The sequence below is a fragment of the Amycolatopsis acidiphila genome, from assembly GCF_021391495.1.
Classification (GTDB): Bacteria; Actinomycetota; Actinomycetes; order Mycobacteriales; family Pseudonocardiaceae; genus Amycolatopsis_E; species Amycolatopsis_E acidiphila.
On the sequence record NZ_CP090063.1, the window covers coordinates 3,728,218 to 4,175,732 of the forward strand.

Consider the following 447,515-nt stretch of genomic DNA (forward strand, 5'->3'; position numbering starts at 1 on the left):
GTCGCCGCGCTCAGCCAGGCTGCCGACGTGCAGGCGGCCCGCGGTCACCGGATGGTCCATGCGGTGCTGGCCGGGATCTTCTTCACCGCCGGCCTGGTCGCGCTGGTCTGGCCGGATCCCACGTTTGTCGCGCTGGCGCGCCTGGTCGCGTGGGCACTGCTGTTCAAGGCTGCGCGAACATCGTCGTCGCACTGATGTCACGCGGCTCGGGCGTGTTGTGGTGGCTGTTGTTCGGCCTCGGCGTGGTCGAGATCGTGGTCGCGTTCCGGGCGGCCGGTGTGCCGTCCCGATCGGCGGCCCTGCTGGTGCTGTGGGTCGGGCTGATCGCGCTGACCAAGGGCATCGCCGACATCGTCCTCGCCTTCGGGATCCGGACGTGGGAGCACGCACCCACGGCCACCTGACCGCGGCAGGCGGGCTCGCCTCATCCATTCCAGGTGGTGCGCCACGGCGCGATCCGGCCGAGCGTGGTTTCTCGCGGCATTCAAGCCGCTACCCGGCAGACCGGCGATCGGAGGTATCCGGTGTCGAACTATCCCTTGCTCGACCTGTTCCTGACCATGCTGTGGTTCTTCCTGTGGATCATGTGGTTCATGCTCCTGTTCCGCGTGATCGCCGACGTCTTCCGCGACGATCACCTGAGCGGCTGGGCCAAGGCGGGCTGGACGGTCTTCGTCTGCATCCTGCCGTTCCTCGGGGTCTTCGTGTACCTCATCGCCCGCGGCCGTGGCATGGGCGAGCGTCAGTACGAGCGCGCGCAGCGCCAGGAGCAGGCGTTCCGCTCGTACGTGCAGGACGCGGCGCGCGAGCCCCAGCCACCCAGCGCCGGTCCAGACCGGGTCGGCGAGCTGGAGCGGCTGGCCGGCCTGCGAAATCACGGTGACCTCACCGAAGACGAGTACCAGCGGGCGAAGTCGAAGCTGCTCGCGGTGTGACGAAGCAGGATGACGGACGAACTCCGCCCGTGCTGACGGAGTCGGCTGGGCGCCGCGGCCGGCGGCGCGCGGCCGGCATCTACGGCGTGGTGGTGACCGCGGCGATCCTGACCGCCGCGGGGAGCCAGTTGTCGACAGCCGCGCTCACGGTGGCGGTCGTGGTCACTCTGCTCGTGTATTGGGTTGCCGAAGAGTACGCGGAACTGCTCGGCGAACACGTGGTCGATGGGAAACTGCCCGGCCGCCGCCAGGTCCGCGCCGAGCTCCTGGCGACATGGCCGATGGTGAGTGCCTCGTTCGGTCCGCTCTTGGTGGCGTTGCTGGCTCGTCTGGCCGGCACCTCGGCGGTGGCCGCGGCCAACGCCGGCCTCGCCGCGGCTGTCGTGCTGCTCGTGTGGCACGCCTGGTCGGCCGGCCGCGCAGCCCGGCTCGGAGGATGGCCGCTGGTCGCGCTGACGAGTGTGGGAGCCCTGCTCGGGATCGTGATGATCCTGCTCAAGAACGTTGTGCTCGTGCACCTCCACTGAGCGGTTGCGTAATCCGGTGGTGGAGGTCGCAGATTCGAGGCGCCAACGTTTTGGGCAGCTTTGCGACAAGTCGACCTGCACGACGAAAGTTGCCAGGTACCACCAGGAGATCCAGTCGAGGAATGCCGGGTCGTAACTCGTGCTTACTGAGAAGCTCGGCCCGGACCAGTTTCCGGCGTTCCTCGCCGTCGTGAGGCGCGGTCGGCCGGGTGGCAGCGGAGTTCTTCGACGTGGGTCAGTCGCGGTCGGTGCCGTGGGAGCGCCGCGGCGAGGCGGCGCAGTTGCTGGCGGCGCTGAAGAACCCCACCCCGGGGTGGAATGCCGTCGTGGTGGGGGAGGGGACGCGGTGTTGGCTCGGGAATCAGTTCTCGCTGGTCGCACCCAAGTTCGCCGTGTACGGGGTTGAGCTGTGGGTGCCGGAGCTGGGTGGGAAGTACGACCCGCGCAACCCATCGCACAAGATGCAGATGAGCGTGTTGCGCGGGATGAGCGAGTCCGAGCGCCAGCACGCCCAGGCACGGGTCCGTGCCGCGATGGATGCTCAGGTGATCAACGAGGGGCGGTATCAGGGTGGCCGAGCGCCGTACGGGTACGTGGTGGTCGACGGTGGGTGGCATCCGAACCCGCGGAAGGCTGCGGAGGGGTATCGGCTGCGGGTGCTGGCTGTCGACGACCCGGCCGCTGAGGTGGTGCGCCGAATCTTCGCGGAGTACTTGAGTGGTAAGGGCGACCGGGCGATTGCTAACGGGTTGAACCGTGACGGTATCCCGTGCCCCTCGGCCCGGCGGCCGAAGCAGAACCGGCACCGGTTGGCGGATGGCTGGCAGGGGAGTTCGGTGCGAGTGATCCTGGAGAACCCGCGGTACACGGGGTACGCGTTCTTCGGGCAGTGGGCGAGGCAAGAGACGTTGTTTGACCCGGACGACGTCTCGGCAGGTCATGTCGTTCGGTTCCGCAGGGCAGCTCCGGACCGGGTGGTGCGTTCACGGATTCCGGCGCATCCGGAGATCATCTCGGTGGAGGACTTCACCCAGGCTCAACTGTTACGCGTTCCCGGGCTGCGGGAGGGATGCGTGGCAGGGCCAAGCTGGAGCGGACCCGGACGCGCGGGACGCGACCCTACGTACTTCGGGGCCGCGTTCGGTGCGGGATCTGCACGCGACGGCTGCAAGGCGCGGTGATCCGCAAGGAAGAGGTGTACTACCGGTGCATGGCGCGCACGCTCGCACCCGGGTCCGCGGCTCTCGCTGAGCATCCACGCACCGTCAACCTTCGCGAGTTCGACATCCTCGAACTGGCCAACCAATGGCTGGGCAATCTCTTCAAGCAGGAGAACGTGGACCGGACAGTGGCGGCCTTGGTCGCCTCCCAGGGGCCGGAGAGGCGGCTGCAAGCCGCGATTGAGGCCGGGGTTGACCCTGCGGCGTTGGTCGAGGCGATCAACGAGGCTCAGGCGCAGCGAGCGGCTGCGCGGGCCGAGCTGGACGGAGCGGCACCACCGACCGCCGTGGGCGAAGCGGAGGTGTACGCGATGGTCGATGCCTGGGAGACGTCGGTTCCGCGCTGAAGCACTCAAAGCCGGAAGCTCTGGAGCGGCTCTACGACAGGCTCAACCTGGAGCTGCCTTTGGTTTGCAAGTAGTCTTGGATCCTCACGTCAACTGGATCGCGCGAAACGCGGACTTGTTTCCGCCCTGGCCCCTCGAGACCGCCGAACGCCCTCGCGACGTACTAACCGTTGTGCTGCGCGGCTGAGCATGAGGTTATGGCCCTACCCGCTCCCCTCGTGTCGATGCCGGCCATCGCCGGCCAACCTCCGGCGGGCGAGGGGTGGGCGTTCGAGTGGAAGTGGGACGGCGTGCGCGTCGTCGTCGTCGCCGCCGCCGTCGACGGCGAGCAGGTGGCGGCCTGGTCGCGCAACGGCCGCGACATCACCCGCACCTATCCCGAACTCGCCACGCTCCGGGACCTGGTGGACCGGCCGGCGCTGCTGGACGGGGAACTGGTCACCCACGACGAGGAGGGTCGCCCGGACATCGGTCGGCTCCGTCCCGGATGCACGTGCGTCAACCCGGGACGCGGCGGCTGATGGCTTATCCGGTGGCGTTCTCCGTGTTCGACCTGCTCCACCTCGGCGGCACGGACCTCACCCGCGCCCCGTACGAGGAGCGCCGCGGGCAGCTGGACGACCTCGCCCTGGCCACCCCGCCTCGAACCCGTGTGCCGGATTGCCACATCGGTCTCCCCGGCGCCGAGCTGCTCGAGATCGTGCGGCAGCGCGGCCTGGAAGGCATCGTCGCCAAGCGCCTGCGCTCCCCGTATCAGCCCGGCGCCCGCTACCGGGACTGGATCAAGACCCCGCTGCGGGAAACTCAGGAGATGGTCGTCGGCGGGCGGACACCGGGCGATGGGCGCCGCACCGGCCCACTGGGTGCGCTCTTGCTCGGCGTCCACGACGAGGGGCGGCTGACACGCCGGCCACGTCGGTATCGGCTTCAGCGACCGTGCCCTCGACGAGATGTGCGACCGGCTCGTCCCACTCGCCCCGCCCCAGCAGCCCGTTCGATCTGCCGGTGCTGCGGGAGTACGCCCGCACGGCCCGCTGGGTCGAACCGTGCTGGTGGGCGAGGTCGAACACCGGCAATGGACCTCCGATCACCGCCTGCGGCACCCGTCCTGGCGCGTTCTGCGCCCCGACCGCAACCCGACGAGGTCCGCCATGCTTGAGCCGTTCCCGGAGGCCGGACTGTTCTGCCCGGGCTGCCACGGCGGCGCCTTCCCGGGCCTCGACCACTACATCGCGGTCGACCACATTCAGCCCAGCGACCAGCAGCGTGAGGTACCGGCTTCCCCCCGACACGGGATGGGTGCGCGTTCGGCGCCCCGGGTTCGGAGGGCCGACGAACGCATTGTCACGTTCTCACTCGAAAAACCGGTCCGTCACGGCAGACGAGCGGAGCCTCGTGCGTTCCGTCGCCACCGCCCGCGGCGCAGCCATGGCAGTATCCGAGGCCGCAGGCCATGTGCGCCTCGATGGAAACCTGCGCGGCCGCGTGCCACCGCGCGGCGAGCTGCGCGGTCAACCGGGTCAGCCGCTCGGAGCCACTGGTCAGGATCTGCTGCGGTGGGTCGCCGTCGAACGCTCGGTGCAAGCGCTCGCGCAGCACGGGGACGCCGCTGGTGCCGTCGGCGTCGGTCACCCGGCGGACGTCGGCGCGGTAGGCGCGGAAGACGTCGGCGCCGATGATCGACGCGTGGTGGCGGCCGCTGAGAACCGCCGCCACGCGCACCGACCTCCCTGCCAGGTCCTGAGCGACGGTGGTCATGGCGCAGATGCCCACTCCGCGCCCGATGAGAAGAATGCGCTCCGTCTCATCGCGGACCGTGAACCCTCGCCCCAGGGGCCCGGTGACCACGACAGCCTCGCCGACCGCGACGGCCGACAACGCCGTGGTACCGGCACCGACGACGCCGTAGACGATGTCCACGACGCCGTTGCCCGCATCGCGGGTGTAGATCGCCATCGGTCGCGGCAGGATCGGTCCGGACTCCGCAACCGGACTGACCATCACGAACTGTCCTGCCCGAGCTCGCTCGGCGATGGTCGGCGCGCTGAACCGAAGAAGCCGATAGCGGTCCGACAACGGGCGGTTGAGCAGCACCGGCGCCCGCACGCATGTGGGCGTCGGACGCTCGCCTGCGAGGACGTCCAGCACTACCGATGTGCTCATATCAGGATCTCGTCCAGCCGAAGGAGGCCTGCCGTCAACGCGGTCGTCCCCACTGCGATGTCCTCGATGCTCGTCCACTCCGCCGGATCATGGCTGATCCCCTCCTTGCTCGGCACGAACAGCATGCCGCTCGGCGTGACGTTGTTGATCTGCTGCGCATCATGGCTGGCACCGCTGGTGAGCACGCGCGGCTCGACGCCGATGGAGCGGCAGGACGCCGCGAGCTCGTGGCGAATACCGTCCGGCAGGCGGACCGGTGGGGTGTCCGCGAGCTGCTCGTGCTGGAAACCGATACCGCGGCCCGCGCAGATGGCCTCCGCCCGCCGCACGATCTCCTTCGCGGTGTCCCGCTGACGCTGGGCATCGGTACCTCGCACGTCGACCCACAACGTCGCGTGCCCCGCGATGGTCGTCATCGAGCCCGGCGTAACGTCGATCTTGCCGACGGTGGTTCGCGTGCCGACGTTGTGTTCGTCGCCTGCCAACGACTCGATGGCCAGCACGACCTCCGCGGCGGCGGCCATCGCGTCCGCACGCAGGTGCATGGGCGTCCCACCGCTGTGCGTCGCGCGACCGCTGAGCTCGAGGAGCAGCCGCGTGCTGCCGGAGATCGAATCGACGACTCCCAATCGCACGCCGTCCGTTTCGAGCACGCTGCCCTGCTCGATGTGGAGCTCGACGAACGCGGCCCACTCGGCCGGCCTCCACACGGCGTCCGCCACCGAGGCGGGATTGAGCCCGACGCGGGTCATGGCGTCCGCGAGACTGACGCCGTCCGCATCCTGCTTCGTCGGCAGGTCGCCGGGACCGGTGAGCCCCGCCGCGATCCGGCTACCGGTGCAGGCCTGTCCGAAGCGCGCGCCTTCCTCGGCCGCGAACACCACGAACCGCATCGGGTGACGGTGTGCCACATTGTGTTCGACGAGCAATCGCGCTGCCTCCATCGCGGCGCACACACCGACGATCCCGTCGAAGGCCCCGCCGTTCGGGACACTGTCCACATGCGAACCCGTGCCGATCGCGGGCAGTGTGGCATCGGAGCCGGATCGTTCCGCGATGGTGTTGCCCGCGGCGTCGACCCACACCTTCAGCCCCAGCGTGGACATCGACTCGGCGAACAACTCGTGTGCCGCTCGTTCGAGCGGCGTGTAGGCCAGGCGCGTGACGCCGGGTCCACTATCTCTTTCGGACAACCCGGCGAACGTATCGATGCGTTCGCGCAGGCGCGCCGGGTCGGCCACGAGATCGGTCACCGCACGAACTCCTTCGCCTCGTGCGACGGCAGCAGTGCGATCGTGGCCCGGTCGGCGACGGAATCGAGCACGTCCGACCCGACTACCGCCGCGGCCGCGACGAGCGCGCCACCGCTGCCGAGCACCAACCGTCGCAACGTCTCCAGCCAGCGCCCATCCCACTCCGTCGCCACCAGCGCGACGCGCGTGCCCCGCGCGATCGGCTCGTCGAGCGTGAGAATCCCTCCCACTTCCGACGCGCGTCGGACGGTCACGCCGAGCTGAAGTGCGACGGCATGCGCCAGCACGGCATCGTCCGGCGTGTTCCACACCACCAGCGTCTCCGAGTTCGATGGGCGCAGCGACTCCGCGAGTGCACGCCCGAGAACCTCCACGTACCGCGGCGATCGGCCGCTGTTGATCGTCGGGCCGTAGGTGTCCGACGCGACGCCGAGCGTGCGCAATGCCGTCGCCGGGGTAGCTGTGTTCGACACGATTCCTCGCTTTCCCACTTCAGCCGGAACGTCCGGAAGGTACGTCACGCCACGGTCTCGTCGAGCCGCTCACCACGCCGGTCCGGGATGAGCAGCATGGCCACCATGTCGATGATGTAGATCAGCGCTAGGAAGCCCAGCGCCGCGCCGAACCCTTGCCACCCCGCGATCAGGGCGACGACCAGCGGTGCGAACCCCCCCACGCCGCGCCCGATACCGAACAGCACGTTCTGCGCCGTCGCCCGTCCCGCCGTCGGGTAGTTCTCCGCGATGATCGCACCGTAACCACCGAGCATGCCGTTCGCGAAAATGCCCATGACGGCGCCACCAATGAGGACGGCCGCCGGCGACGTCAGCTGGCCGTACACGAACAGCGAGATGAACGCACCGGCCTGAAAGATCCAGAACGACCGACGTCGCCCGACCCGGTCGGCAAGCTGACCGAAGATCATGATGCCGGCGATCATGCCGATCACGGTGACCGCGGTCCAGATCCCGGACTTGGTCGTGCTCAACCCGAGCTGCTTGGTCAGGTACGTCGGAAGCCACGTGAGAATTCCGTAGTAGCCGAAGTTCTGTACCGAACAGATGATGACGATACCGATACTGGTACGGACCGTCTTGGCGTCGGCGACGAGCAAGCGGTACGGGTTCTTCTGTTTCTCGCCCGCGTCGATCCCGGCACGGTGCCTGACGAACGCCTCCGGCTCGGGCAACCGCAGCCGCAGCACGACGGCGACGAGGGCAGGGAAGATGCCGATGACGAACAGCCCCTGCCAACCCCACAGGGAGATCACCGGCGCCGAGATGATCGCCGCGAGCAGGACACCGAACTGGAAGCCCAGACCGACCCAGGACGTCGCCCGAGCCCGCTTGATCGCCGGGAACGCCTCCGCCGCCAGCGCCATGCCGATGCCGAACTCGCCACCGATGCCCATGCCCGCCACGAATCGGAACACCGCCATCTCGACGAATCCCTGCGACAACGCCGTCAGCCCGGTGAAGATCGCGAACAAGAGTATCGAGTACGTCAGGATGCGGACGCGCCCGAACCGGTCGGCGAGGGCGCCGAAGAACATCGCGCCGGTGACCGTGCCGACGAGGGTGATCGTGGCGAGCATGCCGCCCTCGGTGTCCGACAAGCCGAAGCCTACGGTGATCGCGGGCAACGCGAAGCCCAGGATCTGGAGGTCGTAACCGTCCATCGCGTACCCGACCGTGGCGCCGAGGACCGCTTTCCGCCCGTACGAGGTGACCTCCTGGGGTCCGCCGTCGCCGGCGGGGGAGGTGTCTCCCATCGTCCGGGTCCCGGTCACGTCGACGTCATCGTCGTCGTTGCTCATGGCTAATCCTCCGATCGGATGGTGACTGTTCCGATGAGATCCGCGAGCCTGTCCACGCCCAACCGCCGCGCCAGCACGGGGAGTTCCGCGACGATCTGGGCCATCAGATACGGCTGGGCGAAGGTGGCGGTGCCGATCTGGATCGCTGTGGCACCCGCGATGAGGAACTCCGCGACATCGCTCGCCGATCGGATGCCACCGCAACCCACGACGGGGATGTCGATGGCCTGCGCGGCCAACCAGACGAGCCGCAACGCGAGAGGCTTGACGGCGGGCCCGGACACGCCGCCCGTGCCGTTACCCAGCTCGGGCTCCCGCCGGTCCGCGCTCACGGCCATGCCGGGGAAGCTGTTGCAGACCGTGACGGCGCTGGCGCCGGCGTCTTGCGCGGCCTTCGCCGCGTCCCCGATCGTCTGGAGTTGCGGGCTCAGCTTGACCAGTACCGGCTTCGCACTGCGGGCGACCACTCCGGCGACGACCTCGCTCATCGCACGCAGGTCGGAGTCGAGCGTCGCGCCTGACCGTTCGAGGTTGGGACAGGAGACGTTCACCTCGAGCGCGGCGTGCCCGGTCCCGGCCAGTTCGTCGGCCACGCGCCAGTACTCCCGTGTGGACAGTCCGCCGATACTGACCACGACGGGGGCGGCGAGCTTCGCGTAGCCACCCAACCCGGACCGGCGAAACTCCGCCGCTCCCCGGCTCGGGATTCCGACGCTGTTGAGCATCCCGTTCGACACTTCGGTGATCCGGTGGGCCGGGTTTCCCGGGCGGGCGGTGGCGAACACCGTCTTGGTCACGACGGCACCGAGTACGTCGACGGGCATGAGGTCGACGAGCTCCGGACCGAAGCAACCGGAGGCGGGCATCACCGGGTTCACCAGTGCGAGGCCGCCGAGTTCCACCGTCAGATCGCTCTGGGGGCAGGTGGGCTTCGCCGGCTCGCGACCCCGGGCCGCGTCGACGATGCGTGTCGTCGTCAAAGTGGAAACCTCTTTTCACTCTGAAGGAGGCGAGCCTGGCCCTACCTGGCCGGGGGGTGTCAAGTGCTGCTACAGGGTCGTAACAAGCCGGCTACACGGGCGACGCGTGACGCAGCGGATCGAGCACACCGGCACAGTCGGTGACCTCGGGCAGGGCGAGGATCCTCTCCCACAGCACACCGGCGACGTCGCCCACGAGGCCGGCGAACTTGTCCCGCAGCTCGTCGGGCGACAGCGGATCGTGGTGATGCCCACGCGGATCGTCGACGACGGCGGACAACGTCGTGTCCGATGTGTGAACGACGACTTCCGTCGGCGCGTGATCGGGCCACCGTCGTTCGAACTCCGGTTTGACACCGACACTGACCTTCTCGGCCAGCCGTGCCACACCGGGGTCATAATCGAACGTGTCGACCGTCGACATGCGACGCGTCAATGCCGCTGATACGGCATATGGCAAGGAGAACCGCGCGGACAGGTCGTTCGGAAACGGCCTGCGGTCGAGCTTGAGGTTGTTGGCGACGGTATGGACCTCGATCGCCCTGATGCTGTCGACGGGTATCGCCGGCAGGGACAGCACCGCGTCCACGGCGCCATGCGTCAGCGCGCAGGCGCTGTGGCGCTTGAAGTAGTTCCGCATGATCCGCGGCCGCGCGAGATCCGGCGGTTCCCTCAACGCGTCGAGATCGACCGGCTGCCCGGTCAGTTCGCCGAAGAACGCCGGGATCGACTCCAGCGAGCCAGTGAAACCCGCACGCAGCAGTCGGCTCGCCCGCACGGCCGCCTGCGCGGCCAACCCCATCGCGGTGTTCCGTGCGGTCGCGCCCACGTAGCAGGCGTTCCACACCGGCACCACGGGCGTCGTCGCCGCGATCGCCGCGGCTCCCACCGGGTCCTCGCCGAGCAGCAACGCCACACTCACGGCGGCCCCGACGCCGGCGAGGTGGCCGTGTGGGTGCGTCGGTGGGCGCAACCGGAACGCCGTGAGGAGCCGGGCGCTGACCTCGTACCCGGCGACGACCGCGCTCAGCAGCTCGGGTCCGGACCGGCGCGCCGCTTCGGCCACGGCGAGAGCCGCGGGGACGATGTGCATTCCGGGATGACCCGTCGGGCGCGTTCCCTCGTCGAGTTCCAGGAAACTGCCCGCCGACGCGTTGTGGAACGCGGCATGTTCGGCGGGCGCGAGACCCGCGCCCGCGGCCAGGACCGTGGATCCGCCCCCACCGGGCGCGGGGCCCAGCTCGTCATCGACGTCGCGCATCGTCGTCATCTCGGCGGTTCGCCCGCCTGCGATGCTCACGCCGACGGTGTCGGCGACCACGTGCGCCGCGTGGCGGCGCACCGGGTCGTCGAGCGGTTCGGTCGCGAGTACGCAAGCCTGCCTGATCGCCTCGCGCACTCCCGACGTCAGCTCCTCGGTGGAGCTCACGCGCTCAACCGATCGGCGTGGCCCGCGGAGTGGTCGGCACGGACGAAACGTCCCCGGCGCTCGCCGACGATCTCGCGATCGCGCACGACGACCTCGCCGCGCAGTACCGTCGCGACGGGACCACCGCACAACTCGAAACCGTTCCACGGGCTGACCGGCTGCTTGGCGATCAGCTCCTCGTTGCGGACGGTCCTCCGCAGCTCCGGATCGACGATGACCAGGTCCGCGTCGCTGCCGGGACGGATGACGCCCTTGCGGGGGTACAGGCCGTAGAACTTCGCAGTTTGCGTCGAGGCGACCTCCGCGAGTCGCATCGCTGTCGTCTTGCCACGCGCCAACGCGTCCAGCAAGACGGGACCGAAGGTCTCGCAACCGACCGCGCCGGCGGGCTGCGTCTCGAAACCGCGCGCCTTCTCCTCGACGGTGTGCGGCGCGTGGTCCGAGCCCAGCGACAAGATCGCGCCATCGTTGACCCCTGCCCACAACGCGTCCTGGTCCCGCTGTTCGCGTACGGGCGGGTACACCTTCATCACGGGCCCGACCTTGGGATAGTCCGCGTCGGTCAACGTCAGGTACTGCGGGCAGGTCTCCGCGCTGACGGCCACCCCGTTGCGCCGCGCGGTGCGGACGACGTCAAGTCCCATCTCCGAGGCCAGGTGCACCACGTGGAAACGGCATCCGGTGGCCTTCGCGAACTGCGCGGCGATCGAGATGGTCGTCGCCTCCGCGACCGCCGGCCGCGCCGCGAGCAGGTCCTCGTAGGTCTCGATCGGGTGGCCGAGCGATTCCTGACTCGTCGCCAGAACGTCCTTGTCCTCACAGTGCGCCGCGAGCACGCCGCCGTGTTTGGCGACCTCGGCGAACAGCTGCAGCACCTGACCGTTCGGCGGCGGCATCAGGAGGTTCTCGGGCTTTTCGTCACCGAGGTTGTACACCAGCGAGCGGGTCTCGCGATGCAGCGCGTATCCCCAGAACAGTTTGACCGCGACGGCGCCCGCCTCGAACATCGGGCCGATCTGGTCGAGGTTGGCGTCGCCGAGAGCGAGCCCCCACAGCCCGAAGTCCGTCCATGCCGACTGTTCGTGCTGGCGACGACGCTGCTCGAAAACCTCGGCCGAGTCGACCGGCGGGATCGCGTTGGGCATCTCCAGCACGGTGGTCACGCCGCCCACGAGGGCACCCCGCGTCGAGTGGTCGAAGTCCTCCTTGTGGCTGAGCCCGGGGTCACGGGAGTGCACGTGCGGATCGATGAATCCGGGGAACACCAGTTTCCCCGCCGCGTCGTACACCTCGTCGGCGTCGACCTGGGCGCCGCGGTCCAGGATCGCCGTGATGGTCCCGTCCGTGCAGAGCAGATCGCCGTCGAGAATGCCCGCCGGCGTGACGAGCTGACCGTTGACGATGTGCAACCTCATGCGTCTCTCCTCTGACCTCGATCTGACTCGTGCTGCTGCACGGTTGCCCTTGTCCCCACGGCTAGACGACCGCGCCGATCCCGGCCTCGCGCGCTCCGTCGAGCACCCTGACCGCGCAGACCAAGTCCTGGATGGCGAGACCGTGCGATTCGAATACGGTGATGTCGTCACCGTCGGCCCGTCCCGGGACCTTTCCGGTGAGTACGTCGGCGAACTCGCTCGCCTCGGCCGGGTCAAGGCCGTTCGCGAGCAGGTCGCCGCATTCCAGCCGAGCGACGGCGGCGGAGTCGACCGTGATGTGCGCGGCGCGCTGGAACGTCACGCGGTCGAGCTCCCTACGTGCGGCGTGGTTGCTGCCGACGGCATTGACATGCGTGCCCGCGCGCAGGAGTCCACCGTGGAACAGCGGTTCGGCCGCCCCCGTCGCGGTGACGACGACGTCGGCACGCGGCACCGCGTGTTCCGCGCTGACCCCGGCCTCGACATCCAGCCACGGGTGCGCACCTCGCACGGCAGCCGCCGTGCTCGCAGCCCGGTTCACGTCCCGTCCGACGACCAGCACCGTCCGTAGCTTCGGCAACACCTCGACGAGAGCGGTGACCTGAGCCGGCGCTTGGTATCCCGTCCCCAACACGCACACCGTGTCGCTCTCGGGCCGGGCCAGCACCTTCGTCGCGAGCGCCGAGGCCGCCGCGGTCCGCCGCTGACCGAGCAGGTCCGCCCTGACCAGGCCACGCAGTTCGCCCGACTGGCAGGAGTAGACCAGCACCGTGATGGCGCTCGCGCGGTTACTTCCCGCACGCACCACCGGATAGGACTTCACCGCGATCGCGTCGAGAGTCGGCGCGATCGCCGACATGACGTTGAGCGCCACCGTCCCCGCGGCACTTCGCCGTCGGGGCTCGTCCCACGCGTCGCCCACCGCGAGCAGCTCGAATGCCGTGCGCACGTCGGCGAGCGCGGCCGTCGGCGGCAGCAGCCCGTCGACGTGCCGGTCGTCCAGGATCTGCGGCATAGCTTCCTTTCCGACGGCTCATCCCTGATCGCACCGGCCATCTGCCCATCACATTGGAAACTGCTTTCCACTTCTGTAGACTGCAGCTTGGACGACCGTTCGCGGCGCTGTCAACCCACACCGGGGGTCCGATAGGATCGCGGCCGAGGTGCCGGCGACCGGCGGCAACGGCGGTACCACGCCGCGCCACGAGCAAGATCAGCACGGGAGGAGGGTCAGCCGATGAGCGCCGCACGACCCCTCGAGGTCATCGTCCGCTCCGCGGAGGTCCTCAACGCGGTCGGTGCCGCACGTTCCGGGCTGACGCTGCAGGAACTTCACGACGAGCTCGACATTCCCCTCGGCAGCCTGCATCGCATCCTCACCACGCTCGGCCAGGTCGACTACCTGCGGCGATCCCCCGTGACGAAGCGATACTTCATCGGGCGAGCCGCGCGGGCGCTTACCGGAGCCATCGGCTCGCACAGCGCACGGCTGGTGAAGCCGCCTGCCGCCCTCGTCGACGCCGCCGGCGAGACCGGCGAGACCGTGTTCCTCACCGAGCTGATCGGCGACGCTCCGGTCTGTGTATCCATTGTGGAGGCGGAGCACGCGCTGCGGCTGTTCGTCCGGATCGGACAGGAAATGCCGCTGCACGCCGCGGCGTCGAGCCGAGCCATCCTGGCTCACCTCGACGAGGAGGTCGTCCGCACCTTGCTCGAGGGGGCCGAGCTGACCGAGTACACCGCGGGAACACCGCACCACGTCGACGACGTCATGCACGTGCTCAAGGAGGTCCGCGAAAAGGGCTACGCGGTCTGTGACAACGAACTCGATCCAGACGCTTGGGCGGTGTCGGTCCCGATCCGTGACGGCGATGACCGAGTCCTTTCCAGCGTGACGATCACCGCTCCCGGTTCACGAGTCGCGGAGCCCGATGTCCGCGCGCGGATGACCGAGGCCGCGCAGCGCGCCGCCGAGCGACTGTCGGCGGAACTCGGCAACCCAGGCCCAGCATCCTGATGCCCTCGCGACGATCGATCGGCCTGATCGCCACTGGCGGTACCATCTCCGTCGCTCCGCCGTCGGCCGACTCGCAACAGCACCAAGGCGTCGGAGCACTGACGCCACGGCAGGACGACCGTCCAGAGGGGATCGACGTATTCCCGCGGGACGCGCTCAGCCTGTCGTCACGCCGAATGACACCCGATGACCTATGGACACTAGCCAGCGCCGTCAACGAGGAGATCGCGGCCGGCCGCGACGGCGTCGTCGTCACCCACGGAACGGACACGCTCGAGGAGACCGTCTACGCACTCGGCCTTCTCGTCGACACCCGGGTGCCGGTGGTGGTCACCGGTGCCATGCGGTCGCCGCATCTGGCGGGGCCCGATGGTCCTGCCAACGTCCGCGCGGCCATCGTCGCCGCGGCCGATCCGAAGCTGGCGCCGTACGGACCGACGGTCGTCTTCCAGGACGAGGTACACGTCGCCCGCCTCGTCACCAAGATGCACAGCGCTCGCGTTGCGGCGTTCGGCTCCCCGGCTGCCGGACCGGTCGGATTCGTCGCCGAGGACCGGCTCGAGCTGCTGCTCGGTCCACCACCGGAAACCGACCTGCTGCCCCGCGCCAGCCCACCGACAACGCGGGTCGGCCTCCTTCACGCGGCCACCGGGATCGACGGCTCCGTCGCCGACGCGATCGCGTCCGATGTGGACGCCGTCGTCGTGGCAGCGCTTGGCGCGGGACACGTCTCCCCGTCGCTGGGTGCGGCGCTGGTTCGCCTCGCGGGCGCGGGCAAGCCCGTCGTGATCACCAGCCGGTGTCCCGACGGCGCGCTACTCAGTCATACCTACGGTGGTGCGGGCTCCGAAACGGAGCTGCGCCGCGCCGGACTCCACTTCGCCGGCACGCTCTCCGCGCCAAAAGCACGGCTGCGCGCCCTCTTCGGCATGTCCGCCGGAATTCCCGCCGACGAGCTCTTCCACCCGGCCGACGGTGCCGGCCGGTGAGCGGCGGTTCCGCGCGAGTGTTTGCAGGTCACAATGTGGATGGCCTGATCGCCGCCGCCCAGTTACACACAGGTGAGATGTGAGGAAGTGATCAAGGAGGTTGTGAGAGTGGATCGGCGTCGGGTTGATCGTGAGGAAGACCGCCGCGTCGGGTGAGGTGTCGGATGTCTTTCGCACGAACGGAGGTCTTCGTGTTGCACCCAGAGATCTCGGGCGCGACCGAGCATAAGTGGGTGCGCCGTTATCGGGAGGAAGGCGAGGCCGGGCAGGTCGATCGTTCCAGTCTTCGCAGGACGAGCCCGCGCCGCACTATGCGCGGGTGGAGCGGAAGGTCCCGGCGGATACGCCGCCAGCGGCGGCTGGGCCGGACCCGAATCGCAGTGATGGTGGGCTCACTAGCCTCCACGGCACGCCGAAACTAGCCTGGCTGGATCGCCTCATCGGGCAGGTGATCAGCCCTACGAACGGCAGCGGCCGGGCGAGTTGGTGGATGTGGATGTGAAGAAGCTCGGCCGGCTGCGCGAGGGCGAGGGCAGCGGGCACAGGGACGCGACAGCGACCTGCACCGCGTTAGTGGCCGCGCGCAGGAGGGGCCGGCGGCGTCGCCGGCCCGTCCGCTACAGGTAGCCCCCGAGCCCACCCACGCGCCGAGGGCGACGCCGACGATGCGGCCCTCCACGGAGGCCACCGCCCGGGTGAGCCCGCCGGCCGTTCTGGTACGTTGATTACCCCCGGAATGCGCTTCGCGGGGCAGTGCAACGGGTGATCGCTTCCGCTTGTTCACCGAGGACGCGATGACCGACTTCGGGACCCGCCGCCCACTCTGTGCGCCGGGGGCGGTTAGCTAGTCGACGGGACGGCGACATCGGTGGACGAAGGGAAAGACCGCGTGACGGGCGAAGCGACCGACTGGGCGGACAGTCTCAAGAAGCACCTCGACCGCGCGAGTTCAGCGCGGATCTACGACTATCTGCTCAATCCCGAGAGTCCCAACAACTACGCCATCGATCGCGCCTTCGCGCAAGCGCAGCTCGATGCCCTGCCCGATATGCAGAAGGCGATGCGCGAGAACCGGCGCTTCATTGGGCGCGCCGTCGAAGCCGCCCTTGAACACGGCATCACCCAATTCATCGACATCGGCGCCGGATTACCCAGTCAGGGCCAGACCCACGAGGTCGCAGACCGAGTGGCGCCGGAGGCTGGCGCCCGAGTGGTCTACATCGACAACGAACTGATCGCCCATGCCCACTCCGAGATCTTGCTCGGCCGCAACGCGGATCCGAACAGGCACAAGGCCGTGCTGGCGGACTTCTACAACCACGGTGACCTCTGGCGCAAGGTGCTGGCCACCGAGGTCATCGACCCCACGCAACCGAGCTGCCTGCTGATGACCGCCATAGTCCACTTCATGCCCCCTGAGGACCGTCCCGACGTTCCGATGGGCGTCTACCGCGACCGGCTGGCCCCGGGCAGCATGCTCGTATTGACGCACGTCCCGGACGATCCGACCGACGAGGGCCTGCAGGCCGTCGCCCGCGCCTACAGCAACACCGCCAACCCTGCGTATCTGCGTACGGACGAGGAGTTCGCCGAGTTTTTCGGCGGCTGGCCGCTGCTTGAACCTGGCTTGGTGTGGACCGGCGAGTGGCGTCCGAAGACAGAGCGGTCGCAGGAGCCGTGGTGGGATGAGGACACTGACAGCACCGACGGTCAGCCCTGGTGGGAAGGCTCACCGTCGCGCATGCTCTATCGGGCTGGGGTCGCACTGAAGCCCTGAGTGCTGCCGCATCACGGCCAAAGCTGGGGCTGGAGACCACTATCCATCACCTATCCGAACCGACGAGCGGCGCAGCAAGCGAGGACCGAGCTATCCCGGAACACCATCCGCTTTCGGGGATACCCGTGCGAGTGCGGGAAGTGGCACCTTACGAGCAAATCGTGAAGGCAGCACCATTGAGTGCGGCCCCCGAAACGAGGACGACCGCCGCTCGCAAGCGGCGACGGTACGACAGGGTGCTCGGACGGGATCGACGAATTTGCCAGGTTTGTGCCGCGTCGGTGTGTGCGGCAAGTCACAGCAACATGACGAACCCGGTGGCTCGTTCGACGAGCGTGCCGATAGCGGAACCGTTTCCGGCCCCGGTAATGAGATCGCCCTCCCAATGTCCTGGTACTGCTCGGTCCTCGACTTCGGCTGGCCGTTCACTGATGGAGACCGCACCGGCATGCCGGCTGCGGCGTTCGTCGGCCTTGCGGTGAGGTTTGCGCAGTGCACGTCCGGTTCGCAAGCACTGCACCAGTTCGCGTTTCAGCGCGCCTCGTCCTTGAACGTAGAGCGACTGGTAGATCGTTTCGTGGGACACACGCATCTCCGGATCGTCCGGGAAGTCGATCAGCAACCGCCGACTGATCTGCTCGGGACTGTGCTTGAGCACCAGCTGCCGCTCAACATAGGCGCATAATCGGGTATCACGGCGAAGCAACGCGATCTTCGGACGACGGGCACGCTTGTCGGCAAGTGCCTGAGCGACGGTCGCCCGGTAGCCAGTCTTCGGCCGACGAGTCCCGCGAGCGAGCTCGCGGCTGATGGTCGAGGGCGATCTACCGATCGCCCTCGCAATAGCTCGAACGCCCTCGCTGGCCGCTCGACGACAGGCGATCTCCTCCCGGTCGGCGAACGACAGGCGAGCCGGGCGACCAACGGGCTCACACCGCTGTGGTGGCATCACCCCGCCAGCCTCACGGAACCACCGCCAGCCCACCGTCTTCGACACGCCGACCGTCGCGGCAGCGGTGTCGATGATCTGGCCTCCACGGATCCGCTCCCAGAACAAGCGCTGAACCTCGACCGATATCGCAGGACGCCCCAACACAAAACCCCTCGTCATGGCGGGTGTTGCACTGACCCCTTGAACCTAAGCCGCGCTCAAGCCCGTCTACCTCGCCGTCATGAGCCTCGACCCGACCGGCACCGGCCGCAAACGCTGGACCATGCGGTGGAAACCCGCGTTGAACGCCTTCGAGATCGCCTTCGACGGCAGACTCGCCGCCAGACGCAAGTAGCTTCCTCAACCCCGAGTTACACCGCTCGTTTGGCTCTGGCACGGATCCGGTGGTGACGATGCGTGTCCGATTCGGTGCTGTGCCAGGGTGAGCGCCGTGCGCTGGTGATCAACTTCTTGCGTTGGTGTTCTCGGGGCTGTCGTCCCTGGTCCTCGATGGCGTCGACGATGAGGCTGGGGTGCTCGTGGTGCGGGCATCGACGCGGCCCGGTCCTGTGGACTGCCCGGACTGCGGGGTGGCGACGGGGCGAGTGCACGGCTATGTCGTCCGGCAAGTGGTCGATGTGCCGGTTGACGGGCGGCGGGTGCTGATACGGCTGCGGATTCGACGGATGCGCTGCGGGCATCTCGGGTGCTTGCGGCAGACGTTCCGTGAGCAGCCCGTTGGCATCGTGCAGCGATATCAGCGTCGAACTGTTCGGCTGGCCGCGCACGTGGCGAGCGTTGCGCGGGAATTGGCCGGTCGTGCAAGCGCCCGGGTCCTGGCCGCCGTCGGTGTGGTGCTGTCGAGGCAGACCGCGCTGCGGGCGCTGCTGCAGTTGCCGTTGCCGACCAGGTCGGTGCCCCGGGTGATCGGGGTGGACGACTTTGCCCTGCGTAAGCGGCAACGCTACGCCACCGTGATCATCAACGCGGAAACCGGCGAGCGGGTTGAGGTGTTGCCAGGCCGCACAGCAGAGGTGCTGGAGGCCTGGCTGCGGGAGCATCCCGGTGTGGAGGTGGTGTGCCGGGATGGTTCGGCCACCTATGCCCAGGCGATCCGTCGAGCCCTGCCCGACGCGGTGCAGGTTGGCGACCGCTGGCATCTGTGGCACAACCTCGCCGAGGTCGTGTTGAAGGAGGTCGCCGCGCACAGCACCTGCTGGGGCAAGACCGGTCCGCCACTGCGCGAGGGCGCGCGAGCGGTGACCACCCGCCAACGCTGGCAACAGATCCACGACCTGCTCAAGCACGGCGTGGGGCTGCTCGAAATCGCACGCCGGCTGAACCTGGCAATGAACACAGTGAAGCGATACGCCCGCATCGATCAACCCGACCGGCTTGTTCGCGCACCGCAGTACCGGCCCACCCTCGTCGACCCATTCCGTGACTACCTGCGTGGCCGCCGCCGCGAGGACCCGGCCGTGCCCGTGCATCAGCTGATGGCAGAGATCAAACAGCGCGGCTACACCGGAAGCCACAATCTGCTGTATCGCTACATCACCCAAGGACGAGTCGAATCCGACCGGCCAGCGATCTCTCCGAAGCGACTCACGCGCTACCTGCTCACACGCCCGGACAAGCTCCAAGATCGCCAGCGGGAACGACTCGAAGCCGCCGTGAGCGCCTGCCGCGAGATGACGGCGCTGGCCACCCTCGTCGGTGACTTTGCGGCTCTGCTCACCCCGACCACCGGCAACGATGACCGTCTTAGTGACTGGATCGACCGGGCCCGAGCCGAGGATCTACCTCACCTGCACGCTTACACCCGCGGACTCGAATTCGACCGCGAGGCCGTCAACGCCGCCCTCACCCAACCATTCCACAACGGACGAACGGAAGGAGTGAACACCAAAACCAAGATGATCAAACGGCAAATGTACGGTCGCGCGGGCTTCCCTCTCCTGCGTCACCGCATCTTGCTCGGCTAACGCCACCCAGCGCTACCACCGCATTCGGGCCAGAGCCGCTCGTTTGACAGACCCCCGAGCGCGAGAGGGGCGAGGTCCTTGCCGAACACCTGGCGCACAACGGCGGCGACCGTGGTGCGGTCGTCTTCCGGGGCGGCGCCCACCAGGTTTCCGGCCGCCGCGTCCGCGCCGAGCACGTCGGCGATCTTCAGTCGCCAACATCCTGAATTGCCGCATTAAAGACCTTTCGGTAATATGAGGTGCCCCGAATTTTCCGGACAGGTTTATTGTGGCTATTTCATGCTGCGAGCTGTTGGTTCAGATACTCGTTGTGGACCTCTAGTGGGGTCTGGTAGCCGAGTCCCGAGTGGAGACGTTGCCGATTATAGAATCCCTCGATGTATTTGACAACCTCCTGGCGGGCTTCGGCTCGTGTGGTGAATACCGTGCGGCTGACCCATTCGTTCTTCAGCGCGCCGAAGAACGATTCGGCCATCGCGTTATCCCAGCAAATTCCCGTCCGGCCGACTGATTGGCGAATATTGAGGCCGGCGAGTTCGGAGGCGAACTCGTAAGACGTGTAGTTCGAGCCTCTATCGGAATGGAAGATGCATCCGGGCTGCAGGTCGACGGTGCCGGCTGCGGAATCGAGAGCTGTGGTGATGAGTGAGGTTTTGTAGTGATCGGCCATGGACCAGCCGATGACCATTTTCGAGTAGCAGTCGATGACCGTGGCCAGGTAGACCCAGCCCTCGCCGGTCGGGAGATAGGTGATGTCGCCGACCAGCTTGGTGCCGGGCGCCTCGGCCGTGAAGTCCCGGCAGACCAGGTCGGGGATGCGGTGTGCCAGGTCTGCTTCGGTGGTGGCCGGTCGCCACGGCCGCGGTTGGCAGGGCACCAGGCCCAGCTGGCGCATGAGGTGGCGGACCAGCTCGCCGGACACCTGCTCGCCTGAGCGTCGCAGCACGGCGTGGATGCGCCGGTAGCCGTAGGTCCCATGGTTGGCCTCGAACACCGCGGTGATCGTCGCGGCGAGCCCGGCGGCGCTGGGTCGCCGGCGAGGCCGGCCGGTCCTTCCACTCGTAGTAACCCGAGGTGGACACGTCCAGCCATACGCACATCTTGCTGATCGGGTAGTTGTCCTTCTCGCCGTCGATAAACGCGAACTTCGCGCTCACCGATACTCCTGGGCGAAGAAGGCCGCAGCTTTTCCCAGGAAATCATTCTTCATCTTGAGTTTCCGGTTCTCGCGTTCCAGCTCCCGCAGCCGAGCCCGGTCGGAAACCGACAATGGCTCCTCCTTGACCGGATGCGCCTTCCGATACGCCGCAACCCAGTTCCCCAGGGTGCCCGGGTTGATCCCCAATTCCCGAGCTACCTGGGCAATCGGACGATCACTCCCCACCGCCATCTTCACTGCCTCATCCCGAAACTCAGGAGAAAACTTCCTGCGCCGCTCCGGCATCGATCACCCTCCATTCCGTATCGAACCCTATTAGGTCCGCTGTCCGGAAAGTGAGAGGCACGCCAAATAGGGTGAGTCGTTGCGGGTGATTCACCTTGCCTGGTAGGACAATCATCGCTGTGCCAGAACCTTTACAATCAGCCAGCGGACACCGCAAACCCCGCCACGACAAGAAAGTAGCCGGCCGCCGCGACTTCGAGGCATTGTGGGAACGCCGGATGCAGGCGGCGGCGATGTTCGACCGCGGCTGATCCCGCCCGGGCAGCACCGGCACGCCATCGCCGGGCCGCCTTCGTGCCAGTGCATGGCTACGCGGCATACCTGCCGCCTAGCCTGGGTGTGCGCGGGCCCGCTGCTTTCCTGATCGTCACAAATCGGGACCATGGCCCGCGTCCGTTCGCCGACGCGGCAACACGCCGCAACCGGACAGGAACCAGCCGGCCAGAGCCAGCAACTCCGCCGCAAGCCCGAGGGAGATTGATGTTCGCGCGCGTGATCACAGCCCAGGCAGGGGCCGAGGGATTCGACGCCACCATCCGCCTTGCCGAGCAGCAGCTGCCCGGCGCCCGCCAGATGCCCGGATTCAAAGGCTATTACCTGCTCACCGACGCCGAGACCGGCAAGCTCGTCATCATCTCGGTGTGGGAGACCCGCGAGCAGATGGACGCAGTCACAGCCGGGGCAGGACCGTCCGGCATCCGGGAACAGCACAATCCAGCGACGGCAGGACTCACGGCACAGCACCTGGAAACCTACGAAGTCACGATGCATGAACCGTCATGAACCGTCGCCGACAGCCTCACATTGCCCAGGCAAGCGGCGTGGGCGTTTGTCGGCATGAAACGGCACCCCTTCCTGAGGTTCCCCCGGTTGCCCGGAGACTTCCAAACCAGGTTTGATCATGCGAACCTCACCCACACTAGGCTTCCGCGGGCAGGACGACGGTGGTGGTGAGCCCGCCGTCGGGGTTGGGAGTGGCCATTACCGTGCCATGGTGGCTGTGCGCGATGGCGCGGACAAGGGTGAGTCCGAGCCCGACGCCGTGTGCGTCGGTGCGGTCGTTCCGGCGGTGAAACGGCTCGAACAGCCGGCCGGCCTCCTCGGCGGTCATGACCTCACCGGTGTTCGTGACGATGATCATGGCGCTGCCGCCCCGGACAGTGGTGGTCAGCCGCGCGGTGCCGCCCGCGTGGTTGTGCCGGATGGCGTTGTGCAGCAGGTTGATCAGCAGGTGGTGGAGCAGGTCCTTGTCGCCGCTCACCGAGGTGGGGTGCAACTCGGTGAGCACGCGGACGTGACGGGTGACTGCTTCCGGCCGCACTTGTTCCAGCGTTCCGGCCGCCACCGAGGCGAGGTCGACGGGTTGCGCGTCATGGACGCCATGGTCGGCGCGGGACAGGGCGAGCAGGGATTCCACCGTTGCGATGCTGCGTTCGTTGGTGGCCAGTAGTTTGGGGGCCAGGGTGGCGAGGTCGTGGTCGCCGGGGTGGACGAGGGCCACCTGCAGCATGGTGCGGGTGGTCGCCAGCGGGGTGCGCAGCTCATGGGAGGCGTTGGCGGCGAAGCGTTGCTGCGCCTGGAAACTGACGTCCAGCCGGTCGAGCATCGTGTCGATGGTGTCGGCGAGTTCGGTGAACTCGTCCTGGCGGCCTTCGAGCTGGACCCTCTCGTGCAGTGCGTGGTCCGCGACCGCGCGGGCGGTCCTGGTGATCCGGTGGATTGGGGCGAGAACGCGCCCGGCGATGATCCAGCCGAGCAGTAACGAGACCAGGGCCAGCCCGGCCAGCGCCGCACCCGACAGCCGCAGCAGGGCCGCCATGACGTCGTCCCTGCTGGTGATGGTGACCCCGTGGGGAGCCTCGCTGAGACGGCGGGCCGGAAGCACCTGGGCAGGCAGGACGTAGGTCGGGATGTACCGCATCAACACGTACAGGGCGACCAGCAACACGGTGCCACACGCCAGCACGGTGCCGCCGTAGAGCAGGGTAAGCCGGGCCCGGATGGTCAACCGCCCCCGCCGCAACGTGGTGGAAACACTCATGAGGCGGCGGCGAGGTAGTAACCGACTCCGGTGGCGGTGTGCAGGATCGGCGGGTCCCCGAGCTTGCGCCGCAACGTGGAGACGGTGATGCGGACCGCGTTGGTGAACGGGTCGGCGTGGGCGTCCCACACCTTCTCCAGCAGGTGCTCGGCGCTCAGCACCGCTCCGTCCGCGCGCAGGAGCAACTCCAGGACACCGAACTCCTTGCGGGTCAGCCGCAAGGAGCGATCACCGCGGCGAGCGTCGCGGCGAGCGGGGTCCAGCCAGAGGTCGGCGTAGGTCAGTACCGGGGGGTGTCCCGTGGTGGGGCGCCGCCGCAAGGCGTGCAGCCGGGCGACGAGTTCGGGGAAGTCGAACGGCTTGACCAGGTAGTCGTCCGCGCCGAGACGCAAGCCGTCGACCTTGTCCGCCAGCCGCCCGGCCGCGGTCAGCATGAGGATCCGGCAGTCTGGCCGGTCGGCCACCACCTGACGGCAGACGTCATCTCCGTGCACACCGGGAAGGTCGCGGTCCAGCACCACGACGTCGTACTCGTTCACCGCCACGTTCTCCAGCGCGGTCGCCCCGTCGCCGGCGATGTCTACCGCCATGCCCTCCTTGCGGAGACCGGACTGCAACGCCTCCGCGAGGAAAGCCTCGTCCTCCACCACCAGCACCCTCATGCGTGCACCGTCCCGCTCTCGCGAAGTCCGCCCCGGCCATGTTCGCTGATACCCGCCTGCCAACGCCATCCCATGGTCCACAAGGAACGTATGGCCCGCATATGTTCCTCACCAGACACTGGCGATAACCCCGGTCCGGCTCAATGGAGCCGATCGCGGAGCACTGCCGCGGTCGCTCCCGAGTGGATCAGCCACCCGGGAGCGGGTAGTTCACCCCAACAGAGAGGGAAGACCCTTGAACTCGTACACACGAAAAGCCGCCATGGTCGTCACCGGTCTGGCCATCATGTTCGGAACCGCAGGCACCGCGTTCGCCGACACCGTCGATGCCTCGCCCGGGACCACCCCCGTTCCTGGGAACCCGATCAGCTGCCAGCCGGCCCAGCCGGTGCCGCCCGGCACCCCCACTGTCCCCGCGAACCCGATCGGCACCCAGCCCACCAAGCCGGTGCCACCCGGTGCCCCCACCGCCCCGGCGAACCCGATCGGCTGCCAGCCGGCCCAGCCGCTCGACTAGTCGCTGTCCGTTGTCCGCCTGAGGGTGTTGCAGGCAGGCGGGCGAGGCGACTGAGGGGTGTTGGCCGGCGTTCTTGCCGGTCTTGATGGTCAGCTTCTTCACGATGTCGGGCGTCGGGGTGCCCTTGTCGCCGAGCGTGCGGGCGAAGAGCACGTCGTCCTCGTCGATCACCTTGGGGCCGCCGCCGTGGTTGCCGCGCGCGGCGGCGGCCTGCTGGCCTTCGAGGGTCTTCTCGCGGATGTAGTCACGGTCGAGATGGGTGGCGACGGCGAGCACGGCGAAGAGCATCGAGCCCACGCCGTGCGGGTCGTAGATCCCGGTCAGCGGCTCGGTCGGCAGTTCCGGCTGCACCCCGCCGCCTTGCATCTGGGAGGACAGCATCATCAGCTCGGCGGCCTTGCGTGCCAAGCGTTTCATCTCGTGCACGGTCAGGATGACCGGCTGATCCGGCGCGGCGGTCTTGATCTCGTGGGCGAGGGCCTTCTCCAGCTCGGGGTGGGCCTTGATGCGGGTGCTGGTCTTTTCGGAGAACACCCGCGTGCAGTTCGCGGGCGCGAGCGCATCGAGCTGACTTGCAGTTCCTGGGTGGCGGTGGAGCAGCGGGCGTAGCCCATCCAGATGGGGCCCGGTTCGTCTCCGGTGCTGCTGCGGCGATCTCGGGGCCCTGCGTCCACTTCTTGCCCGGTCCGCGGTCGTCCGGGACGGGCACGGTGAGTTCGTCGCGCGGCGCGGGCACGAGGATGAACCGCGCGGTGTGGTACTTCGCGGCGGTCTTCCGGGCACGGGTGCGGCAGGCGCTGCCGGCGGGCACGTCGCATTGCGGGCGGGGGCCGCGTTCGACGGCCGCTGCGGCGGCGTCGGGTCCGAGTTGCGTGCCGTCATCTCGCAGAACTCTGTCAAAACAGAGCGTAGTTCTGCGAGGTGTTGTGCGAATCGCGACCCGGGGATCCTCGGCTCGGATCGGGGTGTTCGCAGAACTGTCACAACTGGTTATTTGTGAGAGTCCGCTACGGTCTCGTGCTCGGTTGTTCCCGCATCCGGTGGGTTCGGCTATTCGGTCGTGCGGGCGGGCCCTTGGCCGTAGGGGGTGCGTGCTGCGGTGTGTTTGCCGGTGCGGGGGTCGGTGGTGATGGCGGCCCAGAAACCGCGGGGCAGCATCGGGTCGTCGGCGGGGCGCGGGGACACGGCGTGTCCGGCATCGCGGGCGGCGTCCAGACACGCCGGGGGAAAGCGGTCGTCGAGGATGCGGCTGGGACTGTCCAGTTCGCGGTGGGCCAGTACGGATGTCACCGAGTCGCCGACGACGATGTCGTGGCCATGGACCAGTGGTGCGTCAACCGCCACCGCAACGGGTTGCCCGAGTGCGAGGACGCGGTGCAGACCGAGCACGGTGGCCGGATGCAGTCCGACGCCGATGCTGCTGCACGCGAGGACGGGGCGACCACGGTGGAAGGCGATGGCCGGCTCGATGGGCATGGGGAGGTGGTCACCGGGGGTGAGGCGGGCGAGGGCGGGTTGTTGGAACGCGGCCGGGTCGGGGACGACGATGCCGTCGATGACGATGCCGGTGGTGCCCCACATCGCGGTGTTGATGCTGTGGCACAGCGCGGCGAGGTTGCCTTCGGCGTCGACGGCGAGCACGTAGTCGGAGTGGCTGCCCGTCGCGGGCGGGCCGTCGAGGGCGGTGAGCAGTCCGGCCAGGGCGCCCGGGTTTTGCGATGGTTCGCCGATGCCGGCCGTGTCCAGCCGCGCGAGGGTGGCGAGCAGGTCGGTTCCGCCGGTGTCGGGGGCGGGCAGGGTCGCGATCTCGTGGCCGGCGAAGGATCCGCGTACCGGCTCGGCGCAGTGGGCCTGGTAGCCGGCGAGGTCCTCGGGGATCGCGTGGCCACCCTCGCGGCGCACCTGCGACACGAAGTGCTCCGCCCAGGATCCTTGATACATCCAGCCAGGCCCATGTTCGGCGAGCGCGGCGATGGTCGCCGCCAGACGTGGCTGGGCGAAGAGTTCGCCTGCGCGGGGAAGCCGCCCGTGCGGGGCGAACGCGGCACGGCCCTCCTCGGTGCGGGTCAGCACATCGGCCCGCAGGGCGAGTAGCCGCGCGAGGTGCTCGTTGACCGGGACGCCGCATTCGAGGAGGTGGCGCGCGGGGGACCAGAGCTGGTCCCAGGGCAGTCGGCCCGCGCGAGTGTGCGCGGCGTGGGCGCCGGCGATAAAGCCGGGGACCAGGGCGGTGCGTCCGCTGGGCTGCGGGGCGGTCGGGATCTCCAGCGGGAGCGTTTCCTGGGTGAGGGTGCCGAACCCGGCGGACACGCTGGTCGTGGCACCGGTGGCGGCCGCGTGGTGCACCATCCCGAACAGCCCGGCGTAGCTGACCCACGATCCCAGGCTCAGCGCGATCTGGGCGAAGGCGGTGGTCAGCACGGCGTCGGTGGCGCTGCCCCCGGCGTCGAGGGCGTAACGGCCCGCGAGGGTGGCGAAGGGGCCCGTTGACCCGACCAGCACCGCCGACGTCCCGGTCGCGGTGGCGGACTGCGGATCCGGCCCGATGTGTCGCCAGTCCAGCGCCTGCTTCAACTCGCAGCGATCCCATCCGGCGGGATCGAGCGGATCCCGCCGGACGCGGATGCTTCGTTTGCCGTCCTGAGATGTCACGGGACCATCGCTCTCGTTGTGGGTGTACTCTCGATTTGAGAGTACACCCACAACGGGAGTTGATATGGCGGAGCAAGAGCCGGAGTCGGGGTTGCGCGAGGTGGTGCATCAGCGGGTGCGCCTTGGCGTCCTTGCCGTCCTCGACCGGCGGGGACCGTGCACGTTCTCGCAGCTGCGGGACGCGCTTGGACAAAGCGACGGCGGCCTGAGCCGCCACCTTGGCGTCCTGGAACAGCACGGATACATCACTCAGGAGAAGGTCTTCGAGAACCGTCGGCCACGGACCTGGATCCAGCTGAGCGCGGCCGGGGCCGAAGCTTTCCGGGAAGAGCAGGAACTGTTGACCAAACTGCTCGCCACCGCATCGTCAGAAGCCGGGACCGACCGGGCCGAGGACAGCACTGCGGCCATGACCATCGTGTTCGCCGCTCTGCTCGCCGAGACCGATGCCGGTACCGGCCAGGACACGAAGGGCGACGAGGGCGGAGACGACACGATCGATCGCTCGACCCTGGTGCCCGACGTCCCGGTGCTCACCGGATGGCGCGCGGAGCCGATCGCGTCCGGACCCGTCAGCGCCCGCTACGACTTCCCGGACGCCTACACCGGCTTCGCCGAACAGCGCGAACAGCGGTTGATGTTCATGAGCCACGGGCTGCGCGGTGGCTGGACCGCGACCTGGCACATCGTCAGTCCAGGGCAGGACGACCTCCGCCAGGACATGGCGCACGCGATAGTGCTCGAACTCGCCGGTGCGGCGGACTGCGCGTCGATCCTCGCGGTGATGGGCCCGTCCACTCTGGACCTGCCCGGTGTGCCAGGAGCCCGCGGCTATCTGCTGCCCGCCAACGGGGACGGAGCGCCCGCCACGGCCGTCGCCTGGTTCTCCGTCGAGCACTACCTCGTCTCGATCGTGGTGACCGCCGCCGCCGACGTCGCCGTCCCGGTGCTGGAAGGCCTGGTGAGCGAGGTGCACGTCCCACTCTCCACCCGTCAGTCCTGACCATCCACCGAGGAGACGACGATGACCACCCCAACCCCGCCCTCGACATCCGCCCCGAATGCCGATGCGACCCGCAGCGCCTGGCGCTCGACCCTGCTCGCCGTCGTCACCGACGTGGCCCCCTCGTTGCTGATCTTCTTCGCCCTCCGCGCGTTCGGGATCAGCGACGCGCTCGCCTACACCGCCGGGTCGGTCGTCCCCCTGGCCCGGCTGATTGTCGACCGCCTACGCGGGCGCCCCCTCAACGCAGTCTCCGGCCTGATCCTGATCTCCTTCGTGGTGTCGGTGGTGCTCGTCCTGCTCACCCAGGACGCCCGCGCGGTGATCGCGCGCGGCAGCTTGATCTACCTGGCCCTCGCGGTGGCCGCGGCCGTCTCCGTGCCGACCCGCAGCCCGCTGATGTTGTTGCTCTCCCGCTACTTCACCGTCCACGCTCGGCCCGAGGCAACCGCGCGATTCGACGAGGTCTTCCGCCGCCCGCGCGGTCTGCGCACGATGCGGATCGTCACGGCCGTCTGGGCGCTCGCGTTCGGTGTCTCGGCCCTGGCCTGCGTCGTCTGCGCCTACACACTCCCGATAACTGTGGCCGCCATAGTCACCTCACTCATCGAGCCGATCATCGCGATCATCCTGGCCGTGGGGACGGGACGCCACCTACGCCGCACACTGGCCCCGCTGTTCCTCGCGGCGACCACACCCACTCCTGACCCGCCCCAGGACCCGGCCGACACCTCGACTGACCCGGACATACCGATCACACCGTCACAGTCAACCGATCGCCACACCGCATCCTGAACGGGACTGTTTCAAGATCAAGATCGGTGTTTCCGGCTACGCCGGGTCAAGATCCGGCGGGATGGGCACTGTGAGTGATGACATCGGAGCTTGTGAGTCCACGCAAGAGTGAGTACACGCTGGCGCAGGAGCTGCCGCCGGAGCAGGCCGCCGCGGCGGCGATGGTGGCCGAAGCGAAAGCCCGCGGGCTGGCGCTGACCGGCCCGGACGGGTTGCTGAAGCTGTTCAGCAAAAACGTGCTGGAAACCGCACTCAACGAGGAAATGACCGAGCACCTCGGACACGAGAAGAACCAGGCCGCCCCGGACCGCGAGTCAACGAACGTGCGCAACGGCACCCGCCCGAAAACGGTGGTCTCGGACGCGGCCGGCGAAGTCGAAGTCAACGTGCCGCGGGACCGGGAGAGCACGTTCGAACCGCAGATCGTGAAGAAGCGGCGGTGTCGGCTCACCGAGGTGGATGAGATCGTATTGTCGTTATATGCGAAGGGAATGACGACCGGGGATAGTGCGCCGTGAAAGCGCTGTTGTATCGCGAGGAGGTGGAAGACCTTCTCCTGCAGGCCGTCGCAGCGGACTGTTGAAGTTGAGGGCAGCCTGAACCGGGAGGTGCCGGTAAGGGTGGCAAGCGGCCCTGACAAAACCGGGACGTGCCAGAACTGCCAGATGGTGCGGGTCCGGCAAACGAGCCGAAGAGGTATACGCGAGGAACTGGCGTGTTACGTTTCCTAAGTAGTCACCGGCTGAAACCTGGCGGATGGCCGGTTGCGATGCGCACCCGTTCTCTGGTGAGGCGGGGAACTCCTGAGCGGGGATTTTCACCTTCGCAGGGAGGCCGTGGTGAAGGTCTGCGGCGTAGTCACGGCGATATCGCGGGAACAAAGTCAGATGCCTCCTTCGGCAAGCGATCAGCAGTGAACACGGGAACTGTCTGGCGATGGTTCCCGGCTCGTGGGCATCCAGTTTGCGCGTCGGGATAGGCACACCGTCTGCCGAACACACCGGACAGGGCGGAGCCGTCGTAGTACTCGGAGGCCGGGAAAGCCGGTCACATTGGGGAAGGACGGCAGCGGTTCCGAGAAGAAGGGATGCTGCAATGCCGAAAGACGCGCCGCTGAATAGCGGCGCTCCGGAACAACCCGAAGCTGGGTCGTTCCGTCGGGTATCGGAAATGCAGGCCAAGCTTCATCGTTGGGCGTCGGCCGATCCTGGCCGACGGTTCGATGACTTGTTCAACCTCGTGCACGACCCGGCGACCCTGCGTGTTGCGTGGGAGCGGGTCGCGACGAATACCGGGGCACGAACCGCTGGTTCGGACGGCGTCACCGTCGCCCGGATTGAGCGGGAAATCGGTGCCCTGGAGTTTCTGGGTGGCATTCGCAGAGCGGTCAAAGACGGTTCGTTTCGGCCGCAGCCGGTTCGGGAACGGTTGATTCCCAAACCTGGTGGGTCGGGGAAAGTCCGCAGGTTGGGCATTCCTACTGTCGCGGATCGTGTGGTTCAGGCTGCCTTGAAGCTGGTTCTGGAACCTATATTCGAGGCTGATTTTCATCCGGTCTCGTTCGGGTTCCGGCCCAAGCGGCGGGCACACGACGCGATCGCCGACATCCATCTATTCGGGAGCCGCGGCTACGAATGGGTTTTGGACGCCGACATCGAAGCTTGTTTCGACACCATCGACCATGCGGCCCTGATGGACCGCGTGCGGGCGCGGGTGACGGACAAGCGTGTGCTCACGTTGGTAAAATCGTTCCTCAAGGCTGGGATCCTGACCGAGCTCGGCGAGGAACGGGACACACCGACCGGGACGCCGCAAGGGGGCATCCTCTCGCCGTTATTGGCCAATATCGCGTTGTCGGTGCTGGATGAGTACCTGCACCGCGACTGGCGGCCAGGAGGTTGGATGTCGACAGAAAACCGGCGTCACCGCCATCGGCGCCTGGGTCTGCCGACCTGGCGACTCGTCCGGTATGCGGACGATTTCGTCGTCATGGTGTTCGGCACCAGGGACCACGTGGTGACGTTGCGCGAGGAAGTCGCGCAGGTGCTCGCTCCGATGGGTCTGCGTTTATCGCCGGCCAAGACTCGGATCGTGCACATCGCCGATGGGTTCGATTTCCTGGGTTTCCGCATCCGGTGGAGAATCAAGAAAGGGACCCGCGATCAGTGGCGGCTCTACACTTTCATTGGCGATCGGCCACTCCGGTCGTTGAAAGCGAGAATTCGTGCCCTGACGCGCAGGACATCACAGCAGGACCTACGGGCCGTGTTGATCCGGATCAATCGGATCACACGCGGCTGGGCTGAATATTTCCGGCACGCCGTGGCCAAGCACACCTTCGACCGGATCGCTTACTTTATCTGGTGGCGAATCGTCCGATGGGTGAAGACCAAACGGCGTTGGAGATGGAAGGACGTCCACCGCTGGCTGCGAACCCCGACGGGGTGGCGGCCGATCGCGGTGGACGGGATTGAACTGCGCAACATCGCGGCGACACCGGTCACCCGGTACCGTCGGCGCAGTATTCCCAGCCCTTGGCCCTGCGCGAACCGCGCCTAACGACAGAAACCGTGGAGAGCCCGTTGCGTTGAAAGGCGCACGGCGGGTTCGGCGAGCGGCCTGGGGAAACAGACCGACGGCAACGCCGGAACTGCGCCCCAGGCCGACTCGACTCTCGGCACATTTCGCCGAGATCTATGGATCCTCGGTCAGTAAGGAAACGATCTCGCGGATCAACGACAAGGTCGTCGCCGAAATGCAGGAATGGGCCAACCGCCCGCTCGACCCGGTGTACGTCGCCGTGTTCATCGACGCTATCCACGTCAAGGTCCGTGACGGCCAGATCGCCAACCGGCCCGTCTACGCTGCCATCGGTGTCACCATCGACGGTCACAAGGACGTCCTGGGCCTGTGGATGGGCGTCGGTGGCGAGGGTGCGAAGTTCTGGATGAGCGTGCTGATCGACCTGAAGAACCGCGGCGTCCGGGACGTGTTCTTCCTCGTCTGCGATGGCCTCAAAGGCCTGCCCGACGTCGTTGCGAACGTGTGGCCGCAGACCGTTGTCCACACCTGCATCGTCCACCTCATCCGCAATACCTTCCGGCTGGGACCCCATGCGGGTCCGCGGCCTGCTGGAACGGTTTTGGGTGAACACGATTTCCGCACCCGGATCGTCCTATGTGGAGCTCGCCGGGACCGATCTGCGTGGCCTGCGGAACTCGGCATTGCGTCGCGTGCTCGCCACCGGTGCCCAGCCGGACGCCGACACGGCCGGTCGCCCGAGAGCTTCCTCTCCTGGGGCTGGCGGGTGCCGTTCCTGATCGGCGGCGTGTTCGTCCTCGCCGGACTCGCCGTGCGGCTGAAGCTCGGCGAAAGCCCCAGCTTCGACCGGCTGAAGGACAAGGAGAACGTGGTCAAGCTGCCGATCGCCGTCGTGCTGCGGCAGTATCCGAAACAGGTACTGCTGACCGGCGGTGCCTACCTCTCGATCGGGGTCACGTTCTATCTGACCACAGTGTTCGGCCTGAGCTACGGCGCCCAGCAGGTCGGTTTCAGCCGTAACTCGATGCTGTGGATCGTGCTGGCGGCGATGGCCCTCACTTTCGTCACCCTGCCGATCTTCGGCGCGCTGTCGGACCGCTTCGGCCGCAAGCCGGTCTTCGCCGCCGGGACCGTGGCGATGGGTGTGCTGGCGTTTCCCTGGTTCTGGCTGCTCGGCACCGGTTCGTTCCTGCTGGCCGCGCTCGGTTACCTGTTGATCTGCACCGGTTTCTCCGCCGCGTTCGGCCCACTCGCCGCGTTCTTCGCCGAGGCCTTCGAGACGAAGATCAGGTACTCCGGCATCTCGTTCGGCTACACCCTCGGCACGCTGGCCAGCAGCGCCCTGGCGCCGATCGTCGCCACCTGGCTGCTGGACCGCACCGGCGGCGTCACGGCGGTGGCCTGGTACATGGTCTGCACCGCGGTGCTCTCACTGCTGTGCACGTTCGCCCTGCACGAGACCTACGGATCGAAGCTGCCCGACCAGACGCGAACGGCGTCGCGGAGCAAGCCACCACTGCTGCCCACCGAGTGAGGACGCGGCCGCGCCGTCCAGCTCCGTCGAACGCCAGGTGACGCGAGCTGGACGGCGCCGGTTCGCGATGGGGGACGGCCGGTCACCGCCTCACCCACCAGGGCGGAACACGGCGCGGACGCACCCGTCCTCCTTCTCCTTGAACATCCGGTAGCCCTTCGGTCCGTCGTCGAGCGGCATCACGTGGGTGGCGAGGTGTTCGGTCCGCACCTCGCCACGGCTCATCCGCTCGAGGATCTCCGGGATGTAGCGGTGCCCGTGCTGCTGGGCGCCACGCAGGGTCAGCGCCTTGTTCATCACCGCGCCGAGGGGGAACTTGTCCACCAGGCCGGCGAACACGCCGAGGGTGAACACCGTCCCGCCCTTCCGGCAGGCGTAGATCGCCTCGCGCACGGCGGCCGGACGGTCGGTCTGCAGCCGCATCTGCTGCTTGACCTGGTCGTAGAGGTGCTGCGGGCCAGGGGAGTGCGCCTCCATGCCGACCGCCTCGATGCAGACGTCCGGTCCGCGGCCGCCGGTCATCTCCCGCAGCTCCGCGGCGACTTCGACCTGCTCGTAGTCGAGCGTCTCCGCCCCGATGTGCGTACGGGTCTGCGCCAGGCGGTTCTCGTACCGATCGATCACCACCACCCGCTCGGCTCCCATGAGCATCGCGGCGCGGGCCGCCATCTGGCCCACTCCTCCGGCACCCCACACCGCGACCACGTCACCGGGCTGCACGCCTGCCTGGTGCGCCCCTGTCCAGCCGGTGGGCGCCGCGTCGGAGGCGAACAGCGCTCGCTCGTCGGAGACGCCCTCGGGAACGGCGAAGGCCCCTTGGTCGGCGTACGGCACCCGGATGTAGCGCGCGTGGCTGCCCGCCCAGCCGCCCATCGCGTGGGAGTAGCCGTAGCAGCCGCCGATCGACTGACCCCACAGCGCCTCGGTGATCCCCGGGTTCGGATTCCCGTTGTCGCACAATGACCAGAGCCCCTGCCGGCAGTACCAGCACTGCCCGCAGCTGGTGAACGAGACCACCACCACCCGGTCGCCCACGTGGTACTTGATCACGCCGGAGCCGACCTCGGCGACCGTGCCCATGAACTCGTGGCCGAGCACGTCGCCCGCGCGCATGGCCGGGATGTAACCGCCGACCAGGTGCAGGTCCGAGCCGCAGGTCGCGCTGAGCCCCACCTCGACGATGATGTCGTGGTCGTTGAGGATCGCGGGTTCGGCAACGTCCTCGACGCCGATCTCGTTCACGCCGCGCCAGGTCACCGCCTTCACCGCACACCTGCCCGGGGTGCCACCCTCGTCCACGCCTCCAGCAGCGCTCCTCCTGGCGTCGCCGAGCGCTTGCCGTGCGGGGCCGGGTCCACCGCCAGCACCTCGCCCACCTCGAAGATCTGCTTGGCCCGGCGCAGAGCCGACCGCAGATCGGACTGCGGATCACTGCCGCTCAGCCGCTCAGCCGCTCAGCCGCTCGGCCGCCGTGCCCCGCGGTTGCCCGTCCCGCATCCGGGCGGCGAGCTCGGAGCCCTTGCCGCCGGGGGCCGGGCGGATGGGGACCTCGATCAAGTCACCGAGCTCCGCCAGCGGTGCGGGCAGCGCCGCGGACTTGAGCTCGGCGGGCTCGCGGAACACGGTCACCGCCAGCCAGCCCGACGCCGGCCGCCCCGCCGCGCCCGGCGTGTGAGCCGGTGGGCCGATGACCGAGCGGGCACCGCGGACGAGGGTTTCGCCGACCCGGACCGCCTGGGACATCACCTCCCCGGGCGACGGGATCATGCTCCACCTCCCGCGTCGGCGGACGCCGGGGCCTTCGCGAACTCCCGCACGATGCGCTCGCAGAACGCCGGGAGGTCGTCCGGCGACCGGCTGGTGGTGATGTTGCCGTCGGTGACGACCTCCTCGTCGACCACTTCCGCTCCGGCGTTGCGCAGGTCGGTGCGCACGCTCGGCCACGAGGTCAGCCGGCGCCCCCGCGCGACGTCGGCCTCCACGAAGTTCCACGGACCGTGGCAGATCGAGGCGACCGGCTTGCGCGACTGGACGAAGTCCCGGACGAACCGGACGGCGGCGGGTTCCATCCGCAGCTTGTCCGGGTTCACCGTCCCGCCGGGCAGGAGCAGTGCGTCGTAGTCGTCGGGCGAGACCTCCTTCACCAAGCGGTCGACAGGGAAGGTGCCGGCGTCCTCGAGGTCGTGGTCGCGTGCCTGGATCTCCCCGCTGCTGATCGACACCACTTCGGTGCGCGCGCCGGCGTCGTCCAGCGCCTGCCGCGGCTGCGCCAGTTCGACCCGCTCCACCCCGTCGGCCGCGAGGATGGCCACCCTGCGCCCGTTCAGCGTTCCGGCCATTTCAGGCACTCGCCTCTGCCATCGCCGGGTGCAGGACGACCTTCGTCCAGCCGTCGTCGCGGTTGTCGAAGTGCTCGTAGGCGTCCGGCGCCGCGGCCAGGGGAATCTCGTGGCTCACGATGAACGACGGCTCGGCCTTGCCCCCGGCGATCAGGTCGCGCAGCTGCCGGTTGTACTTCTTCACCGGCGCCTGGCCGCTGCCGATGTGCTGACCCTTGAACCAGAACATGCCGTAGTCGAAGGCGAGCTTGCCCTGCTTGGCCAGTTCGTCGTTGGCCCCGGGGTCCTGCGGCACGAAGACACCGACGTTGCCGATCTTCCCGGTGAAGCGGACCGAGGCGACCAGCCGGTTCATGGTGAGGTTCGCCTGCTCCCGGCCGTCTGGCTCGTGCGCCTGGTAGCCGACGCATTCGCAGCCGTTGTCGGCCCCCAGTCCGATGGTCTCGTCGAGGACGGCCTGCACCGGGTCGACCTTCGAGTCGTCGATGGCGATCGCGCCGATGGACTCCGCCAGCCGGAGCCGGTCGGGGTGGCGGTCGACGACCATCACCTTGCTCGCTCCCCGGATGGTCGCCGACAGCGCCGCCATCAGCCCGACCGGGCCGGCGCCGTAGATGACGGTCTGGTCGCCGGGCTGCACACCGGCCATCTCCGTGGCGTGGTAGCCGGTCGGGAAGATGTCGGCGAGCATCACGTAGTCGGTCTGGCGCTCCTCGGCGTCCTCGCCGAGCCGCAGGCAGTTGAAGTCACCCCACGGCACGCGCAGCAGCTCGGCCTGTCCTCCGGCCCACGGCCCCATGTCGGCGAAGCCGTACGCGGCGCCGGCCATCTTCGGGTCGGGCTGGGCGGTCAGGCAGTAGTTCGTGAGCTGGCGCTCGCAGTTCTTGCAGTGCCCGCAGGCGATGTTGAACGGCAGCACCACGTACTCGCCCACCCGCACCTTGTCGACCCCGTCGCCGACTTCGACCACCTGGCCCAGGTTCTCGTGCCCGAACCAGCGGCCGGGTTCGAAGTCGGTCCGGCCCTCGTACATGTGGAGGTCGGAGCCGCAGATGTTCGTCGACGTGATCCGGACCAGGACGTCGGTGGGCCGTTCGATCCTCGCGTCCGGCACGTCCTTGACGCTCACCTGCCGCGGTCCTTCATACACGACTGCCTTCATCTGTGTTCTCCCTCGTGGCGAATGGTCTCCACCGCCCGCGGCCGAGCGGCAGTTCCATTACACGAAGCGGATGTCCGGGCCGGTATCGGCAGAGATGCCGATACGAGCCCGGTTTCCCCTCCCACGTTGCGGACCCGTGCGACACGAACGTGCGGGAGTTAGTCGCAGAGACTGGTTGGGTGTCGCCCGAGCGGGTACCGCAAGGCCGATCTTCCAGTCGCGAACGGCCCCAGCCGATCACGAACGTCCGATCGCCGGTGTTCCGTACGCCTCTGATCGCACTGACCAAGGGAGCCGCCGTGCGGGACGATCCGGCCGTTGCCGAGATGATCGAGATCGCCTCCTCCGGCGTCCCCCTGCTGGAGAGAGCGCAGACCCTGCTGGACACCCTGCAGGACCGGCTGCCCGCCGAGGCGACGTGGCTGGCTCTGTCGGATCCGGGGACGAACGTCTACGCGACCGTCGGAAGCACGGGGCTGGAGCGATCCGTCCTCGAGTACCTGGACCGTCCGTCGGTTTCGCGCGAGATCCGGCTGGCCGAACTCGACCGCAACCGGCCACCGGTCAGCCTGGCCGAGCTCCCCGTCCCGGCCGGTGAGCTGCCCACCTGGGCCGACTGCCTCATCCCGGCCGGCTTCCGCGACGGCCTGGGTGTCCCGCTCTTCGAGCCCGGCGGCCCCTACCTGGGGATGCTCACATTGCTCTTCTCCGGCCGGAATGCACCGTCGGCGGCGCTTCGTGACCGCATCGGGCAGCTCGCCCCGCTGGTCGCCCGGTGCGTGTCGCCCATGCGTTCGCTCGTCGGTACCGCGCGGCTCGTGCAAGGTGCCACGTCGGGTGCCGTCCTGCTCCGCGACGGCTCCACCTACCCGCTGCCAGGACTCGAGGACCACTCGCTCCTGGCCCGGGACTCGCCCGTCGTGGAAATCGCCCGAGGCACGCTCCTGGCCGGTCAGGTGTACCGGTCCTTCCTGTGGCCCGTGGAAGACTGCGCCGGAGTCCCCGGGCACGTGCGCATGACGATGCTGACCGCGACGGAGGTCCCGGATTTCGTCCTGGGCACGCTCCTGCTCACTCCCGACGTCGACTGCCGGGGCCTCACGCCGCGCGAGCTGCAGGTGCTGGGCCTGCTGGTGAACGGGCGATCGAACCAGCAGATCGCGAGGCAGCTCACCATCGCCGCACGGACCGTGGCGGCCCACGTGGAGCACATCCTGCACAAACTGGACACCCCGACGAGGACCCTGGCGGCCGTCCGGGCCGAGCGGGAGGGCTGTTATGTTCCGCCGCCGCGCCGCGCACCCACGCGCTGACCGCCCGGCAGGGCCCTGCCGGGCGGTCTCAGCTTCGCCCCCTTGCCGGCATCGAGCCGCACCTCACGAGTACCGGAAACGCGCTCGGCGCCCGGGCTCGCAGGCGCGGCCACCGTCGGGGACCAGTGCAGAAGCCTGGCCGGGTTGTGGTCGACGGCGGCGTGGAAGGTCTGGTCGTCGACGCGCTCTCGTAGCCAGGTGAGGCAGGCGGCGTAGGTCCGGCCGTGTTCGTGCCGGGTCCACGGCCAGTCGCTGCCCCAGAGCAGTCGATGTGGTCCGGCCTCGGCGAGGATCCGGCCGAGCATGGTGGTGGCAGCCGTCGTGGGGGAGCGGTACGGCGCGCTGGCTTTGATCCAGACGTGCTCGCGTCGCGCGAGGTCGAGCACGGTGTGTTCGGCTCCGGCGGAGCTGCCGGGAAGTCCGAGGTGGTCGAGCACGACCGGGGAGGGCCAGTGCCGGAGTGCGGGTGCCAGCGTCGTCCACTGCTCGCCGCGGGCCGGGCTCGATCGTCGAGTTCCTGAAGCTGATCGGCCCGCTGACCGATCCGGTTTCGTTCGGCGGCGACGCCGCCGATTCGTTCGACGTCGTCGTCCCCTCGCTGCCCGGGTTCGGGTTCTCCCAGAAGCCCGCGGAGACCGGCTGGACCGTCCCGCGCATCGCGAACGCGTGGGTGGAGCTGATGAGGCGTCTCGGCTACCCGCGGTGGGCCGCGCAGGGCGGCGATTGGGGTGCCGTGGTCACCACCGCCCTCGGGGCCATGCAACCGGAGGGGCTGCTCGGAATTCACCTGAACACCCAGTACGCCTTTCCCGCGCAGATACCCGACACCTTGTCGCCCGAACAATGCCACGCCGTGGAGACCCTCGCCCGCTACACCGGCGAGCTCGGTGGGTCGAACCACCTGCAGGGCACGAAGCCGGAGACCGTCGGAATCGCCCTCGCGGACTCCCCCGCCGGTCAGGCAGCCTGGATCTACGAGAAGTTCCAGGCCAAGACCGACAACCACGGGCTCGCCGAGGACGTTCTCAGCGTGGACGACATGCTCGACGCGATCTCCCTCTACTGGTTCACCAACAGCGCGGCGTCGTCCACCCGCATCTACTGGGAGAACGCATCGGCGACGTTCGCCGGCCCGAAGCTGACGCTTCCGGTCGCGGTGACCGTCTTCCCGAAGGACATCCCGCTCCTGCCGCGAAGCTGGATCGAAGACACCTACAGCAATCTGATCCACTACGGCGAGGCCGGCAAGGGCGGGCACTTCGCGGCTCTGGAACAGCCCGAGATCCTGGTCAGCGAAATCCGCGCCGGCCTGCGCGCCCTTCGTTCCTGACGCCGATGCGCGAACTCAGCCCGCATCGAGGAGGGGTACGCCAGGGTGTCACGATGCCGCGCCGCGGTACCGCGGTCACTGATGCCGTCGCGAGGTCGGTCAGCGGTGTTTCCACCAGCGGCCGCTACGGGTTGTCGCCCTGGCCGGGAGCGTCAGGCGGCGTCAGCGTCCGCGAACTGGTTGGCGACATCGCGGGGTTCCCGGCCGAGAAGCTCGGCGAGCAGCGGACCGGCAACCTGCACCGTCCGTCCCGTGACAGGAACGCGCCCGCCGGCCGGGCGTACCGCCCACCACAAACAGCCCGGCCGGGCGGGCTCCCGTTCCCGCCAGCGCAGCTCAGATTCCCTCGCCCGCCGCGGTCGACCTCATTACCGCCTTGCGATTGCCTTGCTCCGCCCGTCCACAGTGGCCGCACCGTCGTTCCCCGGACCGTGCATGGGCGGGGCGCGGCGGGGAACCCGGGGGCACGCACCCGTGGATGGAGCCCGTGCTGGCGGCGGCCGGACCGGACCAGCTGCTTCCCGCCCGGCAGATGATGGCGTTCACCCTGGGGTTCCACATCATCCTTGTCCCGTTCGGTGTGGCCTTCACCGCGATCATGCTCATCGCGAACCGGCGCGGGCTGCGAGGTGGTGACCAGCAGGCACTCCTGCTGGCGCGGCGCTGGTCGCAGGTGGCCGGAGTGCTGTTCGCGGTGGGAGCCGTGTCGGGCACGGTGCTGTCGTTCGAGCTCGGACTGCTGTGGCCGGGCCTGATGGGGCGGTTCGGCGCGGCGTTCGGCATCCGGGCATGCTGCGCGGGCGGCGGGACCGGCTGCGGCGGCTCGGGCTGGCGATCCCGCTCACGGTCGCCGCGCTGGCCGCACCGGTCCAGATCTTCGTCGGTGACGTCGCCGCCCGCGAGGTGTTCCACGACAAATCCGCGAAGTTCGCCGCGATCGAGGCGTTGCCGGAAACCAGTACCCGGGTTCCGGAGGTGCGTGGCGGGGTGCTGGCCGGCGGTCAGGTGCGGTACGGGGTGGAGATCCCCCTCGGTGCCTCGCTCCTGGCCGGGTTCTCGCCGGACACCGAGATCCGCGGCCTGGACGCGGTACCCGCCCGGTCTGCCCGGCGGACCGGCTGGTCAACACCGTTCATCTGGCCTTCCAGGTCATGGTCGGCACCGGCTTCGCCCTGCTCGCACTGGCCGCCTGGTACGCCTGGCTGTGGTGGCGGCGGCGCCGGGTGCCGGAGGGGAAGTGGTTCCTGCGCTGCGTCGCGGTCAGCGGTGTGTTCGCAGTGATCGCGCTGGAAGCGGGCTGGGTCGTGACCGAGGTCGGGCGGCAACCGTGGACGGTCGTCGGGCATCTGCTCACCGCCGATGCGGCACTCACCAGCGGCAACATCTGGCCGTTCTTCGCCGCCACTCTGGCCCTGTACGCCGCGCTGGCGGGCGGCACGTTCCTCGTCCTGCGGTTGCTCCGGGAGCGCTGGCGGAACGCCGGAGAGGGCGACGACGACGAAGGCCGCGTGCCCTACGGGCCAGCGCCGACACCCGCGGAGCGGAACTCATGAGACATCCTCTGTCAACCTCAGGCCGCCGAAGGCGGTTGGAGAGCCCGTTGACGGTTGCGAACGTGAACGGTTTCGTCGTAGCGGATGTCTTTGACCAGGCAGTGCCAGAAGATTTCCAGCCACCGGTTCGCCAAGGCTCGCAGTGCCGAGTGATGGCTTTTCCCGGCGGCGATTTTCCCGTCGTAGAACTCGCGTGCCCAGACGCTGCGGGACAGGCTGCAAAAGGCCCGTTGGTGCACAGCCGTGCCCAGGTAGTGGTTGTGTGCCAGACGGCGGGCGACGATGAACTCGCTGCGGCCGGAGCGCCGTGTGACCGGAGCGGTTCCCCCGTAGCATTGCAGTCCGTTGGGTGTGTCGAACTGGGTGATGTCGTCTTCGATTTCTCCGGCTATCCGGGCGGCGAGCCGGTCCCCGAGGCCGGGGAAGCTGAGGTAGATGTCACCGCCCGGGATTGCTTTTCCCGGGTCAGGTTCCTTCGGCTGTTTGGCGCGGCCGTAACGGGGCGATCCGAGCAGCAACTCGGCCATGCGGCGTTCCCAGGTCCGCCGTTGATCGCGGATAGCCGGCAATTGGGTCGCGGTCAACGAGATGGTGCCTGTTTTCGCGCGGACCAGATAGTCCTTGACGGGCAGGCGATCCGTGGCCAAGGCGTCCGCGACGCGGGCGGCGAACCGGTCCGGCCAGCCATGCTTGCCGGCGCGGGCGAACGCGACGAGGTCGGCGGGGTCGACGGCGGCGAGCTGGTCGTGTGCTGGCCAGCGGGTCAGCAGCCGCAACACGACTGGCGAGCCAAGGTCGTCGCCGGCGATGCCCAGCGCGGCTGGGAAGGTCGCGAGCAGGTCCGCACGCAGCCGGTTGAGCAGTCGGCGTTCGTCGCGGGCGGCGCGTTCGTCGTCACGGGCGATGGTGCGCAGTTCTCCAGCCAGTTCGCCATGGGGAATGAGTTTCCGCAATTCCAGGAACTGGTCGAGCGCCAGCAGGCAGCAGATGCGGGCGTCGTCGGCGTCGTCTTTCTTTTTAGCCGGGCCGCGGCGGCGGGCCACCAGGTCCGGGTTCACGGGGAGGATCGTAAAACCGGCATCAGCCAGTGTTTCCACCAAAAGGCCGTGTCGGGTTTCCAGCACAATTCGCACATCGGCTGGGTCGGGTTCCAGTTCCAGGCAGCGGGCCACAAGTCGTCCTACTCCCGCGGCGGTGTGATCGATACGGAATTGCTCGATCACACCCTCGCCGGGTCTGCCCAACGCCACGTCGTGAAACGATTCCGCCCAGTCGATACCTACTCCCAGCAAATGCGTCGACTCCCTTCTCGCCCGGCAACGAAACAACTGGAACCGGAGGCGGCGCGTCGTGCTGATAAACCAGTCCTCATCGGGACAACACCCTCCAAGACGACAAGCCTCCGGCTAAAACCTCCGAGGACGCCGTCTCATGACAGTCCTCGCGGGACAAGCACACGGAGCGTTCCCCGGAGGTCCCAGCCATGAAAGAAGGTAGCGCTATCAGCACATTCGCCGCTGTCGCCCTGTTCACCGGAGTGCTCATCTACGCGGTCCTCGGCGGTGCCGACTACGGAGCGGGTTTTTGGGACCTGACCGCCGGGGGTGCGCGGAGGGGCGCCGGCCGAGGCACCTGGTGGACGAGTCGCTGGCACCGGTGTGGGAGGCCAACCACGTGTGGCTGATCTTCTGCGTGGTGATGCTGTGGACGGCCCTCCCGGTGGCCTTCGCCGCAATCACGACGACCCTGTACGTGCCGCTCGGCGTGGCCGCACTCGGCATCGTGGTGCGCGGCGCGGGGTTCGCCTTCCGCCAGGTCATGGTGCGCACCGACCAGCAACGCGTGACCGGGGGCCGCCTTCGCCGTCTCGTCGGTGCTCGTGCCGTTCTTCCTCGGCACCGTGGCCGGCGGGATCGCGTCCGGCCGGGTCCCGCAGTCCGGCAACGGTGACCCGGTCACCAGCTGGCTGAACCCGACGTCGCTGCTCGGGGGGCTGGCCGTGCTGGCCTGCGCCTACACCGCCGCGGTCTTCCTCACGGCCGAAGCCCGCCGCCGCGACGGTCCGGAGCTGGAGACGTGGTTCCGCCGCCGGTCGCTGGTCACCGCCACGGCCGCCGGAGCGGTGGCACTGGCCGGGATCGCGGTGCTGCACGCCGACTCGCCCGTGCTGTTCGAGGGTCTGCTGACCCGAGGTCTCGGCCCGGTCGTGGTTTCCGGGGTGTGCGGGCTGAGCGCGCTGGTCCTGCTGCGCCACGCCACGCCCCGCCCCGGCTGCTGCAGGCCCTGGCGGTCGTGGCCGTCGCGGGGTGGGGCGTGGCCCAGTACCCGAACTTGCTCGGTACCCACACGACGATCGCGGCCGCGGCCGCACCTGCCCCGACGCTGTGGGCGCTGGTGGTCGTCGCGGCCGCGGCGCTGGTGATCGTGGTCCCGTCGATGGCGCTGTTGTTCGTGTTGTCGCAGCGCGGTCGCCTGGACAGTTCACACTGAGTCGCGTTGCCGTGGTCGGCGTGCTCGGTGAGGCCGCTTCGTCGTGGTCCCTCCGGAAGGGCGCGCGAGGTTGTCTTCAATCGTCAGGCACCTCCTGCGAGGGAAGCCAACGACCTTCTGGCCGGGCCGTAACTGCCTGACTCTCGCGGCGGCGTCGATGCCGGCCAAGGCACGCCGCGCTCGCCGGCCGGTCGCGCGGGTCACTGGGCGGGCGGGCAGCATGACTGGCCTTCGAGATCAGCTCCACCAACCTCGTCGTGGAGCTCGGGATCCTCATGGCGCTGCTGATGGGCTGGCAGTTCACCGCCGCCGAGTTCGTCGGGGCCCGATCATGATCGTGCTGCTCGCTCTGCTGTTCCGGGTCTTCGTCCGCAAACGGTTGATCGAGAAGGCGCGTGAGCAGGCCGAGCGTGGCCTGGCCGGGGCGATGGAGGGCCATGCGGCGATGGACATGTCCGTGGCCGGCGTGGGTTCGTTCCGGCGGCGTCTGTTCTCGCCACGCGGGTTCACCTCGGTGTCGCACGTGTTCGTGATGGAGTGGGCGGCGATCCTGCGCGACCTGGTGATGGGCCTGCTCGTCGCCGGGGCGATCGGGGCCTGGGGACCGGAGTCGTTCTGGCGGGCGTTCTTCTTCACCGGCCACCCGGTGGTCTCCGCGCTGTGGGGGCCGCTCGTTGGGCCGGTCGTGCGCACCACCAGCAGGCTCTGGACATGGCCGACCTGGTGTCAGGCCGCACCAGCAACGCCAAGGTCGCCGACCTGGCCCACCGCATCCAGCAGGCCCAGGACCTGGAGATCCAGAAGATGACCGGCTGGCTGACCGCTTGGGGTGCGGCGCCCACCTCGACCGATACGACCATGCCCGGGGCGAGCGGTGGCCACCCGATGCCGGACACGAGCGGTACCTCCTCGATGGCCGGCATGATGAGTGAGGCGGACATGACCGCACTGCGGGGCATGACGGGTGCCGAGTTCGACCGCAGGTGGCTGCAGATGATGATCCAGCACCACCAGGGCGCCATCGACATGGCCAGGACCGAACTCGCCCAGGGCAGCAGCGCCGACGCCAAGACGCTGGCCCAGCAGATCATCGAGGGTCAGCAAGCCGAAATCACCGAAATGAACGGACTGCTCGGCCAGAGGTGACCGGCCGCCGGAAACCGGGGGTGGGACCGGCTTCGCCCGCCCCACCCCCAGACCGCGGCCACGATTCACCGTCCCGGCCCAAGAAGCCCGCCCAACGGAAGCTGAAGCTCTCCCAGTTCCCGGTCGATCTGGATTGGCGTCGCCGGATGGCCGGGGACGGCACCCGGGATGCGGTGCAGCGACGCCTGCTCACCGCCGCCGCGGCGGGGGCGGATCGTCACGTCGTCTTCGGCGTGGCGGTAGAGGCAGTGCAGAGCGGCGATGAGGTGTTCGCCGACGCTGCGTCCGCCCGGGCCACGTTGGCCTCGGTGTGTTCGACGAGCTGCTTGATGTCGGAGGCGTCGATAACCCCAGGCTTGGTCGAGGCGGTTCCAGTAGCTGCTGTAGACGCGTCGGGTGCCCTCGGAAACCGCGGCCGTGACGACGGGCATGTACTCGGCGAAAGTCGGCACTACCGGCCGCGGGGAGACACGGGTGAAGCGGTCTTCGGGGGAGAGTCCCAGCCGGGTCAGCAGAACTTTCGCGACGTCGAGGGCGTGTCTGGACGTGGTGTTGCAGGTGGGTCATGAGGGTGGGGGAGACGGGTTGCCATCGGGTGGTTTCGCCTTTTTCGTGGAGGAAGATCAGGCATTGGTCGGGGTCGAGGTCTTGGGGGCGCGGGGCGAGGGCGCCGCCGCGGCGGCAGGCGGTTTCGGTGTGCAGGCGCAGGATGAGGCAGTCGAGGGCGGGGCCGTTGCCGGTGTGGCGGCGACGTGGTTGATCTCGGTCAGACGGTTGTCGGCGACGGCGCGCCGGGTGGAGGGCAGGCGGCGGGGTTTCGGAACTTTCGCGGCGGGATTGTCGGCTGGGGCGATGAGGTGGTCGTGTTCGGCGTGGTGGTAGAGGCAGCACAGGGCGGCGATGAGGTGTTCGCCGGCGCTGCGTCCGCCGCGGGCGTTGCGGCGGGGCACGACGTTGGCCTTGGTGTGTTCGACGAGCTGTTTGATCTCGGTGGGGGTGGGTTCATCGAGGCGTCGATAACCCCAGGCTTGGTCGAGGCGGTTCCAGTAGCTGCTGTAGACGCGCCGGGTGCCCTCGGAGACAGCGGCGGCCACGACCGGGATGTACTGGGCGAAGGTCGGTACTGGCGGCCGCGGGGATGCATCGGTGAGGAGGTCTTCGGGGGAGAGGCCCAGGCGGGTGAGCAGGACTTTCGCGGCATCGAGGGCGGCGTGGTCTGGAGGGGGCTGGTGCTGGTTCACGCAGTCACCGCCAGCAGGTGGCGGTGGTGGGGTGCGAGTAGCTCGTCGAGAGCCGCGGGTGGCTGAACGATGAGTAGATCGTGAGAGGGGTAGGCGGCGAGCAGGAGCCGGTCCCCAGGCGAGAGCTGGCTGGCGTGGCGGAGGGCGGCGGGCAGGCGCAGGTGTCCCTGCGGCGTCACGCCGGATGTGCCGTGCAGGTCGGTCCGGATGAGGAGAAGCGCGCGAGCTTGGCGGATCGTCATGAGAGTGCCGGGACGCCAGCCGAGTGCGGCGACGATGGCACGGTCGGTGATCCGGCCTCGGCAGTCCATGGTGGACAGGCCGTACACGACGTCGCTGGTGCGTGGTATCGACAAGGCCGGTAGCGGCAGAACCCGGCGCCCCGCAGCCTGAATCGGGTTCTTCGCCCGCGCGACCGTGGACGGGACGGCCAGGGGACTGATGACGGAGCGGGTCATGACGACCACCGCCGGAAAGCACGAAGCCGTGGCCTAGAGGCACGGCGTAGCGTTGAAGTGCCTCCTGGCACTGATACGTCAGATGTGGCACGGTTACCACGAAACTGTGTCCGAGGGGGGAGTTTTCACCTGGCTGCGGCTGTGACCTGGGCCGCTGGTTGGCTACGGAGCGTAAGGGATACGTCGGCTCGGTGATTCGCAACCCGAATTGTCTAACTGCCTGTGCCGGGTAGGGAGCGTCAAGTAGGGTTCGCCGACGTGGGCGACCGGAGATGGGGTTTCGAGGAAGCCGAGGACTGGGAGTACGGAACCCAGGCTGGCCAGACGGACCCAGCCGCACAGCCGGAGGAGACGCTCGTTGGGCAGGACGCCGACCACGTGGTCCAGGTGGTGGTATCGCCAGATGCGGAAGTCGTCGCCGTGCGGTTGTCACCGAGTTGGCGGCAGGTGGTTGACCCCCGGGCGTTGCACACGAGCGTGCGGTCAGCCGCTAACGCCGCGACCATGGCCGCGCTGGCTCGCAGCGTCGAGCAGGTCGATCCCACGGCAGCTTCAGCGTCGCCGGGAGCGTCTGCAGTGGACGAGTCCGCACTGACCGGCCGGGACGTGGAGGGGCTGCTCGATGCGGTTGACGCAGAGCTGCGTCAGTTCACCGCCCGGTTGTCGGCCATTGTTGATCAGCCTGCCGAAGTCAGTAGTTCCGGCGGGCACGTTCGGGGTTCGGCGCAACGTGGTCAAGTGCTCGCGCTGGACCTTGATAGCACGTGGGCAGGCCGAGCCCGTCACACTGAAATCGAGACGGAGCTCGTCGAGGTATTGCGTGGCCTCCACGACGCGAGTACGCCACGCGAGCTGGCCGCTGGGCCGACTGGAAGCGCGATTTCCGAGCTGATGGAACTCGCTGCGGATCCGCGCTGTCTCATGCGACGACTCGGCCATGCCGGCAGACGGTGATTCCCCTGGGGAGAAATGATCGATGGTTGACATTAAAGCGGCGGTCGGCGCTCTACGGCCGACGCAGGCACCTGGGCGGTGCAGGGCAGGACGCAGAGGCGCCCAAGCAGGCGATCGGGTCACTGGGTTTGACCGGTCACGATGTGTCGATGTATGGCGTGGACAAGGGAATCGATACGACATATGCCGGTGCGCGGAGTGCCCTGGAGAACATGTTGGGGCAGGCGGCACAGAACTTTCACGACCTGGCGGGTGCGTTGCGGCACGCTGCCGACATGTATGACCAGACTGAAGCCGACCAACAGCAGCGCATCCGGCGCGCTGCAGGGCACTGACGACGGGGGACGGCGTGACGAGTCCGGCCATTGCGCAGGCCAACGACAAGTTCCATGACCTGCAGCAGAAGATCGACGATTTCTTCAACAAAGTTAACGATGTAGTGAGCTGGGTGCCCGGCTTTCTGTCCGACTTGATCAAGCCGATCGAAGACGGTCTGAACGCGCTTCGCCGGAAGGTGAAGGAGTTCTGGGACCGGGTCAACCAGTTGATCGACCAGCCCGGCAGCCCTACCCGGCTACACCAAGTGGCCGAAGACTGGGTCAACAAGGTCGGCAACGCCATCGGTGACATCGCGGGCAAGATCAGCCTCGACAAGCTGCAGACCAACTTGGACTGGGAGGGCCGCGGCGCAGAGGCCTACAAGGCCACAGTGCCGGCCCAGGTCAGTGGCTTGAACTCAGTGAAGGATCTGGCCAACCAGCTGCGCAGTTCGCTCGACAACCTCGGCAACGGGATTGAGACCTTTTGGATCGCGATGGGTGTCGCGGCTGGGGTGTTTGTAGTTGGCGCAGTCGGTGCGATCGCTGCGGCGTGCACGGTTGTCGGGATTCCCGCCGCGATCGCCGTGATTGCTACCGCGGCGGGCGTCTCGATCGGGCTTATGACGACTGCGATCGTGTCGCTGCAGTCGCTGAGCAACACCATCTCCACCGAGCAGGCCACCATCTCGCAGAAGGTGCACGACCTCGGTGAGCAGTGGGCCAAATCGAACATCGGAGCCATGCAGGCAAAGTCCGACTGGCACGTGATGCAGTGACGCGCACCTATTCCGCAACACGATCGCTTTCAATCGTGGCGATTGGGCTCGCCGTGCTTGTGCTAGCGGCATTGGTCTGGCTCGGTGTTGTCGCGCCGACCGACACTCATCCACTGTTCTACTTTGGATTGATATTCCTCGGCGGCGGGGCGATTGGCTTGTTGTCCTCCGGGGTGGGCGTGGCCGCCGCTGGCTCGCGTACCCCCACCACGCGGGCGCTCGATCTGCAGTTCTTCCAAGGGATCCGCAGGTTGGTGGTGGCGATGTGGTTGTGCGTGATCGTGTTCGACGCGCTCGGTGTCTTGGTCGTGCTCGCGGTCGCGGGAGGCCGGGGCAGCACGCCGGTCGGCACCGGCGCGTTGACCGTCGCGTTCGCCGCAGCGGCTGTCACCGTGGTCTGTGCCGGTATCGCGTCGGTCGTCATGCGTCGCCTTCTGCCCAAGCGCTAACTCCATACGTCGCCGGAACCAGGCAGGTCAGGATCGCACGATAGATGCACACGTGCGGCGTACATCGCTGCGCGCGCCGTGCCGCTCGCGCTGGGCTCGTTTTCGCTGGCTGTGGCACTTGCAGCCAGTCTCGTGTACCTCATGCTGGCATGCGTGGGCAAGGTGCCGTTGCTGGTCATGACCGCGTGCACGCGCGGCGCGGTGGTGCTCATTGCGGCAATTTTCGGGATCGTGACGGTGTCGACCCGCCGCACCGTTTCGGCAGCGCAGCTCGAACTCAGATCCGCTGACGCGGTCCGCCGGAACCTTCTCGTCCTCTGGAACCTCAGCGTGCTGATGACGTGCTTGGGCTGGCTCGCTTTCGGGGCAGGCGTCGCCATCGGGCCGAGGTCCCTCGGTTGGCTACCGGCGGTCATCGAGATCGCCGTGCCGGCCGCGCTCGTCATCTACAACGGCGTCGCCACGGTACTGGTCAGCCGCCTGCTACGTAGCTGAACGTGACCCTGCTCGCTCACAGTCAGGTCACGATGCGATCGACAGCGGGTGTCGCCGGGGAGATGAACCCCCACAGTGTCCGAGGGGGGAGTTGCACACTAACCACACGGCTGGGGCTGCCCGGATGAGACACGGCCGACAAAGCCCATGACGGCGCGATCGTGTTCGGAGCTTCCGACGAGACGGAGCCTGGTGACGACAACCCGCTGCTTGCGGGAATCACGACCCACGGGGTGACCAGGGGATTGGGCACGAGGGATTACCTTCGCGGCTGCGGCACTGGCGTGCCGGTGCAGCGGCCCCGCTCGCGGAGAGCACCGAGATCCACCAGCTGGTTCCGCCCCGACACCGAGGGACCAACCGCGCTCGCGCGGGGAGAACCACGTTGCACACTCCCGTCACCATCACCACTCCACGGGTCGGGCACGAGCATCCCACCGGTGAGGGCAAGCTGTACTTGTGTGCGGTCAAGGACTGCTACTCCAACAAGATCGTCAGCTACTCCATCGCCTCCCACATGCGAGCCTCACTCGCTGTCAGCGCGCTGCGGAACGCGATCGCCCTGCGCGACTCGGCCGGAACCGTCGTTCACTCCGACCGCGGTGCTCAATTCCGGTCGGGGGCCTACCGGCGGCTGTTGCGCGGCCATGGGCTGACCGGGTCGATGGGGCGGGTCGGGGCGTGTGGTGACAACGCTGCAATGGAGTCGTTTTTTTCGTTGCTGCAAAAGAATGTTCTCGATACCCGGCGGTGGAGCACCCGGGAGGAACTGCGGTTGGCGATCGTGTCCTGGATCGAGACGAAGTACCACCGCAAACGCCGTCAACGCGCCCTGGGCAAACTCACCCCGGTCGAGTTTGAGACCATCTACACGGCCGCAGCAGCGGCCTGAAAACAGTCAGCCCCGGTGTCAACCGAAGTCTGGGCAGACCCGTTCGTTTACGGTCTGGCGGTGCTTAGATAAGCAGGCTCGGGGACCGGCTGACGTTTGTGGATTTCGTGGAGGGGTGTGCTGTGCCTGTTGGGACTGCGGTTCGTCGTGTGCTGGGGCGGTTCGAGCCGGTGGCGATCGAGGTGTACCGGGGGATGTTCATCGATTTGGACTGTCTGGCGAGGACGGTGTTGTCGGTGGTGCCGCAGGCCAAGCGGGTGCTGGAGATTGGCTGTGGGGATGGGGCGATGGCGGCGGCGTTACGCCGTGTCCGTCCGGATGTCGAGCTGGTAGGACTGGATCCGGGGACGCCAGAACCGGGCCGCATGTTTGTTGGGGACCGGGCGGGGGTGACGTTTCGGGGGATCAGTACGGCGCAGTTGCTGGCGGAGGAGCCGGCACCGTTCGATCTGGTGGTGTTGTGCGATGTGCTGCACCATGTCGCGGAGTCCGAGCGGGAGCAGGTGCTGCGCGAAGCCGCCCAGCTCACGGCCGCTGGAGGGACGGTGGCGGTGAAGGAGTGGGAGCATCGTGGTGGCCCGGGCACGGCGGTGGCGTATTGCGCGGATCGGTATGTGTCGGGGGACGCGACGGTGCGGTTCATGCCGCGGGGTGAGTTGGACGGGATGCTGGCGGGCGCCCTGCCGGGGTGGGAGGTCACGTGTGAGGCGTGGATCCCGCCCCGGCGGGCGAACCGGTTGGTGACGTTGCGCCGCCTGGACTAGTGGTCTCGACCGTTAGTTTGTCGGGGGTTGCCAGGCTGTGGCGTCGTCGAGGTAGAGCCCGCAGGCACAGTCCAGGGCTTCTTCTGGAGTGCCGGCCGGGTATCCACTGGGAAGAATCGAGTTCTCGTAACCATCCCGGCTGGCCAGATATGCCGCGAACCCCCAGGTGGTGGCCGATCCGGCGTAGCGCAACCGACACAACGGCAACACCGTGCCGTCGGCAAGGTGACCACTGACGTAAGCAAACGCGCCGTGATGACGGGTGGTGATACTGGCCAGGGTCGGCCACCGGTCACGGGCTCGCGCTTGCAGGCGTTGACGCAGCGAGATCTTGGTTGACTCGGGCGGGGATGCCATGGCCACCATCCTGCCCGATACCGTCCCACCCCTACAGTTTGGCGTGCCTCTCACTTTCCGGACAGCGGACCTAGTACTCCAGCCGTAGATCGTGATGTTCATGGTTCTTGGGTGGATTGCCGCTGGTAGTGGGCCTGTCGGGCTCGGTGTTGATGTTGTCGGCGCCAGGCCGAGAAGCGTAGGTGGTGCGTGGTGCCTGTGATCAGCGTGGTGGTGATCGTGGCGAACAGGTGTTGGACTTCGTTGCAGGTCAAGGAAATCCAGCGGGTGGATGTTGGTGTCTGGGTGGGTTCGGTCGCGGCGAGGACGGTGAGGAACGCGTGCGCGAGCGTCGCCAGAACGGTCCAGCGATGCCATGAGAGCCAGCGGCGGACCTGGTGCTGGTCCAGGCCTGCCAGACCTTTGCCGGTTTGAACGGATTCTTCGACACGCCAGCGGGTTCCAGCCACGCGAACCAGAACGGGCAACGCGACGGGGGTGGGCGCGTAGCAGCGGTAGAACGCCAACTCTCTGGTGCGGCGGTTGCGTCGGATCAGCAGCCACCGATGCCCGCCCACCTCGGCGTCCTGATCAATGTCGACCAAAGCCCAGTCGTAGAAGCGGTGTCCCTTCGCCCCGGTACCGGCCGACAGGCGTTGCCACACATGTTTCGGTAGTCGGGTGGCCAACTCGTCCGGGCGGAACGTCCCCGCTCCGGTAGTGACGCGGCGGTCGCATCCGATGGCCAGCACATAGCCGACGCCACGGCGCTCCAGTTCCGCGCGCAGCGTGGGGTCGGCGCCGTAGACCTCGTCGCCGGTCACCCACGGCGCATCAACTCCGGCATCGAGGGCTCGGGCGATCATGGTGGTGGCCAGGGCGGGTTTGGTCGCGAACTGCATGTTCTCGCTGATCCCAGCCGCGGCGCAGCGTTCGCGGTCGCTCGTCCAGGACTTCGGCAGATACAAGGCCCGGTCGATAAACGCGTGCCCGGCCGTCGTGGCATACGTCAGATACACCGCGACCTGCGAGTTCTCGATCCGACCGGCGGTTCCGGTGTATTGACGTTGCACCCCAACGGTGCGCGTGCCCTTCTTCAAGTCTCCGGTCTCATCGACGATCAGGACTGCGTTCTGGCTGCCGAGGTGGTCGCAGACGTAGTCGCGCAGGTCGTCACGCACCGCGTCGGCATCCCACACCGCCCGCGCGAGCAGGTGCTGCAGGCCGTCTGGTGTCGCGTCTCCGACATGCTCGGCGATGGTCCAACAGTTCTTCCGCGGCAGCTCAGACACCAGACCCAGCAACAGTTTCTCCGCCCGACGACGGGGCTCGACCCGGCTGAAACGGCCCGCGATCCGCGCGGTCAGCTCATCGAACATCGCCTGCCAGCGAGCAGGGTTTATGCTGCGGCCCGCGGCCGCCAGCCGATCTTGGGAAGTCCACACAACCGACCATGATCAACTGGCGGCCGCACCCATCTCCGACACCCCCTCACCAGCACCGATCACGAAGTCCGGCTGGAGTACTAATAGGGTTCGATACGGAATGGAGGGTGATCGATGCCGGAGCGGCGCAGGAAGTTTTCTCCTGAGTTTCGGGATGAGGCAGTGAAGATGGCGGTGGGGAGTGATCGTCCGATTGCCCAGGTAGCTCGGGAATTGGGGATCAACCCGGGCACCCTGGGGAACTGGGTTGCGGCGTATCGGAAGGCGCATCCGGTCAAGGAGGAGCCATTGTCGGTTTCCGACCGGGCTCGGCTGCGGGAGCTGGAACGCGAGAACCGGAAACTCAAGATGAAGAATGATTTCCTGGGAAAAGCTGCGGCCTTCTTCGCCCAGGAGTATCGGTGAGCGCGAAGTTCGCGTTTATCGACGGCGAGAAGGACAACTACCCGATCAGCAAGATGTGCGTATGGCTGGACGTGTCCACCTCGGGTTACTACGAGTGGAAGGACCGGCCGGCCTCGCCGGCGACCCAGCGCCGCCGGGCTCGCCGCGACGATCACCGCGGTGTTCGAGGCCAACCATGGGACCTACGGCTACCGGCGCATCCACGCCGTGCTGCGACGCTCAGGCGAGCAGGTGTCCGGCGAGCTGGTCCGCCACCTCATGCGCCAGCTGGGCCTGGTGCCCTGCCAACCGCGGCCGTGGCGACCGGCCACCACCGAAGCAGACCTGGCACACCGCATCCCCGACCTGGTCTGCCGGGACTTCACGGCCGAGGCGCCCGGCACCAAGCTGGTCGGCGACATCACCTATCTCCCGACCGGCGAGGGCTGGGTCTACCTGGCCACGGTCATCGACTGCTACTCGAAAATGGTCATCGGCTGGTCCATGGCCGATCACTACAAAACCTCACTCATCACCACAGCTCTCGATTCCGCAGCCGGCACCGTCGACCTGCAGCCCGGATGCATCTTCCATTCCGATAGAGGCTCGAACTACACGTCTTACGAGTTCGCCTCCGAACTCGCCGGCCTCAATATTCGCCAATCAGTCGGCCGGACGGGAATTTGCTGGGATAACGCGATGGCCGAATCGTTCTTCGGCGCACTGAAGAACGAATGGGTCAGCCGCACGGTATTCACCACACGAGCCGAAGCCCGCCAGGAGGTTGTCAAATACATCGAGGGACTCTATAATCGGCAACGTCTCCACTCGGGACTCGGCTACCAGACCCCACTAGAGGTCCACAACGAGTATCTGAACCAACAGCTCGCAGCATGAAATAGCCACAATAAACCTGTCCGGAAAATTCGGGGCGCCTCAGGCGTGCAGCGCGAAAACTGTGGTGGTTCGGGATCCTGTGTGATTTCGTCATCGACCCGCCGTCGGCTGGCGGAACATGCTTGGACACAATCTATGACGACAATGGGAATTTTTGCGACAGCTTCTTCTATTGGGGTGCCTGGCCCAATTACGACGAAGAGCGGCGCCAGCTACGCAACCTGCAAAAAGGCGGCGGCTACGTCCAACTTCCGGGCGGCGGGTACGTTTTAACCAAGAACAAAAGGGCTGGAACAACCAATCACAAGGGGCGAGGGCCCGTCGACCCAGCGGCCGCAGCAAAAGCTGCAGAACAGGCCCGCGCTGAGCGTGTCCGTCGCGACGCGTTAACGCCACATGCCAGGCCTGCGAGTGCTCCAACGATCGCAGCCGACATCCAGGCACTCATCGACGCAGCGAACAATGAACCTGCGATTGACCTCGGCACGCTCGACCCAAGGTCCGTGAACGGTGGCGACGAGCCTTTTGTGCCTGGGACCGTCGACCCCGCTGCTTCATTGCCGAGCGCTTCTGTTGCCGCCTTAGTGGACACTGATGGCTACGTTGTTCTGTTCGGTCAGAAGCGCGCTGACCCCAATTTTTCGACAAAGCCCGGGGTGCCGGACTATTTGAAAGGGCGATCGATTGAGGACGTCGCGCGTGACCTGAGCGATGGAGAGTTGAGTACCGATCAGATCCGTATCGAAGTTTTTGAGTACAAGGGCGTGCTCGTCTCTACAAATACCCGAGGTCTCTCCGCGCTCAGTCGTGCTGAAAAGCGACCGACGAACGTTGTGTTCACAAGTTACGAAGATCTCAGCAGGAACACTCGAAACAGATTGAATGAGACGACCCTTCTGGGCGATTCGTTACCCAGTGCGAGGATACCTATCACACCTGATCGAGACAGTCCTGATATCCTGTACGTTGTTGAGGTGCCCTAGTGGGAGGCAGAATGGTATATCGAAAGTTGGAGGGTGATCATCTATATACTGGCTGGGACGACGCCCCCAGGTTTTCGATTGAAAATCGTGCGGCGGGAAATTCGACCGACATTACGGTCGAATATGTGTCGTCTGTGGGCGGGGCTCAGATCACGAAAATTAGATTCCCCGATGTCATAGAGTACCGGTGGGTGGATAGCGACTGGGACAGGGTTTGGCCACACGGGGAAGACCACGAGTTCTGGTTGATAGAAATTCTGGAGTCTGAATTCGTTTCTCGGGTAATCGACAGTAGTCCCTATAAAAGGAACGCAGCGGTTGGCCATAGGTTAGGTAATCTGCCGGAGACAGACGTCCATCACTATCGGCTCGATTTTGACAACCACGGAACTTATGACGTGGTCAGCCTCGAATGTGAAGTGTCGGTAATACGAAAGTTGGTGACATAGTACCTATGGGCAGTCGACGATCTGGCTGCGGGTGCTGGCGGTTGATGAGCCAGCGGCGGAGGTGGTGCGGCGGATCTTCGCCGAGTACCTGGGCGGGAAGGGGGACCGGGCGATCGCTAACGGCCTGAACCGGGACGGCATCCCGTGTCCGTCCGCGCGGCGGCCTGAACAGAACCGGCACCGGCTGGCGGATGGCTGGCAGGGGAGTTCGGTACGGGTGATCCTGGAGAACCCGAGGTACATGGGGTACGCGTTCTTCGGGCGGTGGGCTCGGCAAGAGATGTTGCTCGATCCGGAGGACGTGTCGGCCGGTCACGTGGTGCGGTTCCGCAGGGTGGTGGCGGAGAAGGTCGTGCGTTCGCGGACCCCTGCGCATCCTGCGATCGTTTCCGTTGAGGACTTCACCCAAGCTCAACTGCTGCGTCGTGCCCGGGCCGCGGGAGGGATGCGTGGCAGGGCGAAGCTGGAGCGGATCCGGACGCGTGGGACGCGTCCTTACGTTCTGCGGGGCCGCGTTAGGTGCGGGATCTGCACGCGGCGGCTGCAAGGCGCGGTGATCCGCAAGGAAGAGGTGTACTACCGCAGCATGGCCCGCACCCTCGCGCCGGGCTCGTCGGCGCTGGCTGGGCATCCCCGGACGGTAAACCTTCGCGAGTTCGATGTCTTTGACCTGCTGAACCGGTGGCTGGGCGACCTCTTCAAGCCCGAGAATGTGGACCGTACGGTGGCGGCTCTGGTCGCCTCTCAAGGGCAGGGCCGGACGGCAGCGGTGGAGACGATCAGGAAGAGGCTCAGTGACGCGGAGGCTCGGCTGCGGCGGCTGCAAGCCGCGATCGAGGCCGGGGTTGATCCTGCGGCACTCGTCGAGGCGATCAACGAGGCGCAGGCACAGCGAGCGGCTGCCCGTGCCGAGCTGGACGGGGTTGCGCCACCGACTGCGGTCAGTGAGGCCGAGGTGTATGCCATGATCGGCGCCCTGGGAGATGTGGCTGCGGCGCTCAAGCACGCGAAGCCAGAAGTCCTGGAGCAGCTTTACGACCGACTCAACGTAGAGCTGCTATACGAACCAAAGGGGCGCACCGTTCTTGCTTCGGTGACGCCCCGTGTGGTTAGCGAGTGTGTCCGAGGGGGGAGTTGCACACTATCCACACGGATCGGGCTGCCTGGCTGAGCCTCGGATCCGGCGGCGGATGCGTGTGCGAGTTCGAGCCCCCGGTGAGATTCCGGCAGCAATCACACCACGCGTCCTGCCTGACGGGCTGCTGATCCGGGTCGACGTGAGGCTTGTGATGGACCGTCGGCCACGGGGGAGCGCGCGGTGAGCACGATGCGCAGGTTCGAGCCCCCGGCAGGGCACGCAACAGATGGGAACAGCTCCGACCAGGGGTTTCTTCAGGGGACGTTTGGTCGTTGAGCACCGGGTATCGCTCGATCGGAGTAGCGGACCAGTCTCGACCAAGCTTGCCGGTGACGACGAGACGACGTTAGGGAGTCGCGCGTGATCTGGCGATCTCCCCTGCGTCGAGCCGTGTTCAGGCGGTCGACGCTCTGCAGCGGATCGCTCTGCAGGGCTTCCGAGATCAAGTTCAATACTAGCTCAGTTCGAACACGTCGTGCTGCGCGACGTGCCCGGCCGGACCTGCCGTTGTGAAGGCGGCACCGCCGGGTGCGTCACCACCCACGGCGGGGCCTTGACGCCTACCCTGTAAGGAGGGCGAGGACCAAATGAGCGACGCTACAGAAACCGCACGTTCAGGCGAGGCTGGGTTCCCGCCCATTGACGGAGTGGCTCAGCGTCCGACCGATCCGGCAACAGTTGTCCGCACTGTCACTGTGATCATGGGCGTTGTCGTCGCCCTCACCTTCATGTTTGGCTTCGGCAACGTCCTCAATCTGGCGCTCCGGCTTGGCGTGCCCGCCTGGGTTGCACCGCTCGTGGCGCCTGCGGTTGATCTCTCAATCGTTGGGCTGCTGCTCGGCACACGGCACCTGGCGCTCACCGGTGCTTCGCCGGAGGTATTGCGGCCTGCCTGCCGGCTGCTGATCTTCGCGAGCGTTGTCACGCTCGCGCTGAACGTGGCGGAGCCTTTGGTCGCGGGGCGAGTTTGGCAAGGCGGCGTTCGACGCGGTAGGGCCGCTCCTGTTGATCGGTTGGTCGGAGATCGGCCCCGGCCTCTTGCATGCGATGGGCGTCACGAGTCGTGTGCCTGTCGCACGCGAGCTCGATCGGTCTGAGCCAGCTGTCGATGCGGACTCGGATGATGGTGCGCCGGAAACGGGGCACGAACTCGACGAGGACGTCCTGTCGAAGGGTGAGGAGCGAGCAGTCGTTGGGCGCACGCCGGAGGCTCTCTTGGCTCAGGCCCGGCGAGAAGACGCGGTTCATCGTGAGGCTCACCAGAAGCCGATATCCGCTGACACGTTGCGCGTCCGACTCGGGGTTGGGGCCACTCGGGCCCGCCAGCTCGTCAAGATCGTCCGGTCCGAGTTCGAGGAGCAGATCGCCGTGCAGCGAGCCACGGGTGATGTGGTGAACGAAGAGGAGGAGGCAACCATGGCGGCATGAATCGATCGTGTAGGTGCCCCACCCGGACGCCGACGCTCTGGTGTGACGTCCGCCGCTGGCGATCACTGCCGTATCTCAGTATCTCGCTACCGGTGTCGTTACGCTGGACTGTTCTGGTGCGATTGTCGGGGGAGACCAGACGAGGGGGTTGCCGTGGGCAGGCGCAGGCTTCGACCACGAAGGCAGTGGCTGCTGGTCACCGGCCTGCTCGTAGTAGCGGTCATAGCGAGCGGGCTTGCCGTTGCCCAGAGATGGCCGGGCGCCGCGTGGTGGGTCGCGGGCGGGGCTGCGGGGTTAGCGGTGCTGGTGGCCGGCCTGGGTCCACTCTGGCAGCGTGGGCGCGAGCGGCGCGCAGCTGCGGCGTCTGCGGTTCGGCGAGGCGTGCGCGCCGTGGGCAGGACGGTGAGCGAGGTGAGCTTGGACGACCTGCGCGTGCACACCGCCGTCGTCGACGTCCCCTACCTGCCGCGGCCGACCAAGGAACGGGAGGTCTGCGAGCATCTGCGCGCGCGCCGGCCGGTGTTGATCGTGGGACCGTCCATGGTCGGAAAGACCCGGCTGGCTGCCGTCGCCGTCCGGCAGGTCCTTCCTGACACACCACTTCTGCTGCCGGACAGCCCGACCGCACTCGGCGACCTCGATAAGGCCGACATCACCCCGGATCAGCACGTGATCTGGCTAGATGACCTAGATCGATTCCTCATCAACGGCGGCCTGACTGCTGGGCTGATCCAACGGCTTCAGACATCGAACTGGATCGTCGCCACTCTGCGGGGTCACGAGTGGGACCGGCTTCAGCCCACCGACCAGCTGCGCTCGCCCGAATGGGACGTGCTCCGCCTCTTCCAGTTGGTGCTGCTCGACCGCGATCGGGACCGGCCCACCGACGAAGATCTGCGGTGTGCTGTGCCGGACGAGGACATTCGGGCACGGATCGCCCGGACTGGGATCGGCGAATACGTCGGCGCCGCCCAGCATGTCCGTGACCAGCTCACAGTCGCCGAAAGCGCCAACCCTCTCGGCTACGCCCTGGTCGCCGGCGTGGCCGACTGGTCGCGCATGGGCCTCACTCGCGCCGTCCCGGCGGAACTCCTACCCCGGCTCGCCAAGGCTCGACTGACCGGACGACGCCGCGACGAACTCGACAACGACGAGAAATACCGCGCGGCGCTCGACTGGGCCGCCCGGGAAATCAACCCGACCGTGTCACTGCTGGAGCCAGCTGACGGAACTTACCGCGTATATGACCTCGTGCTCGATCACCTCGCCACAGCAACCGACCGAACCGTCCCCGCCACCACCTGGCAACTAGCCATTGACGAAGCAGCAGCCGACGAACTGACCGCGGTCGGCTACCAAGCCGCGATGATCCACGAGCTCCCGGACATCGCAGGTGCCGCCTGGCAAAAGGCAGCTGATGCGGGCAACCTCGACGCGATGTCCAACCTGGGCGTCCTGCTGAAGGAGTGGGGCGACACAGTCGAGGCCGAGCGCTGGTGGCGCCAAGCAGCCAACGCCGGCCACTTGCTCGCCATGTCCAACCTGGGTGCCCTGCTACAGGAGCGGGGCGACATCGCCGAGGCCGAGCACTGGTACCGCCAAGCAGCCAACGCCGGCCACCTGTTCGCGATGCACAACCTGGGTGTCTTACTGCAGGAGCGGGGCGACATCGCCGAGGCCGAGCACTGGTACCGCCAAGCAGCCAACGCCGGCCACCTGTTCGCGATGCACAACCTGGGTGTCCTGCTGCAGGAGCGGGGCGACATCGCCGAGGCCGAGCACTGGTGCCACCAAGCAGCCAACGCCGGCCACCGTGACGCGATGTTCAATCTGGGTGTCCTGCTGCAGGAGCGGGGCGCCACAGTCGAGGCCGAGCACTGGTGGCGTCAGGCAGCCAACGCTGGCCAACCTGAGGCGATGCACAACCTGGGCGTCCTCCTGCACGAGCGGGGCGACACCGCCGAGGCCGAGCACTGGTGGTACCAAGCAGCGAATGTCAGCTAACCCCGCGCGGAGAACTCCCTCGACAGCGTTATGGCCGACGGCAACACCGGGCCACAAAGTGATGAGGATCCGAAAGCCAGCATGTAACGGCCCCGCATGACCTACGCGGCCAGCTTGTCCGCGACACCGTCAGGGCCGCACCAGCCTCGGTCACCCACGCGGGAGCTGTCGACGACCGCGGCTGGGGTGTCAGTCGGCCGATCAGGACTATCGTGAACATCGAGCCCCCGGAAGTCCCAAGCAGGACGGTCTCTTAAGGATGCAAGTCGGCGTCGGCCAGGGGACGTCCGCACCTGGCAGCGCGCGTGGACCTCAAGGCCGACCGCTCGGCCGGCCTGCTCCTGGTTCCCGGTGCCTTTCTCGAGGAGGGGCAGGACGTCGGGCGAGTGGCAGCCGAGCTGGCGCGCACGCTTCGCGACTTGGCGTCCTGGCTCGGCCTCCGGGACGTGGTGACGGGCGATCGGGGCGCGCTCAGTCAGCCGCTCGCCGCCGCGCTGGCACGGCTGTGACCTCCGGTCCGTCCTGACGGTCACCCGGGTGACCCGTTAGGTTGGGCGGATGATCGAACCGGCTGAAGAAGCGGTGCGCTGGGCGGAGGCTGCGGTCGCGCACCCCGTGGTGGACTGGACCGGGCTGCGTGAGGGCGGAGCCCCGTGGCGGTTGCGGTTCGGTAACGGCCGCGAGGCGGTGTTGCGCACCGGGGGCGCTTTCGACACCGAAGTGGTGGCGCTTCGGTTGGCCGGCGAACGCGGGCTTCCAGCGCCGCGCCTGCTGGCTGCGGGGGAGGGGATCATGTTGCTGTCGGTGGTGCATGGCGGCCGTCGCCGACGACTTCGATGGTTCCAGCGGTTTCGAGCATCGCGTAGTCCTCCGCGATGCGCTCGTGGTTGCCGGCTTCGCCGTCGCGGATGAGGACGTGCAGGAATGCGCCGGGGCTGTTGAGCTTCCACGACGCGAAGGTCGATGCGTAGATCATGCTGCCCACGAGCTGACGGATGTGGCCGGAGGGGTCGCGGGGGTCGGTACCGAACGGGTCTCGATGCAGGTGTGGCGTAAAGAGGAGCTTCTTATCGCTGGTGGCGACGACCTGGGACCGCTCGACCAACCCGGCGCTTACGGCGAAGTCGTTCCACCGCTGCTCGGTGCTCTTGACGTGCTCCTCCGGAATACCGGCGAGGCCATGACCTCCCCTGTCAGCGCACCGACTTCCCGCCGCACGCGCGCGTCCTCAGTACGGAGCGCGGCCGTCACCATCTCGGCGTCACCGACCCAGACGTTCGGATTGAAGACCGCCACGCGGCCGTCTTCGCTCTGCACCTCACGCACGAGGTTGACGGTGATCAAGCAGCTCAACGCTCGCTCGGCTGCCTCGTCCCCATGCCCAGAGCCGGCCTGCAGAGCTGCCTGACGCTCCAGCGGCTGGATCGAGGTCGCCAGCATGATCTCCAGCGCGGCGCGTTGTGTCGGCGTGGCGAGCAGCATTCCGAACAGCCGATCCGTCGCGCTCAACAGCTCGGCGCTTTGCGGGACGAAGGCCGACACGCTGGCCAGCCCTCCATCGGGTCGCCGGTCGCATTGAACCCAGCCCAGCTGTTCCAGCGTGGGCAGCACATACCGGTCAAGATCCAACGGCCCGATTTTCGCCTCGATGCCGATGGCGCGTACTCGATCGGCCGAGGAAACTTGGGCGTTACGCAGCCGCCATGCCATCTCGTAGACCTGCCCGGCAAACCGCAACGTCTCCAGTTCGGCGTGTACAGCCGACGGCGAGTAAGCGGTCAGGTGTCCAGAAAAACCCAAGATGAGCTGAGCGTCGCTGATCAAGAATCCCCCTGGACGTGATCCGTGAAGGCTGGACCCACCAGCGCAACGGGCAACCGCGCCTGTGCAGGCCCTGGCCCTGATCCTGCTTGTTTTCATCGTCGGGGTGGCGCTCTTGATCTAGTGCTGGTTTGATACCGCGAGCACGTCGACGTGTGCAAGTAGCCGGCGCGGGGTCAGAGCCGGGGTTTGACCCGTTGAAGTCTGCCTCCGGAGGGTGACCAACAGGCTTGACTAGCGTGTCTACCTGCGACTTTGTGTTCAGGAGTGACAGGTCCTGGGACTGAAATGACTCCTGTTGACGGCGTTTCGGTCCCACTGCCAGCTTCAGCGAAGCTAACTTTTCAGGCATCGGCGTGTCGGTATCCCGGGCGTGTCGTCAAGTGGTCCGCAGCGTCGTGGCGCAACACGGGAGGTGCGGGGTGCGTTCGGAGACCTCGGCCTGAGGGGTCGCGCCTGCCGCCGCACACCTGTCGTATAACGGGTCACGCTTCAGCAAACGGGAGTAACAGCGCGTGGTCTGTGGCGATATCTCTGATGCCTGTTTTGTCAGATGGTGGCTCCCAGGGGGACGCATGGACATTGTGGTGACGATCGAAGATGGCCAGCCCGATGAGCTTCGCAGGATCGAGACCGCGGTGCGCGATGAACTTCAGGAGCAGGGCGTGCAGGTCGACCGCGCCGTCACCGAGGTCGAACAAGGCGCGCTCGGCGCCCTGGAAGTACTCCAGTTCGTCGGGGAGAACGTGATGCTTCCGGTGCTCGTGCAGGCGCTCTACGACTACGTTGTAAAGCGGCTGCGCGAACCGGACGGCGACGCCCTCAAGATCCACGCCGCCAGGACCGACCTCCCCGACGGCACCCGCCGCTGCGAGCTTACCGTCGAAGGGGAAGCGAAGGAGGTAGCCGCGGCACTCGAGGAACTGCTGTGAATCCGGACGAGGAGAAGGCCGACCCGTCCCGTTCCAGCGCTCTCCTGATCGGTGGTAAGACCTATCAGGGCTCGAACCTGACTCCGGTCCCCGCGGTTGAGGACAACCTCGCCAAGCTGAAGGCAGCTTTCTCCGACTCCGAGTTGTGGGGACTACCGCGTACCCGGCTGACGGCTGAGATCGACCTGAAGCGCTCCGACATGCTCGACGCCATCGGGCTGCACTATCGGCTTTCCGAGCGCGGTGGCACCTTCGTCCTCTACTTCGTAGGCCATGCCCATTTCCACGACGGAATGCTTTATCTGGCGCCGTACGACACCGGAGATCGCGCCAATCCCGAGGCCTCGATGGTGCCGATGAGCGCGGTTTTCGCGGCAGTCGAACGGGAAGGCAAGCGAGCCGAACGGAAGCTGCTCATCCTCGACTGCTGCTATGCCGGGGGTGCCGTCCGTTCCGTTCCTGGAGAACCGAGTACTGCTGGTGCGGAACATGGCTGGTACGTCATGGCCGCGACGTCGGATAACGACATCGCATTCGCTGACTCCGGGCGCGAAACCACCTTTTTCACGGGGGCCCTGCTTAAGGCCTTCGAGGGGGTGGAGGCAACGCAGCCCAGCCTCTCCGCGAAGTGGGTGTTCGAGACCGTCAGCAAGGTCATCGAAGGTGTGGCGGAGCCGAAGTTCGCACCACAACCACACGAGTCACCGTTCACCTGGGCTGATCGCCCATGGCTACGTAACCGCCAGCACGTCCCCCCTTCCCGTGTCCCGTACGTCTTCCCGTCTTTGGCTGCCGAGACGATCACTGTTCGGCAACCTCTACCAAACGGCTTCCGACCGTGGCCCATCCCCGAGGTCAACTTCGTCGGCCGTACACAGGAATTGGAAGCGGCTCTGAGCCGCTTCCGCCAGCGTACCGTGCTTCCGGTCAACGGGCCCCGTTACGCCGGCAAGGCCGCGTTCGTCCGCCAGTTTCTGGCAACGTGCGGTGTCAAGGAAGCTGCTCCTACCGAGCAGCCGTGGCTGTTGCTGGAGATCACGATTGTCAACCGCAGTGCCGAATCCCCCGTCCTGGAGGCCCTCGCCTCTGCGCTGGAGATTCGGCTCCAAGACATCGACCAAAGCACAGAGGCCGACGGCGACCCGCGCCGCGAACTGGTTATCGACCGTCTCCGGGAACATGCACGTGGACGTACCCTGCTTCTCGTCATCGACTGCGGGCGTCTCGGGTACGACTCCGCGCACATCAGGAGCGAGCTCGACCAACTGCTCGCGCACGCATACTTCCGGGACACTGCCAACATCGTCATTTCGCGGGCCCCCCTCACCGTCCACGGCGACGAGCAGCTCGACCTGCAAGTCCCCATCCAGCTGAAGGAACTCGAGCAACGGGATGCCGCGGAGCTCCTCACCGCCCTTATTTCACAGGAACGTCAGACGGTCGACGGTGAGGATGTCCTGGGCCGCATCCAGGACCGCTGGATCAGGCTGCCGGGCGTACTGAAGAACAGTGTGTACGGCTATCTCAGCAGGGTCGGCGATGGCGTGACCACGCCCGACCCTGGGCATGTGGCGGCCGCCTTGATGGAGGGAACGACCCCCAGTGTGGCTAGGACGTTGAAGGAACTCGATTGCCGCCTGATCACCGGAACCGAAACACCTGTCACCCCGGAACCGCTCGCGATCCTCGCCGTCTGGGCTCTGTCCGATCAGCTTTCCGTGTCTCAGCATGTCCTTGAAGCCCCCTCCGTCGGCTTCCCGCACCGCACCTTGGCGCTGCTGGAGGACGCACGCGTCGTCTCGTCCACCGACTCGGGGGCGCTTACTCTCGGGCAGGCCAGCGAGCAGGCGCTGCGTTCCCTGGTCACTGCCCTGCTGACGCGCGGCGAGGCTGTGGAAGACCCGCTCGCACCGGTCATGCTCGATCCCGAGCTCCTCGACCACCTTTTTCCTGCCGAGCTGGACATCGCGGAGCTAGACCGGCGGTTCGCGATGGCCGCGACGTCGCTGCTGGTCACGGCGGCGGGGGCGCTGGACGTCGACACCGACAATGCGTCCGACGCCTTCGAGATGAAGCTTCGCTCGGCACTCGGGTGGATTGAGGACGAAGGCGGCGACCGGCTCCCGGCGCTGCACGACGTCATCTGCTCGCTCGTCGTGGCACCCGCCGGCGACGCGCCGTACCTGCCGGCGATGGCTGACCGCTTTGTGCAGGAGGCCGAAGAGCGTGCCGTGTCGGAGAGCCTGACCAACGCGCGGGCCGCCGACGACGCCACTCCCTTGGCTGGGCTCTATCGCCTCTACAACGCGCTGACCTCTCTGACTTTCGCAGCGCGCGTGGAAGGTGCGGCCGCCGAGAACAGTGCACGGTTCGTCGCGGCCGCCGAGGAGTTCTCCGCTGCGCTCGGCCAGTGCGACCCCGCGCAGGTCCAGCACACTCTGCTCCGCTCCGCTGACGCGTCATTGGCTGTCACCGGCAAACGGCTGCGGCTCAGGGCGCGCCTCATCGACGTCCGGCTGGCAGCTGTTGACGCACTGCTTCTCGGCGCCCGGCGGCCGGGCGGCGGACAGGCTGGCCGGATCACCCTGGCTGTTTCCTGGCTACTCAACACGGCCGACGCGCTGATCGACGCGGACCGCGGGCCCGAGGCCGAGCAGCTTGTTGCGACAGCTGCCGAGCTGGTCGCTGACGAGCTACCGCACGACGGTACTACGCGCAGCGTTTACTCGCGGCTTCAGCTCGGTAACCGGATCGCCCGAGTGCGCAGCCGCCTCTTGCCGGACCCTGCGGACGGCCGCCGCGAACTCGTTGAGGCGGTGCGGTTCGTGATAGCGGGACTGGAACTCGCGCATGAGGAAGGCGTATCACTAACGCCGTGGTCCATGCGTCTCTTCGAATCCGGCACCCTGCTGCTCCAGCAGAGCTCCACCGACGAAGAACTGGTCGAGGTCCGAGCCCTCGTGCTGGACTCGCTGGCGCGCTGCTGGGGCGACTGGCGTTCCTGGCCCTCAAGTATCTGCATTGCCTCGGCGCGCTTCCTCCGGAAGGTGCACGTGCGATGCGCGGACGTCCGGTTGAAACTCAGCGGGGCCAAGGAGGCCGTGGAGCTATTGGTTCACCATGCCCCCGGGAGAGACGAGCAAGCCGTAGCGACGGGTCAAGGCAATTCACAACCAAGGTTGGAGCCAAGAAGCGCCATCGCTTCACTGGACAAACGGGAGCACGCCAAGGTGCTGGCCGCCTTGGCGCAGGCGTACGGGTTCCTCGCCCGCGCCTGCCGGGACGACCAAGACTTTCCCGAGGCACGTGCCGCACTGACCAAAGCCGAGGAACATGCTCGTGCTGCGGTCGAACTCGCCCCGGCTGCCTTCTCGTACTCGGTCTGGCTCAGGCAGGTCCTCGACGTCCGGCGGTCGGCTCCGCGCACCGGGGCGGCCGGCGAGGCGGCCGAGAGGCAGCGCCGGGCCTGCGTCAAGGCGATCCGAAACTGGCTGAGGCAAGCAGATAGTCGCTCGCACGCCCACGCGGCGCTCGACCTCTCCTGCCTCGAGTCCGACTGGGCCGAGGAAGGTAGCTTGCGCGGTGCCGCGAAGAGGGCTGGGGAGGAGGACTTCCTCCGGCGACCCCCGGCCGTGCAGCGGGAGCGTATCGAGGCGCTGTACCGAGAGCGACGACAGAAGCTGCGGGCACATCGCTACCGTTATGGTCCGTCGATCGAACTGTGCGCTTTGGAGACGCGGTTGGAACGCGAGTATTGTCGCTGGACAGCCGTCCTTGGCTTCAAGCTGGCCAAGTGGGAGAAGAATCGACACACCGGCCCAGGCCCCACCACCAGGAGACCGCAGGTCGACAACACACCAGTCCTCGAGATCTTTCACGAGGCCTCGCGCCTCTGGCCGGAGGACGCCCGGCTGATCGCGGCCGAAGCGGGCTTCCGCCGCTACATCTGGGACTACGAGGAGGCCATCAACCTCTACGAGCGCCTTGCCCGAACCGCGCCGAACGGTGACATGGGGCGCGTCGCTTTGCTGTCCGCTGCGGAGGCGATGCTCGCCGAAGCAGAGTACGCTGACGCCGATCGACGGCCTGACAGGCACGACAGGCTCATCGACGCCAAAGATCATCTCAACACCGTTCTCAGCGGCAACCGCCGCATCTGGCTGGCTTTGGTCCTCAGCGGGCGGGTTGCCATCCGGCTGCGCGAACCACTGAACTGGGCGCCGATCGACAGCTCCTTTGAGGTCATCATCGGTGGGGACTACACGGGCACGGTCGGCCGCTTTCTAGACCGCCGCCGCTACGGGGAGGCCCGGAGCCTCGACACCATTGGCGACAGAATACGCAACAAGGGTGGTGACAAGCCGCCGGAACGGGCACGGCGCAACAAGCTACTTGACGACTTGCTCGACGGTGAAGCCGCAAGCGAGAGTGCCTCGGGGACTTCGAGCACTGACAGTGTCGCCTCTCCTCAGCTGAGCGCCTCGGACACGTACGTACGCGACGAGGACCTGGAACAGCTCACCCCGGATCTTCTCGGTGAACTGCTCCTCGCGGAATTCACGAGCGTGCCACTGCTGGAGGGGCTCGGAAAGCTCTATCTCGACCGGGCCATCGACCTGGCCAACCGGCATGGGGTTCTCCACGGGGTCGTGCCGCCACCCAATTCCAGCACCGCGGAGGAGGCCGCCGACCATGCTCGGCGTGCTTACGACTGCTTCGACGCGTGCCGCGTTCTGCAGGAGGCGCACGGAGCCGAGTCCATCGTGACCAAATTCGAGCGTGGACGTGCCATTACGCTGGCAGCGAAGTTCGTACACAATCCGAATCCCTTCCCGCAGTCCGTGCTGCAAGGCCGGGGAGAACAGATCAAACAGGCCGTCAACCTTCTGCTGGCGGCGCGAGAGCACAGTGTCGGCAAGTTCAACTCCGTGTGCTCCCGGGCGGTGGCGGAGAACAACGACCTGCAAGCACGGCTTGGCTTGCGGAAGCCTATCGGGGGCCAGGCCATGTATCCCATGTCATAGCCGATCGGTGATGGAAGCGATGATCAGGACGGCTTCCCGGTACCTGGTGGCCACTGCTCCAAGCTTTTGAGTCGGTTGATACGGCACGCCACCGACTGACACTGCTTATTACTCCAGTCGGACTTCGTGATCGGGGCTGGTGGGGGTGTCGGAGATGGGTGCGGCCGCCAGTTGATCATGATCGGTTGTGTGGACTAAACATGATCGCCTGGCGGTTGCGGGCCGGTACCAGGCGGCGATCGGATCGGGTGTCGACCCGGCGGCCCTGGTGGACGTCATCAGTCAGGCTCAAGCCGAACGTGCCGCCGCGAAGGCTGAACTCGGCAATGCACCGAAGGGGACGGCTGTGAGCGAAGCGGAGGTGTACGCGATGACCGATTCGCTCGGCGATCTCGGGACGATGCTGACCGAAGCGAAGCCCGTTGCTCTGGAGCGGCTCTACCGGGCGCTCAACCTGCAACTTCGCTACGCACCAAAAGAACTGGCCGTCTATGCGACGACCAGTCCCCGTGTAGGTGGTGTGCGTGTCCGAGGGGGGGATGTGTGCACTAACCACACGGCTTCACCTGCACTCGGGCGTTTTACGGTGGAAGTCGTACCGGTACGCACGTGTTGCGCGGTCGAGCCAGAATCCATGACAGCCAGCTGCGAGCCCGACATTCCGGCAGACGTGGCTGGGAAATGCCCTAGGCATCGACCTCGAATGCCGCCTCATACACTGGGCTGATTGAGATATCTTCGTACACGGTAGTTGGTCGTATGCGATTCCAGCGATGCCCAAGCATGAGTGCGAGACCCATGGGCGCCGCCATGAAGAGGTGAATACGTGACGCGGTGCGACTGGCGCGGCGTATCGCATCACGAATACCGATGGCGAGTGCGTTCGCTGTTGCGGCGTCGGGGATCGAATTGTCCGCAGTTCCCCCAGGCGGACGGAGAATCAGAAGGCGCTCGGCCGGGATCTCTTGCATCCGGAGGAATTCGACAACGTCCGCGGTCAGGTCGGCCGCGATCGCCACGCCGACCGCGAGATCGGGTCCTTGGTCCAGACGGATGTCATCTTCCATAGGACGCAGCGGGGTACCGTAGCGGTCGTTAGTGGACCATAACTGACCTCGCTGGAGTACGGCTAGGTCGGCCCCAGTGACCATCCGAAATGCGGTCCCAACGAGAAAGGCTGGCGCAAGCCTGATGCTTCCTGTGATGGCTACGGAGGGGGTGCCGCGAGGAAGCTGACCGGGGGCGGCCTCGATATCCCTCTGTAGTTGGTCCCAACCGGCGGGAGGGGCAGGGCGCCGTTTTGAGTAGGCGGTGTCTCCCTGGAAGCGGTCAGCCCAGTCGAGGGCATAGTCGGCTTCCTCGCGGAGTGGATCGGGCTTGAGAGTTGCGATCGACAGGATCGCCCGAGCTGGACCGGCCAGCAGGTCGAGCTTAGAGATTGCCTCGCGGACGATTTCGGCCGTGAGCTCGCGGTGCCCATCGCGCACCTGCTGACCGACCCAGGAAACTCCAGCGTTAACCGCCGCGTCGTCGTGTCGCAAGCCCGTCGCGGCCATGAGGTACTGCGTAAGCTCAAGTACGTGTGCAGGATCGCGAGCCAGGTCGAAGCGAAGGTCCTCGAAAACGCGAAGGAGAGTAATTTCGTCAACTCCAGCTGCTTGAGCCCAACGTCGGCGCGCTCGTCCGATTGTTGAACTCGGTCCTTTTTCTCCTGCTCTCGGCATCAAAAGCTGCGTTCGCGAATCGCGGAGTGCCAGTAGAGGGTCGTCGGGATCGGGTGCGCGATTGGTGATGAGGCTCATTTCGAAGGGTTCGTCGGTTTCGATAAGTCTGCGCCAAGCCGCGACGATCTTAGCGAGAAGAGGCTTTGCGTTCTTGGTGCTGGGTGTCAAAAGGTAGCTTTCATTGATGGGACTAGTGCTGTCAACGGTGTATTTGACCTGCGCAAAATGATGGGGTGGCCGGGTACGGTATCGAACAATGTCGTCCAGGTTGCCTACGCCGTCCACCTCGACGCCCACGCAGACAACGGGATTGAGGGAGTGCACATTGGCGTCTCGTAATATCTGTATGCAGCCCTGCCATGCCAACAGCCATTGGTATAGGTCGCCAGCAATACGCACCCCGCTTCGGCTAGGCGAGGGTAAGGAAGACATGTCAGCTTCTTTCCGTGATCTCGGGGATTTGTGAAATGTCGAGATTGTGACGTAGGGACAGGATCAAGTTTCGTCGAATGCGGTTAGGTTCTTCACGTGAACAGGCGCGGCCATGAGTCGCCCGGTTGTACAGACCCAGCCAACGAGATGTGTAGTAAGCGATCCGGGCGATAGTCGTCCGACGATCAACGCGATGAAAACATTGAATTCAAGTTCGGGATCGCAAAGTAGGGTGCGATAGGTTTGAAAGTCACGGTCGCTGGGGATGGGCTGCGCGCTCGGATGGGTATGCCATTCGCCGATCCAGATGCTGCGGTCGAGGTCGTACACATAGTCTGCGAGTTTCTGCGCATATGTGCGGTCGCGCATGAAAGAGTCTGAAGTGCGGATGGCTGCGGGGCCAGGTCCACCGACGTGCCGAACATCCGCATGATCGCTGGTTACACTGCCAAGCAAAATTCCGCCGGTTTCGCACCCATCGTTGTCGTCATCGACGACGCGGAGGATCGTCGTCACCGCCGCTGTGTGGAGGTTGATGCTTCGGACACGGGTGCGGTAGTCCGGGCTCATGCTGGCTCACAGGTGGGGCAACCGGGTCTCGGTGGAGTATGCGGTAACCACCGGGTCTCGCCGTTGCGTGTCAGATCGAAAGGAGGTGCCCATCCGATCTCCGGGCGAAGCGCAAGCAGTAAGTGTTCACCGGGCAACTTCTGGTCGGTGTGCCCGCGGCGTTCGAGGACCGTCGCCACAGCAGTTTTCGCCGCGAGCCGTCCAAGCAGATGCAGGTCTCCGCCGACTGCGGTCATCGGTCGGTGGGTGGTGCCGGTTCCGTAGCCGGCGTCCAATCCGGGTTCCGGATCGATACCGCCTTTGTCAGCTAGCGTCGCTCGGCGGCAGACGAGGCAACCATGATCGTGCCAGGGTCGCAACCTGATAACTTCGCCGAAGCTGCCATCCGCTAGCACGCAAGCGAGGACCGCGTCCTTCTTCGCGCGCCTGGCGAGATGACTCACGACCCTCCGAGCCGCGACACCGTCCGCCGCACAAAGGACGAGGTCGACAGAAAGTAGTAATCCCCGTACGAGGTGAGCGCTCTCGATGACATCCCAAGGATGTGTTTCGACAACGGTATCGGCGCGTAGGGCAGCCAACTGCTGCTTGATTACATCAACTTTGAGTCGCCCCACGCCCTCCGGCGGACCGACGTGGCGAACCAAATTGTGGGCAAGCAGCCTATCCGGATCGAGTAGTCTCAAGGTGCCGACGCCGTACTCTGCCAAGGCATGCGCGGCCGCCCCGCCGATGCTGCCGAGCCCTATCACCAGCACTGAAATCTCCGACATCGTCTTGGTTGGCCAAGTCGCTGAGAGCTGCGCCATCCCGACTTTCGATGACTGGACCTCGACGGCGACCGGTGTCACTCCTTCGGCAGTGACCAACCATGCCGCGAATTCCGTGATATCGACGTCCGGGAACTTGGCAGGCGCGTCCGGCGAGAATGTCAATGCCAGGTAGGACCCAGTGGAAGGCGGGTTCCGCCAACCTCCAGCTATGCAATTCTTAAACGCTTCAAGCTGGCATGCCTTGTTCAGTCGACGCGCATTCCACCACATGGCGTGCAAGTCCGGATCGGCTCGATACCATAGTTGCCCCGAGCAGGTATCGCCGCTACATAGAAAGTGGTTTTTTGGTTCGAGTGGCGTCGGTATGACCGGGCCATTACCGATCGATAAGGCGATGATGGCGCCCACGTTGTCGGCGTCGGAAATGCGGTATGTAATTTTCCCCCATGATCCGCCATTGCGAATACGGCTCGCGGCGTTATGGGGTACCAGTAAGAGAAGTCTTTTCACTACTTGTTCCAGTTGGATGTCAGCTGAGCTGCTTGTTCAATCAGGTGGTCTCGCGACGGATCAGACACAATGCCGTTGATTGTCATCGCGTTGACGAGCCCACTCTTCACTAGAGCGTATTCGACCCTCCATCCGGCAGCTTTCATGAGCAAGTCAACGATAGATTCACGACCGGTCCAGGTGTAATCGTCCTGGAGGAGACACAGGCTCCCGTCGCCCATAACGTGGAAGCGTGTCTGCGTGTACTCAATGAGATCCGGCTCGGGCGATAGAGGGTAAATCGCGGGGGGAACCATCGGGTACGCCTGGCTGTACCTGACGATCACGGGCATCCCATCCTTGCCGAGCAGTTGACGCAGGCTTGCTGGCTCGGGCCGCGCAAATGGCCACAGTGGAAGTCGGCCTTCCCAGCGGCCCGCATCTTGCGGGATCCACTTCAGGTCTGAGCAGCACTCGGCGATCTCGCCTTTGTCTCGCTCCAGGCGCCGAGGCTCGCATTCCCACCACATCTCCGGCTTATGTCTCGCCGCAACAACTTCACTCATCCCTGAGGTGCGTCCTTGACTACCCTCGGGGTGACTACAGCTGCTGACGCGGCGGCACCTACGTGATTTTCTGAAGATGATTCTGGAAAATCGTCGCCGAAGATATCGCGCCAGTACATTCCGGCCTCGTCGGTCTTGCCATCAGCAGCCGCAGCACATGCCAGCTCGGCGAGATTCCGCGCTTCCTCCAGTGCGGTGCGAAGAATTGAGATGTCAAGATCTGGTTGAATGGGGCCGCAGCGCTTGGCGGGGTCTTCAACGCCGTAGCCGACTTCAACGGCGCTTGAGGTAAAGAAGGACTTTAACGCATTCTGCCGATTTCCCTCGGTCGGGAGGCACTGGAGCGCGAGTACCTCGATCACGAGAGACTTCACCTTTGTCGGCACCCCGAGGCGCCAATGTTTAAGCACGCGGACCAACGGTCGAAAGAACGCCCACTTGCGCTGTTGCGCAGCCACTTCCTTGATTAAGTACTCGGGGTCGGCCGTATTCCACTGCTTGTTCCGTTTGCTCGGGAGCAAGAGAGTTTCGTCCGGCTGGCGGAGCACCGGCATGACGTCGACGGTGAATGCGTCGTCTTGCTCCGGTGGGTCGATGAAGCACTTGACTGCTCTGTCACGCGGCTTCGCCAATCGAACGAGCTGATCGACACGCCCGTCGGCCATACCGAGCAGTGCCTTCACTCGGTCCTGTGCATGGCCCAGCGCGTCTTCTGCCGACGTACCTGGCGCCCCCCATCCAGGGTGTTTGTCCCCGTCGAAGACAACGATTAGATCGACGTCGTGCACAGGTCTGAGCTGGGTGCTGCGGGCCAAGGAGCCCGAGCCGAAGACTTCCAAGACGTCATCCTCGCCTTTGAACGCCTTTTTAAAGATGTCGCGGCGGTCGCGGGCGAGCGTGACCTGGTCGATGTCAGCGTTCACGTTGCGCTGTAGTTCGTCGAAAGCGTTCGTCAAGTCCATGGAGCATCCTCGATCGTCGGTAGGTAGCAACTGCCGGAGCGGCGTCGTATGTCAGGGACAACACTGTCCCGAGGATGAAGCACGTTCCGGACGAGTTGGCTCACCATACGACGGGGCACCGACATTTCTGGCACGCGGCACGGACGCAAAGAGCGCCGGGCCTCTACCGCCGGGTATCCCGTCCTGGCTATCCCGGGCGAAGGACGGCGGAACGGGACAGGACCCCGGGTCGCTGACCGGCCAATACGACGCGCTTTCGGTGTTGGGGGCGGGTAACCTGGTAGCTGTCCCAACCCTTCGCCCGGAGGGCATGCGGGGCAGGCAACCAGGAACCATTCCGGTTGTTGGGGACGGGCTGACTCCGGCCGGTACCGGCTGGAGTCAGAGATGATCCAAGCGACTCCATCGCTCACGATCGCGGCCCCAGCGGGCCCCACCCCCTCGGAGGTTCGCACCGGGCCGCTTAAGTGGCCCTGTTCATCGGATGAAACTGGGGAGCGGCGCCGACGAAAGGAAGTGGATCCGCCGCCCACAGCCGTGTGACGCGGACCGGCCGCCGTCTAATTGATAACTGCGGCCATATCGAGCACGCCAGACGACGCATCGAGGCCAGGGTGTCTTGCAGGGCCACGACGTGGCCCGCCAAGCGGAGTGCGCCGGGGCGGGTGGTCTGCATCCATTCGACCGAGTCTGAGCCGGTGCGGGTGTGGACGGTGCCAGCGCGGACAGCAGGTCGCGCCGGGAGCGCCAGGCCGCCCAGTTCTGGAAGGCCCCGGCGACGGACCACCCACGCTCGCGCGGCGACAACAGCACCTGCTCGTCGGTGACTTTCAGCAGGTACGACCACCCACGCTCGCGCGGGGACAACCCGGCGCGCCGCAGCCCGCTGTGGCGACGCCGGCGACCACCCACGCTCGCGCGGGGACAACGCTTCTTGAACAGGGCGTTTGTGAATCAAAACGATGTTACTGTGGCGGGAGGCCTTTGCGAAAGGTTTCAGTCGTGGCCGTGCCGGTGGCGATGCACCCTTCGCGCGCTGCTTCATTCGGAACCCGCAGCCGTTGGGTGACGGCGACGATGACGGGCCGGACGGCGGCTTCGACTCGCTGGTGTCGATGTAGGGCACGTCCGCGAAGACGGAGATGCCGGCTTCGAGGAGGTGGCAGGCGATCCGGGCAGCCTGGTCGATGGCGAGCCTGCCGTCGTCGATGCGCCCCGCCAGCGGAATGAGTTCGGCGTCGATGGCTTGATCAATACGGCGGAGCTGGTGGGTGGCGTCGTTCACGGGGGTTCAGTCCTCTCCTTCAGCGGAGCCGGTGCCGGTCCGGTACTTCGCGTCCGTGATGTAGGTGCCCTTAGCTGGGATCGTCACCACCAGGCCGCGGAAGCGCAGGAGCCGCGTGGCGTGGCGAGCTGTGCCGAGGGAGACCCTGTACTCGGCGGCCAGTTGGCGTTCTGCTGGCAGTGGTGTATGCGGTTCCAGTTCCCCGGCTCCGATGCGGGCGGCCAGGTGTTGGCACATCTGTTCGTACAGGTAGCCGGCGGCGTCGTGGGGTTCGAAGTCGGTCACGGCTTGCTCCCGGGGCGCGCGTTGTGGTCGGTGAATCTGGGCTAGTTGAGCGGGAGGTGTGTCTTGTTGGAGCGCGAGCGTGCGGTGCCGTGGATTTCCTGCTCGCCCAATCCGAGCGAGCGGCGTGGGGCAGCGGCGTCCGGGTCGAGGTGCGGCCACTGTCTGCCGACGGCGGGTGGCTCGGTGCATTGGCGAGCCCGTAGGGCAGGGGGCTTCGAGGTCGCACGGTCGACCGCAAGCCGGGCGCGAAGATCGGCGACTGTGAGATGGTCGTCGCCGAGCTCGGGCTGCCGGCGCGCTGTGAGCCGGTGGCGGAGCACCAAGAGAAGCAGATAAGTGAGCGGCGGCCCGAGGAACGTGGCCGCGAAAGACAGGAGGTGTGTCACGCCGGCCGCCCGTACCGGTACGCCGTGGAGCGGCGAGGCGAGGGGGAACCGGGAGCGGTGTTGGCCATGCTGTTGTCCTTCCGGTCTGGGCTGGCAGCGGTGCTGTCAGCCTCTCGGCGGCGGGACGCGGATAACAGGACACAGCCGTGCCATAGCGCGGCCATAACGGCGGGGCGTCGCGGGACGCGCCACGTCCGGACCCGTCCCAGCCAGTGTCGCGGCGGGACAGCAGGCGGGACGGGTTGAGTAGGGCTTTGAGCTGCGGAGATGCTGCTCAGAAGCGCTGGGACGGGTTCCGGCAACCTGTCCCGATGAGCCTGTGGGAACCCGGTTTTCAGCGGGACGACGACGCACCGGGACGGGACACCTGGTGGCAAGTGATCGGCGAGGGCCGGGGCGGATGGCATGATGAAATCATGCGTAGATCAGCCTCGGCTCAGCTCCAATCAGGTACGCGGTACAGGACGCTCCTGGAGCAGAAGATCCGGGAGCGTCGGCTGACGTTGGAGGAGTTCGTCGAGTTCGCGGAGGTGTTCGCGCGCGAGCATGGCGAGCCGGGGACCTTGAGCCACCGGCACCTGCGGCGGCTGGTGGCCGGGCACGGAGAGAACGGAGCGCCGGTGGGGCAGCCGCGTCCGGCGACGGCGCGGTTGCTGGAGCGGATTTTCGGCGTCGGTATCGAGGAGCTGCTGGCGCCGCCGCCGGATCGGCCCACGGCTCACGAGGTGAGCGACCGGCGCGTGAGGCGGGCTCGCGTGGGGCGGCCCGACATCGCGGAGGCGCTTCGCCACTACTACGGGGCTGACACCTACCGGTTCCGGTGCGCCGGGACGGAGCTGGTGACCAGCATTGTGGGGATGCCCGGGTGGTTGGACCTTGGCTGCCTGCTGGTTCCCGGCGGTAAGGGGCTGCGGCTGATCTCCGGGCCGGCGAGAGACAGCGAGCGGTTCGAAGACGCGCGGGAGCCGGGCGTTCGGATGGCGGACGCGCCGTTGTACCAGCTGCTCGACGTCGATCCTCAGCCGAGCGGGCTCACCGGGACGCTCGGCTTGACCTCGTTCGTGGACTACGCGCTGACCGCGGACCTGCTGGAGGGTGAGTTGCTCGACGCTCTCGCGGCGGGGGAGCGTGGCGACCTTCCGCTGCGGGAGAGCCTCTTACCCGACGTCGAAGCGGTCTTCGACCTGCCCAACCGGCTCTGTGCTGGAGGAGCGCTCGCGCTGTGCGCCATCGCGCGGCCGGCGAGTGGGGAACGGGGTCCCGACTATGCGCTGCTCGTCCAGCAGCGATCCGACCAGGTGCTCAACATGGCACGACGGCTGTCGGTGATCCCGAAGGCGTTCCACCAGCCGCTGCGGGACCCGAGTGGCGACGTCTCGATTCGAGCCACCTTGCTCCGCGAGATGGAGGAGGAGCTGTTCGGCCGCGTCGAGGTGGACAGCACCGGCGCGCAGCGGGTGGCCGCGCCGATGCACCCGAGTCGGCTGTCCGAGCCGATGCGGTGGTTGCTCGACGAGCCGGACAGGCTGCGGATGGAGTGCACGGGTTTCGGGCTGAACCTGGTGAGTGGGAACTACGAGTTCGCCGGGCTCATTGTGATCGACGACGAGGAGTTCTGGGCCCGGTATGGCGGGCACATCGAGGCGAACTGGGAAGCCGCCGGGCTCACCGTGTACTCAAGCCTGGACTACGAGCTGAACGCCGAGTTGGTCGCGGACGAGCGCTGGAGCAATGAGGGGCTTTTCGCGCTGCTGCAAGGGTTTCGGCGGCTGGGTGACATCGGGGGAGAGCGCGTACGACTCCCGGACGTCACGCCGCTGACGGCCACCGAACGGTGATCACGACGGAGTCGGCGAGCGCTTCCCAGGAGTGGTCGATGCCGGGGCCCCACATCACGTAATCGCCCTGCCGATGCAGGGTCACGCTGCCTTCGGTGAGGTCGAGGCGGAACGTGCCCTCCACCATGAGCAGAAGCGTCGTGCGCTGGTCGTCGGACGTCCATCCGGCGCGCTTGTCGCCAGCGGGGTGAATGCCCCACTTCACCTCGACGTCCTTCGTCGCGCGGACGTCGTCGGCGGGCTGGATGAAGTGGCCGAGCAGCCAGCCGCGGTTGGCGGGCGCGTCGTCGTTGGCGTTGCCGCTGTACCAGTTGGCACCCACCTACCGTGTCTCCCATTCGATCGTCGGCAGGTTCACCCGATCGCCGCCGATCTGGTTGAGCCGCCGCAGGCCTTCGAGCAACGCGAACAGTCCTTCGTTGCTCCACGCTACATCCCCGGCCAGGTCCGTCAGGAGGTCCCGGTCGAGGGTCGAATACTGCCGCAACGTCGACGATTCCCAGTTCGCCTCGATCACGCCGCCGTACCGCGTCCAGAACTCCTCATCGTCGACCACGATCAAGGCCGGGACCTCGTAGTTGCCGGACACGAGGTTCAGGCCGACCGCCGTGCACTCCATGCGCAACCGGCCTGGTTCGGCGGTGAGCCAGCGCATCGGCTCGGACATCCTGCTGGGGTGCATCGGGTCCGCGGCGCGCTGGTGGCCCACCGTGTTGTCGATGTCGTCGCGCCCGAACAGTTCCTCTTCCATCTCACGGCGCAGAGTAGCCGCGATCTTCGCGTCCGCGCGGTAGTCCGTGACCGGCTGGTGAAAGCCCTTCGGGATGACCGCGAGCCGCCGGGCGGCGTTCACGACATGCCCCGAGCGTTCCTGAACGAGTAGCACGTAGTCCGCCGGTCCACGGAACGGGTCCGCGGGCCGGGCGAACGCGCACAGCGCCAGCGTGCCGCCCGCGCAGAGCCGGCCGGACAGGTCGAGGACGGTGGCGACGCTGGGGAGATGCCTGTCCCGCAGCGGCAGTGAACCCGCGCCGGAAGCCAGCGCGTCGATGAGTTCGGCTTCGAGCAGGTCCATCGTCAGCGCGTAGTGCACGAAGTGGCTCACGCCGAGTGCACCGTTGATGCTGCTTTCGGTGTCGATGCCGAGCAGGCGGTACAGGGGCATGTTCACGAGCTTGGTGCCCAGCGCGAGGCCCTCGGCGAGGCGCTGTGCGGCGCGCCCTGCCGCTTCGGCATCGAGGAGGGCTGGACTGTCGGGAACACCGGAGGTCAGGCGGAGCTGTTCAGCGCCGAGTGGACTGTTGAGGTCGAGCCAGGCTGGGCGTGTGAGGATGCTCGTCGTGATCTCGGTGCCGTCGACCCGCGCGGAGTAGCAGCCGTAGTCGTCGGGCCGGTCGGGGTAGTACTGCTGAAGGGCGTCGGCCACCTCGCGCTGATTGACCCGGCTCCGGCGCGTCCCGCGGTCCTGTAGCTGACGGAGATCGAGTCCGGACAGGCGACGCGAGACTTCTCGGCGAGCTGTGCCGGGCTCCCACCCCGCGTGCTCGTCGAGCCATTCCAGCGCGGCCGTGATGTTCGGGTCGGAGACCACCCTGTCGTCAACCGGCTCGGCGTCGCCGGTGAGTGCGGCGAATCGGTCCTTGACGGCGGCCGGGGCCTGGTCCAGCGCGGTGTCCAAAAGCTGCTGCATCTCGGACTTCGGGCGCAGGTCCGGTTTCTGATGCCAGGCCGCGACGGTCCGCACACCGATGCCGAGGTGCTCGGCGAACCCTTCGTTGCTCAGTCGTAGCGCAGCCTGGAGTGCGCACGCCGTCCGCCCGGTCCAGCCGGTTGCCGGATTCACCGTTCCCCCAACCTGCAGTGGTCCTGCATTCGACCTGCACTGGACGTGCCTGGGGCCGGAGCCGGTTTCGCAGTGGAATTACTGGCATGCAAAGGAAATCAGCTCTACCGCTCACGCCGGACGTGATCGAGCACCTGCGACAGGGTCGCTTGGAGGTCGTCGAGCCGGTCGGTGATCTCGTCCAGCCGGCGCTCCAACCCGTCCACTCTCGACCAGACCGTGTCCCCGTGGTCCACCACGGGATCGGCGGGCTTGGGCGGGCGACGGCCGTGCAGCACGGCGTCGAGGTGCTGCGGGTGCCAGCCGAGCGCGACGGACAGGGACTCCAGCGTGCGCGGACTGCGCCGGCGCTCCACGACGTGGTGCTGGATCTCCCGGACCACGGCCTGCGAGACGTGCGAGCGTTGCGCCAGCTCCCGCTGGAGCCAGCCCAGCTCGTTCACCCGGGCGTTGATGGCCTTCGCGACCGCCGCCCAATCCTCCGCCATCCGTTCCTCCGCGCTCCGCCTCGGCGACGAGGTTAGCGGCTCCGCTCCCTAGCGCGATCTGACGCGCCCTGACGCGGTGGAACGCGCCCATCGAATGTCGAAATCAGCAACGAAATCAACTATCGAAGGGCTTCACTCATGTCTGCCAACACCTATTACTCGGTTCGCACCGCGGCGTGGATTCTCGGTGTCCCGCCGTCTCACATCTCCCGGGCGATCCGTCGCGGGACCTTGCGCCCGACCTGGCGCAATGGTCGTCCGTTGGTCCCTGAGTCGGCGGTGACCAGGCTGCTCGGGCAGCCGGACAGGGAGATCGCGTGACGAATGATCTCCGTCTGATCAGTCTCGCGTGGGACCTGGACCGGCTGCGGTGGGTGCCCACCGGGGTGCTCGACGACGTCGTACGAAGGGATGGCTTGTGCTTCTGGGCCTGGTCGGACGAGCCGCCAGAGGCCCGGAACGACCGCGAGCTGGCTGCTCGTCTCTGCGCGGGCTGCCCTGTGCTGGACGAATGCCTGGAGCTGGAGCTTCGAACCGCGGGTGAGGAGACCGTGGGCGTGTGGGGCGCGATGTGTGAGCAGGACCGGCGCGCGCTCTATCCGCACTGGTTGCGGCGCGGGGAGCGTGCGGGGAGGCGGGGCCAGTGACGCCTACGCACGTCCTGATTGGGGTCGGGTTGCTCATCGTGTTGTTGTCGATGCGGCGTTCCGGTGCTCGCCGAGCGCGTGAGGTCGTGTCGCTGGCAGGGCGGGTGCTGGTCACCGCGGGGTTCATCGTCGGTGCGCAGTGGGTGGTCGTGCTGCGGGTCGGTCCGGGGTGGCTGCTGTTGGCCGTCCTGGCGGTGCCGGCGCTGTTCGCCGCCTACACGCTGACGCGGGCCCTGACCGTGACCACCTACGAAATGCCGACTCGCCGCCGAGGTGGTCGCCGGTGAACGATGTCGAACGCGTGGCACGGCAGGTGGACCGGTTGTGCTGGATGGGCATCCTGCTCGGGTTGGCCTTCACGATGACCAACGTCCAGCAGTTCGCCGCCGCCGGAGCCCGGACGTGGTCGCTGCCCTGGTTCGGGGCGTGGCTACTTGATCCGATGGTGTCGCTCGTGTTGCTGGCGATCCTGCGGGCCGAGCAAGTGACCGCGCGACACGGTGTCCGGACCGGCGGTTGGGTGCGCGGGGCGAAGTGGTTCACGCTCGTCGCCACCTATGTCATGAACACCTGGCAGGCGTTCGCTGAACGGTCACCGGCGCTGGTCGTGCTGCACTCGGTGCCGCCGCTGGTGGTGTTTGTGGCGACCGAGGCCGTGACCGACCTGCGGGACAAGCTCGGCGCGGCCGTGGCGGCGGCGCGGCAGCCGGAGCGGGCGGTGCCTCGGACGACGTTCGGGGAGTACCTCGACGCGGCGCGCGCGGCCCTGACGGCGGAGGTCGTGATCACTCCGGCGTGGGTCCGCGAGGTGACGGGGTGCTCGCGCGGGCTGTCGTCGAAGCTCGCCGCCACCCTGCGGGCCGAGGCCGGTGAGCGGTCATGAGCCAGGAGATCGAGCACGCCGAGCCGGTGTACGAGGCGGAGCTGGTGGACGACGCCACTCCGCGACTGCGACGGCCGAAGCTGCGACGGTGGGATTGGCGGGAGGTAGTCGGGTGGCTGGTGCGGTCGCCGTTCCGGTTCGCCGGCGCGGTCGGCCGGGGTTTCGTGGTGATGGCGCGGGTGTGGCGGCGGTGGGTTCGGGTGCACGACTACCGAGAGGCGGCCGTGCAGTCGGAGAAGCTGGCGGACAAGTTCGTGGAGATCCGGGCGCTGACCCTGTTCCGCTGGAAGGTGACCGCTGCTGTGGTAGCTGCCGTCTCGGTGGTGGTGCTGGTCGCGGATCTCGTGTGGGGCACCGTGGTGCTGTGGGCGGCGGGCTTCCTCGCCACGGTGGCGCTCGCGATCGCCGGACGGAGGCGGGACGGGTCGCCGGGTCGGAAGGCGGTGCTGGCCGGGCCTCGTGCGCTGGCGTGGACGATGGACGCGCAACTGCTGGTCGACGCCTTCCGCGACGCGAAGCTGCTCGGCAAGGACGAGTCGCTGCGGCTGGTGGAGCGGGCCACGCGGACCGGCGAGGGATGGGCGATCACCGTGGACCTTCCCGCGACGCGCAAGGCGGGGGACGTAATCAAGCATCGTGACGCGCTCGCGTCTGCGTTGGCCGTTGACGAGGTGCAGTTGATCGTCGAGCGGGTGCGGGGTGTCGGCGGGCATGCGGGCCGGGTGTTCCTGTGGGTGGCGGACGAGGACCCGTACGGAGGTCCGCCGCAGCGGACGCCGTTGCTGGATGTCGAGCACTGGGACGCGTGGCGACCCATCCCGTTCGGCAGGGACGCGCGTCAGCGCCGGGTCGAGTTGCCGCTGGTGTGGACGTCGTTGTTGGTGGGTGCCATCCCCCGGCAGGGAAAGACGATGGCGGCACGCCTCGCAGCCGCTGGTCTGATCCTCGACCCACACACGCGGCTCTACATCTTCGACGGCAAGGGCGGTAAGGACTGGAAAGCCGCGGAAGGCGTGGCGCACCGGTTCGTCTGCGGAGACGGGCTCACTGAAGTGGAGGCCGTGCGCGACCACCTCGTGGAGCTGGTGGCGGAGGTGCAGGACCGGTATGCCCGCATGTCCGCCTTGGACGACGAGGTGTGTCCGGAATCGAAGATCACTCCCGCGATCTCGCGGGATCCATCGCTGAACATGCCCATCACGGCCGTGGTGATCGACGAGGTTCAGGTGTTCTTGGAGCATCCGGCGAAGGTGTTGGTGGGCGGGAAGAAGACGACGCTCGGTGAGTACATTGTGGATCTGCTCGCCTATCTGGCACGGAAAGGGCCGGCGGCTGGGATCGTCGTCGTCCTCGCGACGCAACGGCCGGACTCCCAGACGATCCCCTCGCGGCTGCGGTCGGTGCTCGGGTCTCGGTTCGCGCTGCGGGTGATGGACTGGCGGGACTCGAACATCGTGCTCGGCGAGCAGATGAACACCCGCGGGTATGACGCATCGACGCTCTTGCCGGCGCACAAGGGGGTGGGGATTCTGCGGCCGGATGGGGAGACCGGGGCGGACGCGCTGGCGCTGGTGGTGCGGACGTACTACATGGCCAATCCGGAGTGGCAGCAGATCTGCGCTCGCGGGCGCGTGCTGCGGGAGCAGGCTGGGACGCTGTCGGGTCATGCGGCCGGGGACGACAGCAGCGGAGCCGTTAACGCGGCGTCGGTGGTTGAGGTGCTCAGCGCGGGTTCGGTGCCGAAGGTCGAGCTACCGGAGCCCTTGGCGTCGGTGCTGCAGTACCTCGGCGGCGAGCTGGACGAACGCGAGTTCGTGCCCACGGCGGAGTTGGTGGAGGCCCTGGACGTCGAGCCGACCGCGTTCGGACGGCAGATGGGCGAGCTGGGGTGTCGGCCGGTGCGGCAGTACGTGCCTGGGGACGATGGAGAGGTCCGCCGTGTTCGCGGTTACCTCACTGCGGACCTCCGTAGCGCCGTTGCTGAAATCAACAGCGAACGATGAACCCGCGTGAGCTGCGGGGGAACGACCTTACGTTGCGAGTGCCGGATGAGTTGCCTTCTCTGAACAGGGATGCGTGCCGCATACTGCTGGAGATCCTGGTCGAGTTGACCGAGGTACCCGTCTTGGAGGCGCCTCGGGAGAGGGGGTGCCGTGACTGCTGAAATCAGCAACCCGTGGGCGACGCTGGACGAGCTGCTCGGAGTGGAGGTCGTCGAGGCGGTTGATGAGGGTGTGGGGCCCGTAGCGTTCTATGGCCGGTGTTCGACGGAGGACAACCAGGACCCGGAGACCTCGCACGGGTGGCAGTTGAGCAACGCGCAGAAGTTCGTCGAGCCGCTCGGTGGCCGGGTGGTGGCGGAGTTCTTCGACGTGGGGCAGTCGCGGTCGGTGCCGTGGGAGCGCAGGGGAGAGGCGGCGCGGTTGCTCGCGGCGTTGAAGAACCCCGCCCGCGGGTGGAATGCGGTCGTGGTGGGGGAGGGGACGCGGTGTTGGTTCGGGAACCAGTTCTCGCTGGTCGCACCGAAGTTCGCGGCCTATGGGGTTGAGCTGTGGGTGCCGGAGCTGGGTGGGAAGTTCGATCCGCGGAACCCGTCGCACAAGATGCTGATGAGCGTGCTCGGGGGTATGAGCGAGTCGGAGCGTCAGCACGTGCAGGCTCGGGTCCGTGCCGCGATGGACGCGCAGGTGATCAACGAGGGGCGACACCAGGGCGGTCGGGCGCCGTACGGGTACGTCGTGGTCGACGGTGGCCCGCACCCGAACCCGAGGAAGGCAGCGGAGGGGTACCGGCTGCGAGTGCTGGCGATCGACGAGTCGGCGGCGGAGGTAGTGCGCCGCATCTTCTCTGAGTACCTGAGCGGGAAGGGCGACCGAGCGATCGCTAACGAGTTGAACCGGGACGGCGTTCCGTGTCCCTCGGCGCGGCGACCGGACCAGAATCGGCACCGGCTGGCGGATGGTTGGCAGGGCAGTTCGGTCCGCGTGATCCTGGAGAACCCGCGGTACACGGGGTACGCGTTCTTCGGGCGGTGGGTCAGGCACGAGTCGCTACTCGACTCGGACGACGTCGCCGCCGGGCATGTCACGAGGTTTCGCCGCTCGACGCCGGATCGGGTCGTCCGTTCGCGGACACCGGCGCATCCGGCGATTGTGAGCGTTGAGGAGTTCACGCAGGCTCAGCTGTTGCGGCGGTCGAAGGCGGCGGGTGGTCTCGCTACCGCCCGCAAGTCCGAACGGGGTGGTCGGGTTACCGCGCGTACCTATCTGTTGCGAGGGCTGGTGCGCTGTGGCGTGTGCAACCGGAAGATGCAGGGGGCCACGATCCGCAAGGGCGCGTACTACCGCTGCACAGCGCGAACGATGGCGCCCGGCTCCGCCCAACTCGCGGATCATCCCAAGACGGTCAACATCCGCGAGGATGCGGTCGTGGAGGCGATCAACGGATGGATCGGGCGTCTCTTCGACCCGGAGAACGTTGATGCGACGGTGGCGGCGCTGGTCGGGTCCCAGGATGACGGCCGGTCGAACGCCGGTGGACGTGACGCGGTGAAACGACGGTTGGCGGAGGCCGAGGCGCGGCTCAGGCGGTACCAGGCGGCGATCGGATCGGGTGTTGACCCGGCTGCCCTGGTGGACGTCATCAATCAAGCTCAAGCCGAACGCGCCGCAGCGAAGGCGGAACTCGGCAATGCACCGAAGGAGAAGGCTGTGAGCGAAGCGGAGGTGTACGCGATGATCGATTCGCTCGGCGACCTCGGGACGGTGCTGACCGAAGCGAAGCCCGTTGCTCTGGAGCGGCTCTACCAGGCGCTCAACCTGCAACTTCGCTATGAACCAAAAGAACTGGCCGTCTATGCGACGACCAGTCCCCGTGTAGGTAGTGTGCGTGTCCGAGGGGGGACTTGAACCCCCACGCCCGTTAAGGGCACTAGCACCTCAAGCTAGCGCGTCTGCCATTCCGCCACTCGGACTTGCTGGAAAACAGAGTAACTCACCAGCGAGCCCCTCGTACCAGGGGGTGGTGACCAACGGTGAGACGTGGTTGCGATATAAGCACCCCTTCGTCACAGGCAGTGGTCGCCTCGAGCGGGCCGCGAGTGGGTTGTGGAATCCAATGTAGCAGCGTATACCGACTAGTAGCTTCGTCATCAGGCTAGGAGGAACTCATGCGGGACGCTGTCATCGTCGACGCGGTGCGGACGCCGGTCGGTAAGGGGAAGCCCGGCGGCGCGCTCGCCGGCGTCCACCCCGTCGACCTGCACGCCCACGCCATCCGCTCGCTGGTCGAGCGCACGGGCGTCGACCCCGCCAAGATCGACGACGTCATCAGCGGCGCCGTCGGGCAGATCGGGGAACAGAGCTCCAACACGGCACGCTGGGCGGCGCTCGCGGCCGGGCTGCCGGAGTCCGTCCCCGCCGTCACGGTCGATCGCCAGTGCGGCTCGTCCCAGCAGGCCATCCACTTCGCGGCGCAGGGAGTCCTCGCGGGCGCCTACGACATCGTCATCGCGTCCGGCATCGAGTCCATGAGCCGCATCCCGATCGGGAGCCAGGCCGCCGGCAGGGACTTCCTCGGCCCGGGCATCGCCGCGCGCTATCCCGAAGGACTGGTGCCGCAGGGCATCAGCGCCGAGCTGATCGCCGACAAATGGCACCTCTCGCGCGCCCAGCTCGACGAGTTCGCGGCCGAGAGCCACCGGCGCGCGGCCGCGGCGTGGGCCGATGGGCGCTTCGCCGGCGACGTCGTCCCGATCAAGGCGCCGGGCAACGACGGGGCACTGGTCCAGGTCACGCGGGACGAGTCGATCCGCCCCTCGACCACCGTCGACGTCCTGGCCGGGCTCAAGCCCGCCTTCGAGGCGGACATCTGGCACCAGCGGTTCCCGCAGCTGGACTTCAAGGTGACCGCGGGCAACTCGTCCCCGATCAACGACGGGGCCACCGCCGTGCTGATCGCCAGCAGCGAGACCGCGGCCGAGCTCGGCCTGCGCCCGCGGGCCCGGCTGCACAGCTTCGCCGTCGTGGGGGACGACCCGCTGCTCATGCTCACCGGCATCATCCCGGCCACCGCCAAGGTTCTCGCCCGCGCCGGACTGTCCCTTCCGGACATCGACGCGTTCGAGGTCAACGAGGCGTTCGCGAGCGTGGTGCTGGCCTGGCTGGCGGAGACCGGCGCGGACCCGGCGAAGGTCAACGTGCACGGCGGAGCCACCGCGATCGGGCACCCGCTGGGCGCCAGCGGCGGCCGCCTGATGACGAGCCTGCTGTCGGTGCTGGAACAGCACGACGGCCGCTACGGTCTGCAGGTGATGTGCGAGGCCGGCGGCCTCGCGAACGCCACCATCGTCGAACGGCTCAGGTGAGGGCGTCGATCCCGGTCAGGTCGCGGCCGATGATGAGCTTCTGCACCTGGCTCGTGCCTTCGTAGAGGGTCAGCACGCGCGCGTCCCGCACGTACTTGCCCACCGGGTACTCGTCGATGAACCCGTACCCGCCGAAGACCTGCAGGCAGTTGTTCGTCACCTGCACCGCGGTCTCGCTCGCGTGGTACTTCGCCGCCGACGCGTCGGTCGCGTAGTCCTTGGGTGCGATACCGGCGTCGGCCATCCGGGCGACGTGGTGGGTCATCAGCCGCGAGCTCTGCACGTCCACAGCCGCGTCCGCGAGCAGTTCCTGCACCAGTTGGAAGGACGCGATCGGCTTGCCGAACTGCTCGCGTTCGGTCGAGTACCGGGTCGCCGCGTCGAGCGCCGCCTGCGCCACGCCGACGGAACCGGCGGCGACCGAGATCCGGCCCCGCGACAGCGCACCGAGTGCGATCCCGAGACCGCGGCCGACCTCGCCGAGACGCGCCGAATCCGGCACGCGGACGTTGTCGAAGGTCAGCTCGGCGGTCGCCTGCCCGCGCAGGCCCAGCTTGCCCTTGATCTCCTTCGCGGCGAACCCGGGGGAGTCCGTCGGCACGAGGAACGCGGTGATCCCGGTGTCGCCGGTGCGGGCGAAGGTCAGCGCGACCTTCGCCCAGGTGCCGTTCGTGATGAACATCTTGCTGCCGTTGAGGATCCAGTCGGACCCGTCCTGCTTCGCACGCGTCGAGAGCGAGCCGGCGTCGGACCCGGTGCCCGGCTCGGTCAGCCCGAAGCAGCCCAGCGACTCGCCGCTGACCAGCTGCGGCAGCCACTCCTGCTTCTGTTCGTCGGTGCCGTAGGCGGCGATGGTCTTGGTGACCAGGCCCAGCGACACCGACACGATGCCGCGTACCGCCGAGTCGCCGCGGCCGAGCTCCTCGGTGACGAGGATGTAGGACAGCATGTCCGCGTCGACGCCGCCGTACTGCTCGGGCACCATCAGCCCGAGGAAGCCCAGTTCGCCCAGGCGCCTCACGATCGCGGTGTCGACGGACTCGGCGCGGTCCCAGTCGCGGGCGTTCGGCACGATCTCGGCGTCGACGAACTCCGCCGCCATCTTCCGGAAGTCGAGCTGGGTCTCGGTGAGCCCGAAATCCCTTGCCAGCATGGAGAACTCCTTACAGTGCCACGGTGGGGTGGGTGAGCGGCAGCCCGAGCTGCGCGCGTTCGGTGAGCCAGCGGGTCGGCCGGTAACGCGGGTCGCCCGTGGTCTCGTGCAGCGCACGCTGCAGCGCGAGCATCCGGTCGGCGCCGATCCGGTCGCCCCAGGCGAGCGGCCCGGCCGGGTAGCCGAGCCCGGCCGTGACGCCGAGGTCGATGTCGGCCGGGGCCGCGATGCCCCGTTCGGCGATGGAGGACGCGACGGACACGATCGACGCGAGCAGCCGCTGTGCGGCCGAGCCCGCGGTGTCGCGGATGAGCGACACTCGCTTGTCCCCCAGGGAAAGGACCGCTGCGGCGTCGTGTGCGGCGGCGAGGTCGGCGGCCGGGGTGACGGCGAGGACACGGCGGCCCGTGGGCAGCGACAGCGGGTCGATGCCGAACGTGCGGTCCGCGGGCAGGTCGTGCTCGGCGATCGCGGCCGCCACTGTCGTGCCCCAGGTCGGCACGAGGACGACCGCGTCGTCGGAAAGCGCTGTCCGCACCGTGGCTCCGGACTCGGCGAGCGCGTTCCGCACAGCCGTTTCGGCGACGTAAACCGGCCGCACGGGGTCGCCGGTGACCGGTTCCTCGGCCGGCGGTTCGGCGCCGGTCTCGTACCAGCCCCGCCCGGTCTTGCGGCCGTGCAGCCCGGCCGAGACGCGGTTGGGCGTCAGGTACGACGGGCGCAGCCGGTCGGAGTAGCGAAAGCCCTGCCACACCGACTCGATCACCGCGGCGGTGACGTCCAGCCCGGTCAGGTCCATCAGCTCGAACGGGCCCATCCGCAGGCCCAGCACGTCGCGCGCGATCCGGTCGAGCACGACCGGTTCCGCGACCTGCTCCTCCAGCAGCGCCAGCGCCTCGGTGACCAGACCGCGCCCGGCGTGGTTGATCAGGAACCCCGGGGTGTCCGCGACGACGACGGCGCGGTGTCCGGCGTCGCGCACCAGCGCGGTGAGCGTCTCGACGATCTCCGGGCGCGTCTTCGCCCCCGGGATGACCTCGACGATCTTCATCAGCGGCGCCGGGTTGAAGAAGTGCAGGCCCACCATCCGCGACGGGTCGGCCAGCGTCGCGGAGATCTGCGTGATCGGCAGTGACGACGTGTTGCTCGCGAAGATCGTCCCGGCCGGCAGGATCCGTTCGAGCTCACCGAACAGCGCCGCCTTGGTCTCGAGGTCCTCGCGGACGGCCTCCACGACCAGTTCGACCTCGTCGCCCGGTTTGCCCGGCGAGTCCAGCGGCACGAGCCGGGCCATGACGGCGCGGGCCTCCTCGGCGGTGGTGCGGCCCTTCTGCACCGTGCGGTCGAGCATCGACCGCACGAAGTCGACCGCCTCGCGGACGGACTCGGGCCGCGCGTCGGCGAGCTCCACGGTGTGCCCGGCGGTCGCGGCCCACTGGGCGATGCCCCGGCCCATCACTCCCGTGCCGACGATCCTGATTCGCATTGCCGCCTCGCTTCCTCAGCGCAGATAAACCCGGTCCGGATCGACATCCTCACGCAGCAGCCGCAGCTCGGCCTCGCTGGGCGGCTCGACGGTCGCGACCTCGTCGGCGACCGCGAGGTCCCAGCCGGTGGCCTCGCGCACCTGGTCCACGGTCACGCCGGGGTGCACGGCGACCAGCCGCAGCTGCTCGCCGACCCCGCCGCGGGCGAGGACGCCCAGCTCGGTGATCACCTTGGTGACCCCGGCGCCCAGCGGCCGGATGCCCTCGGCGAGCGCCCGGTCGGGGCCCGGCGAGGTGCAGAAGTCCAGCTCGTCCACAAAGGACCGGCGGTCGTGCCGCCGCATCACCACGAACACCTCGCGCGAGTTGGCCATCACCTCCATGGCACCACCGGAGCCGGGCAGGCGCACCTTGGGCCGGTGCCAGTCGCCGATCACCGAGGAGTTGAGGTTGCCCCACCGGTCGATCTGCGCGGCGCCGAGGAACCCGACGTCGATGTGCCCGCCCTGCAGCACGTACCCGAACAGCGCGGGCATCGAGAGCACGGCTTCGGCCCCGGTGATCAGCACCGCGTCCGCGATCGTCTCGGGCAGGTGGGACGGATGCGCGCCGCACACCCCGGACTCGTAGACGATCTCCAGTTCGGGCGCGACCGTCAGGTGCGCCAGCGCCGCCGCGAGCGTGGGCAGGCCGATGCCGGCGAACACCGTGCGGCGGGACGCGAGCTCCCGCGACGCGACGACGGACAGCCGTTCCGACGATGTGATCACAACCGCCTCCCGTAGTTGACCGGCAGGCTCATCGCCTCGCCGACGGCCAGCCCGGCCCAGAACTCGTCGCCGAGCTTCGCGACGTAGTCCGCGTGGTCTTCCGTGCCGAAGATCCACTCCGCCATCCAGGCCCGCAGCCGGTCCGGGTCCTTGCTGATGTGCGACCAGGACCGGTAGAACGCGCCGTCGCGGTCGTAGTAGCCCTGGGCGAACGAGGGGTGCGCGCCACGCGGGCACTCGACGACCGCGTCGACGGCATGCGCGGGGATCACGGTGCGGTTCGGGTCGGACCGCACGACCTCGTCGTCGACGATCTCCTCGACCACCACGACGGCCTTCTCCGCGGCGAACACCGCCTCGGCCTGCACCCCGGTGAGGCCCCAGATCTGGGTGTTGCCGGCGCGGTCGGCGCGCTGCGCGTGCACGATCGTCACGTCCGGGTTGACCGGCGGCACCACGTGGACCTGCTCGTCGGCGTAGGGCGAGGCGACCTTGCGGATGCCGGGGTTGACCGACGGCAGGTCGCTGCCCGCGTAGGAGCGCAGCGGGTAGAACGGCAGGCGCTGGGCGCCCGCGAGGTAGCGGCAGATCATGCCGTGGTGGCTGTACTCCTCGAACTGGAGCGGTTCGGGGTCGGCGTGCTCGATCCGGCGGCGCAGCTCGCCGAGCGAGCCGGCGGAGGAGTTGCCGACGAACGAGGACACCAGCTTCGTCACGCAGCCGCCCGCGAGGAGCTGGTCCACCACGATGTCGGCGGTCATCCGCACGATCGTCAGGTCGCGGCGGCCCGCGCGGATGATCTCGTGGCCGGCGGCCGTGGGAATCAGGTGGGTGAAGCCTTCCAGGCAGACGGTCTCGCCGTCCCGGACGAACGAGGCGACGGCCTCGCGCAGGGTCATCGTCTTGTCCGGGCGCATCGCCGCGTTCTCCTCGAAGCCGATCACGTAGGTCCTGACCACCGTGGCAGCTCCATTGATTACTGTCCAATACCGAGTTGAGGTCAGATCAAGACGGACAGGAAATCAATCATGGAGCTGCGCTACCTCGTGTCGTTCCTGGCCGTGGCGGAGGAGCTGCACTTCGGCCGCGCGGCCAAGCGGCTGCAGATGGCGCAGCCGCCGCTGAGCCAGCAGATCCGCCAGCTCGAGAAGGAGCTGGGCGTGCAGCTGTTCGAGCGCAACACCCGCTCGGTCCGGCTCACGAGCGCGGGGGAGGCGTTCGTCTCGCCGGTCAATCGGGTCCTCGACGACCTGGACATCGCCATGCGCGCGGTGAAGGCCGCCGGGCGGGGGGAGTACGGGCGGGTGACCGTGGGGTTCGCCGGGGCGTCGAGCCACGAGAGCCTGCCGCTGCTCACCCGGGCGGTGCGGGCCGCGCATCCCGGGCTGGAGCTGGTGATGAAGGGGCAGACCTACGCGAACGTGGCGCTGGCCCGGGTCGCGGACGGCTCGCTGGACCTGGGGTTCGTGCGGCTGCCGGTCAACCTGCCGGGCGTGCGGGCGCGCGTGATCGACGAGGAGGAGATGATCTGCGCGCTGCCCTCGGACCACCCGCTCGCGAAGCGGAAGCGGATCCCGATCGAAGAGCTGGCCGACCAGCCGTTCGTCAGCTTCCCCTCGAACGCCGGCTCGAGCGTCCGGGACGCGACCGTCCGGGCCTGTATCGCCGCGGGGTTCAACCCGCGGGTCGTGCAGGAGGCGCCCGACTCGTACACGATCCTCGCCCTGGTCGCGGCGGGCGTCGGCGTGACGCTCACGCTCACGTCGTGCCAGCACATCCAGCAGACCGGGCTCGTCTACCGCCCGCTGTCCGGCCCGGGCATCCGGCTGCAGGCCGCGCTGGCCTGGCGTGCGGACAACCCGTCGGCCGCACTGCGCACGGTGCTGGCGATCGCGGAGGAGGCGTTGCCCACCCCATTGAGACGGTGAGCGTTTCACTGCGCCCTGGATTTGGTATTGGACGCGTCTAGCTGCTTTTTGACACGGTGTCCGGGTTTGTGTTCCACGGTCTCAAGGGAGAGCACATGAGCGCGGCGACACGCGCCGGCATCGGATCCTTCATCGGCTCCACCATCGAATGGTTCGACTTCTACGTCTACGGGACCGCGTCCGCGCTGGTCTTCGACAAGGTGTTCTTCCCCGAGCTCGACGGCGCCGTGGGCACCCTGGTCGCGTTCGCCACCTTCTGGGTCGGCTTCCTCGCGCGGCCGCTCGGCGGGGTGATCTTCGGGCACTACGGCGACCGGCTCGGCCGGAAGAAGACGCTGGTGATCACGCTGCTGATGATGGGCGTCTCGACCACGCTCATCGGCGTGCTGCCCGGGTACGCCTCGATCGGCGTGGCTGCGCCGATCCTGCTGGTGTGCATCCGGATGGTCCAGGGGATCGGGCTCGGCGGTGAGTGGGGCGGCTCGGTGCTCATCGCCTCCGAGCACGCGCCCAAGGGCAAGTCGGTGCTGTACGGCGCCTTCGCCCAGCAGGGTTCGCCGGTGGGCAACACGCTGAGCACGGTCAGCTTCCTCGCCATCAGCCGGCTGCCCGACCAGGCGTTCGTCGACTGAGGCTGGCGGGTGCCGTTCCTCGCCTCGGCGCTGTTGGTGATCGTCGGGCTGTTCATCCGGCTGCGGGTGGCCGAGTCGCCCGCGATGGCGCAGCTGATCGAGTCGCGGAAGGTCGCGAAGATGCCGCTGGGGGAGGTGCTGCGCACGCAGCCGGTGCTGATCGTGCTCGGGATCGGCGCCTGCACGATCGGCCTGTCGGCGACGTACTTCAAGTCGACGTTCGCGCTGTCCTGGGCGACCTCGGACCTGGGCTTCGACAAGAGCTCGTTCCTCACGATCATCCTCGTGGCGAACATCGTGCAGATCCTGGTGCAGCCGTGGGGTGCGGTGATCGCGACGCGGATGCGCAGCTGGACCCGCGCGGTGTGCGTGATGCTGCTGCCGGAGATCGTGCTGCTGCCGCTGATGTTCGTGCTCATCGGCACGCAGAACTACGCCGTCGCGATGGTGGGCACGGTGATCGCGACCGTGCCGCACTGCCTGTACTACGCCGCGCTGGCAGGCATGCTCGCCAGCCGGTTCCCGGCGCACGTCCGGTACACCGGGATCTCGCTGTGCTACCAGCTGTGCGGCACGCTCCTGGGCGGCACGACACCGATCGTCGGGCAGACCCTGCTCAACTGGACCGGCTCGATCGCCGCGGTGATCGCGTACGCGATCTTCCAGGTGCTGCTCACGCTCGGCTGCATGGTGCTGCTCCTGCGCCGGCCCGACCACGACGAGAGTGCGGTCCCCGCCCGGGCCGAGGCGGTGACGGCATGACCGTGGCAGAGTCGCTGGCGCGGTACTACCCGTGAGCGGTGTATAACGCCCTATACGCAGCCGGTCCCGCGGCGTTGCCTCTTCCGGGCTGAGCGACTGCTGTACGAAACAGTTTCGTACAGCGAGGAGTGCCGCTGGCCGGGCACGCCCGAGCTCGCTCGCCGCGCTGGCGGCGATGCGCACGAGCCATCCTGAACGCGATCGTCGCCGTGCCGGGTCGCACCGAAAATCGGGCCCCCCGGATGGGGGTCGTCTGGTCCCGGGCGCCGTCTTAGACTGCGGAGCGCGCCGTGGCGGCGAAGCCGGGAGATGATGCTTGTGCCTCCTCCACCGAGCGAGACCGGGCCGATCCGGCTGCTGCTCGTCGAAGACCATTCCCAGGTGGCGATGGCGCTCGGGGCCGCGTTCGAGACCGTGCCGGACATCGAGCTGGTCGGCCAGGCCCGCGCCGTCCACGAGGCCGTGTCCGCCACCGGCGAGCACCAGCCCGACGTGGTCCTGCTCGACCGCAGGCTGCCCGACGGCGACGGCATCGAGGCGATCGGCCGGCTGCGCGAGCAGTGCCCGGCGGCCCGCGTCCTCGTGTTCACCGGCGGGGCGGACCGCTCGGTCGCGGACCGGGTGGCCGCCGCGGGCGGGGCCGGGCTGCTGCTGAAGGCCGGACTGCTCGAAGACCTGCTCGACACCATCCGCCGGGTCGCGGCCGGCGAGGACTCCTTCGACGTCGACCTGCCGGGACGGCCTTCGCGCCGCTGACGCCCGGCGCCAGGAGGTACTCGATGACACCACGACAGCCGGTGGCAAGGCGCGGCGGGGGAGCGGCGGGCGACGAGCGCCTGCAGCAGCTGCTCGACGGCCTCAAAGCGGTGCGGGACGGCGATTTCAGCACCCGGCTGCCGCAGGTCGGCGACGCGCTGCTGGACGAGATCGCGGTCGTGTTCAACGGCATGGTCGACCAGCTCGCGCTGTTCACGACCGAGGTCACCAGGGTGGCCCGCGAGGTCGGCACCGACGGCAAGCTCGGCGGCCAGGCCTCGGTGCCAGCGGTGTCGGGCACCTGGAAGGACCTGACCGAGTCCGTCAACGCCATGGCGGGCAACCTGACCGCGCAGGTGCGCGACATCGCGAGCGTCGCCACGGCGGTGGCGAACGGCGACCTGACCCAGAAGATCACCGTGCACGTCAAGGGCGAGCTGCTGGAGCTGAAGAACACCATCAACACGATGGTCGGGCAGCTCTCGTCGTTCGCCGACGAGGTCACCCGCGTGGCGCGGGAGGTGGGGAGCGAGGGGCGTCTCGGTGGCCAGGCCGAGGTGCCCGGGGTCGCGGGCACGTGGCGGGACCTGACGACATCGGTGAACTTCATGGCAGGCAACCTGACGGCCCAGGTGCGTTCGATCGCCGAGGTCACCACCGCGGTCGCCAAGGGCGACCTGTCGCAGAAGATCACCGTCGACGCCCGCGGCGAGATCCTCGAACTGAAGTCGACGATCAACACGATGGTGGACACCCTCTCGTCGTTCGCCGACGAGGTGACCCGGGTCGCGAAAGAGGTTGGCACGGAAGGGATCCTGGGCGGGCAGGCACAGGTGCCGGGAGTCGCCGGGACGTGGCGGGACCTGACCACGTCGGTGAACTTCATGGCAGGCAACCTCACCGCGCAGGTGCGTTCGATCGCCCAGGTCGCCACGGCCGTCGCGCGCGGCGACCTGTCGCAGAAGATCACCGTCGACGCCCGCGGCGAGATCCTCGAACTGAAGTCGACGATCAACACGATGGTCGACCAGCTCTCGTCCTTCGCCGACGAGGTCACGCGCGTGGCGCGCGAGGTGGGCACGGAGGGGCGCCTGGGCGGTCAGGCGGACGTGAAGGGGGTGTCGGGCACCTGGAAGGGCCTGACCGAGTCGGTGAACGTCATGGCCGACAACCTCACCGACCAGGTGCGGTCCATCGCGCAGGTGACGACGGCGGTGGCGCGGGGCGATCTGTCGCAGAAGATCCGGGTGGACGCGCGCGGGGAGATCCTGGAGCTGAAGGACACGATCAACACGATGGTGGGGCAGCTGTCCGCGTTCGCCGACGAGGTCACCCGCGTCTCCCGCGAGGTGGGCACGGAGGGGCGCCTGGGCGGTCAGGCGGACGTGAAGGGGGTGTCGGGCACCTGGAAGGGCCTGACCGAGTCGGTGAACGTCATGGCCGACAACCTCACCGACCAGGTCCGCTCCATCGCCTCGGTCGCCACCGCGGTCGCCCGCGGTGACCTCTCGCAGCGGATCACGGTCGAGGCAAAGGGCGAGGTCGCCGCGCTCGCCGACACGATCAACACGATGGTCGACACCCTGTCGGCCTTCGCCGACGAGGTGACCCGGGTGGCGCGCGAGGTCGGCACCGAGGGCATCCTCGGCGGCCAGGCGCGGGTGCCGAACGTGGCGGGCACCTGGAAGAACCTCACCGACAACGTGAACTCGATGGCGAACAACCTGACCAACCAGGTGCGCTCTATCGCCCAGGTGACGACCGCCGTGGCGCGCGGCGAGATGTCGCAGAAGATCGACGTGGACGCCCGCGGGGAGATCCTGGAGCTCAAGACCACCATCAACACGATGGTCGACACGCTCTCGGCATTCGCCGCGGAGGTCACCCGGGTGGCCCGCGAGGTCGGCAAGGAGGGCAGGCTCGGCGGGCAGGCCGAGGTCGAGGGCGTGTCGGGCACCTGGAAGCGGCTGACCGAGAACGTCAACGAGCTCGCCGGGAACCTGACCCGGCAGGTGCGGGCGATTGCCGAGGTCGCCAGCGCCGTCGCCACCGGCGACCTGACCCGCTCGATCTCGGTGGAGGCCGAGGGCGAGGTGGCCGAGCTGAGCGACAACATCAACGCGATGGTGCAGTCGCTGCGCGAGACGACCCGCGCCAACGAGGACCAGGACTGGCTCAACAAGAACCTGGCCCGGATCTCCGGGTTGCTGCAGGGACACCGGGACCTGCGCGCGGTCGCGCAGCTGATCATGAACGAGCTGACCCCGCTGGTCGGCGCCCAGCACGGCACGTTCTTCCTGATGGACACGGGGGAGCGGGGCCCGGTGCTGCGGCTGATCGCGGCGTACGGGCACGCCCGGACCCGGGAGGCCGCCTTCGACCTCGGGCAGTCGCTGATCGGGCAGGTGGCGCAGACGAAGGTGCCGATCGTGGTGGACGAGACGCCGCCCGCCTACATCAACATCTCCTCGAGTCTGGGGCAGGCGCCGCCGGTCACCCTGATCGTGCTGCCGATCGTGTTCGAGGACCAGGTGCTCGGGGTGATCGAGCTGGCCTCGTTCACGAGGTTCACCCCGGTGCGGCGGGACTTCCTCGAGCAGCTGATGGAGAGCATCGGGGTGAACGTCAACACGATCATCGCCAACGCCCGCACCGACGCGCTGCTGGAGGAGTCCCAGCGGCTCGCGGGGGAGCTGCAGACCCGGTCCGGGGAGCTGCAGGCCCAGCAGGTGAAGCTGCGCCAGTCGAACGCCGAGCTGGAGGAGAAGGCCGAGCTGCTGGTCCGGCAGAACCGGGACATCGAGATCAAGAACTTCGAGATCGAGCAGGGCCGCCAGGAGATCGAGGAACGCGCGCAGCAGCTGGCGCTCGCGTCGACCTACAAGTCCGAGTTCCTCGCGAACATGTCCCACGAGCTGCGCACCCCGCTGACCAGCCTGCTGATCCTGGCCGGGGTGCTGGCGCAGAACTCCACCCAGAACCTCACCCCGAAGCAGGTCGAGTTCGCCAAGGTGATCCAGTCCGCGGGTACCGACCTGCTGCAGCTGATCAACGACATCCTCGACCTGTCAAAGGTCGAGGCGGGGAAGATGGACATCCACTGCGAGCCGGTGGCGCTGCGGCAGCTGCTGGAGTACGTGCGGACCACCTTCGAGCCGCTGACCGCGGACAAGGGGCTCGACTTCGAGGTCATCGTGGCGCCCGACGTGCCCGATCGGCTCTCCACCGACGAGCAGCGGCTGCGCCAGGTGCTGCGCAACCTGCTGTCCAACGCGGTGAAGTTCACCGAGCGCGGCCGGGTGGAACTGTGGGTGGGCGCGGTGGACGGCGCCGAGCCGGGCATCGAGTTCTGCGTGCGGGACACCGGGATCGGCATCGCCGAGGAGAACCTGGAGACGATCTTCGGCGCGTTCCAGCAGGCCGACGGCACCACCAGCCGCCGCTACGGCGGCACCGGGCTGGGCCTGTCGATCAGCAGGCAGGTCGCGAACCTGCTCGGCGGCGAGATCCGGGCGCGCAGCAGGCTCGGCCAGGGCAGCACTTTCGCGCTGACGCTGCCCGTCACCCCGGGGTTCGCGACGGGTGGAACGGAACCACGCCCGCGTGCCGACGCCGAACCGCAGCGACGGGTGCTCGTGGTGGAGGGCAAGGACAACCGGCTGCTGTCCTTGCTGGTGCGGGAGTTCGTCGCGGACCTGACCGGGCCGGGGCATCCGGTGCGGATCGAGTCGGTCACCACCCCGGACGAGGCGGTGGCGGCACTCGCGGCAGCGGAGCACCGCTGCGTGGTGCTGGACGCGAGCCTGCCCGGCGCGTCTGCGCTGACGTTCCTGCAGCGGCTCGACGAGCACGACCCCGCCGACGCGGTCCCGGTGCTCGCGCATCCGACCCGCAAGCTGACCCCGGCGCAGGAACGGTTGCTGGACGTGCACGTCCGCGCCGGCCGGGTGCAGCTGCTGCCGTCGCTGGACGCGCTGCGCGAGCGGTTCCTGGCCCTGCTGAGCGAGCCGGAGCCGGCCGTGGAGCTCGTGCCGGCCGGCGGGGAGAGCGGCGGCGCGCCCGGCCTGCGCGGGCGGAAGGTGCTGCTGGTGGACGACGACGCCCGCAACGTGCTCGCGATCGCGGGGATGCTGGAGCTGCACGGGATGTCGGTGCGGCAGGCGGCCAACGGCCGCGAGGGGATCGAGGAGCTGCTGGCGAGCCCCGACGTGGACCTGGTGCTGATGGACGTGATGATGCCCGAGATGGACGGCTACGCCACCACCGCCGCGATCCGGGAGATGCCGCGGTTCGACCGGCTGCCGATCATCATGGTGACCGCGAAGGCGATGGCGGGCGACCGGGAGAAGAGCCTCGCCGCGGGGGCGAGCGACTACGTGACCAAACCGGTCGACCCGGAGGAGCTGCTGGGCTGCATCGGCCGGTGGCTGCCCGGCGACACCGGCTGACCACGGGCACGGGGGAGTGGGGACTTTGGCCCCTTACCCCGCGGCCCCGCCCGCCACGATGCTCTTGACGTGGCAGAGGGAGACCCGATGAGCCTGCTCGACGAATGCGCGGCCCGCTTCGACTTCGTGGTGCGGGAGCACCACGCGGCCACGGTTTCCCCGTCGCAGGTGTGGGCCGCGCTGCCCGGGCTCCTGGCCGACCCGCCGCGTCTGTTCGGCGGGGCCGCTGTGCCGAACCGGCAGCGCGCCGGTATCGCGGGGTTCGACGAGTTGCTCTCGACCGCGCGCTGGGTGCTGCTCCGCCGCGACGCCAACGAGGTCGTGCTCGGCGCGGCCGGGCGGTTCTGGACGCCGTTCATGGACTGGCAACAGCTCTCCGCCGAGGAGTTCACCACGTTCTCACGCCCGCGGCGGGCGACCATCGCGGTCTCGCTGGCGGTGCTCTCGTACGGCCGTGGTCAGCAACTGCTGACCTTCGAGGCGCGGGTGCGCAGCACCGACGCGATCGCCTTCCGGTGGGCCGACTGGTACTGGCAGTCGATCCGGGCGTCGGCCCGGCTGGTCGTGCGCGATCTGCTGCGGGACGTGCACCGCGCCGCGGAGACGGTGCCGCACCACGAAGGTGTATAACGACGAATACAGCGCGGGCTTGTCCGGCACCGATTCCGGTGCCGGACAAGCGAAACAGCCCAGAAAAACCCACTAAGAAGACTGGTCCAGCAGTGCAGCGAACTTCTGCTTCGCGGCTTCGCGCCGGGTGGGGACGTGTTCGGTGGGCACCTCGCGGGGTTCGTAGGCGCGCAGGATGCGGCGGGCGACCGTGGCCTTGTGCACCTCGTCGGGCCCGTCGTAGATCCGCGCCGCGCGGGCGGCCCGGTACATCGACTCCAGCGGGAGATCCGTGGTGTAGCCCAGCGAGCCGTGCACCTGGATGGCCCGGTCGATCACGTTGTACAGCACGGAGGCGCCCCAGAACTTGATCATCGCGATCTCGTTCCGCGCGCCCGCGACGCCGTCGGTGTCGATCTTCCAGGCCGCGTGCAGCGTCATCAGCCGCGCCGCCTGCATCTCCGCGGCCGAGCTCGCCACCCAGTCCTGCACCATCTGCTTGTCGGCGAGCACCGAGCCGTGCGTGTAGCGGCTGACGGCGCGTTCGCACAGCATGTCGAACGCCCGTTTGGACTGGCCCAGCCAGCGCATGCAGTGGTGGATCCGCCCGGGCCCAAGGCGTTTCTGGGCGAGGACGAAACCTTCGCCGGGCTCGCCGACCAGGTTGTCCGCGGGGATGCGGACGTCTTCGTACTCGATCTCGGCGTGCCCGCCCGGCCGCGCCTCGTGCGCCTCCGGGTCGGCCATCGTGGGGATGTCGCGCAGGATGTGCACGCCCGGGGTGTCCGCCGGCACGACGAACATCGACGCGCGCCGTCGGGGGTGCGCGTCGGGGTCGGTCACCGCCATCACGATGAGGAAGTCCGCGACGGAGGCGTTGGAGGTGAACCACTTGTGCCCGTTGATCACCCAGTCGTCCCCGTCGCGCACCGCGCGCGTGCTCAGCAGGGTCGGGTCCGCGCCGGCGCCGGGTTCGGTCATCGAGAACGCGCTGCGCAGCTTGCCGTCCAGCAGCGGGTACATCCACTTCTGCTTCTGCTCCTCGGTCGCGCCGACGGCGAGCAGCTCGGCGTTGCCGGAGTCGGGCGCGTTGTTGCCGAAGACCGGGGGCGCGTAACCGCACTGGCCGAGGATCTCGTGCATCAGCCCGAGCTTGACCTGGCCGAAGCCGCCACCGCCGAGCTCCGGTGGCAGGTGCGCCGCCCACAGCCCGCGCTTCTTCACCTCCTCCTTCAGCGGGTCCGTCGCACGGGCGAACGCGTGAGCGTCCAGCCGCACGGTCTCCAGCGGGATGATCTCGTCACGGACGAACCCCCGCATCCACTCCAGCTGCTCCTCGAACTCCGGTTCGGTGGAGAAGTCCCATGCCATCCCTACTGTCCTTCCGGTCGGATCTCGTCGCGCAGCCGGCGTTTGAGCACCTTGCCGGTGGGGGTGCGCGGCAGTGGCCGGTCGGCGAAGATCACGTGCTCGGGCACCTTGAACTGCGCCAGTTTCGCCGCGACGTGGGCTTTGAGCTCCTCGGCGGTCACGCCGTCGGCACGCACGACGGCGACCACCTCCTCGCCGAGTGTCGCGTGTGGACGGCCGAGTACCGCGGCGTCGGTGACGGCGGGATGGTCGAACAGGACGTCCTCGACCTCGACGCAGTACACGTTCTCGCCGCCACGGATGACCATGTCCTTGAGCCGGTCGACGACGTAGAGCCAGCCCTCGCGCAGGTAGCCGAGGTCGCCGGTGCGGAACCAGCCGCCGGTGAACGCCACCGCGGTCGCCTCGGAGTTGTTCCAGTAGCCGCGGACGACGTTGGGCCCGCGGAACCACAGCTCGCCGATTTCGCCGTCGGGCAACGGGTCGCCGGTCGCCGGGTCCGCGATGCGCAGGTCCGCGCCGGGCACCGGCCTGCCGACGCTGTCGGGATGCGACACGTAGTCGGCGCCGCTGTTGCTGGCCACCGCGGAGGTGGTCTCGGTGAGGCCGTAGCCGTTGGCGGGGGAGACGAGCGTGGCGAACGTGGTGTCGATGCTGTCGATCAGATCGGGCGGGATCGGGGCGCCGCCCATCGAGATGCCGGCGAGGCTGGCCAGGTCGTCGCGGTACTCCGCGGCACCGGCGACGAGGTCGCGCAGCACCGTCGGCACGCCGGAGACGCTGGTCAGCTGCTCCTGCCGGACGAGCTCGCGGGCCTGGTCGCGGTCCCACCGGTAGAGCGTGGCGAGCTTGGAGCCCACGGCCGTGCAGAAGCACATGCCGGTGAGGCCCGCGATGTGGAAGATCGGGAAGGTGACGAGGCTGCCGGGCTGCGGCGCGGCGGGGTCCGGTCCGGGCATGGTGCCGCCGTTGCCGATGATCTTCGAGACGGCGAGGCCGAGCATCGTGTTCCACAGGTTCGTGCAGTGGTTGCGATGGGTGCCGACCGCGCCCTTGGGCCGCCCGGTCGTGCCGGAGGTGTACATGATCGTGGCGTCGTCGTCCGGTTCCAGCGCGATGTCGGGCAGTTCGGCGTCCGGGTCCAGTTCGGCCAGCACGTCCCGCCAGGCGCGGGCGCCTTCGGGCGGGGTGCCGCCGCGGACCTCGATGACCGGCAGCCCGGCGAGGTCCGGCAGCAGCGACGCGACGCGTTCGGCGTCGGCGACGAGGAGCTTCGCGCCGGAGTCGGTCAGCGCGTAGCGGATCTCCTCCCCGGTCCACCACGCGTTGACGGGAACGACGATGAGGCCGGCCGCCTGTGCGGCCCAGAACACCGGCGCCCATTCGGGATAGTTGCGCATCGCCACGGCGATCCGGTCGCCGGGCTCGAGGTGATAGCGCTCCCGCAGGTGGACGGCGAGCCCGGCGGCGAGGCGGAAGTGCTCGGCGAAGCTGGTCCGCTCGTCCTCGTAGACCAGAAAGGGCCGGTCGCCGTGCTGCCGGCTCAGCAGCAGGACGTCGCGCAGCGTCGGCGGGGCTCCGGCGTAGACGCGCATCGGCACACCGCGCACCGTCCGTTCGACGAGCTCGAAGGGGGCACCGGGCGCGGTGAGCTCGGCGATGAGCCGTGCTCGGTCGGTCAGCTCGATCTGCATCGATCGCCTTTCGGGGTCGGAGGTGGTCAGCCGCGCAGGCCGACGAGGTCCAGCGCGAGGTCCTGGTAGCGGCCGGCGACCTGCTCGTGGGTCAACGGGCCGCCGGGGTGGTACCAGCCGGCGACGCCGGTGCACATGACGACGACCGCGCGGGCGGCTTCGGCCGGGTGCTTGGTGTGGAACAGCTCGCGCCGTACACCGTCGGTCACGGTGTCATCGAAGATCCGTTGCTGCTGCTGGCGTTTCGCGATGTGCTGGCTGCGGACGGGTTCCTCCAGGCCGCGCAGCTCGCTCACGCCGAGCAGGACCGCGCGCTGGTCCTCGAGGTGGAACCGGACGTGGGCGTCCACAATGGACAGAAGGGTGGCGACGGGGCCCTCTGCGGCTTCGCGGGCGGCGCGGGTGCGGCGCAGGAGCTCTTCGATGCCACGGTCCATGAGCGTGGCGAGGACGTCGTGCTTCGAGGCGAAGTGGTGATACAGCGCGGCGGGGCTGAGGCCGGCCCGCTCGGCGATGTCGCGCACGGAGGTGCCGTGGTAGCCGTGCTCGGACATGACCGCGACGCTGGCTTCGAGGATCGCGTCGATGCCGGGCGGGCCGAGGGTGCCGTCGGCGGGACGACGGCCGCGGCGCGGGCTGACGGCGGTCATGGCACTCCTTGCTTCGGCCACGGGCGCTCGGGCAGGATCTGAACGAGCGTTCAGAATTCTAGGCGCGGCCGGCGGGCCGGGACAAGACGTCCAGATCGAAAAGGAGGAGCCGTGGCCGATTGCGCGCCGGACGGCGGGCTGATCCCGGACATGACGGGCACGCAGGTGCTGCCCGAGCTGGTGGGACGTGGCGAAGGAGCTGACGTTCACCGGCCGCGTCGTCGCGGGGTGGAGGCCGTCCGGCTCGGGCTGACGACGCGGGTCGGCGAGGATCCGCTCGCTTCGGCGCTGGAGCTGGCCGCGGAGATCGCGGCGAGGTGTCACGTAGGCTCGAGTCCGAGCCGCCGGGCGAGGTCGCCACGCCCGCCCGCGAAGAGCAGCTCGCTGGTCTTCGCGCGTTTGTAGTACAGGTGCGCGTGGTGTTCCCAGGTGTAGCCGATGCCGCCGTGCAGCTGGACGCCGTCGGCGGCGGCCTGGAAGCAGGCTGGGCCGACGAAGGCCTGGGTGGTCGCGGCGGCGAGTGGTAGGCCTTCGGCGTCGTGGTCGGCACTCCAGGCCGCGTGGCGCAGCAGCGATTCAGCCCGCTCGTAGGCCGAGTACATGTCCGCGAGCCGGTGCTTCACGCCTTGGTAGGAGCCGATGGCGCGGCCGAACTGGACGCGCACCTTGGCGTAGTCGGCGGTGGTTTCGAGCACCCGGCCCATGCCGCCGACCTGTTCCGCGGCGAGGGCGACCGCGGCCAGGTCCCGTACCCGGGCGAGCGCACCGTCCGAAGCGGACAGTCGGCGGGCGGGTGTCCCGGCGAAGTCGAGCCGGGCGATGCGGCGGGTCGGGTCCAGGGTGTGCAGTGTGGTGCGGGTGAACCCCTCGGACACGGCGAACCAGTCGCCGTTGTGGACGTACACGGTGTCGGCGATGTCGCCGGAGATGACGAACGGGGCCTGCCCGTCGAGCGTCCAGCCGCCGTCGTGCTCGGTGGCCCGGACGTCGAGCGGGCCCCAGGTCTTCGACACCGCGAGCGCGCCGATGACCTCGCCGGAGGCCAGCCGGGGCAGCAGTTCGGAGTCGCCGAGCGCCAGTGCGGTGTCGGTGGCGAGCACGGCGGAGGCGAAGAACGGCACGGGCGCGAGGGTGCGCCCCAGCTCCTCGAGCACGATCGCGCGTTCGACGTGGCCGGCTCCGGCGCCGCCGTGCTCCTCCGGCACGACCAGTCCGGCGAGCCCGAGCTGGTCGGTGATCCGCCGCCACAGCTCGCGGTCGCAGCCGTCCTCGCCGTCCATGACGGCCCGAACCCGCGCGGGCGGGGCGTGGTCGGCGAGCAGTTTCCGTACGCTGGAGCGCAGTTGCTGCTGCTCCGCGTCGAGTACCAGACGCATGACCCGGTCTCCCTTCTCAGGCTTGGGTGCCCACTCGCAGCTCGCGGAACGGGATGTCGCGGTCGGCGACCGGGTCGCGTGGCAGGCCGAGGATCCGGTCGCCGATGATGTTGCGCTGCACCTGGTCGGTGCCGCCGGCGATGGACGAGGCGGGGGTGGCGTTGATCGCCACCGCGAGCTCGTCGCCTTCGGCGGAGCCGGGGTCCCAGGCGGCGGCGTCCAAGCCGGCGATGAGCCCGGCGACGTGCACGGCCTGCCACAGCAGTTCGGCGCCCGCGAGCTTGGCGACGGAACCGCGGGCGCCGGGCGGCGACCCGGCGTCGGCTTCCTGGCGCAGGCGGGCGTTGAACAGCGACAGCGCGCGTTCGGCCGTGTACAGCGCGGCGAGCCCGTCGCGCACGAGCGGGTCGTCCAGCCTGTTCCGCGTGCGGGCCAGTTCGACGAGGTTGTGGTACGCCAGCGGGTCGTAGCGGCGGCGGACGGAGCCGCCGATGGACACACGCTCGTGCCCGAGCATGGTGACCGCGGCGAACCAGCCCGCGTCGACCTCGCCGAGGACGGCGTCGGCGGGCAGCCGCACGTCGTCGAAGTACACCTCGTTGAAGGGGGCGCGCCCGGTCATGTCGCGCAGCGGCCGGACGGTGACGCCGGGGGCGTGCATGTCCACGACGAACATGGTCAGGCCCTTGTGCTTGGGCTGGTCGGGGTTGGTGCGGGCGAGCAGGGCGCCGTGGTCGGACCACTGGGCGCCGGAGGTCCACACCTTCTGCCCGTTGACCACCCAGCTGTCGCCGTCGCGGACCGCGCGGGTCTGCAGGCTCGCGACGTCGGAGCCGGCGCCGGGCTCGGAGAACAGCTGGCACCAGATCTCCTCGCCACGCAGCAGGGGGCGCACGTAGCGGGCTTTCTGTTCGGTGCTGCCGAGGTCGACGAGCGTGGGCCCGCACATGCCGAGGCCGATGAGGAACACGCCGGTGGGCAGTTCGTGGGCGGCGGCCTCCTCGTCGAAGATCTGCTGTTCGGCGGCGGAGCGGCCCTGGCCGCCGAACTGCGAAGGCCAGGTGATCCCGGCGAGTCCGGCGTCGTGCAGTGCGGCCTGGAAGCGTTTCGCCGTCGCGATCAGCTCTTCGGCCGGCGCGTCCTCGCTGCTGTCGGGGACGTTCGCGGCGAGCCAGTCCCGGACGCGGGCGCGGAAGTCGTCGGTCACAGCAGCTCCAGGATGGTCGCGTTGGCCTGGCCGCCGCCCTCGCACATGGTCTGCAGGCCGTAGCGGAGGCCGGCGGCGCGCATGTGGTGCACGAGGGTGGTCATGAGGCGGGCGCCGCTGGCGCCGAGGGGATGGCCGAGCGCGATGGCTCCGCCGTGCGGGTTGAGCGACTTCGCGTCGGCGCCGGTCTCGGCGAGCCAGGCCATCGGCACGGGCGCGAACGCCTCGTTGACCTCGAACACGCCGATGTCCGAAATGGACAGTCCGCTGCGGCTCAGGGCTTTCCGGGTGGCGGGGATGGGGGCGGTGAGCATGATGACCGGGTCGTCGCCGGCGAGTGCCGCGGTGTGCACCCGGGCGATGGGGCGCAGGCCCAGCCGGGCGGCCTTCTCGCTGGTGGTCATCAGCAGGGCCGCGGCGCCGTCGCTGATCTGCGAGCTGTTCGCGGCGGTGATCACGCCGTCCTCGCGGAACGCGGGCTTGAGGGCGGCGAGCTTGTCGAGGGTGCCGCCGCGCCGGACGCCTTCGTCGGCGTGCACGTCGCCGAGGGGTGCGAGCTGGCCGTCGAAGGCGCCGGAGTCCTGTGCGGCGGCGGCCTTCTCGTGGGAGGCGAGGCTGAACTCGTCGATCTGGGTGCGGCTCAGCCCCCAGCGTTCGGCGATCATCTCGGCGCCGATGCCCTGGTTGGGACGGACGCCGTCGTAGCGGGCGAGGACCTGGTCGCCGAGCGGGTTCGCGCCCTGGGCGGAGAAGCCCATGGGGACGCGGCTCATGGACTCGACGCCACCGGCGACCACGACGTCGTAGTGGCCCGCGATGAGGCCCGCTGCGGCGAAGTGGACGGACTGCTGCGAGGAGCCGCACTGGCGGTCCACCGTCACGCCGGTGACGCTCTCCGGCCAGCCCGCGGCGAGCACGGCGGTGCGGCCGATGTCACCGGTCTGTTCGCCGGCCTGGCTGACGCAGCCCCAGATCACGTCCTCGATCTCGGCCGGGTCGAGCCCGGTGCGCTCGGCGAGTGCGCGCAGCACGTGTGCCGAGAGGTCCACCGGGTGGACGCCGGACAGTCCGCCGTTGCGCTTGGCGACCGGGGTCCGGACAGCTGCCACGATCACCGCGTCTCGCACGGTTCCTCCTCCTGGGTTGCGTAGCGTTCCTTGAGCCGCCGCTTCACCAGCTTTCCGGTGGGCGTGCGGGGTAGTGCGTCGACGAAGTCCACGCTGCGGGGGGTCTTGTAGTGCGCGATGCGGCCGCGCACGTACGCCAGCAGCTCGGCGGCCAGTTCCGGGCCGGGGGTGGCCCCGGGTGCGGGTTGCACGACGGCTTTGACCGCTTCGCCCATGTCGTCGTCCGGGACGCCGATGACGGCCACGTCGAGTACGGCGGGATGCAGGGCGAGCGCGTCCTCGACCTCCTGCGGGTAGATGTTCACGCCACCGGAGATGATCATGAAGGCCTTGCGGTCGGTCAGGTAGAGGAACCCCTCGTCGTCGAGGCGGCCGACGTCGCCGGTGGTGCACCAGGTGGGGTGTTCGGGGTGCCGCGCCTGGCGGGTCTTCTCGGGGTCGCGGTGGTAGGTGAAGGGCATCTGGTCGCGTTCGAAGTAGATGGTGCCGATCTCGCCGGTGGGCACCTGCTTGCCTTCGTCGTCGCAGATGCGCACGACGCCGACCACGGCGCGGCCGACGGTGCCGGGGTGGGTGAGCCAGTCCTCGCTGCGCACGAAGGTCATGCCCGCGCTCTCGGTGGAGGAGTAGTACTCGGCCAGGATCGGGCCCCACCAGCCGATCATCGCGCGTTTGACGTCGAGGGGGCAGGGCGCGGCGGCGTGCACGGCGACGCGGTGGCTGGACAGGTCGTAGCGGTCGCGGACTTCTGCGGGCAGCTTGAGCATCCGGACGAACATCGTGGGCACCCACTGGCTGTGGGTGACGTGGTGGCGTTCGATCGCCGCGAGCGCGGCTTCGGGTTCGAAGCGTTCCATCATCACCAGCGTGCCGCCGAGGCGGTGCACGGACGCGCCGAAGCGCAGTGGCGCGGCGTGGTAGACCGGCGCGGGGGAGAGGTAGACGGTGTCCTCGGCGAACCCGTACAGCGCCTGCACCAGCGGGCCGAGCGTGTCGCCGGGCTCGTGCACCTGCCGGTCGGGCAGCTCGACGCGGATTCCCTTGGGGCGCCCGGTGGTTCCGGACGAGTAGAGCAGGTCCGCGCCGGCGGGCTGGTCCGCCGGCGCGGTGGCGGAGGCGGCGGCGAGCGTCTCGTCGTAGTCGCCGTAGCCCGGGACGGCGCCGCCGTAGGCCAGGCGGGTGACGACGTGCGGCAGCAGTTCGCCGACCTCGCGGGCGAGCTCGCCCAGTGCGGCGGAGACGACGAGGACCTTGGCTTCGGAGTCGGTGACGATGTAGGCGACCTCGGCCGGCGCGAGGTGGCTGTTGACGGCGGCGACGTAGAGCCCGGAGCGCACGGCGGCCCAGTACACCTCGTAGGCCCGTGGGGTGTTGTCCGTCAGCAGCGCGACGGTGTCGCCCCGGCGCAGTCCGGCGGTGGCGAGGGCGTTGGCGAGCCGGACCGAGCGCTCCTCCAGTTGGCCGTAGCTGAGGCGGTCGCCCGAACCCGCCATCACGACCGCGGTCCGGTCCGGATCGACGGCGGCCCAGGTGCCTGGATACATGCGGCTCCTCCTCGGACGGCGGCGTCCCTTCGAGAGTGCAAGGGAATCGGCCGACAGTCAACACCGACTGTTTTCCGTTCCGCCGGGTTACGCTGACGCGGTGACTCCCAGCGGGACGAGCGCGCGGCGGCGGGCGGAGCGCACGGCGAACAGCCGGGCGCTGATCCTCGACGCCGCCGTGGACTGCCTCGTCGAGCTCGGCTACGCGGGAGCGTCCACTTTGGCCATCCAGGCGAAGGCGGGTGTATCGCGGGGCCGGCTGCTGCACCACTTCCCCTCGCGGGAGGGACTGCTCGTCGCGGCCGCGCAGCATCTGGCGACCACGCGGCTGAAGGAGACGGAGGAGCGGGTGGCGACGGACCTGGCCGGTGAGCCGGACGGGCCGCGTCGCGTCGACCGCTGTGTCGAACTGCTGTGGTCGACGTTCCAGGAGCCGCATTTCTGGGCGGCGATGGAGCTGTGGACCGCGGCCCGCACCAACCCCGCGCTCGCGGCGGCGCTGCGCCCGGCGGAACGGGCGCTGCGGGACGCGATCCGCGCGGTGACCGACCGGATCTGGGGCCCGGCGGTCGCGGCGCACCCGGCCTTCCCGGAGCTGCGCGAGCTGTTGTTCACGAGCATGCGCGGGGCGGCACTGCCGTATGCGTTCGAGGACCGTCCGGCCGCGACCGACCCGCACGTGCGGATCTGGAAGTCGGCCGCCCGGCGGGTGTTGTTCGGGGCGCCCCCTAGCGTGGCGCCATCCGGATCGCGCCGTCGAGGCGGATCACCTCGCCGTTGAGCATGGGGTTCGCGACGATGTGCGCCGCCAGCGCGCCGAACTCGTCGGGATCGCCGAGCCGCTGCGGGTGCGGGACCTGTGCGCCGAGGGACTTCTTCGTCTCCTCCGAAGCACCGGCCAGCAGCGGGGTGTCGAACAGTCCGGGTGCGATGGTCACCACCCTGATCTGGTGGCTGGCGAGATCCCTGGCGATGGGCAGGGTCATCCCGACGACGCCGCCCTTGGACGCGGAGTAGGCCGCCTGCCCGATCTGCCCGTCGAACGCGGCGGCGGAGGCGGTGTTGACGATGACGCCCCGTTCCTCGCCCACCGGGTCGTGCGGCAGCATGCGCTCGGCGGCCAGGCGCAGCACGTTGAACGTGCCGACGAGGTTGATGTCGATGATGCGGGTGAACTCCGCGAGCGGGAAGACGCCCTTGCGCCCGACGACCCGGATGGCGTTGCCGGTGCCCGCGCAGTTGACCACCACGCGCAGCGGCCCGGCCGCGTCGGCGACGTCGAGGGCGCGGGCGACCTCCTCCTCGCTGCGCACGTCGGCGGGCGCGAACCGCGCGCGCTCGCCCAGTTCCCCGGCCACCTGCTCGCCCGGGGAGGCCGGCAGGTCCAGCAGCACCACCGTCGCGCCGGCGGCGAGCAGTCGTTTCGCCGTCGCCAGGCCGAGTCCGGACGCCCCTCCGGTGATGAGGGTGACGCCACCCGCGATGTCCATCCGGTCCTCCTCGTCGAAAGCACGGTCGACGCTGACCGTTTGTACGGCACGGTCCGGGGCGGCGCAAGGAGCGCCGGTTGCGCGCGGCGCGGGCCGCGAGGAAACTGGCCCCGCCCCGCGGACGCGGGGCCTGGGTGTGACGATGGGACGATGACGCGGGGGAGCCGGGAACCGGAGCCAGGCACCGTGTGGACGGCGGGACAGGTGGCCCGCCACCTGCGGATCGCCGAGTCGACCCTGCGCACCTGGCACCGCCGCTACGGGGTGGGTCCGCACAATCCGCAGCCCGGGCGCTACCGCCGCTACACCGCCGACGACGTCACGCGGCTGCGCCGGATGCGCGACCTCATCAGCTCGGGGATGCTGCCGTCGGACGCGGCGAAGTCCGTCGAGTCCGCCGCGCGCGACGGCGGCTCACCCGGCGAGGATCTGGCCCAGGTGCTCGCCGCCGCCCGCGCGCTGGACTCCGGGCGCTGTCTGCGGGTCGTCGAGCACGCGCTGGGCCGCCAGGGCGTCGTGGAGACCTGGGAACGGCTGTGCCGCCCGGCGCTCGTCGCGATCGACGGCGACCAGCGCGAGGATCCGGACTGTGTGGACACCGAGCACGTGCTGTCGTGGGCGGTTTCCGCGGCGCTGCACCGGGTGCCCCGGGCCGCCGACCGCGCCGACCGGCGCCCGGTGCTGCTCGCCTGCACCGAGACCGAACAGCATTCGCTGGCGCTGGAAGCGCTTTCCGCCGCACTGTCCGAACGCGACCTCCCGGTGCGGATGCTCGGCGCGGCCACTCCGGCGCCGAGCCTCGGCCACGCTGTCGCGGCCGCACGGCCCGTCGCGGTCGTGCTGTGGTCGCAGCGCCCCGAGACGGCGAGCCCGGACTCGATCCGGGTGTTGCGCCAGCACCAGGTGCGCCGCCTCATCGCCGGGCCGGGCTGGCCGTCTCGCCGTCCGTCGGGCACCGAGCACCTCGGCAGCCTGTCCGACGCGTTGCTGATGCTGACCGGTCATCTGTAGACGGCGGCGTTGAGCCGCTGGATCACCCGCCGGTAGGTGGTGCCGCCACGGCTCGCGCGCCGCAGCGCGGCCCGCGCGGCGTTGGCCCCCGGCCCGCCGTGCACGGCCCCGCCCGGATGCGCCGAGGCCCCCGCCAGGAACAGCCGGTCCACCGGGGTGTCCGCGCGTGCGAGGCCGGGCACCGGCCGGAAGAACAGCTGCTGGTGGATCGCGGCGGTGCCGGCGTTGATCGCCCCGCCGACGAGGTTGCCGTCCACATGGAACAGATCGTCCGGGCCGTGGATCGCGCGTGCCTCGATGTGGCCGGTGAAGCCGGGTGCGTGCCGTTCCACGACCGCCTCCAGCCGGTCGGCGAACTGCCGCAGCGAGTCGCGGTCCCACTTGTGCTCGCGTGGCACGTGGGTGTACGCCCAGGCCGACTCGGTGCCGGCGGGCGAGCGGGTCTCGTCGGCGGTGGTCATCTGGCCCAGCAGCAGGAACGGCTTCTCCGGCAACCGGCCCACCGAGAGCGCGTGGTGGTAGTCGGCCAGGCCCGTCATGTCCGCGTCCAGGTGCACGGTCCCGGCCTGGCCGACCTCGGGGTTGCGCCACGGGATGGGCCGCGAGAGCGCCCAGTCCACTTTGACCGTCGGGTCGTCCCAGTGGAACCCGCGCAGGTCTGCGAGCAGCCGGGGCGGGAGCACGTCGGGGTCCAGCAGCTCCCGGTACAGCGTGGGGGCGGGCACTGTGGCCAGCACCGCGCGCCGGGCCCGCACGAGGCGGCCGGAGGCGTCGGAGACCGCGACGGCCTCGCCGCCGGCGGTGTGGATCCGGGTGACCGGGCGCTGGCAGGCGACCCGCCCGCCCGCCGCGGTGAGCCGGTTGGCCAGTGCGATCGCCAGCCGCCCGGCGCCGCCCTCCGGCACCGGGTAACCGACGTCCTGGGCGAGCATCGCCAGCAGCCAGCCGAAGATCGCGCTGCCGGCGTCGCCCGGCCCGAGGTCGGTGTGCTGGGCGTTGCCGGCGAGCAGCAGCTGCGCGCCCTCGCCGGAGAACCGCTCCTCGGCCAGCGCCCGCACCGGCATCGTGACGAGCCGGGCGAAGCGCAGGCTGTCGGCCACCCCGAGCCGGCGGCCCAGCCGCGCGGCGGCGCGCACCGGCGGGAACGGCTGGAACAGCGCGTCGAGCAACTGCTCGCGCATCTGCGTCCAGGCCTCGAACTCCGCGCGCCAGGCGTCGGCGTCGGCGGGGGAGAAGCGCGCCACCGACGCCATCGTCCGGTCGAGGTCGCGGGAGATGACGGCGGCGCGGTCGTCGGGCAGGACGTGGGCCAGCGGTGCGGGTGCGTGCCGCCACCGCAGGCCGTACTCGTGCAGCCCCAGCGCCGAGAGCACCGGTGACGCGGCCCCCAGGGGGTAGAACGCGCTGCACACGTCGTTGCGGAAGCCGGGCGCGGTCAGCTCGGCCGTGCGCACCGCGCCGCCCGGGGTCTCGGCGGCCTCGAGGACGAGGACGTCCCATCCGGCGTCGGCGAGGATGTTCGCGGCCACCAGGCCGTTGTGCCCGGCCCCGACGACGACCGCGTCCACCGTTTCGGCTGCGTGCTCCATGTCCGCAGCTGTACCCGTTTTGACCCGGGCCCGAACGGGCACCAGGAACCGGTGCGCATCGTGGTGACTGGGGCGACCGGAAACGTGGGGACGGCACTGGTCCGGATCCTGCGCGAACAGGACTGCTCGGTGACCGGCCTGGCGCGGCGGATCCCGCCCGCCGAAGGGCCCTACGCCGCCGTCGACTGGGTGCCCGGCGACCTGGCCCGGCCCGCCTCGCTCGAACCGGTGCTGCGTGGCGCCGACGCCTTGGTGCACCTGGCGTGGGCGGTCAACCCCAGCGCCGGGGACCCGCCGATGGCGGCGACCAACCTGACCGGCACCCGGCGGCTGCTCGACGCGGCGGCCGCCGCCGGGGTGCCGCGGATCGTGTGCGCCTCGTCGGTCGCCGCCTACTCACCCGCGCCGCGCTGGGAGCGGGTGCGCGAGGACTGGCCGTGCGACGGGATCTCCGCGAGTGCCTACAGCCGGGGCAAGGCGGAACTGGAACGCCTGCTGGACGTGTTCGCCCGCGAGCACCCCGATGTGCTGCTCACCCGGGTCCGCCCGTGCGCGATCCTGCAGCGCGACGCCGGCGGCGAGTTCGGGCGGTGGCTGCTCAGCCCGCTGCTGCCGGCCGGGATCGTGGCGGTGCCCGGGTTCCCGCTGCCGCTGTGGCCGGAGCTGCGGCTGCAGGTCGTGCACGCGCAGGACGTGGCCGAGGCCGTGTGGCTGGCGCTGTCGGCCGGTTTCTCCGGGCCGGTCAACCTCGCGAGCGACCCGGTGCTGCGCGCGGACGACGTGGCCGGCCTGCTCGGCGCGCTCCGCCTGCCCGTGCCGCGCCCGCTGCTCTCGGGCGCGGCGTGGTCGCTGTGGCGGGCCGGGGTGCAGCCGCTGCATCCCGGCTGGCTCGCGCTGGCCGACGAGGCCGCCCTCGCCGACACCACGCTCGCCCGCACGGAACTGGGCTGGCGCCCGCGGCGGGACGCGGCCGCGGTGCTCGCCGAGTTCGCCGACGGCCTGCGCGACCAGGCCGCCACCAGCGCGAAGGCACTGGCCCCGCGCCCGGCGACACTCCGGGAACGCCTGGCGACGCTGTCGTGGGGACGCCCGAGTCACCAGTCGCAGGCCTGAACCGCGGCTCAGGCCTCGCGGCCGACGGCGATGTCCGCGAGCCGGCGCAGGGACTCGGCGTTGCGCGGCCACAGGGCGAGCGTCTGCAGCGGCCCCGGCACCAGCCGCGCCGGCCCACGGGTCAGCTCCTCGGCCATCACCACCCGCGTACGGCCGCTGTCCAGCGGCTCCAGCGTGATGCGGATTTCCGCCGAGCCGAACAGCCACAGCTCGGCGTGCAGGTCCAGGCGCCGCTCCGGCTCGACCGAGCGCACCACCGTCACGTCGTTGATCCGCAGCGGCCACACCCCGGCGCTGTGGTGGATCCGGCTGCCCGGTTCCGGCCAGCTCTCGTCGACCTGGCGGACCCGCGAGTTGCCCACCACCCAGCTGCCGTAGCTCCAGCCGTCGGCCAGCACCCGGTAGACGGCGTCCGGTGGTGCGGGCACCTCCCGGCTGATCTCCACCACACGGCCTCCCGGGGGCTCGCAACGCTTGTGCATCGTTTCGCGTCCGCCGGGTACCCGGCCGCGCATGGCACACACATCGGACGAAGCCTCAGATACCCGCCTCGAGGGCGTCTCATGCACCGGCGGTGAGTCCGATCGGGTGACCGTGACCGCGGTGGGCAAGCTCGGCGAGGCGCTGGAGACCGTCGAGGTCGCCCGCCACCTGCACCCCGGAATGCCGCGGCGGGATCGGGTGTTGTGCGGGGGGTACTTCCCCCAACCGAGGAGATCGACGTGGCAACGGTCGAACTGACCAAGGAGAACTTCGACGAGACGGTCGGGCGGGACGGCATGGTCCTGGTCGACTTCTGGGCGTCCTGGTGCGGTCCGTGCCGGCAGTTCGCCCCGGTCTACGAGAAGGCGTCCGACACCCACGACGACGTCGTGTTCGGCAAGGTCGACACCGAGGCCCAGCAGGAGCTCGCGGCCGCGTTCGGCATCTCGTCCATCCCGACGCTGATGATCGTGCGCGACGGCGTCGTGCTCTACGCCCAGCCCGGCGCGCTGCCCGAGCCCGCGCTCGAGGAGCTCATCGGCAAGGCCCGCGAGCTGGACATGGACGAGGTCCGCGCCGAGGTCGCCAAGCAGCAGCAGGAGCAGCAGTCCTGACCCGAACGGGCAGCATCGGCCACGGCCGGTCGCGACGGGTGTAGACAGGGGACGCACCGACAGTCACGACCGGAAGGACCCCGGATGGCGACCATGCTGGCCGCACGGCTGGAGATCGACCCGCGCAGGCTCGTCGTGCGCGAGGTCGCGGTACCCGAGCCCGGCCCCGGCGAGGTCCGCGTCAAGGTCGAGGCCGCCGGGGTGTGCCTGTCCGACGCGCACCTGATCGACGGCAGCCTCACCCCGCAGTTCCTCGCCGCCCCGGAGGTCACCCTCGGGCACGAGGTCGCCGGGGTGATCGACGCGATCGGCCCGGACGTGCCGGCGGTGTGGCAGGAAGGCGCGCGCGTCGCGCTCCAGGCCGGCGAACGCTGCGGCCGCTGCGCGAACTGCGTCCGCTTCCGCGACCCGTGCCTGCAGGTCCGCACCCGTGGCGTCGACTACGACGGCGGCTGGGCCGAGTACGCGCTGGCCGCCCAGCACACCCTCGTCCCACTCCCCGACGACCTGCCGTTCGACCAGGCCTCGATCGTCCCGGACGCGGTGTCCACGCCGTGGGGCGCGATCAGCGGCACCGCGCAGGCGAGGCCCGGCCGCCCCGCCGGGGTGTGGGGGGTGGGCGGGCTCGGCGCGCACGCCGTGCAGCTGCTGCGGATGATCGGCGCCGTCCCCATCGTCGCGGTCGACCCGCTGGAGTCCGCGCGCGAGCGGGCCCTGGAGTTCGGCGCCGACCTCGCGCTCGACCCCGCCGACCCGGACCTGGGCAAGCAGGTGTCCGCCGCGACCGGCGGCGCCGGCCTCGACACCGCCTTCGACATGGCGGGGGTGCCCGCCGTGCGCGAGCAGGCCGTCAGCTGCCTCGGCTTCGGCGGCAAGCTCGTCCTCGTCGGGCTCACCCCGCGGCCGCTGACCATCACCGACAGCATCCCGCTGAGCTTCCGGCGCAAGCAGATCCTGGGCCACTACGGCTCCGGCCCCGGCGACGTCGAGACCCTGATCGGCCTCGCCCGGCACCACCGGGTCGAGTGGAGCCGCTCCATCAGCGGCCACCTGCCCCTGGCCGAGGCGGCCGACGCCGTCGACCGCCTCGTGCGCAAGGAAGGCGACCCGATCCGCCTCATCCTGCGGCCGTGACCTCCCTGGTCAATGCCGCCAGCGCCGCGGCCGTCCGGCGGCCGCTGGTGAACGCCGCGATGCCGAACTGCTCCAGCAGCCGCAGGCTGCGCGGCGCGGGACGGGTGTAGCTGTAGATCACCAGCGGCACCTGGCCCGCCAGCGCGATCAGCTCCTCCTGCTCCCGTTCCAGCTGCTTGGCGTCGGCCAGCGTGGCGACGAGCACGAGCGCGTCGACCTCGCCGCTGTCGGCCAGCAGCCGCAGCACCGGCGAGATCCCGCCCCGGCTGAGTACCTGCGCCGTGGTGTCCACCGGGTTCGCCGCGCTGCCGTAGGCCGGGATCAGCGCCCGCAGCCGCTCCTGCGTCCCGGCGCCCAGCACGGGCAGCCGCAGGCCTGCCAGCACCAGGTCGTCCGCCAGCCAGGTGCCGGCCCCGCCCGAGGTCGTCACCACGCCGACCCGCCGTCCCGCCGGGACCCGGGTCCGCGAGAACACCATCGCCAGGTCCACCAGCTCCTCCTGGTCGGCGGCCAGCAGCACGCCGCCCTCGTCCAGCGCCCGCGCGAACTGCGCCCCGTCGCCCGGGTCGTGCGCGGTGTGGGCGAGCGCGGCGCGCCGCCCGGCGGCGGTCGTGCCGACCTTTGCCGCGATCACCTGCTTGCCCTGCGCCCGCGCGGCCGCGCCGATCTTCGCCAGCCGCCCCGGGTCCGTCAGGCCCTCGACGAACAGCAGCAGCACCCGCGTCGCCGGGTCCTGCACGAGGTGCTCCGCCACGTCGGCCAGGTCCAGGTCCACCTCGTTGCCGGTGCTGACGACGTGGCTGAACCCGAGCCCGCGGCCGAGCCCGTCGTTGAACAACGCGAACCCCAGCCCGCCGCTCTGGGCGACCACCGCGACGTCCCCGGCGATCAGCCGGTCGAGCCCGCGGTCGTAGTTGATCGTCGGGCTGAACCCCACCGGGATCGCGTCCACGACGTTCATCAGCCCCTCGGCGTTGGGTCCCAGCACCCGCATCCGCGGGAACTGGTCGCACAGCGCCCGCAGCTCGCGCTGGCGCCGTCCGCCGTCGGACTGCTCGGCGAACCCGGAGCTGATGATCACCACGAACCGCGCGCCCGCGCGCCCGCACTCGGCGACGACGGTGTTGACCCGTTCGGCGTTGACCACGACGAGCGCGATGTCCACCGGGTCCGGCACCGCCCCGATCCCGGGATAGCAGCGCAGCCCGTCGATGCTGTCGTGGCGCGGGTTCACCGGGTACACCGCGCCGCGGTAGCCGTGCTGGGCCAGCATCCGCTGCGGCAGCCCGGAGATGATGTCCGGGGTCGCCGACGCACCGACGATCGCGATCGACGCCGGGCGCAGCAGCGGGCCGAGGTCCAGCCGCGAGTGCTCGCCCACCGCCGCGGTCACGAGGTCCGGCCCAGCGCCGCGCCGCCGAGCATGTCCCGCGCGATGAGGAACCGGTGGATCTCGCTCGGCCCCTCCACCACCCTGGCCACCCGCAGCCCGCGGAACCAGTGCTCCAGCGGCAGGTCCTTGGTCATGCCCATGCCGCCCAGGATCTGCATCATCGCGTCCACCACGGCGAACCCGGTCTCGGTGCCGTACAGCTTCGCGATCGACGCCTTCGTCCGCGCGTCCCGGCCCTGGTCGGCGTCCCAGGCTGCCTCCCAGGTCAGGTGCCGGGCGGCGGTGATCCGCACCCGCGCGTCGGCGATGGCGAACTGCACCGCCTGGCGGGTGGCCAGCAGCGCGCCGAACGTCTCGCGCGACTTGGCCCAGTCGCTCGCGATCCGCACCGCTTCCTCGGCGACCCCGATCGCCTGCGCCGCGTACCGCAGCCTGCCGCGCACCAGCCACTGCTGCGCGAGCCCGAAGCCCTGGCCCTCCTCGCCGATGAGGTTCTCCGCCGGGACCACGCAGTCGTCGAAGAGCACCTCGGTGGTCCAGTGGTCACGCAGCACCGGCACGCTGGTGACGTTCATCCCGGGAGTGCCGGCGTCGATGAGGATCGCGCTGATCCCGCCCCGCCCGGCGGTACGGTCGGTGCGGGCGTAGACGATCCCGTAGCGCGCGGAGTCCGCCCCGGTGGTCCACAGCTTGTGCCCGTTGATGCGGTAGGTGTCCCCGTCACGGGTCGCGGTCGTCCGGATCGCCCGCGCCGGGTCCGACCCGCCGGTCGGCTCGCTGATCGCGGTGAACGCCGGCCACGAGTGCTCGATCGTGGGCAGCACGTACTTCTCGATCTGACGCGGGCTGCCCTTGTACAGCACCACCGGTGGCTCGATGCCGAACACGCCGCCGCCGGGGGAGGGGAAGCTGTAGCGGTGCTTGGCCATCTGCTCGGTGAGCACGATCCCCTCGAACGTGCTCAGCCCGCCGCCGCCGAACTCCTTCGGCGCCTCCAGGCACCAGAACCCGGCGTCACGCGCCTTCTGCCGCAGCTTCGCCAGCTGCTCGGCGGGGATCGCCCGGGCGTCGCCCGGCACGGCGGCCTCCGCGGGCACGATCTCCTCGCGGACGAACTCCGCAATCGTGTCCGACAGCATCTTCAGCTCTTCGGGAAGGTCGAAACCTTGGAACGGCAAGGGAAGTCCTTTCTGGTCAGTGGCCGGCGTAGCTGCCGGGACGCTGCTCGCGGAACGCGGCGAGCGCCTCGGCGGAGTCCTGTGTGGATGTCACGACGGCCATGTGGGACGAGATGAGGTCCAGTGCGGTGCGCAGGTCGCTGCGCGCGGACTGGTAGACCGCGCGTTTGATGGTGCGCACCGCGATCGGGGGCGCGTCGGCGAGCTTGCGGGCCAGCCGGGTCACGGCCGCCGGCAGCTCGTCGTCGTCGACGACGTGGTTGGCGATGCCCAGGCGCGCGGCCTCCTCGGCGTCGATGAAGTCGCCGGTGAGCAGCAGCTCCAGCGCCTTCGCGTGGCCCACCAGGCGCGGCAGGTAGTAACAGCCGCCGTCGCCGGGCACCAGGCCGACCCGGATGTAGCCCTCCGACAGCCGTGCCGACCGGGCGATGATCCGCATGTCGCACATCAGCGCCATGTCCATGCCCGCACCCACCGCGACCCCGTTGATCCCGGCGATCACCGGCTTGTCCAGGTCCTCCAGGGCGAACGGGATGCGGTGGATGTGCTCGCTCAGGTGCTGCTTGCGCTGCAACGGGGTCGGGCGCTCGCCCGACATCGACCCCGAGCCCAGGTCCACCCCCGAGCAGAACGCGTCCCCCGCACCGGTCAGCACGATCACCCGGACGTCGGGATCGGTGCGGGCGCCGACGAGGATCTCGGCCCACTGCTCGATCATCTCGTGGGTGAAGGCGTTCTTGCGGTGCGGCCGGTTCAGCAGGATCGTGCCGATCCCGTCGGCGACCGTGTACTCCAGGTCTGCCATCAAACGTCCTTTCAGTGTTCTGCGGTGTTCCGCACCCGTCCGGTCCTCGGACGCGGAGGCTGCTTCATCGCGTCCGCTGCCTGCGGTCCTTTCAGTCGGTGAGCAGCGTCGAGTAGCCGGTCATCAACCATTTCGACGGCAGGTGGTCGGCGAGCCAGCCCACCACGATCTGGCTGCCCAGCGGGGCCCGGTTGCTCAGCCCGAACAGGAACGCCGCCGCGCCGCGTCACGCAGGAACCGGCCTGCCGCGAGCACCAGCAGCAGCGGCGCGAACGCGATGAAGAACAGCGGCCGCCACCCTTTGGCCTTTCTCGCCTGGGCCCTGGTTTCGATGGACAACGTGACGCTCGGCGTCGCCGTGCCCGCGCTGGCCCCGGCCCCGCACCTGTCACTGTCCACAATGGAATACCTCGTCGGGGTGTTCTCGTTCGTCACCTAGGAGAGAGCTGGAAGTTCGCGCGGCGGCCGAACCGGTCGATCAGCCGCCCGGCGAGCACCGGGGCGGCGAATCAACACCCTCGTCGCCGAGGAGACGCCCCGGCGGCGGCGCGGGGATCACGGGCACGATCGCGGCGGTGCTGCTGCCCGCGCCAGCAGGACCACGAAGATCACGTAACCGGTGCTGCTGCGGCCCGCGGGCGGGGTCTGTTGTGCGGATCGGGGTCGGGCAGAGGTCATGACGGTGCCTCCTTGCACACGTCGCGGCGCCCGGGGCAGCACGGGGCGCACCGGCGGTCATGCCGGTGTCGCGGTTCCCGTGGGGCGGGCGCTACCGGTGGGGGTGGGAGAGCACCGAGACGACGTCCTGCTCGCCGGTGCCCCGATGGTCGTCCATGAACTGGATCAACCGCTCCACATCGCCGCGCCGCAGCGCGTCGATGAGCTTGTCGTGATCGGCCACGATGCGCACCCGCGCGGCGCGCTCAGTGCTGTAGACCAGGCGGTAGGGCGAGGTCTTCTCCCACAGCCGCGCCGTTTCGGCGACGACGTGGGGCAGCCCGGACAGCCGGAACATCCGGAAGTGGAACTCCTGGTTGAGCTGCCTGAGCTCGCGGGAGGGGTTGTCGATCAGCTCGGCCATCCGGCCGTTGAGCTCGGTGAGCGCAGCCAGCTCGGCCTCGGGCACCGAGCTGACCCGGCGCAGCAGCTCGGTCTCCAGCAGCCGCCGCATCAGGTAGATCTGGCTCAGCTCGTCCGCGGACAGCCGGGCCACCACGAACCCCCCGGTGGGGGAGGGCTCGACGAGGCCTTCCGACTCGAGGTTCTTCAGCGCCTCGCGGACCGGGACGCGGCTGATCCCCAGCTGCTCGGCGACCGCGGCCTGCCGGATCGGCTGACCCGGCAGCAGGACACCGTCGTGCACCAGCTCCCGCAGCGCGAGCACGGCCCGCTCCGCGAGCGACGTCGTCCGCGCCTGAGTCGGTGTCTCGGGCATCCCGGCCTCCTCGAACGCGGAGTGAATACAATCATGAATACGCTGCTGTATTCAGTGCGGTCAACCCCCTGGGGGTGGCGCATACCGGGCCGAACAGGCAGCGGGCCGCCTTTCACGCGAAAGGCGGCCCGCTGTGCCGGGGTTTCAGGGCAGGGCGCGTTTGAGGATCTTGCCGGTCGAGGTCATCGGCAGCTCGTCCTGCACGATGATCCGGCGCGGGTACTTGTACTCGGCGAGCCGCTCCCGGGCGAACGCGGAGAGCTCCTCGACGTCGACCTCGTGCCCGGTGCGCGGCACCACGTAGGCGACGACCTCCTGCCCGAGCCGTTCGTGCGGCTGCCCGACCACGGCTGTCATCGCCACCGACGGGTGCTGCAGCAGCACCTGCTCCACCTCCGCCGGGTACACGTTGTAGCCGCCGCGCAGGATGAGGTCCTTGAGCCGGTCGACGACGTAGAGCCAGCCGTCCTCGTCGAAGCGGCCCAGGTCGCCGGTGTGGAACCAGCCGTCGCGGATCGCCTCGGCCGTCGCCTCCGGGCGGTTGAAGTAGCCCAGCATCAGGCAGTGGCCGCGGATGACGATCTCGCCGACCGTGCCGGCGGGTACCGGCTGGTCCTGGTGGTCGAAGACCTGGATGTCCACCCCCCACACCGGCTTGCCGACCGACGCCGGGCGGATCGGCTCGTCCCACGGGCAGAACGTGACCGTAGGGCTGGTCTCGGACAGCCCGTAGCCCTGGCGGATCTGCAGCCCGCACAGCCGGTCGAACCGCTCGAAGACCGCCACCGGCAGCGGGGCGCCGCCGGAGGTGATCAGCCGGACGGTCTCGGCCGCCTTGCGCAGCCGCACGCCGTCGGGGTCGACCTGCAGGAAGGCCTGGAACATCGAGGGCACCCCGGAGAACAGCGTGACCCGGTGCTCGATGAGCAGGTCCAGGGCCGTGCCGGGGTCGAACCGGGGGAGCAGCACGAGTGTGGCGCCGCCGTGGATGTTGCCGTTGAGCACCGAGGTCTGCCCGAAGATGTGGTAGAGCGGCAGGGCCACCAGCACCACGTCGTGGTCGTGCTTCGGGATCAGCAGTTCCTTCATCCGCGCGTTGAGCAGCAGGCTCACGTGCGAGAGGGTGGCGCCTTTCGGGGTGCCGGTGGTGCCGCTGGTGTAGATGATCACCGCCGGGTCCTCCGCCCCGGTCGGCTCGGTCGCCGCCGTCCCGGGATGCGGGGCGAGCAGGTCCGCCAGCTCGCCGAGCGCGATCACCTCCGGCGTGCCCGGCGCGGCCGCCGCGGCCCGGCGCGCGGTGTCCAGCACCGGCAGCTGCTCGCTGCCCTCCCACGCGAACACCGCCACCGCGCCGCTGTCGCCGAAGATGAACTCCAGCTCGCGCTCCTTGAGCAGCGGGTTGAGCGGGACCACCACCGCGCCGGCCTTGAGCAGCCCGAAGTAGACGACGGGGAACTCGGGCAGGTTCGGGCAGATCAGCGCCACCCGGTCGCCGGGGCGCACCCCGCGGGCGCGGACGGCCTCCGCGAGCTGCCGGGCCTTGCGGTCCAGCTCGGCGTAGCTGATGGTCTGCTCGCCGGAGACCACGGCGGTCCGGTCGGGGTGTGCCCGCGCGGTCGACTCCAGCAGTACCGAGAGATTGAGCATCGACTCCCCTTTTCAGAACGCCGTTCGGTGCTACTCGCACGGTAGCAAGTGCCCCGGTCACGGGGAGATAACACCGTGGCGGCCGATTTGCCTGATTTCCCGGAAGGTCTGGGCAAGCCGGACCCGGCGTTGTACTGTTCGCCCGAACCGAATCCCGTTCGGTGATCTGCACCCTGCAACGAGGCGGTGGTCGCGAGACATGCTCGACGCCGGTCCACTGTTACGGGCCGAGGGGCTGTGTGTGTCCTTCGGTGGCCTTCAAGTGCTCAACAAGGTTTCGGTCGAGGTGACCCCCGGCACCGTGCTGGGCGTCATCGGCCCCAACGGAGCCGGCAAGACCACCCTGTTCAACACCGTGTGCGGCTTCGTCCGGCCCGAATCCGGTTCGCTCCACTTCGACGGGCGACCACTGCGCCGGCCCCGGCCGCACCAGCTGACCCGCCACGGCATCGCCCGCACGCTGCAGGGGCTCGGCCTGTTCCCGCGGCTGACGGTGCTGGAGAACGTGCTCGCCGGCGCCACCGCCCGCGCCCGCACCGGCGCGCTGCCCGCACTGCTCGCCTCGCCGTGGGCACAACGCCACGACCGGCGCCTGGCCGCGCAGGCCATGGACGTGCTGGAGACGCTGGACATCGCGGCCGAGGCCCGCCGGGTGTGCGCCAGTCTTCCTTACGGGACAAGGAAACGCGTCGCGCTCGCCCGCGCACTGGTCAGCGAGCCACGGCTGCTGCTGCTCGACGAGCCCGCCGCGGGACTGTCCGAAACGGAGACCGCGGAGCTCGCCGGCATCGTGCGCGGCCTGCGCGAGCGCACCACCGTCATGCTCGTCGAACACCACATGGACTTCGTGATGAACCTGTGCGACCAGCTCGTCGTCCTCGACTTCGGCGAGGTCATCGCCCGCGGCACCCCCGCCGAGGTCCGCGCGGACCCGGTCGTGCAGCGCGCGTACCTGGGCGAAGCGGTCGAGGCCGCCGGAGGCCGCGATGCTTGAGATCACCGGGCTGGTCGCCGAGTACGGCCCGGTGCGGGCACTCGACGGGATCGACATCACTGTCGAGCGCGGTTCGATCACCGCCGTGCTGGGCGTCAACGGCGCCGGCAAGACCACCCTGCTGCGCTCGATCAGCGGCCTGCTGCCCGCGAAGTCCGGTGCGGTGCGCCTCGCCGGACGCGACATCACCCGCGCCGGCCCCGAGGACCTCGTGCGGCTCGGCGTCTCGCACGTCCCGGAGGGCCGCGGCGTCATCGTCGAGCTGACGGTGGAGGAGAACCTGCGCCTCGGCGGGCTGTGGCGACGCGACCGCGCCTGGCTCAAGACCGGCCTGGCGCAGATGCTCGAGCTGTTCCCGCCGCTGGCGCAGCGCCGCCGCCGGCGGGCCGAGACGCTCTCGGGCGGCGAGCGGCAGATGCTCGCCATCGCCCGCGCGCTGATGAGCCGCCCGGAGCTGCTGCTGCTCGACGAGCCCTCGCTCGGGCTCGCCCCGCGCACCGCCGCGCAGATCGTGGCGACCCTGCGCACCCTGCGCGAGGACACCGGGCTGACCCTGCTGCTCGTCGAGCAGAACGCCGGCACCGCGCTGTCGGTCGCCGACCGCGCGGTCGTGCTCAACCTCGGCCGCAAGGTGGCCGACGACGCCGCCGCGAGCCTCGCCGCCGACGACCGCGTCCGGCGCGCCTACCTGGAGGGGTGATGGGCCGTTTCCTCGACCTGACGCTGGCGGGAATCACCAGCGGCGCGGTGTACGCCGCGGTCGCGCTGGCACTGGTGCTGATCTGGCGCTCGACCCGGATCGTCAACTTCGCCCAGGGCGGCATGCTGATGGTCACCACGTTCCTCGCCTACACCGTCGTCAGCCACGGCGGGTCCTACTGGCTCGCACTGCTCGTGGCCGTCCTCAGTGGACTGATCCTGGGCGCGGTGGTGGAACGGCTGCTGATCCGGCCGGTGGAGAACCGATCGCCGTTGGACGCCGTGGTGGTGACCTTCGGCCTGCTGGTGCTGCTGCAGGGGCTCGCCGGGATGATCTTCGGCGGCACCCCGCGCTCGTACCCGCCCGGCTTCGCCATCACCGGGTTCCGCGTCGGTGACCACCAGTTGTTGTTCTCTCCCAACGACTTGTGGGTCATCCTCGTCGTGCTCGGGGTGATGGCGGTGCTGGCCGTGGTGTTCCGGCGGACCTCGCTGGGCCTGCGGATGCGCTCGGCCGCGTTCGCCCCGGAGGTCGCCCGGCTGCTCGGCGTCCGCGTCGGGCGGATGCTCACCATCGGCTGGGCGCTGGCCGCCGTCGTCGGCGCGGTCGCCGGGGTGCTCATCGCGCCCAGCACCTTCGTCAGCCCGAGCGCCTTCGACGCGACGCTCGTGTTCGGCTTCACCGCGGCGGTCATCGGCGGGCTCGACAGCCCGCCCGGCGCGGTGGTCGGCGGGCTCGTCCTCGGCGCGGTGCTCAGCTACGTGGCCGGTTACCTCGGCTCCGACGTCGTCACGCTGGCGTCCCTGGTCGTGTTGATCCTCGTGCTGATGGTCCGCCCCAGCGGGCTGTTCGGCACGAAGGCGGGACGGCGGGTATGACGGCGACGAAGGAACGGGAAAACCCGGTGAAGGCCCCGAAGGTGCCGCCCGCGTGGCGGGAGTCCACTTTGCTGCGTCACCTGTTCTGGTCGGTGCTGGGCCTGCTCGCGCTGTACCTGTTGTCGATCTCGCTCGACCCGTTCCGCAACCTGCAACTGGCCCAGATCTGCTACATGGCGATCGCGACGGCCGGGCTGACCGTGCTGTCCGGCCTCAGTGGACAGATCTCGCTCGGCCACGGCGCGTTCGTCGCGGTGGGCGCGTACTCGACCGCGTTGCTGCTGGAACACGAGCAGTGGCCGATCGCGCTGGTGCTCGTCGTCTCGGCCGCGATCACCGCCGCCCTCGGCGCGCTCGTCGGCGTCGCCGCCGCCCGCCTGCGCGGCCCGTACCTCGCCGGCGCGACCCTCGCGCTCGCGGTCGGCCTGCCGTCGCTGGCGGACTACCACGGGCTGCGCGAGGTCCTCGGCGGCGCCAACGGCCTGATCGTGACCCCGCCCCCGCCGCCGCTGTCGCTCGGCGAGTCGTTCCCGCTCGAGCGCTGGCAGGCCTGGATCGGCGGGCTGTGCCTGGTGATCGTGTTGTTCCTGCTGGCGAACCTGGTGCGCAGCCCGGTCGGGCGCAACATGCGGCTCGTCCGGGAGGACGAGGACGCCGCCGCGCTGTCCGGCGTGCACGTGGCCCGCACCCAGATCCTCGCGTTCTGGGTCAGCGCCGGCTGCGCCGGCCTCGCGGGCGGGCTGTTCGCGATGGTCAACAACCTTGCCTCACCCGGCGCGTTCACCCTCACCCTGTCGCTGTCGCTGCTGACCGCGGCGGTACTCGGCGGGATGGGCAGCCTCGCGGGAGCCGTGTACGGCGCGGTGATCGTGACGCTGCTGCCCAACTGGTCCAACAACCTCGCGCAGTCGGCGAACCTGCCCCAGGAGGTCTACGCCAACGTGCCGCTGGTGCTCTACGGCGTCGTGCTGATCGTGGTGATCATGCTCTTCCCCGGTGGCATCCAGTCCGGCGTCCGCTGGGCAGGGGTGTTCCTGCGCTCGAAGATCCGCCCCGAGTAACACCCGAGAAATTCCGGTGAAGGAGAAGAAATGGCCGCTTCGAGACAGGTGCGGGCAGGTATCGCGCTGACCGCCGCACTGGCGCTGACGCTCAGCGCGTGCGCCGGGGGAGGGGGCGGCGGGAGCAGCACGCCCGGCGTCACCGACAACTCGGTGACCATCGGCAGCACCATCCCGCTGACCGGGCCCGCGGCCCCGGGCTACAGCGAGCAGGGCCCGGCGGCGAAGGCGTTCTTCGACTACGTCAACGCCAACGGCGGGGTCAACGGGCGCCAGATCAGCCTCAAGTACCTCGACGACGGCTACAACCCGGCGCAGACGGTGACGCTGACCAAGCAGCTGGTGTTGCAGGACAACGTGTTCGCGGTCGTCGGCGCGCTCGGCACCCCGACCCACACCAAGGTCGTGGACTTCCTCAACAGCTCCCGGGTGCCCGACCTGTTCGTCGCCTCGGGCTGCACCTGCTGGGACAACCCCAAGGAACACCCCTACACCTACGGCTGGCAGCCCGACTACACCGTCGAGGGCAAGATCCTCGGCGACTACGTGAAGAAGAACTTCGCCGGGAAGAAGGTCGCCTACTTCTACCAGGACGACGACTTCGGCCGGGACGGCATGAAGGGCCTGGACAAGTACATCGACCCGAGCCAGGTCGTGCAGCGCCAGCCCTACCAGCCGGGCAACACCGACGTGGCGGCGCAGGTCTCCGCGATCGCCCGGTCGCAGGCCGACGTCGTGGTGCTCGAGACGATCCCCGCCTACACCGCGCTGTTCAAGCTGACTTCGCTGAAGCTGGGCTACAACCCGAAGCTGCTCGCCTCGAGCGTCGGCGCCGACCCGATCACCGTGTCGGGGCTGCTGGAGAACTTCGCCAAGCAGTCCGGCGCCTCGGTGAAGGGCTCGGACCTGATCGAGGGCCTGGTCACCAGCGCGTACCTGCCGGCGCTGAACGACATGAGCAACTCCTGGACGGCGTTGTTCAAGAAGATCCACGACCAGTACATCCCGAACGTTCCGTTCGACGGGAACGTGTACTACGCGATGTCCTACGCTTACACCTTCGTGCAGGCGCTGCAGGCGGCCGGGAAGAACCTGACCCGGCAGGGCCTGATCGACGCGCTGAACAAGGGCGGCCTGCGCGGACCGGGCCTGGTGCCCTTCCGCTACGGCGCGGACAGCCACGCCGGGTTCACCGGCGGCCAGATCGCGATCGTGCAGAGCGGGGCGCAGGCCGCGCAGGGCACACCGGTCACCACGGACGACGCCGACGGGCCCGTCGTCCCGTACACCGAAAAGCAGCCGACGGCCCCGCCCAACGGGATCCCGGCGGCATGAGCCCCGGGGGCGGGTGCCTACGCGCCGGGCACCCGCCCCCGGGCCGGCCTCCACGACGGCGTGAAAACGGAATCGGACCTGTGTGCCTGCGGTCGTCACCGCCGGGACATCCGGCACAATCGGGGCATGACTGAGGTGGCAGGCAGCAAGAGAGCACAGATCACGCGCGCGGCACTGCTCGAGGCGGCGCGCGAGGTCTTTTCCGCTGCCGGCTATGACGCCGCCAACATGGTCGACATCGCCGACCGCGCCGGAGCCAGCATCGGCAGTCTCTACCACCACTTCGCCGCCAAGTCCGACCTCTACATCACGCTGTACAACGAGTACCAGCGACGGCAGCAGCACCGCTCGGCACAGGCCTTCCGCACGGCGCTCGACCGCGGTGAGAAGGACGCGCTGCAGCTGTTCATCATCGGCACCCGCGCCTACCTGGAAGGCTGCTGGGAGGAACGCGAGCTCGCCACGATGTTCCTCTCCGGCGGCGGTCCGGCCGGGTTCGGCCTGCTGACCCGGCAGCGGTTCCGCGAGTGGCTGCACGCGAACTCCACCCTCACCAACGGCCACACCCGGCCGTTGAGCGAGATGCTCGTGCTGTGCCTGACCGCGATGGCCACCGAGGCGGGACGAGAGGTCGCGAGCGCGCCCAGCCGCGCCAAGGCCCGCCGGATGGTCGACGAGGTCCTCGAACTGATGCGGCGGCTGTACCCCAGCTCGTAGCTGTGCTTGGTCAGGCCAGCGCGGTGAACATCTCCAGCAGCCCCTGTGGCGCGTCGGCGCGGAAGCACAGCTCCAGGGTCGCCGCGGAGCTCGCCGCCGCCTCCGCCGCACGGGCGAACATCGTCGCCTCGTAGCCGGCCAGCGCCGCCTCCATGTCGTCCGGGCGGGCCGCGAGCGCGAGGCCGAGCTCGGCGCCGTCGATCATCGCGAGGTTCGCGCCCTCCCCGGCGAAGGGGGACATCAGGTGCGCGGCGTCGCCGAGCAGGGTCACGCCGGGCACGCGGTCCCAGCGGTGCCCGACGGGCAGGGCGTGTATCCGGCGCGGGACGAGGTCGCCGTCGGCCTCGGCGAGCAGCGCCCGCAGGCTCTCGTCCCAGTCGTCGAACTCGGCGAGCACGGCGGCCTTGGCGGCCGCGGGATCGGTGAAGTCGGTGCCGGACAACCAGTCCTCGGCGGCCCGCACCCCGGCGTAGACGTGCACGCTGCCGTCGGGCTTCCGGTGCGAGAGGAACCCCTTGCCCGCACCGAGCGCGAACAGCATCCCCTCGCCGGCGACCGCGGCGCAGCCGGGATGGCGGACGTCGGCGTCGAGCAGGTCCGCCTCCACAAAGGACACCCCGGCGTATTCGGGTGCCGCTGCGGACAGCAGGGGCCGGACACGGGACCAGGCGCCGTCGGCGCCGATCAGCAGGCCGGTGGTGAACGACGTGCCGTCCGCGAGCGTGACCTCGTGCCGCCCGGCACCGAGCGGGCGGGCACCGGTGACCTTGGCGCCCCAGCGGACCATGCCCTCGGGCAGTGACCCGAGCAGCAGGTCGCGCAGGGCACCGCGCTCGACCTCCGGGCGGCCGTGCCCGTCGCCGGCCTCCTCGCTGAGGTGGACGACGCCGTGCTTGTCGAGCACGCGCACGGCCTCACCGCCCTCGTGGATCAGCGATCGGAACGGCTCGTGCAGGCCCGCGCTGCGCAGTGCGGCCTGCCCGGTGTCCTCGTGGATGTCGAGCATGCTGCCCTGGGGGCGGTCGGCGGGGGAGGCGGCGAGGTCGAAGACGGTGGCCCGGATGCCGTGGACGTGCAGCACGCGCGCCAGGGTGAGGCCGCCGAGACCGGCGCCGATGACGGCGATGGGGTGGTGTTCGGTCATGATCGCTCCTGGGAGGTCGGGGTGCGCGGGGTGTAGGCGATGCCGTTGACGAGCACCCGGAACCCCCACGCGAGGCGTTCGTCCGGGGTGCCGGACAGCAGGTCGGCGCCGATCGCGGCGATGTGCGGATGAGACGGGCCGCGCACGGCCCGCGCGAGCGCGTTCCAGTCGTGCTCGCCGGGGCTCGTGCCGGGGTTCGCGGCGGAGTGCTTTGCGGGTCCGGTGCCGGAGTGCTCGGCCATGGAGTGCTCGGCGGATCCGGTGCCGGGGCCCGCGGCGGAGTGCTCGGCGGCGGTCGCGGTGCCGTGCTGCAGCAGCACGTCCACCCCCCAGGCCGCCTGCGCCCGCGGTACGCCGCCCTCGTCCAGCAGTGCGAGCAGCGCCTCGATCAGCTCGAGGTAGTGCTTGCCGCTGGGACGGGCGACGACGGCGGAGCGGGCCAGCCCGGGATGGTCGAACAGTACGGCGGTGTAGGACGTGAGCACCGCGATGAGCCGGTCGCGCCAGTCGCCCCGTGCGTGCACGGGAGCCAGGTCGACCGTGCCCAGCAGCTCGTCGAGCACCGCGGCGTGCAGCTCCGCGGTGTTGGCGACGTAGACGTAGAGCGAAGCCGCGCCGGTGTCGAGCTCCTGCGCGAGCCGGCGCATGGTCACCTTCTGCAGGCCCTCGGCCCGCATGATCCCGACCGCCGCGGCGATGATGCCCGCCCTCGTGAGGGCCGGCTTCGCCGGGCGTTCGCGACGACTGGGGGTCCGTTCCGATCCGGTGGCCATGCGGCCACTGTAGCGAACGTGTTCGTCACGAACAAGTTCGCTACAAACACGTTCGTAGCGAACTTGTTCGATGTGACCGGGGTCGTTCTCTTTCTCGCGAGATATCCAGGTAGAAGAGTTCTTCGCGCGAGTGGCTGCCGGGGCAGGAGACGAACGTGTTCGCTCGGTCTCGCTGGGCGGCTCGGCGGTGCGTCAGTGCATCGTTGGTCGGCCGGTCACTGGGTCCCTGCGGCGAGGCGGTTGGGGTGATCGAGGTGATCGCGGTGGTTGGGGTGGTCCCTGCGGCGAGGCGCTCACTGTCGGTCGCCGCGGTCGAGGTGGCCGAGCGCGAGCACGGCGGCGCCCACGCCGCCGACGCCAAGCCGCCGCGCGAGCACGTCGGCCCAAGCCGCTGCGTGAGCGCCACGCCCAAGCCGCCGGGCAAACACGGCGGGCACCTCCGCGGCGAGCCGGAGCAGCTCGCGGACGGCCCGGCCGGTTTCCAAGCCGGGCGCGGGTGTGGGCGTCACCGGATCAGGGCAGCCTGGGCGCTGGACAATCGAGTGATCTCCGGGAGACCCCATGACCGCAGCACACCTCGTCGGCCGCCTGGCGGACACGCTTCTCGACCGCACCGTGCTCGGCGGCTACCCCCGCTGGGGGCTGGAGCTGCGCCGCAGGCTGCCCGGCTGGCCCGCGGACCCCGCGCCGGGCGCGCTGCGCGGCCGGTCGGTGCTGATCACCGGCGCCAACTCCGGGCTCGGCAAGGCCACGGCCGCGGGAGTGGCCCGCCTGGGCGCGTGCGCGCACCTGCTCGTGCGCGACCCCGTCAAGGGCGAACACGCCCGCGCGGAGCTGCTGGCCGAGATCCCGGGAGCCGACGTGCGGCTGTGGTGCTGCGACGTCTCCGACCTCGAGGACGTGCAGCGGTTCACCGCGAAGTTCGCCGCCGCCGAGTCGAAGCTCGACGTCCTCGTGCACAACGCCGGGGTGCTGCCCGACCGGCGCACGACCAGCGCCCAGGGCCATGAGCAGACGCTGGCCACCCATGTGCTCGGCCCGCTGCGGATGACCGAGTCGCTCCGCCCGCACCTGCGCGCGGCCGGCGCCGCCCGGGTGATCCTGCTGTCCTCCGGCGGCATGTACACCCAGAAACTCCCCACCGGGGACCTCGAGTACCGCGACGGGTCGTACCGCGGCGCGACCGCCTACGCCCGCACCAAACGCGTCCAGGTCGCGCTGCTGCCGATCCTCGCCCAGCGGTGGGCCGCCGACGGCATCCGCGTGCACGGCACCCATCCCGGCTGGGCCGACACCCCCGGCGTCGCCGACTCGCTGCCCGGGTTCCACAGGCTCACCGGCCGCATCCTGCGCGATCCCGCGCAGGGCGCGGACACCACCGTCTGGCTCGCCGCCACCACACCCGCGCCGCCGGGCGGGCAGCTCTGGCACGACCGCCGTCCGCGTCCGGCCGACCTCGTGCCGTGGACCCACGCGAGCGATGCCGACCGGCAGGCGGTGTGGGCCGAATGCGCCCGCGCCGCCGGGATCGACCCGGGGGAGACCGGGTGACCGCCCGGAAACCTGGCCGCCACCCGTCCCAAGGCGTCGCGGTGCGGCGTGCACCGAAAACCAGGCGGCGATCGCGCCTGGATGACTTAGCCTCACGGGGACGACCGACCCCCTCGGAGGCGACCGCCATGATCGTGCTGGCCCACCTCAGCGACACCCACCTCGACGGCAGCGAACACCGGGCGGCGCGGGCGAAGCGGGTGCTGGACTACCTCACCGATCTGCCCGGCCCTGTCGCGGCCGTGCTGGTCACCGGCGACCTCGCCGACCACGGCACACCGGCCGAGTACGAGGAGGTGCGCAAGACACTGGCTTCGGCGAACCCGGTGTTCACCTGCCCCGGCAACCACGACGTCCGCGAGTCCTACCGCTCGGTCCTGCTGGGCGAGCGGGCCGGGGGCGGCCCGGTCAACCGCCTGCACCACGCGGGCGGCGCGGTCTTCGCGATGTGCGACTCCTCGATCCCCGGCCGCGACGAGGGCTACCTCGACGACGAGACGCTCGCCTGGCTCGGCGACGCGCTCGCCGCCACCGACGCCGACACCCCGGTGTTCGTGTGCTTCCACCACCCGCCGGTGCGGCTGCACAGCCCGTTCATCGACGGGACCCGCCAGCGCGGCGAGGAGCGGCTCGCGGCGCTGCTCGCCCGGTACCCGCAGGTCGTCGCGGTGCTGTGCGGGCACGCGCACACCGGCGCCGCGAGCAGTTTCGCGGGCAAGCCGCTGCGCGTCGCGCCCGGTGTGGTGTCCACGCTCAAGCTGCCCTGGGAGCACCGCGACGACCTGGACTACGACCTGCCCCCGGCCATCGCGTTCCACGTCCTCGACGACGACCGCCGGCTGACCACGCACTACCGCGTCGTCCCCTGATCACCGGGTGGCGCTGAGCAGCCACACCCCGACCCGGTCCGGGGCGCCGTGGTCGAAGACGTCGGGCACCGGGCGGCCGTGGCGGCGTGTCTCGGCCGCGATGTCGGTGACCTCGGCCGTCCAGCCGTGGCGGGCCACCCACGGCGCCGGCTCGGTGTCCGGGCCGCGCCGCACGAGGTTGGCCATCATCATCGCCGACACCCGTTCCGCCTCGTCGGTCGCGCGGGAGGTCATGGTGGCCTCGTCGACCACCCGCTCCGGGTACTCGGTCAGCAGCCACGCCCGCCCGCGCGACTGCGCGGTGACGGCGGCCAGCAGGCGCTCGCTGTCCCCGGTGGTCAAGTACATCAGCAGCCCCTCGGCCACCCACACGACCGGTTCCCCCGGCCGGAAGCCCGCCGCGAGGAGGTCACCACTCCAGTCCGCGCGCAGGTCCACCCCGATCGGCACGCGGCGGCACGACGCCCGTGCGTGGTGGCGGGAGAGCACCGCGTCCTTGAAGTCGAGCACGGAGGCGTTGTCCAGTTCGAACACCGTCGTGTCCGGCGGCAGCGCCAGCCGGTACGGGCGGGTGTCCATGCTCGCCGCCACCAGCACCACCTGCCGGGCCCCGGCCGCGACGGCACGCAGGATGTGCTCGTCGTAGAACGGGGTGCGCAGCGTGAAGTACGAGCTGAACGCCGCCCACAGCGGGGAGACCTTGTCGTCGCGGGCCATGCCGATGCGGGGCAGGCCGGCACCGGTGAACGCGGTGGCCTCGGCGATGAACAGGCGCGCCCACGGGTCGTCGAAGAGCCTGTCGGGGCGAGCGGTCTCCTGGGCGCGCGCGTACGCGGTGAGCAGCGCCGTGGCGCGCACCCCTTCCGGTGCGGTCACTCGCTTCACGCCCATCGCCCCCAGGCTCGACATTGAATCACCGGAAACGATAGCGAAGCGTGTCGGCCTTGGTCCCTCCCACGTTGGGACTTACGGCCGTATCGGGTGTGCGCCGAACGGCGCAGACTGTTTCGCACGTGCTGGTGTTCGGGACACCGGTACGGCGGGGGCGGGTGGCGGTCAATCGGGGACACGCCGCTCGCACGGAGCGTTCCGCGACGGCCGGTCGGGGCGACACAGCCGGGTCGGAAGCTCCCCGCTGGGGCAGTCCGGATCACCGGGCTGCCCCAGCTTCAGCTTCGGGCCGCGGCATCGCGGCCTTCCGCGAAGAAGGCGGCGATGTCGGGAAGCTCGCGCAGCGCCCGGGCGGCACCGAAGGGGGCGGTCCAAAAAGGACCCTGGCGTGGCCGGTGCGGGCCGACGTAGGCATAGGGCTCGGGCGAGTACCCGTCGCCGGGGGAGACCCCGTAGTTGATCTCGTCGACGGTGACGGCGAGATCGAAGTGCTCCGGCCACAGCACCGGTTCCCCCGCGGGCGCGAACCGCCGCAGCGCCTCCTCCCCGGCGGCGAAGGCCTCGACGGCGGCCCGTAGCGCCGTGGGATCGAGCACGATCCGCTCGTCCGGCCCGGCGCCGGAGCCGTCCTTGTACAGCCCCGCCGGCGAGCCCGCCTCGACACCGGCGGCCCGGGCGACGTCGCGGTAGGTCGCGCCCTCCAACGGAATCCGCCGGGTGCCCGCCACGAGCTGGTCGCCCTCGACGCGCAGGTCCGGTTCGAGTGTGGTGCCGAACCCGCCAGGCGTGGCGCGCAACCTGATCCGCCCCGACGCCCGGTGCTGCGGGCCGGCGAGCACCAGTTCGGCGATGCCGTGCAGCGACCGGAGAGTCGCTTCCGTCGCGTTCATCGGGTTTCCTCCCTCTCCACACTGCGGTCCAACCTAGCCGGGCCCCAGGAGGCGTGACGGTGTCCGCGGCGATGTCCCAGCTCGGTAATCACCCGGACCGCTTTCACCGTGCGGATCACCCGTTTCCGCACGGTGGGCTCCGCCTGCCCGGTGGCGACCGCAGGTCGCCGACGGCGCCCGGCTCGCGGTGGTGCTCGCGCTCACCCACCCGATGCTCTCCCGCGCCCGCGTCGCTCAGTACGGTGAGCGCCATGGGACCGGACGCGGCGCAGCTGCGGGAAGTCGTTGACGGCGTGTACGCGTGGGTGCAGCCGGACGGCACCTGGTGGGTCAACAACGCGGGCGCGATCGCCGGCACGGGCGGCACGATCTTGGTCGACACCTGCGCGACCGCCGAGCGGACCCGCCGCTTCCTCGCCGCCGTCGCCGCCGCGACCGGGGACGACCCGCCGCGCTGGGCGGTCAACACCCACCAGCACGGCGACCACACCTACGGCAACAGCCTGCTGCCGGCCTCGACCGTGCTGATCGGGCACGAGGCGATGCGCGCCGCGCTCCTGGCGGACCCCATGATCGAGGGCTGCCCGCCGTTCTGGTCCCCGCTGCCGGACTGGGGCCCGGTGACCCGCCGCGTGCCCGACACCGTGCTGCGCTCGGAGCTGACCCTGCACACCGGCGCGCGGCGGGTGGAGCTGCGCCATCCCGGCTATCCGGTGCACACGCCCGGCGACGTGGTGGTGTGGCTGCCGGCGGAACGGGTGCTGTTCACCGGCGACCTGCTGTTCCACGGGCTCACCCCGATGATGGCCATGGGCTCGGGCGAGGGCGCGCTGCGGTCGTTGGACTGGCTGGGCTCGTTCGGCGCCGAGCACGTCGTGCCCGGGCACGGGCCGGTGTTCGGCGCGGCGGAACTGCCCGGGGTGCTCGCCCAGCACGAGCGCTACTACCGCTTGGTGCTCGAGACCGCCGCGGCCGGCAGGCGGGACGGGCTGACGCCGCTGGCGGCGGCCCGGCGATGTGACCTCGGCGAGTTCGCGGCCTGGCCCGACAGCGAACGGCTCGTGCTCAACCTGCACCGCGAGTACGCGCTCGCCGACGGCCGGGACACCGACCTGATCGCCGCGCTCACCGACGCCACCACCTGGAACCACGGCCCCCTGCACACCTCGGTCTAGCGGAGCAGGGCGCCGAAGCGGCCCGCGTCGGCGAGGAAAACCGCCAGCGCGGCCGTCAGCTCGCGGCGCGCCTCGTGCTGGCGCCGGACGAACCCGGCGAGCAGCTCACCCATCGCGAGCAGTGTCGCGGCCGGTGGCGGGCCGCCCGCGAGCATCTCCCCGGCGTGCGTCCGCAGGGTCTCGGCCTGCACCTCGCCGTCCTGGAACGCGCCGAGCACGTCCTGCAGCCGTTTGAGGTCCCCGAGCACGACCCGGTGCACCGCCGGGTCGCACAGCGGCCGGAACACCTCCAGCGCGTAGCGCAGTTCCTTGCACCGCTTGCGCAGGTCGTGCACCTGCTCGGCCGGGGAGCCGGGGGTGGTCGCCGCGGCCTGTGTCGTGACGCGTTTCGTCAAGCGCCGCAACCGGTTCGCGGCCAGCTGGTCCACTGTGGTCTTCGACCGGCCGGACTCGGCCACCCCGGTGAGCGCGGCGCGCCAGCTGTCGATCGCCCGCACGAACCGCTGGGAGCGCAGACCGCGGACGAGCGCCTTCCGCTCGGCGTCGCGCCGCTGCCGCAGATGCGTGCCGAACGGCGCGAGGTCGACCGGCTCGCCGACGGTCAGGCTCGCCGCGAGGGCGTCGAACTCCAGCAGGTACACGTCGAGGTCGCGGGTCGGGCTGGTCAGCTCGCCCAGGTCCTTGAACCGCTGCGCGTACCGGCGGGCGAGCTCGCCGGGCAGCACGTCCCCGGCGATCTTGAGCAGGGAGCGGGTGCGGCGCACGCCGACCCGCAGCTCGTGCAGGAACTCCGGGTCGATGTCGTCGACCGCGCCCTCGACGTTCGCGGTGACCTCCTCGGCGAACCCGAGCAGCGCCGTCGCCACCGCCGCGTCCGCGGGCATCCCGGCGGTGATCCGGAAGCGCGGCGGCTTCGCCGGCAGCCCGCACGCGGCGAGCAGGTTCTCGTAGACCGTGCCTTCGCCGGTCTCGAACTCGCCGGCCGCCAGCAGCGTCCGCACGATCCACTTGGCGTCGCGGCGCCGCCCGGGCGCGGGGGTCAGGGTCACGCGCACCACCGGCGCGGTCCGGACCGGGTGCACCGTCGTGGCCTCGGCCCAGTCGAGCCGGGCCGCCTCCTCGCCGTCGCCGTCGCAGAGCACGAGTGCGCGTGACGTGGTGCGGCTGCGGATCTTGGGGGCGATCGCGCGGACCCACATCGCGTCGGCGACCGCGTCCCGCACCGGCCCTTCGGGCAGTGCTTCCGCCCGTGCGGGCCAGGCCGGCGGCTCGGTGAGCTTGACCGCGTCCGGGCCGAGCACGAGCGACCCGGGCCCGGCGGCGCCTTCGTGGGTCAGCACGAGTCCCCGCCGCCGCAACCGCCAGTCCGCCGTGTCCAGATAGGACGCCGTCCGCACCCGGCGCGGCCCCGGGACGAGCTGGTAGCGCGCGGTGAGCGGGGCGAGCGCGCGCAGGAGCCCGGCGGGTTCGCCGCGGGTCGGGCGGCCGCGCCAGCGCAGCGTCACGTCGGTCGGCACAGCGGCTGTCCCCAGGGTCGATGGCAGGACTGGCCAGTATAGGCGAGGCGGAACGGGCCCCCTTGCCGTAACGGCCGGGGCCCGCGCGCGACTACCGGACGCGACGTCCGTTCCCCGAGGGGGTAGGCCATGACGCTGACTCTCATCAAAGGCTCCTACCGGATCATCGGCGCGTCCCCGGACGGCGACTCGGTGCGCTTCTATCCCGACGACCCGGCCGCGTTCACCAAGGCGGGGCTGCGGGTCCGGCTCAACTCCCGCGGCGGGGTGCAGCTGCGCCTCGACGGCATCGACGCGCTGGAAACCCACTACCAGGCCCAGAACCACGGCGGGCAGTGGCGCCAGCCCGTCGCTCCCGCGCAGGACGCGGCCACCGGCCTGCTGTCCCACCTGGGTTTCCGCACGGTCGAGCGGGACGAGGACGGCACGGTGACGGCGGCGACGCCCGAGCAGGTGCCGGGGCACATCCTGACCCGCTTCGCCGACAAGTACGGGCGCGCCGTGGCGTTCGCGTTCCCCGGGCAGCGCTCGGGCCGGACCGCCGACGGTGGCCAGGTGCGCCTCGACGTGCGCGGGCTGCGGCCGTCGGCCAACTACGCGCTGCTCCAGGCAGGGCTGGTGTATCCGACGTTCTACTCGCTGCTCTACGTCGACCTGCGCGAGGCGATGGCGAGCGCGGCGGTCGCGGCACGCGACGCGGGCAAGGGGTTGTGGGCGGCGGACGTGACGGCGGGCGGGTTCCGGCTGAAGTCACGCACGCAGCTGCGCGACGAGCTGGTGATCCTGCCGAAGCTGTTCCGCAGGCTGGTGGACTACCTCGGCCTGGACGAGACCGGCGGCGTGTCGCTGTCGGGGTTCGCCGACTACCTCGACACCCGCGACGACCGGCTGTTCACCGTGCCCGACGGGCATTCGACCGAACTCGAGACCCTGGTGAAGGTGCGTCGGCAGAGCATCGAGCTGACCGTCGCGCCCGAACAGATCGTGTTCGACGAAGGCTGACTCAGCACGCCCGCTTCGCCGGCAGGACCCGGTGCAGCGCCTCGTCGACACGCGCGGCGGGCAGCTCCCCGGAAGCCAGTGCCTGCGCCAGGCGGTCCAGCACCGGGCCCACGTTCCCGCCGGAGGACCACAGCGCCTGGTCGGCCCCGGCGAGCAGGGCGTGCAGCACGGCGTCGGGCAGGGGGTAGCTGGCGGTGATCGCCCGCATCGCGCCGAGGTCGTCGGTGAGCACGGGCCCGGTGAAGTGGTAGTCGGTGCGCAGCAGCTGGTACGCCGCGGGCGAGAGCGACGCGGGCTGCCCGCCGGTCAGGCCCGGCACGGTGAGGTGCCCGACCATGACCTCCCCGCCGGCGAAGTCGCTGACGGCTTCGTAGGGCACGAGGTCGTTGCCGCGCAGGGACGACAGCGGCGGGGTGGTCACCGCTCCCTGGTGCGAGTCGCCCTGCGCGTGCCCGTGCCCGGGGAAGTGCTTGAACACCGGGGTCACCCCGCCGTCGCGCAACCCGGCGGCGAACGCGAGGCCGTAGTCGCGGGCCTTGACGGGATCGCTGCTGAACGAGCGGTCGCCGATCGGGCCGTCGTCGGGCTGGGAGCTGACGTCGAGGCTGGGGGCGAAGTCGACGGTGACGCCGCGGGCCCGCAGCTGCCTGCCGCGCTCGCTCCCGGCCGCGCGGACCTGCTCGACGGTCATCGTCCGGGCCAGCCGGCGGGCGCTGGGCATCGGGCCGTCGAGCTGGTCGATGCGCTGGACGCGGCCGCCCTCCTCGTCGACGGCGACCGACAGGCCCCACCGCGCGGCCCGCTGGATGGGCTCGAGGGCGTTGTCGCGCAACAGGTTCGTCGCGTTGCCGCCGATGAACACGCCGCCGACCTGTGCGCTGCGCACGACGTTCAGCGCGGCGGCGGGATCGCTCGGGCTGACGCCGACGAACAGCAGCTGGGCCAGCCGCTCGCGGGGTGTCATCTGGGCGATCACGCCCGCACACGCGTCGGCGGGCGGGGTGGCGCTGGGGCTCGCGGCGCTCGACGGTGCGGCCGGGGCCGGTGGCACGCTCGCCGGTCGCGGGGTGCTTCCGCAGCCGACGAGCAGTGTGGCCGTCAGGGCAAGGCTGGTGGCGATCCGGGACTTCATGGGCTCCTGAGGTTGTGCGGCAGGCCCCGGGGAGTCTAAAGGCCACCGCCCGTTGTCGCGCCACGCGGCGCGGCCCTCGGCCGACGATCGCGTCCCGGCGGCTACTCTTCGGATATGTCGCGCCGTTCTCCACAGAGCCCGCCCCTCGACCCGACGATCCTGCGCTCCCGGCTGGAGCGCGCGCGGAAGGCGACAGCGGGCGCCGAGACCGACGCGCTGCTCATCGCCCCGGGCTCGGACCTGCGGTATCTGCTCGGCGAAGCGGGCGGCTCCTTCGAACGGCTGACCACGCTCGTGCTGCCCGCCGACGGCGTCCCGGCGCTGGTCGTGCCGAAGCTCGAGGCCCCCGGCTACGCCCACGTGCCCACCGACGAGCTCGGCGTCGAGCTGATCACCTGGGTCGACGGCGAGAACCCCTACCGCATGGTCGCCGACCGGCTCGGCCGGACCGGGCGGGTCGCCGTCAGCGACAACACCATGGCCCTGCACGTGCTCGCGTTCCGCGACGCGCTCGGCCGCGCCGAGCAGACCCTCGCCGGCCCGGTCGTGCGCGAGCTGCGGATGCGCAAGGACGCTGCCGAGGTCGACGCGCTGCGTCGCGCCGGTGCCGCGATCGACCGCGTGCACGCTCGGATGGGCGAATGGCTGCGGCCGGGCCGCACGGAGGCCCAGGTCGGCGCGGACATCGCCGACGCGATCGTGGCGGAGGGCCACGCGCTCGCCGACTTCGTGATCGTCGGCTCCGGGCCCAACGGTGCCAGCCCGCACCACGACGTGTCCGGGCGCGTCATCGAACCCGGCGACGTCGTGGTGATCGACATCGGCGGGCCGATCCCGGAGGGCTACAACTCCGACTCCACCCGCACCTATGCCGTGGGCGAGCCGCGCGACGCGGACGTGACCGAAACCTACGCGGTGCTGCAGCGCGCGCAGCGGGCCGCGGTCGAGGCGGTGCGCCCGGGCGTCACGGCGCAGGAGGTCGACGCGGCGGCCCGCGACCTGATCACCGATGCGGGCTTCGGCGAGTTCTTCATCCACCGCACCGGGCACGGCATCGGGCTCGACGTGCACGAGGAGCCCTACATCGTCGGCGGCAACACGCTGCCGCTGGAGCCGGGGATGGCCTTCAGCGTCGAGCCGGGCATCTACCAGCCGGGCCGCTGGGGCGCCCGGATCGAGGACATCGTCGTGGTCACCGCGGACGGGGCGGAGTCACTCAACAACCAGCCGCACGAGCTCGTCGTGCTGGATCCCGCGTGACCGGGACGGGGCCGCTGGAGCCGCTGGACCAGGCGATCGCGCGTGAGCTCGCGGTGGACGGGCGGTGCAGCTTCACCGACCTGGCCGAACGGGTCGGGTTGTCGGTCTCCGCGGTGCACCAGCGCGTGCGGCGGCTGGAGCAGCGCGGGGTCATCCGCGGCTACACCGCGCAGCTCGACGGGGAGCTCATCGGGCTGCCGCTCACGGCGCTGATCTCGCTGACCCCGAACGACCCCGCCGCGCCGGACGACTACCCGCAGCGCATCCAGCACATCACCGAGATCGAGTCCTGCTACTCGGTGGCGGGGGACGAGTCCTACATCCTGCTGGTCCGGGTGGCCTCGCCGCGGGCGCTGGAGGACCTGCTGCGACGGATCCGCGAGTCGGCGAAGGTCTCCACCCGCACCACGGTGGTGCTCTCGACCCCGTTCGAGGGCCGCACGCCGACGCTGTCCTCCTAGCCGCATCAGGAGTACGGTAAAAGGTATGGCAACACGGAAGGTGACGCTCTCGCTCGACGCCTCGGCGATCGAGTACGCCGAGCGCGCCGCGAAGGCACACGGGTTGTCGCTGTCGTCGTGGCTGTCGAAGGCCGCGCGCCGCGAAGCCGTCCGCACCGGATACCGGGCCCGCCCGGCCGCCGACCCGGAGAAACTGGCGAAGGCCGACGAGGCCGAGGTCGCGGCGGCGGAGAAGGAGCTGCGTGCGGAAGGGTGAGGTCTGGGCCTACCGTCCGCCGACGCAGCCCGCCCGGGAGCGCACGGTGCTCCTGTTGTCCTCCGACGGGGTGAACGAGTCCGACCGGCCGTGGCTGCTGGGCACCGAACTGCTCGAGCAGGACCCGCAGGACATCCTCGGGGTGCCGCTGGACTCCCGGTTCTGGGTCTCGACGCTGTTCCTCACCCGCCTCTACCGCCCCTGGCTGCGCGAGCGGGTCGCGGAGATCGACCAGGCCACCCAGGAGCAGATCGACGCGGCCCTGCGCGCGGCGCTGGACCTCTAGCCGGGCGTGGCGACGCTCGCCGCGGCGTGGAGGTTGCCGTCGGAGCCGGACAGGCACGCGGCCGAGGGCAGCGCGGTGGCGAGGAACTCGGTGAGGCACCGGCCGATCTCGGCGTGGCCGTTCGCGTTGGGGTGGAACGACTCCTGCAGCGCATGGCTCGCCCTGTCGGCGTCGGCGAGGTCGTTGAGCTGCAGGGTGAGCCTGCTGAACCACTCCTTGCCCGCGTCGGCGCCGCCGCTGCACGCCTCGTGCCCGCGGCCCGCGCGCGAAAGGTCCAGGAACCGTGCGCCGGTCTGGGTCGCGGCGCGCGCGAGGCCCGCGGAAAGCGCTGTCACGCCCTCGTCGCGCACCCACCGCAGGTCCTCGGTGCGGAACGGGCAGCCGTTGAGGTTCTGCAGGTCGGGCGCGATGTCCGGGCCGATCGGCGCGGCGTAGGACTGCAGCACCAGCTGGTAGTCCCCCGGCTCGTACCCGGCGCGCGCGAGGACCGTCTTGACGTCCGCGACCGCGCCCACCACCTTCGGCACCATCGCGTCGATCCGGTTCTGCCAGGTCGCCCTGATCGCGTTGCTGCACGGGGCGTTGCCCGCCAGGAACCACGCCTGGAAGCAGTCCGAGATCAGCGCGGAGAAGTGCGGGTCGTCGTTCGCGCCGACGGCGATCACCACCACGGCGACCCGGTGGTCCTTCAGCAGCCCGGCCAGCTGCCCGGCCTGCGAGGGCTCGGTCCACTGCTTGACGTCGCCGAGCGCGACCTGCCCGGCGGGCGCCCCGGAGCAGGCGAGGTTGACCTTCGCGGCGATGCCCGGCACGTCGGTGTCGAACACCGTCGCCTTCGGCGAGCGGTGACACCAGTCGCCCCCGGTGCCGTTGGTGTCCGCGGTGTAGTCGCCCGCCCCCTCGCCGGACAGGGTGCTGTCGCCCATCGTGACGATCGTGAGCGGGCCGGTGCCGGGCGGGCCCGGGCGCCGCACCGGTCCGGGCGGCGTGCCGGGGCCGGAGAACACGAAGATCGCGATGAGACCCACGACGAACAGCAGGACGCCCCCGCCGATCCACCACCGATACCGTCGCATCGCCATGAAGTCTACGGAGGCGCGGGTGAGGCGGTGATCATGCCGCTGAGAGCACCCCGTCGGCGAGTCGCACGCGGCGGTCGGCGATCGCGTGCAGCGCGTCGTCGTGGGTGGCGACGATGACCGCGACGCCTTCCCCGGCGCAGCGGCGCAGCAGCCGCAGGACCGCGGGCGTGCTCCCGGCGTCGAGGTGCGCGGTCGGTTCGTCGGTCAGCAGCACCTTCGGCCGCCCGCTGACCGCGCGGGCGAGCGCGACCCGCTGCTGCTGGCCGAACGACACCTCGCCGGGGTAGCGGTCGGCCAGCTGCCCGACGCCCAGGTCCGCCAGCAGCTGCGCGACCCGGTCCTCGACGACGTCCTTGCCCGGGCGCAACCGCAGCGGCAGCGCGACGTTCTCGGCCACGGTCAGCTCCTGGGCGAGCCCGAGCGCCTGAGGCAGCACCGCGCAGGTGTGCCACGGCGGGGCACCGTCGATGGGCTGCCCGGCGAGCAGGACCCGGCCGGAGTCGGGGGAGTCGAAACCGCCGAGCAGCGCCAGCAGCGCGCTCTTGCCGGAGCCGGAACGCCCGGAGACGGTGACCAGCTCACCGCCGTGGACGGACAGCTCCAGCCCACGCAAGACCTCGACGTCGCCACTGGGGTGGGCGAAGCGGCGCCGCAGCGCCGAGGCGCGCAGCACGGGCGTGGTCATCGCTGCTCGACCCCTTCCAGCCGGCCGCCGCGCAGCCGCGCGATCCGGGTGCCCAGATCGACGAGCCGGTCGTCGTGGGAGGCCACCAGCACGGCGAAGTCCTGCTCGGCCAGGTAGCGCAGGGTGTCCAGGACGAGGTCGGCGGACGCCTCGTCCAGCTGTGAGGTCGGTTCGTCGGCGAGGATCACCGAGGAACCGCGCGCGAGCGCGCAGCCGAACGCGAGCCGCTGCTGCTGACCGCCCGAGAGCGCCGGGACGGCCCACTCGCCGGTACCGCCGAGCCCCAGCTGTTCGAGGATCCGTTCCGGCTCGCAGCCGCGGCGGGCGGCCTGGGCGGCGGCACGCAGGTTGTCCGCGACGCTCAGGTAGTCGAGCAGGTTCTCGGACGGGTTCTGGAACACCAGCCCGAGATGCTCGCGGCGCAACGCGCGGCGGCCGGCGTGGCGCAACGCGCCGGTGTCGACGCCGTCGAAACGCAGGGTGCCGCGCGCGGGCCGTTCGAACAGCCCCAGCACCCGCAGCAGCGTCGACTTGCCCGAGCCGGACGGGCCGGCGAACACGGTGATCCCGGAGCGGGGCACGGCGAGGCTCACGTCGTGCAGACCGGTGACGGTGCCGGCGGGGGTGGGATAGTCCACGCCGACGCGGTCGAGCTCGAACACGGTGTCAGCCACGCAGCAGCTCCGCGGTCCTGGCGGTGCGCACCGAACGCACCGCGAGCCAGCCCGCCAGCAGCACCACCAGGATCGCGACGGCGGCGACGGCGAGCACGAACGTCGTCTGGTCGGGCAATGCCGAACGCGGGGCGAGCCAGCGCACCGGGTCGAACCGCGGCACGGCCAGGCTCGCCACGGTGACCCCGCAGGCCACCCCGGCGAGGGTGGCCAGCCCGGCGAGCGCGCCCAGCTCGATGAGATGGCTGCCGAACAGCGCCCGCACCCCCATGCCCATCCGCAGCACCAGCGCCCCGGCGAGCGCGTTCTGCCGCCGCCGCACCTCGACCGCGACCAGCAGGGCCAGCACCGCGACCACGCCGAGCACCCCACCGAGCAGGGTGACGAAGGAGAACGTCCACTCCACGACGTAGAACGGCAGGGCGTCGAGCGCGCTGTCGCGGCTGGTCCGGTTGACCTGCACCAGCCCGGCGCCCGACAACGCCGCGGACACCTGCTCCAGCGGCGCCTTCGACAGCAGGCTCCACTGCGGGATGGCGGCCAGCTGCGCCGGGGTGAGCGCGCTGCGCGACACGACATAGCCCTGGCTGCCGCCCAGCACGGGGAACCAGGGCAGGTCGGCGACGGTGACCGCGGGTGGCAGCCCGGGCATGCTCGCGGACTGCCCGGCCGTGTGCCCGATGCGGATCGCGGGCAGCCCGCCCGGCACGGGGGAGGCGAGCTTCGGCAGCAGCTCGGCGACCCGCTGCTGCAGCGAGCCGAGGTAGGCGGTGGTGGCGAAGCTCGCCGGGTCCACCACGAACACCACGCTGCCGGTGCCGCTCGTGCGCCCGGCGATGGTGCTGTCCCCGGCGATCGCGGCGGGCAGCGGCTTGTCGCCCAGCCCGACCGCGGTCTCGACGTCCACCCTGCTCGCACCGCCGACGAGGGTGCCGCTCTTGGCGTCGAGCGCGCTGCGCTGCCCCGCGGCGATACCGCTGCCCGCGGCGAGGGTGCCGATCGCGAGGACCCCGATCACCAGCACCCCGGTGACCGGGGCCCGCGCACCGGCGAGCCGCCGGATCGCCAGCTGCAGCGGCGGTTTCGACCACAGCCGCACCCGGTGCGACGCGCGCAGCAGCAGCCACACCACGCGCGCCGCGACCAGGCCGGCGGTCAGCACCACGAACACGGGATAGGTCAGCGCGAGCGAGTTGATCTGCGGCAGCGGGGTGCCCAGCCGGGAGGACGCGCCGTAGTCCGCCAGCCGGGTCCAGCCGAGCAGCGCGAGCCCGGCCGTGACCAGCTCCCACGGGAACAGCACCAGCAGCCGCCGTGGCACGCCGGGTCGCGGCACCCGGCCGACCTGGAAGTCGCGGTGCGCCCGGACCCCGGCCACGACCGCGAGCAGCACCAGCGACACCACCAGCACGCCGAGCGCGATGCCGGCGGCCGCGAGCCGGGGTCCCGGGGCCAGATGTCCCGGCGGGGCGTAGAGGGGGAGGGAGAACCGGCCCACGAGCCCGCCGACGACGCCCCCGGCGAGCACGGGCAGGCCGAGCTCGGCGACCGCGAGCCCGCCGAGGGCGACCGGGCCGGCGCCGCGCGCGGCGAGCAGCCGGACCTGGGCGCGCCGCCGCTGGTACCACTGCAGCGCCACCACGGCGATCCCGCCGCAGCCGACCAGGACGCTGATCGCGGCCAGCGGGAGGATCGAGACGAGCACATTGGACTGTGCCTGTTCGGCCAGCTGCGCCGAGCGTTCGAACGGGGCCTGCATCGCGACGCTGTCGCCGAGTCCCTGCCGGTACAGGTCCGCGGTGACCGCGGCGATCAGCTCGTGCGAGCGGTCGAGGTCCGTGCGCGCCTGCTCCGTGGTGCGCGGCGGGTCCAGGTAGAAGGAGACCGACAGGTTCGACAGCACCGGCAGCCTGAGCTTGGCGACGGTGTCGGTGAAGGTCTTCCGGTCGCTGGCGAACGCGATCGTGTTGAGCGGGTCGTTGGCGTAGAGGTAGACGGTCGCGTTGTTCTGCTGCGAGCACCACCAGCGCGGCGGCGGCACCGACAGCGCGTGGTAGACCCCGGCGACCGGCGGCAGCAGCCCGTCCGCGACCGCGTCACCGGGCTTGACGGGGTCGAACCGGGTCAGGTCGTCGCCCACCCACAGCCCCTGCCCGCTGCCCTGCTGGACCGGCTGCAGGTGCGCCGTGCCCTCGTCGCGGTAGCCGAGGACGAACTTGCGCCGCTCGGCGGGCCCGATGTCGGCGAACAGCGTCCCGGTGTACATCGAGACGACCGGCTGCGGGAACCCGTGGGCCGCGGCCTGGCGCTGGATGGTCTGGATCACCGCGGGCGCCTTGGCGACGGGGAGGGAGGCGCGGGAGAACACCGGGCCGTAGGAATCGGGACACGCGGTGGTGGCCTGGTAGTCGGTGGCCGCGCCGCCGGCTGCGGAGGCGATCAGCACGGCCGAGGTCGCGAGGAAGCACGACAGCAGCGCGGTGAACCCGGCGACGACCAAGGTGAGCTTGCTCGACAACGCGGCTCTCGCCGCGCGCGACCACGGCAGGGAGACCCCCCTCGGTTCTCGCATGACGGGGAACGCTACCCCGAACGTGTTGTTCTGCGGCGGTTTCTCCCCGAATCGTTGCCCAGCGTAAGCAGTTTGGGAGAGGTTTGCCCGCTCGTGCATGTGGAACCCCCTGACCAGGGAGTGTGAGCGGGAAGGGACGCGCGGGGCATGACTGCCGAGGCCATCGACACGACCGGCATGATCAACGCGACAGAGACGACCCAGTGGCTGGTCAACGCCCGGACCGCGCCATGCCGGTTCTGCGAGCAGCCGGGAACCGAGGGTCGCTACCGCGCACCGGGCCCGCTGGGCCCCATCTGTCCCGAGTGCCTGGACGCGGGCCGCAAGCTGTGCCAGGACGGGCAGGAGCGCATCCTCGGGGACCTGAAGCTGGCCCGGCTGGTGACCGCGCCCGGTGATCCGTGTGAGTTCTGCGGCCGCGGCGAGCGCCGAGACCTCCTGCGCCGCAGCCGCCCGCTGCCCCGGATGCGGTGCGTGCAGGGCGAGGCCGTGATCTGCGCGGACTGCCTCATCCTCGGCGGCCGCCTGCTCGCCCACGTGTCCCGGGCGCGCCGCGGCTGAAATTCTGTAAGGTCAGCAGCGAAACTTCACAGCCACCCCACCGGGAGGGCGCATGGTGTCGGCGAGCGGCACCTCGTTGCTGCTGGCGGTGCCGGCCGCCGTCGTCGGCGCGGCGAGCATGGGACTGGCCAGTGCCGCGCAGGCACGTGCGACCAAGGAAGTCGAAGTAAGCCGCATCCTCGACCCCGGTCTGCTGCGTGGGCTCGCGCACCGGCCGCTGTGGCTGATCGGCATGGTCGCCACCGGCGCAGGGCTCGCTCTGCAGCTGGTGGCGCTCGCGTTCGCCCCGCTGCTGGTGGTCCAGCCGCTGCTGATCACCTCGCTGATGTTCGCCGGGGTCATCTCGGCCCGCCTCGAGCGCCGGCCGCTGGACCGGGTGATGGTGGCCGGCGCCCTGGTGTGCGTGGCGGGACTGGCCGGGTTCCTGGTCGTCGCCCGCCCCAGCGGCGAGTCCGCGGGGTTCTCCGCCGCGACCCGGCCGCTGCCGCTGGCGATCGTGCTGGGCACCGTCACCGTGGTCGCGCTCGTGGTGTCCGTGCTGTTCCACCACTCCCTGCGCGTGCTGGGCCTGGCCGTCGCCACCGGCGTCCTGTACGGGGTGACCGCGGGGCTGATGAAGGTCGTCGCCGGGCAGGCGCGCGACGGGCTGGCCGAGCCGTTCCAGAACTGGACGCTCTACCTCGTGTGCGTCATCGGGCCACTGGGGTTCCTGCTCAGTCAGAACACCTTCCAGCAGGGCCGGTTCCTCACCCCGGCGCTGGCCGTGATCACCGCGCTCGACCCGCTGGTCGGCGTGGGGATCGGTGTGTGGTGGATGGGGGAGACCGCGAACGCGTCGCCGTGGGCACTGGCCGGCGAGGCGGTCGCGGGCGTGGTGATCCTCGTGGGCATCGCGCTGCTGGCCAGTCGTGCGGAACATCTCGCCCGCGCCCAGTCGGGGGCTGACCCGGACGTTCCGCTGAACGCTTCGGAAGGGACGGCATGAACAAGGTGCTGGTCGTCTCGGCGGCCATGGGTGAGGGGCACAACGCGACGGGGCGGGCGCTGGAGGACGCCGTGCACCGGCTGTGGCCCGAGGCGGCCGTGACGTGGCTCGACGCGCTCGACGTGATGGGCGCCGGGGTGGGCCCGCTGTTCCGCTGGATCTACGTGTCCAACGTGCAGCGCACCCCGTGGCTGTACGAGTTCTTCTACCGCTCCCTGTGGCGGCACCGGTGGTTCGCGACGGCGTCGAAGCGGTTCGTGGGGGTGTGGTGCGGCAGGCGGCTGGCCCGCAGGGTCGACGACTACGGGCCCGACCTGGTGCTGTCCACCTACCCGCTCGGCTCGGCCGGGCTGGACTGGCTGCGCCGCCACCACCGGCTGGACGCGCCGGTCGGGGCGTGGATCTCCGACTTCGCCCCGCACCCGTTCTGGGTCTACGGCGACCTCGACCTCAACCTCGTGATGCACGAGCAGGCCGTGCCCCCGGCACTCAAGTGCGTGCCGCGGGCGAAGGTGGCGGTGTCGGCCCCGCCGGTGCGGGCGGCGTTCCGCCCCGGTGATCGCGACACCGCCCGCCAGCACCTGGGCCTGCCACCGGAGGCGTTCGTCGCGCTCGTGTCGTGCGGTTCGCTGGGCTTCGGCGACGTAGAAGACGCCGCGAAGGAGCTGCTCGAAGCGCACCCCGACGTCGTCCCCGTGGTGGTGTGCGGGCGCAACGACCAGCTCAAGCGGCGGTTGCAGCCGCTGGCCGACCGCGAGCCGCGGCTGCGGCTGCTCGGCTGGACCGACGAGATGGCGGCGCACACCATCGCCGCCGACGTCGTCGTCACCAACGCCGGTGGCGCCACCGGCCTGGAGGCGCTCGCCTGCGGCCGCCCGGTCCTGATGCACCGGCCCATCGCCGCGCACGGGCGCGCGAACGCGCAGCTGATGGCCGACGCCGGGCTGGCGATCGTCTGCGAGACCGACGGCGAGCTGGGCGACGCGGTGCGCGAGCTGATCGCCGAACCCGAGCGGTGGAAGGCGATGGCCGAAGCGGCCACCCACCACTGCGACAGCACCGGTGCCCTCGAGGACGGCCTGCTCGCGCTCGGCGGGCTCACCTCGGCAGCGCACAGGGGGAGTACCGCCCGCTGAACGCGGGTACGCCGACGACATGGCGAAGGTGCGAGAGGTCCTGGACAAGGCCGGGCAGACCTACGCGGCGGAGGCGGGCATCAAGCTCGCCGACACGCCGGCCCCGCTGTACCGGCTGCTGGTGCTGTCGGTGCTGCTGTCCGCGCGCATCCAGGCGAAGATCGCGATCGCGGCGACGCGGGAGCTGGTCGACGCCGGGCTCGGCACACCGCAACGGATGGCGGACGCGAGCTGGCAGGAGCGGGTCGACGCGCTGGGCGCGGGCACTACGTCCGCTACGACGAGAGCACCGCCACCGCGCTCGGCGACGGCGCGCGGCTGCTGCTCGACAAGTACGGCGGCGACCTGCGCAAGCTGCACCGCCAGGCAGCCGACCGCGCCGCGCTGGGCGAGCTGCTGCGCGAGTTCCCCCGGCTCGGGCCGGTCGGCGTGGACATCTTCTGCCGCGAGGCCCAGCAGGTCTGGCCCGACCTGCGCCCGTACTTCGACGGCAAGGCCCGCCAAGGCGCCGAACGCCTCGGCCTGCCGGCGAAACCGGACCGGCTGGCCGAGCTCGTCGACGGCGGCGACCTCGCCGCGTTCGCGGCCGCGCTCGTCCGCATCGGCCGGGACAAGAAACTCGCCGGCTCTCTCCGGCGGGCCGCTTCCTCACCGCCACCTCAACGGTGACCCTGCGCGTCGCAGCTACATTCAAACTGTGCCCAGGGCCAACGAGGAGGTCGAAGCGCTGCTGCGGGAGTACGCCGACCTCCTGGCGATCACCGGCGGCGACGCGTTCAAGGCGCGCGCCTACGAGAAGGCCGCCCGCGCGGTCGCGGGCCACCACGACGACCTGTCGAAGCTCGACCTCAAGCAGCTGCGCGCGATCCCGGGCGTCGGCCGCTCGATCGCGGACAAGATCGCCGAGTACTTCGAGCGCGGTAGCGTCGCGGTCGTCGAGGAGGCGCGCGCACGCATCCCGGCCGGGGTCCGCGAGCTGATCGAGATCCCGACCCTGGGCCCGAAGAAGGCGATGCTGCTCTACCGGGACCTGGGCATCTCCTCGATCGAGCAGCTCGTCGACGCCATCCACGACGAACGGCTGCGCGAGCTGAAGGGCTTCGGTCCCAAGACCGAGGAGAACATCCTGCACGGCGTCGAGCTGCTGCGGCAGTCCGGCGGCCGGGTGCTGATCGATGTCGCGATGGAGCTGGCCGAGGAGATCGTCGCCCGGCTCTCCTCCGTCGACGGTTGCGTGCGCTGCACCTATGCCGGGTCGCTGCGCCGGTTCCGCGAGACGATCGGCGACGTCGACATCCTCGCCGCCGCCGCGGACTCCGCGCCGCTGATGGCCGCCTTCCGCGAGCTGGCCGTGGTCGCCGAGGTGATCGCGAGCGGGGAGAAGAAGACCTCGATCCGCACCGGGCGGGGGTTGCAGGTCGACCTGCGGGTGGTCCCACCGGAGTCGTGGGGCGCGGCGCTGCAGTACTTCACCGGCTCGCAGGCGCACAACATCCGCACCCGCGAGATCGCCGTGCGCGCCAAGCTCAAGCTCTCCGAGTACGGCCTGTTCGACGTGGAGACCGGCGAGCTGATCGTGTCGCGCACCGAGGAGGAGGTGTACCAGCGACTCGGGCTGCCGTGGATCCCGCCGCCGCTGCGCGAGGACCGCGGCGAGATCGAGGCCGCCCTGCGCGGCGAGCTGCCGGAGCTGGTGCGGGAGCAGGACCTGCGTGGCGACCTGCACACGCACACCGACCTCACCGACGGGATCGCGCCGCTGGAGGAGATGCTCGACGCGGCCGCCGCCCGCGGCTACGCCTACTACGCGATCACCGACCACGCGCCGAACCTGTTCATGCAGCGGATGTCCGACGAGAAGATGCTCGCGCAGCGCGAACGGGTCCGAGCGCTGGACCGGCGGTCGGGAATGCGGCTGCTGCACGGTACCGAGCTGAACATCGACCCGGACGGCGGCGTCGACTGGCCCGCGCAGTTCCTCGCCGGGTTCGACCTGTGCGTCGCCTCGGTGCACTCCGCGTTCACCCAGTCCCGCGCCGACACCACCCGCCGGCTCGTGCGGGCCTGCGAGAACCCGCACGTCAACATCCTCGGCCACCTCACCGGACGGCAGATCGGGCACCGAGCGCCGGTCGACGCCGACTTCGACGAGGTGTTCCGCGCCTGCGCCCGCACCGGCACCGCGCTCGAGGTCAACTCGTTCCCCGACCGGCTCGACGTGCGCGACGAGCACATCCTGCACGCCAAGCGGTACGGGGTGAAGTTCGCGATCGACAGCGACGCGCACTCGACCCGCGACCTGGCCCAGATCCGCTACGGCGTGGGCACCGCGCAGCGCGGCTGGCTCACCCCGGATGACGTGATCAACACCTGGCCGCTGACCCGGCTGAAGAAGTTCCTGCGGAAACCCAGTGCGCGGGACGCGTGAGCGGGGCGGGCAACTTCGTGGCCGCGTCGCCCTTCGCCGCGTTCAGCTGCGCCTGGGTGAGGAAGATGCTGCCGGTCAGGTCGGCACCCCGCAGGTCCGCGCCGCGGAAGTCGGCGCCGATGAGATCCGCCGCCCGCAGGTCGGCCGCGCGCAGGTCCGCGCCGATCAGGTAGGCGCCCCGCAGCGAGGCGCCCCGCAGGTTCGCGCCCTTGAGCTTCGCCCCGATCAGGTCGGCGCCCCGGTGGTTCTTCTTGCGGCCCGGCACCTCTGCCCGCGCGAGCTCACTCGCCCGCAGCAGCAGCTCGTTGACGCCGGCACGGACGGCGCCGACGTCGAGCGCGGCCAGCTCGTCCGGCCCGGTGCCGGTGAGGCGCTCGGTGTCCTTCAGCGCTGTGCGCAGCCGCTCCCGGATCGGCGCGGCCGCCGGGAGGGCGGCCGCCTCCGTCAGGTAGTACAGCAGCTCGTGCAGCTGGCGCATGACGGGGAACACGGCGAACATCCGCCGCGCCGCAGCGGGATCCTGCCGCCAGTCCCGCCCGCCGAAGGTCACCTGCGAGACCTGCTGCCCGGCGCCGAAGCAGTCGAAGACGGTGCAGCCGGCGAAACCCCGCTCGCGCAGCTGGGCGTGGATGCCGCAGCGGAAGTCGTGGCGCAGGTTGGTGCACGGGGTGCCGGCGGCCTTGTCGACGGCGAAGTCGGCCGAAGCGGAGAACGGCAGGGCGACGCAGCAGAGCCCGAAGCAGGACGAGCAGTCGGCGGACAGGGTCATGCCCCCATTGTCGCCTGCGGCCCTGCCCTCTCAGCGCCCGGACAGCTCGAGCGGCCGGGACCAGTCCAGCTGGCGCGCCAGCTCGTCGTCGCTGACCGGCGGCGGGTCCGCCGGCGGTGGCAGGCGGGCTGTCATCCGCGCGCTGGCCGCGATGTTGTGCTCGACGCGCGGGCGGCGCAACCGCTCGTAGGCCTCCAGCGGGTTCTCCGTGTCCCGCATCGCCTTCGCCAGCACCACGGCGTCCTCCAGTGCCATCGACGCGCCCTGCCCGGTCGCGGGTGACGCGGCGTGGGCGGCGTCGCCGATCACCAGCATCCGGCGGGTGCGCCATCGCCGCACGCCGGGCAGGTCCCGCGCGTTCGTGCCCAGCAACGGGCCCCGGGTGGCGGCGACGATGTCCGCGCACGGCGTGTCGTCCGGGCGCAGCAGCTCCAGCAGCCGCTCCCGCCAGTGCGGGCCCGGCCGCGCCGACGCCGGCAGCTCCTCGCCGTCCACCCGGGCGAACCAGGACGTCTCGCCGGTGGGGGAGACGGCGAACCCGAACGCGACCGCACTGCCGCGCACCATCACCATGCGTCCCGGTTCGCACGGCGGCCGGGGCTGGCGGCTGTAGCCGTAGAACACCTGCTGCCCCGCGTACCGCGGCGCCGCTCCCGGGCAGATCAGCCCCCGCACGGTCGAGTTGAGCCCGTCCGCCCCGATCAGCAGGTCACCGCGGGCGATCCCGCTGTCGGTGAAGCGGGCCGTCACCCCGTCGGCGTCCTCGGTCGCCGACACGAGCCGTTTGCCGTGGTGCACCGGGATGCGCCGCCGGACGGCCTCGGCCTGCAACACCCGGCTCAGCTCGGCGCGGCGCAGGCACCGGTACCCCTCCAGCGCCCGCTCGTTGCCCGCGAACTCCAAGGTGTGCAGGGCGAACCCGGCCCTGGCGACCGCCTTCGCCGCCCCCAGCTGGGACAGCGCCACGGTGCCGTTGCGGGCCAGGGCCAGGAACGCCCCGATGTCCTCGCCGCTGTCGGGATGGCCTTCGAACACCACCGGCTCGAACCCGGCGCGCTGCAGGCCCAGCGCGGTGGCCGTCCCGGCGATGCCGCCGCCGACGACCAGCACCCGTTCCGTGTCCATCGGCACACCCCCGGGCGCCACGATAAAACAGTCCGGCTCAGCTTCGCTGGTTTTCCCACCAGAGGCGACCGGACTCGGGCAGCGTCGGGATCGGGTCGTAGTACGGGTAGCGGCGCAGCAGCGCGTCCGGGTCCTCGCGTTCGATGCCGGTGCGGTAGTTCTTCGTCCAGTAGGAGATCCCGCGCTCGCGGTCGTACTCGGCGAGCTGGTGCACCCAGCGCTTGCCGACGTAGGGCACATCGCACACGATGCGCGGGGTCGCGTAGCCGGGCAGGTAGCCCATGATGGCGTGCTGCAGCTCCTGCGCCTCCCACACCGCGACCCGCCAGTGCTCGGCGTTGGGGATCATGTCGCACAGGTAGAAGTAGTACGGCAGGATGTTCGCCTCACCCTGCAGTGCGAAGCACAGGTCCAGCAGTGCCGCGGGCGTGGCGTTCACCCCGCGCATCAGCACGCCCTGGTTCCGCACGTCCCGCACCCCGACGTCGAGCGCGGTGCGGGCGGCCTCCGCGACCAGCGGGGTGACCGACCGGGCGTGGTTGACGTGGGTGTGGATCGCGAGGTTCACCCCGCGCCGCTGCGCGGTGCCGGCGACCCGTTCCAGCCCTTCGACCACCTTCGGCTGCAGCCAGTGCTGCGGCAGCCCGGCCAGTGCCTTGGTCGCCAGCCGGATGTCGCGCACGGTCTCGATGTCCAGCAGCCGCATCAGGAACGACTCGAGCTGGTGCCACGGCACGTTCGCCACGTCGCCGCCGGAGACCACCACGTCCCGCACGCCCGGCGTGCGCCGCAGGTAGTCGATCATCGCGTCCTGCCGGTCGACGGGCTTGAGCTCGAGCTTGTGCTTGGCCACCTGCTCGGTCGAGTTCCCGACGAGGTCCATCCGGGTGCAGTGCCCGCAGTACTGGGGGCAGGTGGACAGCAGCTCGGCCAGCACCTTGGTGGGGTAGCGGTGGGTCAGCCCCTCGGCCACCCACATCTCCGCCTCGTGCAGCGAGTCCCGCGCCGAGTGCGGGTGACTCGGCCAGGCCTGGTCGCGGTCGCTGCGCACGGGCAGCATGTAGCGGCGGACCGGGTCGGCGTAGAACGCCTCGGTCGAGCCGGCGTTCATCGTGTTGAGCATCTGCGGCGGCAGCAGCATCGACATCGTCGCCAGCTCCCGCTGGTCGGCGGCCAGGTCGTCGAAGAACCGCTCGTCCACCAGGTCCCCGAGCACCGCGCGCAGCTGCTTGATGTTGCGCAGGCAGTGCACCCGCTGCCACTGCGCGTCCCGCCACTGCGCCTCGGTGACGTCTCGCCAGCCGGGGAAGCGGCACCAGTCCGGCTCGACCAGCTCCTCGCGCTCGTAGACGTAGGGCTGGCCGTAGGTGTCGGCAGGCGAGACAGCGTCCTGGATTGCAGTCATCTGTACTCCTTGTCGGCGAGTTCGCGTGAAAATCTCCCGTCAAAGTGACAATACGGCGTAAATATTGCCGTCGCATCCGATCAGGCAGACTCGACACCGTGAACGACACGACGCTTCTGGTCGGCGGGCGGATCCACTCCCCGAGCTCGCCCGACGCGACCGCCATGGCGGTCACCGGGGACACCGTGGTCTGGGTGGGGCAGGACGGCCCCGGCCGCGCCCTGCACCCCGGCGCACAGGTGGTCGACCTCGACGGTGCGTTCGTCGCGCCCGGGTTCGTCGACGCCCACGTGCACGCGACCGCCACCGGCCTGCACCTGACCGGCCTCGACCTGACCGGGGTCCGCGGCGCCGCCGACCTGCTCGCCGCGGTCCGCGCGGCCGTGCGCCCCGGCGAGGTGCTCATCGCCCACGGCTGGGACGAGTCCAGCTGGACCGACCCGCGCCTGCCCAGCCGAGCCGACCTCGACGACGCGGTGGGCGGCACCCCGGTCTACCTCAGCCGCGTCGACGTGCACTCGGCCCTCGTCTCCACCGCACTGGTGGACCTCGCCCCCGAAGCCCGCGACGCCGAGGGCTGGTCGCCGGAAGGCCCGCTCGCCCGCGACGCCCACCACCGCGTCCGCACCGCCATGCAGGCGGCGATCACCGGCGAGCAGCGCCGCCGTGCCCAGGACGCCTTCCTGCGCCGCGCGGCCGAACGCGGCATCGTGAGCGTCCACGAATGCGCCGGGCCCGACATCTCCGGCGAAGCCGACCTCGCCGACCTGCTCGCCCTGGCCGCCGAGCCCGGACGGCCCGAGGTCACCGGCTACTGGGGCGAGACGGGCGCGGTCGACCTCGCGCGCCGGCACGGGCTGCGCGGCCTCGCCGGCGACCTGTTCGTCGACGGCGCCCTCGGCTCCCACACCGCGGCCCTGCGCGATCCCTACACCGACCACCCCACCAGCACCGGCGCGCGCTACCTCGACGCCGATGCCATCGCCGCGCACGTGGTCACCTGCACCGAAGCGGGCCTGCAGGCCGGCTTCCACGTGATCGGCGACGCCGGGGTCACTGAGGTCGTCCGCGGCTTCCAGCTCGCCGAGAAGGCCGTCGGCCGGCGGGCGCTCACCGGCGCGAAGCACCGCCTCGAACACCTCGAGATGGTCGACCCCGCCCAGGCCGAGCTGCTCGCGGGCTGGGCCGTCACCGGCTCGATGCAACCCCAGTTCGACGCCCTGTGGGGCGGCGCGGACGGGATGTACGCCACCCGCCTGGGCGAACGGGCCGCCGCGCTCAACCCGTTCGCGACCCTCGCCGCCAACGGCGTGCTGCTCGCGTTCGGCTCGGACAGCCCGGTCACCTCCCTCGACCCCTGGGCGAGCGTCCGCGCCGCGGTGCACCACCACACCCCGGGGTCCGGGCTGTCCGCGCGCGCCGCGTTCAACGCCCACACCCGCGGCGGGCACCGCGCCGCCGGGGTCAACGACGGCATCACCGGCAGCCTCGTGCCCGGCGCGCCCGCGCACTACGCGATCTGGGACGCCGCCGAGCTCGTCGTGGCCGCCTCGGACTCCCGGGTCCAGCGCTGGTCCACCGACCCGCGCTCCCGGGTGCCCGCGCTGCCACCACTGGACCCGGGCATTCCGCTGCCGGCCTGCCTGCGCACGGTCCGCGCCGGTCAGGTGCTCTACGACGCGTTCACGTCGGCCGCCTAGGCCCCGGCCGCTTCGCCCACCACCACCCTCAACGGAGGCGCTTCGCGCCGCGGCTATCGTCGTAGGAGTGGCCGTAACCGCGCCGGAGACCACGGCGACCGAAACCCCGAAGTCCCGGCGCCTTGCCTGGCGGCCATGGCTGCTGCGCCTGGTGCTGGCGGCGGCTTCGGGCTTCGTGTTCTACCTCAGCTTCGCGCCGCGCCCGCTGTGGTGGCTCGCGCCCATCGGGTTCGCCGGCTTCGCCTTCGTCCTGCGCGGGCGACGCCTGTGGGGCGGGCTGGGCTACGGCTTCGTGTTCGGCCTCGCGCTCTACCTGCCGCTGCTGACCTGGCTGGAGGACTTCCTCGGCGTCGAGTTCGGCCCGTGGCCCTGGCTCGGGCTCTCCGCGGCGCTGGCCGCCTACCTCGGCGTCGGCGGCGCCCTGTGCACCCTCGCCGCACGGCTGCCCTGGGCCCCGGTGTGGATGAGCATGGTCATCATCGCCACCGAGACCCCGCGCACCTGGTGGCCGCTCGGCGGGTTCCCCTGGGGCCGGGTCGCCTTCAGCCAGCCCGAAGGCGCGTACCTGCCACTCGCCTCGATCGGCGGGGCGCCACTGGTCGGGTTCGCCGTCGTGCTCACCGGGTTCGCCGTGCCCGCGCTGGTGGCGCGGCTGCGCCGGCGCGACTGGCGCCGTTCGGTCCTGCCCGCCGTCGCCGTCGTGCTGCCGGTCGTGGCCGGGCTCGCGCTGTGGCCGACGATCGGCACCGGCGCGCAGACCGGCAGCCTCACCGTCGCCACGGTGCAGGGCAACGCTCCCGACGCCGGGCTCGACCTGATGGAGGAATCGGCCACGATCAGGGCGAACCACCTCGCGCAGAGCGAGCGCCTCGCCCAGGAGATTCACTCGGGCGCGGTGGCCAAACCCGACCTGGTGATCTGGCCCGAGACCGCGACCCAGCTGGCGGGCCCGGACCCGGTGCTCGACCAGGCCGTCGCCGACCTCGGCGTGCCGACCCTCATCGGCGCCATCGACCTGCCCCAGGGCGGCGGCCACCCGCAGAACAGCGAGATCGTCTGGGACCCGGCCACCGGCCCGGGGGAGCGGTACTCCAAACAGGAGCTGGTGCCCTTCGCCGAGTACGTCCCCGCGCGCGCCATCGCCCAGTGGGTCACCCCCTTCATCGACACCACCAGCGACATGACCCCCGGCAACCGGCCCGCCGTCCTCGACGTCGCCGGCACCAAGGTCGCCACGCCGATCTGCTACGAGGTCGCCTACGACAACGTCGCCCGCGACGCCGTCGACCTCGGCGCCCAGCTGATCGTCGTGCCGACCAACAACGCCTGGTTCGGCCAGAGCGAGATGAGCTACCAGCAGCTCGCGATGGCCCGCCTGCGCGCCGTCGAGCACAGCCGGGCCGTGGTGGTCTCCGCCACCAGCGGGGTCAGCGCGATCGTCGCCCCCGATGGCTCGATCACGCAGTCGACCAGCGAATTCACCGCCGCATCCCTGGTCGGGCGCGTGCCGCTGCGAGACACGACTACGCTGTCGGATCGACTCGGTGCGTGGACGGAGTACGGCCAGGTCGGCGCCGCGCTGGCGGCGGTGCTCGCCGGCCTCGGAATCCGTCTGCGCACCAGGCGCGCAGGCGCCGAGGACACGCGAGCAACCGGGGCGGGATGAGGACTCCCGCCGAGGGAGGACACGGATGGCGCAGGCGCCACGGGCAGCACGACCGATCGAGCCGGTTCTGGTGGTGATCCCGACTTACAACGAGCGTGAGAACCTCACGCCCATCCTGCGCAGGCTGCACGAAAGCCTGCCGTCGGTGCACGCGCTCGTGGTCGACGACGGCAGCCCCGACGGCACCGGCGAGCTGGCCGACGAGCTCGCCGCCGAGGACAAGCGCGTCCACGTGATGCACCGCAGCGAGAAGGCCGGCCTGGGGGCCGCCTACATCGCCGGGTTCCGCTGGGGGCTGGAACGCGACTACGCCACCATCGTCGAGATGGACGCCGACGGCTCGCACGCGCCCGAGGACCTGCCGCGCATGCTCGACGCGCTCGAAGACGCCGACCTCGTGCTCGGCTCGCGCTACGTCCCCGGCGGCAGCGTCGTCAACTGGCCCAAGCGGCGCGAGATCCTCTCCCGCGGCGCGAACCTGTACTCCCGCCTCGCCCTCGGCGGCAAGATCACCGAGTACACCTCCGGCTTCCGGGCCTACCGGCGCGCGGTACTCGAGAAGCTGGAGCTGGACGAGATCGCCTCGACCGGCTACTGCTTCCAGATCGACCTGGCCTGGCGCACCCTGCGGGCCGGGTTCGAGGTCGTCGAGGTGCCCATCACCTTCACCGAGCGCGAGATCGGCGAGTCGAAGATGAGCGGCTCGATCATCCGCGAGGCCATGCTCCGCGTCGGCATCTGGGGCACCCAGCACCGGCTCGCCCAGCTGCGCCGCCTGGCGCAGCGCCGCGGCTAGCCACGCGGTCCGAAGACACGAGCAGGCCCCCGCGGCGGGAGGACGCGGGGGCCTGCTCGTGTTTCGTGGTGGTACCGGCCAGCTACGCCGAGCGGCTCGTCCGGCGGCCCTTGAGCTCGGCCAGCCGTTCGTTCAGCAGATCCTCCAGCTCCGGGATCGAGCGCCGCTCCAGCAGCATGTCCCAGTGCGTGCGCGGAGGCTTGACCTTCTTCTGCTCGAGCTGCCCGCCGTTGACGATCTCGGACTCGCTGCCGTGCAGGCGACACTCCCACACGGACGGGATCTCCGCGTCGTCGGAGAAGGGCACCTCGAACTCGTGGTTCTTCGGGCACGCGTACCGCACCGTGCGGCGCGGGGCGAGATCGTGGTTCCGGTCGGTCTCGTAGCTGACCGCTCCCAGCCGGCTTCCACGGAGTACACGGTCGGCCATGATGACGTCCTTTCAGTCGGCTCCGGTGGTTAAGAGCCAGAGTGATGCTCACCCTATGCAACGATCCCCGTCTTCCGGGAATTCCCGGAAGAACATGTCGTCGCTCACGATGAGCGGGCTCACCCCTCGGCAACAGCTTCCACCAGAGGGACACCGTTCGCGCCGCTAAGTGACGCGGTTTGGCCGTTCTTTCTGCGATTATCCCCCAGTCGGGCTACCGGATGGCGGCAAAAGAGGAAGCCAGGACCCTCAGCTGAGGCGTAGCTGTCCCCACTGCCCCGCACCCGGTCCGAGGTCGCCGAGACGGAAGTGCCGTCGGCACAGTACTTGGTAACGCAAAGTAGTGAGTTCGAGCTGCGTGCGTGATGAGGTTGCACCTTCAACCACGTCCGCGACCACCACCGTGTCCCCTTCACGCAGCACTTCGCCGTCCCGCACCCGCGCGTTGAACCGCCCCGGCGCACCACACCAGCACAGCACGTCCACCTGCACCGGCTGCAGCTCGTCGGCCAGTTCGAACAGCCGGCGCGCACCGGGGAACAGGCTGCTCCGGAAGTCGGTGGCGATGCCGAAGCAGTAGACGTCGATCTGGACCTCGTCGGCGAGCTCGGCCAGCTGCTCGACCTGGGCGGGGGAGAGGAACTGCGCCTCGTCGACCACCAGGTAGTCCACGTGCTGCCCGGCGACCCACTGCTGGCGGATCAGCTGCCGCAGGTCCGTGTCGGCCCCGACCTCGACGGCCTTACGCGTGATGCCGATCCGGCTGGTGATCTGCGGCGCGCCCGAGCGGTCGTGACGCACCAGCAGCAGCCCCCGCCGGCCCTGCCGCGCGTGGTTGTGGTCGATCTGCAGCGCCAGCGTCGACTTCCCGCAGTCCATCGGTCCGTAGCAGAACCTGAGCAGGCCCCGGACCGGCGGACGCCGCGCGCCGGCACCCGGTACGGCGGACAGCGCGTCGGTGGGATCGAGGGCTTCGTCGGAAAGCGAGGTCACGAAGCTCGACCCTATCTCTCCCTTGATCGGGTGAATTGAGCGGAGATCCGCCCACCGCAAGCCGATGACAGGGGAGTGCCGCCCAGCCGGCACGTTTCTCCGCGTCCACCGGCCGACCCGGCACCGTGCGGCGTGTCGCTCAGAACCCCGAAAGCTGTGACATGTGATTCTGGTGGGCTCGATGTGAAAGTTGTGGCTGCTGGGGCGAAAACCTACTGTGCTCGCATGGTGAAGCACCGGTTCAGCCGCGCGGGCGCTCGTGTCCTGCTGATCGCGCTGGTCGCGGCGACGGTGCAACTGCTCACCAGCACCGCCGCCTCGGCGGACCCCGCCGCCTCGACCTGGCTGAAGCTGCGCATGTGCGAGTCCAGCAACCGGTACACCGTCAACACCGGCAACGGGTACTACGGCGCCTACCAGTTCGACCTGCCCACCTGGCGCAGCGTCGGCGGCCAGGGGAGACCCGACCAGGCCAGCCCCGCCGAGCAGGACTACCGCGCGCTGTACCTGTACCGGATGCGCGGCTGGCAGCCGTGGGAGTGCGCGAGCATGCTCAGCCTCCGCAACGACGCCGACGCCCGCAGCAAGCGCGTCCCGAGCTACGCCGAGTCCGCCTACATCGGCGGCGGCCCCGCGCCCGCACCCGCACCGGGCCCCGCGACCAAGCCCGCCTGGCCCGGCGTCGTCTACGCCTACGGCGACTGCGCCGCGGCGCTCAAGACCTTCCAGCTGCGGATGAACGCCTTCGGCTACGGCTTCGACGGCACCGGCTGCTACTACCAGAAGACCCAGCAGGCCGTCCTCGACCTGCAGCGCGCCAACGGGATCAACGACTCCGGCAGGCTCGGCCCCAAGACCTGGAACGCGGCCTGGGACGGCAAGCCGCCGCGCTGACGCTCAGACCCACTCGCCCCGTTCGCGCAGCACCTCGCGCAGCAGGTCCGGCCGGTCGGTGACGATGCCGTGCACGCCGAGATCCAGCAGCCGCCGCATCTCGGCCTGGTCGTTGATCGTCCAGGTGTGCACCTCGACGCCCGCCTTCGCGGCGGTGCGCAGGAACGAAGGGTCGACGATCCGCAGTCGGGCCTGCCGGACCGGCACCTGGGCCATGGCGCCCCGGCACAGGAACCCCAGGCGCAGCCACGGCGTCCAGCCGTTGGCCCACAGCACCGCGACCGAGCGCGGGCCCATCGAGGTCAGCAGCTTCGGCCCGGCGAGCTTGCGGATGCGGGCGAGCCGGTTGTCCGAGAACGCCGCGGCCGCGACCCGCTCGTAGGCGCCGAGGCGCTCGATCACCTTCAGGAAGGGCACGACCGCGTTGTTGCTCTTCACGTCGATGTTGAAGCGCACCTCGGGCAGCTCCTCGAGCACGTCCTCCAGCCGCGCCACCGGCTCGCGCCCGCGGATCTTCGCCCGCTTGACCACCGGCCAGGGCTGCGCGCCGATCGCGCCGTGGGCGTCGGTGGTGCGGTCGAGCACCGCGTCGTGGTGCACGACGACGACGCCGTCGGACGTGGCGTGCACGTCGGTCTCGACGTAGTGGAACCCTTCCGCGGCCGCCCGGCGGAACGACGACAGCGAGTTCTCCATGCCCTCGAGCTCGTCCAGGTGCCACCCGCGGTGGGCGAACGCTCGGGGAAAGGCGCCGGCGAGGTACGGGTGAAGGCTTTGCACCAGACCAGTGTGCGGTATCGGCGTGGCCACGTCGTGAGCGAACGGTGGCCGGTTAGGGTCTGGCACGTGAGCGAGACGGTCGACCTCCTGGCGGGGATTCCACGCAACCTCGCGCCGCAGCACTGCGGCTGGTGCGGACGGCGGCTCGAGCAGGCGGCGGCGAAGGGCCGGCGGCGCCGGTACTGCGGGCAGTCGTGCCGGCAGCGCGCCTACGAGCGGCGCACGGCCGTGCAGCGCAGCGGCCTGCCGGAGGACGCCGTGGTGCTCTCCGACGCCGAGCTCACGGCCCTGCAGGACCGGCTGTTCCAGCTCCGCTGCGCCGCGGAGGACGTCGTGACGGCCGCCGACGACGGCGCGGGGTCCGACGAGCTGCGCCGGATGGCGCTGGAGCTGGCCCACTCGGCGCGCGACCTCGAACGGCTGCGCTGAGTCATCGCCTCAGGTGGTGGCTCACGTCGCCGACGAGATCGACACGAACCTCCCGCTCGGTGAACCGCCAGCTGCCGTCGTGGCGCTCGAAGCCGTCGGCGTAGCGGCCGCCGGCGACGGGTCGCAGCGGTAGCTCCGGCAGGGCTTGCAGGACGGTGAAGTACGCGCGTGCGGTCGCCGTCCCGGCTCGCTCGTCGACCTCGATCTGGACGTTGGTCGTGACGTGCTTGGTTCGCGGCGTCCCGTCGTCGTACACGATGACCGTCTCGCGGAGCATCCGCGCGATCGCGTCGCCACCGCGGACCGACCCGGTGCCACCGACGAAGACAGCATGCGCCAGCAACTCGCCGACACCGGCGAAGTCACCGTCGTCGACCAGCTCCGCATACCTCGCGATCAGGTTCTCGATCGCCCTCTCGGCTGTTGTCATCGCACCCTCCCCGGTCGGCGTTATGGCATGATTTCGCAGGTGACCAGCAGTCCCGCCGCCGCCCAGTACCTGCGTGACCTCGCGCGGCTGCGTCGCGTCCGCGACCGGATCGACCGGGAGTACGCGCGTCCCCTCGACGTCGAGGCGCTCGCCCGCGGCGCGCACATGTCGGCCGGGCACCTCAGCCGCGAGTTCAAGCGCGCGTACGGCGAGTCGCCGTATTCCTACCTGATGACCCGGCGCATCGAGCGTGCGATGGCGCTGCTGCGCCGGGGCGACCTCAGCGTCACCGAGGTCTGCTTCGCGGTCGGCTGCTCGTCGCTGGGCACCTTCAGCACCCGCTTCACCGAGCTGGTCGGCGTGCCGCCCAGCACCTACCGGCGCGAGACAACCCGCGTCACGGCGGGGATACCGTCCTGCGTCTCGAAACAGGTGACCAGACCGGTCAGGAATCGAGAAGCGTCGGCCCGGAGCCGGATCTAACGTAACCGCCATGGACATCACCATTCACACGAGCGTTCTCCCACACGACGACCCCGAGGCCTCCCTGGGCTTCTACCGCGACACCCTCGGCTTCGAGGTCCGCACCGACGTCGGCAGCGGCAAGATGCGCTGGATCACGGTCGGCCCCGTCGGCCAGCCCGACACGTCCATCCTCCTGGCGCCGCCTGCCGTCGACCCCGGGGTCACCGAGGACGAGCGCCGCACCATCGCCGAGATGATGGCCAAGGGCACCTACGGCTGGATCCTGCTGGCCACCAAAGACCTCGACGGCACCTTCGCGAAGGTGGAGGCCGGCGACGCCGAAGTCGTCCAGGAGCCGACCGAGCAGCCCTACGGCATCCGCGACTGTGCCTTCCGCGACCCCGCCGGCAACCTGGTCCGCATCCAGCAGCTGCGCTGACACAGACCGCAACGGCGCCCCGCCCGACAGATGGAGAGACGATGAGCATGGCCACGAGGACGGAGAGGCTGTCGCCCGCGGTGCACGCCGCCGACAGCCACGACCTGATCCGCGTGCACGGCGCCCGCGAGAACAACCTCAAGGACGTCAGCGTCGAGCTGCCGAAGCGGCGGCTGACGGTGTTCACCGGTGTCTCCGGCTCGGGCAAGAGCTCGCTGGTGTTCGCCACGATCGCCGCGGAGTCGCAGCGGATGATCAACGAGACCTACAGCGCCTTCGTGCAGGGTTTCATGCCGACGCTGGCGCGGCCCGACGTCGACGTCCTGGACGGGCTCACGACCGCGATCATCGTCGACCAGGAGCGGATGGGGGCCGACCCCCGTTCCACGGTCGGCACCGCCACCGACGCCAACGCGATGCTGCGCATCCTCTTCAGCAGGCTCGGGAAGCCCTACCTCGGCTCGCCGCAGGCGTTCTCCTTCAACGTCGCCTCGGTCAGCGGCGCCGGCGCGGTCACCCTCGAAAAGGGCGGGCGGCAGGTCAAGGAGCGGCGCAGCTTCAGCATCACCGGCGGTATGTGCCCGCGCTGCGAGGGCCGCGGCAAGATCAACGACATCGACCTGACCGCGCTCTACGACGAGAACAAGTCGCTCAACGAGGGCGCGATCACGATCCCCGGCTACAGCATGGAGGGCTGGTACGGCCGCATCTTCCGCGGCTCAGGCTTCTTCGACCCCGACAAGCCGATCAAGAAGTACACCAAGAAGCAGCTGAACGACCTGGTGTACAAGGAACCGACCAAGATCAAGGTGGAGGGCATCAACCTGACCTACTCGGGGTTGGTGCCGGCGATCCAGAAGTCCATGCTGTCCAAGGACATCGACTCCCTGCAACCGCACATCCGCGCCTTCGTGGAGCGGGCGGCCACCTTCACCACCTGCCCCGAGTGCGACGGCACCCGGCTGTCCGCGGCGGCGCGGTCGTCGAAGATCGGCGGGGCCAGCATCGCCGACGCCTGCGCGATGCAGATCACCGACCTCGCGGAGTGGGTGAAGGGCCTGGACGAGCCGTCCGTCGCGCCGCTGCTGGCGGCGCTGCGGCACACCCTCGACTCGTTCGTCGAGATCGGGCTGGGCTACCTCTCGCTCGACCGGCCCTCGGGCACGCTCTCGGGCGGCGAGGCGCAGCGCACCAAGATGATCCGCCACCTCGGGTCGTCGCTCACCGATGTCACCTACGTCTTCGACGAGCCGACGATCGGGCTGCACCCGCACGACATCCAGCGGATGAACGACCTGCTGCTACAGCTGCGCGACAAGGGCAACACGGTGCTGGTCGTGGAGCACAAGCCGGAGGCGATCGCGATCGCCGACCACGTCGTGGACCTCGGCCCGCACGCCGGCGCCGCGGGCGGCGAGGTGGTGTTCGAAGGCACCGTCGAGGGGCTGCGCGCGAGCGGCACGCTGACCGGGCGGCACCTGGACGACCGGGCTTCGCTGAAGCCGTCGGTGCGGACGCCGTCGGGCGCGCTGGAGGTGCGCGGCGCCGACACGCACAACCTGAGGGGGGTCGACGTCGATATCCCGCTCGGCGTGCTGGTCGTCGTCACCGGGGTGGCGGGCTCGGGCAAGAGCTCGCTGATCCACGGCTCGGTCTCCGGGCGGGACGGCGTGGTGTCGGTCGGCCAGGGCGCGATCCGTGGTTCTCGGCGCAGCAACCCGGCGACGTACACCGGGCTGCTCGAACCGATCCGGAAGGCCTTCGCGAAGGCCAACGGCGTCAAGCCGGCGTTGTTCAGCGCCAACTCCGAGGGCGCCTGCCCCGCCTGCAACGGCGCCGGGGTCATCTACACCGACCTGGCGATGATGGCCGGGGTCGCCGCACCGTGCGAGGTGTGCGAGGGAAAGCGCTTCCAGGCCGAGGTGCTGGAGTACACCTTCGGCGGCCGCGACATCAGCGAGGTGCTCGCGATGTCGGTGGCCGAGGCCGGGGAGTTCTTCGGCGACGGCGAGGCGAAGACGCCGGCCGCGCACCGGATCCTCACCCAGCTGGCCGACGTCGGGCTCGGCTACCTCACCCTCGGCCAGCCGCTCACCACGCTGTCCGGCGGCGAGCGGCAACGGATCAAGCTGGCGACGCACATGGGGGAGAAGGGCGGGGTCTACGTCCTCGACGAGCCGACCAGTGGGCTGCACCTCGCCGACGTCGAGCAGTTGCTCGGCCTGCTCGACCGGCTCGTCGACGCGGGCAAGTCGGTCATCGTCATCGAGCACCACCAGGCGGTGATGGCACACGCCGACTGGATCATCGACCTCGGCCCGGGCGCCGGCCACGACGGCGGCAGCATCGTGTTCGAGGGCACGCCCGCCGACCTGGTCGCCGCCCGCGCCACGCTCACCGGCGAACACCTGGCGGCGTACGTCGGCGGCTGATCGCCACCAGCGTTGCTCACGTGGCCGACCCCATGCACTTCGAGGCCCGCGCCGAGATCTATGAACGGGCGCGGCCACCGTACCCGGAGGCACTCTGGGACCGCCTGCGCGAGCCGGCGTGCGAGTGGTCGAGCTGGGCGCGGGCGCGGTGGCAGGCGACCGAGCACCTTCTCGGCGCCGGGGCGGCCGTCACAGCGATCGAGCCGGGCCCGTCGCTCGCGGAGCGCTTGAGGAGACGATGTGCGAGCGCGCTCGTGCATGGCGGCCACTTCGCGGTCTGGCGCACGGCGTTCGGGGACCCGGGTCGGAGAAGCCGGGTTCCGGGACCGGGTGGACGCGATCGTCGCTCTGCGTCGTGGCGAAGCCGGCCGAGGCGTGCCCGGTGAGTTCAGCACCGAGCAATGGGCGCGGCGGTTGGCTTCGAGCGGCGAGTTCGCGGTCGTCCATGTCGAGCATCGACCTCGACGCGAACCAGATCCACGACTTGTTCAGCACCTTCAGCGACTGGACCGCGGATGAGGTCGACGCCGCGCGGCAGCGGCCGTTCGTCAGCTGGGCGGGACTGTGACCGAGCACTACGTCACGCCGCTGATCGTCCTGGAGCGCGGGCCGGAAAGGCGCATCCGTTGAGTGCCGATAATGTACATTATGTTAAGTAAGGGTCGGGGGGCATGCTCCACGCCGCGCGCCGGTGGAGTTCGAATCCTGCCTTCGCCAGGTTGGTGGCGCTCACCGAACCGGGCCTGGCGCTCGCGACCGCCAGGACACAACCGTCCTCCGCGGCCAGCCTCAGGCGGTGTAGCAGCAGCACGGACTGCGCGCCGCGACCGCGATGTTCCCGCAGTGTCGCCGCCCCGCCGAGGACGGCTACCACACCATGCTTTGTCATGCCTGCCACGGCGATCGGCGCGGCATCGTGCAAGACGGCGAAGCGCCGCACGTCCGGATGCCGGTGCTCCGCGGCGATGAACGCGCCGACCTCACCGTCCACCTCGTACCCGGCGAGCAAGACGTCCAGAAACCTCGCGTCATCGGTGACAGCCACCGGATCTCCGGCAGGCGGCGGATTTCCGATCAGTTGCCGGATCGCCAGCATGCGGTCGGCTGCCCGCACGAAGCCCGCCGACGACAGCCTCTCCCCTGTTTCGTCGAGCTCCTCGGAAACCAGCACGGTCGGCGCGGCGCCCTGCCACGCCGAGGCACGCACGATGTCGGTCGCCGCGGCCACCGTCTGCGGCGTCACTCCAGACAGGGTGGACAGAAAGCTCAAGCCGGGCGCGGAAACCACGGCCGCCAGCACGCCGACCCGTTCCCACGTCTCGAACCTGCCGGGCAGACCAGCGTCCCGGGCCGCTGCGAAAGCCAGTTCCGCGCGGCGGTGCAGCGCTCGCTCCGCCTCGGCCACCGGCGTCACCGGACCTCGGCGGGCCGCTCACCACGCACGACCGTAGCGCCGATTTCGTCGCACCGGGCTACCAAGGGCACCAATCCGGCACCCGCGAGCACAGCTGCCGCCTGAGGTGCTTGCCGCTCGCTCGCCTCGACGAACAGGTAACCGCCCGGAGCGAGCCATTCCACGGCCGCACCGGCGACGCGGCGCAGCACGTCCAAGCCGTCGGCACCGCCATCGAGCGCGACGAGTGGTTCGTGCAGCCGCGCCTCCGGCGGCATCGTGCCGATCTTCTCGCTCGGCACGTACGGCACGTTCGCGAGGAGGACGTGCACGCGGCCGCGAAGATCGGCAGGCAACGCGGCGAACAGGTCGCCCTCGAACACCTCCCCTGGCACATTGCGCCGGGCGCATCGCACGGCCGCTGGTTCGACGTCGGCGGCATACAACTCGACGGGCACCGACGCGGCGAGCGCGGCACCGAGCGCGCCGGAGCCACAGCACAGGTCGACCACGACCGCGCCGGGGACGGTGACCGAAACAGCCTGGCGCACCAGGAACTCCGTGCGCCGGCGCGGCACGAACACGCCGGGCTCGACCGCGATCCGCAACCCGCAGAACTCGGCCCAGCCGAGCACGTGCTCCAGTGGCTCCCCCGCGACGCGGCGGGCCACCAGGGCGGACAACTGACCGGGATCCGCCGCGGCGGCGACGAGCAGCGCGGCTTCGTCCTCGGCGAAGACACAGCCTGCGCGGCGCAGGCTGGTGACGATGTCGGACATGAGAACGCCTTTCGGTGACGGCGCTCCCTAAACCGAAAGGGGTGCGAGCGCCCGGCCGGTACCAGCGAAAATGGGGCTCACCTCCTCGTTCCCTCCGTCGCGGGAAACGTACTCCCGCAAGGCTCGCAGCCCTGCGCAGGGGTAGTCCTCAGACCTCTGCGGACTGTCTGTTAGCGTCCGGGACGTGGCAGTGCTGAAACACGGACCCGTCGTCCCGCAGGTGGAGAGCCTGCTGCGGGACCGCCTGCGCGACGGCTACTGGACGCCTGGTGAGCGCCTGCCGAACGAGGTGCAGCTCGCCGCCGAGATCGGAGTCGGCAGGTCGTCGGTGCGCGAGGCCGTCCGGCTGCTGGCGCGCGACGGGCTGCTCGACGTGCGGCACGGCTCGGGCACGTTCGTCGCCGAACCCCCGCCGGACTCCCCCGGCGTGCACCGGCTGCTGCGCCGGGCCCGGCTGCTGGAGGTCTACGAGGTGCGGCGCGCCCTGGAGGTCGAGGCCGCGCGGCTGGCCGCCCAGCGGGTGCGGCCCGAGGACATCGGGCGCGTGCGGGCCGGGCTGTGCAAACGCCAGGAGCTGCTGGGCGCCGAGCCTGCCGAGTTCGTCGACGCCGACCTGGCCTTCCACCGGTCCATCGTGGAGCTCTCGGGCAACGCGCTCCTGCTCGACCTGTTCGCGGCCGCGGAACCGGTGCTGCACGAGGCGATCACGGAGATGTTCCGGCACGAGCGGGAACTGCCCGACGTCTCCGACGCGCACGCGGACCTGCTCGACGCGCTCGAACGCGGGGACGCCGACGCGGCGGTCGCCGCCACCGTCACCCACCTGGAAGCCATTGTCTCCGAGATCCGAACGGCGGTGTCCGGCCAGTGAACGACGTGCTCGTCGCCGACGAGGTGGACCTGGTCCGCGACGGCAACTACCTGCTGAGCTCGGTCTCGATGACCGTCCGCGAGGGCGAGCACTGGGCGCTGCTCGGCGGCAACGGCGCGGGCAAGAGCACGCTGCTGAGCCTGCTGGGCGCGCGCGTGCACCCGACGCACGGCACGGTCGACGTGCTGGGGCACCGGCTCGGGCGGGTGGACATGCGCCGGCTGCGGGCCGAGATCGGGCACATCGACCCGCGGCATCCGCTGCGCACCCCGCTGCGAGTGCGTGAGGTCGTGCTGACCGGGCTGACCAACACCACCGAGTTCGTGCCGCGGTGGTCGCCCACCGCCGAGCAGGTCGCCCAGGCCGACGAGCTGATCGGCATGCTCGGCCTGACCGGCCGGCGGGACGCGCTGTGGCCCGTGCTGTCGCAGGGCGAGCGCGGCCGGGCGCTCATCGCGCGGGCGCTGATGCCGCAGCCGCGGTTGCTGCTGCTCGACGAGCCCGCCACCGGCCTCGACCTCGCCGCCCGCGAGCAGCTGCTGACGAGCCTGGACGCGCTGCGGCGGCGGCACCCGGCCCTGGCGACCGTGCTGGTGACCCACCATCTGGAGGAGCTGCCGGAGAGCACGACGCACGCCCTGCTGCTGCGAGAGGGGCGGGCGCTGGCGGCGGGCCCGGTGGCGGACGTGCTCACCAGCGACCAGGTCACCAAGTGCTTCGACCACCCCGTGCGCATCACCCGCGAGGACGGTCGCTGGGCCGCGCGCGCCGATCGCTGAGCAGGACCTTCAGCAGCTCGGCCGTCCCGTCACGCAGCACGTTGTGGCGGGTCTCCAGCTCGTGCACGGTCCACTGTGGATCGCCCCGGAGTCGCTGGTAGGTCGGGGTGAACGGTGACTCGCCGTCCCAGAGTTTCGCGTACACGTAGTCGCGGCGGTAGCGGCTCAGGTCGCCGCTGAGCCGGATGCGCTGCAGCAGCGTCGCCAGCGGATGCGGGGTCGCCCGCGCGTCGAAGAACGGCAGCGGCGGCATTTCGTACCCGTTCTCCCCCACGCTCAGATACCACTCGCGCTGCTCGTCGTTCGTCAGCGTCCAGCACGAGTCGCCGTCATCCGGGACGAACGCGTCGACGTAGACGAGGGAGTCGACGCGCTCGGGCGCGCGGTCGGCGACACCGCTGATCACCATGCCCCCGTAGCTGTGCCCCACGAGTACGGCGTCGTCGATCTGTTCGTACTCCAGGACGGCCAGCACGTCGCGGACGTGGGTGTCGAGGTTGATGCCCGCACACGCCGGATGCCGCCGCTCCCCCAGGCCGGTGAGGGTGAGCGGGTAGGCCCGGTGCCCGGCCCGGCGGAGGTCTTCGGCGAGCGGTTCGTACCACCAGCCGCCGTGGCAGGCGCCGGGGACGAGGACGAAGGTGGCCATTTCAGGCCCCCGTGGTCTCGGGCCGGTCGATGACGCGCAGCCAGCTGCCGTCGGGCTGACGCCGGGCGAGCTGGACGCGGCCGCCGGTGCCGTCGGCCGGGCGAGTGGCGGTCAAGGCCAGGTCGCCGTGGCGCAGGGTGGGCAGGGGGTCTTCGAGCTGAAACCGCGGCACCTGCCGCAGCATCTGCTCGAAGACGCCGAGGATCGCGTCGCGGCCGACGGTCTGCGAGCCGGGCGGATACGCGAGGACGGCGTCGGGCTCGTACAGCTCGGCGAGGCCTTTCGCGTCGCGGGCGTTGGCCCGCTCGACGAAGAGGCGGGCGAGGTCTTCGGGTTCGTATGCGCTCATGGGTCCAGGTTGCGCCGGGTCGCGCCAGAAGCCCAAGAGCTGGTTCTGCTGGTTGTTAGAATCGTTGGTTATGGAACTGCGTCAGCTCGAGTACTTCGTGACGGTCGCCGAGGAGGGCAGCTTCACCCGGGCGGCGGAGAAGGTGCACGTGGCGCAGCCCGGGGTGAGCGCGCAGATCCGGCGCCTGGAGCGGGAGCTCGGCCAGGAACTGCTGGACCGCTCGGGGCGGACGGTGCGGCTGACCGACGTCGGCGCCGCGGTACTGCCCTACGCCCGGGCCGCGCTCGCCGCGGTGGCCGGCGCGCGGCTAGCGGTGGACGAGCTGACCGGGCTGCTGCGCGGGCGCGTGGCGGTGGGCATGGTGACCTCGCACAACGTCGATCTGCCCGGACTCCTGGCGCGGTTCCACCAGGACCATCCGGCCGTGGAGATCACGCTCGCCGAGGGCAACTCCGACGATTTGGTCGAGTCGCTGCGTGACGGGCGGCTCGATGGCGCGATCGTCTCCCTCGGCGCGACTCCCCCGCCCGACCTGGACCATCTCGTCGTGACCGACGAGGCGATCGCGGCCGCCGTCGCGGTGGACCACGAGCTGGCGGGGCGCCCGGAGATCCCGCTCGGGCAGTTGCGGGAGCACCCGCTGATCAGCCTGCCGCCGGGCACCGGGATCCGGTCGCATCTGGACGCCGCGTGCGCGCGGGCCGGGTTCGCGCCGAAGATCGCGTTCGAGGCGAGTCAGCCGGTGATGCTCGCCCAGCTCGCCGGGCGGGGGCTGGGGGTGGCGATCCTGCCCGACTCGCTCGCGAGAAACCGCGCCGACCTGCATCCGCTGACGATCGTGCGGCCCGGCCTACGCGGGCAGCTCGTCTTCGCGTGGCGGTCCGGCGGGCCCGTCAGCCCCGCTGCCCGCGCTCTCCTCGGCCGCGCGCGCCGCGAGTTCGGCGCGTAGTTCCCGCAGCTCGTCCCGGCTGGCGGCGAGTGCGGTGTCGAGGCTGTCGGCGCGGGCTTCGGCGACCCGCCGGGCGGTGTGCTCCTCGGCGACGCGGGCCAGGGCCCGCTCGCGTTCGGTGCGCTGCAGGTCGGCGGAAGCGCGGGCATCGGCGGTCTCCTGGCGGGCGTGCTCGACGGAGCGTTCGGCGGCGCTCAGCTGGGCCCGGGCGGCGGCGAGGCGTTCGGCGAGCACGGCCAGTTCGGTGTTGCGTTCGCGCAGCTCGGCGCGGGCGCTCTCGAGGTCCTGGGCCAGCTCCGCACGCGCGGCACGCAGGTCGTCGAGCTGGGCGCGGGTGGCTCGCAGGCTCTCGGCGTGATCGTCGCGGGCCTGCTCGGCGGCGTGCCGTGCGGCTTCGGCCGCTCCCTTTGCGCGCTCGTGCTCGGCGACCTTCGCCCAGGCTTCCCGTGTCTCCCGGTCCGCGGTGGCGACGGCCTTCTCGGCGAGCTTCTCGGCTTCGACGCGGGTGGCGCGGTCATCTCGGGACTGGACGAGGGCCTGGTCGCGGGAGCGTTCTGCCTGGTCTGCGCGCTTTGCCGCCTCGTCGGCTTCGGCGCGGGCAGCCCTGGCGTCCTCCTCGGCCTGACGGACCTGGGCGAGCGCGCCCGTCTCGGCCTCGTCGAGTCGTCGCCGTAGTTCGGTGATCGCGTCCAGCAGCGGCTGCGTGACCGGGCCGAGCGCCTCGGTGACCCGCCGCATCTCGATGAGCGGGTCCACCGTGATGGCGGTCTGCGCTGCGCGTCGCGTACGGGAGGCCGCGTCGGCGTGGGACTTGCAGCAGTAGGACGACGGACGGCCGCCCTTTCGCCGTCCGTGCTCGTCCACCGACGGCGGCGGCAGCGGATTGTCACAGCCGTCGAGGGCGCAGATCTGGGTCTCGACCAGGGCGTTTTCCATGCCTCTAGTTTCGCGTACGCGATAGTGAAACCAGTTGAGCGACACGCGTTACTGCTCAACATCGGCGAGATAGTGATCCGTGATAATCACAGTTATGACGGAGCTTGCCCTGCGGGGAGACTCGGGAGGCCTCGCGGAGGCTGTGGAACTGTTGCCCGCTCTCCCGCCTGCCGACCCCGGGGACCGGTACGCGATTCGTCACGTGACGATGCTGTGGCTGAAGGCCGACAAGAGCGAGCACACCCAGCGCGCGTACTACGCCGACCTCGCGGCCTGGCTTTCGTGGTGCCGGCGGACGGGGCTGGACCCGCTGCAGGCGCGGCGGGCGGACGTGGACGCGTGGAAGCTGACCCTGACGGTCACCGGCCGCGACGGCGTCCCGCGCCCGGCGGCCCCGTCGACGGTCGCGCGCACGCTGGCCGGGGTGTCGAGCTGGTACCGGTATCTGCAGTCCAACGACGTGACCGAGCGGAATCCGGTGGCGGCCGCAGGGCGCCCGAAGCGGGCCCGGACCTCTCCCCTGCCCGCGCTCGACGAGAAGGCGACGGCGAAGCTGCTCGACCACGTGGAGGACCGGGCGCGCCGCAACGGGACGGAAGCGTCCTGGCGGGATGCCGCCCTGATCGCGCTGCTGTTCTACACCGGGCTGCGGGTCTCCGGCGTCACCGGCGCGACGATCGCCGACCTCGACAGCGATGCCGGGCACAGCATCCTGCGCTACACCGCCAAGGGCGGGCAGCGGGACCTCGTGCCGCTCGTAGCACCCGCCCTGCGCCCGCTGCGGCAGTACCTCACTGTGCGGGCCGAGCGGGAACAGCGAGACCTCGACGGGCTCGCGGGGCCGCTGCTCGCGACGACGCCGCACGCCTACGACCGGGCGAAGCCGGGCGGGAAGCCGTTGCGGCAGCGGGATGTCTGGCAGACCCTGCGCAAGCTCGCGGCCGAGGCGGACATCCCCGGCGCGGCGAGCATCAGCCCGCACACCGCCCGCCGCACCACCGGCACCCTGCTGCTGGCGCACGACGTGCCGGTGCAGAAGGTGCAGGACCTGCTGGGGCACGCCGACATCCGCACGACGCGGGACCACTACGACGCGCATCGCCACAAGCTCGACAGCTCGCCGGTGCACACGCTGGCGCAGATCCTGGCGGACCGCCGCGGCGACCAGGGCCGGGCAGCAGGGACGTGAGCGGCACCGGCGGCGAAAAGTTGCACTGCCACCGGCCAGGATGTGAATTACACTGCCAAGAACACGGTTAAGCCCGTAGCCGTCACTGAAGCCGTCTGATCCACCTCGTTCCCACGGGTGGAAGTTGGAGGCGCCGTGACCGCGGCAGATGCTTTCCAGGAGCAGCAGACGAGGTTGACCCTGCCCCGGCAGCGGCCTTCCGGTGAATCCGCCGAGCACGGCTTCGCGCCGCCGCTAAGGCTGCGCGTGCGTCGCCCGAGACCCCGCACCGCGGTGGTGCTCGTCCGCGGCGAGGTGGACGTGCTCACCGCACCCCGGCTCACCGAGCTGCTCGTGGCCAGGCTGCGCGGCACTTTGCGCACGCTGGTCGTCGATCTGTCCGAAGTGGACTTCCTCGGCGCCGCCGGGCTGTCGTCGCTGCTCTACGCGGATCTGCTCGCCCGGCACCGCGGCGTCACGATGCGGGTGGTGACCGGCGACAACCGCTGGGCCATCCGGCCGCTGACCGTCACCGGGATCGGCGACCGGCTCAACCTGGACAGGACCCGCTGATCAGGCCCAGAACCAGGCCAGGTCCGCCGCCTCGCGCAGACCCTGCTCGTAACCGGCCTTCGCGGCCGGTGCCCGCACCGCGGGGTCCAGCAGGTTCGGTCCCAATGCGGTCTTCGCGGATTCGTCGGGCCGCACGACGGCCACCCGGGCGCCGTCGGCGCGCAGCGTCGCGACCTGTTCGTCGAGGTCGGCCGGCTCGGGGATCTCCATGACCTGCAGGACCAGGACCCGCGTGCAGCCCAGGGCGAGGTCGGCGTTCTCGGCCGAGCGGATGCCGCCGTCGATGTAGCGGCGTTCGCCGATGGTCACCGGCGGCCAGGTGGCGGGCACGGCGCAGCTCGCCGCGACCGCGTCGACCAGGTCCACCCCCGATGTCCTGTCGAAGACCCGCTCCTCGCCGGAGTGTGCGTCGACCGCCACGATCCTCAGCTCGGCTTCGGGCCAGGAGTGCTTGGGCAGCCGGGCGGCGACCACGGCGCGCCGCTCGGGTTCGGGGATGGTGGGGGCTTCGAGGGCCAGCGCGCCCACCCGCCGCCGCGCGTCGAGCTTGCCGGTGGCGCCTGCGTAGGCGGAGCCGAACAGGTCCGTGATCGCGTCGCCGTCGAGGACCGCGGCGAGTTCGGGTGTCTGCAGCGCTGGGTCCACCTGCCGCTGGTACAGCTCCGGCAGCAGGACACCGCTGGTGACCTGTGCGGCGACCGTCGAGCCGGCGGAGGTGCCGACGAACAGGTCCGCGTCGAGCACTGAGCGGCCCGCTTCCGCCAGCCCCGTCAGATATCCCGTCTCCCAGGCGATTCCGGCTACGCCGCCGCCACCCAACACCACTCCGCGTCGCGTCATGATCGGGACAACCCGGTGCTCCCGACGACTATTCCGTCGATCTCGACCAGCCACTCCCCGCAGGCGCACCGGCGGTAGCCGACCCTGCCCTCGGCGGCGCGGTGGACCGAACCGGGCAGGAGCTCGGCGAGGGGGCAGCCGCAGTGCGGGCATCGCGAGTCCGTCATGACGCCAGCATGGTGTAATGGTTCAGTGCACTTCAACCCTTACGGTGGTGCGGCGGCACAGGTAGCCGCCGCGCTGGTGAACCTGGGCCCGGCTCCGGCGGACGAACTGGCCCGGACGCTGCGCGCGAACGGCATGTCCGTCTCGTCGATCTCGGCCGAGGACGCGGCCGCGGTGGGCGAATGGGCACGCCGGCTGCGCGAGGTGTTCGCCGAGGCCGATCCGGACCGCCGGGTCGACCTGGTCAACCAGCTGCTCGCCGACTCCGCCTGCCGCCCCTACGTCTCGCGGCACGACGGCAAGCCCGCGCACCTGCACTACGCGAGCGAGCACGCCGACGGCGCACAGCGGGTGCGGGCGTATACCGCCGGCGGGATCGCACACCTGCTGTGCGAGGCCCCTTCGCGAATGGGTGCGTGCGCAGGCGAGGACTGCTCGACCGTGTTCGTGGACACCTCCCGCAACGGGCGGCGGCGGTTCTGCTCGACCCGGTGCGCGACCCGGGTCCACGTCGCGGAGCACCGCCGGCGCGCGGCTACGCTTTCGGTATGAGCAAGTGCTTAGTTGCCCTCGGCGACTCGTTCACCGAAGGTGTCGGCGACCCCGATCCCGGCCGCCCGAACGGCGTCCGGGGCTGGGCCGACCGGCTCGCCGAGACCCTGGCCGCCCGTGAACCCGGCTTCCGCTACGCCAACCTCGCGATCCGGGGCAGGCTGCTGGGCCAGGTGCTCTCCGAGCAGCTGGAGCCCGCGCTGGCGATGGAGCCGGACCTGGTGACCCTGTACGCGGGCGGCAACGACCTGATGCGCCCGAAGGTGGACATCGACGCGCTCGCCGAGGAGTACGACAAGGCGGTCGCCCGGCTGGCCGAGACCGGGGCGACCGTAGTGCTGTTCACCGGCGTCGACGGCGTCGAGGATCCCCTGTTCCGCAAGATGCGTGGCCGCACCGCGATCTACAACGAGCACGCCCGCGTCATCGCCGCCCGGCACGGCGCGCGCGTGGTGGACATGTGGGCGATGCGGCAGCTGCGGGACCGGCGGCTGTGGTCGGCCGACCGGCTGCACCTGAACTCGCTGGGCCACGCCGAGGTGGCCATCGCCGTGCTCGACGTGCTGGGCGTGCCGCACGAGCTGACCCCCGCAGCGCTCGGGCCGCGCCCGACCGTGCACCCCCGCCGGCAGCGGGCGGAGAACCTGCGGTGGGCCCGGGAGCACGCGCTGCCGTGGCTCCGGCGCCGCCTGCGCGGCGAGTCCTCCGGGGACACGGTCAGCGCGAAGCGTCCGGCCCTGGCGCCGGTCGAGTTCTAGAGCACTGCCCCGCCGTTGATCGAAGGACCTGGTGGGAGCCGTCCCGGCGAAGATCGCGGAAAGTGGTTGTCCACCCGGGCTGGACTTCGCCCGTTTTGTCAGCGAAGGTTTCCGGAAGAGTGATGCCGGTCACTGGAGGCCATGATGGTTCTCGGACGCAACGAGGCGAACAAGGTCATCGACAGCCAAGCCACCGAACAGCGCACCCAGGTCCGCCGAGCCGCGATCGCCAGCGCGATCGGCACGACCATCGAGTGGTACGACTTCTTCCTCTACAACACCGCCGCGGCGCTGATCTTCCCCCACCTGTTCTTCCCCGCGTCCAGCAGCTATGCGGGCGCGATGCAGTCCTTCGCCACCTACGCGGTCGGGTTCGCGGCGCGGCCTGTCGGCGCCGCGATCTTCGGCTACTGGGGGGACCGGATCGGCCGCAAGGTCACGCTCGTGATCACGCTGTTGCTGATGGGCATCGGGTCGGCGCTGGTCGGCCTGCTGCCCGGGGCGAGCACGATCGGGATCGCGGCGCCGCTGATCCTGGTCGGCCTGCGGCTGATCCAGGGCATCGCGATCGGCGGCGAGTGGAGCGGCTCGGTGCTGCTCGCGATGGAATGGGGCGACCAGCGCAAGCGCGGGCTGCTCGGCAGCTTCGCGCAGATCGGGGTGCCGGTCGGGCTCGTGCTCGGCACCGGCGGCATGACCCTGCTCTCGGCGGTGCTCTCCGACGCCGCGTTCGACTCCTGGGGCTGGCGCATCCCGTTCCTGCTCAGCTTCGTGCTCGTCGGGATCGGGCTGGTGATCCGGCTGCGGATCCTCGAGACCCCGATGTTCGCCGCCGTCGTGGCCAAGCAGCAGACCTCGCGCAGCCCGGTCACCGACGCGATCAAGCACCACTGGCGGGAGATCCTGCTCTCGGCCGGGCTGCGCTTCAGCGAGCAGATGCCGTTCTACCTGTTCACCAGCTACGTCCTGGTGTACGTGGTGGCGCAGCACCACTACTCGAAGACGTTCGTGCTCAACGCCGTACTGGTCGCGGCCGCACTGGAGCTGGTCGCGATCCCGTTCTTCTCCCAGCTCTCGGACCGGTTCGGGCGCAAGCAGGTCTACCTCACCGGCGCGGTGCTGACCGGCGTGCTGGCCTTCCCGTACTTCGCGGTGCTCAAGGACGGCGGGCACGTCGCGATCTTCATCGTGGTGATCGCCTCACTGATCGTGCACGCCATGCAGTACGGGCCGCAGGCGGCCTTCATCGGCGAGAGCTTCCCGACGCACCTGCGCTACGGCGGGGCCGGCCTGGGCTACCAGCTGGCGTCGGTGTTCGCCGGTGGTCCCGCGCCGCTGCTGGCAACGTGGCTCCTGCAGGTGACCGGCACGCCGTACTCGATCTCGGCGTACATCGTGCTCTCGGTCGTGGTGACCGCGCTGTGCGGGTGGTTGCTCAAGGACCGCTCGCGCTCTGACATCACCGACCACAGCGCTTACGCGCGCCCGGCGAAGGCCTGACACACAAACGCTGCCCCTCCTCCCGGGAGGAGGGGCAGCGTTGTGAAAGCGCTTACTGACGCGGGAACGGCCCGCCCTGCGGCGGTCCCGGAGGCTGCGGCGGCTGCTGCGTCGGGTAGGGGCTGATCGGCGGGTTCGGGGTGCCGTAGTGCTGGCCGGGCTGGCGCAGCGGCAGACCCGGCTGCGGGCCGGTGGGCGGACCCGCCTGCTGCTGCGGCGCCGGCGGCTGCTGCGGGGCGATGGCCTGCGGCGGCGCCGGAGGTGGAGAGTCGACCGGGGCGGCCTCCTGCGCCTCCTCCGGCTCGGGTGCCGAACCGGTACCACGCAGCACGTTCGCCGCCGACGGGGCGGGCGGGGTGCTGCCCAGCGGCCCGGGCACCTCCTGGCGGGCGACCTTCTCCGCCTCGCGCACCGCCTCGGCGATCCGCGGGTCGGTGGAGGTGTCGAACCAGCTGGCCACATCGTCGTCGTCGAAGGTCGGGGGCGTGACGTCCTCGTCGGCGGCCGGCTCGTAGCGGAACACGCCGTCGTCGCCGGACTTGCCGAACGCGCGGGCGAAGCCCTCCAGCGCCTTGCCGTAGTCGCTGGGCACCAGCCACACCTTGTTCGCGTCGCCCTGTGCCATCTGCGGCAGGGTCTGCAGGTACTGGTAGGCCAGCACCTCCGGCGTCGGGCGCCCGGCCTTCACCGCGGCGAACACCTTCTCGATCGCCTTCGCCTGGCCCTGCGCCTGCAGGTAGCGGGCGGCCCGCTCACCCTGCGCGCGCAGGATGCGCGACTGCCGGTCGGCCTCCGCGGCCATGATCGTCGCCTGCTTCTGGCCCTCCGCCGCGAGGATCTGCGACTGCTTCTGCCCCTCCGCGGTCTTGATCGAGGCCTCCCGCTGGCCCTCGGCGTTGAGGATCATCGCGCGCTTCTCCCGGTCCGCGCGCATCTGCTTCTCCATCGAGTCCTGGATGGACGGCGGCGGGTCGATCGCCTTGAGCTCGACGCGGGCGACCCGGATGCCCCACCGGCCGGTCGCCTCGTCCAGCACCCCGCGCAGCTGGCTGTTGATCTGGTCGCGCGAGGTCAGCGCCTGCTCCAGGGTCATGCCACCGACCACGTTCCGCAGCGTGGTGGTGGTCAGCTGCTCCACACCGACGATGTAGTTCGAGATCTCGTAGACCGCGGCGCGTGAGTCGGTCACCTGGAAGTAGACGACGGTGTCGATCGACACGGTCAGGTTGTCCTCGGTGATCACCGGCTGCGGCGGGAACGACACGACCTGCTCGCGCAGGTCGATCCGGGCGCGCACCTTGTCCAGGAACGGCACCAGGAAGTTCAGTCCCGGCGAGGCGACGGTGCGGAAGCGGCCCAGCCGTTCGATGACGGCGGACTGGGCCTGCGGGACCACCATGATCGCCTTCGCGATCGTGACGATCACGAACAGGGCGATGACCGCGACAACTATGATCGCTGCGGTTCCCAAGATCTCTCCCGTTGTGCAGTTGGTCGGTTCATGACTCCGGGACGACCACGGCCGTGGCGCCCGCTATCTGTACCACGGTCACCTTGGTGCCGGGCTCGATCCGCTGACCTTCGGCCACGCTGCGGGCCGACCAGAGGTCGCCGCCCAGCTTCACCTGGCCGCCGTCGCCGTTGACCGCCGACACGACCACGCCGTGCGTGCCGATCAGCGCCTCCGGGCCCATCCTGATCTCGGGCCCGTGCAGGAAGCGGCGCTTGAGCGCGGGGCGGGCCAGCCACAGCAACGCCGTCGAGGCGACGGCGAACACGATCACGTCGATGACCGGGTTCCCGGTGAACGCGGCCGATGCGGCGCCGACCAGGGCGCCGCCGCCGAGCATCAGGAGCACGAGGTCGCCGGAGACGACCTCGGCAGCCATCAGCACGATGCCTGCGATCAGCCAGATCAGGGCCGGGGTCATGGCCTCATCGTGGCAGAAAGTGACCGGTCACAGCCAGCGAACACGCGAAAACACCGGGCCCGATCAGCCTTCCGGCGTCGTCACGAAGTCGATCAGCCGCTCCACCGCGCCGATGAGCGGGGTCTCCAGCTCGCGGAAGCTGGACACCGCGCCGAGCACCCGCTGCCAGCCCTCGTACGGCTCGCCCCAGCCGAGCGCGGCGCAGATGCCCTCCTTCCAGGGGGTGCCGCGGGGCACGGTGGGCCAGGCGCGGATGCCGACGGCGGCGGGTTTGACGGCCTGCCAGATGTCGATGTACGGGTGGCCGGTCACCAGGACGTGCTCGTCGCGGATCGCGTCGACGAGGCGGGACTCCTTACTCCCCGCGACCAGATGGTCGACCAGGACGCCGAGGCGCCGGTCGGGCCCGGTGCCGAACTCGTCGATGCGCTGCGCGAGCACGTCGACGCCGTCCAGCGGCTCGACCACCACGCCCTCGACCCGCAGGTCGTGTCCCCACACGCGTTCGACGAGCTCGGCGTCGTGCTTGCCCTCGACCCAGATCCGCGAGTCGCGGGCGGTGCGTGCCCGCAGGCCCTGCACCTTGACCGAGCCCGACGCCGAGATGGTGCGGGCCGGCTTCGCGGCGGGCGTGGGCGGCACGAGGGTGACCGGCTTGCCCTCGAGCAGGAAGCCGGCCGGGCTGAGCGGGAACACCCGGTGCCTGCCGTGGCGGTCCTCGAGCACGACGAGCTCGCGCTCCAGGCGGACCACGGCGCCGCAGAAGCCGCTGCCCGGCTCTTCGACCACGAGCCCGGGCTCCGCGTCGATCTCGGGGATCTTCCGCTTGCGCGGCGCGGCGAAGACGTCGTCATACGAGTGGGATCGCACGATCGGGGACGGTAGCGCCGGACTCCTCACCGCGTCGCGGCGCCACGCCGGGGCGTGAAGACGAACCCGGCGAGCACCGTGGCGGCGGCGACCAGGGCGGCGGCGGCGAGGAAAGCGAGCCGGTAACCGGAAGTAAGCGCTTCCCCGGAGGGGGTCGGCATCCCGCCGGTCCGCGTGGCGGCGAGCACGGCGAGGGCGGACAGCCCGAGTGCGCCCGCGACCTGCTGGGTCGTGTTGAACAGCCCCGACGCCAGCCCGGTCTCCGCCGGCGCCGCGTCGCTCATGCCCAGCGCCATCAACGCGGGCATGGCGAGCCCGAAGCCGACGCCCAGCACCAGGGTCGCGGGCAGCACGTCGGCCAGATAACCGCCGTCGGCCGGGATCCGGGCCAGCAGCACGAGGCCCCCGGTCATCAGCGTGAGGCCGGTGAGCAGGACGGCCCGCTCGCCGAAGGCCTGGGTGACCCGCGCCGACACGAGGAGCGACACCACGGCGATCGCGACGGCGACCGGCAGCATCGCCAGTCCCGTTCGCTCGGCCGAGAGGCCCAGTACCAGCCGCAGGTACAGCACGACCAGGAACTGGAAGCCGAACGCCGCCGCGACCAGCAGCGCCTGCACGCCGTTGGCGCCCGCCAGGGTGCGCGAGGTGAACAGCCGCAACGGCAGCAGGGGCTTCGCCGCCTTGGCCTGGCGCAGCAGGAACGCGATCAGCAGCAGCACCGCCGGCACGCCCGCCCGCAGATCCAGCTCGACGATCGCGTAGACGCCCAGCATCAGGGCCGCGGTGACGAGCATCGCGCCGAGCACGTCCGCGCCCGCCCGCAGGCCCGGCCCGGTGTCGGCGTCGAGGACGCGCAGCGCGCCGTCGCGGTCACGAGCCCGATGGGCAGGTTGATCAGGAAGATCCAGTGCCAGCTGACGGTCTCGGTGAGCACCCCGCCCGCCACGCTGCCGATCGAGCCCCCGGCGGCCTGCACGAAGCTGAACGCGCCGATCGCTTTCGCCCGCTCCCGGGTGGCCGGGAACAGGCCGACGATCATGCTGAGCACGACCGCGGACGAGGCCGCGCCGCCGATGCCCTGCGCGAACCGCGCGGCGATGAGGACCCCGCTGTTCCAGGCCAGCCCGCACAGCAACGAGGAGACGGTGAACACGACCAGGCCGGTGAGGAACACGCGGCGCCGGCCGACGAGGTCGCCGAGCCGTCCGCTGAGCAGCAGCAGACCGCCGAAGGCGATCAGGTAGGCGTTGACGACCCAGGCGAGCCCGGCCTGGCTGAAGCCGAGGTCGTCGCGGATGGACGGGAGCGCGACGTTCACGATCGTCTGGTCGAGCACGATCATCAGCGTCTGCGCGCACAGCACGGCGAGCGCGAGCCGGCGCCGCCGTTCGGTGGTGGGCATTGTCCGGAGCACCTGACCTCCAAGAGGGCACGATTTGTAACAGTGGCCATCTTGTGTGTCTGTGAGATGCTGGGGAAGAAGGCAGTTTCGTGTGCCACTGGCACACCGGGGTAACCGTCCAGGTCGGGAGGCCGGGTCATGACAGAGACCACCGCCGGGATGGCCACTCAGCTCGCCGAGGCCTGCCCGATCGTCGAGGTGCTCGACCACGTCGCGGGCAAGTGGAGCATCGGCATCATCGTCGCCGCGGCGAACGGCCCGGTGCGCTTCACCGAGCTGGAACGCACCGTAGAGGGCATCAGCCGCCGGATGCTGACGCTCAACCTGCGCAAGCTCGAACGCGACGGGCTGCTCGTGCGCACCGTCTACCCCACCGTGCCGCCGAAGGTCGAGTACACGCTCACCGACATGGCGCGCGAGCTGTACGCGTCGCTGTCCGGGTTGCTGGGCTGGGCGGAACGGCACCGCGGCGAGATCGCGTGCGCCCGCGCCGTCTACGACGCGGCCTCCTAACGGACGCGGGTGCCCGGCTGGTCGGCGAAGCGGAACTCCACCACGGTCGGCAGCTCGGCCAGGTCGAGCGCCTGCCGGAGGCGGGCGACGGCGTCCTCGGCGATCCGCTGCCGCAGCTGGGCGAGGTCCGCCTCGGCGCCCGCGGTCACGGTGACCAGCAGGGTCGGGTCGTCCTGGGTGCCCGACAGCGTCGCGTCGGCGGTCTCCACACCCGGGTAGCGCCCGACGTCCTCGGCGAACGGGCCGGTGGCCACGCTCGCGTCGAGGCGCGTCCCGCCGTCCTGGGTCACGCTTTCCCACCGCCACGTCGTGGTCTTCGGGCGGCGCAGCGCCTGTGCGCCCAGCCAGCGCAGGCACAACAGGCCGAGCACGATGACCGCCACCACGACCAGGTACAGCACCCATGTCGGCGGCAGCGCGGCGCCGGGCACCAGCGGCCGGTCCCGGTCCACCAGGCGCAGCCAGCCGTAGGACGTGGTGATCGCGAAGGCGCCGGCGGCCAGCAGCACCAGCCCGAAGACGGCGAGCAGCGACCGGTTGAGCCGCGCGGGGCGGTTGAGGCTCGCCATCAGGACGTCCCGCCGATGTGGACCCGCACGTGCGGGCGGGTCGCCGGGTCGATGCGGCCGAGCTGGTCCTCCAGCGCCGCGCGCACCTGCTCCCCCAGGTCCTCGGGGGCGAGCCGGCCGGCGTCCACCCTGGCGGTGACCGTCTTGCGGCGCAGCTTGAGCTTCACCGCGGCCACGCCCTCGACGGACTCGGCGGCCGAGCGCAACACCGCGGCCATGCCGCGGGTACCGGCGCCGGAGATCAGTGGCGCGCCCGTCTCCCGCAGTGGCAGCACGAGCGGGCGCCCCGGCAGCACCGCGGGCAGCAGCAGTGCCAGGCCCAGCGCGGCGAGCACGGCGCCGCCGATCACGACGGGCAGCTCGCTCCAGTTCGTGTCGTGTGCCGCGTTCGCGGCGCGGGTGTAGTCGAGCACCGGCGTCTTGTGCAGCAACAGCTGGATCGCGCTGGTCGCGACCAGCGCGCAGGCGGCGAGCCCGACGAGTGCGACGACGGTTGCGGCGAGACTGCGCCGGGAGCGGCGGATCATCGCACCCTCCCCGCGCCCGAGCGGTCGCCGCGCAAGGCCGTGACGGTGATGTCGACGCGGTCCACGGCGAGCCCGGTCAGCTCGCCGACCTCACGGGTCAGCTGCTGGCGGGCGGCTTCGGTGGTCCGGGCGACCGACGCCGGGTAGGACACCGACAGCTCCACATCCAGGCTCACGTGCTCCCCACGGACCGTGGCGTCGACGTTCGGGGCCTCGCCGCCGCCGAAGGTGACTCCGAGAAGCCGGCGGGACGAACCGCCGACCCCGCCCATCTCGGTGACCAGCTGCCCCGCGATCCGCTCGACGGCCCGCTCGGCGACGGTGGTGGTGCCCCGCGCGGCGGCCGGGATCTCGGCGACGGTCATCGCCGGTCCCGCCCGGTGAGCTGCGACAGGTCGAGCTTGCCCTCGAGCACGCGCCCGGCGAGCAGGCCCAGCCCGGCGAGGACCGCGACGACCAGGAAGGCCCCGAACCCGCCGAACGCGGCGGCCAGGCCCAGCACGAGCCCGGTCAGCAGGCCCAGCACGGTGGGTGTCATGGTCACTCCACCCGCCCGGTCGCGGGGACGGCTTCCTCGTCGTCGCCGGGCAGGTGCACGTCGTTGACGGCGATGTTGACCTCGACGACCTCCAGCCCGGTCATCTGCTCGATCGCGGTGATGGTGTTGACCCGCACGGAGCGGGCGACATCGGCGATCGCGACCCCGTACTCGACGACGATCTGCAGGTCCACCGCGGCCTGCTTCTCCCCCACCTCGACCGACACACCTTGGCCGGCGCTGGCGTTCGCGCCGGGGATGCGGTCGCGGATGGCGCCGAACGCACGGGTCATGCCGCCGCCCAGGTCGTACACGCCGTGGATCTCCCTGGCCGCAAGGCCCGCGATCTTCTGCACGACGGTGCTCGCGATGGTGGTGGTGCCGTGGCTGGTGACCAGCGGGGTACTGGTCTCCGACCGGCCCACCGCTCCGGCGCCGCTCGTGGTGTTCTTGCCTTCGGTGTTGGTGGTCATCTCGGCTCTCCTTGTCCTTCTCTCCTCTTACACAGGAAAAGACCCCGCACCGGCGCGAACGTCACGGTCCGATCCGGGGAATCTCCCGGGCTTCGAAAGCCTCAGCGTCCACATCGGTCACCACGAGACGCACACGGGCGTTCTGGAACGGCGTGCCGACGAGGGTCTTGGCGACGAGCTCGCCTGCCGCGGCCAGCAGCGGCGGCAACGGCAGCGCGGTCGCGACGAGCCGGATCTGCACCAGCTCCTCGTCGGCGTCGACGGCCAGCGCGTCCAGGCCCCAGCCCGGAGTGGACCGGACCATCGGCGTCGCGGGCCGCAGGCCATCCACAGTGGACAGGGCGGCCAGCAGGCGGGCGACCAGCTCGGTGCGGGCGGTCACCGGGTCGCCACCGGTTCGATGTCGAGCACGGTGACGGACACCTCGTCGACGGCGAGTCCGGTGTCGCGGGTGACAGCGCGGTACACCGCGTGTTGCACCGCGCGGGCGACCGCCGCGGCCTGGGCGTCGCCGGAGGTCGCGATCGACAGCCGGACGCGGACCGCGTCGCCCCCGAGCTCCACGAGCACCCCTTCCGCCGGTGCGGGCGTGATCCCCTTGACCTGCTGCCATTTCGCGCGCCCCCATGCGCGCACGAGACCGCCCACCCCGGCTTCGAGCCTGGCCACGCCGGGAGTGCGGCGGGCGGCGTCGGCGGCGACAGCGGCCACCACCGGCTCCTCGACCACCCACTCGATGCCCATCGTCACCGCCTCACTCATAGAGATCCACCACCACGACGTCGAGCCGCGCCAGACGCAGCCCCACGCTCGCCGCGCAGGCGGCACGAAGGCGTTCGTGCAGCGACGCCAACAGCTCCGCCATGTCGTCGCGGTAGGCCACCGCGACCGTCAGCTCCGCGGACAGCAGGGTCTCGCCGTCGGCGTCGCGGTCGAGCACCCGGACCTTGCACCGCCGCGCGCGGACCCCGTCGATCTCGTCGGCGGCGAAGCGCAGCACGACCGCGACGGCCTGTTCGCTCACCTCCAGCCCGCCGGGCTCGTCCGCCCGCACCGGCAGCATCTCCCCGTGCCGGCGGACCTCGGCACGCACGGCGCTCATGATCCGGTCGGTCAGGTCCCGCCGGGGTTCGATCCGCTCGCCGGCCAGCTCGGCGGTCGCTTCGCGCAGCGCGCGCAGGCTTTCGCGGGCCGTCGAGCAGTGCGGGCAGCTCAGCTCGTGCTCGTCCGGCGCGTCGAGGTGGTCCCACACCCGGTCCAGGGACCGCCCGCACGGCAGGTCGTAGCGGGTCTCTACCGCCATGGCCGCATCACCTCCGCCAGCTGGGCGCGAGCGCGGAAGATCCGGCCGCGCACCGCCGTCGCCGAACTGTCCACCGCGTCCGCGATCTCCTCGTAGGACCGGCCGTGGACCTCCCGCAGCAGCCAGCACGCCCGTTGTTCCGGCGTCAGCGCCTGCACCGCCTCGGTGAGCGCTTCCAGTTGGGCGCTCACCTCCGCGGCACGCTCGGGGTTCGCGTCCCCGCGCGGGGTCTCGGTCGTGTCGGGATCGACGTCGGCGACCGGGCGCCGGGCCCGGATCGTGTTGAGGCAGCGGTTGGTCGTCGTCCGGTACAGCCAGCCGACGAACGCCGCGTCCTGCTGCAGCTGGCCCAGGCGGCGCCACACGGTCAGGAACACGTCCTGCACCACGTCCTCCGCGTCGCCCCTGCTGCCGAGCATGCGAAACGCCAGCCGGTACATCGGCCCCTGGTACCTGCGCACCAGTTCCTCATAGGCACGCATGTCGCCGTCGCGCGCCCTGGCCACCAGGGTCGCGTCGTCCAGCGACGGCTGCGCCGTCTTGGCCACCGCGGTCACTCGTACCCCCGCTCGTCCCTGCCCTCGGTATGCAAGACACCTGCCGCGGCGCGATGTCACGCGCCGGCACGCGATGTATTCGGGCGAACACGCTCACCGTATTGGTCGCAGCGCGTCAGAGCGACTCGGCGAGGGCGAGCAGGGAGTCGGTGTGCGCCGACGGGCCTTCGCGGCGCAGCGGCCGGATCGCCAGCAGCACGGCGAGTGCCTGCGACCAGCGGCGCAACCGGACCGGGTCGGCCGAGGGCAGCGCGGCCACCGCCTCGTCGAGCGCGCGGTCCGCACGCAGCACCCAGTCCACGGCGTCGAAGTCCGGGTCACCGACGCAGGGACGTGGGTCGATCACCACGACCCCGTCCGCGCCGGCGAGCACGTTGCCCGGATGCAGGTCACCGTGCAGCAGGGAGCGGGAGCCGCCCGCGGCGAGGTCGAGCGACGCGGCGCGGGCGGCCACCATCAGCCGTGGCTCGACGAATCCTTCGGCACTGCGGTCGGCCAGGTCGAACATGAACCGCACGCGCTCGGCGAGTGTCGGGAAGCCGTCGGGCACGGCGACGGCGTGCAGCTGCGGCAGCAACTCGTCGATCTCAGCCGCGGTCCAGCCTCGTTCGGTGAGCGGGGTGCCGGGCTCGATCCCGGCGAGCAGGACCGCGCCGGCGTCGAGGTCGGTGTCGAGGACGTCCACCACCCGGGGACAGTCCCGCCAGGCGAGCAGCGCGGCGGCCTCGGTCTCGGCGATATCGCGCTCCGGGGTCAGCTTGAGGACCACGAGCTCGCCACGTTCGGTGCGGCACAACAGGGTTCGCCCGGTGTTGCCCGCGACGGCGCGCTCGACCCGCACCCCCCACCGGCGGGCGAGCTTGGCCACCAGACCGGGCAGCTCGTCGCACCACTGCGCGACGCCGGGACCGAACCGGTCGGCCAGCCGGGCCCGCGCCGCGTCGTCGAGGTTCAGAACAGCGGCCATGGGATGGCGCGCCAGTCGTCCCCCGGCTCCGGGAACACCCCGGCCGCGAGCAGCGCCTCGGCCCGGCCGGCGATCGCCTCGATCTCCAGGCCCGTCAGGTGGGCCGACAGCTCCTCGCCGAGCGCGCCGTAGATCTTCTCCGGCAGGGCACGCAGGTTCTCCACCGCGTCCTCGGGCAGCGGGTCGCCGATCCAGCCCCACAGCACGGTCCGCAGCTTCGGCTCGGAGTGCAGGCAGATGCCGTGGTCCACGCCGTAGACACGGCCGTCGGTCCCGGCGAGTACGTGCCCGGCCTTGCGGTCGGTGTTGTTGGCGACGACGTCGAGCACCGCCAGGTCGCGGATGCCGGGGTGATCGGCGTGGGTGAGCACCGCCGGGTCGCCGAGCCGGTCGTGCGCGTGCAGCACGACCCGCCAGTCCGGCGGCACCTCGGCCGGGGCGCGCACGTCGATCAGCTCCTCGTCGGAGGTCTCGATCCACAGCTGCACCATGCCCTCGCCGAACGGGCCGTCCCGCAGCACCGTCGGCGGGATGCTGCCCAGCCCGGACGCGTCGGAGAGCAGGTACGTCGCGACCTCGCGGCCGGCGAGGGTGCCGTCCGGGAAGTCCCACAGCGGCCGTTCGCCCGAGATCGGCTTGTACACGGCGTTCGCGGACATCCCGTCCAGCTCGACCGAGCAGAACAGGGTGACGTTGGAGGCGTCCACCAAGCGGCCTTCGACCTCGAGCCGTCCATGGGCGACCAGGTGCTTCGCGGCGGGATCGGTCGGGGTGAGGGATTCGGCCACGGACGTTATTCCTCGGCCAGATCGGTCTCGCGGCGGTAGCCGTTCTGCCGCGGGCAGATGTGGCCCGCCGGGTCGAGGGGCTCGCCGCACAGCGGGCACGGCTTGCGCCCGGCGTTGACCACCCGGTCGGCGCGCTCGGCGAAGGCGCGCGCCGCCGCGGGGCTGAGGAACACCCGCACCGCGTCCGGGCCCTCCTCGGTGTCGTCGAGCACCACCGTCTCGTCGACCTCGCCCTCGGTCATGGCGAGCAGCTCGACGACGACCGCCTTGCTCTCGGCATCCCAGCCCAGGCCCATCGTGCCGACGCGGAACTCCTCCTCGACGGGCACGTTCAGCGGGTCGACGTCGACCAGGTCGTCGGGGACCTCCTCGGGCACGTCCGCCCCGAAGCGGTTGGCGACCTCTTCCAGCAGCGAGGCCAGGCGCTCGGCGAGCACCGCGACCTGCTGCTTCTCGATGGTCACGCTGATGGTGCGGACATCCTCGGACGCCTGCAGGTAGAAGATGCGGTCGCCAGGTTCCCCGACGGTCCCTGCGACGAACCGGTCGGGCTGGCGGAAGACGTGGATTACACGAGCCATGGCACCCTCGACCCTAAGCCACCGTTCCATGATCGGCATCCGCCGCCCCTGACTAATATCGAACATCACTTGCCCGCCGGGTCGGCGTGGCGGCGCCGGTTACAGTGCAGCGGTGCCCCGAATCTCACCGTACGGAACCTGGACCTCGCCGATCAGCGCCGCGGACGTCGCGGCCGCGGGAGGCGGCGCGCAGTGGCTCGACGTGGTCGACGGCGAGGCGTGGTGGGCGGAGGCCAGACCCGCGGAGGGCGGGCGGCTCGCGCTGGTCCGGGCCGACGGCACGGAGATGTTGCCCGCACCGTGGAACGCGCGGAACCGGGTGCACGAGTACGGGGGCCGCCCCTGGCTGGTGATCGGCCGCTCGCTCTACTTCACGCACTGGGACGACCAGCGCGTGTACGTGCGGGATCTGGACAGCGGGGACGTTTCGCCGGTCACTCCGGAACCTGGGGTGCGCCAAGGGGTTCGCTACGGCGACCTGCGCCGGGGCACGAGTGGCGAGGTGTGGGCCGTCCGGGAGACGAGCACCGGACCGCGGCGCACCGACATCCGCCGCGACCTCGTCGCGTTCGCGCACAGCGAAATCCGGTCGCTGGCCGCGAGCCACCACTTCCTCACCGCGCCCCAGCTGTCGCCGGACGGACGGCACGCCGCGTGGCTCGGCTGGGACCACCCCGCGATGCCCTGGGACGAGACGGAACTCTGCGTCGCCGAGGTGCGGCTCGACGGTTCCTTCGGCCCGCACCGGGTGCTCGCCGGAGGAGCGGGCGTGTCGGTGTGCCAGCTGGAGTGGGAGTCGCCGTCGGCGCTGCTCGCGCTGGCCGACCCCGAGGGCTGGTGGAACCTGCACCGGATCACCCTCGACGGCACGAGCACCGCGCTCGCGCCGGCCGGGAAGGAGCTCGGCGGCGCGTTGTGGAAGATCGGCTCCCGGTGGTTCACCCCGCTCGGCGAGGGCCGCTACGCCGTGCTGGACTCCGGGCGGCTCGCGGTGCTCGACGAGCACGCCCGCACCGTCACCGGGGTCGCGCCGGAGCTGACGGAGTGGGCGGCTGCGCTCGCCCCCTACGGCGACGGGGTCGCCGGGATCGCCTCGGGCCCGGACCGGGAAAGCGCTGTCGTGCGCGTGGACTTCGCCTCGGGTGAGGTGACGCCGGTCGTCACGAGCGCCGAGGTGCCCCCGGCCGCGTACCTGCCGGTGCCGCAGGAGCGGGTCTTTCCCGGCCCGGACGGGGAGCGCATCCACGCCTACCTGTACCCGCCCGCCAACGCCGACTTCGCCGGGCCCGACGGGGAGCTGCCGCCCTACGTGGTGCACGTCCACGGCGGCCCCACCGGCCGCAACTACCCCACCCTCGACATGGACTTCGCGTACTTCACCAGCCGCGGCATCGGTGTCGTGGCCGTCAACTACGGCGGCTCCACCGGGTACGGGCGCGCGTACCGGGAGCGGCTGCGCGAGGAGTGGGGCGTGGTGGACGTGCGCGACTGCGTGGTGGTGGCGCGCGCGCTCGTGGCCGAGGGTCTCGCCGATCCGGCGCGCCTGGCGATCCGCGGCGGCAGCGCGGGCGGGTTCACCTCCGCGGCCGCGATGACCATGGACCGCACCTTCGGCGCGGGCACGGTGAAGTACCCGATCCTGGACCTGGCCGGCTGGACCGGTGAGGGCGGCGAGACGCACGACTTCGAGTCCCGCTACCTCGACGGCCTGATCGGGCCGATGCCGCGCGCCCGGGAACGCTACGTCGAGCGCTCGCCGCTCACGCACGCGCACGCCCTCGCCGGGCCGGTGCTGTTCCTGCAGGGCCTCGACGACCAGATCTGCCCGCCGGACCAGGCCGATCGGTTCGTGAAGTCGTTGCGCGGCAAGGGAATCCCGTACGCGTACCTGACCTTCGACGGCGAGCAGCACGGGTTCCGCAAGGCGGCGACGATGATCACCGCGCTGGAGGCCGAGCTGTCCTTCTACGGCCAGGTCTTCGGCTTCGACACCCCCGGGGTGCCGAAGCTGGAGCTACAGCGGTGAACGCCGGGGACACCGTCGCCCTCGTCACCCCCGCCGGGCCGGTCGCGCCGGAGCTGCTCGACCGGGCGACCGCGGCGCTGGAGGGCTGGGGCCTGACGGTCAAACGGTTCGCGACGGCCGGGAACCGGCACCCGGCCTTCCGCTACCTCGCCGACACCGACGAGCAGCGCGCCGCGGACTTCCAGACCGCGTGGCTCGATCCCGCGGTGTCCGCGGTGATCTCCGCCCGCGGCGGCTACGGGACCCAGCGGATGCTCGACCTGCTGGACTGGGACGCCCTGCGCGCCGCGGGGCCGAAGCTGTTCACCGGCTCCAGCGACGTCACCGCACTGCACCAGGCCATCGCGGCGCACCTGGGGTGGGCGACGGTGTTCTCGCCCATGCCCGGCGGCACGCTGTGGGACGACGTGTCCGCGGCGCACCTGCACCGCGTGCTGTTCGACCCCGGCTCGCCGGTGGTCGTCCGCGCGCCGGAGGCGCTGGTGCCGGGCTCTGCCGAGGGCGTCACCACCGGCGGGAACCTCAGCCTCCTCGCGTCGAGCGTCGGCACCCCCGAGCACCGTCCGGTCGAGCTCGCGATCGCGATCCTCGAGGACGTGACCGAGCACGCCTACCGCCTCGACCGGATGCTGACCCAGCTGCTGCGCAGCGGCTGGTTCGCCCGCGTCACCGGCATCGTGCTCGGCTCCTGGACCGGCTGTGGCAACCTGGAGGTCGTGCGGTCGGTGATGCTGGACCGGCTCGCGCCGCTCGGCGTGCCGATCCTGTGGGAGGCCGGGTTCGGGCACCTGCCCGGCTCGGTCACGATCCCGCTCGGCGTGCCGGCGACCATCGACGGCCTCACGATGACCTGCGCCCATGGAGGCTGAGGCCCGCTTCGCCGCCGCCCGGGTCGCGCGGCTCGCCACCGCGGACGCGGCCGGCGTGCCGCACCTGGTGCCGGTGACCTTCGCGCTCGACGACGGCGCGATCGTGTTCGCGGTCGACCACAAACCCAAGCGCAGCACCGACCTGCGGCGGCTGCGCAACATCGCGGCCAACCCGGCGGTCAGCTTTCTCGCCGACGGCTACGACGAGGACTGGTCACGACTGTGGTGGGTCCGCGCGGACGGCACCGCGCGCGTCCTCGGCTCCGACCCCGCCGCCATCGAGGCGCTGCGGGCGAAGTACCCGCAGTACCGCGAGCGCCCGCCGGAAGGCCCGGTGGTGCGCACGGAGGTCACCGCGTGGCGCGGTTGGTCCGCGTCAGCTTGACGGGACCTGGCCGCCCTCGGACACCGGCGCGGCCGGCTGAGCCGTCTGCCGGCGCCAGGCGCCGATCAGGCCCAGCGGGTCCGGGCGCAGCAGCGACGCGGCGGCGTACACGCCGAACGCGATCGTCAGCGCGACGAACCACCAGTCGTAGAGCGCCTGCTCGCCCGTCGGGTAGTAGGCCATCACCAGGAACACCGCCACCCCGACGACGATCGCCAGGTGCCTGCGGCGCCACGGGAACGCGGCCGCCACGACGAAGCCCCAGGTCAGGTACCAGGGCAGCGTCGGCGGGGCGAGGATCGCGGTGGCCAGCAGCGTCATCGACATCCGGAAGACGGCCTCGTTGCCGCCGAAGCGCGCCTTCCACCACTGCCGGACCCCGAACACACCGAGCGTCAGCACCGCGAGCGCGCGGGCCACCGTGACGAACGGCGACTCCGGCACGTTGATCACCAGGTGCACCAGGGTATAGAAGAGCTGGCCGACACCCGTCGGGAAGTTCACCCAGTTGGTGACCAGCGTCGGCGCCTGCAGGCCGGCGACCCAGCCGAGGTTGAACGACCCGAGCGAGACCCAGGTGCCGAGGACGAACACGACCGCGAAGATGCCGACCGAGATCGCCCCCGCCTTGAGGAAGTTGCGCAGCCGGCTGTCGCCGGGCAGGTGGTTGGCCCACACCCAGACCAGGAACGGCAGCGCGACCGCCGCGGTCGGCTTGATCAGCATGCCGAGCGTGACCAGCGCGATCGCGAGCGCGTGCTTGCGCTCCAGCGCGGCGAGCACGCCGACGGTGAGGAAGCCCAGCATCAGCAGGTCGTTGTGCGGGCCGCCGACGAGGTGGATCACGGTCATCGGGCTGGCCACCGCGAGCCACAGCGTGATCGGCAGCTTGCCGCCGAGGTGGCGCACCAGCCGCGGCAGCGCCCAGACCATCGCGCCGAGGCCCACCAGCAGCACCAGCCGCGTGACGATCACCCCGGCGATCACGTTGTCACCGGTCAGCGCGACGACGCCCTTGGCGACCAGCAGGAACAGCGGCCCGTAGGGCGCGGGGGTGGTCTGCCACACCGGGTGCACGTTCTGCACGACGTCGGGCAGGATCTCCAGCTCGGCCGGGCCGTGCGCGTACGGGTCGAGCCCGTGCAGCAGCTGCGCGCCCTGGCCGAGGTAGGAGAACACGTCGCGGGTGAACAGCGGCGGCGAGATGATCAGCGGGCCCATCCAGCAGGCCGCGGCGATCAGGATCGGCCTGCTGCCGATCCGCCCGGCGAGCATGTAGCGGCCCAGCCGCACCCACGCCCACACCACGAGCCCGAACCCGGCGTAGAGCACGGCGTTGGCGAGCATCCGGCCGTGGCCGTAGCGCACCCAGGACAGCGGGCCCGTGCCGATCACGGGGTCGCGGATCAGGATGCCGCCCGCGCCGAGCGCGCCGAGCAGCAGCAGGACACTGCCGATGGTCCCCATCGAGATGGTCCGATAGGGGAAGCGGGAAGGCACGCGGACTACCACCGGGTGCGCCCCGGCGGGCGCCCCGGCGTCCTGGCCCAGCGAGGGGACGTCCGGCGCGGGATCAGTAGTGGTCGCCATTTCGTCTTGGGAGATTACACACCGCGCCGGGACGGATTCGCGGCGGCGGCGGATTGCACGCCGCCGGGCAGTGCCGCCAGCAGTGACCGCGTGTAGTCGTGGCGGGGTTCGAGCAGCACCTCCTCGACGGAGCCCACCTCGACCAGCTCGCCGCGGTACATCACCGCGACCCGGTCGGCGATGTTCCACGCCAGCCCGAGGTCGTGCGTGATGACCAGGCCGGCGAGGCCGAGCTCGCGGCGCAGCCGCAGCAGCAGCCCCAGGATCTCCCCGCGCACCGACGCGTCGAGCGAGGCGACCGGTTCGTCCGCCACGAGCACGCTGGGGCGCAGCGCGAGCGCCCCGGCGATGACCACGCGCTGGCGCTGGCCGCCGGACAGCTCATGCGGCAGCCGGGACAGGAACTGCTCCGCCGGGCGCAGTTCCGCGGCCTCCAGCGCCTCGGTGACGAGCTGCCGCTCGTCGCCGGGCAGGCCGTGGATGCGCGGCCCCTCGGCGACCGCCTCGTACACCGTGTGCCGCGGGTTGAGCGCGCTCGTCGGGTCCTGCAGCACCAGCTGCACCTGGCGGCGGTAGGCCTTGAGACCGCGTGCCGTCGGCGGCGTGCCCTCGAACAGGATTTCGCCCGAGGTCGGCTTCTGCAGGCCCAGCAGCGTGCGGGCCAGCGTCGTCTTGCCCGAACCGGACTGGCCGACCAGCGCGACGATCTCGTTGCGGTGCACCCGCAGGTCCACGCCCGCGACCGCGTCGATGTCGCCGAAGGAGACCCGCAGGTTCCGGGCTTCGAGCAGGACTTCGCGTTCGGGTGGGGTCTCGGGCTCCGGCGGCAGCGGTGTGCTCGTCGCCGGGGCGAAGCGGGACGTCGGGTCCCCGACCGTGGGGAACGCCGCGGCGAGCGCGCGGGTGTGCGCGTGCTTCGGGGCGGCCATCAACTCCTTGCCCGGGCCCTGCTCGACCACCTCGCCCTGGTACATCACGGCGATGCGGGCGCAGGTCGCGGCGAGCACGGACAGGTCGTGGCTGATCATCACCAGGCCAAGGCGCTGCTCGGCGACCAGGCGGCTCATCAGCTCGAGCACCTGCGCCTGCACGATGACGTCCAGCGCCGTGGTCGGCTCGTCGGCGATGATCAGGTGCGGCCGGCAGGCCAGCGCCATCGCGATCATCACCCGCTGCTTCTGCCCGCCCGAGAGCTCGTGCGGGTACGCCCCCGACCGCGACACCGGCAGGTCCACCTGCTCGAGCAGTTCCGCGACCCGCGCGTTGACCTCGGCGTCGGTCGGCGGCTTCGGCGCGTGCAGCCGGATCGGCTCGGCGATCTGCGCGCCGACGCGGCGGACGGGGTTGAGCGCGTGCATCGCGCCCTGGAACACGATCGACGCCTCCGCCCAGCGCACGGCGCGCAGCCGGCCCCAGCGCATGGTCGCGACGTCCTCGCCGTCGAGCAGGATCTCCCCGCTGACCCTGGCCGACTTCGGCAGCAGCCGCAGCACGCTCATCGCGACCGTCGACTTGCCCGAGCCGGACTCCCCCGCGATCCCGAGGGTGTCGCCGGGCTCCAGCCGCAGGTTCACGTCGCGGACGGCCTCGACCTCGCCGCCGCCGGTGCGGTAGGTGACGCCGAGGTTCTTCAGCTCCAGCAGGGGACTCACGAGCGCTGTCCCTTCAGCCGGGGGTTCACGACGGTCTCCAGCGCGCGGCCGACGAGGGTGAAGCACAGCACGATCACCACGATCGCGAGGCCGGGCGGCAGCAGGTACCACCAGGCGCCGCCGGTCACCGCGCCCGAGGACAGCGCGCGCTGCAGCATCGAGCCCCAGGACACCGCGCTCGGGTCGCCGAGGCCGAGGAACGACAGCGTGGACTCGGCGATGATCGAGTTGCCGACCACGAGCGTGGTGTTGGCGAGCACCAGCGGCAGCACGCCGGGCAGCACGTGCTTGCCGACGATGTGCAGGTGGCCGCCGCCGAGCGCCTTGGCGCGCTCGATGTAGGGCCTGCTCTCGATCGTCATGGTCTGTGCTCGCACCAGCCGCGCGGTGGTGGGCCAGGAGGTGACCCCGACGGCGAGGATGATCGTCGCGATGCCCTGCGGCAGCACCGTCGAGAGCGCGATCGCCAGCACCAGCGAGGGCAGCACGAGGAAGAAGTCGGTGAAGCGCAGCAGCACCGCGGCGACCCAGCGGCCGAAGTGCCCGGCCGCGATGCCCACGATCGTGCCGATGAGCACCGACAGGATGGTCGCGGAGAACCCGACCAGCAGCGACACCCGCGCGCCCCACAGCGTCAGCAGCAGCACCGAGCGGCCGTCGACGTCGGTGCCGAGCAGGAACTGCCCGGTCGGCGCCTGCAGCGGGCGGCCGGGGGCGTCGGTGACGTCGAGCCCGGCGGGGTCGGTGATCACCGGCGCCAGCACCGCGAGCACGACGATGACCGCGAGGACGCCGAGCCCGGCCAGGCCGCCGCGGTTGCGCGCGAACTCGCGCCACACCCCGCTGACCGCGGCGCGGCGGCGCTGCCAGACGATCGCCGCGGTCACCGGGCACGCACCCGCGGGTCGAGCACCCGGTAGAGCACCTCGGCGATCAGGTTCATCACGATGACCGAGCCGGCCAGCACTATGAAGACTCCTTGCAGCAGCGGCAGGTCCGGCACCCGCAGCGCCTCGTAGGTGAGCAGGCCCAGCCCGGGCCAGGAGAACACCGTCTCCACGGTGACGGTGCCCGAGACGACCATGCCGAACTGCAGGAACACCAGCGTCACCGTCGGCAGCAACGCGTTCGGCACCGCGTGCCGGCGGCGCACCAGGTCGTCCCGCAGGCCCTTCGCGCGTGCGGTCGTCAGGTACTCCGCGTCCATCTCCCCGAGCAGCGACGAGCGCATCACCAGCATGTACTGGGCGTAGAGCACGGCCAGCAGCGTCACGCAGGGCAGCACCAGGTGGTAGGCGATCGTGGCCGTCTGGTCGAAGAACCCGGGCCCGGCGTCCGGCGAGCGCATCCCGCCGCTGGGGAAGAGCCCGTGCGTGGCGATCAGCAGCAGCAGGCCGAGCCAGAACTGCGGCACCGACCACAGGGTCAGCGCGATCCCGGTGTGGGCGCGGTCGAACCCGCTGCCGCGGCGCCACGCCGCGCGCACCCCGAGCCACAGGCCGAGCGCGACCGCCAGCACCGTCGCCGTGCCGACCAGCAGCAGCGTGGGCCAGAACCGTTCGGCGATCAGATCGGCCACCGGCCGGTTGTAGCCGAACGACGTGCCGAGGTCGCCGTGCAGCAGGCCGCCCACGTAGTCCAGGAACTGCTGGTACAGCGGCTTGTCCACGCCGAGCCGGACCCGCAGCTGCGCGAGCTGCTCCGGGCTGGTCGGCCGGTCCCTGGTCAGGGTCGCGACGGGGTCGCCGGGGATCATCCGGAACAGCAGGAACCCCAGTGCCACGACGAGCAGCAGGCTGGTGACCGCCGCACCGAGCTTGCCCAGCACGAACCGGGCGATGCCGCCGGTGCCGCCGCGCCGCTCGTCGGGGTCGGTCAGCTCGGCACTGGCGAGCGCTTGAGTCACGGCGCCTACTCCTGGTCGTCGGCGGTCTTCTTCCGCCGCGCCACCGTCACCCCGCCGATCGCGACCACGACGACCACCGCGGCCCCGATCCCGATCCAGGCCCCCGCGGGCAGCCCGCCGCCGCCGCTGCCGCCCTCGGCCGGGGTCGCGCCGTAGAAGCTCCAGTAGCCGCTCTGCTCCATGATGTTGCCGTCGTTCGCCGGCTGCTTCGGGAAGCTCGAGAACCGGTCGGAGCGGTAGGCCTCCAGCGGGTTGTCGTAGTCGATGACGAGGCTGGGCACCTGGTCGTAGTAGCGGGCCTGCGCCTGCTTGACCAGGTCCGCCCGCTTGTCCGGGTCCAGCTCGGTGCTCTCCTGCTGGTAGAGCGCGTCGAACTGCGGGTCGCAGAAGAACGAGGCGCTGCTGCTGCTGCCCGAGCTCGCGGGCAGGGCGGCGCAGGTCTGCTTGGCGAGGGTGTAGTCGGGGTCGGGGCTGGTGCCCCAGCCGGAGAACGCGAGGTCGTAGGTGCCGGCGTTGGTCCGGTCGTCCACCTCGTTGTCCGAGACCAGCTGCTTGGTGACCTTGATGCCGACGGCGCCGAGCCAGCTGACCACGTAGTCGGCCGCGCGCAGGGAGAAGTCCTCGCTCGCCTTGCCGAGCAGCCGCAGCTCCAGCGGCTTGCCGTCCGGCCCGACCCGGGTGCCGTCCGCGCCCTTCGGGTAGCCCGCGGCGTCGAGGGCGGCGTTGGCCGCGGCCGGGTCGAACTTGTAGCGCTGCGCGTCGCTGGGGTCCCAGTGGTAGCGCGGGTAGGAGGTGGGCAGCAGGCCGCCGCCGAGCTGGCCGTAGCCGCCGAGGACCTTGTCGATGAGGGTCTGCGAGTCGATCGCCTGTGCGATGGCCTTGCGGACGCGGACGTCCCTGAGCGCCGCGTTGCCGTCGCCGATGGGCCGGCGGTCGGCGTTCTGCGCGCCCGGGTTCATCAGCAGCTCGCGGTAGCGGCGCCCGTTCGCCTTGTTGGTGGCGATGCCCGACTTCCCGGTCAGCGCGTCGAACTGGGTCGGGGTGAGCCGGTTGACCAGGTCGACCTCGTTGTTCTGCAAGGCGTTCACCGCGGCGTCGGCGTTCTTGTAGCTGATGAACTGCAGCTCGTCGTACTTGGCCTTGCCGCGCCAGTAGTCCGGGTTCGCCTTCAGTCGCACCAGCTCGTTCGGCCGGTACTCGGTGATCAGGAACGGGCCGTCGCCCACGCCCACCACGGGCACGGTGTCGGTCTTGGCGTCCTCCATGTCGCCGATGCCCGCCCAGACGTGCTCGGGCACGATCGGCACGTCGATCGCGGTCATGCTGGCCTGCGGCGCCTTGGTCCGGATGACCAGCGTCTGGTCGTCGGGCGCGGTGACGCTCGCGAAGTTCTCGACGTAGGTGCCGTTGGCCTCCTGCGCCTTCTTGTCCGTCATGATCCGGTTGAGGGTGAACGCCGCGTCCTTCGCGGTCACCGGCTGCCCGTCGGACCACTTGACGCCCTGGCGGATGGTGTAGGTCCAGGTCAGCTTGTCGTCGGAGGTCTTCCACGAGGTGGCCAGGCCCGGGCTCGGCGTGTTGTCCTCGGCGGAGGGCAGCGTGAGGAACTCCCAGGTCATCCGGCCGATCATCGTGCTCGACGCGAACGAGGCGAGGAACGGGTTGAGGTGGTCGACCTCCTGCACCAGCGCCACCCGCAGCACCTTGCCGCCCTCCTGCGCCTGTGCCGCCGGCGCGAAGGGCCCCGCCACGAGCACCGCCGCGAGCACCGCGGCGCCCGCACGCCACCGCCTGAACATGGTCGACCGCACCTGGTTCCCACCTCTCCGCTGATTCCCCAAGGCGGAAAAGTAACCACATAGGCGCGTATCAGCGCAATATCCACCGCGCACAGTGGGTCGTGATCGTTACGGCGAGGTCTGGACCAGCAGCTCGTCCACGCCGGGCGAACCCTCAGCCCGGCGAGACGACGACGCCCTCCGGCTGGTCGCCGACGGGAACGGTGGCGCTGACCGTGCCGGCGGAAACGTCGAGCACCGCCAGGCTGTCGCTGCCGGTCTCGGTCACGTAGACGTAGCTGTCGTCCGGCGCGGCCGCGATCCCCTCGGGCTGGTCGCCCACCGGAACCGTGCTCGCGACGCCGGTGTCGCCGGGATCGATCCGCGACACGGTGTCCGCGCCGCTGTTCGTGACGTACACCGCGCCGTTGCCGGTCACGGCGACGCCGATCGGCGCGGTACCCACGGGAATCGTCGCGAGGACGAGCCCGGTGCGGGTGCTGACGACCGACACGGTGTTGCTGCCGGTGTTGGCCACGTACGCCCGGCCGCGGGCGGTGACCGCGATGCCGGCCGGGAACCGGCCGACCGGGATGGTCCCGGTGACCCGGTTCGTGGCGGTGTCGATGACGGTGACGGCGTCGGCCCCGTTGTCGCTGACGAGGAGCGTCTGCCCGTCGGGGCTCAAGGCGGGGGTGTGCGGGAACTTCCCGACCGGGATGGTCGCCACCGGGGCGTTGGTGGCGGTGTCGATGACGGTCACCGTGCCGTCGCTGAAGTTGGCGACGTAGACCCGGTCCGCACCGGCCGCGATGCCGAACGGGTGCGAGCCGACCGGCACGGTCGCCACCACGCGATGGTCGTTCGCGTCGAGCACCGACACGGTGCCCGAGAGCTCGTTGGAGACGTACACGTGGTCGCCGTCGGGAGCCACCGCGATGCCCACCGGCGCGGTCTGCACCGGGATGTCGGCGAGCAGCTGCGTGGTGCGGGTGTCGTAGACGGTGAGGTTGCGCGATCCGGTGTTGGCGACGAAGACCTTGATCCGGGGCGGATAGGCCAGCGCCGCCGGTCCGCCGGCGAACACCAGGGCCGCCGCGAGCAGGATCGCGGCCATCGCGACAGGAACCGGCCGTGGCCACGCGCGCATGATGGGACTCCAATTCTGCGAAAAGTTTTTCGGCGAGCGCCGAATACGACACCGGAACGATAGTTTCGGAGAACGAACCGTGCAGGGCCAATACCCGCTCGGGTGTCGATCATGGCGGCACAACGGGTGATCATGGCGCGATCGAGTGTCCACAACGGACTGAGTGCGAACGGGAATCGCGTTCGGAAACGGGCTCAGGCCGACGGTTCCTGGTGCGGTTCGGCCGTGGGGACGGCGGTCCAGCTGGCGAGCAGGCGCAGTTTCTCCTCCGCGGGAGAGCCGCGGTCGGCGCTGTAGATGACGACGTTCTGCCCGTCGTCGCCGGCCGGGGCCAGCGTCTCGTACCGCAGGGTCAGCTCCCCCACGGCCTCATTGAAGAACAGCTTGGTGCCGTGGCCGTGCTCGTAGAGGTCGTAGGCCGACCAGTGGCGCGCGAACTCCGGCGAAGCGACCACCATCTCCCCCACCAGCTGCGCCAGCAGCGGGTCGGCCTGCCGCTCGGCCGTGATGTGGCGAAGAGCGGCGGCGACGTGCCCGGCGACGAGCTCCCACTGTGGGTGCACGACCTTCGCGCGCGGGTTGAGGAACGTCCAGCGCACGATGTTGCGGTCCGCGATCGGCATCGCGCCGAAGTCGTCGAGGAGGACCTTCGCGGCCGCGTTCGCGGCGAGCACGTCGTACCGCGGGCCGTAGACCAGCGCCGGGGCCGGGTCGAGCGCGTGGATCATCGCCACCAGCTGCGGCCGCGCCTTGACGGGGTCCGAACGCCCGGCCCGGCGGCGGCCCGCGTTCCAGACGAGCGCCCGCAGGTGCAGGCACTCCAGCTCGTCGAGCCGAAGCGCGCGCTCGACGGCGGAGAGCACCTCGTCGGAGATCATCCCGACGCGTCCCTGCTCCAGCTTCGTGTAGTACGCGACGCTGACCCCCGCCAGCGCGGCGACCTCCTCACGGCGCAGGCCGGGTACCCGCCGTCCCGCGTGCGTCACCGGCAGGCCCGCCCGGGCCGGATCGATGGCTGCGCGTCGCGAGACCAGGAAGTCCCGTAGGGCGTTGTCGCCGGTCATATCCCTGTTATACCCAGCCAGGGGTGTCCGCGCCGCCGCGAAGGTGACCCTGTCAGTAGCAGGAAGCGGGGTATCACGTTCCGCCTTGCGGAACACCCGGCGCCGGTGGTGCTGTGGAGTCCGGATCCGCAGGCAGGCCGTTCCTGCCGTAGCCAGCAAGGAGTTCTTCGTGCCCTTCACTGTTCCCGCCCTCGCCGCGGCCGGCCCGCAGGCGCCGCTGGAGTCCACGACCATCGAGCGCCGGGACCCGCGCCCGCACGACGTCGTGATCGACATCGCGTACACCGGCATCTGCCACACCGACCTGGCACTGCTGCGCAACCACTGGCGGGAGGGCATCTTCCCGATGGTGCCAGGGCACGAGATCACCGGGACGGTCGCGGCCTCCGGCTCCGCGGTCACCAGGCACTCGGCCGGCGACCGGGTCGGCGTGGGCTGTTACGTCGACTCCTGCCGTGAATGCGAGAACTGTCTCGCCGGGGAGCCCCAGCACTGCCGCCGCGGCGAGGTGATCACCTTCGGCAGTCGCGACTACGACGGCGAGCTCACCTACGGCGGCTACAGCACCAGGATCGTGGTGGACGAGAACTACGTCGTGCGGATCCCCGACGGCCTGCCGCTGGATGCCGCCGCGCCCCTGCTGTGCGGCGGCATCACCATGTACAACCCGCTGCGCCGCTGGCACGCCGGTCCGGGGAAGAAGGTGGCCATCGTCGGGCTGGGCGGGCTGGGACACCTCGGGGTCAAGCTCGCGCACGCGCTCGGCGCCGAGGTCACGGTGCTCGGCCGCAGCACGGCCAAGCGGGAGGACAGCTTGTGCTTCGGGGCCGATCACTACGTGAGCACCGCGGAGCCCGGAGGCTTGCAGGACCTGGCGAGTGCCTTCGACCTGATCGTCAGCACCGCCGCGGCCGATGTGGACGTCGAGGCCTACCTCGGTCTGCTGCGCCTCGACGGGGTGCTGGTCCTCGCCGGGGTCGGCACCGAGCCGATCAGCCTGCACGGCGGCCTGCTCAACCAGGGACGCCGCGTCGTCACCTCGACCAAGAACGGCAGCATCGCGCAGACCCAGGAGATGCTCGACTTCTGTGCCGGCCACGGCATCGTCGCCGAGATCGAGAAGATCACGGCAGCCCAGACGGACAAGGCGCTCGACCGCCTGCACAACGGCGACGTGCGCTACCGGTTCGTCATCGACGCCTCGACCTTCCCCGCGCAGGCCTGACGTCCGTCGTCACGAGCGCCGGCGAGCACGCTGCCGTGGCGGCGCCGGCGCCTCGAAACCGAACTCCAGCACCGCCTGCGGGGTGGCCTGGCCGCCGAGCACGCCGCGCAGCTCGGGCCGGGCCTTCTGGACCGTCTCCGCGCGCAGCAGCAGGACCGCCCGCGCGCCCTGCACGTTGCTGGTGAGCAGCACCCGCTGCAGCGCCCGCCCGGCCTGCAGCTGCCCGCGCGTGGTGTCGGTGTAGGAGTTCAGCACCGCGACGAGGCCGCCGCAACCCTTGGCACCGCCGGAAAGCCAGCCCGCCTCGGTGAGCCGGTGCTCGAGCAGACCGACCTCGGCCGGCGGCTCCAGCAGGACCAGCTCGCCCTCCTCGCGGGCGGCGGCGCGCACGAGCGCCATCCGCACGCCCAGCGGCACCAGGCCGTCGGGAAGCGGGCCACGGTGCTCCTGCAGCACCGGGATCGCGCGCGCCAGGGCCCGCTCCTGGGAGCTGGGCGTGCAGGTCGCGCGGATCCACACCACTGCGGCCAGCTCGGGCCGGGTGCGGTCGGGCAGCAGGTCCACGGTCGCGGCGTGGCCGGTGGCCCGCAGCGCCAGCTGCATGTTCAGCACCGCGGCGCCGCAGGCGGCGAGCGCCTCCCGGTCACCGTCCTCGAGCAGGACGTCGATCCGCCCGTGCCCGGCCTCCAGCCGGCACGGCGACCGGCCGCCGGGGAACGGCACCCGGGTCGCGGCGGCGAGTGCCGAAGCGACGTGCTCGGGTTCCGACAAGGTTCTGGTCATCGGGAATGCTCCAAGCAGGGGAAGAGCTGTGGTTACACGATGTCGCTCGTCGGCGGTGGCAAACAGAGCACGGCGTCCCCGCCCACTGGGCCTTTGTACTCTCTCCCGTGCGTGGCCGCTGTCAATAGGGGTTCACCCGATTCAGGTACGCGGTGGCGACGGTGGTCCCGTCCGCGCGGGGGAAGGACACGCGGGCCGGGTCGCCGTCGGAGGTGTAGCGCTCGCCGGGATCGGCCGAGAGCTTGTCGAGCCACGTGGTGGATCCGTACTCCGCTTCCTCCCCCGTGGCAGCCTCCGAGCGGATGCGCGGGATGGCGAGAGGGTCGAATTTCGCCGAGAACGGTGACGGGGACGGGTTCGCGCCGACGAGGAACGCGCCCCGGTAGTCGTAGCCGGGACCTTTGAGCGTGAGGTCCTCCTGCCGCGGGTGGATGCCGAAGGGCAGGGCGATCGTGGTCGGCGCCGCGTCCGGCACCGCGGCCCGGATCTGCCGGTCGCAGCCGGCGATCTCCGCCTGCGCCTCGTCCGCCGAGTCCTGGCGCAGGTTCGCGTGGGTCTTCGTGTGGTTGCCGATGTCGAAGCCGTGGGCGTGCAGCCACGGCAGGGTCCGGCGCCCGCCCGGGTCGCCGAACGGGTCCTGGTTGACGTACAGGGTGGCCACCGGCCGGAAGCCCGGGTGCGCGCGGGCGACGTCGAGCAGGATTCCCACGGCCGACGTCGCGGCCGGATTTCCGTCCGGGGTCAGGGAGAACTGGCTCGGGTCGCCGTCGTCGAAGGTCAGCACGACCGGGTGGGTGCCGGCCGGGATGTCGATCGTGCCCGCGGTGAACTCGGCCGCGGTCACCGGCACGTAGTCCTCGCGCACGAGCCGCTCCAGCTCGGCGCGGAAGTCGGCGGGCGTGCGCTCGTACACCGACTTCGGGTTGTCGACGATGCGGTGGTACATCAGCACCGGCACCAGGCCGAGCTCGTTCGCCTTGGTCTCGGCGGGCGAGGGCGCGGGCGGGGCTGTCGTCGCCGCCCGCAGCGGCGCGAAGGACGACCACGGCTGCTCATCCTTGGTGGCAGCGGGCGTCCCGCCGCTGCAGGCGGTCAGCACGGCGAGGGCGGCGACGAGCGGAACGAGCTTGATCTTCACACTTCGACCGTGCGGGCGCGGCGGGCGTCCCGCAATCGCTGCAGCCCACGATCGGCTGAACCCGGCTCAGAAACGGTGCTCGGCGAGGATGCCGGCGAGCACCTGCCGGGCGGTTTCGGAGCGGTCGCGGTCGGCGAGCAGGAGGCTGACGTACAGCGCGTCGAGCACCACCAGGTGCGCGAGCCTGCTGGTCATCGCCTCGACCCGGTACCGCGTCTCCAGCCCGCCCGCGACGAGCTTCGCGTGCGCGACCTCGGTCAGCGGTGAGGTGCTGAAACTGGTCACGGCCACGACCGAGGCGCCGGCCTCGTGCGCGGTGCGCGCCGCGTGCACGGTCTCGCGGGTGGAACCGGTGTGGCTGACCGCGATCACGACGTCGCCGGGCCGCAGCAGGCCCGCGCGCACGTGCTGCACGTGCACGTCGAGCGGCGCCTCGGCCAGGATGCCCAGTGACAGCAGGCGGTACGCCGCGTCCTGGGCGAGCGGGGCGCTCGTGCCGACGCCGAGCACTAGGACCCGGTCGGCGCCATGCAGGAGCGCCACGGCCCGGTCCAGCTCGGCGGGATCGACGCTCACCGGCGCGCGCCGCAGGGCGTCACCGCTGCCGGCGGCGAGCTTCGCGAGCACGTCGGCGGGCGGTCCCCGTCGACGATGTGTTCCGGGGAGTGCTCCCCCACCAACGGCGCGAGATCCTGTGACAGCGCGATCTTCGCGTCCTGGAAGCCCTTGAAGCCGAGGCTCTGGCACGCGCGCACCACGGTGCCCACCCCGGTCCCGGCCGCGGCGGCGATCTCGCTCACCGACATCCGGACCACGTCGGAGCCGCGTTCCAGCAGCACCTGCGCGGCCCTGGCCTCGCTCGGCGGCAGCGCGCTCAGCGCCGCCCTGGCCCGCTCCGCCACGACACCCGGCACCCGGCCCGTCTCGATGGTCACCACGATCTCCCCTGCACCCGGCGAGCACGACGATACGGGATGAACGGCAGCTGGCCGTTCGCCCAGGACACGGTGCCGAGGCTCGCCGTCGGGGAGGCGACCCACTAGGATGTGGTTTGTGAAACGCGTTGTCCGCGGACCGGAACCGCAGGTGAGCGTCGGGATAGTGGCGCCGTACGACTTCAACCGCGACCGGGAGCTGTGGCGCTGGGTGCCGGAGAGCGTTTCCCTGTTCATCTCGCGCACCGCCGAGGTCTCCGGTGCGGACAACCTGGGCACCGTGTCGGCCCTCGGCGAGGCGTCCTACGTCGCGCGCCCCACCCGGGAGGTCTGCGCGGTCGGTGCGCAGGTCGTCGTCTACGCGTGCACCTCGTGCAGCTTCGTCGGCGGCGCTCGCGGCGAAGCGGCGCTGCGCCAGGCGATGCTCGACCACGGCGCACCGCAGGCGCTGACGACGAGCGGCGCTGCGGTCGACGCCCTGCGCGCGGTCAAGGCGGGGCGGGTCGCGACCGTGCACCCCTACGAGGAGCCGGTGGGGCGGCGGCTGCGCCGCTACCTCGGCGACGCCGGCTTCGACGTCGTCGCGAACACGGCGCTGGGGCTCCCGGTGCGTGACGTGCTGTCGGCCTCGTACGACCAGGTCGCCGACCTCGTCCGCGCCGGCGACCGCCCGGAGGCCGACGCGTTGTTCGTCAGCTGCACCGCGCTGCCCAGCTACGACCTGATCGCGCCCCTGGAGGAAGAGCTGGGCAAGCCCATCGTCACCGCCAACCAGGCCACGGTCTGGGCGGCGCTGCGCGCGATCGGCCTCTCGGCGACGGGCGAAGGGCAGACGCTGCTCGGGCTGTGAGCGTTACTCCCGTCGCACTGCCCACGCACGCGTGAGGTACGTCGTTTCGACGGTCTCGTGCTCGGCGAGGCGGTCCTTCGCGTAGCCGAGGAACCGGGCGAACAGCTCCTCGCCGAGCTGCGCCGGGACGTCGTTGGCCGACTCCCACAGCCCGAGGTAGCGCGCCACGGACTGCCGCACCACGTGGCGGCCTTCGAGGTACACCAACTCCCCGAACCCCGTCGCCGAGGCCAGCCTGCCGGACAGGCTCGCGGTGAAGTCCGAACGGCCCGAGGACACCCGCCGCAGATCCGGCTTGAGGCGGGTGATCTCCTGCTCGATGTCGTGCAGGAGCGGGTTCGCGCTGACGTCGCGCGGGTTCCACAGCGCGACGAACCACCCGCCCGGCCGCAGGACGCGGTGGAACTCACGCAGGCCCGCGTCGAAGCCGACCCAGTGGAACGAGGACGCCATGGTCAGCAGGTCGGCCGAGCCCGCTTCGAGCCCGGTGGCCTCACCGCTGCCCGCGCGCCAGGCGATCGGGAGGTTCCGCGAATCGGCGATCCCGTGGGCGCGCATCGAGTCGTTCGGCTCCACCGCGGTCAGCGATCGCGGTGCCCGTTCCGCCAGCAGGCGGCTCCAGATTCCGGTGCCGGCGCCGACGTCGGCGACATCGAGAGTCTCCGGCGGGGCCGCGCAGAGCCCGAAGATCGCGTCCCGTACCGGGAGCGCGTAGCCCTCGCGGTAGCGCGAGTAGCTCTCCGCCAGGTCGGTGAAGTCACCGTGCACCAGCACATCGGTCATGGGGAGGTTTCCTTTCCGGGGTGAAGGTCGTAGCCGAAGCGCGCGGCCAGCGACGCGATGTTGTCGCGGTGGAAGTGCGCGAGCGTCGCGGGCGTCATCCATTCCCGCCATTCGCCGGGCGTGCCCCGGCGCAGGATGCCCGCGCCGGTGCCGCCCCGGTCCCGCTCGTGCCGGCGCATCGCATCGAAGCTGCTGTCGCGCACGGCCTGTTCGATCTGCTCCTCGCCGGCGGTGAGCCCGAAGGCGTGCAGCCCTTCCCGCAGGGCGCCGACCGGTTCCTTCTTGAGCCGTTCGAAGCTCGTCACGGCGTGCGGGACGGCTGGGTCGTCCAGCCAGGTTCCGTAGAAGTCCACCCAGTCGTCGATCCGGTCGACACCCGTCGGGCCGGGGCGGCGGAGCCAGTCCTCGAACCCGTCGGCCAGCCGGTCCAGCGGGTCGCGCACGAACTCGGTGCGGAACCGGTACCACGAGTACAGCGCGTCCCGCGGGTCACGGACCAGGATCCACGCGCCCAGCAGTGGGCGGGCACGGTAGAAGCGTGGCGGGAGATGGCTCTTGACGAACCTCGGCCACCGCCGGGCGGGCGGGGTGTGCGCGGGCAGCCGGTCACGATAGTCCGCGTAGGCGGCGACCGGTGCGCTGGTGCCGGCCCCGGCCAGGGCTTCGGTGTACGGATCGGCGTAGTTGAGGCCTAGTTCCAGCAGGATGTTGCCGAGGAACGACTGGCCGGAGCTGCCGATGCTGGCGACGACGACGTCCTGCCGTCCGAGCCGCTCGATGTTGTCCTGGTACAGCGCGTTGTAGCGGTCCTGCAGCCCGTGCAGCAGGTAGTAGGTCTTCTCGGTCACGGCATGGCTCCCGTTCCGCGCCGGGCGAGCAGCAGCGGCACCACGCCACCCACCAACGCGATGACCGCGGACACGGCGAAGGCGAGCCGGTACCCGTCCGCCGCGGTCGCGCGCGTGGCCGCGGCGGTGGCGAGGGTGGCCACCACGATCGCGCCGGAAAGGTACTTCGCCGTCTCGTAGATGCCGTACACGCTGCCCTGGTCGCGCGGGTCCGCTTCGCTCCCGGCGGCCCCGTTGAACGCGATGGCCGAGACCGCCGCGCCCAGGCCGATCAGCACGAGGCCCGGCAGGAAATGGGTCGAATACCCACCGGTGACCGGGACCCGCACGAGCAACACCAGCCCGGCCACACAGGTCAGCTGCGCCCCCGCGACCACCACCGTCCAGCGCAGGCGCCGCAGCAGGAAACCGGCCACCGGGGAGCCCGCCAGCACGGCGACCCCGAGCGGGCCGAACGCCAGTCCCGCCTCGACCGGGCCGAAGCCCGCGGCCTGCTGCAGGAACAGCAGTCCCACGAACACCGTGCCGTCGTAGGCGAACACGAAGCCCGGCAGCCCGCCCACCGCCGCCCGCAGCGCGCGGTCGCGCAGCAACCGCACCGGCACCAGCGGTGCCGCGGTGCGCCGTTCCCGCAGCGCGAACCCCACGAGCGCCGCCGCGGCGAGCCCGAACGCGCTCAGCGTCTCCCGCCCGAGCGGACCGGCCCGCTCGACGTCGGTGATCGCGAGGACCAGCAGCGCCAGGCCTGCCACCGAGAGCCCGGCCGCCAGGAGGTCGGGCTCCGCGGGCGCCGCCGCCCGGGCCTCGTCGAGGACCTTCGCCGCGACCACGGCCGCGGCGGCCGCCACCGGCACGGTCAGCAGGAAGACGAACCGCCAGCCCAGGCCCTGGGTCACGAGGCCACCGGCGACCGCGACGGCGGCGAACACCCGGTTGCGCCGCTCGGCCGGGCGAAGCGCGCTGATGATCGCGAAGGAGTTCGGCACGGCGAAGGCGGCGCCGAACCCCTGCAGCGCGCGCCCGGCGAACATCGGCCACGGCGCCCAGGCGAACCCGGCGAGCAACAGCCCGGCGACGAACACCAGCAGGCCGGCGACCAGCGTCGTCTGCCGCCCGTACCGGTCGCCGCACCGCCCGCCGAACAACAGCATCCCGCCCAGCCCGACCGCGTACGCCGTGATCAGCCATTGCGCGTCCAGCCGGCGCATCCCCAGGCTGGCCTGGATCGAGGGCAGGGCGACCGTGACGACCAGCCCGTCGAACACCGCGACGAAGTTGGTGATCGACAGCATCGCCGCCACCAGCACCGTGCGCGGCGACCGGCTCGCAGTGAGCGGGGCCTTCATGACGGTGTCCCCGCGAACAACGCGCGGTCGACCCGACGCAGCACCGGCAGGCCGACCGCCAGGTCGTGGGCCGAGTCGAACTCGTGCCACGGGCCACGCACCGCGACCCCCTGGACCCGGGTGGCACCACCCCGGATCACCCGGGCGAGGACTCCGGTGGTGTCGCGCCGGCCGGTACCCGCCAGCTCGTCACGCAGCGCGCACCACCCGGACGGCTCGAGCTTCAGCAGACCCACGTACTGACCCTGCACCTCGTCGAGCGACGTGGGCCGCTCACCGATCCCGGTCACGGTGCCGTCCGCCGCGATCGCGAACGTCTCCGCGTCCGACAGCGGGTCCTCGAACCGCCGCGACCACTGCGCGTGCCAGTCGGGGTCGTAGGCGATCGCGATCGGTGCCCGGGCCGCCGCGAGCGCGGCGACGGTTTCGGTGGTGTAGACGATGTCGCCGTAGCTCACCAGCGTCGGACCGTCGGCGAGCCATTCCCCGGCGCAGGCGAGCGAGTCGAGCATCGAGGAGGTCGCCCAGTCCGGGTTGTGGAACCGCCGGACGGACCGGTGCTCGAACCGCTCCGCCTGCCAGCCGGTCACCACGGCCACTTCGGACGCCCGGCCGAGCGCGGCCAGCTGGCGCTCCAGCAACGTGCGACCGTCCACTTCGATCAGACACTTCGGACGGTCCGCGGTGCGCTCCCCCATCCGGGAGCCGCATCCCGCGGCGAGCACTACGGCACGCATGACACCTCACCGAAGATCCGGGTGAACAGGGCGACGTCCTCGGGATCGGCGGGGTCGGCGCGTTCGGGGTGCCACATGATCCCGGCGATCGGTTCGCTCCGGTGCACGATCGCCTCCACCACCGGGCCGCACCGGGCGGTGACGTCGAAGTGCGGCGGCCCGTCGAGCGCGGCCCACGTGTGGTAGCTGTTGACCCGGCGGCCGCCGTACGGCCCGGTCAGCACGTGCGTCTGTGCCACGTGGCCGGGCACCTGCCGCAACGAGCCGCCGAACAGGTCGACGATGAGCTGCATCCCCCGGCACACCCCGACGACCGGCCGGCCGTGCTCGAGCGCCAGCCGGAACAGCTGCCGCTCGAGGGCGTCGCGTTCGGGCACCGAACCCAGGTCGTCGCCGCCGGTGAGGACGAGCCCCCGGCAGCCGGTGCGGTGCAGTACCTCGACCGCGAGCGCCGAGTCCAGCGGCATCGGCACGGCGAGGAACCCGCATTCGCGCAGGAACCGTGGCCAGCGCACGTCCAGCGCCGTCCGCAGCTCGCCGTGCCCCGGGTCGCGCAGCACCCGCTGCGTCACCGCGAGCACGGGCGCGTCGCCGCTCACCAGAGCTTCCTGTCCGCGCAATGGGCGAACACGGCCGCGGCCGCGGCTTCGGCCGACACCGCGCCATGGTTGGCGATCGTCACGTCCGGCGTCAGCGGGAGCTCGGCCGCGAGGTCGACGCCGACGACGTCGGAACCCGCGCGGTAGACCCCTTTCGGGTCGCGTCGGCGCAGCTCCTCCAGGGGCACGTTCAGGAACACCTCGGCATACCCGGGAAGGTGCTTGCGATTCCAGTCGTGCACGCTGTGCTGCAGGGAGATCGTGGCGCAGACGACGACGTGCCCCTGCCGCGCGAGCAGCCGGCACAGCCGGCCGTAGGTGCCGGCCAGCTGCCGCCGGGTCTGCGCGGTGAACGTGTCCGACATCCGCAGGGACTCCCGCAGCTCGTCGCCGTCGAGCAGCACCGGGTCGATCCCCTCCTGGCGCAGCAGCCGGGCCAGTTCGCCGGCGACCCGTGACTTCCCGGCGCCGGACAGGCCGGTGATCCAGACGACCGCACCGCTCATGACACCCTCGATTCCCGGACTGCCGCCTCCCGCGCGTGGCCGGCGACGGTGACGGGCCGCACGGCCTTGGCCGCCGCGTCGACCTCGAGTGCGTCCGCGCCCAGCCAGTGCTGGAACTGGTTCTCGCCCACCCCGATCGCGGCGGGGATGCCGAGCTCCAGTGCGCGGATCGCCATGTGCGAGTTCGCTCCCCCGTACGCCGTCACCAGTCCCGCGATCCCCTTGGTGAACAGCCAGTCGTAGCCGGGGTCGGCCGCTCTGATCAGGGCGATCGCGCCGGTGGGGTCGTCGCCCGCGGCGATGTCGGCGACGCGCGCCGCGACCCGGGACTGAGTCACGAAGTTCGTCTCGCCGTGCATGGCGACGAACGAGGTGAGCTGTCCGGGCCCGCTCAGCACGGCGGGTGCGCACAGCGACTCGGTCAGGGCGTAGCGCTCGCGGCCGCGTTCGACCAGCTCGGCGATCCGGCGCCGCTCCGCCCAGCAGTCGCCGGTGAGGCTCGCGAGATCCCCGATCGCCGTGTGCGACATGTCGTCCACGGTGAACCCCAGCCGCTCGCCGCCGCGGCGCACCTCGAACAGGATCTCGCTGACGAGGCGGGAGAACTGGAGCTTGCCGTACTCCCGCGCGGCGATGCTGTCGGCGACGAACAGGAACAGCTGCCCGGGACTTCCGGGCAGCCCGTGCGAGGCGAGCAGCTTGCGCACCGCGCGCACCTGCGCCGGCCGTGGCCGGAACACCGGTGCGGGCGAGGGCGGGGACGCGGGCCGCGTCCAGTCGAAGTACCGGTCCGGGTCCTCGTCGTACCGGCTGGAGAGGATGTCGTAGGTGCCGGGCCGCAGGTGACCGTACCGCCGCAGGAAGCTCGCCCGGTCCAGTGTCGCGAAGTCGCGCTGCAGTGCGGTGCCCACGGTGTTGGCGCTGCCGAGCAGCGTGTCGGCGTCCGCCGGGGTCAGGACGTCCAGTTCGACGAGACCGCGCACGAGCGCGGTTGCGGCGAACGCGGCCCGGGCGGCACCGGCGAAGGGCAACGTGCCGTGCCGGCGGCACTGGTCGAGCAGCGCGCTGAGACGCCGGGGCGAGAACGCGGCCGGCCGCACGATGGTGCGCGCGGCGAGCCGGTCGATCGCCTCGACGTCCCGGCGGAACGGGCCGTCGTCGCGCAGCATGCCACTGGTGACCTCTCGGAGACCGCGGACGAGGACTTCCGCCTCCCGTTCGTCGAGCACGCCTTCTTCACACAGCCGTTCCGCCCTTTGTGGAATGGTGAAGTCGTAAGAGGACAGTGCGATCGCGAACTCGATCTTGTCGTGCAGGTGCGGATTCTCGCGTAGCGTCCGGACGTAGTGGGTGACCAGTTTCCGCGCCGTCGCCTCGTCCACCGAGGCCGGCACGAAGGACGTGAAACTCGCCCTCGCGTCGATGTAGGCCAGGCCGTGCAGCTCGACGAGCAACGGTGTCGAACCCAGGTCCCGGTATCCGTAGCGCGCCCGCGAGTGCGCCCACACGTCGTCGGTGATGAGCTCCCGGTAGAGCGACAGCGCGAGCGGCCGGGGCCGCAGGCCGATCATCTCCGCCGGGTTCCAGTCCGGCATGACGCCGAGCACCGTTTCCGCACCGAGCGCGGGCGGGCTCTCGGTGAGCAGGGCGCGGACACGCCGGGCGCACTCGTCGACGGCCGCCCGGTGTCGTTGCGGCGGGATCGCCGGGCTGTCGGCGCCCGCGAGCGGCCTGATCTGGAACAGGACGAGGCCGCCGTCCGGGTCGACCCCGAACTCGAACTCGAAGGGGCGGCCACCGACGAGCCGCGCCAGCTCGTCGGTCAGCGCGGGGATGCCCGCGACCGCGGCCGAGGGCGGTACGACCTGGGCGCCGGGCAGGAAGTACCAGGTCTGCACGCAGGAGCGCCCGGAGGTGACCTCGCTGGTGTCGGTGCCGGGCGTCCAGTTGACGACCCGGTAAGGGCCGCCGCAGCTGGGTTCGCAGGACGAGACCACACCGCTCGCGAGCGCGTCGTGCAGCTGCGGCTGGACGAGTACCTGGTCTTCGGGATCACCGTCGAAGGACCGGATCACGGCGTCCACGGCGAGGCGGATCTCGTCGCGACCGTACACATCGGACACCGAGAGATAGCGGCCGGCGTTGGAGGACGTGGCCTGGTCCTCGTTCCGGCTGCTGCTGCGCACGATGAGCGCCCTGCGGGCCCATGGTCGCCCGCACACCCGCATGAGCACGGTCCGCGGATTTCGCTGCCATTCGGCGACGGTGAACGAATATTGCGGGAGAATGCTCGCGGTCCGCAACGACCCGGCGAGTCGCGCCAGCGTCTCGGCTTTCGTGCCGAACTCCAGAGGGAGCACGGCGGAAACAGAGCTGTGCATCGGCACTCCCTCACCAGGTCGGGTCGGCACGGGATTCCGGCAGGAAACTGATTCCGGTCCGACGAAATTACCTTGGAAGGCGGCCGTTTCGATGGGGGCGATCTTTGCTCTGCACACAAAGGGGGGTCTGCCGCGGTATTCCGCGGCAGACCCCCCTTATCCGATGCGAAAACTACGGCACGGCGACGGCGGCCTCGGGCTCACTTCCCCTGGGCCGGCCGGGGATCGCGGTGGGGTGGGAGATCGAGACGCGGGCGGTCTCCGGCATGAGCAGGATCGGCGCGATGGCGATGGCGGCGGCACCCATGAGGTAGAACGCCGGGATCGCGTTGTTGCCGGTGCTGTCGATGAGCGCGGTGATGACGAGCGGCGCCGTGCTGCCGAAGGCCGCGGTCGAGGTCGAGTACCCGATCGCGAAACCGCTGTAGCGGTGGCGTGTCGGGAACATCGCGGGCAGTGCCGAGCCGATCGTGCCGAGCATCAGCACCAGCAGCACGCCCAGCAGCAGCATGCCGGCGACGGCGGCCACGATGTTTCCCGTCTGCAGCAACGCGATCGCCGGATAGCTCAGCACCAGGAACCCTACCGCCGACGCGAGCAGCAGCGGCTTGCGGCCGATCCGGTCGGACAACGAGCCCACCGGCGCGATGACGAACAGCATCGCGACCATCACCCCGAGCGGGATCAGCACCGACGCCGTCGCGCCGAGGTCGAGCATTTCGCCGAGATAGGTGGGCATGTAGGCGATCAGCGTGTAGTCCGCGACGTTCAGCAGGATCACGAACCCGATCAGGTTCAGCAGCTGCGGCCACGCGGTCACGAGGACCTCCTTCAGCGGGATCCGCGCCGTCTCGCCGGCCCGCTCGGCCCGCCGGAACGCGGGCGTGTCCGCCAGCCGCTTGCGCAGGTAGAACCCGACCAGGCCGAGCGGGCCTGCCACCAGGAACGGGATCCGCCATCCCCAGTCGTTCAGCGCGGACTCGGTGAGGCCGACCTGGACGATGGTCGCGAGACCGGCACCGGCGACGTTCCCCGCCAGCGTGCCGAACTCGAGGAAGGAGCCGAAGAAGCCGCGCCGGCGGTCGGGGGCGTACTCGGCGATGAACGTCGCCGCGCCGCCGTACTCACCGCCCGTGGAGAAGCCCTGCACCAGCCGGGCCAGTAACAGCAGGATCGGCGCGGCGACGCCGATGGTGTGGTAGCTGGGAATCAGCCCGACGCAGAACGTCGCGGTCGACATCAGCACGATGGTGAACGCCAGCACCTTGCGCCGGCCGTAGCGGTCGCCGAGCGGGCCGAGGACGATGCCGCCGAAGGGGCGGAGCACGAACGGGATTGCGATGCCCGCGAAGACCAGGAGGATCCGCGCGGTCTTGTCGGCGTCGGGGAAGAAGTTGAGACCGATGCTCGTCGCGAGGTAGCCGTAGATGCCGTAGTCGAACCACTCGACCGCGTTGCCCATCGCCGCGCCGGCGACGGCTCGGCGCATCGTTCGCTCGTCGACCCGCGCTTCGGTGTCCTGAGTGGGTTCCATGGTCACGCTCCGGGGAAGGGAGGGCGCCGGCCGGGGCTCGACCGTCGTTTTGACAGCTGAAATCACCTATTTGCCGTGTGAATCGTACCGAGAAGAGATGGTCGAACCCACACGTTCCGGTGAACTCTGGAACACAGTTCTGTTTCCACCTAGGCTGTGGATGGATGTTCCACACGACGGGAGGTTCGGTGACCTGCGAGGCCGCCATCTTCGACTGTGACGGGCTGCTCCTTGACACCGCGGTGGCGTGGGAACGGGCATTCCACGCCACCGCGGCAGAGCTGGGATTCGCGCTGACCGGCGCACACCTGGCGGCGCTCGCGGGCAGTTCGGTCGACACCGGGGCACGCCGGATCGCGGGCTGGGCCGGCGGCGCCGAGCAGGCCGGCCGGGCGCGCACCACGCTCCGGTCGGTGCTGTCGGCGAGCCTGCGCGCGGCCCCGCCGCCCGTGCTCCCCGGCGTCACCAACCTGCTGGGCGAGCTGCACACCCGGCTGCCGCTCGCGGTGGCCTCGAACGCACCCGCGGACATCCTCGCCGACGTCCTCACCGGGGCCGGGCTGCTCACCGCCTTCTCGGCCGTCCTCAGCGCCGAGGACGCCGGGCGGCCCAAACCCGCGCCCGACGTCTACCTCGCAGCCTGCCGGCGGCTGGGTGCCGAGCCCCGCCGCGCCGTCGCGCTCGAGGACTCGTTCGCGGGCGCGACCGCCGCGCAGGAGGCGGGCCTGTCGCTGGTCGTCGCCACGACGGACGACTGGCCGGGGCGTACACCGCTGCCCTGGCCCCGCGCCGGGCGACCGGTGCTCTACGTGACCGGTCTGGCGCACGACGCGGTCCTCGGGCACATCCTCGGCGCCGAGGCAGGAGAACGCCGCCACATCGCATGAACGTGCGTTGTCCCGGCGGCTGCGGGAGCGGCATCATCGATGCTTGACACCTGCAGGAGGTGGCGCGCATGTCGTTCGTGTCCCGTGGTTTCACCGGCCGGCGCCGGTCCGGGCCGCCCGGCAGGCTGCCGCCCGGTCAGTACGACACCGGCGACGCCTTTCCCGTGCTGTCCGCGGGCCCCGTGCCGCGGCGGCACCTCGACGCGTGGGACTTCGCGGTCCGCGGCGAGATCGACGACCCGCTCACCTGGAGCTGGCCGCAGTTCCGGCGACTGCCGCACGTGGACATCACCGCCGACATCCACTGCGTCACCAGCTGGTCGAAGTTCGACACCCACTGGTCCGGCGTCAGCGTGGACACGCTCCTGAGCGACGTGGAGACGGCCGCCGAGTACGTGGTGGCGTTCTGCGACGGCGGCTACACGACGAACCTGCCGCTGGAGGACGTCCTCGACGGCAAGGCGTGGGTCGTCGACACCTACGACGGGCAGCCGCTGCCACCCGAGCACGGCGGCCCCGCGCGGCTGCTCGTGCCGCACCTGTACTTCTGGAAGTCCGCGAAGTGGGTGCGGGGGCTGAAGCTCACCCTGACCGACGAGCCCGGGTTCTGGGAGAACTTCGGCTACCACAACTACGGCGACCCATGGAAACAACAGCGCTACGCCGGCGACTGAGCCGGCACCAGGCCCACGACCCACGCCGCATCCGCACCGGACGGGACGGCGGGATGGGAGAAACCCCGTGAACGCACCACCGGACCCCGGCCACCGCCACCTCGACGGCAACGCGCTCGCCGGGCCGCTGGCCGAGCTGTTCGCGCTCGACCTGGCCGCCGCGACGATCACCTGCGCGCACTGCGGCTCCAGCGGCCCGCTCGGCGCCCACCACCTCTACCCGGACGCGCCCGCGCTCGTGGTGCGCTGCCCGAGCTGCACGGAGGTCGTGCTGCGGTACGCCTCCGACAGCCGCGGGCTCCGGTTCGAGATGACCGGAACCCGCCTGCTGACCGTCGCCGCGCCCGCGGAGTAGCCCTCAGCTCGCCAGCTTGGCGTAGACGATGACGTTGTCCAGGTAGTTGTGGTTCGCCGCGTCGTAGGCACCACCGCAGGTGATCAGCCGCAGCTCGGGGTCGGCCGTGTCGCCGTAGACCGCGTCGGTGGGGAACGAGCTCTTCGCCACCTGGTCGACCCTGGTGACCGTGAAGGTCAGCGGGCCGCCGTCCGCACGGCCGACCTGCACCTGCGCACCGGCCTTCAGCTCGTGTAGCCGCCAGAAGACGCCCTTCTGGTGGTTGCCGTCGATGTGCCCGAGGATCACCGCGGGACCGGCCTGGCCGGGCACTGGGCTGTACTTGTACCAGCCCGCCTGCAGCGGCTGGTCGACCGGCGGCACCTCGATCGTGCGGTCGGCGTTCAGGCCGAGCTGGACCAGGCTGGAGCGGGCGCCGATGCTCGGCAGGTCCACCCACGTGGGCGCCGACCGGGCCGGCGGCGCCACGGACGACGCCGGAGCGACGGGTGCCGCCGCCGGCGCCGGGTCCGCGCCGCACCCGCCCAGCAGCACGGCCGCGAGCAGGGCGAGCAGCAGCGCGGGCCAGCGGCAGCGCCGGAGGCTGTCGGGGCGCACCGGGTCAGTCCTCGATCACGGTCGCGAGGCTGCCGTCACCGGTCTGCGGCGCGCCGGCCGGGATGACGCTCACCTGACCGCCGCCGGGCGCCGGGGTGGCGGGCGTGCTCGGCGGGGTCGTCGCGGCGGCGCAGGTCGCCGAGGCGAGCACGATGTCGCCGCTGCCGAGCCCGGCGGTGGCCTTGCCGCCCAGGAGCTCGATGTGCAGCGCGTTGACGGTCAGGCTGCCGTCGGCGTGGCGGACCTGCTCGTTGACGATCACCCGCACGACCCCGGGCACGCCGACCTCGCGGTTCGGCCCGGTGCTGACGGGCAGCTTGCCCAGCCGGCCGAGGTCGAGCCCGGCGAGCTCGGAGCTGCCCGTGACGCCGTCGGCGGTCGAGGTGCACTTCGCGGTGATCGCCTGCGCGGTGGGCGTGCGCCCGGCGATCGGGGCGAGGACCGGCAGCGCCGCGTCGACGATCGACGCGGTCGCGCGGACCTGGCCGCTGCTCTCGCTGTGGTTCGCGGAGCTGGTGATCGCCTTGGCGGTGACCAGGCCCTTCAGCGGGGCGTCGACGACGGAGGCACTGCCCGGTCCCGAGGTGGACGACGCGGCGAGCCTGCCGGTGTCCACGGTCAGGCCCTGGGCGCCGAGCACGCCGGGCAGCACCGAGACCGTCGCGGAGGCGCCGTAGGCCGAACCCGTGCCGGGCCCGGAGGTGGCCGCGGCAGCCGGGGCGATCGTGGCGGCGAGCAGCGCGCCCGCGGCGAGGCCGATCGCACCGGACGAGCGCAGCACTGTGACCCGCATGAATCATCCCTTCGAAGCGTGGAAAAGGCAGCCCACGTACGCGAAACCGGTCCCCCGACTCGGTGACTGCACCAACGGATGCGAGCGAGCGCCAGCGAAGCTACCAAGCCCTGCCGCCCCGCCCAAGCGACGGAATTTTCGCGTGTCGGCCCAGGACAGTTCTGAGTAGTGAGCGCTTCCCGACGGCTCACTCGTTCGCGTGACAACCGGTCGGACGCGGCCCGCCGTGGTCGTGACGGACGGTGCCTTTTCGGGGACGCACCGGACATCGCGGCGCTCGGCCCACCTGGTGAGGTGATCGTTCGGCCGACGGCCGGAAAACACTCTGCGCGATGTGACGGCTACGGCAGCAGTAGCCGCGATACCCGGCGAAGCGGGCACGACTACGATGTTCGCGTCCGACGGTCCCGTGTTGAGCAGCAGCCGGAACGACCGTCCCGTCCCGCTCGCTTCCCGGATTGGCGTTGCGCCCGCACATGACCGAGAACACCGCGCTCACCCTGGGCGTCGAAGAGGAATTCCTGTTGGTGGACCGGGCGGGCCACCTCGTCTCCGCCGGTCCCGCGGTCACCGACGAGGTGTCCGACCCGCCCGGCCAGGTCGAGCACGAGCTGCGGCCCTGCCAGGTCGAGTCCGCCACCGAGGTGCAGACCGGGGTGGCCGGGGTGACCGGCGGGCTGCGGGCGTTGCGCGACGAGCTGGCCCGTGAAGCCGCCACCCGCGACCTGCGGCTGCTGCCCGCCGGGGTGCCGCCGCTGGCGGAGGACCACACGCTGGAGTTCACCCCGAACGCGCGCTACCAGCGCATGGGCGGCGAGTTCGGCGCCGTCGCCCGGTCGGCGCTGACCTGCGCCTGTCACGTCCACGTGTCCATCCCCGACCGGGCGGCCGGGCTCGCGGTGAGCAACGGGCTGCGCCCGTGGCTGCCGGTGCTGCTGGCGCTCACCGCCAACTCGCCGTTCCACGAGGGCGAGGACAGCGGTCACGCCAGCTGGCGGCACGTGATGTGGGGCCGCTGGCCCTCGGCGGGCCCGCCGCCGCACTTCGAGTCGGAGGACCACTACGAGTCGCTGGTGGAGGCGCTGCTGCGCACCGGCGCGATCCTCGACCGCGGGATGGTCTACTGGGACATCCGGCTTTCCGAGCACCAGCCGACCGTCGAGGTCCGGGTCTCCGACGTCGCCGCGACGGTGGACGAGGCCGCGTTGCTGGCGGTGCTGGTGCGCGGTCTCGCGGCCAAGGCGCTGGACGACGGGGCCGCACCTGCCGGGAAGACCGGGCTGCCACCGGAACTGTTGCGCGCCATGCTGTGGCGTGGCGCCAGGGACGGCCTCGCGGGGCGCCTCGTGGACCGTGACGGCGACCTCGTGCCCGCCTGGCAGCTGGTCGACCATCTCGTCGAGCAGGCCCGGCCCTGGCTGCGGGAGACCGGGGACGAGGACTTCGCCCGCGAGGTGCTCGACCGGTTGCGCCGCGACGGTGGCGGTGCGCAGCGTCAGCGCGCCGCGTTCGCCCGGCGGCACCGGCTGGCCGACGTGCTCGACGAACTGGCCTGGCCGGTCTGACGCTTCCCCTTCCGCCCTTCACCGCCGAGACTGGAGTCCGGTCACGAGGAGGTGGAACCGATGGCGCTGCCACGTTTTTCCATGCTGATCAGCGGAAAGCCCGTCGAGGCGCAGTCCGGTCGGACGTTCGAGTCGCTCAACCCCTACACCGGGGCGCCCTGGGCGGTGATCCCCGACGGCGGGCCCGAGGACGTGGACGCGGCGGTCGCTGCGGCACGGGCGGCGCTCGACGGCGAGTGGGGCCGGCTGACGGGGTTCGCGCGGGCAAAGCTGTTGCGGCGCCTAGGAGATCTGGTCGCGGAGAACGCCGAGCGGCTGGCCGGGCTGGAGGTCAACGACTCGGGCAAGCTCTACCGCGAGATGATCGGCCAGCTCACCGCGCTGGGCGGCTGGTACTCCTACTTCGCCGGGCTCGCGGACAAGATCGAGGGCAGGCAGATCCCCTCGCCCAACCCGGACTACCTGGTCTACACCCGGCGCGAGCCCGTCGGCGTGGTCGCGGCGATCACCCCGTGGAACTCGCCGCTGCTGCTGATGACCTGGAAGCTCGCCCCGGCGCTGGCGGCGGGCTGCACCGTCGTGGTCAAGCCCTCGGAGCACGCGCCCGCCTCCACGCTCGGGTTCGCGGAGCTGATCGAGCAGGCCGGCTTCCCGCCCGGCGTGGTCAACGTGGTGACCGGGCTGTCGCGTGAGACCGGCGCGCGGCTGGCCGCGCACCCGGGGGTGGACAAGGTCGCCTTCACCGGGTCGACCGCCACCGGCCGGGCGGTGGCCATGGCCGCCGCGGAGAACCTCAACCCGGTGACACTCGAGCTCGGCGGGAAGTCCGCGCAGGTGGTGTTCCCCGACGCGGACCTGGCCGCCGCGGCGAACGGGGTCGTGGCGGGCGTGTTCGCGGCGACCGGGCAGACCTGCATGGCCGGGTCGCGGCTGGTGGTGCACCGCGACGTGCACGACGAGCTGGTGCGCCTCGTCGCCGAGCGGGCGGCCTCGATCCGGCTCGGCGACCCGAACGACCCGGCGACCGAGATGGGCCCGGTCGCCAACGAACCGCAGTACCGCAAGGTGCTCGGCTACCTGGAGACCGCGCGCGGCGAGGGCGCGACCGTGGCCTACGGCGGCGCGGCGGACGACGGACTGGGCGGCCTGTTCGTCAAGCCGACCATACTGACCGGAGTCGGGCCGGCCTCGACCGTGGTGCGGGAGGAGGTGTTCGGGCCCGTGCTGTCGGTGTACGCCTTCGACGGCGAGGACGAGGCGGTGAAGCTCGCCAACGACACCGACTACGGGCTCGCGGGCGCGGTGTGGACCAAGGACGTGCACCGCGCGCACCGGGTCGCGGCGCGGATCAAGGCGGGCAGCGTGTGGGTCAACGCCTACCGGGTGGTCGCGCCGAGCGTGCCCTTCGGCGGGTTCAAGAACTCGGGTCTGGGCCGGGAGAACGGGGTGGACGCGCTCGACCCGTACCTGGAGACGAAGTCGGTGTGGGTCGAGCTCACGGGCGGCACGCGGGATCCGTTCACCCTCGGCTGAGCGCCAGCGGCCGTGCGAGGCTCAGGTGAGCGGAAGGGTCATCCACGTCCCGCCGATGGGCCGGAAACCGTTGCGGCGGTACAGGTTCGCGCCATGGCGGTTGTGGTCGTACACCCGCAGCACCACCCGGCGGGCGCCGCGGCGTTGCGCCCAGCCCACGACCGCGCCGATCAGCTCGTCCCCGACGCCGCGCCCGCGAGCGGAGGGCGCGACCCACATCGAGATGAGCTCGACGGCCTGCCCGGCGTCCGGTTCGGTGCCGCTGACCATGCCCGCGGGCGTCCCGTCGAGCTCGGCGAGCACGTTGAAGGGCACGTCGGTCAGCCGTTGCCGCCACCGCGGCTCGCCCTCGCGCACCCAGTCCGCGAGAGTGGCCCCGAACGCGTCGGGCGCGTCGCGCAGCGAGGCCAGTCTCAGCTCGCGCCAGGCCGCCCAGTCGTCCGCGGTCAGCACCCGCAGGTCGATCATGTGCTTCATTCTGCGGGTAGCGGGAAGCCCCAGCATGCCGATCGGGATTCGGCATGCTGGGGCTGGTTCGAGGGTCGGTACGGCGGTCGCCTCTCGGCGAAGGGCACGAACGCGGCTCCGGCCTGACCGGTGTTCCGCGACGGCATCAGGGGTGAGGCCCGGGGGACACGGACCGTACCGACCATCTCCTTCAACCACCCCTCCCCGGAATCTATTCCTGGCCGGGTCGGCCCTGCTCAGGGCGCCAGTGGCAGGGTGTCCACCCATCGCGGCAGCGGCACCGAGCGCCAGTCGTGGGTGAACAGCGCGTGGCGACGGCCCGCGGCCACGATGAGCGCGTGCTCGGGCAGGCGCGGCAGGAACCGGGTGCGCAGCCAGGTTTCCAGGCCCTGGCACTGCTCGAACCCGTCCACCAGCAGCAGCACCCTGTCCTGGTCGAGGGCCGCGGCCGCCTCGGCCTCGAACGACTCCCGGCGGCGGCGATGGCGTGGCCGTCGACGGCCACGACCGGGCGCCCGTCGGCCTGCGCCTCGGCGGCGAACCGGCGCAGCAGGGCGGACTTCCCGATCCGGGCGGGCCCGTGCAAGTACAGCATCACCGGTGCGGCCGGGCCGCCGGTGAGCGCTTGCCGGAACGTCACCAGCTCGGCGCCGCGACCCACGAAGACCTCGCGCTCGCTGAGGGTGTCCGGCATGGGCGTCAACACAAGAACGGCGGAGGCCGGAACGGGCGCGCCGAATGGCGCGGGAGCCCAGGATGGGCCACCAGTACGGCACGTTCTGCCCTTTCAGGCGGCCCGGCTCAGCGGCGCGCGGTGATGAGCAGGTGCTCCTCGGGCTGGGCGCCTGGCTTGTCCGGCTCGAACACCTCGGAGTACGTGCTGAGCACCCATAGGCCGGCCGCCGTGATCCGCGATTCGAGGTCCGCGGCACCGAAGCTGGTCAGCTCCACCTCGTGCCCGAGGAACCGGACGGGCACCGCCTCGGCGTCCATCGGCACCGTGATCAGGGACAGGTGCCCGCCCGGCACGAGCCAGCGGGCGATGTCGCGCAGCACGGCCTCGGTGTCGGCGCGGGGCATCTGCAGGAACGGGAAGTAGGCGCACACCGCGTCCCACGACTGTGGTGGCGAGGTCCAGTCGCGCACGTCCGTCTCGACGAACTCGGCGCCCGGCACCTGCGTGGCCGCGAGCCGGACCATCACCGGCGACACGTCCAGCCCGGTGACGTGGCAGCCCGCCGCGACCAGCTCCTCGGCGACCGGGCGCCCGGTCCCGCTGCCGACGTCGAGCACGCGGGCCGCCGGGGGCAGCACCCCGAGCAGCTCCCGGCGGCCCGTGCCACCACCGGCGGCCTGCCGAACGCGTCCTCGTACCCGGAACCGATGGCGTCGAACAGTTCCGCCGCCGTCGCCACATGCCGCTCCGCCACATGCCGCTCCGCCACATGCCGCTCCGCCACGCAGTGGAAGGTAACAGGATCCGCGGTCACATTCGGCCGTTCCGGTCCGTCAACACGATGACGGGCCGGCTGACGGAGGATGTGAGCGTGGACGAGCGCGAGTTCGAGCGGCACCGGCCGCACCTGCGGGCCGTGGCCTACCGGATGCTGGGTTCCCTCGGCGACGCCGAGGACGTCGTGCAGGAGGCGTGGTTCCGGCTCGAGCGCACCGGCGCCGGGGAGATCGAGAACCTCGCGGGCTGGCTGACCACGGTCGTCGCCCGGCTGTGCCTGGACCTGCTGCGCTCCCGCACCGCGCGGCGCGAGGACAGCCTGGGCGTGCACCTGCCGGACCCGGTGATCAGCCACGGCGACGGGCTCGGCCCCGAGGACGAGGCGCTGCTGGCGGACTCGGTCGGGCTCGCGCTGCTGGTCGTGCTGGAGACGCTGGCGCCCGCCGAGCGGCTCGCACTGGTGCTGCACGACAGTTTCGGGGTGCCGTTCGACGAGATCGCCTCGATCCTGGGCCGCACCCCGACCGCGACGCGGCAGCTCGCCAGCCGTGCCCGGCGCCGGATCCGCGACACCGCGCCGACCCCCGACGCCGACCCCGCCCGGCAGCGGGAGGTGGTGGAGGCGTTCCGCGCCGCCGCTCGTGCCGGGGACTTCAACGCGCTGGTTGCGGTGCTGGACCCGGATGTCGCGCTGCGGGTGGACCTCGGCACGACGACGGAGGTCCTGCGCGGCGCGGCGAAGGTCGCCGGCCAGGCGCTCAGCTTCGCGCGGCTGTCGGTGTTCTCGCGGCCGGTGCTGGTCAACGGTGCGCCCGGGTTGCTGACCGCCCCGGCCGGGAAGCCGGTGTCGGTCATGAGCTTCACCGTCGTCGGCGGCCGGATCGTGGAGATCGACATCCTCGCCGACCCGGACCGCCTGGCGTCGTTGAGGGAGTTCAGCGAAGGCTCGTCAGCAGATACCGCTCGTCCGTGACGTCCTGCCCCCACAACCGCGGGTCGCGCAGGCGCCGGAGGGTGGCCGACCGGCGGTGGCGCAGCACGAGTTCGCGGCAGCGACCGGCCGGGATGCCCGCCCCGGTGGACCACCGGCCCTCGACGAGGACGAGCCGCCCGGCCGGGCGCAGCAGGCGGACCCAGCCGCCGATGGTGGCGGCCGGGTCCGGCATCGCCCACAACAGATGGCGGACGAACACCACGTCGAACGACGACGGCAGCAGCGGCGGGTTCGCGGCATCGCCCCGGAGCAGGTTCCGGACGCCCTTCCGCCGCGCCAGGGCGAGCATTCGCGGGGAGAAGTCCAACGCCGTCACGTCATGCCCGGCGTCGGCCAGCAGCAGCGCGACACTCCCGGTGCCACAGCCGAGATCGGCGACGCGCGCCGGCGGGCCAGGGAGGGCCGGCAGCAGGACACCGGCCCAGGCGGCCCGTACCCCGGGGTCGAGCAGGCCGTGGTCGGGCTGCTCGTCGAAGGTGCCGGCATGCTCGTCCCACATCCGCCGCGCGTCCTCATCCACCCGCCACATCCTGCCGCCGGTGGTGTGCTGGGCGCGTCGTTCGCGCGGATGCAGACCGAGGTCGCGCTTTCGGCTCTGCTGGGCCGTTTTTCCCATTTGACACCTGGCGAACCCGGCGGCCGGCCGTGCTACCGGCGCGGCGTCATCTCGCGCGCACGGTTAAGGTGCTGATCATGCGCTTCGGATTGTTCGTACCACAGGGATGGCGGCTGGACCTGACCGGAATCGACCCCGCGGAGCACTGGGACACGATGCTCGGCATCGCCCGGCTCGCCGAGGAGGGGCCCTTCGAGTCCATCTGGGTCTACGACCACCTGCACACCGTGCCGGTGCCGACCGACGAGCCGATGTACGAGGCGTGGGCGCTGATGGCGGCGTTCGCGGCGGCCACCAGCAACGTGCGGCTCGGCCAGATGTGCACCTGCATGAGCTACCGGAACCCGGCATACCTCGCGAAGTTCGCCACCACCGCCGACGTGATCTCCGGCGGCCGCGTGGAGATGGGCATAGGCGCCGGGTGGTACGAGCACGAGTGGCGCGCCTACGGCTACGGGTTCCCGCCGCCGGGCGAGCGGCTGGGCAGGCTCGACGAGGGCGTGCAGATCATGCGGCAGCTGTGGACCGAGGGCAGGGCGACGCTCGATGGCCGCCACTACCAGGTCGACGGCGCCATCTCGCGGCCGCTTCCGGCGCAGGACGGCGGAATTCCACTGTGGATCGCCGGGGGCGGGGAGAAGAAGACGCTGCGGATCGCGGCCCGGTACGCGAACTACACCAACTTCGCGGGCGGTGCGGCCGACTTCGCGCACAAGTCGGAGGTGCTCGCCGCGCACTGCAAGGACGTCGGCACCGACTTCGACGCGATCGTGCGCTCGGCCAACTACAACGTCGTGATCGGCGAGACCGAGAAGGACGTGCAGGACCGCCTGGCGTGGCTGCGTGCGCACTACGAGCCACACGTCCCGGCGGACGCACTGGAGTCGACCTACCGGAGCTTCGCGACCGGTCCGCTGGTCGGCACCCCCGAGCAGATCGCCGAGCGGCTGACCGAGCTGCGCGGTCTGGGCATGACGTACGCGATCACGTACTTCGCCGAAGCGGCCTACGACCGTTCGGGCATCGACCTCTTCGTCCGCGACGTGGTGCCGGCACTGGCCGATTAGGACGATGCGGAAGGGGCCCCCGGCGGAGGGGCCCCTTCCGTGTCACTGCGGCAGTTTGACCACGGTGACGAAGAAGTCGTCGATCTGGCGGATGACCTCGATGAAGCGCTCGAAGTCGACGGGTTTGCTCACGTAGGCGTTGGCGTGCAGGCTGTAGCTGCGCACGATGTCCTCCTCCGCCTCGGAGGTCGTCAGCACCACGACCGGGATCACGCGCAGCTCCGGGTCGTCCTTCAGCTCCGCCAGCACTTCGCGCCCGTCGCGGCGGGGCAGGTTCAGGTCCAGCAGGATCAGCCCCGGCCGCGGCGCGTCGGCGTGCTCGCCTTCGCGGCGCAGGAACTGCAGCGCCTGCTCGCCATCCTTCACCACGTGCAGCTTGTTCCGGATCTTGTGGTGCTCGAACGCTTCCTGCGTCATCAGGACGTCCCCGTCGTCGTCCTCGACGAGCAGGACGTCCACGACGTCAAGCGGTTCCGGGATGGTCATCGGGTTCTTTCTCCTCGGTCAGCACGGGCAGGGTGAAACAAAACCGCGAGCCGGACTCGGCTTCGGTGTCGAGCCAGATGGTGCCGCCATGGTGCTCGACGATCTTGCGGCACATCGCGAGGCCGATGCCGGTGCCGGGATAGTCGGACTTGGCGTGCAGGCGCTGGAAGATCACGAAGATGCGCTCGGCGTACTCGGCGTCGATGCCGATCCCGTTGTCCTGCACGCAGAACCGCCAGAACTCGCCGTCGCGCTCCGCGGTGACCCGCACGTGCGGCGGGTCCTCGCCGTGGAACTTCAGCGCGTTGCCGATCAGGTTCTGGAAGACCGCGGTCAGCAGCGGCACTTCCGCGAGCACGGTCGGCAGCTCGTCGACCTCGACCGTGGCGCCCGACTGCTCGATCGCGTCGGACAGGTTGTTCCGCGCCTGCGCCACCACCGCTTCACAGGACACCGGGACGGGCTCGCGCACGATCCGGCCGACCCGGCTGAACGCCAGCAGGTCGTTGATCAGCACCTGCATCCGCTTGGCGCCGTCCACGGCGAACCCGATGTACTGGTCGGCGCGCTCGTCGAGCTGCCCGGAGTAACGCCGCTGCAGCAGCTGGCAGAAGCTGGCCACCTTCCGCAGCGGCTCCTGCAGGTCGTGCGAGGCGACGTAGGCGAACTGCTCCAGCTCCGCGTTGGACCGCTCCAGATCCTGCGTCCGGGCGTCGAGCACGCCGTGCGCGGCCTGCAGCGCGGACAGCTCCTGCAGGATCCGCTCCCGCATCCGGTTGACGTCGTCGCCGAGCTCGCGGACCTCCTTCGGACCGCTCTGCGCGACCGGATGGGCGAAGTCGCCATCCGCGACCTTGCGCACCTCGGCCGCCAGCCGGGACAGCGGGGCGATCGCGGCGGTCCGCAGGCCGAACGCCAGTGCCAGCACGATCAGCAGGAACGCGACCGCGATCAGCGCGCACACGACGTAGAGCACGGTCGCCGTCCGGTTGAGTGTCGCCGTACCAGCCTGCCGCGCGGCGCCCAGCTCGTCCTGCAGGGTGGTCACCGCCGAACGCACGGAGTCGAAGGCCGCCTTGCCGCGGTCGAGGTCGGTCCCCGCGGCGGGGCGCCCGCTGGAGGCGACCAGCTCGATCGTCGGTTCGGCGTAGCCGCTGCGCCAGTTCTCCGCGCGTGCGAGCACCTCGCGCAGCCCGGCGGCGGCCTCGGGCAGGCCGGTGAGCAGCCCACCCAGCCGGCCGGCCGCGTCCTGCTGGGCGGCGAGCCCGTCGGTGTAGGGCTGCAGGAAGTCCTCCTGGGCGGCCAGGCCGTAGCCCCGCACCCCGGTCTCCTGGTCGATGAGCGCCGACTCGAGGCGCAGGGACTGCTGGATCGCCGGGTCGACCTGGTTCACCACCCGGCTGCGCGCACCGGACAGGCTCGTCAGCGTGATCAGGCCGACCACGACCGCGAGCACGGAGAACAGGGCGACGACGCCGACGCCGACGCCGATGGTCCGGCGCAACGGCCATCGCTCCGCCCGCTCGGCACGTCGGCCGGAGACGGGCGGCGGCGGGGCGGGCGCCTGGATCGGGGCGAGCGGGCTGCGCAGGCTCACCGCGCCTGCCCGCCGGCGGCGAGTGCGAGCACGGCCAGGTCGTCGTCGAGATCGCCGCCGTTGAGCGCGCGTACCCGGTCGATCACTTCGTCCAGTAGTCCTTCCTCGGCGCCGGGCGCCGGATAGCCGGTGGGTAGCGCGGATTCGACCAGCCGGACCAGCCCGTCCACGTCGAGACGCGTGCTGCCCTCGCCGATCCGGCCCTCGATGAGCCCGTCGGTGTACATCAGCACCGACCAGCGCCCGCCGAGCGACACCTCGCTGCTCGGCCACCACTCGCGGTCGCCGATGCCGACCGGCGGCCGCAACGGCGCCTCGAGCAGGCCCACCCCGTCCGGGGTGATGATCAGGGGCGGCGGGTGGCCTGCGAGGTAGAGCCGCGCGGTGGTGCGCGTCGGGTCGACCGAGAGCATGGTCAGCGTCGTGAACAGCGCCTTCTTGTGCCGTTCGTGGGTGAAGACCTGGTCGAGGGTGGTCAGCACCTCGGCCATCGGGCGCGCGGCGAGGACCATCGTGCGCCACGCGACCCGCATCGACACCCCGAGCGCCGCCTCGTCCGGCCCGTGCCCGCAGACGTCGCCGACCACCGCGTGCACCCAGCCGTCGGCCGCCTCGACCACGTCGAAGAAGTCGCCGCCCAGCAGCAGCCGCTGCCCGCCGGGCGAGTACCGGCTGACGACCCTCAGCCCTGGGTCCGACACCAGCGGCGAGGGCAGCAGGCCGCGTTCGAGGCGGGTGTTCTCCTCGGCGTAGATCCGGGCCTCGCGCAGCTCGCGCTGCACCTCCTCGGACCGCAGCCGCTCGATGGCGTAGCGGATGACGCGGTTGAGCAGCTGGCCGTCCACCTGTCCCTTGACGAGGTAGTCCTGCGCGCCCGCCCGCACCGCCACCTCGCCGAGGTACTCGTCGGCCAGCCCGGTCAGCACCACCACCGCGACCTCGGGCCGGTGCTCCTGCAGCCACCGGACGCCGTCGAGCTCGTGGGTGTCGGGCAGGCCCAGGTCCAGCAGCACGCACACGGCGCCGGGCAGCACCGTCTTCGCCTCGGCGAGGGACCGGACGTGTTGCAGCTCGACGCTGGCGCCGACATCGATCAGCAGCTCCTCGACGAGCAGGGCGTCACCGTCGTCGTCCTCGATCAACAGCACCCTGGTGGGGCCGGCTCTTTCCGGAGAAGGCGCGCGGGTGAGCGCAGCGTCCCGAGCTACCATCTGCGGCCTGCTCGTCCTCGCTTGTCGGGTGCCGACCTCCGTCCGGTCGATACGGTCCGCACAGCATAGTGGGCTCCTCCCCCGCCCCGCCGCGCAACACGCTGGGTGTACAGCTGTGCACTCAACGGGTATCGTCCGCGGTATGCGAACCGGGAACGACGCGGCGCGCGAAGGCGGGGATGGCTGATGGCCGAGCAGGGCATGCCGCCACGGGTCTCCCCGGTGCGCCGGCGCCTGCTGCGGGCGGTCCGGCTGCTGTTCACCCCGCTGCGCCCGGACGACTACCTCGAGCTGGTCAACCCGCTGTGGTCGACGCGGGAGCTGCGCGGGCGGGTCGAACGGGTGCGCCCGGAGCGCGGCGGGGCGGCCACGGTGCTCATCCGGCCGGGCTTCGACTGGGTCGGGCACCGGCCCGGCCAGTACGTGCGGCTGGGCGTGCTGATCGACGGCGTGCACCACTGGCGCGCCTATTCGCTCACCTCCAGCCCCGACCGCCCGGACGGGCTGATCTCGGTGACGCCCAAGAGGGTCGACGGCGGGGTCGTCTCCCCTTACCTGGTGGAGCGGGCGCGGCCGGGCGAGGTCGTGCGGCTCGGCGAGGTCGAGGGCACGTTCACCCTGCCCGACCGGCTCGAGCGCGGGCTGCTGTTCGTCACGGCGGGCAGCGGGATCACACCGGTGATGAGCATGCTGCGGCAGCTGAACCGGCACGGCTCGATCACCGACGTCGTGCACATCCACTCCGCCCGCACCGCGGACGGGGTGACTTTCGGCGACGAGCTGGCTGAGCTGGACAAGCGCCACGACGGGTTCCGGCTCACCGTGCGGGTCACCGGACGCGACGGGCGGTTCACCCCCGACGAGCTCGACACGGTGTGCCCGGACTGGCGCGAGCGCGAGGCCTACGCGTGCGGCCCGGGCGAGCTGCTCGACGCCCTGCAGGCGCACTGGAAGTGCCACGGCGACCCGGAACTGCTGCACCGCGAACGGTTCCAGCCCATCGTCGGCGGCGCGGACGCCGAGGGCGAAGGCGGCACGGTGCACTTCGCCCACCGCAACCTCGACGCCGACTGCCCGGCGGGCACGCCGATCCTCGTGGCCGGCGAGGAGGCGGGCGTGGAGATGCCCTTCGGCTGCCGGATCGGCGTCTGCCACACCTGCGTGCTGCGCATCCGCGACGGCCGGATCCGCGACCTGCGCACCAACGCCGTCAGCGAGAAGCACAACGAGATCGTCCGCACCTGTGTGCACGGCGCGGAAGGCCCGGTCACGATCGAACTGTGAGGGAAGGGAAGGACCCGCATGCAGTCACCGCCGAAACACCCGTTCGCCCATCTGTCCGCCGACCAGCTGGCCGAGCTGGGCCGCGAGTTCGACGCGATCCACGAGCAGGTGCGCTACGAGCTGGGCGACCGCGACCGGCAGTACATCAAGGGCGTGATCCGGCTGCACCGGCAGATCGCCGTCGCGGGGCGCGCGCTGCTGCTGGGGTCGCGGTCGAAGACGTTGTGGGCGGCGGGCACCGGCTGTCTGGCCATCGCGAAGATCCTCGAGAACATGGAGATCGGGCACAACGTGCTGCACGGCCAGTGGGACTGGATGAACGACCCGTACATCCATTCGTCCACATGGGACTGGGACACGGCCTCGACGGCGGAGGCCTGGAAGCACTCGCACAACTACATCCACCACACGTACACGAACATCCGCGGCAAGGACAAGGATCTCGGCTACGAGATCATGCGGATCGACCCGAACCAGAAGTGGCATCCGGCCTACCTGGCCCAGCCGTTCTACAACCTGCTGCTGATGGCGTTCTTCGAGTGGGGCGTCGCGGTGCACGACCTGGACGTCGAGGCCATCCGCCGCGGCGAGAAGCCGCTGAAGGACGTCTGGCACGACATCAAGGGGATCTCGGGCAAGGCACGGGACCAGATCGTCAAGGACTACCTGGGCTGGCCGCTGGTGAGCGCCCTCGCGTCGGTGGCCGTGGGACGGCTGAGCAACCGCGAGCCGCGCTCGGCGAAGCGCCTGCTGGCCGACCGGGTGCGCGGGCGCGGATGGCTGGGCGCGGCCAAGGCCCAGCTCTCGGCCGCCCGCACCGAAGGCGCGGGCGGGTTCGCCGCGACGTTCTGGGCCGACTTCACCGCGAACATCATCCGCAACCTGTGGGCGCACTCGATCATCTTCTGCGGGCACTTCCCCGACCAGACCTACACGTTCAGCCAGGACGAGGTGCGCGACGAGACCCGCGGCGCCTGGTACGCGCGGCAACTGGTGGGTGCGGCCAACATCACGGGCTCGCCGCTGTTCCACCTGATGAGCGGCAACCTCGGCTACCAGGTCGAGCACCACCTGTTCCCGGACATGCCCAGCAGCCGCTACGCCGAGATCGCGCCGAAGGTCAAGGACATCTGCCTGCGCTACGGGCTGCCCTACAACACCGGTCCGCTGTCGCGGCAGCTGGGCAGCGTGCACCGCACGATCATCCGGCTCGCCTTCCCCGGCGGCGCACCACGGCCGAAGCCCGGGCCGTACCAGGGCGAACCGGGCGACGACGAGGTGCGCGCCGCGGCGTGAGCCCGGGCCCTGTCGCCGGACGCGGGCCCGCGTGCCAGGATGGCTCTCCGATACGGGAGAAAGGGCTTTCCGGTGCGGAGCAAGGTTGTCTGGTGCGCGGCGCTGGCCGTGGTGGTCGCGCTGACGGCGGCCGCCTGCTCGAGATCGGTGACCGGCACGCCCAGCGCGGCCGGTTCGGGAGACAGCAGCCAGGCCGCGTTGCCGCCGGGCTCGACGGCATCGGGTTCGACGGCCGTCACGGTCGCCACGATGCACGTCACGCTCCCCCAGGGCGCGCGCTACACCGAGACCTCCGCCGACGGCTCGCTCGACGGGTGCGTGTCGGCGGGTTCGGCCGCGTGTGAGGCGCGGATGCTGGACCTGCGGGCGGCCTCGGCCGATCCGAACGCCCAGTTCAACGCGCCCAGCACGAGCCGCCCGTACGGCTGGTACACCGGGACCGACGTGCCGCAGTGCATCACGCCGTCCACCGGGCCCGGCGCGGGGACGCAGGCGACCGGCAGCACGGTCCTGGAGCACGGGTTCGCCCCGATCGGGCCGAAGAAGGCCGAATACGCGCGGTGGCAGGTCACCTGTGCGAACGGGGCGCAGGACAACCAGGTGCGGATGTGGTGGCTGCCCACGAGCAAGATCCTCGTGGTCGAGTACGCGAGCACCCCGGCGCTGGACGCGCAGCTCGACCAGATGCTCGCCGCGGCTACGTTCGGCTGACGCCCAGCTTCTCGCGGAGGAACCCGCTCACGGCGCCCAGTGCGGCGGCGCCGTTGAAGATCGGGTCCTCGTGGTTCGCGCCGGCGAGCAGCAGCAGCGTGGAGTCATCGCCCTGGGCGAGCAGCGCCTCGTGCAGCCGCCGGCTCTGCGACGCCGGGACGAGCCCGTCGCGGTCGCCGTGCATCAGCAGGAACGGCGGTGCGCCGGGGCCGGCGTGGCTGAGCGGGCTCGCCTCGCGGGCACGCGCCGGGTCGTCGTGCACCGACTCCAGCCCCAGCAGCCGCGCCTCGAACGACGGTGTGGGCAGCGGGCCGGGGAGGAACGGTGGCGGCGGCCCGTCGGGTTCGTCGGTCTCGCGGGCGAGCAGGTCGGCCGGCGGGAACCAGGCGACGACTGCCTGCACGGAACTGTCCTCGTCGTCGCGGCACAGGCCCAGCAGCGAGGCCAGGTGCGCGCCCGCGGAGGCGCCCCACGCGCCGACGCGGCCGGCGTCCACGCCGATGTCGGCCGCGTGCTCGCGCACCCACCGCACGGCGCAGCGCGCGTCCTCGAGCTGGGCCGGGAAGACCGCCTGGTCGGTGAGCCGGTACTGCACGGACGCGATCGCGATACCGCTTTCCATCACCGGGACCAGTCGTTCCGCCGCGCCCGCGGTGCGGGACCCCCTGGCCCAGCCGCCGCCGTGGAAGTACAGGCACACGGGTGCGGGCGGGCCGTCGGGGACGTAGACGTCCAGGCGCAGCGGGACGCCGCCGGGCTCGGCGTAGACGAGGTCTGTGCGGATCATGAGCCTTCCAGTGCGGGTGCGACTTCCTTGGCGAGCAGTTCGGCGGTCTGCGCCGCCTCGGCGTAGGTCATGTCCCCGAACGCGAGGTCCACCGCGACGTAGTCGATACCGGCCCGCTCGGCTTGGTCCCGCAGGTACACCAGCGCCTCGCCGGGCGAGCCCGCGAAGGCCCCGCCCTTGTCGTGCCACTCGGTGAAGGTCTTGCCGGTGCGCGCCTCGAACGGCGAGGTGAGGCCCGCGCTCTTCCAGGTGTGGTCGATGTTCGCGCGCCACGGCACGAAGGCGCGGTTAGCGATCCGCATCGCCTCCTCGCGGGTCGGCGCGACGACCATGTTGCGGGTGACGGCGGTCAGCGGGGGGTCGGCGACCGGTTTGCCGAGCGCGGCCCACTCCTCGCGGAAGCGGTCGGTGATGGGCCGCACGAGCGAGGCGTCGAGCAGTGCGGCGATGTTGAGCCCGAGCTCGGCGGCCCAGCCCGCCTTGGCCGGGTCCGCGATCCCGTACCACAGCGGCGGCCGCTTTCGCGGCGAGATCACCATGGGCACCGCGTCGACCGTGTAGTACTCGCCGTGGAAGTCCAGCACCGGTTCGGACAGGCCGCGCAGGACGAGCTGGACGAACTCGGCGAACCGCGCGCGGGTGCTGTCGTGGTCGATGCCGTAGTAGCCGACCTCGACCGGCGAGATGCCCCGGCCCAGACCGACCTCGAGCCTGCCGTTGCTGAGGTGGTCGAGCATCGCGATCTCCTCGACCAGGCGCACCGGGTGGTACAGCGGCAGCGTCGTGACGAACGTGCCGATCCGCAGCCGCTCGGTCCGCTGCGCGACCGCGCTGAGGAACACGTTCGGCGACGGGGCGACGCCCAGCGGCGTGCCGTGGTGCTCCGCCAGGTGGTAGCCGCGGAAACCCAGCCGGTCGTACAGCTCGGTCAGTCGCAGCCGGTCCTCGTACTGCTCGGCCGTCGGCCTGCCGTTGGCGTCGATGTGGTCCATCACCCCGAGGCGCATGTCGCCCTCCTGTCTCACGGCGGTGTGCGACCTGGCCGAGTGTGGTTCGTTTAGCGCTAAAAGACAAGGGCGGCGGGGGCTATGCTCCGGAAATGTCCTCCGCGTCGGATCGCGTCGATGCCGTGCAGGCCGCCTGGCGGCGGGAGCTGCCGGACGTCGACGTGGGCTCGATCGGCATCGTCGGCAGGCTGGTCGAGGTCGTGCACCACATCGAGCGCGTGCGTGCCGTGGCGCTGGCCGCGGAGAACAGCGACCGCGCGACGTTCGACCTGCTCGCGACGCTGCGCCGCGCCGGGTCGCCGTACCGGATGACGGTCGGCGAGCTCCAGCGGGCGAGCCTCGTCACGACGGGCGCCATCACCCAGCGCGTCGAGCGGGCGGAGGCGGCCGGGCTGGTGCAGCGCGCCGCCGTCCCGGGCGACGGGCGGAAGGTCACGGTCGGGCTGACCGCGACCGGGTTCGAGGCCTCGGCCCGGCTCCTGCGCACGGTGCTCGCGGCGGAGGAGGCCGCCCTGAAGCCGCTGGCCGACGCCGACCGCGAGCGGCTGGTGGCGCTGCTGCGCGGCTGGAGCAGCGCGCTGGAACCGGGCGGGTGAAGCGCCAGCGGCCCGCCAGCTCCCGCACCTCCTGCGCAGACCACGCGGCAGCCGGAACCCCGCCTTGCCGGTGTCCGGGAACAGCGCGTCCTTGCTGCAGGTGACTGGACAGCGACCTTCATGCCCCGCTGCCCGTCCCGCGCAGCCGCGCTTCGGCACCGGCCCAGTCGCCCCCTGACGGCAGGTACTCCCGCAGCGGCTGGGTCCGCCGCACCAGGGCACGCATGGCGGCCAGGTCGGGCAGGTCCGCGCCGAGGGTCCGCGCCTGGACGAGCACGTTGCCCAGCGCGGCCGCCTCCACCGGGCCTGCCAGCACGGGCACCCCGCACGCGTCGGCGGTCAGCCGGCACAACAGCTCGTTGCGCGCCCCGCCACCGACGAGGTGCACGACGTCGACGGTCCGCCCCGCCAGCTCGGCGGCCTGCCGGACCGTGCGGCGGTAGGCCAGCGCCAGACTGTCCACAATGCACCGGACGGTTTCGGCCCGGCTGCCCGGCGGACGCTGGCCGGTATCCCGGCAGGCGCGCGCGATCCGCGCGGGCATGTCGCCCGGCGGCAGGAACGCGTGGGCGTCGATGTCCACCACGGCCGCCAGTGGCGGCGCCTCGGCGGCCTCGGCGAGCAGCGCAGGCAGGTCGGCGGGTTCCCCGCGCGCGGTCCACGTGCGCAGGGTCTCGGTCAGCACCCACAGCCCCATCACGTTGCGCAGGAAGCGGATCGTGCCGTCGACGCCGCCCTCGTTGGTGAAGTTCGCGGCGAGCGCGGCGTCACCCAGCTCGGGCGCGCCCAGCTCGAGGCCGACGAGCGACCAGGTGCCCGAGGAGATGTAGGCGAAGTTCGAGCCGGGCCCGGCGGGCACCGCGACCACGGCCGAAGCCGTGTCGTGCGAGCCCACCGCGACCACCGGCAGCCGCGGCAGCGCGAGATCCTCCGCCTGCTCCGGCAAGAGGGTGCCGATCCGCTCCCCCGGGTCCCGCAGCGGCGGCAGCAGCCGCGGCGGTATGCCGACCCGTTCGGCGAGGCCGGTCGCCCAGGTGCCGGCGCGCGCGTCGTAGAGCTGCGTGGTCGAGGCGTTGGTGCGCTCGGCGCCGGCCTGCCCGGTGAGCCAGTACGCGAGCAGGTCCGGAATCAGCAGCATCGTCTCCGCGGCACCGAGCCTGTCCACTTCGGACAGCAGCTGGTACAGCGTGTTGAACGGCAGCTGCTGCAGCCCGGTGATGTCGTACAGCTCGCGCGCCGGCACCACCTTCAGCACCTGGTCGAGCACCCCGGCGGTGCGGGCGTCGCGGTAGTGCACGGGGTTGCCCAGCAGTGCGCCGGAGGAGTCGAGCAACCCGTAGTCCACCGCCCACGAGTCGATGCCGATGCCCTCGACGGGACCGGCGGCCTGGATCCCGGCGAGCATCTCCCGGTAGATGCCCAGCACGTCCCAGTAGAGGGTCGAACCGGCCCGCACGCCGCCGTTGGGAAACCGGCGGACCTCCTCGATCGTGAGCCGGTCCGGGCCGACGGTGCCGGCCATCACCCGCCCGCTGGAGGCGCCCAGGTCGACCGCCGCCAGCCGCATCACACCTCCACCACGGTCAGCTCGAGCCCCATCAGGTCGGCCACCGCCGTCAGCTCGGCGACGCGGTGCCCGGTACCCAGCGCCCAGTGGTGGTCGACCCCGGTGCCCGACCACGCGTCGGTCCACTCCCCGGGGTCGCAGCCGAAGTCGACCCGCGAGGTGGTGTTGCCGATCTGCAGCAGCGGCCCCGGCACGACCTCGCCCTCGGACGCGACCAGGACGAACGTGCCGTCCCGCAGCTGCCCCAGTCCGCACAGGGTCACCGGCCCGTGCCGGACGTCGAACTCGACGGACACGCCCCAGCCGCGCTTGCCGTGGTACACCCCGAGCCCGCGCAGCAACGGCTTGCGCGCGCTGATCGCCAGGTGCGCGGGGCCGTCGTGGCCCATCTCGACGACGTTGTCCCGGAAGTTCAGCGCCTGCAGCTCGGTGAACGAGCCGCCCGCGCCGAGCCGGTCCATCAGCAGCATCGCCAGCGACGCGCGCAGCTCGTACTCGCCGACGGCGGGGATGCCGCGGGCGGTGAGCAGGGACGCGCCCAGGATGAACCCGGCGCCGACGCGCTCGTGGGTCTCACCGTCGAGGCCGCGGTGGTAGTAGGCGAGCGAGTCGAGCCCGAAGTCCTCGACGAGCCGGTCCAGGGCGACCGAAACCGTGGCGCCCCAGGCGAAGTCGCCCTCGACGACCGAGTCGTCCAAAGTGAACACCTCGCGCGCGAGCGCCATCCGGGCCCGGGTCTCGGCCTCGGTGACCTTCTCCACCCGGACCCGCAGGTCGTCGATCTCGAGGATCTCCACGTGCCCGCCGAGCTGCGCCGAGACCAGGGTGGGGTCGGTGGAGACGTCCATCATGCCCGGGTAGAGGTGGCCGAGCAGGCCGTGGCGGCCGTGGCGGAACGCCGCGCGGACGCCGGTCGCCTTGATCCACCGCCCGATCTTCGTCCAGGCCCGCTCGTCCTCCAGGTACCCCGACACCGACCGGAACTCGACCCCGACCCGGCGGAACGCGTTGGCCATCTCCGGCAGCGGGCAGGCGCCGCAGTACGCGAGCCACGCCCCGGTGTCGAAGGCGGCGTGGTCCATCGCCTCGGTCGGCTGCAGGTTCAGCAGCAGCACGGGCGAGCCGCTGCGCTGGGCGATGGGGGCCAGCATGCTCGAGGTCAGGTAGGTGGTGAGGAACCCGATGATCAGGTCGCAGTCGGCCACCCGCAGCTCCTCCGCGGCCACCGCGCCCTCCTGCGCGTCGGAGATGAACCCGACGTCCACCACCTCGCAGTCCATCGCGGACAGCCGCTCGGCGACCCGCCGGGCCGAGGCCTGCAGCTGCGGCAGCAGCTCCGGGAACTGCGGCCAGTACGCGCCCAGGCCACCGGCGACCAGGCCGATCCGGGTCCTGCGCGGGGTGATGCGGTCCAGGCCGCCGCCGGCGGGCCGGGCGAGCGTGTCGGTCATGTGCTTTTCCCTCCTCAGCGAAGGAACGCGGCGGCGACGCCGGCGTCGACGGGCACGTGCAGGCCGGTGGTGTGGGTCAGCTCCCCGCCGGCGAGCGCGAACACCGCGGCGGCGACGTGCTCGGGCAGGACCTCGCGCTTGAGGATGGTGCGCTTGGCGTAGAAGGCGCCCAGCTCCTCCTCGGGCACGCCGTACACGGCGGCACGCTGCGCGCCCCAGCCGCCGGCGAAGATGCCGGACCCGCGGACGACGCCGTCGGGGTTGACGCCGTTGACGCGGATGCCGTGCTCGCCCAGCTCGGCCGCGAGCAGCCGCACCTGGTGGGCCTGGTCGGCCTTCGCCGCGCCGTAGGCCACGTTGTTGGGGCCGGCGAACACCGAGTTCTTCGAGGAGATGTAGACGACGTCGCCGCCCATGCCCTGGGCGATCATCGCCTTCGCCGTGGCACGGGAGACCAGGAACGAGCCCTTGGCCATCACGTCGTGCTGGATGTCCCAGTCCTTCTCGGTGGTCTCCAGCAGCGGCTTCGAGATCGACAGGCCCGCGTTGTTGACCACGAGGTCGATCCCGCCGAACGCCAGCACGGTCGCGTCCACCGCGGCGGCCACCGCGTCGGCGTCGGTGACGTTCGCGGTGACGGACACGGCCTTGTCCGGCCCGCCGATGCCGCGCGCGACGTCAGCGGCCGCGTCGGCGTCGAGGTCGGCGATCGCGACGCAGGCGCCTTCGGCAGCAAGCCGTTCGGCGATGGCCTTGCCGATGCCGGAACCCGCGCCGGTGACGAGCGCGATCCGGCCGGCGAGCGGCTTGGGTTCGGGCATCCGCCGCAGCTTCGCCTCTTCCAGTGCCCAGTACTCGATGCGGAACTTCTCGCTCTCGGGGATCGGCGCGTACGTCGACACCGCTTCGGCGCCCCGCATCACGTTGATCGCGTTGACGTAGAACTCGCCCGCGACGCGCGCGGTCTGCTTGTCCTTGCCGTAGGAGAACATGCCCACACCGGGCACGAGCACGATCGCCGGGTCGGCGCCGCGCATCGCGGGGCTCTCCGCGGTGGCGTGGCGCTCGTAGTAGGCCCGGTAGTCCTCGCGGTAGGCCGCGTGCAGCTCCTTCAGCCGTACCACCACATCCTCGACCGGCGCGGTGGCCGGGAGGTCGAGCACGAGCGGGCGGACCTTCGTGCGCAGGAAGTGGTCCGGGCACGAGGTGCCCAGCGCCGCGAGCGGGGCGAGCTTCTCCCGCGACAGGAACTCCAGCACCACCTCGCTGTCGGTGTAGTGGCCCACCTGGCGCTGGTCGGTCGAGGCGAGGCCGCGCAGCACCGGCGCGAGCGCGGCGGCGCGAGCCCGGCGTTCGGCCTCCGGCAACGGCTCGAAGCCGGGGACGAGGGCACCGAACGGCTCGGCCCTGCCGCGCTCGGCGAGGAACCGCTCGGCGGTGTGGATGATCTCCAGCGAGTTGTGCCGGCATTCCTCGGAGGTGTCGCCCCACGCGGTGATGCCGTGCCCGCCGAGGATCACGCCGATCGCCCGCGGGCTGGCCTCCTTCACCGCGGCGATGTCCAGGCCCAGCTGGAACCCGGGGCGGCGCCAGTCGACCCACGCCACGCGGTCGCCGAAGCACTCCTTGGTCAGCGCGGCCCCGTCGGCGGCCGTGGCGAGCGCGATGCCGGAGTCCGGGTGCAGGTGGTCGACGTGGGCGGCGTCGACGAGCCCGTGCATGGCGGTGTCGATGGACGGCGCGGCGCCGCCGCGGCCGTGCAGGCAGTAGTCGAACGCGGCGACCATCTCGTCCTCGCGTTCGACGCCGGGGTAGACCTCGGCGAGCGCCCGCAGCCGGTCAAGTCGCAGCACGGCGAGCCCGGCCTCGGTCAGCGTGCCGAGGTCACCACCGGAACCCTTGACCCACAACAGTTCGGTGGGCTTCGCGGTGACCGGGTCGAGTACCTCGCCCTTGGCGGAGGTGTTGCCGCCGGCGTAGTTGGTGTTGCGCGGGTCGGCGCCGAGCGCGTTGCTGCGCGCGACCAGCTCTTCGGGCACGGTCATGGTGTTCAGGCTCCCCATCCGGCCTGCCGGCCCCCGGCCCGCTCGGCCTCGATCTGCTGCTGGTAACCACTGCGGTGATACGCCGCGACCGGGTCCGGGTCGAGCCCGTCCTCGGTGCGCAGCTCCGCCAGGATCGGGCGGACGTCGGTGTTGTAGGCGTCCATCAGTACCGCGTTCGCGCCGAGCACGTCGCCGGAGAGCTGGGCCGCGCGCAGTGCGTCGCGGTCGACCAGCAGCGCCTTGGCGGTCGCCTCCTGCACGTTCAGCACCGAGCGGATGACCGCCGGGATCTTCGTCTCGATGTTGTGGCACTGGTCGAGCATGAAGTTGATGCCGTAGGACGGGTCGAGCGCGCCCCCGCGGACGATCTCGTACATGATCCGGAACAGCTGGAACGGGTCCGCCGCACCGGCCATCAGGTCGTCGTCGGCGTAGAAGCGCGAGTTGAAGTCGAACGCGCCCAGCTTTCCGGCCCGCAACAGGAACGCGACGATGAACTCGATGTTCGTGCCCGGCGCGTGGTGGCCGGTGTCGATGCACACCGTCGCCTTCGGGCCGAGCTCCAGGCAGTGCGCGTAGGACGTGCCCCAGTCGGGCACGTCGGTGGCGTAGAACGCGGGCTCGAACAGCTTGTACTCCAGCAGCATCCGCTGGTCGTCGCCGAGCCGCCCGTAGGTCTCGCGCAGCGCCTCGGCCAGGCGGTCCTGCCGGTCGCGCAGGTCGTCCTGACCGGGGTAGTTCAGGCCGTCGGCGAACCACAGCTTCAGATCGCGCGAGCCCGTGGCGTCCATGATGGAGACCGCCTCGAGCAGGTGGTCGGTGGCCTTGCGGCGGATGCCCGGGTCGGGGTTGGTCACCGAGCCGAGCTTGTAGTCCTCGTCCTGGAAGACGTTGGTGTTGATGGCGCCGATCCGCACGCCGAGGTCCGCCGCGTAGCGGGTCAGCGCACCGAAGTCTTCGACCCGGTCCCACGGGATGTGCAGCGCGACGCTCGGCGCCACCCCGGTGAACCGGTGCACCGTCGCCGCGTCCGCGATCTTCTCCTCCGGCGTGCGGGGCACGCCCGGCTGCGGGAACACCTTGAACCGGGTGCCGGAGTTGGCGTAACCCCACGACGGGGTCTCGATCCGCTGCGCCCGCAGGGCTTGCTTCACAGCCGTTAGGTCGGTCAAAACGATCACTTTCCTTCTTCCAGGTGGAAGACCTCTTCGAGCAGCAGGAACCCCTCGTCGGGGCCGCGCCCGTCCAGGCCGGTGAAAAACTCCGCCATCTCCGCCTGCCAGCGGGCGTTGACCTCGGTGCGGGCCATCGCCGCCTGGGCGGCTTCGAGGTCTTCGGCCTCCACATAGCCCACGAGCAGCCCGTCGTCGCGCAGGAACAGCGAATAGTTGTGCCAGCCGGTGTCGCGCAGCGCCTGCTGCATCTCCGGCCACACCGCGCGGTGCCGCCCGGCGTACTCGGCCATCCGCTCGGGCTTCACCCGCAGGCAGAAGCAGTACCGTGCCACGCTCAGTCCTTTGTGGAGTCCGGCCGGGCCGCGACCCCGCGGCCCGGCCGGAAGTGCCGTCAGAAGTTGTACTGGTCGATGTTCTTGCTGTCGAACACGGTCGGCGGGCCGAGCACGATCTCGCCGCCCGCACCGATCGTGTACTCACCGAGCTTGCCCGCCTTGAACTTCTGGCCCTCGGCACCGGTGATCTGACCCGAGGCCAGCGCGACACCCGCGTAGGCGGCGAGGTAGCCGATGTCGGCCGGGTTCCAGAGCGCGAACTCCTTGGCCGTGCCGTCCTTGACGTACTCGCGCATCTGGTTCGGGGTGCCGAGACCGGTCACCGCGACCCTGCCCTTGTAGCTGGAGGAGGAGATGTAGCGCGCGGCCGCCGCGATGCCGACGGTGGTCGGTGAGACGATGACCTTCAGGTTCGGGAACGACTGCAGCAGGCCCTGCGCCTCCTGGAACGACTTCTGGTCGTCGTCGTTGCCGTAGGCGATCTTGTCCAGCTTCAGGCCCGCGTACTCCGGCTTGGCCAGCTCCTGCTTGACCACGTCGATCCACGCGTTCTGGTTGGTGGCGTTCGGCGTCGCGGACAGAATGGCGATCTCACCGGATCCGCCGGCCAGCTCGCTCGCCATCTTCACCAGCTGCTCGCCGATGCCCTGCGTGGTGGCCTGGTTGATGAACACGTCGCGGCAGTCCTTCGCCGCGTCGGAGTCGAACGCCACGACCTTGATGCCGGCGCTGCGCGCCTGGTTCAGCGACGGGCACACCGCGTTCGGGTCGTTCGCGGCGATGCCGATCACGTCCTGCTGCTGCTGGATCAGCGTGTTGATGTAGCTGACCTGCGAGGAGGCGCTGGCGTCGTTCGGGCCGACCAGCTTGTACTCGCCCTTGAGCTCGTCGAGCGCGACCTTGCCGCCGCCGACCTCGATGTCCGAGTACGGGTTGTTGAGCTGCTTGGGCAGGAACGCCATCTTCACGCCCTGCTTGGACGCCGCGTTCGGGTCGGCCTGCGCGGTCGACTGCGGGGCGGCCCCGGAGGAGCTGCTGTCGTTCTTGGTGGTGCCACCGCAGGCGGCGAGCGTCACCACCAGGGCCGCTGACACCGCGCCGGCGAGGAGTCGTCTGGTCATGGACGGTTGCCTTTCTAGGTGGTCGCCCGGCGCCCGAGATGGGCCCGGGTTCGGGTGACGATGTTCGGCAGGAGTACCGAGATGATCAGGAGTGCGCCGGTGACGATGTTGAGCGCCTCGTTCGACACGTCCTGCAGCCGCAGCGCGTTCTGCAGGGTGCCGAGCAGCACCACGCCGGCCAGCACGCCGGGTAGCGTGCCCTTGCCGCCGAAGATGGACACGCCGCCCAGCAGCACGGCGGCCACGACGGCCAGTTCGAGCCCGGAGCCGTTGTCGGCGCGGGCACTGGAGTAGCGCAGCGTCCACAGCACACCGGCCAGGCCGGCGACGGCGCCGCTGACCACGTAGAGCCAGAACTTCAGCCGCCCGACCCGGATGCCGGCGAAGCGGGCCGCCTGCTCGCCCGCCCCGGCGGCGAACACCGCGCGCCCGACCGGGGTCGCGTGCAGCACCAGACCGAAGACCAGCGCGAGGACCACCAGCGGGATCAGCAGGTTCGGGATCGGCCCGCCGCCGATCGTCCCGGTGACCCAGGTCGTGTAGGCACGCGGGAAGTCCGCGACGGCGTTGTCGCCGAGCACGACGAACGCCAGGCCGCGGTAGAGCGCGAGAGTACCGATGGTGACCGCGAGCGAGGGCAGCTTGAGCACGGTGACGAAGAAGCCGTTCAGCGCGCCGAGCACCGCCCCCAGGACGACGCACAGCGGCATGATCGACTCGATCGTCATGCCCTTGTCCCACAGGTCGCCCATCACCGCCGAGGTGAGCCCGAGGGTGCTGGCGACCGACAGGTCGATCTCGCCGGTGACGATCACGAACGTCATCGGCAGCGCCACCAGTGCGATGGGCAGCAGGTCCAGCAGCAGGAACGTGAAGTTGCGGCTGGTGCCGAAGTTCTCCACGGTTCCGGAGGCGATCACCAGCACGACGACGGTGATCACGATGACGGCCGCGTCCCAGCTCGCCAGGCGGGAGAGCCAGGCAGGCCGTGTCCCCTTGTCAGACATGGGAGGCCCTCTTCTTCAGTGCTTTCGCGACCCGGACCGCGACGAGCCGGTCGGCGCCGATGGCCAGCAGGATCAGCGCGCCGACGATGGCCTGCTGCCAGAACTGGTTGATGTCGAGCACGGCGAGCGCGCTGCCGATGACGGTCAGCAGCAGCGCGCCGAGGCCCGCGCCCCACACCGAGCCACTGCCGCCGAACACCGCGACCCCGCCGACCACGGCGGCCGCGACCACGTTGAGCTCGTAGCCGGTGCCCGCGGCGGCGTCGATGGTGCCGAACCGCGCGGCGAACAGCACGCCGGCGACCCCGGCGAGGGCGCCGCTGACGACGAACGCGGCGATCATGTTGCGGCCGACCTTGATGCCGGCCAGCTCCGCGGCCTGCGGGCTCGAGCCCATCGCGTACAGCTCGCGCCCGGCGCGGTAGTTGCGCAGCACGATCCCGGCCACGACGAGCACGATCACCGCGATCAGCACGAGCCACGGGATGTCCAGGATCGACTCGTGCCCGAAGGACAGGAACGAGCCGGGCAGCCGGTCGGCGTTGATCTGCTGGCCGCCGGCCCAGAAGTAGACGACCCCGCGGTAGGCGTAGAGCGTGCCGAGGGTGACCACCAGCGCGGGCACCTGGCCGAACCGCACGAGCACGCCGTTGAGCAGCCCGCAGACCGCGCCGACGGCGAGCCCGCCCAGCAGCGCCACGATCACCGGCAGGCCCTGGTGCTCCCGCAGCAGCGAGCCGACCGCGAACGCCGAGAGGCCGAGCACGGAGCCGACGGACAGGTCGATGTTGCGGGTGATCATCACGATCGCCTGCCCGACGGCCAGCACCGCGAGGATCGCCGTGCCGAGCAGGATGTCGCGGATGCTCTGCCCGGAGAGGAAGCGGGAGTTCTGCGTCGCGGTGAACGCGACCAGCACGATGAGCGCGAGCACGATGCCCGACTCGCGGGCCTTGAACACGGTCCCGAACACCGAACGCCCTCCCGGTGCCCTCGCCTCGCGCGGCGCGGGTGCCGCCACCTCGGTCGCGTTCACGCCGCCGCCCCCTGTCCCATCGCGGCGAACATCACCGAGTCCTCGCCGGCCTCGGCGCGCGGGATCTCCGCCACGATGCGGCCTTCCCGCATCACGAGCACGCGGTCGGCCATGCCCAGCACCTCGGGCAGCTCGGAGGACACCATCACCACCGCGACACCCTCGGCCGCCAGCGCCGACATCAGCCGGTGCACCTCGGCCTTGGTGCCGACGTCGATGCCGCGGGTCGGCTCGTCCACGATCAGCACCTTCGGCGCCATCGAGAGCCACTTCGCGAGTACGACCTTCTGCTGGTTGCCGCCCGAGAGCGTGCCGACCGTGTCGCCGAGGCGGCCGTACTTGGTCCGCAGCCGCTGCGTCCAGCGCAGCGCCTCCCGCCGCTCCCCCGGGCCGAACAGGAAGCCGAGCTTCGACAGCGCACGCGAGCGCGGCAGCGTCACGTTCCGCTCGATCGAGAGGTCCATGATCAGTCCTTGCTGGCGCCGGTCCTCCGGGACGAGCGCCATGCCGGCCGCCATGGCCGCGCGCGGGGAGTTCGCCTTCAGCCGCTTGCCGCCCAGCCGGACCGTGCCGGAGTCGCGCTCGTCGACGCCGAAGACCGCCTGCACGACCTCGGACCGGCCGGAGCCGACGAGCCCGGCGAAGGCCACGATCTCCCCGGCCCGTACCGAGAACGAGACGTCGCGGAACACGCCCTCGCGGGAGAGCCCCTCCACCTCGAGCACGACCGCGCCGGGCTCGACGTCCTGTTTCGGGAACAGCGCGTCGAGCTCACGCCCCACCATCCGCCGCACCATCTCCTCGACGGTGAGCTCGTCCATCGGGTCGGTCGAGACGTGCCTGCCGTCGCGCATGATCGTCACGCGCTGACACAGCTGGGCGATCTCCTCGAAGCGGTGGGAGATGAACATGATGGCCGCGCCCTCTTCGCGCAGCGCCCGCGCGACCGAGAACAGCCGCTCGACCTCGACGAGGCTCAGCGCCGCGGTCGGCTCGTCCATGATCAGCACCCGCGCGTCCGCGGACAGTGCCTTGGCGATCTCCACGATCTGCTGGTCGGCGATCGACAGCCCGCGGGCCGGGCGCGCCGGGTCGATCCGCACCCCGAGCCGGGCGAACAGCTGCTCGGCCTCGGCGCGGATCGCCGCGCGGTCGATCATGCCCAGGCTCCGGCGCGGATGCCTGCCCATCACGATGTTCTCCGCGACCGACAGGTCGGGGAACAGCGTGGGCTCCTGGTAGATGACCGCGATCCCGGCGGCCTTGGCGTCGGCGGGCGAGGCGAACTCGACGGGCTCGCCGTCGACCAGCAGCGTGCCGCTGTCCGGGCGGTGGACACCGGCGAGCATCTTGACGATCGTCGACTTGCCCGCGCCGTTCTCCCCGACCAGCGCGTGGGCCTCGCCCGGGTAGAGCGGGAACGAGACTCCGGCGACGGCGGCCACCGCGCCGAACGACTTCGTGACGCCGCTGACCTCCAGCAAGGGCACTCGCCCCCGGTCCTGCCGCTCCATCGCGACCTCCGGAATGAAAGGTTTCACAAACCTGGCGCGGTGACGCTACTATGCAGCGGATCACAATGTCAATCAACTCGAAAATGCCCAGTCCAGAAGGGGTTCTCTCGCGCCCGATCGCGCATTGCGACCAGCATCCACCTCGCTGTTACGTTTCAACGGAGGCAACCCCATGACGGTCCAAGGCTCCAACGAGACCGGCCCGGCCGGAGTCCGCGCCGCGGGCATCAAGGACGTGGCCGCCGCCGCGGGCGTCTCGCTCGGCACGGTGTCGAACGTCCTCAACCGGCCCGACCGGGTCAGCCCGCGGACCAGGGCCAAGGTGGAGGCCGCGATGGCCGAGCTGCGGTTCGTGCGCAACGAGTCGGCCCGCCAGCTGCGGGCCGGGCGGAGCCGGATCCTCGCCTACGTGATGCTCGACGGCAGCAACCCGTTCTTCACCGACGTCGCGGCGGGCATGGAGGACGCCGCCGACGAGAGCGACCTGTCGTTGTTCCTGTGCAACAGCGACAACCGGGCCGAACGGGAAACCGCCTACCTGAACAGGCTCGAGCAGCAGCGGGTGCAGGGCATCCTGGTGACCCCGGTGGACCCGGACGCGACGACGCTCGACGAGACGGTGCTGCGGGGCACACCGGTGGTGATCGTCGACCGCACCCGCGACTCGGCCACGCACTGCTCGGTCGCGGTGGACGACGTGCACGGCGGCGAGATCGCGGTGCAGCACCTGATCGAGAGGGGGCACCAGCGGATCGCCTTCATCGGCAGTCCCGGCACACTCGGCCAGGTCCGCGACCGCCGCGAGGGGGCGTTGCGCGCCCTGCGCGCGGCGGGACTGTCCGAAGATCACCTCGTCGACCTCACGACGGCGACCCTCACCGTGGCCGACGGGCGTAACGCCGGCGAGCGGCTGGCCGGGCTCCCGGCGCCGGTCCGGCCGACCGCGGCGTTCTGCGCCAACGACCTGATCGCGCTCGGGCTGCTGCAGACGTGCGTGAGCCTGCACCTGCGGGTGCCCGACGACCTCGCGATCGTCGGCTACGACGACATCGACTTCGCCGCCGCGGCCGCCGTGCCCCTCACCTCGGTCCGGCAGCCGCGACGGCAGCTCGGGCACACCGCGGCGGAGCTGCTGCTGCAGGAGACGACGAACCCCGACCACGAGCACCAGCAGGTGGTGTTCACCCCGGAACTGGTCGTCCGGGTCTCGACGCATCCCTCCTCCTGACCCGCCGCCCCGTTCGCCCGCGGGCGCAACCGCGAAAAGTCGGGTTTCCGCATTTCCGATACACCTCCGAAACAGCGGGAAACGTGATCGACAAATAGTTCCGCGAAGTGGTTTAGTCGTATTTGGTCGTTTTCCCGGACGCTTTTCTGTGCGATCGGGAAAACTGTCCTGATCATTCGGACCCCCTTCGATCACGATTCCGCTTCGAAGCACGGTGCGATCTGGTCTTCCCCGCCATCACGACAGAGGCTGACCGGGATTCCCGGACCGACCGTCCGGACTTCCCGCTGGTACCGGCGAAAGGGATCGAAGCGGATGGCAGCTCCGCTGGACATGTCCTCGACCGAGGCGCAGCCCGAATCCGTCGTCACCGGAATGGGCAAGGCGATCGAAGGCCGTTCGCTCGGGCAGATCGCCTGGTTGCGGCTGAAAAAGGACAAATGGGCAATGGCGGGTGGCGTCGTCGTCGCCCTGCTGATTCTCGGCGCGCTCGCCTCGCTGATCCTCAACGCGGTCGGCGCGCTGCGACCGGACACGTACCACCCGGACCTGATCGACGCGACCTACGGCCGCCCGGTGGGCGCCTTCGGCGGGATCAGCTGGGCCCATCCCCTCGGCGTCGACCCGTCGAACGGGCGTGACCTGCTTTCCCGCGTGCTGGTGGGATCGCAGTTCTCCCTGCTCATCGCCGCGGGCTCCACGCTGGTGTCCGTGCTGATCGGGGTGACCATGGGACTGGTCGCCGGGTTCGCCGGCGGCTGGCTCGACAGCGCGATCAACTGGCTGATGAACGTGTTCCTCGCGTTCCCGCTGCTGCTGTTCGCGATCGCGCTCTCGGGCGTGGTGCAGCAGTCCGCGTTCGGGCTGTCGGGCAACGCGCTGCACGTGGCCGTGCTGATCTTCGTGATCGGGTTCTTCAACTGGCCCTACATCGGCCGCATCGTGCGCGGTCAGACGCTTTCTCTGCGGGAGCGGGAGTTCGTCGACGCCGCGCGCAGCCTCGGCGCCCGCAGCGGCTACATCCTGCGCCGCGAGCTGCTGCCCAACCTCCTCGCCCCGATCTTGGTCTATACCACGCTGCTGATCCCGACGAACATCCTGTTCGAGGCCGCACTGTCGTTCCTCGGCGTCGGCCTGCACCCGCCGACGCCCAGCTGGGGCGGGATGCTCTCGGACGCGGTCAGCAACGGCTCGTACTCTGCCGACCCGGAGTACGTGCTGGTCCCCGGCCTGGCGATCTTCCTGACGGTGATGGCGTTCAACCTGCTCGGTGACGGGTTGCGCGACGCGCTCGACCCACGGGTCAGATAGCACTTTCGGATTTCTCCTTTTCCCCACCGAGTACGAGGAGCGTGGTACACGCATGAAACGGCGGACGATGATCGGCATGGCGCTGGCCATGACCGGGCTCAGCCTGGTCACGGCCTGCGGTGGCGGAAGCGGCGGAAGCGGCGGCGGCGGGAGCGCGGCGTACAACGCCGGCAACACCTCGGTGGTCGACGCTTCCACCGCGACCGGCGGCACCCTGAACTACGGCATGACCAACTCGCCGGACTCCGCCGACCCCGGCAACATGTACTACGCGTTCATGTGGGACTTCTCGCGGCTGTACGCGAGCCCGCTGCTGACCTACAACCCGGCGCCCGGCGCGGACGGGCTCAAGCTGGTGCCGGACCTCGCGACCGGGCTGGGCCAGATCAGCGACAACGGACTGACCTGGACCTACCACATCAAGCCGGGGATGAAGCTCTCGGACGGCGAGCCGATCACCACCGCGCAGATCAAGTACGCGGTGGAGCGCAGCAACTTCGCCAAGGACGTGCTCGCCAACGGGCCGAGCTACTTCGCGCAGTACCTCGCGAACGCGTCGGGCTACCAGGGGCCGTACAAGGACAAGTCGCCGGGCGGGCTGTCCTCGATCGAGACCCCGGACGACACGACGATCGTGTTCCACCTGGCGCAGCCGTTCGCCGACTTCGACTACCTGGTGGCCAACCCGCAGACCGCGCCGGTCCCGCAGGGCAAGGACACCGGTGCGAACTACCAGACCGACCCGGTCGCCTCGGGCCCGTACATGTTCAAACCGGGCTCGTTCAACCCCAACACCGGGTTCTCGCTGGTGAAGAACCCGAACTGGAAGCAGGCCGACAGCCCCACGGTCAAGCAGTACGCCGACCAGATCAACATCACCTACAACATCTCCGGTGACGACCTGGACAACCGGCTGCTCAACGGATCGATGGACGTCGACGCCTACGGCACGGGCCTGCAGACCGCGGCACGGGCGAAGGTGCTGAACAACTCGACGCAGAAGAAGAACGCCGACGCCGCGCCGTCGGGCTTCCTGTGGTACTTCCCGATCAACACCCAGGTGATCCCCAACGTCGACTGCCGCAAGGCGATCGAGTACGCCTCGGACAAGACGCTGTTCCAGAACGCCTACGGCGGCGCCGAGGCCGGTGGCGACATCGCGAGCACGGTGCTGCCGCCGAGCGTGGTCGGCTACCAGCCCTTCGACCTCTACGAGACGGCCGCCCAGCCGACCGGCGACATCCCGAAGGCGAAGGACGAGCTGGCCAAGTGCGGTCAGCCGAACGGCTTCTCGTTCAACATCGCCGTGCGCGGGGACCGGCCCAAGGAGGTCCAGACCGCGCAGGCGCTGCAGCAGGCCCTGCAGAAGATCAACATCAAGACCGACATCCTGCAGTACCCGACCGGGGACTACGGCACCAGCTACGCCGGGTCGCCGCAGTTCATGAAGGACCACAACATCGGCATGAACACCTACGGGTGGGCCGCGGACTGGCCGGAGGGCTTCGGGTTCCTCTCGCAGATCGCCGACGGCCGCGCGATCCGCGCGGCGGGCAACTCGAACATGGAGATGCTCAACGACCCGCAGGTGAACAGCCTGCTGGACCAGGCGGCCGCGAGCACGGACGCGAACACCCGCAACGGCATCTACGCCCAGATCGACAAGATCATGATGAACCAGGCGGTCATCCTGCCCGAGCTGTACGCGAAGTCGCTGCTCTACCGCGGGCCGAACCTCACGAACGTGTTCGTGACCGAGGCCTTCGGTATGTACGACTACACGCAGATCGGCAAGAAGTCCTCGTAGTCCCCGAAAGCAGGTGAAGGCACCGGTGGCCGGCGGCGATCCCGCCGGCCACCGCCGCCGCGCAGTGTGATCACGTTCATTCTCCGCAGGCTGGTCTCGGCCGTGGTGTTGCTGATCGTGGTCAGCATCGTGACCTTCGGCATCTTCTTCGTGGTGCCGCGGCTCGCGGGGCAGACCACCGACCAGCTGGCCGCGAACTTCGTGGGCAAGAGCCCGAGCACCGAGGTGCTGCACCAGATCGAGGCCCGGCTCGGGCTGGACCAGCCGTTGTACCAGCAGTACTGGCATTTCGTGAAGGGCGTCGTCGCGGGCGAGGACTACGACACGGGCACGCAGATCGTGCACTGCAACGCGCCGTGCTTCGGCTACTCGTTCAAGAGCCAGCTGCCGGTGTGGCCGCAGATGCTCGACGTGCTGCCGGTGACGCTGTCGCTGGCGATCGGCGCGGCGCTCATCTGGGTGGTCACCGGGGTGGGCATCGGCGTGCTCTCCGCGCTGCGGCGGGGTTCCTGGTTCGACCGGGCGGCGATGACCACCGCACTGGCCGGGGTGTCGCTGCCGGTGTTCTTCACGGCCCTGATCTGCCTCGCCCTCTTCCGCGACACCATCCCGATCTTCCCCGACGCCGGCACCTACATCGCCCTCACCGACGACCCCGGCCGCTGGTTCTGGGCACTGGTGCTGCCGTGGGTCACCCTCGCGTTCCTCTACGCGGCGCTCTACGCACGGCTGACCAGGGCCGGCATGCTGGAAACGCTGGGCGAGGACTTCATCCGCACCGCGCGGGCGAAGGGACTGCCCGAGCGGACGGTCGTGGTCAAACACGGCCTGCGCGCCACGCTGACCCCGATCCTGACCATCTTCGGCCTCGACCTCGGCCTGCTGCTCGGCGGCGCGGTGCTCACCGAGACCGCGTTCTCGCTGCCGGGGCTGGGCCATTTCGCGATCCTGGCCATCCAGGCCAACGACCTGCCCGAGATCATGGGCGTGACGCTGCTGGCCGGGTTCTTCATCGTCGTGGCCAACCTGGTCGTGGACATCGGTTACGCCGTCGTCGACCCGAGGGTGCGGTACTCATGACCAACCATTTCCTGGAGCTGAAGGACCTGCGGGTGCACTTCCCCACCGCCGACGGGCTGGTGCGGTCGGTGGACGGGCTGTCGTTCTCCCTCGAACGCGGGCGCACGCTCGGCATCGTGGGCGAGTCCGGCTCGGGCAAGAGCGTGACGAGCCTGGCGATCATGGGGCTGCACAAGGGCGCGGACATCACCGGCGAGATCTGGCTCGACGGCCAGGAGCTCGTCGGGGCGGCGCCGGAGGAGGTGCGGCGGCTGCGCGGCAAGCGGATGGCGATGATCTTCCAGGACCCGCTGTCGTCGCTGCACCCGTACTACACCATCGGCCAGCAGATCGTCGAGGCGTACCGGCTGCACAACAAGGTGACCAGGCAGGTGGCCCGCAAGCACGCGATCGACCTGCTCGCCAGGGTGGGGATCCCGCAGCCGCGGTCGCGGGTGGACGACTACCCGCACCAGTTCTCCGGCGGGATGCGCCAGCGCGCGATGATCGCGATGGCGCTGTCCTGCGACCCGGAGCTGCTGATCGCGGACGAGCCGACGACCGCGCTGGACGTCACCGTGCAGGCGCAGATCCTCGACCTCATCCGGGACCTGCAGCAGGAGTTCCACTCGGCGGTCGTGATCATCACCCACGACCTCGGCGTCGTGGCCGAGCTCGCCGACGACATCCTGGTGATGTACGCGGGGCGGGTGGCCGAGTACGGCCCCGCGGTGCGGCTGTTCGACGAGCCGCAGCATCCCTACACGTGGGGGCTGCTCGGTTCGATGCCCCGCCTGGACCGCGCGCGCTCCGACCGGCTGCGGCCGATCCCGGGCACGCCGCCGAGCCTGATCAACCTGCCGCCGGGCTGCCCGTTCCACCCCCGCTGCGGCTACGGCGGGCACAACGGCGGGGCGAGCGAGACGCTCGTGCCGGAGCTGCTCGACGACGGCACCGGGCACCGGCTGGCCTGTCATCTGCCGCCGGAGACCCGGCAGCGGCTGTGGGAGACCGAGATCAGGCCGAACCTGTGACCGACGAACGTGAGACTGCGGGTGCCGACATGACCGAGACCGAAGCCGTGGCCGCCCCCCGGCCCGTCCGGCGGGAGACCGTGCTGGAGGTGTCCGGGCTGCGGAAGCACTTCCCGGTCCGGCGCGGGCTGCTGCAGCGGGCGATCGGTTCGGTGAAGGCCGTCGACGGGCTCGACTTCACCGTCGGCACGGGCGAAACCCTCTCGCTGGTCGGCGAGTCCGGCTGCGGCAAGACCACCACGGGGCGGCTGCTGACCCGGCTGCTGGAGCCGAGCGACGGCCGGATCCTGTTCGAGGACAGGGACATCACGCACCTGTCGGCGAGTGCGATGCGGCCGCTGCGCCGGGACGTGCAGATGGTGTTCCAGGACCCGTACTCCTCGCTCAACCCGCGGCACACGGTGGGCACCATCATCGGGGCGGCGTTCAAGCTGCAGAACATGCCCACCGAGCACGGCGTGAAGCGGGCGGTGCAGGAGCTGCTGGAGCTGGTCGGGCTGAGCCCGGAGCACTACAACCGGTATCCGCACGAGTTCTCCGGCGGGCAGCGCCAGCGGATCGGCATCGCCAGGACGCTCGCGCTGCGCCCGAAGCTGATCGTGGCCGACGAGCCGGTGTCCGCACTCGACGTGTCCATCCAGGCGCAGGTGATCAACCTGCTGGAGGACCTGCAGGACGAGCTGGGCCTGACCTACGTGATGATCGCGCACGACCTGTCGGTGGTGCGGCACGTGTCCGACCGGGTCGCGGTGATGTACCTGGGGAAGATCGTGGAGCTGGCGGACGCGGACAGCCTCTACGCGGCGCCGCACCACCCCTACACGGTCGCGCTGCTGTCGGCGGTTCCGGTGCCGGACCCGAAACGCCGGACGAAGCGGACGCGGATCCGGCTGGCCGGCGAGACGCCGAGCCCGTTGTCGCCGCCGCCGGCCTGCCGGTTCAGCACGAGGTGCTGGAAGGCGCAGGAAGTCTGCCGGACGCAGGAGCCGCCGCTGGCGGAGCTGGCAACCGGGCACCGCGTGGCGTGCCACTTCCCGGAGAACGCACCGGAGCCGCCCTCTCCCGCTTAGCATGACGAGGATGTTGAACAACCACCCCGCGGGCGCGCAGGGCCGCGGGGTGGTTGGATCCGCCGATTGGTTCACCGGTGCCGGGCGAGGTGATGTCCTCCAGCCCGGCACCGGGTGGCCCGCGGTAGCGTACGGGCCGGCGTGCTCGCCTCCCCCGAAGCGAGCATGGTCTGTCCACTCAGGACACCTCGGCGGCACGAAAAAGCCGCCCTGTCCGGAGTTCCCGGGGGCGGCCGTGTGCGTGCTCAGCTCAGCACAGCACGGGAAGCCGCCGCGAACGGGCATGCCACACGAGACACCGCCGTCGTAGTTCCGTCATGGCCCGCCTCCCTTCGCTGTCCGGTGTGCACACATCTTCTCCGGCGCCCGCGAACCCGGTCAACGTATTTTCAGAACGCCCCGGCCAGCGCCACGCCGAGGTAGGCCGCGCCGAGGCCGGCGACCAGACTGAGCACGACGTTGAACCCGGCCAGCAGCCACGCCTTCGACCGCAGCAGCCGCAGGGTTTCGTAGCTGAACGTCGAGTACGTGGTCAGCGCCCCGCAGAAGCCGGTGCCCAGCAGGGCGGTGACCGCGGGCGCGGCGGGCAGCCCGGTGAGCAGGCCCAGCAGGAAGCAGCCGATCACGTTGACCGTGAGGGTGCCCCACGGGAACACCGAGTCGTGCCGGCTCTGCACCGTACGGTCGAGCAGGTACCGCGAAGGCGCGCCGAGAGCGGCGCCCAGTGCCACGAGCAGCACCGTCACGAGCGGCCGCCGTACCGGAAGACCTCGACGTCGTCGAGGATGACCAGCCCCTCGGTGACCAGCTCGTCCAGCTGCGGGAGGAACGCGCGGACCTTCGCCGCCTCGTCGACGATGACGATCACCACCGGCAGGTCGTCGGACAGCGACAGGATCCGGGTGGTGTGGATGTGGTTCGAGGCGCCGAACCCCTCGGTGCCCCGCAGCACGGTCGCCCCGGCGAGACCGGCCGCGTGCGCGCGGTGCACGATCTCGCTGCAGAGCGGTTTGTGGTGCCACAGGTCGCTTTCCCCGACGAAGATCGTCAGGCGCAGCGCCGATCCGTGCTGCTTCACGACACCCCTCCCTTCCGGCCGCGGGTCAGCGCGGCGGTGGTGGCGACTGAGCCGAGTGTGACCGCGACGAGCGCGGCCAGCGCCGTCGCCGCGAGGTACAGCAACGCCGGCCCTGGCCGGTGCGCGCCGATCAGCTGCACGACGTCCACGGCGGCGGTGGAGAACGTGGTGTAGCCGCCGAGCACGCCGACGCCGGCGAACGGGCGCAGCAGCCGCTGCCGTGGCCACCGGTGGTCGATGAGCGCCATGAGCACGCCGATGCACAGGCAGCCGGACACGTTGATCAGCCAGGTGGACCAGGCCCACTGCCCGCCGTGGTGCGGCAGCAGCTCGCCCACCCGGTAGCGGGCGAGTGCGCCGCACGCGCCGCCGAGGGAGATCGCGGCGAGGACGGCGGCGGGGTGCTCACGCAGCTCGCGCCGCTGGGCGGGCACGGCGAGCGAGATATCGGGATCGACGGGGTCCTGCACCATGCGCCAAGCCTCCTACCAGCAGCGTCGACTCACTGGCAGGGACCGTTGGCGAGGGTTCGCGGTTCACCCCGGCTACCCGGGGTCGGCGGGCCCCACCGCCGGAAACCACCCTAGAACATCCCCCGGCCCCGGCTGAGCCTGGGGCAGAATGGGTCGTATGAGTGCGATTCCCGCCCCGGTCCGGCGTGTCCTGGACGCCATCGACGCCGGGAACGCCGACGCGTTCGTGACCGCCTTCGACGCCGATGGCGCGGTCGACGACTGGGGCCGGGAGTTCCGGGGCCACGACCGGATCCGCGCGTGGAGCGACGCGGAGTTCATCGGCGTCCGGGTGAGCTTCCGCGACGTCGTGGTCTCGGAGCCGGGAAATCCGGTGACACTGCGGGTTCAGGTGGGTGGCGACGGGTTCAACGGCCCGTCGGGGTTCACCTTCGAGGTGCGCGACGACCGGGTGCACCGGATGACCATCACGGGCTGATCGCTGGCTCGTCGACCACCTCCGCAGCGCGGCCGCGCCACCAGGCGGTCACCGGGTGTCGTCCAGCGGCTCGGTGTGCACGACGACCGGGCCGCTTCGCGACTCGACCTCGAAGGTCCCGTCGCCGCGCAGCCGGATGGTCACCGCGGCACCGGTCAGCTCCGCGGTGTGCTGGGTGTGGTCCTTGGTGCGCAGGTAGAACGCGGCCAGGCCGAACGCGGCGAACACCAGCAGCCACAACGGCCCGAGCATCAGGTAGCCGAACGAGCCGCCGCCGGTGAAGGTCGCCGCCACCGCGCTCTGCATCGGCCCGTAGGTCGGCAGGAACTGCAGCACCGTCTGGTTCTTGCCGGGGTTGATCACCGGGTTCTGCACCATGACATCGACGAGGCTGACCATGATGATCACGAACATGCCGCCCAGCTCGGTGGACACCGCGACGCCGAGCGCGATGCCGAGCCCGCCGTAGACCAGCCCGCCGGAGAGCAGGCTCGCGAACAGCAGGCCGGGCTGCTGCGGGTCGGCGAACATCGACAGCACGATCGTGGCGTAGCAGCCGACCACGATCGACACCAGCACGAGCGCGATCAGCTTGGCCAGCAGCAGGCAGGGTCGTGAGTACCCGGCGAGCACCAGCCGCTGGTCGAACTCGCGTGACCGGCGCACCGCGGCGAACAGCATGAAGCCGATGATGAGGGTGACGGCGTTGATGTCGGCGGAGATCAACGCGAGCCGGCTCGCGTCGACCGTCACCGGCGCGGGCGCGATGCGGGACTGGTACTCGATCGGGTGGCCCGGGATGATGGCGCGGACGATCGCCAGCCACACCGGGATGAAGAACACCACGAGGGTGAGCGCGAGCCGGTTGCGTGCGTGCTGGGCGGCTTCGAACCCGATGGCCTTGAGCAGCGCGGCCTGCCAGCCGGTGCCGGCGGTGACGTCGGCGCGCCAGCGGCGGGCACCGGTGAGCAGGGTCTGCATCGTGGTCATGACGCGGCCTGCCCGAGCACCGGGCGGGCGGGCACGACCTTGCCCGACTCGAGCCGGAAGAGCCGGTCGAACCGTTCGGTGTCGTGGGCGATGTGGGAGATCACCAGCACGGACCGGCCCTCGTCGCGCAGCTGTTCGGCGAGCTGCCAGAAGGTCAGGTAGTTCTCCCAGTCGAACCCCTGGTAGGGCTCGTCCATGAGCACGACGTCCGGGTCGTGCATGAGGGCGAGGGTGAGGTTGAGCTTCTGCCGGGTGCCGCCGCTGAGCGCACCGGCCCGGGTGCCGCGGAACGGGGTCAGCCCGAGCCGTTCCAGGGTCCGGTCCGCGACGGCCAGATCGCCGACCCGGTAGGCGCTCTGGAAGTAGCGCAGGTGCTGGGCGACGGTGAGCTCGTCGTTGACGACGATGCGCTGCGGGCAGTAGCCGAGGCTGCCGCGGTGCACCACCTCGCCCCGGTCGGGACGCAGCACCCCGGCGAGGATCTGCAGCAGGGTGGTCTTGCCCGCGCCGTTCTCGCCGATGATGCCCAGCAGCTCCCCTGGCCGCAGGTCGAACTCCACCCCGCAGAGCACGCTGCGGTGGCCCTAGGACTTGTGCAGGTCGACCGCGCGCAGGACACGATCCTTTGTGGACACTGAAGCTCCTTTCGCGGTCAGCGGGCGCGCCGGGTCGCGGCGTGGGCCAGCTCGGCGCACGCCACGCGGGCACCGCCCGGGATGGTGGCGCCATCGAGCGCCGCCAGTGCCTTCTCGGTCTTGACCTCGATGAGCTCGGCGACAGCGCGGTCGGCGCCCGTCCGGGTGATCACCGAGCGCAGCCGCTCGGCACCGGCGTCGTCGAGTGCCGGGTCGCCGTGCAGCTCGCGGATGATCGCGCGCTGGCGCGGACTCGCCCGCCGCCAGGTCAGCGCCATCAGCACGGTCCGCTTGCCCTCGCGCAGGTCGTCGAGGGTGGACTTGCCGGTGACCCCGGGTCTGCCGAACACGCCGAGCAGGTCGTCACGCAGCTGGAAGGCCTCGCCGAGCGGGCGCCCGTACGTGGTGCACAGCCGCAGCGCCTCCGGTCCGCCCTCGGCGAGCATCACCCCGATCTGCAGCGGGCGTTCCACCGTGTACCCGGCCGTCTTGTGCCGCAGGGTGCGCCAGCTGCGGTCGAGGGAGTCCTCGGCCCACTCCCCCGCCAGGTCGAGGTACTGCCCGGCCATGACCTGGGTGCGCATCACGTGCAGCACCGGCTCCACCCGGCGGCGCCAGCGTTCCCCCGCCGCGCAGAGCAGCTCGTCCGACCAGGCGTGGCACAGGTCGCCGAGCAGGATCGCCGCGTCGACCCCGAACCGGGCCGCGGCGGCGGGGTCCTTGCCGTGGTAGCGGCCCGCGAGCACGCGGTGCACCGTCGGGCGGCCGCGCCGCCGGTCCGAGGCGTCCATGACGTCGTCGTGGATGAGCGCGAAGGTGTGGAACAGCTCCAGCGCGGCGCCGACCTTGCCCAGCGGGCTGCCGCCGGGTTCACCGCCCGCGGCGAGCCAGCCGCAGTAGCAGAACAGCGGGTGCACCCGTTTGCCGCCGCCGACGAATTCGCGCAGCACGTCGACCAGTGGCGGCAGGCACGCGTCGAGCGGATGACGCGCCTGTCCGTCGAGGAACTCCTCGAGCTCGGCGTCGACGGCCCGCCGCAGCCACCCGAAGTCAGCTTCCGCCGGCGGCCGCGGACGCGGCGGCACGGACACCTCGGTGAGCCGAGCTGGCATGGGTCCTCCTCGCGGATTTTGGGCACACGGCGCACGCACGCCGTGTCCCCGGAAGTAACACCGGCTCGCCGGGAAAAACCAGGGGGCGGCCTGCACCACTCGTCCGAGGAGGACCGGCGCACCGTGTGGGCGAAGCAGGAACGGCGGGTAATCCCTTGTGTGACACGGACAATCCGCTACTCGTTCGCGTGACGGGTCTTGAAGGGAATCGGCGGTGGTGGTCATAGTGGAATGCACCGGCACTCGCCGAAAACGCGAAATCTTCTTTCCCCGCACCGATTTCCGGTGCCGCAGGGAAATTCCAGGAGCCGCCCCATGACGACACTCGAGCTGCGCCCGTTCTACTGCCCCATCGACTCGGCGATCCACGACAGCGTGGACGAGGTCGAGCAGGAGGCGGTCAGGTGGATCGACCGCCTCCGGTTCTACCGCGACGAGACCGGCCGCGCCCGGATCCTCGCCACGAACAGCGCCGAGTTCTACGCCCGGTTCGCCCCGGACGCGTGCCGGGACGGGCTGCAGGCGGCGGTGCACTGGGTCTACTGGGGGTTCGCGTTCGACGACGCCCGGTGCGACCACGGCAAGTTCAGTGCCGACCCGCAGCGGTTCCTCGCCATGGCCGGGCCGCTGCAGCGGGCACTGGAGAACCCGTGGCAGGCCCCGCCGGGCAACGACCCGTTCGTCGCGGCCCTGCAGGACATCGGCCGCCGCTTCCACGCCTGCGCGACCCCCGTGCAGGTCCGCCGGTTCACCGAGGCGCACCGGGCGTGGCTGTTCGGCGTGGCGTGGCAGGTGGCCAACTGCGCGGCCGGGCGGATGCCGACGCTCGCCGACTACACCGCGATGCGGCTCAACGGCGCGGGCGGGCCGCCCACGCTGGCGATGCTGGAGATCGCGATGGGCGAGGAGGTGCCGGCTCCGGAGATGGACTCGCCTGCCGTGCGCGCGCTCACCGAGATGGCCATGCTCGTCGCCTCGTGGGACAACGACCTGCACTCCTACCGGAGGGAGACCGACGAGCGGCACACCGACCAGAACCTGATCAACGTCCTGCGGGTGCACGAGGGCCTGCCACCCGCCCGCGCCCTCGCCGAGGCCTACGGCCTGCGGGACCGGGTGATGGCCCGGTTCCTGAGCCTGCGCGAGGACGTCCTGGCCGCGCCGCACAGCCACGCGCTGGGCACCTACCTGCGCTGCCTCGGGCACGCCATCCGCGGCAACACCGACTGGGCGCTGCGGGTGCCCCGATACACCGCCTACGGCGACGTTCCGGCGCCGCGCGGCCCGTCCTGGGCCGACGAGCCGTCGGACCCGCGGCGCGACCCGCTGCCCATTCCCGCCATCGCGTGGTGGTGGGACCCGCAACGCACACGACACGAGGAGAGCACCTGAACCGCATCATCACCCGTTCCCTGACCACGGCCGCCGCGCTCGGCACCGCGCTGGCCCTGGCACAGGCCCCGGCCTCCGCCGCCACGGCGCCGCCGGCACCCAGCGACGGGCTGGACCCAGGTACAGGACTTCGGCAGCGGCTATCTCTGCCAGGCCGCGGGAATGGCCGGGCAGTTCGCCGGCCGGTGGCTGCCGGGCCAGTGGCAGTGCGCGGGCCCGGTGCTGTGGCTGCGGGGCGAACCCCTGACGCTGCCGCAGTCCTAGGGATTGTTTCAGAGGTGGCTTGCGAGCCGGTGCGGGTAGCGGTGCAAGCTAGGCGTCCCCCTGGTCGGGGTGGCGCAGGGTGTGCCCGGCCTGGTCGCGGTGCAGCACGTGGTGGGCGATCTCGAGCGCGGCGTCGGCGGCGTGGTGCTCGAGGTGATGGCCGGTGGCCAGTGCCTTGCCGAGCTCGTCGAGCAGCCGGGCCACCGCGAACAGCACGTACTCGATGTTCACCGCGACCGGGCCGTCGGCCCGCATCCTGCGGCGTAGCTCCTCCGCTGCCGTGCACAGCGTGGCGGCCTCGTCCTGCGGGCCTGTCTCGGTCACGTCCCACCTCCGGTTGCGGCTGCCTCCAACCTACGGCGCGGCGGCGCGCCCGGCACCAGTGCCGTCCTGGTCCACAAGGGACGTTGCCGTGCCCGCCCGGTGTTGGTTAGCTGGTCGGATGAGCGCTGACGAGGTACGCGAGGGTGTTTCGCTGACCCATCTGGACCAGGGCCTGTTCGACGGGGCCGGGGCCGTGAAGCGCGATCTCGTGGACTACCTCGACGCGGTCGCCGGCCGGCTGGTCGGGCACCTGCGCGACCGGCCACTGTCGGTGGTGCGGGTGCTGCGCGGCCAGGACGCGTTCATGCAGAAGAACCTGCCCAAGTACACCCCCTCCTGGGTGCCGCGGACGACGATGTGGGCGGAGAGCTCGCAGCGCCGGGTCTCCTACGCCCTCTGCGACGACCGCCCGACCCTGCTGTGGTTCGCCAACCAGCGCGCGATCGAGTACCACCCGGCGCTGGTCCGGGCGGGCGAGCCGGAGCATCCGACGCATCTGGTGCTCGACCTCGACCCGCCCGAGCAGGACGGCTCGTTCGCCCTCGCGGTGCGGGCCGCGCACCTGGTGCGGCAGGCGCTGGCCGACGCCGGTCTCGCGGGCGCGGTGAAGACCAGCGGCGCCAAGGGGGTGCACGTGTTCGTGCCCCTGACCGGACAGGTGACGGCCGAGGAGGCCGCGGCGGCGGGCCGGGCGCTGGCCGCCAGGGCGGAGCGGCTCGATCCGCTGCTCGCGACGACGGCGTTCATCCGGGAGGACCGCGGCGGCAAGGTCTTCCTCGACTCCACCCGGGCCGGCGGCGCGACGGTGGTCTCGGTGTACAGCCCGCGGGTCCGGCCCGGCCTGCCGGTGTCGTTCCCGCTGCCGTGGGAGGAGCTCGACTCGGTCGCGCCCGGCGACTTCACCGTGCACACCGCACTGGCCGCGCTCGGCGAGCGCGACCCGTGGGCCGAGCTGATGCCGCCGCCGCAGCGGCTGCCCGTCGAGGTCGTCGAGGAGGGCAGGGCCATCCCGGTGGCCCGGGTGCAGGCGATGCACGAGGGCAAGCGCCGCGCCCGGGCCCGCCGGGAGGCCGGGAAGGAATGACCCGGTGCCCGCCGCCGCGGGAACGGGCGGGCACCGGATCCGCGCGGGCTACCGGTGAGTGGTGAGCCCGTAGCCGTAGGGGAACAGCGGCTGGTAGTTCCGGTCGCCGACGTTGATCGGCTCCTGGTCCTCGCTGCGCGGCCAGGTGACCGACAGCTTGCCGGTGAACGGCTTCGTGCCGAACAGCACGTCCGCCACCCCGGCGCCCTCGCTGCCGGGCAGCCAGGACATCACGAAAGCGTCCATCTTGGACAGTTCGTCGGTGACGATCTGCGGACGGCCGGCAACGTCGAGCACGACGCAGGTCTTGATCGCGCCGCACACCTTGTCGATGTTGGCCCGGTCGGCCGCGGAGATGTTCAGCGTGTGGCCGTTGCCGACGTCGCCGACGCCCTCGGCGTAGGGCGTCTCGCCGATCACCACGACGCCGACGTCCGCACCGGCGGTGGGCGCCGAGGCGTCCGCGCTGTAGGTCACGTTCTTCGCGGCCTGCTGGATGCCCTGCAGAATCGTGGTGCCGGGGAAGCTGGTGTTCCCGGACTGGCCCTGCCAGGTCACCGTCCAGCCACCGGCCTGGTTGCCCAGGTCGTTGGCGTTGACGCCCGCGACGTAGATCTTCTGCGACGGCTTGAGCGGCAGCGCCTTGTCGGAGTTCTTCAGCAGTACCTGGGACTCCGCGACCGCCTGCCGGGCGACCGCGCGGTGCTGCGCCGAGCCCACCGTGCCGATGTTCGTCCGGTCGGTGTAGGGGTGCTCGAACAGGCCCAGCTCGAACTTCGACTTCAGGATCCGGCTGACCGCGTCGTTGATGCGCGACATCGGCACGCGCCCGGCCTGTACCTCGCCCAGCAGCGTCTGCTCGAACTGCGGGGCGCTGTTGGGCTCCATGAACATGTCGATCCCGGCGTTGACCGCCGTGCGGACCTGCGTCGCGTAGTCACCGGGCAGCTGGTGGATCGCCTCCCAGTCGCTGATCAGGAACCCGTCGAAGCCGATCTTCTGCTTCAGCACGTCGGTCAGCAGCTCTTTGTTCGCGGTCATCTTCACCGGGGTGCTGCCCGCCCGGTCCGTCCACTGCACGCTGGAGTACGACGGCATGATGCTGCCGACGTCGTGCTGCTGCACGGCCGTGACGTAGGGCGCGAGGTCGGTCTGGGCGAAGTGCTGCCAGTCGGTGATCGTGACACCCTGGTCGATCTTGTAGGTGCCGTTGGTGGAGGTGCCGTAGGTGGTGTCCCCGTCCCCGGCGTAGTGCTTGGCGGTGGCCAGCACGCGGTCGCGGTTGTCGAGGTCCTTGCTGCCGTCGCCCTGGAACCCGTCGATGGCGGTTTCCATCTGCTGCACCAGCTTCGGGTCCTCGCCGAAGCTTTCGTAGGTGCGGCCCCAGCGCTCGTCGCGGGTCACGCAGACGCACGGGGCGAAGACCCACTGCGGGCCGGTGGCCCTGGTCTCGGTGGCGGTGATGTGCTCGACGTCGGCCACCAGGCCCGGGTCGCGGGTTGCGCCGAGGCCGACGTTGTGCGGGAAGATCGTGGCGCCGACGAGGTTGTTGTCGCCGTGCACCGAGTCGATGCCGTAGAGCAGCGGGATGTGCAGCCGGGTGGCCAGCGCCCGCGACTGGTAGCCGTCGACCATGTCCGCCCACGCCTCGGGGGTGTTGGGCGTGGGGGTCGAGCCGCCGCCGGAGAGCACGGAACCGAGGGCGAGGTCCGTGATCTGCTGCTGGTCGGCGTCGACCGCGCCGCGCTCGGCCTGGGTCATCTGGCCGACCTTCTCCGCGAGGGTCATCCGGCCGAGCAGGTCCGAGACCCGCTGGGCGACCGGGAGCCGCGCGTTGAGGTAGGCGGGGGTCCGTTCGGCGGTGTCCGGGGCCGCGGCGGCGGCGGGCACCGCGGTGGCGGTCACCGCGGCGACCGCGAGCACGGCGCCGGCGAAGCGGGCGCGTCTGGGTACGTGCGTTCTCACGCAGTCCTCCTTCGTTGCAGGTTGTGCGCAGGACGAGATCGGGCCATGCGCGCTCGCGCGGCCCGGTGGGTGATGCGGGGATGGATCGGCGCTCAGCGCCGGCGGCGGTGCCTCCGGAAGCCGCCGCCCCGGGGTTTGAGACGGCCGGCGGTGCTGCCCAGTGACGCCGGCGTGCCCGGGCGCGGCGAAACCGCGGCGGGCACGTCAAGGGTGGTTCTCGGCATCGAGATTCCCTTCACGCTCGACGATGAGCAATGTTGCGGCTCACAACATATTCCACAACCGCGCGCGAGGGAAGAGTCCGAAAGTCGCATTCGGGGGGCTCCGCGGAAACCGCAGCTCAGAGCCGGGCAGAAGGTCTAGTCCAGGCTGGTGGCGAGCCGATCGGGCAGCTGGAACTTCTGGACCTCGGCGAAGGTGAACCCGCTCGCACCGGGGGCGAGCACCACGCAGGCGCACGCGCGTTCCTGCAGGCGCGGGGTCGGGCACCGCGACGAGCGCGACCCCGGCGAGCTTCGGGCTCTCGTAGAGCACGTTCTCGACGTAGGCGACGGGGATGTTCTCGCACCTGCAGCCGCCCCTCCTGCCCCGGCGCCGGCACGCGGCCCTCGGCGTCGACGACCCGGATGCGCATGCCCGGCCAGGGGTAGCCGTCGGTGTCGACCAGCTTGTCGTCCGGGTCACCAGGCCGTTCTCGCTCTGCCCCCACCCGCCGAGCACGACGAGCCCGGGCAAGCTTCCGCCGCGCCTCGCGCACGATCGCCCGCGGGATCGGCGCCCCCATGCAACAGAACCGCTCCAATGTGGACACACCGGGTGCGGCGAGGTTCGGCGCGTTGAGGGTGTCGTGCAGGAACGGCGTCGCCGCGGAGGTGTAGGTGATGCCGTGTTCGGCGACCAGCTCGACGAACCGCGCCGGGTGCCACACGCCCTGCAGTACCCCGGTGGCACCGACCTGCACGGGAAGCCTTGCCCCGTAGAGGAAACCCTGATCACCGCCACCACGGCCGGTGCCGCTGCGCGGCCACCACGGTCGCCGGCCCGACGAGCTCGGCCAACCGCGGGGTGAGGTGCTTGAGGTGCTCGCTGACCCACAATGCGCACGACAGCTCCCCCACCGACACCCCCTCGGCGAGCGGGTCCCGGTACTCCGGCGGCGACAGCACCGGCACGCCACCGTGATCGGTGCGGTCCAGCCGGGAGGCCAGGTGGTCGTACCAGGCCGCCAACTGCCCCGCCTGCTCGCTCAGCACCAGCCGCACCGGGTCCGGCCCCGCCTCCGGGTTCGGCAACCCCGCCAGCGAATGGGCGGTCAGCCGGACCCGGACGGTGCCGGCGACCAGCCGCCACAGATCCTCCCGCGGCACCCGCTTCGCGCCCTGCTCGGTGAGGAACCCGCGCAACGCGTCGTCGAGCCGCACCCCGGCCGTGATCGCGGGCGCCGCCACCGGCGAGGTGTGCCGCAGCCCGAGCGCCCAGTCCGCCGCCTCCGCCAGATACGCCCCGCCGGTCCGCAACGCGTCCGCGAGGTCGTCGCCCACCAGCGACGCGGCGCCCCGCGGCCAGAACAACACCCCGACCACGATGCTCACCCCACAGCCCAGGGCCACGTCCTCGATGCGCACCACGCCGATCTGCCACCCCGCCGGCACCAGCAGGTTGTACAGCACCGACACCACCACCGTGAACGCCGCCTGCCCGGCCGCGAACGGCAGCGCACCCGGGGCGTACGCCGCCACGAGCACCGCGACCGGCAACGCGATCCACAGCGCGCCCGCACCCGTCCCGACCACCAGCAGCAACAAGGCGCCGAGGACGAACCCGATCGCCGTGCCCAGCAAGGCGCGCAACGCCGTCGCCCCCGTCGAAGCCGCGTTGGTGCGCAGCACCGACAAGGTGCCCAGCACCACCCAGAACCCGTGCTCGACCCCCGTCAGGTCCGCGACCGCCACCGCGGCCGCGAGCGCCAGCGCGCCGCGGGCGCTGTTGAGGAACCACACCGACCGCAGGCTCGCGTGCCGCGACACCGCGCCCGCGGCCGTCGCCAGCCCGGCGAGCCGCCGCTCGCCCACCGCGGAGTCCTCGAAGCCCTGCCCGTACCAGCGACGCCGCCCACCCGACACGACGTCCGGCTCGGCCCGGCCGACCGCGATCAGCGTGTCCGCCATCGCGGTGTGCGCGGCGACCGCCGTCGTCCGCGCGTGGAACGACAGGTGCAGCGCCTCGGCGTACCCGTCGCCGTCGGTGCTCAGCCGCGCCAGGTAGTCGACGCTCGCCGCCAGACTCCGTTCCAGCGGGCCGAGCTCGACCTGGGGCCGCTGCCCGTCCAGCAGGTCCCCGATGGCGCGCAGCACCGCACTGGTGTCGGCGAGCAGCTGCCGTTCCACCTCGGGCACGCGCCTCAGATCGCCGTATTCGCGCAGGCTGTCGGTGACCACGAACGTGCACCACTCCAGCAGCCCGACCAGGCTGTCGAGCGCCTGGTCCGCCGTCGCCAGCCCGGTCGGCCGGTACGGGGTCGACGTGAACGTCGCCATCAGCTCGTGCTTCGCCTCGATCGACGCGGTGCGGTACCGCGAATCGGCGTCCCCGCGCAGCGACGCCTCCAGCTGGCCGGCGAGCGCGCGGGCACTGCGCGCGGCGGCGGTCCGCACCGCGAAGCCCGGCAAGCGCGGGGAGAACACGAGCACCGCGATCGTGCCCGCCACCGAAGCCAGCCACCAGCCTTCGAGGCGCTCCGGAACCATGCTCATCGTCCCCGGCGAAGCGGCGGGCAGGACGTAGGCGAGCAACGCGGCCGTGCCCGCCGACGCCGCGTTCGGCCCGCCCACTCCGGCGAACAGCACCACGAACGCCACCGGGATCGTCACCAGCGATGCCAGCACGATCGACGAGTTCACCGCGGTGCCGATCACCAGCAGCACGCTCCCGGTCACCGCCAGCCCGAGGTGCGCCAGCAGCTTGTCCCGCCACCCGCCGCCGAAGGCGGCCAGCACGAGCGTCGCGAACCCGCCGAACGCCGCGAAGGTCGCCAACTGCAGGTCGCCGATCACCGTGTACCCCAGGGCGAACATCCCCGGCACCACGACCGTCGCCCGCACCGCGCGCATCGCCGCGGCCTTCGACCACACCGGCAGCCATCCCGGCCGCACGTGAGCGGCCGGGGGCAGCGGGCGCACCGGGTCGGCCTGCACCGCCGGGCTGCTGGTCATCGCCCGATCATAGGACCGTGGCACGGGCCCGTCACCGTCTCCGGCCGGGCGCGCGGACTAATCGGCGGGGCATCGCCGTTAGGGTGGGTGACACGTCAACGAATGGGAACGGGCACGATGGAACTCGGCATCTACAGCTTCGGCGACCGCCACGCCGACCCCCGCACGGGCGAGCAGGTCCCGGTGGCGGACAAGCTCGCGCAGACCCTCGACCGCATCAAGCTCGCCGACGAGCTGGGACTGTCGTTCTACGGCCTCGGCGAGCACCACCTCGACCAGTACGCCATCTCCAGCCCCGGCACCGTCCTCGCCGCCGCCGCGAGCATCACCCGGCAGATCACCCTCAGCAGCGCCGTCACCGTACTGTCCACAGAGGACCCGGTCCGCCTCTACCAGCAGTTCAGCACGCTCGACCAGCTCAGCCGCGGCCGCGCCGAGCTGCTCGCGGGCCGCGGCTCCTTCACCGAGTCCTTCCCGCTCTACGGCGCGGACCTCGCCGAGTACGACGAGCTGTTCGAGCAGAAGCTCGCGCTGCTGCTGCGCATCGACCGCGAGGACCCCATCACCTGGTCCGGCAAGTACCGGCCACCGCTGGAGAACGCGCGCATCCTGCCCCGCCCGTACCGCGGCCACCTGCGGATCTCCATCGGCACCGGCGGCAACCCTGAGTCCTCCATCCGCGCCGGGCTGCTCGGCCTGCCCGTCGTTTACGCCGTGATCGGCGGTAGCCCCGAACGCTTCGCACCCCTGGTCGAGCTGTACCGCCAAGCCGGCGAGTCCGGCGGCCACGCGAAGCAGGACCTGCATGTCACGATGGGCGCCATCGGTTTTATCGCACGCGACTCGCAGGACGCCAAGGACACCTTCTACCCGTACTGGCTCGAGACGATGAAGTACGGCGCCCGCGCGCGCGGCTGGACCGTGCCCACCCGCGCGCACTACGACGAGTGGACCCGCGACGCCCAGGCGATCTTCGCCGGCAGCCCGCGGGAGGTCGCCGACCGCATCATCAGCGTCGCCAGGCTCACCGGCGCCGACCGGTACGCGATGCAGATGGACTGGTCCGGCGTACCGCACGACAAGGTGATGACCGCGATCGAGCTGCTGGGCACCGAGGTCCTGCCCCAGGTGCGCAAGGAGCTGGGCGACTGAGGGCGAACCGCGGCCCGCGTCGCCCCGTGTCACGGGTGTAGCGCGCTAGGCTCACCCGATCGCGAAGAGGTGCCGCCATGCCCGACCCCGCCTCCACCATCCGCCGCCGGGTGCTGCTCGGCGGCGCGGCCGCGCTCGGTGTCGCCGCACTGACCGGCGTCGCCACCCCCACCGGACGCCGTGAGCTGTTCACCCTCGGTGTCGCCTCGGGCGATCCCCTCCCCGACGCCGTGGTGCTGTGGACACGCCTCGCCCCGGACCCGCTCGCCCCGGACGGGCTGGGCGGGATGGCGGCCGCCCCCGTGCCCGTCGGCTGGCAGGTCGCCGCCGACGAGTCGTTCAGCCAGGTCGTGCGGTCGGGAACCACGGTGGCACAAGGGGAACAGGCCCATTCGGTGCACGTCGAGGTCGCCGGGCTGCGTCCTGGCTCGGAGTACTTCTACCGCTTCCGCGCGGGCAACGAGCTGAGCCCGGTCGGCCGCACGAAGACCGCGCCCCCGCCCGGCGCCCGCCTGGACCGCTTCGCGTTCGCCTTCGCCAGCTGCCAGCACTACGCCGACGGGTTCTACAACGCCTACGCCCACCTCGCGCGCCAAGACTTCGACCTGGTGGTGTTCCTCGGCGACTACATCTACGAGGGCGGCTCGCAGGGCAGCATCGGCCGCGGCCACCGGCCCGCCCGCGACGTCCGCACCCTCGCCGACTACCGCGTCCGCTTCGCCCAGTACAAGACCGACACCGACTTGCAGGCCGCGCACGCCGCGTTTCCCTGGGTCGCGGTGTTCGACGATCACGAGGTGGAGAACAACTGGGCCGGGGACCACTCCGAGAGCGGCATCCCGCCCGCGCAGTTCCGCGAACGCCGCGCGCACGCGTTCCAGGCCTACTACGAGCACCTCCCGCTGCGGGCGGCACAGCGCCCTGCCGGGCCCGCGATGACCATCCACCGCCGGCTGACCTTCGGCGACCTGGTCGACCTGCACGTCCTGGACACCCGCCAGCACCGCAGCGTGCAGGTGCCCGACGCGCAACGTGACGATCCCGGGCGGACGATGCTCGGCGCCGCGCAGAAGGCCTGGCTGTTCCGCAACCTCTCAGGACCCACCGCACGCTGGAACGTCCTCGCACAGCAGGTGTTCTTCTCGCAGCTCAACCCCGCGTCGGGCGCCCAGACCCGCAGCGACGACGCGTGGGACGACTACGAGGCCGAGCGCGACGAGGTCCGCGACCACCTCGCGCGCACCCGTAACCCCGTGATCATCACCGGCGACGCCCACGCGAACTTCGTCTCCGACGTCAAGGCCGACTTCGCCGTCCCGGCTTCGGCGACGGTCGCGACCGAGTTGATCGGCACCTCCATCACCTCCGAGGGCGACGGCGTCGACCACACCCCCGGCGACCTCGCGCAGCTGCGGGCCAACCCGCACCTGCGGTTCGTCAACCGCCAGCGCGGCTACGTCGCCAACCTCGTCGCCCCCGGCGAATGGGCCGCCACCTACCGCGTGGTCGAGCGCGTCTCCCGCCCCGGCTCCCCGGTCCACGACCGGGCCGGGTTCGTCGTCGCCGACGCCAGACCGGGAGCGCGGTTCCGCTAGCCGATGCTCAGGCGGGTGCCGCCGCCCTGTTTCGCGAACTGGATCAGATCCTTGATCGCGGTAGCGATCTGCTGGCCGGCGTCGAGGACCTTGGCGACGATCACCGGCCGCGGCGGCCTCCTCCGCGCGACCCGCGCCTGCACCGCCTCAGGTTCCGCTACCCGCACCGGCCCGCAAGCCACTTGGAACAGTCCCTAGTCGTGCAGGGACTCCTCGGTCACCATCGGCCGGTCGGCCTTCCCGCGCAGCACCGCGGCGGCCAGCGCGGCCGCCACCAGCGCCGCGATCCCGCACACCAGGTAGCCGATCGAGTAGGCGTGGTCGAGGGCGTGGTACGCGACGTCCTTGAGCGGGTTGAACGGCATCGGCGCCCCACCGGGACCGGGGATCGACGACGGCACCGCGTTGGCACCGAGCGGGCCCGAGTTCACCGCGCCCACCGCCGCTTCCACGGTCGCCCGCTCGCCCTCGGGCACCTGCCCCGGCAACCCGTCGAACTTCGCGAGCGCGGCCCGCAGCGTGTCGCTGCCCGCGAGCTTGCCCTGGATCTGCGAGGCCGCCTGGCTGAGCGCGATCGCCCCGATCACCGCCGGGCCGAGCGTGAACCCGAAGTCCCGCAGCTGGCTCGTGGTCCCCGAGGCCATCCCGGCCAGGTGGTTGGGCACGGTGTTCACCGCGACCGCCGTGACACCGGACAGCGCGAACGCGAACCCGATGCCGATCAGCACGAGCGGCGCGATGATCGGCAGGATCGACATCGACGTCACCGACTGCGTCGAGATCCACAGGTCGCCGGCGCCGATCAGGAGGAACCCCGCGCCGAGCGCCCACCGCGGGTTGTACTGGTGGATCACGCGCGCGGTCAGCGGCATCAGCACCAGCGCGAAACCCTGCAGCAGCACGAACGCGATCGCGGTCTTCATCGGCGAGAACTCCTGGATCGCCGAGAGCCGGATGCTCGTGGCGTAGGCGGTGCCCAGGAAGCTGAACATGCCGATCACGGTGACGATCGAGTTCACCGCGAACGCCCGGTTGCGGAACAGGTCGAGCCGCAGCAGCGGCGCCGCGGACCGCCGCTCGGCGAGCACGAACAGCGCCAGGAAGACCACGGCGAAGACGAACCCGCCGATCACCCAGCCGTCCGACCAGCCGCTGGTGGCGCCCTGGATCACCGCGAACAGCAGGGCGAACAGGGCCACCGCGATCGTGATCTGCCCCGGCCAGTCCAGCGACCGGCCCTCGGGCGCCGAGGAGTTCCGCGCGGTGCACGCGACCCCCGCGCTGATCAGCGCCAGCACGCAGACCGCGACGAACGCCCAGCGCCAGGTGGCGTTCGGGTCGGCGCCCCAGCCGATCTTCGTCACCAGCCCGCCCAGCAGCGGCGACACGAACCCGCCGGTGGACAGCGCGGCGGCCCAGATCGCGATACCCCGCGCGCGGGCCTGCACGGTGTGCGTGCCGGCGGCGACCATCGCCAGCGACGTCGGGAACAGCACGGCGGCGCCGATACCCGCGAGCGCCTGCCCGATCCACAGCACCGCCACCCGCGCGTCCGCCGGCACGCCGGCGCCGGGGGTCAGGACGCTGACGATCTCGCCGATGGCCAGCAGCAGGCTGCCGCCGATCAGCAGCCGTTTGCGGCCGAAGATGTCACCGAGCACGCCGAAGGTCAGCTCCAGCAGGGTCACCGGCACCAGGAACGCGTCGGAGATCCAGGTCAGCTGGGACGAGGTCGTGCCGAGGTCCTGCTGGAACAGCCCGTTGAGCACGGCGGGGATCGCGAGGCCGACCTGGGCGACGCAGACGGCGATGGCGGTGGCGATCCGGGTGCCCGGCGTCAGGGAGGGGGTGTGCACGGCTGTGCGCCGCTTCGGCCCGGTGGTGAGACTCATGGAACCTCCACGGTGAGCTTCGAGTCGCCCGCAACATACAGAGTTCCTGTGCTTCTGTTCCCACTCGAAACCGATCCGTGACTCTCCGCGCCCGAAACGTCCGGATTACCGGGATCCTGCGTTTCCGCGGGCGCCTGCGTCACCATGTACAGGTGCCCACACCGCAGAAGACCGCCGCGCCGCCGAGCCTGCTGTACCTGGTCAAACAGCTGGAGCTGGCGGTCCGCGCCCGCCTCGACGACATCCTGCGCCCCGCCGGCATCACGTCCCTGCAGTACACCGCGCTCACCGTGCTCGAACGCCGGTCCGGCCTCACCACGGCCGGGCTCGCGCGCAACTCGTTCGTCACCGACCAGACGATGGCGGGCATGGTGAACGCCCTGGAGGACCGCGGCCTCATCAGCAGGCAGCACGACCAGGAGGACCGGCGGCGGCGCGTCATCCTGCTCACCGATGCGGGACGCGACGTCCTCGACCGGTTCCGCGACGAGGTCACCGCCCTGGAGACACGCATGGTCTCGGGCCTCGGCCCGGACGAGTCCGCCACGCTGCGGCACTACCTCGGGACCTGCCATGCCGCGCTCTCGGCGCGACCTCCGCACTGACGTCTTTGCGGGTTTTTTAGGTGGCCACGCGATGATTTCGCGTAAAAAGCCGCGCCGTATAGGGCGTTATACATTGATTGTGGCCGGTTCACCCGGTGGCGAGCGCGCGCCGCACCGCGGCCATGACCTCGTCGCGGAGGCCGGGGCAGACGGCGATGGTGGCCGCGGAACCGGCGGTGTGCGAGGTGTCGTCGCCGTCGAGCACCAGCCCGCCCGCTTCGCGGACGAGCAGCACGCCGGCCAGCGTGTCCCACGGCAGGTTCGCCAGGATCACCGAGCCCTCGAGCTTTCCCTGCGCCACCCAGGCGAGGTCGATCGCGGCCGTGCCGAGCATCCGGATCCGCTGCGCGCGGGCGCCCAGCTCCGCCAGCAACGTGAGCCGGGCCCGGTTCTTCACCTCGGCGCCCTCCCCCACGGCGAAGTCCCCGATCGCGAGCACGGCGTCGGCGAGATCCGTCGCACCGGACACCTGGATGCGCTCGTCGCCCGCGTAGGCGCCGTAGCCTTCGACGGCGACGTAGTCCACGCCGAGGAACGGCAGGTCGATCGCCGCGAGCACGCCCCGTCCGCCCTCGACGAGCCCCAAGGACGTGCCGCACAACGGGATGCCGCGCGCGAAGTTCGCCGTCCCGTCGACCGGGTCCAGCGCCCACCACAGCCCGCCCGCCGGGCCGGTGCGGCCGTGCTCCTCGCCGAGGACGCCGATCTCCGGGGTCTCCCTGGTGAGAAAGTCCCGCACCGCCTCCTCGACGGCCAGGTCCACATCGGTCACCAGGTCGCGCTCCGCCTTGGCGGTGACCGAAACGGGCGCGCGGGCGAGCACGATCCGGTGCGCGATCGCGACCGCCTCCCTGGCGACCGGCAGCAGCGCACGGTGGTCAGCCATGCCGCTCGCGCACCGCGAACTGGTCCAGCTGCGGTAGATCGTGGCCCAGCCGGTCCCGTTTCGCCCGCAGGTAGGCGATGTTGTCCGCACTCGGCGGCATCAGCAGCGGAACCCGGGCGGTGACCTGGATCCCGTGCTCCTCCAGCGACCGGATCTTGTCGGGGTTGTTGGACATCAGCCGCACCGAGCGCACCCCGAGGTACGCCAGGATCCCCGCGGCCGGCGTGTAGTCCCGGGTGTCCACCGGCAGGCCCAGGCTCGTGGCCGAGTCCACCGTGTCCAGGCCCGCCTCGTCCTGCAGCACGTGCGTGCGCACCTTCGCCACCAACCCGATGCCGCGCCCCTCCTGACCGCGCAGGTACACGAAGACGCCGCTGCCCTCGCCGACGATCGCGTCCAGCGCGGCGTCGAGCTGTTCGCCGCACTCGCAGCGCACCGCGCCGAAGATGTCCCCGGTCATGCACTCCGAGTGCACCCGCACCAGCACGTCGTCGCACGGCGGCCGTTCGCCGTGGACCAGTGCCATGTGCTCGTGTCCGCCGTACCGGAAGGCGACGGCGTGGAACTTCCCGCGGCGGGTCACCAGTTCGGACTCCGCGACGTCTTCGTCGGCGACGATCTGCTCGTGCATCCGCTCCCCTTGCTCCGATGGTCCGGGCCGCGCTTTCCCGGTATACACGACAAATGGACCTGTTGCCGTTCAACACCACCGCCGAAATCCGCGAGAGCGAAGCCTCGGTGGCGGTGCTGCCGGTCGGCAGTCTGGAGCAGCACGGCGCGTTCCTGCCCCTGACGACCGACACCGTGATCGCCTGCACGCTCGCGCGGGAGATCGCTTCGGCCCATCCGGTGCGGTTGCTGCCTCCCATCACGATCTCGTGCTCGCACGAGCACGCGGCGTGGCCGGGAACCGTGAGCATCACGGCGAAAACGCTGTACTCGATGGTCACCGACATCGCCGATTCCCTTCGTCAGGGCGGAATCCGCCATCTCGTGCTGGTCAACGGCCACGGTGGGAACTACGTGCTGGCCAACGTCGTGCAGGAGAGCCGGGGCGCCATGGCCCTGTTCCCCGGCCTGCCCGAGTGGGACGAGGCGCGGGCGGCGGCGGGGCTGGAGACCTCCAGCGACACCGACATGCACGCCGGCGAGCTCGAGACCTCCATCCTGCTGCACGCCCATCCGCAGCTGGTCCGGACCGGCTACGAGACGGCCGACTCAGTCGCCGAGGACCGGCGCCATCTGCTGACGGTGGGGCTGGCGGGCTACACGAGGTCGGGCGTGCTCGGGCGTCCTTCGCTCGCCACCGCCGGCAAGGGCGAGCGCGTGCTCGCCGCGCTCGTCGACGCGTTCCGCGGGCACCTCGCGTTGTTCGGCTGACCGGCGCAGGAACAACACGACGGCACCGGGCAGGGCCGCGACGAGCGCCAGCACCCCGTACACCACCGCGGCGGTGACGCCCTGGGCCGCGCCGAGGCCAGCCGCACCGAAGGCGACGGCCGCGAACGCCTCGCGCGGGCCGTACCCGCCGATGTTCACCGGCAGTCCCATCACCAGCAGCGTCAGCACGATCAGCGGGACGAGCTGGGCGACGGGTGCCGTCACCCCCGCGGCCCGGATGGCGACCACGTACATAGTCACGTGTCCCACGACCGTCAGCGCCGAGAGCAGCGTGATGCCCGGTAAGGTCGCGCGGCCGAGCAGCCCGAGGCGCGCGTCGGCGAACGTGGTGACGATCCGGCGGCGGATCGGCGCGGCGCCGTGGCCCCACCTCGCCCAGCACGCGAGCGCGGCCACCGCGACGAGCACGCCGGCCACTCCGAGGACGACCCCGCGGCCGGGCACCAGCACGCCGGCCAAACCGGGGTCCGCCAGCAGCACCACGACGGCGACCGCGATGAGCACCAGCTGTCCCGCGAACCGTTCGAGGAACACCGCCCGGACGCCGCGCCCGAGGTCGCCGGACTGCTGGCCGTGGCTGACCGCGCGGTGCACGTCGCCGAGCACGCCCGCGGGGAGCACGGCGTTGAGCAGCAGGGCGCGGTAGTAGTCCCCCACCGCCTCGCCCAGCTTCAGCGGCAACCCGAGACTGCGGGCGACGAGACACCACCGCCAGGCGCCGGCCACCGTGGTCAGCAGGCCGATGGCGAGCGCGGCCGCGAGCGACCGCCCGTCGATCACCCGCAGGCCGTCGAGGAAGGCGCCGGTGCCGAGCCGCCAGACCAGGACGCCGAGGATGGCGGCGGAGATCAGGAGCCTGAGCCAGGGCCAGAGTCTGTTGAGCAAGGCGCACCACCGATCGCGAGCAGGTCGACGTGGCCGATCGCGACCTCGCTGTCGAACCGGCGACGCTGGTAGTCCGCGGCGTGGGGCAGCAGCTCCGGTCGCTGCTCGCACGCCGCCTCTACCCAACCACGAAGCCACTGCCGCAAAAGTTCACCCGGACCCAGCCGCCACGGGCTGCGCCGGCTGTGCACGACGGCGCCGCGCCGGACGAAAGCCTCGACCGTGGTCTGCACCGCGTCCGGGCCCAGCAGCTTCCGGCCACCGCTGAGCCGCCGCTGATGCTCGTTGAAGGCGTCGGAGAACCGCGGGTCGAGCGGATCGGGCCGGCTGAACTCGACCTCGCCCGCGACCGAAAGGGTCAGCAGCGCCGGGCAGCCCGCACCGGTGCACGCCTGCGCGAGCCCGTCGACCTCTTCCGCCGTCAGCAGGTCGAGCAGCGCCGAGGCGGTGACGAGCGAGGCGCCCGCCAGGTCGTCCGCGGTCAACGCCGTCAGATCACCGGCGCGGGTCTCGGCCGGGGCTGGGATGCCCGCCTCCGCGCGGGCGAGCAGCCGCGGGTCGCGGTCGTGCAGGACCCAGCGCTGCGGCCGCGGCAGCAACGGCACCAGCCAGCGGCCCATCGACCCCGTGCCACAGCCCAGGTCGTGCACGACCAGCGGTCCTTCGGGGAGCGCCGCACGCAACGGCTCGAGCAGTTCCGCGGCACGCGCTCTCGTGTCGGCCTTTTCCCGCAGTGCCAGCCAGTCCGGGCTGAACTCCGGCGTCACAGCCGTGCCAGCACCGCCGCCATCCGGCGGGATGTCTCGATCCACGGCGCCAGCATGCCACGGCGAACGCGCGCCGCGTCGCGAAGCGCCCGCCGCCGCCCCGGGTCGCCGAACCAGTCCCGCAGGCCCCGTGCCAACGCGGCCGCATCGCCCGGCGGTACCGTCATTCCCGCCACACCAAGGGTTTCCGCGATCCCGGCGACGTCGGTGGCCAATACGGGGACGCCGCGCGCGAGCGCCTCCGTCACGACCATGCCGTAGGTCTCGGCCAGCGAGGGCAGGATCACGAGATCGGCGGCCGCGTAGGCGTCGTCGAGCGCGGCGCCGGTCAGCGGGCCGGCGAGGTCGATCCGGTCGCCCAGGCCGTGCCGCTCGACCAGCTCCCGCACGCGCGCGACGAAGCCCGGCTCCCGGCGCAACGGCCCGGCGAAGGTGCACCGCCACGGCTCCTCGACGGCCGCGAGGGCTTCGACGAGCAGGTCCTGGCCCTTGCGCGGAGTCACCGACGCGACGCAGAGCAGCTGCGAGACGCCGTCGGTCCCGGGCACGAGCGGGGCGGGATCGGTGCCGGGCGGGACGACGTGCACCTTTTCCGGGGCGAGCCCGTGGTGTGCGGCGAGCCGCCGCGCCGCCCACGGGCTCGTCGCGACGACGACGTGCGCAGCGCGCAGCGTCTCGCGTTCCCGCGTGTCCAGGTCGGCCGCGTCCGCGGGCGTGAGACCCGTCTCGTCGGCGAGCGGAAGATGCACCAGAACGGCGAGCCGGAGCCGCTGTGCCTGGGGCACCACGACTTCCGGCACTCCACAAGCGACTATCCCGTCGAGCAGCACCACGCCGCCGTCGGGGATCGCAGCCAGCGCCGCGGCCAGCCCGGCGGTGCTCGCCGGGCGTGGCCACGACTCGGAAAGCGCTGTCTCGTGCACGCCGGGCAGCCCTTCGCACAGGCGGCGGTCGTAGACGTTGCCGCCACTGGGGACGGTCACGTCGTCGACGTCGCCGGGCAGCACGACGTGCACCGCTGTCACAGTTCGCGCTCGTAGCCCGCGGAGGCGACGTGGGACTCGTGCAGCGTCACGGCGATCCCGGCGAGGCCGCGCGCACCCTCGCCGAGTGCCCCGGCGTGCACCCGCTCGGCGAGCGTGTCGGCGATGTGCTTGGCGAGGAACTCGGTCGAGGTGTTGACGCCCTCGAACGCGGGCTCGTCGTCGAGGTTGCGGTAGTTGAGGGCGGCGAGCACCGCGCCCAGCTCGGTGGTGGCCAGTCCGATGTCGACGACGATGTTGTCGGCGTCGAGCTCGGCGCGGCGGAACGTCGCGTCCACCACGAAGGTGGCGCCGTGCAGGCGCTGTGCCGGGCCGAAGACCTCGCCGCGGAAGCTGTGGGCGACCATGATGTGGTCGCGGACGGTGATGCTGAACATGTCACGAACCGTAGACAATCCGGTGGCACAACGCCGGAAGCTCGCCCCCGGCGAGCCGCGGCAGCACCTCGGGCAGCTCGGCGAACCGGCTTTCCCCGGTGATCAGGACGTCGAAGGCCGGATCGGACAGGAGGTCGAGGGCCAGAGCGAGCCGGTCGCGATAGGTCCGCCGGGCGCGCCGCGCGGGCGAGACCGCTCCCACCTGGCTGCTGCGCACCGCCAGCCGCCGCGAATGGAAGAACTCCCCCAGCGGCACGCTGACCTTCCGGTCGCCGTACCAGCTCAGCTCGATCACCTCGCCCTCGGTGCCCAGCAGCTCCAGCGACCGCGCGAGACCCGCCTCGCTGGCGCTGGCGTGCACGACGAGGTCGCACTCCCCCGCCGCCTCCTGCGGCGAGGCGAACTCGATCCCGAACGCCTCCGCGATCTTCGCCCGCTCCGGGTCCTGGTCGACCAGCTGCACCCGCGCACCGGGAAACCCGGCGAGCACGCCGGCGACGCTGGAGCCCACCATGCCTGCCCCGACCACGGCGATGCGGTCGCCGACGAGCGGCGCGGCGTCCCACAAGGCGTTCACGGCCGTCTCGATCGTGCCGGCGAGGATTGCCCGTTCGGGCGGCACCGAGCCGGGCACGACGGTCACGGCATCCGCGGGCACGACGTACCGGGTCTGGTGCGGGTAGAGGCAGAACACGGTCCGCCCGGCCAGTTCGTCAGGCCCCTCCTCCACGACGCCGACGTTGAGGTAGCCGTACTTCACCGGCCCGGGGAACTCGCCCTCCTGGAACGGCGCCCGCATGATCTCGTACTGGTTGGGTGGCACGCCGCCCCGGAACACCAGCGCCTCGGTACCCCGGCTCACCCCGGAGAACAGCGTGCGGACCAGCACCTCCCCGGGCCCGGGGGCACCGAGGGTGAGCGCCCGGATCTCCCCGCCGTGGGGGGGTTTGAACCAGAACGCCTGTCCGTCTCGTGTCATCCACGACCTCCAGAAGAACTTCGGGCACGCACAAGGGGCACGATGATCACACGAGCTCAGTACAGCACGGCCGGGCCGGCGCAGGAGCTGACCGCCGCGGTGAGTGCCCAGCTCCTGCTGCTGGCCGTGCTCACCACCGCGGCCGGGCTCGGCCCCGCCGGCTGGCTCGCCGGCTCGGTGTTCGCGGCCACGCTGTGGGCGCTGCTCACCTCGGCGCTGCACCGCTCGCGGTCGCACGCGCTCGGCCCCGCCGACCTTGTCACCCTCGCCAGGGCGGTGCTCGTCGGCGGGGTCGCCGCGCTGGTCGCCGACCGGCTCGGCACGCAGCCCCCCGCGCTGTTCGTCACGCTGGCCTCGGTCGCGCTCGCGCTCGACGCGGTGGACGGGCAGGTGGCGCGGCGCACCGGCACGGTCTCGGCGCTGGGTGCGCGGTTCGACATGGAGGTCGACGCGTTCCTGATCCTCACGCTCAGCGTCCAGCTCGCGCTCACCCAGGGCGCGTGGGTGCTGGCGATCGGCGCGATGCGCTACGGCTTCGTCGCGGCGGCGTGGGCGCTGCCGTGGCTGCGCGGGGCGCTGCCGCCGAGCCTCGCCCGCAAGACGGTCGCCGCGGCACAGGGCATCGCGCTCGTCGTCGCCGGCGCCGGAGTGCTCCCCGCCCTCGCCGCCGTCGTGCTCACCGGTACCGCACTGGCGCTGCTGACCTGGTCATTCGGCCGGGACGTGCACCGGCTGTGGCGCCACCGCGATCAGAGCCAGTCGCGCCGTTTGAACAGCACGTACAGCGCGCCGGCGATGACGACGATCGCGACCGTGGACGCGATGAAGCCCGACCACTGCGAATACCCGGGATAGGGCACGTTCTGCCCGTAGAAGCCGGTGATCGCGGTGGGCACCGCGATGATCGCCGCCCAGCCGGTCAGCTTCTTCATGATCACGTTGAGCCGGTTGCCCTGGATCGTCAGCTGGGTCTCGCGGATCGTGGTGACCAGGTCGCGCAGGGACTCCGTCCACTCCGACGCGCGCAGCACGTGGTCGTAGACGTCCTGGAAGTACGGCGCCATGGTCTCGTCGACGAGCCCGAGGTCGTGGCGCATCAGCGAGTTCACGACCTCGCGCATCGGCAGCACCACCCGCCGCAGCTTCACCAGGCTCTTGCGCAGGTGCAGTGAGCGGCGCTGCATGTCCTTGTGGTCCACCCGGTCGGCGAACACCAGGTCCTCGAGCGCCTCGATCTGGTCGTCGAGCGACTGCACCGACTCGAAGTAGCCGTCGACGACGTAGTCGAGCAGGCCGTGCAGCAGGAACGCGACGCCGCTCTTGGCCAGCTCGGCGGCGGAGTCCCAGCGCGCGACGACCGCTTCGATGTCGAAGTGATCGGACTTGCGGACCGTCACCAGTGCACGTTCCGTCACGAACGCGTCGATTTCGGCGCTCGCGAGGACCCCGGACTCCTGGTCCAGCTCGACCGCGTAGGCGGTGAGGAACGAGTGGGTGTCGTACCGGTCCAGCTTGGAGCGCTGGTGCTCGGAGACCGCGTCCTCGACCGCCAGCCGGTGCAGGCCCAGCTCCTGGCTCACCACGGCGAGATCCTGTTCCGTCGGCGCGCACAGGTCGTACCACACGGTCACGCTCGTGTCGCGCAGGTACTCCGAGAGCTCTTCCGGCGGGAAGTCCTCGGCCTCGAGGACCCCGTTGCGGTACGCGCGTGTGCGGGCCATGAGTGTCAAGGGTAGGCCCGGCCGGCGCACGTCCGGCAACGGTGACTGCGGACGTGTCCCGGCGGTGCCGGTTCGGTCCGGTCGGCGAACTCTGCCCGTTTGCTTCCCACCTGATCCCGGACAGACAGGCTTCGACGGCTTTCCTTGCCGTCACCGCCGACCGGGCATGACTCTCGGCGATGTGCAGCACGACGTGATGGCCGAGGCGACGATGGACCTCGGTGCCATCGCGCACAATACCGCCGTGTGCGCCGCGAGCACCACGGCCGGGGTGATGGCCGTGGTCAAGGCCGACGGTTCGGCCACGGCGCGGTCGCGACCGCGCAGGCGGCACTGAGCGGTGGCGCGATCCACCCGCACGACGCGGACCTGCGCGAGGCCGTCGCCGCGGACGTCGACGTCTCGGTGTCCTCTGTGGACCACCTCGCCGCGGTCGTCTCCCCCGGGCTGGTGCCGTCCGTGCATCTGAAGGCAGACACCGGATTGCACCGCAACGGATTCGTCGCCGGGGACTGGGCCGGGCTGGTGGAGCGAGTGTCCCGGGTGGACGATTGGACGCGGCTGCCCGCCGCGCTCGAAGAAGCCCGGCGCAGCGACGGGAAGGTGCTCGTCGAGGCCGCGGTGTCCGGCCGCGAGATCGACATCGGCGTCCTGGAGGAGCCCGGCGGTGAGCTGCGGGTCAGCCCGCCGCTGGAGATCCTCACCGGCGAGGCCTTCTTCGACTACGACGCCGAGTACGCCGACGCGGCGACGGTGCTCGACGTGCCCGCGTCGATGGACCCGCTCGTCGAGGCCAGGCTCGGGGACCAGGCCGTGCGTGCCTTCCGGGCGCTGGACTGCCTGGGACTGTTGCGGGTGGACTCCTTCCTCTCCGACGACGGCGGGCTCGTCGTCAACGAGGTGAACACGTTTCCGGGCTTCACCAGCCATTCGCAGTACCCCGCGATGTGGGGCGCGACCGGGCTGAGCTACCCGAAGCTGATCGACGCGCTCGTCGAGACCGCGCTCTGGCATGCCGATCGGCGGGTGGCCGCGCCGCTCCCCTGTGGACACTGGAGCGCTGAGCGCAACCCCGGACGCGGATTTCAGCCGAACGGGCGGTTGGCGCGGAAACCAGCCGATCCGGTTTGCAGTGCGCAGCACTGCCGCCCAGGATCGAGGCATGGCAGAGAGCACGCCTTCGGACGAGGACACCGGCAGCACGACCACCGACTTCACGGCCACCCTGTGGGGCTACCGCAGGCAGGAGGTCGACGAGTACGTGCGGGCCGTGCGGGTCAGGGCCGAACGCCAGGCCGCCGCGCTGGCCGACGCCGAGCAGCGGCTGGCCGAGCTGGGCGCCGACCCGGCGGTGCCGATCGAGCTGCCTGGTTCGGGCAACATCGGTGCGCGGGTCGAGCGGATAGTGGCACTGGCCGAGTCGGAGGCGCGGGAGATCCGCGAGCTGGCCGAGCACGACGTCGCCCAGCTGCGGGCGGACGTGGAGCGCGAGGCCGACCAGGCGCGGCGCTTCCGCGAGCAGGCCGCGAAGGCCTCCGCCGAGGAGTCCCGGCGGATGATCGCGCGCGCCGAGAGCGAGGTCGCGAAGCTGCGGGACACCCGCAACGACTTGCTCACCCAGCTGGTCAAGATCGGCGAGACGGTCGATCGCGTCACCGACCGCCTGGAGGAGAAGACCACGCCGAAGCCGCGCGAGCCGCTCGCGGAGGCCAAGCCACGGGAGCCGGAGGCCAAGCCGAAGCCACGGGAGCCGCTGACGGACGTGAAAGCGCGCCTGGGCAAGGCTGCCGCCGCCGGCTGAGTCCAGCTGCCGGTGGTGGCAGTCGGCCGCCAGTCCGCGCCCGCGCCCGATCGTCGCCCGCGCGTCATTCGTAGTGGACGTACAGCAGGGCCACGTCGTCGTCGTGGCGGCTGCCGGTCAGGCTGCGGATCAGCTCGTCGCAGGTGGCCTCGACGTCGGCGCTCGCGGCCAGGGCGTTCAGCTTGTCCAGCAGGATCGTCATACCCTCGGTCAGATCGCGGGTGTGGCTCTCGATGAGGCCGTCGGTGTAGAGCACGAGCCGCATGCCGGGCGCGAAGCCGCACTTCTCCTGCGGGAACTCGGTGCCGACGCCGAGCGGCATCGCGAGCGCCTCGCCGATCTCCTCGGTCGTCCCGTCCCCGGCGAGCAGCACCGCGGGAAGGTGCCCGGCGTTGGCGTAGGTGAGCGTGTCGTCGGCCCGGTCGTGCACCGCGTAGAGGCAGGTCACGAACGACGCCTCGGGTGTCGCCCCGACGAGCTGCGACACGGTGTGCAGCACCTCCGACGGCGACAGCTCCAGCAGCGCACACGAGCGGATCGCGGTGCGCACCTGGCCCATGATCGCCGCGGCTGTCACGCCATGGCCCACGACGTCGCCGATGACGAACGCGGTCCGCCCCTGCCCCAGCTCGATCACGTCGAACCAGTCGCCGCCGACCTTCGACCCGGTGGACGCGGGCTGGTAGCGCGAGACGATCCGCATCCCGTCGATCGCCGGCGCCTTCGGCACCATGCTGCGCGCCAGCTCACTGGCCATCGTCCGCTCCCGCGCGAAGAACCGCGCGTTGTCCAGCGCGATCGCGGTGTAGCCCGCGATGCCCTCCGCCAGGTACTCCCCGCGCTCGTCGAACCGGCCCGGCTCGTCGTGGCCGAAGAAGAACCCGCCGAGCACCTCGCCGGTGGACGGCGCGATCACCGGCACCGCGAGGTAGCTGCGCACCGGCAGGTGCCCCTCCGGCATCCCGTAGTGTGGGGCGTTGTGGCCGTAGCGGGGGTCGCGGGTGATGTCGCCGCTGCGGACCGTGCCGACCCCGTCGAACGTCGGCGCGAAGACCTGTGTGTTGCGGGGCATGGGAAAGCTGGAGAATGCCGAGCGCGGCACCCCGGAAAGCGTGTAGAGCGTGTAGGACTCGCCGTACTCGTTGATCAGGTTGTAGAAGAAGGCGCCGAACGCGGCGCCGGTGACCCGGGTGGCCGCGTCCGTGGCTTCCTGCACCAGTACGTCGAGCTCGAGCTGCGCGGTGAGCCGGCGGCCGACGGCGTGCAGAGTGTCGACCACGACCGCTTCGGCGCGCAGCCGCTCGACGACCCGTTCCAGCTCCTCGGCCCGCGCGGCGGCCGCGTCCTCGACCGCCGCCACCCCGTCCTCGCCGGTCAGCGCCGCGCGGACCGCCGCGGCGACCACCGCGAAGTCGCCCGCGGCGTCCGCGGGCACCTCGGCCGACGCGTGCAGCGCGACCCGGTAGGTCTTGTCGCCGTCGAGGGCTCCGCCGAAGGAGTGCGCTTCGGCCGCCGCATCCGGTTCGCCCGCCAGGCCGGCGAGCTCGCCCGCCACGAACACCCGCACTCCGGCCAGCTCGCGGGTGAACCAGCCGTGGATCTCCTGCGCGATCGCGCCGGCGGGATCCGGTGTGTCCCGGGTGGCGCGGCGGACGGTGGCCGCGAGCCGCATCGCCGCCGGCAGGCCGAACGAAGCCAGACGGTCAGGCACCGGTGGCCTCCTTCCGGAATGCAGGAAGACAGCCTAACCGGCACCGGGCGGGAACGCCCAGGCACCGGTGACGGCTAGAACGTGCCGTCCACCGCGGGGAAGGCGTCCAGCGGCCAGCTCATCCGGACCCGGGTGCCCTGGGGCGTCGACTCGATGTCGACCACGCCCGCGAGTGCCTCCATCAGCGGATGCCGCGGCCACGCAGGCCGCCGTCGGAGTCGGGGGTGCGCCACCGGCCGTCGTCCTCGACGGTGACCGCGACGCGGCCGGGCTGTCCCGGCCCGTTCGCCAGCACCGCGTTCATCCGCAGCGTGCCGGGCTCGCGGTGCGGTAGGCGTGCTCGACTGCGTTGGCCATGGCCTCGTAGACCGCCAGGCTCATCACCTCGACCAGCTCGGGAGCCAGCCCGGCCGTGACCGCCCACTCGTCGAGCCGGTGCCGCAGATCGCTCGCGTTCGCCGCGAGCGCGGGCAGCACGGCACGCAGCTCCGGAGTGCCGGAGTGCCGGAAAGCGCGCGGCGCCGTCCCACGGTGATCGCGTCGTCCTTTCTCCTGCCCTCGGGCCGCGTGGCCACGGGTCAGCCCGCCATGGCCTGCTCGGTCGTCGGGTACACAGCCAGCTCGGTGGTCAGCTTCGTCAGCTCCAGCGGCCGCAGGGTCACCCTGCTGGCGGCCACCACCCGGACCCGGGTGCGCTCGCCGCTCCCGCGGTGGGCCGCGACCAGCACCGCCATCCCGGCCGAGGCCAGGAAGGTCACCCCACTGAGGTCGATCACGAGCACCGCGGGCGGTCCCTCGCGCAGGGCGCCGTCGACCTTCCGCTGCAGTTTGGGGGCGGTGGCCAGGTCCAGCTCCCCCGTCACCCGCAGGACCACCGCGTCCCCCGCGGGCTCCGCGATGACGGTCCCGTTCTCCTCGGGGATGCGGTCTTCGGCTGTCATGGGGACATCATGCCCGGCCCCGGCCGGAGAAGCTAACCGGGCGGACCGGGCACGCCGCCCGGGGCGATTACCGCCGGGGAGGCCGCCCGGCCCGCCGGGTCGCGCGGCGGCCTGCCACCAGTGTCCACAGTGGACGTCTACTGTGGACACACGCCCGCGGTTCGTTCAGCGCTCGTCGGATTCGGGGACGAGGTGGATCGCGGCCTCCTCGGCGGAGGCGCCCGCGCCGTCGACGCCGATGTCGGTCGCCCACAGCTCGTTGTCGCCGCCGTCGCCCGCGACGAGGCGGCCGGCACGCAGGTCGCCGACCTCGTCGTCGATCAGCTCGCCGTCGGTGTCGCCGGAGTCGCCGAGGCCGTCCCCGTCGTCCTGGCGGCCGTCGGGCAGCTCGCGCCCCAGCCGCCGGCCGAGGCCTTCCCCGGCCTCCTCCTCGCGGGGGGTGGTCCCCCAGCCGGCGGCGGCCCAGGGACGCTCGGCGGCGGTGTAGCCCTCGTCGAGCGGGTCCTCGGGGCGCCCGTACTCGAGTGTGTCGGCGCCGTCGAGCTGCTCGAAAACGTCGTCATCGTTGTCATCCGGCCAGTCGGCCATGGTCCTGCTCCCTCGTGCGCGCCCAGCCGGCAAAGCCTACGACACGAGGGCACCCGGGGCGGGGGATCGCGCGGAAAGAATAACGATTTCGCGCGACCGCGAAATTGCCCAGCGCGGCCGGACACGGTGCTCTAGGTTTCCCGGCATGACCGACTCACCAGGACCTTACGAGGCCTACCCCAGCGGCCCGGGAGACGTCTCCCAGCCGAGCAAGCCCCCGGTACCCACGACGATCAACGTCGCGTTCTACTGCTACGTGGTGTCGACGGTGATCGGCATCGTCTCGGCGCTGCTGCTGCTGGGCACCAAGGACCAGATCGCCGACCAGCTGCGCCGGGCCAACACCTCGGGGCTGACCGAGGACCAGATCCAGAGCGCGGCCCAGGTCGCACTGATCGTCGCCGTCGTGATCGCACTGCTGTTCGCGCTCGTCTACCTGTGGCTGGCGTTCAAGCTGCGGGCCGGGCGCAACTGGGCGCGGATCACGCTCACCGTGCTGACCGTGCTGCAGGTGGTCTCGCTGGCGGCCGGCCGCGGCGGCACGATCGTCGGCTACCTGAGCCTTCTGCTGGCGGTGGTGGGCCTCGTCTTCGCCTACCTCGGCACGTCGAACCAGTACATCAACACCGTCAAGCAGTCACGGTCCTGAGCCGCGGGCCGGGAACCTCCGACATCGGGCGGGGGTTCCCGGCCGCGTTGCCGGAAAATCCGCTCTCCGTTCCCGCACAAGGGTTTTGACTTGCGAGTTCATGGGCAGTCAGTACCATGAACTCCCCCACACCCATGACCGTGGTGGAGCGGGAACGGAAGTTCGACCTCGACGCCGACCAGCCCGTCCCCCGGCTGGACGGCGTGGGACCCGTTGCCGCACAACGAGAACCGGTCGAGACGACGCTGCACGCGACCTACTTCGACACGCCGGGCTACCGGCTCGCGCGGGCGAGGACCACCCTGCGGCGGCGCACCGGCGGCGGGGACGAGGGCTGGCATCTCAAACGGCCGGTGGCCGACGAGGCCCGCGAAGAGGTCCATCTCCCCCTCGACAGCGGCACGGACACGGTGCCGGAGGGGTTGCGGGAGCTGGTCGAGTCCGTGCTCGGCGGCGAGGAGCTGGCGCCGGTCGTGCACCTCAAGACCGTGCGCCGCAGCCACGACCTCGTGAACGCCGAAGGCGCGGTGCTCGCCACGCTGACCGACGACCAGGTCTCCGGCGAGACGGCCGGCGACGTGCTGCACCTGGACGGCTGGCGCGAGCTGGAGGTCGAGCTGGCGCCCTCGGCCGATCCCGCACTGCTCGGCACGCTCGGCGACGCGCTGGTGGCGGCGGGCGCGCGGCCCGGGCACTGGCCGTCGAAGCTGCGGCGGCTGCTCGGCGATCGCGTGCCGTCCGACGAGGAGGCGCCCGGCCGCCGGTCGAACGCCGGTGACGTGGTCGTGGCCTATCTGCGCGGGCAGCTGGCGGCCGTGCGGGAGCACGATCTGGGCGTCCGGCGCGACGACGAGGACTCCGTGCACCAGCTGCGGGTCGCGATGCGGCGGATGCGCAGCGCCCTCACGGTCTTCCGGCACGTGCTCGATCGGGCGGCCACGCGCGGGGTGTCGGCCGAGCTGAAGTGGGCCGCCGGGGAGCTGTCCCCGGCGCGGGACACCGAAGTGCTGCACGCGTACCTGGCGGAGCGGCTGGCCGGACTACCCGCCGAAGCCCTCGTCGGCGACGCCGCGGCACGGCTCGACGCGCACTTCGAGCAGCAGGCCACCGAGGCGAGGGCGCGGGCGCGTGAAGCACTCAAGGGCGGCCGGTACGCCGCGTTGATCGGCTCCCTGGAACAGCTGCTGGCCGAGCCACCGCTGACCGCCAGGGCGGCGGAGCCGGCGAAGGCCGAGCTGGGCCGGGCGATCGAGCGGGCGCACCGGAAGCTGAGCCGGGCCGTCGAGCGGCTGGGCGAGCTGGAGCCCGGCCCGGATCTCGACGCGGGGCTGCACGAGGTGCGGAAGAAGGCCAAGCGGGCGCGCTACGGCGCCGAGGCGGTGGAACCGGTGGCGGGCAAGGGACTGCGCCGGTGGCAGCAGTCGGTCAAGGCCGTGCAGCGGACGCTCGGCGGGCACCACGATTCGGTGGTGGCGCGGGAGGTCCTGCGTGACCTGGGCGGCACACCGGGCGCCTTCAGCTATGGCGTGCTCTACGACCGTGAGCTCGGCCGGGCCGCCGCGTTGCACCAGCGGTTCACCGAGCAGTGGCGCGAGGTCTCCCCGCCCTGACCGTGCTCAGCCGCAGGCCGGCGGCGGGGTCGTCGACGGCGTGGTCGTCGTGGTGGCGGGCGGGGTCGCCGTGGTCGTCGTCGTGTCCGATGTGGACGGTGGGGTCGTCGGGCAGGTCGGCGAGGTCGGCGTTCCGCTCGTCGTGGTGGTCGGCGTCGTCGTCGTGGTGGCTGATGTCGTGCTGGTCCTGCTCGGCGGGGTGAAGCGGGGCAATGAGGTCGTGCTCGTCGTCGACGTGCCGCCCGACGGCGGCGGACTCGTCGGAGGCGCGGGCGTGCCGGCCGCCGCGAGCACCGGCGCCGGCGGCGCTTCGACGGCCGGGCCGGGCAGGCCCGCGGACCCGTCGACGGGACCGGCGGGCAGCTGGCCGTCGGGCACCGAGTTCGCGCCGCCGGCGTACGCGTCGGCCCACAGCAGGACGGTGCGGACGTAGGAGTCCGACTGGTTGTAGCGGAACACCGCCTGCGCGCGCTGCTGCGGGTCACGCAGGTCCGCGCCGCCCGCGCACAGGAACTTCCCTGCCGCGAGGGAGGCGTCGTAGAGGTTGTCCGGGTCGGCCACGCCGTCGCCGTTGCCGTCGGACGCGTAGTGGTGCCAGGTGCCCGGGATGAACTGCATCGGCCCGACCGCGCGGTCCCACCGGGTGTCGCCGTCGTAGGCGCCGCCGTCGGTGTCCGGGATCGCGGCGACGCCGGCGCCGTCGAGGATCGGGCCGAGGATCGGCGCGAGCGTGGTGCCGTGTGCGTCGACCCTGCCGCCGCGCGCGTGGTTCGACTCGATCCGCCCGATGGAGGCCAGCAACGACCAGCTGACGTGGCAGTTCGGCGCGAACCGGGCCACCTCCTGCTCGGCGCGGTGATAGGCCCGTAGCGCGGACTCGGGGATGCCGAGCGCGCCGACCACCGGCGCCCCGAGCGGCGTGATGGGCACGTCGTCGAACGAGGGCAGCTGCTGGGCCAGCATCATCGGGCTGCCCGCGGCGGCGAGCAGTCCCGGGCTCAGCGCGGGCTGCTCGGGCGCCCGCCCGTCCGCGCCGACGGCGTGGGTGTCCACAGTGGACGTCAGTCCGAGTGGGACGCCGCCGCTGGACAGGAGCGGGACCAGTGCCAGCGACGCCACCGCCAGCGCGCCGGCTTTAGCGCGGTGCGCCTGGGATCTCCGGCTCTGCCGCTCGGCGGTCCGGCGGTCCTCACGTCGCATGCACGCTCCCAGGCTCGTCCTCCACCGGAAGCGCCACGCCCCCGGCGTGGCCGATGATATAGCCGCGGCCGGGCACACGGAACCGGTTGCACCGGGTGGCGTTTCCGGCCCCGCGCACTACTTTCGTACGAAAGTGGCCTCGAGGTGGTCCGAACGGAACAGGCGGACGGGAAACCCGACGGCGGCGCCGGGCCTCAGATCTCGTTGCGCCGCCGCACCAGCATCGCCGCTACCTCGGCCAGCTTGACGTTGAGATCCTGGGAGGTGCGGCGCAGGATGTCGAACGCCTCGTCGGCGCCGATGCCCTGGCGCTGCATCAGGATGCCCTTCGCCTGGCCGATCACGTCCCGCGAGCGCAGCGCCTCGCGCAGCTGCGCGGCCTCCAGCTCCGCCGCCGTGACCGCCTCGGTGGCGGTCAGCGCGGTCGCCGCGTAGCCGGCCAGCAGGATCGCCAGCTGACGGTCGATGCCGTCGAGCCCATACGGCCGGAAGGCGTAGAAGTTGAGCGCGCCCAGCCTGGGCGGCGCGTTGGTGGGAAACAACCCCACCGCGAACACGCTGTGCACACCGGCCCTCGTCGCCGCCGGGCCCCACCGGGACCACGGGGAGTTCGCGGTGAGGTCCGGCACCTCGACGACGGCCGCGCCCGGGGTGCGGGTGGCCTCGACGCACGGGCCCTCGTCGTGGGTGTACTGCAGTTGGTCGAGCTCGTCGGCCAGCTTGTCCGTGCGCACCGGCGTCGTGTAGATGCCGGACGGGGCACGCAACGTCACGCTCACCATGTCGGCGGGCGAAACCAGCGCCTTCGCCGCCCCCACGACCCGGTCGAGGACCTCGGCGACCGTGATACCGGTCAGCAGCAGCTCGCCGAGCGCGTCGAACTGCCGGGCGAGCGGGCCCTCCCACGCCAGGTCGCCCTGCCCGTCGCGGGCGAACCGGGTGCGGTCCGCGGTCCATTCCTGCTCGCTGGTCACCGGACCATTCTGCCCGACCGGCCGACGGCGCCGGCCCGTGGTGCGGCGGTAGGTTGCCCCGCGTCCCCGCACGGCCGAAAGGGTCCCCGCATGAAGGTCTACGCCGAACGTCCCGTCCGCCGCACCGCCCAGGCGGTCAGCGACCTGTTCGCGCTCCTGCTCACCGCGTTCGCGGTCTGGCTGGGCCTCACGGCGCACGGGCAGGTGATGAAGCTGCGGGCACCCGGCGACGGGCTCGTCGACGCCGGCCAGGGCCTGACCCACACGTTCGACTCGGCGGCGGACAACGCCGACGACGTCCCGCTGATCGGCAAGGCGCTCGCCGGCGCCCTGCACACCGGCTCCGACGCGGGCACGAAGCTCGCCGACGCCGGGCACTGGCAGGTCGAGGCGGTCGGGAGCCTCGCGTTCTGGATCGCGGCGGTGCTCATCGCGGTGCCGGTGCTCTTCCTGCTCGTGACGTGGCTGCCGCTGCGGTGGCGGTTCACCCGCCGGGCCACCGCGGGCGCCCGGCTGCGCGGCCTCGGTGCGGCCGGGCAGGACCTGCTGGCGCTGCGCGCCCTGACCACCCAGCGGCTGCCCCGGCTCGCCGCCGTGGGCGACATCGCGACCGGCTGGCGCGAGCGCGATCCCGAGGTGCTGGCCAAGCTCGCCCGCTGGGAGCTGGAGCGGCTGGGGCTGCACTCCGCGGGCGTGTGAACGGCAGATCACGCGATCGGCGCCTCGCATGCGGCGCCGGATACACCGCGTTCACCTCGAGGACCCGGCGGTGACACGGCGGGACGGTGCACTGTTGACGACCCGCACCAGTGCGGGGCGCGTCTAGGGTTCCGCCACCGCGAACGGTGGGCCTGGTCCGAGAGACGCAGGCGGTCCGCTCGGCAGACGGCACCGTTCCACGGCGGGAGAAAAGCCCGGGAGGCCATCACGGCCCCGGGCTGCCTGCGTGGTCCGGGACCTGATCCGGAGGTGGACATGACCGTGACACCAGCGCATCCCCGAACCGAGGCCGGCCAGGACGCGGGCGAGCTGTCCGCGTTCGGCTACGGCCAGCAGCTGCGGCGCAGGATCGGCGGCTACGGGTCGTTCGCCGCGGGGTTCTCGTTCGTCTCGATCCTGACGACCGTGTTCCAGCTGTTCTTCTTCGGCTTCTCCTTCGGCGGCCCGGCGTTCTTCTGGACCTGGCCGATCGTGCTGGCCGGCCAGCTGCTCGTCGCGCTGTGCTTCGCCGAGCTCGCCGCCCGCTACCCGATCTCCGGGGCGATCTACCAATGGGCCAGCAGGCTCGGCGGGCGCGGATGGGGCTGGACCGCGGGCTGGCTGATGATGGTCGCGCAGGTGGTGACGCTCGCGGGCGCGGCGATCGCGCTGCAGGTAGTGCTGCCGCCGGTGTGGTCGGGCTTCCAGCTCGTGCGGGGCGACACCTCGCTCACCAGCACGTCCGGCGCGGCGAACGCGGTGGTGCTGGGCGTGCTGCTGCTCGCGGTCACCACGGCCGTCAACGCGATCGGCGTGCGCCTGATGTCGGTGGTCAACAGCGTCGGCGTGACGTGTGAGCTGGTGGGGGTGGCGCTGCTGTGCGTCGCCCTGTTCTCGCACGCCGAGCGCGGTCCGGGCATCGTGCTGCGGACCGAGGGCCTGGCCGGGCACGGCTACCTGTGGGCGTTCGCGGTGTCCGGGCTGATGGCCGCCTACGTGCTGGTCGGGTTCGACAGCGCGGGCGAGCTGTCGGAGGAGACGCGGGATCCGCGCCGGACCACGCCGCGGACGATCCTGCGTGCCGTCCTGGTGTCCGGGCTGGGCGGCGCGCTGATGCTGCTGGCGACCCTGATGGCCGCCGCCAGCGTGACCGACGGCAGCCTCGGCGATCCGGCCCGCGGCCTGCCCTACGTGCTGACCAGCAGGCTCGGCGACACACTGGGCCGGGTGTTCCTGGTCGACGTCGCGATCGCGGTGTCGGTGTGCACGCTGGCGATCCAGACCTCGGCGACCCGGATGGTGTTCTCCATGGCGCGCGACCGGGTGCTGCCGTTCGCGCGCGGGCTGTCGGCGGTCAACTCGCGCACCGGCACGCCGGTGCGGGCGTCCGCGTTGGTCGCCGTGCTCGCGGCCGCGTTGCTGCTGGTGAACGTGGGCAACGCCGCGTTGTTCACCACGCTCGCGAGCGTGTGCATCATGCTGCTGTACCTGGCCTACCTGATGGTGACGCTGCCGCTGCTCGTCCGGCGGCTGCGGGGCGGCGTGCGGCCGGCGGGGAACCTGTTCAGCCTGGGCCGCTGGGGCGTCGTGGTGAACGGGCTCGCGGTCGTCTGGGGTGCGCTCATGGCGGTGAACCTGGGCTGGCCGCGGGCCGAGGTCTTCGACCCGGCGGGCGGCAACCGCTACCTGCAGTGGTTCGCCCCGTTGTTCCTCATCGGCACGCTGCTGGTCGGCGCGCTGGCGTACGCCGTACAGGCGCGCCGCCCGGCCGAGACTCCCGCGCTGGCCCTGGAGGGTGCGGAATGAGCGAGGTGCTGCTGTCCCACGAGATCCCCGGCGGCGCCGCGTGGTCGGTCCTGGTGCGGGCCGGACGCGAGCTGCGGCTCACCGCGCTCGAGGCGGGCGCCAACTGCTCCACGCTGCTGTACGCGGCGCACCACCCCGTCGACCGGCTCAACGTGCCGGACACCCTCAAGGCGCAGATGAGCGCGCGGGTGCACGCGCCGATGGTGCTGATGTCCGACCGGGGTACCGCGCTGTGCTCGGTCACCGGGTCGTCGCTGGACTGGCACGACGCGTTGTGCGGCCATTCCTGCGACGCGCAGCTGGAAAGGCTCGGCCCGTCGAGCTACCACGCCGAGCGCAACGCCTGGCGCCGCTCCGCCCGCGCGGGCCTGCTCGGCGAGCTGCGCAAACACGGCCGCGGCCCGGCCGACCTGCACGCCTGCGTCAACTTCTTCGCGAAGGTCGCCACCTCCGGCGATGGCACCCTCACGTTCATGCCGGGCCACGCGTCGGCGGGCGACTGGGTCACCTTGCGCGCCGAACAGGACGTCCTCGTCGTGCTGTCCACGTCCCCGCATCCACTCGATCCACAATGGACGCCTCCCGCCGTGCTCGCCGAGGTCCGGGCCACGGCCGTACCCGGTGCCGACGACCCGTCGTGGACGTTCCGCGACGAGAGCGCACGTGCTCTGCGAGCCGCCCGGGAGGTGCTGGCATGACCGGGACGATCCTGCCCGTCCGGGAGAGCGAGCTCGACCCGGCGACGGCCGTGCTGGACGTGACGGTGGCCGACGGGGACGGCCATCTCGGCGTCATCCCGGCCGGCGGCAGCCTCCGCATCGTGGACCTGCACGGGAACCAGGCCGTCGACACGCTGTTCTACGACGCGGCCGACGTCGGCAACCGGTACAGCGCGATGGACACCGTGCGCGAACAGGGCGCGGCGTACCTCACCGCGGGCTCGCGGCTGTTGTCGGTGAACCTCGACGTGCTCGCCACCATCACCGCGGACACCTGCGGGCGGCACGACACCCTCGGCGGGGCGTGCGCGCAGGAGTCCAATGTGGTCCGCTACGGCGAGCACACCCGGCACCAGCACGCGTGCCGGGAGACGTTCCTGCGCTACGGCGCCGAGGTGGGGATCGGCGCCCGCGACCTCGGGCACAACATCAACTTCTTCATGAACGTGCCGCTGACCGCGGACGGCGGGCTGAGCTTCGAAGACGGCCTGTCCGGGCCGGGCAAGTACGTCGAGGTGCGCGCCGAGCGCGACCTGTACGTGCTGATCAGCAACTGCCCGCAGCTGAACAACCCCTGCAACGGCTGGGACCCCACGCCGGTCCGGCTGCTCGGGTGGTGGCGCGCATGACCACGATGGACGCCCGGCAGGCCACCGCGACCATGGCCGTGCTGGCCCCGGGCACCCAGACGACCGTGCAGGACCTCGCCGGACGCGGCGGCATGTGGGACGTCGGCGTGCCTCCTTCGGGCGCCTGGGACGACCTGTCGTTCGCGCTCGCCAACCTCGCCGTCGGCAACCCGCCGGCCGCCGCGGGACTGGAGGCCGTGGTCACCGGCCCGGTGCTGCGGTTCGACCGCCGGACCACCGTATGCCTCACGGGCGCGGCACCGGAGGCCACTGTGGACGGTCGTCCGCTGCGGCCCGGGATGGTCACCTCGGTCCTGCCTGGATCCATTGTGGACATCGGCCGGTGCGGTGGTCCCGGGATGCGGGCGTACCTCGCCGTCGGCGGTGGTCTCGTCGTGCCGGAGGTGTTCGGCAGCCGGACGACGTTCCTGCTCGGCGGGTTCGGTGGCTTCGGCGGCCGGGCGCTGACCGCCGGGGACGAGCTCGTCGTCGGCCGCACGGAGAACCTGGCCGCGCCCGTGGACGTGACCGCGCTGCTGCCGCCGATGAAGACGAACTGGACGGTGCGCGTGCTGGCGGGCCCGCACGGCGCTCCGGAGCATCTCACGCCCGAAGGCGCGGCCGAACTCCTCGCCGCCGCCTGGACGGTCGACCACCGCGCCGACCGCACCGGTGTGCGCCTCGCCGGCCCGGCACCGCGGTGGGCCCGGCAGGACGGTGGCGAGGCCGGGCTGCACCCGTCCAACATCCACGACAGCGCCTATCCGGTCGGCGGGATCATGCTGTCCGGGGACACGCCGGTCGTCGTCGGCCCGGACGGCCCGAGCCTCGGGGGGTTCGTGGTGCCGTTCACCGTGATCCGGGCCGACCGCTGGATCTTCGCGCAGGCCCGCCCCGGCGACGCGATCCGGCTGGTGCTGGTGTCACCGGAGGACGCCGAGACCGCCAACACGCGGCGCTCGGCCCTGCTCGCCGATCCGCGGGCCGCGGTCGCCGCGGAGTTCGAGCGGACCTTGGCCGGACTGCCCGCCACCGCGCCGGTGCCGCCCGCAGCGCGGCCGGAGTTGTTGCGGGAGCACGGCTTGCTGCTCGAACGGCCGGCCGCGGGTCCCGCGCCCGCGCTGGTGATCCGCCGTGCCGGGGACCACCATCTGCTCGTCGAGGCCGGCCCCGCGGTGCTGGACCTGCGGGTCCGGGTGTGGATCCACCTGCTGGCGCGGGCCCTGCGGGCCGCCGCCACCGCCGGGGTCGAGGAACTGGTCGAGGGGGTGCGTTCGCTGCTGGTGCGGGTCGACCCGGACCGGCTGCCCCTCCCCCGGCTCGCCGGGCTGCTCGGCGAGCTGGCCGCGCAGGTGCCGGACCCGGCGGGGGTGACGCTGGACGTGCGCGAGGTGACCCTGCCGATCGCGTTCGACCATCCCGCCGCGCACGAGGCGATGACCCGGTACGCCCGCTCGGTACGCCCGGACGCGCCGTGGTGCCCGGACAACGTCGAGTTCATCCGGCGCATCAACGACCTGCCGGAACGGGACGACGTGTTCCGGCTCGTCCAGGAGGCGACGTACCTGGTCATCGGGCTCGGCGACGTCTACCTCGGGGCGCCGGTCGCGTTGCCGATCGATCCGCGGCACCGGCTGGTCACCACGAAGTACGACCCGGCGCGCACCTGGACCCCGCAGAACGCCGTCGGCATCGGCGGGGTGTACCTGTGCGTCTACGGCATGGAGGGGCCCGGGGGGTACCAGCTGGTCGGGCGGACGGTGCCGGTGTGGCGGCACGTGCCCGGCTCCGCGGAGCCGCCGTGGCTGCTGCGCCAGTTCGACCGCCTGCGGTTCGTGCCCGTCACGGCCGAGGAGCTCGCGGACCGGCGGGCGGACGTCAAGGCGGGCCGGCGGACACTCGCCTGCGCGCCCGCGACGTTCGCACTGTCCGAAGTGGATGAGCTGGAGGCGCGGCACCGGGAGGAGATCACCCGGTTCCGGGCCGGCCGGCAGGCGGCTTTCCACGCCGAGCGGGAGAGGTGGCAGACCCGGTGAACAACGATCCACTGGCCGCGCTGAAGGCCGCGCGGGAGATCGGGCAACCCGCGTTCATCACCCTCCTCGACGAGGACCGCGTCCGCGAGCCGTCCACCTCGGACGGTCCGCTCGCCGGAGTGCCGTTCGCGGTCAAGGACAACATCGACGTCGCCGGGGTGCCGACGACGGCGGCGTGCCCGGATCTCACGACCCCGGCGAGCGAATCGGCCTTCGCCGTGCGACGGCTGCACGAGCACGGGGCGGTGCCGATCGGGAAGACCAACCTCGACCAGTTCGCGACCGGTCTGGTCGGCACCCGCTCCCCCTACGGCACCTGCCACAGTGCCGCCTCGGTCGCGCATGTCAGCGGCGGCAGCAGCTCCGGCAGCGCGGTCGCGGTGGCACTCGGGGTGGTGCCGTTCGCACTCGGGACCGACACCGCGGGCAGCGGACGGGTGCCGGCGGCGTTCAACGGCCTCGTCGGCGTGAAGCCGTCGCGCGGACTGGTGTCGACGCGGGGTGTGCTGCCCGCGTGCCCGTCGCTGGACTGCGTCACGACGCTGACCAGGACGGTCACCGACGCGCGTCCCGTGCTGGACGCGCTGATCGCCCACGACGCGGAAGATCCGTATGCACGGCCGATGCCCGCACTGCTGCCGGCGGGTGTCGCGCGACGAATGCGGGTGGTCGCGGTGCCGGACGGACCGCTGGACCTGGACCCGGAGCACGCCCAGGCGTGGACGGCGGCGCTCGCGCACGCCGCCGCGGTCGGGCAGGTGGTGCGGGTGGACGTCGGGCCGTTCCTGGCGGCGGCACGGCTGCTGTACGAAGCGGCGTTCGTCGCGGAGCGGCTCGCGGTCTTCGGGCACCTGCTGGAGGAGGGCCGGCAGGTCGATCCGACGGTGCGGCAGATCGTGCTGGGAGCGCGGCGCTTCTCCGGCGCGGACGCGTTCAGCGGGCTCCACGAGCTCGCCCGGTTGCGGTCGGTGGCCAAGCGGGTCTTCGCCGGGGCCGACGCGGTGCTGCTGCCCGTCACCCCGGGGCATCCGACGCTCGCCGAGGTGGCGGCGGACCCGGTCGGAGCGAACTCACGCCTCGGCACGTTCACGAACATGGCGAACCTGCTGGACCTGTGCGCGGTGGCGGTGCCTGCGGGGCAGCGCCCGGACGGCCTGCCGTTCGGGGTGCAGCTGCTCGCCCCGGCGTTCGCGGACGGGCCGTTGCTGGACTTCGCCGCGCGCTGGACCGGTGAGCCGGTGGAACCTCCGCCGGTGCGGACCCTGCTCGCCGTCGCCGGTGCCCACCTGACGGGCCAGCCCGCGAACGCGGACCTCGTCCGGCTCGGCGGCGTCCTGCACAGCCGCGGCCGCACCGGGCCCGGCTACCGGATGTACACAGTGGACGGTCCGTTCCCGCGACCCGGCCTGCTGCACACCGGCGACGGGCCCGCGGCGGGGATCGAGGTGGAGGTGTGGGACCTGCCGCAGGCCGCGCTCGGCGCGTTGCTGCCCACCATCGCCGAGCCGCTGCACCTGGGCCCGCTCGGCCTCGACGACGGAAGCACCGTCCTCGGGTTCGTCGCGGACACCGGCTGCGCCGACTCCACGCGCGACATCACCGCGTACGGCGGCTGGCGAGCATACCTCGCGGGCCGCTGATCAGGCTCCGCGCGCCACCACGCGGACAGTCTCGAGTGACGGGTCCGCGGCGTCCGGAATGGACATTCCCGCAGCCAGGCCCGAGCGCAGGTAGTCCAGCACCTCCCGGGTGATGACCTCACCCGGGAGGACGGCCGGGGCGCCCGGCGGATACGGGGTGAGCATCTCCGCGGCGACCCGGCCGGCCGCCTGGCCGGCGCCGAGCTGTTCCGCCGGACCGAAGAAGGCGTCCCGCGGCAGCATCGCGGTGTGCAGGCGCAGCTCGTCCGGCGACGGCAGGTCGACCGGCTTCGGCCGGGGCAGGCTCCCGCTCGCCGCGCACAAGGCCTCGAGTGCGTCCACCAGGACGGCGGCGGTCTCCTCGCTGTCGGCGTGGGTGAACTGGGCGACGATCCGCCGGTGGTCGGACAGGCCGACGGTGACCCGCCGGTGCTCGCGCAACCAGTCCGCTGCCTGGTAGCCGCTGATGCCGAGGCCGGACACGTCGACGACCACCTTGAGCGGGTCGATCGAGCGCGCCAGCGCGGGGCCGAGGAACTCCTCGCCCAGCACGCGCAGCCCGGGCAGCCCGTCGACCCGGGCCCGCACCCCCGTCACCAGCGACAGCGCGGCGTCGAGCAACTGCTTGCCGTGCTGGACCATCTGGCGCCGCCAGCCGTCCAAAGTGGCGTAGACGAGCGAGGTGGCGCTGGTGGTGCCGAGCAGGTCCTCGCGCGCCTTGAGCACGGCCGGGTCCACCCGGTCGCCCTGCAGGTGGAACACCGAGCTCTGCTCGACCGCGGCGCCCATCTTGTGCACGCTGGTCACGCACAGGTCGGCGCCGGCGTTCATCGCCCACGGCGGCAGGTCGGCGTGGAACGGCAGGTGCGCGCCCCACGCCTCGTCGACGATCAGCGGGACGCCGAACTCGTGGCACACCCGCGCGATCGCCTCGATGTCGCCGCAGGTGCCGTAGTCGGTCGGGGTGACCAGCAGCATGCCCTTGGCCCAGGGCTCCCGCTCGAAGGCCGCGCGCACCTCGTCCGGGCCCGGCGGGTGGCTCAGGTGCAGGTCCGCGTCCCAGCGCGGGTCCACCCACACCGGCGCGACCCCGCTGACGATGAGGCCCGAGATCACCGACTTGTGCGCGTGCCGCACCACCAGCAGCTTTTCGTGCGGCCCGGCGACCGCGAGCATCGCGCTCTTGACCGAGAGCGAGCTGCCGCAGGTGGAGAAGAACGTGTGCTCCGCGCTGACCGCGTCGGCCATCAGCTCCTGCGCCTGCGCCAGTACCCCGTGCCGCATGAGGCGGTCGTCCAGCCCGTTCACCGAGATGACGTCGGCGGTGAACACGTCCTCGCCGACGACGTCGAGTACGCGCGGGTCCGCCCCGCGGCCCTGCTTGTGCCCCGGCGGGTTGAACGGGACGAAGCCGTTATCGCGGAACTCCCGCAGCGCTTCCAGCACCGGCGCGCGACTGTGATCCATACCCTCAGTAGTGCCCTGCTGCCGACCGGGTGAAACCCCTGCTCCGGGGTAGTCGTACGGCATGAGCGAGCACTGGTACCGGGCCGTGGACGCGCAGGTCGACCGCCTCGCCGACCGGTTGTGGGACATCGCCGGCACGTTGCACCGGGACCCTGAGCAGGCCTTCGAGGAACACCGGGCCGCCAAGCTGCTGTCGGACGAGCTGGCCTCGGGCGGGTTCGCCGTGGAGCGCGGTGTCGCGGGCATGCCCACGGCGTTCACCGGCACGGCCGGCGCGGAGGGCCCCCGGGTGGCGCTGCTGCTGGAATACGACGCGCTGCCCGGCCTCGGCCACGCGTGCGGGCACAACCTCATCGCCGCCGCGGGGCTGGGCGCCGCGCTGGCCGTGCGGCCGCTCCTGGACGAGGTGCCCGGCACGGTGCTGGCCGTCGGCACGCCCGCCGAGGAGGGCGGCGGTGGGAAGGTCGTCGAGCTCGAAGCCGGGGTGTTCGAGGGCGTCGACGCGGCGCTGATGTTCCATCCGGGCACGCACAGCTGGTCGTGGGCACCACTGACCGCGCAGACCGAGCTGGCGGTCCGCTTCGCCGGCCGTGCGGCTCATCCGACGGGCAACCCGACCGAAGGCGTCGACGCGCTGGCCGCGCTGATCGAGATGTTCAACGTCCTGTCGGTACTGCAGCGGCGGTTGCCCGCCGGGTCGCATGTGCAGGGCATCATCACCGCCGGCGGCAAGGCGACGAACATCGTGCCGGACCTCGCCGAGGGCCGGTTCGGCCTGCGGGGGCTGACGACGCCCGCGCTCGACGAGCTGGCGCGGCAGGTGCGTGAGGTCGCCGCGGGGGTCGCGCGGGCGACCGGGACCACTGCCCAGGTCGAGCGGCCGAGAGCGGGCTACGCACACTTCCGCGACAACAAGGTGCTCTCCGGTGCGTTCGCCCGGCACCTCGGTGAGCTGGGACTGCCGATGACCGAGCCCGAGCCGGGCGTGTTCCTCGGCTCCTCGGACATCGGCGACCTCAGCACGGCGATGCCGGCGATCCACCCGTTCGTCGCGATCACCGGGCCCGAGCAGTCCGACCACACCCCGGAGTTCGCCGCCGCGGCGGTGAGCGAGCGGGCCCGCACGGCGCTGTCGGCCGCGACGAAGGCTCTGGCACGCACGGCGGTCGACGTGCTCACCGGCGCGGATACGGTGGCGGCGGCCTGGGCGGAGTTCCACCGGCGGGCGGCGGCGGAGGCCGGTCAGGGCGTGTCGCGGCGGTAGCGCCACGCCGGCGGGCGGCGGGACTGGCACGCTGCGAGTAGGGGTCACTCACACTGGGTAGACCTGCCAGGCCAGGATGTCCGGATCGCGCTTCTCAGCGCGACGGTCCTGGCGGCCGACGGGGTGTTCGGCGGTCCAGGCCGCCGGAGTGGGAGGTGCACGATGGGCGTTGGCGACAACCGCGGGCAGGACGGTGCGGAAGACCGTGCCGCTGCCGGACCGAACGTGAAGCCACCGGAAGACGACGTTCCCTCCCCCGCGGCGGACGGGAGCGGTGATGCCGCCACGGATGCCACCCCGGCCGAAGCCGCCGCGGACAGCAACCCCACCCTGCCGCCCACCGGCGGCGCGACCCCGCCCGACGGCGGGCGCCATCGCGCGGAAGGACCGGGCGCCACCCGGATCGCCGGCACACGCGACCGGAGCGCCGCAAGCGCCGTGCCGTGGCGGGTACGCGTGGCGGCGGCGCTGAGCTGGCGGTTCCTGCTGATCATCGCCGGGGTCGGGCTGATCGGCTGGATCCTCGGCTACCTCTCCGCGGTCACCATCCCCGTCGGCATCGCGCTGCTCGTCTCCGCGCTGTTCGCGCCGCTGGTGAACCGCCTCGTGCGGTGGAAGGTGCCCCGCTCGCTCGCCACGCTCATCGCCATCGTGGTGGGCCTCATCGTCGTCGGCGGGCTGCTCACCCTCGTGATCACCACGGTCACCGCGAGCCTGCCGCAGCTGCAGGACCAGGTCGCGGCCAGCATCAGCAACATCAACAACTGGCTCCAGCGCGGCCCGCTCCACCTCTCGCACGACCAGCTCCAGCAGTTCCTCAACCGCACGGTCGGCGCGCTCAACGGCAACTCCTCCGAATTGGTCAGCCGCGCGCTCAGCACCGCCACGACGATCGGCAGCACGCTGACGCAGGCCCTGCTCGCGCTGTTCACCCTGATCTTCTTCCTCTACAGCGGCTCGCAGGTCTGGAACTTCCTGCTCCGCGGGCTCCCGCACGAGGTGCGCGACCAGGTCGATGTCGCCGGGCGGCGCGGGTTCGCCTCGCTCGTCAGCTACGTCCGCGCGACCGTCGCCGTCGCCTGTGTCGACGCGGTCTGCATCGGCGTCGGGATCTGGATCGTGGGCGTCCCGCTCGCCGTGCCGCTCGCGGCGCTCATCTTCATCGGCGCCTTCATCCCGATCATCGGCGCGGTGGCGGCCGGCGCGGTCGCCGTGCTGGTCGCGCTGGTGGCCAAGGGGTTCATCGCCGCGATCATCGTGCTGGCCATCCTGATCGCCGTGATGCAGCTGGAAGGCCATGTGCTGCAACCGTTCCTGCTCGGCCGCGCGGTCCGGCTGCACCCGCTCGCGGTCGTGCTGGCGATCGCCGTCGGGGTGGAGGTCTCCGGGATCACCGGCGCGCTGCTCGCCGTGCCGATCCTCGCGGTGGTCAAGTCCGCGGTCGGGTCCCTGCTGCGGGACCCGGACCTCGACCCGACGGACGTCAACGCCCTGCGCCCGCGCAGCGCGCGCCCGCTCCCGGACCAGCAGGCCGAGGAGGACTCGGCCTAGCCGCGGCGGCGGGCCAGCAGTACGAGCGCGACGGCGGCGAGGACGGCGACGCCACCGGCGAAGACCAGGCCCGAGGTCACCAGCCCGAACGCGGTGGCCGCCGCGCCCTCGCCGATCACCGGCAGCGTGATCCCGACGTACAGCACGAAGAAGTAGGTCGAGGTGATCTCGCCGCGCTGGGCGGCCGGAGCGGCGGCGGTCAGCGCGGCGAGCGCGGCCCGGAAACCCATGCCCTGCCCCACCCCCGCGACCACCGCGCCGGCCAGCAGCACCGGCAGGGAGGCGAGCGGCAGGCTCGCCCCGATCAGCACCATGCCTGCGATGAGCCCGGCGCAGCCGACGATCATCGCGCGCCGTTCGCCCAGGCGCGCGGAGACGAGCTGCCCGGCCGTCGAGGCGGCGAACAGCACGAGCACGACCACGCCGACGAGCGCCCGGTTCTCGTTGTGCAGCACGGTTCCCAGGAACGCCGGGGACACCCCGGTGAACAGGCCCAGCACGGCGAACCCGGCGAACCCGGCGATCGCCGCCCGGGTGAACGCGCCGCGCATCCCGGCGGGCACGGCGATCCGCTGGGGAGTGAGCCGGGGCCGCCGGGCCCGCTCGACCGGCTCGGCCACCAGGGCGACCGCCACTCCGGCGAGCACGACCAGCCCGAGATCGACGAGGTAGCACAGTTTCAGCGGGATGGGCGCGTACTGCGCCAGGACGCCGGACAGCAGCGGGCCGAGCCCGAGCCCGCCCATGTTCGCCGCCGCGGCGACCAGGCTCGCCCGCGCGCGGCCGTCCTCGGGGGCGACGTCCACGACGGCAGCGGTGGCCGTGCCGGTGAAGATCCCCGCGGAGAGCCCGGACAGCACCCGTCCGGCGAACAGCCAGGCCGTCGCGTCGGCGAAGGTGAACACGAGCGCGGAGGCGGCGGACAGCGCCAGCCCGGCCTGCAGCATCGGCCGCCGTCCGAGCTGGTCCGACCACCGCCCGAAGAGCAGCAAGGCGGCGACCACGCCGACCGCGTAGGTCGCGAAGACGACGGTGGTCATCAGCTCGCCGAAACCGAAGACCCGCTGGTACTCGGGATAGAGCGGGGTCGGCAGGGTCGTGCCGAGCATGGCCGTCGCGAAGGCCACCACAAGCAGCGCGACGCCCGTCCACCCTCGCGCCCGGCTGCGGGCCGCGCTCGTCGCCACCATCACCGAAAACCCTGACGGCTGTGGGGGCCCGGCGCAACTCGGGCTGCTCAGGCCGCCACGGGTGGCAGGCCGAACAGCTCCACCAGGCCGGGGTCGCCGAACAACGTGATGCGCGCGATCTGCGACGCGGTCGTGGTGAGCACCGCGACGCCGAACGCCCGGTACACGCCTCGCGCGTCACGAAGGTAGGCCGCGGCGGCCTGCTGGCCGTTCGCGCGGACCGCGACCATCCGCCAGTCCCCCGGCGAGCCGATCGCCTGCGCGGCGATGAACGGCAGGCAGGTCGCGCGGCCGGCGAACCAGGTCCGCGCCGGGGTCATCTCGAGCGTCGCGTCCTCGCGCAGGAGCCGTTCGAGGGCGTGCGGGTCCGAGTTCTCGAACGCCGCCACGTACTTCTCGAGCACGGCCCGCGCCGCCGGCTCGCTCGGTTCCGCGATCCGCGCCCCGGCCGGCTCCAGCTCGGCCAGCCGCCCGCGCGCCCGCTGCAGCAGGCTCTTCACCGCGGCGGTCGAGAGCCCGAGCGCGGCGGCGACCTCGGCGGCGGGCCAGGCGAGCACGTCCCGCAGGATCAGCACCGCGCGCTGGCGGGCCGGCAGGTGCTGCAGGCACGCGATCAGCGCCAGGCGCAGCCCCTCCCTGGCCGCGACGATCGCGGCCGGGTCGGCGGACTCGGGCGAGACGAGCGCGTCGGGCATCGGCTCCAGCCAGGCGACGCCGGGGCCGCCCGGCTCGACCGGGGCGCCGGGGTCGTCGGCGGGGCCGCCGAGCCCGGAGGGCAGCACCCGCCGCGCCCGGTGCCCGAGCGCGCTCAGGCAGGCGTTCGTCGCGATCTGGTACAGCCACGTCCGCAGCGACGAGCGGCCCTCGAAGCGGGCGTAGGACCGCCAGGCCCGCAGGTAGGTCTCCTGCACGAGGTCTTCGGCGTCGTGCACCGAGCCCAGCATCCGGTAGCAGTGCGCGAGCAGCTCCCGCCGGTACGGCTCGGTGCGCCGGGTGAACTCGGCGTCGTCCAGCTCCTCGGTGGTCGTCCGTGTCATCTCGTCCCCTCGAACCGGCCTGTCCTTCCTCCGGTACAGACCGGCGGTGCGGGGAAAAGGAATCGGTGCGGGACTCAGCCGTGCTGGATCTTCCCGATCAGGCCGGGCACGGGGGCGCCTCCCGGCCCAGATACCGGAAGGTGTTGTGCCAGAGGATGTCCGCCAGGTCCTCCTCGGGCAGCCCCAGCGTCCGCAGGGTGCGCCCGGCGGGCTCCTCGCGGGGCATGGCCGGGAAGTCGGAGCCGACCAGGAGCCGGTCGGCGCCCAGCAGGTCGACGAGGTAGCGCAGGGCACGCGCGTCGAACACCGCTGAGTCGTAGTAGAACCGGCGCGCGTACTCCAGCGGCGACGGGCCGCCGTCGTGGGCGATGGCCCGCTCCGGCACCGGGGCCTCCTCGTTCCAGGTGCCGGCCCAGAAGTACTGCGCCCGCGGCACCATGAGGCCGAACCCGCCCGCCGCGTGGCTGAACGAGATCCGCAGGCCGGGGCACTTCGCGGCGGTCCCGCCCGTGATCATCGACGCCGCCGCCATCGCGCCTTCGAGGCCCACCACGTAGGTTCCCATCGCGGACGCGGGCAGCCGGTCGGTCGCGCTGGGCATCGCGTGCACGAAGACCGCCATGCCGAGACGCTCGGCCTCGGCGAAGAACGGCAGGAACCGCTCGTCGCCGATCGAGGCCCCGAGGACGTTCGACGCGACCTCCACGCCGGCCAGGCCGGACTCCCGCATCGCCGCCAGCTCCGCCGCCGCGACGTCGGGATCCCGCAGCGGCACCATGCCCAGGCCCGCGAACCGGGCGGGGTCCGTCGCGCACAGGGTGGCGGTGAACTCGTTGACGTGCCGGGCCAGCGACAGCCCGTCCGCCACGGGCAGGTCGTAGCGCAACAGCGGTGGCATCGGGCTCAGCACCTCGAAGTCCACGCCGGACGCCGCCATCTCCTCCACCCGCCGCTCGGCGTCGAAGAACGCGTCGCGGGCGCGGAACCGCATCGCCCCGAACAACAGCAGGCGCGCGGTGTCGCCGTCGATGGCCTCCATCCGCGGGAAGCAGTCGGGGGCGTCGGCGGGATAGTCGCGGGGCAGCAGATGGGCGTGGGCGTCGGCGAGCACGGCGGGCCTCCTCGTCAGAAGTTCGGGTGGACGGACACGTGCACCGCCTGTTCGCCGGGGATCTCGCCGGCGAGGGTCTCGATCGCCTTGACGGTGTCGTCGAGGCCGAACGTGTGGGTGTGCAGCTTCTCCAGCGGGAACCGGCCGGACTCGATGATCGCGATCGCCTGCTCGTTGGCCGTCGCGTCGACCCCGAAGGCGCCGAAGACCTGCAGCGCCCGGTTGATGATCAGGTCGGTGCGCAGCGGGATCTCCTTGCCGCCCTTGAGACCCGCGAGCACGACCCGGCCGCCGTGCCGGGCGGACAGCAGGGCGTCGGTCACCGGGGCGGCCGCCATCGGGGTCAGCTCCAGTACGACGTCCGCCATCGCGCCGCCGGTGATCTCCTGGACGCGCTCGACGGTGTTCTCCGAGTCGGCGAAGACCGTGTGGTCGGCGCCGAACTCGCGCGCCAGGTCGAGTTTGTGCCGGTCGGACTCCAGCCCGGTGATGATGATCGTGCCGGCGCCGGCCGCGCGGGCGGCGATCACCGAGGCGATGCCCCGCTGCCCGGAGCCGAGCACGAGCACGGTGTCACCGAGCCGTACCCCGCCGAGCTGCGCCGCCCAGCGCACGCCCGCGCCGAGCGGGTTGAACATCGCGGCGACCTCGACCGGGACGGCCAGGTCGATCCGGTGCAGCACGCTGCCCGGCGAGATGTAGAGGTACTCGGCCAGGCCGCCCCAGAGCGCCGGTTCGACGTCGATCGGCGTCACCCCGTGCCCGTACTTGCGGTTGGGGCAGGACTGGTACCGGCCGGTGAGGCAGTGCTGGCAGGACCGGCACGGCACGATGACCTCCAGCGCCACCCGGTCGCCGGGCCGCACGCCCCAGCGCTCGGCCGCGCGCTCGCCGAGCTCCTCGATGACGCCGAGCGGCTCGTGGCCGGGGATGAACGGGCCGCGCTCCCGGTATCCCATGTGTCCCCTGAAGGTCTCGACGTCGCTACCGCAGATGCCGTTGGCCTCCACGCGCAGCAGCCCGTCGTCGGGTCCGATCCTCGGTCGCGGGAACTCGCGGATCTCGATGCTGCGCGGTCCGGTTTGGACAGCGGCGCGCACGGTGTCTGCCATGGCGTTCCTCCAGTGGGGTCAGCCGGCGAGCCGGACCAGCCGGGACTTCATCTCGGATCGTTCGAGCGAGCCGGGCGGGACGAGGGTGACCTCGGCCCGTACCGACAGCCGGGCGCGGATGAGGGCTTCCAGCTCCTGGCGCAGCTGGGCCCGGTCGCCGGGCGCCTCACCCCATTCGGCCTCGACGCGCAGTGGCGGCTCGACGCGGGGGCCGGTGCCGGGCACGACGATCTGCACGGCACCGGTGGTGCGCGGATGCCGGGTCTGCACCAGGTCCCGCACCGCCGAGGGGAACACGTTCACGCCGAGCACGATGAGCATGTCGTCGGTGCGCCCCACGCAGCGGATCAGCGGCGCCCCGTCGGCGGCGGCGCCGGTGACCACGACCCGGTCCCGGGTGCGGAAACGCACCAGCGGGCAGCATTCGCGGTCCACGGAGGTGTAGACCAGCTCGCCGGAGACGCCCGGCTCCGCCGGCACGGGCTCCCCGCTGTCCGGGTCGATCAGCTCCACCACCACGTGCCGGCCGCCGGTGAACCGCATCCCGCCGCTGCCCGGCGCCTCGCCGAACAGCACCGGTGCCATGTCGGCGTTGCCGAGGCCCTCGGTGACCGGCGCCCCCCATTCGCGTTCCACGTACTGGCGGAACGCCGGCTCTCCCCCGCCGGGCTCACCGCCGACGAACACCTTGCGGATGCCGAACTCGCGCGGGTCGCGGCCCAGCCCGCGCAGGTACTCCGCGAGGTAGCGCACGTAGGACGGCGTCGAGTGCAACGCGGTGACGCCGAGGGTTTCCATGGCCAGCAAGGCCTTCTCCGACGCACCGGTGCCGATCGGGACCAGCGTCGAACCGATGCTCTCCAGCGCGTCGCGGATCGGCAGCCCGCCGACGAACAGGGTGAGGCCGGCGCCGTGGAGCACGACGTCCTCCCGGGTGGCGCCCATCGTGCGGAAGGCGCTCGCGACCATCTCCGTCCACGCCGCCGCGTCGCGCCGCGTCACCCCGACCCAGCTCGGTCTGCCGGTGGTGCCGGTGGAGGCGTGCACCCGGACGACCTCGGTCAGCCCGACCCCGGCGTGCCGGCCCAGCGGCGGCGCGGCCGCCTGCGACTCGCGCAGCATCTGCTTGGTGCTGAAGGGGAACTTCGCGAGGTCGTCGAGTGTCCCCAGTGCCGCCGGGGTGACCCCGTGCTCGGTGAACAGGTCCTGGTAGAAGGGGGAACGGGCGGGCAGCTCGGCGAGCTGCCCGCGCAGTGTCGCGGCGACGGCCTCTCGGTCCGCGGGTGCGACGAAGCCGGGTGTGACCACGGGCAGACCTTTCCGGGCGGCGTGCTCAGCCCCGTTGCCCCGCGGCGACCGGGGCCACCGCGACGTGCGGCAGCACCTCGGCGCCGAGCAGCGCGATGTGTTCGAGATCGTGGATGTCGTAGATGTGCAGGTACACCGTGTCGGCCCCGGCTTCGCGCAGCCCGGCGATCCGCTCGGTCACCTGCGCCGGCGACCCGATCGAGGCGTTGGCCCGCATGAGGTCCGAGCCCATCACCGCGCCGCGGCGCTCGACCTCGGCGGGCGTGCGCCCGCAGGCGACCGGCAGCACGGCCGAACGGCGCGCGTCGTCGGGGTCGCGGCCGATCGCCTCGCAGGCACGGGCGAACACGGCGAACCGCTCGCGCAGGTCCCCGCCCAGCGCGCCGTTGAACTCGTCCGCGAACCGCGCGGCGATCGCCGGGGTGCGCTTGGGCCCGGAGCCGCCGATGATGACCGGCGGGTGCGGGTGCTGCGCCGGGCGTGGCGGCGTGGCGTTGGCGTCGACGCGGTAGTGCTTGCCGTGAAAGGAGAACTCCTCGCCCTCGCCCAGGCGCCACAGCCCGGTGATGATCTCCAGCTGCTCCTCGAAGCGGTCGAACCGCTCGCGGGTCGGCGGGAACGGGATGCCGAACGCGTCGTGCTCGCGCTCGTACCAGCCGGTGCCGAGGCCGAGCTCGACCCGGCCGCCGCTCATCTCGTCGGCCGACGCGACGATCGTGGCCAGCAGGCCGGGGGCGCGGAAGGTCGCGGCGCCGACCAGCGCGCCCAGGCGTACCCGGGTGGTGTCCCTGGCGAGGCCGCCGAGAGTGGTCCAGCAGTCGGTGGGCCGGTAGCCGCGATCCCGCGGGTCCACGCCGAGCAGGTGGTCCGACCGGAAGAACGCGTCGAACCCCGCGTCCTCGGTCGCCCGGGCCAGCGCGAGGATGTCGTCGTAGCGGGCACCGTGGCGGGGCTCCATCAGCACCCGCAGCCGGAACTCAGTTCGTGCCACGCAGCGACACCGCCTTCACCTGGGTGTAGTTCAGCACCGCGTCCGCGCCCATCGTGCGGCCGAACCCGCTGCGCTTGTAGCCGCCGAACGGCGCGCCGATCAGCCCGGCGCCGAGTGCGGCGTTCACCGCGACCTGGCCGGCCTGCAGGCCCTTGGCCATCCGGACGGCGCGCCCGACGTCGCGGGTCCACACCGACGAGACGAGCCCGTAGTCGGTGCCGTTGGCGACCGCCAGCGCCTCCTCCTCGCCGTCGACGGGGATCACCGACAGCACCGGGCCGAAGATCTCCTCCTGCGCTATCCGCATTCCCGGGTCGACGCGGTCGAACAGGGTTGCCTCGACGAAGAACCCGCGGGTGAACTGCTCCCCGTCCGGGACCCCGCCGCCGACGACCAGCTCAGCGCCCTCCTCGCGGCCGAGGCGCATGTAGTCGAGCACGCGGTCGTGCTGCTTGGCGTTGATCAGCGGGCCCATCTGGACCTGCTCGTGCCACGGGCCCACCCGGACCTGGGCGAGCCGGTCGGCCAGCCGCCGCACGACCTCGCCGTGCACCGCGCGGTCGACGACGACCCGGGAGCCCGCAGCGCAGATCTGGCCGGTGTTGAGCGTGATGCCGCTCGCGATCGCGGGGACCGCCGCGTCGAGGTCGGCATCGGCGAAGATCACCTGCGGCGACTTGCCGCCGAGCTCGAGGTGCAGCGGGGTCAGGTTCTTCGCGCAGGCCGCCATGACGAGCGAGCCTGTCTCGGGCGAGCCGGTGAAGCTCATCCGCCGGATGCCGCGGTGGGCCGGGATCGCGGCCCCGGCCTCGGTGCCGTAGCCGGTGACGACGTTGACCACACCCGGCGGGATGCCCGCCGCGAGGGCGAGCTTCGCGAGCGCGAGCGGGGTCAGCGGGGCGTCCTCGGCCGGTTTGATGACGATCGTGTTGCCGGCGGCGATCGCGGCGCCGACATCGCTGACGAACATCGGTCCGGGCGCGTTCCAGGGGATCACGCTGCCGACCACGCCGTAGGGCTCGCGCAGGGTCAGCCCGAGCACGTCCGGCGCGCTCGCGGGCAGGCTCAGCCCGTGGACCTTGTCCGCCTGGCCCGCGATGAAGGTCAGGATCCGCGCCATCGGCGGCGGTCCCCAGCTCGGGCGGCCCACCTCCTGCGACTCGAGGCGGTCCAGTTCGCTCTCGTGCTCGGCGACCAGCTGCGCCCAGCGCAGGACGAGCGCCCCGCGCGCGGCCGGGCTGGTGTCCCGCCAGGCCGGGAAGGCGGCACTCGCGGCGTCGACGGCCGCGTCGACGTCGGCGCCGCCGCCGCGGGGCACCCGCGCCAGGACCTTCCGCGTCGCCGGGTTGATCACCTCGATGGTCTCCCCGCTCTTCGCCGGCACCCATTCGCCGCCGATGAGCTGGACGTCGTCGAGGAGGAGCGTGCCGGTCTCCGGACCGGGCAGGACGGTCGTCATGTGCTGCTCCCTCGGTGTTCGGCCCTGATGAGCGCGATGGAACAGGACTATGCCGGGGTGCGCGTCACGGGCGCGACACGCCTTTCACGACGCGGAAAACCGGCGCCGCAGGTGTGCGCGCGCGTCGGCGAGACATCCGTCGCGGCCCTCGTGCGGCCGACGACCGACGACGGCGGGTGCGGGGACTTCCTAACGTCATGGGGTACTTCCCCCGCGCCTGAAAGGCGGTCGTATGACCGGCTCCCCGCCCAGCAGGGCCTCGCTCCTGCTCGCCAGCTGCGTCGGAACCTCGATCGAGTGGTACGACTACTACATCTTCGGCAGCGCCTCGGCGCTGGTGTTCGGCTCGCTGTTCTACCCGTCGTTCTCGCCCGTGGCCAGCACGCTCGCCGCGTTCGGCACGTTCGCGGTCGGGTTCATCGCCCGCCCGCTCGGCGGCGCGGTGATCGGGCACTTCGGCGACCGGATCGGGCGCAAGGCGATGCTGGTGCTGACCCTGATGATGGCGGGGATCTCCACGTTCCTGATCGGGCTGCTGCCCGGCTACGCCACGATCGGGGTCGCCGCACCCGTGCTCCTGGTGCTGCTGCGGCTGTTGCAGGGCTTCGGCGTCGGCGGCGAATGGGGTGGCGCGGTGCTGATGGCCACCGAGCACGCCGGGCCGCGCCGGCGCGCGGTGTTCGGCAGCTTCGCGCAGTTCGGCGTGCCGATCGGGGTGCTCACCTCGAACCTGGTTTTCCTGCTCGCGTCCCAGCTGCCCGCGGCGAGCTTCCGGTCGTGGGGGTGGCGCATCCCGTTCCTGCTCAGCATCGTGCTGCTCGTCGTCGGCATGCTGGTGCGCCGGAAGCTCGACGAGAGCCCGGACTTCCGGCGCGTCAAGGAAACCAACCGGGTCAGCAAGCTGCCCTTCGGCACGCTGGTGCGCGAGCAGCCCGGCACGCTCCTGCTGGCGAGCGTCGCGGCGATCGCGCCGCCCGCCGTGGGCTACACGGTGATGGTCTACATGCTCAACTACGGCACCGCGGTCGCCGGGTTCACCCGGAACACCCTGCTCACGCTGCTCCTGCTCTCGGCGGTGCTGTGGATCGTGATGATCTACTTCGCGGCGCGGTGGGCGGACCGGTGGGGCAGCAAGCGGGTGTACGCGATCGGCGCGCTGACCGCGGTGGCCTGGGCGTTCCCGCTGTTCGCCCTGGTCAACACCCGCGGTTTCGGCGCCGCGCTGGTGGCGTTCTTCGTCGCCGCGGTCGTACAGGCGATCATGGCGGGCGCGCAGGGCGCGCTGTTCACCGAGCTGTTCCACACCCGCCTGCGGTTCAGCGGCGCGTCGATCGCCTACCAGCTGGGCGGCCTCGTCGGTGGCGCGGTGACGCCGCTGGTCGCGACGGCGTTGTTCGGCGCCTACCACTCGTCCACGCCCATCGCGCTCTACCTGGCCCTGGTCTGCGCGCTCAGCCTGGTGGCGGTGGTGCTGCTGCGGGTACCGGCTTCCCTTCCGGCGCATGAAAAGGCCGTGGCGGACGAGGACGCGGCGCCCCTAGCGTCGGGACGGGAACCGAACTAGGGAGTGCCGATGTTCGAGGCGATGATCGATCCGACCGCCCGTCCTGCCGTGACCGCCCCCGTCGTGCTCGCGCCACGCCCGGCGGAACTCGCCGGGCTGACCGTGGGCCTGCTGACCAACACCAAGAAGAACGCCGAGTCCTTTTTGGACGAAGTGGGCGCGCTGCTGGCCGAGGAACACGGCGTCGCGGGCCTCGTGCGCCGCAAGAAGCTCAACATCGCGCAGACGGCGCCCGCCGAGATGCGCGACGAGCTGGTGCGGGCCTGCGACGTGATCGTCGTCGGGGTCGGGGACTGCGGCTCGTGCAGCGCGTCGGCCGTCGCCGACGGGCTCGAGCTGGAGGCCGCGGGGGTGCCCGCGGTGGTGATCTGCAGCGAGGCGTTCGTGCCGACGGCCGACGCGATGGCCGATCTCAAGGGCGCCAAGGGGTACGACTACGCCCGGACGCCGCATCCGGTCGCGCCGCTGGAGCGCGCCGAGGTGCGGGCGCGGGCCCGCCGGATCCTGCCCGATCTCGTCGGCATCCTCACCAGGGCTTCGGTCGCGGCATGACCGACACCGCGCTCGAACGCGACGCCGCCCGGCTGGAGTACGCGCGCGACGCCGTCGAGCACGCCTACGACGAGGGCTGGACCGACGGCCTGCCGATCGTGCCCGTCACCGCGGCGATGGTCGAGGAGTTCCTCGCGGCCACGCCCCGGCCGCCGGACGAGGTCGTCGCGGCGCTGCCGCACCTGGACCGGGAGTGCACGGTCGAGCAGGCGGCGGTCAACGCGGCGATGGCGGGCTGCCGCCCGGAGTACTTCCCGGTCGTGCTCGCGGCGTGGGACGCGCTGATGCACCAGCCCAGCGTCACCGGCGGGGGCTGGCAGAGCACGAGCGGCCCGGCGCCGCTCATCGTGGTCAACGGCCCGGTTCGCGCCGAGCTCGGGATCAACTCCACCGGTGGCGTGCTGGGGCCCGGGTTCCGCGCCAACGCGACGATCGCGCGGGCGGTCGGGCTGGTGGTGCGCAACGTCCTGGGCATCCGGCCGCACGAGCTGGAGCAGGCGACGCAGGGCCTGCCGGGGCGCTGGTCGCTGTGTGTGGGCGAGAACGAGGAAGAGAGCCCGTGGGAGCCGCTGTCGGCCGAACTGGGCCTGCCTGCCGGCGCGGACGCCGTGTCCGCGTTGTTGTTGCGCACGTGCGAGTTCGTGGACAACCGGCACACCCAGGATCCCGAGGAGGTGCTCTGGGACTTCTGCGACACGATCGCCAGGACGGGCGCCGCCATCGGGCGGTTCTCCTCCGCGGGGCTCGTGCTCAGCGTCGAGCACGCCCAGCTGCTGGCCGGCGGCGGCTTCGCCAAGGCCGACGTGCAGCAGTGGCTCCACGACCACGCCGTGCGCAGCCACGCGGACCTCGAGCGGGCGGGCAAGGGCCTCGACGGCCTGCAGGCGCCCGGGATCGACGAGTACGGGCTGCACATGACGCCGAGCCCGGAGCAGATCCCGATCATCGTCGCGGGCGCGCGCAACGCCGCGATGTCGATGGTGGTGCGGCCCTTCGGCTTCAGCGGCTGGTCCCGCACCGCGCATCCCGTGCGGCGGGGGTGAGCACGAGCGTGGGGGCGGGTTCCGAACCCGCCCCCACGCTCGTCAGGACGTCGGGTCGAGCACCTGCTCCAGCGGGATCACCGGCACCGGGCCTGCCAGGTCCGAGGGCGCCGCCGGGGCGTAGGCGAAGTTCTTCGCCCGCGCGCCACCGTCCACGACGAAGTCGCAGCCGGTGATCAACCGCGCGTAGTCCGAGCACATCCACGCCATGCAGTGGCCGATGTCGGTCGGCGTGCCGGTCGTGCCCATGGGCACCAACGGCATCCGGTCCCCCGCCCAGCGCGACGGCCGCCGCCACGGCTCGTCACCCGTCGGGCCGCCAAGGCCGTTGGTGCGCGGGCGGTCGAGCACCCCGCCCGGCCCCTGCTCGGCGATCAGGTCCGGGTTGTCCGGCGTCGGCGCGGTGGGCGTGAAGCTGTTGACGCGGATCCCGTACGGCGCCAGGTCCATCGCCGCCGCGCGCACGAAGTTGTTCACCCCGCCCTTGTGGAACGCGTACGCGATCACGCCGGCGGTGCCGGACCAGCCGTTGGACGAGGAGATCGCCACGATCGACCCGCGGATCCCGCGCTCGGCCATGTGCCGCCCGGCGTGCTTGGTGTTGAGGAAGTTGCCCATCGCCGCGACCTGCACGGCGCGGGAGAAGAACTCGGCGCTCTCGTCCAGCACGCCGCGCCCGCCCAGCACGGCCGCGTTGTTGACCACGATGTCGATCTGCCCGAACTCCTCGATCACCCGGCCGAGGTAGGCCTGGACCTGCTGCTCGTCGGTGACGTCGCCGGGGATCGCGATCGCGGTGCCGCCGTTGCGTTCGATGCGCTCGACCGACTTCTGCGCGGCCGCGCCGTCGAGGTCGTTGCAGGCGACCTTCGCACCGTAGCGGGCCAGCGCGAGGGCGATCCCGCTGCCGATGTTGGGCCCGGACCCGGTGACGACCGCGACCTTGCCTTCGAGAGAGATTTCCACGCTTTCCCCTACTGTTCGTCGGACATCATCGGGAAGTGACAGGCGACGCTGTGGCCGGGCGCGAGCTCCCGCAGCACCGGCGCCTCGGCGGCGCAGCGGTCGCGGGCGAACGGGCACCGCGTCCGGAACCGGCAACCGCTCGGGGGCGAGATCGGGGATGGCGGCTCACCCCTGAGCGGCACCGGCTCGGCGTCGCGGGCGGCGCCCGGCTCCAGCTTCGGGATCGACGACAGCAGCGCGACGGTGTAGGGGTGCAGCGGCGCGCGGTAGAGCGCCTCCGCGGGCCCGATCTCGCACAGCTGCCCCAGGTGCATCACCGCGACGCGGTCGCTCACCTGCTTGACCAGCGCCAGGTCGTGGGAGATGAACAGATACGACAGGCCCAGCTCCCGGCGCAGCCGCTCGAACAGGTTCAGCACCTGCGCCTGGATCAGCACGTCCAAAGAGGACACTGCCTCGTCGCACACCACGAGCGCCGGGTCGAGCGCGATGGCACGGGCGATCGCGACCCGCTGGCACTGCCCGCCCGACAGCTCGTGCGGGCGGCGCCGGGCGTAGCTGTCCGGGTTGAGCCCGACCAGGTCGAGCAGCTCCCGCACGCGTGACTCGCGGTTGCCCGCCCGGTAGCCGACGAGCGGTTCCGCCACGATCTCCGAAACCCGCCACCGCGGGTTCAGCGAGCCGTAGGGGTCCTGGAAGACCATCTGCAGCTGCCGCCGCGCCTCGGTGAGCCCGCGGCTGCGCCTGCGCATCAGGTCCTCGCCCTGGAAGTACACCTCGCCCGACTTCGGGCGCGGCGCCTGCAGGATCGAGCGGGCCAGCGTGGACTTCCCCGAGCCGGTCTCCCCCACCACGCCGAGGGTCTCCCCCGTCGCGAGGTCGAACGACACGTCCGAGACGGCGTGCACCACGCCGCCCTTGACCCCGCCCCGCCCGCGCGCGGTGAACTCCTGGACGACGTTGCGGACGCTGAGCAGCGGTGTGGTCATCGGTCGCCTCCAACCTCGCACGGGTGCCAGCACGCCCACCAGTGACCGGGTTCGTGCTCGGTGAACGGCGGCGCCGTCGTCCGGCATTCGTCGGTGGCGCGGGGGCAGCGCGGCGCGAACGGGCAGCCCGCCGGCAGCGCCGTGAGGTCGGGCGGCTGCCCCGGAGTCACCGGCAGCTCCGCGTGCGGCGGCCGTTCGAGCCGCGGGATCGCCCCGAGCAGCGCCTGGGTGTAGGGCATCCGGACGCGGGCGAACAGCGTGCTCGCCGGCGCGTACTCGACCGCCCTGCCCGCGTACATCACCACCACGTCGTCGGCGTAGCTCGCCGCCAGGCCCAGGTCGTGGCTGATCAGCACGATGGCCGTGCCCAGGCGCTGCCGCAGCTCGGCCAGCAGCCGCATGATCTGCGCCTGGGTGGTCACGTCCAGCGCGGTGGTCGCCTCGTCCGCGATCAGCAGCTTCGGCTCGCCCGCCAGCGCGATCGCGATCATCACGCGCTGGCGCATCCCGCCGGAGAGCTGGTGCGGGTACTCGTGGAACCGCCGCTCGGGCGCGGGCAGCCGCACCAGCTGCAGCAGCTCGACCGCGCGGTCGTGCGCGGCCTGACGGCTCACCTTGGCGTGCGCGCGCACGGCCTCGGTGATCTGGGTGCCGATCCGCATCGTCGGGTTGAGCGAGCGCGCCGGATCCTGGAACACCATCGCGATCTCGGCACCGCGGATGCGCCGCATCTGCTTCTCCGAGCGCCCGAGCAGCTCCCTGCCCTCGAACCGGGCCGAGCCGGTGACGCGGGCGGCCGGGGGCAGCAGGCCCATCAAAGCCCGGGAGCTGACGCTCTTGCCCGAGCCGGACTCGCCGATGACGGCCAGCGTCCGCCCGGCCTCGAGCCGGTAGGACAGCCCGTTGACCGCGTGCACGCGGCGACCGCGGGTGACGAACCGCACCCGCAGGTCCTCGACCTCGAGCAGCGGCTGGTGTCCACTCAGGACGGACACGGGCAGGGTCTGCGCGGCTTCTTCGACACTCATCGGCCACTCCAGCGGGAGCGCAGCGTCTCACCCAGGAGGTTGAACGCCAGCACGGTCAGGAAGAGCACGAGACACGGCCAGACCACGAGCATCGGCGTCGCCGACAGGCTCTGCTGCCCCTGGGAGATCATGTTGCCCCAGCTCGGCGCGGGCGGCGGGATGCCGAGCCCGAGGAAGCTCAGTGCGCCCTCGATGACGATCGTGATGCCCATCCCCAGCATGGAGAAGGTCACCAGCTGCGGCAGGATGTTCGGCGCGATGTGCCGGAACAGCATCCGCGGCACCCGCGTGCCGCACAGGTCCGCCGCCACCATGAACGGCTGCTCGCGCAGCCGCAGGGTCGCCGCCCGCGAGATCCGCGCGAACGCCGGCACCGAGAAGAACGCCAGCGCCAGGATGGTGTTGGTCTGGCTGGGCCCGAGGCTCTGCGCGACGGCGAGGGTCAGCACCAGCGACGGGAACGCGATCAGCACGTCGAGCACCCGCATGATCACCGCGTCGAGCACCCCGCCCGCGTAGGCGCTCACCGCGCCCAGCGTGCCGCCCAGGACGAGGCCGAGCGCGTTCACCGACAGCCCGACGATCAGCGATGAGCGGCCGCCGTAGAGCAGGCGGGACCACACGTCGTTGCCGTTGGGGTCGGTGCCGAGCAGGTGCCCGGGGGAGAACGCGGGCAGGTTGGACGAGAGCACGTCGCCGCCGGTCGGGCCGGGCACCGGGCCGACGAGCGGCCACACGAAGCACGCGCCGACCACCAGCACGAGCAGGACGAGCGGCACGACCAGCTCGAGGTGCCGCAGCCAGCCCCGGCCGAGCCCGCTGTCGTCCTTGAGCAGGACGGCCGACGCGCCGGCCTCAACTATCGCCATAGCGGATCCTCGGGTCGAGTACGGCGTAGAGCAGGTCGGTGAGCAGGTTCGCCAGCACCGCGACGATGGCGAAGACCACCACGCAGGCCTGCACCACCACGTAGTCCCGGGTGTTGATCGCCTGCAGCAGCAGCTGGCCGATGCCCGGCAGCGCGAAGATCTGCTCGATGATCACGGTCGCGCCGATCAGCGTCCCCAGGTTCAGCCCGACGACGGTGAGCAGCCCGAAGGAGGAGTTGCGGAACGCGTGCCGCAGCAGCACCTGCCACGGCCCGATCCCCTTCGCCCGCGCCGTCACGATGTAGTCCTCGCCCTGCAGCTGGTCCACCAGGTCCCCACGCAGGAACCTGGTGTAGAAGCAGAACAGCGGGAACGCGATCGCGACCGCGGGCAGGAACAGCGAGCGCAGGTTCTCCCCCAGGCCCTGCCCGACGGGGACGAACCCGATGGCGGGGAACACGGTGAACCGGACGGCGAACAGCAGCACCAGCAGCAGCGCGAACACGTAGTTGGCCACCGACAGCCCAGTGATGCTGACCAGCATGCTGATCCGGTCGACGAGCCGGTTGGGCCGGTAGGCCGCCAGCAGCGCGACCGGCACCGCCAGCCCGAGCGAGATGACGAAGGCGAGCCCGACCAGCTCCCCGCTGACGGCGAGGCGGGAGCCCAGCTCGCCGGTCACCGGCTGCCCGCTGACCAGCGAGTTGCCCAGGTCCCCGTGGAGCGCGCCGCCGAGCCAGTGCAGGTAGCGCAGCACGGCGGGCTGGTCGAGGCCCATCTGGTGGTTCAGCGCGGCGACCTGGGCCGGGGTGGCCTCGGGGCCGAGCAGCAGCTGGGCCGCGTCACCGGGGATCAGGCTCAGCACCAGGAAGGTGAGGATGCTGACGCCGAGCACGATCGGGATAGCCATCAGCAGCCGCCGCACGACCAGGCGCAGGCTCGGTGAGTGCAGGACGTGGCTGAGCGCGCCCGGGGCGCGGGCCTCCGCGACGGTCATTTGGCCATCCAGACGCCGTCCCACTGCACCCCGGTGTTGACCAGCAACGGCGGGATCTTCGTGGTCAGCCCGGGCCCGTGCACGCCCCTGACGGAGAGGTTCGTCGGGGCGAAGGCCAGGATGTAGGGCGCGTAGGCGTTGTCACTGACATACTTGCCCGCCTGGGTGTACAGGGCGTCGCGCCCGGCCGGGTCCACATCGGCGGCCGCCTGGTTCAGCAGGTCGTCGAGCTTCGGGTCCGCCACTCCGCTGAACGGCGAGGTCGCGGAGAAGCGGAACGAGACGCCGACGCCGGCCGCGGGATCCCACGACCCCGCGGTCTGCAGCATCGCCTGCCAGCGGTTGGAGTTGAAGTCGCCGATGAGCGCGTTCAGCTCGTCGGAGTGCATGACGACCTTGATGCCCGCGGCCTCCCACTGGCTCTGCAGCGCGGTGTTCGCCTGCTCGGCCACGTAGTTTCTCAGGGTGCCGAGGTCCACCGTGAGCCCGCCGAGCTCGGCGACGAGCGCCTTGGCCTTGGCCAGGTCGTAGGTCCGGTAGCCGGGCACGATCTCGTGGTAGAACAGCCCGCCGGGACCGGTGAAGGTCTGCGCGGCGGGGTACCAGTCCTTGAACAGGCCCTTGCGGATGGCGTCGACGTTGGTGGCGTAGTAGATCGCCTCGCGGGCCTTCTCGTTGTCGAACGGCGCGGTCTTGGTGTTGAGCTGCACCACGTACGGCGAGGTCGGTGGCTGGACGGTGACGGTCAGCCGCTTGTCCGACTGCGCCTGCTCGATCAGCGGCGTGGTGACCATGCCCTCGTAGGCCTGTGCCTGCCCGGCCTGCAGTGCCTGGTAGGCGGGCTGGTCGCCGCCGATGGTCTTGAACGTCAGCTTGTCCAGGTACGGCTGGCCCTGCTTGTAGTAGGACTCGTTGCGCACCAGGCTCAGCTGCGAGCTGAGCTGGTCGCCCTCCACCTTGAACGGTCCCGCGCCGACGGGGGTGATCTTGAACTGGTCGGGGCCGAGCTTCTGCAGCGCCGCGGGCGAGGCGATCCAGTTGACGTTGGACACCAGCATCGAGTTGATCACTGCGGCGAACGGGCGGCTGAACTTCAGCACCACCGCGTTGCCCTCGGTGCTGATCCCGCCCTGCTCGACCAGCGGCCAGCGGGGCGCGCAGGTGCAGGTCGAGCTGACGTCGCGGGTGAAGTTGAACGCGACCGCCGCGGCGTCGAAGGCCGTGCCGTCGCTGAACTTCACCCCGTCCCGGAGGGTGATCTTGACGGTCTTGCCATCGGGGCTCAGGTCGTAGCCGGCCGCCAGGTCCGGCACGACGCGGGCGTTCCCGCCGTTCTCGTCGGCGTCGAGCCGGAAGAGCCCGCCGAAGATCGCGTTCATCTGGCTGAGGTTCGCGCCGCCGGTGGTGTTGGTGGCGGGGTCGAGCCCGCTCGGCCACGCCCCGGCATAGCCGCCCGCCTCCAGCACGGTGAGGCTGCCGCCCCGCTGGGGCGGTCCGGCGGCGCCGTTGCCGCCGGACTGGCCGCCGCCACCACACGCGGCGACGACGAGGGCGACCGCCGCGAGGGCGAGTAGCTGCTGAATCCTGGTTCTCACGGAATCTCCCGCTCCGTTGCGAAGTGACCCGGTCTGTTGTGGACGGTCAGTGCTCGTGCACGATGACCCCGCGGATGTTCTTGCCCTCGAGCATGTCCTCGTAGCCCTCGTTGACCTGCTCGAGCGAGTACCGCCGGGTGACCAGCTCGTCGAGCTTGAGGTCACCCGCCCGGTAGAGGTTCAGCAGCCGCGGCACGTCGTAGAGCGGGTTGCTGTCGCCGAACAGGGCGCCGCGGATCTGGCGCTGGTAGCCGATGAGCATCCCGGCCGGGAAGTGCACCGCCCTGTCGCCGAGCTTGCCGACGGCGGTGACGGTGACCTTGCCCGCCTTCCCGGTGACCTGCACCGCGGCGTTGACGATCTCCTCGGTGAGCACCCCGGGGGTGCAGATGGCGTGGTCGGCGAGCTGGCCCCAGGTGGTCTCCACCACGAACTCATGCGCGGACCGCGCGTCCGCGAAGGTGTGCGTCGCACCGAACACCTTCGCCATGTCCCGCTTGAACTCCACAGGATCCACCACCACGACGTTCTTCGCCCCCGCATACCGCGCGCCCTGCACCGCGTTGCTGCCCACCCCGCCCGCGCCGTAGACGACGACCGTCTGTCCCGCGCGCACCCCGGCCGCGTGCACGGCCGAGCCCCAGCCGGTGGGCACGCCGCAGCCGACGAGCGCGGCGATCTCGAACGGGATGTCCTCGGCGAGCGGGATGCAGGCCCATTCCGAGACCACCGCGTACTGCGAGAAGGTGCCCAGCGTGCAGAAGCCGCCGAGGTCCTCGTCGTCGAGGTGGAAGCGGAACGTCCCGTCGAGGAACATCCCGGTCCCGGCGTTGAGGCCCTTCTCGCACATGTTCTGGTGCCCGGTCGAGCACGGGCGGCAGCTGCCGCAGGCCGGGATGTAGGAGCACACGATCCGGTCGCCGGGCTTGACCCGGCGCACGTGCGGCCCGACGGACTCCACGATGCCGGCGCCCTCGTGCCCGCCGACCACGGGCAGCCGCACGGGCGCGTCGCCGCGGGTGATGTGGTCGTCGGAGTGGCACAGCCCCGAAGCGGCGAACTTGACCCGGACCTCGTGCGCCTTCGGCTCGTCGAGCCGCAGCTCCACGATCTCCCACGGGGTGTGCGCCCTGCGGGTGATGGCGGCGCGCGTCGTGATCGGCATTGCGGACCCCTTCTGCCTCAGTGTTCGTGGACGATGACGCCGCGGATGTTCTTGCCGTCGAGCATGTCCTGGTAGCCCTGGTTGACCTCGTCGAGCGAGTACCGCCGGGTGATCAGCTCGTCGAGTTTCAGGTCACCGGAGCGGTAGAGGCCCAGCAGGCGCGGCACGTCGTAGAGGGGGTTGCAGTTGCCGAACAGCGCGCCCTGCACGCGGCGCTGGTAGCCGATCAGCATCCCGCCGGGCGCGTCGAGCTGCCCGGGACCGACGGCGGTGATGGTGACCTGGCCGGACTTGCCGACGACCTGGAGTGCCGAGTCGATCACCTCGTCACCGAGGACGCCGACGGTGATGAGGGCGTGGTCGGCGAGCTGGCCCCAGGTGGTCTCCACCACGAACTCATGCGCGGACCGCGCGTCCGCGAAGGTGTGCGTCGCACCGAACACCTTCGCCATGTCCCGCTTGAACTCCACAGGATCCACCACCACGACGTTCTTCGCCCCCGCATACCGCGCGCCCTGCACCGCGTTGCTGCCCACCCCGCCCGCGCCGTAGACGACGACCGTCTGTCCCGCGCGCACCCCGGCGGCGTGGACGGCCGTGCCCCAGCCGGTCGGGACGCCGCAGCTGACCAGGGCGGCGACGTCGAACGGGATGTCGTCGGGGATCTTGATGCAGGAGTACTCCGAGAGCACCGCGCGCTCGGCGAAGGTGCCCAGCACGCACAGCCCGCCGAGGTCCTCGCCGTCGAGGTGGAACCGGAAGGTGCCGTCGGCGAACTCGCCGGTCGAGGCGTTCTTGCCCTCGTCGCACAGGTTCTGGTGCCCGGTCGAGCAGTACCGGCACTTCCCGCAGGCGGGGATGAACGAGCACACCACGTGGTCGCCGACCGCCACCCTGGTCACGTCCGCGCCCACGGCCTCCACCACGCCGGCGCCCTCGTGCCCGCCCACCACCGGGAAGCGCATCTGCGCGTCGCCCTTCTGGATGTGGTCGTCGGAGTGACACATCCCCGCGGCGTGGAACCTGACCCGGACCTCGGTGGCTTTCGGTTCGTCGAGCTCGAGGTCGACGATTTCCCAGGGGCGCCGGGGTTCCCGGCAGATCGCGGCACGCGTGGTGATCATCTGGCTCCCCGTTCTTCGGCAGTGGCTCCACGATCCGCTGCCACCGCGACGGCAGCCAGAGCCATTCCATCCGGCGAAAGGGGTGCTGCGTCCCCCGGCACCACGCAGGTCACGAATCGGTGTCGGCGGCAACGTCCGCGCCCGCTCCCGCGCCTTGTCGTTACCAGGGCCGCGAACCGGGGGGACGACCATGAGACGCGCACTGTCCGCTGTTGTCCTGCTGCTCGCCGTCGCGCTGCTCGGCGGCTGCGCCACCCGGCAGCCCGCCCCGGCCGTCCCGCCGCCCCCGGCGACCACCTCCGCGCAGGCCGGGCTGCCGCCGGCGGAGCCCGCCGCGATCGACATCCCCAGGATCGGCGCGCACTCGAGCCTGGTGCCCCTGGGGCTCAACCCCGACCACACCGTGGACGTGCCGCCGGTCAGCGAACCGCAGCAGGCGGGCTGGTACCGGTTCGGCTCGACGCCCGGCGAGGTCGGGCCCGCGGTGATCCTGGGGCACGTCGACGGGAACAAGCAGCTCGGGATCTTCTACCGCCTCAAGGAGCTCGTCCCCGGCGACCGCGTCTCGGTGTCGCGTGTGGACGGTTCCACGGCACGGTTCGTGGTGAGCAGGGTGGAACAGGCCGACAAGGACGTGTTCCCCTCCGGCGCGGTCTACGACGACACCGCGGACCCGGAGCTGCGGTTGATCACCTGCGGCGGCAGCTTCGACCACGCCGCGCACAGCTACCGCGACAACATCATCGTTTTCGCGGTGTTCGAAGGAGCTGAGGGATGAACAGGAAGACGCTTCTCGTATCGGCCGGCCTGCTCGCGATCGCGGGCGGCCTCGTCACGGCACCGGTCGCGAGCGCGACCGCGCCACCGCCGACGCTGCGGGTCGGCCCGTCGACCGTGCTCGCCGGCCAGACGGTGAAGTTCAGCGCGTACTGCGCGGGCAACGCGAGCGAGGTGACGTCGCCGGGGCTGGCGGCCCCGGTCAGCCTCAGCAAGGGGTTCGGGTACGGCAGGGCGGGCGCGAGACCAGGGCACTACACGGCGAGCTTCACGTGCTCGGGCAGCGGTGGCCCGGTGGGCAACGGCACCGCGACGGCGGAGTTCGCCGTCGTCTGCTCGGTGCCCACGACGAAACCCACCACGCCGACGTCGACACCCACGACTCCGCAGGAGTCGACCACGAGCGCACCGCCGACCAGCACGACGGAGCCGACCACGACGGCCGAGACCCGGTGCGTCACGGCGACGAGCCCGGCCAGGCCCCGCAGGTGAAGGTCCGCCCGCAGGGCGCGCCGGAGACCGGCGACGGTTCGATGGCGACCGGGTAGACGGCGTCAGCGCACGGGCGCGGGCTGCGGCAGGGGCCCGCTCATCCGGCGCTCGTCCTCACCGACCGAGCGCAGGGCGGTGAGCGTCGGATGCCCGGCGGCCAGCAGCGCCGCGTCCGTGCCCGGTTCCAGCTCGCCGTCCACCTCGACGGTCGTCAGTTCCAGGACGCCGTCGCGCACCCGGCGCACCCGGCTCTGGGCCTGGCCGAACGACGCGAGCCGGGCCCAGTTCAGCGGCCGCAGCTCGCCGCACGGGCGGTCCGGGACGTTGAGGTTGAGCACGGTTCCCGCCTCCATCGCGGCGAGCGCCGGCAGGAGCCCGGCCACGATCTCGGTCGCGCTGTCCCAGTGCGGCGCCGCGTTGCCGCCGAGTCCGACGTCGAGCGACACCGCCAGAGCCCGCACGCCGTTGATGCCGGCTGTCAGTGCGGCGCCGACCGTGCCCGAGTGCAGGATCGCGCGGCCGACGTTGGCACCGCGGTTGACGCCCGAGAGCAGCACGCCGGGCCGGACGCCGAACGCCTCGTGGCTGCCGATGAGCGCGATGAGCCCGGGATGCGAGGCGACCGCGTGGGCGTCGACGCCGGGCAGCCCCGGCAGCGTCCGGGGCTCGACGACGATCTCGCGGTTGTCGGTGGCCGCGGTGAGCCCGGCGCTCGTGCCGCTGGCCTCGGCCACGGGCGCGGCGACGACGGTGTGCCAGCCGCGGTCGCGGGCGCACCGGGCGAGCGCGTGCAGGCCCGGTGAGTCGATGCCGTCGTCGTTGGTGACGAGCACGGTCGTGGTCACGGGAAGCCGGACGTCCTTTCCTGGTCGCGGGAACGGCGGGTGACGCGCTCGGCCGGCGCGCGGACCGGCGTGCACGACCTCCAGCGCCGGACCGTCCACATACCCCGCCTGCCGCCCGGTCAATCGCGAGTTGCCGGCGATGCCGGGGAAGGCTGAGTCCTGCACGACCAGCGGGTGGTGGCCGAACACCAGCGTCGGCTGCTCGCGGTGCGCGGCCAGGTCCCGGCGGAACCAGTCGCCTCGCCGCCGGCGGCACGGGCGCCATGCGGCCCAGCCCGTCGTCCCGGCGGGTGAAGGCGCATCCTGGCATGCGCCCGAAGCTAGGCGGCGCCGCTGAACGACGGCCGGGCTTTGCCGCGTCGACGGGTGTCGCGCAGGTGAAGATCGGATGGCGGCGCGACCCGACTATCGTCGGAAGTTCACACGGAATCGGTTGACCCTGTTGGTTTCCGCGCCCGATCATCGGATCGTCGTGTCTCCCGATCCGGAGGTCTGCCCGTGTTGCGAAGGTCCCTTTCGGTGCTCGCGCTGCTGTTCGCGCTCTGTACCACCGTTCTGGTCACGCCGGCGAGCGCCGCCGTGTACGACTCCTGCTCGGTTTCCGGCTGCTCGGCGGCGAAAACCGCCTACAACGGCTGGAACGAGCTCGGCTTCCCGCGGTCGGCGGGCTGGTATGCCTGGCCCTACGGCCAGTACAACTACTCCGGCGGCGTCTTCCAGAACCGCGAGGGCGAACTGCCCGCCTGCGACAGCTTCAACGAGTACGACGTCAACCCCCGCGCGAAGGGCGCCGCCCGCGACGCGGCGCGCATCGTGCGCGACGTGACCACCGGCGTGGTCTGGTACACCCCCGACCACTACGTCAACTTCTACCGCATCGTCTGACCCCGGTCCCGCCGGTTGTGGCGGTCCGCCCGGATCGGCCACAACCGCACGGCGGCGACGTCCCGTCCCGGGTTAGAGTGGTAAGCGGACCCGGGTCCGCTCAGCGAGTGACGGGAGGAGCGCCGTGCCGGATCGAGCCCTGCGGGCCGACGCCCGGAACAACCGCGAACGCCTGCTGACGGCCGCCGCCGAGACCTTCGGCCGCGAAGGCACCCAGGCGTCGCTCAAGGCCATCGCACGCGAAGCCGGGGTCGGGATCGGCACGCTCTACCGGCGGTTCCCGACTCGCGAGGCACTGGTCGAGGCCGTGTACCGCAACGAGGTCGGCCGGCTGTGCGCCGCCGCACCGGAACTGCTCGAGCAACTGCCGCCCGCCGACGCGTTGCGGGCGTGGATGGAGCGGTTCGTCGACTTCATGGCGGCGAAGCAGGGCATGGCGGACGTGCTGCGCGCGGTCCTGCTGTCCGAAGAGGACCGCTTGCACACCCGCGACCTGCTCCGCTCGGCCATCGCGACACTGCTCGACGCCGGCACCGCCGCGGGCGTGGTGCGGCGCGGGCTGGCGCCGAACGACGTGCTGATGGGCCTCGGCGGGATCACCATGATCGCGGGCGAGGAGGACCAGCGGGCGCCGGCCACCCAGCTGATCGATCTCCTGCTGCACGGCGTCCGCACGCCGAACTGACGGTTCCGGTAACCCGGACGGGCGAGCGCGGCCACCCGAACAGGTGGCAGCGAGCATGAGCTGATCTTCGGGCGGGCACTTCTCGCTCAGTGCGCCGAACGGGAGGAGCTCGCATGGATCCGCGCCCGGCCCTGCTGGCGGCGCTCGCCGGCGCCATGGTGCTCGGCGCGGTCCACACCGGACTCGCCACCCGCCCGGAAAGCCCGGTGGTGCACGGGCTTCGCGACGGGGCGGTCACGACGGCGACCGTCTTCGACCGGATCAGCGTCAGCAGCGCCGACACCCACGGGCTGCGGGTCCTGCTCGATGGGCGCGAGATTCCCTTCACGGCCAAGGGAGATCACGTCCAGCTGCCGCGGATGGAGCTGTCCGAGGGCAGGCACACCCTGATCGCGAGCGTCGGCGCGGTGCCACAGCTCACGGCCGCCAAGGTCACCCGCACGTTCACCGTCGACGACACCCCACCGCGGATGTCGGTGGAACCCGTCCAGGCCGACGACCTGCACGCACCGCTGACCGTCCGCGGGTCCGCCCCCGGCGCTCGGATCGTCACCCTCAACGGCAGCCCGGTGCCGGTCGACGAGGACGGCGGCTTCAGCACGACGCTGCCCAGCCCGCCAGCCTACCTCGACCTCGCCGCGGCGGACCCGGCGGGCAACGTGGCCACGACCGAGACCCCGGTGCCCACCAAGCACCCGCGCATGCGCGGGGTGCACATGACCGCGCTCGCGTGGGCCTCGCCGGAGCTGCGCGAGCCGGTGCTGCAGATGGCCCGCGACGGGCTCATCGACACCGTCGAGCTGGACATCAAGGACGAGGACGGGGAAATCGGCTACGACTCGCAGGTGCCGCTGGCCCGCGAGATCGGCGCGGCGAAGAAGTACTACGACGCCCGCGCCACCCTGGACCAGCTGCACGCCCTGCATCTGCGCGTGGTGGGCAGGCTCGTCGCCTTCCGCGATCCGGTGCTGGCCCGCGCCTCCTGGGATGCCGGAAAGCACGACCGACTGGTCCAGACCACGGATGGTCAAGCGTGGGCGAGCGGCTACGGCGACTACACCTTCACGAACTTCGCGAACCCGGAGGTTCGCGACTACAACGCCGACCTCGCCACCGAGGCGGCGGAGCTCGGCTTCGACGACATCCTCTACGACTACGTGCGCCGCCCGGAGGGCTCGCTCGACCGGATGCGGCTGCCGGGCCTGCAGGGCACGCCCGAGCAGGCGATCGCCGACTTCCTGGCGCAGAGCCGCGAAACGGTCCGCGCGCACGGCGCGTTCCTCGGTGCCTCGGTCTTCGGCATCGCGGTCACCCGCCCGACCCAGATCGCACAGGACATCCCGGCGATGTCCCGCGAGGTGGACTACATCGCCCCCATGGTCTACCCGTCGCACTGGGGCAGCGGGGAGTACGGCATCGACGATCCCGAGTCCGCGCCGTACGACATCACCGCGCGCTCGCTGGCCGACTTCGGGCGGCAGGCCCAGCAGGGCCAGGCCGTGACCATCCCGTGGCTGCAGGCCTTCAGCATGCGCCGGACGTATGGGCCCGAGGAGATCCGGGCCCAGATCACCGCGGCGAAGGACAACGGGATGGACTCGTTCCTGTTGTGGAACGCGGCCTGCCGCTACGACCCCGCCGCCCTCACTCCGTGACCCACGGCGGCCACCGCCCGCGGCGACGCGAACGGTGGTGACGCGCTTCACCTGAACGCCACCCGCCCGCCGCCCGTGTTCCTGGACAGGAGGGAGCGTGAGTAGCGTGCGGGATGACTGCGAGCCCGGCGGTCGCCGGGCGGCGGCCCTAGAGGTCGGTGGCCCGCTCGTGCCGCGGCTCGTACAGCCCGACCTCCCCGCCGCCGGGCAGCCGGAGCCGGGTCAGCCTGCCCCAGCCGGCGTCGGTGACGGGCTCGGTGAACACCACTCCGCGGTCGCTCAGCTCCGCCACGGTCGCCTCGACGTCGGCGCACATGAAGTACAGCTCGTGCGCCTCCGGCCCCTCCGTAGGATGGACCGCGATCTCCGCGGGTGGCAGCCTGAAGATCAGCCAGCCGTGCCCGGCGTCGACGTGCGGGAAGCCGAGCACGTCCCGGAGGAAGCTCCGGTCGGCCTCGGCGTCGCGGCTGTGGACGATGACGTGCGCACCATTGATCACCCGGCAAGCCTAGGGCTTTCCGGGACCGGCATCACGACGACGAGGGGACGAGCGGTGACCACGAACCCGGCAGTGCCGGTGACCGACAGCGGCGAGCTCGCGGCCCGGCTGTTCGTGTCGATCGGCAGGCTCACCCGGTCGGTGCGGCGCCAGGAGCCCGCCGTGCTGACCCACGGCGAGATCTCGGCGCTGATCACGCTCGTCCGGTCCGGGCCGCTGCGCCTGAGCGACCTGGCCGGGAAGGAGGGGGTGACCTCGCCGAGCATGTCCCGCATCGTCACCGACCTGACCGAGAAGGGCTTCGTCCGCCGCGAACGCGTCGCCGCCGACCGGCGGGCGTCGCTCGTCATCGTCACCGACGCCGGCGCGTCGATCGCCGGGGACGCCTGGCTCACCGTCGCCGAGGAGCTGCGCAGGCGGGTCGACCTGCTCGGCGATGCCGAGCGGGCGGCGATGCGCGCCGCGCTGCCCGCCCTCGAACAGCTGACCGGGCGCGGCTGACGGGCGTGGGCCGGGCAAGGCGTTACCCGGCCCACGCCGCCGGCTACTGGTAGAGCGCGGCCTGGATCTTCGGGTCGCCGATGTTCGTCTTGTCGTACCAGTAGTAGGCCGTGTCGATCCGCTTGGGCAGCTGCTGGCCGTTGATCGCCTTGAGCGCCGCGTCCACCAGCTGCCTGCCGATGTCGACCGGGTCCTGGGTGATGGCACCGGCCTCGGCGCCGCTGTTGATCGCGTCGATCTGGGCCTTGCCCGAGTCGAACCCGGCGATGGTGATGCCCGTCTTACCGCTTTCCTGCACGCCCTTGATGACCCCGATCGCCGAGCCCTCGTTCGAGCCGTAGATCCCCTTGAGGTCGGGGTTGGCCTGCAGGATCGACTTCGTGATGTTGGCCGACTGCAGCTGGTCGCCGCCACCGTACTGCGGGGGCAGCACGGTGATGCCGGGCGCGTTCTGCCGCATCCAGTCGAGGAACCCGTCGCGGCGGTCCTTGCCGGACAGGCTGGTCTGGTCGTGCACGACCATCGCGACCTTGCCCTGACCGCCGATCTGCTCGGCCAGGTGCTTGGCCGCCTCGGCCGCGGCCGCCTTGTTGTCCGTGGCCACCGTGGTCGCCGGGATGTCGCTGTCCACCCCCGAGTCGAACGCGATCACCGGGATCTTCTGCGACTTGGCCTGCTGCAGCAACGGCGCCGCCGCGCGCGAGTCCAGCGCGGCGAAGCCGAGCGCCTGCGGCGACTTGGCCAGCTCGTTGGTGAGCATGTTGACCTGCTGCTCGACGTCCTGTTCGGTGGCCGGGCCGACGAAGGTGATCCGGGCGCCCTTCGCGCTCGCCTCGTCCTCGGCGCCCTTCTTCACGGCCTGCCAGAACTGGTGCTGGAAGCCCTTGGACACGATCGCGATCAGCGGGCCGTTGCCGCCCGCGCCGGAGCCGCCGCCCTGCCCGCACGCGGCGAGGCTCACCGCCAGCGCGGCACCCGCGATCGCCGTGACGATCTTCGGAATCTTCATTGCCAGAACTCCTTTGTTCACAGCCATCTTTGATGAGCGGCGACAGCCGCTTGGTGGGACCAGTCAGCTCGCGCCGCAGCCCGCACCGGTAGGCAAACTCGAGAACATCTAGGCTTCCTTCTTCCGGATGCGGTCGGTGTAGACGGCGACGAGGATGACGCAGCCCAGGATGACGTTCTGCCACTCCTGGGGGATCGACATGATCTGCAGGCCGTTGTTGAGCACCGAGATGATCAGCGCGCCGATCAGGGTGCCGATGATCGAGCCCTTCCCGCCCGAGAGGGAGGTGCCGCCGATCACGACGGCCGCGATCGCCTGCAGCTCGTAGCCCATGCCGGTGGCCGGCTGCGCCGACCCCAGCCGCGCCGAGATCATCACCCCGGCCAGGCCGGTGAACAGCCCGGCGAACGCGTAGATCGCGAGCTTCCACCTCCGCACGTCGATGCCCGAGAGCGCGGTCGCCTCCTCGTTGCTGCCGATCGAGTAGGTGTAGCGGCCGAGCACGCTCTTGGTCAGCAGCACGCCCGCGAGCACCGCGACGACGAGCAGGATCAGCACCGCGTTGGGCAGGTTCGGGATGAGCTCGCCGGAGGAGAGGTCGGTGTAGCCGGCCACGTCGGTGAAGTAGATCGGGGTGCTGTGCGACAGCACCAGCGCCAGCCCCTCGGCCACGAGCATCATGGCCAGCGTCGCGATGAACGGCGGGATCTTCAGCAGCGCCACGTTGATCCCGTTGACCAGTCCCACCAGCCCGCCGAACAGGATCGCCAGCGGCACGCCGAGGGCCAGCGGCAGGTGCATGTTCACCATGAACACCCCGGACATCACCGCGCACAGCGCCATCCCCGTGCCGATGGACAGGTCGATCCCGGCCGAGATGATGACGAACGTCGTGCCGGTCGCGAGCGTGCCGATCACCACGGTCGAGAACAGGATCGCGATGAAGTTGCCGTAGGAGAAGAAGAACGGGCTGACGATCGAGAAGAAAGCGTAGATCACGATGAGGCTGCCGAACGCGAGCAGCTGCTGCAGCCTGCTCCTGATCACGCCCGTCACGCCGCCTGCCTGACGCTCCCCCGGCTGCGCTTTGACCGCTGTCATGGCTGCCCTGCCTCCTGTTCCCGGCCGCCCGCGCCGAGGCCGAGCTCGGCGGCGTCCGCCGGGTTCTCGTCCGGCCGCAACGTCGCGTAGTGCATGATGTTCTCCTGGCTCGCGTCGGCGGCGTCGAGCACGCGGGTGACCCGCCCCTCGCTCATCACCACGACGCGGTGCGACATGCGCAGGATCTCCGGCAGCTCCGAGGAGATCATGATGATGGACTTGCCCTGCGCGGCCAGCTCGCCCAGCAGCTGGTAGATCTCCTCCTTGGCGCCCACGTCGATGCCGCGGGTCGGCTCGTCGAAGATCAGGATGTCGCAGTCCTTCGCCACCCACTTCGCGATGACGACCTTCTGCTGGTTGCCGCCGGAGAGGTTCTTCGCGGTCTGGTCCAGGGACGGGGTCTTGATCCGCAGCGTGCCGACGTAGCGCCCGGCGTCGGCACGCAGCGCGCGGTCGCGGACGAACCCGGCGGTGGTGAACCGCTCCCGCAGCGCCGAAAGCGCGATGTTCGCCTTGACGTCCTGGTCCAGCAGCAGCCCGAACCGTTTGCGGTCCTCGGACAGGTACCCGATGCCGAGCCGGGCCGCGTCGGCCGGGTTGGCGATGCGGACCCGGTTGCCGTGCAGCGTCACCGTGCCCGCGTCCATCCGGTCCGCGCCGACCAGCGCCCTGGCCACCTCCGTGCGCCCGGCGCCCATCAGCCCGGCGAAGCCGAGGATCTCCCCGTGCCGCAGGTCGAACGACACGTCGGTGAGCAGCGCCTTCGTGGTCAGGCCTTCGACGCCGAGTACCACCTCGCGGTCGGCCCGGACGCCTTCGGGACGGGCACCGGTGTCGATCGCCCGCCCGACCATCAGCGCGATGATCTCCGCCGTGCTCGCGGTGCCCGCGTCGAGGGTGTCGATGTACTCGCCGTCGCGGATGACGGTGACCCGGTCGGCGATGCGCTTGATCTCCTCCATCCGGTGGGAGATGTAGATGACGCCGGTGCCGGGGTGGACGAACCGGCGGATCAGCTCGTGCAGCGTCTCCACCTCCGCGTCGTTGAGCGCCGCGGTCGGCTCGTCCATGATCAGCACGCGCGGCTCGTACGACAGCGCCTTGGCGATCTCCACCATCTGCTGGTTGGCGACGGTGAGCTCGCCGGCCACCGTGCGCGGGTCCAGCGGCAGGCGCAGCCGCTCCAGCAGCGCGGCGGCGTCGGCGTTGAGCTTGCGCTCGTCCAGCAACAGCCGGGCGCGGCGGGGCTCGCGGCCGATGAAGATGTTCTGCGCGACGCTCAGGTGCGGCACCAGGTTGAACTCCTGGTGGATGATGCTGATGCCGAGCCCCAGCGCGTGCCGCGGGCCGGCGGGCTCGTACGGCTCGCCGCCGAGGGTGAAGTGCCCGGCGTCGGCGGTGTGGATGCCCGACAACAGCTTCATCAGGGTGGACTTGCCCGCACCGTTCTCGCCGACCAGCGCGAGGACCTCGCCCGAACGCAGCTCGAGGCGCATGTCGTGCAGGGCACGCACGCCCGGGAAGCTCTTGCCGACGCCCTCGGCCTCGAGCAGGGTCTCGGTCATCGCGCCCGCTCCGGTACCCCGTACACGGCGTTCGCGGTGCCCGACGTCACGCGGGCCCGCTCGTCGCCGGACAGCTCGTCCAGGAACGCCGAGTAGACCTCCCAGGCGGGGCCGTACCCTCCGAAGTGGACTGTCATCGGCCAGTCACCTCCGTACATCAGCCGGTCCGGTCCGAACAGCTCGAACGCCGCCTCGACAGCGGGCCGCACGGCGGCCACGGTGAACGGCGCCCCGGGCATCTGCAGCCCCGAGAGTTTCGCGACGGTGTTGGGCCTGCTCGCGACGTCACGCATGACGCGCAGCCAGGCCGCGAAACCATCGGGGTCCCTCGGCGGTTTGCCGAGGTGGTCCAGCACGATCGTCAACCCGGGCAGGGCCGCCGCGAGCTCCGCGGTCCGGCCGAGGTGGCGCGGCCACGCGTCGGGGACATCGAAGGGCAGACCGCGCTCGGCCAGCAGCGCCAGCGAACGCCGCACGGCGGGCAGCGCGAGGAACTCGTCGCGGGGGTCGTCGTGCACCAGGTGCCGGACGCCGCGGAACGCGGGATTGCCCTGGTAGCTGTCGAGGTGGCACTCCGCGGTCGCGGGATCGTCGAGGCGGACCCACCCGACGACCCCGGCGACCCAGTTGTGCGCACCAGCCTGCGCGAGCAGGAACTCGGTGTCGGCCGCGGAGTCCTCGGCCTGTACGAGGACCGCCGCGGCGACGCCCGCGGCGTCCAGTTCGGACCTGGCCCGCTCGGCGGTGAACGTCGTGTGCAGCGGGCCCTCCGGGGGCAGCCACGCGTACTCGCTCACGGTCAGGTCCCACAGATGCAGGTGGGTGTCGATCGTCATGACCGGATCAACCCCTTGTCCCGCAACGTCGTCCACAGCTCGTCGGGCACGCTGCCGCGCGACCGCTCGTGGTTCTGCCGCACCTCGTCCGCGGTCGCGGCACCGGCTACCACGGTGCGCACCACGGGGTCCCGCAACGGGTAGTGCAGCGCCGCGGCGGGCAGCTCGACCTCGAACTCCGCGCAGACGGCGGCGATCTCACGCGCCTTCACGAGCACATCGGGCGGCACCGCCGCGTACTCGTAGTGCGCCGACTCCGACGGCGTCGCGGTGGCGAGCAGGCCGGAGTTGAACACCGCCGCGGCGACGACCTCCACCGACCGCGCCCGGCACTCGGGCAGCACCTCGTCGAACGCGCTCTGGTCCAGCAGCGTGCACCGGCCCGCCACCATCAGCACGTCGAGCAGCCCGGACCGGGCTCCGGCGGCGAGCGCCTCGACCGACTTGGACCCCATGCCCACAGCCGAGACGAGTCCTTCGTCGCGCAGGGCGGCGACCGCGGGCAGCCCCTCGGCCAGCGCCGCGCCGAGTCCGTACTCCTCCGGGTCGTGCAGGTACACGAGGTCGACCGAGCCGAGCCCCAGCCGCGCCAGCGACTCGTCGAGGCCGCGGCGCACGCCGTCGGCGGAGAAGTCCCACACCCGCCGGTGGCCGGCGGGCACGTGGAACAGGTTGGCGACGTCGAGCCCCACTCCCCCGGGGTCGGGGACGAGCAGCCGGCCCACCTTGGTGGACACCACGAACTCCTCACGCGGCTTCGTGGCGAGGAACGCCCCCAGGCGGCGTTCGGACAGCCCGAGACCGTAGTGCGGCGCGGTGTCGAAGTACCTGATCCCGCACTCCCAGGCGGTTTCGAGCACGGCGTGTGCCTGCTCGTCGCCCATCGGCGCGTACAGGTTGCCGAGGTTCGCGGCGCCGAGGCCCAGCGGGCCGGTGGGAGCACTAGCCATAGGTGTACTCCACAATGGACTCCCGCCGCATCTCCGTGCCGGCGCCGGGCGCGCCCGGCGGGAAGTACCGTCCGCCGCGGACCTCGACCGGGGTCACGAAGTGCTCGTGCAGGTGGTCGACGAACTCGATCATCCGGTCGTCCGCGCTGCCCGAGACCGCGACGTAGTCGAACATGGCCAGGTGCTGCACGGCCTCGCACAGCCCGACCCCGCCCGCGTGCGGGCACACCCGCACGCCGAACTTGGCCGCCAGCAACAGGATCGCGATGTTCTCGTTGACCCCGGCCACCCGCGTCGCGTCGAGCTGGAGCACCGAGAGGGCCCCGGCCTGCAGGAACTGCTTGAACAGCACGCGGTTGGCGGTGTGCTCGCCGGTGGCGACCGGGATCGGCGCCACGGCCCTGGCGATCGCGGCGTGCCCGAGCACGTCGTCCGGGCTCGTCGGCTCCTCGATCCAGGCGATGCCGAACGGGCGCAGCGCGGCCATCCACTCGATCGCGTCGGCGACGTCCCAGCGCTGGTTGGCGTCCACGGCGATGCGGATGTCCGGTCCGCACGCGTCCCGCGCGATGCCGAGCCGGCGCAGGTCGTCGTCGAGGTCGGCGCCCACCTTCAGCTTGATCTGGGTGAAGCCGTCGGCGACCGCCTCCCGGCAGAGCCGGGCGAGCTTGTCGTCGTCGTAGCCCAGCCAGCCGGGTGTCGTCGTGTACGCGGGATAGCCCTCGGCCAGCAGCCGCGCCTCACGCTCGGCGCGGCCCGGCTTCGCCGCGCGCAGGATTTCGAGCGCCTCGTCGCGGGTCAGCGCGTCGGTCAGGTACCGGAAGTCGACGAGGTCCACGATCTCCTCGGGGCTGAGCGACGCGAGCAGCTGCCACAGCGGTTTGCCCTCGCGCTTGGCGCGCAGGTCCCACAACGCGGTGACCACCGCGCCGATCGCCATGTGCATGATCCCCTTCTCGGGACCGAGCCAGCGCAGCTGCGAGTCGTGCACCAGCTCCCGCCACATCCCGCCGAGGTCGGCCAGCGTCGCCTCGACGTCGCGCCCGGCGAGATGGCCTTCGAGCGCGCGCAGGGCCGCGACCTGGACGTCGTTCCCCCGGCCGATGGTGAAGACGAAGCCGTGGCCTTCCAGCCCGTCCTCGGCGTCGGTCAGCAGGCGCAGGTAGGCCGCGGAGTAGTCCGGGTCGGGGTTCATCGCATCGGAGCCGTCGAGCGTCCGCGACGTCGGGAACCGCACGTCGTGGGTCTGCAGGGCGGTGAAACAGGGCACGAACACGCTCCCTTGTATGACCGGCGTCACGCAGACGATAGACATCGGATGTATTTACCGTCAAGGCTCGCGTCCGGTCCCGGTTTTCCCTAGCATTCCGGCGCAGACACCCGACCACTGAGGCGAGGGAGCGGGATGAGCGAGTTCGACGGCCTGACGGCGGCGGTGACCGGCGGCGCGTCCGGGATCGGCGCCGCGGTGGTGGCCGCGCTGCGGGCGCGCGGCGCGCGGGTGGCGGCGCTGGACGTCCAGCCGGTGTCCGAACAGGACGGTGTGCTCGGCGTACGGGCGGACGTCACCGACGACGCCTCCGTCCGGGAGGCGATCGAGACGACGGTGGCGCGGTTCGGCGGTCTCGACATCCTGGTCAACAACGCGGGCATCGGCGCGCAGGGCACGGTCGCCGACAACCCCGACGCGGAGTGGCTGCGCGTGCTCGACGTCAACCTGCTCGGGATGGTGCGCACGAGCCGCGCGGCGCTGCCGCACCTGCGACGCTCGCGCGCGGCCGCGATCGTGAACATCGGCTCGATCGCCGCGACCGCCGGCCTTCCGCAGCGGGCGCTCTACAGCGCGACGAAGGGCGGGGTGGTGGCGCTGACGCGCGCGATGGCCGCGGACCATCTCCCCGAGGGGATCCGCGTCAACTGCGTGAACCCGGGCACGGCCGACACACCGTGGATCGGCCGGCTGCTGGACAAGGCCGAGGATCCCGCCGCCGAACGCGCCGCGCTCGAAGCCCGCCAGCCGCACGGCAGGCTCGTCGCACCCGAGGAGGTCGCGCACGCCGTGGTCTACCTCGCGAGCCCGCTCGCGGCGTCGACGGCGGGCGCCGGCCTCGCCGTCGACGGCGGCATGCAGGACCTGCGCCTGCGCCGCTGAAGCTACGCCTGCTCGACGAGCGTCTGCCGGAGCCACTGCTCGACCCCGGCGACGTGGAGCGTGGCGACCGCGCGGGCGATGTCCACCTGCCGGGTCGCGAGCGCGTGCTGGATCGCCCGGTGCTCGGCGAGGGTCTGCGCCACCACGCCTTCCTGGGTGACCCCGCGCCACGTCCGCGCGCGCTGCGTGCGGCCGGACACGCTCTCCAGCAGCGAGGCGAGCACGGCGTTGCCCGATCCGGCGGCGATCCGGCGGTGGAACTCGAGATCGTTGTCCACCAGCTGTTCCACCGTGGGCTCGGCGCCGAGCGAGTCCAGCAGCACGGCGAGTCCCTCGATGTCCGTTGTGGACATCCGCATCGCCGCCAGCTCGGTGACCGCCGGTTCGATGGCGCGGCGGGCCTCCAGGAACTGCAGCACGGTGTCGTCGCGGTGGAAGTCCACCACGAAGCCCATCGCGTCCATCAGCAGCGACGGCTCGAGACTCGTCACGTAGGTGCCGTCGCCGCGCCGGACGTCGAGGACGTGGATCAGCGACAGGGCGCGCACGGCCTCGCGCAGGGAGTTGCGGGACAGGCCGAGCCGTTCGGCGAGGTCGGGTTCGCGGGGCAGCCGGTCGCCGGGCTTCAGCTCGCCGTCGACGATCATCTGCTTGATCGCCTCGATGGCGTCGTCGGTCACGGACATCGCGCTCAGCCGGCTTTCCGGGCCACCTGGCCGGCGAGGCTCCACAGCAGCGGGAGCCCGTCGTCGGCGCCGGAGTAGTCGTCGGGCTGGGCGTGCAGCGGGCCGACCGTCGCCTGCCACCGCACGTTGGCGGGGTGCTCGCGCAGCGCGTGCCGCATCGCCCGGTAGTCCTCGACGTCGATCAGGTGGAACAGCTGCCTGCCGTCGCGCCAGATCCGCCAGTCCCGCACCCCGTGCTCGGCGAGCGCGGCCGCGACGTCGGCCGGAATGCCGCGGTGGATCGCCTCGTAGTCGGGTTCCGCGCCGGGCTTCAGCTGGGTGTGCAGGGCGATCTGCGGCATCCGTGTGCTCCTTCCCGCATCGCTGCAGGCAGGATACATCGGATCTTTCCGTGAACGACCCCCGTCACGGGCCCTCAGTTGGGCGGTCTTTTCCGGGAACAGATCGGATGACTGCCTAGCCGAGCAGACCGCGTTGGTAGGCGACCGCCACCGCGGCGGCGCGGTCGCGGACCCCGAGCTTGGTGTAGATGTGCAGCAGGTGGGTCTTGATCGTGGTTTCGCTGATCAGCAGCCGCCGGGCGGCGACCTGGTTGGTGGCGCCCTCGGCGACGAGCCGCAGCACCTCCAGCTCACGGGGGCTCAGCGCGTCCGGGGCGTTGGCGCCGACCAGCCCGATGAGGGTGCTGGCCACCGACGGCGCCAGCACGGACTGGCCGGCGTGTGCGGCGCGCACCGCGCGCAGCAGCTCGTCGCGGGGCGCGTCCTTGAGCAGGTACCCGGTCGCGCCCGCGTCGATGGCGGGCAGCACGTCGCGGTCGGTGTCGTAGGTGGTCAGGATCAGCACGCGCGCGGGATGGCCCAGCTCGCGCAGCCGTGCGATGGCCTCGACGCCGCCCATGCCCGGCATCCGCAGGTCCATGAGGATCACGTCGACGTCGTGCTGCTGGGCGAGGCGCACCGCTTCGGCACCGTCGCCCGCTTCGCCGACGACGTCGAACTCGTCGTCGCCACTGAACAGGCCCCGCAGCCCGTCGCGCAGGATGGGGTGGTCGTCGACGATCAGCAGCCGGATCGATGTCATCACAACGGCACCGCCGCGTTGAGGGTGGTGCCGTAACCGGCGCCGGACTCGATCGTCAAGGTGCCCCCTATGCGCGCCAGGCGCTCTCGCATCCCGACCAGACCGTAGCCGTCGGTCGTGGCCTCCGGATCGAACCCGCTCCCATCGTCGTGCACGTCGAGCAGCAGGGCGTCCTCGAGGTAGGTCAGCGTGACCGCCACCTGCGTGGCGTCCGCGTGCTTCGCGACGTTCGACAACGCCTCCTGCGCCACGCGGAACAGGATGTCCTCCACCCCGGCGGCGGCACGCACCGGCGTCCCGGTGGTCTCGACCCCGGCGGCGACGCCCGACCGGTCCGACCATTCCCGGGCGAGGACGCCGATCGCCTCGGGCAGGTCCACGCCCTCGAGCTGTCCCGGGCGCAGCGCGCGCACGGACCGGCGCGCCTCGGTGAGGTTGGCGCGCGCGAGCGACGCGGCGAGTTCGAGGTGCCGGGACAGCTGCCCCGGGTCGTGCCGGACGTGCTCGGCCGCCGCGAGCTGCGCGATGATGCCGGTCAGCCCCTGGGCGAGCGTGTCGTGGATCTCGCCGGCGAGGCGCTGGCGCTCCTCGACGACGCCTGTGTCACGGGCCTGTACCAGCAGCCGCGCGTGCAGCTGTGCGTTCTCCGCCATGGACAGCTCCAGACGGCGGTTCGCCTCCGCCAGCTGGTCGATGACGCGGCCCCGCTCCTCGTTCTGCTCCAGGGCGCGGTTGGTGATGCTGGCGGCGTTGAACACCAGCCCGAGCAGCACCGCCGCGACCACCAGGTAGGTGAGGCTCTGCCCGTTCAGCCCGGTGGGATAGCCGCCGGACAGCGACGCGGACACGATCAGCGCGCTGACACCGAAACCCGCTGTGCGCCAACGTTTTCCGAGCGGGTAGGCGAAGAGGAAGCCGGAGTAGGCGAAGATCCCGAACGTCAGGTCGATCCCGACGAGCACGCCCGCCAGCACCGAGTGGACGGCGTAGGCGAGCACGTGCTTCGTCGTGGGGGTACCGGGGCGCAGGCGTGCGGTCACCGCCACCGACCAGATCGCGGCGGCCGCCACGAAGACCGCCTCCAGCCGGACGCGCGCCGACGGGTCGCCGGGCACCGCGAACGAGGCCACCGTCGAGACGGCGAGCAGCGGCACCGGCAGGAACCGGCGCATGCGGTCGAGCCGCGCCTGCCACGGGTCGTCGACGGTGCGGTCGTTCACGTGCTCGATGATGTCACTTCGCGGCGTTTTGCCGGACCGCGAACCTGCTGCGCAGGTACCGCCCGTTGGCCACGGCGGCGACCCCGGTCATGATCAGCCCGCACACGCCCTGCTCGATCTTCATCCACACGGGGAAGGTGCCCGGCAGGGCGATGATGACCACGATGGCGACCGGCGTGATGACCGAGACGATCCGCAGCCGCCGGAACGCCCCGCGCGACCCGCGGGCGGCGCGGGTGGCGAAGAGGATCAGCAGCACGGCGGTGATGACGACGATGACCGCGCGCGTCCAGACGGCGGGCGTGACCACGGCGGGGTCGTTCCGCATCAGCACGATGGCGGCGAGGGTCAGGATGCTGATCGCGAGGTAGCCCGCGATGAGCCGGTGCACGCTTCGGAATGCGCTGTCGGCGCGGGGGTCGTTGGGTTCCACGGTCGTCCTTCGCGTCGGTGGGCCGGTCGCGGACCAGTGTCGGTTGCGCACCGGGCCGTCCGGATCGACCGCGAAGCCTTCCTTCGTTGTCGCTTGGGGCGATGCCGGCATCCTCCGATCGGAGGATGCCGCCGAAAGGCGAGGGGTATAGGTCGTTATACGCTCGTGTCGCCCCAAATCCGGCAGGTACGCCCGATCGTGGCAAGGTGATCCACATGGAGCTTGCGGACGGGGTCTACGAAACGATTCGGACGAGCCTACTTGACCGCACCCTCGCCGCGGCCAGTCGGTACCGCCCCGAATTCGCCGAGCTCGATTCCGCTGATGCACCAGAGGTCATCGCCCACCATATTGCGGAAGTAGTCCGGCGAACCCTCGTCCAGGAGTCCGACACCGCCCGTCGAGTGGAGCTCGCCAACCATCTCCTTGAGCAGCTTGGCGCCCTCGACGAGCAGCTCACCGGCGGCCTTGAGCAGCTGACTTCGCTGACGGATCTCACCAGACCCGCTCCTCCCGGACGCATCCGACCCGTCACACCCTTGTCCCAGGCCGCCTTGCTGACGAACGCCAAGGAGGAGCCAACGCTGTCGGCGGAACTGCGAGCCGAACTCGCCAGCGCTGATCATGTCGACCTCCTTTGCGCGTTCATCCGCTGGCATGGTTTACGAGTTCTCGAGGACGCCCTCACCGAGCTGAACCGCCGCGGAGTCTCCTTCCGCGTCCTCACCACGACCTATGTCGGCGCGACTGAGCGCGCCGCGATCGACCGACTTGTACAACGCTTCGGCGCCGAGGTGCGGATCAGTTACGAGGAACAATCCACCAGGCTGCATGCCAAGGCGTGGCTGTTCCGGCGTAAGTCTGGCTATGACACCGCCTTCGTCGGAAGCTCGAACCTGTCTCGCTCCGCGCTGGTTGACGGGCTGGAGTGGAATGTGCGCCTTTCCGGCGTAGCCACACCTGAGCTGCTACGTAAGTTTGAGGCCACCTTCGACACTTACTGGGAGTCGGCTGCATTCGTCCCTTATGACCCGCTCACGGATGCAGATCGCGTCGACGAGGCGCTGGCGAGGGCGGGCCGACGAAGCAGCGCGCCCACGACGATCAGTCTGGCCGGACTTGAGGTAAGGCCGCTTCCCCATCAACAAGAGGTTCTTGAGGCGCTGGAATCCGAACGGCAGGTACACGACCGTCACCGGAACCTCGTGGTAGCAGCCACCGGCACCGGAAAGACCGTGATCGCCGCGCTGGATTACCGACGGTTGCGAGCGGAAGGCGACCTGAGCCTGCTCTTCATCGCGCACCGCAAGGAGATCTTGCACCAAGCGCTGAAGGTGTACCGGGAGACACTGTCGGACGGTGCTTTCGGCGAGACTTACGTCGCGGGCAGTCGCCCCGAACGGTGGCAGCACGTGTTCGCAAGCGTCCAAGGCTTAGCCGCCTACGGGGTTGAGAAGTTGCAGCCCAACCATTTCGATGTCGTGGTCGTTGATGAATTCCACCACGCGGAAGCGCGGACGTATCAGAAAATGCTCAAGCACCTGCGGCCGAAGGAGTTGCTGGGCCTGACCGCTACTCCGGAGCGGGGCGACGGCCGCGACGTCCGCAACTTCTTCGACGGTCGCTCGGCCTACGAATTACCGCTCTGGGAGGCACTTTCCGCCGATCTGCTCGTGCCCTTCCACTACTTCGGGATCGCCGATGACGTAGATCTTTCCGGCGTGGCCTGGAAGCGGAACGCCTACGACGTCGAAGGACTCGCGGCGCTCTACACGGGTAACGACGCCCGCGCGGCCAAAGTGCTTTCCGAGCTGCGCAACAAGATCACGGACGTCGGGCGTATTCGCGCATTGGGCTTCTGCGCATCGGTTGCTCACTCCGAGTACATGGCGCGAGTGTTTCGCGAAGCCGGAATCGCAGCGCAAGCCGTCTCCGGGAACACCCCGCAGGGCGAACGCGATGCCGCTATTCAGGCGTTGCGGGCCGGTCAAGTGAACGCCCTTTTCGCCGCGGACCTGTTCAATGAGGGCTTGGATATTCCTGAGGTGGACACCGCCCTGTTCCTGCGACCCACCGACAGCGCGACGGTGTTCTTGCAGCAACTAGGCCGGGGCCTACGTCGAGCACCCGGTAAGGCCGTACTGACTGTGCTGGACTTCATCGGCCAGCATCGTAAGGAGTACCGGTTCGACGCGCGCTACCGAGCACTCACCGGCGTCAGCCGCCGTGGACTTCAGCGGCAGATCGAGCAAGGTTTTCCTTTTCTCCCGGCCGGCTCACAGGTCGTCTTGGACCGGGTGGCACAGAAGATCGTGCTCGACAACGTCCGGACCCAACTGCGTTTCAGTCGCACTCAACTCGCTGCGGATGTCCGCTCACACGGTGACCTTTCGCTCGCTGAATACCTGCACGCCGCCGACCGTGAATTGGTCGACGTGTACCGCAACAACGGCTCGTGGACCGCGCTGCGTCGCGAAGCCGGGCTACCGACGCCGGGTACCGGCCCCGACGAGGGAACGCTGCTGCGACGTATGGCCGCCTTTACCCATGTGGACGACACCGAGCGAGCGGACACCTATCAGCTTCTGCTCGCCGCCGGCGCACCACGCTATGGCGACCTGAGCGAGCGGGAGCAACGTTTCGCGAGGATGTTGTTGTTCACGTTGTGGCCGAAGCGTGGCGGGTTTTCCTCGTATGACAGCGGCCTGGCACACGTGCGGAAGCATCCGGCAGCCTGTGCCGAGATCGCCGAACTGGCCCGGCTGGGTCAGGACAGCGCCCGGCACGTTCCGTCGTCCCTGGGGGAAGGACTGCAACACATACCGCTGGCAAGTCACGCACGATACCGCCGGGAGGAAATCCTCGCCGCGTTGGATTACGCCACGCTCACGCGAGTACCTGGCAACCACGTGTCGGGCGTCGCCTGGTGCGAAGACACGAACACGGACGCCCTGCTGATCAACCTCCGCAAGAGCGAGAAGGAGTTCTCTCCGAGCACCATGTATCGGGACTACGCGATCAGTCGCGAGTTGTTCCACTGGGAGTCCCAAAACGCGACGTCCACCGACTCCCCCACCGGGCGACGGTACTTGGGCCAGCGCAGTCTCGGCAGTCACGTGCTGCTGCTCGTCCGCGACACCCCGACCGATGACTTCGGCGCCGCTCCATTCGTGTGTCTGGGTCCGGCATCGTACGTCGAGCATCGCGGCGAACGGCCGATCGCCATCACGTGGCACTTACAGCGCCCCATGCCGGCCGACGCGTTCGCGGCGGCCAGCGTGGTGGCTGGTTAGACGCACCGCCCCTCAGCGGTGCGCCGCGAACTGCACCACCTGCTGGTACGTCGGGCGGTTCTGCCAACCGATGTTCGGGTCCGTGACACCGCCCAGCGGGCGCTGGACGATCGAGTCCGCGCACCACTGCTGCCCCGCCGAGCAGGTGTCGTCCGCCGGGTAGACCGTGGACGCCGGCTCGGCCGCCGCCTCGGTCAGGCTGGTCAGCAGGGCGCTCCGGCAGGCCGCGACGTCCCCGCCGCCGCAGTACGGCTCGCCCAGCCCGCCGGCGACCTGGTCCCCCAGCACCGTCCGCAGGTCCTTGTCCACATAGGACCACCAGCCGTGCTGGAAGGCCGACCCGCGGTGTGGCGCCGATTCGTTCGCGCTCGCAGCGCCCGAGGTCGGGCCGGTCTGCCCGTTCGACGGGGACTCGTTGATCTGCAGCGCCCCGACCATCGCGCCGAACAGGTCGTCGCCCATGCCGGGCCGGAACGCCGCCTGCACCAGCAACGGCCACCACGCGTCCATCACCTGGATGGCCGCCGCGTCGGCGTAGGTCTTGCTGCCCGGCGACGTCTCGACCCGCTTCGCCCCGTGCGCGAGCCAGGTGCGCAGCTGGTCCACCGCCTTCGCCTGTGCCGGATCGGTCACCGGCTGCGTGTCGATCACCCGCAACAGCGTCGGCAGCACCGCCTCCCCGCGCAGGTCCGTCACCGCCGCGTCCGCCATCGCCTTGACCACGTCCGCGCGGCTGATCGCTCCCCCACGAGCGACCAGCGCGCCCAGCCGCGAGTCCAGCAGGTCCGACCGGTGCACATTCCCCTCGCCGAAGGACGCCGACGTGTAGTCCAGCGCCTGCTTGTTGTTCCAGGAGACGTAGTAGTCCTGGTCGACCGAGTTCGGATGCGCCCCGGCCCCTGTCCACGACGCGGTGTTCGTCGCCGCGTCCCAGTTCTGCCACTCGTACTGCGGATCCGCCGCGATCGGCAGGTTCGCGTCCACTGTGGAGGGCCGGACCGGGTTCCACCCGGAGTTGTAGTACGCGATGTGCGCGGAGTCCACGTAGAACCAGTTGAACGTGTAGTTGATCGCCGAGGCCGCCGACCGGAACTGCTCCGGCGACCCCATCTGCGCGGGATCGTTGAACCGCTGGAAACCGATGATCGAGTCGGCCTCGTGCCGGTAGGTCGAGCGCTGGGCGGCGTAGGCCACCGGCTTCCCGCCGGCCGTCGCCCGGTACTGCACGAGCCCGTACTTCGTCCGGTACACGACGAGCCGGTACGAGCCCGCCGCGGTGGTGTCGGCGATCGTGGGCTGCCACGAGTCGTCGACCTCCAGCGGTTCCATCGCCACGCACTGCCCGTCGTCCAGGTAATGCGTGCTGTCCCTGGCCGCTGCCGAGCCGTCCGGCTCGCACAGCGAGAGCGCGAAGGTGTCCGTGATGTCCTGGCTCGCCGACGTGGCGCTCCACGCGTAGTCCTGGCCACGGCCGAGCTGGACGTAGAAGTTGGTGCCGGCGAAGGAGACCCCGCGAGCGCTGATCCCCGGCCCCTGCAGCTCTTCGAGCATCAGCAGCTGTGGTGCGAAGTACCCGGTCTGCGGGCCGAAGACGGCGATGGGATGGCCGTCGTCGGTGTGCGCGCCGGACACGACGAGCGCGTTGGACATCCCGTGCCGGGCCGACAGCAGGTCTCCGGGCAGTACGCCGTTGGTGAACATCCCCTTGGCGGGCGCCAGGTTCGCCGGGACGGACACCGCGGCCTTCGAGTCGCTCACCGCGGACCCGGCCGGGTCGTAGACCTCCTGCTGAGGCGTCACCGAACCCGGGTCGGGCATCGCGACGCCCTGCGGGTTCGCCGGGCTCGCACCGTAGGGAAAGGACTGTCCGTCGTGGAGGGTCAGATCGGCCTCGGGGTCGTTCTCCTCGCGGAAGGACTGCCACACCTGGTCGCCCATCGCGGTGCCGTACTTGGCCTCCGCGGCCTGTTTCACCAGCGCGGACTGGACCTCGCCGCCACCGCCGGTGCCGAACAGCGCGCCCACGACCCCGGCGATGGCGATGAGGTCGGTCGCGGTGAACGGGGCGATGGTGCCGGCGTTGGTGATGGCGTCGACGTGCCCGGTGAGCACGTACTCGCCGGGGAAGTAGCGGCCCTGGTGGGATTGGCTGAGGTAGGTGTTGAGCCCCTCGAGGTAGGCGTTGATGTCGCCGAGCGCCTGCGCGCCTTCGGGCCCGTCGGCGGCGATCCGGTTCACCTGGTCCTGCAGGTCCTGCTCGGTGTAAGGCGCGGCGGCCCAGAAGGTCTGCTCCAGCTGCCGGTTCGCCTCGGCGCCGCCCGCGAAGCTGCTCAGCTGCCCGCGCCCGACGTGCCGGAACACGTCCATCAGCCACAGCCGGTCCTGCGCGGCGGCGTACCCGGCGCCGAACTCCGTGCCCGAACGCGTGGTGCCGTAGATGTGCGGCACGCCGGTCTTCTTGTCGCGCACGATGCTCACGTCCGACCGGGGCTTGATGGTGCTCTGCACCTGGTCCGGCGGGACGCCGAAGGCCGAGTCGCCGAAGTAGTCGTCGATGGTGGCGTTGGTGACCGACTGGTACCCGTCGGCCAGGCTCGCGTACGTGCCGAGCTGGTCGTCGGTGTGCACGGGACGGGTGCCGAAGAGCCGGTTCGCGAGGATCTCGGCGAGCGTCGCGTTGCCGTTCTCGCCGGGCGGCAGGATGTCGTCGCACTGCCCCTGGCAGTAGTCGGCGGGCGGGGCCGCCACCGCGGGCGAGGCGGCCGTCGCGACGAAGGTGGCGGCCGCGGCCACCAGGGCGACCGCGACCCGGGTCCGAGCTGTCCGGGGCATGAGCACGCTCCTCTCCGGCAGTGCACGACGTCGTGCGGAGCGTGAGACTACCTATCGGTAGCCCTATTGCGAAAGTCCCTCACGTTTTCTTCCCCCCGAACGGTGCAACTTCCGCGCGCCCTCGGGTGTGCGGCGCCGGTGTCAGGCCATCTCGTCGATGACCATCGTGAACTCCAGCGCGGGCCGCTGCACGCGGCGCCGCCGGGCCACCCCGGACACCGCGATGAGCAGGTCGAGCACGGCGATGCCGGTGACTACGCTCAGCGCCGGCGGCAGCCCCGTGAGCAGGGCCGCCGCGGAGGCGGTCCCCGCCGCCGTTCGCGGTGAGCACCGCAGTCACGACCGCGAGCCCGATCGCGCCGCCGACCTGTAGCGAGGTGTTGAGCAGGCCGCCGGCCAGGCCCTGCTCGTCGTCGCTGATCCCGGTGGTCGCCTGGATGTTGAGCGAGGAGAACGCGAGCGTGAAGCCGATCCCGAGCAGGATCATGCTCGGGAGCACCGAACCCCAGTACCCGGAGTGTTCGTCGACCCGCAGGAACAGCGCGTAGCCCGCGACGTGGGCGACGACGCCGGCGAGGATCGTGCGCGGCGTGCCGACGCGGTCGATGAGCGGCTCGATCCTGGGCGACGCGAGAGCCACGATCAGCGCGGCAGGGAGGAACCCGAGTGCGGTCCGCAGCGCCGACCAGCCGAGCACCGACTGCAGGTAGAGCATGGCCACGAACTGGAACCCGATGTAGGCGCCGAAGAACAGCGCGCCGCCCAGGTTCGCCCGCGCGAGCGGGCCCGAGCGCAGGATGCCCAGGCGCAGCAACGGGTGCGGGCTGCGCTTCTCGATCAGGACGAACGCGACCAGCAACGCCGCGGCGACCACGAACGAGACGAGGGTGCGGGCCGAGGCCCAGCCGACCCCGGGCGCCTCGACCACCGCGAAGACGAGCAGGAGCGAGCCCGCGGCGCTGGGCAGGTCGTAGCCGCCGCGGCTGCGGTCCGGCCGGTAGACGGGGATGAGCTTGCTGCCGAAGGCGAGCGCCGCGAGCGCGGTCGGCACCGGCAGCAGGAAGGTCCAGCGCCAGCCGACCTCGGTGAGCAGCCCGGAGAAGACCAGCCCGGCGGAGTACCCGCGCGCGCCGAACACGGCGAAGATGCTGATCGCGCGGTTGCGCGCGGGGCCCTCGCGGAAGGTCGTGGTGATGATCGACAGCGCGGCCGGTGCGGTGAAGGCGGCCGCGAGTCCCTTGACGAAGCGGCCGCCGAGCAGGAGCAGGCCGCCGTAGCCCAGCACGTACCCGCTGACGACCCATTGCAGCGCGCTCGTGGACAGCCCCAGGTCGGCCCGGATGGACGGCAGGGCCACGCCGACCATCGACACGTCGAGCGCGTCGAGGCCGATGACGGTGGACACCGTGAGCAGGACGCCCCACAGGCGGGCGTTCCACTGTATCGAAGAGGTGGACAGAGGGCCTGATGCGGCGGTGGCATGACCTGCTGGCGCTCCACGCGGCCGTGTCGGGGGCGCTCGAGAGCCGCTTGCAGGGGGAGCACGGACTCGGCGTCAGCGAGTTCGAGGCGCTCGAGGGCCTGGCGTCGGCCGGCCAGTGCCGGGGCGCGGACCTGACCGAGGTCGTGCACCTGAGCCAGAGCGCCACCTCACGTCTGGTCGCCCGGCTGGAGCGGGAGGGGCTGGTCGAGCGCTCGCTGTGCGAGCTGGACCGGCGCGGGATCTTCGTGACGCTCACCCACGCCGGGCAGCAGCGTTACGAGCAGGCCAAGCCGACCCATCGCGCGGTGCTCGCGGAGATGCTGTCGCAGACTGTGTGACCCGCCGTCGAGCCGGGGAAATTCGTTTGTCCACACGGGATCCTTCCATCGCGGCCGAAGCGCGCGTGCGGTGCCCGAGCACGCGCCCAGCCGATCCCGCGGTGGTCAGGGTTGACGTCGGCGCCATTTTGGATCCAAACTGGCGGGACTTTCGATCCTGGAGGCGGCATGGCGTTCTCGTTCCTCACCCACCTCGAATGCTCGCGCACCGGGGAGCGCTTCGCGGCCGACGAGGTGTCCGGCACCTCCCCCGCCGGCGCCCCGCTGCTCGCGCGCTACGACCTCGACCGGGTGCGGGAAACGGTGCAGCCCCAGGACATCGCCACCCGCGAGGCCACGCTGTGGCGCTACCACGAGGTGCTCCCGGTGCACTCCCCCGAGCACATCGTGAGCCTGGGCGAGGGGATGACCCCGCTGCTGCCGGTGCCCGGCTACGGCAAGCGCGCCGGGGTCCCCCGCCTGCTGATGAAGGACGAGGGCCTGGTGCCCACCGGGTCGTTCAAGGCGCGCGGGGCCGCGGTCGGGGTGTCCCGCGCCGCCGAGCTCGGCGTGCGCGGCGTCGCCATGCCCACCAACGGCAACGCGGGTGCGGCCTGGGCGCTCTACGCGGCGCGCGCCGGAATGGGCGCCCTCATCGCGATGCCCGCCGACGCCCCGGCGATCACCATGAAGGAGTGCCAGGCCGCGGGCGCCGAACTGTACCGGGTGGACGGTCTGATCGGCGACGCGGGAAAGCTCGTCGGCGCCGCGGTGGCCGGGCGCGAGGGCTACCAGGAGGTCTCCACGCTGAAGGAGCCCTACCGGCTCGAGGGCAAGAAGACGATGGGCTATGAGATCGTCGAACAGCTCGGCTGGCGGGTGCCGGACGTGATCCTCTACCCCACCGGCGGCGGGGTCGGCATCATCGGCATCTACAAGGCCCTGCGCGAGATGCAGGAGCTGGGCTGGATCTCCGGCAAGCTGCCGCGCCTGGTCGCGGTGCAGGCCGAGGGCTGCGCGCCGATCGTCGAAGCGTTCCGCCGGGGCGCGAAGGAGAGCGAGCCGTGCCCCGACGCCCACACCGTCGCCTTCGGCATCACCGTGCCCAAGGCGCTGGGCGACTTCCTGGTCCTGGACGCGGTCTACGCGACCGAAGGCACCGCCGTGTCCGTGACCGACGACGAACTGCTGGCGGCGCAGCGCACCCTCGCCTCCCTCGACGGCGCGTTCATCTGCCCCGAGGGCGCGGCCTGCTTCGCCGCGCTCGGCCCGCTTCGCGAGTCCGGGTGGCTCGCCGGCGACGAGGAGGTCGTCGTGCTCAACACCGGCGCGGGCATCAAGTACCCGGAGACCATGACCGTCGACGCGCCGCTGCTGGCCAAGACCGACGCCATCCCCGCCGTGTTGCGCGCGGGTTAACTCCGCCGTGCGGTCTTGGCGGGCGAAATTGGATCTGATCTGATAGCTTCACCCAGCGCCGATCGGACGGGACCGACCGATGAACCGACGTAACCGGGCAGCACCGATCCTGCTGGCCGCCGCGCTCTGCCTGGGCACCGCCGCCTGCGGGATCGAACCGGCGGCCGCGGGCCGCGGTCCGGGCACCGTGGTGATCGACACCGCCAACTACCCGTCCACGCTGGACCCCGGCAAGCAGTACGACACCGACACGTACTCGGTGTACCGCAACATCTTCGACCAACTGCTGCGCCGGGACCCGAAGACCAACGCGGTCGTGCCGTGGCTGGCGACGGCATGGCGCCAGACCGACCCGGTGACCTGGCGGTTCACCATGCGCCAGGGCGTGACGTTCAGCGACGGCAGGCCGCTGACGGCGAAGGACGCGGCGTTCTCCGTCAACCGCATCCTGGACAAGAAGTTCGGCAGCCAGCGGTACGCGAACTTCTCGGTGATCAGCCAGGCGAGCGCCGACGGCGCGGACCTGGTGGTGCGCACGTCGGTCCCGTCCCCCACCCTGCTGAGCTACCTGACCACGCTGTCCGTGGTGCCGCAGGACTACGTGCGCCGGGTCGGGGACAAGCAGTTCGCCGTGCGGCCGGTCGGCTCCGGTCCGTTCGTGCTGCAGTCGGCGACCGCGGGCTCGGAGATCGTGCTGGCGGCCAGCCCGCACTGGTGGGGCGCGCCCACGCAGATCCGCACCGCGATCTTCCGCGCGGTGCCGAACGTGGCGAGCCGGGTGGCGGACCTGCAGTCCCGCAAGGCCAACCTGGCCACGACGCTGACCCCGGACGCGGCCGACCAGATCCGCCGCGACCCGAAGCTGGCGATCCTGTCCACGCCCACCGAGCGTGTCGCCTACCTCGCCTTCAACGCCATCAAGGGCGGCCCCACCAACGACCCGCGGGTGCGCAAGGCCATCGCCGAGGCCATCGACTACGACGCGCTGATCAAGAACCTGCAACGCGGCTACGCCCGGCCGATCAACTCGATGGCCACGCCGCTCGCGTTCGGCTACGACCCGTCCCTGCCCGACAACCGCCACGACCCGGGCGACGCGAAACGCCTGCTGCGCGAAGCCGGTGCCGTCGGCGGGAAGCTGGTGATGGCGACCTCGCCGTCGTTCGACCCGCAGGTCGTGCAGGCGATCCAGGGCGACCTGGCCGCGGTCGGCCTGCAGGTCGAGATCCAGAACAGCGACCAGGCGACGTACCTGAAGAAGGTGCAGGACCCGTCGCACGACTGGGGCTCGATCCGGTTCGGCAAGTGGTCGTGCTCCTGCCTGGACTCCGACGGCGTCATCTACCCCCTGTTCCACACCGGCGAGATCTGGAGCTCCTACAGCAACCCGGCGTTCGGCAAGGTCGTCGAGCAGGCCCGCGAGACCATCGACCCGCCGGAGCGCAGGCAGCTCTATCGCGAGGCGTTCGAACTGCTCGACCGGGACCTGCCGGGCATCGCGCTGTTCCAGGCCTACCCGGTCTACGGCGCGAACTCCCGTCTGTTCATCAGCCACGACCTGGCCCTGGTCCGGCATCTGGCGCACCGCGTCGCGGTGATGTACCTGGGCCGGATCGTCGAGGAGGGCGCAACCGGGGAACTGTTCGCCGATCCGCGCCACCCCTACACACAGCTGCTGCTCGCCGCCGCGCCGAGGCCGCGGGTGCGCGAGCACCCCCGGACCGACCCGGTCCGGCGGATCGGGGAGGCCACCGGCGCGCTCTCCGGGCGCACCGGCTGCGCCTTCGCGCCTCGCTGCCCGCTGGCGACCGGCCTGTGCCGCACCGAGGACCCCGCGCTGCGCAGGGTCTCCGGCACCCGCAGGGCCGCCTGCCACTACGCCGAGACCGCGCAGGCGGTCGCGTGATCACCCGTGACGGATACGGCATCCCCGCGGTGGTGGCCGACAGCGAGGAGCAGGCCTGGTTCGAGCTGGGCCGGGCCTGCGCCGAGGACAGGCTGTGGCAGCTGGAGTACGACCGGCGGCGGGCGCGCGGGCGGCTGGCCGAGGTCGTCGGCGCAGGCGCCCTGCCCGCCGACAGGCTCGCGCGGCGGCTGCGGCTGACCGACGCGGCCGACAACGACGTCGCCGCGATGGACGCGCGTACGCTGGCCACCTTTGAGCAGTACGCCGCCGGGATCAACTCCTACGTCGCCGAACACGGCACCCCTGCCGAGTTCGAGCGCGGCGGCATCGGCTGGGAACCGTGGACGCCCCAGGACTCGGTGCTGGCGTTCAAGATCCGGCACGTGCTCATGGGCGTGTGGCAGTACAAGATCGCCCGTGCGGTGCTGCGCGCAAGGGCGGGCGCCGAGGCGGCGGCGAAGCTCGACCCGCGCCCGCTGCCGGGCATGCGGGTGACCGTGCCGCCGCTGGACCGGATCCCCGACAGCGACCCCCGAGCGGAGCTGCTCGAACGGGCGCGCGCGGACGTCGAGGCCGCGGCCGGGCACCTCGGGTTCCTCGCCGAGTCCGAGGGCGGGTCGAACGCCTGGGTGCTCGGTGCCAGCCGCACCGCCACCGGAAAACCGTTGCTGGCCAACGACTCCCACCGGGCCCTCGACGCCCCCAACACCTACTGGCAGGCGCGGCTGACCTGCCCGGCGTTCACCGTCTCGGGCGCGACCTTCCCCGGTATCCCGGGCTTCCCGCACTTCGGGCACAACGGCCGCGTCGGCTGGGCCATCACGAACGCCGCCGGGGACGCGCAGGATCTGTTCGTCGAGCAGTTCCGCGGGGAGCGGGTGCGCACCGCGGACGGCTGGCGGCCGGCGTCGGTGCGGGACGAGCGGATCCGCGTCCGCGGCGGCGAGGACCACGTCGAACGCTGCTGGCTGACACCGAACGGCCCGGTCGTGCACGGTGATCCGCGGGACGGCGCGGCCCTGTCGATGCGGTGGACCGCCACCGACGGCCCGTGCGAGCAGTTCGGCGTCCTCCGGCGGATGCTGCTCGCGGACAGCGTGCACGCACTGCTCGACGCGCAGGACGGCTGGGTCGACCCGCTCAACAACCTCGTCGCCGCCGACGTGGACGGGCACATCGGCTACCTGCTGCGCGGCCGGTTGCCCGCCCGCGGAAGCCTTGCCGCGACCCAGGTCCCGGTACCGGGCTGGCAGCGTGAGCACCACTGGCGCGGCCTGGTGCCCTTCGCCGAGATGCCGCGCACCGAGGACCCGCCCGAGGACATCATCGTCACCGCCAACAACACGGTGACCGCCGACGAGCGGCCGTTCGTGTCCCATGCGCGCAACGACTGCTACCGGGTCGAGCGCATCCACGAACTGGCGGCGGCGTCGGGCCCGGCCACCCTCGCGGACATGCGGACCTGGCAGGGCGACACGCGGTCCGTCGCGGCGCGGCGGTGGGCGGAGCTGCTCGCCGGGCGCGGCCCGTTCTCCGGCGAGGCCGAGAAGGCACGCGCAGTGCTCGTCGCGGGCGAGGGCGACCTGGGGCCGTCGAGCGAGACCGGTCTGGTGCACGCGTGCTTCCGCCGGGAGGTCGCGCAGCGCGTGCTGGACCGCGAGCTCGGGGAAGGAACCCGGTCGTGGCTGATGACCTGCGGGCTGCCCGGCATGCCCGTGGTGCTGCGCCGCTGGTTCGCGACCCTCACCTGGCCCCGCGACGGGGTCTGGCCCGCACAGGAGCTGGACGACGACCTGCTCGTCGACGCGCTCGCCGCCGGCTGGCAGCGGGCGACCGAGGCCGGGCTCGTGCCGTGGGGCGAGGTGCACGCGACCGCCGCGCGCCATCCGCTGCACCCGGTCGTGGGCACCGAGTTCGACCCGCCGCAGGCAGGCATCGGCGGTGACAACGAGACGATCCAGAACGGTGCCTACGGATGGTCGCCGGGCGCCTCGTTCGACATCACCAACCTGTCGGTGTACCGGCAGGTCCTCGACCTCGCGGAGCTGGGCGCCTCCGGCTGGGTGGTGCCGGGAGGAGCCTCCGGGCGGCCGGGCACCGACCATTACGCTGACCAGCTGGGCGTGTGGCAGCGGCACGGGCTCGTCCCGATGCATCCGGAGGTGACGCGAGCAGGTGAGTGACCGGCCTTCCGAGGCGGGCAGCCTGGTCCGCGGCGCGTACGAGGCGATCCGGCACGCGGTGCTCACCCGTGAGCTGCGCCCCGGCCAGCGGGTGACGGTGCGTCCCTTCGCCGAGCGCCTCGGCATCTCGCCGACACCGGTGAAGGCCGCGCTGGCGATCCTCGAACGCGAGGGTTTCCTGGTGGCGCGCCAGCATTCCGGGTACTTCGTCGCGGAGCTGACCGCGGGCGACATGCGGGACATCTACGAGCTGCGCTCGGCCGTGGACGCCCTCGCCGCGCGCGACATCGCCCGTACCCGCCCGCCCGAACTGCTGAAGCAGCTGGGCGAACTGCTCGACGGCCAGCGCGCGGCGATCGAGGCGCGCGACGTCGCCCGCTACGCCGAGCTGGACCGCACCTTCCACGCGGTGATCTGGCAGGGTTCGGCGAACCGCCGCCTGCTCGCGATCGCCGACCTGCTCGGCGCCCAGCTGCGGCTCGGGCAGAACGTGACGATCGCGGTACCCGGACGTCCGGAAGCGAGCCTCGACGAGCACGCCGAGATCCTCGACGCCCTGCTGTCCGGGGACACCGCGGCCGCGGAGCAGGCCACGCGCCGGCACGTCGCGCAGGTGATCCGCGCGCTGGAGACCGCACTCTGAAGTGTCATCCCATCGACGACATTTCTCTTGTCATCGGACGGACGACGTCCTATCCTGATGGTGCGCGTTGACAGACCAACCAAGAGGAGAAGGAGGGACAACGATGTTGATGCGCACCGATCCCTTCCATGAGCTGGACCGGCTCACCTCCCAGGTGTTCGGCATGAACGGCACCTGGTCCCGGCCGGCCGCGATGCCGATGGACGCCTACCGCGCCGGTGACGAGTTCGTGGTCGCCTTCGACCTGCCCGGCGTGACCCCGGACGCCATCGAGCTGAACGTCGAGCGCAACGTGCTGACCGTCAAGGCCGAGCGCCGTCCCGCGCACCCCGGGGAGGGCGTCGAGATGCAGGTCGCCGAGCGGCCGCTGGGCGTGTTCTCCCGCCAGCTGTTCCTCGGGGACACCCTCGACACCGAGCACATCGACGCCGGCTACGAAGCCGGCGTGCTGACACTGCGCATCCCGATCGCCGAGAAGGCGAAGCCCCGCAAGATCGCCATCACCGGCGGGAGCGAACCCAAGCAGCTCAACGCCTGACCCACTTCCCCTGTGACGCCAAGGGAAAGGCAGGTGATGCCGGCAGGCCTTCCGCGCGGGGTGGTGGTCCCGATGCCGTAACGGCCGGGACCACCACCCGATTCCGGTCCATAAAGGACTGACGCGCGTCAGAGGTCGCGGGCTTGCTCCAGCAAGGCTTCGCCGAGTGCGGATGCCTCGGCGCGGGAGAGGCTCACCCACTCCTCCCCGCCGTCGCCGCGGCCGGAGGAGATCCGGACGGTCACCCAGCCCAGCGGAACCGTGGGCAGCACCGTCCGGCCCACGCTGATCCGGCGGCCACATCTCGTCGCGACCGTTCGCCGCGAACCGGACCGCTTCATCTCGCACCTCCGCGCCGTTCTCCGAGTGCCTTGTACAGCGCGGAAACGAAACGTCCTATTCCCGGCTACGGCGTGGCCAGCAGGTTCTGCTTGACCTGACGCGAACGCTCGTCGGCCAGGACCTCGGTCAGGCCCGCTTCGACGGCGTCGAGGGCGAGCGCGGCGACCTCGGCCGGGTCGATCTTGTCCGCCGGGGCGACGTAGTCCGCCATGTCGGTGTCGAGGTAGCCGACGTGCAGGCCCGTCACCTGGATCCCCTTCGGGGCCAGCTCCAGGCGCGCCACGTTGGTCATCGCCCACGCCGCCGCCTTCGCCGCCGAGTAGGCCCCGTAGTCCGGCACGTGCAGCCACGACAGCAGGGACAGCACGTTGAGGAACCCGCCCCCGCCGTTCGCGGCCAGGACCGGTGCGAACGCCCGAGTCACGCCCAGCGAGCCGAAGAAGTGCGTCTCCATCTCCAGCCGGATGTTGCCGATGTCGCCGTCGGTGAGGTGTGTGTGGGTCGAGATGCCGGCGTTGTTGATCACCAGTGTCGCGTCGCCCGCGACGGACGCGGCCGCCGCGATCGACTCGGGGTCGGTGACGTCGAGGCGCAGCGGCTCGACGCCCGGCAGGTCGACGGCGTGCGGGTCGCGCGCGGTGGCGTAGACCTTCGCCGCGCCGCGCTCGCCGCCGCCGGGACGATCGTGTGCGCCGTCATCGGGCTGGCCGCGCCCCGGCTTCGAGGCCGCTGAACCGTCACGCGGGGGTTAGGAGTGTTTTGAAGTGGCCTGCTCGGCGGTGCGGGTGGCGGTGCAAGCTGAGGCGCAGGCACAAGCGGCTCCGCCGCTTATAAGACACGCGTTAGGGTCGGCCCATGGAATATCGCCAACTGGGCCGTTCCGGTCTGCGGGTCTCGGTGCTCACCATGGGCACGATGACCTTCGGTGGCCGCGGCAACTTCAGCAATGTCGGCAACACCGATGCCGAGACGGCCACCCGGCAGGTGGATCTGTGCCTGGACGCCGGGGTCAACCTCATCGACACCGCGAACGTGTACTCCGGCGGGCTGTCCGAGGAGATCGTCGGCCAGGTCATGCGGGGCCGCTGGGACCGCGCGCTGATCGCCACCAAGGCGCGGATGCCGATGGGCAAGGGCGCCAACGACGCCGGGCTGTCCCGCCACCACCTCGTGCGCGAGTGCGAGGCGAGCCTGCGGCGCCTGGGCACCGACCACATCGATCTGTACCAGGTGCACGAATGGGACGGGCTCACCCCGCTCGAGGAGACCCTCGCCGCACTGGACGACCTGGTGCGGGCGGGCAAGATCCGCTACCTCGGCGCGTCGAACTACTCGGGCTGGCACCTGATGAAGGCGCTGGCGACCGCCGAACGCCACGGGCTCAACCGGTTCGTGAGCCAGCAGATCTACTACTCGCTGCAGGCCCGCGAGGCGGAGTACGAGCTGGTGCCGATCGCGCTCGACCAGGGCCTCGGCGTGCTGGTCTGGAGCCCGCTGGCCGGCGGACTGCTCTCGGGCAAGTACCGGCGCGGGCAGCAGGCGCCGCAGGGCTCGCGCCACCTGTCCGACTGGGACGAGCCGCCGGTGCGCGACGAGGACAAGCTCTACGACACCATCGAAGAGCTCGTCGCCGTCGCCGAGGCGCGCGACGCCTCCCCGGCGCAGGTCGCACTCGCCTACCTGCTGGGAAAGCCGGCCGTCACGTCGGTCGTGATCGGCGCGCGGACGGAGGAACAGCTTGCCGACAACCTCGGCGCCGCCACACTGCGACTGTCCGAGGAGGACCGTCGGCGGCTGGACGAGGTGAGCGCCCCGCCGCTGCTCTACCCGTACTGGCACCAGGCGAAGACGGCGTCCGACCGGCTCGGCCCGGCGGACCTGTCACTGCTGGGCCCGCACCTGTAAGCGCTTCACGGGACCCCCGGCCGCGCTTCCGCCACCGCCAGCTCCGCGTCGCGGAACGCGGCCGGGGAAAGGGTCCGCCACACGACCACGGCCCCGACGGCCTGGATCACCGCGCCCATCACGAACACCCCGCGCAGGCTCCAGTGCGCGGCGACGAGGCCGCCTGCGAGCGCGCCCAGCGGGGTCAGGCCCCACGCCAGCGCCCGGTGGCTCGTCAGCACCCGGCCCAGCAGCGACGCCGGGGTGAACCGTTGCCTGCTCGACTGCGAGCACACGTTCCACACGAGCGTCGCCGCGGTCATCACGACCAGCACCGCGCCGACGAGCGGCGGCCATGGCGGCACGACGGCGATCAGCAGCTGCGTCACCGCGGCGAACGGCTGCGCGATCCGCATCGACCAGGAGTAGCCCAGCCGCGCGACGATCCGGTGCACCACGAAGGACGACAGCACCCAGCCGGCGGCGAGGCACGCGAGCAGGGCGCCGTAGCCGACGGACCCGATGTGCAGCACCTGCGTCGCGTACAGCACGAGCATCGCGCTGCCCGCGCTCGCGGCGAACGAGCCCAGCGCGACGGTGACGGTGATCGAGCGCAGCAGCGGGGTGCCGACGAGGTACTTCAGCCCCTCCCCGATGTCGCGCAGCGGATGTGCCTGCGAGGGCACGACCGACGCCGACGAGACACCCCGCGCGAGCACCAGGGCCAGCGCCGCCGCGACGCAGGCGAGCCACGCGGGCATCCCGGCGCTCACCACCACGAGCCACCCGGTGAGCGGCGGCACGACGAACTGCACGACCCCGCGGTCGATGAGCTGCAGCCGGGTGTTGGCCGCGGTGAACCGTTCCGGCGGGACGACGTCCGGCACCAGCGCGCCGCTCGCACCGTCCCCGAGTACCTGCGCCGAGGTCACCACGAACGCCACGATCAGCAGCAGCGGCAGGCTCAGCTGCCGGGCCGAGCCCGCGATCGCCAGCGTCACCGCGGCGAGCACCTGCACGGCGTAGGCCCACGCGAGGACGGTCGTGCGGCGGACGCGGTCGATCAGCACCCCGGCGAACAGCGAGAACAGCAGCCACGGCGACTGCCCGGCCACGTTCACCCACGACACCTCGCGGGGATCGGTCGTGATCGACACCGCCAGCAGCGGCAGGGCCGCGAGCATCAGCCCCTCGGCCGCGGAACCGGAGATCGCGACGGCCTGCAACCGTCTCCAGCCGTCCTTCACGCGGTGATCATCCCCAGCCACACCGTGCCAGGGTGCCCGGTGAACCCTGCGGACGCCATCGAATTACCGACGTGACAGAGCACACGTTTCCGTCACGCGCGGACAGGGAACTGAGAGATCGTTTGGTTGCAACGCCGGTGCCGCCCCCACCGGGGCGGGCCGGCTCGTCGCGAAAAGAGCTGACGCCAGTGACTCTCGCTTCCGATCCCCACCTCGACCTCGACTTCGCCCTCAACGCCGGGCTGCGCGCCTACATCCGGGCAGTCAGCGTCGCGATCGGCAGCGGCTGGGAGGCCTGTTCGCTCGACTTCGGCTCGCCGCTGGGTGCCTACATCGCGCTGGACTGGCGGCTGGCCGCCCATCCCGGCTGCGATCTGGCGCTGCTGTGGCACGAGCGGCAGGGGTGGTCGGCGGTGCTGGAGACGCCGTCCGGCGAGGACCTGACCGTCGCGCGGCTCGGCGGCCCGGTGGTCGCCGAGCCACGCGTGGTCGTGAAGTTCCTGGCCGAGGTGCGGGCCGGTCGCACGCCGTCCCCGTCGCCTGTCCTGGCGGGGAGCGTCGCGGAACTGACCGCCGAGCTGACTCCCTATCTGGAGCGGCCCGTCCTGTAGCGGCGGTCAGTAGCCCCGGTAGCCCTCGCCCCGGCTGAGCGACGCCAGGCCCGGGTGGGCGTCGAAGCCGCCGTAGCGGCTGATCGTGTACCGGACCCCGGCGATGATGTTGTCGACCGGGTCGAAGATGTCATCGTGCCCGGCGAGCTTGTTCGCCTGGAAGGTCTGGTCCACGCACTGCATCAGGCCCTTCGAGGGGTGCCCTGCCCTGGCGTTGGCGTCCCAGTGGTTGACCGCGTCCGGGTCGCCGTCGGACTCCTTCTCGATGATCGTGCGGATGCCCGGGATGTCCGCCGTGGACACCGGGACGCCCTGCTGCCGCATGATGTCCACGGCTTCGGTGATCCACTGGTCCAGCCGGTCGCCGGCGGGCGCGGCCTGTGGCTCCGCACTGCCCGCGGGCGGCGCGGCGACCTTGGGCGGCTCGCCGCCCGGCTGGGCGAGGGGAAGGACGACGGCTGGGGCGCCGGTCGCGCCGCCCCAGCTGTCGGGCAGCCCGAGCAGGGCCGGGGTGCTCTGGGTGCCGGGGCCGGCCGGCGGCGGCGCCGGGGCCGTGCCGGCGAGCGCGACCGGGGTCGCCGCGCCGGCGACGGACATCACCAGCACGCCGGCCGAAATGGAGGTCCGGGCGCCGAGGCGGCCGAGACCGCGGGTGGCGGGTGCGCCATGGGTGTGCCGCCGGGTCGGGAGGAACGGCGGGTATTTTCGTTTCGCGCGCTTGTTCGATCTGTGGTTGCCCACGTTCGCAGGTCTCCTCGGGTCGGGGTGTGCACACGCCGACCGTGTCGGGGGCCAGGCCGGCGGGGTCCACGGTGAGCGGTGAGCCGCGGATCTCCGCAGGACCTCGGCCAGGTTACGAACTCGAAACGGCCAGATCACGTGACGGTGACGAGACCCACAGATACATCAGGTTTGAAACAATTCCCGCGCTGGTCGGAGCCGCTGCTCAGGCCCTCTTTCTGACCACTGGTAACGGAATTGCTACTGCACTGAATTGCACGTGCGTAATTCGACGGCGCGGCACCGGATCAATGCAGTTCGTGACGCTTGAGCTTCCGGTACACCGTCGCCCGCGAGACGCCCAGGCGGTCCGCCGCCAGTGCCCGGTCCCCGCCGCTCTCACGCAGCGCGGCCAGCAGGACACGCCGCTCCGCGGCGCGCACCTCGTCCAGCGGGTGCCCGGCACTGTTCCGCCCGTGCCGCGCGGGCAGGTCCCGCAGGTCGAGCACGGGGCCACGGGCCCGGATCCGGGCGCTCGCCAGCACCTGCCGCAGCTGCCGGACGTTGCCCGGCCAGTCGCTCGCGAGCAGCGCGGCCACCGCGCGTGGGGCCGGCGTGACGGGCTCCTCCCCCGCACCGGCGAGCAGCGCCGCGCACAGGGCCCCGAACTCGCTCCGGCGCTCACGCAGCGGCGGCACCGTCAGCAGCACGGGAAAGCTCTCGCGAACCTCGGCCGCACCGTTGTCGTCGGCGGCGGTGCCCACCACCGGCCCACACGCGCCGGCCACCAGCCCGGTCACGCTCGCCACCAGCTCCGGCGGTACCTCCGTGACGTGGCCGAGCAGCACCGGCCGCCCCTCACCGACAGCTTCCGCGAGGCGGTGCAACCAGTTCTCCGGATCGAGGTGCGCGAGCGCGCCGTCGAACTCGGCGATCCCGCCTCCCAGCGCCGCTTTCGCCTCGTGCCGCTTGCCACAGCCCCGTTCGCCCGTCAGCAGCACCGGCTGCCCCAGCGCGCGTGCCAGCGAGTGGCGGAAATCGTCCATCGGGTCCGGCGAAACCCAGGCCGGGTCCGCGCACTCCGGACGGGACCCGGCCGGGCGCAGCACCAGCACGGCGCCGAACTCGCCCCTGGGCTGACGGACGGGGAGCACCTGGATCGTCACACTCGCCCCGGAGCTCAGGGTGCGCCGCGTCTTCCGTCCACACGAACCGGTTTCCCCGGCGATGCGGCGCAACAACTCCTCGTCGGCCTCGTGCACGACGGCCCGGGCACGCGTGCTCACCACGCAGAGCTGCTTGCTCACCGCCACCACCGGATCCCGGTACCGGCGCTGTGCGGCCGAAAACGCGTCGAAGAGCTCCCGCTCGCCGTCGCTCCGGCTGCCCAGCAGCCGCGCCTCGATCGACCGCCCGATCTCCACCACCAGCGGCAGCAGCGCGGCCGTGCCGTACTCCCGCATGCAGTGCACGCCCAGCGTGCCCGCGTACCGCTTGGTGAACGGGTCGCGGATGATCACGCCGGTCGTGGTGAGGATCTCGCTGTCGGCCCGGAAGTGCTCCGTGCCGGAGATCACGAAGGCCTGCTGGGTCTCGTGCGCGCAGCCGAGCCCGTTGGTCCCCATGACGTCCTCGCCGAAGGACATGCCGGGGCACAGGCGCTGCCGGTGCACCCGCCCCGCCTGCGGGAAGTCGCCGACCACCAGCGTCAGCAGCCGGCAGGCGCGGTCGGCGAGGAAGCCCCAGGAATTGAGATCGGAGATCTCGTCCTCGAGCCGGCGCAGCACCGGCTGTGCCACCGCCGCGAGCCGGGTGCGCGGCCGGAACTCCTCGTCGACGACGTACGTGCGGGCGCTGGGGTCGACACCGGCGAGCATCGACCGCCGCCAGGACACGACCACCTCGGGCCGGACGCCCGGGTACTGCGCCGGGTCCACGGAGAACGGATCGCGGGCCAGCACCTCGAGCTTGACCTCGCGCACGCGCCGCCAGTCGGCCGCGGTGCGCGGGATCGGCGTCGTCATGGCCCCGACGGTACCGGCGTCCGCACCCACGCCAGGCCGGTTTTCCGTCCCGTGGAACGGTTACGCCGCGACGCTGACCGCCGCACCCCGCAGGCCGCGGGCCTTCGGCAGCACCTCGCGGGCGAACAGCCCGAGGCTGGCGCGCGCGTGCTCGTAGGGCATCCCGCCGAAGGCCGGCGCCAGGGTCAGCTCGAAGTCGCCGAGCACGTCGCGGATCGCCTCGATATGGCCGAGGACGCGCTCGGGACTGCCCCACAGCGCGGTCGCCGCGTAGTCGTCGGCGGCCTTCTCGAGGCCGATCTCGCGGAAGTAGGCCGCGTTGGCCGCGTACCGTTCGTGGCCCTTGACGCCGGCGAAGTGCTCACCCGCCATCTCGTAGTGCTCCACATTGGACATGAAGAACCGGTTCACGTACTCGAAGTGCCGCTCGCGTGCCAGTTCGTCGTCCTCGTGGCAGTACATGTTGACGTTGAGCGAGATCGGCGGCGCGATCTCGCCGTGCCCGGCCTCGTACAGCTCCCGGTAGCGGGTGAAGGTCGGCATCAGGTCGGGCACCGGACGGACGATGAACGACATCATCTTCGCCCGCAGCTTCGCCGCCATCACCACGGAGTCCGGCGAGCCGGCGACGCAGTAGCGCCGGCCGAGGAAGGAGCTACGCGGCCGCGGCCGCAGTTCCGCGCGGGGCTGCGGGTAGTACGGGCCGCCGCCTTCGATGACGCCGCTCTCCAGGGCCTCGAAGAGCATCGGCGCGGCCTCGTCGAACCGGTCCCGGGTCTCGCCGAGCGGGATGCGGAAGGGTTCGTACTCGGTGCGGGACAGGCCGCGTCCCACGCCGAGCAACAGCCTGCCGCCGCAGATGTTGTCGACCATGAGCGCTTTTTCCGCCACCCGCAGGGGATCGTTCCACGGCAGGATCACAGCGGCGGTGCCGAGCTTGATCCGCGAGGTGCGCCCGGCGAGATGGGCGAGCACGAGCAGGTTGTCCGGGCACAGCGAGTAGTCGGAGAAGTGGTGCTCGACGACCCAGACGCTGTCGTAGCCGAGGCGTTCGGCCTCCACCGCCACGTCGAGCTCGCCGGAGTACAGCTGCTCGTCGGTCAGCGACGGGTCGAGCCGGCCGAAGCCGAGGTTGATCCCGATGTTCAGCACTGCTGGTCTCCCTTGTCCGCTGGGATGACGGGAAGGCGGATCGAGCTGGGGTGTTCTGGTCCGAAGTGGACACACTGGGTGGCTGGGACGAACTCGTCCTCGGTGACCTGTCCGGCGGGCGTGCCGGTGCCGGGGTTGCGGTCGAAGCACGGGAAGTTCGAGCTGGCTATGTCGACGCGGATCCGGTGTCCCGCCCGGAAGAGCTGGCTCGTGGCACCGACGTCGATCCTGTACTCGTAAACCTTCCCGGGCACGACCGGGAGCGGTGTGTCCATTCCGGACCGGTAGCGGGCCCGCACGATGCCGTCGGCGATGCCCATGGCCCGGCCGCCGGGATGGACGTCGACGAGCTTCGCGGTGAAGTCGGTGTCGGCGGCGGAAGTGGCCGCGTGCAGGTGCACGGTGAGCGGCCCGGTGACCTCCACGTCGTGGTCGAGCACCGGGCCGGTGAAGCGCAGGATGTCGGTGCGGGCGTCGAGCAGCCGCTGGTCCCGCGATCCCGGCTGGTAGCCGAGCCCGCCGTCGCGGCTGCCTGCCATGAGGATGGCGCCGCCGACGGTGGGCACGGGGTCGCGCGGGTCGTGCACGTACTCGGCCGTGCCCGCGCCGGGAAGGTCGCGGCCCAGCGAGCCGTCGGCGCCGAGATACCAGGTCTGCCGGTCGGTGCGCGCCGGCGGCCACTCGTTCTCGGTGCGCCAGCGGCCCGCGCCCATCACGTAGACCTGGACCGGGGGCAAGGACGCCGGCGCACCGTCCGCGCTCTCGCGCAGGAAGCGCAGCTGCTGGTGCTCCAGCCGGATGGCCTGCGCGCTGCCGCCGGGGTGGTACACCTCGCCGGTGATGCCGGACTGGTCCGCGTGCGACCACGGCCCGACGATCAGGTGCTGGCCGCCCGCGGGCGCCATCGTGGTGTAGTTGCCGAGGGTGCCGCGGAGGAAGAGGTCGAACCACCCGCCGACGTGCAGTGCCGGCACGGCCGTCCCGGCGCGCCGGGAGGCGTAGCTGATGCCCTGCCAGTACTTCCGGTCGTTCTCCCGGCCGAGCCAGGTGCGCCAGCCGGGCAGGATGTCGGTCAGCCCCGGCCGGTCGGACAGCGGCAGCGCCCGGTAGGCAGACTCGGGATCCGCCGCCAGCCCGGCGAGTGCGGCCGCCACCCCGTCGCGCCCGGCGTTCCGCGGGAGCAGCTGGGCGGCGGTCAGCAGATGCCAGGCGAGCGCCTGCCCGAGCTGGAAGGCGCCCTGGCGGTAGACCAGCCCGTCCCGGTAGTCGTCGGGCGTGACCGTGGGAGCGATCGCGACGAGCCCGCCGGGGCGGTGGCCGCTGACCGCGAGCTGCACCATGCCCAGGTAGGACATGCCGTACATGACGATCCTGCCGTCACACCACGGTTGCCGGGTGAGCCAGCCGAGGGTGTCGAGCCCGTCGGCGGTCTCGTTCTCGAACGTTCGCAGCTCTCCGTCGGAGCGCCCGGTGCCGCGGCAGTCCTGCACCAGCACGGCGAAACCCGCGTCGAGGGCGGGCAGCACGGGCAGCGAGCGGGACAGCGGCTCGGCATACGGCGTCCGCACGAGCATGACCGGCCGTGGCCCGGCCGCGTCGCGGTACAGAATGCCGGCGAGGTGCGCGCCGTCGCGCATCGGTGTCCGGACCCGCTCGAGCAGGTGCGTGTCCAGTCCTGGCAGCGTCCCGGTCACCGGCGCCCCTCCCCTGCATCGCTCTGACGAGGGCTTGCGCTGGTTACGCTACGGCCGGCGGGGTGCCTGGTCCGTCTCACTTCTGAGACGGGCGGCGGTCAGCCCCGCAGGGCGGCCGCCGCCATCGCCTCGCCGGTGAGCTCCACCGAGCGCACCCGGTCCTCGGCCTGCTGGGCTTGGTGGGCGACGATGAGCTCGTCGGCCTGGATCGAGGCCGCGAACTCCTCCAGGTACGCGCGGACCTCGGCAGGCGTGCCCGCCGCGGTGTACTTCGTCATCGAACTGAGGTGGCGCCCGTTCGGCGAGGCCAGGAACGCGTCGATCTCGGCGTCGGTGAAGTTCCCGCCACCGGGGCCACGCGAGATCATCGAGCGCGCCCTGGCACGGTAGGAGATCTCCCGTTGCTCGAGCGCCTTGTCGTGGTCCTCGGCCGCGAACACGTTGGCACCGGCGATGACGTACGGCTCGGCCAGCTGCTCCGAGGGCCGGAACGTGTCCCGGTAGACGGCGACGGCCTGGTGCAGTGCGTCGGGAGCGAAGTGGGACGCGAAGGCGTACGGCAGGCCGAGCTGCGCGGCGAGCTGGGCGCCGAACAGCGACGAGCCGAGGATGTACAGCGGCACCTCGCCTTCGGCGCGCGGCACCGCCTGCACGCCGGGAACCCGCGACTTCCCGCGCAGATAGCCCTGCAGCTCCAGCACGTCCTGGGGAAAGGAGTCCGCCGACATCGGGTCGCGGCGCAGCGCGCGGGTGGTGTTCTGGTCGCTGCCCGGCGCGCGGCCGAGGCCCAGGTCGATGCGGCCCGGGAAGAGCGACTCCAGGGTGCCGAACTGCTCGGCGATCACCAGCGGGGAGTGGTTGGGCAGCATCACGCCGCCCGAGCCGAGGCGGATGCTCTCGGTGTGCGCGGCGATGTGGCCGATGACCACGCTCGTCGCGCTGGAGGCGATGGAGGCCATGTTGTGGTGCTCGGCGTACCACACCCGCCGGTAGCCGCTGCGCTCGGCGGCGCGGGCGAGCGCGACACTGGCCTGGAGGCTTTCGCGCGCGGTCTGCCCGGGCGCGATCGGCGCCAGGTCGAGGATCGACAGAGCGAGGGGCATGATGGCTGCCTTTCGTCGCGTCAGAGGACGCGGTGGAGTCGTTCGGTGAAGGCGCGGATGCGGGCGTCGTCGCGCCGGTAGTAGGTCCACTGCCCGCGTCGCGTGGCCAGCAGGAAGCCCGCGCGCTGCAGGATGGCCAGGTGTGCCGAGACGGTGGAGGCGGAGCTGCCCGTCCGCTGCTGGATGAGTCCCACGCACACGCCGAGCTCGGCCGTCTCGCCCGCCGCCGCGGGGAAGTTGGCGGCCGGGTCCTTGAGCCACTCGAGGATGCGCAGCCGCGTCTCGTTCGCCAGGGCCTTGCACTCGTCGAGCACGCGCACCTTCCTTCGGTATTTCGCTGATTTCCGAAGTTAGTCCTCCCGCGGGCGCGGGGCACCATGATCCCGCTCACCGGGTGGGCTCGCTCGGGGACGGCGCCGCGACCGGCGGCGGGCGACTCTTCCGGCGAGCGGCGGTGGCGGCCAGACGGGAACGGCGGTGCGACTCCTCCGGCGAGCGGCGGTGCCGGCCAGACGGGAACGCCGAGGCGGCGAGTGCGCTGTGTCGCTCGGCGGCGGATCGCGGCCTGCGCGGCCGGCCGCCGCCGGTGCTCGGCGGCACCGGCGGCGGCCGCGCTCAGCCCTGCAGCGCCGGTTCGTCCGCCGCCCGGGTCTCCGCCGTGCGGGCGCGCAGGAACAGCACGGCGACCAGGCCGAGGACCGCCACCGCCGCGAAGAACCAGAAGCCCCACGGGTAGGCGACACCTGCGGTGACGAGCGCGCCGGTGATGAACGGGCCGACGATCGAACCGAGCCTGCCGACCGCGGAGGTCAGCCCGAGCGCCGTGCCCCGCGCGCGGGCCGGGAAGGCCTGCGCGACGTAGCCGTAGATCAGCACCTGGGCGGAGAACACGAACACGCCGGTCAGCAGCACCAGCGCGTTGAGCAGCACGCTGCTGCCGATGTGCAGGCTCAGCACGGCGAGCAGGACGGCGCCGGCGCCGAACCACAGCCGCGCGATCGGCGGGATGCCACGCCGGTCGGCGACGACCCCGCCGAGCACGAGCCCGATGATCGCCCCGACGTTGAGCACCAGCAGCAGCGCGACCGAGGTCGAGATCGGGTAGCCCGCGCTGCGCATCAGCTGTGGCAGCCAGGTGTTGAGCCCGTAGACCAGCAGCAGCCCCATGAACGAGCCCGCCCACACCGCGAGACTGATCCGCCGGTACTTCGGGCCGAGCAGGTAGCGCAGGCTGACCTTCTCCACCTCCGGCTGTTCCTTCGCCGCGAGGTAGGCGGCCGACTCCGGCAGCCGCCACCACATCAGCGGCACCACGGCCAGCCCCACCGCGCCGCCGCCGTAGAACAGCACGTGCCAGTTCTCCCCCACCACGAGCGCGAGGATCGAGGTGAGCACCGCGCCGACGTGGTAGCCGGTCATGGTGAACGTGCTCGCGCTCGCCCGCCGCCGGGCGGGCAGGTTCTCCGACATCACCGTGAGCGCCACGGGCATGCAGGCGCCCAGGCCCAGCCCGGCGGCGAACCGGAGCACGCCGAACACCGCGACGTTCGGCGCCAGCGGGGTCAGCAGCGTGAACAGCGAGAACAGCAGCACCGAGCCGATGAGCATGCCGCGCCGGCCGAAGCGGTCGGTGAGCGGGCCGAGCCCGGCGGCGCCGACGGCGACGCCGACCAGCGACACGGTGGCCACAGCCGTGGCCCCGGCGGCGGTGAAGCCGAGGTGGTGGGTCTTCAGCAGCGTCGGGATGGTCGCGCCGAGTGCCACCAGGTCGTAGCCCTCGAGCAGGACCGTCAGCCAGCACAGCACGGCCGTGGTGACCGACCGGGTGGGAGACGTCGTCATTGCCGTACTCCTTGGGATGGAAGGGTTTTACTCAGGACTGGTGGCCGCCGTGTCGACCTGGATCAGGCGCGGGCCCGCCGAGGCCGTCTTCAGCTGGGCACGCAGGTCCTCGGCGCCGGTGACCGTGGTGGCCGGGACCCCGTAGCCCTCGGCGATCGGCACGAAGTCCAGGCCCGGGATCTCGGTGCCCGGCACGTCGGGGGTGCCCAGCACCTGCCCGAACCAGCGCAGCGCGCCGTAGGTGCCGTTGCGCAGGATCACGAACGTCACCGGCACCCGGTACTGCGCCGCGGTCCACAGCGCGGTGATGCCGTAGTTCGCCGAACCGTCGCCGATCACCGCGACGACCGGCCGGTCGGGCAGGCCCATCGCCATGCCGACCGCGGCCGGCATGCCGAACCCGAGGCCGCCGGCGGCGGGGAAGAAGTACGAGCCCGCGCGGCGCAGGTCCATCTGCCGCCACCAGGCGGCGTTGGTCGAGGTGGACTCCACGACGTAGCAGGTGTCCGCCGCCTGGGTCTCGCGCAGCGCGGCGAACACCTGCTCCGGGTGCAGCGCGCCGTCCGCGGTGGCCGGTTCGGGGTTGGCCAGGAACCGGGGGCCGTCGGCGGCGCCCGGCCGGGCCGGCAGGCGGGTGCGCAGCGCCTCGAGCACCGGGGCGGGGTCGGCGACGAGCGCCTCCCCCATCGGCGCGCGGGCGGCGGCGCCTGCGTCGTCGGTGACCTGGATGAGCCGGGTGCCCGCCGGCAGGTAGGGGCCCGGCACGTGCTGGTGGTAGCGGAACACCGGCGCGCCCAGCACGAGCACGAGGTCGTGCCCGGTGAGCGCGGACGACACCGGCTCGATGCCCGCGGGCAGCACCCCGCGGAAGAGCCGGTGGCGGTTGGGGAACGGCAGCCGGTGCGGTGAGGGCGCCACCCAGACCGGCAGGTCCAGGTGCTCGGCGAGCGCGACCGCGCGGTCGAACAGCCCGGCCGTGTCGAGGTCGGCGCCGAGCACGAGGACGGGGTTGCGCGCGGTGCCGAGCGCGTCGGTGACGGCGGCCAGCTGCTGCTCGTCCGGCACGAGGCCCCGCTGCACGGAGCGGTCCAGCGTGACGGCGGCGTTCGCGTCGAGCTCGGCCGACCAGTCGTCGTAGGGCACCGAAAGGTAGGTCGGGCGCCGCTGGAGCCCGGCCTCGAACACCGCCTGCGCGAGCGAGCGCGGGACGTCGGCGGCGCAGCTCGGTTCCCCGGACCAGCCGACCAGCGGGCGCATCAGCGTGGTGGCGTCGACGTTGGCGAGCATGGCCTCCAGGCCGATGGCCGAGCGCACCTGCTGGCCCGCGGTGAGCACCAGCGGCGACCGGGAGGAGACGGCGTTGGTCAGCGCGCCCATCGCGTTGCCCGAGCCGGCGGCGGCGTGCAGGTTGACCAGCACCGGGCGGCCGGTTGCCTGGGCGTAGCCGTCGGCCATCCCGACCACGACGCCCTCGTGCAGGCCGAGCACGTACCGGAAGGAGCCGGGCAGCTCGGCGAGGAAGGGTAGCTCGTTCGAGCCGGGGTTGCCGAAGATCGTGGTCAGCCCCTGGCGTTCCAGGAACTCGTGGGCGATCCGGCGGGCGGTGGGCATGCGCGGGTCCTCCTTGACGGCTGCGATGGACCAGAGCGTAGGCGGAATGTCCGACCGTGTTCCAATCAATGTTGCCCACGTGCGTCATAGAGAGGATCGATAATGCCGGACTTCGACCTCAACCTCGTGCGGACGTTCGTGCTGCTGTACGAGACCCGCAGCGTGACCGCGACCGCGCAGACCCTGCACGTCACCCAGCCGACGGTGAGCTACGGGCTGCAGAAGCTGCGCCGGCGGTTCTCCGACGAGCTGTTCCGCCGCACCGGCAACGGGCTGGTGCCGACGACGACCGCGCAGACGTTGTACGAGCCGCTGCACAGCGCGCTCGCCGAGATCGAGGCGGCGGTCAGCGGTGCCCGCTCGTTCGACCCGGCGTCCGCGCGGGCCGCGTTCACGCTGTGCCTGTCCGACCTCGGCGAGGTGTCGCTCCTGCCGCGGTTGATGGCCGCCCTGCCGGGCCGGGCGCCCGGGGTGACGCTGACCGTCCGCCCGCTGGACGTGGTGAACGCCGCGGACCAGCTCGGCCGCGGCGAGATCGACGCGTTCATCGCCTCGCCGCTGCTCGTCGACCAGCGGGTGGCACGGGTCCCGCTGTTCTCCGAGGGCTACGTCGGCATGGTCGCCGCCGACCACCCGCGGCTGCGGGGCGACCGGGTGGGCTTTCCGGCGCTGGCCGCCGAGCGGCACATCGCGGTGTTCGGCCCGGCCGGGCACCACGGGCCGCGGCGTGCGCTGGAGGCGCACGGCCTCCTGGGCCGGGTGGCGCTCGAGGTGACGCGGTTCGCCACGCTGCCGTACCTGGTGCAGGACAGCGAGCTGATGGCGATGGTGCCGCGGCTGGTGGCCGAGGTCTTCGCGGCCGAGCACCGGGTGCGGCTGCTCGAGCTGCCGATGGACGTCGAGCCCGCGCAGGTGTCCATCTACACCCGGCACGCCCACGCCCGGACGCCGGCGCAGCACTGGCTGGTGGAGTTCATGCGCGAGGTGCTTGGCTGAGAAACACCCCGGGGTATGCCTGCTACGCCGAGGCGCGGGTCCGGTCCTCGTGCTCGCTCCAGTCGATCTCGTACGCGTCGGGGCGGTCGACGACGATCTGCGGGCGCCGGTGGGTGCCGTAGTCCCAGAACCAGCTCGCCACCGCGCCGATCCGCTCGCGCACCCCCGACAGCAGCGCGACGTGCACCGCCAGCCACGACAGGAACGCCAGCGGGCCCGCGATCTGCCGGCGCCTGGTGCCGAGCTCGGCCACCGACGCGCCGCGCCCGATCATCGCCATGATGCCCTTGTCCCGGTAGACGAACGGCGTCCGGGCACCACCACGCAGGTCGGCCAGGATGTTGCGCGCGGCCCACTTCCCCGACTGCTGCGCGACCGACCCCAGCTGCGGCAGCCGCTGCCCCTTGCCGTCGGTGATGTTCGCCGAGTCACCGAGGGCGTAGACCCCCTCGTGGCCCGGCACCGTCAGGTCGGGATCGACGTCGACCCGGCCGCCCTTGCCCTGCGGCACGCCCGAGTCGCTCAGCAGCCCGCGCGCCTTGAGGCCACCCGCCCAGACGACGGTCCGCGACCGGATGAAGGTGCCGTCCTCGAGCAGCACCCCGTCCTTGCGGACCTCGGTGACGCTGACGCCCAGCTTCAGCTCCACCCCGGCGTCGCGCAGCCGCTTCGCCGCGTACTTGCGGGACTTCTCGCTGAACGGCATCAGGATGTCGGGCAGCATGTCGACCAGGTACACCTTGCCCGCGCGGGCCAGGTCGGCGGAGAGGTAGTTCGGCACCACCTCGCGCATGCTCTCGGCCACCGCCCCCGCGGTCTCCACCCCGGTGGCCCCGGCGCCGACGATCACGACGTTCAGCGCGCCCTTCTCGATGTAGCGCCGGTCGCGGTCGGCGGCGTCGAGCGCGCCGAGGAAGCGCGAGCGCAACCGGGCGGCGTCGTCGAGCGAGTAGAGCGGGAAGGCGTACTGGTCGGCGCCCTTGATGCCGAAGAAGTTGACCTCGGCGCCGGTCGCGACGACCAGCACGCGACCGCCGAAGGTGAGGCCGTCGGCCGTGGTGACCGTGCGCTGCTCCGGGTCGATCCGCACGATGTCGGCCGTGGTGACCTTGACGCTGCGGTCGTGGCGGAAGATCGCCCGCAGCGGCCGGGCCACGTCCCTGTTGGCGAGCTGCGCGGTGGCGACCTGGTAGATCAGCGGCTGGAACTGGTGGTAGTTGTTCCGGTCGATCAGCCGCACGTCCACGCCGCGCCCGGCCAGCTCCCTGGCCGCGCTCAGCCCGGCGAAGCCCGCCCCGACGATCACTACCTCGTGCGTCTGTGCCCGCACCCGGCCCACCATCCTCGTTCCGGTCTCGTTCCGGCCCACGCCCGCGGAGCCGCCTACACGGCACCGGCTACCCGCCGCGCGCCGGGCTGACACCTGCCACGGGCGCTTGCCTCGGCCGGCGGGGCGACACGGGGGGTGGACTGTGCGACCACGAGTTCGACATCCTGGAACCGCGGGTGCGCACCCATGGCGCCACCGCGATCGTCGAAACGGCAGCGGACAGGCCGGAAAGGACGAGTCATGCCAGTACAGCTGAACCACACGATCGTCGAAGCCCGGGACAGGCAGGAGACGGCCTCGTTCCTCGCGGACGTCCTGGGCCTGGCCGAACCCGAGCCCTACGGCCCGTTCCTTGTGGTGAGCACCGACAACGGCGTCTCGCTGGACGTCGTCGAGACGGGCGGACCGGTGCACTCGCAGCACTACGCGTTCCTGGTCGGCGAGGACGAGTTCGACCGGATCTTCGGGCGGATCACCGAGCGCGGGCTCGAGTACTGGGCCGACCCGTTCGGGAAGGAACCCGGCCGCGTCAACCACAACGACGGCGGCCGCGGGGTCTACTGGGCCGACCCGAACGGCCACCGGCTGGAGATCATCACCCGCCCGTACGGCGGCTGAGCAGCAGGCCCGCGGACCAGGCGGCCCGCTTCAGGGGCGCACCGGGTCGGCGAGCATGTCGCAGTACCACAGCGCGCGTCCGCGAACCGCGCCGTGGCGCACTGGACCCAGCCGTGCAGGACGTTCGGCGACACCTGGTCCTGCTCGGCCCGCAGCCCGCGCTCGTCGACGAACGACTCGCGCAGCGCTTCGCGCTCGTCCGCGCGGGACAACAGTTTCTGGGCCACAGTCCACTCCTCCGGGAGCCAGCAGCAGGGTATTCGGGCGAGGTCTCCTTCACCGTGGAGCGGATCCCGGCCCCGCCGTGGCCCGGACGGTTACGCCCCGACGCGGTCCAGTTCGGCGACCGCGTCCGCAGGCAGGGTCAGCTCCGCCGCTGCCACGTTCTCGTGCAGGTGGGCCACCGAGGACGTGCCGGGGATGAGGACGATGGCGGGCGAGCGCTGCAGCAGCCACGCCAGCGCGACCTGCTGCGGCGAGGCGCCGAGGCGGCCGGCGACGTTCGTCAGCGTCTCCGACTGCAACGGTGTGAAGCCGCCGAGCGGGAAGAACGGCGCGAACGCGATGTTCTCCGCCGCGCACCGGTCCACGAGGGCGTCGTCCTGGCGGTTGGCCAGGTTGTACAGGTTCTGCACGGTGACGACCGGCGCGATGGCCTGCGCCTCGGTGAGCTGGGCGTCGGACACCCCGCTGAGCCCCAGGTGCCGGATCAGCCCCTCCTTCTGCAGCTCGGCCAGCGCGGCGAACTGCTCGCCCAGCGGCGCGTCGTCGGGCGTCTCGTGCGCGCCGACCCGCAGGTTGACCACGTCGAGCACGTCCACGTCCAGGTGCTCGAGGTTCTCCCGGACCTGCGCCTTGAGGTCCTCGGGCTCCAGCGACATGTCCCAGCTGCCCTGCGGCCCGCGCCGCGCGCCGACCTTGGTGACGATGCGCAGGTCCGCCGGGTACGGGTGCAGCGCCTCCCTGATCAGCTCGTTGACCACCGTCGGGCCGTAGAAGTCACTCGTGTCGATGTGGGTGATGCCCAGCTCGACCACCTCGCGCAGCACGGCGATCGCCTGGTCGCGGTCCTTCGGCGGCCCGAACACGTTCGGCCCGGCCAGCTGCATGGCGCCGTAGCCCATCCGGGTGATCGTGAGGTCGTCCGCGAGCGGGTGGGTCCCGCCCGCGACTGTGTTGGCCATGGTCTGCCTTTCGCTTGCTCTTCCAGTGGCTGCACCTCCCACTCTGCTCCGCCGCTCGCGGCGCTGGGGATGCCCCCGCGTTCCTGGTAGTCCGGGGGACACCCACCCGCGGGGAGACGGAACTACGGTGGATCGCATGGAGAGCACGAACGCGCTGGGCGAGTTCCTGCGCGCCCGGCGCGAGCTGGTCCGGCCGCAGGACGCCGGGATCAGCGCGGGCGGCGGGCTGCGGCGGGTGCCGGGCCTGCGCCGCGAGGAGGTGGCGACGCTGGCCGGCATCAGCGCCGACTACTACCTGCGGCTGGAGCAGGGCCGGGACCGCAACCCGTCGGTCCAGGTACTCGAGGCGCTCGCCACCGTCCTGCGGCTCGACGCCGACGCCACCGCCTACCTGCTCGCGCTCGCCGGTCCCGGGAGCCAGTCCCGGCGCCGGGCGCCGAACCGGGAGCGCGTGCCGCCGAGCATCCGCCAGCTCATCGACGGCTGGACGAGCAACCCGGCGTACGTGCAGAACAAGTTCTCCGAGGTGCTCGCGGTGAACTCGCTCGCCGCCGCGCTCTCGCCGAACTACTCCCCCGGTGTCAACGCGCTGCGGGCGGTGTTCCTGGACCCCCGCGAGAAGGAACTGCGCCGCGACTGGGACACGCTGACCGAGGAGGGCGTCGCGACGCTGCGCGCGAACGTCGGGCCGGACGTCGACGACCCACGGCTGGTCGAGCTGGTCGGCGAGCTGTCCGTCCGAAGTGAACGGTTCCGGCAGCTGTGGGCCCGGCACGACGTGCGGCCGCGGACCAGCCGCGTCAGCAGGCTCAGCCACCCTCAGGTCGGCGACCTGGACCTGGCGGCCGACAAGCTGACCATCAACGGCACGGACGGGCTGATCCTGGTCGTCTTCCACGCCGAGCCGGGCAGCCGCAGCGCCGAGCTGCTGGAAATCCTGGGCAGCCTGACCGCACCGGAGGACGCGGCGAGGGCGCCCTCCGACCGTCCACAGTGAACAGTGCTCAACTCGCGGCGCGGGTGAGACCGGCCTGCCCGGCGCCGCGACTGAGCACCACCCCGTCGGTGTCCTGCACCGCTTTCGCCGAGCGCGCCGGGTCGAGGTCGGGGCTGCTCGCCGTGCGCAGGCGGATCGGCGGGCCGAGATCGATCACGGTGGGCACGTACTCGGCGCGGTCCACCGTCCAGCCGGTGCCCGAACGCGTGAAGTGGAACCGCGCGATGACTCCTTCCTCCGTGCTGCCGCGCGGCTCCGAGTGCCGGGCGATCGAGTTGCCGAGACCGTAGGCGACCCATTTGCCGTCGATCTTCTCGAACGGCTGCACCACGTGCGCGTGATGGCCGATGATCAGGTCGATCGCCGGGTCGCCCAGCAGGCGCTGCGCGATCCGCCGCTGCTCGGCCGTCGGCAACGGCTGGTACTCCACACCCCAGTGCAGGCTCGCGATCACGATCTGTGCGCCCGCGGCGCGGGCCGCCCGGGCGGCGGCGAGGACGGCGTCCGCGTCGAGGGTGTTCGCGAGCCAGGGCGTGGCGCTCGGCACTTTCCGCCCGTTGAAGCCGAAGGTGAACGAGACGTGGCCGACCTTCACCCCGTGCACGTCGAGCACGAGCGGGGTCAGCGCCTCCTGTTTCGTCCTGGCCGAGCCGGTGTGCCGGATCCCGGCCGCGTCGAGGTCGTCGAGGGTGCGGTCCACGCCGCCGGCGCCCTGGTCCAGGGTGTGGTTCGACGCGGTGGAGCAGTCGTCGTACCCGGTGGCGGCGATCGCCGTGGCGATCTCCGGTGGCGCGCTGAAGTCCGGGTAGCCCTCGAAGGGCCCGCCCGCCGGTGCCAGCGGGGTTTCCAGGTGGCAGACGGCGAGGTCCGCGCGGCTGATCGTGTCGCGGATCCCGGCGAGCATCGGGCGGTAGTCGCGCCGCCCGCCACCGTCCTCGGTGGCCTGCTCGGTCAGCTCCGGATGGATCAGCACGTCGCCGGTGGCCACGACGCTGAAACCGGGGTCGGCGGGCACGGCCGGGGCGGTGGTGCCGCCCGCTGTCCGCTCGACGCCGGCCGTGCAGGCGCCCAGCACCGGCACCACCGCCAGGGTCGCGATCAACCGGCGCACGCGCATGCGGCGCATCCTGCCAGTGCCCGCGGACCTAGCCCGCGATAGCCCGGCCGACGGCCGCGCGCAGCCGCCTGCTCACCGCGACGAAACGCCGGAACTGCGGACCTGGCCGGGTGTCGCCACGCGCCGGGTTGCCCGCGTTCAGCCGCTCCCGCTGGGGAACCACCACGTACTTCGGGTCCTTTGTGGACTCCACACCGGCATGGAAGACACCGAACCGCTGCAGCGCGCTCGCGGTGAGCAACGCGAGACCGGACGCCACGGCCGCGGTGCGGCTGCGCCCGGCGAACAACGTGCCCACCGCACCGCCGACGTTCAGGTACTCCGCCGCGCGACGCAGCCGCTCCGGCTTGCCGGTCGTGTAGGCCTCGCCGACGAGACCGAGGCGCTGCGGCAGCAGCCGGGACGCGGCAACCTCCAGCCCCGCGCCCGCCAGGGCGAGCCGGCGGGCCGGGCCCGCCTGGGCGACCGACGCGAAGACCATGCCGAATCCGCCGCCGCTCGCGGCGGCCGAGCCGGTGAAGACGAACGGGAGGTACGCGTGCGCCTCGTGCCACGCGGGCACCGCCGTCTGGGACAGCAGGACCGCCGTGTACGACGCGAGACCCGGCGCGAAGGCCGCCGCGGACAGCCCGGCCGGGCGCGCCGCCCAGGTCACCAGCTTGCCCACCACGGTGCGCCGCAGCGCGCGGGGCATCAGCTCGGCGACGCCGCTCAGCCCGGCACCGGCCCCGTACGCCGTGAGGATCCAGGTGCCGACGCTCATCGGCGAGCTGGGCTTCGCGACCCGCAGCATGTGGTGGAACCGCTCGGGCCGGCCGAGGTCGCTGACGAGGAAGTAGGTGCTCGCGACGAGGCTGCCGAGCGCGCCCACCCGCCCCGCCGTACGCAGCGCCGGGCGGCCGGTCAGGTCCGCGCCCGCGGCGAGCATCGCCGACCCGGCGGACAGTCCGCCGGTGAACAGGTACGCGGCGATCTTCCACTCCCACACCGGGGGTTTGAGCACCGCGCGGCCGTAGTAGGAGCTGAACTCGGCCTTCGGCACCGCCGACTGCTCACGCGTGCCGCCGCCGCGGCCGAACATCTGCGCGTGGATGTCGGCGGCGCCCCGGTCGCTCGGCCGCTCCCTCATCGCTTCCCCCGCCCCAGGAACGCCGACACCGCCGCGGCCACGAGCGCCGAGGCCGCCATCCCGGCGTACTTCCACATCGACGGCAGGTCCCGCGTCGGCACCACCGGGTCGGGCGGCAGCCCGTACACCTCCGGCTCGTCGAGCAGCAGGAAGAACGCGCCGTCGCCGCCCACCCCGTCGTCGGGGTCGTGCCCGTACAGCCGCGCCTCGGGCACGCCACGCTCGTGCAGCTCCTCGACGCGCCGGGCCGCGCGTTCGCGCAGCTCGTCCAGCTCGCCGAACTGGATGGAGTCGGTCGGGCACGCCTTGGCGCACGCGGGCTCCAGCCCGTCCTGCAGCCGGTCGTAGCACAGCGTGCACTTCCAGGCGCGCCCGTCGTCCTCGCGCCGGTCGATCACGCCGTACGGGCAGCCGGAAACGCAGTAGCCGCACCCGTTGCAGATGTCCTGCTGCACCACCACGGTGCCGAACTCGGTGCGGAACAGCGCGCCGGTCGGGCACACGTCGAGGCAGCCCGCGTGCGTGCAGTGCTTGCACACATCGGACGACATGAGCCAGCGGAAGTCCGTGCGGCTCTCGGCCCCGGTCGCGGCTCCGGGCGGTTCGAACGTGGGGATGCCCAGGTCCACCGCCGTGGTGCCCAGCTCGCCTCCCCCGCGCTCGGCCAGCTCGATCGCCGAGGCGACGGTGTCGGCCGAACGGCGGCTGCCCGACGGCCCGGTCGGCAGGCCGTGCAGGCCGGCGTCCTGCCCGCCCAGCGGCCGCGACTGCTCGACGAACGCGACGTGCCGCCACGAGTCCGCGCCCAGCATCCCGGTGTTGTCGAAGGACATGCCGAGCAGGTTGAACCCGTCCTCGGGTACCAGGTTCCACTCCTTGCACGCGACCTCGCAGGCCTTGCAGCCGATGCACACCGAGGTGTCGGTGAAGAACCCCACGCGTGGCGGGTGCTCCTCGTACCCCGCGTTGCCCGCCGGGTCGGCGAGTGGACCGTACAGGCTGTTGTCGGTCATCCCTGATCCTCCGGCTCGGTGTGCGCGACCGGGTCCGCCCGGGTCGTGTCGATCCGGGTGCCCGTCTGCGGCGTGACGCCGGCGCGCCGCCGGTACTCGGCGACGTACTCCAGCAGCGCGGGACCGCGCGGTCGGCGGCCCGGCTGGACGTCGCAGGTCGCGACCTTGCTCTCCTGGATGAACACGTTCGGATCCGCGACCACGCCGAGCAGGTCGTTCACCACGTCGCCGTCGACGAGACCGGTCTGGCCCCAGTGGTACGGCATCCAGACCTGGTGCACCACCCTGTCCTCGATGCGCAGCGGGGTCATCCGGTCGGTGACGAACACGCGCGCGTCGACCGCCGTGCGGCTGGTGACCACGTGCGCCCAGTCCAGGTGCGCCAGCCCGCGCTCGGTCGCGAGCTCGGGCGAGACCTCGACGAACAGGGCGGGCTGCAGCTCGGCCAGGTACGGCAGCTGGCGGCTCATCCCGCCCGCGGTGTGGTGCTCGGTCAGCCGTGCCGTGGTGAACACGAACGGGAACACCTCGCCGTGCGCCTCGGGTGGCGACGGGTTCGACGGGTTGTCCGCCCGCCCGTAGACGATCCGCACCGGGCTGGCCTGCTGCGCGTACAACTGGTTGCGCGCCGGGGACTCGTGCGGCTCGTAGTGCGTCGGCAGCGGCCCGTCGAGCACGCCGTTCGGCGCGAACAGCCAGCCCTTGCCGTCGGCCTGCATGATGAACGGGTCGTCCCCGCGCAGCGCCTCGACGCCCACCGCGCCCTCGCGCGGCCGGTAGTCCGGCGGCTTGGTCTTCTCGAAGTCCGGCACGTCGTGCCCGGTCCACTCGCCCTTTTCCGGGTCCCACCAGATGAGCTTCTTGCGCTCGCTCCACGGGCGGCCCTGCGGGTCGGCGGACGCGCGGTTGTAGAGCACCCGCCGGTTCATCGGCCAGGTCCAGCCCCACTCCGACTCGTAGGGCCCCTGCTCGTCGTGCGGCTTGCGGCGGGCGGCCTGGTTGACCCCGTCGGCATAGACGCCGCTGTAGATCCAGCAGCCGCAGGCGGTGCTGCCGTCGGACTTGAGCTCGGGATAGCCGCTCACCTCGCGGCCGGTACCCACCTCGACGCCGCTCATGCGGCGCAGCACGTCCTCGCCCGAGGGCTCGTCGCCGTCCATCCGGTAGTCCCACGCCAGGTCCAGCAACGGCCTGTCCCGCTCGTCCGTCGAACCGGCGAGCTTCTCCCGGAGCCTGCGGCCCAGGTGGTAGGTGAACCACAGCTCGGAGCGCTGGTCGTCCTTGGGCTCGACCGCCTTCTCCCGCCACTGCAGCATCCGCTGCGTCTGGGTGAAGGTGCCGGCCTTCTCCACGTGCGACGCCGCGGGGAAGACGAACACCTCGGTGCGGCAGGTCTCCGGGCTGATCTCGCCGGTCTCGATCTCGGGCGAGTCCTTCCAGAAGGTCGCGCTCTCGATCATCGCGAGGTCCCGCACGACCAGCCAGTCCAGGTTCGCCATGCCGAGGCGCTGCAGCCGCCCGTGCGCGGAGCCGACCGCCGGGTTCTGGCCGAGCAGGAAGTAGCCGAACACCTTGCCGTCGACCATGTCCATGACCGTGCGGTAGGTGCCGTGGTCGCCGTTGATGCGGGGCAGGTAGTCGAAGCAGTAGTCGTTCTCCGCGGTCGCCTTCTCGCCCCAGTACTCCTTCAGCAGCGACACCATGTACGCGTCCGCGTTGTGCCAGAAGCCCTTCTGGTTCGTGCCGCGCACCTTGTCGATGTAGGAGGCCAGGTCCTCGTGCCGGGTGTCGGGCATCGGCAGGTATCCGGGCAGCAGGTTGAACAACGTCGGCACGTCGGTCGAGCCCTGGATGCTGGCGTGCCCGCGCAGCGCGAACACGCCGCCGCCGGGGCGGCCGATGTTGCCCAGCAGCAGCTGGATGATCGAGCCGGCGCGGATGTACTGCGCGCCGAGGGTGTGCTGGGTCCAGCCGACGCTGTAGACCAGCGCGGCGGTGCGCTCGCGGCCGGAGTTCTCCGTCCAGGCCCGCGCGACGCGCAGGAACTGCTCCGCGGGCACGCCGCAGACCTTCTCCACCATCTCCGGGGTGTAGCGCGCGTAGTGCCGCTTGAGGATCTGGTAGACGCAGCGCGGATCCTGCAGCGTCGGGTCGGCGGCGATGTCCCCGGCCCCGCCCTCCAGCGGCGGCCCGCCGGAGCCGAGCTGGTCGGGCGCGGCCTGCGACTTGGCCCTGCTCCCGCCGCGGCCCATCGACTCCGTGGACTCGTAGTGCCAGCTCGCCGGGTCGTAGGAAGCGCTTTCGTGGTCGTAGCCGCTGAACAGCCCGTCGAGGTCCTCGGTGTCCTGGTAGCTCTCGTCCACCAGGAAGGACGCGTTGGTGTACGCGGTGACGTACTCCCGGAAGTCGAGCTCGTTGGCCAGGATGTAGTTGATGACGCCGCCGAGGAAGGCGATGTCGGTACCCGCGCGCAACGGGACGTGCGTGTCCGCGACCGCGCTCGTGCGGGTGAACCGCGGGTCGACGTGGATCACCTCGGCGCCGTGCGACTTGGCCTCCATCACCCACTGGAACCCGACCGGATGGGCCTCGGCCATGTTCGAGCCCATGATGATGACGAAGTCGGAGTTGGCCAGGTCCTGCTGGTAGTCCGTCGCACCGCCGCGACCGAAGGAGGCTCCCAGACCGGGAACCGTGGCGGAGTGTCAAATACGGGCCTGGTTCTCGATCTGCACGGCGCCCAGCGCGGTGAACAGCTTCTTGATCAGGTAGTTCTCTTCGTTGTCGAGGGTGGCGCCGCCGAGGCTCGCGATCCCCATCGTCCGGCGCAGCCTGCGGCCGTGGCCGTCGGTCTCCTGCCAGCCCTTGGCGCGGGCCTCGATGACCCGGTCGGCGACCATGTCCATCGCCGTGTCGAGGTCGAGCTCCTGCCAGTCCTTGCCGTACGGCGCCCGGTAGCGGACCTTCCGCACCCGCTGCGGCCCGGTGACCAGCTGCTTGCTGGCGGACCCCTTGGGGCACAGGCGACCGCGGGAGATCGGGCTGTCCGGGTTGCCCTCGATCTGGATGACCTGCTCATCCCGGACATACACCTTCTGCGCGCAGCCGACCGCGCAAAAAGGACAGACGGAATGCGCCACCCGGTCGGCGGCGGCGGTACGCGGCATGAGCCCGGCGGAGAGCTTCGACTGCGCCGCCTTGCCGCGGCCCAGCGGGTCCGGGCCGGCGACCTGCCGATACACCGGCCACGACCGGATCCAGTCCCCGATGCCCATGCACGCCCCTTCCTCGACTCGGGTCGCGGCTACCCTGCCGTGCTCCTGATCAAACCCCGGTGTTCACGGTTTCGCAACGACCACCGTCCGCGTGCCGTCCGGAGCCCGCCGCGTCACCCGGCGGGCGTCGAGCTGTTCGAGCAACGGCACGGCGACCCGGCGGGTGGTGGACAGCGCACGGCGGGCCTCGCTGACGGTGAACGGCTGCGGCACGGCGGCGAGCAGGGCCGCCGCCTGCTCGAACGCATCGGGCCCGAGCACGACGCCGTCGGCGATCCTGGTCAGCCTTCCGGCCCGGACGGCGGCGGCGATCCCACGGGAGTCCAGGCCGACATCGGCCAGCTCGCCGGCTTCGGGCGCGCGGAACGGCTCCGCCGCCAGCCACTCCTCCACCGCCCGCACGGCCTTGTCCACCCGGGCGGGCAGCCCGGCCCCGGGCCGCCGCACGAGGCCGTCGGCGACTTCGAGACCGGTGCCGGCCAGCGCCTCGGGGACGAGCTCGGCCGCGGGCAGCCCCAGCTCCTGGCGCAGGACCTCCAGTGGCATCCCGGCGGCGATGTCGTGTTCGGACGTCCATCGCCGCACCGAGGTCACGGCCTGCGCGCGCCGCTGTGCCCACCATGCGGGGTCGAGGACCCACTCGCCGATGCGCTCCCCGGTCGCGGGCAGGCCCATCGCCCGCAACTCGGTGGCACGCGCGAACTCCGGCGGCCGGACGCGGCCGCTCGCCAGCTCCTCCGCGCGCGCCCGCGCGGCGCCACGGCGCCGCAACTCCGGCGGCCGCACGTCCAGCACCTCGACACCCGCGGCGATGCGGTGCTCGCCGGGATCGCGGAGCAGCCCGGTGTCGCCGATCCGCAACGGCAACGGGCGGGCGAGGCGCAGTCGTGCCGCGTTCGTCCCCAATGGACGGACGTGCACCGGGACGGCAGCGGATCCCAGGTGCAGCACCAGCTGCCGGTGCAGCTCGCCCGGTGACCGCAGGGCGACGTCGATCTCGGTGGTGGGCAGCCAGGCGCCGGGGGTGCACACCGGGTCGCCGCGGCCGATCTGCTGCCGGTCGGCGCCGCGCAGGTTCACCGCGACCCGCGCCACCGCGGTGACCTCGTGCTGCTCCTCCCCCAGCGACTGCAGCCCCCGCACGCTCACCCGCCGTCCGGCGTGCTCGAGCTCGTCGCCGACCCGCACCGTGCCGGCGGCGAGGGTGCCGGTGACGACCGTGCCCGCGCCGCGCACGGTGAACGACCGGTCGACCCACAACCGCACGTCCGCGCGCGGGTCCGGCGCGGGCAGCCGGTCGACCATCGCGACCAGCCCGGCGCGCACGCTGTCGAGGTCGGCGCCCAGGATCACCGCGGGCTCGGCGAGCGAGGTGCCGGCGAACTGTTCGCGCGCCTGCTCGATCGCGCGCCCGGGGTCGGCGAGGTCGGCCTTGCTGATCACCAGCAGCGCCTCGCGGACGCCGAGGGCGTCGAGCGCGGCCAGGTGCTCGCCCGACTGCGGCATCCAGCCCTCGGTGGCGGCGACGACGAACAGCACGGCCGGCACCGGGCCGACGCCGGCGAGCATGTTCGCGACGAACCGCTCGTGCCCCGGCACGTCGACGAACGCGAGCCTGCGGCCGTCGAGCTCGGTCCAGGCGAACCCGAGGTCGATGGTGAGGCCACGCCGCTGCTCCTCGGCGAGGCGGTCCGGCCACATCCCGGTGAGCCGGTGCACGAGCGTCGACTTGCCGTGGTCGACGTGCCCGGCCGTGGCTACGACGAACATGCCCGCACCGCCGCCACCAGCACGTCGTCGTCCGCCGCGTCGACCATCCGCAGGTCCAGCAGGCAGTGCCCCGCTTCGAGCCGCCCGACCACCGGCGGGACGCCCTCGCGCAACGGCCTCGCGTACGACTCGGGCAGCCGCACGCCCGCGCTGGGCAGCTCCACGCCGGGCGCGCCGCCGCCGCCGACGGCCGCGACGCAGTCGACGGCCTCGGCGCCGGGCAGTGCCGCCGCGATCCGTTCCGCGCGCGCCCGCAGGTCCGCCTGCTTCGCGGAAAGCGCTTCCACGACCGGCGGCGGCGGGCCGAGCACGGTGGCTTCGAGCGCGGCGAGGGTCAGCTTGTCCACCCGCAGCGCGCGGGCGGCGGGATGTCGCCGCAGCCGTTCGACCAGGCCGGCCTCGCCGAGCAGCAGCCCCGCCTGCGGGCCGCCGAGCAGCTTGTCGCCGCTGGCGGTGACGAGGTCCGCGCCCTGTTTCAGCGCCGTCGTCGCGTCCGGTTCGTCCGGCAGCACCGGATGCGGGGCGAGCAGGCCCGAGCCGATGTCGACCACCAGCGGCACGTCCAGCTCCGCCAGCTCGGCGATGCCCGCGGCGGAGGTGAAGCCGGTGACCTGGAAGTTCGACGGGTGCACCTTGAGCACGAACCCGGTGTCCGGCCCGATCGCCCCGGCGTAGTCGCGCAGGCTCGTCCGGTTGGTGGTGCCGACCTCGCGGAGCCGGGAGCCGGCGGCGGCGAGCAGCTCGGGGATGCGGAACCCGTCGCCGATCTCGACCAGTTCCCCGCGGCTGAGCACGATCTCCTTGCCGGGGGCGAGGGTCAGCGCCGCGAGCAGCAGCGCGGCCGCGTTGTTGTTCACCACGTGCACGCCGCCCGCGGCCGGTACGGCCCGGGCGAGCGCGGCCAGCGCGCCGCGACCCCGGCGTGCGCGACGTCCGGTCGCGAGGTCGAACTCGACGTCGGTGGCGCGGCCCGCGGTGACCACGGCGTCCAGCGCGGCCTGCGACAGCGGCGCCCGGCCGAGGTTGGTGTGCACGACGACGCCCGTGGCGTTGAGCACCGGCCGCAGGCTCGTGGCGGCCGCGGGCAGCGCGGCGACCGCGTGCTCGGCGACCTGTTCCGGCTCGATCTCCCCCGCCCGCGCGCGCTGCTGCGCCTCGGCGACGACGGCCTTCACCAGCGCGCGGCCGAGGGTGCGCTCGGCCGCGGCGAGGCGGGGGTGCGCGAGCACCACGTCGGTCCGGGGGACGCGCCGCCGCGGGTCACCCACGGCGGGGCTCCCGGTGGTGGCGGAGGCGGACGGGAATCGAACCCGCCAGCGACAGGACCTGCCGCTCAACGGTTTTGAAGACCGCGCCGGTCACCAGACCGGATACGCCTCCCTGGACCATGGCGCCCATCATGGCAAGCTCCGGGCTGCGGCGCGAACCCGGCCGGGGCAGCATGGACGCCATGGCCTACCGACTGACCCAGTACGCGCACGGCGGCGGGTGCGCGTGCAAGATCCCGCCGGGCGAGCTCGAGGACATCGTGCGCGGGCTGGTCAAGGCCGAGCCGCGCGACCCGGTGGGCGAGCTGCTCGTCGGCCTCGAGGACGGCGACGACGCGGCGGCGGTGCGCATCGAGCACGACACGGCCGTGATCGCGACCACGGACTTCTTCACCCCGGTCGTCGACGACCCCTACGACTGGGGCCGGATCGCCGCGGCCAACGCGCTGTCGGACGTGTACGCCATGGGCGGGCGCCCGGTGGTGGCGGTGAACCTGCTGGGCTGGCCCCGCGAGGTGCTGCCGTTCGAGCTGGCGGCCGAGACGCTGCGCGGCGGGCTCGACGTGTGCGGTGCGGCCGGTTGCCACCTCGCCGGCGGGCACAGCGTGGACGACCCGGAGCCCAAGTACGGCCTGGCCGTCACCGGGATCGGGGATCCGGACCGGTTGCTGCGCAACGATTCCGGCCGGGCGGGGGTGCCGCTGTCGCTGACCAAGCCGCTCGGCCTCGGCGTGCTCAACTCCCGGCACAAGGCCACCGGCGAGCGGTTCGCCGAGGCGATCGAGGTGATGACCACGCTCAACGCCGACGCCTCCCGGGCCGCGCTGGCGGCCGGTGTGCGGTGCGCGACCGACGTGACCGGGTTCGGCCTGCTCGGCCATCTGCACAAGCTGGCCCGCGCCAGCGGGGTCACGGCGATCGTCGACTCGGCAGCGGTGTCCTATGTGGACGGGGCACGGGAAGCCCTCGCCGCCGGGTACGTCAGCGGCGGCACGCGCCGAAACCTCGACTGGGTGGCGCCGCACGTGGACCTCTCGGCCGTGACCGAGCAGGAGGCCCTGCTGCTCGCCGACGCCCAGACCTCGGGCGGCCTCCTGGTCGCCGGCGAGATCCCGGGCGCCCCGGTCATCGGCGAGCTGGTGCCACGACAGGAGCACACCATCGTGGTGCGCTGAAGCGGCTTCCGGGTCAGCCCCGCTGCAGCTCGCCGCGGGTGACCCAGTTGCCGTGCAGCCCGTACGGCACCCGGATCGGCAGCTTCACCGTCGCCACGGGCGGCGCGTCGATCCGCCCGGCGTCGAGGATCAGCAGGTCGCTGCGCATCTCGTCGTGCCGGCCCACGACCGCCAGCACGTAGCCCTCCGCGTGCCCGGCCTTCTCGTGTGCCGGGACGAAGAGGGGCTCGCCGACGGACGAGCAGTCGCCGACGTAGTGCGTCGTCGTTCGCCTGTGCTCGAGGTCGACCGCGCCGACCCACCGGAAGCCCCGGCCCGGCCTCGGCTCCCCCGGCACCTCGTACATGCCCATGACGCCCCACGAGTACGGCAGCGTCTCGAACCGGTCGTCCATCCGCGGGAACTCGCCCGCGTGCGTGGTGAGCCGTTCCTGGGTGAAGCTGCCCCGTTCGCCCATCGTGTCGATCGTCCACCGCGACAGGTACCCCTTGGTCTTCCCGGGGTCGGCGGGTGCGCCCGACAGGTCGGGGAAGAACGGGAAGTAGTTCGACTCCGACACCGGGGTGTCGATGTGGATGTGCCTGCCGTCGTCGTAGGCCCCGAGGATGTGGCTGGCGAACCGGGTGCCGCCCCGGTACCAGCGCAGGTCCTCGACCCGGCCCTTGCGCGGCAGCACGCCGAGGTGGACGTCCCTGCCCGGGTCCCACGCGTAGTGCGACAGGCCCGCGCGGATCCGGCCCAGGTCGCTGACCAGCGGGATGATCGGGAACACCACGAAGTTCTGGGTCACCGCGAAGTCGTGCACCATGCTCGAGTACGGGGCCTGGAACCAGGTCTCGTGCACGAGGTTCCCGTCGCGGTCCGCCTCGTAGAAGGCGATGTCGGGGGTGCACTCGCCCTTCGCGGCGAACCCGAAGAACACCATCTCGCCGGTCCTGGGATCGAACTTCGGATGCGCGGTGGAGGTCTGCGAGGTCAGCGCCCCGTCGAAGGTGTGCACCCCGACGGTGTCCAGCGTATCGGGGTCGATCTGGATCGGCGGGCTGTCCTCCTTCGACGCGAGCAGCTTCCCGCCGTGCCAGAACACGTTGGTGTTGGCCAGCGTCCGGTTCATCCCGGCGACCGATGGGTCGTCCGTGAACGGGTTGCGGTACGCGCCGAACAACGACCGCCGGGCCTTCCGCTCGGCCTCGAACCTCGGCGTCCGCACGTAACGGCTCTTGAAGTCGACGTGACCGCGCTCGAAGCGGAACGACATCACCATGCCGTCGGCGTTGAACGGGATGTCGCCCGCCACCATCGGCGGCCACTGCCGGTCGCACACCACCCGGTAGTAGGTGCCGTCGAGCTGCCCGGGCACCTCGCCCTGAGCGACCTCGAGATCGTAGATGTCGGCCTCGACGCGGACCGGGGCGCTGAACCCCGCGAACATCGGGTCCTGGGGAAAACGCGTGGTCATCGCACTGCCTCGCCTGCGGGGTCACGGCCGGTCACCGGATGCGGGTAGTGGAACGGCACGACGTCCGTGGCCGGGAAGAACGCGAATCCTTCGATGAGCTCGTCCGGACCGAGCGGGTCCTCGGGGTAGGTCGTCTCGGGAATCATGTGCGTCATCGGCGCGGTGTGCGCCCAGCCGGACTCGTACTCGGCGTGCCAGAACGGGAAGTAGCCCAGGCGCTTGATCTTCCACACACCGTTCTCGAGCACGTAGGCGTTTTCGTAGAGACCGCCCTCCCACCACTGCTGGAAGGAAAGCCGCGACACCTGCTCCGGGGCGGACTCGTGCGCGCCGGCCTGCATGAGGCATCGGAACCGCGCCCGCGCCGAGGTGCCGTCCGGCGAGACGGTCACGACGTCCTGCAGCATGACGTGCTCCAGCAGGAACCCACGGACAGGCCCGTTGTGCCCACCGGTGAACCGCGCCCGGAACCGCTGGAGATAGAGCCGCTCGACCCCGGCCCGGCCGCGGTAGACGCCACCCGCGAACGCGACTTCGCCGTCTGCGCCGAACAGGTCGACGACCTCGTCGTAGAGGCACTTGTCCAGGTAGTAGCCGTACTTGTGGTGCAGGGCGCGGATCTCGGCTGCCGCCTCGAGGGACCGGACCCGCTCCGCCAGCTCCACCACCGTCCGTTGCAGCCGCGCCACCCCGGCGGTGCTGACCTCCTCGGTGCTCGACACGCCGATCTCCTTCGATTCGGTGTCACCCTTGCGATGACAGGACAGCGTGCGGGGGCACCGGGAGACAAGCGAGAGGGACCGGGGTTCCGCTATGCGGAAGACGGGACGCCGGCGGTCCGCGAGCCGCCTTCCCGGCTGCCGCGCAGCAACGTCTGGATCACGTTCGCGGCATGCAGCAGGGGTTCGACGAAGGGCTCGATCTCGGCCCGGGTGCCGACGTGGCTCGCCGCCGCGGCGAGCGTGACCGCCGCGGCGGGTTCCCCGCTGCCGAGCAGGACCGGGGCGCCGATACCGGTCACCGCGCGGTCGCTCTCGCCGATGTTCGCCGCCCAGCCGCGCAGCCGGATCCGGGTCAGCTCGCGGACCAGGCAGTCCCAGTCGACGACGGAACGCGCTGTCAGCCCTTCGAGGCGGTGGCCGGGATAGCGGCGGCCGAGGTCGTCCGGGGAACAGAACGCGAGCATCGCCTTGCCGCCGGAGGTGCAGTGCGCGGGCAGGACGCGGCCGAGCCGGGTGCCGGCCCGCTGGGGCCCGAAACCCTCGAGTGACTGCACGAACCGGGCAGCGCGCCCTTCGAGCACCAGCATGCTCGTGGTCAGCCCGGTCCGCTCCCGGAGCTCGGCGAGCTGCCCTCCGGCCGCGTCCCGCAGGGTGACGGCCGAGGTGATGCTCAGCGTGATCTCATGCATCGCCTTGGCCGGCAGGTACGGGCCGCCGCCGTGCTCCTGCCGCGCGAACCCGGCCGCGACGCAGTTGGTCAGCACGCGGTGCGCGGTCGAGGGCGCGACCGCCAGCTCGCGGGCGAGCTCGGTGACCGTGAGGGTGCCACGCGAAGCCAGCAGCCGTACGGCGTGCAACGCCATCCGCGCCGAGTTCATCGCGGGCCCCTCTCCTCCGGTGCCAGGAGAAGGGTTGCCCACCGGATACCGCCGGCGCAAGCACGGGCCGGCTCGCGGACGCCGCCATACCGTGAATCAGCAGGCGCCGGGGACGCGTCCTCGACACGTCCCCGGCGGAAAAGGCGTGCGGGTCAGGCCTTGTCCTGCATGCTGCTGCGGGCCGGGTTGGCCTGCTGCCCGGCCTTCGGGTCCTTCTCGTTCTTCTTGGCCTGGACGCCTTCCTGGATCCGGTCGCCCACGCCCTTGTCGATGTTGTGCCAGTACTCGAACGCGCGCTGCAGCACCGGCTCGGACACCCCGTTGAGCAGGTGCCCCACCACGTTGTCGACCAGCCGGTCGCGGGCGGCGTCGTCCAGCACCTCGCGGACCATCGTGCCCGGCTGGCCCCAGTCGTCGTCCTCGGCGTGCGAGACGTAGGCGGTGCGCACGATGTTCCCGTCGGTGTGCCAGGTGGGCGAGGTGCCGTAGCGCTCGGTGTCCGCGGCCGGGCCGCCCTTCGAGTTCGGCGCGTACACCGGGTCCGTCCTCTTCTGGTACGCCATCGCGCCGTCCTTGGAGTAGGTGTGCACGGGCACGACCGGCGCGTTGACGGGCAGTTGCTGGTAGTTCGCGCCGATGCGGTAGCGGTGCGCGTCGGCGTAGGAGAACAGCCGGGCCAGCAGCATCCGGTCGGGGCTCGGCCCGATCCCGGGCACCAGGTTGTTCGGCTGGAACGCGGCCTGCTCGATCTCGGCGTGGTTGTCGGTCGGGTTGCGGTCCAGCGTCATCCGCCCGACCTCGGTCAGCGGGTAGTCGCCGTGCGGCCACACCTTGGTCAGGTCGAACGGGTTGAACCGGTAGTTCGCCGCGTCCTCGTACGGCATGATCTGCACGTACAGCGTCCAGCTCGGGAAGTCCCCGGCCGCGATGTGCTCGAACAGGTCACGCGTGTGGTAGTCGGTGTCCGCCGCGGCCATCTGGTCGGCCTCGTGCTGGGTGAAGTACTCGATGCCCTGGTCGGTCTTGAAGTGGTACTTCACCCAGAACTCCTCGCCCTGGGCGTTGATCCACATGTAGGTGTGCGAGGTGTAGCCGTTCATGTGGCGCCAGGTGCGCGGGATGCCGCGGTCGCCCATCAGCCAGGTGACCTGGTGCGCCGACTCCGGCGACAGCGTCCAGAAGTCCCACTGCATGTCGTGGTCGCGCAGGTTGTTGTCGGCGCGCCGCTTCTGCGACCGGATGAAGTGCTGGAACTTCATCGGGTCCTTGACGAAGAAGACCGGCGTGTTGTTGCCGACCATGTCGTAGTTGCCCTCGGAGGTGTAGAACTTCAGCGCGAACCCGCGCGGGTCGCGCCAGGTGTCGGGGCTGCCGCGCTCCCCTGCCACGGTGGAGAACCGGGCCACCAGCTCGGTCTTCGCGCCCGGCTGGAACACCGCGGCCTTGGTGTACCTGCTGACGTCGGCGGTCACCTCGAACCGCCCGAACGCGCCGCTGCCCTTCGCGTGCGGCTGGCGCTCCGGGATGCGCTCCCGGTTGAACTGGGCCATCTGCTCGATCAGGTAAGCGTCCTGCAGCAGGATGGGCCCGCCGGGGCCCACGGTGAGCGAATGCTCGTCGCTCTCCGCCGGGATACCGGCGTCAGTGGTGGTGAACGGCCGTGCCGTCTCGGTCATGACTACCTTCCTTTTCTCTTCTCCGCGCACGCGGGGCACCAGCCCCAGAACACGATCTCCGCCTCGTCGACCTCGAACCCCCGGTCCTCGCCGGGCGTGAGGCACGGCGCAGCACCCACCACGCAGTCCACGTCCTCGGTGCGCCCGCAGCCGCGGCAGACCAGGTGGTGATGGTTGTCCGCGACCCGGCGCTCGAAGCGGGCCGGATGGCCGGCGGGCTGGATGGAGCGCACCAGCCCGGCGTCCACGCAGGCCCGCAGCACGTCGTAGACGGCCTGGTGGGAGACCGAACCCAGCTCGTCGTGCACCCCGGCGCGCACCGCCTCGGCGGTCGCGTGCGGGTGGCTTGCCAGCCAGGTGAGCACCGCCCGGCGAGGGGCGGTGATCCGCAGCCCGGCGGAGCGCAGCGAGGCCGCCGCGTCGGTCGTGCTGTCGCGCTGGCCCGAAGGGCCTGGGGTCGGCATCCTGCCCGCCTACCCGTTCTGGAATGGTTCCAAACAATATTCAGGTCAGCGCGATCCCGGCGCGAGCCCGCGGAGACCCGCGCCAGGTCACGCAGCAGGTGGCTCACCGGTCCGGCCCCCCGGGACCGGCTGCTCGTGTTCCTGGACGTACTGCTCGGGGTCGATGTCGCTGACCTCGAGCCCGCGAGTGCGCCCGCCGGACCGCGGCGTGCACGCCGTCGCGGATCGCCGGAACCCGGTCGTGGTCGTCGAGGACCAGCTTCGTGATGTCAGGCATGGCCCACCCGCGGTCGCACGATCGCGGCGTACTCGCGGGCCGGGGAGACGGAAACTCGACTGGGCCGCCGCCGGGGCGCAGACTCGACGTGTGAGCGAGCGTGTCCGCTTGGCCGTGCGCGTCGACGGGGTCGTGCAGGGGGTCGGCTTCCGGCCCTTCGTGCACGCGCTCGCCGACCGGTTCGGCCTCGCCGGGCACGTGGGCAACGATGCCGCCGGGGTGTTCGCCGAGGTCGAGGGCGCGCGGCAGGCCGTGGCGGACTTCCTCACGGCGGTGCGGGAGCAGGCGCCCCGGCTCGCGGTCGTCGAACGGGTCACCGCGGCCGAGATCGCCGGACTGGGCGAGACGGGTTTCCGGATCGTGCCGAGCCCGGCGGGCGGCGGCGCGCGGACGCTCGTCTCCGCCGACAGCGCCACCTGCGACGACTGCCTGCGCGAGCTGCACGACCCGGCGGACCGGCGCTACCGCTACCCGTTCGTCAACTGCACGAACTGCGGGCCGCGGTTCACCATCGTGCGCTCGGTGCCCTACGACCGGCCGGCCACGACGATGGCGCCCTTCCCGATGTGCGCGGACTGCGCGCGCGAGTACCACGACCCCGGCGACCGGCGGTTCCACGCGCAGCCGGTGTGCTGTCCCGCCTGCGGGCCCGCCCTGCGGCTGCTCGGCGGACCGGCGGGCGACCCGATCGAGTCCACTGTGGACCTGCTCCGCACCGGGCACGTGCTGGCGATCAAGGGGCTCGGCGGCTACCACCTCGCGGTCGACGCGTGCGACGACGCGGCCGCCCGCCTCCTGCGCTCGCGCAAGCACCGCGAGGACAAGCCGTTCGCGGTGATGGTGCCCGGCCTGGCCGCCGCCCGGGAACTGTGCGAGGTGGACGACCTCGCGATCCGGCTGCTCACCGACCGGCGACGGCCGATCGTGCTGCTGCCCCGCCGGCAAGGCAGCGGCGTCGCCGGGGCGGTCGCCCCCGGCAACCGGCAGCTGGGCGTCATGCTGCCGTACACGCCGCTGCACCACCTGCTGCTGGAGCGCCTCGCCGGCCCGATCGTGCTGACCAGCGGCAACATCTCCGACGAGCCCATCGGGTACCGGGACGACGAGGTGCGCGAACGGCTCGGGCCGATCGCGGACGCGTTCCTGGTGCACGACAGGGCGATCCACATCCGCACCGACGACTCCGTGGTCCGGCCCTTCCGCGGCCGGGCGCAGCTGATGCGGCGCTCGCGCGGCTACGTGCCCGAGCCGGTGACCGCTGCCTTCCCGCGGCACGTGCTGGCCTGCGGGGCCCAGCTGAAGAACACCTTCTGCCTGGCGAAGGACCGGCGCGCGTTCCTCTCGCACCACATCGGCGACCTCGAGAACTACGAGACCCTGCGGTCGTTCACCGAGGGCATCGAGCATTTCCGGCGCCTGTTCGACGTGCACCCCGAGGTGATCGCGCACGACCTGCACCCGGAGTACCTGTCCACGAAGTACGCCCTGGAGCAGGACGACGCCGAGCTGGTCGGGGTGCAGCACCACCACGCGCACATCGCCGCCTGCCTGGCCGACAACGGGGTGGCCGGCCCCGTGCTCGGCGTGGCGTTCGACGGGCTGGGCTACGGGCCGGACGGCACGATCTGGGGCGGTGAGCTGCTGCTCGCCGACCTGGCCGGGTTCACGCGCGTGGGGCATCTCGCCCCGGTGCCGATGCCGGGCGGGACGGCGGCGATCAAGCAGCCGTGGCGGATGGCGGCCGCCTACCTCGACACAGCCTACGGCGCGGGCGTCCCCGGCCTGGACGTGGTGCGGCGCAACGAGTCCCGCTGGCCGGACGTGGTCGCGCTCGGGCACCGGGCGATCAACGCGCCGCTGACTTCCAGCGCGGGCAGGCTGTTCGACGCGGTCGCCGCGATACTCGGGACCCGCGACGCGATCAACTACGAGGGCCAGGCGGCGGTCGAGCTCGAACAGCTCGCCGACCCGGGTGAGCGCGGGGCCTACCGGAGCACGATCACGCCCGGTGAGCCACTGGTCGTCGTGGGCGCCGACCTCGTCGTGTCCGCCGTGGACGAGCTGCGGGCCGGCGTGCCGGTGCCGCTGATCGCCGCCCGGTTCCACAACGGCGTGGCGGCGGCGATCGCCCACGCGTGCGTGACGTTGCGGGAGCGGACCGGGGTGGGCACCGTCGCCCTGTCGGGCGGGGTGTTCCAGAACCTGCTGTTGCTGGCGCGCACCGCCGAGGCGCTGGAGCGGGCCGGGTTCGCCGTGCTGACCCACTCCCGCGTCCCCGCCAATGACGGCGGCGTCAGCCTCGGGCAGGCTGTCGTGGCCGCCGCGCAGGCCGGCTGACGACGTCTCAGCCGCCCTGGTCGCCGGTGGGCAGGTTCGGGCTGCCCTCGGTCGCCGTGCCCTCCTTGCCGACGCCGGTGTCCTCGTCGTCGGTGCGGCCGTACGGGCGCTGCGCCGGGCCCTTCCGGCCTTCCGTCCCACTCGAGTCGGCCTGCTCCTCGGGCCGGGCCGTGTCGCTTTCCCCGGCGCCGTAGGGGGAACCGGGCTCGATGTCGGTCGAGCCGACGCCCTCGCGCTCGGCGTCGGACACCTCCCGGCCGCTCCCCCGCTCGCCCGACGGGGACTCCATCGCCTTCCGGCGCCCTTCCTGGGCCTCTTCACCGCCCCCGCCGACGTCCGGCGCCCAGCCGTGGTGGTCCTTCTGCTCGTTCATCGTCTCTCTCCGCTCGCGATGGAAGTCCGCAGCCAGCCGTACCAGTCCTGCAGGCCGGTCCCGCGCGTCGCCGACACCCGCAGCACGTCGGCCGCCGGGTTGATCCGGCGCACGTCGCGCAGGAACACCTCCGGGTCGAAGTCCAGGTACGGCAGCAGGTCGACCTTGTTCAGCAGGACGAGGTCGGCGGCGGCGAACATGTGCGGGTACTTCAGGGGTTTGTCCTGCCCCTCGGTGACGGACAGGACGACCGCACGCCGGTCCTCGCCGAGGTCGAACAGCGCCGGGCACACCAGGTTGCCGACGTTCTCGACGAACAGCACCGTGCCCGGCGCGGGCCCGAGCGTGCCCAGCGCGCGCTCCAGCATGGTCGCGTCCAGGTGACAGCCCGCGCCTGTGTTGATCTGCACGACCGGCACCCCGGTGGCCTTGATGCGCTCGGCGTCGAGCAGTGTCTCCTGGTCGCCCTCCACCACCGCGACCGGCAGCCCGGACTCGCGGGCGGTCCGCTCCAGCAGCGTCGTCTTGCCCGCGCCCGGCGAGCTCATCACGTTGACCGCCACGACCTCGTGCCGCCGCAGCCAGTCCCGGTTGCGCTCGGCGAGGCGGTCGTTCTTCGCCAGCACGTCCTGTTCGAGCGACACCGTGATGCCGTGCCCGTGCCCGTGGCCCGGTTCCGTGATCCGGACCCCGGCGTCGTCGGAGCAGCCACACGTCGCGCACATCTACGCCACCTCCACCGATCTGATCCGCAGCTGCCGTCCCGCGGTGATCTCCACGTTCGCGCTCCCGCACGGGCACAGCGGGATCAGGTCCGGCAGCGCGAACTCCCCGTCGCAGTCGCGGCAGCGCGCCTGCCCGCCCGGCTCCAGGATGTCGAGCCGCGCGCCTTCGAGCGTCGTTCCGGCGCAGACCACCTCGAAGCAGAACCGCACCGAGTCCGGCACCACCCCGGACAGCTTCCCGATCTCCAGGCACACGGCCGCGACCTCCGCGTCGCCCATCCGCTCGACGATCGCGTCGACGACGCTCTGCGTGACCGACAGCTCGTGCACGGCTAACAGATCCTGGGCAACGGGTCGCCGACGAGCAGGTCGACGATCCTGGTGCCGCCGAACGTGGTGTTGAGCAGCACGATGCCCGGCGGGTCCGCCGCGACCCGCCCGATGACCGCGGCCTGCTCGCCCAGCGGGTGCGCCCGCATCGCCGCCAGCGCCTCGTCGGCCGCCGCGCCGTCCACGACGACCACCACCCGGCCTTCGCACGCCACGTACAGCGGGTCGATGCCCAGCAGCTCCGAGGCGCCGCGGACCTCTTCGGCCACCGGCACCGCCCGTTCGTCGACGACCACGGCCACCTCGGCCGCCCGCGCCACCTCGTTGAGGATCGTCGCCACCCCGCCGCGCGTGGCGTCCCGCAGCGCGCGTACCCCGGGCACCCTGGCCAGCAGCCCGGCCACCAGCTCGTGCACCGGTGCGGTGTCGGACTCCAGGTCCGCGTCGATGTCCAGCTCGCCGCGGGCGAGCATGATCGTGATCCCGTGCTCGCCGATCGGACCGGACACCAGCACGGCGTCCCCCGGCCGCACGGTCGAGACCCCGAGGCCGGGATACTCGATCACGCCGACCCCGGCGGTGTTGACGTAGCAGCCGTCGGCCTTGCCGCGCTGGACCACCTTGGTGTCACCGGTGACGATCTGCACCCCCGCTCGCTCGGCGGCGGCGCGCATCGACTCGACGATGCGCGTGAGGTCCGCGATCGGGAACCCTTCCTCCAGGATGAAGCCCGCCGTGAGGTACAGCGGCCGCGCGCCCGAGACGGCGAGGTCGTTCACCGTCCCGTTCACCGCGAGGTCGCCGATGTCGCCGCCGGGGAAGAACAGCGGCGACACCACGAACGAGTCGGTGGTCAGCGCCAGGCGGGTGCCGTCGATCAGGAGGGCGGCGGCGTCCTCCAGCGGTTCGAGCAACGGGTTGCGGAAGGCGTCGAGGAAGATCGCCTCGATCAGGGTGTGCGTGGCCTTGCCGCCGGACCCGTGCGAGAGCGTGATCCGTTCCTCGCGCACCCTCGGCCGCCTCCGCCGCGCCCGGTCGATGCGGTCGAGCACCTGCTCTTCACGCGTGTTCATGCTGACTCGCCTCCCGGACCCGGCTGCGGGTGAACCGGCCGAAGTTGTAGTACGCCGCGCACGCGCCCTCCGGGGAGACCATGCACGTGCCGATCGGGGTCTCCGGCGTGCAGGCGGTGCCGAAGACCTTGCACTCCCACGGTTTCAGCACGCCCTTGAGCACCTCGCCGCACTGGCAGGCCTTCGGGTCGGCGACCCGCACCCCCGGCACGGAGAAGATCCGTTCCGCGTCGAAGGCTGCGTAGGCCTCCCGCATCCGCGTGGCGGAGTGGGAGATGAAGCCCAGCCCCCGCCACTCGAAGTACGGCCGCAGCTCCATCACCTCGGCGATGGCCTTCAGCGCCACGAGGTTGCCGTCCCAGGGCACCACGCGGGTGTACTGGTTCTCCACCTGCGAGCGGCCCTGCGACAGCTGCAGCATCAGCAGGTAGACCGACTGCAGGATGTCCAGCGGCTCGAACCCGGCGACCACGACGGGCTTGCCGTAGTCGCGGGCGATGAACTCGTACGGGCGGCAGCCGATGACCGTCGAGACGTGCCCGGGACCGATGAACCCGTCCAGGCGCAGGTCCGGGGAGTCCAGGATGGCCTTGATGGCCGGGATGATCGTGACGTGGTTGCAGAAGACCGAGAAGTTTTCGATGCCCTCGGCCGCCGCGCGCAGCACGGTCATCGCCGTCGAGGGCGCGGTGGTCTCGAAGCCGATCGCCATGAACACCACGTGCTGGTCCGGGTTCTGCCGCGCGATCTTCAGCGAGTCCAGCGGCGAGTAGACCATCCGGATGTTGGTGCCCTCGGCGTTGGAGTCGAAGAAGTTCCCGCCGCTGCCCGGCACCCGCATCATGTCGCCGAACGACGTCATCAGCACGCCCGGTTGCCGTGCGATGTGGATCGCGTCGTCCACCCGGCCCATCGGGATCACGCAGACCGGGCAGCCCGGCCCGTGCACGAGCGTGATGCTCTCGGGCAGGTAGTCCTCCAGGCCGTGCTTGTAGATGGTGTGGGTGTGCCCGCCGCAGACCTCCATGAACTTGTACTGCCGGCCCGGCTCGCACAGGCTCGTGATCTTCGCGGACAGCGCGCGGGCCTTGTCCGCGTCGCGGAACTCGTCGACGAATCGCATCTCGGGCCCCCGCTCCTAGTCGATCCGGGAGTCGCGCAGTGCGGCCAGCTCGTCCTCGTAGGCCCTGCCGATGCTCTCCAGGAACTCCATCGCCGCCCTCGCCTCCTCTTCGTCTATTTTGGACAGTGCGAACCCGACGTGGATGAGGATCCAGTCGCCGGGCACCGGCGGGTCGTCCGAGAGCAGGCCGATGTTGATCGTCCGCTTGACCCCGCTGACCGCGACCTTCGCCAGGTCCGGCCGCTCTTCGCTGATCTCGATGATCTCTCCGGGGATGCCGAGGCACATGGCGGCCTCACATCCTGCTGATGCGCGCGTAGCGGCGCACGTCGGGCCCGACCGTCCGGACGAGCAGCACCACCAACCCGATCAGGCTCACGACCAGCAGCCCACGTATCACCATTTCGCACCTCCCGGTTCGACCGTCGCGGCGGCGGGGCCGCACGCGAGTTCCATGACCAGCTCCACGGCTGCAGGCACCGCGGCGGCGACCCGCGGGCTGAGCCCGATCCCTTCCCCGACGTCCGCCGGCTCGCAGCCGACGACCAGCACCCGCCGGGTGTCGCCGCCGAGGGTGCGCAGCAGCCGCAGCACGACGTCCGGTTGCATCCCGTGCGCGTCCAGGGGCCCGGCGGGCTCGTCCCCGCCGTCCCCCGGCTCGATGACGTACACCGTCCCCGGCTCGCCGCCACGCGGGGCGGCGTCGACGAGGATCGTGGTGTCGTAGCCGTCCAGCAGCTCGTAGGCCAGGTGCAGCCCGCTGATCCCGTAGTCGGCCACCTGCACCTGCGGCGGCAGCCCGGCGGTGGCCAGCCGCCTGGCGACCTCGACGCCGAACCCGTCGTCGCCGAGGAAGATGTTGCCGATCCCGGCCACCAGCACGCGCTTCACGGCTGCTCCCCCAGTGGCTCGACCTCGTCCGGCGAGAAGTAGCGGTAGCGGCCGTGTGCCTGCTGCAGCTCGGCGGCCGGGTCCTCGTCCAGGGTGACCGCCAGGTGCCGGTGACCGTCCACATCGGACAGCACGGCGCGCACGGTCGCGGTGCGGCCGTCGAGGAACATGTCCTGCGCGTCGCTGCGCCGCAGCCCGGTCCGCAGCCGCACCCGGCTGCCCGCGGCCACGGCCTCGCCGGCGATCGTCACCGAGTCGGTCTCCGGCGAGACCGACGCGTCCGCGCCCGGGTCCCACCACGGCACGTCCGGTCGCGCCGGTTCCGGCTCGCCGGTGACCGAGCGCAGGTAGCGGATCGTGCCGTGCAGCCGGTCGAGCAGCTCGGGCGGCATGTCGTCGGCCCGGTCGACCACGGCGCGGGCACGTGGGTCGGTCGCCCGGGCCTGACGCTTCTCCTCCTCGGTCAGCGCCATCGTGCGCAGGGTGAGGATCTCGTCGATCTCGGTGCCGTCGAACAGCTCCCCCGGGCTCTCCGGGGCGATCGCGGGATAGTCGTAGAGGATGATCGGCGACGCGAGCACCGCCTCGTCCTGCCCCGGCTCGCCGATCAGCACCGGCCACAGGCGCTCGTTGCGGCAGGCCTCGGCCGCGGGCTTCGCCCACTCGGGCGGGTCCACCAGGGACAGGAACCGCCCGGACTCCACGGCGAGCACCACGTGGGCCGCGAGCAGGGCGCGCCGCAGGGCCGTTTCGCGGGTGGGCTCCGGCTCGGCCCATTCGGTGGTGTTGACGACCTCGACGGCCAGGCGCAGCCCGCCGTACGGCCCGGTCAGCGGCTCGGCGCGCACGCGCAGGTCCCCGGTGAGCGGCCAGCTGCGCCGCATGACCGTGCCGGCCTCGCCGAGGGACTCCGCGACCTCGCGGCCGTCGATCGCGAACGGGACGACGTTCTGCTGCGCGATCAGCTCCTCGACGCCCAGCACGGCGTCGACCTCCTGCTCGACGGCCTCGTCCCAGGTCGTGTGCTCGGTGTCGCCGACGGTCAGGCGCGGCACCTCCCGGTACCGCCCGTCCGGCAGGCGCTCGTGCACCGAGCGCCGCTGGACCTGCAGGAACCGCAGCCTCAGGTGCAGCACGGCGCGGCCGCGGGGTTCGAGCAGGCATTCGGTCCGGCAGCCGGCGTGCTCGCCTGCCTCGGGCGAGGCGAACGCCGGGGGCATCAGCACGCCGAACTGCCAGCGCACCCGGTTCTTCGCCGACGACGCGCGGTACGGGTAGAGCAGGTACCCCTCGTAGAGGACCGCGTCCCCGATGGCCTTCGCCTGGTCGAACACGGTCATGACTCGGCCTCCCCGGCCAGCAGGGTGTCCATCGCCGCGTCCCAGGTCGGGATGGCGTGGCGCGCCTTGTACCGCAGCAGCGCGTCCACCGTCTCCCGGTGCAGCCGGATCCAGGAGGACGCCGGGAAGTACCGGTCCATCAGCTCGCCCCACACCCGCACCGGCATCCGGTAGGAGGCCTCGGCGTGCCAGGGCACCTGCTCGATCCAGAACCCGCGCTCGCCCTTGCCGAACACGGTGCCGGAGAACAGCAGGGCCATCGGCACCACGCCGTCGCGCAGGGCGTGGAAGTACTTGCCCGCGGCCACTTCGAGGTCGTAGCTGCACGGCACCTCCAGCTCGACCTCGCAGGCGCCGGTGAAGCTCGGCACCATCACCGACACGCTCGCGAACTGGAAGGGCTTGAGCGTCTGGCCCCACCGGGACGGGTCGCCGAAGAGGCTCTCCAGCAGCTCGGACTCGCCGGGCTCGTAGCGGCGGCGCTGCGGTTCGATCCGGATCTGGCAGCGCAGCGCGATCGCGTGGATCTCGGTGCGGCTGATGTCGGCCACGTGCAGCCGGAACTGCAGCGTGGGCCCGGCGGCGAACCGCATCGGGCGCACGTCGCTGCAGTCGAAGCTCAGCTCAACCACCGTCGGCCACGACCGTCCGGCTGCGGCGGCGAAGCTCCGCGAAGAACCCGTCGATCGCCTCCCACGCCTCGGTGCCGCCGTCGAAGCCGCGCCAGTGCAGCTTCACCAGCCCGACCAGCTCGTAGCAGACGTCGATCGGCACCAGGAAGGCCTCGTCGCCGTTGACGAGCAGCGCCTCGACGTCGGGCTCCAGCGTGCCGAACTCCGCCCGCAGCTGCTCCCACTCGTCGAGCGACAGCAGCGACTCGGTGGCACCCGCCGGGCTCGGGTAGAACGCGACCGGGCGGTTCTGGCGTGAGTTGACGAAGAAGAACGCCATCCGCACCGGGATGCCCGCGGACTCCCGCAGCCGCCGGCCCGCCGGTGAGTCCGGCGCGTGCAGGTACCGCTCCGGCACCGCCCGGTGCCGCCCCGCGCCGGGCCGGGTGAACAGCAGGTAGCAGCCGCGGCAGGTGCACATGATCGCCCGCGAGTCCAGGTCGATCACGTGCGAGTGCCGTTCGGACAGCGGTTCGGCGCACATCTCGCACTGCTCGCCCGGCGCCGGGCGGGGCGCCGGGCGCAGGAACCGCCGCAGTGGCGCGGTCATCGCCCGCCGCCCGGTACCGGGCATTCGACGGCTTCCAGCGGCAGCAGCGGCCGCCCGCCGGGACCGGCGTCGGGCACCATGCCCTGCACATCGATCGCGGCGATCTCCGGCGCCGCCGTCAGGATCTCCCGTTCGATCGCCTGCTGCACCGTCACCGCCGAGGACGGGCAGCCGTCACAGGTGCCTTTCAGCCGCAGCCGCGCGACGCCGTCCTCGCCGATGCCGAGCAGCTCGACGTCACCGGCATGGGTGCCCAGGTACGGCCGCACCCGCTCGAGCGCGGCCGTCACCCGTTCCATTGTGGACAGTGGATGCAGGTCGTGCAGGATCAGCAGCCCGCGCACGAGCTCGTCGTCGGCCAGCCGCGCGACCACGGCGTCGCCGGCCAGCTCGAGGACCCGGGAGAGCCCGGCGCCGTAGAGCTCCATCAGCGCGTGCACCAGCTCCTCCGCGGCCTCGCGGCCCTCGACCTCGTCGAGCAGCTGCTCGATCCGCTCCCCGACCGCCTGCACCGGGTCCACGGCTCACATCCCGGCGTTGAACGCATGCGGGGTGTGCACCTTCTCCAGCACCTTCCCGTTGCCGGTGTACATGTGCACCCCGCACGGCAGGCACGGGTCGAAGCTGCGCACGGCCCGCATGATGTCGATGCCCTTGAAGTTGTCCTGGTTGTTCTCCTCGAAGATCGGCGTGTTCTGCACCGCGTCCTCGTACGGGCCCGGGGTGCCGTAGCTGTCGCGGACGCTGCCGTTCCACGGTGTCGGCGGGTACGGGTGGTAGTTCGCGATCTTCCCGCCCTTGATGACCATGTGGTGCGACAGCACGCCGCGGACCGCCTCGGTGAACCCGCAGCTGACGCCCTCGTCGGGCACGGTGAACGGCTCCCACGTCTTGGTGTGGCCCGCGCGCACCTCCGCCAGCGCCTTGTCGCAGAAGTGCAGTGCCATCGCCGCGGCGTAGGCCTGGAAGTAGGTCCTGGCCCGGTTGCGCTCGAGCGCGTTGCTCCACTGTGGAATCTTCCACTCGAAGCTCGCCTCGGGCCTGGTCGCCGTGCGCGGCAGGTTGATCTGCACGCTGTGCCCGGTGGCCTTGACGTAGCCGGTGTCCACCAGCCCCGCCAGCGCGGTGGTCCACAGCCGCGCGATCGGGCCGCCGCCGGTGTCCAGCGGCAGGTGGTCCTTGCCGTCGAACCAGCGCGGCGACATCGTCCACGAGTACTGCTTGTCGAAGTCCCGCTTGGCGGGCTTGGGGATCGTGTGCTGGTTCCACGGGTGCCGCTGGTCGACCGGGTTGCCCAGCGGGTCCCTGGTGACGAACACGTCCTCGCCGTCCCAGTCCTCGTAGTAGGAGCTGCCCAGCAGGATCCGGATGCCGAGGTTGATGTCGACCAGGCTGGTGGTGACGAGCTTGCCGTCCACGACCACGCCCGGGGTGACGAACATCTTCCGGCCCCAGTCGGCCATGTTCTCGTAGCTGAAGTCGCAGTAGTCAGGGTCGTTGAGGCTGCCCCAGCAGCCGAGCAGGATGCGGCGCCTGCCGACCTCCTCGTAGCCGGGCAGGGCCTCGTAGAAGAAGTCGAACAGGTCGTCGTGCATCGGCACGACCCGCTTCATGAACTCCACGTAGCGCATCAGCCGGGTCAGGTAGTCGGTGAACAGCTGGATGGTGGCGACCGTGCCGACCCCGCCCGGGTACAGCGTGGACGGATGCACGTGCCTGCCCTCCATGAGGCAGAACATCTCCCGGGTGGAGCGGCTGACCTGCAGCGCCTCCCGGTAGAACTCCCCCTCCAGCGGGTTGAGCGAGCGCATGATGTCACCGATGGTGCGGTAGCCGTGCTCGCCGGCGTGCGGCGCCTCGGTGCGGTTGGCCTGCTCCAGCACCCCGGGGTTGGTCTCGGCGACCATCTTCTCGCAGTAGTCCACCCCGACCAGGTTCTCCTGGAAGATGTTGTGGTCGAACATGTACTCGGCGGACTCGCCGAGGTTGATGATCCACTCGGCAAGGTGCGGCGGACGCACGCCGTAGGCCATGTTCTGGTTGTAGACCGAGCAGGTCGCGTGGTTGTCCCCGCAGATCCCGCAGATCCGGCTGGTGATGAAGTGCGCGTCGCGCGGGTCCTTGCCCTTCATGAAGATGCTGTAGCCGCGGAAGACCGACGACGTGCTGTGGCACTCCACGACGCGCTTGGCGGACCAGTCGATCTTGGTGTAGATGCCGAGGCTGCCGACGATGCGGGTGATCGGGTCCCAGGCCATCTCCACCAGCTGGCTGTCCTTCGTGGTGGGAGTGCTCCGGCGTGCGGTGGTAGCCATGTTCGGGCCTTTCGTCGTCGGTCACCACGGAGCGCGGTAGCCGGTGTGCAGTTGTTTGCCCTTGGTGCGCCACTTCGGCTCGGTGTCGGCCTTGCGCTCGGTGATCGAGCGCAGCCTGCGGATCACCGAGCCGTAGGCGCCGCTGGCCATCGACGAGATGTGCGCGCCCGGCGGCTCGTCCATGAACGGCATGAACCGGTCGGGGAAGCCGGGCATCGTGCAGCCGATGCAGATCCCGCCCACGTTGGGGCAGCCGCCGATGCCGTTGATCCACCCGCGCTTGGGCACGTTGCACTTGACCACCGGGCCCCAGCAGCCGATCTTGACCAGGCACTTGGGCGAGCCGTACTCGGTGGTGAACTGGCCCTGCTCGTAGTACCCGGCGCGGTCGCAGCCCTCGTGCACGGTCTGCCCGAACAGCCACGTGGGGCGCAGGTGCTCGTCGAGCGGGATCATCGGCGCCTGGCCCGCCGCCTGGTAGAGCAGGTACAGCAGGGTCTCGGAGAAGTTGTCCGGATGCGTCGGGCAGCCGGGGATGCAGACGATCGGGATGCCCGCGGCCGACTTCCAGTCCCAGCCGAGGTAGTCGGGCACGCCCATCGCACCGGTGGGGTTGCCCTCCATGGCGTGGATGCCACCGTAGGTCGCGCAGGTACCCGCGGCGACCACCGCCAGCGCCTTGGGGGCGAGGCGGTCGAGCCACTCGCTGGTCGTCATCGGCTGGCCCGTCTCCGGGTTGTTGCCGAAGCCGCACCAGTACCCCTCCTGCTTGATCGCCTCGTTGGGGATGGAGCCCTCGATCACCAGCACGAACGGTTCCAGCTCGCCGCGATCGGCCTTGTAGAACCATTCGATGAACGTGTCGGCGCCCTTGTCGGGCCCGCACTCGAAGTCGATCAGCGGCCAGTGCACCGCGATCTTGGGCAGGCCGGGCAGCGCGCCGAGCACGATCTCCTCGATGCTGGGCTGGGTCGCGGCGGTCAGCGCCACCGAGTCCCCGTCGCAGGACAGTCCCGCGTTGATCCAGAGCAGGTGAATGGGTTTCTCTTCGTCGCTCATGGGCGATCACCCTCGGGTTCGTCGGCCGGCGCGGCGAGAGTGAGCTCCCACAGCGCGTGGTACAGGGTCGTCTGCGCTTCCTGGATCCGGTGCACCGACGGCGAGGGCACCACGAACAGGTAGTCGATCGACTCCAGTTCGGCCATCTTCCCGCCGTCGTACCCCGCGATCCCGATCGTGACCATGCCCCGGCGTGCCGCCTCGTCGAAGGCGCGGAGCAGGTTCGCCGAGTTGCCGCTGGTGGACAACCCGACCGCGATGTCACCGGCCCGGCCGAACGCGCCGAGCTGGCGGGCGAACACCACGTCGAAGCCGACGTCGTTGGACAACGCGGTCAGCACCGCGATGTCGTTGGTCAGCCCGAACGCCGGCAGCGCGGTGGCTTCCCCGGGCGGCCCGACGAACAGGCCCGCCAGATCCTGCGCGTCGGTGGAGCTGCCGCCGTTGCCGAAGGCGAACAGCCGCCCGCCACCGGCGAAGGCGCGCGCCATCCGGCCTGCGCACTCCTGGATCCGGGCGGCATCGGCCTCGAGTACCCGTGCCCGCAACGCGATGATCTCGCCAACTTTGTCCATTGTAGACTGTCTGACCTGGGCGAGGACGGCGTCCAGGTCGCCTGCCCCGGCATAGAGGAACGGATACAGCGTCTCCAATGACGCCGGCTCCCCCGGCATGGCGTTCACTTCCCTATGGCTGTGAACTTTCCCCGACTACGGCGATGGCCTCCCTGGCGTGCACCAGGATCGTGTCGCCCACGGCCGCGGACACGAGTGCGACACTGACTTCTTCCCGGCTCTCCCCGGTGTCCACGACTGCCAGCCCTTGGTCGAGCAGCTGTACCACCGTGACCTCGACCGCGGCGTCCGAACAGGTGATGCAGACGCCGTCGTGACACCCGGGGCCGGATGCTCTGTCGGCTTCACGGTCGCTCATGCGACCACCCCCGGATCGAGCACGCCCGGCTGCTCGAAGAAGACGTGGACGAGCTCCCACAGCACGTGGTAGGTCGTGACGTGCACTTCCTTCACCACCTGCGGGTCGGCCGAGCGGGCGAGCAGCACGTGGTCCACTCCCGCCGCGCGGGCGATCCGGCCGCCGTCGCCGCCCGTGAGCGCGATCGTCAGCATCCCGAGCCCGTGTGCGACGGCCAGCCCGCGCAGCACGTTCTCGCACTCGCCGTCGGTGGAGATGCCGAGGGCGATGTCGGCGGGCTCGGCGAGGACGCGGATCTGGTGTGCGAAGACCTCGGCGAGGCCGTCCCGGTTGGCGACGCCGGTCAGCGTCGCGATGTCCGCGGTGAGGGAGATGGCGGGCAGGGCCCGCTTCCCGACGATCACCGGATGGACGAACTCGACGGCGACGTGCTGGGCATCGGTGCTGGTCCCGCCGTTGCCGAACACGACGAGCTTCCCGCCGCGGTGGAACCGGGCGGCCATGTCGTGACAGGCCAGTGCGACTTCCCCGGACTGCCCGGCCAGGTCGCGCACCGGTGCTTCGCGGCGGGTGAAGAGTTCACGAACCGCGGACGTGGAGCCGGAAACCTCCGGCATGGCTGTCACTTCCCCGCGTCTGGTTGGATCAGTCCAAAGTAGGACCTGTGACCTGTATCACGCAAGGGTCAGCAGCCGGCAGGCTTGCGCGTCCCTCGATTGGCGCACTACCCAGCGGCGCCGTATAGGCCGTTATACAAGGATCGGTCGTCTACTGTGGACGGGCGGTTCGTCAGCGCAGCGCCGTGGCGAGCCCGGCCCACCATTCCCGGGGCAGCCCGTCCAGCTGGATCACGAGCTGGTCGGCGCCGGCGGCGCGGTACTCGCGCAACCGCCCGACGACGGTGTCGAAGTCGCCCCAGACCGTGACGCCGTCCACGAGGCGGTCGGCCAGGCCGGCGATCTCGCCGGCGGTGAAGCCCATCCGCCGGAAGTTGGCGGCATAGCCCGGTATTCCGGCAAGGAATCGCAATGATCCACCACGCACGGCCTCGCGGGCCGGCACGGGATCGGCCTCCGCGACCACGCTCAGCAGGACGGCCAGCCGGGTGTCCGGCCCGACGAGCTCCCGGGCGGAGGCGACGTAGTCCGGGGTGACGAGGAACGGGTACGCGGCGAAGGCGCGGTCACGGGCCAGCTGGAGCATCTTCGGCCCGAGCGCGGACAGGATCCGAGCGGAGGCGGGCACGACGGGGTCCAGCTCGTCGAGGTACGCGCGCAGGGTCGCCAGCGGCTTCGCGCCGTGCGCGCCGCCGAGGCCGGGCACGAATCGGCCGGGGTGGGTCTCGGCCAGGGTCGCGTACGTCCGGGCGACCTCGGCCGCCGGCACCTGGTCGACCGACAGGATGCCGGTCGCCACCGTGATCCCGCTCGTGGCGCGGACGACGTCCGCCACCCGCGCGAGGTTGTTCTCCTGCCCGCCGGGCAGCCAGAGCGTGTCGTAGCCGAGCTCTTCCAGCTCGGCCGCGGTCGCCACGTCGCCGGAACCGGTCGCGGCGCCGATCGGGCCGAGGTTCGTCATGTGCTTGCCAACCGCCCGGCCGCCGGTTCTGTTCCGCCGGGCCGCGCCCGCACCGCGGTAAGGTCGGCGGGCTGACGACCGCGCGACGGCCAGGAGGTGCCATGACCGGCGAGGAGATCGTGCTCGGGTCCCTGCCCAAGGGGATCACGCTCGCGAGCGAGGGCATGCGGAAGAAGGTGTGGAACGTCCTCGGGCACACCTACTCGATGAAGGCGGCGAGCGAGTCGAGCTTCGCGTTCGAGACCTACGACCCGCCCGGCACCGGCGTCCCGCCGCACGTGCACCCCACGCAGGACGAGCACATCTACATCCTCGAAGGCGTGTTCACCCTCTACCTCGACGGCGAGTGGGAGACCGCGGGCCCGGGCGACACCGTGCGGATGCCGCGCGGGCTGCCCCACGCCTACTACAACCGTGGCGAAGCGCCCACGCGCGGGCTGTTCTGGGTCAGCCCCGCCGGGCGCCTCGCGGAGCTGTTCGACAAGCTGCACGACCTCACCGACCCCGACGAGGTCGTGCGGGTGTCCGCGGAGTGCGACGTCCGGTTCCTGCCGCCGGGCACGGTCGAAGGAGCCTGACGGCTCACCGGTTGACCTGGTCCCGCGACGCCCCGGCGGCCTTCGCGTAGCCCGCGACGGCCGCCTCGAGCGCCTCGGGGTCGAGCACGTCCTCGATCCGCGAAAACCCTTCCGGGGCACGGCGTTCGACCTCGTCGATGACGCTCTCCGGGCCGCCGGCCCGGTTGCGCACCACGACCTCGGCGGTGGCGGCGAGGCGGTCCTTCTCGTACGCCCGCAGCGCCTCGGCGGGGTCGGCGTGGCCGGCCAGGTGGCCGCTCAGGCTTGTCGCGTCGAGGATCGCCTGACCGGCGCCGTTGGAGCCCATCGGATACATCGGGTGCGCCGCGTCGCCCAGCAGCGTCACCCGGCCCTGGGTCCAGTACGGCAGCGGGTCGCGGTCGCACATCGGGAACTCGAAGCACTCCGCCGTCGCGGCGATGAGCGCGGCGAGGTCCACGAACGGGCTCCGGAAGCGGGCCACCAGCTCGGTCAGCCCCGCCGGGTCGACGCGACGCGACCAGTCCTGGCGCTGCGGCGGCGGGTCCCCGGGCCGGCCCGTGCGCGTGCAGATCGCCCAGTTCGTCAGGCGCGTACCGGGCTCGCTCCCCCGGGCGATCGGGTAGACCACGAACTTCGCCGCCGTCCCGCCGGCGATGACCATCTGGTCCCCGCCGCCGAACGCCGGCCACTCCCGGGCGCCCCGCCACATCAGCACGCCGTTCCACCGCGGCGGGCCCTCGTCCGGGAAGAACGTGCTCCGCACGACCGAATGGATACCGTCCGCGGCGATCAGCGCGTCACCCCGGACCTCGGCGCGCACCTCGTCGCCGCGCCCGGCGAAGCGCGCCAGCACGCCGTCCGCATCCTGCTCGAAGCCGACGAGCCGGTGCCCCGCCCGGACCGCGTCCGGGCCGAGGCGTTCCCGCACCGCGGCCAGCAGCATGCCCTGCAGCCGGCCCCGGTGCAGGCTGACCTGCGGCAGCGTGAACCCCGCGGTCAGCCCGCAGGGCCTGCGCATGATCTCGTGCCCGAGCCGGTGCGTGTACACCAGCTCGCGAGTCCTGATGCCGATGTCGACGAGGCGGTCCAGCAATCCCAGCTCGGTCAGCTCGCGCACCGCGTGCGGCAGTGCGTTGATCCCCACGCCCAGTTCGCGGATGGGGTCGCTCTGCTCATGGACCTCGCAGTCGATCCCCTCGTGCCGCAGCCGAAGCGCCGTGACCAGTCCGCCGATCCCCGCTCCTACGATGATGATCCGCATAGCACCCTCCCGTGCGGTCCCCAGACCGCCCAGGATGGCCGGTTTGCACGGTTCGCGCCACCGCCTTTCAGCTGACGCCCGCCGCCGCTCGGCGGACAAGCTGCGCGAAGACCGCCGGATCGTCGTGCTCGACCACGGGGAACCCGGCGCCCGGCTCGCCCTCCCAGCGCAGTTCGAGGCCAGGGCTGTGCGCGTCGGAGCCGTCGGCGAAGAAGAAGTGCGGGCTGCCCTGCACGTCGTCGCGGTGCTCGCGGTAGTCGCGCATCATCGGGGCCCGGGCTCGCCCGTCGTCGAGCGCTTCGCGCAGCGCGTCCGCGTCGACGTGCGGGCACTCCCGGGCCACGGCGACGATCTCGTGGTGCATCGAGATGCACCGGCTGTCCCGGAACAAGGCCTGCCGCAGCGCGAGGTCCAGCTCCTCGGCGGCGGCCGCGGACTGCTCCTTCGCCGCGTGCACGGCCTCGTTCGCGGGTGCGCTCGTGACGGGCCAGTCCGCCGGGTCGCCCTGCCACGGCCGCCAGCCCAGCCGCGGCTCGAGCGCCCCGGCCACCGGGATCTCGGACTCGAGGAAGCGCTTCGGCAACGGGGACGAGTTGACGTCCTCGAGCAGGAAGCACCGGTGGTCCAGGCGCACCTGCCCGGTCAGGCCCAGCTCGTCGCGGGCGCGGAGCAACCGCGCGATCGCAACGGTCGACCACGGGCAGGCGACGTCGGTGTAGGCGACGACGGTTCCCCGGCGCACCTCGGGTCGGGACATCGCCGGCTACCGGGAAAGCGCTTCCAGCAGATCGCCGACCTTCGGGTCGTCGAGCGCGCGCGCCACGTCCGCCTGCGCCACGATGCCCACCAGGTCGTGGCCGTCGATCACCGGCAGCCGGCGCACCTGGTGCTGCGCCATGGTGCGGAAGATCTCGTCCGCCTCGTCGTCCGCGCCGATCGTCACCACCTCGCCCTGTGCCAGGTCGCCGGCCCGGATCGCACGCGGGTCCTTGCCCTCGGCGAGCACCCGCACGACGATGTCGCGGTCGGTCAGCATGCCCTTGAGCCGGTCGTCCTCCCCGCAGATCGGCAGGGCCCCGACGTTCAGCTCCGCCATCAGCCGCGCGGCGTCGAGCACCGTGTCGCTGGTGCGCACGCACTTCGGGTCGCGGGTCATGATCTCTCGTGCCTTGGTCATCGCTGCCTCACTTCCTACGCGTCCTCCACCGGTCCGCGTACCCGGTGGGAGGCCGGCCAAACGGCAGGTCAGGCCTCGTTGCCCGGATCGAGGTCGCGCACGTCCCGGAAGGTCAGCCGCGGCACCGCTTCGCGGGCCGCCCTGGCGGCGGACGGCCGCAGCAGGAGCCCGACGTGGTCGCCGGTGTCGTGGCGCTGGAGGATCTCCCCCACGAACACGCCCGGGCAGTCCTCGAGCAGCGGCACCCCGTCCGGGCCCGGCCGCCAGGCGCACTCGGCGAACTTGTCCCGCTCGAACCCGGTGCACGAGCCGAACAACCGGGCCAGCTCGAACTCGTTGCGGGACAACAGGTGCACCCCGAGCGAGCCGCTGCGCTCGGCGACGGTGAAGGTGTGGTTGTTCTTCGAGAGCCACACCATGAACCGCGGCGGCGAGATGCTGCACTGCGCGGCGAAGCCGACCAGGCAGCCGGCGCGGGTCTCCCCGGCCGCGGCGGTCACGATGAACATCGAGTAGTCGAGCATGCCGACCAGACGGTGGAACTGCTCGCCGGTGTGATCCGCTTCGGGCATGCCCGGAAGCTACCCCTCCCCCGGGTGGCCGTGTCAGCACGGCCCGCGAACAGCCCGTGACACCCGCGCGCTGCGCCCCAAAACGCTCAGCGCACCACCACGTCCGCCACGACCGGGCGGTGGTCCGAGGCGAGCGTCTCCGCCGTGCAGGTGGCCAGGACCCGGACCCCGGGCGAGACGGTCACCAGGTCGATCCGGCTGACCGGGGCGGCCGCCGGATAGCTGGCGGGGCCGCCCGGCGCGGCGTCCCGCAACGCGGTCCACAGTGGACCCAGTTCCGGCGCGCCCGCCTCCGCGTTGAAGTCGCCGACGAGGATCTTCGGCCCGCGGTCCTGGCCGAGCACGCCGAGCATGTCCTCCACCTGGCGGGCGCGTACCGCCGGGTCCGGCCGGTAGTCCAGGTGGGTGCAGTAGAAGTGCACGAACGTGCCGCGGACGTTCACCACGACCTCGGCGAAGCCCGGCGCGAGGGCGGGCACCGGGTCGGTGGTCTGCGTGGAGAGCCGGGTGATCTCGTGGTTCTCCTTGTCCACCACGGGGAACCGGCTCAGGACGGCGACCCCGAACTGCTGCCGCGGTGCCCCCGCCGTCGGCGGGTCGAGGTCGTAGATGGGCGCGAAGAACACCCGCATGCCCAGCTTCGCGGCCAGGTCCCGTGCCTCGTCGGCGAAGTCGCTGCGTTCGCCCCAGTGCACGTCGACCTCTTCCAGCCCGATCACGTCGGCGCCGAGCGCGCGGATCGCCCCCGCGGTCCGGTCGAGGTCGTACCCGCCGTCCTCGCCCGCTCCGGCGTGGATGTTGTACGTCGCGACCGTCAGGTGGGCGGGCGCGGCGTCGGCGGGTGCCACGGCGAGCGCGGTCAGGGTCAGGGCGCAGAGCAGGCAGCCGGCGAGGCGGGCGGAGTTCTTCACGGTGCACAACGTACGGGCGGACCCCCGGCACCCGCCGGACTTCCGGTGAACTACCTCCCGATGTCGAGCGCCGTCGCCATCGCCGCGGTCCCGAGGTCGAACGCGCGGCGCAGCAGGGCCGGGTCGACGGCGAGCCGCGAGACCTCCGGCGCGCCGGGCGGGACGAGGACCTGGGCGAGCGGGCCCCCTCCGGCCAGCCGCTCGTCGTCGGCGCGCCGGCGCTCCGGGCGAGTGCGCCAGGCGCCGAGGGTGGCGGGCGCGGTACGGCGCAGGAACGCCCGCACGGCGAGGTCCTCGACCCGCGCCGGTGACTGCGCGCGCTCGTCGGCCCGCCGGGTGCGCAGCACGAGCACGTGGGTGCAGCCGTGGCGCAGCGCCGTGTGGAACGGGATCGCCTCGGTGAGGCCGCCGTCGAGCAGGCGGCGGCCGCCGAGCGAGACCAGCGGTCCCGCGAGCAGGGGCAGCCCGGCCGAGCCACGCAGGGCGAGCTTGAGCGACTCGGCGTCGCTCAGGTGGGGCGCCAGGTCCGCGGCCTTCCCGGTGTCGGCGTCGGTGGCGACCGGGTGCAGGCGGACCGGGTCGGCGAGCACGCCGGCGAAGTCCAGCCCCGCCCACTGCTGGTAGACCTCGTTCATCAGGAACTCCAGGTCCACCACCGGTTTCCGGCGCAGCGCCGCGCGCGGCCGGATGACGTTGGGCAGCACCTCGGGATGCCACCAGAACGACGAGCCGTGCTCGGCCTTGCCGGAGAGCAGCCACGCCCCGGTGATCGCCCCCATCGACGAGCCGTAGACGTCGTCGAACACCTGGACCAGCCCGCGCCGCTCCAGCTCGACGGCCATCCCGCTCGAATAGGTCCCCCGGCTGCCGCCGCCCTCGATCGCCAGCGCCAGCCGGTACGGGTCGCTCCGTGCCCCCGGAACGCTGCCCTCCCCGGCCCGCGCGCGCACCAGCTCAAGCACCGAAACGCTCACCTACCCGACAGTAGCCGGTGATCTTCCGGGCTTTTCACGTTCTCGCGGACCAATCGGGCGATTCGGTCGGCGTGGCCCCGGCTACAGTCGCGGCATGGAGCTTCGGGAGCTGCTCATCGCCGCCGCGGCCCACGCCGCCGACTTCCGGGAGCAGGCCGCCGAGGCCCGCGTCTTCCCCGAGACGGGTCCGGAAGCCGTCCGGGACGCGCTCGGCACACTGCCCGAGGGCCCGGCACCGGCCGCGGAGGTGGTCGATGAGCTGGTGAAGGCGGCCGAACCCGCGCTCGTGGCGAACACGGGCCCGCGGTACTTCGGCTTCGTCACCGGTGGCGCGCTCGACGCGGCCACGGCGGCGGACGTGCTGACCACGGGCTGGGACCAGAACGGCTTCAACGCGATCAGCTCCCCCGCCGCCGCGGCCGTCGAGGACGTCGCCGCGAGCTGGCTCAAGGAGCTGCTCGGGCTGCCGGCCACCGCGTCGTCCGGGTTCGTCACCGGCGGCCAGGCAGCCAACACCGTCTGCCTCGCCGCCGCCCGGCACCACGTGCTCGCGCGGGCGGGCTGGGACGTCGAACGCGACGGGCTGCCCGGCGCGCCGCGGATCCGGGTCGTGGTCAACGCCGACCGGCACGCGACCATCGACCGTTCGCTGCGGCTGCTGGGCCTGGGCACCGGCGCCGTCGTGCCCGTGCGCACCGACCCGCAGGGCCGGACCGACGTCGGCGAGCTCGCCCGCGTGCTGTCCGATGTGGACGGTCCGAGCATCGTGTGCCTGCAGGCGGGCGACGTCAACACCGGCTCGTTCGACGACTTCCCCGCCGCCGTCGAGGCCGCGCACCGCCGTGGCGCGTGGGTGCACGTCGACGGCGCGGTCGGGCTGTGGGCGGCGGCGAGCCCGACGTTGCGCCCGATCACCGCCGGGGTCGAGGCCGCCGACTCGTGGTCCACCGACGGCCACAAATGGCTCAACGTGCCCTACGACAGCGGCTACGCCTTCTGCGCGCACCCGGAGGCACACGCCGCCGCGACGGCCTACACCGCGGCGTACCTGACCGGCCAGGACGGCTTCCGCGCCCCCAGCGCGTTCGCGCTGGAGTCTTCCCGGCGTGCCCGCGGCTTCGCGACCTGGGCGGCGCTGCGCCAGCTCGGCCGCGGCGGGCTGGCCGAGCTGGTGGACCGGTGCTGCGCGCTCGCCCGGCGGTTCGCCGGCCTGCTGGCGGACGCGGGCGTCGAGATCGGCAACGAGGTGGTGCTCAACCAGGTGCTGGCCGCGTTCGGCGACGACGAGCGGACCCGACGGGTGCTCGCCGCCGTGCAGCGCTCGGGCGTCTGCTGGATGGGCGGCACGCGCTGGCACGGCCGGGAGTACATGCGGATCTCGGTGTCGAGCTGGCGCACCACCGCCGGCGACGTCGACCGCGCGGCCGGGGCCGTGCTCAGCGCGTTCCGGCGGGAACGGGGCGCAGCCTTTCCAGCTGCCGGTCCTCCATGATCCGGAGCCACTCCCGCGGCGGGGTCTCCTGCCAGTCGAACACGAACGGGGTGCGGCGGCGGCCGTCCACATCGGTCAGCTCCGGCAGGCGCCGGTGGCCCGCGAACGACAGCACCGGCGCCCACAGGTCGCCTTCGGGGAGCACGGTGTAGCTCAGCGCCGTCCCCGGCGTGGTCGTCCCGCACAGGGTCAGCCGGCAGGTCAGCGGGATGCTGCCGTGTGTCGCGGGATGGCTCGCCTCGCCCACCAGCCAGCGGCCCAGCACGATCTGCTCGCCCGGCCCGAGCGGCCGGTGCTCCCGCGACCAGGCGAGCGCGGCCCGCGCGACCGGGTCCCCTGGCACCGGCAGCGGCCCCTCGGTCAGCCGCGGCAGCACCATGAGGCCCTCGATGCCGCCGTCGCGGCGGCGCAGCACCGTGAAGGCCTCCGGCTGGACCCGCCACCAGCGCTCGGCCAGCCGCGCGGCCCCCGTACCGACCTGCTGCGCCATCAACTCGAGCACGGCGTGCTCGTCCGCGGGAGCGGCCGGTTCCGCGCGGGCGGTCAGGATCGCCTCCCACGGGTAGAACTCGCCCAGCATCCCGTCGCGGCTGAGGTAGAGGAAGTCGAACGCGTTGCGGTGCTCGTCGCCGTCCGCCCGCTCCAGCAGCCGTTGCGCGACTGTCGCTGACGGGGCTCTCCGAACGCGAGACCAGCGTGCTGCGGTTGCTCGCCGACGGTCTCGACACCGCCGACGTCGCCGCCCGGATGCGCTACTCCGAGCGGACGGTGAAGAACATCCTGCAACCTCACCGCCAGGCTCGGCCTGCGCAACCGCACGCACGCGGTCTACTACGCCCTGCGCCACGGGCTCATCTGAACCTCAGCTGATCGGCGCCCGGCCCAGCGGCGGGAACGGCCGCTTCGCGCCCATCGCGGTCAGGCCGACGTTGACGAAGGCGCAGAACCCGAGGAACGCGAACGCCAGGATGACGTAGCCCGCCACGGTCAGCAGGTCGGTGTTGCCGGTGTGCACGGCGGCCGCGGACAGCGCGAGCGCGACCACGACGAGCGCGACCACCGCCGGGTACACCGCGGGCAGGCGCAGGCACGGGACCAGCAGGAACAGGAACAGGCAGCCCCAGGCGATGAAGAACAGCTCCTGGGCCCCGCCGGCCTGGTCCGGGCCCACCCCGTACCAGTTGTGGGTCAGCCCGACCAGCAGCGCGCCGAGGCTGAGCCAGAACCCGGAGAACGTACCGGTGATGCCGGCGACCATGGTCTGCGCGAGCAGGGCGGCCCAGATGGTCACCACCGCCAGGTACAGCCCGGTGCCGAACACGACGATCGGGACTATGGCGCCCAGCGCGGTCGCCGGCACGACCCCGATCAGGGCCATGCCCAGTGCCAGCGAGCCGACCGCGAAGATGGGCAGCCCGATGATGAGCGGGTCACCACCCGCGCCGACCAGCACCCCGGCGGGTGCGGCGGGTGCCTCGCGCTCGACCATCTCTCGGACCTCGTGGTGTGTGGGAGTAGCCGGAACCTCGTTGCTCTGCAGTTGCGACATGGCGATCCACCTGTGCTCGAAGTGGGCTGTCCTATCGGGACGATTACAGGCCCGCCCGGCCCGGCCGCGGGTCTCAATCTGAGACACGTCGTTCCCGGTGTCGATCCGGGCGGGTGCCGTTCGTGTAGGCAGTGACAAGCGGAAACCGGCACGAGGAGCACCCGATGACGAAGTACCTGATCAGCGTGTACCAGCCCGCCGGCGCCGAGCGCCCCGCCCCGGCGGTGCTCGAGGGCATCATGGCGAGCGTCCAGGCCTGGCGCGATGAGCTGCGGGAAGCCGGCTCCTGGGTCTTCAGCGGCGGCCTGCACGAACCCGCCACCGCCACCATGCTGCGCCCGCGGGACGGCGAGGTGCTGGTCACCGACGGGCCGTTCGCGGAGGGCAAGGAGTACATCGGCGGGCTGACCATCATCGACGTGCCCGACCTCGACGCCGCGCTGGAATGGGGTCGCAGGGGCGCGCTCGCGACGACCCTGCCGGTCGAGGTGCGGCCGTTCGTGGACGAACCGGCTCGGTGAACCCCGACATCGAACGGGTCTTCCGCGCGGAGTACGGGCGCGCGGTCGCCGTCCTGGTCCGCGTCTTCGGCGACATCGACCTCGCCGAGGAGGCGGTCCAGGACGCGTTCGCCGCCGCGGTGGCGCACTGGCCGGAGGCCGGGCTCCCGCCGAGCCCGGCGGGCTGGCTGATCACGACCGCCCGCAACCGGACCATCGACCGGCTGCGGCGGGAGGCCTCGCGCGAGGACCGGCACGCCCAGGCGGTGCTGCTGCACGCCGCCGGCGCGGAGGAGGAGGAGGAGGAGGGACCGGTGCGCGACGAACGCCTTCGGCTGATCTTCACCTGCTGTCACCCGGCGCTCGCGCCCGCCGCCCGGGTCGCGCTCACGCTGCGGCTGCTCGGTGGGCTGAGCACCGCCGAGATCGCGCGGGCGTTCCTCGTGCCGGAGAGCACGATGGCCCAGCGGCTGGTGCGCGCCAAGGCCAAGATCCGGGACGCGCGGATCCCCTACCGGGTGCCGGGCGACGCCGACCTGCCCGGCCGGCTGCGTGGCGTGCTGGCGGTCCTCTACCTGATCTTCACCGAGGGCCACACCGCCAGCTCCGGGGACCGGCTCGTGCGCGAGGACCTGTGCGCGGAGGCGATCCGGCTGGGCCGCCTGCTCGCCGGGCTGATGCCCGACGAACCCGAGACGCTGGGCCTGCTCGCGCTGATGCTGCTGACGCACGCGCGCAGCCCGGCCCGGACGGGCGCCGAGGGCGAGCTGGTCCCGCTCGCCGAGCAGGACCGCGAACGCTGGGACCGCGACCTGATCGCCGAAGGCCAGGGGCTGGTGCGGCAGTGCCTGCGGCGCGGGCAGCCGGGGCCCTACCAGATCCAGGCCGCGATCAACGCCGTGCACAGCGACGCCCGCACCGCGGCGGACACCGACTGGCGGCAGATCGTGCGGTTGTACGACCGGCTGCTCGCCGTCGGCCCGACACCGGTCGTCGCGCTGAACCGGGCGGTCGCGGTCGGCGAGGCCGAGGGCCCGGCCGCCGCGCTGCGCCTGGTCGAGGAGCTGGACCTGTCGAAGTACCACCTGTTCCACGCGATCCGCGCGGACCTGCTCCGGCGGCTCGGCCGGACGGCGGAGGCCGCCGAGGCGTACGAGGCGGCCATCGCCCGCACGGACAATGCGGCGGAACGGCAGTTCCTGCGGCGTCAGGCGTGCCGGGGCACGACCGAGTAGACGTCGAGGTCCTTGGGCGTGCCCTTCGCGCGGAACCTGCGCCGCCGCCGCACGACGTAGCGCTCACTGTCCACTTTGGCCAGTGCCGGACCGGACACCAGCACCTCGCCGCCGGCGGCCGCCGCGGCGACCCGGGCGGCCACGTTCACGTCGACGCCCAGGTAGTCCCGTCCCACCCGGCGCGGGCGGCCGGTGTGCAGGCCGGTGCGCAGCTGGGGCCGGTAGCCGTCGAGGGTGATCGCGCTGACCGCCGTGCACGCCTCGGCCGCCGCCTCGATCGCGGCACCCGTCTCGGCGAACACCGCCATCACGCCGTCGCCCAGGGACTTGACCACCTTGCCGCCACGCCGCCCGACCACGGCGGTGGTCACGTCGCCGACCTCGCGCAGCAACCGCAGCACCGCGTCGTCGCCCGCCTCGAGCGCCCAGCCGGAGAAGCCGACCAGGTCGGTGAACAGGATGGTGACCTCGCCGCCGGCGACGCCGGGGCGCGACAGCGCCTGCCACACCTGCACCGCGGCGAGCCCCAGCTCGCGGGCCGCGCTCGGCTGGTCGCCACCGGCCTGCGCGATCAGCCGCGCGACCCGGTCCGAGGGGCGGTCCGCGCTGGGCAGCGCGACCTGCTCCGCGCCGGGGGTCAGCCGGCGCAACGCCCGTGCCGCGCGCACCGCGGCCCCGTGCCGGTCCGCGTCGCGCAGCCACCGCCGCACCTTCGGCTCGTCACTCACCCGGCAAACCCTACTGGCGCGTAGGCCGCGGCAGGAACCGCGTCACGGCCAGCTGCGCGACCACCGCGGCGGTCAGCGGCCAGACGGTCGCGAGCGGCCCGGGGTGCAGGAACCCGACCAGTGCGGGCACGAGGAGCCCGGGCGCCAGCACCGCCACCGTCCAGCGCGCGCCGCGGCCGGCCGCCGCCCCGGCGAGTGCGCCGAGCACGCACAGCGCGGCGACCGTGCCGCACAGCAGCCACCGGGTGCCGGTGCTGACGTGCTCGTGCCCGACCAGGTCGCCCAGCCCGCTCGCCAGCGCGGCGAGGATGCCGGCCGTCAGGCAGTGCGCCGGCAGCATGAGCCGGGGGCGCAGCGCGTTCGCGCGGAGGAAGGGGATCCCGCCGAACCCGCCCTGCAGCGCGACCGCCCACAACGCGGCGAGCAGCCCCAGTGCGCCGAAGACCACCCGGTAGACCGCGCCCGTCCAGTGCTCGGCCGAGGTCATCCCCTCCGTCACGACCAGGACGCCCTCGCCGAGCACGATGATCATGAACAGGCCCAGCCGCTCGCCGAAGTGCGCGGCGTCCAGGTGCACCGGCTCCGACGACTGCGGCACCGGGCGCCGCCGCTGCTCGCCCCGCCGCCCGCCGAGCCCGGCCGCCATCCGCTCGCCGGTGACCGTGAAGGTGATCAGCAGGTCCACCGCGAGCCCGAGCGCCCACAGCCCATAGCGCCACGGCGCGTCCGCCCACAGCGACACGACCCACGGGACGACGCCCAGCCCGATCTGCGCCACCGGCCAGTCGACGACGATCCGGACCGAGGTGCGGTTCTGCCACACCCGGTCGGACAGCGCCCGCGCCGCGATGTAGGCGATGGCGAACGCCTTCGCCCGGTCCGCCTCCAGGTGACCGACGGCGGCCGCCATGATCGCCAGCGCGAGCATCGCGCCCAGCACCGGCGCCGTCCGCGCGGCACCGCGGGTCACGTTGCCGTAGACGGTGAAGCACATCCAGACCGTCCAGAACGCCAGGAAGCACACCACGTACAGCCCGACGTCACCGAGCGACGTGCTTTCGTGCACCAGATGCGCCAGTTGCGCGACACCCGCGACGGCCACCAGGTCGAAGAACAGCTCCAGCCAGGACGCGTGCCGCTCGGTCTCCTCCGCCACACGGTCAGTATCGGGCTGGCTGAGCCACTCATCCACTAGGCTGGGCGGCGTGTCCGATCCGCTCCGCCCGGTCGCCCGGCCCCGCCTGTACGAACAGGTGGTGACGCAGCTGCGTGCGTACGCCGACGCGGCGGGCCTGAAGTCCGGCGACCGGCTGCCCTCGGAACGGGACCTCGCCGACCGGCTGCGCGTCAGCCGCGCCTCGCTCAAACAGGCCATCGTCGTGCTGGAAGTACAGGGGCTGGTGGAGATCCGGCACGGCGGCGGCACCTACCTGCGCACCGACAGCCTGTACCCCGAGCCGGTGGAGAGGCTCGTCGAGCGACGCCGGCGGCTGCCGGACGTGCTCGACGCCCGCGAGGCGATGGAGACCAAGCTCGCCGAGCTCGCCGCCGTCCGGCGGAGCGAAGCCGACCTCGCGGAACTCGACGCCGCGCTCTCGGTGATGCGCGCCGAGATCGGGCGGGGGGCGTACGGCGAGGACGGGGACCGCCGCTTCCACGCCGCGGTGACAGCCGCCGCGCACAGCGAGCTGCTGGCCGACTTCATGGCCAAGATCGCCGACCAGATCGCCGAGACCCGGCACGAGTCGCTGCACCAGCCCGACCGGCCGCCGCAGTCGCTGGCCCAGCACACCCGGATCGCCGAGGCGATCCGGGCCCAGGACGCGCCGGCCGCGGCCGAGGCGATGCGGGCACATCTGGACACCGTCCGGCGCGTGCGGCTGCTGAGCTGGGACCCGGACGAGACATGACCGGCGGCGCCGCACGCGGCGAGCGTGATCCCCGGAGCGCCGCGGACGGCACCAGGCATCGACTCGATCCCTCCCCCGCCACCACCGTCGCGGTGTTCAGCCGCGACACCCCGGCGGTGCTCACGGTCGACTCCGGCGACACGGTCGTCGTGACTTCGCTCGACTCACACGGCAGCCTCGAACGGCACCGGGTGCCGGGCGACCGGCCGCCGAAGATGTTCGAGAACCGCCGGGGCCATTGCCTCACCGGTCCCATCGAGGTGCGGGGCGCGGAGCCGGGCACGGTCCTCGCCGTGCGGCTGACGTCGATCCGGCCCGGTGACTGGGGCTGGACCGTCGCGGCCTCGAAGGACAACTGGCTGTCGCGGCGACTCGGGGTGGCCGAGGGGCCGCCGGCGTGGCTGCTGTGGGAGCTGGACGGCGAGACGGGCACGAACAACCTCGGGCACACGGTGTCGCTGGCACCTTTCCTCGGGGTGATCGGCCTGCCGCCCGCGGAGCCGGGCGAGCATTCGACGATCCCGCCGCGCACCGCGGGCGGCGGCAACATCGACTGCCGCGAACTGGTGGCCGGGTCGACGCTGTACCTGCCGGTGACGGTGCCCGGCGCGCACCTCCTGCTCGGCGACGGCCACGCCGCCCAGGGCGACGGCGAGGTCAGCGGGACCGCGATCGAATGCCCGATGACGACGGAGGTGGTGCTGGAGGTGCTGCCTTCGGCGCCGGTCCCGGGGATCCACGCGCAGACCCCGCGCGGGCGCGTCACGTTCGGCTTCTCGGCGGACCTGAACGAGGCCATGGGCGACGCGCTGGACGGCATGGTCACCTGGCTGCAGGCCCTGCACGACCTCGACCGGCCGACCGCGCTGGCCCTCGCGAGCGCCGCGGTGGACCTTCGCATCACCCAGATAGCGAACGAGACCTGGGGCGTGCACGCGGTGCTCCCGCACGGCGCCATCCGCTGAGCCGGCCGGCTACCGCGTATCGGACAGTCATCCATCGTGTATCAGCGTGGCGGGCAGGGCATGGAGCGAACCCACCCCGGCGGGTTACGGCGACGCGTTCGAGCAGGACAGCAGGGTGCGGCGGCCATCCGCCGCCGCTCGATCCCACACTGTTGCCTTAGCCGCCTGCTGCTATAAGAAGTCGTGCGGGTTGCTCGGTGGGGATGTGTGGTGGTCGTGCTCGCCGTGCTCGCGGGCGGGGTGACGTGGCTCGTGCTCGCGCTGCGCAAACCGCCCGCGCCGGCCTGCGGGACGCCCGACTACAGCCTCTCTCCGCAGCAGGCCCAGAACGCGGCGACCATCGCGGGCGTCGGCGTGCGGCTGGGGATGCCCGACCACGCGGTGACCGTCGCGCTGGCGACCGCGTTGCAGGAGTCGAAGCTGCGGAACCTGACCGGCGGCGACCGGGACTCGGCGGGGCTGTTCCAGCAGCGCCCGAGCCAGGGCTGGGGGACCTACGAGCAGGTCACCGACCCGGTGCACGCGGCGAACGCCTTCTACCAGCGGCTGCGGGCGCAGCCGGACTGGACGCAGCTGACGGTCACGCAGGCCGCCCAGCTGGTGCAGCGCTCGGGCGCGCCCGACGCGTACGCCCAGTGGGAGCCGGAGGCCCGCGCGCTCGCGGGGGCGCTGACGGGCGAGACGGCGGCCACGTTCACCTGCCACGACCTGGCGCTCGACACGACCGGGGCCGCCGGCCTGGTGACGGTGGCGAACGCGGAACTGGGCACGGCGGTCCTGACCGGCCCGCACGACCCGGCGCGCGGCTGGGCGCTGGCCACCTGGCTGGTCGCGAACGCGACGCGGTTCGGGGTGGACAAGGTGACCTTCGACGGCCGGACGTGGACGTCCGCCGGCGGGTCCTGGGAAAGCACCGGCCCCGCCGACGGGCGTCTGTCACTGCACCAGGCGAGCCCGCCCGGGTGACCATCCCGCCGCACACCCGGTCGCTCGCGCCCGGCGTTTCCGGCACCGCAACGGAACCCGGGACTCCTACCCCCGCACCGGTCTGTGCCGGGACACCGACGTCGGGGTGTCCTCCGTCGTACAGCCGTTCTCGTCGCAGCTCGGCGGGATGAACGTGTCCCCCGGGCGGCTCGACGGCGGCTCGCTCGTGCTCGTCGTGTCGGTCGGGCTGTCCGACGTCGGCGTGGGGGTGTCGCTCGTCGGGGGTGGCTCGGTCGTGGTCGGGGTGGTCAGGTCCGGTGCCGCCGGGAATCCCTGCGCGGGCTTCCCCTTGAGGTAGTCGTCCATGTATGCCTGCCAGATGTAGCCCGGCTCCTCGCGGCCGTAGACGTCGTAGCCGCGGTTCTTGCCCTTGCCGTTGTGGTAGTTGCCGTAGATCGCGGCAGGTTGTTTCTTGTTCCCGAACCACACCGCGGTCACCACCTGCGGGGTGTAGCCGACCATCCAGGCCTCGGAGTTGTGCCCGGTGTCGCCGAACTGGGCCGTACCGGTCTTGGCCGCGTTCGGGCGCGCACCGGAGAGCCCGTCACCGGAGGACGACGCGACCGAGGTCATGGACTGGGTGACGGTCGCGGCGATCGCCGAGTTCGTGGCCGGGTCGTCGGAGAACGCCGGCTTCGGTGTGGTGGTGAACCCGTAGATCGGGTTGCCGTTGTCGTCGGTCACCCGCGCGACCATGTGCAGCGGCACGTACTGCCCGTTCGCCGCGAACGTCGCATATCCCTGCGCCTGGTCGATCGGGCGCACCGCGTACTGCCCGATCGAGATGCCCAGCTCCGTGGTCCCGTTGCCCGTGCCGTCGGCGTCGTCGTTCTGCAGCGAGTCATACCTCGCGCCCAGCGACGTCGTGATCTGCTTCGGGATCCCCGCGTCCCACGCCGCCTGCCGCACGTTCGACACCCCCACGTCGGCACCCATCCGGTAGAACACCGTGTTCACCGACTGGGTCATCGCGTCCTTCACGGTGATCTGCGGGGCGCCCTCACCGTCGGAGTTGTGCACCAGCTGCCCGGCGATGGTCTGGTTGTCGCTGCCGTCGTAGACGGTGTTCAGCCCGATCTTGTCCGGCTGGGTCCGCACCCCCGCCGCCAGCACGTAGGGCTTGAACGACGAGCCCGGCTGCTGCGGCGTGGTCGCCAGGTCATAGGAGGTGGAGCCGTCCCCACCGTAGTAGGCCAGGATCTCCCCGGTCTGCGGGTTCGCCGAGACCAGCGCGCTGCCCTCGTCCGGATACTCCTTGTCCGCGGCCATCACCTTCGCCACCGACTGCTCCGCCGCCTGCTGCGCGTCCGGTGTGATGGTCAGGTAGACCTTCGCGCCCCGCGCGGTCAGCGACTGCTCGGAGTACCCGGCCTGGGCCAGCTCCGCGAACGCCTGCGACACGATGTACTGCCGATCGGCCAGGCTCGACCCGCCGTTCTTCGCCGTGCTCGCCACCGGCACCGGGAACTGCGCCGAGGCGAACTCCGCCTGCGACAGCCAGTGGTTCGCCAGCATCCGGCCCATCACATAGGTGTAGCGGCGCTGCTGGTAGGCGGGGTTGTCCGCCTGCGCCGGCAACTGCACCAGACCCGCCAGCAACGCCGCCTGCTCGTTGCTCAGCTGCGACACGTCCTCGTTGTAGTACGCCCGCGACGCCGCCTGCACCCCGTACGCGCCACGTCCGAAGTAGACGGTGTTCAGATAGGCGGTCAGAATGTCCTCTTTGGAATACGTGCGGGTCATCTTGTACGACTCGACCATCTCCACGAACTTCCGCGAGAACGTCGGATCGTCATTGCCCGTCGCCTTCTTGACGTACTCCTGCCCGATGGTGGAACCACCACCGGTACCACCCGTCACCCGGTTCCACACCGTGCGCAGGATCGCCTTGATGTCGAAACCCGAGTTCGTCATGAACGTCTCGTCCTCGGCCGCGATCTGCGCGTTCTTCATCGACTGCGGGATCTGCTCCCACGTCACCACCGTGTGACTCTCCGCCGTGGACTTCGTGTACAACGTCGAACCATCGGCGTAATACAACGTCACCGGCTGGTTCAAACTCGCCGCCAACGCGTTCGGATCCGGCACAGCCACCATGAAATACCCGATCACGAACGCCGCGACCGGCACGAACATACCCAAACCCAGCACGACGTAAAGAGTGCGGCGCACCCGGCGCCAGACGGTCTGCCGCCGGCGCAGCCGGTCGCGCGCCTCCTGCCACCCCGGCCTGCGGGGCGGAACCCCGCGATAGCCACCGTCGTCCACCAAGTCGACCTCCGCACTGTCACACGCGGCTGCCGGCGGGTTGGTTCGGCTGCACGCTGAATTCCGCCCGTCACTCTAGTGGACGGCGGGCGGAACCCAGTGTGCCAAGGGCCGTGTCAGTTCTTCGCGAGGACTCCGTGCGGGTCGAGCACGTACTTGCGGGCCGCACCGCTGTCGAACTCGCGGTAGCCGCGCGGCGCCTCGGTGAGCGGGATCGGCGTGGCGTTGACGGCCTTCGCGATCTGCACCTTGTCGTGCAGGATGGCCATCATCAGCTGCCGGTGGTAGCGCATCACCGGGCACTGCCCGGTGGCGAAGGAGTGCGACTTCGCCCAGCCGAGGCCGATCCGGATCGACAGCGAGCCCTCGCGAGCCGCCTCGTCCGCCGCGCCCGGGTCGCCCGTGACGTACAGGCCGGGGATGCCCAGCGCGCCGCCGGCACGCGTGACATCCATCAGCGAATTGAGCACGGTGGCCGGTTTTTCCGTTTCCGCGTCCCGGCCGTGCCCGCGGGCCTCGAACCCGACGGCGTCCACGCCGGAGTCGACCTCGGGCACGCCGAGGATCTCGGCGATCTGGTCCTTCGGGTCGCCCTTCGACACGTCGACGGTCTCGCAGCCGAACGAACGGGCCTGGGCCAGCCGGTCGGGGTTGAGGTCGGCGACGATGACCACCGCCGCGCCCAGCAGCTGCGCCGATGCCGCCGCGGCGAGCCCGACGGGTCCCGCGCCCGCGATGTACACCGTCGAGCCCACCGTGACCCCGGCGGTGACACAGCCGTGGAACCCGGTCGGGAAGATGTCCGAGAGCATGGCCAGGTCGAGGATCTTGGCCATCGCCTGGTCGCGGTCGGGGAACTTCAGCACGTTCCAGTCGGCGTAGGGCACCAGCACGTACTCCGCCTGCCCGCCGACCCAGCCGCCCATGTCCACGTACCCGTAGGCCGAGCCCGGCCGGTCGGGGTTGACGTTCAGGCAGACCCCGGTCTTGCCCTCCTTGCAGTTGCGGCAGCGGCCGCAGGCGATGTTGAACGGCACCGACACCAGGTCGCCCTCGTGCACGAACTCCACGTCACGCCCGGTCTCGACCACCTCGCCGGTGATCTCGTGCCCCAGCACCAGCCCTTCCGGGGCGGTCGTGCGCCCGCGGACCATGTGCTGGTCGCTGCCGCAGATGTTGGTCGCCACGTTCTTCAGGATCACGCCGTGGTGGACTTCGCGTCCGACGTTCGCCTTGTTGACCCCGGGGCCGTCGCGCAGGACGAAGGTCGGATAGTCGATGTCCTGGACCTCGACGGTGCCCTTGCCGACGTATGCAACGGCCTTGTTGCCCGTCATCGTGCACCTCGTTTCGTCGTCGAACCGTCCTGCCAGCCTAGACACCGGCGCGGCGCGGCCCTACCGCCGAACGCGGTACCCTGTTCGGTCCACTGTGGACGAAACGGAAGTGGGACCCACCGCCGACCCGGTGGGTCCCACGTTCGGGAGCGCTCCTCCTACCCTTCGTGCCTGGAAGTCCTCATGGGTTCACCCGGCGTACTTCGCGAACACCTTCGTGTAGTCCCAGTTCGACTGGGAGACGCCGGAGCACGAGTCGGCCGCGCCGGACGTGCACGGGCGGTCGCGGTTGACCGACCAGAACGTCAGCCGCGCGAGGTGGTGGGCGTTCGCGTAACCGAGGATGGTGTTGAAGTCGGCCACCGTGATCGTCTCGGAGTTCGGCGGGTCGGTGAGCCCGTTCATCGACGAGATCCCGCTGTGCCGGTACGCGGTGTCGTCGCTGTAGCCGTAGGCGCTCTTCAGGGCGTTCTTGAGCCCCTCGGCCGCCTGCGTGGTCAGGTTGCCCATGTTCTGCCCGGCGCCGCCGAAGTCGAACGGCATGATCGTCCACGCGTCGGCGGTGAGCCCGGACGAGGCGGCCCGGTTGATCAGGCTCGTGTCGGGACCGGACTGCCCGGTGCCGATCGTGACGTAGATCTTGATCGACGGGTTGTTCGCGCGGATCGTCTTCAGCGCGTCGACGGTGCGCTGCTGCACGGTCGGGTTCGAGTAGGCGTCGGCCTCGATGTCGATGTCGATCGCCTTGAACCCGAAGGTGTTGATGACGCTCTGGTACGCCCCGGCGAGCGCGCCCGCGCTGGTGCAGGACTGCTCGAGCTTGTTGCCGCTGTACCCGCCGAAGGACGGGACCACGTCGCCGCCACCGGAGCGGATGGTGTTGATCGCGGACTGGTCCGCGCCCCCGGTCAGCGCCCGGGAGCCGTCCCACTGCGGGTTGCACGTCCCGTTCGAGAGCACGAACGCCATGGTGAACCACTTGACCCCGGTCGCGGACATGACCTCGGCCGGGTTCGGCGGGCTGCCCCAGCCCTCGTAGAGGTACGGCGCGACGGCCATCGGGGCCGCGTCCGGGTTCGTGGTGCCGCCGCCGGCCGGCGCGGACCACTGCTGGTTGGCCGCGCCGGTGCAGCTCCAGATCTGCAGCTGGTTGCCGTTGGCGGTGCTCCAGCCGGTGTCGTCGAGGCACTTGCCGGACCCGGTGTTCACGAGCTGCTTCGAGGACGTGTAGGCCCAGCTCTGCGCACCGGTGCCGTTGCAGTCGTACAGCTGGACCCTGGTGCCGTCGGCGGTGCCGGCCGACGCGACGTCGAGGCACTTGCCGAGGGCGCGGACGGTGCCGTCAGCGCCGGTGGTCCACTGCTGGGCGCTGCTGCCGTTGCAGTCGTAGAGCTGCACGGCCGTGCCGTTGGCGCTGCTCGCGGAAGCCACATCGAGGCATTTGCCGCCGTAGCCGGTGATCTGGCCGGTCGCCGCTTGGGCGGCGAAGGGGGACAGCACGGTCAGCGCGAGCGCGCCGGCCGTGGCGAGGATTCTCATGCGCATCGGTCAACTCCGTTTCAGGCGGGGACGGTCCACTTCTGGTTGCCGGTGCCGGTGCAGGTCCACAGCTGCAGCCGGGTTCCGTTGGCGGAGCTCTGCCCGGTCGCGTCCAGGCACTTGTTCGCGGCCGGGTTCAGCACGTCCCGGGCGGCGGTGACGGCCCACTGCTGGTTCGCCGTGCCACCGCAGTCCCACAGCTGCAGCTGCGCGCCGTCGGCGGTGGAGTGGTTCGTCACGTCGAGGCACTTGCCGAGCGCCCGCAGGGTGCCGTCGGCGGCGCGGGTCCACTGCTGGGCGACGGTGCCGTTGCAGTCGTAGAGCTGGACCGCGGCACCGTTGGCGCTGCTGCCGCCCGCGACGTCCACGCACTTGCCGCCGATCCCGGTGAACGGACCGGTGGCGCCGGTCCCGCCCTGGGTGCCGGACCAGGTGAAGGTCGCCGAGGTGTTGGCGGGCAGGTCGTAGCCGAAGGACCGGCCACCCCAGTTGACGCGCACGTTCTGCGTGGCGCCCGTGGTGTTGAAGGCGATCAGCGCCTTGGAGCCGTCCGGGTTGCTCCAGGCCACGTTGCGCACCGCGGCGTTGTCGTTCGAGTCGATCCGGACCGCGCCGGGCTTGACGAACTTCGTCAGGTGGCCCATGTCGTAGTACTCGACGGTGTAGTCGACCTGGCCGCTGCGGGAGTCTCCGTTGTGGACCGTCACGAGCCCGGTGCAGGTGCCGCAGCCACCGTCGTGCGGGCCCATGTCCTGGTCCACCGCGAGGCTCCACTTGACCACGCTGCGGCCCCAGTTGCGGGTGTAGTCGACGATGTTCGCCATGTCCTCGGCCTGCTGGTCGCTCACCCAGGTGCCGCCGGAGTGCTCGGTGTCGTAGGCGTTCAGGGACGGGTACTGGTTGTGCACGGTGGTCTGCTGCGTGACGTCGCCGCCGTAGCCGTGCCAGGCCATCCCGCCGAAGTTGGGGTCGTCGCGGATGCTCGCGTCGTCGACGGTGGGCTGCGCGTACCCCGCGTACTGGTCCCAGTTCCAGTCCAGCGCCAGCACCTTGGTGTCCAGGCCGGCCGCGTGCAGCGCGGGCAGGAGGTCGGTCTTGGTGAAGTACTGCAGCCCTGAGCCGTTCCAGCTCATCGACGGGTACCCCGCGCAGCAGGTCGGCTCGTTCTGCGCGGTCACGTAGTCGACGTGCAGCCCCTGGGCGGCGTAGGCCTGCAGGTACTTCACGAAGTACTGGGCGTAGGCCGGGTAGTACCGGGCCTGCAACCAGCCCTGGACGAGGCTGTCGTCGTCCTTCATCCAGCCCGGGGCCGACCAGGGGGTGCCCATGATCTTCAGCGCCGGGTTGAGCTGCTTGGCCTGCTTGGTCAGTGGCACGACGTCGACGAGGTCGTGCGAGATGGAGAAGTCCGCCAGGTTCGGGTCGCTCTGCCCGGCGGGCATGTCGTCGTAGGAGTAGCCGTAGCGCGCCAGGTCCGAGGAGCCCATCGGGTTGCGCAGGAAGCCGAGCCCGATACCGGTGTCCGGATCGAAGAGCTTGCGCATCGTGTCGTCGCGCGTCGCCTGCGAGAGCGCGCCGCTGGAGTTCATCAGCCAGGCAGCGGTGTCGGTGAACGACGCTCCGCCACCCTCGAAAGTCTGGTATCTCGTGTTCTCGTCGACGGAGATCGTCTGACCGCCGCTGCCGGTGCCGGCCGTGAACGCGACCGGCGACTGCTGCTGCAGTCCCCTGGTCACGTTGACGCCGCGGGAGTCGTTCGTGGTGGTCAGCCAGACATTGACGGTTTCCCCGGCCGCCTGGGCCGGGATCGTGACGAGGAGCCCGGCCAGCAGGGCCAGGAGCGCGAGGAGAGGGGCCGACCGGCGGGGGGACATCGGCGTGACCACCAGTACTTGGTTTGTTGGAGGTGACAACGAAGTATGCATGGTCTGGACCAACCTCACAAGGGGCCGGTTGGTCCGAACCCCACCGGCGCGCCGGAACGCCAGGAACGAACACCGCAAAAAAAATCTTGGCAGGTCGTGTCGATCCGGCCGGGGTCCGGTTCGACGTCCGGGTAAAGACCGAGAACCCGGAAGGACAGGACCGATGACCACGACCTCGACCACCCCCGTCACCCGCAAGCCCGCCACCACCAGCAAGTCCGCCAAGCGCACCGAGTACGCGCTGAGCGCCCTGCGGCTGGTCTCGGGGTTCCTCTTCGCCTGCCACGGCGCCCAGGGTCTCGGCGCCCTTGGCGGCGTCGACAGCCACGGCACCGCCGTGCCGTTCGGGCTGTGGCCGGCCTGGTGGGCCACCATCATCGAGCTGGTGGCCGGAGTGCTGGTGTGCCTCGGCATCGGCACCAGGCCCGCGGCGGTGCTGTGCTCGGGCGTCATGGCGTACGCCTACTTCACCGTGCACCAGCCGCTGGGCCTGCTGCCGCTGCAGAACATGGGCGAGCCCGCGGCCCTCTACGCGTGGATCTTCCTGCTGATCGCGGTCGCCGGGCCGGGCAGGCTCGCCCTGGGACGCCTGCTCAGCTCGGGAACATCCCGCTCGTCACGTTGACGAAGGTGCCGGTGATCGCCCCGGCGAGGTCGGAGGCCAGGAACGCGGCGGTGGCCGCGACCTCCGCCAGCCGCGGCGAACGGCGCGTCATCCGCATGCCGTCCAGGTGCTGCAGCAGTCCCCCGAACGCGGCCTCGTCCATGACGGGGCCGCCGCTGTGCGCGGCGATCTTCTCCGGGGAGAGCGTCTCCGGCAGCCCGGCGGTCCAGATGCCCAGCACCCGGACGCCCTGCGGGCCCAGCTCCGCGGCGAGGTTGCGGACGAGCATGTCGGTGGCGGCGTCGGCGGGGCCGGTGCCGCCCATCATCGGGCTGCCGTAGGCGGACCCGCTGTCCAGCGCGAGGATCACGCCGGAGCCCTGCTTGGCCATGTGCCGGGCCGCGGCGCGTGCGGTGATGAAGTTGGCCGTCAGCCGGGTCAGCACCGGGCGGGTGAAGTCGGCGGTGGTCATGTCGGCGAGCGGGATGCCCTGCAGGTCGCCGCCCGAGACGAGGTTGAACGACACGTCGATACCGCCGGCACTCTCGGCGACCGAACGAGCGTGCTCGTCGACGGCGTGCTCGTCCAGTGCGTCGAGCACCGCGACCTCGGCCTGCCCGCCCGCGGCGGTGATGTCCGCGGCCACGGCGTCGAGCGGCTGTCTGGTCCGGCCGGCGAGGAAGACCCGGGCACCTTGCTCGGTGAAGGTGGTGGCGACGGCGCTCCCGATCGAGCCCCCGGCACCGTAGATGATGGCGTTCTTGCTGTTCAGTGTCATGGCCGGAACTCTATGGGCGCGCCATGGCCATGCTGAGGGGGCGGGACGCGGAGCAGGGTGCGATCGGCGCGCTGCTGGCACGCGCCCGCGACGGCGCGAGCGGCGCCCTGATCCTGCGGGGCGAGCCGGGCATCGGCAAGACCGCGCTGCTGGCGGAGGCGGTACGCGGCGCCGGCGGGATGCGGGTGCTGCGAGGCGCGGGGGTCGAGTCCGAGACGGAGCTGCCGTTCGCCGGCCTGCACCTGCTGCTGGGCCCGGGGCTGTCCCGGCTCGGCGCGCTGCCGCCGCCGCAGCGTGCGGCACTGTCCTGCGCGTTCGGGCTCGGCGGAGCCGGCGGTGGCGACCGGTTCATGATCGGCGCGGGTGTGCTGTCGCTGCTGGCCGAGGTCGCCGAGGAAGCCCGCTGCTGTGCGTCGTCGACGACGCGCACTGGCTCGACCGCGCGTCCGCCGAGGCGCTGTTGTTCGCCGCGCGGCGGCTGGACCGCGAAGACGTCGCGATCCTGTTCGTGGTGCGGGACTACGCGGACGCACTCACCGGGTCCGGCCTGCCCGAGCTGCACCTGTCCGAGCTGCACCTGTCCGAGCTGCACCTGTCCGGGCTCGACGAGGACAGCGCGGCCGCACTGCTCGGCGAAGACCTGCCGGCGTCGCTGCGGGCGCAGCTCATCGCCGAGACCCGCGGGAATCCCCTCGCGCTGCTGGAACTGCCGCCGGTCGTCGCGGCGCATGGGACGGGACCCGGACCGCTGCCGCTGACCACCCGCGTGCTCGACGCGTTCCACCACCAGGTCCGTTCGCTGCCGCCGCCGACGCGCACCCTGCTGCTGCTCGCGGCCGCCGACGACACCGGCGAAGCGGCGACGGTCCTGCGCGCCGGCGCCGAGCTGGGGCTGGGGCCCGGCGACCTGCACCCGGCCGAGGAGCGGCACCTGGTGTCGGCCGCGCTGACGTTCCGGCATCCGCTGATCCGCGCGGCGGTTTACCACGGCGCGCCGCCGGCCCAGCGCATCGCGGCCCACGGCGGGCTCGCCACCGCACACGCCGCCCGCGGCGACGAAGACCGCGAGGCGTGGCATCGCGCGGTCGCCGCGTCGGGTCCCGACGGCGTACTACACGGGTGAGACGTTCAAGCCGGCCGCGCGCGGGTCCCTGTCGGCGGTGCTGCACCACGACCGGTGGTAGGGAATGCCGCGGGGAACGGGGAGGTTGTAGCGGATGCAGAGAAAGGAGCGAACATGAAGGCCAGGAACTCGGTCAGGTCGCTCAAGCAGAAGCCAGGGGCCATCGTGGTCCGGCGGCGGGGGCGCACCTTCGTGATCAACAAGCGTGACCCGCACTGGAACGCCCGCCAGGGCTGACGTTCCCCCGATTTCCGAGAGCCCCGTGGACGAGCCGTCCACGGGGCTCTCGCGTCGTGCGGGCCTACACCACCTTCTCGACCTCGGCGAAGCTCATGTGGACCTCGCCGGGCCCGGCGAGGTTGGGCACGTCCGCTCCGCTCGCCCGGCCTGCCTCGGTGCCCAGCGCCGCGAGGGCGTCCTCCTTCGTCTCCCAGTCCAGCACCGCGACGACGAAATGGTCCGGCTTCGACCCGTCCGGGCTCTCGCACACGCCCCACTCGAAGGCGAGCAGGTTGGGCACCTTCGCGGTGAGCGGGGCGTGCACCTCGCGGTAGTGCCGCAGGAACTTCTCCGGGTCTTCGGGGTGGTCGTAGACGACGGTGAGGCGGTACATGGCGGGCCTTCCTGTCTGGTGCACGTGCGCCTCCATCATGTGGGCCCGCGGCCGGACCGGCCAGCCGCCCACAGGTCGGCGCCGGCCGGCCGGGGTGCTCCGTGACGATCTTCGCCAGCTCGGGCACGCTCTCGCTGAAGTTCGTGGCGTAGCCGCGCCGGCGGACGGCCACCAGCTGGCGTTGCGGGGTCGCCACCGGCGCGCCGCCCGGCGACGCGGGCAGGTCGCGTGGGTACAGCGCGGCCACCTGCGCCGTCGACAGCTCCGCCGGCAGTGCCTGGGCGCTCTCCACGCCCAGCTGCTCGGCCGCGTCACTGACGCGCAGCCGTTGCCGCTGCGCCAGCAGTTCCAGCAACCGCAACACGTTGTCCGCCGAGTCAACCGGTATCCCGAGTATCCAGCACCGCAGAACGGTAGGACGCGAGGATTCCGCGGTACGGGGACTTCGACACAGGCGGGGGCCTCGGGGAGGTTTCTCAGCAGCGGGCGGTAGTGCCGCGCCGACGGCACCGCTGGCGAACGCGGAGGTCAGGGGTTACGGCGAAGCCATCTTGCGGCGCTGATCAGCGGCGAAGACCGTCACGACGAGGACGGCACACACCGCGCAGAGGGCGATCCCCGCCAGGCCCACGACGTTGATCGCCTTCATGAAGCTCAGATGGGCCGAATCCAGCAACGCCTCCGCATCCTTCGGCGGCAGCCGCTGGGCGGAGACGACGGCGCCGCTGATCCCGTCGCGCGCGGCCGCCACGGCATCGGCAGGCACGGAGGCGGGCACGGCCAGGCCGCTTCGATATGCAGCCGATCCCGCCGCCCCCAGCAAGGCGAGGCCGAGTGCCCCGCCGAGGTTGCCGTTCGTGGTGACGATCGAAGCGGCCATCCCGGTCTTGGCGGCAGGCACCGCTCCCATTATGAGATTGGTACCCAAGACCATGACGGGTGTTACCCCGAGGGATATCAGGGCGTACCCGGCGTACACCAGGAGCAGCGAACCCGGGTTGCGAGCCAGACAGAACGCGAAGCAGCCCGACATCGCGCAGATCAATGCGATCAGCAAGAGCGTGGTGGCAGAGTATCGGACGATGAGCCGCGCGGCCATGATCGAGGCGACGATCGTGAGCAGGACATTCGGAATCAACGACAAGCCCGATTCCGCCGGCGAAAAGCCTCGCACCATCTGAACGAAAAGGGGAACGAAGAACGCGGCACCGCCCAGGACGAGGCCGCCCAGCAACATGGCGGCAGAGACGACCGTGACGGAACGGTCGCGAAGAATCCCGAAATCGAACAGCGGATCCGCGCAACCACGTTGCCGCAGAAAGAACACGACGGCACCGGCAACGCCGGCCAAGATCGCTACCGCCGGCGGCGCACCCGGGCCGTACCTCGCGAATTCCTTGATTCCGTAAACGGCGATCAACACGGAGGACACCGCCAGCACCGCGCTGACCAAGTCCGGCTTCGACGCACCGGCAACCCGCTTGTCGGACAATAGGAACCGGCCTGCGATGAGCAGGGTCGCCATGATCGGGACGTTCAGCAGGAAAACGGCACCCCACCAGAACTGCTCGGCCACAAATCCGCCGAGCGGTGGCCCCGCCGCCGCTCCGGCGAGCATGGCGCACGTGCGGGTGGCGATCCCCACACCTCGTCGTCGGCGATCGCTGAAGGTGGTGCCGATGAGACCGAGGCTCAACGCCATGATGACCGACCCCGCGAGCCCCATGACCGCCCGGGCGATGATCAACATCAGCACGGACTGCGCGAACGCGGCGAAGAACGAAGTACCGGAGAAGACGGCCGCTCCCACCAGCAGGAGCTTGCGCTGTCCCACCCAGTCTCCGAACGCGCCCATGGCGACGAGGAAGCCCGCGAGCATGAACACGTAGATGTCGGCGATCCACAGTTGTTCGGTACTGCTCGCACCCAGATCGGCGCTCAAGGTCGGAAGGACGATCACGAGTGAGCTGCTGTCGACGGCCACCGCGAAGACCGGCAAGGACAGCAAGGCCAACGTCACCCAACCGCGGACCCCGGATTCAGCACCACCGGTCCGAGTTTCGAGTCGCATCGCGGCCTTCCGCCAGAGAACTTGCCAGCAGAAGAAAGTCTCGCAAGCTGCCACGGCCGGATCACGGTGCCGAATTCCGGCCTAACCCCCAACCCCCAGCTCCTCCGCCGTGCGGGTGTTGCGGATCCGGTCCGCCCCGATGCCCGCCGCCTCGGCGCGGGTGCAGCCCAGGGTGAGCCAGTCGAGCTGGCCGGGGGCATGGGCGTCGGTGTCGATGGTGAACTCGCAGCCCACCTCGGCGGCCAGCTCGAGCAGGTCATCGGGCGGGTCCCGGCGCTCCGGGCGGCAGTTGATCTCCACCGCGGTGCCCGACTCCCGGCACGCTTCGAACACGGCCGGGGCATCGAAGGCCGACTGCGGGCGCCCGCGGCCGGTGACCAGCCGGCCCGTGCAGTGGCCCAGCACATCGGTGTGCGAGTTGCGCACCGCCGCGATCATCCGCGGCGTCATCTCCCGCGCCGGCATCCGCAGCAGCGAGTGCACGCTCGCGACCACCACGTCCAACCTCGCCAGCAGATCGTCCCGCTGGTCCAGCGAACCATCCTCCAGGATGTCGACCTCGATACCGGTCAGGATCCGGAACGGCGCGAGCTCCTCGTTCAGCCGCTCGACCAGATCCAGCTGCGCCACCAGCCGCTCGGCGGACAGGCCGCGCGCCACCGTCAGCCGCGGCGAGTGGTCCGTGAGGGCGATCCACTCGTGCCCCAGCTCCCTGGCCGCCTCGGCCATCTCCCGCGGCGGGCTGCCACCGTCGGACCAGTCCGAATGCGTATGGCAGTCGCCGCGCAGGGCTGCCCGCAGCGCCGACGGGGCCGTCGAGGCCGCCGCCGAAGCCAGCTTCTTCAGGTACGCCGGCTCCTCACCGGCCGCCGCCTGGACGATGACCTGTGCGGTCGCGTCGCCGATGCCCGGCAGCGCCTTCAGGGTCCCGTGCGCGACCCGGTCCGCCAGCTCCGCCGCAGGCAGGTCGTCGACCACGGCGGCGGCGCGCCGGAAAGCCCGTACCCGGTACGTCGGCGCGCCACCCCGCTCCAGCTCGAACGCGATCCGCCGCAAGGCCTGTGCCGGGTCCATCCCTCTGCAGTACCACGACCCGGCACAGCGCACCCGCCCGGCTCAGCCGACCGAGGGGCCCATCCCGAGCGACTGCGGCGTGCTGGAGTCCGGCGAGGGCTGGTGCAGCCCCTCGTCCAGCGGCCCGTACTCCGTCATCAGCGCGGCGCTGCCGCCCCACGGGGTCTGCTCCTCCGCGATCAGCGAGTTCGTCGTGAGCAGCAGCCCCGCCACCGATGCCCCGTTCTGCAGCGCGGAACGGCACACCCGCAGCGGGTCGATGATCCCCATCTCGATCATGTTCCCGTAACGCTCGAGCAACGCGTCGAAGCCCTCGTCGTCGCCCAGCCGCCGGACCTGCTCCACCACCTCGTGCGCCGCGTAGCCCGCGTTGCGCGCGATGAGGAACGCCGGCTCGCTCAGCGCGCGGCGCACGATGTCCGCACCGGTCGCGTAGTCGCCGTCGAGGCCGTGCCCGGCCAGCACCTTCTCCGCGTGCAGCAGCGCCGCCCCGCCACCGGCGACGATGCCCTCCGCCATCGCCGCCCTGGTCGCCGAGAGCGCGTCCTCCACCCGGTGCTGCAGCTCCTTCAGCTCGGCCGGGGTCGCCGCGCCGACCCGGATCATCGCGACCTTGCCCGTCAGTGCGCCGATCCGGTCGGTCAGCACGTCCTCGTCGATGCCGAACTGCGCGCGCTCCAGCTCCGCCCGCAGCTGGTTGACCCGGAACTCGATGTCCGAAGAGGACCCGGCCCCGCCGACGATCGTGGTCATGTTCTCGGTCACCCGGACCTGCTTGGCGCGGCCGAGGTGCTCCAGCGTCATCGTCTCCATGGAGAACCCGGAGTGCCGCGACAGCACCGCGCCACCCACCACCGCGGAGAGGTCCTCGAGCTTGTGCAGCCGCCGGTCGCCGAACCCGGGCGCGCGCACCGCGACCGACTGGAAGGTGCCGTTGACGTGGTTGTGCACCAGCATGCTCAACGCCGACCCCTCGACGGTCTCGGCGATGAGCACGAGCGGCCGCGGTGCGCGCATGATCTTGTCCAGCACCGGCATCAGCTGCTGGACGCTGGTCACCTTCTCCGCGCACATCAGGATGTACGCGTCGTCCAGCACGGCTTCCAGCCGCCCCGGGTCGGTCACCAGGTACGGCGAGAGGTAGCCGTTGTCGAACTCGAAGCCCTCCACGAAGTCGACGGACATCCCGATCTGCGGCGACTCCTCGATGGTCACCACCCCGCCGTCGCCGACGGTGTGCAGTGCCTTCGCGATGACGGCGCCGACCGCGTCGTCGTCGTTGGCGGAGATGGCGGCGACGCGTGCGTAGTCGGCCTCGGTCACCACCGGGTGCGCCGCCTTCTCCAGGTGCTCCACCAGCCTGCCGACGGCGTAGTCGATGCCACGCTTGACCAGCACCGGGTTCCCGCCGCCGCTGATGGCCTTCATCCCCTCGCGCACGACGGCCTGCGCGATGACCGTCGCCGTCGTGGTGCCGTCGCCCACGACGTCGTTGGTCTTGATCGCCGCTTCCTTGACCAGCTGCGCGCCCATGTTCTCGAACTGGTTCTTCAGGTGGATCTCGCGCGCGATGGTGACGCCGTCGTTGGTCACCACCGGCGAGCCGGTGATCTTCTCGATGATCACGTTGCGGCCCTTGGGGCCCAGGGTCGACTTGACCGCCTCCGCGAGCTTGTCCACTCCGGACAGCAGCAGATCGCGGGCTTCCGAGCCGAAACGCAGTTCCTTGGCCATCGTGCTCCTCCAGCTCAGGGGGTCAGGATCGCGCGGCCGCGAACCCGGCCGGCGTCGAGATCGGCCAGCGCGTCGAGCGCGGCGTCCAGCGGGTACTTCCTGGTGTGCAGGGTGACCTTGCCCGCCTGCGCCAGCACCATCAGCTCGACGAGGTCGTTGTAGGTGCCGACCAGGTTCCCCACCACGTTGCGCTCGGTGGAGATGATGTCGATCGTCGGGATGTCGAGGTTGCCGCCGTAGCCGATGACGAAGTGCGAGCCGTCGCGGCGGGTCATGGCGAACGCGTCCTGCTGCGCGCCCTGCTCGGCGACGAAGTCCAGGACGACCTCGGCGCCGTTCCCCCCGGTCAGGTCCAGCACTGCGGCGACCTGGTCGCCGTCGGCGAGCACGGTCTCGTCCGCGCCGAGCTCTGCGGCGAGCTTCAGCGCGTCGGCGTTGCGGTCGACCACGACGATCTTGGTCGCGGTGAGCGCCCGCAGCGACTGGATGCCGATGTGCCCCAGCCCGCCGGCCCCGTTCACGACGCACACCGTGCCGGGGTACAGCAGCGGCACCGCCTTGCGCACCGCGTGGTAGGCCGTGATGCCCGCGTCCGCGAGCGCGGCCACGTCCTCCGGCCGCGTCGCCGGGTCGAGCTTGATGCAGGCCCGGGCCGAGGTGAGCAGGTACTCCGCCATCCCGCCGTCGGTGTCGATGCCGGGGAAGGCGTTGTTCTCACAGTGCATGTCGTTGCCCGCCCGGCACGCGTGGCACAGCCCGCAGGTCGGCGTGGGATGCAGGATGACCGTGTCGCCGACCTCCACATTGGACACCGCGGAGCCGACCTCGTGCACCCAGCCCGCGTTCTCGTGCCCGATCGTGTAAGGCAGGGTGACCCCGGACTTCTCGGCCCACTGCTGTTCGATGATGTGCAGGTCGGTGCGGCACACCCCGGCCCCGCCGATCTTGACCACGACGTCGAAGGGCCCCTTCGCGGTGGGCTCCGGCACCTCTTCGATCACGGGCTGCCGGTGGTACTCGTGCAGCCGGACGGCTTTCATCCCGTGCCCTCCTCTTCCTGGATCTGCGGATAACGCACACGCAACATGCCGCGGCACACCCCGGAGTTGGCCTCCATGCTGGTGCGGGTGAGCCGGGCGAACGCCAGGTGCCGCCGGGCCTCCCCCGGCTCGATCGCCCCGCCGCTCGCCGGGTCGACCAGCAGCGGGTCGCCGTCCCCGGCCGGCAGTCCCAGCTCGCGGCGGCGGGCACGCAGCCGCTCCGCGTCGGGGCCGGCCGGCAGGTCGCCGAGCGTGAGCCCCGGCAGGGCCGCGGCCGCCACCCCGGCGGACAGCAGCGCGCGGCAGACCCGGTCGGTGCCCGCGAACACGGCCTTCCGCAGGAAGTCCGCGCGCAGGCTGTCCAGCTCGTCCGCCGCCTCGCCCTCGAAAGACGCGACGAAACCGGAGCGCGCCGCCACGCCCCGGTTGATCGTCTCGGCCGCGAAGTGGTCCTGCAGCACCACCTCCACCTCGCTGATGCCGGGCACCGCGGCGACGGCGTCGAAGGCGTCCGCGACCATGAGGAAGGCGAAGTTCGGTGCGCAGAAGTAGGTGGGCAGCCGCAGTTCCACGTGCGCTCTGCCCGCCGCGCCGACCTCGCACCGCGCGACGAACCCGAGATCGGTCAGCGGTTCGTCCAGTTCGGGGTCCCGGACGGTGCCGAGCGCGGACCACACGGCGGTGTGGTCCGCGCTGACACCCTTGTCCTCCAGTGCGGTCATGGGTTCGGCACACCGACGGGCTCGACGACCTTCGGCGCGTCGAGCCGCAGCTCGGCCGGCACCTCGATGTCGTACAGCCGCGCCGCGTTGAGGCCCAGGATCTTCTTCTTCTGCCCGACCGTCAGCGGCGGGAAGTCCGACAGGTCCTCGTCAGCGGGCATGTTCCAGTCGACGAAGCCCTCGACCTGCCACTTCGGCTCCCAGATGGCGTAGTCCGCGCCGAAGATCAGCTTGTCCTCGCCGAGCCAGAACATCAGCTCGCCCATGACCTTCGCGAAGAACTTCGGCCGGGCGTGCATCAGCCCGCCGACGACCACCGCGAGACCCGCGTACACGTTGCGCTCCTGCGTCGCCATGAAGCAGAAGTCCTCGATCCGCGGCAGCCCGACGTGCTCGACGATGAAGTTGAGTCCCTGGAAGTTGGTCGCGACGTGGTCCACGTCGGACACGTCGAACGCGTCCTTGTCCAGCGGCCAGATCGTCGGTCCCTTGTGGATGTGGACGTTCTTCACACCCAGCTCTTCGCACTTCTCCAGGTACCGCGCGGCTTCGGGGTCCTTCAGGCTCCAGCCCCGCGAGTCGCCGCGCCATTCGGCGGTGTAGAGCTTGACGCCCTTGCAGCCGTACCGCTTGACCCGCTCCTCGAAGGCCCGCATCCCCGCGTCGCCCTCACGAGGGTCGAACGTGGTGTTGACCAGGAACTGCCCCGGATGCCGCTCGGCCATCGCACCGTCGGCCTCGGTGGTGTTGAAGCCGTTCTTGTACCACTGGCGCAGGTTGGTGGGCTGGAAGATGGCCTTGTCGACGTGCCCGGCCTCGAACAGGTCGTGCATCATCAGTTCCTCGGAGTACTTCTGGAACCGGTCGATCGGCCAGTGCGTCTCCTTCGGCCCGAGTCCCTGGTAGGCGTGGAAGCACTCGATCCAGCCCTTGGCGTACTCCTCCTGCCCGCGCACCCAGTTGTCCGGGCTCGCGTCCCAGAAGTGGGTGTGGGCGTCGACGACGAAGTACTTCTCGCCATCCTTTTCGTACATGTGCGCTCCCTTACCGGATGACCTTGAGGTCGAAGTCGAGGTATTCGGCGGCGTCCTCGGGGTTGGCGAACATGATCGTGCGGTCGTCGAGGTGCACCATCCGCCCGTAGTGGGTGGACATGCTCTCCTCGAACTCGGCGGCGTCGAACCAGCCCTCCTCCTCGCCGGCCGCCTCGTCGACGTCGGCGTAGACGAGGTCGAACCGGCCCTTGCCGTCGACCCGGATCATCGAGGGCAGGTGGGTGATCGTGACGTTGTCCAGGTGCCCCAGCACCTCGGCGATGATCGCGCCGACCTGGTTGTTCATCAGGGTGAAGCCGCACATGTTGGACGCGGTGTTGTCAGCCTTGAACGGGCTTTTCGCCGTCGTCCGCGGAGTCGTCGTGGTCACTGGTTCAGCTCCTTCGGTGCCTGCAGGCCGAGGTCGGACAGGATGCCGCCGAAGCGGCTCTTCACGCGGTCGAGGCCGTCTTCGAACCGCGGGGGCTTCGCGTCGGGCAGCGACCACAGCGGCTGGAGCGTCCGCGCGGCGCTGATGCAGCGCGGGACCCACTCGCTCAGCCATTGCTGCATGAGCTTCTTGTTGTGGTCGGCGAACTCCTGGTCGTCGGTCAGCAGCTGGAACATCGCCCGGGTGTAGCGCAGGTCCCGCTCGGAGAAGTCGAACTCCTCGGCGCCGATCAGCGTCGGGGTCACGAAGTCGCCGTTGGCGGGGGCGGCCTGCTGGACGAGGTTGCTGCGGAACAGCTCGCCCACGAGCGGCTCGAACACGACGTTCGCGGCGAAGATCGCCTCGGCCCAGTCCCAGATCCCGGTGAGCTGCTCGGCCACCTCACGCACGCCCTGCCACGAGGGGTCCTCGTTCCAGGTCGCCAGGTGCGCGCTGCCGTCGAAGCCCTCGATCTCCTCGGTGAGCGTCAGGTTGTACAGCGCGAGGTCCTGCGCGGCGCGGATCCGGTGCATGCTGTTCACCGAGATCGCGTTGTTGTGCATGTTCGTCGGCGCCCGCCGGTTCGCGTTGGCGTAGAGGTACAGGCCGAGGCCCTGGTCGACGTGCATCCACGCGCCCACGTGCTGCGAGACGAACTGGATCCAGTTGCGGTTCCACTGCTCGAACGCCTTGGACTGGCGCGCGGCGTCGATGTTCTGGTTGAGCTGGCGCACCACGTTGGCGTTGTAGCGGTAGAGGGTGAGCTCCCACTCCTCGTTGGGGTCGCGGAACTCGTGCCAGCCGTGGGCCGGCCAGTCGTAGCCCTTGCCGCCCGAGCCGGGGCCGCGCTCGGGCACCGGGCGGTCCGAGCCCCAGGCCTTGAGCTGGGTCCACTCCAGCGGGTAGCCGCCCTTGCCGTCGGCGAACCCGTAGAGCCAGCCCTGGGACAGGTAGTGCCGCGGGTCCGGCTGGACCTCGACCGTCACGTCCTCGTAGTGGCTCTGCTTGCGCTTCTGCGGGTTGAAGTAGTTGAACCGCCGCAGCTGCGAGTCCGGGAACTCCTTGGCCCCCGCTTCGGCGTCGGTGAAAACAGGCTTCGGCACGCTTCGTGGCGTGGTGGTCGGCGTTGACATTCGTTTTACCCTTCGCCCGTTGTCGTGAACTTGTCGTAGAAGACGCGCTTGTCCGCCACGCCCAGTGCCGGCAGCAGTTCCAGGGCCGCCTCCACCATCGGTGGCGGCCCGCACACGTACGCGTCGGCGCCGGCGAGACCGGTCTCGCGCCGCCTGAGCACATCGGTGATCAGGCCGACCTCGCCGTCCCACCCTTCCGCGTCATCCGGCTCGGAAAGTGCCGGCACGTAACGGAAGTCGACCAGCTTGCCCTCCAGCGCGCGCAGCTCCTCCTCGAAGCAGAGGTCCTTGCGGCGGCGCGCGCCGTAGTAGAACGTCGTCTTCCGGTCGATCCCGCGTTCGGCCATGGCCCGCAGCAGCGCCAGGATCGGCGCCATGCCGGCCCCGCCGCCGACGAACACCAGCGGGGCGCCCGGGTTGTCGCGCAGGGTGAACACCCCGAACGGCCCGGTCACCTCGAGCCGGTCACCCGCCGACAGCTCGCTGTCGAGGAAGTTCGAGAACAGCCCGTCCGGGTAGACCTTGATGACGAACTCGAGCCGCCCGCCCTCCCGCGAGGACGTGTTGGCCATGGAGAACGACCGGGTCTCCTCGGTGCCGGGCACCGCGAAGTCCAGGTACTGGCCGGGGAAGAACTTCAGCGTCTCCGGCTCCACCAGCCGCACGACGAGGTGGCGCATGTCGTGCGTGACGTGGTCGTTGGACACCACCTCCACCACCGCCTGCTGGATGGGCAGTCCGGAGTGGATCATCTCCTCGTCGTAGTTGAGCAGCTCGATGGTCAGGTCCTCGTACGCGTGTGCCCGGCACAGCAGCGTGTACCCCTCCTCCTTCTCGAAGTCGGGCAGCGCGAACGTGGAGTACCGGTCATGCTCGATGTCGTCGCCCTCGAGGATGAACGACTTGCAGGAGGCGCACTGGCCCTCCTTGCAGCCGTGCATGAGCATGACGCCCTGCTCGGCCGCGGCCCGCAGGATCGTCTGGTCCTCGTCCGCCTCGATCTCGATTCCCACGGGCTCGAAACGGACCACATGCTTGTCTGCCATGGCTCCCTCGTCGTCAGCGACACAAGATCGGTACCGGGGAGGGCACGAGTCGGGGGACCGCGCCCTCCCTTGTCCCGCTCAGGCTCAGCTCTGCACCGGTGCCGGCCGGCCCGCCGGGCCCTGCTGGTTGTAGTCCGCGACGAAGGCGGCTCGCTCCGCGTCGGACATCTGGTTCAGCAGCACGTTCGGGCTCTGCACCTCGGGCATGCGGCGCAGGTGGTCCAGCGTCCACATCTTCTTCGGGTCCAGGTCCAGGTGCGGCTGCGCGACCATGGTCTTGCCGTCGTCGCGGACGAAGCCCATGTCGCTGACCACGTCGGCCCAGTTCCAGCCGTGGTACAGGGTCTCCCACTCACGGGCGCCGATGAGCTGGCCCATGTTCGGGGTGTTGCGGCCCTGGTACGTCGGCCGGAAGGCCTCCGCGTCGGTCCACCGGCAGGTCTCCGAGCAGTACGTGCGCCACTGGCCGTCGACCTGGTCGGTGACCATGTCCTCGCGGATGAGGCAGGGCACCATGCAGGTCCAGCAGCGGTGCGGGTACACGTAGTCGACGTCCTCGGCGACGATCGGGTGGTGGCCGTTCGGGGTCGCGAGGCGGGCGTAGTTCTCCCACCACTTGCCGTACTTGTCGTACCAGCCCGGGTACTTGAACTCGAACCACTCGAAGTCCTCGTCGGTCATCGGGTCGATCCGCCAGTAGTTGGCGAGCCAGCCCGTGGCGAAGAACTGCGCCACCTCGTGCACGTAGCCCTTGTTCCAGATCCGGTTCCACGCCTCCTCGATGAGGTCGTGCGGGATCACCAGGCCGTACTTCTCCAGCGGCACCAGGTAGCTGCGGTAGTAGTCGTCGTAGATCCAGCGGCGCCACATCTCCGCGTAGCTCTCGCGGTCCTTGCGGCGGTCCTTCGTGCCGTACTCGATGAAGGTGCCGATCGCGGCGTCGACCACGGCGTGGTTGTTCCACCACGCGTAGCGCAGGTCGCGCTCGAGCAGCTGGTGGTTGCTCTCGTCCGACAGCGCCATCAGCAGCGTGGCGTAGCCGTTGGAGATGTGCCGCGACTCGTCGGACTGCACCGAGTGGAACACCGTCGGCAGCAGGTAGTCGCCGTTGGCCGCCGCCTCGGCCGGCATGGCCACGAACAGGGTGTTCGTGAAAGCGGTTTCCGCGACGATCGTCAGGTAGATGCTGGCCGCGGTGATCGCGTCGCCGGTGATGAAGCCTTCCGCGAACTGGCGGCCGATGGTGCCGCAGTAGTCGTTCTGGAAGTTGCGCAGGCTCGAGTTGAACCCGGCGGGGTCGATGTAGTTGTTCATGTACAGGCGCTTGAGGTTCTGCTGGATCGTCGAGTGGCGGACCTCGTCGATCATCTGGATCGCCTGGCCGTTGTGCAGCTCCGGGTTCGGCACGGTGCGGAACAGCAGCGGCATCGCCCGCGCGGCGGAGATCTCCGGCAGCGGGATGATGCTCAGGAACAGCTTCTGCCATTCCAGCCAGCGCTCCTGGACCTGGCGGAACATGTTGCCGCGGATCGCGCCGTCCTCGGCTCCGTAGACCCGGTGGTCCTTCTCCTCCTGCATGGGGAAGTAGGACCGCAGGACCTGCTTGAGCGGGTCCTTCTTCTTGGCCTTGCGGAAGGTGTAATCGGTCCCGTACTGGGAAACCGGCTCGTGATAGGCCGGTTCCCAGGAGAGTTCCTGAATTTTCTGGTGGGCTTTCGCCACGCTCTGGCGGCTCATGTCGGCTCCTTACCCGTGGTGCGGGCGAGTTCAGGTTGCGTGGGCACACGTCCTACGCCGAGAATTACAAGGCCGCCGGGGCGTGACGCGGGTCTCAATATGAGACACCGAGGTCAGGGCTCTCCGAACATCCGCTTCCGCAGCTCCGCGAGCTGGTCCCGCACCCCGTCCTGCACCCGCGCGTCGCCTTCCGGGCGTGGCTCGATGCCCAGGGCGCGCAGCAGCGCGGCGGCCGGGTCCCCCGGATGACCCCCCTCGCCGAGCTCGGGGTGCAGCCCCTGTTCGACGAGGTGGTGGAAGACCACGTTGACTACGGTCCACGGGTTGTACGTCTCATCGGCCATGGCTCCATGAGACCGCCGCGCCCGGGTCGGTGGGTGTCTCAATTTGAGACACGACGCGGCGTCCGAACGGCCTACTCTGTGACAGACGACACAACGAGGTGGCGGGAGGCCCCCGGTGGACCGTGTGACGGCGATCCTTCCCGACGACGAAGGGCTGGCCCGGACACGCGAGAAGTTCCTGACCGCGGAAAGCGTCGAGCCGGACCAGGTGCGCGAGGCGATCCTCGCGTCATGGTGGCGCTCGCGCGAGTTCCAGGTGCCCGCCGACCGCATCGACCTGCCCTACAGCGGTGAGCAGAACCCCGACACCCCGCTGATCCGCGGCGCCGCGCCCGTGCTGGAGCGCCTCGGCGACCAGCTCGAGGGCCAGCCGATCAGCCTCATCCTCACCGATCCCAGCGGCGTCGTGCTGAGCCAGCGCACCGGCGACACCGATCTGCACCGGCACCTCGAGCGGGTCGAGCTGGTGCCCGGGTACAGCTACGGCGAGCAGTTCGTCGGCACGAACGGCATCGGGACCGCGCTGGAGGACGGCCGGCCCACCTACGTGTTCGGCCACGAGCACTACGCCGAGCACCTGGAGACCCTCGCGTGCGCGGGCGTCCCGATCCAGCACCCGATCACGGGCAAGACGATCGGCGCGGTCGACCTGACCTGCTGGCGCAAGGACGCCGGCGGCCTGCTCGTCGCGCTCGCCCGCACGACCGCCGAGCAGGTGCGCCAGGCGCTGCTGACCCACAGCAACCTGCGCGAGCTCGTGCTGTTCCAGTCCTACCTGCAGGCCTGCCGCCGCACCACCGGCATCGTGATGGCCTTCAACAAGGACATCGTGATGATGAACGACAGCGCGCGGCAGCTGCTCGCCCCGGCCGACCAGACGATGCTGCTCAGCCGCGCGAACCAGGAGCTGGCCGAAAGCCGCCGCGCCACCGCGACGGTGACCCTGTCGAGTGGCAGCAAGGTCCGGGTGTACTGCCGCCGTGTCAAGGGACACCGCGACGGCGACATCGCGGGCGGGGTGCTGTCGGTCAAGCTGATCGAGTCCGACGACGTGCCCGGCAGCTCCGCCCTGCCGATGCTGCCAATGTTCCTGCCCGGCGTGGTGGGCTCGGCGGCGCCGTGGCTGCGCGCCAGCCACGACGTCGACACCAGCTTCAGCCGCGGCGAGTGGGTCGCGCTCGCGGGCGAGCCCGGCACCGGCAAGTACACCCTCGCCCGCGGGGTGCACCAGCGGCGCAACCCGACCGGACGGCTGCACGTGCTCGACGCGGCGCGGATGACCGAGGACTGGCAAGAGGACCTGCGCCGGGAGCTGATCGACGACCCGGTCGACACGCTGGTGGTCCGGCACGTCGAGCGGCTGGCCCGCCCGGACATGGAGACGCTGGTGTCGGTGCTGCGCGAGGCTGCGGGTGGTGGCACCTGGGTCACCGTGACGCTCTCGACCGACGCCGAGGCCGATCCCGAGCTGCTGGCCCTGTTCCCCCGGACGGTCACGGTGCCGCCGCTGCGGCGCCACGCGGAGGACCTCAACGACCTGGTGCCGCTGTTCCTGAGCCGGCTCGCCGGCGGCGGCCAGCTGACCTGCTCCCCCGCCGCGCTGCACCTGCTGATGCGCGCGAACTGGCCGGGCAACGTCGCGCAGCTCTACCGGGTGCTCAAGCAGATCGCCAAGCGCCGCCGCACCGGCACCATCGCCCCGACCGACCTGCCCGCCGAGTACCACGCGCTCACCCGCCGGCAGCTGAACCGGTTCGAGACCGTCGAGCGCGACGCGATCGTGCGCAGCCTCGAGGACGCCGACGGCAACAAGGTGCGGGCCGCGAAGCTGCTGGGCATCTCGCGCGCGACCATCTACCGCAAGATCCACGAGTACGGCATCGTCACCTCCGACCGCTGAGCCCTTTTGGTCCGCTTTGGACGTGACGAGGGTTACCGCGCGTGCCGTGACGGGAATGCCCCGTGGTCGCGGAGGGCTTTGACTGGGCGTCGCCGTTACGAGGAGGGTCATGTCCGACGCCCAGCCGGTCCGGAGTCTCCGGCTCGTCATGATGGTGCTCGCGTTCTCCTGCGGCGCGACCGTGGCGAACCTGTACTACCCGCAACCGCTGCTCGGCGAGATCGCGGCCGCGTTCTCGGTGAGCCAGGGCAGCGCCGCGCTGGTGGTGACGCTCACGCAGCTCGGGTACGCCGCCGGCATCGTGGCGCTGATGCCGCTGGGCGACCTGCTGGAGAACCGCAAGCTCGCCACCCGCACGCTGGTGTTCACCACCGTCGCGCTCGTCGTCGCGGGTGTGTCGCCGGTGTTCGGGCTGTTCCTCGCCGCGTCCGTGCTGATCGGCCTGACCTCCGTCGTCGCGCAGATCCTCATCCCGTTCGCCGCGCACCTCGCGCCCGAGCAGGAGCGCGGCCGGTTCGTCGGGACCGCGATGACCGGTCTGCTGCTGGGCATCCTGCTCGCGCGCACCGTGTCCAGCTTCGTGGCCGACGCCTGGGGCTGGCGCACCATCTACCTCGTGTCGGCCGCCCTGATGCTGCTGGTCGCCGGCACGATGCGGCGGATGCTGCCGAGCCGGGTGCCCGAGCACCGGGTGCGCTACCCCGATCTGATGCGCTCGGTGCTGACGCTGGTGCGCGAAGAGCCGGCGCTGCGCCGCCGCGCGGCGTGCCAGGCCCTGATGTTCGGCGCGTTCAGCGCGTTCTGGACCTCGGTCGCCTTCGAGCTGACCCGCGAGCACGGGCTGAGCCAGGGCGGGATCGGGGTGTTCGCGCTCGTCGGCGCCGCCGGGGCGGCCGCCGCCCCGATCGCGGGCAGGCTCGGCGACCGCGGTCACGGGCAGATCGGCAGCGGCGCGGCGCTCGCGCTCGGCGCCGTCGCGATGGTGCTCGCCGACCTCGGCGCGCGCAGCCTGGTGCTCCTCGCGATCGCCGGTGTGCTGCTCGACCTCGCGGTGCAGGGGCACCAGGTGCTCAGCCAGCAGGAGATCTACGGCCTGCGGGCCGACGCGCGCGCCCGGATCAACACGGTGTTCATGGCGACGATCTTCGTCGGCGGCGCGGTGGCCTCGGCGATCGCCGGGTCGCTGTACGACGCGGCGGGCTGGCCCGGCGCCAGCTTGTTCGGCGCGGCCTTGCCCGTGGCCGGCCTCGCCATCTGGGCCTACTCGCGGGTACGGACCCGGCGCACGCGGCTCGCCGCCCCTACCGCAAGCTGACATCCGACCTGAGAACCTGAACGTCGTTCACCTCGTACGATGAAGATCGACATGGGAGGAGGCCCCGGTTGATCGGGCACGACGAAGCGCTGCGCGCCGTCGAAAGCAGCCTGGACCGGCCGTCCGCGGCGCGGGTCTACGACTACCTCTTGGGCGGGGACACCAACTACGCGATCGACCGGGAGTTCGCGCACAAGATCCGCGAGCGGGTGCCGCTGATCGGGCAGTACATGCGGACCAGCAGGCAGTTCCTCGGGCGCGCCGTACGGCGCTGCGCCGAGCTCGGCGTCACGCAGTTCATCGACATCGGCTCGGGCCTGCCGACCGCGGGCAACGTGCACGACGTCGCCGACGCGACCCGCCCGCGGCACGACACCCGCGTGGTCTACATCGACAACGAGCCGGTGGCGCTGGCGCACTCGACGCTGCTGCTGGCCGACACCGCGGACCCGGCGCGGCACCGGGCGATCGCCGGTGACCTGCTGCAGCCGGACGAGCTGTGGGAGCGGGTGCGCGAAACGGAGGTCCTCGACCTCGCCGAACCCGTCGCGCTCGTGGTGAACGCGGTCCTGCACTTCATCAAGGACGAGGCCGGCCCGGACGCGATCCTGACCGCGTACCGGGACGTGCTCGCACCGGGCTCGCTGCTGGTGCTGTCGCAGATGACGAACGAGAACCCGCGCAGCGACGAGGAACGCCAGGCACTGGCCGACCTGGTGGCCTACTACGAGAACACCACGAACCCGGCCCAGCTGCGTACGACGGAGGAGTTCGCCCGCTTCTTCGGCGGCTGGGAGCTGCTCGAGCCGGGCCTGGTCTACGCCCCGGCGTGGCATCCGGACGCCGAGACGGTGTTCGCGCGGGTGCCCTCGGAGTCCCGCGTGATCGGTGGCGTGGCGCGAAAACCAGGCGCCTAGGGTTGTGTTTCACAACCGGCGGAGCCGCCTGCGCCGTCAGCTTGCACCGCTACCCGCACCGGCCCGCAAGCCACCTCTGAAACAGTCCCTGGCGCACTTCGCGCCGCGCCCGGTCCGGCTCAGTCCGGCAGCAGCGGCACCGTCGTCCCCTCGTCGCGGCCCAGGAGCGTCGCGCGGGTGACCGACGACGCGCCGAAGCGGGCGCGCACGTCGTCGAGGGCGGCGTCCAGCGTCCCGGATTCCGTGCCGGGGAACGGGAGCGTCAGCTGCACCACGCCGTCGTCGTCCAGATTGGACAGTGCGAGGCCGATCAGGGTGAGCCCGTCGTTCTCGATCGTGGTCCGGGCGGCGGCCACCAGGGCACGTGCCGCCGTGAGGATCGTCGCGGTGTGTGCCGTCGGCTCGCGCAGGGTGTGCGAGCGCGTGGCGCGGCTGAAGTCGGCGAACCGGAACCGCACCGTGACCGTGCGGCAGACCCGTTTCGCACCGCGCAGGCGGCGGGTGAGCCGGTCGGCGAGCGCGGCCAGCACGGCGTCCAGCTCCTCCGGCGACCGCCGCCGTCGCCCCAGCGCCCGCTGCGCGCCCATCGACCGGCGCCGCCGCCCGGTCTGCACCGGGCGCGGGTCCCGGTTGTGCGCCAGCGCGTGCAGGTGCCGTCCCGTGCCGCGGCCCAGCATCGACACGAGGGTGGCCTCCCCCAGCCGCGCCACCTCGCCGACGGTGGTGATCCCGCGGCGGCGCAGCTTGCCCGCCGTCACCTGCCCGACCCCCCACAGCCGCTCGACCGGCAGCGGGTGCAGGAACGCCAGCTCCCCGTCGTGCGGCACGACGAGCAGGCCGTCCGGCTTGGCGACCTGGCTGGCGACCTTGGCGAGGAACTTCGTGCGGGCGACGCCGACCGTGATGGGCAGCCCGACCTGCTCGGCGACCGCGCGCCGCAGGTCCGCGGCGATCCGGCTGGGCGCCCCGGCGAGCCGGGCGAGACCGCCCACGTCGAGGAACGCCTCGTCGATCGACAACCCCTCCACGATCGGCGTGGTGCGCTCGAAGACGCCGAACACGGCCTTGCTCGCCTCGGCGTAGGCGTGCATGCGCGGCGGGACCACGATCGCCTGCGGGCACAGCGTCCGCGCCAGCCCGCCGGTCATCGCCGTGCGCACGCCGAATGCCTTGGCCTCGTAGCTCGCGGCCAGCACGACCCCGCCGCCCACGACGACCGGGCGCCCGCGCAGCGACGCGTCGTCCCGCTGCTCGACCGACGCGTAGAACGAGTCGAGGTCGGCGTGCAGGATCGGTCCCTCATTCGACACGAACATATGTTCGCATGCGGGAGCGGTTTTGTGGGACGGAAATTCCCGCCGGTGTGCCGGGACGAGCCCGGCGGAAGTGTTTGCCCGCGCCGTCGCCGGGGTAACAGCAGCGGACATGGACGAGCAACGCAACGCCCTCGACGAGCGCGCCGAGACCCGTGCCCACCTCCTGCCCGAGGAGGACGCGGCCGGCAGCACCGATCCCGAGGACCAGGCACGCGAGATCCTGCGGGACTCCGACCAGCGCACCGAGGCGCCCGTCCCACGCGAACGCCGGCGCCCCGAAGAAACCGCCTGAGGAGGCGAACCCCGATGGACAAGCAGACTTCCGAGGACGAGCAGGCCCGCACGCACCGCGCCGACGACGCCGGCTCACCGCAGGAGCAGCGTGAGGTCCGGCGCGGCGAGCAGGGCACCTCGACCGGCGACCCGCACGACGACTCGGACCCGCAGACCGGCTAGAGCGAGGCGAGCGCGGCGTCGAAGCTGCGGTAGAGCGGCAGCTGGTCGGCCAGGCCGGTGAGCGCGAACGCGCGGTAGGCGGCTCGGTAGGGCGCCACGATCAGCATCGCCTTCCCCGGATCGAGTGACCGGAAGGCGTTCACCAGAACGGCGAGCCCCGAGGAGCCGAGGAAGCTCACCCTGGCCAGCTCGACGACCACCACCCGCACGTCCCGGCCCAGCTGGACCTCGAGCGCGTCGGCCAGCTGCGGGGCCGTGACCATGTCCACCTCGCCGGCCACCTCGAGCACCACCGCGCCCGGCGCCGCGGTGCGGATGACGAACTCCAGCGTGTCGGGAGCCCGGCGCGGCCGGGGCACGCGGCTCTC

At 71.1% G+C, this 447,515-nt stretch carries 433 protein-coding genes, 2 tRNA genes, 22 pseudogenes and 1 riboswitch (2 of these 458 only partly in view); of the genes and pseudogenes, 186 read left to right on the top strand and 271 right to left on the bottom strand.

Translation table 11 applies throughout. The features are described from left to right. The 9 genes and pseudogenes from LWP59_RS18135 to LWP59_RS41050 all read left to right on the top strand — a co-directional run. Positions 1 to 195 carry the 3' portion of a hypothetical protein gene (locus LWP59_RS18135; protein ID WP_144631670.1) on the top strand. It extends 21 nt beyond the left edge of the window, so 195 of the gene's 216 nt are visible here — the last part of the coding sequence; its start codon lies off the left edge, out of view; it ends in the stop codon at positions 193 to 195. Continuing rightward, positions 195 to 404 (top strand): hypothetical protein, encoded by a 210-nt coding sequence (locus LWP59_RS18140; RefSeq protein WP_144631667.1) that lies wholly within the window; start codon positions 195 to 197, stop codon positions 402 to 404. Before LWP59_RS18135 ends, LWP59_RS18140 begins: the two co-directional genes overlap by 1 nt. Positions 405 to 524: 120 nt before the next feature. Beyond that, a complete protein-coding gene (locus tag LWP59_RS18145; RefSeq protein WP_144631664.1) occupies positions 525 to 935 on the top strand; it encodes an SHOCT domain-containing protein in 411 nt (136 codons plus the stop codon). Then, positions 932 to 1,462 carry a hypothetical protein gene (locus tag LWP59_RS18150; protein WP_229857757.1) on the top strand — a complete coding sequence of 177 codons (531 nt, stop codon included), beginning with the start codon at positions 932 to 934 and terminating at the stop codon, positions 1,460 to 1,462. Before LWP59_RS18145 ends, LWP59_RS18150 begins: the two co-directional genes overlap by 4 nt. Positions 1,463 to 1,671: 209 nt before the next feature. Then, entirely contained in the window at positions 1,672 to 2,643 is a 972-nt protein-coding gene (locus tag LWP59_RS18155; protein WP_229857758.1) for a recombinase family protein, read from the top strand. Beyond that, the gene (locus tag LWP59_RS18160) at positions 2,640 to 3,029 is read left to right on the top strand and encodes a hypothetical protein (protein ID WP_229857759.1); all 390 of its coding nucleotides are present in this window, start codon (positions 2,640 to 2,642) and stop codon (positions 3,027 to 3,029) included. The genes LWP59_RS18155 and LWP59_RS18160 overlap by 4 nt, the downstream gene beginning before the upstream one ends. Positions 3,030 to 3,253: 224 nt before the next feature. Further along, on the top strand, positions 3,254 to 3,550 hold the full coding sequence (locus tag LWP59_RS40725; RefSeq protein WP_308431740.1) for an ATP-dependent DNA ligase: 297 nt from the start codon (positions 3,254 to 3,256) through the stop codon (positions 3,548 to 3,550). Next, positions 3,550 to 3,756, top strand: a pseudogene (locus LWP59_RS41045) (non-homologous end-joining DNA ligase); the annotation flags it as partial. The gene LWP59_RS40725 and the pseudogene LWP59_RS41045, both read left to right, overlap by 1 nt. A 187-nt stretch (positions 3,757 to 3,943) precedes the next feature. Further along, a pseudogene (locus LWP59_RS41050) lies at positions 3,944 to 4,150 on the top strand (ATP dependent DNA ligase); the annotation flags it as partial. Positions 4,151 to 4,373: 223 nt separating this feature from the next. On the opposite strand, the gene LWP59_RS18170 reads toward LWP59_RS41050, so the two are convergent. From LWP59_RS18170 to LWP59_RS18205, 8 genes are all read right to left on the bottom strand, one after another. Further along, entirely contained in the window at positions 4,374 to 5,192 is an 819-nt protein-coding gene (locus LWP59_RS18170) for an iron-sulfur cluster-binding protein (protein WP_144631661.1), read from the bottom strand. Continuing rightward, positions 5,189 to 6,445, bottom strand: a complete 1,257-nt coding sequence (locus tag LWP59_RS18175) for a Zn-dependent hydrolase (protein WP_144631658.1) — start codon at positions 6,443 to 6,445, stop codon at positions 5,189 to 5,191. Before LWP59_RS18175 ends, LWP59_RS18170 begins: the two co-directional genes overlap by 4 nt. Continuing rightward, complete coding sequence (locus tag LWP59_RS18180; protein ID WP_144631655.1) at positions 6,442 to 6,918, bottom strand: hypothetical protein; 477 nt, start codon at positions 6,916 to 6,918, stop codon at positions 6,442 to 6,444. The genes LWP59_RS18175 and LWP59_RS18180 overlap by 4 nt, the downstream gene beginning before the upstream one ends. A gap of 44 nt (positions 6,919 to 6,962) precedes the next feature. Next, a complete protein-coding gene (locus LWP59_RS18185; RefSeq protein WP_144631652.1) occupies positions 6,963 to 8,261 on the bottom strand; it encodes an MFS transporter in 1,299 nt (432 codons plus the stop codon). A gap of 2 nt (positions 8,262 to 8,263) precedes the next feature. Continuing rightward, positions 8,264 to 9,241 carry a dihydroorotate dehydrogenase gene (locus tag LWP59_RS18190; protein WP_229857760.1) on the bottom strand — a complete coding sequence of 326 codons (978 nt, stop codon included), beginning with the start codon at positions 9,239 to 9,241 and terminating at the stop codon, positions 8,264 to 8,266. Positions 9,242 to 9,332: 91 nt separating this feature from the next. Further along, positions 9,333 to 10,670, bottom strand: coding sequence for an MmgE/PrpD family protein (locus tag LWP59_RS18195; RefSeq protein ID WP_186382967.1), 1,338 nt, complete (start codon positions 10,668 to 10,670; stop codon positions 9,333 to 9,335). Continuing rightward, on the bottom strand, positions 10,667 to 12,085 hold the full coding sequence (locus LWP59_RS18200) for a dihydroorotase (RefSeq protein WP_144631646.1): 1,419 nt from the start codon (positions 12,083 to 12,085) through the stop codon (positions 10,667 to 10,669). The genes LWP59_RS18195 and LWP59_RS18200 overlap by 4 nt, the downstream gene beginning before the upstream one ends. A 61-nt stretch (positions 12,086 to 12,146) precedes the next feature. Beyond that, the gene (locus LWP59_RS18205) at positions 12,147 to 13,100 is read right to left on the bottom strand and encodes an ornithine cyclodeaminase family protein (RefSeq protein ID WP_144631643.1); all 954 of its coding nucleotides are present in this window, start codon (positions 13,098 to 13,100) and stop codon (positions 12,147 to 12,149) included. A 222-nt stretch (positions 13,101 to 13,322) separates the two neighbouring features. Between LWP59_RS18205 and LWP59_RS18210 the strand changes: the two genes are divergently transcribed. The 3 genes from LWP59_RS18210 to LWP59_RS18220 all read left to right on the top strand — a co-directional run bounded on the left by LWP59_RS18210 (position 13,323) and on the right by LWP59_RS18220 (position 16,868). Then, on the top strand, positions 13,323 to 14,102 hold the full coding sequence (locus tag LWP59_RS18210; protein WP_144631640.1) for an IclR family transcriptional regulator: 780 nt from the start codon (positions 13,323 to 13,325) through the stop codon (positions 14,100 to 14,102). Next, positions 14,102 to 15,091, top strand: a complete 990-nt coding sequence (locus LWP59_RS18215) for an asparaginase (protein WP_144631636.1) — start codon at positions 14,102 to 14,104, stop codon at positions 15,089 to 15,091. The genes LWP59_RS18210 and LWP59_RS18215 overlap by 1 nt, the downstream gene beginning before the upstream one ends. A gap of 868 nt (positions 15,092 to 15,959) precedes the next feature. Continuing rightward, a complete protein-coding gene (locus LWP59_RS18220; protein WP_229857762.1) occupies positions 15,960 to 16,868 on the top strand; it encodes an SAM-dependent methyltransferase in 909 nt (302 codons plus the stop codon). A 298-nt stretch (positions 16,869 to 17,166) separates the two neighbouring features. Here the strand turns inward: LWP59_RS18220 and LWP59_RS18225 are convergent. After that, positions 17,167 to 17,979: pseudogene (locus LWP59_RS18225) on the bottom strand (IS30 family transposase); the annotation flags it as partial. Positions 17,980 to 18,010: 31 nt separating this feature from the next. Here LWP59_RS18225 and LWP59_RS18230 point away from each other — a divergent pair. Together LWP59_RS18230 and LWP59_RS18235 are read left to right on the top strand one after the other, a co-directional pair. After that, positions 18,011 to 18,154 (top strand): annotated as a pseudogene (locus LWP59_RS18230) (IS256 family transposase); the annotation flags it as partial. Between the two features lie 121 nt (positions 18,155 to 18,275). Beyond that, complete coding sequence (locus tag LWP59_RS18235; RefSeq protein ID WP_456151351.1) at positions 18,276 to 19,784, top strand: ISL3 family transposase; 1,509 nt, start codon at positions 18,276 to 18,278, stop codon at positions 19,782 to 19,784. On the opposite strand, the gene LWP59_RS18240 is transcribed toward LWP59_RS18235, so the two are convergent. The 3 genes and pseudogenes from LWP59_RS18240 to LWP59_RS40355 all read right to left on the bottom strand — a co-directional run bounded on the left by LWP59_RS18240 (position 19,781) and on the right by LWP59_RS40355 (position 21,228). Beyond that, positions 19,781 to 19,960, bottom strand: coding sequence for a hypothetical protein (locus LWP59_RS18240; protein WP_191334992.1), 180 nt, complete (start codon positions 19,958 to 19,960; stop codon positions 19,781 to 19,783). The two genes, LWP59_RS18235 and LWP59_RS18240, sit on opposite strands and share 4 nt — an antisense overlap. Before the next feature lie 101 nt (positions 19,961 to 20,061). After that, positions 20,062 to 20,847 (bottom strand): annotated as a pseudogene (locus LWP59_RS18245) (IS3 family transposase); the annotation flags it as partial. A gap of 90 nt (positions 20,848 to 20,937) precedes the next feature. Next, on the bottom strand, positions 20,938 to 21,228 hold the full coding sequence (locus LWP59_RS40355; protein ID WP_267903860.1) for a transposase: 291 nt from the start codon (positions 21,226 to 21,228) through the stop codon (positions 20,938 to 20,940). Positions 21,229 to 21,708: 480 nt separating this feature from the next. On the opposite strand from LWP59_RS40355, the gene LWP59_RS18250 reads away from it, so the two are divergent. Further along, entirely contained in the window at positions 21,709 to 22,011 is a 303-nt protein-coding gene (locus LWP59_RS18250) for an antibiotic biosynthesis monooxygenase family protein (protein WP_186383663.1), read from the top strand. A 136-nt stretch (positions 22,012 to 22,147) separates the two neighbouring features. Here LWP59_RS18250 and LWP59_RS18255 read toward each other — a convergent pair whose 3' ends face one another. From LWP59_RS18255 to LWP59_RS18270, 4 genes are all read right to left on the bottom strand, one after another. After that, the gene (locus tag LWP59_RS18255) at positions 22,148 to 23,269 is read right to left on the bottom strand and encodes a sensor histidine kinase (RefSeq protein ID WP_144646345.1); all 1,122 of its coding nucleotides are present in this window, start codon (positions 23,267 to 23,269) and stop codon (positions 22,148 to 22,150) included. Then, complete coding sequence (locus tag LWP59_RS18260; RefSeq protein ID WP_144646347.1) at positions 23,266 to 23,931, bottom strand: response regulator transcription factor; 666 nt, start codon at positions 23,929 to 23,931, stop codon at positions 23,266 to 23,268. Before LWP59_RS18260 ends, LWP59_RS18255 begins: the two co-directional genes overlap by 4 nt. Before the next feature lie 187 nt (positions 23,932 to 24,118). Next, positions 24,119 to 25,330 (bottom strand): recombinase family protein, encoded by a 1,212-nt coding sequence (locus LWP59_RS18265; protein ID WP_267967002.1) that lies wholly within the window; start codon positions 25,328 to 25,330, stop codon positions 24,119 to 24,121. Positions 25,331 to 25,498: 168 nt separating this feature from the next. Further along, positions 25,499 to 27,100: a gamma-glutamyltransferase gene (locus LWP59_RS18270; RefSeq protein WP_229858659.1), complete on the bottom strand. Its 1,602-nt coding sequence runs from the start codon at positions 27,098 to 27,100 to the stop codon at positions 25,499 to 25,501. Between the two features lie 64 nt (positions 27,101 to 27,164). Between LWP59_RS18270 and LWP59_RS18275 the strand changes: the two genes are divergently transcribed. From LWP59_RS18275 to LWP59_RS18300, 6 genes and pseudogenes are all read left to right on the top strand, one after another. Next, positions 27,165 to 28,103 (top strand): transcriptional regulator, encoded by a 939-nt coding sequence (locus LWP59_RS18275; protein WP_144646331.1) that lies wholly within the window; start codon positions 27,165 to 27,167, stop codon positions 28,101 to 28,103. A gap of 21 nt (positions 28,104 to 28,124) precedes the next feature. Then, the gene (locus LWP59_RS18280) at positions 28,125 to 28,898 is read left to right on the top strand and encodes a VC0807 family protein (protein WP_144646329.1); all 774 of its coding nucleotides are present in this window, start codon (positions 28,125 to 28,127) and stop codon (positions 28,896 to 28,898) included. Between the two features lie 77 nt (positions 28,899 to 28,975). Continuing rightward, a pseudogene (locus LWP59_RS18285) lies at positions 28,976 to 29,404 on the top strand (transposase); the annotation flags it as partial. Between the two features lie 589 nt (positions 29,405 to 29,993). Next, positions 29,994 to 31,457 carry a group II intron reverse transcriptase/maturase gene (ltrA, locus tag LWP59_RS18290; protein WP_101436346.1) on the top strand — a complete coding sequence of 488 codons (1,464 nt, stop codon included), beginning with the start codon at positions 29,994 to 29,996 and terminating at the stop codon, positions 31,455 to 31,457. Beyond that, positions 31,366 to 32,004 (top strand): annotated as a pseudogene (locus LWP59_RS18295) (IS256 family transposase); the annotation flags it as partial. The gene ltrA and the pseudogene LWP59_RS18295, both read left to right, overlap by 92 nt. Then, on the top strand, positions 32,002 to 32,973 hold the full coding sequence (locus LWP59_RS18300) for an MFS transporter (protein WP_407653127.1): 972 nt from the start codon (positions 32,002 to 32,004) through the stop codon (positions 32,971 to 32,973). The pseudogene LWP59_RS18295 and the gene LWP59_RS18300, both read left to right, overlap by 3 nt. A gap of 90 nt (positions 32,974 to 33,063) precedes the next feature. Here the strand turns inward: LWP59_RS18300 and LWP59_RS18305 are convergent, their stop codons facing one another. The 4 genes from LWP59_RS18305 to LWP59_RS18320 form a co-directional block, all read right to left on the bottom strand. Then, positions 33,064 to 34,272, bottom strand: coding sequence for a zinc-dependent alcohol dehydrogenase (locus LWP59_RS18305; RefSeq protein WP_229858612.1), 1,209 nt, complete (start codon positions 34,270 to 34,272; stop codon positions 33,064 to 33,066). 147 nt (positions 34,273 to 34,419) lie between these two features. After that, positions 34,420 to 34,740 (bottom strand): hypothetical protein, encoded by a 321-nt coding sequence (locus LWP59_RS18310; RefSeq protein WP_144645160.1) that lies wholly within the window; start codon positions 34,738 to 34,740, stop codon positions 34,420 to 34,422. After that, entirely contained in the window at positions 34,737 to 35,312 is a 576-nt protein-coding gene (locus LWP59_RS18315) for a type 1 glutamine amidotransferase domain-containing protein (RefSeq protein WP_144645159.1), read from the bottom strand. Before LWP59_RS18315 ends, LWP59_RS18310 begins: the two co-directional genes overlap by 4 nt. Before the next feature lies 1 nt (position 35,313). Continuing rightward, the gene (locus LWP59_RS18320; protein WP_144645158.1) at positions 35,314 to 36,474 is read right to left on the bottom strand and encodes a glutathione-independent formaldehyde dehydrogenase; all 1,161 of its coding nucleotides are present in this window, start codon (positions 36,472 to 36,474) and stop codon (positions 35,314 to 35,316) included. A 299-nt stretch (positions 36,475 to 36,773) separates the two neighbouring features. On the opposite strand from LWP59_RS18320, the gene LWP59_RS18325 reads away from it, so the two are divergent. Next, the gene (locus LWP59_RS18325; protein WP_144645157.1) at positions 36,774 to 37,787 is read left to right on the top strand and encodes a helix-turn-helix transcriptional regulator; all 1,014 of its coding nucleotides are present in this window, start codon (positions 36,774 to 36,776) and stop codon (positions 37,785 to 37,787) included. Here LWP59_RS18325 and LWP59_RS18330 read toward each other — a convergent pair. Then, positions 37,751 to 38,224, bottom strand: a complete 474-nt coding sequence (locus LWP59_RS18330; RefSeq protein ID WP_229858614.1) for an amidohydrolase family protein — start codon at positions 38,222 to 38,224, stop codon at positions 37,751 to 37,753. The genes LWP59_RS18325 and LWP59_RS18330 overlap by 37 nt on opposite strands. 29 nt (positions 38,225 to 38,253) lie before the next feature. Here LWP59_RS18330 and LWP59_RS18335 point away from each other — a divergent pair, with 29 nt between their 5' ends. The 3 genes and pseudogenes from LWP59_RS18335 (at position 38,254) to LWP59_RS18340 (ending at position 40,670) form a co-directional block, all read left to right on the top strand. After that, positions 38,254 to 39,117, top strand: coding sequence for an alpha/beta fold hydrolase (locus LWP59_RS18335; RefSeq protein ID WP_229858615.1), 864 nt, complete (start codon positions 38,254 to 38,256; stop codon positions 39,115 to 39,117). Between the two features lie 535 nt (positions 39,118 to 39,652). Then, positions 39,653 to 39,831, top strand: a pseudogene (locus LWP59_RS41055) (cytochrome ubiquinol oxidase subunit I); the annotation flags it as partial. Between the two features lie 75 nt (positions 39,832 to 39,906). Further along, a pseudogene (locus tag LWP59_RS18340) lies at positions 39,907 to 40,670 on the top strand (cytochrome ubiquinol oxidase subunit I). 17 nt (positions 40,671 to 40,687) lie between these two features. On the opposite strand, the gene LWP59_RS18345 reads toward LWP59_RS18340, so the two are convergent. Continuing rightward, positions 40,688 to 41,998: an IS110 family transposase gene (locus LWP59_RS18345; protein WP_308431802.1), complete on the bottom strand. Its 1,311-nt coding sequence runs from the start codon at positions 41,996 to 41,998 to the stop codon at positions 40,688 to 40,690. Positions 41,999 to 42,305: 307 nt separating this feature from the next. On the opposite strand from LWP59_RS18345, the gene LWP59_RS40360 reads away from it, so the two are divergent. The 4 genes from LWP59_RS40360 to LWP59_RS18360 all read left to right on the top strand — a co-directional run bounded on the left by LWP59_RS40360 (position 42,306) and on the right by LWP59_RS18360 (position 44,306). Continuing rightward, positions 42,306 to 42,620: a cytochrome d ubiquinol oxidase subunit II gene (locus LWP59_RS40360; RefSeq protein WP_267903851.1), complete on the top strand. Its 315-nt coding sequence runs from the start codon at positions 42,306 to 42,308 to the stop codon at positions 42,618 to 42,620. Next, positions 42,544 to 43,092, top strand: a complete 549-nt coding sequence (locus LWP59_RS18350; RefSeq protein ID WP_267903850.1) for a cytochrome d ubiquinol oxidase subunit II — start codon at positions 42,544 to 42,546, stop codon at positions 43,090 to 43,092. Before LWP59_RS40360 ends, LWP59_RS18350 begins: the two co-directional genes overlap by 77 nt. 399 nt (positions 43,093 to 43,491) lie before the next feature. After that, the gene (locus tag LWP59_RS40735) at positions 43,492 to 43,968 is read left to right on the top strand and encodes a permease (protein WP_308431803.1); all 477 of its coding nucleotides are present in this window, start codon (positions 43,492 to 43,494) and stop codon (positions 43,966 to 43,968) included. Continuing rightward, positions 43,872 to 44,306, top strand: a complete 435-nt coding sequence (locus tag LWP59_RS18360; RefSeq protein ID WP_308431804.1) for a DUF305 domain-containing protein — start codon at positions 43,872 to 43,874, stop codon at positions 44,304 to 44,306. The genes LWP59_RS40735 and LWP59_RS18360 overlap by 97 nt, the downstream gene beginning before the upstream one ends. Before the next feature lie 65 nt (positions 44,307 to 44,371). Here LWP59_RS18360 and LWP59_RS18365 read toward each other — a convergent pair whose 3' ends face one another. From LWP59_RS18365 to LWP59_RS18375, 3 genes are all read right to left on the bottom strand, one after another. After that, positions 44,372 to 44,737, bottom strand: a complete 366-nt coding sequence (locus LWP59_RS18365; RefSeq protein ID WP_186383604.1) for a hypothetical protein — start codon at positions 44,735 to 44,737, stop codon at positions 44,372 to 44,374. Between the two features lie 192 nt (positions 44,738 to 44,929). After that, positions 44,930 to 45,547 (bottom strand): hypothetical protein, encoded by a 618-nt coding sequence (locus tag LWP59_RS18370; RefSeq protein ID WP_229858617.1) that lies wholly within the window; start codon positions 45,545 to 45,547, stop codon positions 44,930 to 44,932. Next, positions 45,544 to 46,005 carry an AbrB/MazE/SpoVT family DNA-binding domain-containing protein gene (locus LWP59_RS18375; RefSeq protein WP_229858618.1) on the bottom strand — a complete coding sequence of 154 codons (462 nt, stop codon included), beginning with the start codon at positions 46,003 to 46,005 and terminating at the stop codon, positions 45,544 to 45,546. The genes LWP59_RS18370 and LWP59_RS18375 overlap by 4 nt, the downstream gene beginning before the upstream one ends. 258 nt (positions 46,006 to 46,263) lie before the next feature. On the opposite strand from LWP59_RS18375, the gene LWP59_RS18380 reads away from it, so the two are divergent. The 8 genes and pseudogenes from LWP59_RS18380 to LWP59_RS41060 all read left to right on the top strand — a co-directional run bounded on the left by LWP59_RS18380 (position 46,264) and on the right by LWP59_RS41060 (position 50,994). Further along, a complete protein-coding gene (locus LWP59_RS18380; RefSeq protein ID WP_144645148.1) occupies positions 46,264 to 46,959 on the top strand; it encodes a hypothetical protein in 696 nt (231 codons plus the stop codon). A 149-nt stretch (positions 46,960 to 47,108) separates the two neighbouring features. Continuing rightward, positions 47,109 to 47,294 (top strand): hypothetical protein, encoded by a 186-nt coding sequence (locus tag LWP59_RS18385; protein WP_229858620.1) that lies wholly within the window; start codon positions 47,109 to 47,111, stop codon positions 47,292 to 47,294. 14 nt (positions 47,295 to 47,308) lie between these two features. Further along, positions 47,309 to 48,055, top strand: a complete 747-nt coding sequence (locus LWP59_RS18390) for a hypothetical protein (protein ID WP_144645146.1) — start codon at positions 47,309 to 47,311, stop codon at positions 48,053 to 48,055. Then, complete coding sequence (locus LWP59_RS18395; RefSeq protein ID WP_144645144.1) at positions 48,052 to 48,504, top strand: hypothetical protein; 453 nt, start codon at positions 48,052 to 48,054, stop codon at positions 48,502 to 48,504. The genes LWP59_RS18390 and LWP59_RS18395 overlap by 4 nt, the downstream gene beginning before the upstream one ends. Before the next feature lie 153 nt (positions 48,505 to 48,657). Beyond that, positions 48,658 to 48,999, top strand: coding sequence for a hypothetical protein (locus LWP59_RS18400; RefSeq protein ID WP_229858622.1), 342 nt, complete (start codon positions 48,658 to 48,660; stop codon positions 48,997 to 48,999). A gap of 427 nt (positions 49,000 to 49,426) precedes the next feature. After that, a pseudogene (locus tag LWP59_RS18405) lies at positions 49,427 to 49,891 on the top strand (IS3 family transposase); the annotation flags it as partial. 170 nt (positions 49,892 to 50,061) lie between these two features. Continuing rightward, entirely contained in the window at positions 50,062 to 50,655 is a 594-nt protein-coding gene (locus LWP59_RS40365) for a class I SAM-dependent methyltransferase (protein WP_144645142.1), read from the top strand. A 27-nt stretch (positions 50,656 to 50,682) separates the two neighbouring features. After that, entirely contained in the window at positions 50,683 to 50,994 is a 312-nt protein-coding gene (locus tag LWP59_RS41060; RefSeq protein WP_222425736.1) for a polysaccharide lyase beta-sandwich domain-containing protein, read from the top strand. Between the two features lie 116 nt (positions 50,995 to 51,110). Here the strand turns inward: LWP59_RS41060 and LWP59_RS18420 are convergent, their stop codons facing one another. Further along, a complete protein-coding gene (locus tag LWP59_RS18420) occupies positions 51,111 to 52,370 on the bottom strand; it encodes an IS701 family transposase (protein WP_233921981.1) in 1,260 nt (419 codons plus the stop codon). 180 nt (positions 52,371 to 52,550) lie between these two features. On the opposite strand from LWP59_RS18420, the gene LWP59_RS40370 reads away from it, so the two are divergent. The 7 genes and pseudogenes from LWP59_RS40370 to LWP59_RS18450 all read left to right on the top strand — a co-directional run bounded on the left by LWP59_RS40370 (position 52,551) and on the right by LWP59_RS18450 (position 60,228). After that, positions 52,551 to 52,841, top strand: coding sequence for a transposase (locus tag LWP59_RS40370; RefSeq protein WP_267903860.1), 291 nt, complete (start codon positions 52,551 to 52,553; stop codon positions 52,839 to 52,841). A 90-nt stretch (positions 52,842 to 52,931) separates the two neighbouring features. Further along, positions 52,932 to 53,717, top strand: a pseudogene (locus LWP59_RS18425) (IS3 family transposase); the annotation flags it as partial. Between the two features lie 122 nt (positions 53,718 to 53,839). After that, complete coding sequence (locus LWP59_RS18430; protein ID WP_144641768.1) at positions 53,840 to 54,700, top strand: hypothetical protein; 861 nt, start codon at positions 53,840 to 53,842, stop codon at positions 54,698 to 54,700. A 480-nt stretch (positions 54,701 to 55,180) separates the two neighbouring features. Beyond that, complete coding sequence (locus LWP59_RS18435; RefSeq protein WP_229857556.1) at positions 55,181 to 56,320, top strand: recombinase family protein; 1,140 nt, start codon at positions 55,181 to 55,183, stop codon at positions 56,318 to 56,320. A gap of 668 nt (positions 56,321 to 56,988) precedes the next feature. Beyond that, a pseudogene (locus tag LWP59_RS41065) lies at positions 56,989 to 57,715 on the top strand (hypothetical protein). A 411-nt stretch (positions 57,716 to 58,126) separates the two neighbouring features. Beyond that, positions 58,127 to 59,719, top strand: coding sequence for a tetratricopeptide repeat protein (locus tag LWP59_RS18445; protein ID WP_144641770.1), 1,593 nt, complete (start codon positions 58,127 to 58,129; stop codon positions 59,717 to 59,719). Between the two features lie 305 nt (positions 59,720 to 60,024). Next, positions 60,025 to 60,228: a hypothetical protein gene (locus LWP59_RS18450; protein ID WP_144641771.1), complete on the top strand. Its 204-nt coding sequence runs from the start codon at positions 60,025 to 60,027 to the stop codon at positions 60,226 to 60,228. Between the two features lie 281 nt (positions 60,229 to 60,509). Here LWP59_RS18450 and LWP59_RS18455 read toward each other — a convergent pair whose 3' ends face one another. Then, positions 60,510 to 60,824, bottom strand: a complete 315-nt coding sequence (locus tag LWP59_RS18455; RefSeq protein ID WP_222425619.1) for a hypothetical protein — start codon at positions 60,822 to 60,824, stop codon at positions 60,510 to 60,512. An 8-nt stretch (positions 60,825 to 60,832) separates the two neighbouring features. Beyond that, positions 60,833 to 61,543, bottom strand: a complete 711-nt coding sequence (locus tag LWP59_RS18460) for a hypothetical protein (RefSeq protein WP_144641772.1) — start codon at positions 61,541 to 61,543, stop codon at positions 60,833 to 60,835. Positions 61,544 to 62,115: 572 nt separating this feature from the next. Between LWP59_RS18460 and LWP59_RS18465 the strand changes: the two genes are divergently transcribed. The 3 genes from LWP59_RS18465 (at position 62,116) to LWP59_RS18475 (ending at position 68,223) form a co-directional block, all read left to right on the top strand. Further along, a complete protein-coding gene (locus tag LWP59_RS18465; RefSeq protein WP_144641773.1) occupies positions 62,116 to 62,472 on the top strand; it encodes a hypothetical protein in 357 nt (118 codons plus the stop codon). Continuing rightward, the gene (locus LWP59_RS18470) at positions 62,469 to 67,496 is read left to right on the top strand and encodes a caspase family protein (protein WP_144641774.1); all 5,028 of its coding nucleotides are present in this window, start codon (positions 62,469 to 62,471) and stop codon (positions 67,494 to 67,496) included. The genes LWP59_RS18465 and LWP59_RS18470 overlap by 4 nt, the downstream gene beginning before the upstream one ends. A gap of 187 nt (positions 67,497 to 67,683) precedes the next feature. Continuing rightward, a complete protein-coding gene (locus LWP59_RS18475) occupies positions 67,684 to 68,223 on the top strand; it encodes a hypothetical protein (RefSeq protein WP_144641775.1) in 540 nt (179 codons plus the stop codon). On the opposite strand, the gene LWP59_RS18480 is transcribed toward LWP59_RS18475, so the two are convergent. The 7 genes from LWP59_RS18480 to LWP59_RS18505 form a co-directional block, all read right to left on the bottom strand. Beyond that, positions 68,183 to 69,517, bottom strand: a complete 1,335-nt coding sequence (locus LWP59_RS18480; protein ID WP_229857554.1) for an SAVED domain-containing protein — start codon at positions 69,515 to 69,517, stop codon at positions 68,183 to 68,185. The two genes, LWP59_RS18475 and LWP59_RS18480, sit on opposite strands and share 41 nt — an antisense overlap. A gap of 198 nt (positions 69,518 to 69,715) precedes the next feature. Next, positions 69,716 to 70,222, bottom strand: coding sequence for a Mov34/MPN/PAD-1 family protein (locus tag LWP59_RS18485; RefSeq protein ID WP_144641777.1), 507 nt, complete (start codon positions 70,220 to 70,222; stop codon positions 69,716 to 69,718). Next, a complete protein-coding gene (locus LWP59_RS18490; RefSeq protein WP_222425620.1) occupies positions 70,219 to 71,403 on the bottom strand; it encodes a ThiF family adenylyltransferase in 1,185 nt (394 codons plus the stop codon). The genes LWP59_RS18485 and LWP59_RS18490 overlap by 4 nt, the downstream gene beginning before the upstream one ends. Before the next feature lie 101 nt (positions 71,404 to 71,504). After that, entirely contained in the window at positions 71,505 to 72,050 is a 546-nt protein-coding gene (locus LWP59_RS18495; RefSeq protein ID WP_144641779.1) for a ubiquitin-conjugating enzyme family protein, read from the bottom strand. Further along, on the bottom strand, positions 72,047 to 73,012 hold the full coding sequence (locus tag LWP59_RS18500; protein WP_144641780.1) for an SMODS domain-containing nucleotidyltransferase: 966 nt from the start codon (positions 73,010 to 73,012) through the stop codon (positions 72,047 to 72,049). Before LWP59_RS18500 ends, LWP59_RS18495 begins: the two co-directional genes overlap by 4 nt. A 463-nt stretch (positions 73,013 to 73,475) precedes the next feature. Beyond that, positions 73,476 to 74,297: a hypothetical protein gene (locus LWP59_RS41070; RefSeq protein ID WP_407653124.1), complete on the bottom strand. Its 822-nt coding sequence runs from the start codon at positions 74,295 to 74,297 to the stop codon at positions 73,476 to 73,478. 6 nt (positions 74,298 to 74,303) lie between these two features. Then, on the bottom strand, positions 74,304 to 74,582 hold the full coding sequence (locus tag LWP59_RS18505) for a winged helix-turn-helix domain-containing protein (RefSeq protein WP_308431708.1): 279 nt from the start codon (positions 74,580 to 74,582) through the stop codon (positions 74,304 to 74,306). Positions 74,583 to 75,384: 802 nt separating this feature from the next. Between LWP59_RS18505 and LWP59_RS18510 the strand changes: the two genes are divergently transcribed. Continuing rightward, positions 75,385 to 76,806, top strand: a complete 1,422-nt coding sequence (locus LWP59_RS18510) for a transcriptional regulator (RefSeq protein ID WP_144641781.1) — start codon at positions 75,385 to 75,387, stop codon at positions 76,804 to 76,806. Here the strand turns inward: LWP59_RS18510 and LWP59_RS18515 are convergent. The 3 genes from LWP59_RS18515 to LWP59_RS18525 all read right to left on the bottom strand — a co-directional run bounded on the left by LWP59_RS18515 (position 76,778) and on the right by LWP59_RS18525 (position 79,137). Continuing rightward, on the bottom strand, positions 76,778 to 77,128 hold the full coding sequence (locus LWP59_RS18515; protein ID WP_144641782.1) for a signal peptidase I: 351 nt from the start codon (positions 77,126 to 77,128) through the stop codon (positions 76,778 to 76,780). The two genes, LWP59_RS18510 and LWP59_RS18515, sit on opposite strands and share 29 nt — an antisense overlap. Continuing rightward, on the bottom strand, positions 77,129 to 78,649 hold the full coding sequence (locus LWP59_RS18520) for a transcriptional regulator (RefSeq protein ID WP_144641783.1): 1,521 nt from the start codon (positions 78,647 to 78,649) through the stop codon (positions 77,129 to 77,131). 104 nt (positions 78,650 to 78,753) lie between these two features. After that, complete coding sequence (locus LWP59_RS18525) at positions 78,754 to 79,137, bottom strand: XRE family transcriptional regulator (RefSeq protein ID WP_144641784.1); 384 nt, start codon at positions 79,135 to 79,137, stop codon at positions 78,754 to 78,756. 317 nt (positions 79,138 to 79,454) lie between these two features. Here LWP59_RS18525 and LWP59_RS18530 point away from each other — a divergent pair, with 317 nt between their 5' ends. The 5 genes from LWP59_RS18530 to LWP59_RS18550 all read left to right on the top strand — a co-directional run bounded on the left by LWP59_RS18530 (position 79,455) and on the right by LWP59_RS18550 (position 84,575). Further along, entirely contained in the window at positions 79,455 to 79,784 is a 330-nt protein-coding gene (locus tag LWP59_RS18530; RefSeq protein WP_144641785.1) for a WhiB family transcriptional regulator, read from the top strand. A gap of 50 nt (positions 79,785 to 79,834) precedes the next feature. Next, positions 79,835 to 80,071 carry a hypothetical protein gene (locus LWP59_RS18535; RefSeq protein WP_229857564.1) on the top strand — a complete coding sequence of 79 codons (237 nt, stop codon included), beginning with the start codon at positions 79,835 to 79,837 and terminating at the stop codon, positions 80,069 to 80,071. A 44-nt stretch (positions 80,072 to 80,115) separates the two neighbouring features. Further along, the gene (locus LWP59_RS18540; protein ID WP_144641816.1) at positions 80,116 to 80,667 is read left to right on the top strand and encodes a hypothetical protein; all 552 of its coding nucleotides are present in this window, start codon (positions 80,116 to 80,118) and stop codon (positions 80,665 to 80,667) included. Continuing rightward, positions 80,664 to 82,670 carry an FtsK/SpoIIIE domain-containing protein gene (locus tag LWP59_RS18545; protein ID WP_144641787.1) on the top strand — a complete coding sequence of 669 codons (2,007 nt, stop codon included), beginning with the start codon at positions 80,664 to 80,666 and terminating at the stop codon, positions 82,668 to 82,670. Before LWP59_RS18540 ends, LWP59_RS18545 begins: the two co-directional genes overlap by 4 nt. Before the next feature lie 150 nt (positions 82,671 to 82,820). Continuing rightward, positions 82,821 to 84,575, top strand: a complete 1,755-nt coding sequence (locus LWP59_RS18550) for a recombinase family protein (protein ID WP_144641788.1) — start codon at positions 82,821 to 82,823, stop codon at positions 84,573 to 84,575. On the opposite strand, the gene LWP59_RS18555 is transcribed toward LWP59_RS18550, so the two are convergent. Then, positions 84,557 to 84,640 (bottom strand) — tRNA-Leu (locus LWP59_RS18555). The genes LWP59_RS18550 and LWP59_RS18555 overlap by 19 nt on opposite strands. Before the next feature lie 195 nt (positions 84,641 to 84,835). Between LWP59_RS18555 and LWP59_RS18560 the strand changes: the two genes are divergently transcribed. Beyond that, on the top strand, positions 84,836 to 86,032 hold the full coding sequence (locus LWP59_RS18560; RefSeq protein WP_144641789.1) for a thiolase family protein: 1,197 nt from the start codon (positions 84,836 to 84,838) through the stop codon (positions 86,030 to 86,032). Here LWP59_RS18560 and LWP59_RS18565 read toward each other — a convergent pair. Genes LWP59_RS18565 through LWP59_RS18580 form a run of 4 tightly spaced genes read right to left on the bottom strand, consistent with a single transcriptional unit; the run spans position 86,025 to position 90,359 of the window. After that, complete coding sequence (locus LWP59_RS18565) at positions 86,025 to 87,185, bottom strand: acyl-CoA dehydrogenase family protein (RefSeq protein WP_144641790.1); 1,161 nt, start codon at positions 87,183 to 87,185, stop codon at positions 86,025 to 86,027. The genes LWP59_RS18560 and LWP59_RS18565 overlap by 8 nt on opposite strands. Before the next feature lie 10 nt (positions 87,186 to 87,195). Then, positions 87,196 to 88,671 (bottom strand): 3-hydroxyacyl-CoA dehydrogenase, encoded by a 1,476-nt coding sequence (locus LWP59_RS18570; RefSeq protein WP_144641791.1) that lies wholly within the window; start codon positions 88,669 to 88,671, stop codon positions 87,196 to 87,198. Positions 88,672 to 88,686: 15 nt separating this feature from the next. Further along, on the bottom strand, positions 88,687 to 89,442 hold the full coding sequence (locus LWP59_RS18575) for a CoA-transferase subunit beta (protein WP_144641792.1): 756 nt from the start codon (positions 89,440 to 89,442) through the stop codon (positions 88,687 to 88,689). After that, positions 89,439 to 90,359, bottom strand: coding sequence for a CoA transferase subunit A (locus LWP59_RS18580; RefSeq protein WP_144641817.1), 921 nt, complete (start codon positions 90,357 to 90,359; stop codon positions 89,439 to 89,441). Before LWP59_RS18580 ends, LWP59_RS18575 begins: the two co-directional genes overlap by 4 nt. 111 nt (positions 90,360 to 90,470) lie before the next feature. Between LWP59_RS18580 and LWP59_RS18585 the strand changes: the two genes are divergently transcribed. From LWP59_RS18585 to LWP59_RS18610, 5 genes and pseudogenes are all read left to right on the top strand, one after another. Further along, positions 90,471 to 91,370: a LysR family transcriptional regulator gene (locus LWP59_RS18585; protein WP_144641793.1), complete on the top strand. Its 900-nt coding sequence runs from the start codon at positions 90,471 to 90,473 to the stop codon at positions 91,368 to 91,370. 95 nt (positions 91,371 to 91,465) lie between these two features. After that, positions 91,466 to 92,764, top strand: a pseudogene (locus LWP59_RS40745) (MFS transporter). Positions 92,765 to 93,082: 318 nt separating this feature from the next. Further along, positions 93,083 to 93,520, top strand: a complete 438-nt coding sequence (locus LWP59_RS18600; protein ID WP_186383358.1) for a response regulator — start codon at positions 93,083 to 93,085, stop codon at positions 93,518 to 93,520. A 23-nt stretch (positions 93,521 to 93,543) separates the two neighbouring features. Beyond that, on the top strand, positions 93,544 to 97,968 hold the full coding sequence (locus tag LWP59_RS18605; RefSeq protein ID WP_144641795.1) for a HAMP domain-containing protein: 4,425 nt from the start codon (positions 93,544 to 93,546) through the stop codon (positions 97,966 to 97,968). Between the two features lie 87 nt (positions 97,969 to 98,055). Further along, a complete protein-coding gene (locus LWP59_RS18610; RefSeq protein WP_233921997.1) occupies positions 98,056 to 98,598 on the top strand; it encodes a hypothetical protein in 543 nt (180 codons plus the stop codon). A gap of 72 nt (positions 98,599 to 98,670) precedes the next feature. Here LWP59_RS18610 and LWP59_RS18615 read toward each other — a convergent pair whose 3' ends face one another. The 7 genes from LWP59_RS18615 to LWP59_RS18645 all read right to left on the bottom strand — a co-directional run bounded on the left by LWP59_RS18615 (position 98,671) and on the right by LWP59_RS18645 (position 107,546). After that, positions 98,671 to 99,948, bottom strand: coding sequence for an acyl-CoA dehydrogenase family protein (locus LWP59_RS18615; RefSeq protein WP_144641797.1), 1,278 nt, complete (start codon positions 99,946 to 99,948; stop codon positions 98,671 to 98,673). Positions 99,949 to 99,950: 2 nt separating this feature from the next. Further along, on the bottom strand, positions 99,951 to 101,642 hold the full coding sequence (locus LWP59_RS18620; RefSeq protein ID WP_144641798.1) for a class I adenylate-forming enzyme family protein: 1,692 nt from the start codon (positions 101,640 to 101,642) through the stop codon (positions 99,951 to 99,953). 26 nt (positions 101,643 to 101,668) lie between these two features. Then, entirely contained in the window at positions 101,669 to 102,292 is a 624-nt protein-coding gene (locus LWP59_RS18625; RefSeq protein ID WP_144641799.1) for a TetR/AcrR family transcriptional regulator, read from the bottom strand. Positions 102,293 to 102,612: 320 nt separating this feature from the next. Beyond that, the gene (locus LWP59_RS18630; protein WP_144641800.1) at positions 102,613 to 103,668 is read right to left on the bottom strand and encodes an acyl-CoA dehydrogenase family protein; all 1,056 of its coding nucleotides are present in this window, start codon (positions 103,666 to 103,668) and stop codon (positions 102,613 to 102,615) included. 16 nt (positions 103,669 to 103,684) lie between these two features. Further along, positions 103,685 to 104,875, bottom strand: coding sequence for an acyl-CoA dehydrogenase family protein (locus tag LWP59_RS18635; RefSeq protein WP_144641801.1), 1,191 nt, complete (start codon positions 104,873 to 104,875; stop codon positions 103,685 to 103,687). Next, complete coding sequence (locus tag LWP59_RS18640) at positions 104,872 to 106,002, bottom strand: thiolase family protein (protein ID WP_144641802.1); 1,131 nt, start codon at positions 106,000 to 106,002, stop codon at positions 104,872 to 104,874. The genes LWP59_RS18635 and LWP59_RS18640 overlap by 4 nt, the downstream gene beginning before the upstream one ends. After that, a complete protein-coding gene (locus LWP59_RS18645; RefSeq protein WP_144641803.1) occupies positions 105,987 to 107,546 on the bottom strand; it encodes an acyl-CoA synthetase in 1,560 nt (519 codons plus the stop codon). The genes LWP59_RS18640 and LWP59_RS18645 overlap by 16 nt, the downstream gene beginning before the upstream one ends. 100 nt (positions 107,547 to 107,646) lie before the next feature. Between LWP59_RS18645 and LWP59_RS18650 the strand changes: the two genes are divergently transcribed. After that, on the top strand, positions 107,647 to 108,327 hold the full coding sequence (locus LWP59_RS18650) for a TetR/AcrR family transcriptional regulator (protein ID WP_229857546.1): 681 nt from the start codon (positions 107,647 to 107,649) through the stop codon (positions 108,325 to 108,327). Here the strand turns inward: LWP59_RS18650 and LWP59_RS18655 are convergent. Then, positions 108,275 to 109,036, bottom strand: a complete 762-nt coding sequence (locus LWP59_RS18655; protein ID WP_144641805.1) for a 3-hydroxyacyl-CoA dehydrogenase — start codon at positions 109,034 to 109,036, stop codon at positions 108,275 to 108,277. The two genes, LWP59_RS18650 and LWP59_RS18655, sit on opposite strands and share 53 nt — an antisense overlap. A 150-nt stretch (positions 109,037 to 109,186) precedes the next feature. Here LWP59_RS18655 and LWP59_RS18660 point away from each other — a divergent pair, with 150 nt between their 5' ends. Beyond that, positions 109,187 to 110,047 carry a MerR family transcriptional regulator gene (locus tag LWP59_RS18660; RefSeq protein ID WP_144641806.1) on the top strand — a complete coding sequence of 287 codons (861 nt, stop codon included), beginning with the start codon at positions 109,187 to 109,189 and terminating at the stop codon, positions 110,045 to 110,047. On the opposite strand, the gene LWP59_RS18665 is transcribed toward LWP59_RS18660, so the two are convergent. After that, positions 110,038 to 111,636 carry a phytoene desaturase family protein gene (locus LWP59_RS18665; protein WP_144641807.1) on the bottom strand — a complete coding sequence of 533 codons (1,599 nt, stop codon included), beginning with the start codon at positions 111,634 to 111,636 and terminating at the stop codon, positions 110,038 to 110,040. The two genes, LWP59_RS18660 and LWP59_RS18665, sit on opposite strands and share 10 nt — an antisense overlap. 51 nt (positions 111,637 to 111,687) lie before the next feature. On the opposite strand from LWP59_RS18665, the gene LWP59_RS18670 reads away from it, so the two are divergent. Then, positions 111,688 to 112,749: an NAD-dependent epimerase/dehydratase family protein gene (locus LWP59_RS18670; RefSeq protein ID WP_144641808.1), complete on the top strand. Its 1,062-nt coding sequence runs from the start codon at positions 111,688 to 111,690 to the stop codon at positions 112,747 to 112,749. 8 nt (positions 112,750 to 112,757) lie between these two features. Here LWP59_RS18670 and LWP59_RS18675 read toward each other — a convergent pair whose 3' ends face one another. Further along, entirely contained in the window at positions 112,758 to 113,198 is a 441-nt protein-coding gene (locus LWP59_RS18675; protein ID WP_144641809.1) for an SRPBCC family protein, read from the bottom strand. A 139-nt stretch (positions 113,199 to 113,337) separates the two neighbouring features. Here LWP59_RS18675 and LWP59_RS18680 point away from each other — a divergent pair, with 139 nt between their 5' ends. The 3 genes from LWP59_RS18680 to LWP59_RS18690 all read left to right on the top strand — a co-directional run bounded on the left by LWP59_RS18680 (position 113,338) and on the right by LWP59_RS18690 (position 114,980). Then, a complete protein-coding gene (locus tag LWP59_RS18680) occupies positions 113,338 to 113,490 on the top strand; it encodes a hypothetical protein (RefSeq protein ID WP_186383359.1) in 153 nt (50 codons plus the stop codon). Continuing rightward, positions 113,472 to 113,846, top strand: coding sequence for a thioredoxin (gene trxA / locus LWP59_RS18685; RefSeq protein WP_144641810.1), 375 nt, complete (start codon positions 113,472 to 113,474; stop codon positions 113,844 to 113,846). Before LWP59_RS18680 ends, trxA begins: the two co-directional genes overlap by 19 nt. Before the next feature lie 84 nt (positions 113,847 to 113,930). After that, on the top strand, positions 113,931 to 114,980 hold the full coding sequence (locus LWP59_RS18690; protein WP_144641811.1) for a zinc-binding dehydrogenase: 1,050 nt from the start codon (positions 113,931 to 113,933) through the stop codon (positions 114,978 to 114,980). Here the strand turns inward: LWP59_RS18690 and LWP59_RS18695 are convergent. The 7 genes from LWP59_RS18695 to LWP59_RS18720 all read right to left on the bottom strand — a co-directional run bounded on the left by LWP59_RS18695 (position 114,964) and on the right by LWP59_RS18720 (position 121,438). Continuing rightward, positions 114,964 to 116,373: a CoA-binding protein gene (locus tag LWP59_RS18695; RefSeq protein ID WP_186383360.1), complete on the bottom strand. Its 1,410-nt coding sequence runs from the start codon at positions 116,371 to 116,373 to the stop codon at positions 114,964 to 114,966. The genes LWP59_RS18690 and LWP59_RS18695 overlap by 17 nt on opposite strands. After that, a complete protein-coding gene (locus tag LWP59_RS18700; RefSeq protein ID WP_144641813.1) occupies positions 116,370 to 117,551 on the bottom strand; it encodes an acyl-CoA dehydrogenase family protein in 1,182 nt (393 codons plus the stop codon). The genes LWP59_RS18695 and LWP59_RS18700 overlap by 4 nt, the downstream gene beginning before the upstream one ends. Before the next feature lie 16 nt (positions 117,552 to 117,567). After that, positions 117,568 to 118,356, bottom strand: coding sequence for an enoyl-CoA hydratase/isomerase family protein (locus LWP59_RS18705; protein ID WP_144641814.1), 789 nt, complete (start codon positions 118,354 to 118,356; stop codon positions 117,568 to 117,570). A gap of 195 nt (positions 118,357 to 118,551) precedes the next feature. Beyond that, positions 118,552 to 118,695 (bottom strand): hypothetical protein, encoded by a 144-nt coding sequence (locus tag LWP59_RS18710; RefSeq protein ID WP_186383361.1) that lies wholly within the window; start codon positions 118,693 to 118,695, stop codon positions 118,552 to 118,554. Positions 118,696 to 118,911: 216 nt separating this feature from the next. Next, positions 118,912 to 119,034: a hypothetical protein gene (locus LWP59_RS40375; protein ID WP_267903788.1), complete on the bottom strand. Its 123-nt coding sequence runs from the start codon at positions 119,032 to 119,034 to the stop codon at positions 118,912 to 118,914. Between the two features lie 91 nt (positions 119,035 to 119,125). Then, a complete protein-coding gene (locus LWP59_RS18715) occupies positions 119,126 to 119,791 on the bottom strand; it encodes a GntR family transcriptional regulator (protein WP_191334812.1) in 666 nt (221 codons plus the stop codon). A 144-nt stretch (positions 119,792 to 119,935) separates the two neighbouring features. Next, positions 119,936 to 121,438 (bottom strand): long-chain-fatty-acid--CoA ligase, encoded by a 1,503-nt coding sequence (locus tag LWP59_RS18720; protein ID WP_144639528.1) that lies wholly within the window; start codon positions 121,436 to 121,438, stop codon positions 119,936 to 119,938. 199 nt (positions 121,439 to 121,637) lie between these two features. On the opposite strand from LWP59_RS18720, the gene LWP59_RS18725 reads away from it, so the two are divergent. The 6 genes and pseudogenes from LWP59_RS18725 (at position 121,638) to LWP59_RS18750 (ending at position 127,123) form a co-directional block, all read left to right on the top strand. Continuing rightward, positions 121,638 to 122,432 carry an ABC transporter ATP-binding protein gene (locus LWP59_RS18725; protein WP_144639531.1) on the top strand — a complete coding sequence of 265 codons (795 nt, stop codon included), beginning with the start codon at positions 121,638 to 121,640 and terminating at the stop codon, positions 122,430 to 122,432. Further along, a pseudogene (locus tag LWP59_RS18730) lies at positions 122,425 to 122,928 on the top strand (ABC transporter ATP-binding protein); the annotation flags it as partial. The gene LWP59_RS18725 and the pseudogene LWP59_RS18730, both read left to right, overlap by 8 nt. 203 nt (positions 122,929 to 123,131) lie before the next feature. After that, positions 123,132 to 124,010 (top strand): branched-chain amino acid ABC transporter permease, encoded by an 879-nt coding sequence (locus tag LWP59_RS18735; protein WP_144639535.1) that lies wholly within the window; start codon positions 123,132 to 123,134, stop codon positions 124,008 to 124,010. Next, on the top strand, positions 124,007 to 125,071 hold the full coding sequence (locus LWP59_RS18740) for a branched-chain amino acid ABC transporter permease (RefSeq protein WP_144639537.1): 1,065 nt from the start codon (positions 124,007 to 124,009) through the stop codon (positions 125,069 to 125,071). Before LWP59_RS18735 ends, LWP59_RS18740 begins: the two co-directional genes overlap by 4 nt. A gap of 30 nt (positions 125,072 to 125,101) precedes the next feature. Further along, the gene (locus tag LWP59_RS18745; RefSeq protein WP_144639540.1) at positions 125,102 to 126,406 is read left to right on the top strand and encodes an ABC transporter substrate-binding protein; all 1,305 of its coding nucleotides are present in this window, start codon (positions 125,102 to 125,104) and stop codon (positions 126,404 to 126,406) included. A 126-nt stretch (positions 126,407 to 126,532) separates the two neighbouring features. Continuing rightward, positions 126,533 to 127,123 (top strand): TetR/AcrR family transcriptional regulator, encoded by a 591-nt coding sequence (locus LWP59_RS18750; protein ID WP_144639542.1) that lies wholly within the window; start codon positions 126,533 to 126,535, stop codon positions 127,121 to 127,123. Positions 127,124 to 127,133: 10 nt separating this feature from the next. On the opposite strand, the gene LWP59_RS18755 is transcribed toward LWP59_RS18750, so the two are convergent. The 3 genes from LWP59_RS18755 to LWP59_RS18765 all read right to left on the bottom strand — a co-directional run bounded on the left by LWP59_RS18755 (position 127,134) and on the right by LWP59_RS18765 (position 129,549). Next, on the bottom strand, positions 127,134 to 128,267 hold the full coding sequence (locus tag LWP59_RS18755; RefSeq protein ID WP_144639544.1) for an FAD-dependent oxidoreductase: 1,134 nt from the start codon (positions 128,265 to 128,267) through the stop codon (positions 127,134 to 127,136). Then, on the bottom strand, positions 128,264 to 129,040 hold the full coding sequence (locus LWP59_RS18760; protein WP_144639546.1) for a TetR/AcrR family transcriptional regulator: 777 nt from the start codon (positions 129,038 to 129,040) through the stop codon (positions 128,264 to 128,266). Before LWP59_RS18760 ends, LWP59_RS18755 begins: the two co-directional genes overlap by 4 nt. Before the next feature lie 293 nt (positions 129,041 to 129,333). Continuing rightward, positions 129,334 to 129,549 carry a hypothetical protein gene (locus tag LWP59_RS18765; RefSeq protein ID WP_186383284.1) on the bottom strand — a complete coding sequence of 72 codons (216 nt, stop codon included), beginning with the start codon at positions 129,547 to 129,549 and terminating at the stop codon, positions 129,334 to 129,336. Between the two features lie 52 nt (positions 129,550 to 129,601). Here LWP59_RS18765 and LWP59_RS18770 point away from each other — a divergent pair, with 52 nt between their 5' ends. Together LWP59_RS18770 and LWP59_RS18775 are read left to right on the top strand one after the other, a co-directional pair. Next, the gene (locus tag LWP59_RS18770; RefSeq protein ID WP_144639550.1) at positions 129,602 to 130,591 is read left to right on the top strand and encodes an SDR family NAD(P)-dependent oxidoreductase; all 990 of its coding nucleotides are present in this window, start codon (positions 129,602 to 129,604) and stop codon (positions 130,589 to 130,591) included. A 128-nt stretch (positions 130,592 to 130,719) separates the two neighbouring features. After that, positions 130,720 to 131,460: a metallophosphoesterase gene (locus tag LWP59_RS18775; RefSeq protein WP_144639552.1), complete on the top strand. Its 741-nt coding sequence runs from the start codon at positions 130,720 to 130,722 to the stop codon at positions 131,458 to 131,460. Here the strand turns inward: LWP59_RS18775 and LWP59_RS18780 are convergent, their stop codons facing one another. Then, the gene (locus LWP59_RS18780; RefSeq protein WP_144639554.1) at positions 131,461 to 132,369 is read right to left on the bottom strand and encodes an SAM-dependent methyltransferase; all 909 of its coding nucleotides are present in this window, start codon (positions 132,367 to 132,369) and stop codon (positions 131,461 to 131,463) included. 260 nt (positions 132,370 to 132,629) lie between these two features. Further along, complete coding sequence (locus LWP59_RS18785) at positions 132,630 to 133,241, bottom strand: hypothetical protein (RefSeq protein ID WP_144639555.1); 612 nt, start codon at positions 133,239 to 133,241, stop codon at positions 132,630 to 132,632. Positions 133,242 to 133,492: 251 nt separating this feature from the next. Here LWP59_RS18785 and LWP59_RS18790 point away from each other — a divergent pair, with 251 nt between their 5' ends. After that, a complete protein-coding gene (locus LWP59_RS18790; protein WP_144639557.1) occupies positions 133,493 to 134,416 on the top strand; it encodes an MBL fold metallo-hydrolase in 924 nt (307 codons plus the stop codon). On the opposite strand, the gene LWP59_RS18795 is transcribed toward LWP59_RS18790, so the two are convergent. After that, complete coding sequence (locus LWP59_RS18795; RefSeq protein WP_144639559.1) at positions 134,413 to 135,933, bottom strand: CYTH and CHAD domain-containing protein; 1,521 nt, start codon at positions 135,931 to 135,933, stop codon at positions 134,413 to 134,415. The genes LWP59_RS18790 and LWP59_RS18795 overlap by 4 nt on opposite strands. A gap of 129 nt (positions 135,934 to 136,062) precedes the next feature. Between LWP59_RS18795 and LWP59_RS18800 the strand changes: the two genes are divergently transcribed. Continuing rightward, positions 136,063 to 136,935 (top strand): nuclease, encoded by an 873-nt coding sequence (locus tag LWP59_RS18800; RefSeq protein ID WP_144639561.1) that lies wholly within the window; start codon positions 136,063 to 136,065, stop codon positions 136,933 to 136,935. Between the two features lies 1 nt (position 136,936). Here LWP59_RS18800 and LWP59_RS18805 read toward each other — a convergent pair whose 3' ends face one another. Further along, complete coding sequence (locus LWP59_RS18805) at positions 136,937 to 138,067, bottom strand: glycoside hydrolase family 3 N-terminal domain-containing protein (protein ID WP_144639563.1); 1,131 nt, start codon at positions 138,065 to 138,067, stop codon at positions 136,937 to 136,939. 114 nt (positions 138,068 to 138,181) lie between these two features. Here LWP59_RS18805 and LWP59_RS18810 point away from each other — a divergent pair, with 114 nt between their 5' ends. From LWP59_RS18810 to LWP59_RS18825, 4 genes are read left to right on the top strand one after another with little or no spacing between them, the layout of a single operon-like run. After that, a complete protein-coding gene (locus tag LWP59_RS18810; RefSeq protein ID WP_144639565.1) occupies positions 138,182 to 139,327 on the top strand; it encodes a M24 family metallopeptidase in 1,146 nt (381 codons plus the stop codon). After that, positions 139,324 to 139,788 (top strand): Lrp/AsnC family transcriptional regulator, encoded by a 465-nt coding sequence (locus LWP59_RS18815; RefSeq protein WP_144639567.1) that lies wholly within the window; start codon positions 139,324 to 139,326, stop codon positions 139,786 to 139,788. The genes LWP59_RS18810 and LWP59_RS18815 overlap by 4 nt, the downstream gene beginning before the upstream one ends. 25 nt (positions 139,789 to 139,813) lie before the next feature. Beyond that, a complete protein-coding gene (locus tag LWP59_RS18820) occupies positions 139,814 to 140,044 on the top strand; it encodes a hypothetical protein (protein ID WP_144639569.1) in 231 nt (76 codons plus the stop codon). Further along, positions 140,031 to 140,330 carry a hypothetical protein gene (locus LWP59_RS18825; RefSeq protein WP_144639571.1) on the top strand — a complete coding sequence of 100 codons (300 nt, stop codon included), beginning with the start codon at positions 140,031 to 140,033 and terminating at the stop codon, positions 140,328 to 140,330. Before LWP59_RS18820 ends, LWP59_RS18825 begins: the two co-directional genes overlap by 14 nt. Here the strand turns inward: LWP59_RS18825 and LWP59_RS18830 are convergent. Genes LWP59_RS18830 through LWP59_RS18845 form a run of 4 tightly spaced genes read right to left on the bottom strand, consistent with a single transcriptional unit; the run spans position 140,327 to position 145,343 of the window. Further along, on the bottom strand, positions 140,327 to 141,406 hold the full coding sequence (locus tag LWP59_RS18830) for a GDSL-type esterase/lipase family protein (protein ID WP_144639573.1): 1,080 nt from the start codon (positions 141,404 to 141,406) through the stop codon (positions 140,327 to 140,329). The genes LWP59_RS18825 and LWP59_RS18830 overlap by 4 nt on opposite strands. A 37-nt stretch (positions 141,407 to 141,443) precedes the next feature. Beyond that, positions 141,444 to 142,097, bottom strand: coding sequence for an ABC transporter ATP-binding protein (locus LWP59_RS18835; protein ID WP_144639575.1), 654 nt, complete (start codon positions 142,095 to 142,097; stop codon positions 141,444 to 141,446). Next, the gene (locus LWP59_RS18840; protein WP_229857544.1) at positions 142,094 to 142,771 is read right to left on the bottom strand and encodes an ABC transporter ATP-binding protein; all 678 of its coding nucleotides are present in this window, start codon (positions 142,769 to 142,771) and stop codon (positions 142,094 to 142,096) included. Before LWP59_RS18840 ends, LWP59_RS18835 begins: the two co-directional genes overlap by 4 nt. After that, positions 142,764 to 145,343, bottom strand: coding sequence for an ABC transporter permease (locus LWP59_RS18845; RefSeq protein ID WP_229857542.1), 2,580 nt, complete (start codon positions 145,341 to 145,343; stop codon positions 142,764 to 142,766). Before LWP59_RS18845 ends, LWP59_RS18840 begins: the two co-directional genes overlap by 8 nt. Before the next feature lie 147 nt (positions 145,344 to 145,490). Between LWP59_RS18845 and LWP59_RS18850 the strand changes: the two genes are divergently transcribed. The 5 genes and pseudogenes from LWP59_RS18850 (at position 145,491) to polX (ending at position 150,453) form a co-directional block, all read left to right on the top strand. Beyond that, positions 145,491 to 145,904 carry a hypothetical protein gene (locus LWP59_RS18850; protein ID WP_229857540.1) on the top strand — a complete coding sequence of 138 codons (414 nt, stop codon included), beginning with the start codon at positions 145,491 to 145,493 and terminating at the stop codon, positions 145,902 to 145,904. Positions 145,905 to 145,956: 52 nt separating this feature from the next. After that, positions 145,957 to 146,889, top strand: coding sequence for a DMT family transporter (locus LWP59_RS18855; RefSeq protein ID WP_144639579.1), 933 nt, complete (start codon positions 145,957 to 145,959; stop codon positions 146,887 to 146,889). Continuing rightward, positions 146,886 to 148,025, top strand: coding sequence for a glycosyltransferase (locus LWP59_RS18860; RefSeq protein WP_144639581.1), 1,140 nt, complete (start codon positions 146,886 to 146,888; stop codon positions 148,023 to 148,025). The genes LWP59_RS18855 and LWP59_RS18860 overlap by 4 nt, the downstream gene beginning before the upstream one ends. Positions 148,026 to 148,044: 19 nt before the next feature. Further along, positions 148,045 to 148,694: pseudogene (locus LWP59_RS18865) on the top strand (endonuclease). Positions 148,695 to 148,722: 28 nt separating this feature from the next. Then, positions 148,723 to 150,453: a DNA polymerase/3'-5' exonuclease PolX gene (gene polX / locus LWP59_RS18870; RefSeq protein ID WP_144639583.1), complete on the top strand. Its 1,731-nt coding sequence runs from the start codon at positions 148,723 to 148,725 to the stop codon at positions 150,451 to 150,453. On the opposite strand, the gene LWP59_RS18875 is transcribed toward polX, so the two are convergent. From LWP59_RS18875 to LWP59_RS18885, 3 genes are read right to left on the bottom strand one after another with little or no spacing between them, the layout of a single operon-like run. Continuing rightward, complete coding sequence (locus LWP59_RS18875; protein ID WP_144639585.1) at positions 150,389 to 151,222, bottom strand: pentapeptide repeat-containing protein; 834 nt, start codon at positions 151,220 to 151,222, stop codon at positions 150,389 to 150,391. The two genes, polX and LWP59_RS18875, sit on opposite strands and share 65 nt — an antisense overlap. A gap of 30 nt (positions 151,223 to 151,252) precedes the next feature. Further along, positions 151,253 to 152,347 carry an FAD-dependent oxidoreductase gene (locus LWP59_RS18880; protein WP_144639587.1) on the bottom strand — a complete coding sequence of 365 codons (1,095 nt, stop codon included), beginning with the start codon at positions 152,345 to 152,347 and terminating at the stop codon, positions 151,253 to 151,255. 37 nt (positions 152,348 to 152,384) lie between these two features. Further along, positions 152,385 to 153,752, bottom strand: a complete 1,368-nt coding sequence (locus LWP59_RS18885) for a KamA family radical SAM protein (RefSeq protein WP_144639589.1) — start codon at positions 153,750 to 153,752, stop codon at positions 152,385 to 152,387. Between the two features lie 98 nt (positions 153,753 to 153,850). On the opposite strand from LWP59_RS18885, the gene LWP59_RS18890 reads away from it, so the two are divergent. The 3 genes from LWP59_RS18890 (at position 153,851) to LWP59_RS18900 (ending at position 157,914) form a co-directional block, all read left to right on the top strand. Next, a complete protein-coding gene (locus LWP59_RS18890; protein WP_229857537.1) occupies positions 153,851 to 155,452 on the top strand; it encodes an amidohydrolase in 1,602 nt (533 codons plus the stop codon). A 67-nt stretch (positions 155,453 to 155,519) separates the two neighbouring features. Then, positions 155,520 to 157,118, top strand: a complete 1,599-nt coding sequence (gene lnt / locus LWP59_RS18895; protein ID WP_144639591.1) for an apolipoprotein N-acyltransferase — start codon at positions 155,520 to 155,522, stop codon at positions 157,116 to 157,118. A 25-nt stretch (positions 157,119 to 157,143) separates the two neighbouring features. Further along, positions 157,144 to 157,914: a polyprenol monophosphomannose synthase gene (locus tag LWP59_RS18900; protein WP_144639593.1), complete on the top strand. Its 771-nt coding sequence runs from the start codon at positions 157,144 to 157,146 to the stop codon at positions 157,912 to 157,914. Between the two features lie 82 nt (positions 157,915 to 157,996). On the opposite strand, the gene LWP59_RS18905 is transcribed toward LWP59_RS18900, so the two are convergent. After that, positions 157,997 to 158,344 (bottom strand): RNA polymerase-binding protein RbpA, encoded by a 348-nt coding sequence (locus LWP59_RS18905; RefSeq protein WP_144639595.1) that lies wholly within the window; start codon positions 158,342 to 158,344, stop codon positions 157,997 to 157,999. A 249-nt stretch (positions 158,345 to 158,593) separates the two neighbouring features. Further along, complete coding sequence (locus LWP59_RS18910) at positions 158,594 to 159,337, bottom strand: thymidine kinase (protein ID WP_144639597.1); 744 nt, start codon at positions 159,335 to 159,337, stop codon at positions 158,594 to 158,596. A 225-nt stretch (positions 159,338 to 159,562) separates the two neighbouring features. Between LWP59_RS18910 and LWP59_RS18915 the strand changes: the two genes are divergently transcribed. Further along, positions 159,563 to 160,231 (top strand): transglycosylase family protein, encoded by a 669-nt coding sequence (locus LWP59_RS18915; protein WP_144639599.1) that lies wholly within the window; start codon positions 159,563 to 159,565, stop codon positions 160,229 to 160,231. Positions 160,232 to 160,234: 3 nt separating this feature from the next. On the opposite strand, the gene LWP59_RS18920 is transcribed toward LWP59_RS18915, so the two are convergent. Then, on the bottom strand, positions 160,235 to 161,011 hold the full coding sequence (locus LWP59_RS18920; protein WP_144639602.1) for a glycerophosphodiester phosphodiesterase family protein: 777 nt from the start codon (positions 161,009 to 161,011) through the stop codon (positions 160,235 to 160,237). Positions 161,012 to 161,077: 66 nt separating this feature from the next. Between LWP59_RS18920 and LWP59_RS18925 the strand changes: the two genes are divergently transcribed. Next, positions 161,078 to 161,440 (top strand): hypothetical protein, encoded by a 363-nt coding sequence (locus LWP59_RS18925; protein WP_144639604.1) that lies wholly within the window; start codon positions 161,078 to 161,080, stop codon positions 161,438 to 161,440. A gap of 1 nt (position 161,441) precedes the next feature. On the opposite strand, the gene LWP59_RS18930 is transcribed toward LWP59_RS18925, so the two are convergent. Next, complete coding sequence (locus LWP59_RS18930) at positions 161,442 to 161,870, bottom strand: nuclear transport factor 2 family protein (protein WP_144639606.1); 429 nt, start codon at positions 161,868 to 161,870, stop codon at positions 161,442 to 161,444. Between the two features lie 39 nt (positions 161,871 to 161,909). Here LWP59_RS18930 and LWP59_RS18935 point away from each other — a divergent pair, with 39 nt between their 5' ends. The 4 genes from LWP59_RS18935 to LWP59_RS40380 all read left to right on the top strand — a co-directional run bounded on the left by LWP59_RS18935 (position 161,910) and on the right by LWP59_RS40380 (position 165,774). Further along, positions 161,910 to 162,353 (top strand): helix-turn-helix transcriptional regulator, encoded by a 444-nt coding sequence (locus LWP59_RS18935; protein WP_144639608.1) that lies wholly within the window; start codon positions 161,910 to 161,912, stop codon positions 162,351 to 162,353. 10 nt (positions 162,354 to 162,363) lie between these two features. Then, complete coding sequence (locus LWP59_RS18940) at positions 162,364 to 162,774, top strand: VOC family protein (RefSeq protein ID WP_144639610.1); 411 nt, start codon at positions 162,364 to 162,366, stop codon at positions 162,772 to 162,774. Between the two features lie 41 nt (positions 162,775 to 162,815). Continuing rightward, positions 162,816 to 165,206, top strand: coding sequence for an ATP-binding cassette domain-containing protein (locus tag LWP59_RS18945; protein WP_144639612.1), 2,391 nt, complete (start codon positions 162,816 to 162,818; stop codon positions 165,204 to 165,206). Positions 165,207 to 165,651: 445 nt separating this feature from the next. Further along, positions 165,652 to 165,774, top strand: a complete 123-nt coding sequence (locus LWP59_RS40380; RefSeq protein ID WP_267903770.1) for a hypothetical protein — start codon at positions 165,652 to 165,654, stop codon at positions 165,772 to 165,774. Positions 165,775 to 165,852: 78 nt separating this feature from the next. Here the strand turns inward: LWP59_RS40380 and LWP59_RS18950 are convergent, their stop codons facing one another. Next, positions 165,853 to 166,611 (bottom strand): GNAT family N-acetyltransferase, encoded by a 759-nt coding sequence (locus LWP59_RS18950; RefSeq protein ID WP_144639614.1) that lies wholly within the window; start codon positions 166,609 to 166,611, stop codon positions 165,853 to 165,855. A gap of 5 nt (positions 166,612 to 166,616) precedes the next feature. Further along, positions 166,617 to 167,378: a putative protein N(5)-glutamine methyltransferase gene (locus LWP59_RS18955; protein ID WP_144639616.1), complete on the bottom strand. Its 762-nt coding sequence runs from the start codon at positions 167,376 to 167,378 to the stop codon at positions 166,617 to 166,619. A 184-nt stretch (positions 167,379 to 167,562) separates the two neighbouring features. Between LWP59_RS18955 and LWP59_RS18960 the strand changes: the two genes are divergently transcribed. Then, positions 167,563 to 168,249, top strand: a complete 687-nt coding sequence (locus LWP59_RS18960) for a FadR/GntR family transcriptional regulator (protein ID WP_144639618.1) — start codon at positions 167,563 to 167,565, stop codon at positions 168,247 to 168,249. Next, entirely contained in the window at positions 168,246 to 169,028 is a 783-nt protein-coding gene (locus tag LWP59_RS18965; RefSeq protein WP_229857536.1) for an ABC transporter ATP-binding protein, read from the top strand. The genes LWP59_RS18960 and LWP59_RS18965 overlap by 4 nt, the downstream gene beginning before the upstream one ends. Here the strand turns inward: LWP59_RS18965 and LWP59_RS18970 are convergent. Both LWP59_RS18970 and LWP59_RS18975 read right to left on the bottom strand, forming a co-directional pair. After that, positions 168,985 to 169,677: an alpha/beta fold hydrolase gene (locus LWP59_RS18970; protein ID WP_144639620.1), complete on the bottom strand. Its 693-nt coding sequence runs from the start codon at positions 169,675 to 169,677 to the stop codon at positions 168,985 to 168,987. The genes LWP59_RS18965 and LWP59_RS18970 overlap by 44 nt on opposite strands. Position 169,678: 1 nt before the next feature. Next, on the bottom strand, positions 169,679 to 170,026 hold the full coding sequence (locus tag LWP59_RS18975; protein WP_144639622.1) for a YybH family protein: 348 nt from the start codon (positions 170,024 to 170,026) through the stop codon (positions 169,679 to 169,681). A gap of 70 nt (positions 170,027 to 170,096) precedes the next feature. On the opposite strand from LWP59_RS18975, the gene LWP59_RS18980 reads away from it, so the two are divergent. Then, positions 170,097 to 170,975 (top strand): LysR family transcriptional regulator, encoded by an 879-nt coding sequence (locus tag LWP59_RS18980; RefSeq protein WP_144639624.1) that lies wholly within the window; start codon positions 170,097 to 170,099, stop codon positions 170,973 to 170,975. Here the strand turns inward: LWP59_RS18980 and LWP59_RS18985 are convergent. After that, the gene (locus LWP59_RS18985) at positions 170,877 to 171,911 is read right to left on the bottom strand and encodes a coiled-coil domain-containing protein (RefSeq protein WP_144639626.1); all 1,035 of its coding nucleotides are present in this window, start codon (positions 171,909 to 171,911) and stop codon (positions 170,877 to 170,879) included. The genes LWP59_RS18980 and LWP59_RS18985 overlap by 99 nt on opposite strands. A 94-nt stretch (positions 171,912 to 172,005) precedes the next feature. Between LWP59_RS18985 and LWP59_RS18990 the strand changes: the two genes are divergently transcribed. Then, positions 172,006 to 173,100 carry a tyrosine-type recombinase/integrase gene (locus LWP59_RS18990; protein WP_144639628.1) on the top strand — a complete coding sequence of 365 codons (1,095 nt, stop codon included), beginning with the start codon at positions 172,006 to 172,008 and terminating at the stop codon, positions 173,098 to 173,100. A 135-nt stretch (positions 173,101 to 173,235) separates the two neighbouring features. Further along, positions 173,236 to 173,652 carry an STAS domain-containing protein gene (locus LWP59_RS18995; protein WP_186383285.1) on the top strand — a complete coding sequence of 139 codons (417 nt, stop codon included), beginning with the start codon at positions 173,236 to 173,238 and terminating at the stop codon, positions 173,650 to 173,652. On the opposite strand, the gene LWP59_RS19000 is transcribed toward LWP59_RS18995, so the two are convergent. Then, the gene (locus LWP59_RS19000) at positions 173,653 to 174,492 is read right to left on the bottom strand and encodes a patatin-like phospholipase family protein (protein ID WP_144639632.1); all 840 of its coding nucleotides are present in this window, start codon (positions 174,490 to 174,492) and stop codon (positions 173,653 to 173,655) included. It abuts the gene before it with no gap. Next, positions 174,489 to 174,659: a hypothetical protein gene (locus tag LWP59_RS19005; protein ID WP_186383286.1), complete on the bottom strand. Its 171-nt coding sequence runs from the start codon at positions 174,657 to 174,659 to the stop codon at positions 174,489 to 174,491. Before LWP59_RS19005 ends, LWP59_RS19000 begins: the two co-directional genes overlap by 4 nt. A gap of 25 nt (positions 174,660 to 174,684) precedes the next feature. Here LWP59_RS19005 and LWP59_RS19010 point away from each other — a divergent pair, with 25 nt between their 5' ends. The 3 genes from LWP59_RS19010 (at position 174,685) to LWP59_RS19020 (ending at position 177,467) form a co-directional block, all read left to right on the top strand. Then, positions 174,685 to 175,209, top strand: a complete 525-nt coding sequence (locus LWP59_RS19010; RefSeq protein WP_144639634.1) for a CGNR zinc finger domain-containing protein — start codon at positions 174,685 to 174,687, stop codon at positions 175,207 to 175,209. After that, positions 175,206 to 175,967 carry an SGNH/GDSL hydrolase family protein gene (locus LWP59_RS19015; protein WP_144639636.1) on the top strand — a complete coding sequence of 254 codons (762 nt, stop codon included), beginning with the start codon at positions 175,206 to 175,208 and terminating at the stop codon, positions 175,965 to 175,967. The genes LWP59_RS19010 and LWP59_RS19015 overlap by 4 nt, the downstream gene beginning before the upstream one ends. A gap of 144 nt (positions 175,968 to 176,111) precedes the next feature. Continuing rightward, complete coding sequence (locus LWP59_RS19020; protein WP_144639688.1) at positions 176,112 to 177,467, top strand: MFS transporter; 1,356 nt, start codon at positions 176,112 to 176,114, stop codon at positions 177,465 to 177,467. Between the two features lie 52 nt (positions 177,468 to 177,519). Here the strand turns inward: LWP59_RS19020 and LWP59_RS19025 are convergent, their stop codons facing one another. The 5 genes from LWP59_RS19025 to LWP59_RS40755 form a co-directional block, all read right to left on the bottom strand. Further along, entirely contained in the window at positions 177,520 to 178,938 is a 1,419-nt protein-coding gene (locus tag LWP59_RS19025) for an SPFH domain-containing protein (RefSeq protein ID WP_456151353.1), read from the bottom strand. Positions 178,939 to 178,966: 28 nt separating this feature from the next. Next, on the bottom strand, positions 178,967 to 179,398 hold the full coding sequence (locus tag LWP59_RS19030) for an NfeD family protein (protein ID WP_144639638.1): 432 nt from the start codon (positions 179,396 to 179,398) through the stop codon (positions 178,967 to 178,969). 63 nt (positions 179,399 to 179,461) lie between these two features. After that, positions 179,462 to 180,268 carry a DUF3097 domain-containing protein gene (locus LWP59_RS19035; RefSeq protein WP_144639640.1) on the bottom strand — a complete coding sequence of 269 codons (807 nt, stop codon included), beginning with the start codon at positions 180,266 to 180,268 and terminating at the stop codon, positions 179,462 to 179,464. 26 nt (positions 180,269 to 180,294) lie between these two features. Continuing rightward, positions 180,295 to 181,065, bottom strand: coding sequence for an MFS transporter (locus LWP59_RS40750; RefSeq protein ID WP_308431707.1), 771 nt, complete (start codon positions 181,063 to 181,065; stop codon positions 180,295 to 180,297). Beyond that, positions 181,044 to 181,673 (bottom strand): MFS transporter, encoded by a 630-nt coding sequence (locus tag LWP59_RS40755; RefSeq protein ID WP_308431706.1) that lies wholly within the window; start codon positions 181,671 to 181,673, stop codon positions 181,044 to 181,046. The genes LWP59_RS40750 and LWP59_RS40755 overlap by 22 nt, the downstream gene beginning before the upstream one ends. 159 nt (positions 181,674 to 181,832) lie before the next feature. Here LWP59_RS40755 and LWP59_RS19045 point away from each other — a divergent pair, with 159 nt between their 5' ends. Next, on the top strand, positions 181,833 to 182,186 hold the full coding sequence (locus LWP59_RS19045) for a winged helix-turn-helix transcriptional regulator (protein ID WP_144639692.1): 354 nt from the start codon (positions 181,833 to 181,835) through the stop codon (positions 182,184 to 182,186). Here LWP59_RS19045 and LWP59_RS19050 read toward each other — a convergent pair. The 12 genes from LWP59_RS19050 to LWP59_RS19105 all read right to left on the bottom strand — a co-directional run bounded on the left by LWP59_RS19050 (position 182,183) and on the right by LWP59_RS19105 (position 188,489). Then, positions 182,183 to 182,755 (bottom strand): Asp23/Gls24 family envelope stress response protein, encoded by a 573-nt coding sequence (locus tag LWP59_RS19050; protein WP_144639643.1) that lies wholly within the window; start codon positions 182,753 to 182,755, stop codon positions 182,183 to 182,185. The two genes, LWP59_RS19045 and LWP59_RS19050, sit on opposite strands and share 4 nt — an antisense overlap. Then, on the bottom strand, positions 182,755 to 183,282 hold the full coding sequence (locus LWP59_RS19055) for a DUF6286 domain-containing protein (RefSeq protein ID WP_144639645.1): 528 nt from the start codon (positions 183,280 to 183,282) through the stop codon (positions 182,755 to 182,757). The genes LWP59_RS19050 and LWP59_RS19055 overlap by 1 nt, the downstream gene beginning before the upstream one ends. After that, on the bottom strand, positions 183,279 to 183,647 hold the full coding sequence (locus tag LWP59_RS19060) for an Asp23/Gls24 family envelope stress response protein (protein WP_144639647.1): 369 nt from the start codon (positions 183,645 to 183,647) through the stop codon (positions 183,279 to 183,281). Before LWP59_RS19060 ends, LWP59_RS19055 begins: the two co-directional genes overlap by 4 nt. After that, the gene (locus tag LWP59_RS19065) at positions 183,644 to 183,820 is read right to left on the bottom strand and encodes a hypothetical protein (protein ID WP_186383287.1); all 177 of its coding nucleotides are present in this window, start codon (positions 183,818 to 183,820) and stop codon (positions 183,644 to 183,646) included. Before LWP59_RS19065 ends, LWP59_RS19060 begins: the two co-directional genes overlap by 4 nt. Before the next feature lie 2 nt (positions 183,821 to 183,822). Next, positions 183,823 to 184,293: an Asp23/Gls24 family envelope stress response protein gene (locus tag LWP59_RS19070; protein ID WP_144639649.1), complete on the bottom strand. Its 471-nt coding sequence runs from the start codon at positions 184,291 to 184,293 to the stop codon at positions 183,823 to 183,825. A gap of 61 nt (positions 184,294 to 184,354) precedes the next feature. Next, a complete protein-coding gene (locus LWP59_RS19075) occupies positions 184,355 to 184,675 on the bottom strand; it encodes a hypothetical protein (RefSeq protein WP_144639651.1) in 321 nt (106 codons plus the stop codon). Next, the gene (locus LWP59_RS19080; RefSeq protein WP_229857535.1) at positions 184,672 to 185,055 is read right to left on the bottom strand and encodes an Asp23/Gls24 family envelope stress response protein; all 384 of its coding nucleotides are present in this window, start codon (positions 185,053 to 185,055) and stop codon (positions 184,672 to 184,674) included. The genes LWP59_RS19075 and LWP59_RS19080 overlap by 4 nt, the downstream gene beginning before the upstream one ends. Continuing rightward, the gene (locus LWP59_RS19085) at positions 185,048 to 185,596 is read right to left on the bottom strand and encodes an Asp23/Gls24 family envelope stress response protein (RefSeq protein WP_144639653.1); all 549 of its coding nucleotides are present in this window, start codon (positions 185,594 to 185,596) and stop codon (positions 185,048 to 185,050) included. The genes LWP59_RS19080 and LWP59_RS19085 overlap by 8 nt, the downstream gene beginning before the upstream one ends. Continuing rightward, positions 185,587 to 186,153 carry an RNA polymerase sigma factor gene (locus tag LWP59_RS19090; protein WP_144639655.1) on the bottom strand — a complete coding sequence of 189 codons (567 nt, stop codon included), beginning with the start codon at positions 186,151 to 186,153 and terminating at the stop codon, positions 185,587 to 185,589. The genes LWP59_RS19085 and LWP59_RS19090 overlap by 10 nt, the downstream gene beginning before the upstream one ends. 115 nt (positions 186,154 to 186,268) lie before the next feature. Continuing rightward, positions 186,269 to 187,120, bottom strand: a complete 852-nt coding sequence (locus LWP59_RS19095; RefSeq protein WP_144639658.1) for an aminoglycoside phosphotransferase family protein — start codon at positions 187,118 to 187,120, stop codon at positions 186,269 to 186,271. Next, positions 187,105 to 187,908: an SCO1664 family protein gene (locus LWP59_RS19100; protein ID WP_229857533.1), complete on the bottom strand. Its 804-nt coding sequence runs from the start codon at positions 187,906 to 187,908 to the stop codon at positions 187,105 to 187,107. Before LWP59_RS19100 ends, LWP59_RS19095 begins: the two co-directional genes overlap by 16 nt. 5 nt (positions 187,909 to 187,913) lie before the next feature. Further along, positions 187,914 to 188,489, bottom strand: a complete 576-nt coding sequence (locus tag LWP59_RS19105; protein ID WP_144639660.1) for a DUF3090 domain-containing protein — start codon at positions 188,487 to 188,489, stop codon at positions 187,914 to 187,916. 112 nt (positions 188,490 to 188,601) lie between these two features. On the opposite strand from LWP59_RS19105, the gene LWP59_RS19110 reads away from it, so the two are divergent. From LWP59_RS19110 to LWP59_RS19120, 3 genes are read left to right on the top strand one after another with little or no spacing between them, the layout of a single operon-like run. After that, a complete protein-coding gene (locus tag LWP59_RS19110; protein WP_144639662.1) occupies positions 188,602 to 190,515 on the top strand; it encodes a S9 family peptidase in 1,914 nt (637 codons plus the stop codon). After that, complete coding sequence (locus LWP59_RS19115; protein WP_144639664.1) at positions 190,512 to 191,384, top strand: S66 peptidase family protein; 873 nt, start codon at positions 190,512 to 190,514, stop codon at positions 191,382 to 191,384. The genes LWP59_RS19110 and LWP59_RS19115 overlap by 4 nt, the downstream gene beginning before the upstream one ends. After that, a complete protein-coding gene (locus tag LWP59_RS19120) occupies positions 191,374 to 191,769 on the top strand; it encodes a TIGR03668 family PPOX class F420-dependent oxidoreductase (RefSeq protein WP_144639666.1) in 396 nt (131 codons plus the stop codon). The genes LWP59_RS19115 and LWP59_RS19120 overlap by 11 nt, the downstream gene beginning before the upstream one ends. Here LWP59_RS19120 and mptB read toward each other — a convergent pair. The 7 genes from mptB to LWP59_RS19155 all read right to left on the bottom strand — a co-directional run bounded on the left by mptB (position 191,761) and on the right by LWP59_RS19155 (position 200,909). After that, a complete protein-coding gene (gene mptB / locus LWP59_RS19125; protein WP_144639668.1) occupies positions 191,761 to 193,359 on the bottom strand; it encodes a polyprenol phosphomannose-dependent alpha 1,6 mannosyltransferase MptB in 1,599 nt (532 codons plus the stop codon). The two genes, LWP59_RS19120 and mptB, sit on opposite strands and share 9 nt — an antisense overlap. Positions 193,360 to 193,373: 14 nt before the next feature. Then, positions 193,374 to 195,011 carry an ATP-binding cassette domain-containing protein gene (locus LWP59_RS19130; RefSeq protein WP_144639670.1) on the bottom strand — a complete coding sequence of 546 codons (1,638 nt, stop codon included), beginning with the start codon at positions 195,009 to 195,011 and terminating at the stop codon, positions 193,374 to 193,376. Further along, complete coding sequence (locus LWP59_RS19135; protein WP_144639672.1) at positions 195,008 to 195,898, bottom strand: ABC transporter permease; 891 nt, start codon at positions 195,896 to 195,898, stop codon at positions 195,008 to 195,010. Before LWP59_RS19135 ends, LWP59_RS19130 begins: the two co-directional genes overlap by 4 nt. Beyond that, the gene (locus tag LWP59_RS19140; protein WP_144639674.1) at positions 195,895 to 196,917 is read right to left on the bottom strand and encodes an ABC transporter permease; all 1,023 of its coding nucleotides are present in this window, start codon (positions 196,915 to 196,917) and stop codon (positions 195,895 to 195,897) included. The genes LWP59_RS19135 and LWP59_RS19140 overlap by 4 nt, the downstream gene beginning before the upstream one ends. A gap of 5 nt (positions 196,918 to 196,922) precedes the next feature. Next, complete coding sequence (locus LWP59_RS19145) at positions 196,923 to 198,716, bottom strand: ABC transporter substrate-binding protein (RefSeq protein ID WP_144639676.1); 1,794 nt, start codon at positions 198,714 to 198,716, stop codon at positions 196,923 to 196,925. Positions 198,717 to 198,870: 154 nt separating this feature from the next. Further along, positions 198,871 to 199,845, bottom strand: a complete 975-nt coding sequence (locus LWP59_RS19150; protein ID WP_144639678.1) for a YVTN family beta-propeller repeat protein — start codon at positions 199,843 to 199,845, stop codon at positions 198,871 to 198,873. A 194-nt stretch (positions 199,846 to 200,039) separates the two neighbouring features. After that, positions 200,040 to 200,909 carry a helix-turn-helix domain-containing protein gene (locus tag LWP59_RS19155; protein ID WP_186383288.1) on the bottom strand — a complete coding sequence of 290 codons (870 nt, stop codon included), beginning with the start codon at positions 200,907 to 200,909 and terminating at the stop codon, positions 200,040 to 200,042. A gap of 169 nt (positions 200,910 to 201,078) precedes the next feature. On the opposite strand from LWP59_RS19155, the gene LWP59_RS19160 reads away from it, so the two are divergent. Beyond that, the gene (locus LWP59_RS19160) at positions 201,079 to 202,134 is read left to right on the top strand and encodes an NAD(P)-dependent alcohol dehydrogenase (protein WP_229857531.1); all 1,056 of its coding nucleotides are present in this window, start codon (positions 201,079 to 201,081) and stop codon (positions 202,132 to 202,134) included. Positions 202,135 to 202,143: 9 nt separating this feature from the next. Here the strand turns inward: LWP59_RS19160 and LWP59_RS19165 are convergent, their stop codons facing one another. From LWP59_RS19165 to LWP59_RS19180, 4 genes are all read right to left on the bottom strand, one after another. Next, positions 202,144 to 202,917, bottom strand: coding sequence for a hypothetical protein (locus LWP59_RS19165; RefSeq protein ID WP_144645918.1), 774 nt, complete (start codon positions 202,915 to 202,917; stop codon positions 202,144 to 202,146). A 121-nt stretch (positions 202,918 to 203,038) separates the two neighbouring features. Next, positions 203,039 to 204,055 carry a polysaccharide deacetylase family protein gene (locus LWP59_RS19170; protein WP_186383638.1) on the bottom strand — a complete coding sequence of 339 codons (1,017 nt, stop codon included), beginning with the start codon at positions 204,053 to 204,055 and terminating at the stop codon, positions 203,039 to 203,041. Positions 204,056 to 204,121: 66 nt separating this feature from the next. After that, positions 204,122 to 204,682, bottom strand: a complete 561-nt coding sequence (locus LWP59_RS19175) for a MurR/RpiR family transcriptional regulator (RefSeq protein ID WP_229857530.1) — start codon at positions 204,680 to 204,682, stop codon at positions 204,122 to 204,124. Continuing rightward, complete coding sequence (locus LWP59_RS19180) at positions 204,628 to 204,990, bottom strand: MurR/RpiR family transcriptional regulator (protein WP_229857528.1); 363 nt, start codon at positions 204,988 to 204,990, stop codon at positions 204,628 to 204,630. Before LWP59_RS19180 ends, LWP59_RS19175 begins: the two co-directional genes overlap by 55 nt. 151 nt (positions 204,991 to 205,141) lie before the next feature. Here LWP59_RS19180 and LWP59_RS19185 point away from each other — a divergent pair, with 151 nt between their 5' ends. Next, entirely contained in the window at positions 205,142 to 205,840 is a 699-nt protein-coding gene (locus tag LWP59_RS19185) for a maleate cis-trans isomerase family protein (RefSeq protein WP_229857526.1), read from the top strand. Between the two features lie 3 nt (positions 205,841 to 205,843). Here LWP59_RS19185 and LWP59_RS19190 read toward each other — a convergent pair whose 3' ends face one another. The 8 genes from LWP59_RS19190 to LWP59_RS19225 all read right to left on the bottom strand — a co-directional run bounded on the left by LWP59_RS19190 (position 205,844) and on the right by LWP59_RS19225 (position 214,574). Next, positions 205,844 to 206,623, bottom strand: coding sequence for a class I SAM-dependent methyltransferase (locus tag LWP59_RS19190; RefSeq protein WP_144645914.1), 780 nt, complete (start codon positions 206,621 to 206,623; stop codon positions 205,844 to 205,846). Further along, the gene (locus tag LWP59_RS19195; protein WP_144645912.1) at positions 206,620 to 207,471 is read right to left on the bottom strand and encodes a sulfotransferase domain-containing protein; all 852 of its coding nucleotides are present in this window, start codon (positions 207,469 to 207,471) and stop codon (positions 206,620 to 206,622) included. The genes LWP59_RS19190 and LWP59_RS19195 overlap by 4 nt, the downstream gene beginning before the upstream one ends. Continuing rightward, entirely contained in the window at positions 207,468 to 208,817 is a 1,350-nt protein-coding gene (locus tag LWP59_RS19200; RefSeq protein WP_144645910.1) for an MFS transporter, read from the bottom strand. The genes LWP59_RS19195 and LWP59_RS19200 overlap by 4 nt, the downstream gene beginning before the upstream one ends. Beyond that, entirely contained in the window at positions 208,814 to 209,554 is a 741-nt protein-coding gene (locus LWP59_RS19205; protein WP_144645908.1) for a phosphocholine cytidylyltransferase family protein, read from the bottom strand. Before LWP59_RS19205 ends, LWP59_RS19200 begins: the two co-directional genes overlap by 4 nt. Continuing rightward, positions 209,542 to 210,153, bottom strand: a complete 612-nt coding sequence (locus tag LWP59_RS19210) for a gamma-glutamyl-gamma-aminobutyrate hydrolase family protein (protein ID WP_144645906.1) — start codon at positions 210,151 to 210,153, stop codon at positions 209,542 to 209,544. The genes LWP59_RS19205 and LWP59_RS19210 overlap by 13 nt, the downstream gene beginning before the upstream one ends. Continuing rightward, a complete protein-coding gene (locus LWP59_RS19215; RefSeq protein ID WP_144645904.1) occupies positions 210,150 to 210,659 on the bottom strand; it encodes an adenylyl-sulfate kinase in 510 nt (169 codons plus the stop codon). Before LWP59_RS19215 ends, LWP59_RS19210 begins: the two co-directional genes overlap by 4 nt. Continuing rightward, entirely contained in the window at positions 210,656 to 213,040 is a 2,385-nt protein-coding gene (locus LWP59_RS19220; protein WP_144645902.1) for a PEP-utilizing enzyme, read from the bottom strand. The genes LWP59_RS19215 and LWP59_RS19220 overlap by 4 nt, the downstream gene beginning before the upstream one ends. Before the next feature lie 172 nt (positions 213,041 to 213,212). Then, positions 213,213 to 214,574, bottom strand: coding sequence for an MFS transporter (locus tag LWP59_RS19225; protein WP_144638751.1), 1,362 nt, complete (start codon positions 214,572 to 214,574; stop codon positions 213,213 to 213,215). Positions 214,575 to 214,738: 164 nt separating this feature from the next. Here LWP59_RS19225 and LWP59_RS19230 point away from each other — a divergent pair, with 164 nt between their 5' ends. The 3 genes from LWP59_RS19230 to LWP59_RS19240 all read left to right on the top strand — a co-directional run bounded on the left by LWP59_RS19230 (position 214,739) and on the right by LWP59_RS19240 (position 216,490). After that, the gene (locus LWP59_RS19230; protein ID WP_144638749.1) at positions 214,739 to 215,461 is read left to right on the top strand and encodes an HAD family hydrolase; all 723 of its coding nucleotides are present in this window, start codon (positions 214,739 to 214,741) and stop codon (positions 215,459 to 215,461) included. Between the two features lie 68 nt (positions 215,462 to 215,529). Continuing rightward, entirely contained in the window at positions 215,530 to 216,135 is a 606-nt protein-coding gene (locus LWP59_RS19235; protein WP_144638747.1) for a sulfite oxidase-like oxidoreductase, read from the top strand. A 67-nt stretch (positions 216,136 to 216,202) separates the two neighbouring features. Continuing rightward, positions 216,203 to 216,490: a DUF6510 family protein gene (locus LWP59_RS19240; RefSeq protein WP_144638745.1), complete on the top strand. Its 288-nt coding sequence runs from the start codon at positions 216,203 to 216,205 to the stop codon at positions 216,488 to 216,490. Between the two features lie 3 nt (positions 216,491 to 216,493). Here the strand turns inward: LWP59_RS19240 and LWP59_RS19245 are convergent, their stop codons facing one another. After that, complete coding sequence (locus tag LWP59_RS19245; RefSeq protein WP_144638743.1) at positions 216,494 to 217,087, bottom strand: class F sortase; 594 nt, start codon at positions 217,085 to 217,087, stop codon at positions 216,494 to 216,496. Positions 217,088 to 217,091: 4 nt separating this feature from the next. Continuing rightward, positions 217,092 to 217,880, bottom strand: a complete 789-nt coding sequence (locus LWP59_RS19250; protein ID WP_144638741.1) for a choice-of-anchor P family protein — start codon at positions 217,878 to 217,880, stop codon at positions 217,092 to 217,094. 476 nt (positions 217,881 to 218,356) lie between these two features. Between LWP59_RS19250 and LWP59_RS19255 the strand changes: the two genes are divergently transcribed. After that, a complete protein-coding gene (locus tag LWP59_RS19255) occupies positions 218,357 to 219,445 on the top strand; it encodes a carboxylate-amine ligase (RefSeq protein ID WP_144638739.1) in 1,089 nt (362 codons plus the stop codon). Between the two features lie 60 nt (positions 219,446 to 219,505). Next, positions 219,506 to 220,978, top strand: coding sequence for an aldehyde dehydrogenase (locus LWP59_RS19260; protein ID WP_144638737.1), 1,473 nt, complete (start codon positions 219,506 to 219,508; stop codon positions 220,976 to 220,978). A 21-nt stretch (positions 220,979 to 220,999) separates the two neighbouring features. On the opposite strand, the gene LWP59_RS19265 is transcribed toward LWP59_RS19260, so the two are convergent. The 3 genes from LWP59_RS19265 to LWP59_RS19275 all read right to left on the bottom strand — a co-directional run bounded on the left by LWP59_RS19265 (position 221,000) and on the right by LWP59_RS19275 (position 222,760). Continuing rightward, the gene (locus tag LWP59_RS19265; RefSeq protein ID WP_144638735.1) at positions 221,000 to 221,446 is read right to left on the bottom strand and encodes a GNAT family N-acetyltransferase; all 447 of its coding nucleotides are present in this window, start codon (positions 221,444 to 221,446) and stop codon (positions 221,000 to 221,002) included. 236 nt (positions 221,447 to 221,682) lie between these two features. Beyond that, entirely contained in the window at positions 221,683 to 221,871 is a 189-nt protein-coding gene (locus tag LWP59_RS19270) for a hypothetical protein (RefSeq protein WP_222425537.1), read from the bottom strand. A gap of 376 nt (positions 221,872 to 222,247) precedes the next feature. Beyond that, a complete protein-coding gene (locus tag LWP59_RS19275) occupies positions 222,248 to 222,760 on the bottom strand; it encodes a class I SAM-dependent methyltransferase (protein ID WP_308431705.1) in 513 nt (170 codons plus the stop codon). Positions 222,761 to 222,963: 203 nt separating this feature from the next. Here LWP59_RS19275 and sigJ point away from each other — a divergent pair, with 203 nt between their 5' ends. Beyond that, positions 222,964 to 223,872: an RNA polymerase sigma factor SigJ gene (sigJ, locus tag LWP59_RS19280; RefSeq protein WP_144638731.1), complete on the top strand. Its 909-nt coding sequence runs from the start codon at positions 222,964 to 222,966 to the stop codon at positions 223,870 to 223,872. On the opposite strand, the gene LWP59_RS19285 is transcribed toward sigJ, so the two are convergent. Then, on the bottom strand, positions 223,835 to 224,509 hold the full coding sequence (locus tag LWP59_RS19285; RefSeq protein WP_229857524.1) for a class I SAM-dependent methyltransferase: 675 nt from the start codon (positions 224,507 to 224,509) through the stop codon (positions 223,835 to 223,837). The genes sigJ and LWP59_RS19285 overlap by 38 nt on opposite strands. A 77-nt stretch (positions 224,510 to 224,586) precedes the next feature. On the opposite strand from LWP59_RS19285, the gene LWP59_RS19290 reads away from it, so the two are divergent. Next, positions 224,587 to 225,576, top strand: coding sequence for an LLM class F420-dependent oxidoreductase (locus LWP59_RS19290; RefSeq protein ID WP_144638729.1), 990 nt, complete (start codon positions 224,587 to 224,589; stop codon positions 225,574 to 225,576). Positions 225,577 to 225,618: 42 nt separating this feature from the next. Here LWP59_RS19290 and LWP59_RS19295 read toward each other — a convergent pair whose 3' ends face one another. The 3 genes from LWP59_RS19295 to LWP59_RS19305 are packed head-to-tail and all read right to left on the bottom strand — an operon-like array spanning position 225,619 to position 228,870. Next, complete coding sequence (locus LWP59_RS19295) at positions 225,619 to 226,062, bottom strand: response regulator (protein WP_373299478.1); 444 nt, start codon at positions 226,060 to 226,062, stop codon at positions 225,619 to 225,621. Continuing rightward, a complete protein-coding gene (locus LWP59_RS19300) occupies positions 226,040 to 227,659 on the bottom strand; it encodes a sensor histidine kinase (RefSeq protein ID WP_229857522.1) in 1,620 nt (539 codons plus the stop codon). Before LWP59_RS19300 ends, LWP59_RS19295 begins: the two co-directional genes overlap by 23 nt. Then, positions 227,656 to 228,870 carry a PP2C family protein-serine/threonine phosphatase gene (locus LWP59_RS19305; protein ID WP_144638727.1) on the bottom strand — a complete coding sequence of 405 codons (1,215 nt, stop codon included), beginning with the start codon at positions 228,868 to 228,870 and terminating at the stop codon, positions 227,656 to 227,658. Before LWP59_RS19305 ends, LWP59_RS19300 begins: the two co-directional genes overlap by 4 nt. A gap of 186 nt (positions 228,871 to 229,056) precedes the next feature. On the opposite strand from LWP59_RS19305, the gene LWP59_RS19310 reads away from it, so the two are divergent. The 3 genes from LWP59_RS19310 to LWP59_RS19320 all read left to right on the top strand — a co-directional run bounded on the left by LWP59_RS19310 (position 229,057) and on the right by LWP59_RS19320 (position 232,161). Beyond that, positions 229,057 to 230,154, top strand: coding sequence for a ferredoxin reductase (locus LWP59_RS19310; protein ID WP_144638725.1), 1,098 nt, complete (start codon positions 229,057 to 229,059; stop codon positions 230,152 to 230,154). An 18-nt stretch (positions 230,155 to 230,172) separates the two neighbouring features. After that, positions 230,173 to 231,450 (top strand): fatty acid desaturase family protein, encoded by a 1,278-nt coding sequence (locus LWP59_RS19315; protein ID WP_144638723.1) that lies wholly within the window; start codon positions 230,173 to 230,175, stop codon positions 231,448 to 231,450. A 72-nt stretch (positions 231,451 to 231,522) separates the two neighbouring features. After that, entirely contained in the window at positions 231,523 to 232,161 is a 639-nt protein-coding gene (locus LWP59_RS19320; protein WP_229857518.1) for a hypothetical protein, read from the top strand. On the opposite strand, the gene LWP59_RS19325 is transcribed toward LWP59_RS19320, so the two are convergent. After that, positions 232,148 to 232,948, bottom strand: coding sequence for an alpha/beta hydrolase (locus tag LWP59_RS19325; RefSeq protein WP_144638720.1), 801 nt, complete (start codon positions 232,946 to 232,948; stop codon positions 232,148 to 232,150). The genes LWP59_RS19320 and LWP59_RS19325 overlap by 14 nt on opposite strands. After that, positions 232,945 to 233,955 (bottom strand): LLM class flavin-dependent oxidoreductase, encoded by a 1,011-nt coding sequence (locus LWP59_RS19330; protein WP_144638718.1) that lies wholly within the window; start codon positions 233,953 to 233,955, stop codon positions 232,945 to 232,947. Before LWP59_RS19330 ends, LWP59_RS19325 begins: the two co-directional genes overlap by 4 nt. A gap of 92 nt (positions 233,956 to 234,047) precedes the next feature. Between LWP59_RS19330 and LWP59_RS19335 the strand changes: the two genes are divergently transcribed. Further along, a complete protein-coding gene (locus LWP59_RS19335; protein ID WP_144638689.1) occupies positions 234,048 to 234,551 on the top strand; it encodes a MarR family winged helix-turn-helix transcriptional regulator in 504 nt (167 codons plus the stop codon). A 118-nt stretch (positions 234,552 to 234,669) separates the two neighbouring features. Here LWP59_RS19335 and LWP59_RS19340 read toward each other — a convergent pair whose 3' ends face one another. The 9 genes from LWP59_RS19340 to LWP59_RS19380 are packed head-to-tail and all read right to left on the bottom strand — an operon-like array spanning position 234,670 to position 245,802. Beyond that, a complete protein-coding gene (locus LWP59_RS19340) occupies positions 234,670 to 236,118 on the bottom strand; it encodes a rhamnulokinase (RefSeq protein ID WP_186383245.1) in 1,449 nt (482 codons plus the stop codon). After that, complete coding sequence (locus tag LWP59_RS19345; protein WP_144638686.1) at positions 236,118 to 237,569, bottom strand: L-fucose/L-arabinose isomerase family protein; 1,452 nt, start codon at positions 237,567 to 237,569, stop codon at positions 236,118 to 236,120. Before LWP59_RS19345 ends, LWP59_RS19340 begins: the two co-directional genes overlap by 1 nt. 14 nt (positions 237,570 to 237,583) lie before the next feature. Beyond that, positions 237,584 to 239,614, bottom strand: a complete 2,031-nt coding sequence (locus tag LWP59_RS19350; protein ID WP_144638684.1) for a bifunctional aldolase/short-chain dehydrogenase — start codon at positions 239,612 to 239,614, stop codon at positions 237,584 to 237,586. A 5-nt stretch (positions 239,615 to 239,619) separates the two neighbouring features. Further along, complete coding sequence (rhaI, locus tag LWP59_RS19355; RefSeq protein ID WP_144638682.1) at positions 239,620 to 240,795, bottom strand: L-rhamnose isomerase; 1,176 nt, start codon at positions 240,793 to 240,795, stop codon at positions 239,620 to 239,622. Next, positions 240,792 to 241,121, bottom strand: a complete 330-nt coding sequence (locus LWP59_RS19360; RefSeq protein WP_144638680.1) for an L-rhamnose mutarotase — start codon at positions 241,119 to 241,121, stop codon at positions 240,792 to 240,794. Before LWP59_RS19360 ends, rhaI begins: the two co-directional genes overlap by 4 nt. A 59-nt stretch (positions 241,122 to 241,180) precedes the next feature. Then, positions 241,181 to 242,245 (bottom strand): rhamnose ABC transporter substrate-binding protein, encoded by a 1,065-nt coding sequence (rhaS, locus tag LWP59_RS19365; RefSeq protein WP_144638679.1) that lies wholly within the window; start codon positions 242,243 to 242,245, stop codon positions 241,181 to 241,183. 14 nt (positions 242,246 to 242,259) lie between these two features. Further along, positions 242,260 to 243,252: an ABC transporter permease gene (locus tag LWP59_RS19370; RefSeq protein ID WP_144638677.1), complete on the bottom strand. Its 993-nt coding sequence runs from the start codon at positions 243,250 to 243,252 to the stop codon at positions 242,260 to 242,262. Next, positions 243,245 to 244,288, bottom strand: coding sequence for an ABC transporter permease (locus LWP59_RS19375; protein WP_144638675.1), 1,044 nt, complete (start codon positions 244,286 to 244,288; stop codon positions 243,245 to 243,247). The genes LWP59_RS19370 and LWP59_RS19375 overlap by 8 nt, the downstream gene beginning before the upstream one ends. Beyond that, a complete protein-coding gene (locus LWP59_RS19380) occupies positions 244,285 to 245,802 on the bottom strand; it encodes a sugar ABC transporter ATP-binding protein (protein ID WP_144638673.1) in 1,518 nt (505 codons plus the stop codon). The genes LWP59_RS19375 and LWP59_RS19380 overlap by 4 nt, the downstream gene beginning before the upstream one ends. 172 nt (positions 245,803 to 245,974) lie before the next feature. Between LWP59_RS19380 and LWP59_RS19385 the strand changes: the two genes are divergently transcribed. The 6 genes from LWP59_RS19385 (at position 245,975) to LWP59_RS19410 (ending at position 253,311) form a co-directional block, all read left to right on the top strand. Next, positions 245,975 to 247,030 carry a LacI family DNA-binding transcriptional regulator gene (locus tag LWP59_RS19385; protein ID WP_144638670.1) on the top strand — a complete coding sequence of 352 codons (1,056 nt, stop codon included), beginning with the start codon at positions 245,975 to 245,977 and terminating at the stop codon, positions 247,028 to 247,030. Between the two features lie 315 nt (positions 247,031 to 247,345). Beyond that, positions 247,346 to 248,341 carry an ABC transporter permease gene (locus LWP59_RS19390; RefSeq protein WP_144638668.1) on the top strand — a complete coding sequence of 332 codons (996 nt, stop codon included), beginning with the start codon at positions 247,346 to 247,348 and terminating at the stop codon, positions 248,339 to 248,341. A gap of 52 nt (positions 248,342 to 248,393) precedes the next feature. Further along, positions 248,394 to 250,148, top strand: coding sequence for an ABC transporter substrate-binding protein (locus tag LWP59_RS19395; RefSeq protein WP_144638666.1), 1,755 nt, complete (start codon positions 248,394 to 248,396; stop codon positions 250,146 to 250,148). A gap of 66 nt (positions 250,149 to 250,214) precedes the next feature. Further along, positions 250,215 to 251,228: an ABC transporter permease gene (locus LWP59_RS19400; RefSeq protein WP_144638664.1), complete on the top strand. Its 1,014-nt coding sequence runs from the start codon at positions 250,215 to 250,217 to the stop codon at positions 251,226 to 251,228. Beyond that, positions 251,225 to 252,241, top strand: coding sequence for an ABC transporter ATP-binding protein (locus LWP59_RS19405; RefSeq protein ID WP_144638662.1), 1,017 nt, complete (start codon positions 251,225 to 251,227; stop codon positions 252,239 to 252,241). The genes LWP59_RS19400 and LWP59_RS19405 overlap by 4 nt, the downstream gene beginning before the upstream one ends. A gap of 29 nt (positions 252,242 to 252,270) precedes the next feature. After that, positions 252,271 to 253,311, top strand: a complete 1,041-nt coding sequence (locus LWP59_RS19410; RefSeq protein ID WP_144638659.1) for an ABC transporter ATP-binding protein — start codon at positions 252,271 to 252,273, stop codon at positions 253,309 to 253,311. A 389-nt stretch (positions 253,312 to 253,700) separates the two neighbouring features. Here LWP59_RS19410 and crcB read toward each other — a convergent pair whose 3' ends face one another. The 3 genes from crcB to LWP59_RS19425 are packed head-to-tail and all read right to left on the bottom strand — an operon-like array spanning position 253,701 to position 254,862. Continuing rightward, entirely contained in the window at positions 253,701 to 254,057 is a 357-nt protein-coding gene (gene crcB / locus LWP59_RS19415; protein ID WP_144638657.1) for a fluoride efflux transporter CrcB, read from the bottom strand. Further along, entirely contained in the window at positions 254,054 to 254,389 is a 336-nt protein-coding gene (locus LWP59_RS19420) for a DUF190 domain-containing protein (protein ID WP_144638656.1), read from the bottom strand. Before LWP59_RS19420 ends, crcB begins: the two co-directional genes overlap by 4 nt. Beyond that, a complete protein-coding gene (locus tag LWP59_RS19425; RefSeq protein ID WP_144638654.1) occupies positions 254,386 to 254,862 on the bottom strand; it encodes a fluoride efflux transporter FluC in 477 nt (158 codons plus the stop codon). Before LWP59_RS19425 ends, LWP59_RS19420 begins: the two co-directional genes overlap by 4 nt. A gap of 157 nt (positions 254,863 to 255,019) precedes the next feature. On the opposite strand from LWP59_RS19425, the gene LWP59_RS19430 reads away from it, so the two are divergent. Beyond that, positions 255,020 to 255,340 carry a nuclear transport factor 2 family protein gene (locus tag LWP59_RS19430; RefSeq protein WP_144638652.1) on the top strand — a complete coding sequence of 107 codons (321 nt, stop codon included), beginning with the start codon at positions 255,020 to 255,022 and terminating at the stop codon, positions 255,338 to 255,340. Between the two features lie 48 nt (positions 255,341 to 255,388). Here the strand turns inward: LWP59_RS19430 and LWP59_RS19435 are convergent, their stop codons facing one another. From LWP59_RS19435 to LWP59_RS19445, 3 genes are all read right to left on the bottom strand, one after another. After that, complete coding sequence (locus LWP59_RS19435) at positions 255,389 to 256,330, bottom strand: ABC transporter permease (RefSeq protein WP_144638650.1); 942 nt, start codon at positions 256,328 to 256,330, stop codon at positions 255,389 to 255,391. Beyond that, positions 256,327 to 256,890 carry an ATP-binding cassette domain-containing protein gene (locus LWP59_RS19440; RefSeq protein WP_229857515.1) on the bottom strand — a complete coding sequence of 188 codons (564 nt, stop codon included), beginning with the start codon at positions 256,888 to 256,890 and terminating at the stop codon, positions 256,327 to 256,329. The genes LWP59_RS19435 and LWP59_RS19440 overlap by 4 nt, the downstream gene beginning before the upstream one ends. Before the next feature lie 92 nt (positions 256,891 to 256,982). Continuing rightward, positions 256,983 to 258,077 carry a polyprenyl synthetase family protein gene (locus LWP59_RS19445; RefSeq protein ID WP_144638648.1) on the bottom strand — a complete coding sequence of 365 codons (1,095 nt, stop codon included), beginning with the start codon at positions 258,075 to 258,077 and terminating at the stop codon, positions 256,983 to 256,985. A 315-nt stretch (positions 258,078 to 258,392) separates the two neighbouring features. Between LWP59_RS19445 and LWP59_RS19450 the strand changes: the two genes are divergently transcribed. Continuing rightward, positions 258,393 to 259,469 carry a terpene synthase family protein gene (locus tag LWP59_RS19450; protein WP_144638646.1) on the top strand — a complete coding sequence of 359 codons (1,077 nt, stop codon included), beginning with the start codon at positions 258,393 to 258,395 and terminating at the stop codon, positions 259,467 to 259,469. Positions 259,470 to 259,781: 312 nt separating this feature from the next. Here the strand turns inward: LWP59_RS19450 and LWP59_RS19455 are convergent, their stop codons facing one another. After that, positions 259,782 to 260,057 carry a hypothetical protein gene (locus LWP59_RS19455; protein WP_144638644.1) on the bottom strand — a complete coding sequence of 92 codons (276 nt, stop codon included), beginning with the start codon at positions 260,055 to 260,057 and terminating at the stop codon, positions 259,782 to 259,784. Positions 260,058 to 260,175: 118 nt separating this feature from the next. On the opposite strand from LWP59_RS19455, the gene LWP59_RS19460 reads away from it, so the two are divergent. Beyond that, positions 260,176 to 261,141 carry a DNA polymerase domain-containing protein gene (locus LWP59_RS19460; RefSeq protein ID WP_144638642.1) on the top strand — a complete coding sequence of 322 codons (966 nt, stop codon included), beginning with the start codon at positions 260,176 to 260,178 and terminating at the stop codon, positions 261,139 to 261,141. 48 nt (positions 261,142 to 261,189) lie between these two features. Here the strand turns inward: LWP59_RS19460 and LWP59_RS19465 are convergent, their stop codons facing one another. The 3 genes and pseudogenes from LWP59_RS19465 to LWP59_RS40385 form a co-directional block, all read right to left on the bottom strand. Next, complete coding sequence (locus tag LWP59_RS19465; RefSeq protein WP_222425536.1) at positions 261,190 to 263,106, bottom strand: glycoside hydrolase family 3 protein; 1,917 nt, start codon at positions 263,104 to 263,106, stop codon at positions 261,190 to 261,192. Between the two features lie 622 nt (positions 263,107 to 263,728). After that, a pseudogene (locus tag LWP59_RS41075) lies at positions 263,729 to 264,067 on the bottom strand (cyclohexanecarboxylate-CoA ligase); the annotation flags it as partial. A 31-nt stretch (positions 264,068 to 264,098) separates the two neighbouring features. After that, entirely contained in the window at positions 264,099 to 266,318 is a 2,220-nt protein-coding gene (locus tag LWP59_RS40385) for an FUSC family protein (RefSeq protein ID WP_144638638.1), read from the bottom strand. A 117-nt stretch (positions 266,319 to 266,435) separates the two neighbouring features. Between LWP59_RS40385 and LWP59_RS19475 the strand changes: the two genes are divergently transcribed. Together LWP59_RS19475 and LWP59_RS19480 are read left to right on the top strand one after the other, a co-directional pair. Continuing rightward, on the top strand, positions 266,436 to 267,470 hold the full coding sequence (locus LWP59_RS19475; protein WP_144638763.1) for an LLM class flavin-dependent oxidoreductase: 1,035 nt from the start codon (positions 266,436 to 266,438) through the stop codon (positions 267,468 to 267,470). A 77-nt stretch (positions 267,471 to 267,547) separates the two neighbouring features. Next, the gene (locus LWP59_RS19480; protein ID WP_144638636.1) at positions 267,548 to 269,065 is read left to right on the top strand and encodes an alkaline phosphatase D family protein; all 1,518 of its coding nucleotides are present in this window, start codon (positions 267,548 to 267,550) and stop codon (positions 269,063 to 269,065) included. A gap of 194 nt (positions 269,066 to 269,259) precedes the next feature. Here the strand turns inward: LWP59_RS19480 and LWP59_RS19485 are convergent, their stop codons facing one another. Further along, positions 269,260 to 270,957 carry an MFS transporter gene (locus tag LWP59_RS19485; protein WP_144638634.1) on the bottom strand — a complete coding sequence of 566 codons (1,698 nt, stop codon included), beginning with the start codon at positions 270,955 to 270,957 and terminating at the stop codon, positions 269,260 to 269,262. A gap of 152 nt (positions 270,958 to 271,109) precedes the next feature. Here LWP59_RS19485 and LWP59_RS19490 point away from each other — a divergent pair, with 152 nt between their 5' ends. Then, positions 271,110 to 271,562: a MarR family winged helix-turn-helix transcriptional regulator gene (locus LWP59_RS19490; protein ID WP_229857514.1), complete on the top strand. Its 453-nt coding sequence runs from the start codon at positions 271,110 to 271,112 to the stop codon at positions 271,560 to 271,562. 88 nt (positions 271,563 to 271,650) lie between these two features. On the opposite strand, the gene LWP59_RS19495 is transcribed toward LWP59_RS19490, so the two are convergent. Together LWP59_RS19495 and LWP59_RS19500 are read right to left on the bottom strand one after the other, a co-directional pair. Further along, positions 271,651 to 272,448, bottom strand: coding sequence for an inositol monophosphatase family protein (locus LWP59_RS19495; protein ID WP_144638632.1), 798 nt, complete (start codon positions 272,446 to 272,448; stop codon positions 271,651 to 271,653). Then, a complete protein-coding gene (locus tag LWP59_RS19500) occupies positions 272,441 to 273,079 on the bottom strand; it encodes a GTP cyclohydrolase II (protein ID WP_144638630.1) in 639 nt (212 codons plus the stop codon). Before LWP59_RS19500 ends, LWP59_RS19495 begins: the two co-directional genes overlap by 8 nt. A gap of 53 nt (positions 273,080 to 273,132) precedes the next feature. Here LWP59_RS19500 and LWP59_RS19505 point away from each other — a divergent pair, with 53 nt between their 5' ends. Further along, positions 273,133 to 273,828, top strand: a complete 696-nt coding sequence (locus LWP59_RS19505) for a creatininase family protein (RefSeq protein ID WP_144638628.1) — start codon at positions 273,133 to 273,135, stop codon at positions 273,826 to 273,828. Between the two features lie 84 nt (positions 273,829 to 273,912). Here LWP59_RS19505 and LWP59_RS19510 read toward each other — a convergent pair. The 5 genes and pseudogenes from LWP59_RS19510 to LWP59_RS19530 form a co-directional block, all read right to left on the bottom strand. Next, positions 273,913 to 274,734, bottom strand: a pseudogene (locus LWP59_RS19510) (lysylphosphatidylglycerol synthase transmembrane domain-containing protein); the annotation flags it as partial. Further along, a complete protein-coding gene (locus LWP59_RS19515; RefSeq protein ID WP_222425535.1) occupies positions 274,698 to 275,501 on the bottom strand; it encodes a class I SAM-dependent methyltransferase in 804 nt (267 codons plus the stop codon). The pseudogene LWP59_RS19510 and the gene LWP59_RS19515, both read right to left, overlap by 37 nt. Further along, positions 275,498 to 276,526: a glycosyltransferase family 4 protein gene (locus tag LWP59_RS19520; protein WP_144638625.1), complete on the bottom strand. Its 1,029-nt coding sequence runs from the start codon at positions 276,524 to 276,526 to the stop codon at positions 275,498 to 275,500. The genes LWP59_RS19515 and LWP59_RS19520 overlap by 4 nt, the downstream gene beginning before the upstream one ends. Continuing rightward, positions 276,523 to 276,921, bottom strand: coding sequence for a 6-pyruvoyl trahydropterin synthase family protein (locus LWP59_RS19525; protein WP_144638623.1), 399 nt, complete (start codon positions 276,919 to 276,921; stop codon positions 276,523 to 276,525). Before LWP59_RS19525 ends, LWP59_RS19520 begins: the two co-directional genes overlap by 4 nt. 1 nt (position 276,922) lies before the next feature. Then, positions 276,923 to 277,900: a zinc-dependent alcohol dehydrogenase gene (locus LWP59_RS19530; RefSeq protein ID WP_144638621.1), complete on the bottom strand. Its 978-nt coding sequence runs from the start codon at positions 277,898 to 277,900 to the stop codon at positions 276,923 to 276,925. 42 nt (positions 277,901 to 277,942) lie between these two features. Between LWP59_RS19530 and LWP59_RS19535 the strand changes: the two genes are divergently transcribed. Then, positions 277,943 to 278,755, top strand: a complete 813-nt coding sequence (locus tag LWP59_RS19535; RefSeq protein ID WP_144638619.1) for a CDP-alcohol phosphatidyltransferase family protein — start codon at positions 277,943 to 277,945, stop codon at positions 278,753 to 278,755. On the opposite strand, the gene LWP59_RS19540 is transcribed toward LWP59_RS19535, so the two are convergent. After that, a complete protein-coding gene (locus tag LWP59_RS19540) occupies positions 278,650 to 279,621 on the bottom strand; it encodes a magnesium transporter CorA family protein (protein WP_144638617.1) in 972 nt (323 codons plus the stop codon). The two genes, LWP59_RS19535 and LWP59_RS19540, sit on opposite strands and share 106 nt — an antisense overlap. Positions 279,622 to 280,035: 414 nt before the next feature. On the opposite strand from LWP59_RS19540, the pseudogene LWP59_RS41080 reads away from it, so the two are divergent. The 3 genes and pseudogenes from LWP59_RS41080 to LWP59_RS19550 form a co-directional block, all read left to right on the top strand. Continuing rightward, positions 280,036 to 280,104 (top strand): annotated as a pseudogene (locus LWP59_RS41080) (hypothetical protein); the annotation flags it as partial. A gap of 60 nt (positions 280,105 to 280,164) precedes the next feature. Then, positions 280,165 to 280,629, top strand: a pseudogene (locus LWP59_RS19545) (D-alanine--D-alanine ligase); the annotation flags it as partial. A gap of 154 nt (positions 280,630 to 280,783) precedes the next feature. Continuing rightward, complete coding sequence (locus LWP59_RS19550; protein ID WP_144638615.1) at positions 280,784 to 281,422, top strand: hypothetical protein; 639 nt, start codon at positions 280,784 to 280,786, stop codon at positions 281,420 to 281,422. A 64-nt stretch (positions 281,423 to 281,486) separates the two neighbouring features. Here the strand turns inward: LWP59_RS19550 and LWP59_RS19555 are convergent, their stop codons facing one another. The 5 genes from LWP59_RS19555 to LWP59_RS19570 all read right to left on the bottom strand — a co-directional run bounded on the left by LWP59_RS19555 (position 281,487) and on the right by LWP59_RS19570 (position 284,662). Then, positions 281,487 to 283,133 (bottom strand): PP2C family protein-serine/threonine phosphatase, encoded by a 1,647-nt coding sequence (locus LWP59_RS19555; RefSeq protein WP_229857513.1) that lies wholly within the window; start codon positions 283,131 to 283,133, stop codon positions 281,487 to 281,489. Between the two features lie 181 nt (positions 283,134 to 283,314). Further along, positions 283,315 to 283,437 (bottom strand): hypothetical protein, encoded by a 123-nt coding sequence (locus tag LWP59_RS40390; RefSeq protein ID WP_267903764.1) that lies wholly within the window; start codon positions 283,435 to 283,437, stop codon positions 283,315 to 283,317. Next, complete coding sequence (locus LWP59_RS19560) at positions 283,434 to 283,610, bottom strand: ATP-binding protein (RefSeq protein ID WP_186383242.1); 177 nt, start codon at positions 283,608 to 283,610, stop codon at positions 283,434 to 283,436. The genes LWP59_RS40390 and LWP59_RS19560 overlap by 4 nt, the downstream gene beginning before the upstream one ends. A gap of 101 nt (positions 283,611 to 283,711) precedes the next feature. Beyond that, complete coding sequence (locus LWP59_RS19565; RefSeq protein WP_144638611.1) at positions 283,712 to 284,074, bottom strand: STAS domain-containing protein; 363 nt, start codon at positions 284,072 to 284,074, stop codon at positions 283,712 to 283,714. A gap of 165 nt (positions 284,075 to 284,239) precedes the next feature. Beyond that, entirely contained in the window at positions 284,240 to 284,662 is a 423-nt protein-coding gene (locus tag LWP59_RS19570) for a DUF5709 domain-containing protein (RefSeq protein ID WP_144638609.1), read from the bottom strand. 145 nt (positions 284,663 to 284,807) lie between these two features. Here LWP59_RS19570 and LWP59_RS19575 point away from each other — a divergent pair, with 145 nt between their 5' ends. Both LWP59_RS19575 and LWP59_RS19580 read left to right on the top strand, forming a co-directional pair. Beyond that, entirely contained in the window at positions 284,808 to 285,311 is a 504-nt protein-coding gene (locus LWP59_RS19575; protein WP_144638607.1) for a hypothetical protein, read from the top strand. 116 nt (positions 285,312 to 285,427) lie between these two features. Further along, positions 285,428 to 286,921, top strand: a complete 1,494-nt coding sequence (locus LWP59_RS19580; RefSeq protein WP_144638605.1) for a CYTH and CHAD domain-containing protein — start codon at positions 285,428 to 285,430, stop codon at positions 286,919 to 286,921. Positions 286,922 to 286,927: 6 nt separating this feature from the next. Here the strand turns inward: LWP59_RS19580 and LWP59_RS19585 are convergent, their stop codons facing one another. Both LWP59_RS19585 and LWP59_RS19590 read right to left on the bottom strand, forming a co-directional pair. Further along, on the bottom strand, positions 286,928 to 288,121 hold the full coding sequence (locus LWP59_RS19585; protein ID WP_144638603.1) for a lytic transglycosylase domain-containing protein: 1,194 nt from the start codon (positions 288,119 to 288,121) through the stop codon (positions 286,928 to 286,930). Positions 288,122 to 288,315: 194 nt separating this feature from the next. Then, a complete protein-coding gene (locus LWP59_RS19590; protein WP_144638601.1) occupies positions 288,316 to 289,095 on the bottom strand; it encodes an ANTAR domain-containing protein in 780 nt (259 codons plus the stop codon). Between the two features lie 90 nt (positions 289,096 to 289,185). Here LWP59_RS19590 and LWP59_RS19595 point away from each other — a divergent pair, with 90 nt between their 5' ends. The 6 genes from LWP59_RS19595 to atzF all read left to right on the top strand — a co-directional run bounded on the left by LWP59_RS19595 (position 289,186) and on the right by atzF (position 296,624). Beyond that, complete coding sequence (locus LWP59_RS19595; RefSeq protein WP_144638599.1) at positions 289,186 to 289,794, top strand: hypothetical protein; 609 nt, start codon at positions 289,186 to 289,188, stop codon at positions 289,792 to 289,794. Between the two features lie 112 nt (positions 289,795 to 289,906). Next, positions 289,907 to 290,018, top strand: a riboswitch (guanidine-I (ykkC/yxkD leader). Between the two features lie 52 nt (positions 290,019 to 290,070). Next, positions 290,071 to 291,600 carry an amino acid permease gene (locus LWP59_RS19600; RefSeq protein WP_144638597.1) on the top strand — a complete coding sequence of 510 codons (1,530 nt, stop codon included), beginning with the start codon at positions 290,071 to 290,073 and terminating at the stop codon, positions 291,598 to 291,600. Beyond that, a complete protein-coding gene (locus LWP59_RS19605) occupies positions 291,597 to 292,298 on the top strand; it encodes an urea amidolyase associated protein UAAP1 (protein ID WP_144638595.1) in 702 nt (233 codons plus the stop codon). Before LWP59_RS19600 ends, LWP59_RS19605 begins: the two co-directional genes overlap by 4 nt. Continuing rightward, positions 292,295 to 292,948 (top strand): urea amidolyase associated protein UAAP2, encoded by a 654-nt coding sequence (locus LWP59_RS19610; protein ID WP_222425534.1) that lies wholly within the window; start codon positions 292,295 to 292,297, stop codon positions 292,946 to 292,948. Before LWP59_RS19605 ends, LWP59_RS19610 begins: the two co-directional genes overlap by 4 nt. Next, positions 292,945 to 294,984 carry a 5-oxoprolinase/urea amidolyase family protein gene (locus LWP59_RS19615; RefSeq protein ID WP_144638593.1) on the top strand — a complete coding sequence of 680 codons (2,040 nt, stop codon included), beginning with the start codon at positions 292,945 to 292,947 and terminating at the stop codon, positions 294,982 to 294,984. The genes LWP59_RS19610 and LWP59_RS19615 overlap by 4 nt, the downstream gene beginning before the upstream one ends. Continuing rightward, complete coding sequence (gene atzF, locus LWP59_RS19620) at positions 294,981 to 296,624, top strand: allophanate hydrolase (protein WP_229857512.1); 1,644 nt, start codon at positions 294,981 to 294,983, stop codon at positions 296,622 to 296,624. Before LWP59_RS19615 ends, atzF begins: the two co-directional genes overlap by 4 nt. Here the strand turns inward: atzF and LWP59_RS19625 are convergent, their stop codons facing one another. Next, positions 296,625 to 298,091, bottom strand: a complete 1,467-nt coding sequence (locus tag LWP59_RS19625) for an aminotransferase class I/II-fold pyridoxal phosphate-dependent enzyme (RefSeq protein WP_144638591.1) — start codon at positions 298,089 to 298,091, stop codon at positions 296,625 to 296,627. 61 nt (positions 298,092 to 298,152) lie between these two features. On the opposite strand from LWP59_RS19625, the gene LWP59_RS19630 reads away from it, so the two are divergent. Continuing rightward, a complete protein-coding gene (locus LWP59_RS19630) occupies positions 298,153 to 299,355 on the top strand; it encodes an amidohydrolase (RefSeq protein ID WP_144638589.1) in 1,203 nt (400 codons plus the stop codon). Positions 299,356 to 299,580: 225 nt separating this feature from the next. Then, on the top strand, positions 299,581 to 300,906 hold the full coding sequence (locus LWP59_RS19635) for an AI-2E family transporter (protein ID WP_229857511.1): 1,326 nt from the start codon (positions 299,581 to 299,583) through the stop codon (positions 300,904 to 300,906). Here the strand turns inward: LWP59_RS19635 and LWP59_RS19640 are convergent. The 7 genes from LWP59_RS19640 to LWP59_RS19670 all read right to left on the bottom strand — a co-directional run bounded on the left by LWP59_RS19640 (position 300,903) and on the right by LWP59_RS19670 (position 309,114). Next, positions 300,903 to 302,096, bottom strand: a complete 1,194-nt coding sequence (locus LWP59_RS19640; RefSeq protein WP_191334809.1) for an MFS transporter — start codon at positions 302,094 to 302,096, stop codon at positions 300,903 to 300,905. The genes LWP59_RS19635 and LWP59_RS19640 overlap by 4 nt on opposite strands. 47 nt (positions 302,097 to 302,143) lie before the next feature. Then, positions 302,144 to 303,133, bottom strand: a complete 990-nt coding sequence (locus LWP59_RS19645) for a sigma-70 family RNA polymerase sigma factor (protein WP_144642484.1) — start codon at positions 303,131 to 303,133, stop codon at positions 302,144 to 302,146. Positions 303,134 to 303,230: 97 nt separating this feature from the next. After that, entirely contained in the window at positions 303,231 to 304,244 is a 1,014-nt protein-coding gene (locus tag LWP59_RS19650; protein ID WP_144642483.1) for an amidohydrolase family protein, read from the bottom strand. Between the two features lie 14 nt (positions 304,245 to 304,258). Next, complete coding sequence (locus tag LWP59_RS19655) at positions 304,259 to 305,356, bottom strand: zinc-dependent alcohol dehydrogenase (protein ID WP_144642482.1); 1,098 nt, start codon at positions 305,354 to 305,356, stop codon at positions 304,259 to 304,261. 18 nt (positions 305,357 to 305,374) lie between these two features. Beyond that, the gene (locus tag LWP59_RS19660) at positions 305,375 to 306,664 is read right to left on the bottom strand and encodes a phenylacetate--CoA ligase family protein (protein WP_144642481.1); all 1,290 of its coding nucleotides are present in this window, start codon (positions 306,662 to 306,664) and stop codon (positions 305,375 to 305,377) included. Positions 306,665 to 306,689: 25 nt separating this feature from the next. Then, complete coding sequence (locus LWP59_RS19665; RefSeq protein ID WP_186383402.1) at positions 306,690 to 307,622, bottom strand: LLM class F420-dependent oxidoreductase; 933 nt, start codon at positions 307,620 to 307,622, stop codon at positions 306,690 to 306,692. A 19-nt stretch (positions 307,623 to 307,641) separates the two neighbouring features. Beyond that, positions 307,642 to 309,114, bottom strand: a complete 1,473-nt coding sequence (locus LWP59_RS19670) for an aldehyde dehydrogenase family protein (RefSeq protein ID WP_144642479.1) — start codon at positions 309,112 to 309,114, stop codon at positions 307,642 to 307,644. Positions 309,115 to 309,346: 232 nt separating this feature from the next. Here LWP59_RS19670 and LWP59_RS19675 point away from each other — a divergent pair, with 232 nt between their 5' ends. From LWP59_RS19675 to LWP59_RS19685, 3 genes are read left to right on the top strand one after another with little or no spacing between them, the layout of a single operon-like run. Continuing rightward, positions 309,347 to 310,678 (top strand): MFS transporter, encoded by a 1,332-nt coding sequence (locus tag LWP59_RS19675; RefSeq protein ID WP_144642478.1) that lies wholly within the window; start codon positions 309,347 to 309,349, stop codon positions 310,676 to 310,678. 9 nt (positions 310,679 to 310,687) lie between these two features. Continuing rightward, on the top strand, positions 310,688 to 311,230 hold the full coding sequence (locus tag LWP59_RS19680) for a UGSC family (seleno)protein (RefSeq protein ID WP_144642477.1): 543 nt from the start codon (positions 310,688 to 310,690) through the stop codon (positions 311,228 to 311,230). Next, on the top strand, positions 311,227 to 312,273 hold the full coding sequence (locus LWP59_RS19685) for a hypothetical protein (protein WP_144642476.1): 1,047 nt from the start codon (positions 311,227 to 311,229) through the stop codon (positions 312,271 to 312,273). The genes LWP59_RS19680 and LWP59_RS19685 overlap by 4 nt, the downstream gene beginning before the upstream one ends. A 42-nt stretch (positions 312,274 to 312,315) precedes the next feature. Here the strand turns inward: LWP59_RS19685 and LWP59_RS19690 are convergent, their stop codons facing one another. From LWP59_RS19690 to LWP59_RS19725, 8 genes are read right to left on the bottom strand one after another with little or no spacing between them, the layout of a single operon-like run. Further along, entirely contained in the window at positions 312,316 to 313,239 is a 924-nt protein-coding gene (locus LWP59_RS19690; protein ID WP_144642475.1) for an SDR family NAD(P)-dependent oxidoreductase, read from the bottom strand. Between the two features lie 8 nt (positions 313,240 to 313,247). Then, a complete protein-coding gene (locus LWP59_RS19695; protein WP_144642474.1) occupies positions 313,248 to 314,228 on the bottom strand; it encodes an ABC transporter ATP-binding protein in 981 nt (326 codons plus the stop codon). Continuing rightward, a complete protein-coding gene (locus tag LWP59_RS19700; RefSeq protein WP_144642473.1) occupies positions 314,225 to 315,256 on the bottom strand; it encodes an ABC transporter ATP-binding protein in 1,032 nt (343 codons plus the stop codon). The genes LWP59_RS19695 and LWP59_RS19700 overlap by 4 nt, the downstream gene beginning before the upstream one ends. Then, entirely contained in the window at positions 315,253 to 316,125 is an 873-nt protein-coding gene (locus LWP59_RS19705; protein ID WP_144642472.1) for an ABC transporter permease, read from the bottom strand. The genes LWP59_RS19700 and LWP59_RS19705 overlap by 4 nt, the downstream gene beginning before the upstream one ends. Next, on the bottom strand, positions 316,112 to 317,122 hold the full coding sequence (locus LWP59_RS19710; protein ID WP_144642471.1) for an ABC transporter permease: 1,011 nt from the start codon (positions 317,120 to 317,122) through the stop codon (positions 316,112 to 316,114). The genes LWP59_RS19705 and LWP59_RS19710 overlap by 14 nt, the downstream gene beginning before the upstream one ends. Then, entirely contained in the window at positions 317,119 to 318,717 is a 1,599-nt protein-coding gene (locus LWP59_RS19715) for an ABC transporter substrate-binding protein (RefSeq protein WP_144642470.1), read from the bottom strand. Before LWP59_RS19715 ends, LWP59_RS19710 begins: the two co-directional genes overlap by 4 nt. Positions 318,718 to 318,763: 46 nt before the next feature. Further along, a complete protein-coding gene (locus LWP59_RS19720; RefSeq protein ID WP_144642469.1) occupies positions 318,764 to 319,882 on the bottom strand; it encodes an NDMA-dependent alcohol dehydrogenase in 1,119 nt (372 codons plus the stop codon). A gap of 17 nt (positions 319,883 to 319,899) precedes the next feature. Beyond that, positions 319,900 to 321,006, bottom strand: coding sequence for an NDMA-dependent alcohol dehydrogenase (locus tag LWP59_RS19725; RefSeq protein ID WP_144642468.1), 1,107 nt, complete (start codon positions 321,004 to 321,006; stop codon positions 319,900 to 319,902). 190 nt (positions 321,007 to 321,196) lie between these two features. Between LWP59_RS19725 and LWP59_RS19730 the strand changes: the two genes are divergently transcribed. Beyond that, on the top strand, positions 321,197 to 321,784 hold the full coding sequence (locus LWP59_RS19730) for a class F sortase (RefSeq protein WP_144642467.1): 588 nt from the start codon (positions 321,197 to 321,199) through the stop codon (positions 321,782 to 321,784). Further along, positions 321,781 to 322,275, top strand: coding sequence for a hypothetical protein (locus tag LWP59_RS19735; RefSeq protein ID WP_186383400.1), 495 nt, complete (start codon positions 321,781 to 321,783; stop codon positions 322,273 to 322,275). The genes LWP59_RS19730 and LWP59_RS19735 overlap by 4 nt, the downstream gene beginning before the upstream one ends. 62 nt (positions 322,276 to 322,337) lie before the next feature. On the opposite strand, the gene surE is transcribed toward LWP59_RS19735, so the two are convergent. Next, on the bottom strand, positions 322,338 to 323,309 hold the full coding sequence (surE, locus tag LWP59_RS19740; protein ID WP_229857510.1) for a 5'/3'-nucleotidase SurE: 972 nt from the start codon (positions 323,307 to 323,309) through the stop codon (positions 322,338 to 322,340). Positions 323,310 to 323,618: 309 nt separating this feature from the next. Between surE and LWP59_RS19745 the strand changes: the two genes are divergently transcribed. The 3 genes from LWP59_RS19745 (at position 323,619) to LWP59_RS19755 (ending at position 326,345) form a co-directional block, all read left to right on the top strand. Then, positions 323,619 to 324,005, top strand: a complete 387-nt coding sequence (locus tag LWP59_RS19745) for a ribonuclease domain-containing protein (protein ID WP_233921998.1) — start codon at positions 323,619 to 323,621, stop codon at positions 324,003 to 324,005. 124 nt (positions 324,006 to 324,129) lie between these two features. After that, a complete protein-coding gene (locus LWP59_RS19750; RefSeq protein WP_229857507.1) occupies positions 324,130 to 324,690 on the top strand; it encodes a TetR/AcrR family transcriptional regulator in 561 nt (186 codons plus the stop codon). 113 nt (positions 324,691 to 324,803) lie between these two features. After that, positions 324,804 to 326,345, top strand: a complete 1,542-nt coding sequence (locus tag LWP59_RS19755) for a putative glycoside hydrolase (RefSeq protein ID WP_144642465.1) — start codon at positions 324,804 to 324,806, stop codon at positions 326,343 to 326,345. A gap of 148 nt (positions 326,346 to 326,493) precedes the next feature. On the opposite strand, the gene LWP59_RS19760 is transcribed toward LWP59_RS19755, so the two are convergent. Continuing rightward, entirely contained in the window at positions 326,494 to 326,844 is a 351-nt protein-coding gene (locus LWP59_RS19760; RefSeq protein WP_144642464.1) for a VOC family protein, read from the bottom strand. 54 nt (positions 326,845 to 326,898) lie between these two features. On the opposite strand from LWP59_RS19760, the gene LWP59_RS19765 reads away from it, so the two are divergent. Then, entirely contained in the window at positions 326,899 to 327,345 is a 447-nt protein-coding gene (locus tag LWP59_RS19765) for a MarR family winged helix-turn-helix transcriptional regulator (protein ID WP_144642463.1), read from the top strand. A 43-nt stretch (positions 327,346 to 327,388) separates the two neighbouring features. Here LWP59_RS19765 and LWP59_RS19770 read toward each other — a convergent pair whose 3' ends face one another. The 6 genes from LWP59_RS19770 to LWP59_RS19795 form a co-directional block, all read right to left on the bottom strand. Then, a complete protein-coding gene (locus LWP59_RS19770) occupies positions 327,389 to 328,354 on the bottom strand; it encodes an ABC transporter substrate-binding protein (protein ID WP_144642461.1) in 966 nt (321 codons plus the stop codon). Between the two features lie 108 nt (positions 328,355 to 328,462). Beyond that, entirely contained in the window at positions 328,463 to 329,455 is a 993-nt protein-coding gene (locus tag LWP59_RS19775; protein ID WP_144642460.1) for an ABC transporter permease, read from the bottom strand. Beyond that, positions 329,452 to 331,020 carry a sugar ABC transporter ATP-binding protein gene (locus LWP59_RS19780; RefSeq protein WP_144642458.1) on the bottom strand — a complete coding sequence of 523 codons (1,569 nt, stop codon included), beginning with the start codon at positions 331,018 to 331,020 and terminating at the stop codon, positions 329,452 to 329,454. Before LWP59_RS19780 ends, LWP59_RS19775 begins: the two co-directional genes overlap by 4 nt. Next, entirely contained in the window at positions 331,017 to 331,856 is an 840-nt protein-coding gene (locus LWP59_RS19785) for an amidohydrolase family protein (protein ID WP_144642457.1), read from the bottom strand. Before LWP59_RS19785 ends, LWP59_RS19780 begins: the two co-directional genes overlap by 4 nt. After that, on the bottom strand, positions 331,853 to 332,806 hold the full coding sequence (locus LWP59_RS19790) for an aldo/keto reductase (RefSeq protein ID WP_144642456.1): 954 nt from the start codon (positions 332,804 to 332,806) through the stop codon (positions 331,853 to 331,855). The genes LWP59_RS19785 and LWP59_RS19790 overlap by 4 nt, the downstream gene beginning before the upstream one ends. Then, entirely contained in the window at positions 332,799 to 334,121 is a 1,323-nt protein-coding gene (locus tag LWP59_RS19795) for an L-fuconate dehydratase (RefSeq protein ID WP_144642455.1), read from the bottom strand. The genes LWP59_RS19790 and LWP59_RS19795 overlap by 8 nt, the downstream gene beginning before the upstream one ends. A gap of 90 nt (positions 334,122 to 334,211) precedes the next feature. On the opposite strand from LWP59_RS19795, the gene LWP59_RS19800 reads away from it, so the two are divergent. Next, positions 334,212 to 334,958 (top strand): SDR family NAD(P)-dependent oxidoreductase, encoded by a 747-nt coding sequence (locus LWP59_RS19800; protein ID WP_144642453.1) that lies wholly within the window; start codon positions 334,212 to 334,214, stop codon positions 334,956 to 334,958. A 2-nt stretch (positions 334,959 to 334,960) separates the two neighbouring features. On the opposite strand, the gene LWP59_RS19805 is transcribed toward LWP59_RS19800, so the two are convergent. The 5 genes from LWP59_RS19805 to LWP59_RS19825 form a co-directional block, all read right to left on the bottom strand. Further along, the gene (locus LWP59_RS19805; RefSeq protein WP_144642452.1) at positions 334,961 to 335,644 is read right to left on the bottom strand and encodes a FadR/GntR family transcriptional regulator; all 684 of its coding nucleotides are present in this window, start codon (positions 335,642 to 335,644) and stop codon (positions 334,961 to 334,963) included. Between the two features lie 5 nt (positions 335,645 to 335,649). Continuing rightward, entirely contained in the window at positions 335,650 to 335,985 is a 336-nt protein-coding gene (locus LWP59_RS19810; protein WP_144642450.1) for an L-rhamnose mutarotase, read from the bottom strand. A gap of 115 nt (positions 335,986 to 336,100) precedes the next feature. After that, positions 336,101 to 336,727 (bottom strand): response regulator, encoded by a 627-nt coding sequence (locus tag LWP59_RS19815; protein ID WP_144642449.1) that lies wholly within the window; start codon positions 336,725 to 336,727, stop codon positions 336,101 to 336,103. Beyond that, positions 336,727 to 337,947 carry a sensor histidine kinase gene (locus LWP59_RS19820; protein WP_144642448.1) on the bottom strand — a complete coding sequence of 407 codons (1,221 nt, stop codon included), beginning with the start codon at positions 337,945 to 337,947 and terminating at the stop codon, positions 336,727 to 336,729. The genes LWP59_RS19815 and LWP59_RS19820 overlap by 1 nt, the downstream gene beginning before the upstream one ends. A 13-nt stretch (positions 337,948 to 337,960) precedes the next feature. Beyond that, positions 337,961 to 338,380 carry a hypothetical protein gene (locus LWP59_RS19825; RefSeq protein ID WP_144642447.1) on the bottom strand — a complete coding sequence of 140 codons (420 nt, stop codon included), beginning with the start codon at positions 338,378 to 338,380 and terminating at the stop codon, positions 337,961 to 337,963. 215 nt (positions 338,381 to 338,595) lie between these two features. Between LWP59_RS19825 and LWP59_RS19830 the strand changes: the two genes are divergently transcribed. Next, positions 338,596 to 341,673, top strand: a complete 3,078-nt coding sequence (locus LWP59_RS19830) for a DUF3427 domain-containing protein (protein WP_186383399.1) — start codon at positions 338,596 to 338,598, stop codon at positions 341,671 to 341,673. A gap of 12 nt (positions 341,674 to 341,685) precedes the next feature. Here the strand turns inward: LWP59_RS19830 and LWP59_RS19835 are convergent, their stop codons facing one another. Further along, positions 341,686 to 344,505 (bottom strand): penicillin acylase family protein, encoded by a 2,820-nt coding sequence (locus LWP59_RS19835; RefSeq protein ID WP_144642444.1) that lies wholly within the window; start codon positions 344,503 to 344,505, stop codon positions 341,686 to 341,688. A 141-nt stretch (positions 344,506 to 344,646) separates the two neighbouring features. Next, positions 344,647 to 345,871, bottom strand: a pseudogene (locus tag LWP59_RS19840) (MFS transporter). Between the two features lie 101 nt (positions 345,872 to 345,972). On the opposite strand from LWP59_RS19840, the gene LWP59_RS19845 reads away from it, so the two are divergent. The 6 genes from LWP59_RS19845 to LWP59_RS19875 all read left to right on the top strand — a co-directional run bounded on the left by LWP59_RS19845 (position 345,973) and on the right by LWP59_RS19875 (position 352,994). Next, the gene (locus LWP59_RS19845) at positions 345,973 to 346,326 is read left to right on the top strand and encodes a MarR family winged helix-turn-helix transcriptional regulator (protein WP_144642443.1); all 354 of its coding nucleotides are present in this window, start codon (positions 345,973 to 345,975) and stop codon (positions 346,324 to 346,326) included. A gap of 168 nt (positions 346,327 to 346,494) precedes the next feature. Continuing rightward, entirely contained in the window at positions 346,495 to 347,724 is a 1,230-nt protein-coding gene (locus tag LWP59_RS19850; protein WP_144642441.1) for a threonine synthase, read from the top strand. A gap of 79 nt (positions 347,725 to 347,803) precedes the next feature. After that, a complete protein-coding gene (locus tag LWP59_RS19855) occupies positions 347,804 to 349,630 on the top strand; it encodes an oligopeptide/dipeptide ABC transporter ATP-binding protein (RefSeq protein ID WP_144642440.1) in 1,827 nt (608 codons plus the stop codon). After that, positions 349,627 to 351,813: a penicillin acylase family protein gene (locus tag LWP59_RS19865; protein WP_186383398.1), complete on the top strand. Its 2,187-nt coding sequence runs from the start codon at positions 349,627 to 349,629 to the stop codon at positions 351,811 to 351,813. The genes LWP59_RS19855 and LWP59_RS19865 overlap by 4 nt, the downstream gene beginning before the upstream one ends. Continuing rightward, on the top strand, positions 351,806 to 352,456 hold the full coding sequence (locus tag LWP59_RS19870; protein WP_191334808.1) for a GntR family transcriptional regulator: 651 nt from the start codon (positions 351,806 to 351,808) through the stop codon (positions 352,454 to 352,456). The genes LWP59_RS19865 and LWP59_RS19870 overlap by 8 nt, the downstream gene beginning before the upstream one ends. A 103-nt stretch (positions 352,457 to 352,559) precedes the next feature. After that, the gene (locus LWP59_RS19875) at positions 352,560 to 352,994 is read left to right on the top strand and encodes an Hsp20/alpha crystallin family protein (RefSeq protein ID WP_144636950.1); all 435 of its coding nucleotides are present in this window, start codon (positions 352,560 to 352,562) and stop codon (positions 352,992 to 352,994) included. Between the two features lie 128 nt (positions 352,995 to 353,122). On the opposite strand, the gene LWP59_RS19880 is transcribed toward LWP59_RS19875, so the two are convergent. Together LWP59_RS19880 and LWP59_RS19885 are read right to left on the bottom strand one after the other, a co-directional pair. Continuing rightward, positions 353,123 to 353,278, bottom strand: a complete 156-nt coding sequence (locus tag LWP59_RS19880) for a hypothetical protein (protein ID WP_186383174.1) — start codon at positions 353,276 to 353,278, stop codon at positions 353,123 to 353,125. Between the two features lie 122 nt (positions 353,279 to 353,400). Then, on the bottom strand, positions 353,401 to 353,949 hold the full coding sequence (locus LWP59_RS19885) for an SDR family oxidoreductase (protein WP_229857560.1): 549 nt from the start codon (positions 353,947 to 353,949) through the stop codon (positions 353,401 to 353,403). A gap of 242 nt (positions 353,950 to 354,191) precedes the next feature. Between LWP59_RS19885 and LWP59_RS19890 the strand changes: the two genes are divergently transcribed. Next, positions 354,192 to 355,241 carry an aldo/keto reductase gene (locus LWP59_RS19890; protein WP_144636952.1) on the top strand — a complete coding sequence of 350 codons (1,050 nt, stop codon included), beginning with the start codon at positions 354,192 to 354,194 and terminating at the stop codon, positions 355,239 to 355,241. Positions 355,242 to 355,246: 5 nt separating this feature from the next. On the opposite strand, the gene LWP59_RS19895 is transcribed toward LWP59_RS19890, so the two are convergent. After that, on the bottom strand, positions 355,247 to 356,467 hold the full coding sequence (locus tag LWP59_RS19895; RefSeq protein WP_144636954.1) for an MFS transporter: 1,221 nt from the start codon (positions 356,465 to 356,467) through the stop codon (positions 355,247 to 355,249). A 188-nt stretch (positions 356,468 to 356,655) separates the two neighbouring features. Between LWP59_RS19895 and LWP59_RS19900 the strand changes: the two genes are divergently transcribed. Beyond that, complete coding sequence (locus LWP59_RS19900; protein WP_144636956.1) at positions 356,656 to 357,078, top strand: DUF6292 family protein; 423 nt, start codon at positions 356,656 to 356,658, stop codon at positions 357,076 to 357,078. Positions 357,079 to 357,084: 6 nt separating this feature from the next. On the opposite strand, the gene LWP59_RS19905 is transcribed toward LWP59_RS19900, so the two are convergent. The 8 genes from LWP59_RS19905 to mdlC all read right to left on the bottom strand — a co-directional run bounded on the left by LWP59_RS19905 (position 357,085) and on the right by mdlC (position 367,224). Beyond that, a complete protein-coding gene (locus LWP59_RS19905) occupies positions 357,085 to 357,819 on the bottom strand; it encodes a transglycosylase SLT domain-containing protein (RefSeq protein WP_229857505.1) in 735 nt (244 codons plus the stop codon). 287 nt (positions 357,820 to 358,106) lie between these two features. Further along, positions 358,107 to 359,822: a sigma-54-dependent Fis family transcriptional regulator gene (locus LWP59_RS19910; RefSeq protein WP_144636958.1), complete on the bottom strand. Its 1,716-nt coding sequence runs from the start codon at positions 359,820 to 359,822 to the stop codon at positions 358,107 to 358,109. A 60-nt stretch (positions 359,823 to 359,882) separates the two neighbouring features. Continuing rightward, positions 359,883 to 360,974 carry an LLM class flavin-dependent oxidoreductase gene (locus tag LWP59_RS19915; RefSeq protein WP_186383175.1) on the bottom strand — a complete coding sequence of 364 codons (1,092 nt, stop codon included), beginning with the start codon at positions 360,972 to 360,974 and terminating at the stop codon, positions 359,883 to 359,885. Then, positions 360,968 to 362,668, bottom strand: coding sequence for a CocE/NonD family hydrolase (locus LWP59_RS19920; protein WP_144636962.1), 1,701 nt, complete (start codon positions 362,666 to 362,668; stop codon positions 360,968 to 360,970). Before LWP59_RS19920 ends, LWP59_RS19915 begins: the two co-directional genes overlap by 7 nt. Before the next feature lie 98 nt (positions 362,669 to 362,766). Next, a complete protein-coding gene (locus LWP59_RS19925; RefSeq protein ID WP_144636964.1) occupies positions 362,767 to 363,771 on the bottom strand; it encodes an LLM class flavin-dependent oxidoreductase in 1,005 nt (334 codons plus the stop codon). 20 nt (positions 363,772 to 363,791) lie between these two features. Then, positions 363,792 to 364,085 carry an ArsR/SmtB family transcription factor gene (locus LWP59_RS19930; RefSeq protein ID WP_229857504.1) on the bottom strand — a complete coding sequence of 98 codons (294 nt, stop codon included), beginning with the start codon at positions 364,083 to 364,085 and terminating at the stop codon, positions 363,792 to 363,794. A gap of 301 nt (positions 364,086 to 364,386) precedes the next feature. Next, positions 364,387 to 365,613, bottom strand: a complete 1,227-nt coding sequence (locus LWP59_RS19935; RefSeq protein WP_144636968.1) for an MFS transporter — start codon at positions 365,611 to 365,613, stop codon at positions 364,387 to 364,389. Between the two features lie 27 nt (positions 365,614 to 365,640). Next, positions 365,641 to 367,224, bottom strand: coding sequence for a benzoylformate decarboxylase (gene mdlC / locus LWP59_RS19940; protein WP_144636970.1), 1,584 nt, complete (start codon positions 367,222 to 367,224; stop codon positions 365,641 to 365,643). Between the two features lie 102 nt (positions 367,225 to 367,326). Between mdlC and LWP59_RS19945 the strand changes: the two genes are divergently transcribed. Beyond that, positions 367,327 to 368,220 carry a LysR family transcriptional regulator gene (locus LWP59_RS19945; protein WP_144636972.1) on the top strand — a complete coding sequence of 298 codons (894 nt, stop codon included), beginning with the start codon at positions 367,327 to 367,329 and terminating at the stop codon, positions 368,218 to 368,220. 22 nt (positions 368,221 to 368,242) lie between these two features. Here LWP59_RS19945 and LWP59_RS19950 read toward each other — a convergent pair whose 3' ends face one another. Continuing rightward, complete coding sequence (locus LWP59_RS19950; RefSeq protein ID WP_222425490.1) at positions 368,243 to 369,550, bottom strand: NAD(P)/FAD-dependent oxidoreductase; 1,308 nt, start codon at positions 369,548 to 369,550, stop codon at positions 368,243 to 368,245. 240 nt (positions 369,551 to 369,790) lie between these two features. On the opposite strand from LWP59_RS19950, the gene LWP59_RS19955 reads away from it, so the two are divergent. Next, entirely contained in the window at positions 369,791 to 370,168 is a 378-nt protein-coding gene (locus tag LWP59_RS19955; protein WP_144636976.1) for a VOC family protein, read from the top strand. Here LWP59_RS19955 and LWP59_RS19960 read toward each other — a convergent pair. Both LWP59_RS19960 and LWP59_RS19965 read right to left on the bottom strand, forming a co-directional pair. Further along, positions 370,108 to 370,395 carry a hypothetical protein gene (locus LWP59_RS19960; RefSeq protein WP_144636978.1) on the bottom strand — a complete coding sequence of 96 codons (288 nt, stop codon included), beginning with the start codon at positions 370,393 to 370,395 and terminating at the stop codon, positions 370,108 to 370,110. The genes LWP59_RS19955 and LWP59_RS19960 overlap by 61 nt on opposite strands. A gap of 90 nt (positions 370,396 to 370,485) precedes the next feature. Then, the gene (locus LWP59_RS19965; RefSeq protein WP_144636980.1) at positions 370,486 to 371,352 is read right to left on the bottom strand and encodes an oxidoreductase; all 867 of its coding nucleotides are present in this window, start codon (positions 371,350 to 371,352) and stop codon (positions 370,486 to 370,488) included. Positions 371,353 to 371,488: 136 nt separating this feature from the next. Between LWP59_RS19965 and LWP59_RS19970 the strand changes: the two genes are divergently transcribed. Beyond that, positions 371,489 to 372,349, top strand: coding sequence for a helix-turn-helix domain-containing protein (locus LWP59_RS19970; RefSeq protein ID WP_144636982.1), 861 nt, complete (start codon positions 371,489 to 371,491; stop codon positions 372,347 to 372,349). Between the two features lie 7 nt (positions 372,350 to 372,356). Here the strand turns inward: LWP59_RS19970 and LWP59_RS19975 are convergent, their stop codons facing one another. The 7 genes from LWP59_RS19975 to LWP59_RS20005 all read right to left on the bottom strand — a co-directional run bounded on the left by LWP59_RS19975 (position 372,357) and on the right by LWP59_RS20005 (position 382,033). After that, positions 372,357 to 373,466, bottom strand: coding sequence for a CapA family protein (locus tag LWP59_RS19975; RefSeq protein WP_373299456.1), 1,110 nt, complete (start codon positions 373,464 to 373,466; stop codon positions 372,357 to 372,359). 28 nt (positions 373,467 to 373,494) lie between these two features. Continuing rightward, the gene (nrfD, locus tag LWP59_RS19980) at positions 373,495 to 374,595 is read right to left on the bottom strand and encodes an NrfD/PsrC family molybdoenzyme membrane anchor subunit (RefSeq protein WP_222425491.1); all 1,101 of its coding nucleotides are present in this window, start codon (positions 374,593 to 374,595) and stop codon (positions 373,495 to 373,497) included. Continuing rightward, positions 374,592 to 375,608: a 4Fe-4S dicluster domain-containing protein gene (locus tag LWP59_RS19985; RefSeq protein WP_144636986.1), complete on the bottom strand. Its 1,017-nt coding sequence runs from the start codon at positions 375,606 to 375,608 to the stop codon at positions 374,592 to 374,594. The genes nrfD and LWP59_RS19985 overlap by 4 nt, the downstream gene beginning before the upstream one ends. Further along, complete coding sequence (fdh, locus tag LWP59_RS19990) at positions 375,605 to 378,883, bottom strand: formate dehydrogenase (RefSeq protein WP_144636988.1); 3,279 nt, start codon at positions 378,881 to 378,883, stop codon at positions 375,605 to 375,607. Before fdh ends, LWP59_RS19985 begins: the two co-directional genes overlap by 4 nt. 63 nt (positions 378,884 to 378,946) lie before the next feature. Further along, entirely contained in the window at positions 378,947 to 380,653 is a 1,707-nt protein-coding gene (locus LWP59_RS19995) for a selenocysteine-specific translation elongation factor (protein ID WP_144636990.1), read from the bottom strand. Further along, positions 380,641 to 381,921, bottom strand: a complete 1,281-nt coding sequence (gene selA, locus LWP59_RS20000; protein WP_144636991.1) for an L-seryl-tRNA(Sec) selenium transferase — start codon at positions 381,919 to 381,921, stop codon at positions 380,641 to 380,643. The genes LWP59_RS19995 and selA overlap by 13 nt, the downstream gene beginning before the upstream one ends. A gap of 17 nt (positions 381,922 to 381,938) precedes the next feature. After that, positions 381,939 to 382,033: transfer RNA gene (locus tag LWP59_RS20005), tRNA-Sec, on the bottom strand. Between the two features lie 70 nt (positions 382,034 to 382,103). On the opposite strand from LWP59_RS20005, the gene selD reads away from it, so the two are divergent. Next, complete coding sequence (gene selD, locus LWP59_RS20010; RefSeq protein ID WP_144637142.1) at positions 382,104 to 383,096, top strand: selenide, water dikinase SelD; 993 nt, start codon at positions 382,104 to 382,106, stop codon at positions 383,094 to 383,096. 13 nt (positions 383,097 to 383,109) lie between these two features. Here selD and LWP59_RS20015 read toward each other — a convergent pair whose 3' ends face one another. The 5 genes from LWP59_RS20015 to LWP59_RS20035 form a co-directional block, all read right to left on the bottom strand. Then, on the bottom strand, positions 383,110 to 384,555 hold the full coding sequence (locus LWP59_RS20015; RefSeq protein WP_144636993.1) for a carotenoid oxygenase family protein: 1,446 nt from the start codon (positions 384,553 to 384,555) through the stop codon (positions 383,110 to 383,112). Further along, complete coding sequence (locus tag LWP59_RS20020) at positions 384,552 to 385,277, bottom strand: nuclear transport factor 2 family protein (protein ID WP_186383176.1); 726 nt, start codon at positions 385,275 to 385,277, stop codon at positions 384,552 to 384,554. The genes LWP59_RS20015 and LWP59_RS20020 overlap by 4 nt, the downstream gene beginning before the upstream one ends. Before the next feature lie 89 nt (positions 385,278 to 385,366). Continuing rightward, entirely contained in the window at positions 385,367 to 386,155 is a 789-nt protein-coding gene (locus LWP59_RS20025; RefSeq protein ID WP_144636997.1) for an IclR family transcriptional regulator, read from the bottom strand. Positions 386,156 to 386,307: 152 nt separating this feature from the next. Continuing rightward, positions 386,308 to 387,831, bottom strand: coding sequence for a catalase (locus LWP59_RS20030; protein WP_144636999.1), 1,524 nt, complete (start codon positions 387,829 to 387,831; stop codon positions 386,308 to 386,310). Positions 387,832 to 387,833: 2 nt separating this feature from the next. After that, a complete protein-coding gene (locus tag LWP59_RS20035) occupies positions 387,834 to 388,295 on the bottom strand; it encodes a Fur family transcriptional regulator (protein WP_144637001.1) in 462 nt (153 codons plus the stop codon). Between the two features lie 367 nt (positions 388,296 to 388,662). On the opposite strand from LWP59_RS20035, the gene hypF reads away from it, so the two are divergent. Beyond that, on the top strand, positions 388,663 to 390,909 hold the full coding sequence (gene hypF, locus LWP59_RS20040; protein WP_229857503.1) for a carbamoyltransferase HypF: 2,247 nt from the start codon (positions 388,663 to 388,665) through the stop codon (positions 390,907 to 390,909). A gap of 7 nt (positions 390,910 to 390,916) precedes the next feature. Here the strand turns inward: hypF and LWP59_RS20045 are convergent, their stop codons facing one another. The 18 genes from LWP59_RS20045 to LWP59_RS20125 all read right to left on the bottom strand — a co-directional run bounded on the left by LWP59_RS20045 (position 390,917) and on the right by LWP59_RS20125 (position 403,870). Continuing rightward, a complete protein-coding gene (locus tag LWP59_RS20045; protein ID WP_144637003.1) occupies positions 390,917 to 391,282 on the bottom strand; it encodes a hypothetical protein in 366 nt (121 codons plus the stop codon). Further along, on the bottom strand, positions 391,279 to 392,007 hold the full coding sequence (gene hypB / locus LWP59_RS20050) for a hydrogenase nickel incorporation protein HypB (protein WP_144637005.1): 729 nt from the start codon (positions 392,005 to 392,007) through the stop codon (positions 391,279 to 391,281). The genes LWP59_RS20045 and hypB overlap by 4 nt, the downstream gene beginning before the upstream one ends. Next, complete coding sequence (locus tag LWP59_RS20055) at positions 392,008 to 392,337, bottom strand: hydrogenase maturation nickel metallochaperone HypA/HybF (protein ID WP_144637007.1); 330 nt, start codon at positions 392,335 to 392,337, stop codon at positions 392,008 to 392,010. It abuts the gene before it with no gap. Positions 392,338 to 392,339: 2 nt separating this feature from the next. Continuing rightward, positions 392,340 to 393,410 carry a hydrogenase expression/formation protein HypE gene (hypE, locus tag LWP59_RS20060; RefSeq protein WP_144637009.1) on the bottom strand — a complete coding sequence of 357 codons (1,071 nt, stop codon included), beginning with the start codon at positions 393,408 to 393,410 and terminating at the stop codon, positions 392,340 to 392,342. Continuing rightward, on the bottom strand, positions 393,397 to 394,533 hold the full coding sequence (hypD, locus tag LWP59_RS20065) for a hydrogenase formation protein HypD (RefSeq protein ID WP_144637011.1): 1,137 nt from the start codon (positions 394,531 to 394,533) through the stop codon (positions 393,397 to 393,399). Before hypD ends, hypE begins: the two co-directional genes overlap by 14 nt. Before the next feature lie 15 nt (positions 394,534 to 394,548). Then, positions 394,549 to 394,821 (bottom strand): HypC/HybG/HupF family hydrogenase formation chaperone, encoded by a 273-nt coding sequence (locus LWP59_RS20070; RefSeq protein WP_144637013.1) that lies wholly within the window; start codon positions 394,819 to 394,821, stop codon positions 394,549 to 394,551. A 7-nt stretch (positions 394,822 to 394,828) separates the two neighbouring features. Next, complete coding sequence (locus LWP59_RS41085) at positions 394,829 to 394,936, bottom strand: DUF6893 family small protein (protein WP_373299453.1); 108 nt, start codon at positions 394,934 to 394,936, stop codon at positions 394,829 to 394,831. After that, positions 394,930 to 395,424: a hydrogenase maturation protease gene (locus tag LWP59_RS20075; protein ID WP_229857502.1), complete on the bottom strand. Its 495-nt coding sequence runs from the start codon at positions 395,422 to 395,424 to the stop codon at positions 394,930 to 394,932. The genes LWP59_RS41085 and LWP59_RS20075 overlap by 7 nt, the downstream gene beginning before the upstream one ends. Then, positions 395,421 to 396,764 (bottom strand): hypothetical protein, encoded by a 1,344-nt coding sequence (locus LWP59_RS20080; RefSeq protein ID WP_222425492.1) that lies wholly within the window; start codon positions 396,762 to 396,764, stop codon positions 395,421 to 395,423. Before LWP59_RS20080 ends, LWP59_RS20075 begins: the two co-directional genes overlap by 4 nt. Continuing rightward, positions 396,761 to 397,396, bottom strand: coding sequence for a DUF6084 family protein (locus LWP59_RS20085; RefSeq protein WP_144637015.1), 636 nt, complete (start codon positions 397,394 to 397,396; stop codon positions 396,761 to 396,763). The genes LWP59_RS20080 and LWP59_RS20085 overlap by 4 nt, the downstream gene beginning before the upstream one ends. Further along, a complete protein-coding gene (locus tag LWP59_RS20090; RefSeq protein WP_186383178.1) occupies positions 397,389 to 397,985 on the bottom strand; it encodes a DUF5947 family protein in 597 nt (198 codons plus the stop codon). Before LWP59_RS20090 ends, LWP59_RS20085 begins: the two co-directional genes overlap by 8 nt. Beyond that, entirely contained in the window at positions 397,982 to 398,506 is a 525-nt protein-coding gene (locus LWP59_RS20095) for a NifU family protein (RefSeq protein WP_229857501.1), read from the bottom strand. The genes LWP59_RS20090 and LWP59_RS20095 overlap by 4 nt, the downstream gene beginning before the upstream one ends. Before the next feature lie 3 nt (positions 398,507 to 398,509). Continuing rightward, on the bottom strand, positions 398,510 to 400,300 hold the full coding sequence (locus LWP59_RS20100) for a nickel-dependent hydrogenase large subunit (protein ID WP_144637017.1): 1,791 nt from the start codon (positions 400,298 to 400,300) through the stop codon (positions 398,510 to 398,512). 21 nt (positions 400,301 to 400,321) lie between these two features. Further along, positions 400,322 to 401,359, bottom strand: a complete 1,038-nt coding sequence (locus LWP59_RS20105) for an NADH-quinone oxidoreductase subunit B family protein (protein ID WP_144637019.1) — start codon at positions 401,357 to 401,359, stop codon at positions 400,322 to 400,324. Beyond that, on the bottom strand, positions 401,356 to 402,033 hold the full coding sequence (locus tag LWP59_RS20110) for a D-sedoheptulose-7-phosphate isomerase (RefSeq protein WP_144637021.1): 678 nt from the start codon (positions 402,031 to 402,033) through the stop codon (positions 401,356 to 401,358). Before LWP59_RS20110 ends, LWP59_RS20105 begins: the two co-directional genes overlap by 4 nt. Positions 402,034 to 402,046: 13 nt before the next feature. After that, the gene (locus LWP59_RS20115; RefSeq protein ID WP_144637023.1) at positions 402,047 to 402,292 is read right to left on the bottom strand and encodes a HypC/HybG/HupF family hydrogenase formation chaperone; all 246 of its coding nucleotides are present in this window, start codon (positions 402,290 to 402,292) and stop codon (positions 402,047 to 402,049) included. Further along, positions 402,289 to 402,909: a D-sedoheptulose-7-phosphate isomerase gene (locus tag LWP59_RS20120; protein WP_144637025.1), complete on the bottom strand. Its 621-nt coding sequence runs from the start codon at positions 402,907 to 402,909 to the stop codon at positions 402,289 to 402,291. Before LWP59_RS20120 ends, LWP59_RS20115 begins: the two co-directional genes overlap by 4 nt. A 172-nt stretch (positions 402,910 to 403,081) precedes the next feature. Next, positions 403,082 to 403,870 (bottom strand): TIGR03620 family F420-dependent LLM class oxidoreductase, encoded by a 789-nt coding sequence (locus LWP59_RS20125; RefSeq protein WP_144637027.1) that lies wholly within the window; start codon positions 403,868 to 403,870, stop codon positions 403,082 to 403,084. Between the two features lie 101 nt (positions 403,871 to 403,971). On the opposite strand from LWP59_RS20125, the gene LWP59_RS20130 reads away from it, so the two are divergent. Beyond that, the gene (locus tag LWP59_RS20130) at positions 403,972 to 404,448 is read left to right on the top strand and encodes a cupin domain-containing protein (RefSeq protein WP_144637030.1); all 477 of its coding nucleotides are present in this window, start codon (positions 403,972 to 403,974) and stop codon (positions 404,446 to 404,448) included. Between the two features lie 4 nt (positions 404,449 to 404,452). Here LWP59_RS20130 and LWP59_RS20135 read toward each other — a convergent pair whose 3' ends face one another. The 6 genes from LWP59_RS20135 to LWP59_RS20160 all read right to left on the bottom strand — a co-directional run bounded on the left by LWP59_RS20135 (position 404,453) and on the right by LWP59_RS20160 (position 409,325). After that, the gene (locus LWP59_RS20135) at positions 404,453 to 405,691 is read right to left on the bottom strand and encodes a flavin-dependent oxidoreductase (protein WP_144637032.1); all 1,239 of its coding nucleotides are present in this window, start codon (positions 405,689 to 405,691) and stop codon (positions 404,453 to 404,455) included. A gap of 67 nt (positions 405,692 to 405,758) precedes the next feature. After that, a complete protein-coding gene (locus LWP59_RS20140; protein WP_144637034.1) occupies positions 405,759 to 406,448 on the bottom strand; it encodes a DsbA family oxidoreductase in 690 nt (229 codons plus the stop codon). A 6-nt stretch (positions 406,449 to 406,454) separates the two neighbouring features. Beyond that, a complete protein-coding gene (locus LWP59_RS20145; RefSeq protein ID WP_144637036.1) occupies positions 406,455 to 406,868 on the bottom strand; it encodes a CBS domain-containing protein in 414 nt (137 codons plus the stop codon). Positions 406,869 to 406,936: 68 nt separating this feature from the next. Then, a complete protein-coding gene (locus tag LWP59_RS20150) occupies positions 406,937 to 407,440 on the bottom strand; it encodes a flavin reductase family protein (RefSeq protein WP_144637038.1) in 504 nt (167 codons plus the stop codon). Between the two features lie 86 nt (positions 407,441 to 407,526). Next, the gene (locus LWP59_RS20155) at positions 407,527 to 408,351 is read right to left on the bottom strand and encodes an endonuclease/exonuclease/phosphatase family protein (protein ID WP_222425493.1); all 825 of its coding nucleotides are present in this window, start codon (positions 408,349 to 408,351) and stop codon (positions 407,527 to 407,529) included. Between the two features lie 50 nt (positions 408,352 to 408,401). Continuing rightward, positions 408,402 to 409,325 carry a patatin-like phospholipase family protein gene (locus LWP59_RS20160; RefSeq protein WP_229857500.1) on the bottom strand — a complete coding sequence of 308 codons (924 nt, stop codon included), beginning with the start codon at positions 409,323 to 409,325 and terminating at the stop codon, positions 408,402 to 408,404. Between the two features lie 94 nt (positions 409,326 to 409,419). On the opposite strand from LWP59_RS20160, the gene LWP59_RS20165 reads away from it, so the two are divergent. After that, positions 409,420 to 410,817 (top strand): pyridoxal phosphate-dependent decarboxylase family protein, encoded by a 1,398-nt coding sequence (locus LWP59_RS20165; RefSeq protein ID WP_144637042.1) that lies wholly within the window; start codon positions 409,420 to 409,422, stop codon positions 410,815 to 410,817. On the opposite strand, the gene LWP59_RS20170 is transcribed toward LWP59_RS20165, so the two are convergent. After that, positions 410,762 to 411,397, bottom strand: coding sequence for a hypothetical protein (locus LWP59_RS20170; RefSeq protein ID WP_144637044.1), 636 nt, complete (start codon positions 411,395 to 411,397; stop codon positions 410,762 to 410,764). The two genes, LWP59_RS20165 and LWP59_RS20170, sit on opposite strands and share 56 nt — an antisense overlap. Before the next feature lie 80 nt (positions 411,398 to 411,477). Here LWP59_RS20170 and LWP59_RS20175 point away from each other — a divergent pair. Further along, positions 411,478 to 411,676 (top strand): annotated as a pseudogene (locus LWP59_RS20175) (response regulator transcription factor); the annotation flags it as partial. Between the two features lie 3 nt (positions 411,677 to 411,679). Here the strand turns inward: LWP59_RS20175 and LWP59_RS20180 are convergent. Then, a complete protein-coding gene (locus tag LWP59_RS20180) occupies positions 411,680 to 412,366 on the bottom strand; it encodes a GPR1/FUN34/YaaH family transporter (RefSeq protein WP_144637046.1) in 687 nt (228 codons plus the stop codon). Between the two features lie 164 nt (positions 412,367 to 412,530). Between LWP59_RS20180 and LWP59_RS20185 the strand changes: the two genes are divergently transcribed. Both LWP59_RS20185 and LWP59_RS20190 read left to right on the top strand, forming a co-directional pair. Beyond that, the gene (locus LWP59_RS20185) at positions 412,531 to 412,887 is read left to right on the top strand and encodes a YciI family protein (protein WP_144637047.1); all 357 of its coding nucleotides are present in this window, start codon (positions 412,531 to 412,533) and stop codon (positions 412,885 to 412,887) included. Continuing rightward, positions 412,884 to 414,101 (top strand): RNA polymerase sigma factor, encoded by a 1,218-nt coding sequence (locus LWP59_RS20190; RefSeq protein WP_229857498.1) that lies wholly within the window; start codon positions 412,884 to 412,886, stop codon positions 414,099 to 414,101. Before LWP59_RS20185 ends, LWP59_RS20190 begins: the two co-directional genes overlap by 4 nt. Here LWP59_RS20190 and LWP59_RS20195 read toward each other — a convergent pair. Then, a complete protein-coding gene (locus LWP59_RS20195) occupies positions 414,074 to 414,829 on the bottom strand; it encodes an adenylate/guanylate cyclase domain-containing protein (RefSeq protein ID WP_144637051.1) in 756 nt (251 codons plus the stop codon). The genes LWP59_RS20190 and LWP59_RS20195 overlap by 28 nt on opposite strands. A 10-nt stretch (positions 414,830 to 414,839) precedes the next feature. Further along, positions 414,840 to 415,985, bottom strand: coding sequence for a low temperature requirement protein A (locus LWP59_RS20200; protein WP_144637053.1), 1,146 nt, complete (start codon positions 415,983 to 415,985; stop codon positions 414,840 to 414,842). 49 nt (positions 415,986 to 416,034) lie between these two features. Between LWP59_RS20200 and LWP59_RS20205 the strand changes: the two genes are divergently transcribed. The 3 genes from LWP59_RS20205 (at position 416,035) to LWP59_RS20215 (ending at position 418,670) form a co-directional block, all read left to right on the top strand. After that, positions 416,035 to 416,739, top strand: a complete 705-nt coding sequence (locus tag LWP59_RS20205; RefSeq protein ID WP_144637055.1) for a FadR/GntR family transcriptional regulator — start codon at positions 416,035 to 416,037, stop codon at positions 416,737 to 416,739. Further along, the gene (locus tag LWP59_RS20210; protein ID WP_144637057.1) at positions 416,736 to 417,704 is read left to right on the top strand and encodes an acetamidase/formamidase family protein; all 969 of its coding nucleotides are present in this window, start codon (positions 416,736 to 416,738) and stop codon (positions 417,702 to 417,704) included. The genes LWP59_RS20205 and LWP59_RS20210 overlap by 4 nt, the downstream gene beginning before the upstream one ends. A gap of 210 nt (positions 417,705 to 417,914) precedes the next feature. Continuing rightward, on the top strand, positions 417,915 to 418,670 hold the full coding sequence (locus LWP59_RS20215; RefSeq protein ID WP_229857496.1) for a hypothetical protein: 756 nt from the start codon (positions 417,915 to 417,917) through the stop codon (positions 418,668 to 418,670). Positions 418,671 to 418,736: 66 nt separating this feature from the next. Here the strand turns inward: LWP59_RS20215 and LWP59_RS20220 are convergent, their stop codons facing one another. From LWP59_RS20220 to LWP59_RS20235, 4 genes are all read right to left on the bottom strand, one after another. Beyond that, entirely contained in the window at positions 418,737 to 420,959 is a 2,223-nt protein-coding gene (locus LWP59_RS20220) for a transglycosylase domain-containing protein (protein ID WP_229857558.1), read from the bottom strand. 116 nt (positions 420,960 to 421,075) lie between these two features. Next, on the bottom strand, positions 421,076 to 422,296 hold the full coding sequence (gene fdhA / locus LWP59_RS20225; RefSeq protein ID WP_144637063.1) for a formaldehyde dehydrogenase, glutathione-independent: 1,221 nt from the start codon (positions 422,294 to 422,296) through the stop codon (positions 421,076 to 421,078). Between the two features lie 189 nt (positions 422,297 to 422,485). Continuing rightward, complete coding sequence (locus LWP59_RS20230) at positions 422,486 to 423,841, bottom strand: chitinase (RefSeq protein WP_222425494.1); 1,356 nt, start codon at positions 423,839 to 423,841, stop codon at positions 422,486 to 422,488. 14 nt (positions 423,842 to 423,855) lie between these two features. After that, complete coding sequence (locus LWP59_RS20235; protein WP_144637065.1) at positions 423,856 to 425,709, bottom strand: ricin-type beta-trefoil lectin domain protein; 1,854 nt, start codon at positions 425,707 to 425,709, stop codon at positions 423,856 to 423,858. Positions 425,710 to 425,923: 214 nt separating this feature from the next. Between LWP59_RS20235 and LWP59_RS20240 the strand changes: the two genes are divergently transcribed. Next, positions 425,924 to 426,385 carry a DoxX family protein gene (locus LWP59_RS20240; RefSeq protein WP_144637067.1) on the top strand — a complete coding sequence of 154 codons (462 nt, stop codon included), beginning with the start codon at positions 425,924 to 425,926 and terminating at the stop codon, positions 426,383 to 426,385. Here the strand turns inward: LWP59_RS20240 and LWP59_RS20245 are convergent. Next, positions 426,354 to 427,142, bottom strand: a complete 789-nt coding sequence (locus LWP59_RS20245; RefSeq protein ID WP_144637069.1) for an SDR family NAD(P)-dependent oxidoreductase — start codon at positions 427,140 to 427,142, stop codon at positions 426,354 to 426,356. The genes LWP59_RS20240 and LWP59_RS20245 overlap by 32 nt on opposite strands. A 29-nt stretch (positions 427,143 to 427,171) precedes the next feature. Here LWP59_RS20245 and LWP59_RS41090 point away from each other — a divergent pair. The 3 genes and pseudogenes from LWP59_RS41090 to LWP59_RS20255 form a co-directional block, all read left to right on the top strand. Next, positions 427,172 to 427,381 (top strand): annotated as a pseudogene (locus LWP59_RS41090) (ATP-binding protein); the annotation flags it as partial. Positions 427,382 to 427,602: 221 nt separating this feature from the next. Then, positions 427,603 to 428,265, top strand: coding sequence for a hypothetical protein (locus tag LWP59_RS20250; protein ID WP_229857495.1), 663 nt, complete (start codon positions 427,603 to 427,605; stop codon positions 428,263 to 428,265). Between the two features lie 114 nt (positions 428,266 to 428,379). Then, positions 428,380 to 428,502 (top strand): ribosomal protein bL36, encoded by a 123-nt coding sequence (locus LWP59_RS20255; protein ID WP_144637075.1) that lies wholly within the window; start codon positions 428,380 to 428,382, stop codon positions 428,500 to 428,502. 64 nt (positions 428,503 to 428,566) lie between these two features. Here LWP59_RS20255 and LWP59_RS20260 read toward each other — a convergent pair whose 3' ends face one another. From LWP59_RS20260 to LWP59_RS20315, 12 genes are all read right to left on the bottom strand, one after another. After that, complete coding sequence (locus LWP59_RS20260) at positions 428,567 to 428,878, bottom strand: EthD family reductase (RefSeq protein WP_144637077.1); 312 nt, start codon at positions 428,876 to 428,878, stop codon at positions 428,567 to 428,569. A 535-nt stretch (positions 428,879 to 429,413) separates the two neighbouring features. Next, a complete protein-coding gene (locus tag LWP59_RS20265) occupies positions 429,414 to 430,898 on the bottom strand; it encodes an MFS transporter (RefSeq protein ID WP_186383179.1) in 1,485 nt (494 codons plus the stop codon). A 132-nt stretch (positions 430,899 to 431,030) separates the two neighbouring features. After that, positions 431,031 to 432,023, bottom strand: a complete 993-nt coding sequence (locus LWP59_RS20270; RefSeq protein WP_144637081.1) for a PHP domain-containing protein — start codon at positions 432,021 to 432,023, stop codon at positions 431,031 to 431,033. A gap of 42 nt (positions 432,024 to 432,065) precedes the next feature. Then, positions 432,066 to 433,757, bottom strand: a complete 1,692-nt coding sequence (gene groL / locus LWP59_RS20275; RefSeq protein ID WP_144637083.1) for a chaperonin GroEL — start codon at positions 433,755 to 433,757, stop codon at positions 432,066 to 432,068. A 14-nt stretch (positions 433,758 to 433,771) separates the two neighbouring features. Continuing rightward, positions 433,772 to 434,797 carry an NAD(P)-dependent alcohol dehydrogenase gene (locus LWP59_RS20280; RefSeq protein WP_144637085.1) on the bottom strand — a complete coding sequence of 342 codons (1,026 nt, stop codon included), beginning with the start codon at positions 434,795 to 434,797 and terminating at the stop codon, positions 433,772 to 433,774. Further along, positions 434,794 to 435,519 (bottom strand): iron-sulfur cluster assembly protein, encoded by a 726-nt coding sequence (locus LWP59_RS20285; RefSeq protein ID WP_144637087.1) that lies wholly within the window; start codon positions 435,517 to 435,519, stop codon positions 434,794 to 434,796. The genes LWP59_RS20280 and LWP59_RS20285 overlap by 4 nt, the downstream gene beginning before the upstream one ends. After that, positions 435,516 to 436,553: an amidohydrolase family protein gene (locus tag LWP59_RS20290; RefSeq protein ID WP_144637089.1), complete on the bottom strand. Its 1,038-nt coding sequence runs from the start codon at positions 436,551 to 436,553 to the stop codon at positions 435,516 to 435,518. The genes LWP59_RS20285 and LWP59_RS20290 overlap by 4 nt, the downstream gene beginning before the upstream one ends. A 10-nt stretch (positions 436,554 to 436,563) precedes the next feature. Beyond that, a complete protein-coding gene (gene mimD / locus LWP59_RS20295) occupies positions 436,564 to 436,944 on the bottom strand; it encodes a propane 2-monooxygenase effector subunit MimD (RefSeq protein ID WP_373299448.1) in 381 nt (126 codons plus the stop codon). After that, positions 436,941 to 438,116: a ferritin family protein gene (locus tag LWP59_RS20300; protein ID WP_144637091.1), complete on the bottom strand. Its 1,176-nt coding sequence runs from the start codon at positions 438,114 to 438,116 to the stop codon at positions 436,941 to 436,943. The genes mimD and LWP59_RS20300 overlap by 4 nt, the downstream gene beginning before the upstream one ends. Before the next feature lie 5 nt (positions 438,117 to 438,121). Beyond that, positions 438,122 to 439,162, bottom strand: coding sequence for an FAD-binding oxidoreductase (locus tag LWP59_RS20305; RefSeq protein ID WP_144637092.1), 1,041 nt, complete (start codon positions 439,160 to 439,162; stop codon positions 438,122 to 438,124). Positions 439,163 to 439,246: 84 nt separating this feature from the next. Beyond that, the gene (locus LWP59_RS20310; RefSeq protein ID WP_144637094.1) at positions 439,247 to 440,899 is read right to left on the bottom strand and encodes a ferritin family protein; all 1,653 of its coding nucleotides are present in this window, start codon (positions 440,897 to 440,899) and stop codon (positions 439,247 to 439,249) included. Positions 440,900 to 441,012: 113 nt separating this feature from the next. After that, the gene (locus LWP59_RS20315; protein WP_144637095.1) at positions 441,013 to 441,243 is read right to left on the bottom strand and encodes a hypothetical protein; all 231 of its coding nucleotides are present in this window, start codon (positions 441,241 to 441,243) and stop codon (positions 441,013 to 441,015) included. Positions 441,244 to 441,358: 115 nt separating this feature from the next. Between LWP59_RS20315 and LWP59_RS20320 the strand changes: the two genes are divergently transcribed. The 3 genes from LWP59_RS20320 to LWP59_RS20330 all read left to right on the top strand — a co-directional run bounded on the left by LWP59_RS20320 (position 441,359) and on the right by LWP59_RS20330 (position 445,375). Then, a complete protein-coding gene (locus tag LWP59_RS20320; protein ID WP_144637097.1) occupies positions 441,359 to 443,143 on the top strand; it encodes a sigma-54-dependent Fis family transcriptional regulator in 1,785 nt (594 codons plus the stop codon). A 109-nt stretch (positions 443,144 to 443,252) separates the two neighbouring features. Further along, positions 443,253 to 444,458, top strand: a complete 1,206-nt coding sequence (locus LWP59_RS20325) for an MFS transporter (RefSeq protein ID WP_144637098.1) — start codon at positions 443,253 to 443,255, stop codon at positions 444,456 to 444,458. A gap of 68 nt (positions 444,459 to 444,526) precedes the next feature. Further along, the gene (locus LWP59_RS20330; RefSeq protein WP_144637100.1) at positions 444,527 to 445,375 is read left to right on the top strand and encodes an SAM-dependent methyltransferase; all 849 of its coding nucleotides are present in this window, start codon (positions 444,527 to 444,529) and stop codon (positions 445,373 to 445,375) included. Positions 445,376 to 445,494: 119 nt separating this feature from the next. Here LWP59_RS20330 and dinB read toward each other — a convergent pair whose 3' ends face one another. Next, positions 445,495 to 446,691 (bottom strand): DNA polymerase IV, encoded by a 1,197-nt coding sequence (gene dinB / locus LWP59_RS20335; RefSeq protein ID WP_144637101.1) that lies wholly within the window; start codon positions 446,689 to 446,691, stop codon positions 445,495 to 445,497. Between the two features lie 109 nt (positions 446,692 to 446,800). Here dinB and LWP59_RS20340 point away from each other — a divergent pair, with 109 nt between their 5' ends. Both LWP59_RS20340 and LWP59_RS20345 read left to right on the top strand, forming a co-directional pair. Next, positions 446,801 to 446,983, top strand: a complete 183-nt coding sequence (locus LWP59_RS20340) for a hypothetical protein (protein WP_144637103.1) — start codon at positions 446,801 to 446,803, stop codon at positions 446,981 to 446,983. A gap of 14 nt (positions 446,984 to 446,997) precedes the next feature. After that, positions 446,998 to 447,147: a hypothetical protein gene (locus LWP59_RS20345; RefSeq protein WP_186383180.1), complete on the top strand. Its 150-nt coding sequence runs from the start codon at positions 446,998 to 447,000 to the stop codon at positions 447,145 to 447,147. Here the strand turns inward: LWP59_RS20345 and LWP59_RS20350 are convergent. Further along, positions 447,144 to 447,515, bottom strand: the 3' portion of a protein-coding gene (locus LWP59_RS20350) for an STAS domain-containing protein (RefSeq protein WP_144637104.1). Its footprint extends 15 nt past the window's final position; 372 of the gene's 387 nt are visible here — the last part of the coding sequence; the start codon falls outside the window, past its right edge; the stop codon is at positions 447,144 to 447,146. The two genes, LWP59_RS20345 and LWP59_RS20350, sit on opposite strands and share 4 nt — an antisense overlap.

What these genes read in the sequence shown, in the direction of transcription:
- LWP59_RS18140 (WP_144631667.1), top strand. Translation starts at nt 195, where the DNA reads ATGTCACGCGGCTCGGGCGTGTTGTGGTGGCTGTTGTTCGGCCTCGGC.
- LWP59_RS40725 (WP_308431740.1), top strand. Translation starts at nt 3,254, where the DNA reads ATGCCGGCCATCGCCGGCCAACCTCCGGCGGGCGAGGGGTGGGCGTTC.
- LWP59_RS18170 (WP_144631661.1), bottom strand. Translation starts at nt 5,192, where the DNA reads ATGAGCACATCGGTAGTGCTGGACGTCCTCGCAGGCGAGCGTCCGACG.
- LWP59_RS18185 (WP_144631652.1), bottom strand. Translation starts at nt 8,261, where the DNA reads ATGAGCAACGACGACGATGACGTCGACGTGACCGGGACCCGGACGATG.
- LWP59_RS18200 (WP_144631646.1), bottom strand. Translation starts at nt 12,085, where the DNA reads ATGAGGTTGCACATCGTCAACGGTCAGCTCGTCACGCCGGCGGGCATT.
- LWP59_RS18205 (WP_144631643.1), bottom strand. Translation starts at nt 13,100, where the DNA reads ATGCCGCAGATCCTGGACGACCGGCACGTCGACGGGCTGCTGCCGCCG.
- LWP59_RS18210 (WP_144631640.1), top strand. Translation starts at nt 13,323, where the DNA reads ATGAGCGCCGCACGACCCCTCGAGGTCATCGTCCGCTCCGCGGAGGTC.
- LWP59_RS18215 (WP_144631636.1), top strand. Translation starts at nt 14,102, where the DNA reads ATGCCCTCGCGACGATCGATCGGCCTGATCGCCACTGGCGGTACCATC.
- LWP59_RS40355 (WP_267903860.1), bottom strand. Translation starts at nt 21,228, where the DNA reads ATGCCGGAGCGGCGCAGGAAGTTTTCTCCTGAGTTTCGGGATGAGGCA.
- LWP59_RS18250 (WP_186383663.1), top strand. Translation starts at nt 21,709, where the DNA reads ATGTTCGCGCGCGTGATCACAGCCCAGGCAGGGGCCGAGGGATTCGAC.
- LWP59_RS18255 (WP_144646345.1), bottom strand. Translation starts at nt 23,269, where the DNA reads ATGAGTGTTTCCACCACGTTGCGGCGGGGGCGGTTGACCATCCGGGCC.
- LWP59_RS18260 (WP_144646347.1), bottom strand. Translation starts at nt 23,931, where the DNA reads ATGAGGGTGCTGGTGGTGGAGGACGAGGCTTTCCTCGCGGAGGCGTTG.
- LWP59_RS18265 (WP_267967002.1), bottom strand. Translation starts at nt 25,330, where the DNA reads ATGACGGCACGCAACTCGGACCCGACGCCGCCGCAGCGGCCGTCGAAC.
- LWP59_RS18275 (WP_144646331.1), top strand. Translation starts at nt 27,165, where the DNA reads ATGGCGGAGCAAGAGCCGGAGTCGGGGTTGCGCGAGGTGGTGCATCAG.
- LWP59_RS18280 (WP_144646329.1), top strand. Translation starts at nt 28,125, where the DNA reads ATGACCACCCCAACCCCGCCCTCGACATCCGCCCCGAATGCCGATGCG.
- ltrA (WP_101436346.1), top strand. Translation starts at nt 29,994, where the DNA reads ATGCCGAAAGACGCGCCGCTGAATAGCGGCGCTCCGGAACAACCCGAA.
- LWP59_RS18310 (WP_144645160.1), bottom strand. Translation starts at nt 34,740, where the DNA reads ATGATCCCGTCGCCCGGGGAGGTGATGTCCCAGGCGGTCCGGGTCGGC.
- LWP59_RS18315 (WP_144645159.1), bottom strand. Translation starts at nt 35,312, where the DNA reads ATGGCCGGAACGCTGAACGGGCGCAGGGTGGCCATCCTCGCGGCCGAC.
- LWP59_RS18320 (WP_144645158.1), bottom strand. Translation starts at nt 36,474, where the DNA reads ATGAAGGCAGTCGTGTATGAAGGACCGCGGCAGGTGAGCGTCAAGGAC.
- LWP59_RS40735 (WP_308431803.1), top strand. Translation starts at nt 43,492, where the DNA reads ATGATCGTGCTGCTCGCTCTGCTGTTCCGGGTCTTCGTCCGCAAACGG.
- LWP59_RS18360 (WP_308431804.1), top strand. Translation starts at nt 43,872, where the DNA reads ATGGCCGACCTGGTGTCAGGCCGCACCAGCAACGCCAAGGTCGCCGAC.
- LWP59_RS18365 (WP_186383604.1), bottom strand. Translation starts at nt 44,737, where the DNA reads ATGCCCGTCGTCACGGCCGCGGTTTCCGAGGGCACCCGACGCGTCTAC.
- LWP59_RS18375 (WP_229858618.1), bottom strand. Translation starts at nt 46,005, where the DNA reads ATGACCCGCTCCGTCATCAGTCCCCTGGCCGTCCCGTCCACGGTCGCG.
- LWP59_RS18385 (WP_229858620.1), top strand. Translation starts at nt 47,109, where the DNA reads ATGTATGGCGTGGACAAGGGAATCGATACGACATATGCCGGTGCGCGG.
- LWP59_RS18420 (WP_233921981.1), bottom strand. Translation starts at nt 52,370, where the DNA reads ATGTTCGATGAGCTGACCGCGCGGATCGCGGGCCGTTTCAGCCGGGTC.
- LWP59_RS40370 (WP_267903860.1), top strand. Translation starts at nt 52,551, where the DNA reads ATGCCGGAGCGGCGCAGGAAGTTTTCTCCTGAGTTTCGGGATGAGGCA.
- LWP59_RS18465 (WP_144641773.1), top strand. Translation starts at nt 62,116, where the DNA reads ATGGACATTGTGGTGACGATCGAAGATGGCCAGCCCGATGAGCTTCGC.
- LWP59_RS18485 (WP_144641777.1), bottom strand. Translation starts at nt 70,222, where the DNA reads ATGAGCCCGGACTACCGCACCCGTGTCCGAAGCATCAACCTCCACACA.
- LWP59_RS18495 (WP_144641779.1), bottom strand. Translation starts at nt 72,050, where the DNA reads ATGAGTGAAGTTGTTGCGGCGAGACATAAGCCGGAGATGTGGTGGGAA.
- LWP59_RS18500 (WP_144641780.1), bottom strand. Translation starts at nt 73,012, where the DNA reads ATGGACTTGACGAACGCTTTCGACGAACTACAGCGCAACGTGAACGCT.
- LWP59_RS18510 (WP_144641781.1), top strand. Translation starts at nt 75,385, where the DNA reads ATGCGTAGATCAGCCTCGGCTCAGCTCCAATCAGGTACGCGGTACAGG.
- LWP59_RS18525 (WP_144641784.1), bottom strand. Translation starts at nt 79,137, where the DNA reads ATGGCGGAGGATTGGGCGGCGGTCGCGAAGGCCATCAACGCCCGGGTG.
- LWP59_RS18535 (WP_229857564.1), top strand. Translation starts at nt 79,835, where the DNA reads ATGCGGCGTTCCGGTGCTCGCCGAGCGCGTGAGGTCGTGTCGCTGGCA.
- LWP59_RS18540 (WP_144641816.1), top strand. Translation starts at nt 80,116, where the DNA reads ATGGGCATCCTGCTCGGGTTGGCCTTCACGATGACCAACGTCCAGCAG.
- LWP59_RS18545 (WP_144641787.1), top strand. Translation starts at nt 80,664, where the DNA reads ATGAGCCAGGAGATCGAGCACGCCGAGCCGGTGTACGAGGCGGAGCTG.
- LWP59_RS18560 (WP_144641789.1), top strand. Translation starts at nt 84,836, where the DNA reads ATGCGGGACGCTGTCATCGTCGACGCGGTGCGGACGCCGGTCGGTAAG.
- LWP59_RS18565 (WP_144641790.1), bottom strand. Translation starts at nt 87,185, where the DNA reads ATGCTGGCAAGGGATTTCGGGCTCACCGAGACCCAGCTCGACTTCCGG.
- LWP59_RS18570 (WP_144641791.1), bottom strand. Translation starts at nt 88,671, where the DNA reads ATGCGAATCAGGATCGTCGGCACGGGAGTGATGGGCCGGGGCATCGCC.
- LWP59_RS18580 (WP_144641817.1), bottom strand. Translation starts at nt 90,359, where the DNA reads ATGCGCCCGGACAAGACGATGACCCTGCGCGAGGCCGTCGCCTCGTTC.
- LWP59_RS18585 (WP_144641793.1), top strand. Translation starts at nt 90,471, where the DNA reads ATGGAGCTGCGCTACCTCGTGTCGTTCCTGGCCGTGGCGGAGGAGCTG.
- LWP59_RS18605 (WP_144641795.1), top strand. Translation starts at nt 93,544, where the DNA reads ATGACACCACGACAGCCGGTGGCAAGGCGCGGCGGGGGAGCGGCGGGC.
- LWP59_RS18610 (WP_233921997.1), top strand. Translation starts at nt 98,056, where the DNA reads ATGAGCCTGCTCGACGAATGCGCGGCCCGCTTCGACTTCGTGGTGCGG.
- LWP59_RS18615 (WP_144641797.1), bottom strand. Translation starts at nt 99,948, where the DNA reads ATGGCATGGGACTTCTCCACCGAACCGGAGTTCGAGGAGCAGCTGGAG.
- LWP59_RS18620 (WP_144641798.1), bottom strand. Translation starts at nt 101,642, where the DNA reads ATGCAGATCGAGCTGACCGACCGAGCACGGCTCATCGCCGAGCTCACC.
- LWP59_RS18625 (WP_144641799.1), bottom strand. Translation starts at nt 102,292, where the DNA reads ATGACCGCCGTCAGCCCGCGCCGCGGCCGTCGTCCCGCCGACGGCACC.
- LWP59_RS18630 (WP_144641800.1), bottom strand. Translation starts at nt 103,668, where the DNA reads ATGCGTCTGGTACTCGACGCGGAGCAGCAGCAACTGCGCTCCAGCGTA.
- LWP59_RS18645 (WP_144641803.1), bottom strand. Translation starts at nt 107,546, where the DNA reads ATGTATCCAGGCACCTGGGCCGCCGTCGATCCGGACCGGACCGCGGTC.
- LWP59_RS18655 (WP_144641805.1), bottom strand. Translation starts at nt 109,036, where the DNA reads ATGGACATCGCGGGTGGCGTCACCCTCATCACCGGAGGGGCGTCCGGA.
- LWP59_RS18660 (WP_144641806.1), top strand. Translation starts at nt 109,187, where the DNA reads ATGACGCGGGGGAGCCGGGAACCGGAGCCAGGCACCGTGTGGACGGCG.
- LWP59_RS18665 (WP_144641807.1), bottom strand. Translation starts at nt 111,636, where the DNA reads ATGGAGCACGCAGCCGAAACGGTGGACGCGGTCGTCGTCGGGGCCGGG.
- LWP59_RS18690 (WP_144641811.1), top strand. Translation starts at nt 113,931, where the DNA reads ATGGCGACCATGCTGGCCGCACGGCTGGAGATCGACCCGCGCAGGCTC.
- LWP59_RS18705 (WP_144641814.1), bottom strand. Translation starts at nt 118,356, where the DNA reads ATGGCAGACCTGGAGTACACGGTCGCCGACGGGATCGGCACGATCCTG.
- LWP59_RS40375 (WP_267903788.1), bottom strand. Translation starts at nt 119,034, where the DNA reads ATGACCTCTGCCCGACCCCGATCCGCACAACAGACCCCGCCCGCGGGC.
- LWP59_RS18715 (WP_191334812.1), bottom strand. Translation starts at nt 119,791, where the DNA reads ATGCCCGAGACACCGACTCAGGCGCGGACGACGTCGCTCGCGGAGCGG.
- LWP59_RS18720 (WP_144639528.1), bottom strand. Translation starts at nt 121,438, where the DNA reads ATGCTCAATCTCTCGGTACTGCTGGAGTCGACCGCGCGGGCACACCCC.
- LWP59_RS18725 (WP_144639531.1), top strand. Translation starts at nt 121,638, where the DNA reads ATGCTCGACGCCGGTCCACTGTTACGGGCCGAGGGGCTGTGTGTGTCC.
- LWP59_RS18735 (WP_144639535.1), top strand. Translation starts at nt 123,132, where the DNA reads ATGGGCCGTTTCCTCGACCTGACGCTGGCGGGAATCACCAGCGGCGCG.
- LWP59_RS18740 (WP_144639537.1), top strand. Translation starts at nt 124,007, where the DNA reads ATGACGGCGACGAAGGAACGGGAAAACCCGGTGAAGGCCCCGAAGGTG.
- LWP59_RS18745 (WP_144639540.1), top strand. Translation starts at nt 125,102, where the DNA reads ATGGCCGCTTCGAGACAGGTGCGGGCAGGTATCGCGCTGACCGCCGCA.
- LWP59_RS18750 (WP_144639542.1), top strand. Translation starts at nt 126,533, where the DNA reads ATGACTGAGGTGGCAGGCAGCAAGAGAGCACAGATCACGCGCGCGGCA.
- LWP59_RS18755 (WP_144639544.1), bottom strand. Translation starts at nt 128,267, where the DNA reads ATGACCGAACACCACCCCATCGCCGTCATCGGCGCCGGTCTCGGCGGC.
- LWP59_RS18760 (WP_144639546.1), bottom strand. Translation starts at nt 129,040, where the DNA reads ATGGCCACCGGATCGGAACGGACCCCCAGTCGTCGCGAACGCCCGGCG.
- LWP59_RS18770 (WP_144639550.1), top strand. Translation starts at nt 129,602, where the DNA reads ATGACCGCAGCACACCTCGTCGGCCGCCTGGCGGACACGCTTCTCGAC.
- LWP59_RS18775 (WP_144639552.1), top strand. Translation starts at nt 130,720, where the DNA reads ATGATCGTGCTGGCCCACCTCAGCGACACCCACCTCGACGGCAGCGAA.
- LWP59_RS18780 (WP_144639554.1), bottom strand. Translation starts at nt 132,369, where the DNA reads ATGTCGAGCCTGGGGGCGATGGGCGTGAAGCGAGTGACCGCACCGGAA.
- LWP59_RS18785 (WP_144639555.1), bottom strand. Translation starts at nt 133,241, where the DNA reads ATGAACGCGACGGAAGCGACTCTCCGGTCGCTGCACGGCATCGCCGAA.
- LWP59_RS18790 (WP_144639557.1), top strand. Translation starts at nt 133,493, where the DNA reads ATGGGACCGGACGCGGCGCAGCTGCGGGAAGTCGTTGACGGCGTGTAC.
- LWP59_RS18800 (WP_144639561.1), top strand. Translation starts at nt 136,063, where the DNA reads ATGACGCTGACTCTCATCAAAGGCTCCTACCGGATCATCGGCGCGTCC.
- LWP59_RS18805 (WP_144639563.1), bottom strand. Translation starts at nt 138,067, where the DNA reads ATGAAGTCCCGGATCGCCACCAGCCTTGCCCTGACGGCCACACTGCTC.
- LWP59_RS18810 (WP_144639565.1), top strand. Translation starts at nt 138,182, where the DNA reads ATGTCGCGCCGTTCTCCACAGAGCCCGCCCCTCGACCCGACGATCCTG.
- LWP59_RS18820 (WP_144639569.1), top strand. Translation starts at nt 139,814, where the DNA reads ATGGCAACACGGAAGGTGACGCTCTCGCTCGACGCCTCGGCGATCGAG.
- LWP59_RS18830 (WP_144639573.1), bottom strand. Translation starts at nt 141,406, where the DNA reads ATGCGACGGTATCGGTGGTGGATCGGCGGGGGCGTCCTGCTGTTCGTC.
- LWP59_RS18835 (WP_144639575.1), bottom strand. Translation starts at nt 142,097, where the DNA reads ATGACCACGCCCGTGCTGCGCGCCTCGGCGCTGCGGCGCCGCTTCGCC.
- LWP59_RS18845 (WP_229857542.1), bottom strand. Translation starts at nt 145,343, where the DNA reads ATGCGAGAACCGAGGGGGGTCTCCCTGCCGTGGTCGCGCGCGGCGAGA.
- LWP59_RS18850 (WP_229857540.1), top strand. Translation starts at nt 145,491, where the DNA reads ATGACTGCCGAGGCCATCGACACGACCGGCATGATCAACGCGACAGAG.
- LWP59_RS18855 (WP_144639579.1), top strand. Translation starts at nt 145,957, where the DNA reads ATGGTGTCGGCGAGCGGCACCTCGTTGCTGCTGGCGGTGCCGGCCGCC.
- LWP59_RS18860 (WP_144639581.1), top strand. Translation starts at nt 146,886, where the DNA reads ATGAACAAGGTGCTGGTCGTCTCGGCGGCCATGGGTGAGGGGCACAAC.
- LWP59_RS18875 (WP_144639585.1), bottom strand. Translation starts at nt 151,222, where the DNA reads ATGACCCTGTCCGCCGACTGCTCGTCCTGCTTCGGGCTCTGCTGCGTC.
- LWP59_RS18880 (WP_144639587.1), bottom strand. Translation starts at nt 152,347, where the DNA reads ATGGACACGGAACGGGTGCTGGTCGTCGGCGGCGGCATCGCCGGGACG.
- LWP59_RS18885 (WP_144639589.1), bottom strand. Translation starts at nt 153,752, where the DNA reads ATGACTGCAATCCAGGACGCTGTCTCGCCTGCCGACACCTACGGCCAG.
- LWP59_RS18900 (WP_144639593.1), top strand. Translation starts at nt 157,144, where the DNA reads ATGGCGCAGGCGCCACGGGCAGCACGACCGATCGAGCCGGTTCTGGTG.
- LWP59_RS18905 (WP_144639595.1), bottom strand. Translation starts at nt 158,344, where the DNA reads ATGGCCGACCGTGTACTCCGTGGAAGCCGGCTGGGAGCGGTCAGCTAC.
- LWP59_RS18915 (WP_144639599.1), top strand. Translation starts at nt 159,563, where the DNA reads ATGGTGAAGCACCGGTTCAGCCGCGCGGGCGCTCGTGTCCTGCTGATC.
- LWP59_RS18930 (WP_144639606.1), bottom strand. Translation starts at nt 161,870, where the DNA reads ATGACAACAGCCGAGAGGGCGATCGAGAACCTGATCGCGAGGTATGCG.
- LWP59_RS18940 (WP_144639610.1), top strand. Translation starts at nt 162,364, where the DNA reads ATGGACATCACCATTCACACGAGCGTTCTCCCACACGACGACCCCGAG.
- LWP59_RS18945 (WP_144639612.1), top strand. Translation starts at nt 162,816, where the DNA reads ATGAGCATGGCCACGAGGACGGAGAGGCTGTCGCCCGCGGTGCACGCC.
- LWP59_RS40380 (WP_267903770.1), top strand. Translation starts at nt 165,652, where the DNA reads ATGTCGAGCATCGACCTCGACGCGAACCAGATCCACGACTTGTTCAGC.
- LWP59_RS18955 (WP_144639616.1), bottom strand. Translation starts at nt 167,378, where the DNA reads ATGTCCGACATCGTCACCAGCCTGCGCCGCGCAGGCTGTGTCTTCGCC.
- LWP59_RS18970 (WP_144639620.1), bottom strand. Translation starts at nt 169,677, where the DNA reads ATGGCCACCTTCGTCCTCGTCCCCGGCGCCTGCCACGGCGGCTGGTGG.
- LWP59_RS18975 (WP_144639622.1), bottom strand. Translation starts at nt 170,026, where the DNA reads ATGAGCGCATACGAACCCGAAGACCTCGCCCGCCTCTTCGTCGAGCGG.
- LWP59_RS18980 (WP_144639624.1), top strand. Translation starts at nt 170,097, where the DNA reads ATGGAACTGCGTCAGCTCGAGTACTTCGTGACGGTCGCCGAGGAGGGC.
- LWP59_RS18985 (WP_144639626.1), bottom strand. Translation starts at nt 171,911, where the DNA reads ATGGAAAACGCCCTGGTCGAGACCCAGATCTGCGCCCTCGACGGCTGT.
- LWP59_RS18990 (WP_144639628.1), top strand. Translation starts at nt 172,006, where the DNA reads ATGACGGAGCTTGCCCTGCGGGGAGACTCGGGAGGCCTCGCGGAGGCT.
- LWP59_RS19000 (WP_144639632.1), bottom strand. Translation starts at nt 174,492, where the DNA reads ATGACGCGACGCGGAGTGGTGTTGGGTGGCGGCGGCGTAGCCGGAATC.
- LWP59_RS19005 (WP_186383286.1), bottom strand. Translation starts at nt 174,659, where the DNA reads ATGACGGACTCGCGATGCCCGCACTGCGGCTGCCCCCTCGCCGAGCTC.
- LWP59_RS19015 (WP_144639636.1), top strand. Translation starts at nt 175,206, where the DNA reads ATGAGCAAGTGCTTAGTTGCCCTCGGCGACTCGTTCACCGAAGGTGTC.
- LWP59_RS19020 (WP_144639688.1), top strand. Translation starts at nt 176,112, where the DNA reads ATGGTTCTCGGACGCAACGAGGCGAACAAGGTCATCGACAGCCAAGCC.
- LWP59_RS19030 (WP_144639638.1), bottom strand. Translation starts at nt 179,398, where the DNA reads ATGACCCCGGCCCTGATCTGGCTGATCGCAGGCATCGTGCTGATGGCT.
- LWP59_RS40750 (WP_308431707.1), bottom strand. Translation starts at nt 181,065, where the DNA reads ATGCTCGTCACCGCGGCCCTGATGCTGGGCGTCTACGCGATCGTCGAG.
- LWP59_RS40755 (WP_308431706.1), bottom strand. Translation starts at nt 181,673, where the DNA reads ATGCCCACCACCGAACGGCGGCGCCGGCTCGCGCTCGCCGTGCTGTGC.
- LWP59_RS19045 (WP_144639692.1), top strand. Translation starts at nt 181,833, where the DNA reads ATGGCCACTCAGCTCGCCGAGGCCTGCCCGATCGTCGAGGTGCTCGAC.
- LWP59_RS19050 (WP_144639643.1), bottom strand. Translation starts at nt 182,755, where the DNA reads ATGGCGAGCCTCAACCGCCCCGCGCGGCTCAACCGGTCGCTGCTCGCC.
- LWP59_RS19055 (WP_144639645.1), bottom strand. Translation starts at nt 183,282, where the DNA reads ATGATCCGCCGCTCCCGGCGCAGTCTCGCCGCAACCGTCGTCGCACTC.
- LWP59_RS19060 (WP_144639647.1), bottom strand. Translation starts at nt 183,647, where the DNA reads ATGACCGTCGCCGAGATCCCGGCCGCCGCGCGGGGCACCACCACCGTC.
- LWP59_RS19065 (WP_186383287.1), bottom strand. Translation starts at nt 183,820, where the DNA reads ATGACACCCACCGTGCTGGGCCTGCTGACCGGGCTCGTGCTGGGCCTG.
- LWP59_RS19070 (WP_144639649.1), bottom strand. Translation starts at nt 184,293, where the DNA reads ATGACCACCAACACCGAAGGCAAGAACACCACGAGCGGCGCCGGAGCG.
- LWP59_RS19080 (WP_229857535.1), bottom strand. Translation starts at nt 185,055, where the DNA reads ATGAGTGAGGCGGTGACGATGGGCATCGAGTGGGTGGTCGAGGAGCCG.
- LWP59_RS19085 (WP_144639653.1), bottom strand. Translation starts at nt 185,596, where the DNA reads ATGGCGGTAGAGACCCGCTACGACCTGCCGTGCGGGCGGTCCCTGGAC.
- LWP59_RS19095 (WP_144639658.1), bottom strand. Translation starts at nt 187,120, where the DNA reads ATGGCCGCTGTTCTGAACCTCGACGACGCGGCGCGGGCCCGGCTGGCC.
- LWP59_RS19105 (WP_144639660.1), bottom strand. Translation starts at nt 188,489, where the DNA reads ATGGCTCGTGTAATCCACGTCTTCCGCCAGCCCGACCGGTTCGTCGCA.
- LWP59_RS19120 (WP_144639666.1), top strand. Translation starts at nt 191,374, where the DNA reads ATGGAGGCTGAGGCCCGCTTCGCCGCCGCCCGGGTCGCGCGGCTCGCC.
- mptB (WP_144639668.1), bottom strand. Translation starts at nt 193,359, where the DNA reads ATGGCGACCACTACTGATCCCGCGCCGGACGTCCCCTCGCTGGGCCAG.
- LWP59_RS19145 (WP_144639676.1), bottom strand. Translation starts at nt 198,716, where the DNA reads ATGTTCAGGCGGTGGCGTGCGGGCGCCGCGGTGCTCGCGGCGGTGCTC.
- LWP59_RS19150 (WP_144639678.1), bottom strand. Translation starts at nt 199,845, where the DNA reads ATGCGCGCGTGGCCACGGCCGGTTCCTGTCGCGATGGCCGCGATCCTG.
- LWP59_RS19155 (WP_186383288.1), bottom strand. Translation starts at nt 200,909, where the DNA reads ATGACCGGCGACAACGCCCTACGGGACTTCCTGGTCTCGCGACGCGCA.
- LWP59_RS19165 (WP_144645918.1), bottom strand. Translation starts at nt 202,917, where the DNA reads ATGACCAGAACCTTGTCGGAACCCGAGCACGTCGCTTCGGCACTCGCC.
- LWP59_RS19190 (WP_144645914.1), bottom strand. Translation starts at nt 206,623, where the DNA reads ATGACCGATGTGCTGGTGCACGGTGACTTCACCGACCTGGCGGAGAGC.
- LWP59_RS19200 (WP_144645910.1), bottom strand. Translation starts at nt 208,817, where the DNA reads ATGAAGGCCCCGCTCACTGCGAGCCGGTCGCCGCGCACGGTGCTGGTG.
- LWP59_RS19205 (WP_144645908.1), bottom strand. Translation starts at nt 209,554, where the DNA reads ATGCGTGCCGTAGTGCTCGCCGCGGGATGCGGCTCCCGGATGGGGGAG.
- LWP59_RS19215 (WP_144645904.1), bottom strand. Translation starts at nt 210,659, where the DNA reads ATGAGCGGTGCGGTCGTCTGGATCACCGGCCTGTCCGGCGCCGGGAAG.
- LWP59_RS19220 (WP_144645902.1), bottom strand. Translation starts at nt 213,040, where the DNA reads ATGCACAGCTCTGTTTCCGCCGTGCTCCCTCTGGAGTTCGGCACGAAA.
- LWP59_RS19225 (WP_144638751.1), bottom strand. Translation starts at nt 214,574, where the DNA reads ATGGAACCCACTCAGGACACCGAAGCGCGGGTCGACGAGCGAACGATG.
- LWP59_RS19230 (WP_144638749.1), top strand. Translation starts at nt 214,739, where the DNA reads ATGTTCCACACGACGGGAGGTTCGGTGACCTGCGAGGCCGCCATCTTC.
- LWP59_RS19235 (WP_144638747.1), top strand. Translation starts at nt 215,530, where the DNA reads ATGTCGTTCGTGTCCCGTGGTTTCACCGGCCGGCGCCGGTCCGGGCCG.
- LWP59_RS19250 (WP_144638741.1), bottom strand. Translation starts at nt 217,880, where the DNA reads ATGCGGGTCACAGTGCTGCGCTCGTCCGGTGCGATCGGCCTCGCCGCG.
- LWP59_RS19255 (WP_144638739.1), top strand. Translation starts at nt 218,357, where the DNA reads ATGACCGAGAACACCGCGCTCACCCTGGGCGTCGAAGAGGAATTCCTG.
- LWP59_RS19260 (WP_144638737.1), top strand. Translation starts at nt 219,506, where the DNA reads ATGGCGCTGCCACGTTTTTCCATGCTGATCAGCGGAAAGCCCGTCGAG.
- LWP59_RS19265 (WP_144638735.1), bottom strand. Translation starts at nt 221,446, where the DNA reads ATGATCGACCTGCGGGTGCTGACCGCGGACGACTGGGCGGCCTGGCGC.
- sigJ (WP_144638731.1), top strand. Translation starts at nt 222,964, where the DNA reads ATGACGGGCCGGCTGACGGAGGATGTGAGCGTGGACGAGCGCGAGTTC.
- LWP59_RS19285 (WP_229857524.1), bottom strand. Translation starts at nt 224,509, where the DNA reads ATGGGAAAAACGGCCCAGCAGAGCCGAAAGCGCGACCTCGGTCTGCAT.
- LWP59_RS19290 (WP_144638729.1), top strand. Translation starts at nt 224,587, where the DNA reads ATGCGCTTCGGATTGTTCGTACCACAGGGATGGCGGCTGGACCTGACC.
- LWP59_RS19295 (WP_373299478.1), bottom strand. Translation starts at nt 226,062, where the DNA reads ATGACCATCCCGGAACCGCTTGACGTCGTGGACGTCCTGCTCGTCGAG.
- LWP59_RS19305 (WP_144638727.1), bottom strand. Translation starts at nt 228,870, where the DNA reads ATGGTAGCTCGGGACGCTGCGCTCACCCGCGCGCCTTCTCCGGAAAGA.
- LWP59_RS19310 (WP_144638725.1), top strand. Translation starts at nt 229,057, where the DNA reads ATGGCCGAGCAGGGCATGCCGCCACGGGTCTCCCCGGTGCGCCGGCGC.
- LWP59_RS19315 (WP_144638723.1), top strand. Translation starts at nt 230,173, where the DNA reads ATGCAGTCACCGCCGAAACACCCGTTCGCCCATCTGTCCGCCGACCAG.
- LWP59_RS19325 (WP_144638720.1), bottom strand. Translation starts at nt 232,948, where the DNA reads ATGATCCGCACAGACCTCGTCTACGCCGAGCCCGGCGGCGTCCCGCTG.
- LWP59_RS19330 (WP_144638718.1), bottom strand. Translation starts at nt 233,955, where the DNA reads ATGCGCCTCGGGGTGATGGACCACATCGACGCCAACGGCAGGCCGACG.
- LWP59_RS19335 (WP_144638689.1), top strand. Translation starts at nt 234,048, where the DNA reads ATGTCCTCCGCGTCGGATCGCGTCGATGCCGTGCAGGCCGCCTGGCGG.
- LWP59_RS19340 (WP_186383245.1), bottom strand. Translation starts at nt 236,118, where the DNA reads ATGCGGCTGGCGGCGGTCGACCTGGGCGCCTCCAGCGGGCGGGTGATG.
- LWP59_RS19345 (WP_144638686.1), bottom strand. Translation starts at nt 237,569, where the DNA reads ATGACCGACACGCTCGCCCGGCCCGCCGGCGGCGGCCTGGACCGCATC.
- LWP59_RS19350 (WP_144638684.1), bottom strand. Translation starts at nt 239,614, where the DNA reads ATGACCGTGCCCGAAGAGCTGGTCGCGCGCAGCAACGCGCTCGGCGCC.
- rhaS (WP_144638679.1), bottom strand. Translation starts at nt 242,245, where the DNA reads ATGACCAGACGACTCCTCGCCGGCGCGGTGTCAGCGGCCCTGGTGGTG.
- LWP59_RS19370 (WP_144638677.1), bottom strand. Translation starts at nt 243,252, where the DNA reads ATGTCTGACAAGGGGACACGGCCTGCCTGGCTCTCCCGCCTGGCGAGC.
- LWP59_RS19380 (WP_144638673.1), bottom strand. Translation starts at nt 245,802, where the DNA reads ATGGAGCGGCAGGACCGGGGGCGAGTGCCCTTGCTGGAGGTCAGCGGC.
- LWP59_RS19385 (WP_144638670.1), top strand. Translation starts at nt 245,975, where the DNA reads ATGACGGTCCAAGGCTCCAACGAGACCGGCCCGGCCGGAGTCCGCGCC.
- LWP59_RS19390 (WP_144638668.1), top strand. Translation starts at nt 247,346, where the DNA reads ATGGCAGCTCCGCTGGACATGTCCTCGACCGAGGCGCAGCCCGAATCC.
- LWP59_RS19395 (WP_144638666.1), top strand. Translation starts at nt 248,394, where the DNA reads ATGAAACGGCGGACGATGATCGGCATGGCGCTGGCCATGACCGGGCTC.
- LWP59_RS19405 (WP_144638662.1), top strand. Translation starts at nt 251,225, where the DNA reads ATGACCAACCATTTCCTGGAGCTGAAGGACCTGCGGGTGCACTTCCCC.
- LWP59_RS19410 (WP_144638659.1), top strand. Translation starts at nt 252,271, where the DNA reads ATGACCGAGACCGAAGCCGTGGCCGCCCCCCGGCCCGTCCGGCGGGAG.
- LWP59_RS19425 (WP_144638654.1), bottom strand. Translation starts at nt 254,862, where the DNA reads ATGGTGCAGGACCCCGTCGATCCCGATATCTCGCTCGCCGTGCCCGCC.
- LWP59_RS19430 (WP_144638652.1), top strand. Translation starts at nt 255,020, where the DNA reads ATGAGTGCGATTCCCGCCCCGGTCCGGCGTGTCCTGGACGCCATCGAC.
- LWP59_RS19435 (WP_144638650.1), bottom strand. Translation starts at nt 256,330, where the DNA reads ATGACCACGATGCAGACCCTGCTCACCGGTGCCCGCCGCTGGCGCGCC.
- LWP59_RS19445 (WP_144638648.1), bottom strand. Translation starts at nt 258,077, where the DNA reads ATGCCAGCTCGGCTCACCGAGGTGTCCGTGCCGCCGCGTCCGCGGCCG.
- LWP59_RS19450 (WP_144638646.1), top strand. Translation starts at nt 258,393, where the DNA reads ATGACGACACTCGAGCTGCGCCCGTTCTACTGCCCCATCGACTCGGCG.
- LWP59_RS19460 (WP_144638642.1), top strand. Translation starts at nt 260,176, where the DNA reads ATGAGCGCTGACGAGGTACGCGAGGGTGTTTCGCTGACCCATCTGGAC.
- LWP59_RS40385 (WP_144638638.1), bottom strand. Translation starts at nt 266,318, where the DNA reads ATGACCAGCAGCCCGGCGGTGCAGGCCGACCCGGTGCGCCCGCTGCCC.
- LWP59_RS19475 (WP_144638763.1), top strand. Translation starts at nt 266,436, where the DNA reads ATGGAACTCGGCATCTACAGCTTCGGCGACCGCCACGCCGACCCCCGC.
- LWP59_RS19480 (WP_144638636.1), top strand. Translation starts at nt 267,548, where the DNA reads ATGCCCGACCCCGCCTCCACCATCCGCCGCCGGGTGCTGCTCGGCGGC.
- LWP59_RS19485 (WP_144638634.1), bottom strand. Translation starts at nt 270,957, where the DNA reads ATGAGTCTCACCACCGGGCCGAAGCGGCGCACAGCCGTGCACACCCCC.
- LWP59_RS19495 (WP_144638632.1), bottom strand. Translation starts at nt 272,448, where the DNA reads ATGGCTGACCACCGTGCGCTGCTGCCGGTCGCCAGGGAGGCGGTCGCG.
- LWP59_RS19500 (WP_144638630.1), bottom strand. Translation starts at nt 273,079, where the DNA reads ATGCACGAGCAGATCGTCGCCGACGAAGACGTCGCGGAGTCCGAACTG.
- LWP59_RS19505 (WP_144638628.1), top strand. Translation starts at nt 273,133, where the DNA reads ATGGACCTGTTGCCGTTCAACACCACCGCCGAAATCCGCGAGAGCGAA.
- LWP59_RS19525 (WP_144638623.1), bottom strand. Translation starts at nt 276,921, where the DNA reads ATGTTCAGCATCACCGTCCGCGACCACATCATGGTCGCCCACAGCTTC.
- LWP59_RS19530 (WP_144638621.1), bottom strand. Translation starts at nt 277,900, where the DNA reads ATGACACGAGACGGACAGGCGTTCTGGTTCAAACCCCCCCACGGCGGG.
- LWP59_RS19535 (WP_144638619.1), top strand. Translation starts at nt 277,943, where the DNA reads ATGATCACACGAGCTCAGTACAGCACGGCCGGGCCGGCGCAGGAGCTG.
- LWP59_RS19540 (WP_144638617.1), bottom strand. Translation starts at nt 279,621, where the DNA reads ATGGCCCGCACACGCGCGTACCGCAACGGGGTCCTCGAGGCCGAGGAC.
- LWP59_RS19550 (WP_144638615.1), top strand. Translation starts at nt 280,784, where the DNA reads ATGGCAGAGAGCACGCCTTCGGACGAGGACACCGGCAGCACGACCACC.
- LWP59_RS40390 (WP_267903764.1), bottom strand. Translation starts at nt 283,437, where the DNA reads ATGAACGCGGTGCTGGCGAACGGGCCGGGACAGCCCGGCCGCGTCGCG.
- LWP59_RS19565 (WP_144638611.1), bottom strand. Translation starts at nt 284,074, where the DNA reads ATGACAGCCGAAGACCGCATCCCCGAGGAGAACGGGACCGTCATCGCG.
- LWP59_RS19570 (WP_144638609.1), bottom strand. Translation starts at nt 284,662, where the DNA reads ATGGCCGACTGGCCGGATGACAACGATGACGACGTTTTCGAGCAGCTC.
- LWP59_RS19575 (WP_144638607.1), top strand. Translation starts at nt 284,808, where the DNA reads ATGACCGACTCACCAGGACCTTACGAGGCCTACCCCAGCGGCCCGGGA.
- LWP59_RS19580 (WP_144638605.1), top strand. Translation starts at nt 285,428, where the DNA reads ATGAACTCCCCCACACCCATGACCGTGGTGGAGCGGGAACGGAAGTTC.
- LWP59_RS19585 (WP_144638603.1), bottom strand. Translation starts at nt 288,121, where the DNA reads ATGCGACGTGAGGACCGCCGGACCGCCGAGCGGCAGAGCCGGAGATCC.
- LWP59_RS19595 (WP_144638599.1), top strand. Translation starts at nt 289,186, where the DNA reads ATGAAGGTCTACGCCGAACGTCCCGTCCGCCGCACCGCCCAGGCGGTC.
- LWP59_RS19600 (WP_144638597.1), top strand. Translation starts at nt 290,071, where the DNA reads ATGACCGTGACACCAGCGCATCCCCGAACCGAGGCCGGCCAGGACGCG.
- LWP59_RS19605 (WP_144638595.1), top strand. Translation starts at nt 291,597, where the DNA reads ATGAGCGAGGTGCTGCTGTCCCACGAGATCCCCGGCGGCGCCGCGTGG.
- LWP59_RS19610 (WP_222425534.1), top strand. Translation starts at nt 292,295, where the DNA reads ATGACCGGGACGATCCTGCCCGTCCGGGAGAGCGAGCTCGACCCGGCG.
- LWP59_RS19615 (WP_144638593.1), top strand. Translation starts at nt 292,945, where the DNA reads ATGACCACGATGGACGCCCGGCAGGCCACCGCGACCATGGCCGTGCTG.
- LWP59_RS19625 (WP_144638591.1), bottom strand. Translation starts at nt 298,091, where the DNA reads ATGGATCACAGTCGCGCGCCGGTGCTGGAAGCGCTGCGGGAGTTCCGC.
- LWP59_RS19630 (WP_144638589.1), top strand. Translation starts at nt 298,153, where the DNA reads ATGAGCGAGCACTGGTACCGGGCCGTGGACGCGCAGGTCGACCGCCTC.
- LWP59_RS19640 (WP_191334809.1), bottom strand. Translation starts at nt 302,096, where the DNA reads ATGGTGGCGACGAGCGCGGCCCGCAGCCGGGCGCGAGGGTGGACGGGC.
- LWP59_RS19645 (WP_144642484.1), bottom strand. Translation starts at nt 303,133, where the DNA reads ATGACACGGACGACCACCGAGGAGCTGGACGACGCCGAGTTCACCCGG.
- LWP59_RS19655 (WP_144642482.1), bottom strand. Translation starts at nt 305,356, where the DNA reads ATGGCAGACACCGTGCGCGCCGCTGTCCAAACCGGACCGCGCAGCATC.
- LWP59_RS19665 (WP_186383402.1), bottom strand. Translation starts at nt 307,622, where the DNA reads ATGGAGCCCCGCCACGGTGCCCGCTACGACGACATCCTCGCGCTGGCC.
- LWP59_RS19670 (WP_144642479.1), bottom strand. Translation starts at nt 309,114, where the DNA reads ATGACGACCGTCCTGCCCGGTCCGGAGACCGGCACGCTCCTCCTCGAC.
- LWP59_RS19675 (WP_144642478.1), top strand. Translation starts at nt 309,347, where the DNA reads ATGACCGGCTCCCCGCCCAGCAGGGCCTCGCTCCTGCTCGCCAGCTGC.
- LWP59_RS19680 (WP_144642477.1), top strand. Translation starts at nt 310,688, where the DNA reads ATGTTCGAGGCGATGATCGATCCGACCGCCCGTCCTGCCGTGACCGCC.
- LWP59_RS19685 (WP_144642476.1), top strand. Translation starts at nt 311,227, where the DNA reads ATGACCGACACCGCGCTCGAACGCGACGCCGCCCGGCTGGAGTACGCG.
- LWP59_RS19695 (WP_144642474.1), bottom strand. Translation starts at nt 314,228, where the DNA reads ATGACCACACCGCTGCTCAGCGTCCGCAACGTCGTCCAGGAGTTCACC.
- LWP59_RS19700 (WP_144642473.1), bottom strand. Translation starts at nt 315,256, where the DNA reads ATGAGTGTCGAAGAAGCCGCGCAGACCCTGCCCGTGTCCGTCCTGAGT.
- LWP59_RS19705 (WP_144642472.1), bottom strand. Translation starts at nt 316,125, where the DNA reads ATGGCGATAGTTGAGGCCGGCGCGTCGGCCGTCCTGCTCAAGGACGAC.
- LWP59_RS19710 (WP_144642471.1), bottom strand. Translation starts at nt 317,122, where the DNA reads ATGACCGTCGCGGAGGCCCGCGCCCCGGGCGCGCTCAGCCACGTCCTG.
- LWP59_RS19720 (WP_144642469.1), bottom strand. Translation starts at nt 319,882, where the DNA reads ATGCCGATCACGACGCGCGCCGCCATCACCCGCAGGGCGCACACCCCG.
- LWP59_RS19725 (WP_144642468.1), bottom strand. Translation starts at nt 321,006, where the DNA reads ATGATCACCACGCGTGCCGCGATCTGCCGGGAACCCCGGCGCCCCTGG.
- LWP59_RS19730 (WP_144642467.1), top strand. Translation starts at nt 321,197, where the DNA reads ATGAGACGCGCACTGTCCGCTGTTGTCCTGCTGCTCGCCGTCGCGCTG.
- LWP59_RS19735 (WP_186383400.1), top strand. Translation starts at nt 321,781, where the DNA reads ATGAACAGGAAGACGCTTCTCGTATCGGCCGGCCTGCTCGCGATCGCG.
- LWP59_RS19755 (WP_144642465.1), top strand. Translation starts at nt 324,804, where the DNA reads ATGGATCCGCGCCCGGCCCTGCTGGCGGCGCTCGCCGGCGCCATGGTG.
- LWP59_RS19770 (WP_144642461.1), bottom strand. Translation starts at nt 328,354, where the DNA reads ATGAAGATTCCGAAGATCGTCACGGCGATCGCGGGTGCCGCGCTGGCG.
- LWP59_RS19775 (WP_144642460.1), bottom strand. Translation starts at nt 329,455, where the DNA reads ATGACAGCGGTCAAAGCGCAGCCGGGGGAGCGTCAGGCAGGCGGCGTG.
- LWP59_RS19780 (WP_144642458.1), bottom strand. Translation starts at nt 331,020, where the DNA reads ATGACCGAGACCCTGCTCGAGGCCGAGGGCGTCGGCAAGAGCTTCCCG.
- LWP59_RS19785 (WP_144642457.1), bottom strand. Translation starts at nt 331,856, where the DNA reads ATGACGATCGACACCCACCTGCATCTGTGGGACCTGACCGTGAGCGAG.
- LWP59_RS19790 (WP_144642456.1), bottom strand. Translation starts at nt 332,806, where the DNA reads ATGGCTAGTGCTCCCACCGGCCCGCTGGGCCTCGGCGCCGCGAACCTC.
- LWP59_RS19795 (WP_144642455.1), bottom strand. Translation starts at nt 334,121, where the DNA reads ATGTCTATCGTCTGCGTGACGCCGGTCATACAAGGGAGCGTGTTCGTG.
- LWP59_RS19800 (WP_144642453.1), top strand. Translation starts at nt 334,212, where the DNA reads ATGAGCGAGTTCGACGGCCTGACGGCGGCGGTGACCGGCGGCGCGTCC.
- LWP59_RS19805 (WP_144642452.1), bottom strand. Translation starts at nt 335,644, where the DNA reads ATGTCCGTGACCGACGACGCCATCGAGGCGATCAAGCAGATGATCGTC.
- LWP59_RS19810 (WP_144642450.1), bottom strand. Translation starts at nt 335,985, where the DNA reads ATGCCGCAGATCGCCCTGCACACCCAGCTGAAGCCCGGCGCGGAACCC.
- LWP59_RS19815 (WP_144642449.1), bottom strand. Translation starts at nt 336,727, where the DNA reads ATGACATCGATCCGGCTGCTGATCGTCGACGACCACCCCATCCTGCGC.
- LWP59_RS19830 (WP_186383399.1), top strand. Translation starts at nt 338,596, where the DNA reads ATGGAGCTTGCGGACGGGGTCTACGAAACGATTCGGACGAGCCTACTT.
- LWP59_RS19835 (WP_144642444.1), bottom strand. Translation starts at nt 344,505, where the DNA reads ATGCCCCGGACAGCTCGGACCCGGGTCGCGGTCGCCCTGGTGGCCGCG.
- LWP59_RS19845 (WP_144642443.1), top strand. Translation starts at nt 345,973, where the DNA reads ATGCGGCGGTGGCATGACCTGCTGGCGCTCCACGCGGCCGTGTCGGGG.
- LWP59_RS19850 (WP_144642441.1), top strand. Translation starts at nt 346,495, where the DNA reads ATGGCGTTCTCGTTCCTCACCCACCTCGAATGCTCGCGCACCGGGGAG.
- LWP59_RS19855 (WP_144642440.1), top strand. Translation starts at nt 347,804, where the DNA reads ATGAACCGACGTAACCGGGCAGCACCGATCCTGCTGGCCGCCGCGCTC.
- LWP59_RS19875 (WP_144636950.1), top strand. Translation starts at nt 352,560, where the DNA reads ATGTTGATGCGCACCGATCCCTTCCATGAGCTGGACCGGCTCACCTCC.
- LWP59_RS19890 (WP_144636952.1), top strand. Translation starts at nt 354,192, where the DNA reads ATGGAATATCGCCAACTGGGCCGTTCCGGTCTGCGGGTCTCGGTGCTC.
- LWP59_RS19910 (WP_144636958.1), bottom strand. Translation starts at nt 359,822, where the DNA reads ATGACGACGCCGATCCCGCGCACCGCGGCCGACTGGCGGCGCGTGCGC.
- LWP59_RS19925 (WP_144636964.1), bottom strand. Translation starts at nt 363,771, where the DNA reads ATGCCCCTCGCTCTGTCGATCCTCGACCTGGCGCCGATCGCGCCCGGG.
- LWP59_RS19935 (WP_144636968.1), bottom strand. Translation starts at nt 365,613, where the DNA reads ATGACGACGTCTCCCACCCGGTCGGTCACCACGGCCGTGCTGTGCTGG.
- mdlC (WP_144636970.1), bottom strand. Translation starts at nt 367,224, where the DNA reads ATGCCCACCGCCCGCCGGATCGCCCACGAGTTCCTGGAACGCCAGGGG.
- LWP59_RS19945 (WP_144636972.1), top strand. Translation starts at nt 367,327, where the DNA reads ATGCCGGACTTCGACCTCAACCTCGTGCGGACGTTCGTGCTGCTGTAC.
- LWP59_RS19955 (WP_144636976.1), top strand. Translation starts at nt 369,791, where the DNA reads ATGCCAGTACAGCTGAACCACACGATCGTCGAAGCCCGGGACAGGCAG.
- LWP59_RS19965 (WP_144636980.1), bottom strand. Translation starts at nt 371,352, where the DNA reads ATGGCCAACACAGTCGCGGGCGGGACCCACCCGCTCGCGGACGACCTC.
- LWP59_RS19970 (WP_144636982.1), top strand. Translation starts at nt 371,489, where the DNA reads ATGGAGAGCACGAACGCGCTGGGCGAGTTCCTGCGCGCCCGGCGCGAG.
- LWP59_RS19975 (WP_373299456.1), bottom strand. Translation starts at nt 373,466, where the DNA reads ATGCGCGTGCGCCGGTTGATCGCGACCCTGGCGGTGGTGCCGGTGCTG.
- nrfD (WP_222425491.1), bottom strand. Translation starts at nt 374,595, where the DNA reads ATGAGGGAGCGGCCGAGCGACCGGGGCGCCGCCGACATCCACGCGCAG.
- LWP59_RS19985 (WP_144636986.1), bottom strand. Translation starts at nt 375,608, where the DNA reads ATGACCGACAACAGCCTGTACGGTCCACTCGCCGACCCGGCGGGCAAC.
- LWP59_RS19995 (WP_144636990.1), bottom strand. Translation starts at nt 380,653, where the DNA reads ATGTTCGTCGTAGCCACGGCCGGGCACGTCGACCACGGCAAGTCGACG.
- selD (WP_144637142.1), top strand. Translation starts at nt 382,104, where the DNA reads ATGGCCTACCGACTGACCCAGTACGCGCACGGCGGCGGGTGCGCGTGC.
- LWP59_RS20015 (WP_144636993.1), bottom strand. Translation starts at nt 384,555, where the DNA reads ATGACCACGCGTTTTCCCCAGGACCCGATGTTCGCGGGGTTCAGCGCC.
- LWP59_RS20025 (WP_144636997.1), bottom strand. Translation starts at nt 386,155, where the DNA reads ATGAACTCGGCGCGGATGGCGTTGCACGCCGTACGGCTGCTGGCTTCG.
- LWP59_RS20030 (WP_144636999.1), bottom strand. Translation starts at nt 387,831, where the DNA reads ATGACCGAGACGGCACGGCCGTTCACCACCACTGACGCCGGTATCCCG.
- LWP59_RS20035 (WP_144637001.1), bottom strand. Translation starts at nt 388,295, where the DNA reads ATGCCGACCCCAGGCCCTTCGGGCCAGCGCGACAGCACGACCGACGCG.
- LWP59_RS20045 (WP_144637003.1), bottom strand. Translation starts at nt 391,282, where the DNA reads ATGAACGAGCAGAAGGACCACCACGGCTGGGCGCCGGACGTCGGCGGG.
- hypB (WP_144637005.1), bottom strand. Translation starts at nt 392,007, where the DNA reads ATGTGCGCGACGTGTGGCTGCTCCGACGACGCCGGGGTCCGGATCACG.
- hypE (WP_144637009.1), bottom strand. Translation starts at nt 393,410, where the DNA reads ATGAACACGCGTGAAGAGCAGGTGCTCGACCGCATCGACCGGGCGCGG.
- hypD (WP_144637011.1), bottom strand. Translation starts at nt 394,533, where the DNA reads ATGCGATTCGTCGACGAGTTCCGCGACGCGGACAAGGCCCGCGCGCTG.
- LWP59_RS20070 (WP_144637013.1), bottom strand. Translation starts at nt 394,821, where the DNA reads ATGTGCCTCGGCATCCCCGGAGAGATCATCGAGATCAGCGAAGAGCGG.
- LWP59_RS41085 (WP_373299453.1), bottom strand. Translation starts at nt 394,936, where the DNA reads ATGGTGATACGTGGGCTGCTGGTCGTGAGCCTGATCGGGTTGGTGGTG.
- LWP59_RS20080 (WP_222425492.1), bottom strand. Translation starts at nt 396,764, where the DNA reads ATGACCGTGTTCGACCAGGCGAAGGCCATCGGGGACGCGGTCCTCTAC.
- LWP59_RS20090 (WP_186383178.1), bottom strand. Translation starts at nt 397,985, where the DNA reads ATGACCGCGCCACTGCGGCGGTTCCTGCGCCCGGCGCCCCGCCCGGCG.
- LWP59_RS20100 (WP_144637017.1), bottom strand. Translation starts at nt 400,300, where the DNA reads ATGGCTACCACCGCACGCCGGAGCACTCCCACCACGAAGGACAGCCAG.
- LWP59_RS20105 (WP_144637019.1), bottom strand. Translation starts at nt 401,359, where the DNA reads ATGAGCGACGAAGAGAAACCCATTCACCTGCTCTGGATCAACGCGGGA.
- LWP59_RS20110 (WP_144637021.1), bottom strand. Translation starts at nt 402,033, where the DNA reads ATGCCGGGGGAGCCGGCGTCATTGGAGACGCTGTATCCGTTCCTCTAT.
- LWP59_RS20115 (WP_144637023.1), bottom strand. Translation starts at nt 402,292, where the DNA reads ATGAGCGACCGTGAAGCCGACAGAGCATCCGGCCCCGGGTGTCACGAC.
- LWP59_RS20120 (WP_144637025.1), bottom strand. Translation starts at nt 402,909, where the DNA reads ATGCCGGAGGTTTCCGGCTCCACGTCCGCGGTTCGTGAACTCTTCACC.
- LWP59_RS20125 (WP_144637027.1), bottom strand. Translation starts at nt 403,870, where the DNA reads ATGACGAACCTCGGCCCGATCGGCGCCGCGACCGGTTCCGGCGACGTG.
- LWP59_RS20130 (WP_144637030.1), top strand. Translation starts at nt 403,972, where the DNA reads ATGACCGGCGAGGAGATCGTGCTCGGGTCCCTGCCCAAGGGGATCACG.
- LWP59_RS20135 (WP_144637032.1), bottom strand. Translation starts at nt 405,691, where the DNA reads ATGCGGATCATCATCGTAGGAGCGGGGATCGGCGGACTGGTCACGGCG.
- LWP59_RS20140 (WP_144637034.1), bottom strand. Translation starts at nt 406,448, where the DNA reads ATGTCCCGACCCGAGGTGCGCCGGGGAACCGTCGTCGCCTACACCGAC.
- LWP59_RS20145 (WP_144637036.1), bottom strand. Translation starts at nt 406,868, where the DNA reads ATGACCAAGGCACGAGAGATCATGACCCGCGACCCGAAGTGCGTGCGC.
- LWP59_RS20150 (WP_144637038.1), bottom strand. Translation starts at nt 407,440, where the DNA reads ATGCCCGAAGCGGATCACACCGGCGAGCAGTTCCACCGTCTGGTCGGC.
- LWP59_RS20165 (WP_144637042.1), top strand. Translation starts at nt 409,420, where the DNA reads ATGGAGCTTCGGGAGCTGCTCATCGCCGCCGCGGCCCACGCCGCCGAC.
- LWP59_RS20170 (WP_144637044.1), bottom strand. Translation starts at nt 411,397, where the DNA reads ATGCTGGGCGAGTTCTACCCGTGGGAGGCGATCCTGACCGCCCGCGCG.
- LWP59_RS20180 (WP_144637046.1), bottom strand. Translation starts at nt 412,366, where the DNA reads ATGTCGCAACTGCAGAGCAACGAGGTTCCGGCTACTCCCACACACCAC.
- LWP59_RS20185 (WP_144637047.1), top strand. Translation starts at nt 412,531, where the DNA reads ATGACGAAGTACCTGATCAGCGTGTACCAGCCCGCCGGCGCCGAGCGC.
- LWP59_RS20210 (WP_144637057.1), top strand. Translation starts at nt 416,736, where the DNA reads ATGACCGGCGGCGCCGCACGCGGCGAGCGTGATCCCCGGAGCGCCGCG.
- fdhA (WP_144637063.1), bottom strand. Translation starts at nt 422,296, where the DNA reads ATGACGGGCAACAAGGCCGTTGCATACGTCGGCAAGGGCACCGTCGAG.
- LWP59_RS20230 (WP_222425494.1), bottom strand. Translation starts at nt 423,841, where the DNA reads ATGCGCATGAGAATCCTCGCCACGGCCGGCGCGCTCGCGCTGACCGTG.
- LWP59_RS20235 (WP_144637065.1), bottom strand. Translation starts at nt 425,709, where the DNA reads ATGTCCCCCCGCCGGTCGGCCCCTCTCCTCGCGCTCCTGGCCCTGCTG.
- LWP59_RS20240 (WP_144637067.1), top strand. Translation starts at nt 425,924, where the DNA reads ATGACCACGACCTCGACCACCCCCGTCACCCGCAAGCCCGCCACCACC.
- LWP59_RS20245 (WP_144637069.1), bottom strand. Translation starts at nt 427,142, where the DNA reads ATGACACTGAACAGCAAGAACGCCATCATCTACGGTGCCGGGGGCTCG.
- LWP59_RS20255 (WP_144637075.1), top strand. Translation starts at nt 428,380, where the DNA reads ATGAAGGCCAGGAACTCGGTCAGGTCGCTCAAGCAGAAGCCAGGGGCC.
- LWP59_RS20260 (WP_144637077.1), bottom strand. Translation starts at nt 428,878, where the DNA reads ATGTACCGCCTCACCGTCGTCTACGACCACCCCGAAGACCCGGAGAAG.
- LWP59_RS20270 (WP_144637081.1), bottom strand. Translation starts at nt 432,023, where the DNA reads ATGGACCCGGCACAGGCCTTGCGGCGGATCGCGTTCGAGCTGGAGCGG.
- groL (WP_144637083.1), bottom strand. Translation starts at nt 433,757, where the DNA reads ATGGCCAAGGAACTGCGTTTCGGCTCGGAAGCCCGCGATCTGCTGCTG.
- LWP59_RS20280 (WP_144637085.1), bottom strand. Translation starts at nt 434,797, where the DNA reads ATGAAAGCCGTCCGGCTGCACGAGTACCACCGGCAGCCCGTGATCGAA.
- LWP59_RS20285 (WP_144637087.1), bottom strand. Translation starts at nt 435,519, where the DNA reads ATGACCGCACTGGAGGACAAGGGTGTCAGCGCGGACCACACCGCCGTG.
- LWP59_RS20290 (WP_144637089.1), bottom strand. Translation starts at nt 436,553, where the DNA reads ATGTACGAAAAGGATGGCGAGAAGTACTTCGTCGTCGACGCCCACACC.
- LWP59_RS20300 (WP_144637091.1), bottom strand. Translation starts at nt 438,116, where the DNA reads ATGTCAACGCCGACCACCACGCCACGAAGCGTGCCGAAGCCTGTTTTC.
- LWP59_RS20305 (WP_144637092.1), bottom strand. Translation starts at nt 439,162, where the DNA reads ATGGCAGACAAGCATGTGGTCCGTTTCGAGCCCGTGGGAATCGAGATC.
- LWP59_RS20310 (WP_144637094.1), bottom strand. Translation starts at nt 440,899, where the DNA reads ATGAGCCGCCAGAGCGTGGCGAAAGCCCACCAGAAAATTCAGGAACTC.
- LWP59_RS20315 (WP_144637095.1), bottom strand. Translation starts at nt 441,243, where the DNA reads ATGGCCGATGAGACGTACAACCCGTGGACCGTAGTCAACGTGGTCTTC.
- LWP59_RS20325 (WP_144637098.1), top strand. Translation starts at nt 443,253, where the DNA reads ATGTCCGACGCCCAGCCGGTCCGGAGTCTCCGGCTCGTCATGATGGTG.
- dinB (WP_144637101.1), bottom strand. Translation starts at nt 446,691, where the DNA reads ATGTTCGTGTCGAATGAGGGACCGATCCTGCACGCCGACCTCGACTCG.
- LWP59_RS20340 (WP_144637103.1), top strand. Translation starts at nt 446,801, where the DNA reads ATGGACGAGCAACGCAACGCCCTCGACGAGCGCGCCGAGACCCGTGCC.
- LWP59_RS20345 (WP_186383180.1), top strand. Translation starts at nt 446,998, where the DNA reads ATGGACAAGCAGACTTCCGAGGACGAGCAGGCCCGCACGCACCGCGCC.